At 56.4% G+C, this 402641-nt stretch carries 378 protein-coding genes, 3 tRNA genes, 3 pseudogenes, 1 riboswitch and 1 other annotated feature (1 of these 386 only partly in view); of the genes and pseudogenes, 215 read left to right on the top strand and 169 right to left on the bottom strand.

Translation table 11 applies throughout. The features are described 5' to 3' along the window. Positions 1-238 precede the first annotated feature (238 nt). The gene (locus IM294_RS11460; RefSeq protein ID WP_041911503.1) at positions 239-1084 is read left to right on the top strand and encodes an AraC family transcriptional regulator; all 846 of its coding nucleotides are present in this window, start codon (positions 239-241) and stop codon (positions 1082-1084) included. Positions 1085-1121: 37 nt separating this feature from the next. Next, positions 1122-1712 (top strand): LysE family translocator, encoded by a 591-nt coding sequence (locus IM294_RS11455; RefSeq protein ID WP_045261289.1) that lies wholly within the window; start codon positions 1122-1124, stop codon positions 1710-1712. Here IM294_RS11455 and IM294_RS11450 read toward each other — a convergent pair. From IM294_RS11450 to aspA, 5 genes are all read right to left on the bottom strand, one after another. Then, complete coding sequence (locus IM294_RS11450; RefSeq protein WP_028016412.1) at positions 1709-2284, bottom strand: transcriptional regulator; 576 nt, start codon at positions 2282-2284, stop codon at positions 1709-1711. The two genes, IM294_RS11455 and IM294_RS11450, sit on opposite strands and share 4 nt — an antisense overlap. Positions 2285-2333: 49 nt before the next feature. Further along, the gene (locus IM294_RS11445; RefSeq protein ID WP_126817985.1) at positions 2334-4043 is read right to left on the bottom strand and encodes a protein-disulfide reductase DsbD; all 1710 of its coding nucleotides are present in this window, start codon (positions 4041-4043) and stop codon (positions 2334-2336) included. Continuing rightward, positions 4019-4342: a divalent cation tolerance protein CutA gene (gene cutA / locus IM294_RS11440; RefSeq protein WP_059354422.1), complete on the bottom strand. Its 324-nt coding sequence runs from the start codon at positions 4340-4342 to the stop codon at positions 4019-4021. The genes IM294_RS11445 and cutA overlap by 25 nt, the downstream gene beginning before the upstream one ends. 113 nt (positions 4343-4455) lie before the next feature. After that, the gene (locus IM294_RS11435; protein WP_008502949.1) at positions 4456-5757 is read right to left on the bottom strand and encodes an anaerobic C4-dicarboxylate transporter; all 1302 of its coding nucleotides are present in this window, start codon (positions 5755-5757) and stop codon (positions 4456-4458) included. A gap of 116 nt (positions 5758-5873) precedes the next feature. Further along, complete coding sequence (gene aspA, locus IM294_RS11430) at positions 5874-7310, bottom strand: aspartate ammonia-lyase (protein WP_003855923.1); 1437 nt, start codon at positions 7308-7310, stop codon at positions 5874-5876. Between the two features lie 335 nt (positions 7311-7645). Here aspA and IM294_RS11425 point away from each other — a divergent pair, with 335 nt between their 5' ends. Continuing rightward, positions 7646-8110, top strand: a complete 465-nt coding sequence (locus tag IM294_RS11425; protein ID WP_028015228.1) for an FxsA family protein — start codon at positions 7646-7648, stop codon at positions 8108-8110. A gap of 31 nt (positions 8111-8141) precedes the next feature. On the opposite strand, the gene yjeH is transcribed toward IM294_RS11425, so the two are convergent. After that, positions 8142-9380, bottom strand: coding sequence for an L-methionine/branched-chain amino acid transporter (yjeH, locus tag IM294_RS11420; RefSeq protein ID WP_028015229.1), 1239 nt, complete (start codon positions 9378-9380; stop codon positions 8142-8144). Positions 9381-9558: 178 nt separating this feature from the next. Here yjeH and IM294_RS11415 point away from each other — a divergent pair, with 178 nt between their 5' ends. Beyond that, on the top strand, positions 9559-9852 hold the full coding sequence (locus IM294_RS11415; protein WP_003855929.1) for a co-chaperone GroES: 294 nt from the start codon (positions 9559-9561) through the stop codon (positions 9850-9852). A 31-nt stretch (positions 9853-9883) separates the two neighbouring features. Further along, positions 9884-11527 carry a chaperonin GroEL gene (groL, locus tag IM294_RS11410; RefSeq protein ID WP_023310114.1) on the top strand — a complete coding sequence of 548 codons (1644 nt, stop codon included), beginning with the start codon at positions 9884-9886 and terminating at the stop codon, positions 11525-11527. A gap of 64 nt (positions 11528-11591) precedes the next feature. Here the strand turns inward: groL and iadA are convergent, their stop codons facing one another. From iadA to IM294_RS11395, 3 genes are read right to left on the bottom strand one after another with little or no spacing between them, the layout of a single operon-like run. Further along, positions 11592-12755, bottom strand: a complete 1164-nt coding sequence (iadA, locus tag IM294_RS11405) for a beta-aspartyl-peptidase (protein WP_126817984.1) — start codon at positions 12753-12755, stop codon at positions 11592-11594. A 10-nt stretch (positions 12756-12765) separates the two neighbouring features. After that, positions 12766-13227 (bottom strand): YjiG family protein, encoded by a 462-nt coding sequence (locus IM294_RS11400; protein ID WP_060573549.1) that lies wholly within the window; start codon positions 13225-13227, stop codon positions 12766-12768. Then, positions 13208-13873 carry a nucleoside recognition domain-containing protein gene (locus tag IM294_RS11395; protein ID WP_045261285.1) on the bottom strand — a complete coding sequence of 222 codons (666 nt, stop codon included), beginning with the start codon at positions 13871-13873 and terminating at the stop codon, positions 13208-13210. The genes IM294_RS11400 and IM294_RS11395 overlap by 20 nt, the downstream gene beginning before the upstream one ends. 234 nt (positions 13874-14107) lie before the next feature. On the opposite strand from IM294_RS11395, the gene IM294_RS11390 reads away from it, so the two are divergent. Continuing rightward, positions 14108-14461, top strand: coding sequence for a DUF4156 domain-containing protein (locus tag IM294_RS11390; protein ID WP_014882205.1), 354 nt, complete (start codon positions 14108-14110; stop codon positions 14459-14461). A gap of 64 nt (positions 14462-14525) precedes the next feature. On the opposite strand, the gene epmB is transcribed toward IM294_RS11390, so the two are convergent. Further along, positions 14526-15554 carry an EF-P beta-lysylation protein EpmB gene (gene epmB, locus IM294_RS11385; RefSeq protein WP_126817983.1) on the bottom strand — a complete coding sequence of 343 codons (1029 nt, stop codon included), beginning with the start codon at positions 15552-15554 and terminating at the stop codon, positions 14526-14528. A gap of 40 nt (positions 15555-15594) precedes the next feature. Between epmB and efp the strand changes: the two genes are divergently transcribed. From efp to ecnB, 3 genes are all read left to right on the top strand, one after another. Then, on the top strand, positions 15595-16161 hold the full coding sequence (efp, locus tag IM294_RS11380) for an elongation factor P (RefSeq protein ID WP_003855940.1): 567 nt from the start codon (positions 15595-15597) through the stop codon (positions 16159-16161). Between the two features lie 58 nt (positions 16162-16219). Beyond that, positions 16220-16351 (top strand): entericidin A/B family lipoprotein, encoded by a 132-nt coding sequence (locus tag IM294_RS11375; protein WP_028015234.1) that lies wholly within the window; start codon positions 16220-16222, stop codon positions 16349-16351. Between the two features lie 108 nt (positions 16352-16459). Then, positions 16460-16606, top strand: coding sequence for a lipoprotein toxin entericidin B (gene ecnB, locus IM294_RS11370; protein WP_003855942.1), 147 nt, complete (start codon positions 16460-16462; stop codon positions 16604-16606). Positions 16607-16646: 40 nt separating this feature from the next. On the opposite strand, the gene IM294_RS11365 is transcribed toward ecnB, so the two are convergent. After that, positions 16647-17246 carry a LuxR C-terminal-related transcriptional regulator gene (locus IM294_RS11365; RefSeq protein ID WP_041911497.1) on the bottom strand — a complete coding sequence of 200 codons (600 nt, stop codon included), beginning with the start codon at positions 17244-17246 and terminating at the stop codon, positions 16647-16649. A 259-nt stretch (positions 17247-17505) separates the two neighbouring features. Here IM294_RS11365 and sugE point away from each other — a divergent pair, with 259 nt between their 5' ends. After that, the gene (gene sugE / locus IM294_RS11360; RefSeq protein WP_006178944.1) at positions 17506-17823 is read left to right on the top strand and encodes a quaternary ammonium compound efflux SMR transporter SugE; all 318 of its coding nucleotides are present in this window, start codon (positions 17506-17508) and stop codon (positions 17821-17823) included. Here the strand turns inward: sugE and IM294_RS11355 are convergent. Further along, complete coding sequence (locus IM294_RS11355; RefSeq protein ID WP_028015236.1) at positions 17820-18350, bottom strand: lipocalin family protein; 531 nt, start codon at positions 18348-18350, stop codon at positions 17820-17822. The genes sugE and IM294_RS11355 overlap by 4 nt on opposite strands. Before the next feature lie 106 nt (positions 18351-18456). Beyond that, positions 18457-19602 (bottom strand): cephalosporin-hydrolyzing class C beta-lactamase ACT-76, encoded by a 1146-nt coding sequence (locus IM294_RS11350; RefSeq protein ID WP_126817982.1) that lies wholly within the window; start codon positions 19600-19602, stop codon positions 18457-18459. A gap of 132 nt (positions 19603-19734) precedes the next feature. Here IM294_RS11350 and ampR point away from each other — a divergent pair, with 132 nt between their 5' ends. Next, positions 19735-20610: a LysR family transcriptional regulator AmpR gene (gene ampR / locus IM294_RS11345; RefSeq protein ID WP_126817981.1), complete on the top strand. Its 876-nt coding sequence runs from the start codon at positions 19735-19737 to the stop codon at positions 20608-20610. 29 nt (positions 20611-20639) lie between these two features. Here the strand turns inward: ampR and frdD are convergent, their stop codons facing one another. From frdD to frdA, 4 genes are read right to left on the bottom strand one after another with little or no spacing between them, the layout of a single operon-like run. After that, positions 20640-20999 (bottom strand): fumarate reductase subunit FrdD, encoded by a 360-nt coding sequence (gene frdD, locus IM294_RS11340; RefSeq protein WP_000609653.1) that lies wholly within the window; start codon positions 20997-20999, stop codon positions 20640-20642. A gap of 10 nt (positions 21000-21009) precedes the next feature. Continuing rightward, entirely contained in the window at positions 21010-21405 is a 396-nt protein-coding gene (gene frdC, locus IM294_RS11335) for a fumarate reductase subunit FrdC (RefSeq protein ID WP_028015239.1), read from the bottom strand. A gap of 10 nt (positions 21406-21415) precedes the next feature. Beyond that, positions 21416-22150: a succinate dehydrogenase/fumarate reductase iron-sulfur subunit gene (locus IM294_RS11330; protein ID WP_041911494.1), complete on the bottom strand. Its 735-nt coding sequence runs from the start codon at positions 22148-22150 to the stop codon at positions 21416-21418. Then, positions 22143-23933 carry a fumarate reductase (quinol) flavoprotein subunit gene (gene frdA, locus IM294_RS11325; RefSeq protein ID WP_028015241.1) on the bottom strand — a complete coding sequence of 597 codons (1791 nt, stop codon included), beginning with the start codon at positions 23931-23933 and terminating at the stop codon, positions 22143-22145. Before frdA ends, IM294_RS11330 begins: the two co-directional genes overlap by 8 nt. Before the next feature lie 310 nt (positions 23934-24243). Here frdA and epmA point away from each other — a divergent pair, with 310 nt between their 5' ends. Next, positions 24244-25221 (top strand): elongation factor P--(R)-beta-lysine ligase, encoded by a 978-nt coding sequence (gene epmA, locus IM294_RS11320; RefSeq protein WP_041911493.1) that lies wholly within the window; start codon positions 24244-24246, stop codon positions 25219-25221. 198 nt (positions 25222-25419) lie between these two features. Beyond that, positions 25420-26919: a glutamate/gamma-aminobutyrate family transporter YjeM gene (gene yjeM / locus IM294_RS11315; RefSeq protein ID WP_045261278.1), complete on the top strand. Its 1500-nt coding sequence runs from the start codon at positions 25420-25422 to the stop codon at positions 26917-26919. A 37-nt stretch (positions 26920-26956) separates the two neighbouring features. On the opposite strand, the gene mscM is transcribed toward yjeM, so the two are convergent. The 3 genes from mscM to rsgA all read right to left on the bottom strand — a co-directional run bounded on the left by mscM (position 26957) and on the right by rsgA (position 32418). After that, a complete protein-coding gene (gene mscM, locus IM294_RS11310) occupies positions 26957-30280 on the bottom strand; it encodes a miniconductance mechanosensitive channel MscM (RefSeq protein WP_048999792.1) in 3324 nt (1107 codons plus the stop codon). A gap of 19 nt (positions 30281-30299) precedes the next feature. Then, entirely contained in the window at positions 30300-31268 is a 969-nt protein-coding gene (gene asd / locus IM294_RS11305) for an archaetidylserine decarboxylase (RefSeq protein ID WP_028015245.1), read from the bottom strand. A gap of 97 nt (positions 31269-31365) precedes the next feature. After that, positions 31366-32418 carry a small ribosomal subunit biogenesis GTPase RsgA gene (gene rsgA, locus IM294_RS11300; RefSeq protein ID WP_032644955.1) on the bottom strand — a complete coding sequence of 351 codons (1053 nt, stop codon included), beginning with the start codon at positions 32416-32418 and terminating at the stop codon, positions 31366-31368. A gap of 107 nt (positions 32419-32525) precedes the next feature. On the opposite strand from rsgA, the gene orn reads away from it, so the two are divergent. Both orn and IM294_RS11290 read left to right on the top strand, forming a co-directional pair. Continuing rightward, the gene (gene orn / locus IM294_RS11295; RefSeq protein WP_028015247.1) at positions 32526-33071 is read left to right on the top strand and encodes an oligoribonuclease; all 546 of its coding nucleotides are present in this window, start codon (positions 32526-32528) and stop codon (positions 33069-33071) included. Positions 33072-33267: 196 nt separating this feature from the next. Next, positions 33268-33343, top strand: a tRNA-Gly gene (locus IM294_RS11290). A gap of 270 nt (positions 33344-33613) precedes the next feature. Here IM294_RS11290 and queG read toward each other — a convergent pair. Next, positions 33614-34753 (bottom strand): tRNA epoxyqueuosine(34) reductase QueG, encoded by a 1140-nt coding sequence (gene queG / locus IM294_RS11285; RefSeq protein ID WP_126817980.1) that lies wholly within the window; start codon positions 34751-34753, stop codon positions 33614-33616. Between queG and nnr the strand changes: the two genes are divergently transcribed. From nnr to IM294_RS11180, 21 genes are all read left to right on the top strand, one after another. Beyond that, positions 34752-36275, top strand: coding sequence for a bifunctional ADP-dependent NAD(P)H-hydrate dehydratase/NAD(P)H-hydrate epimerase (gene nnr, locus IM294_RS11280; RefSeq protein WP_126817979.1), 1524 nt, complete (start codon positions 34752-34754; stop codon positions 36273-36275). The genes queG and nnr overlap by 2 nt on opposite strands. Continuing rightward, positions 36268-36729: a tRNA (adenosine(37)-N6)-threonylcarbamoyltransferase complex ATPase subunit type 1 TsaE gene (gene tsaE / locus IM294_RS11275; protein WP_028015250.1), complete on the top strand. Its 462-nt coding sequence runs from the start codon at positions 36268-36270 to the stop codon at positions 36727-36729. The genes nnr and tsaE overlap by 8 nt, the downstream gene beginning before the upstream one ends. A 16-nt stretch (positions 36730-36745) precedes the next feature. Continuing rightward, complete coding sequence (gene amiB, locus IM294_RS11270; RefSeq protein WP_126817978.1) at positions 36746-38080, top strand: N-acetylmuramoyl-L-alanine amidase AmiB; 1335 nt, start codon at positions 36746-36748, stop codon at positions 38078-38080. Between the two features lie 9 nt (positions 38081-38089). Further along, positions 38090-39934, top strand: a complete 1845-nt coding sequence (mutL, locus tag IM294_RS11265; protein WP_126346000.1) for a DNA mismatch repair endonuclease MutL — start codon at positions 38090-38092, stop codon at positions 39932-39934. After that, positions 39927-40877 carry a tRNA (adenosine(37)-N6)-dimethylallyltransferase MiaA gene (gene miaA / locus IM294_RS11260; RefSeq protein ID WP_126817977.1) on the top strand — a complete coding sequence of 317 codons (951 nt, stop codon included), beginning with the start codon at positions 39927-39929 and terminating at the stop codon, positions 40875-40877. Before mutL ends, miaA begins: the two co-directional genes overlap by 8 nt. Before the next feature lie 85 nt (positions 40878-40962). Then, positions 40963-41274, top strand: coding sequence for an RNA chaperone Hfq (gene hfq, locus IM294_RS11255; RefSeq protein ID WP_013095287.1), 312 nt, complete (start codon positions 40963-40965; stop codon positions 41272-41274). A 73-nt stretch (positions 41275-41347) separates the two neighbouring features. After that, entirely contained in the window at positions 41348-42628 is a 1281-nt protein-coding gene (hflX, locus tag IM294_RS11250; RefSeq protein WP_023331851.1) for a ribosome rescue GTPase HflX, read from the top strand. A 56-nt stretch (positions 42629-42684) separates the two neighbouring features. Beyond that, the gene (gene hflK, locus IM294_RS11245) at positions 42685-43944 is read left to right on the top strand and encodes an FtsH protease activity modulator HflK (RefSeq protein WP_028015254.1); all 1260 of its coding nucleotides are present in this window, start codon (positions 42685-42687) and stop codon (positions 43942-43944) included. Between the two features lie 2 nt (positions 43945-43946). Next, entirely contained in the window at positions 43947-44951 is a 1005-nt protein-coding gene (gene hflC / locus IM294_RS11240; RefSeq protein ID WP_028015255.1) for a protease modulator HflC, read from the top strand. A gap of 71 nt (positions 44952-45022) precedes the next feature. Further along, a complete protein-coding gene (locus tag IM294_RS11235; protein WP_003855996.1) occupies positions 45023-45220 on the top strand; it encodes a DUF2065 domain-containing protein in 198 nt (65 codons plus the stop codon). A 104-nt stretch (positions 45221-45324) separates the two neighbouring features. Beyond that, complete coding sequence (locus IM294_RS11230; protein ID WP_006178975.1) at positions 45325-46623, top strand: adenylosuccinate synthase; 1299 nt, start codon at positions 45325-45327, stop codon at positions 46621-46623. 192 nt (positions 46624-46815) lie between these two features. After that, entirely contained in the window at positions 46816-47241 is a 426-nt protein-coding gene (gene nsrR, locus IM294_RS11225; RefSeq protein WP_028015256.1) for a nitric oxide-sensing transcriptional repressor NsrR, read from the top strand. 38 nt (positions 47242-47279) lie between these two features. Further along, entirely contained in the window at positions 47280-49721 is a 2442-nt protein-coding gene (gene rnr / locus IM294_RS11220; protein ID WP_028015257.1) for a ribonuclease R, read from the top strand. Between the two features lie 65 nt (positions 49722-49786). Continuing rightward, a complete protein-coding gene (rlmB, locus tag IM294_RS11215; RefSeq protein ID WP_069733202.1) occupies positions 49787-50518 on the top strand; it encodes a 23S rRNA (guanosine(2251)-2'-O)-methyltransferase RlmB in 732 nt (243 codons plus the stop codon). Positions 50519-50641: 123 nt separating this feature from the next. Then, positions 50642-51043, top strand: a complete 402-nt coding sequence (locus IM294_RS11210) for a YjfI family protein (protein ID WP_126817976.1) — start codon at positions 50642-50644, stop codon at positions 51041-51043. A 16-nt stretch (positions 51044-51059) separates the two neighbouring features. Next, a complete protein-coding gene (locus tag IM294_RS11205; RefSeq protein ID WP_047364102.1) occupies positions 51060-51758 on the top strand; it encodes a PspA/IM30 family protein in 699 nt (232 codons plus the stop codon). Next, complete coding sequence (locus IM294_RS11200; RefSeq protein ID WP_069733200.1) at positions 51758-52843, top strand: potassium channel family protein; 1086 nt, start codon at positions 51758-51760, stop codon at positions 52841-52843. Before IM294_RS11205 ends, IM294_RS11200 begins: the two co-directional genes overlap by 1 nt. Beyond that, positions 52824-53477, top strand: a complete 654-nt coding sequence (locus IM294_RS11195) for a DUF2491 family protein (protein WP_047366974.1) — start codon at positions 52824-52826, stop codon at positions 53475-53477. The genes IM294_RS11200 and IM294_RS11195 overlap by 20 nt, the downstream gene beginning before the upstream one ends. A 19-nt stretch (positions 53478-53496) precedes the next feature. Further along, positions 53497-53889 (top strand): DUF350 domain-containing protein, encoded by a 393-nt coding sequence (locus IM294_RS11190; RefSeq protein WP_047052621.1) that lies wholly within the window; start codon positions 53497-53499, stop codon positions 53887-53889. Between the two features lie 9 nt (positions 53890-53898). Continuing rightward, positions 53899-54513 (top strand): DUF1190 domain-containing protein, encoded by a 615-nt coding sequence (locus IM294_RS11185; protein ID WP_072058719.1) that lies wholly within the window; start codon positions 53899-53901, stop codon positions 54511-54513. Positions 54514-54515: 2 nt separating this feature from the next. After that, a complete protein-coding gene (locus IM294_RS11180; RefSeq protein WP_048960993.1) occupies positions 54516-55679 on the top strand; it encodes a glutathionylspermidine synthase family protein in 1164 nt (387 codons plus the stop codon). A gap of 33 nt (positions 55680-55712) precedes the next feature. Here the strand turns inward: IM294_RS11180 and IM294_RS11175 are convergent, their stop codons facing one another. After that, on the bottom strand, positions 55713-56987 hold the full coding sequence (locus IM294_RS11175) for an MFS transporter (protein ID WP_049138533.1): 1275 nt from the start codon (positions 56985-56987) through the stop codon (positions 55713-55715). A 194-nt stretch (positions 56988-57181) separates the two neighbouring features. Here IM294_RS11175 and IM294_RS11170 point away from each other — a divergent pair, with 194 nt between their 5' ends. Then, positions 57182-58804, top strand: a complete 1623-nt coding sequence (locus IM294_RS11170) for an isovaleryl-CoA dehydrogenase (protein ID WP_126817975.1) — start codon at positions 57182-57184, stop codon at positions 58802-58804. Here the strand turns inward: IM294_RS11170 and IM294_RS11165 are convergent. From IM294_RS11165 to bsmA, 3 genes are all read right to left on the bottom strand, one after another. Continuing rightward, the gene (locus tag IM294_RS11165; protein ID WP_126817974.1) at positions 58801-60732 is read right to left on the bottom strand and encodes a methyl-accepting chemotaxis protein; all 1932 of its coding nucleotides are present in this window, start codon (positions 60730-60732) and stop codon (positions 58801-58803) included. The genes IM294_RS11170 and IM294_RS11165 overlap by 4 nt on opposite strands. A 171-nt stretch (positions 60733-60903) precedes the next feature. Continuing rightward, entirely contained in the window at positions 60904-61191 is a 288-nt protein-coding gene (yjfN, locus tag IM294_RS11160; protein WP_032644956.1) for a DUF1471 family protease activator YjfN, read from the bottom strand. Positions 61192-61327: 136 nt separating this feature from the next. Continuing rightward, positions 61328-61657 carry a biofilm peroxide resistance protein BsmA gene (bsmA, locus tag IM294_RS11155; protein WP_028015263.1) on the bottom strand — a complete coding sequence of 110 codons (330 nt, stop codon included), beginning with the start codon at positions 61655-61657 and terminating at the stop codon, positions 61328-61330. A 137-nt stretch (positions 61658-61794) separates the two neighbouring features. On the opposite strand from bsmA, the gene yjfP reads away from it, so the two are divergent. Beyond that, on the top strand, positions 61795-62517 hold the full coding sequence (gene yjfP, locus IM294_RS11150; protein ID WP_126817973.1) for an esterase: 723 nt from the start codon (positions 61795-61797) through the stop codon (positions 62515-62517). Here yjfP and ulaR read toward each other — a convergent pair. Together ulaR and ulaG are read right to left on the bottom strand one after the other, a co-directional pair. Beyond that, a complete protein-coding gene (gene ulaR, locus IM294_RS11145) occupies positions 62514-63269 on the bottom strand; it encodes an HTH-type transcriptional regulator UlaR (protein ID WP_024907324.1) in 756 nt (251 codons plus the stop codon). The two genes, yjfP and ulaR, sit on opposite strands and share 4 nt — an antisense overlap. Before the next feature lie 110 nt (positions 63270-63379). Then, on the bottom strand, positions 63380-64444 hold the full coding sequence (ulaG, locus tag IM294_RS11140; RefSeq protein WP_006810379.1) for an L-ascorbate 6-phosphate lactonase: 1065 nt from the start codon (positions 64442-64444) through the stop codon (positions 63380-63382). A gap of 358 nt (positions 64445-64802) precedes the next feature. Here ulaG and ulaA point away from each other — a divergent pair, with 358 nt between their 5' ends. From ulaA to IM294_RS11110, 6 genes are read left to right on the top strand one after another with little or no spacing between them, the layout of a single operon-like run. Beyond that, entirely contained in the window at positions 64803-66203 is a 1401-nt protein-coding gene (ulaA, locus tag IM294_RS11135) for a PTS ascorbate transporter subunit IIC (protein ID WP_028015265.1), read from the top strand. A 12-nt stretch (positions 66204-66215) separates the two neighbouring features. After that, positions 66216-66521: a PTS ascorbate transporter subunit IIB gene (gene ulaB, locus IM294_RS11130; RefSeq protein WP_003856022.1), complete on the top strand. Its 306-nt coding sequence runs from the start codon at positions 66216-66218 to the stop codon at positions 66519-66521. Positions 66522-66530: 9 nt separating this feature from the next. Then, positions 66531-66998 carry a PTS ascorbate transporter subunit IIA gene (ulaC, locus tag IM294_RS11125; RefSeq protein ID WP_045259633.1) on the top strand — a complete coding sequence of 156 codons (468 nt, stop codon included), beginning with the start codon at positions 66531-66533 and terminating at the stop codon, positions 66996-66998. A gap of 12 nt (positions 66999-67010) precedes the next feature. Further along, positions 67011-67661 carry a 3-keto-L-gulonate-6-phosphate decarboxylase UlaD gene (gene ulaD / locus IM294_RS11120; RefSeq protein ID WP_023334265.1) on the top strand — a complete coding sequence of 217 codons (651 nt, stop codon included), beginning with the start codon at positions 67011-67013 and terminating at the stop codon, positions 67659-67661. Positions 67662-67670: 9 nt separating this feature from the next. Continuing rightward, positions 67671-68531, top strand: a complete 861-nt coding sequence (locus tag IM294_RS11115; RefSeq protein ID WP_045259632.1) for an L-ribulose-5-phosphate 3-epimerase — start codon at positions 67671-67673, stop codon at positions 68529-68531. Next, positions 68524-69210, top strand: coding sequence for an L-ribulose-5-phosphate 4-epimerase (locus IM294_RS11110; protein ID WP_126817972.1), 687 nt, complete (start codon positions 68524-68526; stop codon positions 69208-69210). The genes IM294_RS11115 and IM294_RS11110 overlap by 8 nt, the downstream gene beginning before the upstream one ends. Positions 69211-69348: 138 nt before the next feature. On the opposite strand, the gene yjfY is transcribed toward IM294_RS11110, so the two are convergent. Beyond that, positions 69349-69624 carry a DUF1471 family protein YjfY gene (gene yjfY, locus IM294_RS11105; protein ID WP_126817971.1) on the bottom strand — a complete coding sequence of 92 codons (276 nt, stop codon included), beginning with the start codon at positions 69622-69624 and terminating at the stop codon, positions 69349-69351. 340 nt (positions 69625-69964) lie between these two features. On the opposite strand from yjfY, the gene rpsF reads away from it, so the two are divergent. From rpsF to IM294_RS11080, 5 genes are all read left to right on the top strand, one after another. Continuing rightward, the gene (rpsF, locus tag IM294_RS11100; RefSeq protein ID WP_014068637.1) at positions 69965-70360 is read left to right on the top strand and encodes a 30S ribosomal protein S6; all 396 of its coding nucleotides are present in this window, start codon (positions 69965-69967) and stop codon (positions 70358-70360) included. 6 nt (positions 70361-70366) lie between these two features. Further along, the gene (priB, locus tag IM294_RS11095) at positions 70367-70681 is read left to right on the top strand and encodes a primosomal replication protein N (RefSeq protein ID WP_028015270.1); all 315 of its coding nucleotides are present in this window, start codon (positions 70367-70369) and stop codon (positions 70679-70681) included. Positions 70682-70685: 4 nt separating this feature from the next. After that, complete coding sequence (rpsR, locus tag IM294_RS11090) at positions 70686-70913, top strand: 30S ribosomal protein S18 (protein ID WP_000135199.1); 228 nt, start codon at positions 70686-70688, stop codon at positions 70911-70913. Between the two features lie 41 nt (positions 70914-70954). Further along, positions 70955-71404 carry a 50S ribosomal protein L9 gene (rplI, locus tag IM294_RS11085; RefSeq protein ID WP_006810372.1) on the top strand — a complete coding sequence of 150 codons (450 nt, stop codon included), beginning with the start codon at positions 70955-70957 and terminating at the stop codon, positions 71402-71404. A 152-nt stretch (positions 71405-71556) separates the two neighbouring features. Continuing rightward, positions 71557-72486, top strand: coding sequence for a DMT family transporter (locus IM294_RS11080; RefSeq protein WP_126817970.1), 930 nt, complete (start codon positions 71557-71559; stop codon positions 72484-72486). A gap of 46 nt (positions 72487-72532) precedes the next feature. On the opposite strand, the gene IM294_RS11075 is transcribed toward IM294_RS11080, so the two are convergent. Continuing rightward, positions 72533-73171, bottom strand: a complete 639-nt coding sequence (locus IM294_RS11075; protein WP_028015272.1) for an OapA family protein — start codon at positions 73169-73171, stop codon at positions 72533-72535. A 233-nt stretch (positions 73172-73404) separates the two neighbouring features. Between IM294_RS11075 and fklB the strand changes: the two genes are divergently transcribed. Both fklB and cycA read left to right on the top strand, forming a co-directional pair. Next, a complete protein-coding gene (gene fklB / locus IM294_RS11070) occupies positions 73405-74025 on the top strand; it encodes an FKBP-type peptidyl-prolyl cis-trans isomerase (protein ID WP_008502892.1) in 621 nt (206 codons plus the stop codon). Between the two features lie 312 nt (positions 74026-74337). Next, positions 74338-75747, top strand: coding sequence for a D-serine/D-alanine/glycine transporter (gene cycA / locus IM294_RS11065; protein ID WP_041911474.1), 1410 nt, complete (start codon positions 74338-74340; stop codon positions 75745-75747). An 86-nt stretch (positions 75748-75833) separates the two neighbouring features. Here cycA and ytfE read toward each other — a convergent pair whose 3' ends face one another. Next, positions 75834-76496: an iron-sulfur cluster repair protein YtfE gene (gene ytfE / locus IM294_RS11060; protein ID WP_045631260.1), complete on the bottom strand. Its 663-nt coding sequence runs from the start codon at positions 76494-76496 to the stop codon at positions 75834-75836. Positions 76497-76740: 244 nt separating this feature from the next. Between ytfE and IM294_RS11055 the strand changes: the two genes are divergently transcribed. Continuing rightward, on the top strand, positions 76741-78390 hold the full coding sequence (locus IM294_RS11055) for a methyl-accepting chemotaxis protein (protein WP_045259627.1): 1650 nt from the start codon (positions 76741-76743) through the stop codon (positions 78388-78390). A 79-nt stretch (positions 78391-78469) separates the two neighbouring features. Here IM294_RS11055 and IM294_RS11050 read toward each other — a convergent pair whose 3' ends face one another. The 3 genes from IM294_RS11050 to IM294_RS11040 form a co-directional block, all read right to left on the bottom strand. After that, positions 78470-79435 (bottom strand): DMT family transporter, encoded by a 966-nt coding sequence (locus tag IM294_RS11050; RefSeq protein WP_041911471.1) that lies wholly within the window; start codon positions 79433-79435, stop codon positions 78470-78472. A 75-nt stretch (positions 79436-79510) separates the two neighbouring features. After that, positions 79511-80335, bottom strand: a complete 825-nt coding sequence (locus IM294_RS11045) for an AraC family transcriptional regulator (RefSeq protein WP_059357775.1) — start codon at positions 80333-80335, stop codon at positions 79511-79513. A gap of 80 nt (positions 80336-80415) precedes the next feature. Continuing rightward, complete coding sequence (locus tag IM294_RS11040; RefSeq protein ID WP_126817969.1) at positions 80416-81264, bottom strand: SDR family oxidoreductase; 849 nt, start codon at positions 81262-81264, stop codon at positions 80416-80418. An 84-nt stretch (positions 81265-81348) separates the two neighbouring features. Between IM294_RS11040 and IM294_RS11035 the strand changes: the two genes are divergently transcribed. Beyond that, complete coding sequence (locus IM294_RS11035; protein WP_028015279.1) at positions 81349-81735, top strand: helix-turn-helix domain-containing protein; 387 nt, start codon at positions 81349-81351, stop codon at positions 81733-81735. A gap of 40 nt (positions 81736-81775) precedes the next feature. On the opposite strand, the gene IM294_RS11030 is transcribed toward IM294_RS11035, so the two are convergent. After that, complete coding sequence (locus tag IM294_RS11030) at positions 81776-83719, bottom strand: bifunctional 2',3'-cyclic-nucleotide 2'-phosphodiesterase/3'-nucleotidase (RefSeq protein ID WP_126817968.1); 1944 nt, start codon at positions 83717-83719, stop codon at positions 81776-81778. A gap of 190 nt (positions 83720-83909) precedes the next feature. On the opposite strand from IM294_RS11030, the gene cysQ reads away from it, so the two are divergent. Next, positions 83910-84650 (top strand): 3'(2'),5'-bisphosphate nucleotidase CysQ, encoded by a 741-nt coding sequence (gene cysQ / locus IM294_RS11025; RefSeq protein ID WP_028015281.1) that lies wholly within the window; start codon positions 83910-83912, stop codon positions 84648-84650. Here cysQ and IM294_RS11020 read toward each other — a convergent pair. Continuing rightward, positions 84644-85201: a YtfJ family protein gene (locus IM294_RS11020; protein ID WP_028015282.1), complete on the bottom strand. Its 558-nt coding sequence runs from the start codon at positions 85199-85201 to the stop codon at positions 84644-84646. The two genes, cysQ and IM294_RS11020, sit on opposite strands and share 7 nt — an antisense overlap. Before the next feature lie 324 nt (positions 85202-85525). Here IM294_RS11020 and IM294_RS11015 point away from each other — a divergent pair, with 324 nt between their 5' ends. Continuing rightward, positions 85526-85732, top strand: a complete 207-nt coding sequence (locus IM294_RS11015; protein WP_008501430.1) for a DUF1107 domain-containing protein — start codon at positions 85526-85528, stop codon at positions 85730-85732. A gap of 75 nt (positions 85733-85807) precedes the next feature. On the opposite strand, the gene IM294_RS11010 is transcribed toward IM294_RS11015, so the two are convergent. Beyond that, a complete protein-coding gene (locus tag IM294_RS11010) occupies positions 85808-87145 on the bottom strand; it encodes a hemolysin family protein (protein ID WP_028015283.1) in 1338 nt (445 codons plus the stop codon). A 211-nt stretch (positions 87146-87356) separates the two neighbouring features. After that, a complete protein-coding gene (gene msrA / locus IM294_RS11005) occupies positions 87357-87998 on the bottom strand; it encodes a peptide-methionine (S)-S-oxide reductase MsrA (protein ID WP_028015284.1) in 642 nt (213 codons plus the stop codon). Positions 87999-88221: 223 nt separating this feature from the next. On the opposite strand from msrA, the gene tamA reads away from it, so the two are divergent. Genes tamA through IM294_RS10990 form a run of 3 tightly spaced genes read left to right on the top strand, consistent with a single transcriptional unit; the run spans position 88222 to position 94075 of the window. Next, positions 88222-89955, top strand: a complete 1734-nt coding sequence (gene tamA, locus IM294_RS11000) for an autotransporter assembly complex protein TamA (protein ID WP_045259622.1) — start codon at positions 88222-88224, stop codon at positions 89953-89955. Then, on the top strand, positions 89952-93728 hold the full coding sequence (tamB, locus tag IM294_RS10995; RefSeq protein WP_126817967.1) for an autotransporter assembly complex protein TamB: 3777 nt from the start codon (positions 89952-89954) through the stop codon (positions 93726-93728). The genes tamA and tamB overlap by 4 nt, the downstream gene beginning before the upstream one ends. A gap of 2 nt (positions 93729-93730) precedes the next feature. Then, positions 93731-94075 carry a gamma-glutamylcyclotransferase gene (locus tag IM294_RS10990; protein WP_008501424.1) on the top strand — a complete coding sequence of 115 codons (345 nt, stop codon included), beginning with the start codon at positions 93731-93733 and terminating at the stop codon, positions 94073-94075. A 314-nt stretch (positions 94076-94389) separates the two neighbouring features. On the opposite strand, the gene IM294_RS10985 is transcribed toward IM294_RS10990, so the two are convergent. From IM294_RS10985 to ppa, 3 genes are all read right to left on the bottom strand, one after another. Next, positions 94390-94860 (bottom strand): hypothetical protein, encoded by a 471-nt coding sequence (locus IM294_RS10985; RefSeq protein ID WP_047366994.1) that lies wholly within the window; start codon positions 94858-94860, stop codon positions 94390-94392. Next, positions 94857-95441 carry a hypothetical protein gene (locus IM294_RS10980; RefSeq protein WP_028015288.1) on the bottom strand — a complete coding sequence of 195 codons (585 nt, stop codon included), beginning with the start codon at positions 95439-95441 and terminating at the stop codon, positions 94857-94859. Before IM294_RS10980 ends, IM294_RS10985 begins: the two co-directional genes overlap by 4 nt. 219 nt (positions 95442-95660) lie before the next feature. Then, positions 95661-96191, bottom strand: coding sequence for an inorganic diphosphatase (ppa, locus tag IM294_RS10975; RefSeq protein ID WP_041911466.1), 531 nt, complete (start codon positions 96189-96191; stop codon positions 95661-95663). 309 nt (positions 96192-96500) lie between these two features. Here ppa and ytfQ point away from each other — a divergent pair, with 309 nt between their 5' ends. From ytfQ to IM294_RS10950, 5 genes are all read left to right on the top strand, one after another. Then, the gene (gene ytfQ, locus IM294_RS10970; protein WP_126817966.1) at positions 96501-97457 is read left to right on the top strand and encodes a galactofuranose ABC transporter substrate-binding protein YtfQ; all 957 of its coding nucleotides are present in this window, start codon (positions 96501-96503) and stop codon (positions 97455-97457) included. 65 nt (positions 97458-97522) lie between these two features. Next, a complete protein-coding gene (gene ytfR / locus IM294_RS10965) occupies positions 97523-99025 on the top strand; it encodes a galactofuranose ABC transporter, ATP-binding protein YtfR (protein WP_041911465.1) in 1503 nt (500 codons plus the stop codon). Between the two features lie 10 nt (positions 99026-99035). After that, positions 99036-100061 carry a galactofuranose ABC transporter, ATP-binding protein YtfT gene (gene ytfT / locus IM294_RS10960; RefSeq protein WP_185860346.1) on the top strand — a complete coding sequence of 342 codons (1026 nt, stop codon included), beginning with the start codon at positions 99036-99038 and terminating at the stop codon, positions 100059-100061. Then, positions 100048-101049 carry a galactofuranose ABC transporter, permease protein YjfF gene (yjfF, locus tag IM294_RS10955; RefSeq protein ID WP_021240694.1) on the top strand — a complete coding sequence of 334 codons (1002 nt, stop codon included), beginning with the start codon at positions 100048-100050 and terminating at the stop codon, positions 101047-101049. Before ytfT ends, yjfF begins: the two co-directional genes overlap by 14 nt. A gap of 93 nt (positions 101050-101142) precedes the next feature. Then, entirely contained in the window at positions 101143-102714 is a 1572-nt protein-coding gene (locus IM294_RS10950) for a methyl-accepting chemotaxis protein (RefSeq protein WP_049138562.1), read from the top strand. Here IM294_RS10950 and IM294_RS10945 read toward each other — a convergent pair. Continuing rightward, complete coding sequence (locus IM294_RS10945) at positions 102686-103042, bottom strand: LysR family transcriptional regulator (protein ID WP_126817964.1); 357 nt, start codon at positions 103040-103042, stop codon at positions 102686-102688. The genes IM294_RS10950 and IM294_RS10945 overlap by 29 nt on opposite strands. Before the next feature lie 148 nt (positions 103043-103190). Beyond that, positions 103191-104189: a class 1 fructose-bisphosphatase gene (fbp, locus tag IM294_RS10940; RefSeq protein ID WP_028015293.1), complete on the bottom strand. Its 999-nt coding sequence runs from the start codon at positions 104187-104189 to the stop codon at positions 103191-103193. A gap of 197 nt (positions 104190-104386) precedes the next feature. On the opposite strand from fbp, the gene mpl reads away from it, so the two are divergent. Next, complete coding sequence (mpl, locus tag IM294_RS10935; protein ID WP_028015294.1) at positions 104387-105760, top strand: UDP-N-acetylmuramate:L-alanyl-gamma-D-glutamyl-meso-diaminopimelate ligase; 1374 nt, start codon at positions 104387-104389, stop codon at positions 105758-105760. A 73-nt stretch (positions 105761-105833) separates the two neighbouring features. On the opposite strand, the gene yjgA is transcribed toward mpl, so the two are convergent. Continuing rightward, positions 105834-106385, bottom strand: a complete 552-nt coding sequence (gene yjgA, locus IM294_RS10930; protein ID WP_028015295.1) for a ribosome biogenesis factor YjgA — start codon at positions 106383-106385, stop codon at positions 105834-105836. Positions 106386-106480: 95 nt separating this feature from the next. On the opposite strand from yjgA, the gene pmbA reads away from it, so the two are divergent. Both pmbA and cybC read left to right on the top strand, forming a co-directional pair. After that, the gene (pmbA, locus tag IM294_RS10925; protein ID WP_032644960.1) at positions 106481-107833 is read left to right on the top strand and encodes a metalloprotease PmbA; all 1353 of its coding nucleotides are present in this window, start codon (positions 106481-106483) and stop codon (positions 107831-107833) included. A 40-nt stretch (positions 107834-107873) separates the two neighbouring features. After that, the gene (cybC, locus tag IM294_RS10920; RefSeq protein WP_028015297.1) at positions 107874-108260 is read left to right on the top strand and encodes a cytochrome b562; all 387 of its coding nucleotides are present in this window, start codon (positions 107874-107876) and stop codon (positions 108258-108260) included. Positions 108261-108330: 70 nt separating this feature from the next. Here cybC and IM294_RS10915 read toward each other — a convergent pair whose 3' ends face one another. Then, positions 108331-108453 (bottom strand): Hok/Gef family protein, encoded by a 123-nt coding sequence (locus tag IM294_RS10915; protein ID WP_223825222.1) that lies wholly within the window; start codon positions 108451-108453, stop codon positions 108331-108333. 449 nt (positions 108454-108902) lie between these two features. Here IM294_RS10915 and IM294_RS10910 point away from each other — a divergent pair, with 449 nt between their 5' ends. The 10 genes from IM294_RS10910 to IM294_RS10865 are packed head-to-tail and all read left to right on the top strand — an operon-like array spanning position 108903 to position 117477. Beyond that, positions 108903-109241 (top strand): PRD domain-containing protein, encoded by a 339-nt coding sequence (locus IM294_RS10910; RefSeq protein WP_026080657.1) that lies wholly within the window; start codon positions 108903-108905, stop codon positions 109239-109241. A 10-nt stretch (positions 109242-109251) separates the two neighbouring features. Beyond that, the gene (locus IM294_RS10905; RefSeq protein ID WP_023293430.1) at positions 109252-109614 is read left to right on the top strand and encodes an SFCGS family glycine-rich protein; all 363 of its coding nucleotides are present in this window, start codon (positions 109252-109254) and stop codon (positions 109612-109614) included. 2 nt (positions 109615-109616) lie between these two features. Next, a complete protein-coding gene (locus IM294_RS10900) occupies positions 109617-109916 on the top strand; it encodes a DUF4312 family protein (RefSeq protein ID WP_006810338.1) in 300 nt (99 codons plus the stop codon). A 22-nt stretch (positions 109917-109938) separates the two neighbouring features. Next, entirely contained in the window at positions 109939-110715 is a 777-nt protein-coding gene (locus IM294_RS10895; protein ID WP_023310182.1) for a DUF4311 domain-containing protein, read from the top strand. A 13-nt stretch (positions 110716-110728) separates the two neighbouring features. Next, positions 110729-111370, top strand: coding sequence for a DUF4310 family protein (locus IM294_RS10890; RefSeq protein ID WP_003856081.1), 642 nt, complete (start codon positions 110729-110731; stop codon positions 111368-111370). Positions 111371-111412: 42 nt separating this feature from the next. Next, the gene (locus IM294_RS10885) at positions 111413-112546 is read left to right on the top strand and encodes an amidohydrolase/deacetylase family metallohydrolase (protein WP_126817963.1); all 1134 of its coding nucleotides are present in this window, start codon (positions 111413-111415) and stop codon (positions 112544-112546) included. After that, entirely contained in the window at positions 112530-113648 is a 1119-nt protein-coding gene (locus IM294_RS10880) for a DgaE family pyridoxal phosphate-dependent ammonia lyase (RefSeq protein ID WP_028015299.1), read from the top strand. The genes IM294_RS10885 and IM294_RS10880 overlap by 17 nt, the downstream gene beginning before the upstream one ends. Beyond that, a complete protein-coding gene (locus tag IM294_RS10875) occupies positions 113645-114385 on the top strand; it encodes a KDGP aldolase family protein (RefSeq protein WP_041911457.1) in 741 nt (246 codons plus the stop codon). The genes IM294_RS10880 and IM294_RS10875 overlap by 4 nt, the downstream gene beginning before the upstream one ends. 25 nt (positions 114386-114410) lie before the next feature. Continuing rightward, positions 114411-115547 (top strand): lactonase family protein, encoded by a 1137-nt coding sequence (locus IM294_RS10870; protein ID WP_126817962.1) that lies wholly within the window; start codon positions 114411-114413, stop codon positions 115545-115547. Between the two features lie 19 nt (positions 115548-115566). Then, positions 115567-117477, top strand: a complete 1911-nt coding sequence (locus tag IM294_RS10865; protein WP_045631250.1) for a transcription antiterminator — start codon at positions 115567-115569, stop codon at positions 117475-117477. A gap of 31 nt (positions 117478-117508) precedes the next feature. On the opposite strand, the gene nrdG is transcribed toward IM294_RS10865, so the two are convergent. The 5 genes from nrdG to IM294_RS10840 all read right to left on the bottom strand — a co-directional run bounded on the left by nrdG (position 117509) and on the right by IM294_RS10840 (position 125146). Beyond that, complete coding sequence (gene nrdG / locus IM294_RS10860) at positions 117509-117973, bottom strand: anaerobic ribonucleoside-triphosphate reductase-activating protein (protein ID WP_100170979.1); 465 nt, start codon at positions 117971-117973, stop codon at positions 117509-117511. 85 nt (positions 117974-118058) lie between these two features. Further along, the gene (nrdD, locus tag IM294_RS10855) at positions 118059-120197 is read right to left on the bottom strand and encodes an anaerobic ribonucleoside-triphosphate reductase (RefSeq protein ID WP_041911452.1); all 2139 of its coding nucleotides are present in this window, start codon (positions 120195-120197) and stop codon (positions 118059-118061) included. A gap of 369 nt (positions 120198-120566) precedes the next feature. Continuing rightward, positions 120567-121139: a fructose PTS transporter subunit IIA gene (locus IM294_RS10850; RefSeq protein ID WP_126817961.1), complete on the bottom strand. Its 573-nt coding sequence runs from the start codon at positions 121137-121139 to the stop codon at positions 120567-120569. A 1-nt stretch (position 121140) separates the two neighbouring features. Beyond that, positions 121141-123738 carry a glycoside hydrolase family 38 C-terminal domain-containing protein gene (locus tag IM294_RS10845; RefSeq protein ID WP_126817960.1) on the bottom strand — a complete coding sequence of 866 codons (2598 nt, stop codon included), beginning with the start codon at positions 123736-123738 and terminating at the stop codon, positions 121141-121143. A 10-nt stretch (positions 123739-123748) separates the two neighbouring features. Then, on the bottom strand, positions 123749-125146 hold the full coding sequence (locus IM294_RS10840) for a PTS fructose transporter subunit IIC (protein ID WP_126817959.1): 1398 nt from the start codon (positions 125144-125146) through the stop codon (positions 123749-123751). 179 nt (positions 125147-125325) lie between these two features. On the opposite strand from IM294_RS10840, the gene IM294_RS10835 reads away from it, so the two are divergent. Continuing rightward, positions 125326-125985, top strand: a complete 660-nt coding sequence (locus IM294_RS10835; protein ID WP_126817958.1) for a MurR/RpiR family transcriptional regulator — start codon at positions 125326-125328, stop codon at positions 125983-125985. An 8-nt stretch (positions 125986-125993) separates the two neighbouring features. Here the strand turns inward: IM294_RS10835 and IM294_RS10830 are convergent, their stop codons facing one another. The 4 genes from IM294_RS10830 to treR all read right to left on the bottom strand — a co-directional run bounded on the left by IM294_RS10830 (position 125994) and on the right by treR (position 131076). Further along, positions 125994-126740: an oligogalacturonate-specific porin KdgM family protein gene (locus tag IM294_RS10830; RefSeq protein WP_126817957.1), complete on the bottom strand. Its 747-nt coding sequence runs from the start codon at positions 126738-126740 to the stop codon at positions 125994-125996. 135 nt (positions 126741-126875) lie between these two features. Continuing rightward, entirely contained in the window at positions 126876-128531 is a 1656-nt protein-coding gene (gene treC / locus IM294_RS10825) for an alpha,alpha-phosphotrehalase (RefSeq protein ID WP_126817956.1), read from the bottom strand. 51 nt (positions 128532-128582) lie between these two features. After that, positions 128583-130001 (bottom strand): PTS trehalose transporter subunit IIBC, encoded by a 1419-nt coding sequence (treB, locus tag IM294_RS10820; protein ID WP_045259643.1) that lies wholly within the window; start codon positions 129999-130001, stop codon positions 128583-128585. 127 nt (positions 130002-130128) lie between these two features. Continuing rightward, on the bottom strand, positions 130129-131076 hold the full coding sequence (treR, locus tag IM294_RS10815) for a trehalose operon repressor TreR (RefSeq protein WP_028015312.1): 948 nt from the start codon (positions 131074-131076) through the stop codon (positions 130129-130131). Between the two features lie 390 nt (positions 131077-131466). On the opposite strand from treR, the gene mgtA reads away from it, so the two are divergent. Both mgtA and IM294_RS10805 read left to right on the top strand, forming a co-directional pair. Beyond that, positions 131467-134175, top strand: a complete 2709-nt coding sequence (gene mgtA, locus IM294_RS10810) for a magnesium-translocating P-type ATPase (protein WP_045259608.1) — start codon at positions 131467-131469, stop codon at positions 134173-134175. 178 nt (positions 134176-134353) lie between these two features. After that, positions 134354-136738 (top strand): beta-N-acetylhexosaminidase, encoded by a 2385-nt coding sequence (locus IM294_RS10805; RefSeq protein WP_193360348.1) that lies wholly within the window; start codon positions 134354-134356, stop codon positions 136736-136738. A gap of 85 nt (positions 136739-136823) precedes the next feature. Here the strand turns inward: IM294_RS10805 and gbpA are convergent, their stop codons facing one another. The 5 genes from gbpA to IM294_RS10780 all read right to left on the bottom strand — a co-directional run bounded on the left by gbpA (position 136824) and on the right by IM294_RS10780 (position 140420). Further along, positions 136824-138275: an N-acetylglucosamine-binding protein GbpA gene (gene gbpA, locus IM294_RS10800; protein ID WP_028015315.1), complete on the bottom strand. Its 1452-nt coding sequence runs from the start codon at positions 138273-138275 to the stop codon at positions 136824-136826. 139 nt (positions 138276-138414) lie between these two features. Beyond that, a complete protein-coding gene (gene ridA, locus IM294_RS10795) occupies positions 138415-138801 on the bottom strand; it encodes a 2-iminobutanoate/2-iminopropanoate deaminase (protein ID WP_063154894.1) in 387 nt (128 codons plus the stop codon). Between the two features lie 73 nt (positions 138802-138874). Then, positions 138875-139336 carry an aspartate carbamoyltransferase regulatory subunit gene (gene pyrI, locus IM294_RS10790; protein ID WP_010427352.1) on the bottom strand — a complete coding sequence of 154 codons (462 nt, stop codon included), beginning with the start codon at positions 139334-139336 and terminating at the stop codon, positions 138875-138877. A gap of 12 nt (positions 139337-139348) precedes the next feature. After that, positions 139349-140281 carry an aspartate carbamoyltransferase gene (gene pyrB, locus IM294_RS10785; protein ID WP_028015316.1) on the bottom strand — a complete coding sequence of 311 codons (933 nt, stop codon included), beginning with the start codon at positions 140279-140281 and terminating at the stop codon, positions 139349-139351. Positions 140282-140315: 34 nt separating this feature from the next. Next, entirely contained in the window at positions 140316-140420 is a 105-nt protein-coding gene (locus tag IM294_RS10780) for a pyrBI operon leader peptide (RefSeq protein WP_022646880.1), read from the bottom strand. On the opposite strand from IM294_RS10780, the pseudogene IM294_RS10775 reads away from it, so the two are divergent. Then, positions 140400-140517: pseudogene (locus IM294_RS10775) on the top strand (hypothetical protein). The gene IM294_RS10780 and the pseudogene IM294_RS10775 overlap by 21 nt on opposite strands. 3 nt (positions 140518-140520) lie before the next feature. On the opposite strand, the gene IM294_RS10770 reads toward IM294_RS10775, so the two are convergent. The 5 genes from IM294_RS10770 to arcA (IM294_RS10750) all read right to left on the bottom strand — a co-directional run bounded on the left by IM294_RS10770 (position 140521) and on the right by arcA (IM294_RS10750) (position 145704). Continuing rightward, positions 140521-141000 (bottom strand): arginine repressor, encoded by a 480-nt coding sequence (locus IM294_RS10770; protein WP_028015317.1) that lies wholly within the window; start codon positions 140998-141000, stop codon positions 140521-140523. An 80-nt stretch (positions 141001-141080) separates the two neighbouring features. Further along, a complete protein-coding gene (locus tag IM294_RS10765) occupies positions 141081-142484 on the bottom strand; it encodes a YfcC family protein (RefSeq protein ID WP_126817954.1) in 1404 nt (467 codons plus the stop codon). Between the two features lie 47 nt (positions 142485-142531). Next, a complete protein-coding gene (gene argF / locus IM294_RS10760) occupies positions 142532-143536 on the bottom strand; it encodes an ornithine carbamoyltransferase (RefSeq protein WP_041911441.1) in 1005 nt (334 codons plus the stop codon). Between the two features lie 26 nt (positions 143537-143562). Beyond that, the gene (gene arcC / locus IM294_RS10755; RefSeq protein WP_126817953.1) at positions 143563-144474 is read right to left on the bottom strand and encodes a carbamate kinase; all 912 of its coding nucleotides are present in this window, start codon (positions 144472-144474) and stop codon (positions 143563-143565) included. A gap of 9 nt (positions 144475-144483) precedes the next feature. Further along, complete coding sequence (arcA, locus tag IM294_RS10750; RefSeq protein ID WP_193360347.1) at positions 144484-145704, bottom strand: arginine deiminase; 1221 nt, start codon at positions 145702-145704, stop codon at positions 144484-144486. 675 nt (positions 145705-146379) lie between these two features. Here arcA (IM294_RS10750) and IM294_RS10745 point away from each other — a divergent pair. The 5 genes from IM294_RS10745 (at position 146380) to IM294_RS10725 (ending at position 153156) form a co-directional block, all read left to right on the top strand. Then, entirely contained in the window at positions 146380-146832 is a 453-nt protein-coding gene (locus IM294_RS10745; protein ID WP_028015322.1) for a YhcH/YjgK/YiaL family protein, read from the top strand. A 202-nt stretch (positions 146833-147034) separates the two neighbouring features. Further along, the gene (gene yagE, locus IM294_RS10740; protein ID WP_126817951.1) at positions 147035-147943 is read left to right on the top strand and encodes a 2-keto-3-deoxygluconate aldolase; all 909 of its coding nucleotides are present in this window, start codon (positions 147035-147037) and stop codon (positions 147941-147943) included. Between the two features lie 14 nt (positions 147944-147957). Next, positions 147958-149925 carry a xylonate dehydratase YagF gene (gene yagF, locus IM294_RS10735; protein ID WP_126817950.1) on the top strand — a complete coding sequence of 656 codons (1968 nt, stop codon included), beginning with the start codon at positions 147958-147960 and terminating at the stop codon, positions 149923-149925. Positions 149926-150151: 226 nt separating this feature from the next. Beyond that, positions 150152-151534, top strand: coding sequence for an MFS transporter (locus IM294_RS10730; protein WP_126817949.1), 1383 nt, complete (start codon positions 150152-150154; stop codon positions 151532-151534). A gap of 11 nt (positions 151535-151545) precedes the next feature. Further along, the gene (locus tag IM294_RS10725; protein ID WP_126817948.1) at positions 151546-153156 is read left to right on the top strand and encodes a glycoside hydrolase family 43 protein; all 1611 of its coding nucleotides are present in this window, start codon (positions 151546-151548) and stop codon (positions 153154-153156) included. Here IM294_RS10725 and xynR read toward each other — a convergent pair. From xynR to IM294_RS22095, 5 genes are all read right to left on the bottom strand, one after another. After that, on the bottom strand, positions 153141-153902 hold the full coding sequence (gene xynR, locus IM294_RS10720) for a DNA-binding transcriptional repressor XynR (protein WP_126817947.1): 762 nt from the start codon (positions 153900-153902) through the stop codon (positions 153141-153143). The two genes, IM294_RS10725 and xynR, sit on opposite strands and share 16 nt — an antisense overlap. A 208-nt stretch (positions 153903-154110) precedes the next feature. Next, positions 154111-154545, bottom strand: a complete 435-nt coding sequence (locus IM294_RS10715; protein WP_047367015.1) for a DUF3828 domain-containing protein — start codon at positions 154543-154545, stop codon at positions 154111-154113. Position 154546: 1 nt separating this feature from the next. Continuing rightward, positions 154547-154909, bottom strand: a complete 363-nt coding sequence (locus IM294_RS10710) for a hypothetical protein (RefSeq protein WP_008501376.1) — start codon at positions 154907-154909, stop codon at positions 154547-154549. A gap of 276 nt (positions 154910-155185) precedes the next feature. After that, positions 155186-156190, bottom strand: coding sequence for an ornithine carbamoyltransferase (gene argF / locus IM294_RS10705; protein ID WP_045339574.1), 1005 nt, complete (start codon positions 156188-156190; stop codon positions 155186-155188). Beyond that, complete coding sequence (locus IM294_RS22095; RefSeq protein ID WP_213014347.1) at positions 156160-156255, bottom strand: hypothetical protein; 96 nt, start codon at positions 156253-156255, stop codon at positions 156160-156162. The genes argF (IM294_RS10705) and IM294_RS22095 overlap by 31 nt, the downstream gene beginning before the upstream one ends. A gap of 99 nt (positions 156256-156354) precedes the next feature. On the opposite strand from IM294_RS22095, the gene rraB reads away from it, so the two are divergent. The 9 genes from rraB (at position 156355) to IM294_RS10660 (ending at position 168313) form a co-directional block, all read left to right on the top strand. Further along, positions 156355-156780, top strand: coding sequence for a ribonuclease E inhibitor RraB (gene rraB, locus IM294_RS10700; RefSeq protein WP_003862940.1), 426 nt, complete (start codon positions 156355-156357; stop codon positions 156778-156780). A gap of 47 nt (positions 156781-156827) precedes the next feature. Beyond that, complete coding sequence (miaE, locus tag IM294_RS10695) at positions 156828-157586, top strand: tRNA isopentenyl-2-thiomethyl-A-37 hydroxylase MiaE (protein ID WP_126817946.1); 759 nt, start codon at positions 156828-156830, stop codon at positions 157584-157586. Positions 157587-157616: 30 nt separating this feature from the next. Further along, the gene (locus IM294_RS10690; protein WP_063438187.1) at positions 157617-158339 is read left to right on the top strand and encodes a hypothetical protein; all 723 of its coding nucleotides are present in this window, start codon (positions 157617-157619) and stop codon (positions 158337-158339) included. Positions 158340-158443: 104 nt separating this feature from the next. Beyond that, positions 158444-158528, top strand: a tRNA-Leu gene (locus tag IM294_RS10685). 394 nt (positions 158529-158922) lie between these two features. Beyond that, positions 158923-162435, top strand: coding sequence for a type I restriction-modification system endonuclease (gene hsdR, locus IM294_RS10680; RefSeq protein ID WP_185860345.1), 3513 nt, complete (start codon positions 158923-158925; stop codon positions 162433-162435). Between the two features lie 71 nt (positions 162436-162506). Continuing rightward, complete coding sequence (locus IM294_RS10675) at positions 162507-164096, top strand: N-6 DNA methylase (RefSeq protein WP_126817945.1); 1590 nt, start codon at positions 162507-162509, stop codon at positions 164094-164096. Next, complete coding sequence (locus tag IM294_RS10670) at positions 164093-165805, top strand: restriction endonuclease subunit S (RefSeq protein ID WP_126817944.1); 1713 nt, start codon at positions 164093-164095, stop codon at positions 165803-165805. The genes IM294_RS10675 and IM294_RS10670 overlap by 4 nt, the downstream gene beginning before the upstream one ends. 22 nt (positions 165806-165827) lie before the next feature. Beyond that, a complete protein-coding gene (locus IM294_RS10665; protein WP_126817943.1) occupies positions 165828-167474 on the top strand; it encodes an AAA family ATPase in 1647 nt (548 codons plus the stop codon). Beyond that, the gene (locus tag IM294_RS10660; protein WP_126817942.1) at positions 167471-168313 is read left to right on the top strand and encodes an HNH endonuclease; all 843 of its coding nucleotides are present in this window, start codon (positions 167471-167473) and stop codon (positions 168311-168313) included. The genes IM294_RS10665 and IM294_RS10660 overlap by 4 nt, the downstream gene beginning before the upstream one ends. 250 nt (positions 168314-168563) lie before the next feature. On the opposite strand, the gene IM294_RS10655 is transcribed toward IM294_RS10660, so the two are convergent. Both IM294_RS10655 and IM294_RS10650 read right to left on the bottom strand, forming a co-directional pair. Beyond that, entirely contained in the window at positions 168564-169148 is a 585-nt protein-coding gene (locus tag IM294_RS10655; protein WP_126817941.1) for a bifunctional 2-polyprenyl-6-hydroxyphenol methylase/3-demethylubiquinol 3-O-methyltransferase UbiG, read from the bottom strand. After that, positions 169148-170161 (bottom strand): HNH endonuclease domain-containing protein, encoded by a 1014-nt coding sequence (locus tag IM294_RS10650; RefSeq protein WP_126817940.1) that lies wholly within the window; start codon positions 170159-170161, stop codon positions 169148-169150. Before IM294_RS10650 ends, IM294_RS10655 begins: the two co-directional genes overlap by 1 nt. 637 nt (positions 170162-170798) lie before the next feature. On the opposite strand from IM294_RS10650, the gene IM294_RS10645 reads away from it, so the two are divergent. The 4 genes from IM294_RS10645 (at position 170799) to IM294_RS10630 (ending at position 173209) form a co-directional block, all read left to right on the top strand. Further along, positions 170799-171314 (top strand): DUF2778 domain-containing protein, encoded by a 516-nt coding sequence (locus IM294_RS10645; RefSeq protein ID WP_126817939.1) that lies wholly within the window; start codon positions 170799-170801, stop codon positions 171312-171314. After that, positions 171295-171813, top strand: coding sequence for a hypothetical protein (locus IM294_RS10640; protein WP_126817938.1), 519 nt, complete (start codon positions 171295-171297; stop codon positions 171811-171813). Before IM294_RS10645 ends, IM294_RS10640 begins: the two co-directional genes overlap by 20 nt. 1 nt (position 171814) lies before the next feature. Next, a complete protein-coding gene (locus IM294_RS10635) occupies positions 171815-172300 on the top strand; it encodes an Hcp family type VI secretion system effector (protein WP_008501360.1) in 486 nt (161 codons plus the stop codon). Between the two features lie 441 nt (positions 172301-172741). Further along, positions 172742-173209 (top strand): SymE family type I addiction module toxin, encoded by a 468-nt coding sequence (locus IM294_RS10630; RefSeq protein ID WP_126817937.1) that lies wholly within the window; start codon positions 172742-172744, stop codon positions 173207-173209. A gap of 58 nt (positions 173210-173267) precedes the next feature. Here IM294_RS10630 and IM294_RS10625 read toward each other — a convergent pair whose 3' ends face one another. From IM294_RS10625 to trpS, 3 genes are all read right to left on the bottom strand, one after another. Further along, a complete protein-coding gene (locus tag IM294_RS10625; protein WP_227015584.1) occupies positions 173268-173528 on the bottom strand; it encodes a hypothetical protein in 261 nt (86 codons plus the stop codon). A 166-nt stretch (positions 173529-173694) separates the two neighbouring features. Further along, a complete protein-coding gene (locus IM294_RS10620) occupies positions 173695-174039 on the bottom strand; it encodes a hypothetical protein (protein ID WP_126817935.1) in 345 nt (114 codons plus the stop codon). Between the two features lie 190 nt (positions 174040-174229). Beyond that, a complete protein-coding gene (trpS, locus tag IM294_RS10615) occupies positions 174230-175231 on the bottom strand; it encodes a tryptophan--tRNA ligase (RefSeq protein WP_126817934.1) in 1002 nt (333 codons plus the stop codon). A 199-nt stretch (positions 175232-175430) separates the two neighbouring features. On the opposite strand from trpS, the gene fosA reads away from it, so the two are divergent. After that, positions 175431-175856, top strand: a complete 426-nt coding sequence (gene fosA / locus IM294_RS10610; RefSeq protein ID WP_063154879.1) for a FosA/FosA2 family fosfomycin resistance glutathione transferase — start codon at positions 175431-175433, stop codon at positions 175854-175856. On the opposite strand, the gene IM294_RS10605 is transcribed toward fosA, so the two are convergent. After that, the gene (locus IM294_RS10605) at positions 175842-176849 is read right to left on the bottom strand and encodes a LacI family DNA-binding transcriptional regulator (protein WP_126817933.1); all 1008 of its coding nucleotides are present in this window, start codon (positions 176847-176849) and stop codon (positions 175842-175844) included. The two genes, fosA and IM294_RS10605, sit on opposite strands and share 15 nt — an antisense overlap. Positions 176850-177034: 185 nt before the next feature. Here IM294_RS10605 and IM294_RS10600 point away from each other — a divergent pair, with 185 nt between their 5' ends. Together IM294_RS10600 and IM294_RS10595 are read left to right on the top strand one after the other, a co-directional pair. Further along, positions 177035-178123 carry a cellulase family glycosylhydrolase gene (locus IM294_RS10600; RefSeq protein ID WP_126817932.1) on the top strand — a complete coding sequence of 363 codons (1089 nt, stop codon included), beginning with the start codon at positions 177035-177037 and terminating at the stop codon, positions 178121-178123. Between the two features lie 45 nt (positions 178124-178168). Next, positions 178169-179563, top strand: coding sequence for an MFS transporter (locus IM294_RS10595; RefSeq protein WP_126817931.1), 1395 nt, complete (start codon positions 178169-178171; stop codon positions 179561-179563). A gap of 34 nt (positions 179564-179597) precedes the next feature. Here the strand turns inward: IM294_RS10595 and IM294_RS10590 are convergent, their stop codons facing one another. From IM294_RS10590 to IM294_RS10565, 6 genes are all read right to left on the bottom strand, one after another. After that, positions 179598-180902, bottom strand: coding sequence for an McrC family protein (locus tag IM294_RS10590; RefSeq protein WP_126817930.1), 1305 nt, complete (start codon positions 180900-180902; stop codon positions 179598-179600). Further along, positions 180899-182962 (bottom strand): McrB family protein, encoded by a 2064-nt coding sequence (locus tag IM294_RS10585; protein WP_126817929.1) that lies wholly within the window; start codon positions 182960-182962, stop codon positions 180899-180901. The genes IM294_RS10590 and IM294_RS10585 overlap by 4 nt, the downstream gene beginning before the upstream one ends. A gap of 131 nt (positions 182963-183093) precedes the next feature. Continuing rightward, positions 183094-183915 carry an alpha/beta fold hydrolase gene (locus tag IM294_RS10580; protein WP_126817928.1) on the bottom strand — a complete coding sequence of 274 codons (822 nt, stop codon included), beginning with the start codon at positions 183913-183915 and terminating at the stop codon, positions 183094-183096. 30 nt (positions 183916-183945) lie between these two features. Next, complete coding sequence (locus tag IM294_RS10575) at positions 183946-185565, bottom strand: MFS transporter (RefSeq protein WP_126817927.1); 1620 nt, start codon at positions 185563-185565, stop codon at positions 183946-183948. Further along, positions 185562-185969: a DoxX family protein gene (locus IM294_RS10570; protein WP_028015359.1), complete on the bottom strand. Its 408-nt coding sequence runs from the start codon at positions 185967-185969 to the stop codon at positions 185562-185564. The genes IM294_RS10575 and IM294_RS10570 overlap by 4 nt, the downstream gene beginning before the upstream one ends. After that, a complete protein-coding gene (locus IM294_RS10565; RefSeq protein WP_126817926.1) occupies positions 185969-187840 on the bottom strand; it encodes an amidohydrolase in 1872 nt (623 codons plus the stop codon). The genes IM294_RS10570 and IM294_RS10565 overlap by 1 nt, the downstream gene beginning before the upstream one ends. A 219-nt stretch (positions 187841-188059) precedes the next feature. Between IM294_RS10565 and IM294_RS10560 the strand changes: the two genes are divergently transcribed. From IM294_RS10560 to IM294_RS10540, 5 genes are all read left to right on the top strand, one after another. Continuing rightward, positions 188060-188746, top strand: a complete 687-nt coding sequence (locus IM294_RS10560) for a hydrolase (protein ID WP_023331928.1) — start codon at positions 188060-188062, stop codon at positions 188744-188746. A gap of 61 nt (positions 188747-188807) precedes the next feature. Continuing rightward, positions 188808-189029 carry a DUF1427 family protein gene (locus tag IM294_RS10555; protein WP_028015362.1) on the top strand — a complete coding sequence of 74 codons (222 nt, stop codon included), beginning with the start codon at positions 188808-188810 and terminating at the stop codon, positions 189027-189029. After that, complete coding sequence (locus IM294_RS10550) at positions 189026-189289, top strand: XapX domain-containing protein (RefSeq protein WP_126817924.1); 264 nt, start codon at positions 189026-189028, stop codon at positions 189287-189289. The genes IM294_RS10555 and IM294_RS10550 overlap by 4 nt, the downstream gene beginning before the upstream one ends. Before the next feature lie 20 nt (positions 189290-189309). Continuing rightward, positions 189310-189690, top strand: a complete 381-nt coding sequence (locus IM294_RS10545; protein ID WP_048960182.1) for a response regulator transcription factor — start codon at positions 189310-189312, stop codon at positions 189688-189690. Positions 189691-189699: 9 nt separating this feature from the next. Next, on the top strand, positions 189700-195282 hold the full coding sequence (locus tag IM294_RS10540) for an ATP-binding sensor histidine kinase (protein ID WP_126817922.1): 5583 nt from the start codon (positions 189700-189702) through the stop codon (positions 195280-195282). A 3-nt stretch (positions 195283-195285) separates the two neighbouring features. Here IM294_RS10540 and IM294_RS10535 read toward each other — a convergent pair whose 3' ends face one another. Together IM294_RS10535 and IM294_RS10530 are read right to left on the bottom strand one after the other, a co-directional pair. Next, positions 195286-195903 (bottom strand): response regulator transcription factor, encoded by a 618-nt coding sequence (locus tag IM294_RS10535; protein WP_045259555.1) that lies wholly within the window; start codon positions 195901-195903, stop codon positions 195286-195288. A gap of 179 nt (positions 195904-196082) precedes the next feature. After that, the gene (locus IM294_RS10530) at positions 196083-196469 is read right to left on the bottom strand and encodes a VOC family protein (RefSeq protein ID WP_045631073.1); all 387 of its coding nucleotides are present in this window, start codon (positions 196467-196469) and stop codon (positions 196083-196085) included. 85 nt (positions 196470-196554) lie between these two features. Here IM294_RS10530 and IM294_RS10525 point away from each other — a divergent pair. Both IM294_RS10525 and IM294_RS10520 read left to right on the top strand, forming a co-directional pair. Next, a pseudogene (locus tag IM294_RS10525) lies at positions 196555-197160 on the top strand (ATP-dependent Clp protease proteolytic subunit); the annotation flags it as partial. A gap of 135 nt (positions 197161-197295) precedes the next feature. Further along, positions 197296-198417: a cupin domain-containing protein gene (locus IM294_RS10520; RefSeq protein WP_126817920.1), complete on the top strand. Its 1122-nt coding sequence runs from the start codon at positions 197296-197298 to the stop codon at positions 198415-198417. Between the two features lie 38 nt (positions 198418-198455). On the opposite strand, the gene IM294_RS10515 is transcribed toward IM294_RS10520, so the two are convergent. Beyond that, positions 198456-198644, bottom strand: a complete 189-nt coding sequence (locus IM294_RS10515; protein WP_028015370.1) for a hypothetical protein — start codon at positions 198642-198644, stop codon at positions 198456-198458. A gap of 221 nt (positions 198645-198865) precedes the next feature. Here IM294_RS10515 and IM294_RS10510 point away from each other — a divergent pair, with 221 nt between their 5' ends. From IM294_RS10510 to foxA, 3 genes are all read left to right on the top strand, one after another. Further along, positions 198866-199099, top strand: a complete 234-nt coding sequence (locus IM294_RS10510) for a DUF2171 domain-containing protein (RefSeq protein ID WP_028015371.1) — start codon at positions 198866-198868, stop codon at positions 199097-199099. Positions 199100-199237: 138 nt separating this feature from the next. After that, positions 199238-200191 (top strand): AraC family transcriptional regulator, encoded by a 954-nt coding sequence (locus tag IM294_RS10505; protein WP_045259553.1) that lies wholly within the window; start codon positions 199238-199240, stop codon positions 200189-200191. 121 nt (positions 200192-200312) lie between these two features. After that, the gene (gene foxA / locus IM294_RS10500; RefSeq protein ID WP_112792168.1) at positions 200313-202421 is read left to right on the top strand and encodes a ferrioxamine B receptor FoxA; all 2109 of its coding nucleotides are present in this window, start codon (positions 200313-200315) and stop codon (positions 202419-202421) included. Between the two features lie 79 nt (positions 202422-202500). Here the strand turns inward: foxA and IM294_RS10495 are convergent, their stop codons facing one another. Then, positions 202501-203916: a PLP-dependent aminotransferase family protein gene (locus IM294_RS10495; RefSeq protein ID WP_060573248.1), complete on the bottom strand. Its 1416-nt coding sequence runs from the start codon at positions 203914-203916 to the stop codon at positions 202501-202503. 176 nt (positions 203917-204092) lie between these two features. Here IM294_RS10495 and IM294_RS10490 point away from each other — a divergent pair, with 176 nt between their 5' ends. Further along, entirely contained in the window at positions 204093-204254 is a 162-nt protein-coding gene (locus IM294_RS10490; protein WP_032644967.1) for a DUF1127 domain-containing protein, read from the top strand. Between the two features lie 37 nt (positions 204255-204291). On the opposite strand, the gene IM294_RS10485 is transcribed toward IM294_RS10490, so the two are convergent. Further along, complete coding sequence (locus tag IM294_RS10485; protein ID WP_126817918.1) at positions 204292-205680, bottom strand: PLP-dependent aminotransferase family protein; 1389 nt, start codon at positions 205678-205680, stop codon at positions 204292-204294. Positions 205681-205781: 101 nt separating this feature from the next. Between IM294_RS10485 and IM294_RS10480 the strand changes: the two genes are divergently transcribed. Then, positions 205782-206261, top strand: a complete 480-nt coding sequence (locus IM294_RS10480; RefSeq protein ID WP_014882392.1) for a carboxymuconolactone decarboxylase family protein — start codon at positions 205782-205784, stop codon at positions 206259-206261. On the opposite strand, the gene IM294_RS10475 is transcribed toward IM294_RS10480, so the two are convergent. After that, positions 206248-207150 carry a LysR family transcriptional regulator gene (locus IM294_RS10475; RefSeq protein WP_048959780.1) on the bottom strand — a complete coding sequence of 301 codons (903 nt, stop codon included), beginning with the start codon at positions 207148-207150 and terminating at the stop codon, positions 206248-206250. The genes IM294_RS10480 and IM294_RS10475 overlap by 14 nt on opposite strands. Before the next feature lie 100 nt (positions 207151-207250). On the opposite strand from IM294_RS10475, the gene IM294_RS10470 reads away from it, so the two are divergent. The 7 genes from IM294_RS10470 (at position 207251) to IM294_RS10440 (ending at position 212856) form a co-directional block, all read left to right on the top strand. Next, the gene (locus IM294_RS10470; protein ID WP_126817916.1) at positions 207251-208663 is read left to right on the top strand and encodes an aldehyde dehydrogenase family protein; all 1413 of its coding nucleotides are present in this window, start codon (positions 207251-207253) and stop codon (positions 208661-208663) included. 75 nt (positions 208664-208738) lie between these two features. Beyond that, positions 208739-209062, top strand: coding sequence for an antibiotic biosynthesis monooxygenase (locus tag IM294_RS10465; protein ID WP_126817914.1), 324 nt, complete (start codon positions 208739-208741; stop codon positions 209060-209062). Continuing rightward, complete coding sequence (locus tag IM294_RS10460; protein WP_045259546.1) at positions 209055-209450, top strand: amino acid-binding protein; 396 nt, start codon at positions 209055-209057, stop codon at positions 209448-209450. Before IM294_RS10465 ends, IM294_RS10460 begins: the two co-directional genes overlap by 8 nt. Continuing rightward, positions 209425-210120, top strand: coding sequence for a helix-turn-helix transcriptional regulator (locus tag IM294_RS10455; protein ID WP_126817912.1), 696 nt, complete (start codon positions 209425-209427; stop codon positions 210118-210120). Before IM294_RS10460 ends, IM294_RS10455 begins: the two co-directional genes overlap by 26 nt. 147 nt (positions 210121-210267) lie before the next feature. Further along, positions 210268-210738 carry a MarR family winged helix-turn-helix transcriptional regulator gene (locus IM294_RS10450; RefSeq protein ID WP_028015381.1) on the top strand — a complete coding sequence of 157 codons (471 nt, stop codon included), beginning with the start codon at positions 210268-210270 and terminating at the stop codon, positions 210736-210738. Continuing rightward, entirely contained in the window at positions 210735-211802 is a 1068-nt protein-coding gene (locus IM294_RS10445) for an HlyD family secretion protein (RefSeq protein WP_028015382.1), read from the top strand. Before IM294_RS10450 ends, IM294_RS10445 begins: the two co-directional genes overlap by 4 nt. Then, positions 211792-212856, top strand: a complete 1065-nt coding sequence (locus IM294_RS10440) for a DUF2955 domain-containing protein (RefSeq protein WP_045259544.1) — start codon at positions 211792-211794, stop codon at positions 212854-212856. The genes IM294_RS10445 and IM294_RS10440 overlap by 11 nt, the downstream gene beginning before the upstream one ends. Here the strand turns inward: IM294_RS10440 and IM294_RS10435 are convergent. Both IM294_RS10435 and IM294_RS10430 read right to left on the bottom strand, forming a co-directional pair. After that, a complete protein-coding gene (locus IM294_RS10435; RefSeq protein ID WP_126817910.1) occupies positions 212847-213227 on the bottom strand; it encodes a tautomerase family protein in 381 nt (126 codons plus the stop codon). The two genes, IM294_RS10440 and IM294_RS10435, sit on opposite strands and share 10 nt — an antisense overlap. Then, positions 213227-213535: a carboxymuconolactone decarboxylase family protein gene (locus tag IM294_RS10430; protein WP_028015385.1), complete on the bottom strand. Its 309-nt coding sequence runs from the start codon at positions 213533-213535 to the stop codon at positions 213227-213229. Before IM294_RS10430 ends, IM294_RS10435 begins: the two co-directional genes overlap by 1 nt. 97 nt (positions 213536-213632) lie before the next feature. On the opposite strand from IM294_RS10430, the gene IM294_RS10425 reads away from it, so the two are divergent. Continuing rightward, positions 213633-214496 (top strand): LysR substrate-binding domain-containing protein, encoded by an 864-nt coding sequence (locus tag IM294_RS10425; RefSeq protein WP_126817908.1) that lies wholly within the window; start codon positions 213633-213635, stop codon positions 214494-214496. Here IM294_RS10425 and IM294_RS10420 read toward each other — a convergent pair. The 3 genes from IM294_RS10420 to IM294_RS10410 are packed head-to-tail and all read right to left on the bottom strand — an operon-like array spanning position 214477 to position 217202. Continuing rightward, a complete protein-coding gene (locus tag IM294_RS10420; RefSeq protein ID WP_126817906.1) occupies positions 214477-215754 on the bottom strand; it encodes a DUF445 domain-containing protein in 1278 nt (425 codons plus the stop codon). The genes IM294_RS10425 and IM294_RS10420 overlap by 20 nt on opposite strands. Before the next feature lie 3 nt (positions 215755-215757). Then, positions 215758-216411 (bottom strand): LysE family translocator, encoded by a 654-nt coding sequence (locus IM294_RS10415; protein ID WP_126817904.1) that lies wholly within the window; start codon positions 216409-216411, stop codon positions 215758-215760. Positions 216412-216458: 47 nt separating this feature from the next. Further along, the gene (locus tag IM294_RS10410; RefSeq protein ID WP_047367270.1) at positions 216459-217202 is read right to left on the bottom strand and encodes an AraC family transcriptional regulator; all 744 of its coding nucleotides are present in this window, start codon (positions 217200-217202) and stop codon (positions 216459-216461) included. A gap of 151 nt (positions 217203-217353) precedes the next feature. Between IM294_RS10410 and IM294_RS10405 the strand changes: the two genes are divergently transcribed. Further along, positions 217354-218724: an NAD-dependent succinate-semialdehyde dehydrogenase gene (locus IM294_RS10405; protein WP_049138646.1), complete on the top strand. Its 1371-nt coding sequence runs from the start codon at positions 217354-217356 to the stop codon at positions 218722-218724. 44 nt (positions 218725-218768) lie between these two features. Here IM294_RS10405 and IM294_RS10400 read toward each other — a convergent pair whose 3' ends face one another. Both IM294_RS10400 and IM294_RS10395 read right to left on the bottom strand, forming a co-directional pair. Next, a complete protein-coding gene (locus IM294_RS10400; RefSeq protein WP_100171027.1) occupies positions 218769-219089 on the bottom strand; it encodes a hypothetical protein in 321 nt (106 codons plus the stop codon). Beyond that, the gene (locus IM294_RS10395; protein ID WP_028015391.1) at positions 219089-219634 is read right to left on the bottom strand and encodes a YfaZ family outer membrane protein; all 546 of its coding nucleotides are present in this window, start codon (positions 219632-219634) and stop codon (positions 219089-219091) included. Before IM294_RS10395 ends, IM294_RS10400 begins: the two co-directional genes overlap by 1 nt. A gap of 410 nt (positions 219635-220044) precedes the next feature. On the opposite strand from IM294_RS10395, the gene IM294_RS10390 reads away from it, so the two are divergent. Then, positions 220045-221403: an esterase-like activity of phytase family protein gene (locus IM294_RS10390; protein WP_126817902.1), complete on the top strand. Its 1359-nt coding sequence runs from the start codon at positions 220045-220047 to the stop codon at positions 221401-221403. A 53-nt stretch (positions 221404-221456) separates the two neighbouring features. On the opposite strand, the gene yjiA is transcribed toward IM294_RS10390, so the two are convergent. From yjiA to hpaG, 14 genes are all read right to left on the bottom strand, one after another. Next, positions 221457-222410: a GTPase gene (gene yjiA, locus IM294_RS10385; protein ID WP_048959792.1), complete on the bottom strand. Its 954-nt coding sequence runs from the start codon at positions 222408-222410 to the stop codon at positions 221457-221459. Positions 222411-222420: 10 nt separating this feature from the next. Further along, the gene (locus tag IM294_RS10380) at positions 222421-222624 is read right to left on the bottom strand and encodes a YbdD/YjiX family protein (protein ID WP_003856610.1); all 204 of its coding nucleotides are present in this window, start codon (positions 222622-222624) and stop codon (positions 222421-222423) included. 65 nt (positions 222625-222689) lie between these two features. Continuing rightward, on the bottom strand, positions 222690-224843 hold the full coding sequence (locus IM294_RS10375; protein ID WP_028015394.1) for a carbon starvation CstA family protein: 2154 nt from the start codon (positions 224841-224843) through the stop codon (positions 222690-222692). A gap of 191 nt (positions 224844-225034) precedes the next feature. Then, complete coding sequence (locus IM294_RS10370) at positions 225035-225952, bottom strand: YafY family protein (RefSeq protein ID WP_041911319.1); 918 nt, start codon at positions 225950-225952, stop codon at positions 225035-225037. A gap of 176 nt (positions 225953-226128) precedes the next feature. Further along, positions 226129-226641 carry a 4-hydroxyphenylacetate 3-monooxygenase reductase subunit gene (locus IM294_RS10365; RefSeq protein ID WP_041911318.1) on the bottom strand — a complete coding sequence of 171 codons (513 nt, stop codon included), beginning with the start codon at positions 226639-226641 and terminating at the stop codon, positions 226129-226131. Between the two features lie 17 nt (positions 226642-226658). Next, on the bottom strand, positions 226659-228221 hold the full coding sequence (gene hpaB, locus IM294_RS10360) for a 4-hydroxyphenylacetate 3-monooxygenase, oxygenase component (RefSeq protein WP_028015397.1): 1563 nt from the start codon (positions 228219-228221) through the stop codon (positions 226659-226661). 195 nt (positions 228222-228416) lie between these two features. Continuing rightward, positions 228417-229307: a 4-hydroxyphenylacetate catabolism regulatory protein HpaA gene (hpaA, locus tag IM294_RS10355; RefSeq protein ID WP_047363639.1), complete on the bottom strand. Its 891-nt coding sequence runs from the start codon at positions 229305-229307 to the stop codon at positions 228417-228419. Next, entirely contained in the window at positions 229279-230622 is a 1344-nt protein-coding gene (gene hpaX / locus IM294_RS10350; protein ID WP_045631051.1) for a 4-hydroxyphenylacetate permease, read from the bottom strand. Before hpaX ends, hpaA begins: the two co-directional genes overlap by 29 nt. Positions 230623-230643: 21 nt before the next feature. After that, entirely contained in the window at positions 230644-231438 is a 795-nt protein-coding gene (gene hpaI, locus IM294_RS10345) for a 4-hydroxy-2-oxoheptanedioate aldolase (protein WP_041911315.1), read from the bottom strand. A gap of 10 nt (positions 231439-231448) precedes the next feature. Continuing rightward, positions 231449-232252, bottom strand: coding sequence for a 2-oxo-hept-4-ene-1,7-dioate hydratase (hpaH, locus tag IM294_RS10340; RefSeq protein WP_048957186.1), 804 nt, complete (start codon positions 232250-232252; stop codon positions 231449-231451). Positions 232253-232352: 100 nt separating this feature from the next. Then, positions 232353-232733, bottom strand: coding sequence for a 5-carboxymethyl-2-hydroxymuconate Delta-isomerase (locus tag IM294_RS10335; RefSeq protein ID WP_126817900.1), 381 nt, complete (start codon positions 232731-232733; stop codon positions 232353-232355). A gap of 9 nt (positions 232734-232742) precedes the next feature. Beyond that, on the bottom strand, positions 232743-233594 hold the full coding sequence (gene hpaD / locus IM294_RS10330; protein ID WP_045259527.1) for a 3,4-dihydroxyphenylacetate 2,3-dioxygenase: 852 nt from the start codon (positions 233592-233594) through the stop codon (positions 232743-232745). 2 nt (positions 233595-233596) lie between these two features. Then, positions 233597-235063 carry a 5-carboxymethyl-2-hydroxymuconate semialdehyde dehydrogenase gene (gene hpaE, locus IM294_RS10325; RefSeq protein WP_045631049.1) on the bottom strand — a complete coding sequence of 489 codons (1467 nt, stop codon included), beginning with the start codon at positions 235061-235063 and terminating at the stop codon, positions 233597-233599. Continuing rightward, positions 235060-236337: a 4-hydroxyphenylacetate degradation bifunctional isomerase/decarboxylase gene (gene hpaG, locus IM294_RS10320; protein ID WP_126817897.1), complete on the bottom strand. Its 1278-nt coding sequence runs from the start codon at positions 236335-236337 to the stop codon at positions 235060-235062. Before hpaG ends, hpaE begins: the two co-directional genes overlap by 4 nt. Positions 236338-236608: 271 nt before the next feature. Here hpaG and hpaR point away from each other — a divergent pair, with 271 nt between their 5' ends. Together hpaR and tsr are read left to right on the top strand one after the other, a co-directional pair. Further along, entirely contained in the window at positions 236609-237049 is a 441-nt protein-coding gene (gene hpaR / locus IM294_RS10315) for a homoprotocatechuate degradation operon regulator HpaR (protein ID WP_126817895.1), read from the top strand. 83 nt (positions 237050-237132) lie between these two features. Continuing rightward, the gene (gene tsr / locus IM294_RS10310) at positions 237133-238797 is read left to right on the top strand and encodes a methyl-accepting chemotaxis protein (protein WP_126817893.1); all 1665 of its coding nucleotides are present in this window, start codon (positions 237133-237135) and stop codon (positions 238795-238797) included. A gap of 90 nt (positions 238798-238887) precedes the next feature. Here the strand turns inward: tsr and IM294_RS10305 are convergent, their stop codons facing one another. From IM294_RS10305 to IM294_RS10260, 10 genes are all read right to left on the bottom strand, one after another. Beyond that, a complete protein-coding gene (locus IM294_RS10305; RefSeq protein WP_048959798.1) occupies positions 238888-239403 on the bottom strand; it encodes a GNAT family N-acetyltransferase in 516 nt (171 codons plus the stop codon). Beyond that, complete coding sequence (opgB, locus tag IM294_RS10300; RefSeq protein WP_126817892.1) at positions 239403-241694, bottom strand: phosphatidylglycerol--membrane-oligosaccharide glycerophosphotransferase; 2292 nt, start codon at positions 241692-241694, stop codon at positions 239403-239405. Before opgB ends, IM294_RS10305 begins: the two co-directional genes overlap by 1 nt. Positions 241695-241962: 268 nt before the next feature. Beyond that, positions 241963-242445, bottom strand: a complete 483-nt coding sequence (locus tag IM294_RS10295) for a DUF2501 domain-containing protein (protein ID WP_048959799.1) — start codon at positions 242443-242445, stop codon at positions 241963-241965. Positions 242446-242529: 84 nt separating this feature from the next. After that, positions 242530-243267, bottom strand: a complete 738-nt coding sequence (gene dnaC / locus IM294_RS10290; RefSeq protein WP_028015417.1) for a DNA replication protein DnaC — start codon at positions 243265-243267, stop codon at positions 242530-242532. Continuing rightward, positions 243264-243809 carry a primosomal protein DnaT gene (gene dnaT / locus IM294_RS10285; RefSeq protein ID WP_028015418.1) on the bottom strand — a complete coding sequence of 182 codons (546 nt, stop codon included), beginning with the start codon at positions 243807-243809 and terminating at the stop codon, positions 243264-243266. The genes dnaC and dnaT overlap by 4 nt, the downstream gene beginning before the upstream one ends. 147 nt (positions 243810-243956) lie before the next feature. Further along, positions 243957-244385 carry an organic hydroperoxide resistance protein gene (locus tag IM294_RS10280; protein ID WP_013095463.1) on the bottom strand — a complete coding sequence of 143 codons (429 nt, stop codon included), beginning with the start codon at positions 244383-244385 and terminating at the stop codon, positions 243957-243959. Between the two features lie 84 nt (positions 244386-244469). Then, positions 244470-244922 carry a MarR family winged helix-turn-helix transcriptional regulator gene (locus IM294_RS10275; RefSeq protein WP_028015419.1) on the bottom strand — a complete coding sequence of 151 codons (453 nt, stop codon included), beginning with the start codon at positions 244920-244922 and terminating at the stop codon, positions 244470-244472. Positions 244923-244963: 41 nt separating this feature from the next. Further along, positions 244964-245605: a TetR family transcriptional regulator gene (locus IM294_RS10270; RefSeq protein ID WP_028015420.1), complete on the bottom strand. Its 642-nt coding sequence runs from the start codon at positions 245603-245605 to the stop codon at positions 244964-244966. Positions 245606-245672: 67 nt separating this feature from the next. Further along, positions 245673-246146, bottom strand: coding sequence for a threonine/serine exporter (locus tag IM294_RS10265; RefSeq protein ID WP_041911301.1), 474 nt, complete (start codon positions 246144-246146; stop codon positions 245673-245675). Beyond that, a complete protein-coding gene (locus IM294_RS10260; protein WP_028015422.1) occupies positions 246137-246913 on the bottom strand; it encodes a threonine/serine exporter ThrE family protein in 777 nt (258 codons plus the stop codon). Before IM294_RS10260 ends, IM294_RS10265 begins: the two co-directional genes overlap by 10 nt. Positions 246914-247321: 408 nt before the next feature. Between IM294_RS10260 and IM294_RS10255 the strand changes: the two genes are divergently transcribed. Both IM294_RS10255 and bglJ read left to right on the top strand, forming a co-directional pair. Then, entirely contained in the window at positions 247322-248059 is a 738-nt protein-coding gene (locus IM294_RS10255) for a LuxR C-terminal-related transcriptional regulator (protein WP_041911300.1), read from the top strand. Next, positions 248056-248691, top strand: coding sequence for a DNA-binding transcriptional activator BglJ (gene bglJ, locus IM294_RS10250; protein WP_041911299.1), 636 nt, complete (start codon positions 248056-248058; stop codon positions 248689-248691). The genes IM294_RS10255 and bglJ overlap by 4 nt, the downstream gene beginning before the upstream one ends. 40 nt (positions 248692-248731) lie before the next feature. On the opposite strand, the gene IM294_RS10245 is transcribed toward bglJ, so the two are convergent. Beyond that, a complete protein-coding gene (locus IM294_RS10245) occupies positions 248732-249190 on the bottom strand; it encodes a YbaK/EbsC family protein (protein ID WP_023331967.1) in 459 nt (152 codons plus the stop codon). Between the two features lie 328 nt (positions 249191-249518). On the opposite strand from IM294_RS10245, the gene IM294_RS10240 reads away from it, so the two are divergent. Further along, the gene (locus IM294_RS10240) at positions 249519-250865 is read left to right on the top strand and encodes a PTS sugar transporter subunit IIC (RefSeq protein ID WP_028015425.1); all 1347 of its coding nucleotides are present in this window, start codon (positions 249519-249521) and stop codon (positions 250863-250865) included. Between the two features lie 96 nt (positions 250866-250961). Here the strand turns inward: IM294_RS10240 and fhuF are convergent, their stop codons facing one another. Both fhuF and IM294_RS10230 read right to left on the bottom strand, forming a co-directional pair. Continuing rightward, the gene (gene fhuF / locus IM294_RS10235) at positions 250962-251750 is read right to left on the bottom strand and encodes a siderophore-iron reductase FhuF (protein ID WP_059357840.1); all 789 of its coding nucleotides are present in this window, start codon (positions 251748-251750) and stop codon (positions 250962-250964) included. 94 nt (positions 251751-251844) lie between these two features. Next, complete coding sequence (locus IM294_RS10230; protein ID WP_126817890.1) at positions 251845-252909, bottom strand: GGDEF domain-containing protein; 1065 nt, start codon at positions 252907-252909, stop codon at positions 251845-251847. Positions 252910-253125: 216 nt separating this feature from the next. Between IM294_RS10230 and IM294_RS10225 the strand changes: the two genes are divergently transcribed. Further along, complete coding sequence (locus IM294_RS10225; RefSeq protein ID WP_032644970.1) at positions 253126-253395, top strand: DUF1435 domain-containing protein; 270 nt, start codon at positions 253126-253128, stop codon at positions 253393-253395. A gap of 41 nt (positions 253396-253436) precedes the next feature. Here the strand turns inward: IM294_RS10225 and IM294_RS10220 are convergent. Together IM294_RS10220 and rsmC are read right to left on the bottom strand one after the other, a co-directional pair. Further along, positions 253437-253523: transfer RNA gene (locus IM294_RS10220), tRNA-Leu, on the bottom strand. Positions 253524-253697: 174 nt separating this feature from the next. Next, complete coding sequence (rsmC, locus tag IM294_RS10215) at positions 253698-254726, bottom strand: 16S rRNA (guanine(1207)-N(2))-methyltransferase RsmC (RefSeq protein ID WP_047367286.1); 1029 nt, start codon at positions 254724-254726, stop codon at positions 253698-253700. 102 nt (positions 254727-254828) lie between these two features. Here rsmC and IM294_RS10210 point away from each other — a divergent pair, with 102 nt between their 5' ends. The 8 genes from IM294_RS10210 (at position 254829) to IM294_RS10175 (ending at position 261190) form a co-directional block, all read left to right on the top strand. Beyond that, on the top strand, positions 254829-255242 hold the full coding sequence (locus IM294_RS10210) for a DNA polymerase III subunit psi (protein ID WP_126817886.1): 414 nt from the start codon (positions 254829-254831) through the stop codon (positions 255240-255242). After that, entirely contained in the window at positions 255211-255654 is a 444-nt protein-coding gene (gene rimI, locus IM294_RS10205; protein ID WP_048958872.1) for a ribosomal protein S18-alanine N-acetyltransferase, read from the top strand. Before IM294_RS10210 ends, rimI begins: the two co-directional genes overlap by 32 nt. Before the next feature lie 19 nt (positions 255655-255673). Next, entirely contained in the window at positions 255674-256351 is a 678-nt protein-coding gene (gene yjjG, locus IM294_RS10200) for a pyrimidine 5'-nucleotidase (protein ID WP_041911295.1), read from the top strand. A 91-nt stretch (positions 256352-256442) separates the two neighbouring features. Continuing rightward, positions 256443-258032, top strand: coding sequence for a peptide chain release factor 3 (prfC, locus tag IM294_RS10195; RefSeq protein WP_028015433.1), 1590 nt, complete (start codon positions 256443-256445; stop codon positions 258030-258032). A 299-nt stretch (positions 258033-258331) separates the two neighbouring features. Then, on the top strand, positions 258332-258949 hold the full coding sequence (osmY, locus tag IM294_RS10190) for a molecular chaperone OsmY (RefSeq protein WP_028015434.1): 618 nt from the start codon (positions 258332-258334) through the stop codon (positions 258947-258949). Positions 258950-259076: 127 nt separating this feature from the next. Continuing rightward, on the top strand, positions 259077-259238 hold the full coding sequence (locus IM294_RS10185) for a DUF1328 domain-containing protein (RefSeq protein WP_003856556.1): 162 nt from the start codon (positions 259077-259079) through the stop codon (positions 259236-259238). A 120-nt stretch (positions 259239-259358) separates the two neighbouring features. Beyond that, complete coding sequence (locus IM294_RS10180; RefSeq protein WP_032644971.1) at positions 259359-260411, top strand: patatin family protein; 1053 nt, start codon at positions 259359-259361, stop codon at positions 260409-260411. Continuing rightward, positions 260408-261190 carry a TatD family hydrolase gene (locus IM294_RS10175; RefSeq protein ID WP_126817882.1) on the top strand — a complete coding sequence of 261 codons (783 nt, stop codon included), beginning with the start codon at positions 260408-260410 and terminating at the stop codon, positions 261188-261190. Before IM294_RS10180 ends, IM294_RS10175 begins: the two co-directional genes overlap by 4 nt. On the opposite strand, the gene IM294_RS10170 is transcribed toward IM294_RS10175, so the two are convergent. Then, entirely contained in the window at positions 261185-262045 is an 861-nt protein-coding gene (locus IM294_RS10170) for a YjjW family glycine radical enzyme activase (protein ID WP_126817880.1), read from the bottom strand. The two genes, IM294_RS10175 and IM294_RS10170, sit on opposite strands and share 6 nt — an antisense overlap. Then, complete coding sequence (locus IM294_RS10165) at positions 262020-263555, bottom strand: YjjI family glycine radical enzyme (RefSeq protein WP_126817878.1); 1536 nt, start codon at positions 263553-263555, stop codon at positions 262020-262022. Before IM294_RS10165 ends, IM294_RS10170 begins: the two co-directional genes overlap by 26 nt. A 262-nt stretch (positions 263556-263817) precedes the next feature. Here IM294_RS10165 and deoC point away from each other — a divergent pair, with 262 nt between their 5' ends. The 4 genes from deoC (at position 263818) to deoD (ending at position 268145) form a co-directional block, all read left to right on the top strand. Next, positions 263818-264597, top strand: a complete 780-nt coding sequence (deoC, locus tag IM294_RS10160) for a deoxyribose-phosphate aldolase (protein ID WP_032644972.1) — start codon at positions 263818-263820, stop codon at positions 264595-264597. 103 nt (positions 264598-264700) lie between these two features. After that, positions 264701-266023, top strand: a complete 1323-nt coding sequence (gene deoA, locus IM294_RS10155) for a thymidine phosphorylase (RefSeq protein ID WP_126817876.1) — start codon at positions 264701-264703, stop codon at positions 266021-266023. A 53-nt stretch (positions 266024-266076) separates the two neighbouring features. Then, positions 266077-267300 carry a phosphopentomutase gene (deoB, locus tag IM294_RS10150; protein ID WP_028015441.1) on the top strand — a complete coding sequence of 408 codons (1224 nt, stop codon included), beginning with the start codon at positions 266077-266079 and terminating at the stop codon, positions 267298-267300. A 125-nt stretch (positions 267301-267425) separates the two neighbouring features. Next, complete coding sequence (gene deoD / locus IM294_RS10145; RefSeq protein ID WP_003856538.1) at positions 267426-268145, top strand: purine-nucleoside phosphorylase; 720 nt, start codon at positions 267426-267428, stop codon at positions 268143-268145. Positions 268146-268230: 85 nt separating this feature from the next. Here the strand turns inward: deoD and lplA are convergent, their stop codons facing one another. Next, positions 268231-269247 carry a lipoate--protein ligase LplA gene (gene lplA, locus IM294_RS10140; protein WP_028015442.1) on the bottom strand — a complete coding sequence of 339 codons (1017 nt, stop codon included), beginning with the start codon at positions 269245-269247 and terminating at the stop codon, positions 268231-268233. A gap of 39 nt (positions 269248-269286) precedes the next feature. Next, a complete protein-coding gene (locus IM294_RS10135; RefSeq protein ID WP_028015443.1) occupies positions 269287-269931 on the bottom strand; it encodes a YtjB family periplasmic protein in 645 nt (214 codons plus the stop codon). A 117-nt stretch (positions 269932-270048) separates the two neighbouring features. On the opposite strand from IM294_RS10135, the gene serB reads away from it, so the two are divergent. From serB to nadR, 3 genes are read left to right on the top strand one after another with little or no spacing between them, the layout of a single operon-like run. Next, on the top strand, positions 270049-271017 hold the full coding sequence (gene serB, locus IM294_RS10130; protein ID WP_028015444.1) for a phosphoserine phosphatase: 969 nt from the start codon (positions 270049-270051) through the stop codon (positions 271015-271017). Positions 271018-271028: 11 nt separating this feature from the next. Further along, the gene (gene radA, locus IM294_RS10125) at positions 271029-272414 is read left to right on the top strand and encodes a DNA repair protein RadA (protein ID WP_003856523.1); all 1386 of its coding nucleotides are present in this window, start codon (positions 271029-271031) and stop codon (positions 272412-272414) included. 35 nt (positions 272415-272449) lie between these two features. Continuing rightward, a complete protein-coding gene (gene nadR / locus IM294_RS10120) occupies positions 272450-273682 on the top strand; it encodes a multifunctional transcriptional regulator/nicotinamide-nucleotide adenylyltransferase/ribosylnicotinamide kinase NadR (protein WP_003856522.1) in 1233 nt (410 codons plus the stop codon). A gap of 40 nt (positions 273683-273722) precedes the next feature. Here the strand turns inward: nadR and IM294_RS10115 are convergent, their stop codons facing one another. Beyond that, positions 273723-274724, bottom strand: coding sequence for a zinc-binding alcohol dehydrogenase family protein (locus IM294_RS10115; protein ID WP_126817874.1), 1002 nt, complete (start codon positions 274722-274724; stop codon positions 273723-273725). 108 nt (positions 274725-274832) lie between these two features. Here IM294_RS10115 and IM294_RS10110 point away from each other — a divergent pair, with 108 nt between their 5' ends. Beyond that, complete coding sequence (locus IM294_RS10110) at positions 274833-275732, top strand: LysR family transcriptional regulator (protein WP_047367295.1); 900 nt, start codon at positions 274833-274835, stop codon at positions 275730-275732. A gap of 63 nt (positions 275733-275795) precedes the next feature. On the opposite strand, the gene ettA is transcribed toward IM294_RS10110, so the two are convergent. Next, on the bottom strand, positions 275796-277463 hold the full coding sequence (gene ettA / locus IM294_RS10105; protein WP_126817872.1) for an energy-dependent translational throttle protein EttA: 1668 nt from the start codon (positions 277461-277463) through the stop codon (positions 275796-275798). Positions 277464-277690: 227 nt separating this feature from the next. Between ettA and sltY the strand changes: the two genes are divergently transcribed. After that, positions 277691-279628: a murein transglycosylase gene (gene sltY / locus IM294_RS10100; RefSeq protein WP_048960647.1), complete on the top strand. Its 1938-nt coding sequence runs from the start codon at positions 277691-277693 to the stop codon at positions 279626-279628. 55 nt (positions 279629-279683) lie between these two features. Beyond that, a complete protein-coding gene (gene trpR, locus IM294_RS10095; protein WP_024907404.1) occupies positions 279684-280013 on the top strand; it encodes a trp operon repressor in 330 nt (109 codons plus the stop codon). Here the strand turns inward: trpR and yjjX are convergent. Next, on the bottom strand, positions 280004-280519 hold the full coding sequence (yjjX, locus tag IM294_RS10090; RefSeq protein ID WP_041911281.1) for an inosine/xanthosine triphosphatase: 516 nt from the start codon (positions 280517-280519) through the stop codon (positions 280004-280006). The genes trpR and yjjX overlap by 10 nt on opposite strands. Positions 280520-280569: 50 nt before the next feature. Here yjjX and gpmB point away from each other — a divergent pair, with 50 nt between their 5' ends. After that, complete coding sequence (gene gpmB / locus IM294_RS10085; RefSeq protein WP_008502057.1) at positions 280570-281217, top strand: 2,3-diphosphoglycerate-dependent phosphoglycerate mutase GpmB; 648 nt, start codon at positions 280570-280572, stop codon at positions 281215-281217. Here gpmB and robA read toward each other — a convergent pair. Beyond that, complete coding sequence (gene robA, locus IM294_RS10080; RefSeq protein ID WP_028015450.1) at positions 281214-282083, bottom strand: MDR efflux pump AcrAB transcriptional activator RobA; 870 nt, start codon at positions 282081-282083, stop codon at positions 281214-281216. The two genes, gpmB and robA, sit on opposite strands and share 4 nt — an antisense overlap. A 211-nt stretch (positions 282084-282294) precedes the next feature. On the opposite strand from robA, the gene creA reads away from it, so the two are divergent. From creA to creD, 4 genes are read left to right on the top strand one after another with little or no spacing between them, the layout of a single operon-like run. Continuing rightward, a complete protein-coding gene (creA, locus tag IM294_RS10075) occupies positions 282295-282765 on the top strand; it encodes a protein CreA (protein WP_014882476.1) in 471 nt (156 codons plus the stop codon). Positions 282766-282779: 14 nt separating this feature from the next. Next, positions 282780-283469, top strand: a complete 690-nt coding sequence (creB, locus tag IM294_RS10070; RefSeq protein WP_049137697.1) for a two-component system response regulator CreB — start codon at positions 282780-282782, stop codon at positions 283467-283469. Beyond that, positions 283469-284893, top strand: a complete 1425-nt coding sequence (gene creC, locus IM294_RS10065) for a two-component system sensor histidine kinase CreC (protein WP_126817870.1) — start codon at positions 283469-283471, stop codon at positions 284891-284893. Before creB ends, creC begins: the two co-directional genes overlap by 1 nt. Before the next feature lie 56 nt (positions 284894-284949). Further along, positions 284950-286302, top strand: a complete 1353-nt coding sequence (creD, locus tag IM294_RS10060; protein ID WP_041911278.1) for a cell envelope integrity protein CreD — start codon at positions 284950-284952, stop codon at positions 286300-286302. A 45-nt stretch (positions 286303-286347) separates the two neighbouring features. Here the strand turns inward: creD and arcA (IM294_RS10055) are convergent, their stop codons facing one another. After that, positions 286348-287064, bottom strand: a complete 717-nt coding sequence (gene arcA / locus IM294_RS10055; RefSeq protein WP_003856501.1) for a two-component system response regulator ArcA — start codon at positions 287062-287064, stop codon at positions 286348-286350. 95 nt (positions 287065-287159) lie between these two features. On the opposite strand from arcA (IM294_RS10055), the gene yjjY reads away from it, so the two are divergent. From yjjY to IM294_RS10020, 7 genes are all read left to right on the top strand, one after another. Next, positions 287160-287300: a protein YjjY gene (gene yjjY / locus IM294_RS10050; protein WP_085928893.1), complete on the top strand. Its 141-nt coding sequence runs from the start codon at positions 287160-287162 to the stop codon at positions 287298-287300. A 399-nt stretch (positions 287301-287699) separates the two neighbouring features. After that, positions 287700-288386 carry a tRNA/rRNA methyltransferase gene (locus IM294_RS10045; protein WP_045259421.1) on the top strand — a complete coding sequence of 229 codons (687 nt, stop codon included), beginning with the start codon at positions 287700-287702 and terminating at the stop codon, positions 288384-288386. Positions 288387-288597: 211 nt separating this feature from the next. Beyond that, positions 288598-288666, top strand: a complete 69-nt coding sequence (gene thrL / locus IM294_RS10040; RefSeq protein WP_015572623.1) for a thr operon leader peptide — start codon at positions 288598-288600, stop codon at positions 288664-288666. Beyond that, positions 288605-288723: a sequence feature (Thr leader region), on the top strand. It overlaps the preceding gene by 62 nt. Before the next feature lie 24 nt (positions 288724-288747). Continuing rightward, the gene (gene thrA, locus IM294_RS10035; protein WP_126817868.1) at positions 288748-291210 is read left to right on the top strand and encodes a bifunctional aspartate kinase/homoserine dehydrogenase I; all 2463 of its coding nucleotides are present in this window, start codon (positions 288748-288750) and stop codon (positions 291208-291210) included. A gap of 1 nt (position 291211) precedes the next feature. Continuing rightward, on the top strand, positions 291212-292141 hold the full coding sequence (gene thrB / locus IM294_RS10030) for a homoserine kinase (protein ID WP_028015457.1): 930 nt from the start codon (positions 291212-291214) through the stop codon (positions 292139-292141). Between the two features lie 3 nt (positions 292142-292144). Further along, positions 292145-293431: a threonine synthase gene (gene thrC, locus IM294_RS10025; protein ID WP_126817866.1), complete on the top strand. Its 1287-nt coding sequence runs from the start codon at positions 292145-292147 to the stop codon at positions 293429-293431. 247 nt (positions 293432-293678) lie between these two features. Further along, positions 293679-293972, top strand: coding sequence for a DUF2502 domain-containing protein (locus IM294_RS10020; RefSeq protein ID WP_028015459.1), 294 nt, complete (start codon positions 293679-293681; stop codon positions 293970-293972). A 32-nt stretch (positions 293973-294004) separates the two neighbouring features. On the opposite strand, the gene yaaA is transcribed toward IM294_RS10020, so the two are convergent. Further along, on the bottom strand, positions 294005-294778 hold the full coding sequence (yaaA, locus tag IM294_RS10015; RefSeq protein ID WP_028015460.1) for a peroxide stress protein YaaA: 774 nt from the start codon (positions 294776-294778) through the stop codon (positions 294005-294007). A gap of 66 nt (positions 294779-294844) precedes the next feature. Further along, positions 294845-296275: a sodium:alanine symporter family protein gene (locus IM294_RS10010; RefSeq protein ID WP_126817864.1), complete on the bottom strand. Its 1431-nt coding sequence runs from the start codon at positions 296273-296275 to the stop codon at positions 294845-294847. Between the two features lie 262 nt (positions 296276-296537). Between IM294_RS10010 and tal the strand changes: the two genes are divergently transcribed. The 3 genes from tal (at position 296538) to IM294_RS09995 (ending at position 299634) form a co-directional block, all read left to right on the top strand. Then, on the top strand, positions 296538-297491 hold the full coding sequence (tal, locus tag IM294_RS10005) for a transaldolase (RefSeq protein WP_003856481.1): 954 nt from the start codon (positions 296538-296540) through the stop codon (positions 297489-297491). Between the two features lie 110 nt (positions 297492-297601). Then, positions 297602-298189: a molybdopterin adenylyltransferase gene (mog, locus tag IM294_RS10000; RefSeq protein WP_041911271.1), complete on the top strand. Its 588-nt coding sequence runs from the start codon at positions 297602-297604 to the stop codon at positions 298187-298189. A gap of 122 nt (positions 298190-298311) precedes the next feature. Beyond that, the gene (locus IM294_RS09995; RefSeq protein WP_048960655.1) at positions 298312-299634 is read left to right on the top strand and encodes an MFS transporter; all 1323 of its coding nucleotides are present in this window, start codon (positions 298312-298314) and stop codon (positions 299632-299634) included. Here the strand turns inward: IM294_RS09995 and satP are convergent. Further along, positions 299611-300177 carry an acetate uptake transporter gene (gene satP / locus IM294_RS09990; protein ID WP_041911269.1) on the bottom strand — a complete coding sequence of 189 codons (567 nt, stop codon included), beginning with the start codon at positions 300175-300177 and terminating at the stop codon, positions 299611-299613. The two genes, IM294_RS09995 and satP, sit on opposite strands and share 24 nt — an antisense overlap. A gap of 296 nt (positions 300178-300473) precedes the next feature. On the opposite strand from satP, the gene dnaK reads away from it, so the two are divergent. From dnaK to nhaR, 4 genes are all read left to right on the top strand, one after another. Next, positions 300474-302387 carry a molecular chaperone DnaK gene (dnaK, locus tag IM294_RS09985; protein ID WP_028015465.1) on the top strand — a complete coding sequence of 638 codons (1914 nt, stop codon included), beginning with the start codon at positions 300474-300476 and terminating at the stop codon, positions 302385-302387. 87 nt (positions 302388-302474) lie between these two features. Continuing rightward, on the top strand, positions 302475-303620 hold the full coding sequence (dnaJ, locus tag IM294_RS09980) for a molecular chaperone DnaJ (RefSeq protein ID WP_008502040.1): 1146 nt from the start codon (positions 302475-302477) through the stop codon (positions 303618-303620). A gap of 169 nt (positions 303621-303789) precedes the next feature. Continuing rightward, positions 303790-304965, top strand: coding sequence for a Na+/H+ antiporter NhaA (gene nhaA, locus IM294_RS09975; protein WP_126817862.1), 1176 nt, complete (start codon positions 303790-303792; stop codon positions 304963-304965). A 58-nt stretch (positions 304966-305023) separates the two neighbouring features. Further along, positions 305024-305923, top strand: a complete 900-nt coding sequence (gene nhaR, locus IM294_RS09970) for a transcriptional activator NhaR (RefSeq protein ID WP_028015467.1) — start codon at positions 305024-305026, stop codon at positions 305921-305923. A 57-nt stretch (positions 305924-305980) separates the two neighbouring features. Here the strand turns inward: nhaR and rpsT are convergent, their stop codons facing one another. Next, on the bottom strand, positions 305981-306244 hold the full coding sequence (gene rpsT / locus IM294_RS09965; protein ID WP_003856458.1) for a 30S ribosomal protein S20: 264 nt from the start codon (positions 306242-306244) through the stop codon (positions 305981-305983). A 101-nt stretch (positions 306245-306345) separates the two neighbouring features. Here rpsT and IM294_RS22090 point away from each other — a divergent pair. The 13 genes and pseudogenes from IM294_RS22090 to folA all read left to right on the top strand — a co-directional run bounded on the left by IM294_RS22090 (position 306346) and on the right by folA (position 321652). After that, positions 306346-306564 (top strand): annotated as a pseudogene (locus IM294_RS22090) (DUF2575 domain-containing protein). Positions 306565-306571: 7 nt separating this feature from the next. Next, positions 306572-307498, top strand: a complete 927-nt coding sequence (ribF, locus tag IM294_RS09960) for a bifunctional riboflavin kinase/FAD synthetase (protein WP_126817860.1) — start codon at positions 306572-306574, stop codon at positions 307496-307498. A gap of 45 nt (positions 307499-307543) precedes the next feature. Continuing rightward, on the top strand, positions 307544-310360 hold the full coding sequence (gene ileS, locus IM294_RS09955) for an isoleucine--tRNA ligase (protein WP_045631133.1): 2817 nt from the start codon (positions 307544-307546) through the stop codon (positions 310358-310360). Beyond that, positions 310360-310860, top strand: coding sequence for a signal peptidase II (gene lspA / locus IM294_RS09950; RefSeq protein ID WP_126817858.1), 501 nt, complete (start codon positions 310360-310362; stop codon positions 310858-310860). Before ileS ends, lspA begins: the two co-directional genes overlap by 1 nt. A gap of 57 nt (positions 310861-310917) precedes the next feature. After that, positions 310918-311367 carry an FKBP-type peptidyl-prolyl cis-trans isomerase gene (gene fkpB, locus IM294_RS09945; protein WP_003856450.1) on the top strand — a complete coding sequence of 150 codons (450 nt, stop codon included), beginning with the start codon at positions 310918-310920 and terminating at the stop codon, positions 311365-311367. A 1-nt stretch (position 311368) separates the two neighbouring features. Continuing rightward, entirely contained in the window at positions 311369-312319 is a 951-nt protein-coding gene (gene ispH / locus IM294_RS09940) for a 4-hydroxy-3-methylbut-2-enyl diphosphate reductase (RefSeq protein ID WP_028015471.1), read from the top strand. A 205-nt stretch (positions 312320-312524) separates the two neighbouring features. After that, complete coding sequence (gene dapB / locus IM294_RS09935; protein ID WP_126817856.1) at positions 312525-313346, top strand: 4-hydroxy-tetrahydrodipicolinate reductase; 822 nt, start codon at positions 312525-312527, stop codon at positions 313344-313346. A gap of 454 nt (positions 313347-313800) precedes the next feature. Next, a complete protein-coding gene (gene carA / locus IM294_RS09930) occupies positions 313801-314949 on the top strand; it encodes a glutamine-hydrolyzing carbamoyl-phosphate synthase small subunit (protein WP_059357855.1) in 1149 nt (382 codons plus the stop codon). 18 nt (positions 314950-314967) lie between these two features. Then, positions 314968-318192: a carbamoyl-phosphate synthase large subunit gene (carB, locus tag IM294_RS09925; RefSeq protein WP_041911263.1), complete on the top strand. Its 3225-nt coding sequence runs from the start codon at positions 314968-314970 to the stop codon at positions 318190-318192. Positions 318193-318332: 140 nt separating this feature from the next. Next, positions 318333-318566, top strand: a complete 234-nt coding sequence (locus tag IM294_RS09920) for a YgdI/YgdR family lipoprotein (RefSeq protein ID WP_003856439.1) — start codon at positions 318333-318335, stop codon at positions 318564-318566. 103 nt (positions 318567-318669) lie between these two features. Continuing rightward, on the top strand, positions 318670-319200 hold the full coding sequence (gene kefF, locus IM294_RS09915) for a glutathione-regulated potassium-efflux system oxidoreductase KefF (protein WP_025758024.1): 531 nt from the start codon (positions 318670-318672) through the stop codon (positions 319198-319200). Further along, the gene (gene kefC / locus IM294_RS09910; RefSeq protein ID WP_045259435.1) at positions 319193-321058 is read left to right on the top strand and encodes a glutathione-regulated potassium-efflux system protein KefC; all 1866 of its coding nucleotides are present in this window, start codon (positions 319193-319195) and stop codon (positions 321056-321058) included. Before kefF ends, kefC begins: the two co-directional genes overlap by 8 nt. Before the next feature lie 114 nt (positions 321059-321172). Beyond that, complete coding sequence (gene folA, locus IM294_RS09905; protein WP_006173915.1) at positions 321173-321652, top strand: type 3 dihydrofolate reductase; 480 nt, start codon at positions 321173-321175, stop codon at positions 321650-321652. A 35-nt stretch (positions 321653-321687) separates the two neighbouring features. Here the strand turns inward: folA and apaH are convergent, their stop codons facing one another. The 6 genes from apaH to lptD are packed head-to-tail and all read right to left on the bottom strand — an operon-like array spanning position 321688 to position 328417. Beyond that, on the bottom strand, positions 321688-322536 hold the full coding sequence (gene apaH / locus IM294_RS09900; protein ID WP_028015478.1) for a bis(5'-nucleosyl)-tetraphosphatase (symmetrical) ApaH: 849 nt from the start codon (positions 322534-322536) through the stop codon (positions 321688-321690). A 4-nt stretch (positions 322537-322540) separates the two neighbouring features. Continuing rightward, positions 322541-322918, bottom strand: coding sequence for a Co2+/Mg2+ efflux protein ApaG (apaG, locus tag IM294_RS09895; RefSeq protein WP_014882505.1), 378 nt, complete (start codon positions 322916-322918; stop codon positions 322541-322543). A gap of 3 nt (positions 322919-322921) precedes the next feature. Continuing rightward, positions 322922-323743, bottom strand: a complete 822-nt coding sequence (gene rsmA / locus IM294_RS09890) for a 16S rRNA (adenine(1518)-N(6)/adenine(1519)-N(6))-dimethyltransferase RsmA (protein WP_028015479.1) — start codon at positions 323741-323743, stop codon at positions 322922-322924. Then, positions 323740-324726: a 4-hydroxythreonine-4-phosphate dehydrogenase PdxA gene (gene pdxA / locus IM294_RS09885; RefSeq protein WP_059357859.1), complete on the bottom strand. Its 987-nt coding sequence runs from the start codon at positions 324724-324726 to the stop codon at positions 323740-323742. Before pdxA ends, rsmA begins: the two co-directional genes overlap by 4 nt. Then, complete coding sequence (gene surA, locus IM294_RS09880) at positions 324726-326012, bottom strand: peptidylprolyl isomerase SurA (RefSeq protein WP_028015481.1); 1287 nt, start codon at positions 326010-326012, stop codon at positions 324726-324728. The genes pdxA and surA overlap by 1 nt, the downstream gene beginning before the upstream one ends. A 53-nt stretch (positions 326013-326065) precedes the next feature. Continuing rightward, positions 326066-328417: an LPS assembly protein LptD gene (gene lptD / locus IM294_RS09875; RefSeq protein WP_048960664.1), complete on the bottom strand. Its 2352-nt coding sequence runs from the start codon at positions 328415-328417 to the stop codon at positions 326066-326068. Between the two features lie 239 nt (positions 328418-328656). Here lptD and djlA point away from each other — a divergent pair, with 239 nt between their 5' ends. Continuing rightward, positions 328657-329472, top strand: a complete 816-nt coding sequence (djlA, locus tag IM294_RS09870; RefSeq protein ID WP_028015483.1) for a co-chaperone DjlA — start codon at positions 328657-328659, stop codon at positions 329470-329472. A 30-nt stretch (positions 329473-329502) separates the two neighbouring features. Here the strand turns inward: djlA and rluA are convergent, their stop codons facing one another. The 6 genes from rluA to araB form a co-directional block, all read right to left on the bottom strand. Beyond that, entirely contained in the window at positions 329503-330162 is a 660-nt protein-coding gene (gene rluA, locus IM294_RS09865; protein ID WP_028015484.1) for a bifunctional tRNA pseudouridine(32) synthase/23S rRNA pseudouridine(746) synthase RluA, read from the bottom strand. A gap of 12 nt (positions 330163-330174) precedes the next feature. Continuing rightward, a complete protein-coding gene (gene rapA, locus IM294_RS09860; RefSeq protein WP_045631141.1) occupies positions 330175-333081 on the bottom strand; it encodes an RNA polymerase-associated protein RapA in 2907 nt (968 codons plus the stop codon). 128 nt (positions 333082-333209) lie between these two features. Beyond that, the gene (polB, locus tag IM294_RS09855) at positions 333210-335567 is read right to left on the bottom strand and encodes a DNA polymerase II (RefSeq protein ID WP_126817854.1); all 2358 of its coding nucleotides are present in this window, start codon (positions 335565-335567) and stop codon (positions 333210-333212) included. A gap of 74 nt (positions 335568-335641) precedes the next feature. Next, positions 335642-336337, bottom strand: a complete 696-nt coding sequence (araD, locus tag IM294_RS09850; RefSeq protein WP_028015487.1) for an L-ribulose-5-phosphate 4-epimerase — start codon at positions 336335-336337, stop codon at positions 335642-335644. 47 nt (positions 336338-336384) lie between these two features. Beyond that, positions 336385-337887, bottom strand: a complete 1503-nt coding sequence (gene araA / locus IM294_RS09845; RefSeq protein WP_126817986.1) for an L-arabinose isomerase — start codon at positions 337885-337887, stop codon at positions 336385-336387. A 10-nt stretch (positions 337888-337897) separates the two neighbouring features. Next, the gene (gene araB, locus IM294_RS09840; RefSeq protein WP_126817852.1) at positions 337898-339607 is read right to left on the bottom strand and encodes a ribulokinase; all 1710 of its coding nucleotides are present in this window, start codon (positions 339605-339607) and stop codon (positions 337898-337900) included. 335 nt (positions 339608-339942) lie between these two features. Here araB and araC point away from each other — a divergent pair, with 335 nt between their 5' ends. Next, complete coding sequence (gene araC, locus IM294_RS09835) at positions 339943-340788, top strand: arabinose operon transcriptional regulator AraC (protein WP_028015490.1); 846 nt, start codon at positions 339943-339945, stop codon at positions 340786-340788. Positions 340789-340906: 118 nt separating this feature from the next. Continuing rightward, on the top strand, positions 340907-341674 hold the full coding sequence (locus tag IM294_RS09830) for a DedA family protein (protein ID WP_045259445.1): 768 nt from the start codon (positions 340907-340909) through the stop codon (positions 341672-341674). Between the two features lie 43 nt (positions 341675-341717). Here the strand turns inward: IM294_RS09830 and thiQ are convergent, their stop codons facing one another. The 4 genes from thiQ to sgrR form a co-directional block, all read right to left on the bottom strand. Then, complete coding sequence (gene thiQ / locus IM294_RS09825) at positions 341718-342419, bottom strand: thiamine ABC transporter ATP-binding protein ThiQ (protein WP_069733558.1); 702 nt, start codon at positions 342417-342419, stop codon at positions 341718-341720. Further along, a complete protein-coding gene (gene thiP, locus IM294_RS09820; protein WP_126817850.1) occupies positions 342403-344013 on the bottom strand; it encodes a thiamine/thiamine pyrophosphate ABC transporter permease ThiP in 1611 nt (536 codons plus the stop codon). The genes thiQ and thiP overlap by 17 nt, the downstream gene beginning before the upstream one ends. Continuing rightward, positions 343989-344972: a thiamine ABC transporter substrate binding subunit gene (gene thiB, locus IM294_RS09815; protein WP_048960671.1), complete on the bottom strand. Its 984-nt coding sequence runs from the start codon at positions 344970-344972 to the stop codon at positions 343989-343991. The genes thiP and thiB overlap by 25 nt, the downstream gene beginning before the upstream one ends. A gap of 31 nt (positions 344973-345003) precedes the next feature. Then, a riboswitch (TPP riboswitch) is annotated at positions 345004-345104 on the bottom strand. A gap of 36 nt (positions 345105-345140) precedes the next feature. Next, complete coding sequence (sgrR, locus tag IM294_RS09810) at positions 345141-346796, bottom strand: HTH-type transcriptional regulator SgrR (RefSeq protein ID WP_048957875.1); 1656 nt, start codon at positions 346794-346796, stop codon at positions 345141-345143. 88 nt (positions 346797-346884) lie between these two features. Here sgrR and sgrT point away from each other — a divergent pair, with 88 nt between their 5' ends. From sgrT to IM294_RS09795, 3 genes are all read left to right on the top strand, one after another. Next, positions 346885-347037 (top strand): glucose uptake inhibitor SgrT, encoded by a 153-nt coding sequence (gene sgrT, locus IM294_RS09805; RefSeq protein WP_045631150.1) that lies wholly within the window; start codon positions 346885-346887, stop codon positions 347035-347037. A gap of 120 nt (positions 347038-347157) precedes the next feature. Next, positions 347158-348336: a sugar efflux transporter gene (locus tag IM294_RS09800; protein WP_028015496.1), complete on the top strand. Its 1179-nt coding sequence runs from the start codon at positions 347158-347160 to the stop codon at positions 348334-348336. Positions 348337-348552: 216 nt separating this feature from the next. Continuing rightward, a complete protein-coding gene (locus tag IM294_RS09795; RefSeq protein ID WP_010427008.1) occupies positions 348553-348705 on the top strand; it encodes a Hok/Gef family protein in 153 nt (50 codons plus the stop codon). A 92-nt stretch (positions 348706-348797) separates the two neighbouring features. Here the strand turns inward: IM294_RS09795 and leuD are convergent, their stop codons facing one another. The 5 genes from leuD to leuL form a co-directional block, all read right to left on the bottom strand. Continuing rightward, complete coding sequence (gene leuD, locus IM294_RS09790; RefSeq protein WP_049137735.1) at positions 348798-349403, bottom strand: 3-isopropylmalate dehydratase small subunit; 606 nt, start codon at positions 349401-349403, stop codon at positions 348798-348800. A gap of 10 nt (positions 349404-349413) precedes the next feature. Next, positions 349414-350814, bottom strand: coding sequence for a 3-isopropylmalate dehydratase large subunit (gene leuC / locus IM294_RS09785; RefSeq protein WP_028015498.1), 1401 nt, complete (start codon positions 350812-350814; stop codon positions 349414-349416). 2 nt (positions 350815-350816) lie between these two features. After that, positions 350817-351908 carry a 3-isopropylmalate dehydrogenase gene (leuB, locus tag IM294_RS09780; protein WP_126817848.1) on the bottom strand — a complete coding sequence of 364 codons (1092 nt, stop codon included), beginning with the start codon at positions 351906-351908 and terminating at the stop codon, positions 350817-350819. Then, positions 351908-353479, bottom strand: a complete 1572-nt coding sequence (leuA, locus tag IM294_RS09775; RefSeq protein ID WP_028015499.1) for a 2-isopropylmalate synthase — start codon at positions 353477-353479, stop codon at positions 351908-351910. The genes leuB and leuA overlap by 1 nt, the downstream gene beginning before the upstream one ends. A 91-nt stretch (positions 353480-353570) precedes the next feature. Further along, entirely contained in the window at positions 353571-353657 is an 87-nt protein-coding gene (leuL, locus tag IM294_RS22250) for a leu operon leader peptide (protein ID WP_071993742.1), read from the bottom strand. A 609-nt stretch (positions 353658-354266) separates the two neighbouring features. On the opposite strand from leuL, the gene leuO reads away from it, so the two are divergent. The 23 genes from leuO (at position 354267) to mutT (ending at position 381445) form a co-directional block, all read left to right on the top strand. After that, positions 354267-355211 carry a transcriptional regulator LeuO gene (gene leuO / locus IM294_RS09765; protein ID WP_041911249.1) on the top strand — a complete coding sequence of 315 codons (945 nt, stop codon included), beginning with the start codon at positions 354267-354269 and terminating at the stop codon, positions 355209-355211. 380 nt (positions 355212-355591) lie between these two features. Then, positions 355592-357316 (top strand): acetolactate synthase 3 large subunit, encoded by a 1725-nt coding sequence (ilvI, locus tag IM294_RS09760; protein ID WP_126817846.1) that lies wholly within the window; start codon positions 355592-355594, stop codon positions 357314-357316. A gap of 1 nt (position 357317) precedes the next feature. After that, positions 357318-357809 carry an acetolactate synthase small subunit gene (gene ilvN / locus IM294_RS09755; RefSeq protein ID WP_045259452.1) on the top strand — a complete coding sequence of 164 codons (492 nt, stop codon included), beginning with the start codon at positions 357318-357320 and terminating at the stop codon, positions 357807-357809. A 179-nt stretch (positions 357810-357988) separates the two neighbouring features. Next, positions 357989-358996: a catabolite repressor/activator gene (gene cra, locus IM294_RS09750; RefSeq protein WP_014168621.1), complete on the top strand. Its 1008-nt coding sequence runs from the start codon at positions 357989-357991 to the stop codon at positions 358994-358996. Positions 358997-359595: 599 nt separating this feature from the next. Next, positions 359596-360054: a division/cell wall cluster transcriptional repressor MraZ gene (gene mraZ, locus IM294_RS09745; RefSeq protein WP_014882537.1), complete on the top strand. Its 459-nt coding sequence runs from the start codon at positions 359596-359598 to the stop codon at positions 360052-360054. Positions 360055-360056: 2 nt separating this feature from the next. Then, positions 360057-360998 carry a 16S rRNA (cytosine(1402)-N(4))-methyltransferase RsmH gene (gene rsmH, locus IM294_RS09740; protein WP_014882538.1) on the top strand — a complete coding sequence of 314 codons (942 nt, stop codon included), beginning with the start codon at positions 360057-360059 and terminating at the stop codon, positions 360996-360998. Next, a complete protein-coding gene (ftsL, locus tag IM294_RS09735) occupies positions 360995-361360 on the top strand; it encodes a cell division protein FtsL (RefSeq protein WP_006173860.1) in 366 nt (121 codons plus the stop codon). The genes rsmH and ftsL overlap by 4 nt, the downstream gene beginning before the upstream one ends. A gap of 15 nt (positions 361361-361375) precedes the next feature. Further along, positions 361376-363142 carry a peptidoglycan glycosyltransferase FtsI gene (locus IM294_RS09730; RefSeq protein WP_126817844.1) on the top strand — a complete coding sequence of 589 codons (1767 nt, stop codon included), beginning with the start codon at positions 361376-361378 and terminating at the stop codon, positions 363140-363142. Continuing rightward, positions 363129-364616 carry a UDP-N-acetylmuramoyl-L-alanyl-D-glutamate--2,6-diaminopimelate ligase gene (gene murE / locus IM294_RS09725; protein ID WP_193360346.1) on the top strand — a complete coding sequence of 496 codons (1488 nt, stop codon included), beginning with the start codon at positions 363129-363131 and terminating at the stop codon, positions 364614-364616. The genes IM294_RS09730 and murE overlap by 14 nt, the downstream gene beginning before the upstream one ends. After that, positions 364613-365971 carry a UDP-N-acetylmuramoyl-tripeptide--D-alanyl-D-alanine ligase gene (gene murF, locus IM294_RS09720; protein ID WP_048960680.1) on the top strand — a complete coding sequence of 453 codons (1359 nt, stop codon included), beginning with the start codon at positions 364613-364615 and terminating at the stop codon, positions 365969-365971. The genes murE and murF overlap by 4 nt, the downstream gene beginning before the upstream one ends. After that, positions 365965-367047, top strand: a complete 1083-nt coding sequence (mraY, locus tag IM294_RS09715) for a phospho-N-acetylmuramoyl-pentapeptide-transferase (protein WP_008501985.1) — start codon at positions 365965-365967, stop codon at positions 367045-367047. The genes murF and mraY overlap by 7 nt, the downstream gene beginning before the upstream one ends. Before the next feature lie 2 nt (positions 367048-367049). Further along, positions 367050-368366 (top strand): UDP-N-acetylmuramoyl-L-alanine--D-glutamate ligase, encoded by a 1317-nt coding sequence (gene murD, locus IM294_RS09710; protein WP_028015507.1) that lies wholly within the window; start codon positions 367050-367052, stop codon positions 368364-368366. Further along, complete coding sequence (ftsW, locus tag IM294_RS09705) at positions 368366-369610, top strand: cell division protein FtsW (protein ID WP_028015508.1); 1245 nt, start codon at positions 368366-368368, stop codon at positions 369608-369610. Before murD ends, ftsW begins: the two co-directional genes overlap by 1 nt. Further along, complete coding sequence (gene murG / locus IM294_RS09700; RefSeq protein WP_126817840.1) at positions 369607-370671, top strand: undecaprenyldiphospho-muramoylpentapeptide beta-N-acetylglucosaminyltransferase; 1065 nt, start codon at positions 369607-369609, stop codon at positions 370669-370671. Before ftsW ends, murG begins: the two co-directional genes overlap by 4 nt. Before the next feature lie 56 nt (positions 370672-370727). Then, the gene (murC, locus tag IM294_RS09695) at positions 370728-372203 is read left to right on the top strand and encodes a UDP-N-acetylmuramate--L-alanine ligase (RefSeq protein WP_063943828.1); all 1476 of its coding nucleotides are present in this window, start codon (positions 370728-370730) and stop codon (positions 372201-372203) included. Continuing rightward, positions 372196-373116, top strand: a complete 921-nt coding sequence (locus IM294_RS09690) for a D-alanine--D-alanine ligase (protein ID WP_041911244.1) — start codon at positions 372196-372198, stop codon at positions 373114-373116. The genes murC and IM294_RS09690 overlap by 8 nt, the downstream gene beginning before the upstream one ends. 1 nt (position 373117) lies before the next feature. Next, positions 373118-373960, top strand: a complete 843-nt coding sequence (gene ftsQ, locus IM294_RS09685) for a cell division protein FtsQ (protein ID WP_045259458.1) — start codon at positions 373118-373120, stop codon at positions 373958-373960. Then, entirely contained in the window at positions 373957-375213 is a 1257-nt protein-coding gene (gene ftsA, locus IM294_RS09680; protein WP_006173845.1) for a cell division protein FtsA, read from the top strand. Before ftsQ ends, ftsA begins: the two co-directional genes overlap by 4 nt. A 63-nt stretch (positions 375214-375276) precedes the next feature. After that, positions 375277-376428 (top strand): cell division protein FtsZ, encoded by a 1152-nt coding sequence (gene ftsZ, locus IM294_RS09675; RefSeq protein ID WP_008501978.1) that lies wholly within the window; start codon positions 375277-375279, stop codon positions 376426-376428. Positions 376429-376529: 101 nt separating this feature from the next. Beyond that, entirely contained in the window at positions 376530-377447 is a 918-nt protein-coding gene (lpxC, locus tag IM294_RS09670) for a UDP-3-O-acyl-N-acetylglucosamine deacetylase (RefSeq protein WP_006810110.1), read from the top strand. A 280-nt stretch (positions 377448-377727) separates the two neighbouring features. After that, entirely contained in the window at positions 377728-378231 is a 504-nt protein-coding gene (secM, locus tag IM294_RS09665) for a secA translation cis-regulator SecM (protein WP_028015513.1), read from the top strand. 58 nt (positions 378232-378289) lie between these two features. After that, the gene (gene secA / locus IM294_RS09660; RefSeq protein ID WP_049137746.1) at positions 378290-380995 is read left to right on the top strand and encodes a preprotein translocase subunit SecA; all 2706 of its coding nucleotides are present in this window, start codon (positions 378290-378292) and stop codon (positions 380993-380995) included. 57 nt (positions 380996-381052) lie between these two features. Next, complete coding sequence (gene mutT / locus IM294_RS09655) at positions 381053-381445, top strand: 8-oxo-dGTP diphosphatase MutT (RefSeq protein WP_028015515.1); 393 nt, start codon at positions 381053-381055, stop codon at positions 381443-381445. Between the two features lie 34 nt (positions 381446-381479). Here the strand turns inward: mutT and yacG are convergent, their stop codons facing one another. The 3 genes from yacG to coaE are packed head-to-tail and all read right to left on the bottom strand — an operon-like array spanning position 381480 to position 383047. Further along, complete coding sequence (gene yacG / locus IM294_RS09650) at positions 381480-381674, bottom strand: DNA gyrase inhibitor YacG (RefSeq protein ID WP_100171060.1); 195 nt, start codon at positions 381672-381674, stop codon at positions 381480-381482. A gap of 9 nt (positions 381675-381683) precedes the next feature. Further along, a complete protein-coding gene (zapD, locus tag IM294_RS09645) occupies positions 381684-382427 on the bottom strand; it encodes a cell division protein ZapD (RefSeq protein WP_028015517.1) in 744 nt (247 codons plus the stop codon). Next, the gene (gene coaE, locus IM294_RS09640) at positions 382427-383047 is read right to left on the bottom strand and encodes a dephospho-CoA kinase (RefSeq protein ID WP_028015518.1); all 621 of its coding nucleotides are present in this window, start codon (positions 383045-383047) and stop codon (positions 382427-382429) included. Before coaE ends, zapD begins: the two co-directional genes overlap by 1 nt. 228 nt (positions 383048-383275) lie before the next feature. Here coaE and IM294_RS09635 point away from each other — a divergent pair, with 228 nt between their 5' ends. Continuing rightward, on the top strand, positions 383276-384319 hold the full coding sequence (locus IM294_RS09635; RefSeq protein WP_028015519.1) for a GMP reductase: 1044 nt from the start codon (positions 383276-383278) through the stop codon (positions 384317-384319). 41 nt (positions 384320-384360) lie between these two features. Here the strand turns inward: IM294_RS09635 and hofC are convergent, their stop codons facing one another. The 4 genes from hofC to nadC form a co-directional block, all read right to left on the bottom strand. Next, positions 384361-385545 carry a protein transport protein HofC gene (hofC, locus tag IM294_RS09630; RefSeq protein ID WP_126817838.1) on the bottom strand — a complete coding sequence of 395 codons (1185 nt, stop codon included), beginning with the start codon at positions 385543-385545 and terminating at the stop codon, positions 384361-384363. Continuing rightward, positions 385535-386917 (bottom strand): type II secretion system protein GspE, encoded by a 1383-nt coding sequence (gene gspE, locus IM294_RS09625; RefSeq protein WP_126817836.1) that lies wholly within the window; start codon positions 386915-386917, stop codon positions 385535-385537. Before gspE ends, hofC begins: the two co-directional genes overlap by 11 nt. A 10-nt stretch (positions 386918-386927) precedes the next feature. Continuing rightward, complete coding sequence (gene ppdD / locus IM294_RS09620; protein WP_048960892.1) at positions 386928-387365, bottom strand: prepilin peptidase-dependent pilin; 438 nt, start codon at positions 387363-387365, stop codon at positions 386928-386930. A gap of 174 nt (positions 387366-387539) precedes the next feature. Beyond that, positions 387540-388433 (bottom strand): carboxylating nicotinate-nucleotide diphosphorylase, encoded by an 894-nt coding sequence (nadC, locus tag IM294_RS09615; RefSeq protein WP_045259465.1) that lies wholly within the window; start codon positions 388431-388433, stop codon positions 387540-387542. Between the two features lie 87 nt (positions 388434-388520). Between nadC and ampD the strand changes: the two genes are divergently transcribed. Together ampD and ampE are read left to right on the top strand one after the other, a co-directional pair. Then, positions 388521-389072, top strand: coding sequence for a 1,6-anhydro-N-acetylmuramyl-L-alanine amidase AmpD (ampD, locus tag IM294_RS09610; protein WP_126817834.1), 552 nt, complete (start codon positions 388521-388523; stop codon positions 389070-389072). 9 nt (positions 389073-389081) lie between these two features. Continuing rightward, positions 389082-389936, top strand: a complete 855-nt coding sequence (ampE, locus tag IM294_RS09605; protein WP_041911235.1) for a beta-lactamase regulator AmpE — start codon at positions 389082-389084, stop codon at positions 389934-389936. Positions 389937-389954: 18 nt separating this feature from the next. On the opposite strand, the gene IM294_RS09600 is transcribed toward ampE, so the two are convergent. The 4 genes from IM294_RS09600 to IM294_RS09585 form a co-directional block, all read right to left on the bottom strand. Continuing rightward, positions 389955-390905 (bottom strand): family 43 glycosylhydrolase, encoded by a 951-nt coding sequence (locus tag IM294_RS09600; protein ID WP_126817832.1) that lies wholly within the window; start codon positions 390903-390905, stop codon positions 389955-389957. Between the two features lie 10 nt (positions 390906-390915). Then, positions 390916-392313, bottom strand: coding sequence for a glycoside-pentoside-hexuronide (GPH):cation symporter (locus IM294_RS09595; RefSeq protein WP_045259469.1), 1398 nt, complete (start codon positions 392311-392313; stop codon positions 390916-390918). 164 nt (positions 392314-392477) lie between these two features. After that, positions 392478-393848, bottom strand: coding sequence for an aromatic amino acid transporter AroP (gene aroP, locus IM294_RS09590; protein WP_028015528.1), 1371 nt, complete (start codon positions 393846-393848; stop codon positions 392478-392480). Between the two features lie 46 nt (positions 393849-393894). Further along, positions 393895-394122 carry a hypothetical protein gene (locus tag IM294_RS09585; RefSeq protein WP_082827687.1) on the bottom strand — a complete coding sequence of 76 codons (228 nt, stop codon included), beginning with the start codon at positions 394120-394122 and terminating at the stop codon, positions 393895-393897. A 263-nt stretch (positions 394123-394385) separates the two neighbouring features. On the opposite strand from IM294_RS09585, the gene pdhR reads away from it, so the two are divergent. The 4 genes from pdhR (at position 394386) to lpdA (ending at position 401450) form a co-directional block, all read left to right on the top strand. Next, positions 394386-395150 carry a pyruvate dehydrogenase complex transcriptional repressor PdhR gene (gene pdhR, locus IM294_RS09580; protein ID WP_006173806.1) on the top strand — a complete coding sequence of 255 codons (765 nt, stop codon included), beginning with the start codon at positions 394386-394388 and terminating at the stop codon, positions 395148-395150. Positions 395151-395273: 123 nt separating this feature from the next. Continuing rightward, a complete protein-coding gene (gene aceE / locus IM294_RS09575; RefSeq protein WP_028015529.1) occupies positions 395274-397937 on the top strand; it encodes a pyruvate dehydrogenase (acetyl-transferring), homodimeric type in 2664 nt (887 codons plus the stop codon). 14 nt (positions 397938-397951) lie between these two features. Then, positions 397952-399850, top strand: a complete 1899-nt coding sequence (aceF, locus tag IM294_RS09570; protein WP_063438133.1) for a pyruvate dehydrogenase complex dihydrolipoyllysine-residue acetyltransferase — start codon at positions 397952-397954, stop codon at positions 399848-399850. Between the two features lie 175 nt (positions 399851-400025). Beyond that, positions 400026-401450, top strand: coding sequence for a dihydrolipoyl dehydrogenase (gene lpdA, locus IM294_RS09565; protein WP_014068924.1), 1425 nt, complete (start codon positions 400026-400028; stop codon positions 401448-401450). A 52-nt stretch (positions 401451-401502) separates the two neighbouring features. On the opposite strand, the gene IM294_RS09560 is transcribed toward lpdA, so the two are convergent. Both IM294_RS09560 and IM294_RS09555 read right to left on the bottom strand, forming a co-directional pair. Continuing rightward, positions 401503-402294 carry a DUF2950 family protein gene (locus IM294_RS09560; RefSeq protein WP_126817830.1) on the bottom strand — a complete coding sequence of 264 codons (792 nt, stop codon included), beginning with the start codon at positions 402292-402294 and terminating at the stop codon, positions 401503-401505. A 10-nt stretch (positions 402295-402304) separates the two neighbouring features. After that, positions 402305-402641, bottom strand: partial view of a DUF3300 domain-containing protein gene (locus IM294_RS09555; RefSeq protein WP_126817828.1) — the 3' end only. 1220 nt of this gene lie beyond the right edge of the window; 337 of the gene's 1557 nt are visible here — the last part of the coding sequence; its start codon lies off the right edge, out of view — the gene reads right to left on this strand; it ends in the stop codon at positions 402305-402307.

Here is a 402641-nt window from a genome sequence, read left to right as displayed (position 1 = left end):
CCGGACTCGGAATCGAACCAAGGACACGGGGATTTTCAATCCCCTGCTCTACCGACTGAGCTATCCGGGCAACGGAGCGCATTAAACCGCAATCGCGCCTTATCGTCAACATTATTTCAGGAAAAGCTGTTCAACTGCTTAAGTTTGCGGCAATCTGTACGTTTTCACCGTGAAAATGCACAAATCTTCCAGACAATACCGGGCCGTGCGGCAATGCTGATGACAACAGGAGGGCAGTATGGCAAACGACTGGCTTGAGCTCCGTCAGCATGCGGATACCGGCATTGAAACGATTAAAGCGCACTTCGAAGGCCATGCCTTCGATCCCCACTGGCACGATAGTTATCTGGTCGGGATTACCCTTTCAGGCACCCAGCAGTTCCACTGTCGTCGCGAACGCCACCGCAGCCATCCTGGTGATGCGTTCTTACTGGAGCCGGGCGAAATTCACGACGGCGACGCGCCTGTGGAAGGAGGCTTTACCTATCTCACCTTCTATCTTGACGAGCAGTGGCTGACGCGTACCCTCCGTGGATTATATGAAGCCACGCCGGATCGCTACTCGCTTCACTTTGCTCAAACGCTAACGCGAGAACCTCAGCTGGTCCGTTCTATCGGCGAGACGTTTAACGCGTTGCATAGCGATGAGATGAAAATTGTTCAGCAGAGCACAATGGATAAGCTGCTCTCTCAGATCACCTCCCATTGCCACTGGCGTAAGAAACTCCCGTCGCAGCTACAGAGCGCTGCCGTGGCGCACCGCGCACGCGACTATCTTTATGCGCATATCGGCGAGAACGTGGGGTTGTCAGACCTTGCGCGCGAGACGGGCACGGATCGCTTTACACTGACGCGCTGTTTTAAGCGCGAGTTCAACCTGGCACCGCACGCCTGGCTTATTCAGCTGCGTCTGGCAAAGGCGCGACAGCTGCTGGCGCACGGCGAACAGCCTGTTAATGTGGCTACAGCGCTCGGTTTTGCCGACCAAAGCCATCTGGGACGCTGGTTCCAGCGTGCATACCGCATTTCCCCTGCCCACTACCGCCGGTTGTGCACAAACCTTCCAGACGTTTCCAGAAAATAGCGGCACAGTAATGGCTCTAACAAAAAAGGAGCCATCTGTGAGTCTGATGCCTTATCTGCTGTTTGCCTTTGTCGCGTCGATAACGCCCGGCCCGACGAATATCCTCGTTCTCACTAACAGCCAGCACTTTGGTGTTAAAAATACCATTCCCGCCATTTTGGGTGGATGTATTACGGCGAGTCTGATTGTGCTGATATCGGGGGCCGGCGCCGGGGAGGTGCTGCGTCAGTTTCCTCTGATACGCCAGGCAATGAGTTGGGCGGGCGTGCTGTGGCTAACCTGGATGAGCTGGCAACTGTATCGGGCGCCTGCGGCGAATCTCTCTGAGAAGACGCCTCATCGCTTCACCGCGCAAGCCGCAGCGCTGCTGCAGATGGTGAATCCGAAAACGTGGATGATGGCGCTGGCAGTAGTGAGTCTTTTTGCTCCCGCGAGCATTCATCCGTTAAGAGATATTGCGCTGATGGCGCTATGGTTCTTACTGATTTCTGTGATGTGCCTGATGTGCTGGGCGTGGCTGGGGAAGGCGGTAAACCGGGTGTTTCGCACCACCGTGGCGATGGTGCGGTTTCAGCGCCTGATGGCGCTATGTCTGCTCGTCTCCGCCTGGGCGGGCATGCTGGTCTAGGTTAACGCCCCGCCCATACGACACTGGGCAAAGCGCAGAATGTCTTCCGCCAGGCGGTGCGCCGTATCCACATCGGCCTGGCTACGGTTCACCAGCATGCGGCTCAGGCAACCCTCCAGTACGAGCTCCATCTGCTTAGCGACCATTGCCGGGTCATCCACTTCAAGCGTTGTCAGCAGTTCGTGGGTGAAGTCATGCGCCGCACGTTTTTGCTGATCCGCCAGCTGGTGTATTGGATGGCCAGGATCGGGATAAAACGTACAGGCAGCAATAAACAGGCAGCCTGGATAACGATTGTTGCTGACGCACTCTGTCAGGGCGGTGTAGCGCGCTAACAGTTTTTGCTCAGCGGTCAGCTCTTCATTCAACATTAGCTGCCTGCGCCAGACATCCACCTGCTGGCTAAGATAGCGTAGGGCATCATAAAGCAGCGCCTCTTTATCCGGCCAGAAGCGCTTAAGCTCATCCAGAGGGTAATCGATACGGTCGGCTACCATCTCAAGCGTGGTGCTGGCGATCCCTTGAATCTCAAGTAGTTGCAGGGCTTGTCCCAGTACGTCTTCGCGTTGCACGGTTATCTCCTCCGCTATTCCCAACGGTATGTCCCGTCTAAAGTGTTGTTTACGGTTGGCGATTGCGCAAATGCGCGCTGAATGCCGTTGCGTCCATAAACCCGGTTACACGCTGTTCTGGCAGCTCTTCGCCCTGCTCATTGAAGAACAGAATGGTTGGCAGCCCGAGTACGGTAAGGTGTTTAAGCAGGGCCTTATCCTGCGCATTGTTGGCTGTGACGTTTGCCTGAAGGAGTACCGTCTCTTTCAGGGCATTTTGCACCTGAGGATCGCTAAAGGTGTATTTTTCAAACTCTTTGCAGGCAACACACCAGTCGGCATAGAGGTCGAGCATCACCGGTTTGCCTTTTGCCTGCGCCAGCGCGCTGTTGAGCTCATCGACGTTCTTAACGTGTATAAAGTTTAAATGTGCCTGCGTCTGGCCCACAGGCGAGCCGAACGCCCAATCCTGAAGCGGGCGCACGCTCACCAACGCGGCGGCGAGCAGGAGAATTTGCACCAGACGCATCCACGCTTTTTTTGCCCCCAGGCTGACGATAAACGCCCAGGAGAAGAACGCCACGCCGAGCATGGCCCACAGGCGCAAACCCCACGCGTCACCCATGATGCGCTCCAGCAGGAACACCGGGAGCGCCAGGATGACAAAGCCGAACGCGGTTTTCACCGTCTCCATCCACGGGCCGCTCTTCGGCAGCAGGCGGTTGCCAAACACCGTCACCAGAATCAGCGGCAGGCCCATCCCCAGCGCGTAAAGATACAGCGTACCCCCGCCGAGCCACATATTACCGCTCTGGGCGATGTACAGCAGGATAGCGCTCAGCGGAGCTGTAGTGCAGGGGGAACAAATCAACCCGGCGATGGCGCCCATTGCGAACACGCCGCCCGCAGACCCACCCTGCTGGCGATTGCTCATCAGCGTTAAGCGGGTTTGCAGCGAAGAGGGCAGCTGAAGCGTGAACAGGCCAAACATTGACAGCGCCAGCAGAATAAATACGGCTGACAGGCCGATTAGCACGTAAGGGTGCTGAAGCGCTGCCTGGAACTGCAGTCCGGCCGCGGCGACCACGAGGCCGAGCGCGGTATAGGTGAGCGCCATGCCCTGCACATAAATAAAGGCCAGGAGCAGCGCCCGGGCGGTAGAAAGACGCTGTTTGCCGCCCAGTACAATCCCGGAGATAAGCGGGTACATCGGCAGGACACAAGGGGTAAAGGCAATGCCGATACCAATCAGTAAGGCCCAAAGTGCTGAGAACGGCAGATCGGAAGCAGCTTTGGCTTCGCCTTCATCCCTCACCCTGTCCCTCTCGCCTGAGGGGAGAGGGGAGGCAGCCGCTTTAACTTCAGTAAGCGGAACGACCTTCGTTTCAGGAGGGTAGCAGAAGCCCGCGTCGGCACAGCCCTGATACGTAACCGTCAGCGTGGCATCTTTATCCGCCTGATTCACCGTGACGGGCACGCTTAAGCGCTGGCGATAAATTTCACTTTTACCGTAGAACTCGTCCTCATGCCATTCGCCAGCGGGCATCTGCAATGCGCCAACGTTAGCCTTTGCCGGCGTGATGCTGACCTGCTTGCGGTAGAGGTAGTAACCCTCTTTCACCTGCCAGGTCAGATTGAGATCGTGCTGGTTTTGCTGAAAGTCGAAAATGAACGCCTGGTCGGCGGGAATAAAGTTCGAACGGCCGGGCGCGTCAAACAACCCGGCAAATACTGACGTGCTGCACAGCAGCAGGATCAGCGTAAAGAAGCGTTGAGCCATGAGAGATAGTCGTTATCGCCGTGGACCACTGGCAGCACCAGCAGCTCCGGGGTTTGGTATGGATGATGAGACTTGAGGCAGTCGAGGAGCGCCTGCTGGTTGGTCAGATTGGTTTTGAGCAACATCTGGACTTCATACTCCTGCTCCAGCTTGCCTTCCCAGTAATAGAGGGAGGTCGCGCCGGGGAGCAGCGTGACACAGGCTGCCAGTTTTTCGGCCAGCGCTTTGGCGGCGAGATCCTGGGCAGAGGCTTCATCAGGGGCGGTACACAGTACGACAACAGCATCAGGCGTGTTCACAAGTCGACCTCCTCATCACGAAAGTCTTCACTATATCACGCCATGCGATTGGTCATTAATGAAACGGGCCGCAGAGCGGCCCGATTTTAACTATTTTTACAACGGCTAACCGTTTACAGCACAATGCCACCGATGATAAAGCCGAGGACGACGCAAAGCGTAATCGCCACCACACCCGGGATCAGGAACGCGTGGTTAAACACGTACTTACCGATGCGGGTGGAGCCGGTATCGTCCATCTCAACCGCGGCCAGCAGGGTTGGGTAGGTTGGCAGAACGAACAGCGCAGAAACCGCCGCAAAAGAGGCAATCGCCGTCAGCGGCGTCACGCCCAGCATCAGTGCCGCAGGCATCAGCGCTTTGGTGGTGGCAGCCTGAGAGTAAAGCAGCGTCGCGGCAAAGAACAGTACCACCGCCAGCAGCCACGGGTAGTTGTGCAGCAGGTCGCCGGCAACGGTCTGGATGTCGCTGATGTGCGCTTTCACGAAGGTGTCACCGAGCCACGCCACGCCCAGTACGCACACGCAGGCGCTCATACCGGATTTGAAGGTGCTGGCGTTCAGCACTTCGCTGGTGTCGATTTTACAGGTGATGCTAATCAGCGTGGCGATGGTCAGCATGAATACCACAATCGCTTCGTTACGCGGCAGCACCGGGTTCTGGATCAGCCCCACGGTGTCGCTGATGGCGGTCGCGTAGAACATCACGGCGACGATACCGATCAGGAACAGCAGCACGGAGCGTTTCGCGTGCGGCTTCAGCTCGAAGACCTGGCTACCGCGCAGGCTCACTTCACCTTTTGCCAGACGCTCCTGGTAAACCGGATCGTCTTTCAGCTCGGCACCCAGGAAGTTACACAGCACGGCGGTAATCATCACCGCAATCAGCGTGACTGGAATACAGATCGCCAGCAGCGTCAGGTAGCTCACGCCCATCGGCTCAAGGATACCCGCGAAGAAGACTACGGCGGCTGAGATTGGCGACGCGGTGATCGCAATCTGCGACGCCACCACGGCAATAGAAAGTGGACGAGACGGGCGAATCCCCTGTTCTTTTGCCACCTCGGTGATCACCGGCAGCGTGGAGAACGCCGTGTGGCCGGTTCCCGCGAGAATGGTCATAAACCAGGTCACCAGCGGGGCAAGGAAGGTGATGTATTTCGGATGGCGGCGCAGCATGCGCTCCGCCAGGCTCACCAGGTAGTCCATACCGCCCGCCACCTGCATGGCCGCAATAGCGGCAATAACCGCCATGATGATTTCGATAACGTCAAAAGGGATTGCGCCGGGTTTAATCTGAAAGATAAGGGTAAGTACGAGCACCCCGAGACCGCCGGCAAAACCAATGCCGATACCCCCGAGCCGCGCGCCCAAATAAATCGCCAACAGGACGATGACGAGTTCTGCTCCAAACATAAAGACCTGCCTTGCTTATTAACAAGTTGATATTGAATTGTTGTATTTAGGTAACGCCTAAAAAGAAAAAAGGCACGTCACAAGTGACGTGCCTTTCGGAAGCCTAGCCTGAACTGTTACTGTTCGCTTTCATCGGTATATCGTTTCGCTTTATATGCCGGATGCATCAGGTTCTGGGCCGAGAAGATATCGTCCAGCTCGGCTTCGGTCAACAGTCCACGCTCCAGCACGACTTCACGCACGCTCTTACCGGTTTCGGCGCAAATCTTACCAACGATGTCACCGTTGTGGTGGCCGATGAACGGGTTGAGGTAAGTAACGATCCCGATGGAGTTATAAACATAGCCTTCACAGACTTCTTTATTCGCGGTGATACCGTTAATGCATTTTTCCAGCAGGTTGTAGCAGGCGTTAGTCAGGATGTGAATGGATTCAAACATCGCCTGGCCAATCACCGGCTCCATCACGTTCAGCTGCAGCTGACCGGCTTCGGAGGCCATGGTCACGGTGGTGTCGTTACCGATGACTTTGAAGCAAACCTGGTTCACCACTTCTGGCACTACCGGGTTAACTTTGGCTGGCATAATGGAAGAACCCGCCTGCAACTCTGGCAGGTTGATTTCGTTCAGGCCAGCGCGCGGGCCTGAGGAGAGCAGGCGCAGGTCATTACAGATTTTGGACAGTTTCACCGCCAGACGTTTCAGAGCGCTGTGTACCATTACGTACGCGCCGCAGTCGGATGTGGCTTCAATCAGGTCTTCCGCAGGCACCACCGGCAGGTTAGACACTTCCGCCAGCTTCTGAACCGCCAACTGCTGATAGCCATCCGGGGTGTTCAGACGCGTACCGATGGCGGTGGCGCCCAGGTTCACTTCCAGCAGCAGTTCGGACGTGCGCAGCAGGTTTTTGGTCTCTTCGTTTAGCAGCACGTTAAACGCGTGGAATTCCTGACCCAGCGTCATTGGCACCGCGTCCTGCAGCTGGGTACGGCCCATTTTCAGAATGTCCTGGAACTCAACGGCCTTACGCTGGAAGCCATCGCCCAGCTGGTTGATCGCGTCGACCAGTTTGACCACGGAGGCATACACCGCGATACGGAAGCCGGTTGGGTAGGCGTCGTTGGTGGACTGGCATTTGTTAACGTGGTCGTTCGGGTTGAGGTACTGGTATTCACCTTTCTGGTGGCCCATCAGCTCCAGGCCGATGTTTGCCAGTACTTCGTTGGTATTCATGTTGACGGAGGTACCCGCGCCGCCCTGATAGACGTCAACCGGGAACTGGTCCATGCATTTGCCGTTGTTCAGCACTTCATCGCAGGCAGCGATAATCGCATTTGCCGCGCTTTTAGGAATGGTTTGCAGCTCTTTGTTCGCCAGCGCTGCGGCTTTCTTCACCATCACCATGCCACGGACAAACTCAGGGATATCGCTGATTTTGCTGTTGCTGATGTAGAAGTTTTCAATCGCTCTCAGAGTGTGAACACCATAGTAGGCATCCGCTGGAACTTCCCTGGTACCCAACAAGTCTTCTTCGATACGAATGTTGTTTAACATGTGAACCTTCTTTTCAAGCTGCCGATGGATTGTACTAAACACACAACATATATGTGGTTTTGAATATTTTCTGACCGACGATTATTCCCTCAATCGGCCAGATGTTCGAGATCATATGCTGATGATAGCGAATTGCCGTAAGCTGGATCACTTATTATCGACCCGATTCCATGATAATTATTAATCTGTGAAATGTGTCACCGCTTTAATATTTCCGAAAAAAATATCCGTGCAAACCGATTGAATTTTGGCTAACCGTCTCCATCTCTTACAGACGCGTGACGCGAACACATTCAGACAGGGGCCAGATGGCACCTGCCACACAGGAGATGCCAGTGCGCTGGATACCGTTTATTGCTTTCTTTCTCTATGTTTACATTGAGATTTCTATTTTCATTCAGGTAGCTCACGTGCTGGGCGTCCTGCTGACGCTGATTCTGGTGATCTTCACCTCCGTCATCGGCATGTCGCTGGTGCGTAATCAGGGTTTCAAAAATTTCCTGATAATGCAGCAGAAGATGGCCGCAGGCGAAAGCCCGGCAGAAGAGATGATCAAAAGCGTGTCGCTGATTATTGCTGGCCTGCTGCTGATCCTGCCGGGGTTCTTCACCGACTTCCTCGGCCTGCTGTTGCTGTTGCCGCCGGTGCAGAAGCACCTGACCATGAAGCTGCTGCCGCACCTGCGCTTCAGCCGCATGCCGGGCGGCGGGTTCAGCACAGGGCCAGGCGATACCTTCGAAGGGGAGTATCAGCGCAAGGATGAACAGCGCGACCGTTTAGACCATAAAGACGATCGATAATTTTTTTGCCCGGTGGCTTCGCTTACCGGGCCTACGGATTTTTCCGCTTCGGTAAAAACGCCCACAGCCCCGCCAGCATGACGATGGCATACACACTCTTCCATCCCACCATCGCCAGCAACAGCAGGCACAGCACGCCCCCGACGACCGCCAGGGCTTTATAGCGACCTTTCAGCAGACGACAGCCCGCCAGCATGCACAGCAGGTAGATCATGATGAAAATACCGTTGGCGTAGATAATTAGAGCATCAAGGTTGATGTCGAGAAGATAAATACCCAGCGAGCTCAGGACGCAGCAGCCCAGCACGGCATTCAGCGCATTCATCGGGAGTTGACGTTTAGACAACCGCGCGAGGCGGCTCTCAGGTTTGTAGCGCGCCTGTGACCACACCAGACGGGCGAAGCTCTGGATATAAATGTTGAGGCTGGCAAAGCAGGCGAGATAGCCAATCACACAGGCCACCCATAGCGCCTTCACGCCGAAAAGTTTAACCACGATACCCGGTAGCGATGCGGCGGCGGCTTTATCTTCGCCGAACGCGTTGAAGTGCAGCACCAGCACGGTACAGGCCCAATATACGGTGCCCGCCAGCAGTAAACCAATCATCAGAGCGCGGGGAAAATCACGCTCGGGCTGTTTAAACTCGGATGCCAGGTGAGCGAACGCTTCAAGTCCAACAAAACACCAGAACATGACGGATAACGCAGCGAAAAGCTGTGAATGGTCGATATCGTTTATCGCAGGGAAGGGGATATCTGCTACGGTAATGTTACCCGCAAACCAGATGGCGACGATCAGCACGACGATCAACGCTGCAACCAGCGTTTGCAGATTCGCGCTTGAACTGGCTCCGCGCGAGCCCACCCACCAGACGATCGCCAGCGTACCCAACTCAGCCAGCAGCAGTTGCTCGTCGTGCCAGCCAAACAGCGCCTGTCCAAAGCCGGTGGCGATATGCAGGGCTGCCGGAAGGCCAACGGGTATTACCGACAAAAACAGCCAGCCGGTTACACGCTCCATGCGCGGACCAAACGCCATGCCGACAAAATGCGCCACGCCGCCCGCGCTGGGGAAGTGCCGTCCGAGTATGGCAAACACAATCGCCACCGGGAACACCAGCAGGATCAGCACCGGCCATGCCCAAAGACTGTTATTTCCGGCGACCAGCGCCGCCAGTGCCGGTACGGCAAACACGCCGGTACCTAACAAGGAGGTTGAAAGAAGGCCAACGCCCTGCGCCAGCCCCAGCTCCTGCCTGAGTCCACTCATTTACCTTGCCCTGCCACCATCAAAAGAGAGTGGATGGTAACACTTTCGCAAATTTTTTTTCGATTCCCCCTTGAAGGGGTAAAAAGCTATCCCCATCTCTCAGGGCACTAGTCGGAAAACCGCATGCGGGCCGGCGTCATCCATAACTGATAATGACTTTCTCAAAGGAGAGCTATCAATGAGTATTCGTCCGTTACATGATCGTGTGATCGTCAAACGTAAAGAAGTTGAAACCAAGTCTGCTGGCGGCATCGTTCTGACCGGTTCTGCAGCAGCCAAATCAACGCGTGGCGAAATCATCGCTGTCGGTAAGGGCCGCATCCTGGAAAACGGAACTGTGCAGCCGCTGGACGTTAAAGTTGGTGACATCGTAATTTTCAACGATGGCTACGGCGTGAAATCCGAGAAGATCGACAATGAAGAAGTGTTGATCATGTCCGAGAGCGACATTCTGGCAATTGTTGAAGCGTAATTTACGCACGAGAATTTGAGGAAATAAGAACATGGCAGCTAAAGACGTAAAATTCGGTAACGACGCTCGTGTAAAAATGCTCCGCGGCGTAAACGTACTGGCAGATGCAGTTAAAGTGACCCTGGGCCCGAAAGGCCGTAACGTAGTGCTGGATAAATCCTTCGGCGCGCCAACCATCACCAAAGATGGTGTTTCCGTTGCACGTGAAATCGAGCTGGAAGACAAGTTCGAAAACATGGGCGCGCAGATGGTGAAAGAAGTTGCCTCTAAAGCGAACGACGCTGCAGGCGACGGTACCACCACCGCGACCGTACTGGCGCAGGCTATCATCACTGAAGGCCTGAAAGCCGTTGCTGCGGGCATGAACCCAATGGATCTGAAACGTGGTATCGACAAAGCTGTCGCATCCGCTGTTGAAGAACTGAAAGCGCTGTCCGTACCGTGCTCTGACTCTAAAGCCATTGCTCAGGTTGGTACTATCTCCGCTAACTCCGACGAAACCGTAGGTAAACTGATCGCTGAAGCGATGGATAAAGTCGGTAAAGAAGGCGTGATCACCGTTGAAGACGGTACCGGTCTGGAAGACGAACTGGACGTGGTTGAAGGTATGCAGTTCGACCGCGGTTACCTGTCCCCATACTTCATCAACAAGCCAGAAACTGGCGCTGTTGAGCTGGAAAGCCCGTTCATCCTGCTGGCTGACAAGAAAATCTCCAACATCCGCGAAATGCTGCCAGTGCTGGAAGCCGTTGCGAAAGCAGGCAAGCCGCTGGTTATCATCGCTGAAGATGTTGAAGGCGAAGCGCTGGCGACCCTGGTGGTTAACACCATGCGCGGCATCGTGAAAGTGGCTGCGGTTAAAGCACCTGGCTTCGGCGATCGCCGTAAAGCAATGCTGCAGGATATCGCTACCCTGACCGGTGGTACCGTGATCTCCGAAGAGATCGGTATGGAGCTGGAAAAAGCGACCCTGGAAGACCTGGGCCAGGCGAAACGCGTTGTGATCAACAAAGACACCACCACCATCATCGACGGTGTGGGTGAAGAAGCCGCTATTCAGGGCCGTGTTGGTCAGATCCGTAAGCAGATCGAAGAAGCCACTTCCGATTACGACCGTGAAAAACTGCAGGAGCGCGTAGCGAAACTGGCGGGCGGCGTTGCGGTAATCAAAGTTGGTGCGGCGACCGAAGTTGAAATGAAAGAGAAGAAAGCACGCGTTGACGATGCCCTGCACGCGACCCGTGCTGCGGTAGAAGAAGGCGTAGTTGCTGGTGGTGGTGTCGCGCTGGTACGTGTAGCCGCTAAGCTGGCTGGCCTGACCGCTCAGAACGAAGACCAGAACGTGGGTATCAAAGTTGCGCTGCGCGCAATGGAAGCTCCTCTGCGTCAGATCGTTTCCAACGCCGGTGAAGAGCCATCTGTGGTTGCGAACAACGTGAAAGCGGGCGAAGGTAACTACGGTTACAACGCGGCAACTGAAGAATACGGCAACATGATCGACTTCGGTATCCTGGACCCAACTAAAGTGACCCGTTCTGCTCTGCAGTACGCGGCATCTGTAGCTGGCCTGATGATCACGACCGAGTGCATGGTAACCGACCTGCCAAAAGGCGACGCGCCTGACTTAGGTGCTGCTGGTATGGGCGGCATGGGTGGAATGGGCGGCATGATGTAATCATGTTGTTCTGAACCTCTCAGAACGAACCCCGGGCAGAAATGTCCGGGGTTTTTTATTGCCGCTACTCAAATGTTCCCTTCACGCATGCTGCGCCTTCGCGCACCATCTGGCGGCCTTTCGCCCAGACCTCGCGGATCTTCAGGTCATCCGTCAGCACCAGGAAATCGGCATCGCATCCGGGCGCGAGCCGCCCCTTATGCTCCAGCCCGAGAAACTCCGCTACGTTACGCGTAAACGGCAGAAGCGCCTCCTCCAGCGGCAGGTGATACCGGCTGACCAGTTGCTGCAGCGTCTGAGGCAGAGATTCGAACCCGGCTACGCCAATGCCCACCAGATTACCGTTCGCGTCAAAATTCGGTTGGCTGCCGTTACCGTCCGAGCTGAGCGTAAGCCGGTTAAACGGCACCTGCGCTTCACGGGCCGTCGCGATGGCGGTGGCGGCATCAATGGGCTCACTGATGCTGGTGGTGATGTCGATATAGCCCCCATCACGTGCATAATCCAGCGCGGCGAGGAACAGCGCCTGGTCGCGGTTAACGTGGGTTGGCAGCAGCTTCGTGCGTGGCACGTCGGCGTTTTTCAGGATGTTAAGCAGCGGCTCCAGCAGCTTCGGGCTGTTGCCGAGGTGAAACACGGATATGCCCGCTTTGGCGCCCAGCAGCCCGCCGACGCGCGACTGGGCGGCCATATTCGCGAGCTGGCCATCCGCTGGTGCGGAAGAGCGATGGTCGGAAATCGCGCATTTCACGCCGATGATTTTATCAATCAGCGCCACATCCTTTTCGATGCTGCCGGTAATCGTCGGAGAAGGCAGCCCATACGCGCCTGTCAGCATCCACGCGCTGATCCCTTCATGCTCAAGCGCCCGCGTTTTTGCCAGCAGAGATTCGGGGTGGCGGGTCACGCCGTCGGTACCCAGCAGGCCAACAACGGAGGTGATGCCCGCCGCCACCAGCGCGGACAACCGTACCTCCGGCGTCCGGGTGTGCGGACCGGCTTCACCGCCGCCGCCGATCAGGTGTACGTGCTGATCGATAAAGCCCGGGCAAACCACCGCCCCGGCGAGATCGGTTTCAGGACAGTTAAGCCGCATTGCTGCGCGATCCGTTTTTTCAATCGCGACGATTTTTCCCCCGGCGATGAGCAGATCGCAACGTCCCCGATCCTCCGGCGCGTAAAGGTGCACATTGCGGAAAAGATGGGGTTCCAGCACTGAAAAATCCATTTTTATCTCCTCAGAAGAGTAGCTGCATTACCCACATTGAGAGCAGGGCGTTAATGACGCAGACGGTAATGATGTGTGGATAATACTTCGGGTTAACGCCTGCGGTGCCCAGGCAGCGGCCGGTGTTTTGCACTGGATTGCCCATCAGATAGATGGCGGGCAGCAGAACGGTGGCATCGTGGCTGTTGAGCGTGCCGGCAGCCACCAGGCTGGCGCAAACCCCCACGCCGCCGCCCATACTCATCACTGAGGCCAGCAGGACCGTTGCCGCCGCGCCCGGAAGCCCCCACAGGGCCATAATTGGCTCGCAAATATTGCCAACAATATCCAGCAGGCCGGTCACCTTGAGCGCCTGAATGATGACAAACGCCATAACCACGTTCGGCAGCAGGCTGGTAGTGGCGATGGTAAAGCCTCGGCGGGCGCCATCGATAAACATGTCCATGATATTTTTACGCGGCTGGGCGATCATTTTTTTCCTCCTGAATACGACGATCTTCCATGTGAGCGATCCACAGACGCAGGAGGTTCGCGCCAACAAATTTAAACATCAGTATGACGGCCAGCGGCGTGATTACCGGGACGGTAATAAACGTGAATAGTGCGGCGCCGGAAGAAAAATAGTTGGTAATGATGGCGCTACCGCTGGTCTGGAAGGTGGCGAAAATGGCGCGCTCGCGATCGGTAATAGCCCCTTCGTCGGTCAACTCTTTGGTCATCCCTGCTGCGGCATCGGTATTTTGCAGGTTGGCGATGAGGGCCAGAGAGCAGACGCCCGGTACGCCAAGCAGCGGGCGCAAAATGGGCGTCATCAGCTGTTGCGCGGCACGCAGCCCGCCCAGCCCCTCGGTGACGGCAATGATCCCGAGCGATAAAATGACCGAAGGCGCCAGTTCAAGGGCAAACAAGAAACCGTCTTTCGCCCCCGTGCCGCCCTCACCGCGAAACGTGAGCGCGCCGTTCACCGGACCGAAGCTGCCGTTTAGGACGGTAAAATCCAGCACGCGCCACCATTCGGTACTTTTGGCGAAAAAGCCTGAGAAAAATACGATGGTGAGCACAAACGCCAGATAGCCCACCCATGTTACCTTTTCCTCTCCTGAGGATGATGCACTCATGAAACCCCCTGTTTTAATCGCGTACAAAAGTTGTACGTCGCAACACTAAAAACGATCGAGGGCTAAAACACGATATCCCAAAGGGCATTATCAGAATTCATTTAAGATGTCGGAGGAGTGATGTACGGAATCCGGCTCGCAGAAATGCGCGGGGATTTTTCTTTTAGTCATCTTTTAGGTATAAGATTTACACACGGACAATTACTGTCCAGCTTATTGAAAACGAGGAATAACATGCGCGTAAAAGTCTGTGCAGGGATCGTAGGAGCAGCGTTGCTGCTGGCGGGTTGTAGCTCCAGCAATGAACTGTCGGCAGCGGGCCAGGGCGTTCGCTTTGTGGAAGATAAGCCAGGCAGCGAATGCCAGCTGTTAGGCACGGCCACCGGTGAACAAAGTAACTGGATGTCGGGTCAGCACGGTGAAGAAGGTGGCTCTATGCGCGGCGCGGCGAATGCCCTGCGTAACCAGGCTGCTGCAATGGGGGGGAACGTGATTTACGGCGTGAGCAGCCCGACGCAAGGAATGCTCTCCAGCTTCGTGCCAACGGCCAGCCAGATGAGCGGCCAGGTCTATAAGTGCCCGAACTGAGTTTACTTGCTGATGGCGCTGCGCCCCACCTCGTAGGGCAGGTAAGCGTAGCGCCACCTGCCTTTTAGCGCTGCCGCAGTTGCAAATCCAGCGGTGTCTTACTCGGCTCTCCGCCAATCTCGCGTGCCAGCTTCGGCACCATATAACCTGAAACCAGCGTTAACAGCTCGCGCATAATCTGTCGGGCTTCCTCATCCGTCACCATGAAATGCGCCGCGCCCTGCACGCGATCCAGTACGTGCAGGTAATAGGGCATTACGCCTGCGTCAAACAAGGCATTGCTGAGATCGGCCAGCACCCGTGCGCTGTCGTTCACGCCGCGCAACAACACGCTCTGGTTGAGCAGCGTCACGCCCGCTTTTCGCAGCCGCGCCATCGCCGCGCGAAAGTCCGCGTCAATTTCATTCGCGTGGTTGATATGGTTTACCAGCAGCACCTGTAGACGTGACTGCTCCAGGCGCGTGACCAGGGCGTCGGTAATACGCGCCGGGATGACGATCGGTAAACGGCTGTGAATGCGCAGACGCTTAATGTGCGGGATGGCTTCAAGCTGCGTCAAAAGCCAGTCCAGTTCATGATCTTTTGCCATCAGCGGGTCACCGCCGGAAAAAATAATCTCATCCAGCTCTGGATGGGCGGCGATATAGTCCAGCGCAACCTGCCAGTTGCGCTTATTTCCCTGGTTTTCGGCATACGGGAAGTGCCGACGGAAGCAGTAACGACAATTTACCGCACAGCCGCCTTTTACCAGCAGCAGGGCGCGATTGAGATATTTGTGCAGTAAACCCGGCACCACGCTGTTTTGCTCTTCCAGCGGATCGGTGCTGTAGCCCGGCGCTGTAATAAACTCATCCTGCGACGTAAGGGTTTGTTTTAATAAAGGATCGTCAGGGTTGCCTTTTTCCATGCGCGCAACAAACGCGCGGGGAACGCGCAGGGCGAAAAGTCGCTTTGCCTCACGGCCAGCAAGCAACTCCGGATGCTGATCGAGGTCTAAAAGACGCAGCAATTCATCAGGACTGGTGATTACATCGGCAAGTTGCGATAACCATTCTTCTCTGGATGGGGTGTTTAGGGTTACAATATGCGCCATTTTGTGGCTTAGCTACCAGTTAACAAATTTAGAGGGCCTTATGGCAACGTACTATAGCAACGATTTTCGTGCTGGTCTTAAAATCATGATGGACGGCGAACCGTACGCGGTTGAAGCCAGCGAATTCGTTAAACCAGGTAAAGGTCAGGCATTCGCACGCGTTAAGCTGCGCCGCCTGCTGACCGGCACCCGTGTTGAGAAAACCTTCAAATCTACTGACTCCGCTGAAGGCGCTGATGTTGTCGATATGAACCTGACTTACCTGTACAACGACGGTGAGTTCTGGCACTTCATGAACAACGAAACCTTCGAGCAGCTGTCTGCTGACGCGAAAGCGATTGGCGATAACGCGAAGTGGCTGCTGGATCAGGCTGAGTGCATCGTGACCCTGTGGAACGGCCAGCCTATCGCCGTTACCCCACCAAACTTTGTTGAGCTGGAAATCGTTGAAACCGATCCAGGTCTGAAAGGTGACACCGCGGGTACTGGCGGCAAGCCAGCAACGCTCTCCACCGGCGCTGTGGTGAAAGTACCGCTGTTCGTACAGATCGGTGAAGTGATCAAAGTGGATACTCGCTCCGGCGAATACGTATCCCGCGTGAAGTAATTTACGTCATGATTCGAGGCGCAGCGTCCGCTGCGCCTGATTTTTGCAGGCAGGGATGATGAAACGTACCGTTAAAATTCTGCTTCTGTTAGCGCTCTCCAGCGTACTGCTTTCCGGCTGTAACACCGCCCGTGGCATGGGGGAAGATATCCAGGACCTCGGTCATATCATTTCTCACGCAGCCAGCTAAGTCCGTCTAATTTTCCTAAAATTGCTTCCTTTTCCGTCAATCGGCGGGATCTTGTCTATTCTTAAGTTGCTATACACAAAACAACTTTGGCTATAAAAGGAAGATATTATGGTTAAGAAAACAATTGCAGCGATCTTTTCTGTCCTCGTGCTTTCCTCCGTGTTGACTGCATGTAATACCACCCGCGGCGTAGGGGAAGATATCTCCGACGGTGGTAACGCGATTTCTGGTGCAGCAACTAAAGCTCAGAACTAATGAAGCATGGACGGTACGGCACGTGAGTTTCACCGTACCGTCAATTCTCTGCTTCCTGCAGGGATAAAAACGGTGAAAAGCGTGTATCCATATGCAGCTTCATGCGGATATTGCGTTTATAGGTATAAACCGTTTTTCCGTTAATGCTCAGGTGAGCGGCTATCTTTTGGTTGCTCGCGCCGTCCATCCATAACGTCAACACTTTCTCCTCCTGTCGTGTCAGCAAGGGGGCGGCCACCGTCGGGCGGTACGTGCTTGCGCGCGAAATTAACGCGTCATTGATAACCGTCGCGATTTCCTCAAGAGGGGCATTTTTCATTAGCGAAGACCAGACCGGGAAGTTCCCGAGCCAGGTCGCCAGGTCCTTGTCCTCTCCCGATTGCAGCATAATAAAAGGTAATTTTTCGCTGGCATTCAGCAAGGAAGAGAGTTGCTGGAAATGGTGAATATCCTGCCTGAAACCATGCAGGTCAGCGATGACCAGCTCAGGTTTCCATTGCAGAATGTGCTCTCTGGCGAGGAATAGATTGTTCAGCCCGGTCACAACGTAGTGCCCCGGGAACAAACCGGAATGATTGAGCCATGCTTCAAACCCGGTGCGGGTGAAGTGACAACGGTCAATCAAAAGAATCTTGAACATATTTTATTCGCAGTCGGCTAGTGGTTTGGCTTCCTGCCATCAGAAAGCACATCATCATAGAGAAGTCCGATGAGCTATAAATGCCTGAACTCCGCGCCATACTGCGGCTATTTCTGGGCTTAACGCGTTCATCAGAAAATGATTGAAAAAAAATCACACGCTAACCAAAATATGGGGTGTTATCTGCCTTGCGGGACGACCCGTAAGCGCTTCCTTCATCGGGGACGGCCCCAACTGTTTTTAAGTTAAGGAGCCCGAGATGTCCTGGATTATTCTCTTTATTGCTGGTCTGCTCGAAGTGGTATGGGCGATTGGTCTCAAGTACACCCACGGATTTACCCGCCTGACGCCCAGCGTTATTACCGTTACGGCGATGATCGTGAGCATTGTTCTGCTATCGTGGGCAATGCGTTCTCTGCCCGTGGGAACGGCCTATGCCGTCTGGACGGGGATCGGTGCCGTAGGCGCGGCGATTACCGGCATTCTGCTGCTGGGTGAGTCAGCGAGCCTGGCGCGCATTGCCAGCCTCGCTCTGATTGTTGCCGGTATCATTGGGCTGAAGCTCAGTACCCATTAACGGGGCTGTTTTACCCAAATAAGTTTCGACACATCAAACCCCTGTCGGGTCGCGACGTCCAGCATCTGCTGTTTCATTTCTGACGAAATAGTTGGCGTGCGGGAAAGTATCCACAGATAGTCGCGATCCGGCCCGCAGACCAGCGCGTGACGGTACTCTCTGTCGAGCGCTATCACGTTATAGCCGCCATAAAACGGGCCGAAGAAAGAGACTTTGAGCGCGGCCCGTCGCGGGTCGCCAGTGAAGTAGGCTTTCCCGACCGACTGCTGCCACATCTCCCGATCGGGATTATAGCCCCGATTGATCACCTGAATACCGCCATCATCCATTGGGCTGTAATTAGCAGTAACCTTCTCTAAGCCCTGCTCAAACCGATGGTCGAGGCGCGCGATTTCATACCATGTTCCAAGGAAGCGTTGTGCATCAAAAGGCGTGACGACGGTAACGCCAGGAGGTGGGGTAGGGGAACTGCAGGCCACCACTAAAAACGCGGCTGTCACCGCGGCGATAACAGGCAAAATGCGCATAGGAGTTTCCTTACTGTTTTTTTGTTAAGTGTAGATGACGGCAAGGAAAATGTGGTTTTTGTGCGGTGTGTTTCGCCGGGTAAGCGCAGCGCTACCCGGCAATGTTTTACTGCAGCGCGTCGAGGATACGGTATGCCGCCTCAACTCGCGCCGGATTCGGATAGCTTTTATTCGCCAGCATCACAATGCCGAGCTGCTTTTCAGGAATAAAGGCCACGTAGCTGCCAAACCCGCCGGTTGAGCCCGTTTTGTGCACCCATGAGGCCTTAACCGGGGGAACGGGTGGACTCACTTCTCTCGCAGGCAACGGTGCCAGCGCCACCATGTTATCACTGCCTCCGACGACGGTTTTGGCATCGACCGGCCAGTTAAGCATCTCCCAACCTAACCCCTGATACATGGCACCCACGCGCCAGTAGCGAGACTGCGCCAGCGTAATGCCTTGCTTCAGGGACGTATCCTGCAGTGCGTCAGGGGCCATATTGGCCATCACCCAGCTCGCCATATCCTGCACGTTGGTTTTCACGCCATATGCCTCTGCGTCCAGCATGCCCGGTGAAACGTGGACCGCTTTACCGTCACGATATCCCCAGGCGTAATGCGTCTCCTCCGCTTTCGGAACGTTAATCCAGGTATGATCCAGCTTGAGCGGCTTAAGGACCCGCGTCGTCATGGCCTGCTCATAGCTCATGCCGGAAGGTTTGACCGCCAGCGCGCCAAAAAGACCGATGCTGGAGTTGGCGTAAAGACGCGTTGTGCCCGGCTTCCACTGAGGCTGCCAGTTTTGATAGAAGCGCAGCAGGGAAGCGTTATCTGTGACCTCATCGGGCACCTGTAAAGGCAGGCCACCGGCGGTGTAGGTTGCCAGATCCAGCATGCGAATCCCTTGCCACTGCTTGCCGGTCAGATCAGGCCAATATTTGGTTACCGGATCGCCCAGCGAAATTTCGCCGCGGGCAATAGCATCGCCCCCCAGCACGCCGGTGAAGGTTTTACTTATAGAGCCCAGCTCGAACAGGGTTTGCGGGGTGACGGGTTTGTTCGCCGCGATATCGGCCTTTCCAAAGGTAAAGTAGTGTGGCTGGCCCTGATAAATCACGGCCACCGCCATGCCTGGAATACCCTGCGCTTTCATCAGGGGCGTAACGTTGCGTTCTACCACGTCAGCCAGCTGTTTTTCCGACATCGGCGCGGCGAGTACAGAGCAGGATGTGCTGAGCAGCAGGGCGCAGCAAAGGAATTTTTTCATCATCAATTATCTTCCATAATAGCAGGTCAAGGGAGTGTCCGGGCCCGGCAGACCGCTGTAGTCTGTTAGATTTGACTATGGCTGACAAACGGTTAAATTTAGCATGAGCTGTTAATTTTTCTAACGGATGGAACAATGACCCGCAGCTATCTTCCGCTTAATTCGCTTCGCGCCTTCGAAGCGGCCGCCCGGCACCTCAGTTTTACGCATGCAGCGATAGAGCTGAACGTCACCCATTCCGCCATCAGCCAGCACGTTAAGGCGCTGGAGCAGCATCTGAATTGCCAGCTGTTTGTCCGCGTCTCGCGCGGCCTGATGCTGACCACGGAGGGTGAAAATCTGCTGCCGGTGCTGAATGATTCATTCGATCGTATCGCCGGAATGCTGGATCGCTTTGCCAGCCAGCGCGCTCAGGAGAAGCTAAAAATTGGCGTAGTAGGGACTTTCGCCACGGGTATCCTGTTCTCTCATCTCGCGGACTTTCGCCGCTGTTATCCGCATATCGATCTTCACCTTTCCACCCATAACAACCGCGTCGATCCGGCTGCTGAAGGGCTTGATTATACGATCCGCTACGGCGGAGGGGCGTGGCACGGCACCGAGGCGCAATTCCTGTGCCCTGCGCCGCTGGCGCCGCTTTGCTCGCCCGAAATCGCCGCCGTGCTCCAGTCTCCGGCCGACATCCTGAAGTTTACCCTGCTGCGCTCTTACCGACGCGACGAATGGTCGGCGTGGATGCAGGCGGCAGGCGAGCATCCTCCGTCGCCAACGCACCGGGTGATGGTGTTTGATTCGTCTGTCACCATGCTGGAAGCCGCACAGGCAGGTATGGGCATTGCCATTGCGCCTGTCGATATGTTTACCCATTTGCTGAACTGCGAGCGCATCGTGCAGCCGTTTACAACGCAAATTGATCTGGGCAGTTACTGGTTAACGAGACTGCAGTCGCGGGCTGAAACGTCCGCAATGCGTGAATTTGCCCAGTGGCTGGTGGGAAAGATGCAGAAATAAAAGGCCCGCCGGATGGCGGGCCAGAAGCGTCAGATAGTGACCACGGCAATCAGCGTCACCACGGTCAGGATGGTTGCCAGCCCGTAGAACACCCATTTACCGCTCGGCACATGGATTTTCAGGTCATGCATCGCATGGTGAATGCGGTGCAGGCCGCACCACAGCGGCAGGACGATCATCAGGAAGATGAACACGCGGCCAATAAAGCTGCTCGCAAACGCCAGCACGCGCTCGTAGCTCAGCGCATCGCCCGGGAACAGCCCCAGCGGCAGCATAATGCCGACCAGCAGGATGATTACCGGGGCGATGATGGCACTCCACATGCCGCCTGCGCCAAACAGGCCCCAGAAGACCGGCTCGTCAGAACGTTTTGGATTTGGATTGATCACAGTAGTCTCCTTACCAGAACAGTGCGACAAACAGAATGACAACCGTGACCAGGATCGTCACTGCCCATAGCCCTTTAATGACTGGCTCCGGCCCCATTTTTTCGTCTTTAATGATGATGTTTGCCGCTTTTGGCGCCAGCTCAAACCAGGTTTTGGTATGAAGTAGCGCCGCCGCGAGCGCGATCAGGTTCAGAACCACGATGATTGGGTTTTGCAGGAAACCGACAAAGTTCGCCCAGGTTTCCGGCCCGTGTTTAAGGGCAAAAACGCCATACATTAACTCAAGGCTGAACCAGACCGCCGGGACCGCCGTGCCTTCACGCAGCATATAGAAGCGATAAAACGGCAGGTTTTTCCACCAGGTGGACGGCACAGGCCGCACGTAGGCTTTGCGTTTAGTCGTCATCATGCACTCCTTAGCGTGGTTTCAGGGTAGCGATAAGAAAGTCTTTCGAGCTTTCCACTTTACCCTGCTGAATTGCGGCGGCCGGGTCGACGTGCTTCGGACAGACTTCGGAGCAGTAGCCCACAAACGTACAGGTCCAGACGCCGTTCTGGCCGTTTAGCTGCGCCATACGTTCTTTTTTGCCGTGGTCGCGGCTGTCTTCGTTATAGCGGTGCGCCAGGGTAATGGCGGCCGGGCCGATGAACTCCGGGTTCAGGCCAAACTGAGGACAGGCGGCGTAACACAGGCCGCAGTTGATGCAGCCGGAGAACTGATGGTATTTCGCCATCTGCGCCGGCGTCTGGGTGTTCGGACCCTGGTCCGGCGTGCGCGGGTTGCCGATGATGTACGGCTTAATCGCTTCCAGGCTTTCGATAAAGTGGGTCATATCGACCACCAGATCGCGCTCGATTGGGAAGTTGCCCAGCGCTTCAACCTTAATGCCCTTGGTGTAGTCACGCAGGAAGGTTTTACAGGCCAGCTTCGGTACCTTGTTGACCATCATGCCGCAGGAGCCGCAGATCGCCATGCGGCAGGACCAGCGGTAGCTCAGGTCCGGCGCCAGGTTGTCTTTGATATAGCCGAGCGCATCCAGGAGGGAGGTTTGCTCGTCATAAGGCACTTCGTAGAAAGCGCTGTGGGGGGCGGTATCCACTTCCGGGTTGTAGCGCACCACTTCAACTTTCAATTTTTGCATCTCAGCCATTCGCCTTCTCCTTCTTCTCGGCGGCTTCTGCTTCTGCGCCATACACGCGTTTAGCCGGTGGCAGCGTGGTGATTTTCACGTCGCTGTAGTCCAGACGCGTGGTGCCATCCGCATCGCGCCAGGCGAGAGTGTGTTTCAGGAAATTGACGTCGTCACGTTCGGTGCAGCCTTCGTCCAGACGCTGGTGGGCGCCGCGAGACTCTTTACGCGCCAGCGCAGAGTGCGCCATACATTCCGCGACGTTCAGGCCGTGGCCAAGCTCAATGGTATAGAGCAGGTCGGTGTTGAAGACGCTGGAGGTATCGGTGATGCGCACGCGCTTGAAGCGCTCCTGAAGCTCCGCCAGCTTGTCGACGGTTTTCTGCATCAGTTCCGGCGTACGGTAGATACCGCAGCCTTCTTCCATCGACAGGCCCATCTCGTCGCGGATCTTCGACCAGTTCTCGTTGCCTTCCTGGTTCACCAGATCCTTCAGGCGTTTTTCAACGTCTGTGACCTGCGCATCCAGCGCCGCACCGTTTGCTTCGCCTGCGGTCGCCGCACGCTCCATAGCGCGCTCGCCCGCCATGCGGCCAAAGACGACCAGCTCTGCCAGTGAGTTAGAGCCCAGACGGTTGGCACCGTGCAGGCCGACGGAGGAACACTCGCCCACCGCGAAAAGCCCTTTAATGCGGGTTTCACACTGCTGGTCGGTTTCAATCCCACCCATGGTGTAGTGCGCGGTTGGGCGTACCGGTATCGGCTCTTTCACCGGGTCGACGCCCACGTAGGCTTTTGCCAGTTCGCAGATAAACGGCAGACGCTCCAGCAGTTTCTTCTCGCCCAGGTGACGCAGGTCGAGATAGACCACGTCGCCGCGTGGCGTTGAGATGGTGTTGCCCTTGCGCCACTCGTGCCAGAAGGCCTGAGAAACTTTGTCGCGCGGGCCGAGCTCCATGTATTTGTTTTTCGGCTCGCCGAGCGGGGTTTCCGGGCCCATGCCGTAATCCTGCAGATAGCGGTAGCCGTTTTTGTTGACCAGAATACCGCCTTCACCGCGGCAGCCTTCCGTCATCAAAATGCCGGAGCCCGGCAGGCCGGTTGGGTGATACTGCACAAACTCCATATCGCGCAGCGGCACGCCGTGGCTCAGCGCCATGCCCATCCCGTCGCCGGTGACGATGCCGCCGTTGGTGTTGTAGCGATAGACGCGTCCCGCACCGCCCGTTGCCATCACCACCGCATTGGCGCGGATCTGGACGAGCGTGCCTTCCATCATATTCATCGCCACCAGGCCACGTGCATGACCGTCGTCGACCAGAATGTCGAGGACAAAATGTTCATCGAAGCGCTGAATTTGTGGGAACTGAAGGGAGGTCTGGAAGAGGGTGTGCAGCATGTGGAAGCCGGTCTTATCGGCGGCGAACCAGGTGCGTTCGATCTTCATGCCACCGAAGCGGCGGACGTTGACGCTCCCGTCCGGGCGGCGGCTCCACGGACATCCCCACTGCTCGAGCTGGGTCATCTCCGTTGGGCAATGGTGCACGAAGTAGTCAACGACATCCTGTTCGCAAAGCCAGTCGCCCCCTGCAACCGTGTCGTGGAAATGGTATTCGAAGCTGTCATGATCCTGCGCGACGGCGGCGGATCCTCCTTCTGCTGCCACCGTGTGGCTGCGCATCGGATAGACTTTTGAAATCAATGCGATTTTAGCGTTCGGGTTGGCTTGTGCCGCAGCAATTGCAGCGCGTAATCCAGCCCCGCCAGCGCCTATTACGGCAAGATCGGCTTGAAAAGTTTGCACGACATTCCTCCAGATTTTTGTTTTCCCGCAATGCGATGCACTAAAGGAAGTTCACCTGCCCGAACGGGCGATTGCGGAAGCGATTCCACTGCTCCTTTATGGGTATAACAGTATAACCGCGTAGATGTGAGGGAAATTTGACGTGTTCGATTTTTTTGCTGTTCTGTGCGGTGATTTATCATCGTGATTGATGAAATGCATCACAGAATAATCCACATAAATGAAATACGCGTTTTTACTGCGCAAAATTTGTCTCTGCCACTGCTAACGAGTAGACTTCGTGCCCTTGTCTGAAATCGGAGAAAAACTCATGAGCGAAACGGCCACCTGGCAGCCGAGCGCATCCATCCCAAATCTGTTAAAACGCGCCGCAATTATGACGGAGATCCGCCGTTTCTTTGCCGACCGCGGCGTCCTGGAGGTGGAAACCCCGTGCATGAGTCAGGCAACGGTAACGGATATTCATCTGGTCCCGTTTGAAACCCGTTTTGTTGGCCCAGGCCACTCCCAGGGCATGAATCTGTATCTGATGACCAGCCCGGAATACCACATGAAGCGCCTGCTGGCGGCGGGGTGTGGTCCGGTGTATCAGCTGTGCCGCAGCTTCCGTAATGAAGAGATGGGGCGTCACCACAACCCGGAATTCACCATGCTGGAGTGGTACCGCCCGCACTATGATATGTACCGCCTGATGAATGAGGTGGACGATCTGCTGCAGCAGGTACTGGACTGCTCAGAAGCCGAAACGCTCTCCTATCAGCAGGCCTTCCAGCGCCATCTGGAAATCGATCCGCTGTCGGCGGACAAAGCCCAGCTGCGTGAAGTGGCGGCAAAACTGGATCTGAGCAACGTGGCGGATACCGAAGAGGATCGTGACACGCTGCTGCAGCTGCTGTTCACCTTCGGCGTGGAACCGCAGATTGGCAAAGATCGCCCGACGTTTGTCTATCACTTCCCGGCAAGCCAGGCGTCTCTGGCGCAGATCAGCACCGAAGATCACCGCGTAGCAGAGCGTTTTGAGGTTTACTACAAAGGCATCGAGCTGGCGAACGGCTTCCACGAGCTGACCGACGCGCGTGAACAGCAGCAGCGTTTCGAGCAGGACAACCGTAAGCGCGCCGCGCGCGGTCTGCCGCAGCAGCCGATTGATGTTAACTTGCTGGAAGCATTAAAAGCCGGTCTGCCGGATTGCTCCGGCGTGGCGCTGGGCGTGGATCGTCTGGTCATGCTGGCGCTGGGCGCCGAGCAGCTGGGCGATGTGATTGCCTTTACGGTCGATCGCGCCTAAAGAATGGCCGGGTGGCGCTGTCGCTTACCCGGCATATAGTATCTGTGGCAATATTCCTTTCCATTTCTTCTCCGCAACATTAAAAACTGCCATTTTCTCTGTACACGGGTCTTTTTCTTAAATTGCCTCGTATAGCCACAATATTAGTCTGGTCATCTGCTACCATCCGCGCAGTTTAATTCCTCTTCGGATGGTTATATGTCCCAGTCACTCAAAAAGATGACCCTCACCGGGCTCATCCTGATGATTTTTACGTCAGTTTTTGGCTTTGCCAACAGCCCGTCGGCTTTCTATCTGATGGGCTACAGCGCGACGCCGTTTTATATCGTTTCTGCTCTGTTCTTCTTTATCCCGTTTGCGCTGATGATGGCGGAGATGGGCTCGGCTTACCGGAAAGAAGAGGGCGGTATCTATTCATGGATGAACAACAGCATCGGCCCGCGCTACGCGTTTATCGGCACGTTTATGTGGTTCTCCTCCTACGTCGTCTGGATGGTCAGCACGGCGGCCAAAGTCTGGGTGCCGTTCTCCACGTTTCTTTTCGGTGCGGATAAAACGCAGGTCTGGTCTTTAGCCGGGCTGAGCTCCACGCAGGTGGTCGGAATTCTGGCGGTGTGCTGGATGGTGGTGGTGACGCTGGTGGCGTCAAAAGGCATCAACAAAATTGCCCGTATCACTGCCGTTGGCGGTATTTCCGTGATGTGCCTGAACCTGGTGCTGCTGCTGGTGAGTATCGCCATTCTGTGCCTGAACGGCGGACACTTCGCGCAGGAGGTGAACTTCGTTTCATCGCCTAATCCGGGCTATCAGTCCGGGCTGGCCATGCTCTCCTTCGTGGTATTTGCCATTTTTGCCTACGGCGGTATTGAAGCGGTAGGTGGGCTGGTCGATAAGACCGAGAACCCGGAAAAAAACTTTGCCAAAGGGATTATTTTTGCCGCCATCGTCATCTCCATCGGCTATTCGCTGGCGATTTTCCTCTGGGGCGTTAGCACTAACTGGCAGCAAGTGTTGAGTAACAATACCACTAACCTCGGGAACATCACCTACGTGCTGATGAAAAGCCTGGGAATGACGCTGGGTAACGCCATGCACCTGACGCCGGAAGCATCGGCCACCCTGGGGATCTGGTTTGCGCGCATTACCGGCCTGTCGATGTTCCTTGCCTATACCGGCGCGTTCTTCACGCTAATCTACTCGCCGCTGAAAGCAATCATCCAGGGTACGCCAAAAGCGCTGTGGCCGGCACGCATGACGCAGCTCAATACCGCAGGCATGCCTGCCAACGCCATGTGGATGCAGTGTCTGCTGGTGTGCGTGTTCATTCTGCTGGTGTCATTTGGCGGTGATACCGCGTCTGCGTTCTATAACAAGCTGACCCTGATGGCAAACGTGTCGATGACGCTGCCGTACCTGTTCCTGACGCTGGCGTTCCCGTTCTTTAAGGCGAAGCGGGATCTTGAGCGTCCGTTTGTGATCTTCAAAACCCGCGCGGCAACGCTGCTGGCGACCACGGTGGTGGTGCTGGTCGTGGCGTTTGCCAACATCTTTACCGTTATTCAGCCCGTGGTTGAGGCGAACGACTGGAACAGCGCGCTGTGGATGGTCGGTGGGCCAGTCTTCTTCTCGCTGCTGGCGATGGGGATTTATGAGAATTACCGCCGGCGCTCAATGGCGTACGTCACAGAAGTGGCGTAGCGGTAAAATGCCCCTCCCGAAAGGGAGGGGAGAACGATTACAGACTTCCCGCCGGGCGCGATCTAGCCGCCGACGTGAGCGTTTTACCCATCTTGCGTCCGTCCATGCTTTCCAGACGCATCTGGAACGGTGGGAACGGCATATCAATACCATGCTCGCGGAAGCCCGCCAGAATCAGCTGGTGGATCTCATGGCGCAGCGGCATGCGGTGCCCCATTTCGGCGGCGTAGATACGCAACTCGAAAATCTGGATCCCCTGCTGTAGATCAACCAGGAATACTTCCGGCGCAGGGTTATCGAGCACCAGCGTACAGCGTTCAGCGGCGGTGTAGAGGATCTGTGTGACCTCTTCACTGTTGGCATCCGACGGCGCCGGTACCGTCAGCACCACGCGCGTGACGGAGTCCGACAGGGACCAGTTGATAAACTGCTCTGTAATAAATGCCTTGTTCGGCACGATGATCTCTTTACGGTCCCAGTCGCTGATCGTGGTGGCGCGGGTGTTGATCTTCGTTACGCTCCCGGTCAGATCGCGGATCGTCACCGTATCGCCAATGCGAATCGGCTTTTCAAACAGGATGATCAGGCCGGATACAAAGTTAGCGAAAATCTCCTGCATGCCAAAGCCAAGGCCAAACGTCAGCGCGGCCACCAGCCACTGCAGTTTAGACCACTCAATACCAATCATTGAGAACCCGACCATTCCGCCAAACAGCAGTATCAGGTATTTCGTAATGGTCGTAATGGCGTATCCCGTGCCGGGGGTTAAATCCAGATGCTGCAGCAGCGCCAGCTCCAGCAGTGCCGGGAAGTTACGCACCAGTTGGGTGGTGATGATCAGCACCAGAATGGCAATCAGCACCGCGCCTAAGGTGATCGGCTCCAGGCTTTCAACGCCCTGCACCGTGGACGTCACGTCCCACAGAGAGATGTTCTCCAGGAAGCCAAACGCGGAGTGAATTTCCGACCACAGGAAGATCACCGACAGAAGGGCAATCAGCATCAGGAGGGAGCGCACCAGGCGCAGAGACTGGGTGCTGATGGCATCCAGATCCAGTTCGACCTCGTCCGCATCCATCGTGCCTTCCGTGCTGTTGACATGGGTTGGCTCTTCCTCGCCACGGGCACGCTGAGCGAGGATCTCTGCCCGGCGGTGCTTGGCACGGTCAAAGGCCAGACGGCGGCGCTGGATCAGCATCCCGCGCCGGATCACGTGATACACCACCAGCAGCAGGAACCAGATCGCCACCGACGTTTCCAGTCGCGCCAGCAGCGCCTGCGAGGTTGCCAGGTAACCTACCGCCGCTGCCAGCATCGCAATCAGAGGAGCGCTCAGCAGCAGGTTCCAGAGCAGCCGGTTGAACATGTTGTCGCCGCTGCCGGATTTATCCAGATAGAGCGGTATCCCCGCGCGTTTCAGGCTGAGCGTGACGATGGCCAGCGCGCCGCAGATCAGCATAAAGCAGAGGCGGCCCAGCGAGCCTGAGAATTCCCGGTCGTTGAGATTATCAAACATGATCAGCGCCATAATCAGCGGCACAATCAGCCCGATGCTCATCAGGTAATAGCGCATGGCGCGCGCCACGCGGTTACGAGGCCAGCCAAAGTGGGCGATGAACAGGCCGTTAGGCCGCGCGAACGTCGCGCAAATCATCACCACCCACAGCAACGGTACCGTGGCGGTGACACCATCGCCAATGGCGACCGCGAGCGGATAGGGCCAGGCTTCCCGCAGGCCATAGCCAAGCGTCATCCACAGCACCGGTAGCGGAGAGGCGACGAGAATCGACCAGAACACGGTGCGCAGCGTCAGCCAGAAGTGATCCTGAGTGACTTTCCCCACCCGCGCGCTGGAACGCTCCAGGAAGCGGGTGAAATGTCTGCGCGAATAAATGCTGAAGCCCACCAGAACCAACGCGCCCAGCAGCGGGAAAATCGTCTCTTTACTGGTCAGCATCATCACGCTGGCCTGTCCGAGCTGGCTAAAGGTGTCGAGGGAAATCAGGCGGCGCAGATCCTGAACGATCTCAATTGGCCACGAGAAGGTCATTGGACGTACGTCGGATGTCCAGAAGAGATAACGGTGCGTAGCCTCGTTCACCTCTTTCAGCGCGTCTTCCAGCTGGCTGTTAGAGACCTTGAGCTTAGTCAGTTCCAGAATCAGCGTATCCCCGCCCTGCAGCAGGGAGTTCAGCAGTTCGCGCTGGGTGCGCAACTGGGCTTCCAGAATACGGTTTTGCTCGCTGGTCAGAGGTTGTCCGTCAGCCTGACGGATCTGGCGTATTTGCGGCTGCTTATTGAGAAGATCTTCAAAGTGCAGTCGCTGCACGCGCAGCTGGGCCATCTCGGTATCCAGCTGCTGCGGTTTCGGCATTTCCGGCAGGCGCGCGACCTGGGCGCGTAACGCTTCGCCCAGCAGGTTTGATGACCCGAGCCACTGGGACTGCTCGCGCAGGGTGTTGAGCGCCTGGCGCACCTGCAGGGTTTGATTCGTCGCCTGACGCTGCTGGGAGGCAACCAGATCCATACGCTGCGCCTGCTGATTCAGGGCGGCAGAAAGCTCGCGGTTGACCTTAAACTGATCGACGATACCTTCCGGCAGATTGGCGCTGTTTTCCGCCAGCAGCTCGGTGCTTTCAAGCGCTCGCTCGGCTTCGCGCTGGCGCTGGCTGTTAAGCAAATTACGCAGGGCCTGAAGGTACGCATCCAGCTGCTCGCTCTGCTTCTGAGCGAGTTCAGAGCGCATCCGCGCCAGCTCCTGGCGGTTGTTGGCGGAAAGCTGCGCCAGCTCCAGCTCATCCACAAGAGCCTTCAGACGGGCAGATTCCGCCTGCAGACCCAGATTTTGCGCCTGAGCCTGCGGCGTGTTGCCGCTTTGCGTACCCACGCGGCGCTCAACGTCGTTAAGCTGGCGGCGGGCGTCGGTTTGCTGCTGCGGAAGCTGGCTGAGGGAGTCGGCAATTTCACGCGCTCGCTCCTGCTCCTGCTGAGCCAGGCGGCTCTTTTCCAGAAGTTGGCTGCTGACCTGCAGGATTTCCTGGTTCAGGGCGTCGGTGGTCATGCCTTCCGGCACTTCGCGCGGCTCATCGCGCAGATTAGCGAGCTGCGCGCGCAGCGTTTGCGAGAGTTTAGGGAAGTTGTCGATAACCTGCTGATACTGCTGAGCGCGCTCAAGCGAGCCTTTCCGCTCTTCAAGCGCGTTCAGTGCGGACTGGAGTGACTCAACGGTCTCTGGCTGAGCGGGTTTAGCCGCTTTCGCCTGCTCCAGCTCCTGGGTTATCTGTTTGGCGTCGGGGGCTGTCGCTGCGTACGCCCCCATGCTGAGGCACCAGGCCATCAGTAGAACGATAATCGGGCGCACGTCAGCGATCCTTCTGTTGTTAGCCTTCGTCTTTTTTGTCGTCAACCAGCGGGCTGGCGTCGTGCTCGGCGTCGATCTCTTCTTGCGGCAGCGGAGCAGGTTCTGCATCCGGCGTCACGAAGGTTTCGGTAGAGACCGCCAGCGGCTGACCCAGTTTGGTGACCGACAGGCTTTCGAGCTGCTCAGCCAGCTTCACTTTGCCCGGCGCAAACAGGTTGATGACGGTAGAGCCCAGCTTGAAGCGACCCATTTCCTGGCCTTTCAGCAGGGCGACAGAGCCTTCTTCTTCACCGGCAGGCCACGTCCAGCGCTTGATCACGCCTTCACGCGGCGGGGTAATGGTGCCAGCCCAGACGGTTTCGATGCTGCCGACAATGGTCGCGCCAACAAGAATCTGCGCCATAGGGCCGAATTCAGTATCGAACAGGCAGATGACGCGTTCGTTACGGGCAAACAGGTTCGGTACATTTTGCGCGGTCAGGTGGTTCACGGAGAACAGATCGCCCGGCACGTAGATCATCTCACGCAGGATACCGTTACACGGCATGTGTACGCGGTGGTAGTCGCGCGGTGACAGATAGGTAGTGGCAAAGGTACCGTTGCGGAACAGGTCCGCCATCAGGTAATTGCCCGCCAGCAACGCTTCCAGGCTGTAGTTGTGGCCCTTCGCCTGCAGGATTTTGTCGTCTTCGATGTTACCCAACTGGCTGATCACGCCGTCTGCTGGCATCACCAGGACGTTAGGGTCGGTGTTCAGCGGGCGCACTTCGTCGCGCAGCGGGCGCACGAAAAACTCGTTGAACGTGCGGTAGCTGGCGGTGTCCGGCTTCTGCGCTTCTTTCATGTCGACCTTGTAATACTTAACGAAAAGGTCGATGACCAGTTTGGTCAGCCAGCCCGCGCGTTTGCTTGCGCCCCAGCCCGCCAGGCGAGTGAGCCACAGTTTTGGCAGAATGTATTGAAGCGAAAGTTTAAATGCGTTTAACAAGGTAGCCTCCAGGCCATTGTTTTGTCATTCCTGATCCGGCAGTAAGCCGCCGGAACCTGAAAAAAGGGGACGATTTTAGCGATGCTTAGCTTAGTTGTCAGTTATCAGAATCAGAAAAGTTTTTACGCGTTTTTACCTGATCCATGCTCTCAAGAATGCGGTGGTAATTCTCGAAGCGGGTCTCCGCGATTTCACCTTTCTCAACCGCTTCGCGGATAGCGCAGCCTGGATCGTTATCGTGTTTGCAGTCGCGGTATTTGCAAGCGCCTAAATAATCATGGAATTCGACAAATCCATTAAAGATTTGTTCCGGCTCAAGATGCCATAAACCGAATTCACGCACGCCCGGTGAGTCGATCACATCGCCACCGTGCGGGAAGTGATACAGGCGTGATGCGGTGGTGGTGTGCTGGCCCAGACCCGAGACGTCAGACACGTCGTTAGTGAGGATCTCCTGCTGGAGGCCGAGAAGGTTGTTTAGCAGGCTCGATTTCCCCACGCCGGACTGACCCGCAAAGATGCTGATGCGATCGGTAAGCGCCTCTTCCAGCGGTTTCAGTCCGTCTTTGGTGTAGCTGGACACCATCAGAACGCGGTAGCCAATCTTGCGGTAGATATCCATCTGCTCATTAACGAAAGCCATGCCTTCGTCATCCAGCAGATCGATTTTGTTCAGCACGATAATCGGTTCAACCTGCAGCGTTTCACAGGCGACAAGGTATCGGTCGATAATATTGAGCGAAAGTTCGGGCAAAATCGCCGATACGATGACAATCTGGTTAATGTTGGCGGCAATCGGCTTCACCCCGTCGTAAAAATCGGGACGGGTTAACACGGACGTACGCTCATGGACCGCTTCAACGATACCTTTTACCGTAACGCCCTCTGCCGCCTCTTTACCCGGTCGCCAGACGACGCGGTCGCCGGTCACCAGAGAACGAATGGTCCGGCGAATGTTACAGCGGTGGATTTCGCCATCAGCGGATTCCACGTCGGCGTGCATACCGAAACGGCTGATGACTACGCCTTCCGTTGGTTCGCCAAACAGGTTGTCGTCGTAATCGACCTTCTCCGAAGTGGTTTTAAGACGGCGCTGATGATTGGCATTCACGCGGCGCTGCTGCCCTTTGGAGAGTTTATTTTTACTCAATCGCACTGGCTCCTGGTCGCCCGTAAGGGGCAAAACCTCTATGATACACTCTAATTAATACTAGTTAACCTGCTACTGCCGGTTATGCGAGAAGGGTGGAAAATAACATGAGCGCGGATGAAAACAACCTGATTTGGATCGATCTCGAAATGACCGGGCTGGATCCCGAGCGCGATCGCATTATTGAGATTGCAACTCTGGTGACCGATGCCAACCTGAATATCCTTGCCGAAGGGCCAACGATTGCGGTGCATCAGTCCGACGACCAGCTTGCGCTGATGGATGAGTGGAACGTGCGTACCCACACCGGCAGCGGTCTTGTCGAGCGCGTGAAGGCGAGCACGCTGGGCGATCGCGAGGCGGAACTGGCGACGCTCGAATTTCTGAAGCAGTGGGTACCAGCGGGTAAATCGCCGATCTGCGGGAACAGCATCGGTCAGGATCGTCGTTTCCTCTTCAAGTACATGCCGGAGCTGGAGTCTTACTTCCATTACCGCTATCTGGACGTGAGCACCCTGAAAGAGCTGGCGCGCCGCTGGAAACCTGAAATTCTGGACGGCTTTAAAAAACAGGGTACGCACCAGGCGATGGACGATATCCGCGAGTCCGTGGCGGAACTCGCGTACTACCGCGAAAACTTTATTAAGCTGTGATTTTGAGATCCGGCACCTTGCGTGGCCGGGTTTTTGTCGTTAAATTGTTCAGCTTGCCGATTAAATAAGCACTTGAACTGAATTTCGAAAAAATCACTTTGAGGGGGGTTGCAGCTAAAAGGATTTCTCGTATAATGCGCCTCCCGTAACGACAGAGAATTACACGTTACGACAGCAACAAAAGCAGTACAGATTTGCGGGAATAGCTCAGTTGGTAGAGCACGACCTTGCCAAGGTCGGGGTCGCGAGTTCGAGTCTCGTTTCCCGCTCCAAATTCTTCTTCATCTCTAAAATATCCACAGCGAAAAGACGCGCTGGGGACGTTTTCTATTGCATCTGAAATAGTCTTGTAAACAGAGTTATCCACAGAATTCGCGCTTTACCCAAACCGTACAGAAAGTTAGCAGGGTGAATAATATCTTCCCAAACCACTGTATTAATTGGATAAAATTTCATTTCAAAATGTTATTGAGATCACTTGACCTCTTCTCAAGTCCAGATGGCGCTTGAGTTTTTATTTTTATTCACAGGCTGTGAATATATCACGCATCCCGCGTAAGCCCTTTTTCAATCACCCTAACCAGCCGCTGTTTCTTAGGAAGCTGCACCTCGACCACACAGGCATTTCGCTTCTCGATTTGCTGCGCAATCGCCCATTCTATGTGTTCATCAAGAAGTGGGTGCTCACCTCTACGGCTTTCGAGCGCCTGAATATTCGCTTCATCCCACGGGGCATTGCCCAGCGCGACGGCCACGTTTCGCAGCCAGCGCAGGTGGCCGATACGGCGAATAGCGGAACCTTCCGTCACCTTCAGGAACCAGGCTTCGGTCCAGGCGAACAGCTCAATAAGCTGTGGCGCATGCAGCGCTTTACGCGGGCTGAAGTCCTCTTCTTCCGTCAGCTGTGAATAGCGGTTCCACGGGCAAATCAGCTGGCAGTCGTCGCAGCCGTAGATCCGGTTGCCGATAAGCGGTCGAAACTCTTCCGGGATCGCCCCTTCAAGCTCTATCGTGAGATAGGAGATGCAGCGGCGGGCATCAACGGTGTAAGGCTCAACGATGGCGCCCGTCGGGCAGATGGTCATGCAGGCCACGCAGCGGCCACAGCCTTCCTCCACCGGGCCATCTACCGGCAGGGGTAAATCTATCAGTAACTCACCGAGGAAGAAGAACGATCCGGCGTCGCGGCTCAGGATAAGTGAGTGCTTACCTGTCCAGCCAAGTCCGGCTTTTTCGGCGATCGGGCGCTCAAGAACAGGCGCGGAATCGACAAAGGGTCTAAAATTCAGCGAATCACAGTGCTGCTGAATGGTTTCCCCGAGTTTTTTTAAGCGGTTACGCAGAAGCTTATGGTAATCACGTCCCAGAGCGTACCGGCTGACGTAACCCAGGGAGGGATTTTTTAGCGTGCGCGCAAAGGCCGCATTGGCAGGCAGGTAGTTCATGCGCACGCTGATGACGCGTAGTGTACCCGGTAAAAGTTCATGTGGACGGGCGCGCATCATGCCGTGACGCGCCATCCACTCCATTTCGCCGTGGTATTGTTTGTCCAGCCAGGCCTGCAGTTTTGGCTCGCTGGCAGAGAGGTCGGTATCGGTAATGCCTACCTTCTGGAAGCCAAGCTCAGCACCCCACTGTTTTATTTTTTGCGCTAATTCATTGAGATCGAGGGGCTGTGACATGACGGACCATACGGTGAAGAAAAACCCCGCAAGTATACCACATTCCATCTGGCATGCGGATGACCTCCGGCGCGCCGAAAAAGAGGCCGCAGACAGTCTCGGCATTACCCTTTATGAACTGATGCAGCGCGCGGGAGAGGCGGCGTTTAACGTTGCCCGCAGCGCGTACCCGCAGTCCACTCACTGGCTGATTTTGTGCGGGCACGGCAATAACGGCGGCGACGGTTACGTCGTTGCGCGTCTTGCCGTTGCAGCCGGTCTCCGCGTTACCCTGCTGGCGCTGGAGAGTGATAAGCCCCTGCCGGAAGAGGCCTGCGCGGCGCGGGAGGCATGGCTGAACGCAGGTGGCGTGATTCATGCTCCTGATATCGTCTGGCCGGAAGATGTTGATCTGATTGTTGATGGTCTGCTGGGGACCGGGCTACGCAGCGCGCCTCGCGAAAACATTGCCGCGCTTATTGAACACGCTAACGGGTACTCTGCGCCGGTAGTCGCGTTGGATATTCCGTCGGGCCTGATCGCGCAGACCGGCGCGACGCCTGGCGCCGTTATTCAGGCTGCGCACACCGTGACCTTTATCGCTCTGAAGCCGGGCCTGTTAACCGGAAAAGCGCGGGATGTGGTCGGCGTATTGCACCATAACGCGCTGGGGCTGGAGAGCTGGCTTGTTGGACAGGAAACGCTCCTGTCGCGCTTTGATTCCTCGCAGCTAAAAGAGTGGCTTCCGCCGCGCCGCCCAACGTCTCACAAGGGCGACAACGGCAGGCTGGTGATTATTGGTGGCGATCGCGGTACGGCAGGAGCGGTTCGCATGACCGGTGAGGCGGCACTTCGCGGCGGTGCCGGGTTAGTGCGAGTACTCACTCGCATTGAAAATATTGCGCCAATCATCACAGCCCGACCGGAACTGATGGTCCATGAGCTTACGCCCCAGACGCTGGAAGAAAGCCTCGAATGGGCGGATGTGGTGGTTATTGGTCCCGGGCTTGGGCAACAGACATGGGGTAAACAGGCCCTGCAAAAGGTCGAGAATTTTCGTAAACCGATGTTGTGGGATGCCGACGCGCTTAACCTTCTGGCAATAAACCCGGATAAGCGTCACAATCGCATCCTGACGCCACACCCCGGCGAAGCCGCGCGCCTGCTTAACTGCAGCGTGGCAGAAATTGAAAGCGATCGCTTACTTTCTGCTCAGCGTCTGGTAAAACGTTACGGAGGTGTTGCCGTTTTGAAAGGGGCAGGCACCGTTGTCGCCAGTGACGAGACGCAGGGCATTATTGATGCCGGAAATGCGGGCATGGCGAGCGGCGGTATGGGCGATGTGCTTTCAGGCATCATCGGCGCATTGCTTGGACAGAAACTTCCCCTTTATGATGCAGCCTGTGCGGGCTGTGTGGCCCACGGCGCGGCAGCTGACAGGCTTGCTGCGCGGGAGGGGACACGCGGTATGCTGGCCACCGATCTCTTTTGCACGCTGCGGCGTGTTGTTAACCCGGATGTGATTGACGTAGAAAATGACTAATCGAGCGATTCCTTTACCTGATGAACAAGCCACTTTAGATCTCGGCAAGCGCGTGGCGCAGGCCTGTCAGGGGGCAACCGTCATTTATCTGTATGGCGATTTAGGTGCGGGTAAAACCACCTTCAGCCGGGGTTTTTTGCAGGCGTTAGGGCATAACGGGAACGTGAAAAGCCCTACCTACACGCTGGTCGAGCCGTACACCCTCGACAATCTTATGGTGTACCACTTTGATTTATACCGCCTTGCGGATCCTGAGGAGCTGGAATTTATGGGGATCCGTGATTATTTTGCCAACGACGCCATCTGCCTGGTGGAGTGGCCGCAACAAGGTGCGGGTGTGCTGCCTGACCCGGATGTCGAAATTCACTTAGATTACCAGGCTCAAGGGCGTGAGGCTCGCATCAGTGCGGTTTCCTCATCAGGGTGTTCCTTACTGGCGCGTCTCGCCGGTTAAGAGTAGGGATGACGGGATGATTAGTCGCGTTAAAGGTTGGGTGTTGGCTGCGACGGTGCTGCTGTGCGCGCAGGCCGGGGCGGCAAGCCTTTCGGATATTCAGGTGTCAAACGGCGAAAGCCAGGCGCGGATTACGTTCAGCTTTATGGGCGACCCTGAATACGCGTTTTCACAGCCAGACAGCCACAGCGTGGCGCTGGATATCAAACAGACAGGCGTGATCCAGGGGCTACCGCTGCGGTTCAGCGGTAACAACCTGGTGAAAAGTATCCGCTCGGGTACCCCTCAGGACAGCCAGTCGCTGCGCCTGGTGGTCGATCTGACCGAAAAGGGCAAAACGAAGGCGGTGAAGCAGCAAAACGGGGCGAACTATACGGTGGTCTTCACCATCAATGCCGATGTTCCGCCGCCTCCGCCGCCACCGGTTGTCGCGAAACGCGTGGAAGAGCCGGTGTATATGCCTCGCCCATCGGAACCTGCGCGTAATCCGTTTAAATCGCAGAACGATCGCATCACCGCGGCAACCAGCAGTAACACGGTAACGCGTCCGGCGGTCAGCGCACGGCGTACGGTCAGCGGTGACAAAGTGATTATCGCCATTGATGCCGGGCACGGTGGACAGGATCCTGGAGCGATTGGCCCGGGCGGCACGCGAGAGAAAAATGTCACTATTGCGGTGGCCCGCAAGCTGCGGACGCTGTTAAACGATGATCCGATGTTTAAAGGCGTACTAACCCGCGACGGCGACTATTTTATCTCTGTGATGGGCCGCTCAGACGTGGCGCGTAAGCAAAACGCCAATTTCCTGGTCTCCATTCACGCGGATGCCGCGCCGAACCGTAACGCGACGGGCGCCTCGGTATGGGTCCTGTCGAACCGCCGGGCAAACAGCGAAATGGCCAACTGGCTGGAAGAGCATGAGAAACAGTCTGAACTGTTAGGCGGCGCGGGTGATGTGCTGGCAAACAGCCAGTCTGACCCATACCTCAGCCAGGCGGTGCTGGATTTACAGTTCGGTCATTCTCAGCGCGTCGGGTATGATGTCGCCACTAACGTATTGAACCAGTTGCAGGGCATCGGGGCATTGCATAAGCGCCGCCCTGAACATGCGAGCCTGGGCGTTCTGCGCTCGCCGGATATTCCGTCAATTCTGGTAGAGACGGGCTTTATCAGCAATAACAGTGAAGAGCGCCTGCTGGGCAGCGACAGCTATCAGCAGCAAATTGCCGAAGCGATTTATAACGGTTTACGTAAATATTTTGAGGCGCATCCTCTGCAGTCCGCGCCGCAGGGCGGAGCAGCCCAGACGGCCAGCGCCGCGCAGCCGGGTGGGTTGACCGCCACAAATTAAGGAGATTTCATGCCGATTCAGGTTCTGCCGCCGCAGCTCGCGAACCAAATCGCCGCCGGTGAGGTGGTGGAACGCCCTGCGTCGGTGGTGAAGGAGCTGGTTGAAAATAGCCTCGATGCGGGCGCCACCCGCATTGATATTGATATCGAACGCGGCGGCGCAAAGCTTATCCGCATTCGCGACAACGGCTGCGGCATCAAAAAAGAGGAGCTGGCGCTGGCGCTGGCGCGTCATGCCACCAGTAAAATTGCCTCTCTGGATGACCTGGAAGCGATTATCAGCCTCGGTTTTCGCGGCGAAGCGCTGGCCAGTATCAGCTCGGTTTCTCGTTTAACGCTGACCTCCCGCACCGCTGAACAGCAGGAAGCCTGGCAGGCTTACGCTGAAGGGCGGGATATGGACGTCACGGTCAAACCCGCGGCGCACCCTGTCGGTACTACGCTGGAAGTTCTGGACCTGTTCTACAATACTCCCGCCCGCCGCAAGTTTATGCGTACCGAAAAAACCGAGTTCGGCCATATCGACGAGATCATCCGCCGAATTGCGCTCGCCCGTTTCGACGTCACCATCAACCTCAGCCATAACGGCAAGGTGATGCGCCAGTACCGCGCGGTGGCTGAAGGTGGTCAGAAAGAGCGACGGTTAGGCGCTATCTGCGGGACGCCGTTCCTGGAGCAGGCGTTGGCTATCGAGTGGCAGCACGGCGATCTGGCTTTACGCGGCTGGGTGGCCGATCCGAACGCCAGTAGCGCGGCGTATTCTGAAATTCAGTATTGCTACGTGAATGGCCGCATGATGCGCGATCGCCTCATTAACCACGCCATTCGCCAGGCCTGCGAAGACAAGCTCGGGGCCGATCAGCAACCGGCCTTTGTGCTTTATCTGGAGATCGACCCGCATCAGGTGGATGTCAACGTCCATCCTGCCAAGCATGAAGTACGGTTCCATCAGTCGCGTCTGGTGCATGATTTTATCTACCAGGGCGTGCTGAGCGTGCTGCAACAGCAGCTTGAACCCACGCTGCCGCTGGAAAAAGAAGACTCCGCACCGCGCCCCATTCCGGAAAACCGTGTTGCTGCGGGCCGCAACCATTTTGCGGAGCCTGCCGTCGCGCGTGAACCAGACGCCCCGCGTTTCTCCTCTGCAGGTGCCGCGCCGCGTCCGACGGGCGTGAACTACCCGAACGCTCAGCCCGGCTATCAGAAGCAGCAGGGGGCGCTGTACCGTAAACTGCTGGAAACGCCCGCAGTCGAGCGCAAAGAGCACGTTTCGGTGGCGTCACCTTCCCTTGAAGGCCATAGCCAGAGTTTTGGCCGGGTGCTGACGATTATCGCACCGGATATGGCCCTGCTTGAGCGCGACGGCAAACTGCTGCTTCTGGCGCTGCCGGTTGCCGAACGCTGGCTCAAGCAGGCGCAACTGACGCCGGGGGAACATGCGGCCTGTGCGCAGCCGTTATTGATCCCGGTTCGCCTGAAAATATCCGCTGAAGAAACAAGGGTATTGCAGCGTGCAGAGGCCCAGCTGGCGCAAATGGGCATTGAAATTGTGCTCGAACCACAACATGTGACAATTCGCGCAGTGCCTTTACCCTTACGCCAACAAAATTTACAAAACTTGATTCCTGAACTGATAGGCTACCTGGCGCAGCAAACATCGTTGGAGGCTGCCAACACCGCGCAGTGGATCGCCCGCCATCTGGCCAGCGAACATTCACCGTGGAGTATGGCGCAGGCGATTACCGTGCTGGCGGAGGTGGAACGCCTCTGCCCACAGTTGGTGAAAGCGCCGCCGGGTGGGTTATTACAACCTGTTGATTTAAAAACGGCGATGACCGCCCTGAAACATGACTGACGTAAGCAAGGCGAGCCTGCCAAAGGCAATTTTTTTAATGGGCCCAACGGCCTCTGGCAAAACAGCGTTAGCCATTGAGTTACGTAAAGTTTTGCCTGTAGAGTTGATTAGCGTTGATTCCGCCCTCATCTATCGAGGGATGGACATCGGCACGGCGAAGCCCGGCGCAGACGAACTGCGTGCGGCACCGCACCGTTTACTGGATATTCTCGACCCGGCAGAGGCTTACTCCGCAGCGGATTTCCGCCGGGACGCCCTGGCTGAGATGGCCGAGATAACGGGGGCGGGGCGTATACCGCTGTTGGTTGGCGGAACCATGCTCTACTTCAAGGCGCTGCTCGAAGGTTTGTCACCCTTACCTTCTGCAGATCCTGAAATCAGAGCAAAGATTGAGCAGCAGGCGGCAGAGCAGGGGTGGGACGCATTGCATAAGCAACTGGCAGAGATTGACCCGGTTGCGGCGGCGCGAATCCATCCAAACGATCCGCAAAGGCTTTCCCGGGCACTGGAAGTTTTTTTCATTTCGGGTAAAACTTTAACGGAACTGACGCAAACGTCAGGAGACGCTCTGCCGTATCAGGTGCATCAGTTCGCCATCGCCCCGGCGAGCCGTGAACTGCTCCATCAACGAATTGAGCAGCGTTTTCATCAGATGTTGGCTTCAGATTTTGAAGCAGAAGTGCGGGCGCTATTTGCCCGTGGAGATTTGCATACGGATATGCCTTCCGTTCGTTGTGTGGGATACCGCCAGATGTGGTCGTATCTTGAAGGTGAGATTTCATACGATGAAATGGTTTATCGAGGTGTTTGCGCCACGAGACAGTTAGCGAAGCGCCAGATCACCTGGTTGCGCGGTTGGGAGGGGGTTCACTGGTTAGACAGTGAAAAACCGCAACAGGCGTTAAACGATGTGATTGAGGTTGTTGGTGATATCGCCCACTGAATGTGTACAATTGAGACGTATCGTGCGCAATTTTTCAGAATCGCAAGGTTCTAAGTACAAAACAAGCATATAAGGAAAAGATAGAATGGCTAAGGGGCAATCTTTACAAGATCCGTTCCTGAACGCATTGCGTCGGGAACGTGTTCCAGTTTCTATTTATTTGGTGAATGGTATTAAGCTGCAAGGTCAGATTGAGTCTTTCGATCAGTTCGTGATCCTGTTGAAAAACACGGTCAGCCAGATGGTCTACAAGCACGCTATCTCTACTGTTGTTCCGTCCCGTCCGGTCTCTCATCACAGCAATAACGCTGGCGGCGGCACAGGCAGTAACTACCATCATGGCAGCAACGCGCAGGGTTCTTCTGCTCCTGCGCAGGACAGCGACGAGACCGAATAAGGTTTTAGCTGTTATCCACACGGGGAGCCAGGGATCCTGCGTTCCCCGCTGATCTTTTTAGAGAGGTTTACGCTTGTTTGACCGTTATGATGCCGGTGAGCAGGCGGTGCTGGTACACATCTATTTTTCGCAAGACAAAGATATGGAAGACCTCCAGGAGTTTGAATCTCTGGTCTCTTCCGCCGGTGTCGAAGCAATGCAGGTGATTACCGGTAGCCGTAAAGCGCCGCACCCAAAGTATTTTGTTGGTGAAGGTAAAGCAGTAGAAATTGCGGATGCCGTAAAAGCAACCGGCGCGTCAGTCGTGTTGTTTGATCATGCGCTGTCTCCAGCCCAGGAGCGCAACCTGGAAGCTCTCTGCGAGTGCCGTGTTATCGATCGCACGGGATTGATTTTAGATATTTTTGCTCAGCGTGCCCGTACCCACGAGGGGAAACTGCAGGTTGAGCTGGCGCAGTTGCGCCATCTGGCGACGCGTCTGGTGCGTGGCTGGACCCACCTTGAAAGACAAAAAGGCGGGATTGGTTTGCGCGGTCCGGGTGAAACCCAGCTCGAAACCGACCGCCGTTTGCTGCGTGGCCGTATTACCCAGATCCTCTCACGTCTGGAACGTGTCGAGAAACAGCGTGAACAGGGGCGTCGGGCGCGAACCAAAGCCGACATCCCCACGGTGTCGCTGGTGGGCTATACCAACGCCGGTAAATCCACCCTGTTTAACCAGATAACCGAGGCCCAGGTGTATGCCGCAGACCAGCTGTTTGCGACCCTGGACCCGACGCTGCGCCGCATTGACGTTGCAGACGTGGGTGAAACAGTGCTGGCGGATACCGTAGGGTTTATCCGCCATCTGCCGCACGATCTGGTGGCGGCGTTTAAGGCGACGTTGCAGGAGACGCGTCAGGCGACTCTGTTGCTGCACGTGATTGATGCGGCTGACGTACGCGTGCAGGAGAACATCGACGCGGTGAACGTGGTGCTGGAAGAAATTGACGCCCACGAAATTCCCACCCTGTTGGTGATGAATAAGATCGATATGCTGGAGGATTTCGAACCGCGTATCGACCGTGATGAAGAGAACAAACCGATTCGGGTCTGGCTTTCTGCTCAGGCCGGAATCGGTGTGCCACTGCTTTTCCAGGCTTTGACAGAACGTCTTTCCGGTGAGGTAGCTCAGCACACGCTGCGGCTGCCGCCACAGGAAGGCAGGCTGCGCAGCCGGTTTTATCAGCTTCAGGCGATAGAAAAAGAGTGGATGGAGGATGACGGCAGCGTGGGGATGCAGGTGCGTATGCCGATCGTTGACTGGCGTCGCCTCTGTAAACAAGAACCTGCGCTGGCGGACTATATCGTCTGATCAGAAAGGGGAAGCCTGAAAAATTCGCCCTTGCATAACAAATATGGAGCATATACATGGCGTGGAATCAGCCCGGTAATAACGGACAAGACCGCGACCCGTGGGGAAGCAGCAATAATCAAGGCGGCAACTCTGGGGGAAATGGCAACAAAGGTGGTCGCGAGCAGGGGCCGCCGGATCTGGATGATATCTTCCGCAAGCTAAGCAAAAAGCTTGGTGGCCTTGGCGGAGGAAAAGGTTCTGGCTCGGGTGGCAGTTCCAGCCAGGGACCGCGCCCGCAATTAGGTGGCCGCCTGGTGGGCATCGTTGCTGCCGGGCTGGTGATCGTCTGGGCTGCCAGCGGGTTCTACACCATTAAAGAAGCAGAACGCGGCGTGGTCACCCGTTTCGGTAAGTTCAGCCACCTGGTTGAGCCGGGCCTGAACTGGAAACCGACCTTCATTGACGATGTGACTGCGGTAAACGTGGAATCCGTCCGTGAACTGGCCGCCTCCGGCGTGATGCTGACGTCTGACGAGAACGTGGTGCGCGTCGAGATGAACGTGCAGTACCGCGTGACGGATCCTGAGCGTTATCTGTTTAGCGTGACCAGCGCCGATGACAGCCTTCGTCAGGCGACCGACAGCGCCCTGCGTGGTGTGATCGGCAAATACACCATGGACCGCATCCTGACCGAAGGTCGTACCGTTATTCGTAGCGATACCCAGCGCGAGCTGGAAGAGACGATTCGTCCGTACAACATGGGTATCACCCTGCTGGACGTCAACTTCCAGGCTGCACGTCCGCCGGAAGAGGTGAAGGCCGCGTTTGACGATGCGATTGCTGCCCGTGAAAACGAACAGCAGTACATCCGCGAAGCAGAAGCGTACACCAACGAAGTTCAGCCGCGTGCTAACGGTCAGGCGCAGCGTATTCTGGAAGAGGCGCGTGCGTATAAGACCCAGACCATCCTGGAAGCTCAGGGTGAAGTGGCTCGCTTTGCGCGCATCCTGCCGGAATACAAAGCCGCCCCGGAAATTACCCGCGAGCGTCTGTATATCGAGACTATGGAAAAAGTGCTGAGCCACACCCGCAAAGTGCTGGTTAACGACAGCAAAGGCGGAAACCTGATGGTTCTGCCGCTGGATCAGATGCTGAAAGGCGGTTCTGCACCGGCAGCGAAAGACACCAGCGGAGCGAACAACCTGCTGCGTCTGCCGCCAGCCTCATCAGGCAGCTCCAGCGCGAACACAACGCCTTCTTCGAACGATGGTGACATTATGGACCAACGCCGTGCTAACGCGCAGCGTAACGACTACCAGCGTCAGGGGGAATAAGGATGCGTAAGTCAGTTATTGCGATCATCGTCATCGTACTGGTCGTGCTGTATACCTCGATCTTTGTGGTGAAAGAGGGCGAGCGTGGGATCAAATTCCAGTTCAGCAGCGTCGTGCGTGATGGCGACAAACGTCCGGTGATTTACGAGCCGGGCCTGCACTTCAAGGTGCCGTTCATTCAGTCTGTGAAAACGCTTGATGCGCGTATCCAGACCATGGATAACCAGGCTGACCGTTTCGTGACTAAAGAGAAGAAAGACCTGATCGTTGATTCTTACATCAAATGGCGCATCAGCGATTTCAGCCGTTACTTCCTGGCAACGGGCGGCGGTGACGTTTCTCAGGCAGAAGTGCTGCTGAAACGTAAGTTCTCTGACCGTCTGCGTTCTGAAATTGGTCGTCTTGATGTGAAAGACATTGTGACCGACTCCCGCGGTCGTCTGACCCTGGAAGTGCGCGATGCGCTAAACTCCGGTACAGCGGGCACCGAAGACGAAGTGGCAACGCCAGCAGCGGATGACGCGATTGCTAAAGCGGCCGAACGCGTTCAGGCTGAAACCAACGGTAAAGTGCCGGTGATCAACCCGAACAGTATGGCGGCGCTGGGTATCGAAGTGGTTGACGTGCGTATCAAGCAGATCAACCTGCCAGCGGAAGTGTCCGAGGCGATCTACAACCGTATGCGCGCCGAGCGTGAAGCGGTAGCCCGTCGTCACCGTTCACAGGGTCAGGAAGAGGCTGAAAAACTGCGTGCGGCAGCGGACTATGAAGTGACCAAGACGCTGGCGGAATCAGAGCGTCAGGGCCGTATCCTGCGCGGTGAAGGCGATGCGGAAGCGGCGAAGCTGTTTGCCGATGCATTCAGCCAGGATCCAGACTTCTACGCCTTTATCCGTAGCCTGCGCGCTTACGAGAATAGCTTTAAGAGCAACCAGGACGTGATGGTGCTCAGCCCGGACAGCGATTTCTTCCGTTATATGAAGACGCCGACCAACGCAACGCGATAAACTCAGGCTCGTTTGAGTATTCAAACCACCGCTCCCAACGGAGCGGTGGTTTTCTTTTATAAGGATGAAAAATGAATTCAACGATCTGGCTCGCGCTGGCCCTGGTTCTGGTGCTGGAAGGTCTCGGCCCGATGCTCTATCCGCGCGCGTGGCGTCGTATGATCGCGACCATGAGCCAGCTGCCGGATAATATTTTGCGTCGTTTCGGCGGTGGTCTTGTGGTTGCCGGTATCGTTATCTACTACATGTTGAGGAAAACGATTGGCTGATCAAAAACTAGCCGCAATTGGCGTATTTTAAGGTCAAAAAGTGCTGTATATCTGAAAAAGCGATGGTAGAATCCATTTTTAAGCAAACGGTGATTTTGAAAAAAATGGGTAACAACGTCGTCGTACTGGGCACCCAATGGGGTGACGAAGGTAAAGGGAAGATTGTCGATCTTCTGACTGAACGGGCTAAATATGTTGTACGCTACCAGGGCGGTCACAACGCAGGCCATACTCTCGTAATCAACGGTGAAAAAACCGTCCTCCATCTTATTCCATCAGGCATTCTTCGCGAAAACGTCACCAGCATCATCGGTAACGGCGTTGTGCTGTCTCCTGCTGCGCTGATGAAAGAGATGAAAGGTCTGGAAGACCGTGGTATCCCTGTTCGTGAGCGTCTGCTGCTCTCCGAAGCCTGCCCGCTGATCCTGGACTATCACGTGGCGCTGGACGTGGCGCGTGAAAAAGCGCGTGGTGCGAAAGCGATCGGCACCACCGGTCGTGGTATCGGCCCGGCTTACGAAGATAAAGTTGCACGTCGCGGTCTGCGCGTCGGTGACCTCTTCGACAAAGCGACCTTCGCTGAAAAACTGAAAGAAGTGATGGAATATCACAACTTCCAGCTGGTGAACTTCTACAAAGCTGACGCTGTTGACTACCAGAAAGTGCTGGATGACGTCATGGCGATTGCAGACATTCTGACCGGTATGGTTGTTGATGTGTCCGATCTGCTGGACCAGGCGCGCAAGCGTGGCGATTTCGTCATGTTCGAAGGTGCGCAGGGTACGCTGCTGGACATCGACCACGGTACCTATCCGTACGTTACTTCTTCTAACACCACCGCGGGTGGCGTGGCGACCGGCTCTGGCCTGGGTCCACGTTATGTGGATTACGTTCTGGGCATCATCAAAGCGTACTCCACTCGCGTGGGTGCGGGTCCATTCCCGACCGAACTGTTTGATGAAACCGGCGAGTTCCTGTGCAAGCAGGGTAACGAGTTTGGCGCGACCACCGGTCGTCGTCGTCGTACCGGCTGGCTGGATGCGGTTGCCGTGCGTCGCGCAGTGCAGATCAACTCCCTGTCTGGCTTCTGCCTGACCAAGCTGGACGTGCTGGACGGCCTGAAAGAAGTGAAAATCTGCGTAGGCTACCGTATGCCAGATGGCCGCGAAGTGACCACCACTCCGCTGGCTGCTGACGACTGGGAAGGCATTGAGCCAATCTACGAGACTATGCCGGGCTGGTCTGAGACCACTTTCGGTGTGAAAGAGCGTAGCGGCCTGCCGCAGGCGGCGCTGGATTACATCAAGCGCATTGAAGAACTGACCGAAGTGCCGATCGATATTATTTCTACCGGCCCGGATCGTACTGAAACGATGATCCTGCGCGACCCGTTCGACGCATAATCTTCGTGACTGCTGGCCTGCGGGGAGACCCGTAGGCCGGATAAGCGTAGCGCCAACCGGCGACCGCTCCTGGATCTCCGCTTTTTCGCCCCGTCTGTCAAATAAATTAGCCGCTAACTATCTGGCTGGTTTATCATCATTAATGAATATCTCTGCGGTTTAACCGCGTTTTCCCTTTTTCCTGAGGTTGATGTGCAGTTAACAAGTTTCACCGATTACGGCTTACGCGCGCTGATTTACATGGCGTCGTTACCCGAAGGGAAGATGACCAGTATCTCTGAAGTGACAGAGGTATACGGTGTATCCCGTAATCATATGGTCAAAATAATCAATCAACTTAGCCGTGCCGGATACGTTGCTGCCGTCCGCGGGAAGAATGGAGGGATCCGTCTTGGTAAACCGGCACAGAGTATTCGTATCGGGGATGTGGTACGCGAGCTGGAGCCCTTGTCTCTGGTGAACTGCAGCAGCGCGTTCTGCCACATTACGCCCGCTTGCCGCCTGAAACAGGCGCTTTCTAAGGCCGTGCAAAGTTTTCTCAAGGAACTGGATAACTACACGCTGGCCGATTTGGTTGAAGAGAATCAACCGCTTTATAAATTATTGCTGGTGGAATGAAGAAAATTTCCACCGGAGCTGACAACGGAGGAACCGACATGTCACAAGATCCTTTCCAGGAACGCGAAGCCGAAAAATACGCGAATCCTATCCCCAGCCGCGAGTTCATCATTGAACACTTAACAAAACGCGAAAAACCCGCCAATCGTGAAGAACTTGCCGTTGAATTAAATATTGAAGGTGAAGAGCAAATTGAAGCCCTTCGCCGCCGCCTGCGCGCGATGGAGCGTGACGGGCAACTGGTCTTTACCCGCCGCCAGTGCTACGCGCTGCCGGAACGCCTCGATCTGCTGAAAGGGACCGTCATTGGTCACCGCGATGGCTTTGGCTTCCTGCGCGTGGAAGGCCGTAAGGACGACCTTTACCTCTCATCCGAACAGATGAAAATGTGCATCCACGGCGACCAGATCCTGGCGCAGCCGCTGGGTGCAGACCGTAAAGGCCGCCGCGAAGCGCGCGTGGTTCGCGTGCTGGTGCCAAAAACCAGCCAGATTGTGGGCCGCTACTTTACCGATGCGGGCGTAGGCTTCGTGGTGCCGGACGACAGCCGTCTGAGCTTCGATATTCTGATCCCACCTGAAGAGGTGATGGGCGCACGTATGGGCTTTGTGGTGGTGGTGGAACTCACCCAGCGCCCAACCCGTCGCACCAAAGCGGTCGGTAAAATCGTCGAAGTGCTGGGCGATAACATGGGCACCGGCATGGCCGTCGATATGGCGCTGCGTACTCATGAAATTCCGTACGTCTGGCCGAAAGCGGTCGAAGAGCAGATCGAAAACCTGCGCGAAGAAGTACCGGAAGAGTCCAAAGCGGGCCGTGTGGATCTCCGCTCCCTGCCGCTGGTCACGATCGACGGTGAAGACGCCCGCGACTTCGATGATGCCGTGTACTGCGAGAAAAAACGCGGCGGCGGCTGGCGTCTATGGGTGGCCATTGCTGACGTAAGCTATTACGTTCGTCCGCACACGCCGCTGGATAACGAAGCGCGCAGCCGTGGTACGTCGGTCTACTTCCCGTCGCAGGTGGTACCGATGCTGCCGGAAGTGCTCTCCAACGGCCTGTGCTCCCTGAACCCGCAGGTTGACCGTCTCTGTATGGTATGTGAGATGACCATCTCCACCAAAGGGCGCTTAACGGGCTACAAATTCTACGAAGCGGTAATGAGCTCGCACGCGCGTCTGACCTATACCAAGGTCTGGCATATGCTGCAGGGCGACCAGGACCTTCGCGAGCAGTACGCGCCGCTGGTTAAACACATTGAAGAGCTGCATAACCTCTACAAAACGCTGGAGCAGGCGCGCGAAGAGCGCGGCGGTATCTCCTTTGAGAGCGAAGAAGCGAAGTTTATCTTCAACGCCGAGCGCCGCATTGAGCGTATCGAACAGACCCAGCGTAACGATGCGCACAAGCTGATCGAAGAGTGTATGATTCTGGCGAATATCTCGGCGGCACGCTTCGTTGAGAAAGCCAAAGAACCTGCGCTGTTCCGTATTCACGATAAGCCGACCACGGAAGCCATTACGTCGTTCCGCTCCGTGCTGGCTGAGCTCGGTCTGGAGCTGCCGGGCGGTAACAAGCCTGAGCCGCGCGATTACGCCGAACTGCTGGAATCCATTAGCGACCGTCCTGACGCGGAAATGCTGCAGACGATGCTGCTGCGCTCCATGAAGCAGGCGATTTACGATCCGGAAAACCGGGGGCACTTCGGCCTGGCGTTGCAGTCTTACGCGCACTTTACCTCGCCGATCCGCCGTTATCCGGATCTGTCACTGCACCGTGCGATCAAGTATCTGCTGGCGCACGAGCAGGGCCACAAAGGCAACACGACTGAAACCGGCGGCTATCACTACTCCATGGACGAAGTGCTGCAACTGGGTCAGCACTGTTCCATGACCGAGCGCCGTGCGGATGAAGCGACGCGCGACGTGGCGGACTGGCTGAAGTGTGACTTTATGCTGGATCAGGTGGGCAACGTCTTTAAGGGCGTGATTGCCAGCGTGACCGGCTTTGGTTTCTTCGTTCGTCTGGATGAGCTGTTTATCGACGGTCTGGTGCACGTCTCCAGCCTGGATAACGACTACTACCGCTTCGACCAGGTCGGCCAGCGTCTGATTGGCGAATCAGGCGGCCAGACCTACCGTCTGGGCGATCGCGTGGAAGTGAAGGTCGAAGCCGTGAATATGGACGACCGTAAAATCGACTTCAGCCTGATCTCCAGCGAGCGCGCACCGCGTAACGTCGGTAAAACCGAGCGTGAAAGGGCGAAAAAAGGCGGAAACGGCAAAGCGAGCGGTAAACGTCGCCAGGCGGGCAAAAAGGTAAACTTCGAGCCGGACAGCGCGTTCCGCGGCGAGAAGAAACAGAAGCCAAAGGCGGCGAAGAAAGAGGCTCGCTCAGCGAAAAAGCCTTCCGCGAAAACGCAGAAAATCGCTGCCGCGACAAAAGCGAAGCGCGCAGCCAAGAAAAAGCAGGCGGAATAATTCTCCCCTCACCCTGACCCTCTCCCCAACCGGGAGAGGGGAAATATTTATTACGAGAACCATCAATGAGTGAAATGATTTACGGCATCCACGCGGTGCAGGCCCTTCTCGAGCGCGCACCGGAGCGTTTTCAGGAAGTGTTTATTCTGAAAGGTCGTGAAGACAAACGTCTGATGCCGCTGATCCACGCGCTGGAAGCGCAGGGCGTAGTGATCCAGCTGGCGAACCGCCAGTTCCTGGATGAGAAAAGCGAAGGCGCGGTGCACCAGGGGATCATTGCCCGCGTGAAGCCGGGCCGTCAGTATCAGGAAAACGATCTGCCGGATCTGATTGCCGCGCTGGAAAACCCGTTTTTCCTGATTCTGGATGGCGTCACCGACCCACATAACCTCGGCGCGTGCTTGCGCAGCGCGGATGCGGCGGGCGTGCACGCGGTTATCGTACCGAAAGATCGCTCTGCCCAACTGAACGCGACGGCGAAGAAAGTGGCCTGCGGCGCGGCGGAAAACGTTCCGCTGATCCGCGTGACCAACCTGGCGCGCACCATGCGTCTGCTGCAGGAAGAAAATATCTGGATCGTCGGTACCGCGGGCGAAGCGGATCATACTCTGTATCAGAGCAAAATGACCGGCCGTCTGGCGCTGGTGATGGGAGCGGAAGGTGAAGGCATGCGTCGTCTGACGCGCGAGCACTGCGACGAGCTGATCAGCATCCCGATGGCGGGCAGCGTGTCGTCTCTGAACGTTTCCGTTGCAACGGGTATCTGCCTGTTTGAAGCGGTGCGCCAGCGTAGCTGATTATTAATCTGTAAAAAAGCCACCCAATTCGGGTGGCTTTTTTTATGCCCTGGCTGGTAATATAACGACCGAAGTGATTTCGGCTTTTATAAATATCTTTAAAACTAACACATGGATGAAATTATGAGATGGTCTCTCTCATCGCTTGCCGATGAATTGTCACGCCGGCGCGATATTTATATTGATTTAAAAAATAACAATGATGTACTTATTATAAAAATGAATGAATATGGCGATTTGCCATTAAGTATTTTTATTACATCCCAGCAAATTATCATTGAAACCTATATATGTCCTGTTAATGACATTAAGCGCCAGGCTGACTTCAACCTCTTCTTATTACGTAATCAAAAAATGCTTCCCTTATCTTCTGTTGGAATTTCGCAAATTCAGCATGATGAATATTATGTCGCTTTTGGTGCCTTATCCGTAAGTTCTTCTCTTGAGGATATTATTCTGGAAATTACATCCCTTGCGGCGAATGCACTGGATTTGGCTGAGCTTACACAAGAATTTATAAATTAACAGGTAAGGGAAAGGTATGGGCATCTTGAAGAATCTTTTTACACTGGGTAAATCACTACTCAATCAGGCCGATGAAGCGATAGAAGAAGCGCAGGGCGTTCGGATGCTGGAGCAGCACATCCGGGATGCAAAAGCTGAGCTTGATAAAGCAGGCAAATCCCGGGTAGATCTGCTTGCCCGGGTGAAGCTCAGTAATGACAAGCTTTCCGAGTTGCGGGAGCGGAAGCAATATCTTGAGTCACGAGCGATAGAAGGAATGAGCAAGAATATTGATGCTGCGCTGCTAAACGAGGTTGCAGAAGAAATCGCCCGACTTGAGAATACCATTACTCGTGAAGCACAGGTTTTGGACTCTCTTGAAACCTCAAGAAATAATATTGAAAAAGCCGTAGCTATTACTTCACAACGTATTAATCAGTTTGAACAGCAGCTGGAGGTTGTTAAAGCCACGGAAGCCATGCAGCGGGCGCAACAGGCCGTGACGACGTCAACGGTCGGAGCAACATCGAACGTAACGACGGCCGCAGAGTCTTTAAAAAGACTTCAGACGCGTCAGGCTGAACGTCAGGCCAAACTGGATGCGGTAGCGCAACTGGAAAAAGTGGCGGATGGACGTGAGCTTGAAGAGAAACTCGCGCAGGCAGGCGTGGGTACCACAGGAACAAGCTCCGCACAGGCGGTTCTTGAACGGTTAAAACTTACGCAGGCTCTGTAATGTTTCTCTCCTGGGTCGTGAATGTTTGCAGGCAACATTTATTCCGGCTTACCTGGACAGCGCTGCTGTGCTTGTTTGCCGGGCATTATTTGCTTTGCTTTATTGTCTTTCGTTGGTTGGGAGAGACGACCCTCGTTGGCCGGATAAGTGATTTTGTTTATTACAGCTCAGTGGTTGGGGCGACGATTGGCTTTGGGGATTTGAGTCCTCAGAGCGAAGCAGGGAAGTTGTTCACAGCTCTCTGGCAAATCCCTATCGGCGTTGGGCTTTTCGGCGCATTGATGGGCAAAATCATCGCGTTAGTACAGGGATTATTAGCTAAAGGAATAGCAGGAATGGGCAATTTTAGTTCACTACATAACCATGTTTTGGTGATTGGCTGGCGCGGTCATCAGACAGAGAAAATGATCTCATTGCTGCTTTATGATGAGCAGCGGGTATTTAGTCGCGTAGTGTTGTGTGAGCAGCAGGATATAGCGCATCCTTTATCCGATAATTTATATGTCGATTTTCTCAAAGTAAGTAATTACAGCGATCCGAAAGAGCAAAAACGGATGGGGTTAGTAAATTGTTCATGTGTAGTCATTTTTGCCAGCACCGATGAACAAACCTTTACGGCCACACTCTCACTGGTAAACGATGCGCCAGCGCATTGCCATATCGTTGCTTATCTTGAGGATGAACGCTACGCAGGCTTACTGGAGACCCATTGCCCGACAATAGAGATTGTTCGCAATCTTTCAGCCGAACAGCTTTCCCGTTCGATCCAGGATCCTGGCTCTTCTCAATCCGTAGCGTCAATCATGAACCCGATGCTGGGTGATACGGGTTACACGCTGATGGTACCCACATCGGTTTCCTGTATACCTTATGGTGCGTTAATGCATTACATGAAACTGCAACATGATGCGACGGTGCTGGGGATTAGCCACTGTAAAAATGGTCGTGGTATGGAGCTTAACCCTGAGATCTCCACAGAGGTTAGAGGAGGGATGTGGTTGCATTTAATCGGCAATAGTCGCATTTCGTCGAATGAGGTGTGCTGGCAGAACATAGGGAAAAGTCATGCGGAACTTATTTTTTAATTTATTTAATAAAACACCTCAGCCAGTAATGCGTGGCCCATTGGGATTACATCAACGTGCGGCGTTTACACTTGATACGCTGACATTTCGACTGTCCGCCCGTTTTTTGACTCAACTACCAGAAGAGGAATATACGATTGCAGCTAGCAGCGTGATTGAAGCTGGCGCGGGTTGTCGTATTTATCGTTATTACACGTCTGGTGATGAGTTTTTGCAGATAAATACTACTGGTGGTATGGAAAGGGAAAGTATTGATGATATTAAGCTTTTTATTTATCAGGATAGCTTTGGTATTGCTTCGGAGAAACAATGGCAAAAAGAGATTGGTGCAGCTTTAATTGGCAGACCCAGTCTGCAATGGAATGAACGAGACTGGACAAGAATATTTAACGAGAATGAGGAGGGGAACGTTGAACCGGTTTACCTGCTGGAACACGTTGAAAATAACCAGAACGAAAAATGGGATGTGCATAATTTCATGATGGCATATCAGAGGGAGGCGACTGCCGATCTGTATGAGTACCTTTTGCTAACTGGCGAAGAGACATTTTGTGATAATAGCGAGCCAGAGTGGATCTTTTCGTATGCCGTAGGTGTGGATATTCCACTCACTTCGCTAAACATTGTTGGATAACTTTCTGAGGATGTAAACCATGCTGGGTTCATTATTTGCTTTTCTCTCTTACTTCTTAACCGGTCTGGCGATGACCGTCATATTCTTATTCATCTACTCAAGAATAACGTCACATGATGAATGGAAACTGATTAAAGAAAATAACCTGGCGGCGGCGGCGGCATTCAGTGGCACGCTATTGGGGTATGTGATTCCTCTGTCCAGCGCTGCCGTAAACTCGGTTAGCATGCCGGATTACCTGATATGGGGATGCGTTGCGCTAGTCGTACAATTACTGGTGTATGGCTGCGTACGCATTTATATGCCGAACATTAGTGAAAAAATCGTTAACCGCCACTACGCCGCAGGTTTATTTATGGGGATGGCAGCACTGGCTGGCGGGATCTTAAATGCTGCCTGCATGACATGGTAATAAATGAACATGGCTAAAAAGAAAAAAACACGGAAGTCTAGTCCGATTCGATCTGCATCAGGAAGCCAAGATGCAGCGTTCCGCTCTTCACCCTCAAAGCGCAAAAGCGGGAAGTATTTGACGCTGGCAATTATGGGCGGTGCAGCATTTATCGCCCTGAAGGGGTGCGATAGTTCGGCTGATGATAATGACGGTGATGGCGTGTTTTACGCATCGCCGCAAGCGTGCGTTGACGATGGCAATAGCGCTCAGGTTTGCAGCGATGCATGGAACAATGCGAAAGCTAAATTTGAAGCAGATATGCCGAAAAATATGTCAAGGGAAGACTGCATACGTCAATTCGAGAACTGCTATTACGACAATATCGAAAATAGCTGGATACCGGTTCTGTCAGGATTTTTACTTAATAAAAAAGTCAGAGAAGACGCTGATGAAGGGTACAGGTATACAAGTGGAGGTTCATTTTACTCTTCCCGTCCCGTGTGGCGAAATTCTTCATCCTATGTCTGGCACTCCGGTAAGCAGGCCGGCAGTCAAATGGGCTATACAACAAAGCGCGTATCAACAATCTCTCGGGGTGGATATGGGCGCTCATCCAGTGCCCGTGGAAGCTGGGGAGGGTAATTATGTTACGTCATGACGTTCCTATTCGTCCGGGGCTGGACAAAATTGCCCGCGACCATGGTTTTCATTTTCATATTATCGACGATGAAATTTACTGGGATGAGAGCCGTGCCTACCGCTTTACGTTACAGCAGATTGAAGAACGAATAGAAAAACCCACGGCTGAACTCCATCAAATGTGTCTGGATGTGGTGGATCGTGCGGTAAAAAGTGAAGAACTGATGACGCAGTTAGCCATCCCGCCGCTTTACTGGGATGCCATTGCGGAAAGCTGGCAGAGCCAGGATCCTTCACTGTATGGCCGTATGGACTTCGTATGGACTAATGAAGGTAGTGTCAAACTGCTGGAATACAATGCCGACACACCGACGTCCCTATATGAATCAGCCTACTTTCAGTGGCAATGGATGGAGGACGCACGTCGCGCTGGGATCATTCCTCGAGACGCCGATCAGTTTAATTCCATTCAGGATAAGCTTGTCGCTCGATTTGCAGAACTAGCCACCGACATTCCACTCTACTTCTGCTGCTGCAAAGAGAGTGAGGAGGATCGCGGCACGCTTCTCTATCTGGAAGATTGCGCCGTCCAGGCCGGACTTAACACCCGCTTTATCTATATGGACGATATTGGCCTGGGCACTGGCGGTTTTTTAACGGACATTGACGATAATGTTATCCGGCGTGCGTTTAAGCTCTACCCTCTGGAATGGATGATGCGTGATGAAAATGGTCCGCTGCTGTGTGCCAGAAGAGAGCAATGGCTGGAACCACTCTGGAAAAGCGTCATCAGCAATAAGGGTATTTTACCCCTTTTGTGGCGCTTTTTTGAAGGGCATCCCAACCTTCTTCCTGCGTGGTTTGAAGATGAATTAACGTCGATTCCAAATGGCGTTCCGTTAGTCCGTAAGCCCCTTTTTTCACGAGAAGGAGGAAATGTGACTATTTTTGACGCGCAGCGCAATATTGTTGAGAGTGAAGCTGGTGATTATGCAAACGAACCTATGATTTATCAGGGCTTCCAGGCATTACCGCGTTTTGGCAACAGCTATACATTGATAGGAAGTTGGGTGGTCGATGATGAACCTGCCGGAATCGGTATTCGTGAAGACGGATCGTTGATAACGAAAGACACCTCGCGTTTTATTCCCCACTACATAGCGGGTTAATTTTAGCTGGGGTGAAAACCCCAGCTCTGAGGTTCACTCCTCTAACGACCGTAAATGGTCATCCTTCCTGAGCGTCATCAGCGCGAAAATACTCACCACCGCCGTTGCCATCACGTAATAGGCCGGAATGTCCAGGTTGCCCGTCTGCTTAATCAGCCCGGTAATGATTAACCCCGCACAGCCCGAAAAAATCGCGTTCGATAACGAATAGGCCAGCCCCAGTCCCGTATAGCGCACGCGCGTCGGGAACATCTCAGACAGCATCGCCGGGCCCGGCCCCGCCAGCATACCCACCAGACCGCCCGCAATCAATACCACTATCGCTTTCACCGCCAGCGTGCTGGACTCCGCCTGCAAAATTTTCAGCAGCGGCAGGGCGAGGATCAGCAGGAGCACGGTGGCGATAATCATCACCGTTCGCCGCCCGATCCTGTCGCTCAGCATTCCCGACGGAATGATGGTGAGCGCAAACCCAATGTTAGAAATCACCGCTATCAGCAGCGCCTGATTAAACCCGGTGTGCAGCGCAGACTGCAGATAGGTCGGCATGATCACGAGGTAGGTATACCCCGCCGCGGACCAGACCATCACGCGGCCAATGCCCATCAGGATGGTTTTGAGCGTGGCGGAAGTACTGGCCTGAGCAATGAACGCTTTTTCCTTCTGCTGCACAAAGCTCGGCGTCTCTTCCATGCTCACCCGCAGCCATAGCGCGACCGCGCCCATCGGCAGGGCAAGGAAGAATGGAATGCGCCAGCCCCAGTCGTGCAGGGCTTCAGGCGTGAGGAGGGTAGAGAGCAGCGCGACAATACCTGCGCCTGCTAGCAGCCCGAGCGCCACGGTAAAGGACTGCCACGCGCCGTACAGACCGCGCTTGCCGCGCGGGGCGAACTCCGTCATCAGCGAGACCGCACCGCCGTACTCGCCGCCCGCGAACAGACCCTGCAGGATGCGCAGCAGCGTAACGATCAGCGGCGCAGCAATGCCGATGCTGGCGTAGACGGGCACGATGCCGATGGCCGTGGTGGCGAGCGTCATTAGCACCAGCACAATAATCAGCGTCGGTTTTCGGCCTATCCTGTCACCAATGCGGCCAAATACCACCGCACCCAGCGGACGGAAGAAGAAGGCAATGGCAAACGAGGCCCAGGTGAGGATCAGACTGGTCAGTCCCGCCTCTCCCTCAAGCTGGAAGAAGTTCTTCGCAATCACGGTCGCCAGAAAACCGTAGACCGCAAACTCATACCACTCGATAAAGTTACCAATGGAGCCTGCAATTAATGCTCGCTTGTGCGCATCCTGTTGCATAACGATCCTCACAAAGACGGGTTAAGAATAAATTATTCAACATAAGCGGAGTAATGAAATAGTTTATTCTTATGTTCTGTGAGCTATTTCACGAATGATATCAGCGGGATCGCCATCGTGTGACCTCACTCCCATGCAGCGTTCATACGGTCTGTCCATACTTACCTTCATTGCCACTGAAGGAGGGAGACAGCATGCACTGGCAGACCCATACCGTTTTTAATCAACCAGCCCCACTCTCTAACAGCAACCTTTTCCTCTCCGACTGCGCCCTGCGCGACGCGGTTGCGCGCGAGGGTGCCGAGTGGGATATGGATCTTCTTGCCAGCATTGGACAACAGTTAGGCACGGCGGAGCCGCTGGAGCTGGGCAGGCTGGCGAACGTGAATCCGCCGGAGCTATTACGCTACGACCCCACGGGTGAGCGGCTGGATGACGTTCGCTTTCATCCGGCATGGCACCTGCTGATGCAGGGGCTCTGCGCTAACCGGGTACATAATCTGGCATGGGAGGAAGAGGCACGAAAAGGGTCTTTCGTCGCCAGGGCCGCGCGCTTCGTACTCCATGCTCAGGTAGAAGCGGGGACGTTATGCCCGGTGACCATGACCTTCGCCGCCACGCCGCTGTTGCAGCAGTCGCTGCCCAAACCGTTTCATGAATGGTTAACGCCGCTGATGAGCGACCGTTACGATCCCCATCTCGCGCCGGGTGGGCAAAAGCGCGGCCTGCTGATCGGCATGGGAATGACGGAAAAGCAGGGCGGCTCGGACGTGCTCAGCAACACCACCAGAGCGGAAAAATGCAGCGACGGCAGCTACCGTCTGGTGGGCCACAAGTGGTTTTTCTCCGTGCCGCAGAGCGATGCGCATCTGGTGCTGGCGCAGGCGAAAGGCGGTTTGTCATGCTTCTTTGTCCCGCGTTTCTTACCCGACGGACAGCGCAACGCCGTACGGCTGGAACGTCTGAAAGACAAGCTCGGCAACCGCTCGAACGCTAGCAGCGAGGCGGAGTTCCTCGATGCCTCCGGTTGGCTGCTGGGTGAAGAGGGAGAAGGCGTGCGGCAAATCCTGAAGATGGGCGGGCTGACGCGCTTCGACTGCGCGCTGGGCAGCCACGGGCTAATGCGCCGGGCGCTTTCCGTGGCGCTGTACCATGCCCATCAGCGTCAGACCTTCGGCAAAAATCTTATCGATCAGCCGCTAATGCGTGAAGTGCTGAGCCGTATGGCGCTGGTGCTGGAGGGGCATACGGCGCTGTTGTTCCGTCTGGCCCGGGCGTGGGATAACCGCACCGACCCGCAGGAGGCCGCCTGGGCGCGGCTTTTTACCCCGGCCGCAAAATTCAGCGTGTGCAAAGCGGGCATTCCGTTCGTGGCGGAGGCGATGGAGGCACTCGGCGGCGTCGGGTACTGCGAGGAGAATGAACTTCCACGCCTGTATCGTGAGATGCCGGTGAATAGCATCTGGGAAGGATCGGGCAATATCATGTGCCTGGACGTGCTGCGGGTGCTGGCGAAGCAGTCAGGTATCCACGACCTGCTTGCCGACGAGTTTGCCCAGGTCAAAGGACAGGACAGACACTTTGACCGCAGCTGGCGGCAGCTTCAGCAAAAGCTGCGTAAACCGCAGGAGGCGCAGGGGAGGGAGATCGCTCAGCAGCTCTTTTTGCTGGGGGCCGGCAGCCAGATGCTGCGGCACGCATCGCCGCCCGTGGCGCAGGCGTGGTGCCGCATGATGCTGGATACCCGTGGCGGTACGCTCATGAATGTGCAGGTGCAAAGCGATCTGCTGCTGCGCGCCACGGGCAGGGTTGGCTAGCGTTTAAGCTGGAACAGACTGACCAGTTGGGTAAGGTGTGACCCTTTCTCGCGCAGCGTGCGTGCGGTTTGCTCGCTGCGTGAGATGCGATCGGCATTGATATGCGACGCTTCGCCAATGTGGGTCATGGCAAGATTGACCTGGCCGATCCCCGCGGACTGCTCGCGTGACGCGTGGTTAATCTCCGTGACCAGCTGGCTGATGTTGTCGATATGAACGATGATGGAATCCATCGCCAGACGCGTCTGTTCAGACAGCGCATGGCCTTCGCCCACTTTTCGCAGGGTATCGCCAATCAGATGTTCAATCTCCTTCACCGCGTTGGCGCTTCGACCTGCCAGGGCGCGAACTTCCTGCGCGACCACGGCAAAACCTTTTCCATGCTCGCCTGCGCGTGCCGCTTCTACCGCCGCATTCAGCGCCAGAATATTAGTCTGGAACGCGATGGACTCGATCACGCGGGTGATGTCTTCGATACGTTTTGACGCTTCGCGAATGTCGTCCATGGTGGCAACCGCATGGGTCACCGTTTCACCACCCTGATGAACCGCGCGCGAGGTTTCACCTACCAGCTGCTGCGTTTGCTCCATGTTGGCGGCATTTTGCTGCACGGTCGCGGCCAGTTGCTCCATGCTGGCGGAGGTCTCCTCAACGCTGCTAGCCTGCTTGTTGATCTGCTCGGAGATGTCTCCGGTATCGGAGGCCAGCGCATTGGTGCCCAGATGGATCTCGCCCGCGGCCTCGCGGACCTGCAGGACAATTTTTTGTAGCCCATCGCCGATACCGTTAATGGCTTCAACCAGCTGGCCAACCTCGTCCTGGCGGGTCACGGGCAGGCTGGAGCGTAGATCGCCCGCGGCATACTGGCGGGCAAGGTCAATCACGTTACGCAGCGGACGGGTCAGCATCCGGCGAATAAGTATCACAAACAGGCCCGCGAAGAGGACAGACAACGCTACGCCGGCCAGCAGGAAACGGTCGCGCATAGCGTTAACGCTTGAGAGCAGGACTGATTTATCCACTTCACCGACGATGGTCCAGTTCCAGCCGGGCAGCGGCGTATAGGCCATTTTCAGCGTGCGACCGTCGTCGCTTACGCGTTCCAGCGAGCCTGAGGAATCGCTCAACAGCTGCTGTTGGGTGGCGCTATCCCACTTCGGCAGTTTTCCCTCTTCGCTGGCGTGGAACAGATACTGACCGCGCGTTTTGCCGTTGCTGCGGTCCAGCACGAAGAAGTGCCCGCTCTCGCCCAGGCGGCGGTTGAGGATTTTCTCGCGCATGACATTCCAGGAGTGAGTGATATCTACCCCAACGAAGATGATCCCGATAACCTGACCTTCACTGTTCTTCACGGGCTGGTACTGGGTTATGTAGCGCTTGCCAAACAGGAGCGCCAGGCCGCGGTACACCTCGCCTTTCGTGACGGAGGCAAACGCCGGGCTGCTCGTGTCCAGAACCGTCCCCATAGCGCGATCGCCATTCTCTTTGCGCAGGGAGGTGGCAACGCGAATGAAGTCGTTACCGCTGCGAACAAACAGCGTTGAGATCGCTCCCGTACGGCTCAGAAAATCATCAGAAAACGTTGTATTTTCATGGAGTTCAGCGTCGCCACCTTTCAGCAGGGGAACGGCGAGCCCGTTTATGTTCCGGGTCTGCTGAGTATCGACGCTAAACGGCTGGGGCAGAAATGTCGTAAACAGTCTGGTGTAGCTTTCGACTTCTTCGCTCAGGCTGGTATTAAACATCTGCACCATGTCGACCATACCGGTGGACTGATTATGCAGATCTTCTACCGCGAGGGCTTCAAGCTGCTGGCTGGCTTTTTGGCTGAGCAGGAAAGTGAAAAGCAGAAACAGCGTGGCGACACTGACGCCCGTCAGCAGCGACAGCTTTGTTCCAAGGCCCGCACGGCGGAAAACATTGATCATAAATTGCTCATCATTGAAAAGGTATGGTTCTTCAACGGCAGAGCGGAGATTACGTTTACTGAATTAATGTAACAAAATGTTATTTTATTGTTTTAGAGTGGTTTTAAATTAGATAAAAAATTTGCAAAAACGAAAAGCCACTAAAAATAAGTGGCTTTTATCAGGAAGGATTTATACATAGAGAATGGCCTGTACCCGCCACTGGTCGATATGGTTATCTTCCTGCATCTGGATGATGCGATACCATGACGCGCCCTGTTCATCGGCCTTTAATGCCACGATACGTTCAACGTCTTGCGGGCTCCCCGGAATGTTATTGACGGAGATCTGGCCTATTTCATTCAGACCTGTTACGCAATCCGCACTGGCGAATTCTGCTGACTGCGCGGTGGTGCTCACCAGGCCTGCAGAGAGCAACAGAGAGGTCAAAGCAAGAGTTCGTTTCATCGTCAGCTCCATTTCACATATTTCCGGTATCCGCCGGGCAATCCTTCGCGAATAAACTCCCATTCCTTGTTGCTGGCATGGAGTTTATTGTGGACAGGAAAATGTCTATGGACGCAAAGCAGTGTAAATGTCGTTCAAAGGTAAACCATTATTTCCGGTACAAAATGGCTTGTGAATACCACTGCCCCGTTATGATGGTTTCGTCGATCATAATAATGACGTAATAATCTGCTTTGGCAGCGACGGCTTGTGCCTTTATTGCGTCTTCTGCGTCATCCGGCGAACCGCGAACGAGCGCGGAGACGGTGCCCATTCGCTGTAATCCTTCCGTCTGATTACGACGAATCTCCTGCGGATGATCGGCAACCGGGGGAGCGGGTTGCGGTGTGCCCTGCAGTGCGCTACAGCCGCTGAGCAGAAACACCAGCAATAAAGCAGCAAACCTGTGCATAACCATATCTCGTTTCCTGTTAGCCATAGTGTAGTTGTCTGCGAATTTAGTTTTGGGGGAATGTTCCCGAAGTGTTATCTGGGACGTAATTTTCGAATGAAAATAGCGTCAAACCGTAATCCAGTTCTCAACATTATGAATCATTCATTCGTACAGGGTCGACAATGATTGAAATTGAAATACGCCATCTCGGCGACCATGAAATTTTACACGCTGTGCCGGCAGGGAAACGTGATAAATCGCTGCCTGTTGTGGTTTTTTATCATGGGTTTACCTCATCGAAACTGGTTTACAGTTATTTTGCAGTGGCGCTGGCTCAGGCAGGTTTTCGCGTGGTAATGCCGGATGCGCCTGACCACGGCGCGCGCTTTACGGGCAATGAGCGGACGCGACTGGGGCAGTTCTGGCACATTCTGCACGGCAGCCTGACCGAGTTTGCCGGGTTGCGCGATGCGCTCTATGAGGCAGGGCTGGTGGCCGACAATCGGCTGGCGGTGGCCGGGGCGTCGATGGGCGGCATGACGGCGCTGGGGATTATGACGCATCATCCTGACGTGCGATCTGTCGCCTGTCTGATGGGCTCGGGCTATTTTACCTCGCTGGCGAAGACGCTTTTCCCCCCTCAGGATTTAACGGAAATTACGCCGATGCTGGCAGAGTGGGAAGTGACCCGGGCATTGACGCGCCTGGCCGATCGCCCGCTGCTGCTATGGCACGGTGATGCGGACGATGTTGTCCCGCCCGATGGAACCTTCCGCCTGCAGCAGGCGTTAAAGAATGAAGGACTGGACGCTAATCTGACCTGTTTGTGGGAATCAGGCGTCCGTCACCGCATCACGCCAGCGGCGCTGGACGCCACGGTGGCGTTTTTCCGCAAGCATCTTTAAACGCGCAGGACTTTCACCCCTTGATCTTCCAGCTTCTGGAGGATCTCGGGATTCGCCCCTTTGCCGGTGATCACCATGTCGATCTGTTCTGCGCGGCTGAACAGCATGCCTGCGCGTTCACCGACTTTGCTGCTGTCGACCAGCACAACGAGCTTACCCACCACGTTGAGCATGTTTTGTTCCGCCATCGCGGTCAGCATATCGGTTTTATACAGGCCGTCAGCGGTCAGGCCTTTGCCGCTGGTAAACATCCAGTGCCCGGCGTAGAGACTGTTTTCGCTGTCCTGCGGGCTGAGCGTGATGGACTGGCTTTTGTTGTACTGGCCGCCCATGATCACCACGCTTTCATGTTCCTGATCGATCAGGTAGTTAGCCAGCGGCAAATAGTTGGTAATGATTTGCACCGGCTTGCCGCACATTTCACGGCCCAGCAAAAACGCCGTGGAGCCGCAGTTGATGACGACGCTCTCACCGGGGTTCACCAGCTGTGATGCCGCTCTGGCAATCCGTACCTTTTCATCGTGATTCTGCGCCTGATGAATATTCATCGGCGACCAGCGTGGACGCTGCTGGCTGATGGCTTCTGCGCCGTTGCGGACTTTTTTCAGCTTGCCGCTCTCATCCAGCTTGTTGATGTCTCGCCGCGCGGTGGCGGGGGAGATCCCTAAACGTTCGATCACTTTCTCGACGGTGATAAACCCTGTTTGCGCCAGGAGTTCCAGTAAAATTTGATGCCGTTGCGCTTCCGTCATGAGCTATTCCGATAAGAATTGATTTGAAAAGATGATATTTGAAATAGCGTGAAATTACTAAAATAAATATGAAATCGCCAGACACAGGGTCTGGCGATGTGGCCTCACAATCAGAGGAAGGATTTGAACGGGAGATCCGGCTCAATGGTGAAGCAATCATCGAAGCCGCGCGGGTAGTGATACTCGAGATTGTCTTTGTCCAGCGGCCAGGTGAACTTGCCGCCTACCTGCCAGATAAAGGGCTTGAAGCCGTACTTCAGGCGGTCTTTTTTCATCTCCCACAGCACGCGGATTTCCTGCGGGTCGGCCTGGAAGTTTGACCAGATATCGTGGTGGAACGGGATCACTACTTTGGTGTTGAGCGCTTCCGCCATGCGCAGCATATCGGCGCTGGTCATTTTGTCCGTAATACCGCGCGGGTTTTCCCCGTACGAGCCCAGCGCCACGTCAATCTGATGTTCGTTGCCGTGCTTCGCGTAATAGTTAGAGTAGTGGGAATCACCGCTGTGATACAGGGAGCCGCCCGGCGTCTTGAACAGGTAATTCACCGCACGCTCGTCCATGCCGTCTGGCAGTACCCCAGCAGCCTTCTGGTCGGCCGGCAGGGTAATCAGCGCGGTACGGTCAAAGGCATCCAGCGCGTGGATTTCAATGTCTTTAATTTTCACCACGTCGCCAGGCTTCATCACGATGCAGCGCTCTTTAGGCACGCCCCAGCCAATCCAGAGATCTACGCAGGTTTGCGGCCCGATAAACGGTACGTCGTCCGCGCAGTTTTGCATCACCGCTGCCGCCACGTTCACGTCGATATGGTCGTTATGATCGTGAGTAGAAAGCACGGCATCGATCTGGCGAATGGCAAAAGGATCAAGCACAAACGGCGTGGTGCGCAGGTTCGGCTGGAGCTTTTCCACGCCGGCCATACGCTGCATCTGGTGGCCTTTTTTCATCAGCGGGTTACCGTGGCTCTGTTTGCCGGTGCCGCACCAGAAATCGACGCAGATATTGGCGCCGCCTTCAGATTTCAGCCAGATACCGGTGCAGCCCAGCCACCACATTGCAAACGTGCCAGGAGCAACCTGTTCCTGCTCGATCTCTTCGTTCAGCCAGCTACCCCACTCCGGAAAGGTGCTCAGAATCCATGACTCACGGGTAATGGTTTTCACTTTACTCATCGTTTTGACTCCTGGTTTAATCAAAAATAATCACATGGTGATTCGTTATGATTAATGCTGGCACTATTTGACGTGCTTTGCAATGGTGAAAGTGCGGAATTTTATCTGCGCGACTTCACGGACTCTCCACTCTTTACTTGTTAGATTATCCTGCATTAAACATTAATTCCATGAATTATAAGGATTAATTTATTTTTGTGGTGCGGTAGTGAAAATCATTACTAACAGCATGGAAATAAATTGCGTGATGCGTCACAAATAATCAAATGCAATCTTGTGGTGATTATTTGTGATTAATAGAGTGATGGCACCAACCGCACAGGGATTGCCCCTCGTGTTCTCATTTCTGGAGAGAGTTATGGAGATCCTCTACAACGTCTTTACCGTTTTCTTTAATCAGGTAATGACCAACGCCCCGCTGTTGCTGGGTATCGTGACGTGCCTGGGGTACATCCTACTGCGCAAAAGCGTCAGCGTGATTATTAAAGGCACCATCAAAACCATTATCGGTTTCATGCTGTTGCAGGCGGGGTCAGGCATTCTGACCAGCACGTTTAAGCCGGTCGTCGCTAAAATGTCGGAAGTGTATGGCATCAACGGCGCTATCTCTGATACGTACGCCTCAATGATGGCGACCATCGATCGCATGGGGGATGCCTATAGCTGGGTGGGGTATGCGGTGCTGCTCGCGCTGGCGCTGAACATCATTTACGTGCTCCTGCGCCGCATTACCGGCATTCGCACCATCATGCTCACCGGGCACATCATGTTCCAGCAGGCGGGGCTGATCGCGGTTTCTCTCTATATCTTCGGTTACCCAATGTGGACCACGATTATCTGCACCGCGGTGCTGGTCTCGCTCTACTGGGGTATCACCTCCAACATGATGTACAAGCCAACGCAGATCGTGACCGACGGCTGTGGCTTCTCCATCGGTCACCAGCAGCAGTTTGCCGCCTGGATTGCCTATAAAGTTGCGCCGTACCTGGGCAAAAAAGAGGAGAGTGTCGAAGACCTCAAACTGCCTGGCTGGTTGAATATCTTCCACGACAACATCGTCTCAACGGCGATTGTGATGACCCTCTTTTTCGGCGCCATTCTGCTCTCTTTCGGCATTGACGTCGTGCAGGCGATGGCGGGTAAAACCCACTGGACGGTCTATATCCTGCAGACCGGTTTCTCCTTCGCGGTAGCGATTTTCATCATCACTCAGGGCGTGCGTATGTTCGTCGCCGAGCTGTCGGAAGCCTTTAACGGCATCTCTCAGCGCCTGATCCCTGGTGCGGTACTGGCGATTGACTGCGCGGCTATCTATAGCTTTGCGCCAAACGCCGTCGTCTGGGGCTTTATGTGGGGCACCATCGGCCAGCTGATTGCGGTGGGCATCCTGGTGGGCTGCGGCTCCTCAATCCTGATCATTCCTGGCTTTATCCCGATGTTCTTCTCCAACGCCACCATTGGCGTGTTTGCGAACCACTTCGGCGGCTGGCGCGCGGCGCTCAAGATCTGCCTGGTGATGGGCATGGTGGAAATCTTCGGTTGCGTGTGGGCGGTCAAGCTCACCGGTATGAGCGCCTGGATGGGCATGGCGGACTGGTCAATTCTGGCACCGCCGATGATGCAGGGCTTTGCCTCCGTCGGTCTGGCCTTTATGGCCGTCATCATCCTGATTGCTCTGGCTTATATGTTCTTCGCTGGCCGTTCGCTGCGAGCTGAAGAAGATGCGGAAAAACAAACAGCAGAAGTGTCTGCTCATTAAGGAGTTTCGATTATGACCGTACGTATCCTGGCTGTGTGTGGCAATGGGCAAGGTAGCTCCATGATCATGAAGATGAAAGTGGACCAGTTTTTGACCCAGTCAAACATCGACCACACGGTGAACAGCTGCGCAGTGGGTGAATACAAAAGTGAACTGAACGGCGCGGACATCATCATCGCTTCAACTCATATTGCCGGTGAGATTAGCGTGTCGGGCAACAAATATGTGGTAGGCGTGCGCAACATGCTGTCGCCTGCGGATTTCGGGCCAAAACTGCTGGAAGTGATCAAAGAACACTTCCCACAAGACGTGAAGTAAGGACACCACATGAAACTACGTGATTCGCTGGCAGAGAATAACGCCATCCTTTTACAGGCCGACGCCAGCACCTGGCAGGAAGCGGTGAAGCTGAGTGTGGATCTGCTGGTTAAGGCGGACGTTGTCGAGCCGCGCTATTACCAGGCCATTCTGGATGGCGTGGCGCAGCACGGCCCCTATTTCGTGATTGCGCCGGGCCTGGCCATGCCGCACGGCCGCCCGGAAGAGGGCGTCAAGAAAACCGGTTTTGCACTGGTGACGCTGAAAACGCCGCTGGTGTTCAACCACGAAGATAACGACCCGGTCGACATTCTCATCACCATGGCGGCCGTTGATGCCAACACCCACCAGGAGGTGGGCATCATGCAGATCGTCAACCTGTTTGATGACGAAGCCAATTTTGACCGTTTACGCGCCTGCCGCACCGCGCAGGAAGTGCTGGATTTAATTGATAACGCCACTGCGGCGGCCGTTTAAGAGGAATTGAACATGTCATTACCAATGTTGCAAGTTGCGCTGGATAACCAGACGCTGTCTCACGCTTACGAAACCACCCGCCTGATTGCGGAAGAGGTGGATATCATCGAAGTGGGGACCATTCTGTGCGTGGGCGAAGGCGTGCGCGCCGTTCGTGACCTGAAAGCGCTCTATCCGCACAAAATCGTGCTGGCGGATGCCAAGATTGCTGACGCAGGCAAAATCCTTTCCCGCATGTGCTTTGAAGCCAACGCCGACTGGGTCACCGTGATCTGCTGTGCGGATATCAACACCGCCAAAGGCGCGCTGGACGTGGCAAAAGAGTTTAACGGCGACGTGCAGATTGAACTGACCGGCTTCTGGACCTGGGAGCAGGCGCAGGAGTGGCGCGATGCGGGCATCCAGCAGGTGGTGTATCACCGCAGCCGCGATGCGCAAGCCGCAGGCGTGGCGTGGGGCGAAGCGGATATCAGCGCGATTAAGCGTCTGGCGGATATGGGCTTCAAAGTCACCGTCACCGGTGGCCTGGCGCTGGAAGATCTGCCGCTGTTCCAGGGCATCCCTATTCACGTCTTTATCGCTGGCCGCAGCATTCGCGACGCGGCATCTCCGGTGGAAGCGGCGCGTCAGTTCAAACGCTCAATCGCTCAGCTTTGGGGTTAAGGAGCGGGTATGTTGTCAAAACAGGTCCCGCTTGGCATTTATGAAAAGGCACTCCCTGCAGGGGAGTGCTGGCTGGAGCGGTTACGGCTGGCAAAACAGCTGGGTTTCGATTTTGTCGAAATGTCCGTGGATGAGACGGATGTGCGCCTTTCTCGCCTGGATTGGCGTCGCGAGCAGCGCCTGGCGCTGGTGGGCGCCATTGCCGAAACCGGCGTGCGCGTGCCGTCCATGTGTCTGAGCGCCCACCGCCGTTTTCCGCTCGGCAGTGAAGACGATGCCGTGCGCGCTGAAGGGCTGGAGATCATGCGCAAAGCCATTCGTTTTGCGCAGGATGTCGGCATCCGCGTGATCCAGCTGGCGGGTTACGACGTCTACTATCAGGAAGCCAACGACGAAACGCGCCGTCGTTTCCGTGACGGCCTGAAAGAGAGCGTTGAGATGGCAAGCCGCGCGCAGGTCACGCTGGCGATGGAGATCATGGACTACCCGTTGATGAACTCCATCAGCAAGGCGCTGGGCTATGCGCACTATCTGAATAACCCCTGGTTCCAGCTTTATCCGGATATCGGCAATCTGTCGGCCTGGGATAACGACGTGCAGATGGAGCTGCAGGCGGGCATCGGGCATATCGTGGCGGTGCACGTCAAAGATACCCGCCCTGGCGTGTTTAAAAACGTACCGTTCGGCACCGGGGTGGTGGATTTCGAACGGTGCTTCGAGACGCTCAAACAGACAGGTTATTGCGGGCCTTATCTGATTGAGATGTGGAGCGAAACGTCAGACGATCCGGCTGCGGAAGTGGCAAAAGCGCGGGACTGGGTGCGCGAGCGTATGGCGCGCGCGGGGTTACTGGAGGCTGAACATGCTTAAGCTGAAACAGCAGGTCTTTGAGGCCAATATGGATCTGCCGCGCTATGGCCTGGTAACGTTCACCTGGGGCAACGTGAGCGCCATCGACCGTGAACAAGGTCTGGTGGTGATCAAGCCGAGCGGCCTGGCGTATGAAATCATGAAAGCGGACGATATGGTGGTGGTCGACCTCGAAGGAAACGTCGTTGAGGGCAAATGGCGTCCTTCTTCTGATACGGCGACCCATCTGGCGCTGTACCAGCGTTATCCATCGCTGGGTGGCGTTGTGCATACCCACTCCACGCACGCCACCGCCTGGGCACAGGCGGGGTTGCCCATCCCGGCGCTGGGCACGACGCATGCAGACTACTTCTTCGGCGACATTCCCTGCACGCGGGCATTATCGCAGGCTGAAGTAGAAGGGGAGTACGAACGCAACACCGGCAAGGTGATTATTGAAACGCTGGGAGAAACTGAACCGCTGCATACGCCGGGTATTGTGGTCTATCAGCACGGCCCGTTCGCCTGGGGAAAAGATGCCCACGACGCCGTTCATAATGCGGTTGTCATGGAGGAAGTGGCGCGCATGGCGTGGATTGCCCGCGACATTAATCCACAGCTTCAGGGCATTGACGATTACCTGATGAACAAGCATTTCATGCGCAAGCACGGCCCGAATGCCTACTACGGGCAGAAGTGAATAAGTGCTCTGGAATACCGAAAACAGTTGTAACCGGTGGTATTCCGGAGCCATTCACAAAAAAAGCCCCCGGACAGGGGGCAACTTCAACTATGGCTATGTTCTCGTTGTTGGCTTTCCTGGTGCTAGCGTTAAAGGTTACCGGTAGATATCTGCACTGGTGTGCATATTGCCGTTGCTGCCGGGCTCACGGGTTAACATCACGTGGTAATAGGTTGCGCCCTGGGCATCGGTCTCTTCATTTAGTGCCCGATCTGCTTCGCTTTCAGTGGCGAAATTATGATTGATATAGATTACGCCCAAGCTGTGCACATCATCCATGTTTCTGGCCTGCCGGCCGTCTATTTTGATGGCTGCCATCGCGTTTGCACTGAGCAAAAGCGCCGCCATTATGGCTACTGCGATTTTTTTCATGATATGCGCTCCACGACTGCGTGCTGTGTGAGGGAAATACTCCTTCTTTAATTCAGTTGAGCTCTGATTAAAGTGTAATCATTCCTCCGGCGGGGATGCGTGACCATTTCTGATGCAGTTGTTCAAAAAAACAACGCTTCCTGATGCGATTAATTTTAAATCACCCACTTAGACCAGCTTTACGCTTTGTGCGAATTATTTGTGCAATCAGCTTGAGTTTCCTGGGGGGGGCAAGTATTATGACGCGTCAATTTTTCAGCCGACCTTTAACACGTTCCTTGCCTCCCCGGGCCTCGGCTGACCCAGACAGGAGGCTGAATAATCCGTAAGGAGCAATTCGATGCGTCATTACGAAATCGTTTTTATGGTCCATCCTGACCAGAGCGAACAGGTTCCGGGTATGATCGAGCGTTACTCTGCTGCCATCACTGGTGCAGAAGGTACGATCCACCGTCTGGAAGACTGGGGCCGCCGTCAGCTGGCTTACCCGATCAACAAACTGCACAAAGCACACTACGTTCTGATGAACGTTGAAGCGCCGCAGGAAGTTATCGATGAGCTGGAAACTACCTTCCGCTTCAACGATGCCGTTATCCGCAGCATGGTTATGCGTACCAAAAACGCAGTTACCGAAGCATCTCCGATGGTTAAAGCGAAAGACGAGCGCCGTGAGCGTCGCGATGATTTCGCAAACGAAACCGCAGATGATTCTGATGCTGGGGATTCTGAAGAGTAATTTCTGATGACCAACCGTCTGGCGTTGTCCGGCATCGTATGCAGGGCTCCCCTTCGAAAGGTCAGTCCATCAGGAATTCCGCATTGCCAGTTCGTGCTTGAGCATCGTTCTGTGCAAGAGGAAGCCGGGTTTCACCGGCAGGCGTGGTGCCAAATGCCCGTTATTATTAGCGGACACGAAAACCAGGCCATTACTCACAGTTTAACGGTCGGTAGCGCAGTAATCGTTCAGGGGTTCATCTCTTGCCACAAGGCAAAGAACGGCCTGAGCAAAATGGTTCTGCATGCCGAGCAGATTGATTTGATAGATACTGGAGACTAGCCATATGGCACGTTATTTCCGTCGTCGCAAGTTCTGCCGTTTCACCGCGGAAGGCGTTCAAGAGATCGACTATAAAGATATCGCAACGCTGAAAAACTACATCACCGAAAGCGGTAAGATTGTCCCAAGCCGTATCACCGGTACTCGTGCAAAATATCAGCGTCAGCTGGCTCGCGCTATCAAACGCGCTCGCTACCTGTCCCTGCTGCCGTACACTGATCGTCATCAGTAATCGGGCACGGTCCATTAATACGACTTTAAGAGGATAAGGTAATGCAAGTTATTCTGCTTGATAAAGTAGCAAACCTGGGCAGCCTGGGTGATCAGGTTAACGTTAAAGCGGGCTACGCTCGTAACTTCCTGGTTCCACAGGGTAAAGCTGTTCCAGCTACTAAGAAAAACGTAGAGTTTTTCGAAGCACGTCGCGCTGAACTGGAAGCCAAACTGGCTGACGTTCTGGCGGCTGCTAACGCTCGCGCTGAAGCAATCAACGCACTGGGCACTGTTACCATCGCTTCCAAAGCTGGCGACGAAGGTAAACTGTTCGGTTCCATCGGTACCCGCGATATCGCTGATGCAGTTACTGCAGCAGGCGTTAAAGTGGCTAAGAGCGAAGTTCGCATGCCGAACGGCGTTCTGCGTACCACTGGTGAGCACGAAGTTGACTTCCAGGTTCACAGCGAAGTGTTCGCTAAACTGGTTGTTAACGTTGTAGCTGAGTAATTTTTTACTCTGCTCGCGTCGAAGCGCCGGCCTTGTGCCGGCGTTTTGCTATTTAAAGCTACCGGAAATTCTCTTTTTATCTCGTATGGTAGCTATTCCTGACGCATTCTCTGATAATAAATTGAAACGCAATTTTATTTATGAGATTTGTCATGGATACCGCTCTGCCCACGCCCGTCTTTGCCCGTCGACATGTGGCCTACGCCTGCGCCACGCTCTGCTGCCTGCTTTGGGGGAGCTCGTACCCGGCCATTAAAAATGGCTACGAACTCTTTCAGATCGCGACCGATGATATTCCGTCCAAAGTCGTTTTTGCCGGATACCGTTTTCTGTTTGCCGGTGCCTTGCTGCTGCTGTTTGCGCTGGCCCAGCGCAAACCGATTGGCAGGCTCACGCCCGCGCAGTTTGGCCAGCTCGCGATCCTCGGGCTGACCCAGACCACCATTCAGTACACATTCTTCTATATAGGACTGGCCTACACGACGGGGGTAAACGGCTCAATCATGAACGCCACCGGGACTTTCTTCAGCGTACTGCTGGCGCACTGTATCTACCACAATGACAAACTCAGCTATAACAAAACGCTGGGCTGTATTCTTGGGTTTGCCGGGGTGATGCTGGTGAACTTTCACAGTGGGTTAAGCGATTTCCAGTTTATCTGGAAAGGCGACGGTTTTGTGGTGCTGGCGGCTTTTATTCTCTCTGCCGCCACGCTTTACGGGAAACGTATTTCCCAGACCGTCGACCCAACGGTGATGACCGGCTGGCAGCTGGCGATAGGCGGGGCTGCGCTGGTTGCGGGAGGTTATGCCACGGGCGGAACGCTGGAAGTGCACAGCATGAAGGCCGTTGCGGTGCTGGGGTATCTGACGCTGCTCTCATCGGTGGCGTTCGCCCTGTGGAGCGCGCTGCTGAAAGTGAACCGGGTAAGCATGATTGCTCCGTTCAACTTTGTCATTCCTGTTGCAGGGACGGTGCTTTCCGCCATTTTCCTCGGCGAAAACATTCTGGATATCAAATACGCGATTGCGCTGGTGCTGGTCTGCACGGGGATCTGGTGGGTGAATAAACGGAGTGCCTGAGAACAAAAGTGCCGGGTGGCGGCTTCGCCTTACCCGGCATACGCCATTAACGTGCTCTGATGAAACTGCCGTCCGGCTGGCGGGTAAACAGCACCTGCTGCCCATTTCCGGTATCAATGGTCAGCCCGGTGACCACCCCGCTGGCGTTCTGGCGAATCTGCACCATCTGGCCGTTCTGTAAGTTACTCAGCGGTTTACCTGCGCCTTCCACTTTTGCCATGGCATACACGTCGGTCGGCGGCAGGTTGTGATCGCGGAAAAGCTGTGCCAGGGTTTTGCCCGGCTCCACGCGATAGGAACGCCACTGCTGCTCGATGCCGGTCGGCTGCTGGGTTTGCGGCTCAGACGGCGCTGCGGCCTGCTCCTGTTCATCCTGAACGGGTTCGGGTTCAACAGGCGCGACCTGACCCGGATCGTTAGACGGGGTTACCAGCTGCGTCTGCATCGGCTGCGCGTCAGGCTGCGGCCGCGTTTGCGACTGAAGATCCAGCTGCGCATTGCGGGTGACCGGCGCGGTATCAACATCATCACCGCCGGAAGGAAGCAGGAAGCCCACGATCACCATCAGCGCACCAATGATGATCCCCCTGCGGTGCAGAGGAGGCAGCGGGTCCATAATGCGAAAATTGTCCGGCGCCTGCCAGATTTTCGCCAGGGTAGGTTTCAGTTCAAATCGCCCGGGCATGGCTCTCCTCCTGCTCCGCGTCTTTTATATCCTGTGCTTCGAAGTATAGTTCGCTAACTGCCTGAACGACGTAGCAAACCGGACATCCGTGACATCAGTTCGGGATTAATCCTGGTTGTCTCTATTGTTTCTGTTTCGTCGCGGTTTGTCACCTTAACTTCAGACAAAGTTTTACCCATAAGGGCATGGCTGATATGCTGCCCGCTACTTTAAATGTGATGGAAGGAAAACCCATGACCACCCCGACTTTTGACACTATCGAAGCGCAGGCAAGTTACGGTATCGGCTTGCAGGTAGGACAGCAGCTGAGCGAATCCGGCCTGGAAGGTCTGTTACCTGAAGCGCTGGTGGCGGGTATCGCTGATGCGCTGGAAGGTAAACAGCCTGCCGTTCCGGTTGACGTTGTGCATCGTGCGCTGCGTGAAATCCACGAACGTGCTGACGCTGTGCGTCGCGCGCGCTTCGAAGAGATGGCAGCCGAAGGCGTGAAATATCTGGAAGAGAACCGCGAGCGCGAAGGCGTGAACAGCACCGAATCCGGCCTGCAGTTCCGCGTGATCAACCAGGGCGACGGCGCTATCCCGGCGCGTACCGACCACGTTCGCGTGCACTATACCGGTAAGCTGATCGACGGAACCGTGTTCGACAGCTCCGTGGCGCGCGGCGAACCGGCTGAGTTCCCGGTCAACGGCGTAATCGCGGGCTGGATCGAAGCCCTGACCCTGATGCCAGTGGGTTCCAAATGGGAACTGACCATCCCGCACAACCTGGCTTACGGCGAGCGTGGCGCTGGCGCGTCCATCCCGCCATTCAGCACTCTGGTCTTTGAAGTCGAGCTGCTGGAAATTCTGTAATCGACTTTACTTATTTCCTCTCCCCGCCCGGGGAGAGGAAAATAGTGATAAAACCCATAGTTACGACGGAATCAACATTTTATCTTGCAAACGAAACTGTTGCGTGTATTTTTGTGAGCTGTTTCGCGCTGTATGAGTGATATGACACTCACTTTCAACATATTATTAACATAATATCTAAATCATAGTATTCATCCCGCCGATTCTTACCTAATATCGATAAACCCTTACGAAGGGACCGTCATTTATTTGACGTTTTTAAAGGCCAGAAGAGCCTTAACAACACAGACAGGCATAAACAGGAAAAATTACATGGTAGATCAGGTCAAAGTCGCCGCTGCAGAAGAGGCGACGTCTGAACAGTCGCTACGGCGCAATCTCACAAACCGTCATATACAGCTTATCGCCATCGGCGGTGCCATCGGCACCGGGCTGTTTATGGGGTCCGGCAAAACCATCAGTCTTGCCGGGCCGTCGATCATCTTCGTTTATATGATCATCGGTTTTATGCTCTTCTTCGTGATGCGCGCAATGGGTGAATTGCTGCTCTCGAACCTCGAATACAAATCCTTCAGCGACTTCGCGTCGGACCTGCTCGGCCCGTGGGCGGGCTACTTTACCGGCTGGACCTACTGGTTCTGCTGGGTGGTCACCGGCATGGCGGACGTCGTGGCGATTACCGCTTACGCGCAGTTCTGGTTCCCGGGGCTGTCGGACTGGGTCGCCTCGCTGGCGGTGATTATTCTGCTGCTGAGCCTGAACCTTGCCACCGTGAAAATGTTCGGTGAGATGGAGTTCTGGTTCGCGATGATCAAGATTGTCGCTATCGTGGGGCTGATTGTGGTGGGCCTGGTGATGGTCCTGACGCACTTCCAGTCGCCAACGGGCGTTCAGGCGTCCTTCACCCATCTGTGGAACGACGGCGGCTGGTTCCCGAAAGGCATCAGCGGCTTCTTTGCAGGCTTCCAGATTGCGGTGTTTGCGTTTGTGGGGATTGAGCTTGTCGGAACGACCGCTGCGGAAACCAAAGATCCGGAGAAGTCCCTGCCGCGCGCCATCAACTCCATACCGGTGCGTATCATCATGTTCTACGTCTTCGCGCTGATCATCATTATGTCCGTGACGCCGTGGAGCTCCGTGGTGCCCAGCAAGAGCCCGTTCGTTGAGCTGTTCGTGCTGGTAGGGCTGCCTGCTGCGGCGAGCCTGATTAACTTCGTGGTGCTGACCTCTGCGGCATCGTCTGCGAACAGCGGCGTGTTCTCAACCAGCCGTATGCTGTTTGGTCTGGCGCAGGAGGGCGTAGCGCCGAGTGCCTTTGCGAAACTCTCTAAACGTGCGGTACCGGCGAAAGGGCTGACCTTCTCCTGCATGTGCCTGCTGGGTGGCGTGGTGATGCTCTACGTAAACCCAAGCGTAATTGGCGCGTTTACCATGATCACCACGGTGTCGGCGATCCTGTTCATGTTCGTCTGGACCATTATCCTGTGCTCGTACCTCGTGTACCGCAAACAGCGTCCGCACCTGCATGAGAAGTCGATCTACAAGATGCCGCTGGGCAAGCTGATGTGCTGGGTGTGCATGGCGTTCTTCGTGTTCGTGCTGGTGCTGCTGACGCTCGAAGATGACACCCGTCAGGCGCTGATCGTCACGCCGCTGTGGTTTATCGCGCTGGGGCTGGGCTGGCTGTTTATCGGTAAGAAACGTATGGCAGGCATGCGTTAAGCATGTTGCCGGGTGGCGCTGACGCTTACCCGGCCTATGTTCGAGGACGTTGTAGGCCCGGTAAGCGCTAGCGCCACCGGGCTTTTTTATTCCCCCGCCAATGCCCGCGGGAACAGCACGTTATTCTCAAGGCTGATGTGCTCCATCAGGTCGTCAATCATCTCGTTAATGCCGTTGTACATCGCTTTCCAGGTGGTGCACGCTTCCGGCGGCGGCGTGACGTTGTTAGTGGTGTGTTTGATCACATCCAGCAGTTCGCCCGCGTCATCGTGCTCGCTTTCCATTACGCTGATAGGCCCCATCGCCTGGCTTCCCATTCCCTGTTTAATCATCGGGAAGAGGATCTGCTCTTCTTTCATCATGTGGCTGGAAAGCTCTTCATGCAGCATGGTCAGGTATTTTGCCAGACCGCGCGGCACGGAAGGCTTGTCGGCATGTACGCGCTCAACTTTCGTTGCCTGCAGGATCAGCTCAGGCAGCTGTTCACGGTGGCGGTCGTGGTAACGCACGATGATATGGTCGATGATTTCCGTGAGCGGGGCGGTGCGCCAGTCTTTTTCAACAGGCTGTTCAGCCAGCAGCGCCAGCTCCGCTTCGATAGCCTCCACGTCCAGTTCCTTGCGCGAGGCCGCTCGCGCCAGCGTTTGCTTACCGCCGCAGCAGTAATCCATATCGTATTTACGGAACAGCGCGGAAGCGCGAGGGATGGAGAGCGCCAGCTCGCCGAGGGGTTGGTCGCGAAAGGCCATAGCAGTTACCTCGTCATTAAAAATATAAGATGCATATTAAATGCATCTTTAAGGCGGCGCTATAACCCTTTAGAGGGAAGGGGGAAAGTGCGACACGGATCACAAAAAAATGTCCCGTTTAACTCTCTGAATGGATTTAGGAAAGTGGTTTAGAAAGTTTTTAAAGGTGGAGAAACAGTAAACAACCCGCCGCGCGTGCCGATAGATACACGTCAGACAAACCTGCATATAACAAAGGCAACGCATGTTTAAACGTATAAAAGTCATTACTCTTCTTATTTCGGTGCTGCTTGTGCTCGGCATCATGCAAGTGATTTCCGCGGGTATCTTTATCAACGCGCTGAATAACGATAAAGACAACTTCACCGTGTCGCAGCTTTCCAGCCAGAACGTGGCGGAATTTACCGACGCCTGGATCAGCCTGAACCAGGCGCGCGTTACGCTAAACCGCGGGATGCTGCGTCTGCAAAGCAGCATGGCCTCTCAGATTAACGGCGGACAACTGAACGAGCTGGTTAACACCGCGAAAAATCTGCTGGCCAATGCGCAGGTCCATTACGACAAATACTACGCCCTGCCGAATACCCCGGGTCTGGATGAGAATCTGGCCGATCGGCTGGAAGAGCAGTACCGCATCTACTCCGCCACGTTGACGCAAATGAACGTTCTGCTGGGCCAGGGCAACCTGGAAGATATGTTCAAGCAGAATGCCGAACAGAAGCAGACGGCAATGCAAAAGGTCTATCGCGAATGGCGCGAGGCGCAGGCTGCGCTCACCAGTAAAGGCATTCAGGATAACGAAAGCGACTACAAGCGCATCCTGTGGATCCTTTCTGCCGTCATGATCCTCGTCATTGCGGTGATTATCTCCAGCTGGATCGCCATGCGCCGGGTGCTGCTGCTGCCGCTGGAAGAGGTGATCAACCATATCCGCGCCATCGCGGCAGGGGATTTAACCCAGCCGATTCAGGCTGAAGGCAAAAACGAAATGGCTATCCTGGCGCGCAACGTGCAGGAGATGCAAACCTCGCTGGCGAACACCGTGGGCGTGGTGCGTGAAGGCGCAGACACCATCTATACCGGTGCGGGTGAAATCTCGGCGGGCAGCAACGACCTCTCTTCTCGTACCGAGCAGCAGGCCGCGTCTCTGGAAGAGACGGCAGCCAGCATGGAACAACTGACCGCCACTGTGAAGCAGAATGCGGATAACGCGCGTCAGGCGTCTCGTCTGGCGCTGGATGCCTCCTCAACCGCGAAGAAGGGCGGTAACGTGGTGGAAGGCGTGGTGCGCACCATGGACGAGATCGCCACCAGCTCCAGCAAAATCGCGCAAATTACTAACGTTATCGACGGCATTGCCTTCCAGACCAACATTCTGGCGCTGAACGCGGCGGTGGAAGCGGCGCGTGCGGGTGAGCAGGGCCGTGGCTTTGCAGTGGTTGCAGGAGAAGTACGCACGCTTGCCCAGCGCAGCGCCCAGGCGGCGAAAGAGATTAAGGCGCTGATCGATGATTCCGGCGAACGTGTCAACGCGGGTTCCCAGCTGGTGAACGAAGCGGGCGCGACGATGGCGGAAATCGTTAACGCGGTTACCCGCGTGACCGACATCATGGGCGAAATTGCCTCTGCCTCTGACGAGCAGAGCCGCGGTATCGACCAGGTTGGTCAGGCGGTAGCCGAGATGGACCGCGTAACCCAGCAGAACGCCTCGCTGGTGGAGGAGTCTGCGGCGGCAGCGGCGGCGCTGGAAGATCAGGCCGCACGCCTGAACGAAGCGGTAGCAGTGTTCAAAATAACGCGTAATCAGGCGGTCAAAGCGGCACCGGTGAAAACCTATGTGCCAAAAGCGCAGCCAGCAGCGACGGCGTCTGAAGCGAACTGGGAAACGTTTTAAGGGCTTGCCCGGTGGCGGCTACGCCTTACCAGACCTACTGTTTTGTAGGCCCTGCAAGCGTAGCGCCGCTGGGCATTACTCACATCTCCGAAGCCGGAACGACCCTCGGTTTTTCCGGCTTCGCTCTTACCGCCATCACCACCCCCACCACCAGCAGCGCGATCCCGCAGGCCGTTAACAGCGGCGGCACGCTCTGGCGCATCAGGAAGGTGTACAGCAGCCCGGCCAGGGTTTCGAACACAATCAGCGGCCCTAAGATCACCGTCGGCAGCTTCTGGCTGGCAATGTTCCAGCACAGCGCGCCCACCCAGGAGCACAGCACCGCAATCGCAACCATTAAGCCAATAAAGACCCAGGGTCTTGGCCCGAAGGGCTGGGCAAATTCCGGCTGCTGATGACCCAGCCAGAGGCATGCGCCGGCATACCCCACTAACGAGACGGGGAGCGTGACCAGCGCCTGCGCCGTTGCCCACATCATCGGGTGTTTATCCGGGTTCTCCCGCAGCCAGCGCGCATTGCGCAGGGCGTACCAGGCCCAGCACGCGACCGAGATGAACGCTAAAACGATCCCCGAACCGTAACGCCATAAGCTGAAGTCTGCCAGGCCGTGGCGCAGCTCGGCGATATTGACGCACACCAGCCCCACGGCGGTGCAGGCCAGGGCGGGTATCATTTTCGACCACGCCAGCTTGCCGTCCCGATGACTATAGAGCAGATTCGCGAAGATGGGGATGACCACCGGCAGCGTGCCGATAATCATGGTCGACACCGGCGCTCCGGTTCGCTGAATGGCGCTTGCCAGGCAGACGTAATAGATGAGATTGCCCATCATGGTCAGCGCCAGCGCGGTGCCCCAGTCCTGACGGCTGAGCTGTCGCAAGCGCGTACGCCCCAGCCAAGCCAGAGGAAGGGCAATCAGCCCGAGCGCCAGATAACGTCCGGTAGACTGCAATATCGCCGGGTATTCCGGCACGATCAGAGGGCCGACAAAGATCAGCCCCCACATCAGACCTGCAAGCAGGGCATACAACACGCCGCTAATCATTTTTCCATCCACATTGATTTACTCTGCACTCAGTCTAGAAGGGGGAAACGCGCGCGTATTGTATGAGATTGCGCATTAGCGCCGGGTGACCTGTTTCTGGTAGCGCACGGGCGTAATGCCGTAGCGGCGGGTGAAGGCGCGGGTTAAATGCGACTGGTCGGTCAGCCCCGTTGCGGCGGCGACTTCGGCGGCGGGCATACCGTGGGTGAGAAACGCCTTGGCGCGCCACAGGCGGATGGCCATTAACATCTGGTGCGGCGTAACGTGAAAATGGGCTTTGAACTGGCGCTGGAAATGGTACGGGCTGAGCGAGACAACGTTCGCCAGTTCGTCCAGCGTCAGGGCGTGCATATAGTTGTCGTGCAAATACTCGCGCACGCGCTCGAAACGGTGTGCGCCTTCCTGAACCACCGGCGCGTGATGGGCTAGCGGCTGAAAGGTCTCGATCAGATCCAGCAATAAGCCTTTTTGCGCCAGCGGATCGTCCGTATGCCACAGGCCGTAAATTAGCCTGCCGATCTGCTGAGAGCGCTGCGGGTCGTAACGGGTTACGTCGCTGAACCACCAGTGGCGCAGGCCGGTTACCTCTTCCAGAAGATCGGGTTCGATGTAGACCATCCGGTAGCGCCAGCCGTCTTCGGTCGCGGACTCCCCGGTATGGATCTCGTCCGGGTTCATGGTAACAACGGATTTTTCAGGTGCGAGATGCTGGGTGCCGCGATAGCGAAAGCGTTCGGCGCCGGTTTCGATGGTACCGATGCCGAAGGCTTCATGGGTGTGGGGCTCAAAGGCGTAGTCAGAGATATGCGCGTGATAGAGTTCAAGGCCCGGCAGCTGCGCCAGATGGCGAAAGCGCGCGCTGTCTCTCTCGTCAGTAAACTGTTCCGGTACGCCTTGCACGGTGAGCCTCCTCTGGGTCATCACTACATTATCAGAGATGACCCGAGGGGATGCCACAAAAAATAACCAATCCGTAACAATTACAGAATGGCTTTGACGCTCTCCGCCAGCGGTGTAGTCGGGCGGCCAATCAGCTTGCTCAGGGTACGGCTGTCGTCAAACAGACCGCCTTTGGACGCGCCCACGTCGGAGTCCGCCAGCATATCCGCCAGCCCGGCGGGTAAACCCACGCTCTTCAATGCGGCTGCAAAGTCCGCTTCGCTCAGGTTTTGATACGCCACAGGTTTACCGCTCTGCTTACTCAGTTCCGCCGCAAGCTCGCTCAATGTCCAGCCGTGGTCGCCTGCCAGTTCGTATACCTTGCCCGCATGACCCTCTTCAGCGATCACTTTGGCTGCCGCCGCGGCATAGTCTGCGCGGGTGGCAGAGGCAATTTTGCCTTCGCCTGCGGCACCAATGAATACGCCGTGTTCCAGCGCAGACGGCGCGCTCGCCAGGTAGTTTTCGGTGTACCAGCCGTTGCGCAGCAGGGCGTATGGCACGCCAGATTCTGCCAGCGCTTTCTCGGTTTCGACATGTTCAACGTGCAGACCCAGCGGTGATTTATCCGCGTGCAGCAGGCTGGTGTAGGCGATAAATTTCACGCCTGCCGCTTTGGCGGCGTTGATAACGTTCTGGTGCTGGGTCGCGCGCTGGCCCACTTCGCTGGAGGAGATGAGCAGCAGCTTTTCCACGCCGCTCAGCGCGGCAGTAAAGGCGGCCTTATCGGTGTAATCCGCCTGACGAACCACAATACCCTGGTTGCTTAACGCTTCAGCTTTCGCCGGGTTACGAACAATGGCAACAATCTGGTTTGCTGGAACGGTTTTCAGCAGTTCTTCAATAACGTGCTGGCCAAGCTGGCCGGTAGCGCCGGTAATCGCGATCATGATAAATCTCCTTCGTGTTTGTCTGGTGTTGTGGCACACTATCACCATAGCTAACTTTTAGTAAGTACGTACAAAAAGGTAAGTATGAAAAAAACGATCCCAACGCTCAGCGAGCAAATGCGCGATGGCAATCTCTTCGCGGAACAGTGCCCTTCACGGGAGGTGCTTAAACACGTTACCAGCCGCTGGGGCGTGCTGATCCTGCTGGCTCTGCGCGGAGGAACGCACCGTTTTAGCGAGCTGCGCCATAAAATGGGCGGGGTGAGCGAAAAGATGCTGTCCCAGTCGCTTCAGGCGCTGGAGCAGGACGGGTTTGTCGATCGCGTGTCGTATCCGGTCGTGCCGCCGCACGTCGAGTATAGCCTGACACCGATGGGCATCGAGGTGAGCGAGAAAGTCGCCGCGCTGGCGGACTGGATTGAAGTCAATACGCCGAAGGTGATGGCGAATCGGGATGAGCGTGCGGCGTAAAAGCCGGGTGGCGGTTTCGCCTTACCCGGCACAATCACCGCTACCTGCTTAAATCCACCTGATAAATCGCGAACCCGATATCATCCGTCGCAACCTTCTTCATCGGATACTGCGCCTTATCCTTAATAAACGCGGCTGCCTTATCGGACGGTGACGTTTCAAAGCGGATATCCAGTTTCGCATCGCTGTGGATTGGCGCAAGACGCCAGTTGTTATCCACCGCCGGGTGAATTTCGCCCGCCTTCTTCGACTCCGCGCCGATCCACGCCGCCAGCACCGAGCGGTTTTCGTCCGGCGAGGCAAAAGCGATGTGGCTATCGCCCGTACCGGCAAACTTGCCGCCGTAGGCGCGGTAGTTATTGGTCACCACCAGGAAGGTGGCATTCGGATCGATCGCCTTGCCGTTGAACGTCAGGTTTTTGATGCGTTCGGCCTGCGGGTTAATCGCCTGGCACTCGCCGTCATATTTTGCCGGCTGGGTGACGTCAATCTGGTAATTTACGCCGTCGATCACGTCGAAGTTGTAGGTGCGGAAGCCGTCCCAGTTAATCAGCGGCTGTGGTTTACTGCTCTTCGGGTCGATCTGGTTAAACTGCCCGGCGGAGCATTCCAGCCACTCCTTCACCTCTTTCCCCGTGGCTTTAACCACCACCAGGGTATTCGGGTAGAGATAGAGATCGGCGGCGTTACGGAAGGTCAGCTGGCCTTTTTCGACCTCAACATAGCTTGCCGGGTCGTTCTTGCGTCCGCCCACTTTGAATGGCGCAGCGGCAGACAGCACCGGCAGTTTTGCCAGATCCGGATCGCCCTGAACAAAGTGTTCGGCATAGGCTTTCTGGGCCATGTTGACTACCTGAACGGTCGGATCGTCCTGCACCAGCGCCAGGAAGCTGTACATGTTGTCGGCGGATTTGCCGATCGGCTTGCTGACGAATTCGCGGGTGGCGTCGTGGTCGTGCTTCAGCACGTCGACCAGCTTTTTATCTTCCGCGGCCAGGGATTTTTTAGCCGCCGCGTCGTAAATCGGGCGCGCTTCGGCTTTTGACTGCGTCACCTTCCAGCTGCCGCTGTCGTTATTTAGCACCAGATCCACCACGCCAAGGTGGTCGCCCCACATGCCCGGCATCACCGACGGCACGCCGTTGAGCGTCCCTTTCTCGATATCCGCCCCTTTAATGCTGGCAAAATCTTTGCCCGGGAAAACGGCGTGAGCGTGGCCGAACAGGATCGCGTCAACGCCCGGGACTTCGCTCAGATAGTAAACGGAGTTCTCCGCCATGGCCTGATACGGATCGGCGGAGAGACCCGAGTGGGCGACAATCACCACCAGATCTGCGCCTTTCGCGCGCATTTCCGGCACGTACTTGCGCGCGGTTTCGGTAATGTCATTAACGGTCACTTTGCCGTCGAGGTTGGCTTTATCCCAGGTCATGATCTGCGGCGGTACAAAGCCGATATAGCCGATTTTCAGCGTCTGCTTTTTACCGTCCCGATCGACAACTTCACTCTCTTTAATCAGGTAAGGGGTAAAGAGCGGCTTTTGCGACTTAACGTCGATGATATTGGCGTTAACGTACGGGAACTTCGCGCCGGCCAGCGCATCGTGCAGGTATTTCAGGCCGTAGTTGAATTCGTGGTTGCCCAGGTTGCCGACGACATAGTCCAGCGTGTTCATCGCTTTATAAACCGGATGGATCTCGCCTTTCTTCAGACCTTTCGCCGCCATGTAATCGCCAAGCGGGCTGCCCTGAATGAGATCGCCGTTATCCACCAGCACGCTATTTTTGACTTCACCCCGCGCGGCGTTGATCAAACTTGCTGTACGTACCAGTCCGAATTTTTCCGTAGGGGTATCTTTGTAGTAATCGAAGTCCATCATATTGCTGTGCAGATCGGTCGTTTCCAGAATACGCAGATCTACCGTCGCCGCCTGCACGCTCGCTGCAATCAGCGTCGCCAGAAGCGTTGCACTAAACTTAATCATCAGAGGAGTCCTTTTTTCGATCCGTTCCACAAAAGAGTATGTATCTATCGTTTGTTGCTTACAGAAATGTGAATCCTGACAGAAAAAAGCGACCTGAAACCGGAATTGCTTCACAGATAGCGGAATTGTTCACATTACGATATAACTAAAACAAAGAGTTAACCTCACTGCGTTAACAAAGAGGTGGAAAATGCTAGATAAGATTTGTCAGCTCGCACGGGATGCGGGAGATGCCATCATGCAGGTGTATGACGGTGTTAAACCGATGGAGGTCGTCAGCAAGGCGGACGACTCCCCGGTCACGGCGGCCGATATCGCGGCGCATAAGGTGATCCTGCAAGGTCTGCAGGCCTTAACGCCGGATATCCCCGTTCTGTCTGAAGAAGCGCCGCAAAGCTGGGACGAGCGCCAGCACTGGCAGCGCTACTGGCTGGTCGATCCGCTGGACGGGACAAAAGAGTTCATCAAGCGCAACGGTGAGTTCACCGTCAATATTGCCCTGATTGAGAAGGGTAAAGCGGTGCTCGGCGTGGTCTATGCGCCGGTAATGAAGGTGATGTACAGCGCTGCAGAAGGGAAGGCCTGGAAGGAGGAGTGCGGCGTACGCAAGCAGATCCAGGTGCGCGATGCACGTCCACCGCTGGTGGTGATTAGCCGCTCGCACAGCGACAGCGAGCTGGAGGAATACCTGCAACAGCTGGGTGAACACCAGACCACCTCGATTGGCTCGTCGCTGAAATTCTGCCTGGTGGCGGAAGGTCAGGCGCAGCTGTATCCGCGCTTTGGGCCAACCAACGTCTGGGATACCGCGGCAGGCCATGCCGTTGCCGCGGCCGCCGGGGCGCATGTCCATGACTGGCAGGGCAAGCCGCTGGACTATACCCCGCGCGAATCATTCCTCAACCCCGGCTTCCGCGTCTCTCTTTACTGAGCCAGCAGTTTGTGCAGCAGGGCGACAACCTGCTGCACCTCTTCCTGAGTTAACGCGCCGTCTTTCACCCACTGCACGCGACCGTCCTTATCCAGCACGACAATCGCGGAGCTCTCTTCCTCAAGCTGCCAGGCCTTACGCGTCACGCCATTGCTGTCAACGATAAACTGCGACCACGGGTAGAGCTTTTTATTGCTCTCAAGGCTTGAGCGCACAAACATCCCGGAGCCCGGAATGGCATCATCGGTGTTCACAATCGTGGTGGTCTGGTAGCGGTCATGAGGGAATTTTGCGGCCTTGATCGCCTCCACGAGGCTGGCATTCTTCTCTTTTGCGGATGTACGACCGGCAATATGTTGTACAACTCTCACTTTGCCCGCGAGCTGCGCGCTATTCCAGGCTTTATAGCTAAACTTATCATTGTCGAGAATCAATTCTCCCCGGTCAGCAATGCCGACTGGCGGTACACGTTGTCCTTTTTCAATGCTGTGAGCGGAAGCCCACAGGGGCAGCAGCAGACAAGCTGCCGCAAGGATATTACGTAGGGTCATGGCGTTTCCTTATTGTTTGCAGGTGATCCGACCACTTGGTCATACGCTTTTAATCATAAGTGCGATCAATGTGGTTTTCCCGCAATCCCAGTGCCAGTTTGCGGGTGAACGCACATATCCATGAAAAAACGACGGCTTATACTGCTCTCTATCACGCTTTGCAAAGATTATTCTGAATAATTGTAATCAAACGGTAAATAAACTTATGCACACTGGGTAACACCGTAGTTCTGGTCTATAGTCATTGGGCATCAAAATTTGCGCTCAGGACAGTCGGGCCGATTGTGGCACCGCAAGAGCGTATGATTCGCAGGAGATACAAGAATGAAAATTTTCCAACGCTACAACCCGCTTCAGGTGGCGAAGTACGTGAAGATCCTGTTCCGTGGACGGTTGTACATCAAGGATGTTGGCGCTTTTGAGTTTGATAAGGGCAAGATCCTTGTCCCAAAAGTGAAGGACAAACAGCACCTGTCTGTGATGTCCGAAGTCAACCGTCAGGTTATGCGTCTGCAAACTGAGATGGCTTAACCAACGTGCTATGCAGTAGGTAGTTAAAAAGACGGCTCCCGATGGGAGCCGTTGATGTTTGTGGGGGCAGGAACGTTACGCCGACACCTTCTCTTCCGCGTCCGGCAGCTTCGGCACCAGTACGGTCGGCTTGTTGTCAATACGCGTCACCAGCAGCTGGTCGATGCGATAGTTATCAATATCCACCACCTCAAACTTGTAGCCGGAGAACTTCACCGAGTCGGTGCGTTTCGGGATTTTACGCAGCATAAACATCATAAAGCCGCCGATGGTTTCGTAGTTACCGGACTGCGGGAACTCGTCGATATCCAGCACGCGCATGACGTCTTCAATCGGCGTACCGCCGTCGATCAGCCATGAATTATCGTCACGCTGAACAATCTGCTCTTCCAGTCCCTGACCAACCAGGTCTCCCATCAGCGTGGTCATCACGTCGTTCAGCGTGATGATACCCACCACCAGCGCGTATTCGTTCATGATCACCGCGAAGTCTTCCCCGGCAGTTTTGAAACTTTCCAGCGCTTCGGAGAGCGTCAGGGTGTCCGGCACAATCAGGGTATTGCGGATCTGCACGCCGCTGTTGAGCGCCAGGCTCTGGTTTGCCAGCACGCGGTTCAGCAGGTCTTTGGAGTCGACGTAACCGATGATGTGGTCGATATCTTCATTACAGACCAGGAACTTGGAGTGAGGATGCTGCGCTACTTTGTTCTTCAGGCTCTGCTCATCTTCATGTAAATCGAACCAGATAATGTTTTCGCGGCCCGTCATGGAAGAGGGCACGGTACGGGATTCCAGTTCAAATACGTTCTCAATCAGCTCGTGTTCCTGCTTACGCAGCACCCCGGCCAGCGCGCCGGCTTCCACCACCGCATAAATGTCATCAGAGGTGATGTCGTCTTTACGCACCATTGGCAGCTTAAAGATGCGGAAAATCACGTTCGCCAGGCCGTTGAAGAACCACACCAGCGGACGAAACACGTACAGACAGAAGCGCATCGGGTTGATGATACGCAAAGCTACAGCTTCTGGCGCAATCATACCGATGCGTTTCGGGGTCAGGTCTGCAAAGAGGATGAACAGGCCGGTTACCAGCGAGAAGGAGAGAATAAAGCTCAGCTGTTCGGCAAGCTCAGCGGACATGTATTTGACAAAGAGGCTATAAAACGCTGGAGAAAAGGCCGCATCGCCCACGATACCGCCGAGAATGGCGACCGCGTTAAGGCCAATCTGCACCACGGTGAAGAACATGCCGGGGTTTTCCTGCATTTTCAGGATGCGGGTGGCATTGATGTTGCCCTCGTCGGCAAGCAGCTTCAGTTTGATTTTACGGGACGCGGCCAGCGAGATCTCAGATATCGAGAAAAATGCACTGACGGCAATAAGACAAAGTATTACTAAAATACTGTTTAACATAGTTTATCCGGCTTCTCGCCAGATCCTCAGAAGGGGAGTTGATACCATTTGTGTGAAAACACGTAGAACGTCAGCTCGTAGCGTTGAGCCGATTATTTCAGCGGTAGTATAGCGTAAAGAGATGTAAATCTGCCAGAGGTCACATTTTTGGCATAAAACAGACCGGACAGCGTGCGCTGTCCGGTACGGGTGACGATTTAACGGTTAATAATCAGGCCAGCTGTGGCGGCAGGCAGACGCCGATGCCCCCGATGCCGCAGTAGCCGTACGGGTTTTTGTGCAGATACTGCTGATGATCGTCCTCGGCATAGTAGAACGGCTTCGCGGTGGCGATTTCCGTGGTCACCTCGCGCGTATCGCCTGCTTCACGCATGGCCTGCTGGAAACGCTCAAGGCTGGCGCGCGCGGCGGCGTCCTGCTCAGGCGTGAGCGGATAAATGGCCGAGCGATACTGTGTGCCGTGGTCGTTGCCCTGACGCATGCCCTGCGCCGGGTCATGATTCTCCCAGAAGACCTGCAGGAGCTGTTCGTAGCTGATGACCGTCGGGTCATATACCACGCGGACCGCTTCCGCATGACCGGTTTCGCCGGAGCAGACTTCGCGGTAGGTTGGATTCGGCGTATAACCGCCCGTGTAGCCGGCCGCGGTGCTGTAAACGCCGGGCAACTGCCAGAAGAGGCGCTCAACGCCCCAGAAGCAGCCCATGGCGAACAGGGCGATTTCCATTCCATCAGGAACGTTGGTCATTGAATGGTTATTGACGGCGTGTAAGGTCGCCACAGGCATAGGGGTGTTGCGTCCCGGTAATGCATCAGCTTGTGAAACCAGATGCTTCTTGTCGAATAAACTCACGATGGGGCCTCCCGGGGTGCGATGTTTCGGTTAAGGTTGTCACGAAGCGTTTAATTGAACACAATAAATGCGCTGAATGAGACTAGATTTAATCATAAGAAATATTTGGGTGTTACACCCGTTTTCAACCCACGATTTGGGTTTTTGGCTTCCGGGCCGTATTTTGCCGCACGGCGGCACTTCATTTGCTTCCAGGGTGGAAAAGGGATATTCAGGAGAAAACGTGACAAAAATCCGCCAGTTATGTTTAGTCAGTGTATTGCTGACAAGCGGGGTTGCCAGCGCGGCGAATGTCCGTTTGCAGGTTGAGGGGTTATCCGGGACGCTGGAAAAAAACGTGCGTGCGCAGCTGTCGACCATCCAGAGCGATGAGGTGACGCCGGACCGGCGTTTTCGCGCGCGCGTGGATGACGCGATCCGTGAAGGGCTAAAAGCGCTGGGGTATTACGAACCCACCATTGATTTCGATCTCCGCCCGCCGCCAAAGAAGGGGCGTCAGGTGCTTATTGCCCGCGTCTCGCCGGGCGAGCCGGTGCTGATTGGCGGCACGAACGTCATCCTGCGCGGCGGCGCGCGTACCGACCGCGACTACCTGGACCTGCTCAGCACGCGGCCGAAAATCGGCACCGTGCTCAACCACGGTGACTACGACCACTTCAAAAAAGAGCTGACGAGTGTCTCCCTGCGCAAGGGCTACTTCGACAGCCAGTTCAATAAAAGCCAGCTGGGCATCGCGCTGGAGCGACGTCAGGCCTTCTGGGATATTGACTACGACAGCGGCGAACGCTACCGCTTTGGCGATGTAACGTTTGAAGGTTCGCAAATTCGTGAAGAGTATCTGCAAAACCTCGTGCCGTTTAAAAAAGGCGATTACTACCAGTCGAGCGATCTTGCGGAGCTGAACCGTCGCCTCTCCGCTACCGGCTGGTTTAACTCCGTGGTTGTCGCACCGGAATTTGATAAGTCTCGCAAAACCAAGGTGTTGCCGCTGCATGGCGTTGTCTCGCCGCGCACCGAGAACACCATTGAGACCGGTGTTGGCTACTCGACAGACGTCGGTCCGCGCGTGAAGACCTCCTGGAAAAAGCCGTGGATGAACTCCTACGGCCACAGCCTGACCACCAGCGCCAGCATTTCCGCACCGGAACAGCAGCTTGATTTCAGCTATAAAATTCCGCTGCTGAAAAACCCGCTTGAGCAATATTACCTGGTGCAGGGCGGCTTTAAGCGTACCGATTTGAACGATACCGAGCAGGACTCGACAACGCTTGCGGTTTCACGCTTCTGGGATCTCTCCAGCGGCTGGCAGCGCGCCATTAACCTGCGCTGGAGCCTTGATCACTTTACCCAGGCAAACGTCACCAACACCACTATGCTGCTTTATCCGGGCGTGATGATCAGCCGTACCCGCTCGCGCGGCGGCCTGATGCCAACCTGGGGTGATTCACAGCGGTACTCTATCGACTACTCCAATACGATGTGGGGCTCTGACGTCGACTTCACGGTGGTGCAGGCGCAAAACGTCTGGATCCGCACGCTGTATGACAAACACCGCTTTGTAATGCGCGGCAATCTCGGCTGGATTGAGACGGGGGATTTCGAGCGCGTTCCGCCGGACCTGCGCTTCTTCGCCGGGGGCGACCGCAGCATTCGCGGGTATAAGTACAAATCGATCTCACCTGAAAACGAAAAAGGCCAGCTGACCGGGGCATCCAAACTGGCGACCGGATCGCTGGAGTATCAGTACAACGTCAGCGGCAAGTGGTGGGGAGCCATGTTTGTTGACGGTGGTGAAGCGGTGAACGATATCCGCCGCAGCGATTTCAAAACCGGTGCAGGCGTGGGCGTACGCTGGCAATCACCCGTCGGGCCCATCAAGCTCGACTTCGCCGTGCCGGTGGGCGACAAAGATGAACACGGATTACAGTTTTACATCGGTCTGGGGCCTGAATTATGAGTTTATGGAAGAAAATAAGCCTCGGGGTGCTGATTTTTATCGTGCTGCTGCTCGGTACGGTGGCGTTTCTGGTGGGAACGACGACCGGGCTGCATCTGCTGTTTAACGCCGCGAACCGGTGGGTGCCGGGGCTGGAAATTGGTCAGGTAACGGGCGGCTGGCGCGACCTGCATCTGAAGAACATCCGCTACGAGCAGCCGGGCGTGGCGGTCAACGCCGGGGAATTCCATCTCGCGGTGAAGCTGGGCTGCCTGCGGGACAGCAAGCTCTGCGTGAACGATCTGTCGCTAAAAGACGTCAACGTGGCGATAGACTCAAAGAAAATGCCGAAGTCTGCGCCGGTTGAGGAAGAGGACAGCGGCCCGCTGAATCTCTCCACGCCGTACCCGATTGCGCTCTATCGGGTGGCGCTCGATAACGTCAATATCAAAATCGACGACACCACCGTTTCGGTGATGGATTTCACCTCCGGCCTGCGCTGGCAGGAGAAAAACCTCACCCTGACGCCAACCTCGCTGCAGGGGTTGCTGATCGCGCTGCCGAAAGTGGCGGACGTGGCGCAGGAAGAGATCGTCGAACCGAAGATCCAGAACCCGCAGCCGGAAGAGAAGCCGCTGGGCGAAACGCTGAAAGAACTCTTCTCGAAGCCTGTCCTGCCTGAAATGACCGACGTGCATCTGCCGCTGAACCTCAACATTGAGGAGTTCAAAGGCGAGCAGCTGCGCCTGACCGGCGACACCGATCTGACGGTCTTTAACATGCTGCTGAAAGTCAGCAGCATTGACGGCAACATGAAGCTCGACGCGCTGGATATCGATACCAACCAGGGCTCGGTGAACGCGTCAGGCAACGCCCTGCTGCGCGACAGCTGGCCGGTGGATATCACACTCAATAGCGCCCTGAATATCGACCCGCTGAAGGGCGAAAAAGTGAAGGTTAAAGTGGGCGGGGCGCTGCGCGAGAAGCTGGATATCTGGGTGAATCTCTCCGGCCCGGTAGACATGGCCCTGCGCGCGCAAACCCAGCTGGCGGAAGCCGGGCTGCCGCTCAATCTGGAGGTTGTCAGCAAGCAGCTTTACTGGCCGTTTACCGGCGAAAAACAGTATCAGGCCGACGATCTGAAGCTGAAGCTGAGCGGCAAGATGACCGACTACACGCTCTCGTTCCGCACTGCGGTGAAGGGGCAGGGCGTGCCCCCCGCGACCATCACGCTGGATGCAAAAGGCAACGAACAGCAGGTTAACCTCGACAAGCTGACCGTCGCGGCGCTGGAAGGCAAAACGGAACTGACCGCGCTGCTCGACTGGCAGCAGGCGATCAGCTGGCGCGGCGAGCTGAAGCTGACGGGAATTAACACCGCCAAAGAGGTGCCGGACTGGCCGTCGAAGCTGGACGGGCTGATCAAAACCCGCGGCAGCCTCTACGGCGGCACGTGGCAGATGGACGTGCCGGAAATCAAGCTCACCGGGAACGTGAAGCAGAACAAGGTGAACGTTGAAGGCTCGGTGAAGGGCAACAGCTACCTGCAGTGGATTATCCCGGGGCTGCACGTGGCGCTGGGCCGCAACACGGCGGATATCAAAGGCGAGCTGGGGGTAAAAGATCTCAATCTTGACGCCACCATCGACGCGCCGAATCTGGATAACGCCCTGCCGGGTCTGGGCGGTACGGCGAAAGGACTCGTGAAAGTGCGCGGCACTGTGGACGCGCCGCAGCTGCTGGCAGATATCACCGCCAACAATCTGCGCTGGCAGGAGCTGAGCGTTGCCCGCGTCCGCGTGGAAGGGGATGTGAAATCCACCGATCAGATCGGCGGCAACCTGAACCTGCGCGTGGAGCGCATTTCCCAGCCGGACGTGAACATTAGCCTGGTGACTCTGGACGCCAAAGGGAACGAGAAGCAGCATGACCTCCAGCTGCGCGTGCAGGGCGAGCCCGTCTCCGGCCAGCTTCACCTGACCGGCAGCTTCGACCGGAAGGAAACGCGCTGGAAAGGAACGCTGGACAACACCCGCTTCAACACCCCGGTGGGGCCGCTGGCGCTGTCGCGCTCCATTGCGCTGGACTACCGCAACGCCGAGCAGAAGATCAGCATCGGGCCTCACTGCTGGACCAACCCGAACGCGGAGCTGTGCGTGCCGCAGACCATTGATGCGGGGGCGGAAGGGCGCGCGCAGATCAACCTGAACCGCTTCGATCTGGCGATGTTGAAACCGTTTATGCCGGACACCACGCAGGCCAGCGGCGTCTTCAGCGGGAAAGCCGATGTCGCCTGGGACACCACCAAAGAGGGGCTGCCGCAGGGCAGCGTCACGCTTTCCGGGCGCAACGTGAAGGTAACGCAGGAGGTGAACGATGCGACGCTGCCGGTGGCCTTCGACACCCTGAATGTGAGTGCAGACCTGCATAACAACCGTGCGGAGCTGGGGTGGCTTATCCGTCTGACCAACAACGGCCAGATGGATGGGCAGATACAGATTACCGATCCGCAGGGGCGGCGCAATCTGGGCGGCAACGTCAATATTCGTAACTTCAACCTGGCGATGGTCAACCCGATCTTCGCCCGCGGGGAAAAAGCCGAGGGCATGGTGAATGCCAACCTGCGCCTGGCGGGCAACGCGCAAAGCCCTCAGCTGTTCGGCCAACTGCGGCTCAGCGGTGTGGATATCGACGGTAACTTTATGCCATTCGATATGCAGCCCAGCCAGATTGCGATGAACTTCAACGGCATGAGCTCGACGCTGAACGGCTCGGTATTAACTCAGCAGGGGCAAATCAACCTGAGCGGCGACGCGGACTGGAGCCAGCTCGACAACTGGCGCGCCCGTATTGCCGCGAAAGGCAGTAAGGTGCGCATCACCGTACCGCCAATGGTGCGCCTGGACGTCTCGCCGGACGTGGTCTTTGAGGCGACGCCAAGCCTCTTCACCCTGGATGGCCGCGTGGACGTGCCGTGGGCGCGCATCGTGGTTCACGAGGTGCCGGAAAGCGCGGTTGGCGTCTCCAGTGATGAAGTTATGCTCAATGAAAATCTGAAACCTGCCGAAGAGAAGAGCGCTGGCATACCGATTAATAGTAACCTTATCGTGCACGTGGGAAATAACGTGCGGTTGGATGCGTTTGGGCTGAAGGCGAGGCTCACGGGCGACCTGAAAGTGGCGCAGGATAAACAAGGGCTTGGCCTCAATGGGCAGATCAATATTCCTGAAGGGCGTTTCCATGCCTATGGTCAGGATCTGATTGTCCGTAAAGGCGAGCTGCTGTTCTCCGGCCCACCGGATCAACCGCTGTTGAACATCGAAGCGATTCGTAACCCGGAAGCGACGGAAAACGACGTCATTGCTGGCGTACGCGTCACCGGCTCTGCCGACGAACCGAAGGCGGAGATCTTCTCCGACCCGGCGATGTCGCAGCAGGAAGCCCTCTCTTATCTGCTGCGCGGACAAGGTCTGGACAGCGGACAAAGCGACAGTGCGGCGATGACCTCAATGTTGGTCGGTCTGGGGGTTGCACAAAGTGGGCAGGTTGTGGGTAAAATCGGCGAGACGTTCGGCGTAAGCAATCTGGCGCTGGACACCCAGGGCGTGGGTGACTCCTCGCAGGTGGTGGTCAGCGGCTATGTACTGCCGGGTCTGCAGGTAAAATATGGTGTGGGGATCTTTGACTCACTGGCAACACTCACGTTACGCTATCGCCTGATGCCTAAGCTATATCTGGAAGCAGTGTCCGGCGTAGACCAGGCACTTGATCTGCTCTATCAGTTTGAGTTTTAGCAATGCGAATATTTGTCTACGGCAGTTTACGAACCAGGCAAGGCAACAGTCACTGGATGACCAATGCCCAGCTACTGGGGAATTACAATATCGAGAACTACCAGTTGTACAGCCTGGGCCACTATCCAGGCGCGGTTCCCGGCGAAGGAACAGTACAGGGTGAAGTTTATCGTATTGATAATGCTACACTTGCCGAACTTGATGCCTTGCGCACCAGGGGCGGTGAATACGCTCGCCAGTTGATCCAGACACCGTACGGAAGCGCGTGGATGTATGTCTACCAGCGTCCGGTCGACGGGTTAACGCGGATTGTAAGCGGTAACTGGTTAGACAGAGACCAGTACTGAAAAACGACAACGCCACCGTGAGGTGGCGTTGTTTTTTTCACTTTCAATTCTCTTCTGTATCCCTGCGTCGGGTTAAAAAAAGAGGAACGAACAGCATGATGTATGGGGCAATAAGCCATAAAAAACACAAGGCGCGTGAACGGCCATAGTAGTTTATGCATCGCGTATTGCTTGATATGACGGGCAGGAAAAACAGTAAAAACAGCAAAATCGCATAATCGCTTCGATAAGGGATCCATAAGTAAAACAAAAACCAGGCAAGTTGGAATGTCAGGATGCAGAGATACTGCCATTTGCTGTCTTTGCCGTAACAGTCAAACGCCTTTATGTAGCCCATCTTTATGCTTTGAAGAAAGAAACTTAGCATGTATAACGCTCACGATCGCGACGGTCAGAAGCGTGCTCGTCAGCAACGCTCCTAAAAAATAGCTGTGGGTGATATCAGTAGCACCCGAGCTTAAAGTATGTAATTTACTATATCCTCTATCTACTGCAACAAAAAGCGTATATAGCCCGATGTTAATACAGAACTGAAGCAGACAAGAAGTGACAATATTCGCTGGAATTCTTTTTAATAGAGTGAGTAACGTATAAATAATACTTGCTGAAAGAGCGAAGTAAAGCCCGTTAAATAAACTGGATAGTAAGGAGCTGTTTATTTCGCTGAATATTAAATTATCGCTTCCATAATACCATGCCAGATATTGAGTATACGTACTTCTGCCAAAGATAAAGGAGGCAATAATAATGACGAGTAGACTTACGATATGGATTTTCTTACTCATAATTTTGCTCCCTTAGAAAGCAGTTCCTTCATCGTTTTACTGGCCTCCAGCTGATCTTTGATTATGGCAAGGTCACGATTGTTGTGATTATATTTTGCAATAGCGGTTGGCGTTCCTTTACCACCATTGTCCATAAAGAAGACAATATCCTTACGACCATAAAGAAGGACCTGTGGGATGGGATCACGCCCATAGCTCACCGCCTGAGGAAGGGAGTGAATAGACTCTGTCGTGAGGAAGCGAGGAATATTTTCATGCTCAATATTGCCTAAAGGTGTAGTGGCTACAAGAGAGCCGATAAAATCAGTCGTATACACTAACGTATCTGTATCTTTGGTCGTTACTTTCGAGCCCGTAAGATATTTTATCTGTTGCCAAAGTGTAATATCTTTTGGGGTAACCTTAACACCATCCATAAACATATCTTGCTTGCGTTTTAGCTGAATGACAGTGCGGTGTACCTGTGTCAAAGAGGGGCTGATTTCCCCAACGGAAGGCATAAGTCCATCGCGGGAATATAGCCTTTCAATAATAAAGTAAATTCCAGTTGGACGGGCAACATCAATGTTAATGGATGACATATGAATCCTGTAATCAATGGAGATTAATGCTCATTATGACAGTATGTGATTAATTGACAGCCTATTCAACCACTCCCACCATAAATGAGAGGGTGTCTTTGTTGTATTAACATGAAAGCCAAAGGGAATGGGATTTATCTTAAAAGCTAATGTATGCTGCTTTTAACAAAGATAAAAAAAGCCCCAGTATGCGGGGCTTTCATCAATCGACAGTAAGAATTACTTCTTAGCAGCGCGTTCGAAAGAGGCGATGATTTCTGCTTTCGCCGCTTCTGCGTTGTCCCAGCCGTCAACCTTAACCCATTTACCTTTTTCGAGGTCTTTGTAGTGCTCGAAGAAGTGGGCGATCTGCGCTTTCAGCAGCTCTGGCAGGTCATTCACATCTTTAATGTGATCGTACTCTTTGCTCAGCTTGGTGTGCGGTACCGCAACCAGCTTCGCATCTTCACCCGCTTCGTCAGTCATCTTCAGCACGCCAACAGGACGGCAGCGAATGACGGAGCCTGGCTGCAGTGGGTATGGCGTTGGAACCAGCACGTCAACCGGGTCACCGTCCAGAGACAGGGTGTGGTTGATGTAGCCGTAGTTGCACGGATAGAACATGGCGGTAGACATGAAACGGTCAACGAACAGCGCACCGGTGTCTTTGTCGATTTCGTATTTGATTGGATCTGCGTTGGCCGGGATTTCAATAACAACGTAGATGTCTTCTGGCAGTTCTTTACCCGCTGGGACGTTGAGTAAGCTCATGTCGGTGTCCTTTAAAATGGATGGTAAACAAGTGGCAGGTATTATAGCCAACTCACGCTGAATGTCTCCGCCTCTTTTCGCTTTCTCTCCCCGCAAGTCCCACTTTTCAGACCGTTTCCATGACAGGAAAATCCATAAACTCAGCCGCATTTTTAATGGTGAAATGAAAGCGATTACAAACTTGTGATTAACATTTTATTCACTTTCCTGAAGTGTGATGTAACGCAATTCGTTACATATTTCATTGGCTATAGTCATTTCGCAGAACATCTTTTAACCAACAATAAACACCCCTACGAGGACGCTCATATGTGGAAGCGCTTACTTCTTGTCACAGCAGTTTCGGCAGCCATGTCGTCTATGGCGATGGCCGCTCCCTTAACCGTAGGTTTTTCGCAAGTTGGCTCTGAATCCGGCTGGCGTGCGGCGGAAACCAACGTTGCGAAAAGCGAGGCTCAGAAACGCGGCATCACCCTGAAAATCGCCGATGGTCAGCAAAAGCAGGAAAACCAGATCAAAGCCGTGCGCTCGTTTATCGCCCAGGGCGTGGATGCCATCTTTATTGCACCAGTGGTGGCGACCGGCTGGGAACCGGTTCTGAAGGAAGCGAAAGACGCTGAAATTCCGGTCTTCCTGCTCGACCGTTCCATCGATGTTAAAGACAAATCTCTCTATATGACCACCGTCACCGCTAATAACGTGCTTGAAGGGCAGTTAATTGGCGACTGGCTGATTAAACAGGTCGACGGCAAGCCGTGTAACGTCGTTGAACTGCAGGGCACCGTCGGCGCGAGCGTGGCCATCGACCGTAAGAAAGGGTTTGCTGAGGCCATTGCCAAAGCGCCAAACATCAAGATTATCCGCTCCCAGTCCGGCGACTTTACCCGCAGTAAGGGTAAAGAGGTCATGGAGAGCTTTATCAAGGCTGAAAACAACGGCAAGAATATCTGCATGGTTTACGCCCACAACGATGACATGGCGATCGGTGCGATTCAGGCGATTAAAGAAGCGGGCCTGAAGCCGGGCAAAGATATCCTCACCGGCTCTATCGACGGCGTGCCGGACATCTACAAAGCGATGATCGACGGTGAAGCCAATGCCAGCGTCGAGCTGACGCCGAACATGGCGGGCCCGGCATTCGACGCGCTGGAGAAATTCAAGAAAGACGGCACGTTGCCTGAGAAGGTGACCGTCACCAAGTCCACGCTCTACCTGCCTGATACAGCGAAAGAAGAGTTAGAGAAGAAGAAAAATATGGGCTACTGATCCAGTGAAATTGCCGGGTGGCGCTGCGCTTACCCGGCCTACGGGAACGTGCCGGGGACGTGAATATGAAAACTGAACAACACCAGGAAATCCTCCGCACAGAGGGCTTGAGTAAATTCTTCCCCGGCGTAAAGGCGCTGGATAGCGTTGATTTCAGCCTGCGGCGCGGTGAGATCATGGCGCTGCTGGGCGAGAACGGCGCGGGAAAATCGACGCTGATTAAATCTCTGACCGGCGTTTATCACGCCGATCGCGGCACCATCTGGCTGGAAGGCAACGCTATTTCGCCAAAAAATACCGCCCACGCCCAGCAGCTGGGGATCGGGACGGTTTACCAGGAAGTGAACCTGCTGCCGAATATGTCGGTGGCGGACAACCTGTTTATTGGCCGCGAGCCACGCCGCTTTGGCCTGCTGCGCCGCAAAGAGATGGAGGCGCGCGCCACGAAGCTGATGGAGTCCTACGGCTTCTCCCTCGACGTTCGCGAGCCGCTGAACCGCTTTTCCGTGGCGATGCAGCAGATCGTCGCCATCTGTCGCGCGATCGATCTCTCTGCGAAGGTGCTGATCCTCGATGAACCCACCGCCAGCCTCGATACCCAGGAAGTGGAGATGCTCTTCACCCTGATGCGCCAGCTGCGCGATCAGGGCGTGAGCCTGATCTTCGTCACGCACTTTCTCGATCAGGTGTATGAGGTGAGCGACCGCATTACGGTGCTGCGCAACGGCAGCTTTGTCGGCTGCCGCGAAACCCGCGAGCTGCCGCAGATCGAGCTGGTGAAAATGATGCTGGGCCGCGAGCTGGAAACCAACGCGCTCCAGCGTGCGGGCCGCACGTTGCTGAGCGAAAAACCGGTTGCCGCGTTCAGCGATTACGGCAAGAAAGGCGTGATATCGCCGTTTAACCTTGAGGTGCGTCCCGGCGAAATTGTCGGGCTGGCGGGCCTGCTGGGCTCGGGCCGAACCGAAACCGCCGAGGTGATCTTCGGGATCAAGCCTGCCGACAGCGGCACCGCGCTGATCAAGGGCAAACCGCAAACCCTGCGATCGCCGCATCAGGCCTCCTGTCTGGGCGTTGGCTTCTGCCCGGAAGACCGGAAAACGGACGGCATCATTGCCGCCGCCTCGGTGCGGGAAAATATCATCCTGGCCCTGCAGGCCCAGCGCGGCTGGCTACGCCCGATCCCCCGTAAAGAGCAAAACGCCATCGCCGAGCGCTTTATCCGCCAGCTCGGCATCCGCACCCCGAGCGCGGAACAGCCGATTGAATTTCTCTCCGGCGGTAACCAGCAGAAGGTGCTGCTCTCCCGCTGGCTGCTGACCAAACCGCAGTTCCTGATCCTTGACGAGCCGACGCGCGGTATCGACGTGGGCGCGCACGCCGAAATTATCCGGCTTATCGAAACGCTCTGTGCGGACGGGCTGGCCCTGCTGGTTATCTCATCCGAGCTGGAGGAGCTGGTGGGCTATGCCGATCGCGTCATCATCATGCGCGATCGCAAACAGGTGGCAGAGATCCCGCTGGATAAACTGTCCGTTCCGGCAATCATGAATGCCATCGCGGCGTAAGGAGTGAATCGTGATGTCCCGTTCGCTTTCGCAAACCGGTGAGTCAAAGCGCCGCTTTAGCTGGCCAACCGGCACGCCGCAAATTGCAGCGCTGCTGGTGGTGCTGCTGGTAGATAGCCTTGTCGCACCGCATTTCTTCCAGATTATTGTTCAGGATGGCCGCCTGTTTGGCAGCCCGATCGATATTTTAAACCGCGCCGCGCCCGTGGCGCTGCTGGCGATTGGGATGACGCTGGTGATCGCCACCGGCGGAATAGATCTCTCCGTCGGCGCGGTGATGGCTATCGCCGGGGCCACGGCAGCCTCCATGACCGTGGCCGGTCACAGCCTGCCGGTGGTACTGCTGGCGGCCTTAGGCACCGGCGTGCTGGCCGGACTATGGAACGGCATTCTGGTGGCGGTGCTGAAAATTCAGCCCTTTGTCGCTACGCTGATCCTGATGGTGGCCGGGCGCGGGGTCGCACAGCTGATCACCTCGGGGCAGATTGTTACCTTCAACTCTCCGAGCCTGGCATGGCTTGGCAGCGGCAACCTTCTGTTCTTCCCGACGCCAGTGATTATTGCCCTGGTCACGCTTATTGTCTTTTGGCTCTTCACCCGCAAAACGGCGCTCGGCATGTTTATTGAGGCGGTGGGGATCAACATTCGCGCCGCGCGCAACGCCGGGGTCAACACCCGCCTGATGGTGATGCTGACCTACGTGCTGAGCGGCGTCTGCGCCGCCATTGCCGGTGTCATCGTCGCCGCCGATATTCGCGGGGCCGATGCCAATAACGCCGGGCTCTGGCTGGAGCTGGATGCGATCCTCGCGGTGGTGATCGGCGGCGGGTCGCTGATGGGCGGGCGCTTTAACCTGCTGCTCTCGGTGATCGGCGCGCTGATCATTCAGGGCATGAACACCGGGATCCTGCTCTCGGGATTCCAGCCGGAACTCAACCAGGTGGTAAAAGCGGTAGTTGTACTCTGCGTGCTGATCGTCCAGTCGCCGCGCTTTTTCAGCATCATTAAGGGGATCCGTGGCCATGATAAAACGTAATTTACCGTTAATGATCACGCTGGGCGTGTTTGTGCTGGGGTATCTCTACTGCCTCACGCAGTTCCCCGGTTTTGCCTCAACGCGCGTGATCTGCAACATTCTGACGGACAACGCCTTTTTAGGCATTATCGCCGTCGGCATGACCTTTGTGATCCTCTCCGGCGGGATCGATCTCTCCGTCGGCTCGGTGATCGCGTTCACGGGGGTATTCCTCGCGAAGGCGATCGGTTTCTGGGGCATCTCGCCGCTGGTGGCGTTTCCGCTGGTGCTGGTGATGGGCTGCGCGTTTGGCGCCTTTATGGGGCTGCTGATCGACGCGCTGAAAATTCCGGCCTTTATCATCACGCTGGCCGGGATGTTTTTCCTGCGCGGCGTAAGTTATCTGGTTTCTGAGGAGTCGATTCCGATTAACCATCCGGTGTATGACACGCTCTCCAGCCTGGCGTGGAAAATTCCCGGCGGCGGGCGTTTAAGTGCGATGGGGCTGCTGATGCTGGGCGTGGTGGTGATTGGCATTTTCCTCGCCCACCGCACCCGGTTCGGCAATCAGGTATACGCCATTGGCGGCAACGCCACGTCGGCCAACCTGATGGGGATCTCAACCCGCAGCACCACCATCCGCATCTATATGCTTTCGACCGGCCTGGCAACGCTGGCGGGTATTGTCTTCTCGGTGTATACCCAGGCGGGCTATGCCCTTGCAGGCGTCGGCGTGGAACTGGATGCAATTGCTTCTGTGGTTATCGGCGGCACGCTGCTCAGCGGCGGGGTAGGGACGGTGCTGGGGACGCTGTTCGGCGTCGCGATTCAGGGGCTGATACAAACCTATATCAACTTTGACGGCACGCTCAGCTCGTGGTGGACGAAGATCGCCATTGGCATTCTGCTGTTTATTTTTATTGCCCTGCAGCGGGGGCTGACGGTGCTCTGGGAGAACCGTCAAAGCTCGCCTGTTACCCGCGTAAACACATCGGTAACAGAGCGATAACACGCTGAATTTGCTTAAAGTCTAAACATTTTCCGGTAGCGGCCGATAATCTTCTTTTATGCCCAGAAATATCTCGCTACCGGAAATAATATCATGCTTAAAACGCTATCGATTCGTACCGGCTTGCTCTCTTTACTGGCCGTTATGACCCTTCTGCTGCTGATTGTCAGCGGCATCGGCATTTATGCCCTCACACAGAGTTCTTCCTCACTGCAGCGCATTAATCACCTTCAGGGTGAGCAGATGGTGCAGCTGAATACCGGCTATACGCTGATCCTGCGCGCGCGCAATGAGGCGGGTCAGGCCGTCCGCATGATGGAAATAGGCATGCTGGACGATGCGGCCAAAGCGGTAAAAAACATCAATCAGGAAGTCGCCCTGGCCCGGAAAACGTTAAAAGGCGTGATTGACGGCGGCGTGGCTGACGAACAGGGGCAGCAGCTCCTCGACAAAGTCGCGGCCAGCCTGGCGACGTATAACCAGCAGGGGATCGGCCCGATGCTGAAAACCCTGAATGACCAGAGCGCGGACAGCTATTACGATCTGCTGGAGAACACGCTGATTCCGGTGGCGAAGCAGTTCGATAACGACATGCAGGCGTTTCAGAAATGGAGCGAAGCGCGGGGTCAGGCGGAAGTGCGTGCCGTGCAGGCGAGTAAAACCCGCGTGCTGATCCTGATTATTGTCGCTGCGCTGCTGACGGCGGGCATTATCGCGCTCGCCTGGCTGGCGCTGCGCCATATGCTGCTCAAGCCGCTGTCGGCCTCCATTGCGCAGCTGGAGAACGTGGCGGCGGGCGATTTAACCCACACGCTGAATGCCCCGGCGAGCCAGGAGTTTAACCGCCTCAACGCGGCGATAGAGGAGATGCGCCAGTCGCTGATGAGCTCGGTTCTGCGGGTTCGCGATGCCAGCTCGCAAATTGATACCGGCAGCCGCGAGCTGACGGCGGGGAACCGGGACCTTGCCGAGCGCACCGAATCTACCGCCACGTCGCTGGAGCAGACCGCCGCCAGCATGGAGCAGATCACCGCCACGGTGAAGCTTAACGCCGACAACGCCGAGCAGGCGCACCAGCTGGCGAAGTCTGTTTCCGACACCGCCGATCACGGCAGCGAAATGGTCTGCTACGTGATTGAAAAAATGCGCGATATCTCCGGCAGTTCGGCGCGCATCGCCGACATCCTGAGCGTGATTGACGGTATTGCCTTCCAGACCAACATTCTGGCGCTTAACGCCTCCGTGGAAGCGGCGCGCGCGGGCGAGCAGGGACGCGGGTTTGCCGTGGTCGCGGGTGAAGTCCGCAACCTTGCCAGCCGCAGCGCCGACGCGGCGAAAGAGATCCGCTCTCTGATCGGCGATTCGCAGGCCCACGTTAACGAGGGCAGCGAGCTGGCCCAGCAGGCGGGTGAAACGATGGATGAGATTGCCACCGAAGTGCTGCGCATGACCAAACTGATGCGCGAAATTGCCACCGCGTCTCAGGAACAGAGCCGCGGCATCGAGCAGGTGAATATTGCGGTGAACCAGATGGATGAAACCGCGCAGCAGAATGCGGCGCTGGTGCAGCAATCCTCCGCCGCGACCCGCTCCCTTGAGGAGCAGTCGCGTCAGCTGATGGAAGCCATGTCATCATTTAAAGTGACGGCTCAGACTGCGGCATAATATTTCCCAGCCCCGGTGCGTTCTGTGCCGGGGCTTTATTTTTCGCGGAATTTACCGCCGCAATATTATCGTGAATATCACCCATTAATAATTCCAGCGAGTTGGTTAACGCTAACGCTTTTTCAGTCGGCTCGAGATATAAACCTTTGCGGAAAAATAACGGCTCATCAAACAGTTGATTAAAACGCTTCAACGCCAGGCTCACCGCAGGACGTGACATCCCCAGGCGCAAAGAGGCTTTTGCCATACTGCCGCAGCGGACGACTTCAATAAATACAGGGATAAGATTTAAATCAATGCCGGTATTAGCCCGGGAATAATTTTTCATTGCAATTCTGCTCCAGGAAATAAATGTCAAACTGTTATGGAAATAATGCAGGAGCAGGGGTGAAGATTAAAGCGTGATTTTTATAAACACTTATACGGTAAAATATATAAATGTGTTGGGGAGCCAGACTGGCTCCCCGGGAGAGATATTACGCGTCCGGGTACTCACGGATAAAACGTTCAACGTCTTCAACCATATGGTTGTTGCCAACGAAGAACGAACGACGCTGGTGAAGGCTTTCCGGCACGATGTCCAGAATACGCTGTTTACCGTCGCTCGCCTTGCCGCCCGCCTGTTCGGCCAGGAACGCCATCGGGTTGCATTCGTACAGCAGGCGCAGCTTCCCGTCCGGGTGGCTGGCGGTGCTTGGGTAGAGGTAGATACCGCCCTTCAGCAGGTTACGGTGGAAATCCGCGACCAGAGAGCCAATGTAGCGGGACGTGTAAGGGCGCTGGGTCGCTTTATCTTCTTCCTGGCAGAATTTGATGTACTTCTTCACGCCGTTCGGGAACTTGATGTAGTTGCCTTCGTTGATGGAGTAAGTGCTGCCTTTCTCCGGGAAGCGCATACGCTCCTGGCACAGGCAGAAGACGCCCAGCGACGGATCGTAGGTAAAGGCGTGAACCCCGCATCCGGTGGTGTAGACCAGCATGGTGGACGAGCCATAAACGACGTAACCGGCCGCAACCTGGTTACTGCCCGGCTGCAGGAAATCTTCTTCGGTTACCGGCGTACCAACAGGCGTGACGCGGCGGTAGATGGAGAAAATGGTACCGACAGAAACGTTAACGTCGATGTTGGAGGAGCCGTCGAGCGGATCCATCAGTACGACGTATTTCGCGTGTTCACACCCTTCGAATACAACAATTTCATCTTCTTCTTCGGAGGCGATACCCGCAACGATGTCGCGCGCGCGCAGTGCAGCTTTCAGTTTTTCATTTGCGAACAGATCGAGTTTCTGCTGAACCTCGCCCTGAACGTTCTCGGCACCGCTGGCACCCAGGATATCGACCAGACCGGCCTTGTTGATATCACGGTGGATGATCTTAGCGCCCAGCTTTATTGCCGACAGCAAAGCAGTGAGTTCACCCGTAGCATGAGAGAACTCGTGCTGCTTTTCGACAATAAATTCACCTAACGTTTTCATAACACTTTCCCTGCATCTTTGTGAGTAGAGCGATTGTATGTTCACTAAAACGACTAAAGCCCAACAATCTTAACAAATATTCAAATAGTAGCGCAGAGGTGAATCGCGCCAGCAACATACGGATTTACCTGAAATGCGTTTCACAGCCGCTAACATGTGAGTAAAATGTGCGCCACATTAAAGAAGGATAGTGACGTATGCGCATTCATATATTGGGGATTTGTGGCACTTTCATGGGCGGACTGGCAATGCTGGCGCGCTCGCTGGGCCATGAAGTGACAGGTTCGGACGCCAATGTGTATCCGCCGATGAGCACGCTTCTGGAGAAACAGGGCATCTCTTTAATTCAGGGCTACGATGCCAGCCAGCTGGATCCCGAGCCGGATCTGGTCATCATTGGCAACGCCATGACCCGCGGTAACCCGTGCGTTGAAGCGGTGCTGGAACGCAATATTCCGTTCATGTCCGGCCCGCAGTGGCTGCATGATTTCGTGCTGCGCGACCGCTGGGTGGTTGCCGTAGCCGGTACCCACGGCAAAACCACCACCGCCGGCATGGCGACCTGGATCCTCGAAGCCTGCGGCTACAAGCCAGGCTTCGTGATCGGCGGCGTGCCGGGTAACTTCGACGTCTCTGCGCGTCTCGGCGACAGCCCGTTCTTTGTGATTGAAGCGGATGAATACGACTGCGCATTCTTCGACAAGCGTTCCAAATTCGTGCACTACTGCCCGCGCACGCTGATCCTCAACAACCTTGAGTTTGACCACGCGGATATCTTTGACGACCTGAAAGCCATTCAGAAACAGTTCCACCACCTGGTGCGCATTGTTCCGGGCCAGGGCCGCATTATCCTGCCGGAGAACGACATCAACCTGAAGCAGACCATGGCGATGGGCTGCTGGAGCGAGCAGGAGCTGGTGGGCGAGCAGGGCCACTGGCAGGCGAAAAAACTCAACGCGGATGCCTCCGAGTGGGAAGTACTGCTCGACGGTGAGAAAGTGGGCGAGGTGAAGTGGGGCCTGGTGGGCGAGCACAACATGCACAACGGCCTGATGGCGATCGCCGCGGCGCGCCACGTGGGCGTACTGCCTGCGGATGCGGCCAATGCGCTGGGGACGTTTATCAACGCCCGCCGCCGCCTGGAGCTGCGCGGCGAAGCGAACGGCGTGACGGTGTATGACGATTTCGCGCACCACCCAACGGCCATTCTGGCGACGCTTGCCGCCCTGCGTGGCAAGGTTGGCGGCACCGCGCGCATTCTGGCGGTGCTGGAACCGCGCTCGAACACCATGAAAATGGGCATCTGCAAAGACGACCTCGCGCCGTCCCTGGGACGTGCCGACGAAGTCTTCCTGCTGCAGCCGCAGCATATTCCGTGGCAGGTGGCGGAAGTGGCCGACGCCTGCATTCAGCCTGCGCACTGGAGCGCGGACGTGGATGTCTTAGCGGATATGGTGGTCAAAGCCGCACAGCCTGGCGACCACATTCTGGTGATGAGCAACGGCGGGTTCGGTGGGATCCATCAGAAGCTGCTGGACGGTCTGGCGAAGAAAGCCGCGGCCGCAGAGTAAAAAAAGCCCGGTGGCGCTAGCGCTTACCGGGCTTACATTATCTCTTCTCCCTCTTCCCTTTGGGGTGAGGGGCTTACTCTGCGTTCTCAGACAGCTCGCGCAGATACTGGAAAATCAGACGCGCGGATTTCGGCGGCTTATTCCCCTCTTTCTCTTTCTTCGCGTTGCGGATCAAAGAACGCAGCTGCTGGCGGTCGGCATCCGGCCACAGGTTCAGCACTTCCGGTACCGCATCATCACCCTGTTCAATCAGACGATCGCGGATCTGCTCCAGCTTATGGAACAGCGCAACCTGCTGGTTGTGGCGGTTTTTCAGCTTGTCCAGCGCCTGACGGATCGGATCCACGTCGCGCTGACGCAGCATTTTACCGATAAGCTGAAGCTGGCGACGACGGCCTTCTTTCTTGATTTTCTGTGCCAGTTCAATGGCATCACGCAGATCCTGGTCGAGCGGGATCTTATCCAGCGCGTTTTTACCCAGTTCTACCATTTCTGCGCCAAGCTGTTTTAACTCTTCGGCGTCACGTTTAATTTCACTTTTACTGACCCAGATGATCTCATCATCTTCGTCTTCGATGTCATCACCGGGAACGTCGTCGAGCCAGTCTTCGGGCTGCTTAGTCATGTCAGGCTCCTTAAAAAAAGAGGCTAATGTTACCAGTTAAGACGCGCACTGAAAAACGGTTCTCTGTTAGACTTCACTTAACTCTCTCTTACAGTATGGCATTTGCGATGAAAGTAACCTCACAAGTTGAAGCGCAGCGTAAGATTCTGGAAGAAGCCGTCTCCACCGCGCTGACGCTCGCTTCAGGTAAATCAGATGGCGCCGAAGTGGCGGTCAGCAAAACCACCGGCATTAGCGTGAGCACCCGCTATGGCGAAGTGGAGAATGTAGAATTTAACAGCGATGGCGCGCTTGGGATCACGGTGTATCACCAGAACCGCAAAGGCAGCGCGTCGTCCACCGATCTCAGCCCGGATGCCATCGCCCGCACGGTGCAGGCGGCGCTGGATATCGCCCGTTACACCTCTCCGGATCCTTACGCAGGCGTGGCGGATAAAGATCTGCTGGCGTTTGACGCGCCGGATCTCGATCTGTTCCATCCGGCTGAAGTCACGCCGGATGAAGCGATTGAACTGGCCGCGCGCGCCGAGCAGGCGTCTTTGCAGGCTGACAAGCGCATCACGAATACCGAAGGCGGTAGTTTCAACAGCCACTACGGCATCAAAGTTTTCGGCAACAGCCACGGCATGCTGCAGGGCTACTGCTCCACCCGTCACTCGCTTTCAAGCTGCGTGATTGCCGAAGAGAACGGCGACATGGAGCGTGACTACGCCTACACCATTGGCCGCGCGCTGGGGGATTTGCAGTCTCCTGAGTGGGTGGGCAAAGAGTGTGCCGAACGCACGCTGTCTCGCCTGTCGCCGCGTAAGCTCTCCACTATGAAGGCCCCGGTCATTTTTGCCAATGAAGTGGCGACCGGTCTGTTTGGTCATCTGGTGGGCGCTATCGCGGGCGGCTCGGTGTACCGTAAATCGACCTTCCTGCTCGACTCGCTGGGCAAGCAGATCCTGCCGGAGTGGCTGACTATCGAGGAACATCCGCACCTGCTGAAAGGGCTGGCCTCCACGCCATTCGACAGCGAAGGCGTGCGCACGGAACGCCGCGATATCGTTAAAGACGGCATTCTGACCCAGTGGCTGCTGACCAACTACTCCGCGCGCAAGCTGGGGCTGAAAAGCACCGGACATGCGGGCGGGATCCACAACTGGCGCATTGCCGGTCAGGGCCTGAACTTCGAGCAGATGCTGAAAGAGATGGGCACTGGTCTGGTGGTCACCGAGCTGATGGGCCAGGGCGTAAGCGGCATCACCGGCGACTACTCTCGCGGTGCGGCAGGCTTCTGGGTCGAAAACGGCGAAATTCAGTATCCGGTGAGCGAAATTACCATCGCCGGAAACCTGAAGGACATGTGGCGCAATATCGTTACGGTCGGTAACGATATTGAAACACGTAGCAATATACAGTGTGGTTCTGTATTACTGCCGGAAATGAAAATCGCCGGCCAGTAATACCCGAAAAGCGTTTTAATAATAAAAAAGGAAGTGAGCAATGCGTAAACACCTGTTAGCGATCGTCGCGGCTTCAACGCTGGTTCTTGGCTCTTCTGCGTTTGCTGCCGATCTCGAAGACAACATGGACATCCTCAGTCAAAACCTGAAGGTAGTGCAGAAAACGGACAATGCGGCGGAAATGAAAGGCGCACTGACCAAAATGCGTGAAGCGGCGCTGGACGCGCAAAAAGCGACGCCGCCAAAGCTGGAAAGCAAAGCGGCAGACAGCGCAGAGATGAAAGACTATCGCCACGGCTTTGACGTGCTGGTCGGTCAGATCGACGGCGCGCTGAAGCTGGCTAACGAAGGCAAAGTGAAGGAAGCCCAGGCGGCGGCCGACCAGTTTGTGGCGACGCGCAACACGTATCACAAGAAATACCGTTAATTGGGTGCCTGAGCTGTACGTCTTTCCTCCGTATGCGGAGGCGCACTAAGCGCCCCCGCATCCTTGCTCCCTACTGGCCGGAGCGACAATCCATCCGCGCTGTCACTTCAAGCGAGCCGTTTCGAAAACGGATCTCGCACAGTGTTTTCCTCGTCACCAGCGTTAAGATGATTATTGTCAAAGCAACAATCATCGAAACCCGGATAATTGGGGATCGGCGTTTCATGGATGCCTCCTTGCTTTAAAGCGGGCGAGGTAGCGAACTCCACGGTCCGACGTGTCGTTTCGAGCCCCCGCCCTGATTTTCTATCAGGCGGGGCTTTCCACTTTCCGTCCCATGCCTGAGACGGTCAGTCTCAAGCACCCGCAGCCACTCTAGCGAATCCCCATAAGAAAACCTTATCCACGTCACATTTCTACGAGCCTGCCCGTAAACTTTTCCACTCCGCTTACCTGTTTAGTGCCGCTTAATAGCGTGATATTCATCACGCAAATGAGGCCGTTAATCCAGATTCACCATATTTATGTGGCACAGATCACTGCTGCGGCTCGCCTTTCCACTTCGAAGTGGAAAACAACTCGCTACAAACCCTTCACGCCCAAGGTTAGTTTTATTCCAGAGCCATTAACGGGGTAAGACGAGTGATTAACGGAGCGGTAATGAACGACGTTGGGGAACAGGCGGTGCAAACAGAACAGCTCGCGAACACCATGCTGCAGCAGGTTTATGCCCTGCTGGCCCGGCACAACATCATCCCCAATGCGGTACAGGAGCAGATGCTCACCTCCCACGTTCGCGCAATGGCGCACCGGTCCGTGACCGGCGAGCCGCTGCCGGAGGTTGAAGCAGAGCTGTTCGACGAAATTTCACCAGATTCAATGCAGCTTGCCCGTGAAGTGGTGGCGCAGTTTGGCAACCTTCCTGATGAAGAGGCCTGGCTGCTCTCCGTTCACTTTGAAGTCGCGAAAGACAACCTTTAAGGAGCAACACATGGAACAGATTACAGTCGTGATTGGCGATCGCCTGGGTAAAGGTCAGAAAGTGGCTGCGGGTGTGGAAAAAGCCGGTGGACGCGCGGTTGTCGTGCCGGGCATGGCGGCAGACATGAAGCTCGGTGACGTGATGAAAGCGGAAAACGCCACCTTCGGCATCTCCTTCTGCGGCAGCGGCGGCGCGGGCGCCATCACCGCCCAAACCAAATATGGCTACAAGGCCAAATACGGCATGCGTTCCGTGGAAGAGGGCGTGACCGCCATCAACGAAGGCTGCAACGTGCTGGGCTTTGGCTTTATGGATAAAGAAGAGCTGGGCGAGCGTCTGGTGCAGGCGTGGCAGAAGAAATACGGCGCATAAGCATGAAAGAACAGTTCACAACCACGGTGAGAGTGAAGGGGAAGGGCGATGCCAAAGCGCGCGCCTTTGCCGACGCCCTCAACCACGTTCAGGCCGCGGTGATGAAAGCCTCACCGCATATCTTACTGCGTATTGAGCCACAGGATGTGCAGGTAGTTCAGGCGCAAGAAGCGGTGCGTAAAGAAGCGTTTCTGTTCTTCTTTTTGCGCCGGGAAAGACGCACCTACAGCGTGGAGCTGGATGTGACCGTCAACGTGACTGCCATCAATCTCGACCAGGTGGATTTCGTCACGCAACGCTGATTATTCATAAAAGGGCAGACTGATGTTCTTAATTATATTAATAAAATCGCTCATCATTGGCGGCCTGGTTGGCGTCGGTGTCGGAGCCGGGGCTGCACGCATGTTTCATGCGCCTACCACTCAGGGTATGGGCGCGTTTCGTACGTTGGGGGAACTGAACTCCTGTGAAGGGGATCCGGCGTCCCACTTCTCCTTTGGGTTAGGTTTCTTCTTTAACGCCTGGGCCTCTTCCGTGGCTGCAGGTGCCTTCACACAGGACGTTGACCACCGCATCATCCCGAACTGGGGTGCTGCTGCACTGATGATCAAAAACCGTAACGTCGGCGAAACGCTGCACGATCCCCGCAAAATGGCGATTGCCTGCGGCGTGATTGGCATGCTCGTCGTCACCTTCCTGAACCTGACCGCCTCCTCCGTGCCGGCAGCGCTGCAGGTCACCGCCGTGAAGGTGCTGGTGCCTGCCGCGAACCTGCTGGTTAACACCGTGATGCCGGTGATCTTCTGGCTGGCGGCCATCGACGCGGGTAAAAAATCGGGCTTCTGGGCCACCATCTTTGGCGGCGCGGCGCAGCTGATCATGGGGAACGCCGTACCGGGTCTGGTTCTCGGCATCCTGATCGGTAAAGGCGTTGAGGAGAGCGGCTGGAACCACGTCACCAAAGTGATGATGGCGGCGATCGTGCTGCTGTTCGTGTTGAGCGGCTTCTTCCGCGGCTTCGACATGAAGATGATCGAATCCTTCCATCTGACCGTGCCGAACTGGCTCGACATGATCCACAACTCGCTCAGCGGTAAATAACAGGAGCCTCTAAATGGAACAGAATAAAGGTTTTTGGTATGCCGACTGGTCGTTCCCGATCTTCGTTGGCCTGCTCTCCTCCGGCGTCTTCGCCGGGACGCACATGTACTACCTCTACGGCATCGGCGCGTTTAACGAAGTGGCCTTCGTGGCGATGCTGAAAGCGGGCATCGATACCGGCGTCTACGGCGCGGTGGCGGCGTTCGGCGCGAGCTTCCTGTTCGCCCGCATTATTGAAGGGTCGCTGGTGGGTATTCTCGACATCGGCGGGGCGATCCAGACCGGCGTGGGCCTCGGCGTACCGGCGCTGCTGCTGGGTGCGGGGATCATGTTCCCGGTGACCAACTTCATTGCCTCGCTGATTACCGGCCTGGTGATTGGTCTGGCGATTGGCTACGTCATCATCCTGGCGCGTAAGTTCACCATCAACCAGAGCAACTCCACCTACGGCGCAGACGTGATGATGGGCGCGGGTAACGCCTCCGGCCGCTTCCTCGGGCCGCTGATTATCCTCAGCGCGATGACCGCCTCCATTCCAATCGGCGTCGGTTCGCTGGTGGGCGCGCTGCTGTTCTACATCTGGCAGAAGCCGATTACCGGTGGCGCCATCCTCGGCGCAATGATTTTGGGCTGGCTGTTCCCGGTCGCCCTTTAATACCCGCGGGCGCTCCGGCGCCCGCCCTATCAGGAGATCCTCATGTTTGATTTACTCCTGCGCCGTGCGCGCCTCGCCGACGATACCCTGACCGATATCGCCATTCAGGACGGGAAGATCGCCGCGACGGGCGAAATTGACGCTCCCGCCCGTAAAACGGTTGAGCTTAACGGTGATGTGTACGTTAGCGCGGGCTGGATTGACTCCCACGTTCACTGCTATCCGAACTCACCGATTTACCACGACGAGCCGGACAGCGTGGGTATTGCCACCGGCGTCACTACCGTGGTGGACGCGGGCAGTACCGGGGCCGACGACGTGGACGATTTTTACGACATCACCCGCAAAGCCTCCACCGAGGTCTTTGCCCTGCTGAATATCTCCCGCGTGGGGCTGATTGCCCAGAACGAGCTGGCTAACATGGCAAACATTGATGCCGATGCGGTGAAGCAGGCGGTGAAGCGCCACCCTGATTTTATCGTCGGCCTGAAGGCGCGCATGAGCAGCAGCGTGGTCGGTGAAAACGGCATTACGCCGCTGGAGCGCGCCAAAGCCATCCAGAAAGAGAATGGCGATTTGCCGCTGATGGTACACATCGGCAACAACCCGCCGAACCTCGACGAAATCGCTGAACTCTTGAGTTCGGGCGACATCATTACCCACTGCTACAACGGCAAGCCTAACCGCATTCTGACGCCGTCCGGCGAGCTGCGCGCCTCCATCACCTCCGCCCTTAAGCGCGGCGTGCGTCTGGACGTCGGCCACGGCACGGCGAGCTTTAGCTTTGAGGTGGCGAAACGCGCCATCGCGATGGGCATTCTGCCGCACACCATCAGCTCGGATATCTACTGCCGCAACCGCATCAACGGCCCGGTGGGCTCGCTGGCAAGCGTGATGTCGAAGTTTCTCGCCATCGGCATGTCATTGCCGCAGGTGATTGATTGCGTGACCTCGAACGCCGCCGACGGCCTGCGCCTGACGCGCAAGGGCCGCATCCAGCCGGGTCTCGACGCCGACCTGACGCTGTTCACGATTAAACGCCAGCCAACGGTGCTGACGGACGCTGAAAACGACAGCCTGCAGGCTGAACACATTCTGGTGCCGCTTGCCGCGATCCGCGCGGGCAAGGGCTACATGACCGAACAAGGGAGCACGGAACATGCCTTCGATTTATGAGAAGTATAATTTAAAGCAGGTTATCAACACCTCTGGCCGCATGACGGCGCTGGGCGTCTCCACGCCGCGCCCGGAAGTAGTGCAGGCGGCGATGGACGGCATGAATCATTACTTCGAGATGAAGGATCTGGTCAATAAAACCGGGGAATACATCGCGAAGCTGCTGGATGTGGAAGGCGCGACGGTGGTCTCCTGCGCGTCGGCGGGCATCGCCCAGTCCGTGGCGGCGGTGCTGGTAAAAGACAGCGACTGGCTGCTGGAAAACCTGCACGTCACGCCAATCGAGAACAATGAAATCGTCCTGCCGAAAGGCCATAACGTTAACTTTGGCGCGCCGGTCGGCACCATGGTGGCGCTGGGCGGCGGCAAGCTGGTGGAAGCGGGTTACGCCAACGAATGTTCCGCCGATCAGCTGGCGGCGGCCATCACCCCGCGCACGGCGGCGATCCTCTACATCAAATCGCACCACTGCGTGCAGAAAAGCATGCTCAGCGTCGAGCAGGCGGCAGTCGTCGCACGTAAACACTCCCTGCCGCTGATCGTTGATGCCGCGGCGGAAGAAGATCTGCACGTGTACTACCGCTCCGGCGCGGATCTGGTGATTTACAGCGGCGCGAAAGCGATCGAGGGGCCAACCAGCGGCCTGGTGATCGGCAAAACCCAGTACGTCGAGTGGGTGAAACGCCAGACGGCGGGTATTGGCCGCGCCATGAAGGTGGGTAAAGAGGGGATCCTCGGCCTGACCTGCGCCATCGAACACTACCTGACGGCCACCAAGGAAAGCGGCGCCGAGATGGTGGCGAAAATGACGCCGTTTATCGACGCGCTCAACACCCTGAACGGCGTCACCGCCCGCGTGGTCTGGGACAGCGCGGGTCGCGATATCGCCCGCACCGAAATTAAGTTCGACGAAGCCACCACAGGCGTCGGCACGGGTGACCTGGTGAACGCGCTCAAGCAGGGCGAATACGCCATCTATTTCCGTGGCTACAAGGCCAACGAAGGGATTATCGAAGCGGACGTGCGTAGCGTAAGTGCTGACCAGCTGAACATTGTCTACCGCCGCATTAGCGAAGTATTAGGACAGGAGAAAAACGCATGAAACTGACCCCCAATTTTTACCGTGACCGCGTCTGCCTGAACGTGCTGGCCGGCTCGAAAGCCAACGCCAGCGCCATTTACGAGGCGGCGGAAGGTCACGTGCTGGTGGGCGTGCTCTCCAAAAATTACCCGGACGTGGCGAGCGCGGTCGCGGATATGCGTGAATACGCGGCGCTGATTGATAACGCGCTCTCCGTGGGGCTGGGCGCGGGCGATCCGAACCAGTCGGCGATGGTGAGCGAGATCTCCCGCCAGGTGCAGCCGCAGCACGTTAATCAGGTCTTCACCGGCGTGGCCGCGAGCCGCGCGCTGCTGGGGCAGAATGAATCGGTGGTCAATGGTCTGGTCTCTCCGACCGGTACCGTCGGCATGGTGAAAATCTCCACCGGCCCGCTGAGCAGCAAAGCGCCGGACGGCATCGTGCCGGTTGAAACGGCGATTGCCTTGCTGAAAGACTTCGGCGGCAGTTCGATCAAGTACTTCCCGATGGGCGGCCTCAAGTGCCGTGACGAATACCAGGCGGTGGCGGAAGCCTGCGCCCGTCACGACTTCTGGCTGGAGCCGACGGGGGGTATCGATCTGGAAAACTATGAGGCGATCCTGCAGATCGCCCTCGACGCGGGCGTGAGCAAAATCATCCCGCATATCTACAGCTCGATTATCGACAAAGCCAGCGGCGATACGCGTCCGGAAGATGTGCGTACGCTGCTGGCGATGACGAAGAAGCTGGTGAAGTAGAACTCACACATATAAAGGAGCCACCATGCACACCCGTAACCTGCTTGTCGCTTCACTCTCAATGCTCGCCACCGCCGCCATCGCCCAGACGCAATACGCCTGGGTGGGCACCTATAATCCGAACGGTGAAGGGCTGTACCGTTTTACCGTTGACCCGCAAACCGGCGCGCTCGATAACAAAACGCTGGTGAGCAAACTGCCGAATGCGGCGCAGTTGACCCTTTCGCAAGACGGTAAAACGCTGTATCTGGCAAGCGAAGTAGAGCAGGGCGTGGTGCAGGCGCTGCGCGTCGGCGATAACGGTGAGCTGAGCGAGCTGAATCAGGTGGCCTCCGGTGGCGCCGGGCCGGTGTATCTTTCGCTAACGCCAAACGGCAAGCATCTGCTGGTGGCGAACTACGTCAGCGGATCGATTGCCGTTTTGCCCGTCAACGCGGACGGCAGCCTGGGTGACGCGACGGACAGACATCAGGACCAGGGCGAACCGGGCGCGGCGAAGCCGGAAGCGGCCGTTGAGGGCAGTTTCGCGATCAGCGATCACAACGGCCCGCATGCGCACATGATCGCCGCCGATCCGAGCGGGAAATACGTTTTTTCCACCGATCTTGGGCTGGATCGTATCTATCAGTACCGCTTTGACGATCGAACCGGAAAGCTAACGCCGAACGATCCGCCGTTTATCAGCGCCTCTTCGAAAGGTGCCGGTCCGCGCCACTTCGTCTTTACGCCGAAAGGCGATGCCCTGTGGCTGATTAACGAAGAGGCGTCGACGCTCACCCATTATGCGCTGGACAGCAACGGCAGGCTGAAAGAGGGCAAAACGGTCTCTGCCCTGCCGGACGGCTATAAAGGCACCAGTTTTGCTGCCGGGCTGGCGCTAAGCGCCGATGGTAAACAGCTGTATGTGGCGAACCGTTTGCATAACAGCATCGGGCACTTTACCGTAACAGCGGAGGGCACGCTGACGCATCAGGAGGATGTCTGGACGCGCGGCGACTACCCGCGCACCCTGACGCTCGATAAGCAGGGACGCTGGCTGTACGTCATGAACCAGCGCAGCGACAACATTACCCGTTTCCGCGTGGCGCCGGACGGCAAGCTGAGCGCCGAGCCAGACTATACCCCGGTCGGCAGCCCATCCCAGATGGTCATTTCACCCTGAGCAGTAAGAGGACAACGACGTGCGATTTCCGAACCAACGTTTAGCGCAACTTTTCGATCTGTTGCAAAACGAGACGCTGCCGCAGGATGAGCTGGCGCAGCGGCTGTCGGTCTCCACGCGAACCGTCCGCGCAGATATCACCGCCCTGAACGCGCTGCTGGCGAGCCACGGCGCGCAGTTTATTCTGAGCCGGGGTAACGGCTACCAGCTTAAAATTGACGATGCCGAGCGCTATCAGCAGCTGCAGGCATCGCACCCGCGCGCGCTGCGTATTCCCCGAACGGGACCGGAGCGCGTGCATTATCTGGTGGTGCGTTTCCTGACGTCGGCGTTTTCACTTAAGCTTGAAGATCTGGCCGACGAGTGGTTTGTCAGCCGCGCCACCTTGCAGAGCGACATGGTGGAAGTGCGCGAGTGGTTCCAGCGCTATAACCTGACGCTGGAAACCCGCCCGCGCCACGGCATGAAGCTGTTTGGCAGCGAGATGTCGGTCCGCGCCTGCCTGACCGATCTTCTGTGGGAGCTGGCGCAGCAGGACAGCCTTAACCCGCTGGTGACGGAGGTCGCGCTCAACGCCGGGGTACCGGAGCAGATGGTGGTCGTGCTTCACGACGCGCTCACCCGCCATCACATTCGTCTGACCGACGAAGGCGAACTGTTCCTGCGCCTGTACTGCGCGGTGTCGGTGCGGCGCATCAGCGAGGGGTATCCGCTGCCGGAATTCCACGCGGAAGACGTGGAAGAGAACGTGCGCGAGGCGGCGAAGGATATCGCGGTGGCCATTCAGGAGCTGGCGGGCAAGGCGCTTGCGCCATCGGAAGAGAGCTGGCTGTGCGTCCACATCGCGGCGCGGCAGATTCAGGAGATTGCCCCCAGCGCGATTAACGCCGACGACGACGAAGCGCTGGTCAACTATATCCTGCGCTACATCAACACCCACTATAACTACAACCTGCTCAGCGACGCGCAGCTGCACGCCGATCTGCTCACGCACATCAAAACCATGATCACCCGCGTGCGCTATCAAATCATGATCCCCAATCCGCTGCTGGACAACATCAAGCAGCACTATCCGATGGCGTGGGATATGACTCTCGCGGCGGTGTCGAGCTGGGGGAAATACACCCCGTATGCGATCAGCGAGAACGAGATTGGTTTTCTGGTGCTGCACATCGGCGTGGGGCTGGAGCGCCACTACAACATCGGCTACCAGCGCCAGCCGCGCGTGCTGCTGGTGTGCGACGCCGGTAATGCGATGGTGCGCATGATCGAGGCGGTGCTCCAGCGCAAATACCCGCAGATCGAGGTGACGCGCACGCTCACTCTGCGCGAATACGAGCTGGCGGATGCCATCGGCGAAGACTTTGTCATCTCCACCGCCCGCGTGAGTGAAAAATCTAAACCGGTGGTGACGATCGCCCCGTTCCCGACCGATTATCAGTTAGAACAGATCGGCAAGCTGGTGCTGGTGGACCGCACCCGCCCGTGGATGCTGGAGAAATACTTCGACGCGGCCCATTTCCGCATTCTCGACAAGCCTGTTGACCAGCAAACGCTGTTCCGCGAGCTGTGTGACCAGCTTGAACGCGAAGGCTTTGTTGGCGCGGAGTTTCTGGATTCGGTCGTTGAGCGTGAAGCTATCGTCAGCACCATGCTCGGCGACGGCATCGCGCTGCCGCACTCCCTCGGCCTGCTGGCACAGAAAACGGTGGTCTATACGGTGCTGGCTCCGCAGGGTATTCAGTGGGGGGATGAAACGGCGCACGTCATCTTTCTGCTCGCCATCAGCAAAAGCGAGTACGAAGAGGCGATGGCGATTTACGACATCTTCGTCACTTTCCTGCGAGAACGCGCAATGACGCGCCTGTGCCAGTGCGAGGATTTTGCGGCGTTTAAGGCTGAGGCGATGGAGAGTTTGAGCCGGTTTTGAGGCCAGGCGGATAGAGGTTATCCGCCTTCATTCACCGTAAATGATGCACAACCTGGTTGCTGCTGCCGCGCCAGATCAGGGCCGGGTCTTTTAAATCCTGCACGAACTTGCCGTCCACCAGCACGTTAATCAAATCCACGACTTCCCTCTGAGCAGCATTCAGCTCTTCCAGCTTATATCCCGTCCAGACCCAGATATCTTTTCCCGCACACTCACGGCGAATGCGTTTCACCAGCTTCAGGATCTCCGGCACGTTTTGCGGATGGAGCGGATCGCCGCCGGAGAACGAAATCCCCTGGCGTTTGATGCGCGTGTCGTTCAGGTCGTCGATGATGCGGTCTTCCATTTCAGCGGTAAACGGCATACCCGAGTTCAGGCGCCAGGTGCTTTTGTTGTAGCAGCCGGGGCACTCGTGAACGCAACCTGAAACGAACAGGGTGCAGCGGGTGCCGGGGCCGTTGACAATATCGACGGGGTAGTACTGATGGTAGTTCATAGCGGTTAACCAAGCCGGGTACAGTGTGAGTGCGGATTGTAGGCCCGGTAAGCGTAGCGCCACCGGGCATAAATGTGGCAGTGGCTCAACCGATCTGCCCATTCCCCAGATGTTTCACCCGGCGCTTCACCTCTTCCTGCTTGCCGGCGTTAAACGGACGGGCATCCGGGCTGCCGAGATAGCCGCACACGCGACGGGTCACGGAGACACGGGCTGCATCGTGGTTGCCGCATTTCGGGCAGGTAAAGCCTTTGCTCGTACACTCGAACTCACCGGTAAAGCCACACTCGTAGCATTCGTCGATTGGCGTATTGGTCCCGTAATACGGCACATGCTGATAGCTGTAATCCCACACGTCTTCCAGCGCCTTCAGGTTGTGCTGGATGTTCGGGTACTCGCCGTAGCAGATGAACCCGCCGCTGGCGATGGGCGGATAGGCCGCTTCGAAGTCGATCTTGTCGTACGGGTTTACCTTTTTCTCCACGTCGAGGTGGAAGCTGTTGGTGTAGTACCCTTTGTCGGTCACGCCTTCCACAATCCCGAACTCGGCGGTGTCCAGACGGCAGAAGCGGTCGCACAGGTTCTCGCTCGGCGTACTGTAGAGGCTAAACCCGTAGCCAGTTTCCTCTTTCCACTGGTCAACCGCGTCGCGCAGGCGCTGGACAATCGCAATGCCTTTTTCGCGCAGGGCTGCGCTGTCGTACATATGCGCGTCTCCAGACAGGGCGTTGATGGTTTCGTGGATGCCGATATAGCCCAGCGAAATCGACGCGCGGCCGTTTTTGAAGATCTCGGACACGTCATCGTCCGCCTTCAGGCGCACGCCGCAGGCCCCTTCCATATAGAGGATGGGCGCCACGCGGGCTTTCACCCCTTCAAGGCGTGCGATACGGGTCATCAGCGCCTTACGCGCCAGCTGCAGGCGTTCATCCAGCAGTTTCCAGAATTCAGCTTCATTGCCTTTGGCCTCCAGCGCGATGCGCGGCAGGTTCAGGCTGATGACGCCCAGGTTGTTACGCCCGTCGTGGATCTGCTCGCCGTTTTCATCCTCGTACACCCCGAGGAAGCTGCGGCAGCCCATAGGCGTTTTAAACGAGCCGGTGACTTTTACCACCTGGTCGTAGTTCAGAATGTCCGGGTACATGCGCTTGCTCGCGCACTCCAGCGCCAGCTGTTTGATGTCGTAGTTCGGATCGCCAAACTTGTGGTTCAGGCCGTCGCGGATGGCGAACACCAGTTTCGGGAACACCGCGGTTTTGCGGTTCTTGCCGAGGCCGGAAATACGGTTGCGCAGAATGGATTGCTGGATCAGGCGTGATTCCCAGCTGGTACCCAGGCCAAAACCGAAGGTCACAAACGGCGTCTGCCCGTTGGCGGTGTGCAGCGTGTTCACTTCATATTCCAGCGACTGGAACGCGTCGTAGCACTCTTTTTCGGTACGGGAGTGCGCATAGCCGTCCGCGTCCGGGATCTGCCACTCTTCGGCAGTTTTCCGATGCTTGTTGAAGCTCGCCGTCACGAACGGGGCCAGCACTTCGTCAATGCGGTTTATGGTGGTCCCGCCATAAATGTGGCTCGCCACCTGAGCGATGATCTGTGCCGTTACCGCTGTCGCCGTGGAGATCGACTTAGGCGGTTCAATCTCGGCGTTACCCATTTTAAAGCCCTGGGTCAGCATGCCTTTCAGGTCGATCAGCATGCAGTTGAACATCGGGAAGAACGGCGAGTAATCGAGGTCGTGATAGTGGATCTCGCCGCGCTCGTGTGCCGAGACCACGTCGCGCGGCAGCAGATGCTGGCGGGCATAGTGTTTGGCGACGATACCGGCCAGCAGATCGCGCTGGGTCGGGATCACTTTGCTGTCTTTGTTGGCGTTTTCATTGAGCAGGGCAGAGTTGGTCTGCTCCACCAGGCCACGGATCTCCTGATTCAGGCGACCGCGCTTCTCACGCTGCACGTCGCGATCGTGGCGATACTCAATGTAGGCGCGGGCTAACTGTTTGTAGGGGCCAGCCATCAGCTGGTTTTCAACCGCGGTCTGGATCTCGTTGATATCGACCTGGCTGCGTTCAGTCATCTGGCTGCTAACGACTTCTGCGACGGTGGCGCAGTAATCTGCGTCATCGACTCCCGCTGCTTTAGCTGCACGCAGAATGGCTTCCTGGATGCGCTCTGATTTAAACGGCACTTTACAGCCATCACGTTTCATCACATGCGGTGTCATGATCACTCCATTTTTAAAAACAGGTTATCCACAGAGGTGGAGAAGTATTCACCGGACGTATTCCCCGTCAGGCCAAAGACTTCCCCCGTTCCCAGCTCGTGTTATCCACAATTCCGGCCAGCGTAAGCGCCGTCTTGTTGTTGGAATAGTAGACGATTAATACAAGATGTTGGGTCGGCGTGCATTTTAAGTTCTACATATAGTGATTTGCATCAAACAAGTTTGCGATTTATTTGATGCAGAACAAAGTAAAAAGACGAGAGTACAAACGGCGGGCGCTTCAGCCTTTGTAAAGACGCGAAGGAAAAATCTGATTAATTATTCAACAAAAACAAGCGCTCAACGTGGTACATGCTGAGCGCCGTTCGGTTAACTCACCGCGCAGGCCCAGCTCAATCCTGCCTGTAAAAAGGCTGCGGTAGCGATACTGCCCAGTATCACCGGAATGAGAAGGGAGCGGTCAGGGGCCGCATCCTGTTTTTGAGGTTCTTCAGCACTCAGGGCGGACATCGCCTCTTCCCGGGTGCGCGCCGCCAGAAGCTGCGCGCGCACTCGATCTTCTGTCAATAAACTGGTCAGCGTCGTCAGCAGCTGCATATGGGTACTGCCTGCTTCCGCGGGCGGAATGGCGAGCAGGAAAACCATTCTGACCTCTTCATCACCGTCCAGCCCCGGCCAGCGTATCGGGTCGTCAAAGAGTGCCAGACAAAACGCCGCCTGCTGCACCGCCTCGGTTTTACCGTGCGGAACGGCGAGCGCTTCACCCAGCGCGGTAGGGCCTTCGCTTTCGCGCTGTAATACACTCTGGATGAATGTTTCTTCATCGCAGATGATTTTTCGCCTGGCGAGCGGTTCGGCGAGCCAGCGGATCAGCGCTTCAGGCGTACGGTGCGTCGGGTTGATAAAAACCAGATCGGGGTGCGTCAATGCAAGCAAGTTCATATTAAGCCTCCATCAAAAAATCGCAGGTTGCGAAAGGGGGGATTGCCGTTACCGGCGGCACAGGCTCTTCCAGATAGTTGATCTGACGTAGCCCCGCCAGACTTTCCGGGACGGGAACCGGCTGCGTCCCGGCGTTAAACACCCGGACGACGGTGCCATTCGACCATTGCGCATGGGGCAGGGCAGAAAGGACTAGCGGCTCCGGCAGGCTCAATAATGAGAATTGTGCCGGAAGCTGATGCTCAGGCAGACGCAACGCAAAGCGCTCAAGGCGGTGATCGAGCGTGTGTAACGATTGCCGCTGATAGGTGAAAGGCTGTCCCGCAGCCTGGTTTTCCAGTTGGCGAAGCGTCAGATGATCGGCTCTGTCGGCCAGCGCGACGGTAAATGAAAAGTGCAGCGGTTTCAGTAACTGGGCGTCGGGGGTCTCAACCACCGTATTATTAATGCCGGACGCACGGCCCGGTCGCCAGTCGAGATCGTTGCGCCCGAGCACGCCCGTCGCTTTAAACAACGTCAGGGCAATCGTCGCGGGTTCGCTGCCAATAATCTGAAATTCCTTCATACCGCGACTATTCACCACCAGCGCTTTGCCCGCTTCCGCGACAGCGATAATGCCTTCGGTGGTTTCGATATCCACGGGCATCTCGCGATAGCGCTCCTGCCAGTTTCCACTCTCACACCCCGTATCGCGCTGGATTATCGCGAAGGGCTGGGAGGCGATAGCGTGACGGGTGCGAATATCGCTGCCGATCAGTAAACGTAGCCGGTGATCGCAGTGGCTGTTTTCCAGCGAAGCCTCGACGTACAGGTTCGGATCGTCTTCGCGTAATGTGCACTCCAGACGAATGGATAACGGCGTTCGGGCAGTATCCTGGCGTCCGGCGAGATCTGGCGGAAGAAACAGGGTGGCTTCAACGATCAGCTTTTCGACAAGCGGCGTTTTCAGGCAGCCGACGAGCGTGAAATGGTCGCATCGCGTCGGGGTATCGCCCGCAAGCGGTGAGAAATCGTAGCTGTCGCCCGCATCCGCACAGTCTTCAAGGGTAAAGAACGAGGGGATGCATCTGCCGCTGCGTTTGTCGTGCAGGGTTAGCGTTCCGTCGTCCAGCGTTAATCGATAATGCGCATTCTCTATCTCGCTGCCCGTTGTCTGTTCAGGCTGCCGGAAAGGCGCCGGGTCATCTTCAACGTTAACGCTGAGATAGCCGACCGGCGGCAGAACCGGTGTTTTCACAGCAACGTGCCAGCGGTAATAAGGGGGAAGGGGCGTTTCACACTCGCCTTCGGCGTTAAGGGAGATCGCCGTTCCGCCGGGCAACACGTCTCTTTTCAGAACGTCGAAGGGGATGGCCTGCCCCTGATACATCAGGGCGATATTTTCAGCGCGGCTATAGAGAGTGGTTTTCACCACGCGCTGCGTTTGCGTGCCCAGCGGGTTAAAAATCAGCAGATCGCCTTCCCGAGCGCAGGCGGCGGCCAGGGTTTTCACCACCAGATTCCACAGGCTGTGGCACAGCTGTTCGGTTTGCTCCAGTCGATGCAAAATATCGCGGTTGGTGGCATCGCTGTTACAGCCGCCGATGGAGTCATGGGCATGGCTTCGCAACAGCTTCTTCCAGAGCGTATCGACCACCGAGAGGTTGACCGGCAGCCCCTGGTGACGCGCCATGGCGATTGTCGGCTCCAGCTGCCGCAGGATGAACTGCTCAACTGCATCATTTTTCTTTTTAATGTCGTAGCGCACGGAGCCGATCGTTTTATGGATGCGGGTGTAGCGCGGCGATTTCAGCTCTCCTTCCCAGAATTCAAACTGCTCACGCTGCGCGCGCAGAATGTCGACGTAGCGCTCCAGCGAACTGATGACGTAACGGTCCTCATCCGGGGAGCGTGCGCTGGCGACCTGCAGGATTTTCGGCAGCGCCGGGTCGATGCTGACCTGATCGCCGCCGCAGGGCAGCAGCAGGTCATTTATTCCGGCCCGCGAGCGCAGGAGATTGACCATCGGGAAGATTTTTCCCTGCAAATGGCTCGCGTCTGAAGAGATGTTTTTAGCCGCGCCATAACCGAGCGCCATCGCGCAGGCGATAACGGTCGCCCCTGACGGCGCGCGCCAGAGGAACTGGCTGCTTTTCGCCTGTCTGTCGTGATCGATGCCGCGCCAGAAGACGATGTTGTCGATATTGCAGCCCTGCAAAATCGTGGGCATCTGCGCATTGTGGCCGAAGGTATCCGGAAGATACCCAACCTGCATGGCGTGCCCCAGCTTACGGGCAGAGAAGATGCCGTATTTGAGGTTGCGGATAATGGATTCGCCATGCACGTTGTAGGTGTCCGTCTGGGTATACCACGGCCCCACAAAAATCCTTTTCGCTCTGACCAGCGTCTCCAGCCTGGTGCGATACTCGGGATTGATGGCGAGAAAGTCCTCTACCACCGCCATCTGTCCATCAAGGTGATAGCAGCTGTAAGCCGGGTCCTGCTCCAGCGTGTCGATGACGTCCGCAAAGTTATATGACGCCAGCACCATGCTGTCCTGACGGGTGAAATACCACTCTTGATCCCAGTGCGTATGGGCAATGACGTGGATCTGATTCATGACCTTCCCCTTAGCTGGCGTTCTTTGGGCTGACGTAAAGCACGCCCAGGGCGCAAATCAGTGCGCCAATAAAGACGCTCGCCAGGTAGCCCGCCACGTTGGTTGCCAGCGGCCAGCCCCAGATGGCCGGCAGCGGCAGCGTCTGCTTCACGCCGAGTGCAATGGCGACCAGCGCGCCGGCGACGGCACCGGTCATAAACACCGGGATCAGACGTGGGTTTTTCAGGATGAACGGGATCGCGCCTTCGGAGATCCCAATCACGCCCAGCAGCAACGAGGTGCTGCCAACGGTTTTCTCTTCCCGGCTAAAAACATCCGGTAGTCCAAAGCGGCCGTTGAGGAACGCGGCAAAGCCGACGCCAATAGAGGGGATCACGATGGAGAGTTCGCGGGCGGTGAGATCAAACGTTTCGCTCATGCCATTCAGGCCGAGCGCGACTGAGCCTGCCGCCTTGTTGACCGGGCCGCCCAGGTCGAACGCGGTGCCTGCGGCGATCATCGCGGAATAGAATCCGCGCCCGGTGTCACCTGCCGAGGTAAAAAAGACCACCATCAGCTGGTTAAGCGAGCCGAAAATCGGGTTAATCAAATATTCCATGACCATCACCAGCGTAATGCCGGTGATGAGCGGGACGACCAGCATGGTCTTGATGGTGGTGAGCTGCTGGCGGACGTGAATGGAATCATTCAGCCAGCGCACCAGATAGCCCACAAAAAAGCCAATGCCGATCGCGCCGAAAAAGCCGGACGGCATAAAGCCTTCGATATCAAAGAAGCGCTTGTAGACCTCGTCTGACATGATACCGCCGATAAGTCCGGGGATCAGCGCCGGTTTGCCGGCAATGGAAAACGCCAGATACATGGCGAAAACCGGATACATGAACTTAATGGTCATAAAGCCCACTTTATCCAGCACGCTGAACGGCGAATGGTCGATGTTAATAAACTGGCCGGTAATTTTGGCCGTTGCCATCATCAGCCCGCCCATGACCACCACTGGCAGCATATAGCTGATGGCCGCCATGATATGGCCGATAAAAATCTGGTAAGCCGAAGGCTGGAGTTCGTCTTCATGTAAGACAGTCGTGACGTTTTTTTCCATGGCAAGCGCCTGACGCAGATAGCGATCGGTATGCTTGATCAGCTCTTGCGTGCGGGTCTGAAGGTGGGGAATGTTTTCAAAGCGCTCGGCATCCTGAATGGGGACGTCGGTTGCCAGAATAATGGCCGTGGCGGAGGCGATATCCTGCTTCGTTAAGCGGTTTTTAACGCCGTCGCTGCCCTGCGTTTCGACCTTAACCTCAATATGGTGCTCTTTAGCCCATGCAATAATTTTATTCGCCGCCATAAAGGTATGTGCAATGCCCGTCGGGCAGGCCGTTACCGCGACAACTTTCTGTTTCGTTATTGTCATAATTCCCTGGATGTGAAAACAGGGAAAGTATAAAGAGAACCTAAAACAGTTTTTAACGTTTGCTAATACTAATTACGTATCGCGATACGCGTAAATGCAATGTGTGAAGCGCCTTCCAGAGACTATTTCTCTGTTGTGTTAATATCATGCCGGGATTAAACAGGGTGTAATATATGAATTCATTCCAGGGAAGTGAACGCTTGATATTTGAATACATTCAGCATCACGCGTGTAATATTTCTAATATTTCGGCAAAAGAGATTGCCCGTGATACCTTTACAACGACAACATCCGTTAATCGTGTGTGTAAAAAAATGGGGTATAAAAGCTATACCGAGCTTCGGTATCGTTTTTTACGCGATCATTTTACCCCTGCGCCTGCAGTGCCCGAAGCGGGTCCGCAGGCGGACGACATTGTGGCGGAGGTGTCCAGGCTGCTCATCCATTCCAGCCATATCTATCTGTACGCACGCGGCGCCTCGCTTACCAGCCTTAACTACCTGTCGCGCTTTTTATCGCTGGCGAGCCTGCCGCATCTTATTTTGAATGACATGCACCAGCTGACACGGGTATCGAAGGGGACGCTGGTGCTGATCAGCAAATCCGGGGAGACACAGTCGCTGATAGAAATGGCGCGAAACGCGCTGCGCAAGGGTTTAAAGATTATTGCAATTACCCGTCAGGGGGCGACGCTGGCGTCGATCTCAACGCTATGCTGGCCGTTATCGATCGACATTAATGCGGTATCGCTGTATCAGCGGGAGGGCCAGCTTGAACTGTTAAGCGCCGTGGACCGTATCGGCTGCAGGCTGCTGCAGCACGATACGGTGTAGTCAGGCCGTCAGAGCTGCTTCACTATCCCCAGACGTACGGCATAATCATTTTCATGATTGCCGTCATTGTTGATATAGGTTTTATCCAGTGACACCAGCTCGACGTAAGGCGTCCAGCCATCGTCGAGCTGGTAGTTGAACGCAACGGTATGCTCCCAGTAGGTATCATCCCCGGTTCCCTGATCGACATTATCCTGCCAGCGGAAGCGCGGGTTGTAGGACATACCGAATTTGCCAATGTTGTACGCGAACCAAATGTCGAACTGGTGTGACTGGCGGCGGGTATAGCCGCTGCCGTCGAGTTCTTTGTCGCTGTGCGCGTCATTGATGGTGTTATAACGGTAACGGGCGGAAAGATTCAGACCGTTATCAAACGCTTTCCAGCCCTGAATGAAGGGGCGATAGTGGGTATTACTGGGGGTGAAAACCGTCACCATGCCAGGCGCAACGGCAAAGCCATTGCCCAGATTGAAGCGCCAGCGCGTTTCAATCTCCTGTGCCGCCTCCGTTAATCCTTTGTCATCGGGATTATTTCGGTCGGTATCACCAAAAAAGGTGTCGTTATGGTTTTGTGCGGCTTCAACGGAGAAGTAAAAACCGTTATCCGCCTGATGCATAACCTTAATACGAGAATCATTTACGTCAGAGCGCGTATTATGGCCAAAGCGAAGGTCGACGGACGTATTTCCGCACCATCCCTGTGTGCTCAATAATAATGTGCTAATACACGTTACTTTAATAATTGTCTTTTTCATCATGTCCTGCCGAGGTTATTTAATTGGCAGGACTATTTTTATTTTCGGTACGCCGTGATGTAAAAGTTATCGTCGTACATTTAGCGTATCGCTAAACATAAAAAAGGAGATACAGCATGCTGTATCTCCTGACGTTTATTCCTGCACCCACCAGATGGCTTCAAACGGGCGCAGTTGCAGCGTATCGGGACGAGAGGGGACGTCCTCATAGTTGCTGAGTGCGACCTGCCATGCGCCCTGTACCGGGTCCGGCTGCCACTGCTGGCGCTCTCGGCTCAGGTTTGCCACCACCATCAGCGTCTGGCCCTGCCACTGGCGGCGATAGCACCACAGGGAAGGGTGTTCCGGCAGGAGATCTTCATAATCTCCCCACGTCAGCACCGGGAGGGTTTTGCGCAGACGAATCAGCGACTGATAGGTGTAGAACACTGAATCCGGGTCGTCCAGCGCCGTACGGGCATTCACGGTTTCATAGTTATCGCAGACCCCAATCCACGGCTCGCCCTCGGTAAAGCCCGCATTGTGCGACGCGTCCCACTGCATTGGGGTTCGCCCGTTATCGCGGGATTTACTCGCCAGAATCGCCAGTAATTCATCCGGCTCACGGCCATTGGCCCGCAGTTCGGCGAACATGTTCAGGCTTTCCACGTCGCGGTAGTCGGTGATGCGGCTGAAGTGCGGGTTGGTCATGCCCAGCTCTTCACCCTGGTAGATATACGGCGTGCCCTGCATGCCGTGCAGCACCATGCCGAGCATCTTTGCAGCGTGAACGCGGTATTCCCCTTCGTCGCCAAAGCGCGACACGATGCGCGGCTGGTCGTGGTTACACCAGAACAGCGCGTTCCAGGCTTTGTTGTGCATGCCCTGCTGCCAGTGACGGAAGAGGGTTTTCAGCGCCACAAAGTCCGGCTTTGCCTTCGTCCACTTTTCGCCGCCGGGGTAGTCCACCTTCAGGTGGTGGAAGTTAAAGGTCATCGACAGCTCGCGCCCGTCGAGCGACGCGTACTGCTGGCAGTTCTCCAGCGAGGTTGACGACATCTCGCCCACCGTCATCAGGTTGCGCGGGGTGAAGACGTCGCGGCTCATCTCCTGGAGATATTCGTGGATGCGCGGGCCGTCAGTGTAGAAGCGGCGACCGTCGCCAATGGTGTCGTCCGGGAAATCCTGATCTTTAGAGATTAGGTTAATCACGTCCAGACGCAAGCCGTCCACGCCGCGATCGGCCCAGAACTCGCATACCTTTTTCAGCTCGGCGCGCACCGCCGGGTTTTCCCAGTTGAGATCCGCCTGCTCGGGCGCGAAAAGGTGAAGATAATACTGCTCGCTCTCGGCGTGCCAGCGCCAGGCGTTGCCGCCAAACTTGGAGCGCCAGTTGTTGGGGAGCTGCTCCGGCGTGCCGTCGCGCCAGATGTAGAACTGGCGGTACGGGCTCGCTTTGTTCAGCGACTCGCGGAACCAGGCGTGCTGCGTGGAGGTATGGTTAAACACCATATCCAGCACGATGCGAATGCCGCGTTCGTGCGCTTCGGCAACCAGCTCGTCAAAGTCATCCAGCGTGCCAAAGGACGGGTCGATGGCGGTGTAATTCGCCACGTCGTAGCCGTTATCCACCTGCGGGGAAATATAAAACGGCGTCAGCCAGATGGCGTCGATGCCGAGGGTTTTCAGGTAATCCAGCCGCTGCGTCACGCCGCGCAGATCGCCGGTGCCGCTGCCGGTGGTGTCCTGAAAACTCTTTGGGTAAATCTGGTAGATGACGCCGTTCTGCCACCAGTGAGGAAGGGTATTCATAATGCGTTCCTGCAAATGCGAAGGGGCGCAACTGCGCCCCGAAAGATGAAGTTAAACAATCTGCAGCGTGCCCTGACGGAATTTACGCTGGTAAACCACGGTGGTGAGCGCCATGGGGACGATAATCGCCACCGCCATAGCCAGGGCAAACACCTGCCAGAAAGTAGGCTGGATGGAGAGGATCCCCGGCAGGCCGCCGACGCCAATCCCGTTCGCCATCACGCCGTTCAGGCCGCACAGCAGGCCCGCCAGGCCAGAGCCGATCATCGCGCAGAGCATCGGGAAGCGGTACTTCAGGTTGATGCCGTACATCGCCGGTTCGGTGACGCCGAGATAGGCGGAGATGGCCGCCGGAACGGAGATCTCACGCTCGTTGTGCTTACGGCTAACGATAATGATGCCGGTCACCGCAGAGGCCTGTGCGATGTTAGAGAGGGCGATAATCGGCCAGACCGGGGTACCGCCGAGGCTCTGAATCATCTGCATATCGATGGCCAGCGTGGTCTGGTGCACGCCGGTGATCACCAGCGGGGCATACAGGAAGCCAAACAGCGCGGCACCGATTGGCGCGAAGCTGCCGGTCATCAGATGACGCACCGCGAAGGCCACGCCGTCGCCAATCATGCGGCCAAACGGACCGATAAAAGCGTGCGCCAGGAAGACGGCCAGGATCAGCGAGCAGACCGGCACCACCACCAGGTAGAGGTAATCCGGCACGATGCGCTTCAGACGCGTCTCAATAAAGCCCAGCGCCAGACCCGCCAGCAGGGCCGGAATGACCTGCGCCTGATAGCCCACCTTGGCGATGGTAAACAGGCCGAAGTTCCACACTTCCGGCACCTGCTGACCAAGTAAGTAAGCGTTCATTAACTGCGGAGAGACCAGCGTGACGCCCAGTACGATACCGAGAATTGGCGTACCGCCCATCTTGCGCACCGCGGACCAGCAAATCCCCACCGGCAGATAGAAGAAAATCGCTTCGCCAATCAGCCACAGGAAGTCATAGATGCTTTGCAGCGCCGGGTACATCTGCGCCAGGGTTTTACCGTCGCTCATTGGCACATCGCCGATGACGTTACGGAAGCCCAAAATTAAGCCCCCGCTGATCAGCGCCGGCAGCAGCGGGAAGAAGATTTCTGCAAAGTGGGAAATCAGCTGCTCGTGCCACTTCATATTCTGGCGCGCCGCCTTCTTCGCCTGCTCTTTATCGGCAGAAGAGTGTCCGGTGGTCGCCAGCAGAGCCTGATAGTAATCGCCCACTTCGGTACCAATCACCACCTGGAACTGTCCGGCGTTGGTGAAGCAGCCTTTCACCATGGAAAGCTCTTCAATCGCCTTCGGGTTGGCCTTGGCCGGATCGTTCAGCACGAAGCGCAGGCGGGTAATGCAATGGCTGACGGTGGCGATGTTTTCGCGGCCGCCGACCAGGACGATCAGCCGATCGATATCTGCTTGTTTGACTTTACTCATCATGAAACCTCATGACAGATGTTGAGGGGGGTAATGACCTGAGCGCAAGCCTACTCCTTCAGCGTGACGGCGAAAATGGGAACGTTCCCGAAATCGGGCGAAGATCACAATAAACGATTCAGGGGGGTTATGAGAGACGGGCAGGAATAACGATCTGGCGCGGCTCGCTCCGCCCGTTGATCTGCTCGATCAGCTGTGCGGCGGCCTGTCTGCCGGACTCGGCGTAGCCCGGATCGACGGTGATAATTTCAGGGTGCAGGAACTTCATCAGCGGCGTGCTGCCGACGCTCGCCACCTGCAGGTTATCAATGCGCTGCTCCTGCAGATACTTGCTGGCACCCAGCGCAAGGGTGTCCGTGGCGCACACCAGCGCGGTGGTCTGCGGCGTCAGGACGCTGGCGACCTGCTCGTAGCCCTGCTTCATGCCCAGCCCCGGCAGGGAGGCCACGGCAGGGAGATTGTGCTTTTTGCAAAAGGCCAGATAGGCTTCGTGGCGGCGCTTGCCGGTGGTAACGTCCGCGTGCGGCACGCCCAGATAGCTGATGTGGCGGTGCCCTTCTTCGTACAGGCGCTGCATCAGGGTGATAATCGCCCCCTCATCGTCATAACAGACGGAGGCAAAACCGTGGGCATCGCGCGCCAGCAGCACCAGAGACGGCTGCCAGTGTTTCAGCATCTCCTCGTCAATGCCGGTAAAACCAAACAGTACCACGCCGTCAATGTTACGGCGCTGGAGCATGCCGAGATGTTCTTCCACCAGCTGTGGCGAGAACTGGCTCTCCATCATGATCGGGTCATAGCCCTGCTCGTAGAAGGCGGGCAGCATGGTCTGAACGGCGAGGTTTTCGGAGAGGGAATCCAGACGCGAAACGATGATCGCAACCACTTTATCGCTCTGCCCGCGCATGGCGCGCGCGGAGCGGGAAGGGGAAAAACCGTGCTGATTCATGACCGCCTCAACGCGCTCGCGGGTGCGTTCGCTGACGCCGCTTTCGTTGTTCAGCACGCGTGAGACGGTTGATTTCCCCACGCCGCTTAAACGCGCGATGTCTTTAATTGTAAGGCGGTTCTGCATGCTGTTTTCCCTGTAACAACGACAAAATGGTCAATTGAGCCTAATGCTATAGCGCGATTTCGCTATGGGCAAAGTCTGGTTTACGTACTGTTTATTTGCAGGCGCGTATAATACCGCCCGAATCGTCACAAAGGGTACGCTTAAATCTTTATACTGCGCGGCGACACCCTGTTTTTTTACTTACCGGAGGCTTTATGGATCCCGATCCCGCACCTCTCCTGAACGGGAGAATTTGTTCTTTCCGGTAAGCCAGCTTTTGCTGTCTCACCGGTAATGTGAGGCAGCAACGTCCCAAACGTTCCTGCTTGAAAAAATGAGTGCCTGACAGGTACGGCTTTGCCACGCCTGAAGGGAATGCTGCGTCCGCCTGGCGGATGCGGAGGAATGTCTATGTTTAAAAATATCACCCGGCAGCTGCAGGCGCTGCTGAGCCGCCATCTGCCACACCGTCTTGTTCAGCGCGACCCGCTGCCCAATGCCAAAAACATGGCGGGAGCGGCGATCCCGGCGTCCCTGACCGAACGCTGCCTGAATGTGGCGGCGATGGATGAAAACGAAGTCTGGCGCGCCTTTGGCGGCCATCCGGAAGGGCTGAACGCGTCTGAAGTGGAAAAAATCCGCGCCGTGCACGGCGATAACCAGATCCCGGCGCAGAAGCCCTCTCCGTGGTGGGTGCACCTGTGGCTCTGCTACCGCAACCCGTTCAACCTGCTGCTGACCGTGCTCGGCATCATCTCTTACGCGACGGAAGATCTCTTTGCCGCGGGCGTGATTGCCCTGATGGTGGGTATCTCCACGCTGCTGAACTTCATTCAGGAAGCCCGCTCCACCAAAGCGGCGGACGCCCTGAAGGCGATGGTCAGCAACACCGCGACCGTCTCGCGCGTGATTAACGACCTCGGCGAAAACGCCTGGGTTGAGCTGCCCATTGACCAGCTGGTGCCGGGCGATCTGGTGAAGCTGGCGGCGGGAGACATGATCCCGGCGGATTTACGCATCATCCAGGCGCGGGATCTGTTCGTGGCGCAGGCCTCCCTGACCGGGGAGTCCCTGCCCGTTGAGAAGGTATCGCGCAGCCGCGACCCGCAGCAGATGAACCCGCTCGAGTGCGACACCCTGTGCTTTATGGGCACCACGGTGGTCAGCGGCACGGCGCAGGCAATTGTCACCGCCACCGGCGGCAATACCTGGTTTGGACAGCTTGCCGGGCGCGTCAGCGAGCAGGAGAGCGAGCCGAACGCCTTCCAGAAAGGCATTGGTCGCGTCAGCATGCTGCTGATCCGCTTTATGATGGTCATGACGCCGATTGTCCTGCTGATCAACGGCTACACCAAAGGCGACTGGTGGGAGGCGGCGCTGTTTGCGCTCTCCGTGGCCGTCGGCCTGACGCCGGAAATGCTGCCGATGATCGTTACCTCCACGCTGGCGCGCGGGGCGGTCAAACTCTCTAAACAAAAGGTGATCGTCAAACACCTCGACGCCATTCAGAACTTTGGCGCGATGGACATTCTCTGCACCGATAAAACCGGCACCCTGACGCAGGATAAAATCGTGCTGGAGAACCACACCGACATCGCCGGTAAAACCAGCGAGCGCGTGCTCCACAGCGCGTGGCTGAACAGCCACTACCAGACCGGGCTGAAAAACCTGCTCGACGTGGCGGTGCTGGAAGGCGTGGACGAGGAGGCCGCCCGTACGCTCTCCGGCCGCTGGCAGAAGGTGGACGAAATCCCGTTCGACTTCGAGCGCCGCCGCATGTCGGTGGTGGTGAGCGAGCAGCCGGACGTGCACCAGCTGATCTGCAAAGGCGCGCTGCAGGAGATCCTGAACGTCTCCACGCAGGTGCGCCACAACGGGGAGATCGTGCCGCTGGACGACACCATGCTGCGCCGCATCAAGCGCGTCACCGACAACCTGAACCGTCAGGGGCTGCGCGTGGTGGCGGTGGCGAGCAAATTCCTGCCCGCGCGGGAGGGGGACTATCAGCGTATCGACGAATCCGATTTGATCCTCGAGGGTTACATCGCATTCCTCGATCCGCCGAAAGAGACCACCGCACCGGCGCTGAAGGCGCTGAAGGCGAGCGGCATCACCGTCAAAATTCTCACCGGTGACAGCGAGCTGGTGGCGGCCAAAGTGTGCCACGAAGTGGGGCTGGACGCGGGCGACGTGGTGGTGGGGAGCGACATTGAGCACCTCACCGACGACGAACTGGCGCAGCTTGCCCAGCGCACGACGCTGTTTGCCCGCCTGACGCCGATGCACAAAGAGCGCATTGTGACGCTGCTGCGTCGTGAAGGGCACGTGGTGGGCTTTATGGGCGACGGCATCAACGATGCGCCCGCGCTGCGTGCGGCGGACATTGGCATCTCCGTGGACGGCGCCGTGGATATCGCCCGTGAAGCGGCGGATATCATCCTGCTAGAAAAGAGCCTGATGGTGCTGGAGGAGGGCGTCATCGAAGGGCGTCGCACCTTCGCCAACATGCTCAAGTACATCAAAATGACCGCCAGCTCCAACTTCGGTAACGTCTTCAGCGTGCTGGTGGCGAGCGCGTTTCTGCCGTTCCTGCCGATGCTGCCGCTGCACCTGCTGATCCAGAACCTGATGTACGATGTCTCTCAGGTAGCGATCCCGTTTGATAACGTTGACGACGAGCAGATCCAGAAGCCGCAGCGCTGGAACCCCGCCGATCTGGGCCGCTTCATGCTGTTCTTTGGGCCGATCAGCTCCATCTTCGACATTCTGACCTTCTGCCTGATGTGGTTTGTGTTCCACGCCAACACCCCGGAACACCAGACGCTGTTCCAGTCCGGCTGGTTCGTGGTAGGTCTGCTGTCCCAGACGCTGATTGTGCATATGATCCGCACGCGCCGCATTCCGTTCATCCAGAGCCGTGCCGCGTGGCCGCTGATTGTAATGACGGGCATTGTGATGGCGCTGGGTATCGCGCTGCCGTTCTCGCCTCTTGCAGGTTACCTGCAGCTGCAGGCGCTGCCGCTGAGCTACTTCCCATGGCTGGTGGCGATCCTCGCGGGCTATATGGTGCTGACGCAGATGGTGAAAGGATTCTATGCGCGTCGATATGGGTGGCAGTAAGCTCATTTTGCCATAATCCAAACGTAGGCCGGGTAAGGCGAAGCCGCCACCCGGCATCTGGCTTTCCTCCCAAATTCAACAACCTGTGATCTCCGTCGGCGCATTCGCTTGACGACAATTTGTACGCATGTTAACAGAATGTTTTGCCTGTATTTGGCCCGTCAGATAAGGAACATTCATGTTACGGTACAGTCTCTTAACCGCCGGGCTTATGCTCGGCGCCTCCGCTTTTGCCGCGCCGGCAGGCGACCTTCCCCTGATGCCCTGGCCTGTGAAGGTTGAACGCCCGACGACGCAGGGCGCGCTGGTGCTTAACAATCAACTCTCCGTGAGCGTCAGCGGCGACGATCTGGGGGACGCGGTCAACCGCCTGCGCCAGCGCATTGCGCTGCAAACCGGCTGGACGCTACAGCCACAGGCCGAAAAACCTGACAAGCCGACCATCCGTATCGCCATCGCTAAAAAGGTGAAGCCGCAGCCGCTGCCGGACAGCGATGAGAGCTACAAACTCATTGTGGATGCCAACGGCGTGAACATCTCCGCTAACACCCGCTTTGGCGCATTGCGCGCAATGGAAACCTTGCTCCAACTGATGCAGAACGGTGCCGAAAACACTTCGATTCCGTGGGTTACCATCGAAGATTCGCCGCGCTTCCCGTGGCGCGGGCTGCTGCTCGATTCGGCGCGCCATTTCATCCCGTTACCCGATATCAAACGCCAGATCGACGGTATGGCCGCGGCCAAGCTCAACGTCCTGCACTGGCATCTGACTGACGATCAGGGCTGGCGCTTTACCTCGAAGCGTTATCCAAAATTAACCCAGCTTGCCAGCGACGGGCTGTTCTACACCCCTGAGCAGATGCGCGAGATTGTGCGTTACGCTGCCGAACGCGGCATACGCGTGGTGCCGGAAATCGATATGCCGGGCCACGCCTCAGCGATTGCCGTCGCCTATCCAGAACTGATGAGCGCGCCGGGGCCGTACGCTATGGAGCGCCACTGGGGCGTGCTGAAGCCGGTGCTAGATCCCACCAAAGAGGCGACCTACACCTTCGCCGACGCGATGGTCAGCGAACTGGCGGCGATCTTCCCCGATCCGTATCTGCATATCGGCGGCGATGAGGTGGACGACAGCCAGTGGAAGGCAAACGCGGCGATCCAGAGATTTATGCGCGACAACAAACTGGCGGACAGCCACGCGCTGCAGGCGTATTTCAACCGCAAGCTGGAGACGATCCTTGAGAAGCACCACCGGCAGATGGTCGGCTGGGATGAGATCTACCATCCCGATCTGCCGAAAAGCATTCTGATCCAGTCCTGGCAGGGGCAGGACGCGCTGGGGCAGGTGGCGCAGAACGGCTATAAGGGCATTCTCTCAACCGGCTTCTACCTCGACCAGCCCCAGTCCACAGCCTATCACTACCGCAACGAAATCGTGCCGCAGGGGCTGAATGGCGTGGACGTGATAGCGGACACCGACAGCGTCCAGAGCTGGGCTTTCTCCATGCCGCGCCTGAAGGGCAAGCCTGTGGAAGGCAGCTTTACGCTGGTGAAAGGCGACGCCGGGTGGCGCGGTTTTATTGATTTTGCCGGGAAATCGCGTCGGGCGGTGAATAACATTCAGTGGCGCGACGACAACCAGGTGACCTTTACCGTCGACACCTGGATGGGTGAAACGCGCCCGGTGGTCAACGTTGATAACGACAAACTCACCGGCTATTTCCTGGTGGGAAACACCCGCTACCCGATTAGCGGCGCGCGTCTGGACGACGTGCCGAAAGGTACCCCTCCGGTCGTGCCGGACGTGGCGAATCAGGCCAACCTGCTCGGCGGCGAAGCCGCGCTGTGGGCGGAAAACGTGGTCGCGCCGGTGCTGGACATCCGCCTGTGGCCGCGCGCCTTTGCGGTGGCGGAGCGGCTGTGGTCCGCGCAGGACGTCAACGACGTCGATAATATGTATACCCGCCTGCAGGCGATGGACAGCTGGTCGACGGTGTCCGTCGGGCTGCAGCAGCATACCCAGCAGCAGGTGCAGTTCACGCGCCTCGCTAATAATGCCGACACCCTGCCGCTGCAAATCCTCGCCCAGGCGCTCGAGCCGGCCCAGTATTACACCCGCCAGCACCTGAAGTTCCAGGCCGGAAACTACCATCAGTTTGAGCCGCTTAACAGACTTGCAGATGCGTTGAACGCCGAAAGCGCCACCGTGCGCCAGATGCACAAGTGGGCGGACCGCCTGGTGAGCGACGCGGAAGACACGGAGAGCGCCGAGGCGCTGCGCCACGTCTTTAACCGCTGGCAGAACAACACCAGCGACGTGCTGGCCTTGAGCGAAAACAGCTATCAGCTGAAGGCCATTAAGCCGGTCATTCTGGAGGTGGATAAGCTGGCCTCGATTGGCCTGAGGCTGACGGATCTGGTGGCGCGTCAGGGGACGCTGGACGACAAAGAGATCGCGTCGATTCAGAGCGAGCTGGACAGCGCGGCGAAGGTGCAGGATGAGGTGGTGATTGCGGCGGTCTATCCGCTGGAGACGCTGCTACCCGCCACGCGAAATCAGTAACACACATGCCCGGTGACGCTGCGCTTACCGGGCCTACGTGGTGTGTAGGCCCGGCAAACGAAGTGCCGCCGGGCGTAAAGGCCACTCAGTTCTTCAGAACCCACGCCTCTTTCCAGTGTGCGCCAACGCCTGGCTCATACTGGTTTGCGGTCGGGCTGTACTGCACGCAGAAGCCGCTGTACGGGAAAGGCTTACATTCGTAGGTCTTACCGTCTTTAGGCTGAAGCACCACGGTACCTGCCTTGTACGACGCGATATTGTCCGGGAAGGTAAAGTCGTGGTGGCCGGTGCTGTCCGCAGCGGCATCGCCTTCCAGCATCAGGTTCAGGACGTCCTGCGCGAACAGGGTGCCGTCTTTATTGGTCGCGTAGTATTTCAGCATGTGGTGACCGGCGGTCACGTCGGTCAGGGTCATGGTGACGTCCTGATTGCTGTTGTTCATGTCCTGCTTCAGGTAGCCTTTTTCCGCACCGTGGTGGTTCATCACGTGTGCTTCAAAATTCACGTCACCCTGCGTATTCACGTGGAAGGTCACGGTCGCGTTGCCATGTTCGATTTTGCTGTATTGCAGATCGGTAACGGCGATGGTTTCGCTCACCTGCGCTTTCTGCTCTTCATAAGAGATAGCAACGGACTGCAGCGTGCTGCCGTCTTTCACGAATACGCTGTTGGCGCCGTGAACCGGGCTGATGTCACCGGCTTCATCCTTCACGCCGACGCGCACGTCGTGCTGCGCGGTGTTGATCTTCTGCGCCAGATCGTAGGACCACTGGTTAGCGTCGCCTTGTTCAGCAGAGCCGATGGTCATCTCGGTGCGCATGGCGGTCACTTCGCCGTGGGCGTCGAAGAAGCGTGCGATAACTTTATCGCCCACGTTCAGGTTATTACCGGCAATCTGGCCGCTCAGGGTTTTGCTCCACTCGGACACAACCGCAGGTGTTTCGTCCGGGGTAACGTTGCCGCCATTCCCGAAATCAACGTCGATAGCCTGATAGAAGCTGTTTGTGGTATCTGCAATTTCCCATACGCCGTAAATTACCTGATAACCTGTGCGTTCAGGAACATTACAGGTCATGGATTTAGTTACGGCTGGCGCCTGGCTATTTCCGTTAATTGTACAGAACGGGGTTAATTCAAACTGATCGCGAGTTAGCGGTTTATTTGGATCCCAGTTTTGTTTGGTAATGTAATAACGCCAGTTGGTAGTTTTGTGCGGCGCAGTATGGTGCCAGACAAATTCATGCGGGCCCGCGGTCATCGGGTTTTTAGTCCACGCATTCAGGCTCTGCTTATCCAGCTGAGAATATTGAGAGATACCCGCGCTGGCGAGGTGTCCGTCTGCTGGCTCTGCCCCGGTCGGGAAGCCGGAGGTTTTCTCTACACTCTGCGGTTCATACTGTACGGAGCCGCAATCAATATTTTGACCCAGCTTACACATATAGGCGCGGCTGGCAGGAGATTCAATATATCCGTGAGCAAATGCCGAAGATGCAACGGTCACTGTTGCGAGGGCAAGTGCAATTTTTGAAAGTTTCATTACTCATCCATTATTAGAGAATATTACTAGGCGAGGGAGAGTCTAATAATGGATCTGGCTCTGTGTCATTTTACCCGGAGAGTAAAAATAACCGAAATAAAAAAGGCAGCCCGAGCTGCCTTCTGTTTATTGAAATGTATTAACGACGTACGGCGATCGCTTCAATTTCAATTTTCACGTCTTTTGGCAGACGCGCCACTTCCACGCAGGAGCGCGCCGGGAAGGTGGCGTTGTGCTCGGTGAAGAACGCTTCGTAAGTGGCGTTAACGGTGGCGAAGTCGTTGAGATCTTTCACGAACACCGTCGTTTTGACGATATCACCCACTTTCAGGCCCGCAGATTCAACGATAGCCTGCACGTTTTCCAGCGACTGACGCGCCTGCGCCGCCACGTCGGACGGTACTTCACCGGTTTTCGGATTTACAGGGATCTGGCCAGAGGTGATGATCATGCTGCCCAGATCAACGCCCTGAACGTATGGGCCGATAGCCGCTGGTGCATTTTCCGTCGCGAGTACTTTGCTCATTTTTTCTCCAGAATTACAGCGTTAAGAATGTTCCCGGCCATTATAACAGCCGGGATTTCATTACCAACCTCAATTAGTTGGCCAGCACCACATAATGGGAAAACTCTTTTTCGCAGTATTTGCATTTGAGCGCGATGTCATTGGCGCGCTTTTTCACTGCAAAGCTGGACGAAACCGGCTCGGCGTGGCTGATGCAGTTGCTGTTCGGGCAGACCAGCACGCTTTCGATGCGCTCCGGCAGGCTCGGGCGGGATTTGCCCACCACGTCGTAATCGTCGATGCGGTTAACCGTGGCGTCCGGCGCGTACAGCGACAGCTGGTTGACCTGCTCGTCGGTCAGGAAGGTGTTCTCGATCTTGATCAGATCTTTACGGCCCATTTCGCCGGACGGCAGGTTCAGGCCGATGGTGATGCGCTGGTCGGTTTCGGTCAGTTTGAACAGCGTCAGCAGCTTAAAGCCCACCTGCGCAGGGATGTGGTCAATCACGGTGCCACGCTTGATGGCTTCAACCTGGAGTTTGTTATCGTGTGTCATGGTCGTCTCCCCTTACAGAGCTAATTCGCGATTCAGAACCAGTGCCAGTAACGCCTGGCGAGCGAAGATGCCGTTTCCGGCCTGCTGGAAGTACCAGGCGTGCGGCGTTTTATCCACGTCGGTGGCAATCTCATCGATGCGCGGCAGCGGGTGCAGCACCTTCATGTTGTCGCGCGCGCCGTCGAGGTCGCTGGCGCGCAGCACGAACTGCGCCTTCACGTTGGCGTATTCGGATGGATCCAGACGCTCTTTCTGCACGCGGGTCATATAGAGAATATCCACGTTGCCCACCACCTCTTCGATGCTGGCGTGCAGGCTCCACGTAATGCCTTTCTCGTCCAGCATGTCGAGGATGTACTGCGGCATCGCCAGCGCGTCCGGGGCGATGAAGAAGAAGCGGTTGCCGCTAAATTTCGCCAGCGCCTGGGTCAGGGAGTGGACGGTGCGGCCATACTTCAGGTCGCCGACCATGGCGATGTTCAGGTTTTCAAGCGTGCCCTGCGTCTCCTGAATGGTGAACAGGTCCAGCAGGGTCTGCGTCGGATGCTGGTTGGCGCCGTCACCGGCGTTCAGCACCGGAATACCGCCGGAAAACTCGGTCGCCAGACGCGCCGCGCCCTCCTGCGGATGACGCATCACAATCGCGTCCACGTAGGTGCTGATCACTGAAATGGTATCCGCCAGGGTTTCGCCTTTTTTGCCCAGCGACGTGTTGCTGCTGTCCGAGAAGCCCACCACGCTCGCGCCCAGGCGGTGCATGGAGGTTTCAAAGGAGAGGCGGGTGCGCGTCGAGGCTTCAAAGAAACAGCTCGCGATCACCTTGTGCTTCAGCAGCTCCGGCTGCGGATTGGCCTTCAGTTTTGCCGCGGTTTCCAGAACCAGTTCCAGCTCTTCGCGGCTGAGGTCGTTTATGGAAATGATGTGTTTTTGATAAAGCGGATTCATGTTTATCTCCTGACGCCGGGCAAAAAAAAGCCCCTCAAATGAGGGGCTCTGGGAATAGGTTTAGCAACGGGAAGAAAAACGGCAGGCCAGCGTCTGATTTCAGACGCGGTAAGACGTTATGTCGTACACGCTTGACCATGCTTCCTCCCGGCAAATTGTCGGGCATTATACGCAGCTCGTTTTTGGGATCAAGCGATTTAATGCACGCTTTACTCAATGCAAACGGTTCTTTATGAATATTAATGCATTCTTAGTAAATAATTAATTTGCTTATGCACCAGCGCGGTACGCTTCACCACTCGGGGCGCGACCCAGACGATACTGCTTCCCGCCACCACGCCTAAAATTTCCGGTAACTGGTGATAATCCAGAATACGCGCCACCGCGCGGCCATATCCGGCAACGGTATGAATAAGGATAAATTCGCTATTGTGCTCCACGCTCACCACCATTTCGGAGACGGTACGCGCGGCGTCGGGGGCAGGGCGCAGCTGGGGATTCAGCGAATAAATCTTTAGCCCTTTGGCATTGCGAATTTTTATGACGCCAAGCAGCTTGAGCAGACGTGAAACGGTGGACTGGCTGATGGTCTCAAAACCCCGCTCCTGCAAGTCGCGGCGGATCTCTTCCTGAGAGAGATAGCTCTTTTCCGCGATCAGACGCTGGCAGACCGTTAGCTGTAGTTGCTCTTTGGGAGAGTACTCTTCGTAATCCATCATAGTTCCCATATCAGTTCCCGAAATAACCGGTGGCACCGCACCGATCCGTAGGCCGGATGAGCGCAGCGCCATCCGGAAAATCACAACAACGCGCCCAGGCTTAACGCCACCATAATCACCACCGTCAAAATCCCCAGCAGCGGCGCGACCCATTTCAGATAACGCACGTAGGGCACGCGGGCGATAGCCAGCCCGCCCATCACGACGGCAGAGGTGGGGGTGATAAGGTTAACGATGCCGGACGCCGACTGGTAAGCCGTAACCACCAGGTCGCGGTTGACGTTAGCGAAATCGGCAAGGGGCGCCATGATCGGCATCGTCAGAACGGCTAGGCCGGACGAAGAAGGCACAAGAAACGACAGCACCACCTCCAGCCAGTACATCACGTTAATGAACGCCACCGTCGACAATCCGGTGACCATCCCCTCGGCGCTGTGCAAAATGGTGTGGGTAATCATGCCCTTATCCATAATCACTACGATACCGCGCGCGATGCCGATAATCAGCGCGACGCCCAGCAAATCTCGCGCGCCGTTGATAAACGTCGACGTCAGCTCCTCTTCGCTCATGCGGGCGATAAGCCCAACGATAATGGCGCTGGCGAGGAACACCGCCGAGATCTCCGCCATCCACCAGCCCAGCACCGCCACGCCGTAGATCATCACCGCGAAAGCGAGGGCGAAAATCACCAGGATGAGTTTGCGCACCGGGGTAAATTCCAGCGACTGCTCGCCCTTGTTGCCGAGGAAGTGGGCGAGGTTCTCCTCCTGTTTATCCGCCACGATCGACAGCGACGGATCTTTGCGCACCTTACGGGCATAGCGCATCACCCACGCCACGCAGATGATCCAGCCGATGACCAGCAGCGCGATGCGCAGCATGATCCCATTGGTGAAGGGGATCCCGGCGGCGTTGGCGGCGATCACCGTGGCGAACGGGTTAATGGTGGACCCGAGCGTGCCGATCCCCGCCCCGAGCAGTACGGTGGACGCGGCAACCACCGGATCGAACCGCGCCGCCAGCATCACCGGCACCAGTAAGGTATAGAAGGGCAGCGACTCTTCGGCCATGCCGTAAATCGTGCCGCCTGCGGCAAACAGCGCCATCAGGATCGGGATCATCCACTCTTCGCGCCCGCGCAGCCTGGTGGTGACGCGCTCGATCCCGGCGTCAATTGCCCCGGTTTTGGTGACGATCCCGAGAAATCCCCCGATGATCAGGATAAACAGCGCGACGTCGATCGCCCCGGCCTGGCCGGACTCCGGATCGTACAGTCCGGCAATCGGGGCCATCAGCACCGACACCAGCCCCTGCGGGTGCGATGCCACGTGCGCATAGGTGCCGGCAACCGGCACCTCTTTGCCGAGCGCCGCGTTCATCGCCATATGGTACTGCCCGGCCGGAACAATCCACGTCAGCACGGCAACCACGGCAATCAGAAAAAAGAGAATGGTGTAAGCGGAGGGAAACTTGAACTTGCCCATGATGTTCTCCTGAAACCCGGCGCACCCCGCGGCGCGCCGGGCGGTGATTAGTCGCCGAGTGTCGCCACCATGACCGCCTTAATGGTGTGCATGCGGTTTTCTGCTTCGTCAAAGACGATGGAGTTCGGTGATTCAAAGACCTCTTCCGTCACCTCCAGCCCCTTCAGGCCGTACGCCATCTCGATCTCGCGGCCCACTTTAGTGTGCTCGTTGTGGAACGCGGGCAGGCAGTGCATGAACTTGACGTTCGGGTTGCCGGTGGCCTTCATGACGTCCGCGTTGATTTGATACGGCTTCATCAGGCTGACGCGCTCGGCCCAGGCCTCCTTCGGCTCTCCCATGGAGACCCACACGTCGGTGTAGAGGAAATCGGTGCCGTGCACGCCTTCTTCCACGTCGTCGGTGAGGGTGATGCGCGCGCCCGTTTCTTTGGCGATGGCGCGGCACTGCTCAACCAGCCCGGCTTCCGGCCAGAAGGATTTCGGTGCCACGAGGCGGATATCCATCCCCATCTTGGCCGCGCCGACCATCAGGGAGTTGCCCATGTTATTCCGCGCGTCGCCGAGATAGGCAAAGCTCAGCTCCGGCAGGGTTTTGCCCGGGGAGTGCTCCAGCATGGTCATCAGGTCGGCGAGAATTTGCGTCGGGTGGAACTCGTCGGTCAGGCCGTTCCATACCGGCACGCCCGCGTACTCGCCCAGCTCCTCGACGATGGCCTGGCCGTAGCCGCGGTACTCGATGCCGTCATACATGCGGCCCAGCACGCGGGCGGTGTCTTTCATCGACTCTTTATGGCCGATCTGCGACCCGCTTGGGCCGAGGTAGGTAACCTGCGCGCCCTGGTCAAACGCGCCCACTTCGAAAGCGCAGCGGGTGCGGGTGGAGGTTTTTTCAAAGATCAGGGCGATGTTTTTTCCGACCAGCGTCTGCTTTTCGCGCCCGGCTTTTTTGGCCGCCTTCAGCTCGATGGCGAGGTCGATCAGGTACTGAATTTCCGCCGGGGTGTAGTCCAGCAGTTTGAGGAAGTTGCGGTTTTTCAGATTGATGGTCATGGCTAAATCCTTTTTAAAATGAGTGATCAGTTACGAATCAGCGTGCCTTTCTCGCCCGCCAAAATCTCCGCGCCGTCGGCCAGCGCGCCGATCCCGGCAATGCCGTTGCAGGCCTCAACAAATTCGCGGCAGGCGGCCACTTTCGGCCCCATCGATCCGGCGTCGAACGTCATGCCTTTAAGCAGTTCCGGCGTCACCTGTGCCAGCGGGCGCTGGGTCGGCTTGCCCCAGTCGAGGTACACCGCGTCGGCATCGGTGAGGATCAGCAGGGCATCGGCCTCGATCTGGCGCGCCAGCAGGGCAGCGGAGAGGTCTTTGTCGATCACCGCCTCAACGCCGCGATAGCCGTTGGCGTTCTCCACTACCGGCACGCCGCCGCCGCCGTTGCAGATGACCAGGTGGTCACGCTGGATCAGCGCCGTAATGGCATCGCTCTCCACGATGCGCTTCGGCTGCGGAGAGGGCACCACGCGGCGGAAATAGGTGCCGTCGGCCCTGAACGTCCAGCCTTTTTCTGCGGCCAGCGCTTTCGCCTGCGCTTCGCTGTACACCGGGCCGATGTACTTGGTCGGGTTGCTGAACGCCGGATCGGCGGCGTCCACTTCCACCTGGGTGAGCAGGACGCTCACCTCGCGCTGAGGCAGATTGTTTTTCAGCGCCTGCTGGAGCATGTAGCCGATCATCCCCTGGCTTTCCGCGCCGAGAACGTCCAGCGGGTAGGGCGTCACTTTGTCGTAGGCGCTGTTCTGCAATGCCAGCAGCCCGACCTGCGGCCCGTTGCCGTGCACCAGCACCACGCGCCACTGCGCCGTCAGCCCGGCGATGGTACGGGCGGCCTGCTCAATGTTCTGGCGCTGGATATCCGCTTCCAGCGGCTCGCCGCGCTTGAGCAGCGCGTTGCCGCCAAGGGCCACAACCAGAGTGGGTTTTCGTTCCATGATGGCTCCTTAAATTCCGTCGCGTTCCAGTGGGCAGCTCATGCAGCGCGCGCCGCCGCGACCGCGTCCCAGCTCGTCGCCGGGGATCGGCAGCACGGTAATGCCCGCTTTGTCGTACTTCTCGTTGGTCCAGACGTTACGCTCGTAGCCAATCACCACGCCCGGGCGGATGGTCAGAACGTTGTTGGCGTCGTTCCACTGCTCGCGTTCCGCTTCAAAGGCGTCGCCGCCGGTGGTGATCAGGCGGACCTGGTTAATGCCGAGGGCTTTTTCGATGGCGTGCAGCAGGTCGGTTTCCTGAGTGCGCAGCAGGCCGCCGCGTCCGTCCGGCGTGAGCGTCCAGCACTGGGCGTCTTTACGCACCACTTCCGGATAGACGGAGAAGGTATCCACGTCGATGTGGGTCATCACCGTGTCGAGGTGCATGCAGGAGCGATGTTTAGGCAGCTCAACGGCGATTACGCGTTCGGCCTGACGGTGTTTAAACAGGCTGTTGGCGAGGAACTCCACGCCCTGCGGCGTCGTGCGCTCGGACATGCCGATCAATACCGCGCCGCGGCCAATCACCAGTACGTCACCGCCTTCTAAGGTGGCGTGGTCGTAATTAATATTCTCGTCGCCGAAATACTTAATAAAATCGCCGTCGGCAAATGCCGGGTGCCAGCGATATATCGCGCGCAGATTATTGGTTTCACGCTGGCGGGCGGGTTTCGCCATCGGGTTAATGGACACGCCGTTATAAATCCAGCAGGAGGTATCGCGGGTAAATAAATGGTTCGGCAGCGGCTTCATAATAAAATCATTCGCCGTGTGGGTATCCACTACCATATTTTTAATGGCTGCCGGAATTTCGCCGTAGGTTAATCCCCCGCTTAATCGCCGCGCCAGTTCGCGGTGCGGCATATCCGCCAGCCAGCCGCGCACGTCGCCGGCAAAGGTTGGCCCGAGGCGATAGTCGGAAATTTGTGTTTCAAGAAGCCAGGCTTTCGCTTCTGCGATATCAAGGGTTTGCGTGAGCAGGTCGGTCAACAGCAGGACTTCCACACCATGCTCGCGCAGCGTGTTTGCGAAGATGTCATGCTCCTCACCCGCCCGTTCAACCGACAGTACATCATCAAATAACAGCTCCTGACAGTTTGAGGGCGTTAACCGCTTCAGACTTAAATTAGGGCGGTGCAGCATAACGCTACGCAATTGACCAATTTCAGAACCGACGTAATGCTTTTCCATAATTATTCCTTTAACTGTTTTTCAGAATAAAAAGGGCATGCGCCATGTGGTGTGTTTAATTACATGGCGGCTAAGCTCAATTGATTTCGTGATTTATACTAGGCAGTTAAATAATCCGTAATGTGATATTGCTCACGCGAAAATGGATATTAATGAGTTTGTTTTCATTTGCATGATTCGCATCAGATAATGATTAATTTCATATTATTGGGAGTTGAATAGCTAAGCAGGATCCGGTGGCATTATTTGAGGTTGTTATTATTTTGTAGAATTACACATTTTGTAATTATTGGTTATGCATTTGATTTTAAACGATTAAATGAAATTGAAAGAATGGCTATGCAATAATGACAATTAACTATTTTTGACTTAAGGAAAATCCATAAATAATTATTGGCTTATAACGGAAATTATCAAAGTCGTAAAATGTGATACGGCAGCGGGTTTTGTTATTATGTTCTTTATTTCAGTGGGTTATGTGAGAACCTTAGCGCGCGCGAAATGAGGTTATGCATAACCGCTGCATAATTGCCTGGGCAGGATTAACAGCGGGTTAACACCTTTCCCAATAAACATGCGCTCGCGCAAGCCTCGTCGAAAAAGGGCTGGTATGGCAGGCTTAACTCTCGTATAAAAGACAAAAATGAAACGTTGTTTTACATCGAGAGGTTTCCCATGATTATCGGCAACATCCACCATCTGCAGTCCTGGCTGCCTGACGCGCTGCGCCAGGCCATTGAGCACGTTAAAGCCCACGTCACCGACGCCACGCCGCTCGGCAAGCATGACATCAACGGCAACAGCCTGTTTTATCTGGTGTCAGAAGACATGACCCAGCCGTTCGCCGAGCGCCGCGCCGAGTACCACGCGCGCTATCTGGATATCCAGATTGTGCTGAAGGGCCAGGAAGGGATGACGTTCAGCACCCTGCCGCACGGCACGCCGGACACCGACTGGCTGGCGGATAAAGACATCGCGTTCCTGCCGGAAGGTGAGCAGGAGAAAACCGTGGTGCTGAGCGAAGGGGATTTTGTGGTGTTCTGGCCGGGTGAAGTGCATAAGCCGCTGTGCGCGGTGGGGGAGCCTGCTAAGGTCAGAAAAGTGGTTGTTAAAATGCTGGTGGAGTAATTTCCCCTCACCCCAGCCCTCTCCCACAGGGAGAGGGCTGGGGCACCAGACCGCACCCACGCATAATGTGATCCAGCTTAAACTTCCCGCACTTCCTCCTCATCTCCCATTTACCTCCCCTTTTTCTGCGTCATAGTATGATCGTTAAATTAATGAACGCTGTTCTATAATGTAGAACAAAATGATTCAACAAGGAGATCTCATGCCGCAGTCCGCGTTGTTCACGGGAATCATTCCCCCTGTCTCCACCATTTTTACCGCCGACGGCCAGCTTGATGAGCAGGGCACCGCCGCGCTGATCGACGATCTCATCAAAGCGGGCGTTGACGGCCTGTTCTTCCTGGGCAGCGGCGGCGAGTTCTCCCAGCTCAGCGCCGAAGAGCGTAAGACCATTGCCCGCTTTGCTATCGATCATGTCGATCGTCGTGTGCCGGTGCTGATCGGCACCGGCGGCACCAACGCCCGGGAAACCATTGAACTCAGCCAGCACGCGCAGCAGGCGGGCGCGGACGGCATCGTGGTGATCAACCCCTACTACTGGAAGGTGTCGGAAGTGAACCTGATCCGCTATTTCGAGCAGGTGGCCGACAGCGTCACGCTGCCGGTGATGCTCTATAACTTCCCGGCGCTGACCGGGCAGGATCTGACTCCGGCGCTGGTGAAAACCCTGGCCGATTCGCGCAGCAATATTATCGGCATCAAAGACACCATAGACTCCGTCGCCCACCTGCGCAGCATGATCCTCACCGTTAAAGCCGCTCATCCGCACTTCACCGTGCTGTGCGGCTACGACGATCATCTGTTTAATACCCTGCTGCTCGGCGGCGACGGGGCGATTTCGGCCAGCGGCAACTTTGCCCCGCAGGTGTCGGTGGATCTTCTGAAAGCCTGGCGGGATAAAGACGTGGCGAAAGCGGCTGAGTATCATCAGACCCTGCTGCAAATCCCGCAGATGTATCAGCTGGATACGCCGTTTGTGAACGTCATTAAAGAGGCGATCGTGCTTTGTGGTCGTCCTGTCTCCACGCACGTGCTGCCGCCCGCCACGCCGCTGGACGAGCCGCGTAAGGCGCAGCTGAAAACCCTGCTGCAACAGCTCAAGCTCTGCTGAGCCGGACGATAACGATGACCATTGAGAAAATTTTCACCCCACAGGACGATGCGTTTTATGCGGTGATCACCCACGCGGCGGGGCCGCAGGGCGCGCTGCCGCTGACCCCGCAGATGCTGATGGAATCCCCAAGCGGCAACCTGTTCGGCATGACGCAGAACGCCGGGATGGGCTGGGACGCCAACAAGCTGACCGGCAAAGAGGTGCTGATTATCGGTACCCAGGGCGGTATTCGCGCCGGGGACGGACGCCCGGTTGCGCTGGGCTACCACACCGGGCACTGGGAAATCGGCATGCAGATGCAGGCGGCGGCGAAGGAGATCACCCGCAACGGCGGGATCCCGTTTGCGGCCTTCGTCAGCGATCCGTGCGACGGGCGCTCGCAGGGCACGCACGGCATGTTCGACTCTCTGCCGTACCGCAACGACGCGGCGATCGTGTTTCGCCGTCTGATCCGCTCCCTGCCCACGCGCCGGGCGGTGATCGGCGTCGCCACCTGCGATAAAGGGCTACCCGCAACCATGATCGCGCTGGCCTCCATGCACGACCTGCCGACCATTCTGGTGCCGGGCGGGGCGACGCTGCCGCCAACCGTGGGGGAAGACGCAGGCAAGGTGCAGACCATCGGCGCGCGCTTTGCCAACCACGAGCTCTCATTGCAGGAGGCCGCCGAGCTCGGCTGTCGCGCCTGCGCGTCGCCGGGCGGTGGCTGCCAGTTCCTCGGCACGGCGGGCACCTCGCAGGTGGTGGCGGAAGCGCTGGGGCTGGCGCTGCCGCACTCCGCGCTGGCGCCGTCCGGGCAGGCGGTGTGGCTGGAGATCGCCCGCCAGTCGGCGCGGGCGGTGAGCGAGCTGGATAACCGCGGCATTACCACGCGCGATATCCTCACCGATAAAGCCATCGAAAACGCCATGGTGATCCACGCGGCGTTCGGCGGTTCCACGAACTTACTGCTGCACATCCCGGCCATCGCCCACGCGGCGGGCTGCACTATTCCGGACGTAGAGCACTGGACGCGCGTCAACCGTAAGGTGCCGCGCCTGGTGAGCGTGCTGCCCAACGGCCCGGACTACCACCCGACCGTGCGCGCGTTCCTCGCAGGCGGCGTGCCGGAAGTGATGCTCCACCTGCGCGATCTCGGCCTGCTGCATCTGGACGCCATGACCGTTACCGGCCAGACGGTGGGCGAGAACCTCGACTGGTGGCAGACGTCCGAGCGCCGTAAGCGCTTCCGCCAGTGCCTGCGCGAGCAGGACGGCGTGGACCCGGATGACGTGATCCTGCCGCCGGAGAAAGCAAAAGCGAAAGGGCTGACCTCGACGGTCTGCTTCCCGACGGGCAACATCGCGCCGGAAGGTTCGGTGATCAAGGCCACGGCGATCGACCCGTCGGTGGTGGGTGACGATGGCGTTTACCGCCACACCGGCCGGGTGCGGGTGTTTGTCTCGGAAGCGCAGGCGATCAAGGCCATCAAGCGGGAAGAGATTGCGCAGGGCGATATCATGGTGGTGATCGGCGGCGGGCCGTCCGGCACCGGCATGGAAGAGACCTACCAGCTCACTTCCGCGCTGAAGCATATCTCCTGGGGCAAGACGGTGTCGTTAATCACCGATGCGCGCTTCTCGGGCGTGTCGACGGGCGCCTGCTTCGGCCACGTGTCGCCGGAGGCGCTGGCGGGGGGACCGATTGGCAAGCTGCGCGACAACGACATCATCGAGATTGCCGTGGACCGACTGACCCTTACGGGCAGCGTGAACTTTATCGGCACGGCGGACAACCCGCTGACGCCGGAGGAGGGCGCGCGCGAGCTGGCGCTGCGGCAGACGCACCCGGACCTGCACGCCCACGACTTTTTGCCGGACGATACCCGGCTGTGGGCGGCATTGCAGTCCGTAAGCGGCGGCACCTGGAAAGGCTGTATTTATGACACCGATAAAATTATTGAGGTAATTAACGCCGGTAAAAAAGCGCTCGGCATTTAATTATTTCTCACGCGATTGTCGTCTACGGAATATATTCCGTGGGCGGCTTTTACGTATCTGTGATTTGTTAATTTAAACAATACGTTGCGATATATCGTTGGCGTCACAAAAGCAAAATAACGTAATTCAGAAATAAGATATGACCATTGCTGGTTAATTGAACAGCTCATTACACTCCATTAACACGATGTTGTAATTCAGCACACTAAATAAGGGTGTAATTCTGATGACGCAATTAACCATGAAAGACAAAATTGGCTACGGGCTGGGTGACACCGCCTGCGGCTTTGTCTGGCAGGCCACGATGTTCCTGCTGGCCTATTTCTACACCGACGTGTTTGGTCTCTCTGCGGGCATTATGGGCACGCTGTTTTTAGTCTCCCGCGTGCTCGATGCCGTGACCGACCCGCTGATGGGGCTGCTGGTAGACCGCACCCGCACGCGGCACGGCCAGTTCCGCCCGTTCCTGCTGTGGGGCGCCATCCCGTTTGGCATCGTCTGCATGCTGACCTTCTACACGCCGGACTTCTCCACGCAGGGCAAAATCATCTACGCCTGCGCGACCTACATTCTCCTGACCCTGGTCTACACCTTCGTTAACGTGCCCTACTGCGCCATGCCCGGCGTCATCACCGCCGACCCGAAAGAGCGCCACGCCCTTCAGTCCTGGCGTTTCTTCCTCGCCGCGGCGGGCTCGCTCGCCATCAGCGGCATCGCGCTGCCGCTGGTCAGCATCATCGGCAAGGGGGATGAGCAGGTGGGCTATTTCGGCGCCATGTGCGTGCTGGGGCTGACCGGCGTGGTGCTGCTCTACGTCTGCTTCTTCACCACCAAAGAGCGCTACACCTTTGAGGTGCAGCCGGGCTCGTCGGTGGCGAAAGATCTCAGGCTGCTGCTGGGCAACGGCCAGTGGCGCATCATGTGCGCGTTCAAGATGATGGCGACCTGCTCCAACGTGGTGCGCGGCGGGGCGACGCTCTACTTCGTGAAATACGTGATGGATCATCCGGAGATGGCGACCCAGTTTTTACTCTACGGCAGCCTCGCCACCATGTTCGGCTCGCTCTGCTCCTCACGCCTGCTGGGGCGCTTCGACCGCGTCACCGCCTTCAAGTGGATCATCGTCGCCTACTCGCTCATCAGCCTGCTGATTTTCTTTACGCCAGCAGAGCATATTGCCCTGATTTTCGCCCTCAACATCCTGTTCCTGTTCGTCTTTAACACCACCACGCCGCTACAGTGGCTGATGGCCTCCGACGTGGTGGACTACGAGGAGAGCCGAAGCGGGCGCCGCCTCGACGGGCTGGTGTTCTCCACCTACCTGTTCAGCCTGAAGATTGGCCTGGCGATTGGCGGGGCGGTGGTGGGTTGGATCCTGGCCTGGGTGAACTACTCCGCCAGCAGCAGCGTGCAGCCGGTTGAGGTGCTCACCACCATCAAAATTCTGTTCTGCGTGGTGCCGGTGGTGCTCTACGCGGGCATGTTCATCATGCTGTCGTTCTACAAGCTCAACGACGACCGCGTGGAGGCCATCAGCCAGCAGCTGATCAAACACCGCGCGGCGCAGGGCGAGGCCGTACCCGACGCCGCGACAGCCGCATCCCATTAACCGGAGGCAACATGGAAATTACTAACCCGATCCTGACCGGCTTCAACCCGGACCCGTCCCTCTGCCGTCAGGGCGAGGACTACTACATAGCCACCTCGACCTTCGAGTGGTTCCCGGGCGTGCGCATCTACCACTCCCGCGACCTGAAAAACTGGTCGCTGGTCAGCACGCCGCTGGACCGCGTGTCGATGCTGGACATGAAGGGCAACCCAGACTCCGGCGGCATCTGGGCGCCTTGCCTGAGCTACGCCGACGGCAAGTTCTGGCTGCTCTATACCGACGTGAAGATTGTCGACTCGCCGTGGAAAAACGGCCGCAACTTCCTCGTCACCGCGCCGTCCATTGAGGGGCCGTGGAGCGAGCCGATCCCGATGGGCAACGGTGGGTTCGATCCGTCCCTGTTCCACGACGACGATGGGCGTAAATACTACCTCTACCGTCCGTGGGGGCCGCGACACCACAGCAACCCGCACAACACCATTGTGATGCAGGAGTTTGACCCGCAGACCGGCACGCTCTCGCCCGAGCGCAAAACGCTGTTTACCGGCACGCCGCTCTGCTACACCGAAGGGGCGCATCTTTATCACCACGCGGGCTGGTACTACCTGATGGTTGCCGAGGGCGGCACCAGCTACGAGCACGCCGTCGTGGTGCTGCGTTCCAAAAATATCGACGGGCCGTACGAGCTGCACCCGGACGTAACGATGATGACCAGCTGGCACCTGCCGGAGAACCCGCTGCAAAAGAGCGGCCACGGCTCGCTGCTGCAAACCCATACGGGAGAATGGTATATGGCCTACCTCACCAGCCGCCCGCTGCGTCTGCCCGGCGTGCCGCTGCTGGCCTCCGGCGGGCGCGGCTACTGCCCGCTGGGGCGCGAGACCGGCATCGCCCGCATTGCGTGGCGCGACGGCTGGCCGTACGTGGAAGGCGGCAAACACGCGCAGCTGACCGTGCCCGGCCCACAGGTGGCGGAGCAGCCCGCAGCCGCTCAGGGTAACTGGCGGGATGATTTCGACGGCAGTACGCTTGACCCGGAGTTGCAGACCCTGCGCATTCCGTTCGATGACACCCTTGGCTCGCTCACCGCGCGCCCGGGCTACTTACGGCTCTACGGCAACGACTCGCTCAACTCGACCTTTACCCAGTCGACCGTGGCGCGCCGCTGGCAGCACTTCACCTTCCGGGCCGAGACGCGGATGCAGTTCTCGCCGGTCCACTTCCAGCAGAGCGCGGGGCTGACCTGCTACTACAACAGCAAAAACTGGAGCTACTGCTTTATGGATTACGAGGAGGGGCAGGGGAGAACCATCAAGGTGATCCAGCTCGACCATAACGTGCCGTCGTGGCCGCTGCACGAGCAGCCCATTCCGGTGCCGGAACATGCGGAGAGCGTCTGGCTGCGGGTAGACGTGGATACGCTGGTCTACCGCTACAGCTACTCGTTCGACGGCGAGACGTGGCACGCCGTGCCGGTGACCTATGAAGCGTGGAAGCTGTCGGATGACTACATCGGAGGGCGCGGCTTCTTTACCGGCGCGTTTGTGGGGCTGCACTGCGAGGACATCAGCGGCGACGGCTGTCACGCGGACTTCGACTACTTCACCTACGAGCCGGTATAGCCCAGCGCGCGTGACAGCTCGAGCCCGGCCTGCTGAAGCTCCTCGCGGAAGCGGGCCAGCTCGGCGTCATCCACGCGGGAGGTGAGCGTCGACAGGCTCAGGGCGGCAATCACGCGGGATTCGTGGTTCCACACCGGTACCGCCACGCAGCGCACGCCCTGCTCGTTCTCTTCGCTGTCCAGGGCATAGCCCTGCTCGCGGGTCTGCGCCAGGGCGCTCATTAAGGCTTCGCGAGAGGAGAGAGTAGCGGGCGTAAAGGTGGTGTACTGATAGCCCTCCAGCAGGGCGTTCAGCTCGGCCTCGCCCAGCCAGGCAATCAACACCTTGCCGATGGCGGTGGCGTGAACCGGCAGGCGGCGGCCGATGCGCGAATAGGCGATGGCGGCGAGCTTGCCTTCAATCTTCTCGATATAGACCCCTTCACGCCCGTCCAGGATCCCCAGATGGGTGGTCTGCCCGGTACGCTGGGACAGCTCCGTCAGCCAGCCTTTCGCCTTCTGGCGAATATCGATGGAGCCCACGACAAAATGGCCGCGCTCGACCAGCTTCATGCCAAGGCGATATTTGCCGTTTTCCGGATTCTGATCGATATAGCCGTGAAGCTGGAGGGTTTTCAGCAGCGAGTGGAGGGTACTCTTGCTCAGCCCCATCAGTTTGCTGATGTCGGTGATCTTAAGCTCGGTGGCCTGCTCGTTGAACAGGTCGAGGATCTGCAACGCACGTTCAACAGACTGAATAATCGGCATAATGCTGGCATGTCCACGCTGGAATGAAGGCGAAAACGTACCTTTTTCGGGGTGAAAAATCAATTGAGTAGAGCGGGTTGTGGGAGAAAGGGCATCAGGCCGCATCGTCGCCTGATTTGCCCGGCGGCGCTACGCTTGCACGGGCCTACGGGTTTTGTAGGCCGGGTAAGCGCAGCGCCACCCGGCTACATTATTGTTAGCGGGGGAATCAATTATTATCCCGTGCAGCGACAGACTGAATTTTCCAGATCCCATCTTCTTTAACCATGCAATCAATAACTGTGTGCTGGGTCTTTTTGCCGAACGTGATATTCACGTTTACACAGACCGGGTCTGAATCATACGAATCAATAGCCACATTCTCAGCCCAGTCCTCGCCGATATACTGCGATTTCATAAAAAAATCAGCCTCGTAAAATTCAGCATCGGCATAACGGGGATCGTCTGCATGACGTAATTTTTTCATGGTACTGGCCGTAACGAACTTATCGATTTCATTTCCCTCCTGGATAGGATAATGATCGTTGTTCACCTGTTTGACGTACCAGCGATTGAATTCAAGGGCGCGCTGCATCGGTACCTGAAAATCTTCGGCCCCCAATGCTGCTGTGCTGAATAATACAATTAAGATGAGCTTATTCATATTAATAATGCCTGTATAAGGTGACGGCTGGCTGGAGTTGGCGATACGTTGGCCCCGGGTACATTGTTCTCTGTTTAAAATCTGAATACCAGGTTCCAGCGCCATCGTAAATACAGACATGCCCGTACTGATTCGGGCCGGGCAAGGCATCAATCACCGCGATATCCCCCTCTATGGGAGTGCCATAGACTTTTGTGAACCCTGCTTTTTCAAGAGAACGCCAGAAATCCTTAGCGTTTGCCCCTTCGATTTTAAGCCCTCCGGCTCGAATGGCGGCGGCGATTGCGCGAGCGCAATAGTGTCCAGTATGGGTTAGTGCGTGGCTACGGGCGTATGACACAGCTTCATGCTTATTCCATGACATAAATAATCCTTATTAACGAAATGCAGCAATAAGGAAATATTACGCCGATAATATACGGTATTTTGTAATTGATAATGGCCTGATATTAACCATTATCTACTCAGTAAATAATGGTTAATAAAAATATAAATATCTATTATGGTTAATGCCTATCTGAGAAAGCGGCAGTAAAAATATTTTTCTGCCAGGCCATAACGCTATTGTCGTTTTTAGGGTTTTCTCCCTCTCCCTGTGGGAGAGGGCCGGGGTGAGGGCACCAGCGCGCAGAGGACCCAATCACTCCCCAAGCGTCGCCACCATCACCGCTTTAATCGTATGCATCCGGTTTTCCGCCTGGTCAAACACAATGCTCGCCGCCGACTCAAACACCTCGTCCGTCACCTCCATCCCGCCGTGCAGGTCGAACTCCTTCGCCATCTGCTTGCCGAGCGTGGTCTGGTCGTCATGGAACGCGGGCAGACAGTGCAGGAACTTCACGTTCGGGTTGCCGGTGAGCGCCATCATTTGCGCGTTCACCTGGTACCCGCGCAGCAGCGCAATCCGCTCCGCCCACTTCTCTTTGGCTTCGCCCATCGACACCCAGACGTCGGTATAGATAAAGTCCGCGCCCTTCACGCCCGCCGCCACGTCTTCCGTCAGGGTGATTTTGCCGCCGTGCTTCTCCGCCAGCGCGCTGCACTCCGCCACCAGGCTCTCTTCCGGCCAGCAGGCTTTCGGGGCCACCAGGCGCAGATCCAGCCCGGTCAGCGCCGCCGCTTCCAGCATCGAGTTGCCCATGTTGTTGCGCGCGTCGCCCGCGTAGACCAGCGTCATCTCGTTAAACGCCTTGCCCGGCAGGTGCTCCTGCATGGTCAGCAGGTCCGCCAGCAGCTGGGTCGGGTGGAACTCGTTGGTCAGCCCGTTCCACACCGGCACGCCCGCATACTGCGCCAGCGTTTCGACGACTTCCTGGCCGTGGCCGCGATACTGAATGCCGTCGTACATCCGCCCGAGCACGCGCGCGGTGTCCTTAATTGACTCTTTATGCCCAATCTGGCTGCCGCTCGGCCCTAAATAGGTGACGCGTGCGCCCTGGTCAAATGCGGCAACTTCGAAAGAGCAACGGGTACGGGTCGAGTCTTTTTCGAAGATGAGCGCGATATTTTTACCGGTAAGTTTCTGTACTTCCTTACCCTTTTTTTTATCGGCCTTGAGCTGTGCGGCAAGGGTCAGCAGAGAAGTGAACTGTGCAGGGGTAAAGTCGAGCAATTTCAGAAAGTGTTTCTTGTACAGATCAGACATTTTATCCTCACATGGCGAACGCCACTTATTGAATTAAAATTCACTTTATATGTGTAATTATTCATTTGCAACCCCGTTTCACAAATCTTTCCAACAAAGGTGGAGGCAAACCCATCCGTGTGTGAAAATAGAAGTATCTGCCGCACTTTAAAGAGGATTGAGCCATGGCAAACCCGGAATTACTGGAAGAGCAACGCGAAGAGACGCGTCTGATTATTGAAGAACTGCTGGAAGACGGTAGCGATCCGGACGCGCTGTACACCATCGAGCACCATTTCTCTGCGGATGATTTCGACGCGCTGGAAAAAATGGCCGTGGAAGCCTTCAAGCTGGGTTACGAAGTGACCGAGCCGGAAGAGCTGGAAGTGGAAGAGGGCGACACCGTCATCTGCTGCGACATCCTGAGCGAAGGCGCGCTGAAGGCGGAGCTGATCGACGCGCAGGTAGAACAGCTGATGAACCTGGCCGAGAAGTTTGAAGTGGAGTACGACGGCTGGGGAACCTACTTCGAAGATCCAAACGGTGAAGACGGCGAAGAAGGCGACGACGAAGATTACGTCGACGAAGACGACGACGGCGTGCGTCACTAAGTGATTCAGGCGGTGGCGCGCGCCACCGCTTTTTTCAAGGCAGAACCATGGATTACCCGCAGATACTCGCCCCCGTACTCAACTTCCTCCAGTGCCCGACCCCGCAAGCATGGATTGATAAAGCCCGAGACCCGTCGAACCTGCCGCTGCTGCTCACCGACCATATGGTGTGCGAGCTCAAGGCCGCCCAGACCGCGCTATTACTCGTGCGTAAATACGTCGCCGACGAAAGCGGTGCCGACGCGTTGCTCGAGTGGCTCAAACCCTACGAACAGTTCACCTTCCGCGACGGCCCGGAGCCGGACTTCATCGCCCTGCACAGGCAGATTGGCAAAAGCGTAATGCCCAAAACCGACGACCCGTGGGGCCAGGCGCTCATCGACAGCATGGTGCTGTTGATTAAAGAGGAGCTGCACCACTTCTGGCAGGTGCGCGAGGCGATGCTGGCCCGCGACATCCCGTACGTCAAAATCACCGCCAGCCGCTACGCCAAAGGGATGCTGAAGGAAGTGCGCACTCACGAACCGCTGACGCTTATCGACAAGCTCATCTGCGGCGCCTACATCGAAGCCCGATCCTGCGAACGCTTCGCCGCGCTGGCCCCGTTCCTCGACGACGACTTGCAGAAGTTCTATCTCTCGCTGCTGCGCTCGGAAGCGCGCCACTACCAGGACTACCTGACGCTGGCCCAGCAGGTAAGCGACGACGATATCTCACCGCGCATACAGCATTTTGGCGAAATTGAAGCCACACTTATCTCGACACCGGACAACGAGTTTCGCTTCCACAGCGGCGTGCCGGTGTAAACCGGCATAACGCAAGGATAAGGATGCGAGATGAAAAAAACGTGGATCAGTACGGTCATAGTTGTTGTCGCGGCTGCCGCCGTGGCGTTCTGGGTCTTCTTCGACAGGCAGCGCGCTCCGGAAGCGCAAATTGATACCGCCCTCAACGCGATGCCCGCCTGGCAGGTGATCAAGGAGCAGGAGCCTGTGCTGCATCAGCGCATCCTTGACCAGATGGCCGCCCTGCAAAAGGCCGGCGAGCCGGAGCAGCACATTATCGACACCATCCAGCCGCAGATCCTGCATTTGCAGATGACGCGCCTGCAAAACGCCCCGGACGCCAACGTGGTGAACTACATGACCATCAACATGGAGCAGACCGCCGCCATCCAGAAGGTGAGCGACGACGCCTGCTTCCGCTTCCTCTACCCGATGGTGAAGGGCGGCATCAATCCGATGCGCATGCTGGATAAAGACCTGATGGCGCGGCGCATGCAGGCTGACGCCGACATGATGCGCGCGGCCTACGGCAAAAACCGCCACACCGTGACGCAGGCCGAGCGCGAGGCTGCCGTCGAGGATGTGCGGCCGATTATGAAGGAACTTGCCGATAAGTACGGCGAGGACATCCAGCTGCTGCAGATGCCGGAAAAGGCGGCGGGCAAAGAGAAGCTCTCCTGCGATATGGTGCAGGCGATGTGGGCGAAGGTGCTGGCGCTGCCGGAGCAGAAGGCGGCAGGGGTGATTCGGCTGGCGGTGTCTGAGCTGGAGTGAAGGGGCGCTGGTTTTTTGGGCACTTAGCGCGGGTTTCGCGCGTCGTCGCTTGCATGGCGGCGCGCGACAGGTATAATCCACAACGTTTCCGCATCCCCTTCAGTGCCGAAGTGGCGAAATCGGTAGACGCAGTTGATTCAAAATCAACCGTAGAAATACGTGCCGGTTCGAGTCCGGCCTTCGGCACCAAAAGATGCAAATCAAAGTCGCTTAAGGGCGGCTTTTTTTGTGTCTGAAATCTACATAAAGTTTTCCTTTCAACGGAAGACAATCTGTTTCAGCCAATATCAAATTTCTTGCGAGTATAGAACAGAATATCCTCATTCGATAATTGACATATTTGTGCATAAGCCTTCCGGTGATTTTGAAAGGATATTTGTCTTAGCCTGATGCTTTCCGCTTTACCTGGAAAAGGAATGTATGCATGTCCCGCATGGTTTAAATATCACTCATCTGCTGTAACGAGCATCAAAATTTCTTCATCAATGATTAACTTGCTGTGACTTTAGTCATTGCTCCGGAATCTTCAGATAGTTAAAGTAAAAGTTATGTTCCTAAAATGTATGCGCAGGCCTGCATAACAATGATGAATAAATCCAATTTTGAGTTCCTGAAGGGCGTGAACGATTTCACCTATGCCATCGCATGCGCGGCGGAAAATAACTACCCGGATGATCCCAATACGGCGCTGGTAAAAATGCGGATGTTTGGCGAAGCGACAGCAAAACATCTTGGCCTGCTGCTGGATATTCCTCCCTGTGAAAATCAGCACGAACTCTTGCGTGAGCTTGGCAAAATTGCCTTCGTTGACGACAGCATTCTTTCCGTTTTTCATAAATTACGTCGTATTGGTAACCAGGCTGTCCACGAATACCATAACGATCTTGATGATGCTCAGATGTGCTTAAGGCTGGGCTTTCGGCTGGGGGTCTGGTACTACCGTTTGGTTACGAAAGATTATGACTTCCCTGTGCCTGTTTTTGTTTTACCGGAGCGTGGAGAAAATCTTTACCGTCAGGAAGTACTGACGTTAAAACAAAAGCTAGAAGAGCAGTCACGTGAGAAAGCACTCAGTCAGGCTGAACTCGAAGCACAGCAGCAGAAACTGATTGCTCTGAACGGCTATATTGCCATTCTTGAAGGTAAGCAGCAGGAAACTGAAGCACAGACATTGGCTCGTTTCTCAGCTCTGGAAGCGCAGTTAGCTGAGAAAAATGCGAAGCTTGCTAAGCTCACGGAACAGGAAAGAAAAGCCTACCATAAAGAAATCACCGACCAGGCCGTCAAGCGTACACTGAATCTCAGTGAAGAGGAGAGTCGCTTCCTGATTGACGCTCAGTTACGTAAAGCGGGTTGGCAGGCGGATAGTAAAATGCTGCGCTTTGCCAAAGGTGCTCGCCCGGAACCGGGTATCAATAAAGCGATTGCCGAATGGCCTACGGGTATAGATGAAACGGGTAAGCAAGGATTTGCGGATTATGTTCTGTTCGTTGGCCTCAAGCCCATCGCCGTTGTCGAAGCAAAACGTAAAAATATTGATGTTCCCGGCAAGCTGAATGAGGCTTATCGATACAGTAAATATTTCGATAATGCATTTTTGCGCGATACGCTTCTGGAGCAATTTACCCCCGACGATATACACGAAACCCTACCGGTTTACGAAATCAGCTGGCAAGATACCAGCGGCACACAGCGTTTTAAAATCCCCTTTTGCTACTCCACCAACGGGCGTGAATACCGCGCGGCAATGAAGACCAAAAGCGGTATCTGGTATCGCGACGTCCGCCACACCACCAATATGTCGAAAGCGCTGCCGGAATGGCATCGCCCGGAAGAGCTGCTGGATATGCTGGGCAGCGACCCGCAAAAACAGAATCAGTGGTTTGCAGATAACCCCGGAATGAGCGAACTGGGCCTGCGTTATTACCAGCAGGATGCCGTTCGCGCGGTAGAGAAGGCCATTGTTAACGGCCAACAAGAGATCCTGTTGGCGATGGCGACCGGTACTGGTAAAACCCGTACCGCCATCGCCCTGATGTTCCGTCTGATCCAGTCGCAGCGTTTCAAACGCGTCCTGTTTCTGGTCGACCGTTGCTCGCTTGGCGAGCAGGCGCTGGGGTCGTTCGAAGACACACGAATTAACGGCGACACCTTTAACAGTATTTTTGATATCAAAGGCTTGACCGATAAATTCCCGGAAGACAGCACCAAAATTCACGTTGCCACGGTGCAGTCACTGGTCAAGCGTACGCTGCAATCTGATGAACCGATGCCGGTCGGCCGCTACGACTGTATCGTCGTCGATGAAGCCCACCGCGGCTACATTCTCGATAAAGAGCAAACCGAAGGCGAGCTGCAGTTCCGCAGCCAGCTGGATTATGTTTCCGCCTACCGTCGCATTCTCGACCACTTCGATGCGGTAAAAATTGCCCTGACCGCCACGCCAGCCCTTCACACGGTAGATATTTTCGGTGAACCGGTTTACCGCTACACCTACCGTACGGCGGTGATCGACGGTTACCTGATCGACCAGGATCCGCCTATTCAGATCGTCACCCGCAACGCGCAGGATGGGGTCTATCTTTCCGAAGGCGAACAGGTGGAACGCCTGAACCCACAGGGCGAGCTGATCAACGACACGTTGGCCGACGATCAGGATTTTGAGGTCGCCGACTTTAACCGCAGTCTGGTGATCCCGGGGTTTAACCGTGCGGTATGCGGTGAGCTCACCAAATACCTGGATCCCACCGGCCAGCAAAAAACGCTGGTGTTCTGCGTCACCAACGCCCATGCCGACATGGTGGTTGACGAGCTGCGCACCGCGTTTAAGAAAAATTATCCGCAGCTTGAACACGACGCCATTATCAAGATCACCGGTGATGCCGATAAAGACGCGAAGAAAGTGCAAAGCATGATCGTCCGTTTCAACAAAGAGCGGTTGCCCAATATTGTGGTCACCGTTGATCTGTTGACCACCGGCGTGGATATCCCGTCTATCTGTAATATTGTGTTCCTGCGTAAAGTTAAAAGCCGCATTCTCTACGAGCAGATGAAGGGCCGTGCCACGCGTCTGTGCCCGTCGGTGGGGAAAACCAGCTTTAGGATTTTCGACTGCGTTGATATCTACAGCTCGCTGGAAAGCGTCGATACCATGCGCCCTGTGGTTGTGCGTCCACAGGTGGAACTGCAAACGCTGGTCAATGAAATTACCGACTCAGAAACCTACAAAACCATTGAAGCGGATGGCCGCAGTTTTGCCGAGCACAGCCATGAACAGCTGGTCGCCAAGTTGCAGAGAATCATCGGCCTCGCCACTTATAATCGCGATCGCAGCGAAGCGGTGGATAAGCAGATCCGCCGTCTGGATGAACTGTGCATGGATGCCGCAGGCGTCAACTTCGGCGGTCTGGCTTCTCGCTTGCGGGAAAAAGGGCCGCACTGGAGCGCAGAGATTTTCAATAAGCTCCCCGGCTTTATCGCCCGGCTGGAAAGGCTGAAAACCGATATCAACGCCCTGCGCGACGCGCCTATCTTCCTCGATATTGACGATGAGGTGGTGACCGTCAAATCGCTGTACGGTGACTACGACACGCCGCAGGATTTCCTCGAAGCGTTCGATGCGCTGGTACAGCATGCCCCGAACGGCCAGCCCGCGCTTCAGGCGGTGATCAATCGCCCGCGCGACCTCACCCGTAAAGGGCTGGTGGAATTGCAGGAGTGGTTTGACCGCCAGCATTTTGAAGAGTCGTCCCTGCGTGGCGCGTGGAAAGCAACGCGCAATCAGGATATCGCCGCCCGGCTGATCGGCCATATCCGTCGTGCGGCAGTGGGCGATGCGCTCAAACCGTTCGACGAGCGTGTTGATCACGCGCTGGCGCGCATCAAAGGCGAAAACGACTGGAGCGATGAGCAGATAAGCTGGCTCGACCGTTTAGCGCAGGCGCTAAAAGAGAAAGTGGTGCTCGACGACGACGTTTTCAAAACCGGCAATTTCCACCGTCGCGGTGGTAAGCCAATGTTACAGCGCACCTTTGACGGCAACCTCGACAGCGTGCTGGATAAGTTCAGCGATTACATCTGGGATGAGCTCGCCTGACGCGTTATCATCCCCGGCAATTTCTTCTTCTGCGGCCCCGATAAGGGCCGCTGTTTTACATGGGATCTTCGATGAACAATAACGATCTGGTCGCCAAGCTGTGGAAACTGTGCGACAACCTGCGCGACGGCGGCGTCTCCTATCAAAACTACGTCAATGAACTCGCCTCGCTGCTGTTTTTGAAAATGTGTAAAGAGACCGGCCAGGAAGCGGACTACCTGCCGGAAGGCTACCGCTGGGATGACTTGAAATCGCGTATCGGGCAAGAGCAATTACAGTTCTACCGTAACCTGTTGGTGCATTTGGGGACGGATGAACAGAAGCTCGTGCAAGCGGTTTTCCAGAACGTTAATACCACCATCACTCAGCCAAAACAGTTGACTGAGCTGGTCAGCAACATGGACTCGCTCGACTGGTACAACGGAAGTGATGGTAAATCTCGCGATGACTTCGGCGATATGTACGAAGGGCTGTTGCAGAAAAATGCCAACGAAACCAAATCCGGCGCAGGCCAGTATTTCACCCCACGTCCATTGATTAAAACTATCGTTCATCTGCTGAAGCCACAGCCGCGTGAAATTGTCCAGGATCCGGCGGCGGGTACGGCAGGTTTTTTGATTGAAGCCGACCGCTACATAAAATCACAAACTAACGATCTGGATGATCTTGACGGTGACACTCAGGATTTCCAGATCCATCGCGCTTTTATCGGCCTAGAATTGGTACCAGGTACCCGTCGTCTGGCATTGATGAACTGCCTGTTACACGATATTGAAGGCAACCTTGATCACGGTGGTGCCATCCGCCTTGGTAACACGCTGGGTAGCGACGGTGAAAACCTGCCGCAGGCTCATGTGGTGATGACCAACCCACCGTTCGGCAGTGCCGCAGGTACTAACATTACCCGTACCTTTGTTCACCCAACCAGCAACAAACAGCTGTGCTTTATGCAGCACATTATCGAGACGCTGCGGCCTGGTGGTCGTGCCGCAGTAGTTGTACCTGATAATGTGTTGTTCGAAGGTGGGAAGGGAACTGATATCCGTCGCGACCTGATGGACAAGTGTCATCTACATACCATTCTGCGTCTGCCGACCGGCATCTTTTATGCCCAGGGTGTAAAAACCAATGTGCTGTTCTTTACTAAAGGCACGGTGGCAAATCCTAACCAGGATAAGAACTGCACTGACGATGTCTGGGTATATGACCTGCGTACCAATATGCCAAGCTTTGGCAAGCGCACACCATTCACCGAGCAGCATTTGCAGCCCTTTGAAACTGTCTACGGCGTGGATCCACACGGCCTTAGCCCGCGCCCTGAAGGCGAGTGGAGCTTTAACGCCGAAGAGGCTGAAGTTGCTGATAATGAAGAGAACAAAAATATCGATCAGCACCAGGCCACCAGCCGCTGGCGTAAATTCAGCCGCGAGTGGATCCGTACTGCCAAGTCTGATTCGCTGGATATCTCATGGCTGAAGGACAAAGACAGCATCGACGCCGACAATCTGCCGGAGCCGGATGTATTAGCGGCAGAAGCTATGAGCGAGCTGGTACAGGCGTTGGGTGAGCTGGATGCGTTGATGCGTGAACTGGGGGCGGACGATGTGGCGGATGCTCAGCGCCAGTTGCTGAACGAAGCATTTGGAGAGGTGAAGGAATGAGTGCAGGGAAATTGCCGGAGGGGTGGGTTGAAAGCCAGCTTTCTGAAATATGTAGTAAGCCGCAATATGGGTATACAACTAAGTCCAGTGCTTCAGGGGAAATAAAATATTTAAGAACTACCGATATTACAAAGGGGACTGTCAATTGGTCTAATGTACCGTATTGTTTAGATATCCCTGATGATGTATCAAAATATCAATTACATGATAGGGATATTGTTATATCTCGGGCTGGGTCAATAGGTTTTAGTTCCTTATTGAAGAATCCACCAAGTAATGCAGTGTTCGCTTCCTATCTTATTCGTTTTAAACCATCTGATTTTTTTTCAGAGCTCTACCTTAAGCGTTTTTTAGAGTCTGGAAACTATTGGAATCAGCTTTCCTCAATGTCGGCAGGAAATGCCGTCCAAAATGTGAATGCCCAAAAATTATCTACTCTTATAGTACCAATACCTCCACTTGTTGAACAAATAATAATCGCCGAAAAACTTGATACGCTGCTGGCGCAGGTAGACAGCACCAAAGCACGTCTTGAGCAAATCCCACAAATCCTTAAACGTTTTCGTCAGGCCCTGATGGCTGCAGCTGTGAGTGGTCATTTAACAGAAGCGTGGCGGAATAAACATTGCAATATAGATATAAATAATATTTCAGTAAGTAAGTATAAGCCTAATAATGGACTCTTTGAACAAGCAAAATCATCAGTTCCTGAAATACCTAGTTCATGGCAGATAATCCCCTCTGCTCATTTGATCGAATATATCACTAGTGGTTCAAGAGGTTGGGCGGATTATTACTCTACTGAGGGGGCTCTTTTTCTTCGGATGAGTAATGTACGCTATAATACAACTAAATTGGATCTGGATGATTTGCAATTTGTTAACCTGCCAGGCAGTGTAGAAGGTAAGCGTTCACATGTAAAAGTTGATGATCTAATCATATCTCTTACTGCTGATGTTGGGCGAGTTGCGAGAATAGATAAAGACCTAGGTGAAGCTTACATAAATCAACATCTTGCCTTGGTAAGGCCAACCAAAAATATTGACTCAGAATATTTTGCTTTATGTATTGCATCGCAAAATATAGGTGTGAAGCAAATTCAATTCTTTAAAAAAGGAGCAACTAAGGCTGGTCTTGGACTCGATGATATACGTAGCTTAGCTATTCCCTTTCCTCCACTCTCTGAACAACAAGAAATCGTTCGTCGTGTCGAACAGCTCTTTGTCTATGTTGATACCATTGAAAAACTGGTCAATAATGCTTTGACGCGCGTCAACAATCTTACTCAGTCAATATTGGCAAAAGCATTTCGTGGTGAATTGTCTTCGCAATGGCGAGCAGAAAATCCTGAGCTTATTACCGGTGAAAATAGCGCGGCTGCTTTGCTGAAAAAAATTAAGGACGAGCGGGAAGCTATAAAAAGACTTCCTAAACCAAAGCGCTCCGCCATAAAAAAAAAGACAGGTAAACGCATGAGCAAACAAATCATCAAAGTGGTCGAAGCCTTGACACAAGCAGGTGAACCCCTTAGTGGCCAACAATTGTTAGTTGCTGTAGGCTATCCTGGCGATAGCAATACAGACGATCTAGAAAAGTTCTTTCTCGATATTCGTCAAGCGCTTATAGTCGAAAAGTCTATTGTGAAACTGGAGCGTAGTGAAGATGGTCAGGATTGGTTTTCCTTGGCAGAGGTGGGCTCTAATGAATAACGTCAAATTCTAAGGTAGGCTTATGAAAGTCGATAAACTGCACATTCGCTCGCGTTTTAAAAATCTCGAGAACGTGACGGTGGACTTTGATCAAGACCATCTAATGACGGTAATTGTTGGCCGTAATGGCTCGGGAAAATCCAATGTTTTAGAAGCCTTGGTTTCCATATTTCGCAATCTAGATTTAGGGGAGGCACCACCGTTTTCTTATGAGTTGGTTTATAGACTGGGTGAGCCGCACAGTATAGACCAACCCAGTGACCGGTGGTTGGAGGTAATCATCGATGCCGACCCAACTCGTGGCACTCTGGCGAAGCAATATGAAGTTTGTGTTCGAGACTTATTAAGTGGTGAAACACCTGCGGATATGTTCGCTGATAAACCACAAGGGATAACGATACCTTTTTCTAAGGTTAAACGTGATAAAGAAGGGACTGCGCCTTATCTTCCTAAATATGTGTTCGCTTATTATTCTGGGCCTAGTGATAGGCTGGAAAGATATTTTAGAAAACATAGAACAGATTTTTATCGAAGCTTGTTAAAAAATGAACTAGATCTGAAGGGGGATATTCGCCCACTTTTCTACGCCAAACCTCATCATAGTCAATTTGTATTGCTGGCTTTTTTCTTATCAGACCAAGACAGCAAAGAAAAAGCATTTTTACGTGAGCATTTAGGTATCGACGGTTTGGATAGCATTCACTTTGTGATGCGCCAGCCCGGTTGGGCTAAGGAAAAGGGGGAATTATTTTGGGGGGCTCGTGGCGTGGTGCGCCGTTTTTTAGATGAGCTGATTAAATACACATTATCACCGGTGAAAATTACCCGACAGGAAGACACTTCCTTAACTGGAAGCAATATTCGTAATGAATTTTTCCATCTTTTCTTACCTGACCAATATGCTTTACGCGATTTCGCCAAGGACCTCAGCGCTGATGAACTGTTTAAAATGCTTGAGAGCACACTGTTGTCTGAAATTATTTCTGAAGTCAGCATTCGGGTTAAGGTATCCAGCAGTGAAGAGCCACTCACCTTTCGTGAATTAAGTGAAGGCGAACAACAATTACTTACCGTATTGGGCTTACTCAAATTTACTGGTGGTAAGGATTCATTATTCCTACTGGATGAACCCGATACCCACCTCAATCCTTCTTGGGCTGTGAAATACCTTAAGTTTTTGCGTGAGTTCGTACCTAATCATGAAACTAGTCATTTGCTAATGGTAACGCATCATCCACTTGCAATCGCAGAGCTAAAAAAACAACAAGTACAGGTTATGTGGCGTGATGATGATTATAAAGTCCACTCACAAGAGCCCTATATTGATCCCCGTGGTGCCGGTTTTATGGCAACGCTTACTGAGATTTTCGGTCTCAACACTACATTAGACCTAGAAACACAAAGCTTACTGGATCAGAGAAACGAACTTGCCCACATAGAAAATCGTTCAGAGGATGAGAACAATCAACTTGACCTAATTAATGACCATTTGAATAGATTAGGCTTTTCGTTTGAAAATAGAGACCCTCTATATAGTGATTTTCTTTTGGCTTGGCAGGATTTACGGTATTCGGACAAACCTCTGTTAACACCAGATAAGGCGGCTCAACGTCGCTTAGCGATGAAAAAAGTAATTGAGGTAATCCTAACTAAGAAGGATGAATCATGATTTTCATTAGACGTGATGCAGCTCTTATTCCCAAGAAGGTTTTGGATGTTGCCCTGCGAGCACAAAGCGATCTTGAGAAATTATCACCTGAAAAAAGAAAAGAATTCATTAAGAAAAAGTCATATATTTGGAGAGGGTTTTCAAAATATCTGGCAAAAATGTCTTATGGAAAGTGTTGGTATTCAGAGGCGAAGGATGCAGGTGCAAATTTTGATGTTGATCATTTCAGACCTAAAGCTGAAGCAAGAAGAACCGAAGAGACCGTCGATGCTGACGGATATTCGTGGCTTGCATTTGATTGGGACAACTTCCGGCTTTCTGCACAAAACTGTAATCGACTGAATACTGACGATAAAGGGGAAACTCACGGCAAAGGTAGTTGGTTTCCATTACTGCAAGGAAGCCCTAAAGCTTCATGGGATAATCGATGTATTGAGAATGAAATGGTCGTTTTATTGGACCCTGTCCTCAAAACTGACCTGATTTATATAGACTATGATGATAATGGTAGGTTTAAGCCAAGCCAGCTTTGTGTTGGAATACCAGCGTTAAGAGTTAGGTCATCCGCAATCTTTTATGGCCTTAACTTGGAGAAGATGAGAGAGGCTCGGTTCGAGGTTATGAAGGATGCAAAAGAGTTATTTGAAATCATTCAGCAGTCTGCTCTAGAATTAGAGAAATTTGGCGATGATGCTCCAATGAGATCTATAGAACGTCAAATTGAACAATTAAGAATGAAAACTCGAGCTGATGCTCCATTTAGTCGTGCAGTCCGTACTCAGCTTATAAAAATTGGTGCGGATGATTATTTGATCGATCGAAGCTTAGATGCTGAGTAAGATACGTTTAAAAATGTGGTCAATTATAGATGACCACATTTTAGTATTTTTTCTTTTATCACTTCCTTTTTTAGCATATCAGTCAATATAAAACGTCGCTTGGGCGAAACGGAAATCTGGTCAAAACCCGATCAGGTAAAAGGGGACATTTTCTATCTGTACTTCAATACCGCTATGGATGAAGTTGAGCTGACCAAGGTGATGAATGACTGAGTTAACTTACTCCGTATCGATTAGCACCGCCTGACGCTCAAGCTGCGTTTTTTCGTAATAACCCATTCAGCCATGTCTCATCCCTGTCTGGGCGGTTATCCTGAGTCGCCCACAGCGAAGCTATCTCCATCCCCGGAACCGCCTTCACCAACGCCCGCAATCCCTCTTCATCCAGATCCGTAAACCGTCTTTCACCCTGCACGCGTTCACCGTTCCCATACTTAAAGGACACATACCAGACGCCGCCAGGCTTAAGCGCATCCGCAAGCTTCTGCATCACTTCAGGCAACTCAGAAGAGGGGACATGCAGCAAAGAGGCACAGCACCAGATCCCATCGTACTGCGCTTTACCGTCGATCTCTGAAAACGTCATCAGCTTCACGGGTAACCCGGTATGTTGCCTTGCCAGTTCCACCATTGCGGAAGAGGCATCAAAAGCATCCACCTGATAACCCATCTCATGAAAGGCTTTTGCGTCCCGACCAGAACCGCAGCCCGCATCCAGAACCCGGGCGCCGTGAGGAAGATGTTGTGTAAAGGCCTCGTAAAGCGGGGTCATATCAACATTGACCGTGCCATCGAAGAAATCCTGTGCGTGGTTCTGGTAGTAGTGAAGTGTCATTAAAACGTTGCCTCGCCTTCCGCGTTGGGTTTCCAGGTATGGATAAGTTTGTCCAGCGCAGCCTGCCAGTTGCGCTGAAGAAAGCTTTTCCGTGCTTCAGGACGTTGCCCCGTCTGTAGAACAATCGTCTCATGTAACGGCAGTTTGCTCTGAATAAAATACTCATTACGGGTGTGCAACCGCTGCAGGAGCCTGAGCTCGGGAATGCGTGCCGACTTGCCTTCGACGCCACGGTTACAGCACCGACAGGCCAGCACTAAGTTCCATACGCCGTTAATATTGCTCACTTCATGGCGGGCAGCCCAGGGAATAAAGTGGTCGACGTCCGCCAGTTCTGCGTCTCCCGGTACCAGACTGATGGGCTTGAAGCAGTAAAAACACCGTCCTTTCTGGTAACCATTCAGGCTATCGCGACAGCTGGTGATGTCTACGCGACGCGCGTTTACCCTCGTGAACAACAGCTGATTATCTTCGTCGAACTCCACGCCCACAAGGTTACGTGAAATCCCCATCGACCAGGCCTGTTCTACCAGGTTCCAGCGGGCATTAGTTTCAAAGGCGAGGTTTTTATACTGCAGGCGTTCGCCCAGTAAATAGAAGTTATCCGTCAGGCGGATCCCGTTGTTGGTTTTGCGCTCATCAAGGAAAAAACGTTTATCGATCTCGCCCTGGTTCACGTAGTGAAAGGCATCAATCACGTTGTTAAAGCCAAGGCGCACCGTCGCTTCAATGAGCTGAGCGTGGGGGATTTCACCTCTGTTGAACTTCAGACAGGTTTCCAGAAATTGGCTGCTGCGGGAGGTGATCTGTTTTGGCGCATGCTTCAGGTGCTCGCAAAGATAGCGGCTGAACGGCACGGCAAGCTGGTCGAGCGTAATCAAATCGCTGCCCGTCTTATCCACTTCATACAACGCTGATGCCAGCGCAAATTTGTAAGATGCGACGTTCCTTCCAAAGAGGATCACACCACGCCAGTAGTTCTCAAGCGTCGGATCGGCCTGATAAAATTCCATTGATGAAGTCCTGTTACGGTTGGCTGGGCAGGGCGTTACTAAAGCCTGTAACAGGATCACATAACAAAATCAGGGTGATGTAAATCGTTAATCTATAGGTTTGATGAATTTTTGTGGGAACTGAGAAGAAGGGCTGGATGCGACGGATTTGTCGTTAAAGGCAATTTAGCGAAAGAATAGATTTCTAGATGAGGCACATAGAAATGATTTTCAAACCTGCGATTTCCAGTATCACACCAAACCCTATTTCCTGAATCTCCCTCGTATTTCCCAAATTTACCCATCGCAAAACCGCTGTATTTATATTCAGCTGTGTATAATATGGCAGCAGTAATTACGCCAGTCGGAAAAACACCTCTTCATAGGGATATCCTCATGTGGCTTATGAAGACATTACTAACATCATGGAGCAGGTCACTCTGCCAGCGGTTCGGTCTCGCCCCTTAGGGTACAGGTCAACTTGATAAACTTCGCTTCCTGATACACCTCTGATGTTACCGCAACGGCCTTACACGTTGTCTTACCACCAACGGGCTATTATCTGAAAATCAGAGGTCTCTCGGAAGAAAACCTTCTTATGTCCGATTGCGCAGGAGTACGATAAGCCAACAAATCATTATAGATAAAAGGGTTATCTATGGCTCTACATGGAAAGTTCGTAATTAATGATGCGTACTACTCCCCGTTATCGTTTCCTGGTATAGGCACGTTTTTAGCATTCTCTGGTAATGGTACCTACCGTAACCGTGGGGCATGTGGAATGATCCCCAAAGAGGGGCCTGTACCAGCGGGTAAATACTGGATTGTTGACCGCCCTCAAGGTGGACTCAAGTCACAGCTAAACACAGTGGGAAGAGACATTTATAATCACTTCGCCAATGGTGCAACATTCAAACATTCTGAATGGTTCGCATTATGGCGTGATGATTTGGGGATCGACGATTACACATGGATTGAGAGCGTTCAGCGTGGCAATTTCCGTTTGCATCCAGGCGTACTATCAGAAGGTTGTATCACTCTCCCACATGATTCTGATTTTGCCATGTTGCGTAATGCTCTGTTGAGAAGCCAAAGAATAGATGTTCCTTGCATGAGGAATCTACAGGCATACGGCACGATTGAGGTGATCTCCAATGGCAAAACATGCCCTTAGTTTATTCATCAAGATAGTGCTGTTCGCTGTTGTTGTGCTGATCGTTGCTGAAATGGTTCCGTATGATGGATTAGTTAATTCTATTACGGGGCTTTTCGATTTCCAAAGCGCCGACAAGTTTACCCGCTTCATTTTGGGTGAACCTGATTCAGAAGTTTGGGAATCGTTAGACGCCTATTTTAGCATATTAATCAATACGTTAATAAGCGTACCTGTCATGAGCGCCATTACCACGGCGTACAGTGGCGCGACACACAAAGTTAGTCCAGCAGGTATCCCCAGAGAGTGGTTCAGTTCCACATTGCGACGGTTAGCTAAAATCTTCGGGTTTACCTTCCTGTTTTGGGCGTTATTTCGCTTGCTGCCTTATCAGTCTTTATTCCCGGATCAAACGTATTCAAATTTCACAATGGCGGCGATTGTGGGCTTTCAGTTGCTCTTAACGATTGTTTGCTACTGGTTCATCACGAAGAAAATCACAACTAAAAGGAGTTTGTAAAATGCCTATTCCGGCTTACATGTGGCTTAAGGACGATGGCGGCGCAGACATTAAAGGAGCCGTAGACGTTCAGGATCGTGAGGGGAGTATAGAGATTGTTGGCTTTAGTCATGGTCTGAACATTCCAGTAGACAGTGCCAACGGGAAGATTACTGGCAAGCGTTCACATTCTCCGATGATGATTGAAAAGGAGTTTGATAGCTCCAGCCCGTACCTATACAAAGCCGTTGCCACGGGTCAAACGTTGAAAAGTGCGGAGATTCGCTGGTATCGCATTAACCATGCAGGACAAGAAGAGTGCTACTTCGTCATGACCATTGAGGGTGTGAAAGTGACGGGCATTAACCCAGGGATGCCAAACGCTAAAATGGCAGGAAACTCGCAGATCAACCACATGGAATCTGTTTCCCTGATGTATGACAAAATCACCTGGCGTTATGTTGATGGTAATGTCCAGTATACGGACGATTGGAACGTAAGAGCGTAACAAATAGAAAGGAGGCATTGAGTGCCTCCTTTCTATTGAAGCTTATCCTCTCAAAGGAGCCTGTCCGTAATTCTGTTTAACTGCCATCGTATTAAAGGTGATCGCTCAGTCGGTCACCGAATTTGATAATAAAATGACTCATTGCCAGCCCGCAGATAGGCGAATGGTTGCTCAGAGGTCCATGCGGGCGCTCACCTTATATTCTGATAGTCCTCGCTGCGTAATTTCTCTGACCAACCCTTTTCCTGAATCCCCCTCGCAAATTTCAAATTTACCCCACCCAAAACCGCTGTATTTATATTCAGCCCTGTATAATGAGCACCAGAAATTACGCCGAACGGCAAAGGAAATATTGAAAAATATTTAACGAGGAATTCGCGATATGAAGGTGCTGCAACACCCCCATACCGCTAACCACAACCAACTAATCAGGAGTTGAAAATGGCTGCGACGAATTTTAAGCCAGAGTTTACTGTTTGCAAAACAGAATCAGACGCTTTCACCGGCATGATTGAAAACCGCGAGCTGGTACGCAAAAACACCGCCCGCCGTCTTCACGGCAACCCGCCTAACGCGGCCCCCGTCCATCCCCGCGCGGAAACGCCGCAGGACAGTGCCGCCTGCTGCGAACTGTATGCGCGCATAGACATGAAATATCTTCTCCTGGGCGGCGACTGGCTAACCCGTGCTGGCTTTATCAACGGTATGCCGGTGAAAATCCGCGCCATGAAAGACTGCATTGTGATTACGCCGCAGCATACAAGAGAATTATGGGGATGCCTGGAGGGTATGAGCGTGGTGAATATAAATAAAAAGAAAGTGGCGCAGTGGTTGAAGACCTTTCCAGGAGCGCTGAATGATACAGGTGATGTTCCGGTGATTAAGCGTGGGAGTGGGAAGGCCGTTTAAACTTAAGACTAACGAGTGCGGGCATATGAGCACATGCCCGCACTATGCTAAAAATAACTCAATCATGATCTACCTGTTCTTTAACTGCCTTAACCAGCACAGCATGAAGCTCGCCAACGGTTAAATCGCGTATCACCGGTTCCTGAATGCCTCGCAACCTGCGAATCAAGCGGCAGATACCAAAGTAATCTATGCCCTCGGTGCTAAAAAGAAACTCGTTTTCAGCGAGGGAAAAAGTTTTCTCATAGCCATCTTCTTCAGTGACAAGCGTAACGCCAAACGCTTCCTCGCAGTCTTCTATCAGGGCATCGCCATCCATGCCGCATATATCGAGGTCGGCTTCGATTAGGGTGTTCTCATCAATGCGCTTGCGATGATGTCCCGAGGACTGACGTACAACCTCAATGACCTGCGAAAGAGTGGGGGTACATTATGTTGGATTCCGTGGGTGAAAAAATGACGTAGACACTTATTAATAGACCGAGTTAACGCCTGGGACTGATTATTGATGGTACAAAGAAAATCAAAATAATCCACGCAAACATCCCAATGATTTTTAACGGCCAGGGTTCGAATACATCAAAGCACACAATTGCTCCTATAACTAATAGTGGTCCTCCCAATAATTCCAGTATTCCTTCTAAGATAGATAACTTATGAGGCATTACACGATTCAGTAAAATGGCCATGAAATGTGCGCATCCTAAAGTGATGATTATTGCTATAGTGCAGTCTTTCCAGTTATCAGTGATGCCCACGCATATGATGCACAGTGCAATCACAAACACACAAAGTAACGTATTCAGCATGGAAATAATAAACTTGCTCATATCACTTTTCGCCACGCATTAAAAATATAAAGAAACCATGAATATAGCTTTCTCTAAAGAATGACAAACGAAATTGGCTAATAATGCATTTAAGCATTTATTGCGCCTTGCTTATTTTCGTAATAAACGAGTTAGCGGCTTCATGCCAATCCCACGCACTCCACAGCCCAACCTCAATCAACTCACCTAATCAAAACACCGGCACCCCCAACCCAACCTTCACCTCCCTCAACGTCGCCTGCGTCACCCCCTGCGCCCGTTCGGTCCCGTGCTTCAGCATCGCCATTAGCTCCCCCTTATCCCGCATATACATCGCCCGCCGCTCCCGCATCGGTGCAATCAGCTCCTGCAAACACGCCTCCAGCTCGTTCTTACATACCCGGTCACCCAGCCCGCCGGCCTGATAGTGCGCCTTCATCGCCGCCACTTTCTCCTTGTCCGGATGAAACGCGTCGAGGTACGTAAACACCACGTTCCCCTCAATCTGCCCCGGGTCGCTCACCTTCAGGTGGTTCGGGTCGGTGTACATCGCGCTGACCGCACGGTGAATGGTCTCTTCACTGGCCGAAAGATGCAGCGTGTTGCCCAGCGATTTCGACATCTTGGCGCTGCCGTCGATGCCGGGCAGGCGGCTGGTGTCGCTCAGCATCGCCTTGCAGTGGCGCAGCACCGGGGCGGGCAGCAGGCTATTCATCTTGTGCACAATCTCGTTGGTCTGCTCAATCATAGGCAGCTGGTCGTCGCCGACCGGCACGCACTCGGCCTTGAACGCGGTGATGTCCGCCGCCTGGCTGATGGGGTAGGCCATAAACCCGACCGGCAGCGAGCGGGCGAAGCCCTTCTGCACAATCTCGTTTTTCACCGTCGGGTTACGCTCCACGCGGGCGACGGTGACGATGTTCATATACAGCATCGTCAGCTCGGCGAGGGCGGGCAGGGCGGACTGGAGGCAGATCGTGGTCAGGTTCGGGTCGATGCCGGCGGCGAGGTAGTCGGCCAGCACTTCGGGGATGTTGTCGCGAATTTTTTGCGGGTTGCTGCCGTTGTCGGTCAGCCCCTGAAGGTCGGCAATCAGCACAAACTGGTTGTGCGTGTGCTGGAGCGCCACGCGCTGGCGCAGCGATCCGACGAAGTGGCCGAGGTGCAGTGGGCCGGTTGGGCGGTCGCCGGTGAGGATGGTGGGTGCGTTCATAAAGACTCCTTAACGTTGTAATGCCGAAAGGGGTCTTAGATGTGTGAAAGCCGCCTTTCGGCGGCTATCTGAAAATGGGGAAAACTACTCCGTGCCGCCTTTAAGAAGGCAGCCACCAGCGGTTTACGGTGAGGACGACGTGGTTTATGTTCATCTCTTTACCGTACCACGTCCGGCGCGAAAAACAAAAGGGCACGTCATGCTGCAATCACTCAACCACCTGACCCTCGCGGTCAGCGACTTGGAAAAAAGCATCAGCTTCTGGCACGAGCTGCTGGGGCTGACGCTGCACGCCCGCTGGAATACCGGGGCCTATCTCACCTGCGGCGATCTGTGGGTCTGCCTGTCGTACGACGAGGCGCGCCGGTACGTGCCGCCGCAGGAGAGCGACTATACCCACTACGCGTTTACCGTGGCGGAAGCGGATTTTGAACCGTTCTCGCAAAGGCTTGAGCAGGCGGGCGTCACCGTCTGGAAGCAGAACAAAAGCGAGGGGGCGTCGTTTTACTTTCTCGATCCGGACGGGCACAAGCTGGAGCTGCACGTGGGCAGCCTCGCAGCGCGGCTGGCGGCGTGTCGCGAGAAGCCCTATGCGGGCATGGTGTTTACCTCAGACGAGGCTTGAGGCGCGTACCTTCAGCCTGCCCGCCAGCGTCACGTGCGTGGCGGCATCTTCCTGATTGCACAGGTACTCCACCGCCAGCCGTCCCAGTTCGCTGTAGGGCAGCTGGATACTGGTCAGCGGCGGGGTGAGCTGCTCGGAAATCTTCTGGTCGTCGTAGCCCGCCAGCAGCATGTCCTGCGGGATGCGCACGCCATTCACCGCCAGCGCCTGATAGCAGCCAATCGCCAGCCAGTCGCTGGCGCAGAAGATGGCGTCCGGGCGTTCGGTCAGTTCCAGCAAAGAGGTGGTGGCGGTAAAGGACTCGCTGAACTGCCAGTTGGTCTGGCGCACCAGGCCGTCGTCGCACGCGAGTCCGGCCTGCTGTAGCGCCGCCCGGTAGCCCGCCAGACGCTGGCGGGAGGCCTCCATCCAGCTCTCGCCGGTGATGTGGGCGATGCGCGTGGCCCCGCAGGCGATGAGGTGTTTAGTCACCTGGAAAGCGTTGGCGTAGTCGTCCGGGATAAACGACGGCAGCAGCGGCGAGCCGGGGTCTCGCTGGTTGAGTAGCACCAGCGGGATGCGGGTGCAGTCGTGAAACGCCGTCATGTCCACCAGCGTGGTGACCGGAGAGGCGAGAATAATCCCGATGCAGTTGCGCTTCTCCAGCTGGCGGATAATGTTCAGCGCCAGCTCCACGTCGTCGCCGTAGTCGTATACGGTGAGCAGGGTCTCGTTGCGCCACGCCGCTTCCCGCGCCTGGCTGATGGCGTCGATAAACGGGTCAAAGCTCTGCAGCGAGCTGACCAGCAGGGCGATCTCTTCCTGGTTGCGTGGGGCGTGAACGGCGGGGAGGCGGTCGTAACCGAGCTCGGTGGCGACGCTAATCACCCGCTGGCGGGTGTCGTCGCTGAGCTTGATGTTGCGGGACTGGTTAAGCACCAGCGATACCGTTGCCTGCGACACCCCTGCCGCCCGCGCAATATCGTTCATCGTCACTTTTGTTTTTCGCTTCATCCGTCCTCTCCCTTTCGCGACTTCGCATCATACCCTAACCGCACGCTTTAGCGCCGTCGATCACGTTTCTCATTCATCGAAGCGTGAACTTTGTGAGGGGCATCGCTTTTCTAAACGCCGTGATTTGCGCATTTATCCCGCAGCTAATATTTATTAGCTAAACATTATCAGTAAGAGGATGCGTAATGAAAGAGCAGTGGAGCAGGGAGCAGGCACAGGCGTGGTATGAGCAGAAAGGCTGGCTGTGCGGGTTTAACTATTTGCCGTCGACGGCGGTGAACTGGACCGATATCTGGCAGGCAGAGACCTTCGATGCCGCAACCATTGACCGCGAGCTGGGCTGGGCGGCGGAGGCGGGCTATAACACCCTGCGCATCAACCTGCCGTTTATCGTCTGGGAGCATGACCGCGACGGGCTGATGGCGCGCATCGACCGCTTTTTGACGATTGCCGACGACCACGGGTTCAGCACCATGCTGACCCTGATGGACGACTGCGGCTTCTCCGGTGACGAGCCGTACCTCGGCCCGCAAAAGCCGCCCGTGCCGGGCAAGCACAACAGCCAGGCGGCGGCGAGCCCCGGTCGCGATAAGGTGTGCGATCCCGACTGCTGGGCAGATATTGAACGCTATATCCGCGACGTTGTTCGCCAGTTCCGCGACGATAAGCGCGTGCTACTGTGGGATCTCTATAACGAGCCGGGCAACCGCGGCATTTTCGCGACGGGCACGCAGGAGGTGCAGTACGACGCGAAGCTGGAGACCTGCGCCCACGCGCTGATGAAGCTGGCGTTCCAGTGGGTGCGTGAAGAAGACCCGACCCAGCCGCTCACCGTCTGCGCCTGGCGCGTCCCGCCGGAAGAGGAGGGCGAGACGTTCTTCCAGCACCCGCTGGACCAGACCGCGCTGGCGCTCTCGGACGTGGTGAGCTTCCACGCCTACACCCACACGGGGCGCATGACGGCGATGATTCAGCAGCTGCAAAAGCTCGGTCGCCCGCTGTTCTGCACCGAATGGCTGGCGCGCCACGTGGGCAGCACGATTGAAGAGCAGCTTCCGCTGATGTACATGGCGAAGGTCGCGCCGTACCAGTGGGGGCTGGTGCGCGGCAAAACCCAGACGTGGCTGCCGTGGCCGGTGGTGATGAAAGAGTCCACGGACTACTGTCGCCTCTGGTTCCACGACGTGTTTGAGGAGAACGGCATTCCGTTCTCACGCGCTGAAATTGCGCTGATGCAGAAGCTGCGCAAAATCGCCCCGAATCCGCAGGGCTAATAATAACGACCCGGCGCCCTGTCGCCGGGCAACCAGGTACGCACTATGGCAACGACAATGAAAATACCGTCTCGCGAGTTGTGGTCTTATTTTGGCTATGGTTTAGGTCAGTGTTTTAGCTTTGGTTTAGTGGGTTCGTTTATTAACTATTTTTACACCGACGTGCTGGGGATCTCGGCGCTGGCGGCGAGCACCATCTTCCTGATTGCCCGCGCGTGGGACGCGGTTCACGATCCGCTGTTTGCCAGCATAATGGACACCATTAACAGCCGGTTCGGCAAGTTTCGCCACTTTTTGCTGATCGCACCTTTGCTGATTACCGGCGTCACGCTGCTGTCGTTCTATAAAATCGAAGCGGACATGACCACCAAAATCCTCTACGCCGGGGTGACGTATATCCTGTGGGGGACGCTGTACGCCATCTCCGATATCCCGTTCTGGTCGATGTCGTCGGTGATGACCAACGACTCCGGTCAGCGCACCCGCGCGGTGACGGCGGCGATGCTCGGGGTGAACGCCGGGATTGCCTGCGCCAATATCTTCTTCCCGAAGCTGGCGGCGTTCTTCGCCCAGTACAGCAACGATAAAGGCTACTTTATGGCGGCGCTGGTGATGATGCTGGTGGGCCTGCCGCTGATGCTCAACGGCTTTATGCAGATCAAAGAGCGTGTTCCGCCGAGCCCGGAAAAGGTGACCATTCGCGACACCTTCCACAACCTGCGCCAGAACAAGCCGCTGTTTATCGTCCTGCTGTCGTTCTTTTTCTGCGTGTTCCACAACGTAGCGGGCGGGCTGTATATCTACTTCTTTATCAACAACCTGGGCGACGGCAGCCTGCAGATGGCGATTGGCGTGATGGGCATTGTGGCGGCGGTGCTGTGCCTGGTCGCCCCGATGCTGACGCGCCGGATGCAGAAGCGGAAGCTATTTATGATCCTCTGCGGGCTGGACGTGGCGGTGCGCGTGGTGATGTGGTTTGTCGGCTATCAGCAGGTGACAATGCTGTTCATTCTGCTCGGCCTGAGCACGCTGTTCGTTATGATGACCAACATCCTTACCTCGTCGATGATTGCCGACACCATCGAGTACGCGGAGTACCACACTAACAAGCGCTGCGCGGCGATCACCTTCTCCGGGCAGACCTTTACCGGCAAGATGTCGGTGGCGGTGGGCGGCGGGCTTATTGGCGTGTTTCTGACGATGATTGGCTACGTGCCGCAGGCGCAAATCCAGAGCGAAGGCGTGCTGTCGGGGCTGTTCTTTGGGATTTGCCTGCTGCCGGCGATTGGGTCGCTGATCCGCATGGGCTTTATGTCGCGCTTTACCTTTACCGAGGAGAAGCATGCGGAAGTGTGTCGGCTGCTGGCAGAACGCAGGCGGGGGAGCGAGCAGAATGGCATCGTGGATGAGGCGTTGACCCGCCCGGTATCGGTCAATTAATCGCTTCAGACGCCTGCTTTGCAGGCGTCTGCTTCTAATTCCGCAGCTTCAGGGACTCGGGGAGGTGGAGTATCGAGCTCTGAATACTGGTTCCGATGGTAAAAGGGACGATCCATAAACGTAGCGCATGGCTGTCCGGCTTATGAAGTTCGAAGGGATGGGGAAGCGCATCGCTAAAACCGTCATGCTGCGGGTAGATCAGGATCATATCGCCGCGGCTATCGAGATATTTCGTTCCGTAGGCCAGCATCTGGTAAAGATCGCTTTGCGAAATGTTAAAGCCAGGTTTATGAGGCTTAATCTTTTTCCATTTCGTATCGCAAATAATTGAAGAATGTTTCGACGTGTCATACGGGCGAAGCCAGATATCCGGCTTGAGTCTAAACATATACCTGGTGTGATAGCGAGCCAGAGTGTGTGTTTTTGCTTGGGTATCAATTTGGTAACGTTGATGATGATGATGCCTCATCCACGCCGCAACAAAGGATTCAAATACCGCTTCCATTGGAAAGAGCAGCGATATGGCATCAGCATGACCCTGCATACAAAGTGGTGACTCCCCGTGTAGGATCAATTTGGCCCACTCCAGCGCCTGTTCATAGTGATGCATATGCCTGTCGAGGCGAACCAGATCGAACGCGTGAGCGGTATCAACAACGGGAGGAATACCTTCGAAGGCCGACTGCAAGGGGCGAAGCTGCTGGATGAGCTGAGGGTTGCGGGTCAGGCGCGAAACCGTATCGATGGCCGTTTTGAGAATGCGGTTCTCCGGTCGGTCAACACTGTACTCGTCATACTCCACCTGAAAGCGATCCCGGCGAACGCTATTTGTCGACAGTTGTGCTGAAACCCGCAGTTTTCCCTTCATCCACGGTAGATTCTCCTGCTGGCGAAGGTAGTCACGCTTAAGACCCTGCAGCAGGACCGCCTGGACGCTCTGGATAAATTGATGAATAAAGATATCCATCAGCGGCATGCGCGAGGTTTTGATACTGGCGGAGGTTGTGGCGATGTGCCGGAAGGTTTTCAGCGTGCGCAGCATCATCATCAGCTGTTCGCGGGCGTTATCATGGCCGGTCTTTGGCAACACCTCGATGAACGCTCCTCCCGGCAGCGCAATGACGCCGACATAGTTTTTCACCTGCAGCACCTTCACGCGCCCGACCGTTTTCAGCGTCAGCAGGCGCGCGTCGTATTCCGCATCGTCGTTCAGGCAGCATTGCTCCAGCCACGCAAAACAGGCCGGAGGAAGCTCCAATGCGTCCTTAACCCGGCCGCTGTCCTCTTTACTGACCAAATAACCGTATTCAAAGGTGGACCACTGCCGCCGCCCGGTCATTCGTCGTTCTCCGCGCCTCGCGCACCTGCATCGTAAATCTGACGCCAGGCGATGGCATTATTCCAGACAGGATCGTCTTCGCCTGCAAGGTGATAGCGCTCTCCCTCTTCCTGCAGATCGTCCGATGCATCCGTTCCAAACAGCCGCTGAATATTTCCCTCGTTTTTGATCGAACGGATGAAGCACAGGGCGGGATCCTGCTTCTGGTTATCTCCAAGGACCAGACGAATTTTCTGCCAGTCGTTGTAAAAGTACTCCTCCAGCAGCGGCAGTACTTTATTTTTCATCACCCGCTGCAGACGGGCGAAAGCAACGTCATCGTCCTCCGTCTCAATTACCGGTATGAAAAAAGCGTGCCCAAGCGTGTGCTCGCTATCGTACAGCGCCTCAATGCGTTCATTGAGCATCTGCAGTAGCCGTTTGAGATCGATACCTTTGATGACGTGGCCTTCCAGAATGGAGGCTTTCGGCAGCATGGCCTTAAACTCGAAGCGGCGGCGCAGGGCGGTGTCCAGAGCGGTCAGGGAACGGTCCGCGGTATTCATGGTGCCGACCAGGAACAGGTTGTTTGGCACGCTGAATTTTTCGCCCGAATAGGGTAGCGTCACGCTCAGGGCCTCGGGTTCACCCATGCGCTTGGATTTCTCAATTAAGGTGATGAGCTCTCCGAAAATTTTGGAGATATTGCCACGGTTAATCTCGTCAACAATCAGCACGTAGTTCTGGCGTTTTGCCGGTGCATTTTTTTTCGGTGTGACGGGAAGATTATAATTATCATGAAGATAGTTGAGGATACCCCGGACATACGACTCGTTGTGGATATCAATCCCGTTGTTCTGATACCAGGCTTTGATGTCTTTCACGTAGGCGTTGTATCCATTCCCCAGATCCCCTTTTTTGCTGTTTAAAGGGAAGATGCCGAAGTTCGTTTCACTTTTATAGGTGACGCCGAACGGTTTACCTGATGTCGTTTTGAGCGTGGCGGCTTCGCCATTCAGCAGTTCTTTTTGAAACTTTGATAGCGCCTCGTTCAGCGCCAGCTGTTCACCTGCGTAACCAAACGCCGCATCCTCACAGATTTGCTTAAAGACGCCGGATTTAATGTCATAGCGAACGTTACCGTCACGGGTGGTATCGGCGCGTAACCCTTCAATAAACTCTTCATAACCAAAGCTTTGGTGGAAAGTGACAAAGCGGATGCGCTGTTCGGAGACCAGCCGGTCATAAAGCGCTTTAAGTGCGTTCCGGTAATCACTGCCCTGAAGGCCATCCAGCAGGCGGGAATACTCAGCGGGTTCACAGGCCCGGACGGCATGCTCAACGGTGGAATAGGTTTTACCCGTCCCCGGAGGGCCATAGAGAATGACGTTCAGTGGAACATCCGCCACGTTCTCATCCGTATCCTGATCGTCGTCTTCGGCCCAGGACTCGCTACCTACCAGGCCGATATCGCTCTTATCTTTGATGAAATGCGTGTAGAGATGCCACAGCGACATATTGAGTTCGACAGGGTCTACATGGCCGCCCAGCTCGCGGTTCAGAGCCGCCTTCAGCTCCAGGTTTTTTTCAAACCACGTCCCTTTCCCGGCGAGCCCAAGCCCGAAGCGGTTATTACAGTAGTTATAAATGCGGGAAAACATTTTGGTATTTACCACGTTCGAAACCCGCTCAGGGTAGAGCGTGGCAAAAGCCCGGTGACACAACGCCCAGTACTGTTTCTTGAGAATGGATTTGGCCTTAAGCGCCTGTAGCTTGTTGACCACCTTTTCATATACGGCCGGGGTGCAGCCCTGTGCCATCAGGGTTGTGATTTCCCGCAGGTGAATCTGGGCCGCATTGTATTCGTTCTGCGACATTCCACCCTGTTTAATGCTGGCGACGCCGTTGGAGCGTTCATACCAAAGTGCCTTGATAAGGCTTTGATCACGAAACTCGGGTCGCTCTGTCGCTACGCGTTTGACCATCTGGTGATAGGCTGGCCCCCATTTAGGGCTGTATCGGCTGTTGTTATTGATATGCTCATTAAAGAAGGGGGCTAACGCGGTGCGATCCTGAACCATCACAAACTCCGGAAGTCGGGTAAAGGCGGTAAAGGTCAGTATTTTATAGGATTAATCTGAATGGTGTCACTGCTTGTTCAGGTGGGTTGAGGTGAAAAGGGGGCTGTCGCCGTTGGCGTCAGCCCTCAGACTTACAGCGACTTCACAAACGCCAGCAGATCTTCGTTGAGCTGATCCTGGTGGGTCAGCGCGAAGCCGTGCGGGGCGTTGTCGTACACCTTCAGCGTGGCGTTTTTGATCATCTCCGCCGCCAGCTTGCCGGTGGTTTCAAACGGTACGATCTGGTCATTGCTGCCGTGGATCACCAGCGTTGGCACGTCGATTTTCGCCATATCCGGGCGGAAGTCGGTTTCGCCGAACGCGGTCACGCAGTCGATGGTGCCCTTCAGGGACGCCAGCAGGGCGATGTTCAGCGTCTGGGTCAGGGCACCGGCGGACACGGTCTGCCCGGCGTTGGTGCCGTAGAACGGCGTCGCGAAGTCGCTGATGAACTGGGCGCGATCTTTACGCAGTCCGTCGCGAATGCCGTCGAACACGCTCTGATCCACGCCCTGCGGGAAGGAGTCGGATTTACCGAAGATCGGCGTGACCGCGCCCAGCAGCGCCAGACCGGCCACGCGCGCGCTGCCGTAGTTGTTGATGTAGCGGGTCACGTCGCCGCCGCCCATGGAGAAGCCCACCAGCGTCACGTCTTGCAGGTCCAGGATGGTGATCAGGTCGTTAATGTCGGACGCAAAGGTATCGTAGTCGTAGCCGTTCCACGGCTGATCCGAGCGGCCAAAGCCGCGACGGTCAAAGGCGATGGCGCGGAAGCCGCGTTCGGCCAGGTAGTTCAGCTGGCTGTCCCACATGTCGCCGTCCAGCGGCCAGCCGTGGCTGAAGAGAACCGGTTTGCCCGCGCCGCAGTCTTTGTAGTAAATCTGCGTGCCGTCTTTTGCCTTAAACGTTGCCATAGTGTGTTCCTGTACAGGTGATGGTTATGGTTATACCGGCGCGACCAGATAGCGAATTGCCGGTGATGTTGTGCCCTGATGAAAAGCCAGAACGCGGCTCTGCAGCAGGAGGTCATTCATGGTGTGGCGCTCCTGCTGGCGCAGATGCTCAATCCACGAGCCCATCAGGAAGGTCTCGATAAACAGACCCGGGCGCTCAATATCTTCATATACCGCCCAACTCATCGCGCCGGCGCGGCGTCGCACCCGGCGCAGCTCGTGTACCGCCTCCAGGAAGGCTTTCGCGTTCTGCGGGTCGATGATGTACTCGTGCGACACCAGCACCGGGCCGCGCTCGTTCGGCAGCTCAATCTCCACGCCGTCCAGCGGCTGGCCGCTCAGGTCGAGGTTTAAATCAGGATCTTTCTCCAGCTTCCAGCGGAACACCGTTGCGCTTGCCAGCACCATCCCCAGCGTGGCGACAACCAGCGAGGTCGGGGTGCCAAACTGCGAGGCGATCTGCCCCCAGATGGCGCTGCCCGTGGTCATCGAGCCGAAGAACACCGTCAGGTAGACCGCCAGCGCCCGGGCCTTCACCCAGCGGGCGGCGCTGCGCTGCGCGCCGAGGTTCAGCGTCGAGAGCACCGCAATCCACGCGAAGCCGGTGAAGAACTCAAACAGGTTGAGCAGCCAGACGTGGCGCACGAACGCCAGTGCCAGCATGGTGAGGGCAAAAACCAGGCTCGCGGCCACCATCAGCCGATCGGCGTTCAGCCGCTGGCGCAGGCGCGGCAGCAGGATCGCCCCGGCAATCGCCCCCAGGCCAATGCACGCCAGCATTACGCCGTAGCCCGCCGGGCCTAAGCCCAGCTCGCGGCGCGCCACCAGCGGCAGCAGCGCCCAGCCCGCGCTGCCGAAAACGAAGAAGGCCACGGTGCGCACCAGCACGTTGCGCAGCACCGGCGCGGAGTGCACGTAGCGAATGCCGGAGCGCACCGCGGAGAAGAAGTGCTCCGGCGGCAGGCGCTGCACGGACGGGGCCGGACGCCAGCGCCACAGCACCCACGCCACGCCCACCACGGACAGCGCGTTCAGGGCAAACACCATCCACGGCCCGGCGAGCGAAAGCAGAAAACCGCCCAGCGCGGGACCAATCGCCCGGCTGATGTTCACCCCGAGCGAGTTCAGCGCCACGGCGGCGCCCAGCTCCGGCTTGCTCACCAGATCGGGCACCACGGCCTGGAACGGCGGCGAGCTCATCGCCGCGCCCACGCTCAGCAGGAACGTCGCCACCAGCAGAACGGTAGGGGTGACGTGTCCGGTGAAGGAGAGCACCGTCAGCCCGGCGGCGGCGATGAACACCCACAGTTGTGAGAAGAGCAGGTATTTACGCCGGTCAACGATGTCCGCCATCACCCCGGACGGCAGGGCGAAGAGGAACATCGGCAGGCTGCTGGCGGCCTGCACCAGCGCGATATCCAGCGGATCGGCACTCAGGGTCAGCATGCTCCAGTTGATGCCGACGTCGCTCATCCATGAGCCGACGTTAGAGACCACCGTGGCGATCCACAGCATGCGGAACACCGGCTGGCTCAGCGGCTGCCAGGGCGAAACCGCCCGCGCGGGCGTCGTCTCAACGTGTGCGTCGCGAACGTCGTTAACCTGGGTCATGCGAACCTCTCCGTTGCCTTACGCTGCAGCCGCCACTGGCCCGGCCCGGTGAGGGCGAGAGTGGTGAAGATAATCAGCAGCAGCCAGCCAAACTGCCCTTCGGCAATCGACCAGTCCGGGTGTACCGCCAGCATCGCCACCAGCAGCACGGCGATAATCGGCAGGCACGCCAGGCGGGTGTAGACGCCCGCAATGATCAACAGCGGGCAGATCACCTCGGCGACGATCGCCGGGATCAGGCTCGCGTAAGGCCCGAAGCCGAACGGATCTTCAATGCGCGTCAGCTCTTCGCTGAAGTGGAGCACCTTCGGCAGGCCGTGCACGTAGAGCAGCAGCAGGCTGCCGGTGAGGCGCAGGAAGAACAGCCCCAGGTCGACCCGGGGCGGCATAGTAGTGTTTTTCATCAGAATGCAAAGCAGCTGCAGCCCAGCGCCCCCCAGAAAGCGTTATCGTCGGACACCGGCATCTCTGACGAGCGGGCGAAATCATGCTGGTGGCTGTGAACCCCGCACGGGCCGCTGCAGTGGTGAGCCACACTCAAGCCGACGCGCGTAGCCTGCGGTGGCGCGCTGCGGTAGTGGCCCGGCACCTTCACCACCGGGGACCACTCGGGCAGAACCGGAATGGCCGGTGGCGCGAGCGGGCCAAAGCTGCCTGCGGCGTAGACGATGTCGCCGTTGACCACCGTCAGGACGGACTCGATGCCCTTGATCTCCTCTTCCGGCACGCGGAAGTAGTCTTTGCTCAGCACCGCCAGATCCGCGAGCTGGCCGACCTTGATCTGCCCCTTTTGGTTCTGCTCGCTGGAGAACCACGCGCTGCCCTGGGTCCAGAGCATCAGGGCGGTATCGCGGTCCAGACGGGCGCTGTGATCGTACATCTGCATCCCGCCGACGGTGCGGCCGGAGACCAGCCAGTAGAGCGCGGTCCACGGGTTGTAGCTCGCCACGCGGGTGGCGTCGGTGCCTAAGCCCACCGGCACGCCGGTCTCGAGCATTTTGGCCACCGGCGGCGTGTGGCGGGTGGCTTCAATGCCGTAGCGCTCGGCAAAGTACTCCCCCTGGAAGGCCATGCGGTGCTGGACGGCAATGCCGCCGCCCAGCGCTTTGATGCGGTCGATGTTGGCCTGGGTAACGGTTTCCGCGTGGTCGAAGAACCAGTGCAGGCCGTTGAACGGAATGTCGCGGTTCACCTTCTCGAACACGTCCAGCATGCGGCTGATGGATTCGTTATAGGTGGCGTGCAGGCGGAACGGCCAGCGGTGCTCCACCAGATGGCGCACCACGCGCTCCAGCTCGTCCTCCATGCCCGGCGCGAGATCCGGGCGCGGCTCGAGGAAGTCTTCAAAATCGGCGGCGGAGAAGACCAGCATCTCGCCCGCGCCGTTGTGGCGGAAGAAGTCGCTGCCCTGGCCCGGCGTGAGCATGTCGGTCCATTTTTCAAAGTCTTCCAGCTCGTGGCCCGGACGCTGGGTAAACAGGTTATAGGCGATGCGGATGGTCATCTGCTTTTTCTCGTGCAGCTCGGCAATCACCTCGTAATCTTCCGGGTAATTCTGGAAGCCGCCGCCCGCGTCGATGGCGCTGGTCAGCCCCAGGCGGTTCAGCTCGCGCATAAACTGGCGCGTGGAGTTGACCTGCTGCTCCAGCGGCAGCTTCGGCCCTTTGGCGAGGGTTGAGTACAGGATCATGGCGTTCGGGCGGGCGATCAGCATCCCGGTCGGGTTGCCGTTGGCGTCGCGCTGGATCTCGCCGCCCGGCGGGTTCGGCGTATCCTTGGTATAGCCAACCACCTTCAGCGCGGCGCGGTTGAGCAGGGCGCGGTCGTACAGGTGCAGAATGAAGACCGGGGTGTCCGGCGCGGCGTCGTTGATCTCGTCCAGCGTCGGCATGCGGCGCTCGGCAAACTGGAACTCGCTCCAGCCGCCCACCACGCGCACCCACTGGGGCGACGGGGTGCGCAGGGCCTGTTCTTTCAGCATCCGCAGGGCGTCGGCCAGGGACGGCACGCCTTCCCAGCGCAGCTCGAGGTTGTAGTTCAGCCCGCCGCGAATCAGGTGCAGGTGCGAGTCGTTCAGGCCGGGGATCGCGGTGTGGCCTTTCAAATCCACCACCTTAGTGCCGTCGCAGTGGTGCTGCATCACCTCGGCGACGGTACCCACTTCCAGAAATTTTCCGTCGCGCACGGCAACGGCTTCCGCGACAGGGTTCTCGCGATCGACGGTGTGAAACTGGCCGTTAACCAGAATGAGATCGGCTTTACCGAGGGTAACCATAACTGCTCCTGACTGAGAGGGTGAATGGTCAGGATTATGGGAACCGGTTTCGGCAAAGATCCAGTTATACAATAGGATAGGTATACCAAAGTATAACTATACCTAAGGTTAACTATACGAAGAGATAATTACGCGCGGCGACGGAAAACCGCAGGATGAGGGTGACTTTATTGTCGCGGCGCTCGCGGCGATTTCTACCCTTAACCACTGGAAAATGCTATGACCTCTTCAAAGCTCGAAGTGTTAACCCCTGCGAACTGTCAGATCATCTTTATCGATCACCAGCCACAGATGGCGTTTGGCGTGCAGTCTATTGACCGCCAGGTGCTGAAAAACAACACCGTGGCGCTGGCGAAAGCGGCCAAAGTGTTCAACATCCCGACCATCATCACCACCGTTGAGACCGAAAGCTTCTCCGGCAACACCTATCCGGAGTTGCTGGACGTGTTCCCGGGCCAGGACATTCTGGAGCGTACCTCCATGAACTCCTGGGACGACCAGAAGGTGCGCGACGCGCTGAAGGCTAACGGCAAGAAGAAGGTGGTGGTTGCCGGCCTGTGGACCGAAGTGTGCAACAACAGCTTTGCCCTGTGCGCGATGCTGGAAGGCGACTACGAAATTTATATGGTGGCGGACGCGTCCGGCGGCACCTCCAAAGAAGCCCACGACTTCGCGATGCAGCGCATGATCCAGGCAGGCGTGATCCCGGTGACCTGGCAGCAGGTGATGCTGGAGTGGCAGCGCGACTGGGCGCGTAAAGAGACCTACACCGCGGTGATGGATATCGTGCGCGAACACTCCGGCGCGTACGGCATGGGCGTGGATTACGCCTACACCATGGTGCACAAAGCACCGTCTCGCCAGAAGAGCGAGCACCGCACCTTAGCGCCGGTTCCGGCTCGCTAAGTTCCGCTGGCGGGCTGGTCCCTCATCCGGCTCGCCGCTGCCTCTTTCTCTGGAGTTCACAATGAGTACTGGGCTGATATCCCTTGCCGCAGGCGTGTTGATTGGCCTGATGTATGCCGTGCTGAAGGTGCGCTCCCCCGCGCCGCCCGCGCTGGCGCTGATTGGCCTGCTGGGGATGCTGGCGGGTGAACAGGCGACGCGCCATCTGTTATCCCGCGACGGCGCGCCGCCTCCTCAGGTGACGGTTCCGCAGGTGAAATCGCAGACGGGAGCGACGTCATGAGAGCATGGATAATTTCGCTGGTGTGCGGCGTGGTTGCTGGGGTAATTTACGCCCTGCTCGACGTTCATTCCCCGGCACCGCCGGTTGTCGCCCTGCTTGGCCTGTTTGGCATGCTGGTGGGTGAACAGCTCATCCCGGTGGGACGGCGTTTACTGAGTCGCGAACCGTTTACCCTCGCCTGGTTTCGTCACGAATGCGTGCCGAAAATCAGCGGCACGGCGCCCCCTGCGCCCGCGAAGGACGATCGCGACGTTTATTGATTTTTTTGAGGAAAGACAGCATGACGCTGCCGTGGCGCATTGCCATCATTGATGACGAACGTTCCGTCCGCAGCGGGCTGAGTAATCTCCTGGAGTCGGAAGGGTATGCCGCCGATACGTTTGATTCGGCAGAGGTGTTTCTGAGCCATCCGCTCGCCCTGTCCGGCGCGGCGCTGGTGATCGCCGATATCAAGCTGCGGGGCATGAGCGGTCTGGAGCTGTTTGAAAAGCTGCGGCTGCTGGCCGTTCCCCCGCCGCCCGTGATCTTTATCTCCGGTCATGCTGATGAAAATATGCAGCGGTACGCTCTTAGCCTGGGCGCCGCTGCATTTTTGCGTAAACCCATTAACATCGATATTCTGCTGGATCATATACAGCGGGAGCTGGCCCGCCGACGATAAGGATCGCGGATGAACGAACACGAGCAGCCTGCATTCTGGCCCGCCCAGGGGAATCTTCACCAGGGGCGGGTTTTTGTCCTTAAAGAGGATGTGATTTTTACCGTGCTGGCGCAGGAGGGCGGTATCGCCTGGATGCACGCGCGCCATCCCCATTCCGGCGGCTCGTTCATCATTGCCACCGCGGTGAGCGACGAAGAGGAAGAGCGGGCCACGCGGCTGCTAAAAAACGAATTTGCGCTGCGTGACGTGCTGCAGGACAGTTGGGCCATCCGCGCCGTTGCCTCCACCCAGTACCGGGGACGATTCGCGCTAGTGTATGCGCCGTTTGCGTTTGAGCTGCTGGCGCGGCGCGCGGGCAGTGCGATCTCGGGGATCTCGCGCTTTATAGAGATGGCGATCCAGATCTGCGTTCCCCTGCGCCAGATGCACCTGCAAAACCTGATCCACGGCGATATCAAGCCCGGCGCGATTTTTGTTCATCACGATGCCACCTGCCGTCTGGGCAGCTTTGGCCTCTCCTGTAGCCTCTCCGGTGCCTTCTCCCAGACCCGGCTTGCCGTTTCAGGCGGTACGCCCGCGTATATGTCGCCGGAGCACACCACCCGCACCCGGCGTCCCGTTGACGGCCGCAGCGATCTCTACAGCCTCGGCATGGTGCTGTATGAACTCCTGACCGGACGCCTGCCGTTTGAGTTGGGGGAGGACGATCAAACCAACTGGGCGCACTACCATATTGCCTCGGAGCCGCTGGCCCCGGACGTGATTCGCCCGGACGTGCCGGGAATGCTGTCGACTATCATCCTCAAGCTGCTGGAGAAGCACCCCGATAACCGCTACCAGACGGTCGACGGGCTGATTGCCGACCTCCGCCGCTGCCAGGCGACGCTGACCTGCGAGGGCGAGATCGTCGCCTTTACCCCCGGCCAGCAGGACCGCACTCCCGCGATCCATCTGGCGGACTCCCTGTTCGCGACGCATCCGCAGGCGAATGACGTCATTGCCGCGTTTGAGCGGGTGGGGCAGAACCTGGTGCCGGAGCTGGTGACGATCGGCGGGCCGTCGGGGATTGGCAAATCGTCCATCATCGCGACGGCGCTCAAAACGCTGCAGCAGCGTCAGGTTTTGCTGGCGGTGGGGAAAGTCGATCAGTTCTCGCCGTCTTTGCCCTACGGCGTATTAAGCTCCGCGTTCCGCACCCTGACGCTGCACCTGCTGGGGCTGCCCGCGGAAGAGGTGGCGAAGTGGAAAATCCGCCTGTCGCGCGCCCTGGAGGGGTATGAAGCGCTGGCCGTCAGCCTGGTGCCCGAGCTGGGGCTGCTCCTTGAGAGCAAGCCGCGCTACTCGGCGGATACGTTTTCCATTGATGCCCGGGCGCGCTTCAGCCATATGGTGCTGGCGCTGGTAAAAACCTTTGCTTCTCAGGGCTGCCCGCTGGTGCTGGTGCTCGACGATCTCCAGTGGAGCGACGCGGCCAGCCTGTATACGCTGAAACATCTGCTGGTGACCTGCGGCGCTATCCCGCTGCTGCTGGTGGTCGCCCACCGCGATATCGGTTCGTTGTCCGAACCAACGCTGCAACAGCAGCTGGCGAGCCTGCCGGAAGCGGCGCAAAACGCGACTGAAATTGTCCCGCAGGCGCTGTCCGTGAAGGCGGTGGCGCGCTGGCTGGCGACGATATTTCGTACCCGCAGCGCGGCGACGACCGACCTCGCCACGCTGATCCACGAGAAAACCGGGGGCAACCCGCTCTTTGTGCACGAGTTTTTCCGCCGCATCGTGGATGACGGGCTGGTGGTGCACAACAAATATCAGGATAAGTGGCACTACGATCTGCAGGCGATCCGCGCCCGACACTACACCGAAAACGTCGTTACCCTGGTGCTGGAGCAGCTTGAAGAGCTGCCCGACGAGACGCGCCGCCTGCTGGGCAGCCTCGCCTGCCTCGGCGGCACGGGCGAGATGGAGATGATCTGCCGGGTGGTCAGCATGTCGATGGCGGAAATGCGCTATGCGCTGCATCCGGCGGTGATGGCCCAGCTCATTGTGCTGACGGAAAAAGAGTACGCCTTCACCCACGACCGGGTGCAGGAGGCGGCCTTTGCGATGCTGGATCAGCATGAGAAAAGCCATCTTCACCTGACCACCGCCAGCCTGCTGGCCGATGCCGCGCGTCAGGCCGCGGGGAACGAACTGCTGTTTCGCGCCGTTCACCACGTCACGGCTGCGCTGGACTGCATCCAGCCCGCGCCGCAGCGCCAGATGTTCCGCGAGCTGAGCCTGCTGGCCGCACGACGGGCAAAGCGTTCGGGGGATTATCCATCGGCGCTCAGCTATATCCAGACCGCCAGAGCGCTGGGCAACGCCGGGACGGTGTCAGACTTTATGCTTGATATCGAAGAGGCGGGCTGCGAGTTTGCTCTGGGGCACCTGGAGCGCACCCGCGAGCTGTGTGACGCCATCCTCGGCTGCCCCGGCGGGCTGACCGAAAAGGCGCTGGCGGCCAACCTGCTGGTGGAAGTGTACATTCGCCAGTCGGACAGCCGTCTGGCGCTGGAGGCGGCGCTCTGCTGGCTGGGGATTTTTGGTATTCAGATTGGCCGCCACCCGGAAGATGCCGACTGCGACGAGGCCTGGGAACACTTCTGCAACCGCACGGCCGACGCGCCGCAAAGCCTTTATGCCCAGCTGTCGCGAATGGATAACCCGGAAACCGAAGCGGTGATGAACCTGCTCTACAGCGCCAGCATTTGCGCCAGCTTCATCTGCCCGCGCCTGCATTTTTTGCTGCTTTGCCGCATGATGCACCTCACCCTCGACCACGGCATCACTGGCGCCTCCACCACGGCGATGGCCTGGTTTGGCGTGCTGATTGGCCAGCGCTACGCCGAGTACCGCCTCGGGTTCCAGTACGGCACCCTGGCCCGCGAGCTGGTGAACCGCCACGGCTACGACGCGTTCGAAGCCAAAACCCTGCTGCCCCTCGACCAGCTCAGCGTCTGGACCCAGCCGCTGTCATTCACCATCGAGTGCGCAAAAGCCTGCTTCACCGCCGCCGTTACCCACGGCGATATGACGGTGGCCTGCTTTGCGGCCTGCCATCAGGTCATTAACTTCCTCTCACGGGGCGATCACCTGGACGGGGTATTGACCAGTATCGATCGCGGCCTGGCGTTTGTGCGTAAAACCCACTTCCAGGACGTGGAGACCATATTGATGCTCCAGCGCACCTTCGTGGAGTTTTTGCGCACGCCGACGATTGGCACCTGGAGCGCGTCGCAGGCGCTGCCCGAGGCGCTGCTTCCCGCGTCGCCGGAGCAGGCCCCGGAGCAGACCTCCACCATGCTGTTCTGGTACTGGCTCTACCGTGGCATGGCGCACTTTACCTGCGGCGAGTATACCGACGCGCAGGCGGATCTTGAGATGGCGGGCTGGTACGCGTGGTCTGCGCCGGGCCATATCCATCTGCTGGATTACCATCTCTACAGCGCGCTGGCGCTCTCACGTCAGCTGACGCCGGAGACGTTTTCGGCGAATCACCGCCGCAGCATTCACGCCCACTACGACAAAATCGCCCTCTGGGCGCGCATTAATCCCGGCACGTTCGCGGATAAAGAGGCGCTGATCTACGCCGAAATTGTCCGTCTGGACGGGATGAACAGCATTGCGCTTGAGCAGTATGAGAAGGCGGTCCGGCTCTCCCGCGAGGGTGGCTTTAACCCGATTAACGCCCTGGCCCACGAGCTGGCGGGCCGCTTTGCGCTGGCCTGCGGCTACCCGACCGCATCAGACGCGCACTTCCGCGGCTCGATTGCCGCCTGGGGCCGCGCGGGCGCGCAGGCCAAGGTGCGCCAGCTGGAGCAGGATTTCCCGCACCTGCTGGCCTCCGGGCAGGCCAGCGCCTACGACACGGTGGCGTTTGCTCAGAACGAAACGATCCGCGATCTGCAGAGCGTGATCAAGGCTTCCCGCGCGCTGTCGGAAGAGATCAATCTTGAGCGCCTGATTGAAAACCTGATGACCATCCTGCTCGAACGCGCCGGGGCGCAGCGCGGCCTGCTGCTTCGCGTGAGCGATAACCTGATCCCGGAGATCGAGGCCAGCGCCTGGACCAGCACCGACGGCGTGCGGGTGCGGATCCTGAAAGACGTGCCGATGGCGACCGACATGCCGCTGTCGGTGCTGGCTGCGGTGATCCGCACCGGGCAGGAGATCCGCACCGGCAAGCCGGAGGAGTTTCATCCCTTCAGCCAGGACCCTTATCTGGTGACCTCGGGGGCGGCGGTGATGTGCGTCCCGATGTTCAAACAGGCGCGGCTGGTGGGCGTGCTCTACCTGGAAAACCGCCTGATGCCGGAGGTCTTCACCGCCGAGCACTCGCGCGTGGTCAGCCTGCTGGGCGCGCAGGCAGCGGTATCCCTGGAGACGGCGCGGCTCTACGCCGAGCTGCTGGCGGAGAACATTCAGCGCCGCCGGGTGGAAAAAGAGCTGCGCGCCAGCCAGACCTCGCTGATGCTGGGCGAGCAGATCAGCCACACCGGCAGCTGGCGCTGGGAGCTGGAGCAGGATCTGATGTTTGTCTCGGAAGAGTACGCCCGCATTCTCGGCCTGCCCGACCAGCAAAAGATGATCTCCATGGCGGAGTTTTTAACCTTCGTCCACGAGGACGATTACGCCCGCATCAGCGCCATTGTCACCCAGAGCGTGCGCGACGGGCTCTCCATGCGTGCGGAGTTTCGTATAAAGCGCACCGACGGCTCAACGCGCTACATCCTCGGGATTGGCGATCCGGTGGGGGTGGGCAGCGAGGTGAACGAGTACTACGGCATCATTACGGATATCACCAGCCAGCGCGCCGCGGAGGATGCCATGCGGGTGGCGCAGGCGGATCTGGCGCGCGTTTCCCGCGCCACCACCGTCGGGCAGCTGACCTCCTCCATCGCCCACGAGATCAACCAGCCGCTGATGTCCATCGTCTCGAATGCCGGGGCGAGCCTGCGCTGGCTCAGCCGCGAGCCCGCCCGCCTGGATAAAGTGCGCGAAGGGCTGGAGGAGATCGCCGCGGAAGGCGCGCGTGCGGGGGAGATCATTCGCAGCATCCAGTCCCTGACGCGCAAGCAGGATCCCACCTTCTCGCGCATTGATATGCACTACCTGATCCACCATATCATCACGCTTTCGCGCAGCGAGCTGGAGCAGAGACACATTAGCGTTGATTATCTGTTGAACGCCAGCGACAGCTTTATCACCGGGGACAGCGTGCAGATCCAGCAGGTGCTGCTGAATCTGGTGATGAATGCGGTAGAAGCGATGGCCGAGGTGAGGGATCGCGCCAGCACCATCATCCTCAGCACCGCCAACGCGGACGGGAAAGTGATCGTTGAGATCGCCGATACCGGGAGCGGCATTGAGCCCGAACGGCTGGAGCAGATTTTTGACTCGTTCTACTCCACCAAGCCGCAGGGGATGGGGATGGGGCTGACCATCAGCGCCAGCATCATCGAGCGCCACTGCGGAAAGCTGAGCGCGCGCCGCCGGGAGCCGCACGGCACGGTGTTTACCTTCGCGCTGCCGCTGGCCGCGCAGGAAGGGTAAACGTTACTCCGCGGGCTGGCTTTTGGTCAGGCGCTCAACGGCCCTGACCAGCTCGGCCACGGAGCGCACCTGCATTTTCTCCATCACGCGGCGGCGGTGCACCTTCACCGTGATCTCGCTGACGCCCAGCTCGGCGGCAATCTGCTTGTTGAGCTTGCCGGTGATGGCAAGCTCAAGCACCTCGTGCTCGCGCGGCGTGAGGGACAAATGGCGCTGCTTCAGGGCGTAGTGCTCTTTATTGCGCACGGCGTTGTTTTCCGCCAGCTGCAGCGCGGACTCAATGGCGTCGATAAGCGCGGCGGATTCAACGGGCTTGGTGAGAAATTCGTACGCGCCGCCTTTGATGGCGCGCACCGACATCGGGATAGTGCCGTGGCCGGTGAGAAAAATAATCGGGATCTCGCGCCCGCTGTCTTTGAGCGCGTCCGCCACCTCGAAGCCAGAGATGGCGGGCATCTGCATGTCGAGGATCACGCACGACGGCAGATCCTCAAACCGGTGTTGAAGAAACGTTTCTGCTGATGAAAAGCCGATGGCGTTTAAGTCTGCCGATTCCAGCAGCCCGATTACGGACTGCCTGACCGCGTCATCGTCATCAACCACATACACAATGTGTTCCATTCACCGCCCCGGTGCTGATTTAAATGTCGAGGATGCAAACAGTCCCAACGGTGGCGTAAGAGACTGTTTATGCTGACTTTCATCTTAACACATTAAATATCATTATCATTTAACAATATGATAACCATATGAAGTATAGCGAGCCGGGGCGGGGGCGGTGAAGGAATGAAACGCTGTTTTTATGCACCGACAAGCTCGATGCGGTTGCCGTCCGGGTCCGCGATCACCGCTTCATAGAAGCCGTCCCCGGTCATGCGCGGGGCGCTGAGCAGCGTGCCGTTGGCCTGCGCCCGCTCGGCCATGCTGTCCACTTTTGCCTTGCTGCCGACGTTAATGGCGATATGCGCCCAGCCGATAAACTCCGGGTGGGACGGGGCGTCGGGCAGGTCCGGCAGCGTCATCAGCTCGAGGGTCGGCCCGTCATCCAGGGTAATAAAATGGGATTCAAACCCCGGACGGTTTTTGCTGACGTAGCGTTCGTTACTGCGGCCATTAAACACCGTTTCCCAGAACTGAACCTGGGCCTCAAGGCTGCGGGTCCAGAGTGCGACATGTGCAATATTCATAAGATCCCTCGTTATTTGTCTGTGAGGACTTTCACCGATAAAACAGGCTACACTCTGGTTTTGAGCGCGACAAGCTGAGGAAACAACAATGCACTACACACTGAAAGAAAGCGACAAGGACAAAGCGGAAGGGTCAAGCGGCGCGGGCGCTCTGCAGCAAAAACTGCTGGAGTCCCGTTCGATTGTCATCTCCGGCGAGATCAACCAGGAGCTGGCGCAGAAGGTCATTACCCAGATGATCCTGCTGCAAAGCGTCAGCAACGATCCGATCAAGCTGTACATCAACAGCCAGGGCGGCCACGTGGAGGCGGGTGACACCATTCACGACTTCATCAAGTTCATCCGCCCGGAAGTGCACGTCATCGGTACCGGCTGGGTGGCGAGCGCCGGGATCACCATCTTCCTGGCAGCGAAAAAAGAGCACCGCTACTCGCTGCCAAATACCCGCTTTATGATCCACCAGCCGCTGGGCGGCGTGCGCGGTCAGGCGACGGATATTGAGATCGAAGCGCGCGAGATCATCCGCATGCTGGATCGCGTCAACAAGCTGATCGCTGACGCCACCGGCCAGCCGCTGGAAAAAGTGAAAAAAGACACCGACCGCAACTACTGGATGTCTCCGGCAGAAGCGCTGGACTACGGCATCGTGGGCAAACTGATTACCCATTACGACGAGCTGAACCTGGATTAAGTTTTACTGCCGTGTACGTGTCGGGTAGCGGCTTCGCCTTACCCGACCTACGCGCGCTCGTTTGACCCATGACAAGTTCCCCCTCTGCCTTCTTGCCTATAATCGCGCCTGTTTCCCCTCTCACTGGTGCTACCCATGGCGTATCAATTGAACCTGAACTGGCCGGAATTTCTTGAGAAATACTGGCAAAAACAACCCGTAGTGCTGAAAAATGCCTTCCCGAATTTTGTCGACCCGATTACCCCGGACGAGCTGGCAGGCCTGGCGATGGAGCCGGAAGTCGATAGCCGTCTGGTGAGCCACGCTAACGGCAAATGGCAGGCCAGCAATGGTCCGTTTGAGCACTTTGACGGTCTGGGCGAAACCGGCTGGTCGCTGCTGGCGCAGGCGGTGAACCACTGGCATATGCCCGCCGCGGAGCTGGTGCGTCCGTTCCGCGTCCTGCCGGACTGGCGTCTGGACGATCTGATGATCTCCTTCTCCGTGCCGGGCGGCGGCGTGGGTCCGCATATCGATCAGTACGACGTGTTTATCATTCAGGGGATGGGCAGCCGCCGCTGGCGCGTGGGCGACAAGCTGCCGATGCGTCAGTTCTGCCCGCATCCGGCGCTGCTGCACGTGGATCCGTTTGAGCCGATCATCGACGAAGATCTGGCCCCGGGCGATATTCTCTACATTCCGCCTGGATTCCCGCACGACGGCTTCACCCATGAAACCGCGCTCAACTACTCCGTCGGCTTCCGCGGGCCGAACGGCCGCGATCTGATCAGCAGCTTTGCCGACTACGCGCTGGAAAACGATCTGGGCGGCGAGCACTACAGCGATCCGGATCTGACCTGCCGCGAACACCCGGGCCGCGTGGAGCAGTACGAGCTCGATCGCATTCATCAGATGATGATCGACATGATTAGCAAGCCGGACGATTTCACGAAATGGTTTGGCAGCTTCGTCTCCACGCCGCGCCACGAGCTGGATATCGCCGCCGCCGAGCCGCCGTATTCGGCAGACGAGGTGCTGGACGCGCTGCAGGGCGGCGAAACGCTGTCGCGCCTGAGCGGCCTGCGCGTGCTGAACGTCAACGGCAGCTTCTTCATCAACAGCGAACAGCTGGAGACGGTAGACGCGAAGGGCGCGGATGCGCTGTGCCGCTACACCGAACTCGGCCAGGCCGAGCTGGGCGATGCGCTGAAAAACCCGGCGTTTGTTGACGAACTCACCGGGCTGATTAACCAGGGGTACTGGTACTTCGACGAGTAACAGGAGGCGGCGTTTAGTCAGCCTAAACGCCGCTACGTTCAAACCAGCATATTACACGCCTTCCAGTAGTTCAAAAGCCGCTCGTCGTCGCGCTCTTTCTCCGCTTTGATTTTCATCGCCTGGGCGAGATTCTCTCGCGATAACTCATGGCCTTTTTGCACGATGTCCAGGACCGCTTCACCAAGAGCCAGCGAAATTTCTGCCCGATTATTGTTGCGAATCGTCATAAATACCTCCTCGTTGGTTGCGATAATTTAATTATGATCGGGAAATAATCAGTCGGAAATAATTCATCTCATTCTTATTTTTTTCATTTCGGCGTTAAATAGACATCATATTCCATTCTGTCAATGATGTTTCAAAATGCTAATAAGACTTTTAAGCCTGAATTTATGCGCTACAGTTATTTTTCGTGCAACAGGCAAATAACCGAAACAGGAGAATGATTATGGTAGATAAAAGCGCAATTAAGGATCACACTCAGGTTGTCGCCAGCTGCGGAACGCACGTCGGGGTTGTGGACCATTTAGACGGCGAGCGTATCAAGCTTGCGAAGAGTGACCCTGAATCAGGCGGCAAGCACCACTTTATTCCTCTCGGCTGGGTCGATAAGGTCGAAGATAATAAAGTTATCCTGACCAAAAACCATAAAGAGGTTTTTGCTGAGTGGCAGGAAGCATAAATATATTTCTCGTAAAGAAATATATATCTTCGCTCCGGCTTTGTCCGGAGCGTAATAGTGTCTGCGCCCGGTGATTGCTGATATGGCAAAGGGATGGTACTGTTTTGCCTGTCCTTTTCCCGATGCAGGCCCCGAATTATGCTCCAGAGTGAAAATAGATCAGCGAAACGCATATTTTTTGTTGAGGATTTTCAGGTATTCGGCGAGCGCTACGGCATCGACTACCGTTTCCCGCTGTTAAAAGGGGAGCAGATCAGCGGCAGCCCGGTGTTGCAGGGGAATGTGGAAGAGATGACGCTCTCGTCCGGCATTTCGCTGACCCACTCCGACGTGCATGTATTACAACCCTACGAAACCACATCCCGCCACAGCAGCCCGCTTTATATGCTGGTAGTGCTGGAAGGGTGCGTTACGATCGCGCTCAATGGCATCGACTATCACGTTCGTCCCGGCATGGCGTTCAGCGCCCGTCTGAGTGAGGAACAGGTGATGAGTGCGCGTCACGACGCCGACAGCGCGCTGAAAACGCTCTCGTTTGGCGTGTACCCGCATGAAGCCGGGCGTGAAGCCCTGCTTGAGTCGCTGCTGCTGGAATGGCAAAACCTGAATACACCCACGTTTGTCTGGCACGTTCCCGAGTTTGTTATGTCAGGCATTCAGCATGCGCAGCAGCAGAGGGGAAGCATGCTCGCGCGTAAGCTATTGCTGGAGGGGCTGATGTACCAGCTGCTCGGCCACGGCCTGAACCAGCGCCAGCAGCCCTGCCCGAGCCGCCCTGAGCATGCGCGCCTGGAACGCGTACGGAGCATGCTGGAACAGTCTCCTGAACGGGATCATACTCTCGCGCAGCTGGCAGCCCTGGCTGCAATGAGCCCAAGCAGCCTGCGCAGCAAGTTCCGTCAGCGCTACGGCTGCACCCTCTTCGATTATCTTCGCGACTGTCGCCTTGCGCTGGCGCGCCGCTATCTGCTGGAAGGCCACAGCGTGCAGCAGGCGGCCTGGATGTGCGGGTATCAGCATGCCACCAACTTCGCCACCGCGTTTCGTCGTCATTACGGGATTTCTCCGGGCGACGTGCGCAAACTCCGCTAACGTAATTTCGCCCATCGCGCGAACGCATCCCGTGCGGTTTAGCATCGCGCATACGTAACCTGGCGGCGCGCATAGCCGTTTGCACTCTCAAAAAGGTAATAATTCTTATTAACAATAAGAAATATCTCTGGAGAGGGTTATGTTTGCTAAATCGCGTCTGGCACTGCTGGTGGGATGGGTTACCGGTAGCGTCGCTTTTCCTTTACTGGCGCAGGATGCGCAAAAAACTGACACCGTGGTGGTGACCTCGCAGATGCAGTCTGCGGCCACCAAGCTTGAAACACCGGATATTGAAACTCCGCAGTCGGTCTCTATCGTCACGCGCGAGCAGTTCGAAGAGCAGGGCGCAACCAGCGTGCGTCAGGCCGTGAGCTACACGCCGGGGGTCTACAGCAACCAGATTGGGGCGTCTAACCGCTTTGACTACATGGTGCTGCGCGGCTTCTCTGACGGCAGCCTGGACAACGTCTACCTGGACGGCCTGAAGATGATGGGCGACACCAACTCCCACAGCTCGCTGGTGGTTGATCCGTGGTTCCTGGACAGTATCGAAGTCGTGCGCGGTCCGGCCTCCGTGCTCTATGGCCGTTCATCGCCGGGCGGGATTGTGGCGCTAACCTCTCGTAAGCCGTCGTTCGATCCGGGCGGGGAGATCAAGCTCTTCGCCGGGAACAATAGCCAGCGTGGGGCGATGTTCGACGTCACTGGCCCGGTTGATGATAATGACCGCGTGGCGGTGCGCCTCAGCGGGATGACCCGCTATGCCGATTCCCAGTTCGATCCGCTGAAGGAAGAGCGTTACGCGCTGATGCCGAGCCTGACCTGGCGTATCACCGATAACACCCGTCTGGATCTGATGGCCTACCTGCACCGCGATCCGGAAGGCGGCAGCCACTCCGGCCTGCCGTATGAGGGCACGGTTGTGCCGCACAGCGGGAAGAAAATCTCCAACACGTTCTTTGAAGGTGAAGACGATTACGACAAGTACGATCGTCGGGAAAACATGGTCGGTTATAACCTTGAGCACCTGTTTGACAGCGGCTGGTCCGTGCGCCAGAAGCTGCGCTACCTGCACACCAAAGTGGAGCTGAACCAGGTGTATGCCGCAGGCTGGCTGAATGACACCGAGCTGAACCGCGGCTATTCCGGCTCTGACGAGAAGATGAACGCCATCACCCTGGATAACCAGGTCGACGGCAGCTTCGACACCGGGGCGGTGAACCACCGCGTGCTGATCGGCATGGACTATCAGGACCGCACCAACAACGTGACCGGCTACTATGGCGGCTTCCCGCCGATTGACGCCTTCCACCCGGTTTACGGTGCGAAGCCGGACTACATCACCCAGTACAGCAGGGAAAAGCATAAGCTTCGCCAGACCGGTTACTACCTACAGGATCAGATGTCCGTTGACCGCTGGCGCCTGACGCTCGGCGGACGTTACGACCAGGTGAGCGTGTCGAACGTCGACAACTTTAACCACACCCGCAGCGATCTGGATAAAAACAACTTCAGCAGCCGCGCGGCGCTGCTGTATCTGTTTGATAACGGCGTTGCGCCGTACGTCAGCTACTCCACCGCCTTTACGCCGACCAGCTTTGCCGACGAGCAGGGCAATATCCTGGATCCGATGAAGGGCAAGCAGTGGGAAGCGGGCGTGAAGTATGAGCCAGAAGGGATGAACAGCCAGTTCAGCGCCTCGGTGTTCCGCATCAACCAGAAGAACATTGCCACCAAAGAGGAGCCGACCGATCCGTACCGTTCCATCGGTGAAATCGAATCCGAAGGCGTTGAGCTGGAGGCGATTGGTCAGCTGACCGACAGCCTGCGCATGCAGGCGGCGTATACCTACACGGATATTCGCTATAAGAAGAGCAGCCCGGAAGAGGAGGGCAAGCGCGCCGTCTATGCCCCGCGTAACATGGCCAGCGCCTGGTTGAGCTACGACGTCAAAACCGGCCCGCTGGACGGCCTGACCGTCGGCTCCGGCGTGCGCTATGTCAACGGGATCGCCAGCGATCGCCAGAACACCCATACGCTTCCGTCGTACACGCTGGTGGACATGGTCGTGGGGTATGACCTGTCAAAAGTGGGGCTTACGGGCGTGAGTGCGCAGCTGAACGTCAATAACCTGACGGACAAAAGCTACGTTGCGGCGTGTAACTCGCTGTCTTACTGCTACTTCGGTGCGGAACGCAGCATTGTGGGCAGCGTTTCGTGGAAGTTCTGAGTCGTTGATTTTGCCGGGTGGCGGCTTCGCCTTACCCGGCCTACTCTATTCCGTAGCGCCACCGGCGCTAAAAAACGTACTACTCCTCCATCGCAATCACAATCGCCTCGCCCATCTTCTTCAACGCCTCGCGATGCTTATCCGTCGGCGGCAGCGCCACGTTGATCCGCAGGCAGTTGCGGTACTTCCCTGACGCGGAAAATAACGATCCGGCCGCCGCCTGGATCTTCAGCCGACACAGCTGCTTGCTGACGCACACCATATCCACCTTCTCCGGCAGCTCAACCCACAGCAGGAAGCTTCCCTGCGGGCGCGTGACGCAAATCTCCGCTGGAAAATACTGCCGCACCCAGCAGGTGTAGGTTTCCATATTCTGCTGATAAATCTGGCGCATACGGCGCACGTGGCGATGGTAATGGCCGTCGCGAATAAACGCCGCCACCGCCATCTGGGTGCCCGGCACGTTAAACCCGCCCGCGGCGTATTTCATGTGCATCACCCGGTCGTAATAGCGTCCCGGCACAATCCAGCCGACGCGCAGGCCCGGCGCCACGGTTTTGGTAAACGAGCTGCAGAGGATCACGCGTCCGTCGATGTCCATTGAATGAATGGTGCGCGGGCGCGGGTACTCCGCCGCCAGCTCACCGTAGATATCATCCTCCACAATCACGATATCGTGCCGCTGGGCGAGGGCTAAAACCTGTTTTTTCCGCGCTTCCGGCATGATAAACCCGAGCGGGTTATTGCAGTTGGGCACCAGTATCACCGCCTTGATCGGCCACTGCTCCATTGCCAGCTCTAACGCCTCAATGCTGATCCCGGTTTCAGAGTCGGTGGGAATTTCAATCGCCTTGATGTCAAACCCGCGCAGCATCTGCATGGTGCCGTGAAAAGATGGCGACTCCACCGCCACGATGTCCCCCGGTTTGCACACCGAGAGCAGGGCGATCGACAGTGCGCCGTGGCAGCCGTTGGTGATGACAATCTCATTCGCTGCCACGGTAGAGCCGCCGTCCAGCATCAGGCGGGCGATCTGCTCGCGCAGCTCAAGGCGGCCGTCGAGCACGTCATAGCTCAGCATCTCGCTCGGGTTATGCTGCGCAAGGCGGCTCATCTCGCGCCACAGGGGCTTCAGGCTCGGCTGGTTAATGTCCGGCGAGCCGCCGCCAAAGGAGATCATCTCTTTGTCGGCGCGGGCGTCCAGCAGCATCATCACCTCATCCCACTGGGTGACGTCCACCGGGCGCTGCACCGGGCGCGTCATCGCCGGGACGGGCGGCTGGGCTTTGCGTTTCGAGACAAAATAGCCGGAGCGCGGCTGGGGGGTGATCAGCTGAAGGTTTTCGAGGATCTGGTAGGCCTGCTGTATGGTGCTGATGCTCACGCCATGCTCCTGGCTCAGGGCGCGCACCGACGGCAGACGCTCGCCGCTGCGATACAGCCCTTGTTCAATGCGTTCTGCCAGAAGGTTGGCCAGGTGTTGATAGCGTGTCATGCTGTATCCTTTATTTTCACCATACAGATTATTAAACCAGTACAGATTGCCGCAAAAAACGGCATGCAGATACCGTTTTAGCGGATCTGTATGTTAAATAAAAGTTTTTTTTGCATCTGTATTGCGCAGGTCGATTTCCAGGATGATAACCCCACTGGCACAGTGAGGAGAGCATTATGGAATTCTACGAAAACCGTTCAAAACGTCCGTTCGTCGTATTTGTCTGGATCGGCAAAACGATCCGCAACTGGTATCGCATCAACCGGACCCGCCGCATCCTGAGCCAGATGAGCGACGAGCAGCTCAAGGACGTCGGGTTATCGCGCAATGATATTTAAACCGTGGCCGGGTAAGGCGCAGCCGCCACCCGGCGGTTCAGTTCAACAGCGCAAGCGTCTGCCGTTTCGGCCTTTCCAGTAGCTCCAGCGCCTCCTGATACGACCGCACGTTGTTATAGCCCATTACCAGCCCGTAGCGTTTGCCCGACCCGCGATACCACTCCGAGAGTGCATTGACCTGCAGCTGCTGTTCCTGCCAGCAGCGGGCCACTTCCCGGTCGCAGCTCCCTTTGGTGAGAAACGCCACGATATGCATCCCGCCGTCGTTTTGCTCGGTGAAAAACAGATCGCCATACACCTCGCGCAGGGCGGCAATCATCCAGTCGCGGCGGGTCTGGTACAGCGCGCGCATCTTTTTGAGATGGCGGAAAAAATGCCCTTCGTTGAGAAACGCGGTGAGGATCTTCTGCGTCAGCACCGGCTGGCCGCTGGTGGTGATATCCGCGCAGTCGGTAAAGGCCCCGACGGTGCTGGCGGGCATCACCACGTAGCCCATGCGCAGCGACGGCATGATGGTTTTACTGAAGGTGCCCATAAAGATCACCCGGTCGTGCTGGTCGAGGCTTTTCAGCGACGGCAGCACCTTGCGAGTGTAGTGAAACTCCCCGTCGTAATCGTCTTCGATGATCCACGCCTCGTTCTGGCTGGCCCAGTCGAGCAATTGCTGCTTGCGCGGCAGGGAGAGCGTCACCGCCAGCGGGCTCTGGTGCGAGGGGGTGACGATGGCAAAACGCGCGTCACGATGGTGACGAAGCAGGTATTCCGTATCAATGCCGCAGCGATCGACCGGCACCGTGTGCAGGCGCGGCACGATCCGCTTCAGCAGCTGCTGGCCCATAAAGTAGCCCGGATCTTCAAACACCACCTTGTCGCTGCGGCTGGCGAGGGTATCGAGGATCAGCCGCAGGCTGCCGCTGTAGCCGCTGGTGATCAGCACCTGTTCGGCGCTGCAGGACAAGCCGCGCGAGATATTGAGATAGCTGGCGATGGCCTGGCGCAGCGGATACCAGCCCAGGACGGGCGGGTTGAGCATCTCCTCCTGACGCATGGCGCGCGTCGCCTGGCCCGCCAGCAGCAGCCATTTTTTATACGGGAAGCTGTCGAGGGCGGGGATGCCGGGGCGCAGAAAACCGGCCCGCTCGCGCTGGCTGATAAGCGAGGCCGGAAGCGTGCCGGTAGGCTGTTCCGCAGGGGCATTGTTATCCGGCAGCAGTAAATCCGGGTTGACCCGCGTGCCGCGCGCGCCCTGGCTCACCAGATACCCTTCACCCGTCAGAATGGCGTACGCCGTTTCGACGGTTTTGCGCGCCACCTTCAGCTCTTCCGCCAGCACGCGGATGGCAGGTACCTTATCCCCCGGCTTCAGCACGCCGCGCGTGATGTTGTCGCGATAGCGTGTATAAATGTCGTGATAGCCCGGCTTCATGTCCTACCTCATTTCACGCTTTTTGTATCTTTTTACTATGTCATGAACGGCGTAGATTTGCCTCATCGCACGGCACATGCCGCACAAAAAGAGGAAAGACAATGAGCACTCGCGTTAACCACCATAAAGTTACACCTGCCCTCGCCAACGCGCTGTCTGCCCTGAGCATGGAGGTGGCAAAAACCTCCATCGACCCGGCGCTGAAGCACCTGATCGACATTCGCGTGTCGCAGCTGAACGGCTGTACGTTCTGTCTGGATATGCACTCTAAAGAGGCCAAAATCGCCGGGGAACGCGAGCTGCGCCTGTACCATCTTGCGGCCTGGCGCGAGTCCCCGCTGTTCAGCGCCCGCGAGAAAGCCGCGCTGGCCTTCACCGAAGCGCTGACCCAGATTGGCGTTCACGGTGTGAGCGACGCGCTGTACCGCAGCGTGGCGGAGCACTTCTCGGACGTGGAGATTTCAGAGCTGAACTTCGCCATCGTGGCGATCAACGCCTGGAACCGTCTGGGGATCACCTCCCGCATGGCGCCCGGCTCGCTGGACGCGGCTTACGGGCTGAATAAGGCTAACCTGGAGTAATCCCGCGCTCGCGGATCATCGCCACCAGCGCCCGCAGTCCCGGCGGAACGTGGCGATGGCCGGGGTAATACAGGCGCAGCCCGGCAAAGGGCTGCGCCCAGTCGTTTAAAACGCTCACCAGTTCTCCACGCTCAAGCTCTTCCCGGATATACAGTTCCGGCAAAAATCCTACCCCTAATCCCGCCTTTACGGCGCGGATCGAGGCGAAAAGATCGGATGTCGCAAAGCGCGGCGGTACGGCAAGGGCGTACGTTTCCCCCCGACGCGCCAGCTCCCAGCGGTAGATCCCACCGTGGGCCATGCGCATGCCGATCCCCTGATGTGAAAGCAGATCGTCCGGCGTCTGCGGAGTACCGTGACGGGCAAAATAGTCCGGCGTGGCGGTCACCAGCTGGCGGATCTCCCCGGTCAGCGGCACGGCGATCATGTCCTGCGGCACGGACTCCTCAAGGCGGATCCCCGCGTCGTAGCCTTCCGCGACGATGTCGATCATGCGCGCTTCGCTGACGGTTTCCACGCGCATCTTCGGGTAGCGGATCATAAAGTCGATCAGCAGCTGGTCCAGAAACAGGGTGCCGATATGGTTCGGCACGTTCAGACGCAGCGTGCCGGCGGGTTCCCCGGTGTCGCTGTGGATCTCCTCGCTGGCGAGGCGGATCTCCTGCAGCGCCGGGCCAACGCGCGCCACGTAGCGCTGTCCGGCGTCGGTGAGCGCCACGCTGCGGGTAGTGCGGTTAAAGAGGCGGGTATCCAGGCGGCTCTCCAGCCCGGCGATGGCGTTACTGACCGCCGTGGCGGACATGCCGAGCTCCTGCGCCGCGCCGCGAAAGCTGCCGCGCCGCACCACCGCCATAACCACTTCCAGCTCTGTCAGACCTGAACGATGCATAGATTATCCTGAAAATCGAAACAACCCTTGCAGCATAGCGTGGATTATCGCAACGGAGAAGCCGTGCCAGACTGTGCTCACACAGCCTGAGGAGGTTTATATGCACACTATCGAACAGATCTTTATTAACGGCGAATTTGTTACCCCGCACGGCACCGAACGGTTTGATTTATACAACCCGGCGACGGCGCAGGTCATCGGGCAGGTACGCCTGGCGGATGAGATTGACGCAGCGCGCGCCGTTGCGGCGGCAAAAGCGGCGTTCCCCGCGTGGTCGCAGACGACAAAGCAGGAGCGCATTGCCGCGCTTAAACGTATGCACGCCGCCGTGGCCGCTCGTCACGACGATCTGCTGGAAGCGGTCATCGAAGAATACGGCGCGCCCGCCTCGCGCTCGGCGTGGATGGCCAGCTATCCGGCGGAGGTGATTGCTCAGGCGATTGAGGCGCTGGAGGCGTTTGAATTCGTCACCCCCGCGGGCGCAGCCACGGTGCAGATGACGCCGCTTGGCGTGGCCGGGCTGATTACGCCGTGGAACAGCGACGCAGGATTTATCTGCGGCAAGCTGGCGGCAGCGCTGGCCGCGGGCTGTACGGCGGTGATCAAGCCGAGCGAAATGAGCGCCCTGCAAACGCAGATTGTTACCGAAGCGCTGCGCGATGCGGCGCTGCCGCCGGGCGTGTTTAACATCGTCACCGGGCGGGGTGAGACGGTCGGTGACACAATCAGCCGCCATCCGGACGTGGCAAAAATCTCGTTTACCGGTTCGACGCATACCGGCAAGGCGATCCTGCGCAACGCGGCGGAAAGCTTTAAGCGCGTGACGCTGGAGTTAGGCGGGAAATCGCCGACGATCCTGCTGGATGACGTGGATCTGGCGCAGGCGATCCCGCTTGTCATTCAGGCCGGGTTTATGAACAGCGGGCAGGCGTGCGTGGCCGGTACGCGCATTCTGGTGCCTTACTCGCGTAAGGCGGAGATCGAAACCGCGCTGGCGCAGGCCGTGGCGGCGGTGAACTCCGGCGACCCGCGCGATAAATCAACGGACGTCGGCCCGATGGTCAGCGCAAAGCAGTGGCAGCGGGTGCAGGGCTATATCCGCAAAGGTGTCGAAGAGGGGGCGCGCCTGCTGGCGGGCGGCGAGGGGCGGCCGGAAGGCACACAGGACGGCTGGTTTGTGCGCCCGACGCTGTTTGCCGACGTGAACAACCAAATGACGATTGCCCGCGACGAGATTTTTGGCCCGGTGCTGTGCGTAATTCCCTATCGTGACGAGGCGGAGGCGATTGCCATTGCCAACGACACGGACTACGGCCTGAGCGCGGTGGTGCTGGGCGGTGCGGACCGCGCGCGCCGCGTGGCGCAGCAGATTGTTTCCGGTCGCGTGCTGGTGAACACCCTGGCCCATGAACCGAAAGCGCCGTTCGGCGGGTTTAAGCATTCCGGCGTGGGGCGCGAGATGGGCGAGTGGGGGATCCGCGCGTTTATGGAGCCAAGGTCGGTTCTGGGCTAAAGCTTCGCTCTTTACCGAAGCATTGTGCTTTTCCATCCTGCATTCTCTCCTCAACATCACAGTGGAGAGACCATCATGATCGCAATCCTTTTCGAAGCCAAAGCCGCGCCTGCCCATCAGGCGCGCTACCTCCAACTTGCCGCAGAGCTTAAGCCTTTGCTGGCCGACATCGACGGCTTTATCGACATCGAACGGTTCCAGAGCCTGACGACCGACGGCAAAATTCTTTCCCTTTCCTGGTGGCGGGATGAAGAGGCCGTCCGCCGCTGGAAGCAGAACGTTTTCCATCAGGCGGCGCAGGCCGAAGGGCGGGAGTCGATTTTCTCTTTCTACCGTATTCGCGTGGCGCAGCTGGTGCGGGAGTACAGTTCCGAAACGGGAGGGCGCGCGAATGTATGACGTTCACGTGATTTTCCGCGACGGGCCCGGCGAGCTGGCGCGCTTTGGACAGCTGTTGGGGCGCAACGGCGTGGGGCTTGAGGGTGGCGGCGTGTTCGGTACGGAGGCCCATTTCCTGGTGGAGGACGGGGAAAAAGCCCGCCGCGTGCTGGTGGAGGCCGGGTTTACCGTGCAGGCGGTGCGCAGGCCGGTGATCAGAAAACTCAGGCAGGCGCGCCCCGGCGAGCTGGGTGAAATTGCGGCGGCGCTGGCGGCACGCGGCGTGTCTGTTCTTACCCAGTACAGCGACCATGCGAATCACCTTATTCTGCTGACGGATGATGATAAGCTGGCCGCAGAGATCACCGAACCCTGGGCAGCACATGTTAAAGACAAGCTTACCGACTGATAACGGCGCGGCGCTGGAGCAGGCCATTGCGGCGGTGGCGGCGGCAATGGCCGATCCGTCGCGCGTGAAGATGCTGTGTGCGCTGATGGATGGGCGGGCGTGGACCGCCACCGAACTGAGCACCGCGGCAGACGTCGCCCCCTCGACCGCCAGCGGGCATCTCGCCCGGCTGGTGGAGGGAAAGTTGATTACCTGTCTGTCTCAGGGGCGGCACCGCTACTATCGTCTGGCGGGGCACGACGTGGCGGAGCTGATCGAACAGATGATGGGGCTCTCCTGGAGCCGCATTGCGCCGCCGGAAACCACCGCCCCGAAGGCCATGCGGGAGGCGCGGACCTGCTACGATCATCTGGCGGGCGCGGTGGCGGTAAAGATCTACGATTTCATGCAGGCGGAAGGCTGGCTGGAGGCAGACGGTTCAGCACTCACGCTGTATGGCCGGGAGCAGTTTCTGAAGCTCGGCGTGTCGTTAAGCGCTCATCCGCGCCGCAAGGCCTGCTGCGCCTGTCTGGACTGGAGCGAGCGGCGGTTTCACCTCGGAGGCGAAGCTGGCGCGGCGCTGCTTATTCATCTGGAAAGCAAAGGGTGGATCCAGCGGGTGGTGGGGTACAGGGAGGTGGTGGTGACGGCTTCGGGAAAAAGTGCCGTCAGGAGGCATTTTAGCCGCTAAACTCCATTGCGGGCTGGTGCCCTCACCCCGACCCTCCCACAGGGAGAGGGAAACATCGTTTTCGCAATTCCTGCTCTTTCGTCTCGCGTTTCTTGATACTTACCCTGATAACTATTATCTTGACCGCGTGTGACGAGAGGTTTCCCCATGAGTGAAGAAGCGCTGTTTAGCCGCAGGCCGATGGGCATGCGGATGGCGATGATCGTGCGCCAGTGGCGTGCGGTGATTGATGATGCCATTCTCGATACCGGCTTAACCCAGTCGAGCTGGACGGTGATGATGCAGCTTCATCAGCTCGGGGATAACGTCTCAATGAGTGAGCTGGCGGAGGTGCAGGGTATTGAACTGCCGCCGCTGATGCGCACCCTGACACAGCTGGAAAAACAGGGTTACCTGCTGCGCACCACATCGCCTTATGACAAGCGCATCCGGCTTCTGACGCTGACGCCTGAGGGAAAAGCCATATTAAAAAGGCTCACTCAGGTGATTGAGACCTATCAGGCTCGCGTGTCGCAACACATCGCGCCGGAGCATATCGAGATTTTCAGCGCCACGTTAAATCAAATCGCCTGCAATTTGCGGACAATCCGCGAAGAAGACAACAAGACCGAAAAATAATGACCCCTGAACAAAAGTTTGCCCGCTGGGTAAGGGTGAGTATTGCCTCTTTCCTGCTGATGTTTATCTATTTTGTCGTCGCGGATATCTGGATCCCGCTGACGCCGGACTCCACCGTCATGCGCGTGGTGACGCCGGTTTCTCCGCGCGTCTCCGGCTACGTGGCGGCGGTACATGTCCACAACAACAGCCAGGTGAAGAAAGGCGATCTGCTGTTTGAGCTCGACGACACGCCGTTTCGCAATAAAGTGGAAGCGGCGCAAATCGCGCTGGAGCAGGCGCGTCTCTCTAACGAACAGCTGGACGCGCAGATCGCCGCCGCGCAGGCCAGCCTGAAAACCGCGGTGCTGACCGCGCGTAACGACAAGGTGACCTTCGAACGCTATCAGAAGCTGAGCACGTTACAGAACGTCTCGCAGGCGGATCTGGATAAGGTCCGCACCGCCTGGCAGAGCAGCGAGCAGTCCGTCAGCACGATTCAGGCCAACATCCGGAACCTGCGCATCCAGCGCGGCGAGCGCGAAGAACACCGCAACGTGACGCTGCAAAAATACCGCAACGCGCTGGATGAAGCAGAGCTGAACCTCGGCTGGACAAAGGTCTACGCCCAGGCGGACGGCACGGTCAGTAACCTGCAGTTAAGCCCCGGTTTTTACGCCTCATCCGGCTCCGCCGCGCTGGCGCTGGTAAACAACCAGACCGATATCGTGGCCGATTTCCGCGAGAAGAGCCTGCGCCATACCCGTCAGGGCACCGATGCCGCCGTAGTGTTTGACGCCTTCCCGGGGCAGGTGTTCCGCGCCCACGTGGCCAGCAGCGACGCGGGGATCCTCGCAGGCCAGGAGGCGGTTAACGGCCAGCTCTCCCAGCCGGAGACCTCTAACCGCTGGGTACGAGACGCTCAGCGCATGCGCATTCACGTCACGCTGGATGAGCCGCTGCCGAAGCCGCTGCCAACCGGCGCGCGGGCGACCGTGCAGCTCTACAACAGCGAAGGGCCGTTTGCGCGCTTCTTCTCCGGAATGCAGATCCACCTGGTGAGCCTGCTTCACTATGTCTATTAATACGCTGGCGCGGGTCTTTACCCCGCACGGCAACATCGTCTACACGGCAAACGACTTTCGCCAGACCCTGCGCATCGTTTTTGCCGGGATGATTGCCCTGAGCATATCGAGCTTCTACAACACCAGCTACGGCGTGTTTTTCGTGGTCTATCCGATCATGCTCCTCTCGCTGGTGCCAGTGTTTAACCGCCACGTGGCGAAGCAGTTTATCTTCAGCGCATCGCTGAACTGCGTCGAAATGGTGATTATCATCGGCTATCTTTCCCAATGGCCGGTCATCATGACGCTGGTGGTATTTGCCCTTTACGTGATGCGTTTTCGCTTTATGAGCAAAGGGCCGCTGTTCCTGTTCGGCTCGATGGGCGTTGTGTGCCAGAGCGTGATGCTCAACTTTATGAGCTACCCCACCACCAACTGGCACACGCTGCTGTTTTCCAACATTGAAGCGAGCGTGATGGCGGTGTGCCTGAGCGCGCTGATGAACTACCTGCTGCCGGACGTGGAGCCCCGCAAGCCGCCGCCGCTGATTGAGAAAGACGACGCCCGCGTGCGCCACGAGTCGCTGCTCTCCGGCAGCGTCGCGACGATGATTTTCGTGGTGTTTCAGATTAGCGACTTAAGCGATTCGCTCTCGGCGCTGATGGCAGGAATTCTGATCCTGTTCCCTATGCACTATCGCGGCGCGGTGATGAGCTCCATCTGGCGCGTGGTCGGGGTAGTGCTGGGCTGCCTCTACATTCTGGTGGTGCAGCTTATCCTCTACGATCACAGCAGCCATATGCTGCTGATGATGCCGCTGATTGGCCTCGGCCTGGCGTTTGGCGCGCGGCTGCACGTGATGGAGAAAGTGGGCGCGGGCGTGGGGTTTTCCAGCATCACGACCATCGGCATTATGTTCGGGCAGAACATGCACCCGGACAGTGACCTGGTGTTCAGCGATCTCTATCGCATCACCTCCGTGACCTTTTCGCTAGTGGCGACGCTGACGATGGTCTTTCTGGTGCATTTGATCCTGAACCGTTTCGCCGCCACGCGCTACGTCATTCAGGGCTGATAGCGTTTGCCGCCGCTGAAGCTCCAGTCCTCAGCGGCCGTAAACTGGATAACGACCATCACGTCTCCACCGTCAATGCCCATCTTCTCCTTCAGTTGCGCAGCCAGCTGGCGGTAGAGGGCAGATTTCTGTTCATTGCTCCTCGGCTTACCAGCAACGATATTAAACAGTATCGCCCCCTCCGTTCTGCCCGTGCTGAGATAGTGCCGATCAATGTATCGATCCCCGGCCGCGAAGCATTCAAAAAAATGGAACCTGTCCTGTGCGGGAACGGCGAAGGTTTCCGTCAGCGCCTGGTGCAGAATGTCCGAGATCTGCTTTTGCTGCATCTCGCTATAGCGGTCACCCGTCATGATACGAACAAACGGCATTATTGTTTCTCCTCTGCAAGGCTGCTCAGCGCGCTGACGGCGGCCGGCCACCCTGCGTAAAACGCCAGATGGGTAAACGCTTCGGCTATTTCGTCGTCCGTCACGCCGTTTTGCCGGGCGAAGCCGATATGCCAGGGAAGCTGCGCGGTGCGCCCCAGGGCTGCCAGCGCGGCAAGCGTGATCAGACTGCGATCCCGCGGGGCTAGCTGAGGACGCTGCCAGATATCGCCAAAAAGTACCTGCTGGCTCAGTTCCGCCAGCTTAGGGGAAACCTGCGCAAGCGTGTCGCGATTCAGTGTTGTGCTCATTTTTATTCCTCCTGTCGTCTGGAAATCACTCTCGCAGGCTGCCACCATAAATAAAATCGCAATGTTCAGGACTGAATGTCCTGAAAATGAGGATGATATGGATAAACGCTTTTCAGCATTAGACCTGGACGCGCTGCGCAGCTTTGTGGAGGGGATCCAGTCCGCCAGTTTTGCCGAGGCGGCGGACAGGCTGTGTCGGTCCACCTCTGCGGTCAGTGCCCAGTTAAAAAAGCTGGAGCAGCAGTGTGGCGTGGCTCTGACCGTTAAGCAGGGGCGTACGCTGGCACTGACCCGAGAGGGTGAAATTCTGCTGAGCTACGCCCGACGCATGCTGGTATTAAATGATGAAGCGCTCCGGGCTATCAGAGGTGAGTTGCTTCAGGGCGAGGTACGGCTGGGTATGCAGGAGGACTTTGGCGAGTCCGTGATGCCGAAGGTCCTCGGCGATTTTCACAGACAACACCCTGAGCTTCGCATGACGGCACGTGTCGATCGCAACCCGCCGCTGCTGCGCGGCGTGGCGGCGAATGAACTCGATCTGGCGCTGGTCTGGCAGGAAGGTCGAGAAGGCGACTACGTGCGAAGCGAACCGCTGGCATGGATTTGCCGGTCCCGCGAGGACATTGAGGTCCTTCTGCAACGAGGTGAGCCGCTGCCGCTGGTGATGTTTGACGCGCCCTGCCTCCTGCGAAGCCGGGCCATCGCGGCACTGGATGCCACAGGTATTCCCTGGCGTATCGCTTATACCAGCTATAGCCTGAGCGGGCTGTGGGCGGGAGTTAGCGCGGGGCTGGGTATTACGCTCCGCACGCGTATTGGTCTGCCCGAGACGCTACGGATCGACAGCCACCTGCTGCCAGATGCAGGAGAGCTGGGTATCGCCCTGCATCAGGGGAGCGCCTCCCCCGATGCAGCTATTACCAGCATGAAGGCGCTGATCCTCAGGACGCTGAATGGATAAGCGTTGGGACTTGCGAGAGTAAGAACAGGATGAGGCCTATCGTCCCGCCCACCAGCGTGCCGTTGAGGCGGATAAACTGTAGGTCTTTGCCGATGTTCAGCTCAATCTGGCGGGACATGTCTTTGGCGTCCCAGCTTTTGACCGTGTCGCTGATGTGGCGGGTCAGGAACGCGGCGAAATCTGGCGCGACGCGGTGCGCGGCCTGCTCCAGATGCTCGTTCAGCGACGCGCGCAGGCTGGCGTCGTTTGTTAGCGTTTCGCCAAACCACAGCCCGGCGTTGGCGATGCGCTGCTTCACGCGCGAATCCTCACTCTGCATATCCGCCTTCAGCCACTGGCGCAGGTCGGCCCACATCTCGCCCAGATAGCGGTTAAACGCCTCATCGTTTTTCAGGTAGTGCTTGATGTTGTCGGCTTTCGCCGCCATTTCCGGATCGTTTTTCAGGTTGTCGATAAGCTTCAGCGTGGCGCGGTCGAACGCCTGGCGGATCTGGTGCGTGCGGTCGTGGCTGATATCGTCCAGCAGCGTGTTCACCGCGTTCGACACCATCTCCGCGCTTTGATCGCCCAGCCACTCCGTGGGGAGCACCATCGCCTTGCGGGGATGCTCGGTTTTGAGCCAGTGGACGATCTGGTCGGCGATAAACTCCCGCGTGCTTTCCCGCTGAATCAGGGTAATCAGCCGGTTGATGATGGCGTCCAGCAGTACCTGATGGCGGTTATTTTTGGTCATGCTCTCCAGCATGACGGCGCTGGTTTCGGTGAAATCGACCTTGTCGATAGCTTTATGCACCGCGCGTTTGAGCAGGCGCTGAATGCGCCCGTCGTCGGTTAACTCAAGAAAACCGCTCATCACCTGCATCAGATGCAGCCCGACACGCTGGGCGTTGTCGGGCTTGCTGAACCAGACGCCAATCATCTGCGCTGGCTCATAGCGGCGGATCAGCGCCACAAGCGACTGAGTATCAAGAAACTTCTCCTGCACGAACTGGCCGAGATTGTCGCCGATTCGGTCCTTATTGCGCGGGATAATCGCCGTATGGCGCGAAATAAACGGAATGGGAACCCGGCGGAACAGCGCGACGACGGCAAACCAGTCCGCCAGCGCGCCGACCATCGCCGCCTCGGCAATGGCTTTGACGCCGCGCACCCAGAAGGTCTGCGGCAGGAAGAGGGTGGTGACAAAGGCCGCGGCGGCAATCAGCAGCAGCGACAGCGCCAGCAGCTTGGCGCGTTTGAGTTCAGCGATTTTTTCCATGGGTTAAGGATAGAGGGAAGCGGGGGAAAAGTGCAAAAATCGCCACAGCACCCACCCGCCAAACCCCATCAGCACCACGCCCGCCGTGCGCTCAATCCACCACAGCGAACGGCTGAGCTTCTGTTGCACCGCCGATAGCCCCATCATCGACACCAGCGCCAGATCCCAGACCAGCACCACCATCACCATCCAGAGACCGCAGGTCGACTGCTGAAGCAGCGTCACGTCCGGTCCCAGTAGCGCCGTCATCAGCGCCAGATAGAACAACGCGTTCTTTGGATTAAGCAGCGCCGAGCCGAGCCCCAGCAGGATCTGCTTGCGCAGCGAGGGGCAGCGCTGACGGGGTTCATTCAGCGCCAGTGCCTGCGGTTGGCTGCGCACCAGATGCGAGCCGATCCACAGCAGGTACAGCGCCCCGCATACCTCGATAAGCGTAAACAGCCACGTAAACTGGCGCAGCGCGCTCCAGCCGATAATCACCAGAACAATATAGAGCGCGTTACCCGCGGCGATGCCGACGCACAGCCCGGCGCTGCCGCGCAGCCGATAGCGCGCCGCGTAGCCCACAAGCAGGAAAAAATCCGGACCCGGGCTCAACAGCGCAACAAAATGCGCCAGCGCCAGAGCGAGAAAAGCGGAAGGGAAGAACAGTTCCATAGCGACCTCAGTTAACCATCTGAGGACAGGCTACGGCGCTGCAGAAACTATTTATTGTCTGATATTGATCGGCCTGTGGCGTACTGGCGCGGCGTGGCGGCGGTATAGCTGACGAAGGTCTTATGAAAATGGCTCTGGTCGGCAAAGCCGCTCTGGTAGCCGACGTCGGCGATGTCGTCCCCGGCACGTAGCCGCGCTTTGGCGAACTCCACGCGGGAGATGTTGAGGAAGCTGCCCGGCGTCAGGCCGGTGTCCTGCCGGAAGGAGCGGATCAGCGTCTCCTTGCGCAGCGAGAAGCGTTGGGCAAGTTCGTCGAGAGAGGGCGGGCTGGTGAGATTGGAAAGAAACGCCTCCTGAACCTGCTGGCTGGTTGGGCGAAGCGCGTCTGCGTTATCCGCACAGCGGGGAAGAGCAGAAAGCAGCGCCTCCACGGACGCTGGAGACATTGTCTTAACGACGTCCAGGTAATGGGCAAACAGGGCAGGGTTACGAATCACCTGTAGCGCCAGAGGAAAATCGGTGTCGATATAGAGCATATGGTAGCTGCGCGGCTGCCCGTCGACGGGGTTGCAGCTGTGCGGCACATAAGCCGGGATCGCAATGAGGTCGCCGGGATGAAGAATGTACTCTTGGTCATGGCACACGCAGCAGGTCTGGCCCTCAACAATCGCGCCGATGGAGAGTTGAGGGTGACAGTGGCGTTTGTACGCCTGCGTGCTTTGCCAGGTGCTGCGCAGCTCAAGGCCCCTGGCGCGGTGAAAAGTCTGGCGAACGTATCGGGTATCGGTCATGGAAACTCCTTCTGGACGTTTTTTATACCACGTCAGCGAACCGTCCGGCACTGCTTAACTCAGAACCTTCCGGATATACCCAACTTTACGTCCACAGCCAGTCATGTTGACTACCCTTAATACCCTAAGCGGTAAAACATGGAGATTCGATATGGCTTATCAGACAGTAAATCCTGCCACTAACCAGCTCATCAAAGAATACCCCTCACATACCGACGCGGATATCGAAGCGGCGCTCAAGGCGGCCGATGCGCTTTACCATTCGGAATGGGCGAAAGGCGACATCAGCCAGCGCCTGCCGGTGCTGCATAAGCTTGCCGACCTGATCGACGAGCGCGTGGAGGATCTGGCCAAAATCGCCAGCCAGGAGATGGGTAAGCTCATCGAACAGAGCCGCGGCGAGGTGAAGCTGTGCGCGCAGATCGCCCGCTACTACGCCGACAACGCGAAGCAGTTCCTCGCCCCGGTGAAGTACGACTCTGAACTTGGGGAAGCGTGGGTGGAGCATCACCCCATCGGCGTGCTGATGGCCGTCGAGCCGTGGAACTTCCCGTACTACCAGCTGATGCGCGTCCTGGCACCAAACCTGGCGGCGGGTAACCCCGTTATCGCCAAGCATGCCAGCATCGTTCCGCACTGCGCCGAGACCTTTGCGCATCTGGTGCGCGAGGCGGGTGCGCCGGAAGGGGCGTGGACGAACCTGTTTATCTCGTCCGAACAGGTGGCGAATATCATCGCAGACGATCGCGTGCAGGGCGCAGCGCTAACCGGCTCCGAAAAGGCGGGCAGCGTGGTGGCCGCGCAGGCGGCGAAGCACATTAAGAAATCGACCCTCGAACTGGGCGGTAACGACGTCTTCGTGGTGCTGGACGACGCGGACCTGGATAAAGCGGTTAAGATTGGCGTGAATGCGCGGCTCAACAACGCCGGGCAGGTCTGTACCGCGGCGAAGCGCTTTATCCTGCATGAAAAGATTGCGGATGCCTTCCTCAGCAAATTTACCGAGGCGTTTAAGCAGGTGAAGATTGGCGATCCGCTGGACGAGAGCACCACGCTGGGGCCGCTCTCTTCCAAAGATGCGCTGGAAACGCTGACCAAACAGGTTAACGAGGCGGTGAAAAACGGTGCCACGCTGCACTATGGCGGCAAGCCGGTGCAGCGCGACGGGAGCTTCTTCGAACCGACGATCCTGACGAATATCTCCCGCGATAACCCGGCGTACTTCGAAGAGTTTTTCGGCCCGGTTGCGCAGATGTACGTGGTGAAAAACGACGACGAGGCGGTCGCGCTGGCGAACGACTCCCACTACGGCCTGGGCGGGGCGGTGTTCAGCCAGGACATCGAGCGCGCGAAGAAAATGGCGTCGCGGATCGAGACAGGGATGGTGTACATCAACTGGCTCACCGATACCGCAGCAGAGCTGCCGTTCGGCGGCGTGAAGCGTTCCGGCTACGGACGCGAGCTGTCGGATCTGGGGATCAAAGAGTTTGTGAACCAGAAGCTGGTGGTGGTGCGTAAGTAAGAGGTAATAAAAAAACCTGCCGGTTGGCAGGTTTTTTTAGTTGATTACTGTACTTCGATCTTGTCCCAGCCGCTTTTGAACATGCAGCTGTCGACTAACGTATCCCGGCGATATTCATTCGCGTCTTCAACCGTGTAGCTCGTGGAAATATCCTTTTTCTTGTTCTTTTTGTCCGTTTTTTCCGAGCTCGAACCGGTTACCACGTTATCCGGAGGCAGATCGATCAGGGCCTGCGCTTCGCATTCCGTAAGCTTTTTATTCATCTCAGCGTCGCTCACGCCCGGTTTTACCCATTTGTACTGGACGCAACCGGTGAGCATCAGCGTGAGGCTCAGAACGCAAAGCGCGGTAACGCGGCGTTTCATCAGAAGCTAACTCCACCGCCGACATATGCGCCATCAATCAGGGTGTGGTTTGGACGACCATCTTTACCGTCAACGCTCACGTGGCGGTAGCCTACTTTCAGCGTAACCGGTTTGATTGGGGTCCAGCTTACGCCGCCGTTAGCTTCAACGTAGTTTTTCACGCTGTTGTTCAGGCCTTCTGGTGCCGCATAGCCTTCGCCATAGACGTGGATGCTGTCGGTCAGCGCAACGTTTACGCCGCCGCCAATCGGGAAGGCCACGCCGTTATCGCCTTTTTTCGGACCGATGTAGATGGCTTTTGCGCCCGCATTCAGCATCACCGGGCCCACTTCCAGGTTGTAGCCTGCGCCCACGCCCCCGGTCTGGGTACCGTCGTCGGTGTTTTTCAGCCAGTTACTTTCGAGATAAACACCGGATGAGGATTTGCCCATTTCCAGGTTGAGGTTGGTAAAGTTTTTACCCTGCTCAATGCTGCCGCCCATTGCCAGTGCGGAACCCGAGATGGCGGTCAGTGCAGAAAGAAGAAGAATGTTCAGTTTTTTCATGTTTCGTGCCTCATCATCAAATTAATCTGGGGGCACCTTAACAAGCGATGTTTATGACTGCAAATGTGATGCAAATCGACTTTTCATGCTATAGTTGTTAATTCTTTTATCTTTATTTGTAACGCTTAAGTTGGGTTGTCGGTGTGTCAACGCGCAAATTTGAGGCGTTGAGGCACAGTTTAATTTTTTGACTAAACGAAATCTGAACGAGGCAGGGATAGTGATTTGATATGCATTAATTGCGCTTCTAATAATTTCCAATTCCATTTCTAAAATCACATAAAAAAACAAATTTTTACATTTTTATGGTCATTATTCGTTCAGATGTCCGGCCACGTTTCCTTTCCATGTCATTTTTCTGACACGTTTGTTCATTACGTTGTGGGCTTCACTTTCCGGATGCTAACAATATGAAAAGAAAAATCATTCCTGTGCTTATCGGCTGTACGCTCTCTTTCTCTGGCCTGGCGGCGCAGCCCACGGCTGAGCGCTATGTTGTCAGCTTCCCTGACGGCTCACACGTGAAATACAGCGGCGCGTTTGCCGGTGCGTTTCCGAATGGACTCCCGGTAGGGATTGGCTCCGGCCTGCTGTTTACGGGCAAGCAGGGCGATGCTCTGACCTTCGCGACCGTAACCGATCGCGGTCCTAACGCCGATGCGCCCAAAATGGGTAAAAACGAAGCCAAAATTTTTGTCACGCCGGATTTCGCGCCGCTGCTGATGACCATCCGCGTTCAGAACGGCAAAGCGGAGGCAACAAATGCCCGCCCGCTGCATGATGATAAAGGCGAGATTAACGGCCTGCCGCTGCAAAGCGGCGTGATCGGATCCACCAATGAGGTGGCGTTCAGCGATACCCTCAAAATTCTGAAGGGTGACAACCGCGGGCTGGATACGGAAGGTATCACCCCGGACGGCAAGGGCGGCTTCTGGCTGTGCGACGAGTATGGCCCGTTCCTGATTAACGTCGACAGCAAAGGGAAAATTCTGGCGATCCACGGGCCGCAGGCGGCGGAAGGGGAAAAATCCATCGCGGGCGGTCTGCCAAATGTTATCAAATGGCGCCAGCCGAACCGGGGCTTTGAAGGCCTGACCCGGATGCCGGACGGGCGGATTATCGCCGCCGTGCAAAGCACGCTGGATATCGACGGTAAGAGCAAAAAGCAGGCGCTGTTTACGCGTCTGGTCAGCTTCGACCCGGCGACCGGGAAAACGGCGATGTACGGCTACCCCATCGACAGCGCGGCCTACAGCAAAAACAGCGACGCTAAAATCGGCGACATCGTGGCGCTGGATGACCAGCACATCCTGCTGATTGAACAGGGTGAGGATAAAAATGACGCGATGCGTAACCTTATCTACAAGGTGGATCTCAGCAAGGCGAGCGACCTGACCGCTTTCGACAAGCCGGGCGAGTACCCGGAGTTTGATGATGAGAAAACCCTGGCACAGCGCGGCATTACCCTTGCAGCAAAAACGCAGGTCGTCGATCTGCGCGCGCTGGGCTGGAAGCAGGAGAAGGCCGAAGGGCTGGCGCTGATCGACGGCAAACGGCTTGCGGTGGCGAACGATAACGACTTTGGCGTGAAGGTGGCGATGCAGCATCCGGTCGAGGGCAAAAAGCTCAAGGACTATCGGGTTAATGAGGAAGGCAAGCTGACGCTTGATGATAAACCGGTGGAAACCACGCTCAGCGTGAAGCCGCTGAAGAAGCCGGAGTCAGAGAGCGAGCTGTGGATTGTGACGCTGCCGGAGGCGTTGAAATAATTTTATCCCTCATCCTTCCCCTCTCCCCAAAGGGGAGAGGGGAAGCAAGGCGGTTATTTCTTCAGACCCGCAAACGCTGCCCGAATCTCCTCCTCCGGCAGTTGGATACCAATAAACACCATCACGCTGTGCGGCGCTTCATCGCCCCACGGGCGGTCCCAGTCGGCGCTGTACAGGCGCTGTACGCCCTGAAACAGCAGGCGGTTCGGCTCGCCGTCGATCCACAGCATGCCTTTGTAGCGCAGCAGCTTGTCGGCAAACGACAGCAGCAGGTTTTCCATTACCCGGGAGACCTCGCTGATGTCCACCGGATAGTCCAGCTCCACCACAATCGACGCCACGTCGTTTTGCTTGTCTCCCATAAAGTGGAAGCGCGGTTTCGTGGTGACGTTCTCCTCCAGCATAAAGCCGTTGGTGTTAAACAGCTGGGATAGATCGATATCGCCATGCGTCACCGTATAAATCGGCGCGCGCGAGTTGATGCGCGTCAGGCGCTCGCGGAGTTTTTCGCTGTCGCCTGCCACGTCGGTTTTGGTCAGCAGAATGCGGTCGGCGTAGCCCACCTGAGACTGGGCAATGGTGAACTGGTTCATCTGCTCGTCGGCGTGGACCGCGTCTACCAGGGCAATCACCCCGTCCAGCAGGTAGCGCTGGCAAAGAATATCGTGCGAGAAAAAGGTCTGAATAATCGGGCCGGGGTCGGCCATGCCGGTGCACTCGATCACCAGGCGGTCGAAGCCGATGTCACCGCGATCGCGGCTGTCGAGCAGGTCCAGCAGGGCGTCTTCCAGCTCGTTAGAGCGGGTGCAGCAGATGCAGCCGTTGGTCAGGGTTTTGATTTGCGTGGCGCGGTCTCCGATTAATTGATCGTCAACGGAGACTTCGCCAAATTCGTTTTCGATGACGGCGATTTTGAAGCCGTGCTGTTCATTCAGGATGTGGCGCAGCAGGGTAGTTTTACCGGCGCCGAGGAAACCGGTCAGCAGGGTAACGGCAATCGGGGTCATGGTCTCTCCTTTAGCAGCAGCGGACGCCGCCTTCTCCACTTCCGCCGTAGCGCGCTTCCTGACGCTCGCGGAAGAATTCGGTGTAGGTCATGTACGGCTTATCCGGATGGTTGGTCTTCATATGCTCAACGTAGTTGTCATAGTCCGGAATGCCAATCAGCATCTTCGCCGCCTGACCGAGGTATTTTTTTGCTTCGCCTAAGTTACCAAACATTGAGAGTTCCAGATAGAAGAAGCCCGGAGGCGCGCAGCGATCCGGGCCTACAGTGACAGGCTTAATTAATGGTGTGAAGAGGTCTTCACGCCGCCTTCCGGCACCGGCACGTACGGGGTCTCTTTATCCGTACGGCCTTCGGTGTTGCGCACTTTCATCCAGGTTTTGATGCCGTAGAAGATAATGCTGTACACCACCACCAGGAACAGAATGCTCAGACCCGCGTTGGTGTAGTTGTTCACCACGATATGGTTCATGTTGGCAATCTGCTGTGCGGTCAGATCCGCGCCGCCTGCGGCAATCTTCTCTTTGTACTGGTTAGCCATGAAGAAGAAGCCTTCCAGCTGCGGGTTGGTGCTGAACAGCTTCAGGCCCAGCGCCCAGGTGGTGCAGAGCAGCAGCCACAGCGCAGGAACCACGGTCACCCAGATGTATTTGGTGCGTTTCATCTTCACGAGGACGACGGTACCGAGCACCAGGGCAACGGCTGCCAGCATCTGGTTAGAGATACCGAACAGTGGCCACAGGCTCTTCACGCCGCCGAGCGGGTCGACAACGCCCTGATACAGCAGGTAGCCCCACAGGCCTACGCACCCGGCAGTACCCAGAACACCCGCTACCAGAGAGTCGGTTTTCTTCAGGAACGGCACGAAGTTGCCCAGCAGATCCTGCAGCATGAAGCGGCCCGCACGGGTACCGGCATCCAGCGCGGTGAGGATGAACAGCGCTTCGAACAGAATACCGAAGTGGTACCAGAAGCCCATGTCCGCCCACGGCAGCACTTTGTGGAACACGTGTGCGATACCCACGGCCAGCGTCGGCGCGCCACCTGCGCGGTTCAGCACGGACGGTTCGCCAATGTCCTTCGCGGTCTGCATGATCTGCTCAGGCGAGATCACGAAGCCCCAGGAGCTGACGGTCGCCGCCGCGTGTGCGCTGGCCTCTTTCAGCTGTGCCATGATCAGCGCGGTATTTTCCCCGCCCATCTCATGCAGGTTTGGCATGGTGATGCCCAGACCCGCCGGTGGAGTGTTCATCGCGAAGTACAGGCCTGGCTCGATAATCGAGGCTGCAACCAGCGCCATGATCGCCACGAAGGACTCCATCAGCATCGCGCCGTAACCGATAAAGCGCGCGTCGGTTTCGTTGGCCATCAGCTTCGGCGTGGTGCCGGAGGCGATCAGCGCGTGGAAGCCAGACACGGCGCCGCAGGCGATGGTAATAAACAGGAACGGGAACAGGGCGCCTTTCCACAGCGGACCGGTGCCGTCAATGTACTGCGTCACCGCCGGCATTTTCAGCTCAGGGTTGATGATGACAATCCCGATCGCCAGCCCGACGATGACACCGATTTTCAGGAAGGTCGCCAGGTAGTCGCGCGGAGCGAGAATCAGCCACACCGGCAGCAGGGCGGAAACGAACGCGTAACCGATCAGCGCGAAGGTGATGGTGGTGTCTTTAAAGGTCAGCGCCGGGCCCCAGTACGGGTCGTGCGCAATCACGCCGCCGAAGTAGATGGAGGCGACCAGCAGTACGATACCAATGACCGACACTTCACCCACGCGCCCAGGACGCAGGAAGCGCATATAGATGCCCATGAACAGCGCAATCGGTACGGTAGAACAGACGGTGAAGACGCCCCACGGACTTTCGGCCAGCGCTTTCACCACGATCAGCGCCAGCACCGCGAGGATGATGATCATGATCAGGAAGCAGCCGAAGAGGGCGATAGTGCCCGGCACGCGGCCCATCTCTTCTTTGATCATCTCGCCCAGCGACGAACCGTTACGGCGCGAGGAGATAAACAGCACCATAAAGTCCTGCACCGCTCCCGCCAGCACCACGCCCGCCAGCAGCCAGAGCGTACCCGGCAGGTAGCCCATCTGGGCGGCCAGCACCGGGCCGACCAGCGGGCCAGCGCCTGCAATGGCGGCAAAGTGGTGACCAAACAGCACGTAGCGGTTGGTTGGCACGTAGTTCAGGCCGTCGTTGTTAATGACCGCCGGGGTGGCGCGCGTCGGGTCGAGCTTCATGACCTTCTGCGCGATGTACAAGCTGTAGTAGCGATAGGCCACAAGGTAGACGGAGACCGACGCGACCACGATCCACAGGGCGCTGACGTGTTCGCCCCGGCGTAATGCGACAACCGCCAGACAAAAAGCGCCGAGGATCCCGAGTAAGGCCCAGGGCACGTGCTTAAGTAGTTTTTTAGTATCCATAGTAAGACCTGGTTTTTTATGTAAAGAAAAAAGGGTCAGGGTTCGTTGTGAGGAGGTATTGATTAATGCTGGAGCGATCGTGCCAGATCCGCGCGCGCGTAAAGGACGGTAAATGAGTGAGTGGTTGAAAGTGATGGGTGAGCGGTCAAAGGACGCGGCGAGTGGTTCAGGCTCGCCGCTGGTCGGGGAAATTATGTGATTGAGATCACGTGGTTTTCCGGGCTGCGCTCCATCGACAGGTAGCTTTCCAGCGTCTTGATGAGCTTCTCCTTCAGCCAGCTTGGCTCCAGGATCTGAATATTCGGCAGCCAGTAGAACAGCAGCGGCAGGATCTGGTTTTCGTGTGCCGCCTGGCAGCGCAGCGTGACGCCGCCGCGCCGCTCCTCCAGCAGCTCCTGTTCCGGCAGGAGATCGCGGCGCAGGAAGTAATGTGAAATATTATCCTTAATGAATATTTTCACGGTGAAAGTAGTTTCGGACACCCACGGGTCGAGGCTTTTTTCCAGCAGTTCCCGAACATTTTCATCAGGGGTAAAAAAGGTTTTTTGAACATCAAACCAGCTAATCTGGCTTAATGAAAAGGATTTCAACCGGCTATTTTCGGTAGCTTGTAAATACCATATATTTTTTTTGTTAATGAGTTTATAGGGATTAATCAGACGGGTTTTACCTTTATATACGATCTGACAGACATTATGGTTCTTAATCGATTTCTCGATTTTCGCTAAATGGCGGCGGATATCACGCTGCACCGTGTGCTCTGCGTCATTACCGAGGATAAGAATATGGTTTTCGTCGACGCGCGCCTCCAGCTTTTGCCAGAAGTCCGTATTTCTTTCAGGGAAAAAATTATCGGCATTCAGGAAGTTAGCCAGAGCATGATGTAATCCCTGCCCGCCGGGAGATTGGGCGGAATGGATCAGTCGATATAACCCGTTACCGGTATGTTCAACAATGGGCGAGAGCGCATTTAAATCCCGGTAGACGGTACGCTCGGTAATTTTAAATCTCTCCATTAGCGCACTGCGGTTTACCACCCCGTGTAAATGTAGCTCAAGGAGAATATCGACCAGACGTTCAGCCGAGCGGCTCCGCGTCGTTTTAGCCATAAGGTCTTCCTGTATATTGGGTATGCGCTGAACAATGCAAAAGCACTGACCGGAGATGTCAGTATTCAGGCACAGAAAATTTCTCTTATGGATATATAACGGCGTGATTTAGCGGAAACCTTAGGAATTTTTGTAGAAAGCGGCGCTGGCCCGAAAAAAGGCCAGCGCGAGGGGGATCACACGACGGCTTCCATCTCCATCATCACCGGGTGGAAACGGCGCTTAAAGTAGATCAGGCCGTGTCCCGCGTCACTCAGGATGATGTTTTTCACTTCGACAAGATAAACCAGATGCGTGCCGATGGTTTGCACCTGGGTAATCTCGCCTTCCAGACTCGCCAGCGCGCCTTTCAGCACCGGCTGCCCCAGCGGGCCTTTCTGCCAGCAGGAGAGGGCAAAGCGCTCCTCCATTGCCATCCCGGTCATCCCGGCGAAGTGGCGGGCCATGATCTCCTGCTCGTGGTTTAGCACGTTGACGCACAGCCTGCCGTTGCCCTGAAAGACCGGGTTCATGGCGCTGTTGGCGTTAATGCAGACCATGACCGACGGCGGGGTATCCGTCACCGAGCAGACGGCGGTGGCGGTAATGCCGCAGCGTCCGGCGTCGCCCTCGGTGGTGACCACATTGACCGCCGCCGACAGGCTGCTCATTGCGTCGCGAAAACGCAGGCGTTGTTCATCTGAATGCATTGTAACCTCCCGCTGCGCTATTTCAGCAGCTTGTCGAGCATGTTGATATCGCTATTGTTGTGCAGGTGCGGCACGGTCCAGCCGTGCTGGTCGTACTCGGACATGCAGCGGTCGACCATTGCCATCATCTTGTCCATATTCCCGGAGCTTTGCGCCTGACGCAGGCATTGCAGGCGGATCTCATCCTGGCTGCCGGAGTAGTTGATTTCGTACAACTCGTGACGACCGCCAAATTCGCTGCCGATGGCGTCCCACATCAGTTTCAAAATCTTGATGCGTTCGACGTGATCCATTCCGTTGGAGCCGCGCACGTACTTCGCCAGATACTGGTCGATCTGCGGGTTGTTCAGGTCCCGCGCGCTGGACGGCAGATAAATCAGCCCGGAGGTCACGTTACGTTCGATGATGTTCTTGATCTTCGCGTAGGCCATCGGGGCCATCACGCGGTAGGTTTGCAGCGCCGCGTGGTCCGGCAGGTACGCGCCGTTCACCCACGGCGTGGCTTCGGAGCACATGGAGTCGCTCAGCGCCCAGAACATATTGCGCCAGGCCACCACTTCACCGAGATCCGCCTGCACGCCGCGGAACTCAAGGGTGCCGGTGCACTCCAGGGATTTCTTCAGCAGGGCGGTGATGAAGTCGAGCTTCACCGCCAGACGCACGCAGGCCTGAAGCGGGTACATGCGGGCGAAGCCGCCCTCCATCGTCCAGCGACGGCAGCGGTCGAAATCGCGGTAGATCAGCACGTTTTCCCACGGGATCAGCACGTTATCCATCACCAGGATCGCGTCGTTCTCGTCGAAGCGGCTGGAGAGCGGGTAGTCGTACGGGGAGCCGGTTGCGCCTGCCACCATCTCGTACGAGGCGCGGGAGATCAGCTTCACGCCTTCGGCATCCATCGGCGCGACGAACATCAGCGCGAAGTCCGGGTTTTCGCCCATCACCTGCGCGGAGCCAAAACCGATCATGTTGTAGTGGGTCAACGCCGAGTTGGTTGCGACGACTTTCGCACCGCTGACGATAATCCCGGCATCGGTCTCTTTCTCCAGCTTGATGTAAACGTCCTTCACCTCGTCCGCCGGCTTGTGGCGGTCGATCGGCGGGTTGACGATAGCGTGGTTAAAGTACAGGCCGGTTTCCTGAATGCGGGTGTACCAGTTGCGGGCGTTCTGCTCGAACTGACCGTAGAAGGCAGGGTTCGCTCCCAGCGCGCAGCCGAACGCCGCTTTGTAGTCCGGCGTGCGCCCCATCCAGCCGTAGCTCAGGCGCGACCACTCGGCGATGGCGTCGCGCTGCTGGCGCAGGTCGTCGGCGCTTTTCGCTACGCGGAAAAATTTGTGGGTGTAGCCGCCGCTGCCGGTGTCGGTGCCCCAGCACAGCGTATCCTGCATGTCTGGCTTGTGCAGGGCGTCGTACATCTGGGCGATAGACGCCGCCGCATTGCGAAATGCCGGGTGGGTAGTGACGTCCTTAACGCGCTCGCCGTAGATATAAATCTCACGGCCATCCTGCAGGCTTTTTAAATACTCTTCGCCGGTTAACGGACGTTTGGCATCAGCGCGGAAATCTTCAGGCTTCATAGGGACCTCGTATCGGAAGATGATTGTTAAATTTATGTTTTGTTTTTGTTGTTTAATTGAAGCGTGAGAGGGGCGGAACGTGAAGGGACGATTGGGACAACGGCGGGTACTTTTCGGGCGTAGAAGGGATTTGTGATCTGTGCGGGTTTTTGGCGGGTGGCGCTGCGCTTACCCGCCCTACATACCGCGATGCGCTCAGGAAACCGGTACTTTCTGCGCCCGATACGCGCTGGGCGAGCAGCCCGTCAGGCGATTGAAAAACCGGGCGAAATAGGCCGGATCTTTAAATCCCAGCTGCCAGGCAATCTCGCTGACCGCGCTGTCGGAAAACAGCAGCAGGCGCCTGGCCTCGCGCAGCTGCCGGTCGAAGATCAGCCGTTTCGGCGAGCGGTTGGCGAAGCGGCGGCAGATGTCCGTCAGGCGGGATTCGGTCAGGTGCAGTTCGCTGGCGTATTCCGGCACCGTCCAGTGCTGGTGATAGTGGGTGTCGATCAGCTGGGTAAAGCGCTGAAACAGCTTCAGCTCGCCGCGCATCCCGCTGGCCGCGTGGTCGTCGAGCTTCGCGTTGCGCAGCAGCAGGGTAAATACCGCCTGCGCCAGCAGGACCAGCGTATGCTCACGGCCCGGCAGCTGCGCCGTGGATTCCCGGGCGATGAGCTGCCAGTAGTGCTTCAGCGCCGCCAGTTCGTCAGGCTTGTCGGCAAGCGACAGACAGATCCCCGGCAGGCCGAACGCTTCCCGCGTGCCGGGGTAGAGCACCTCCAGCAGCGGCCAGATGAGATCCTCGCGCACCGTCAGCACGTGCCCGTCGCTGTCGGATTCGGTGATAAACGCGTGCGGCACCGACGGTGGCGTCAGCACAAACAGCGGCGCCTGCACCGAATAGCGGTGGTCGTCGAGCTGGAGCTCAATCTGCCCGGTGTCGAGAAAGTGCATCTGAAAGTACTGGTCGTGACGGTGCGCCTGCATGTCGCGGCCAAAAAAGGCCGCCATGCGCGCGAACGACTGATAGTGCACGTCGTCGGTGCCCAGACTTTCGTCGTACTCCTTGCTGATATCAATGTTGGCGATAGGGCTCTGGCACATGATCGTTCCTCTGTTGAACCCGCTGCGTCATCGGGATGCGCGTCAGCACCAGCGCGCCGACCACCAGCAGACCCGCCACGAACCACAGCCCGGAGCTGAAGCTGCCGGTCGCGTCGCGCAGGATCCCAATCAGCAGCGGGCTGACGGCAGAACCGACGTTGCCGATGGCGTTGATCACCGCCAGCGCCACCGCGCGGGATTGCAGGCTAATAACCTGGTCCGGCGTGGTCCAGAATATCGCCATGGCGGTAAACGATCCGGTTGAGGCCATGATGATGCCAAGCAGTTGGATCAGGCTGTGATCGGTCGCGGAGGCCAGCATCCATCCCGCCGCTGCAAACAGGTACGGCAGGATGGTGTGCTTTTTTCGCTCTTTCAGCCTGTCGGAGCGGCGACTCCACCAGATCATCCCGAGGATGGTACAAAACTGCGGGATCGCCGCCAGCAGGCCAATCACGATATTGCTGCTGCCGGTGTTGAAGCTTTGCAGGATCTGCGGCGTCCAGATGTTGATCGCACTCAGCGTATTGGTCAGACAGAAGTAGGCCAGCGTGTAGAGCAGCACGGCGGGCGTAAGGACCTCGCGCAGCGTCGAGCGCGGCGTGACGGATTGGGCGATGGCGACCTCCTGCTCGCGGGCGATCATCGTTTTCAGCGCCTGCTTTTCGTCTTCATCCAGCCAGGTGGCCTGATCCGGCGTGTCGTTGAGGTAAAACCAGGTCACCACGCCGAGCACCACCGACGGCAGCCCCTCCAGCAGAAACAGCCACTGCCAGCCCTTCAGGTTCCACAGCCCGTCCATCGCCAGAATATACCCGGAGAGGATCGAGCCAAGCATCATGGTCACCGGCATGGCGATCATAAACAGCGCGTTGGCACGGGCGCGGTGATAGGCCGGAAACCACCAGGTGAGATAGACCAAAATCCCCGGCAGGAAACCGGCTTCCGCAATGCCCACCAGCATGCGCAGGACGTAAAGCGTTTCGGGGCTGGTGGCGAACATGGTGCAGGTGGAGGCGATGCCCCACACCACCATGATCCCGGCGATCCAGCGGCGTGCGCCGACCTTCGCCAGCATGATGTTGCTGGGGATCCCGCACAGCACGTAGGTGACGTAAAACAGGGTCGCGGCCAGGCCAAACATGGTCGACGTGAGGCCCAGATCTTTGCCCATCGTCAGCCCGGCAAAGCCGATGTTAATGCGATCGAGAAACGAGAAAACAAACAGGATAAAGAGAAACACGATCAAACGACGGAACAGCTTATTTATTGCGCGATGTTCTACATCTTTATTATGCAGGGTTGAGGTCGTCATGTTGCGCTCCACATCGTACGTTTAGTAGACGGATTTATTGTTATCAACTGCTGTGGTGACGTCGGTAAAGCGGGCCGCCAGCGCTTCGGCGCTGCGGGCGAGCAGGGTGGTATCCACACCGACCGCCACAAACAATGCGCCGAGGCCGAGATAGCGTTTCGCCAGCTGTTCATTCGCCATCAGGATGCCGGGCGCTTTGCCCGCGCTGAGGATCTGGGCGATCGCCTGCTCGATGGCGGCCTGCACCTCCGGGTGCTGCGGATTGCCGGCAAAGCCCATGTCGGCGCTCAGATCCGCCGGGCCGATAAACACGCCGTCGACGCCTTCCACGTCCAGGATCTGCGGCAGGTTTTTCAGCGCCTCGCGGGTTTCGATCTGCACCAGCACGCACATGGCGTCGTTAGCCTGATGCAGGTAATCCGGGATGCGATTCCAGCGCGAGGCGCGCGCCAGGGCGCTGCCGACGCCGCGAATGCCCGCAGGCGGGTAGCGGGTGGCGCTTACCGCCAGCCGCGCCTCGTCAGCGTTTTGCACCATCGGCACCAGCAGGGTTTGCGCCCCCACGTCCAGCAGCTGCTTGATCTGCACCGGATCGTTCCACGACGGGCGCACTACCGGCTGGCTGGGATAAGGGGCGATGGCCTGGAGCTGGGTCAGGACGGTCTGCACGCTGTTCGGCGCGTGCTCGCCGTCGATCAGCAGCCAGTCAAAACCGGCCCCGGCCAGCAGCTCTGCGCTGTAGCTGCTGGTCAGCCCCAGCCATAAACCGATTTGCGGGCGGCCCGCCTTCAGCGCCGCTTTGAATGCGTTTTGCATGGTCGCCTCCTTATACAAAGCGACAGCTGATGGAGCCCATGTTGCCGTAGTCAACATGGAAGGTGTCGCCCCTGCTGGCGGCAACCGGACGGGTAAACGAGCCGCCGAGGATGATCTGTCCGGGCTCAAGCTGCACGTCGTACGGCGCGAGCTTGTTCGCCAGCCACGCCACGCCGTTCGCCGGGTGGTTAAGCACGCCTGCGGCGACGCCGGTCTCTTCGATCACGCCGTTGCGGTAGAGCAGGGCGGAGATCCAGCGCAGATCCAGCGCGTCGGGCTTAATCGGACGACCGCCGAGGATCACCCCGGCGTTGGCGGCGTTGTCGGAGATGGTGTCGAACACCTTGCGCGGGCGCTGGGTCTCCGGGTCAACGTTGTGGCAGCGGGCGTCGATCAGCTCCAGCGCGGGGATGACGTAGTCCGTGGCGTTGTAGACGTCGAAGATCGTGCAGTTCGGGCCGCGCAGCGGTTTTGCCAGCACGAAGGCCAGCTCCACTTCAATGCGCGGGACGATAAAGCGATCGACGGGGATGTCGCTGCCGTCGTGGAAGAACATGTCGTCCAGCAGCGCGCCGTAGTCCGGCTCGCTAATCTGCGAGCTGGCCTGCATCGCTTTCGATGTGAGGCCAATCTTGTGGCCTTTCAGCACGCGGCCTTCGGCAATTTTCAGGCTCACCCATTCGCGCTGTACGGCGTAGGCGTCTTCGATGGTGATCTCCGGGTACTCCAGCGAGATCGCGCGGATCTGCTCCCGGGACTGTTCCGCCTGATGCAGGCGCTGGGCGATCAGGGTATGGGTGTGTTTGTCGAGCATGGCGATATCCTGTTTTTGCCGGGTGGCGCGTAGCGATCCCGGCCTACGTTCTTGGCAGTTGTAGGCCCGGTAAGCGAAGCGCCACCGGGCGAGCAGACGGCTACTTAAACAACGCGTGCACGTTGTTTTGTTTGTAATTGAGCGTCGGATCGAGTTCTTCCATGGCGAACGACAGCGCCAGATAGCGCTCCGACATCAGCTCCGCGAAGTGGGTTTTGATCAGCGCAAACAGCATCTCCCCCACGGCTTCCCGGCTCTCCAGGCTTCGCCCGGCGCCGATCTTCAGCGTCATATGCACAAAGGCGTAATCATGCTTACCGTCCGCCATCTGCCAGGTGTCCAGCCAGTGGGCGCGGCTGCGGATGCCGCCGAGCGGGAAGATCCCCGTGGCGGCCAGCGCCTCGTTCACTTTGGCGAACAGCCCCGGCAGGTCGGCCTGCGCGCGGATATTGTCGGTACATTCAGCAATAAAGTGCGGCATAACGACTCCTTATGCGGGCAGCGGGAAAACGGCGTTGACCTGGCCGGTGCCGGAGCTGGCGAACAGCTCGGTGAGAAACTCCACCTTGCCGTCATAGCGGTCCCAGCCGAGCATCCCCAATAGCATCACCGTGTCGTGCATGTTGCCCTCGCCGTAGCAGTAGTCGGCGTACTCCGGCAGCATGCTGCAAAACTCTTTAAACTGGCCTTCGCGCCACAGCTTGACCACCCGCTCGTCCATCTGACGGTCGAACTCGCGGGTGTAGCTGTTCATCCCTTCCTCCGCGCGCTGGTCGTCGATAAAGCGGTGCGACAGCGAGCCGCTGGCGAGCACCGCCACGGTGCCGTCGTACTTTTCGATGGCGCTGACGATGGCCTCGCCCAGCCTGCGGCTGTCGGCAAAGTCGTGAACCGTGCAGAACGCGGAGATGGAGATCACTTTGAAGTGCTTATCCGCGTTCATGTAGCGCATCGGCACCAGCGTGCCGTACTCCAGCTTGAGGCTCGGGATGTTGTGCGCCTTGGCGCGCACGCCGAGCTTCACCGCTTCGTCGGCGATCAGCTGCCCGAGCTCCGGGTTGCCGTCGTAGTCGTAGGTCATGTCGCGGATAAAGTGCGGCAGCTCGTTACTGGTGTAGACGCCTGAAAAATGATCCGCACAGTTGATGTGGTACGCGCTGTTTACCAGCCAGTGGGTGTCGAACACGATGATGGTGTCCACGCCCAGCTCGCGGCAGCGCTTGCTGATCTCTTTATGCCCGTCGATGGCCGACTGGCGGCAGCCGTGGTTTTTCCCCGGCAGCTCGGAAAGATACATCGACGGCACGTGGGTGATTTTTGCCGCTAACGCTAGCTTGCCCATTGTCAGATCCCCCATTTTGGAATCGGATGGTCGCCCATGGAGATGCAGACGTTCTTCATCTCCGCGAACACTTCAAAGCTGTACTCGCCGCCCTCGCGCCCGGTGCCGGAGGCCTTCACGCCGCCAAACGGCTGGCGCAGGTCGCGCACGTTCTGGGTGTTCACGAACACCATGCCCGCTTCAATGCTGCGCGCCAGACGGAGCACCTTGCTGACGTCCTGGGTCCAGATGTACGACGCCAGGCCGTACTCCACGTCGTTGGCCAGCCGCAGCCCTTCCGCTTCGTCCTTAAACGGCAGCAGGCAGGCCACCGGCCCGAAGATCTCCTCCTGCGCCACGCGCATGCGGTTGTCGACGTCCGCCAGCACCGTCGGGCGCAGGAAGTTGCCGCCTTTAAGGTGTGCAGGCAGATCGACCGGTTTGTCCGGGCCGCCCGCCAGCAGGGTGGCGCCTTCCTCGATGCCGAGGCGGATATAGCCGGAGACTTTCTCCCAGTGCTGCTGGCTGATAAGCGCGCCAATCTGGGTGTTCGGATCGGTCGGATCGCCCACGCGCAGGCGATTGGCGCGTTCGGCGAAGCGCTTGACGAACTCCGGGTAAATGCTCTGCTGGATGAAGATGCGCGAGCCCGCGGTACAGCGCTCGCCGTTGATGGAGAAGATGGTGAACAGCGCGGCGTCCAGCGCGCGCTCGATGTCCGCATCTTCAAAAATCAGCACCGGGGATTTGCCGCCCAGCTCCATGGAATATTTCTTCAGCCCGGCGTTTTTCATGATGTTGCGCCCGGTGGCGGTGCCGCCGGTGAAGGAGACGGCGCGCACGTCGTGGTGGCGCACCAGCGCGTCGCCTGCCGTCGCCCCGTAGCCCTGCACCACGTTCAGCACGCCCGCCGGAATGCCCGCCTCCAGCGCCAGCTCGCCCAGACGGTCGGCGGTCAGCGGCGAGAGTTCAGACATCTTCAGTACCGCGGTATTGCCCAGCGCAAGGCACGGCGCGACCTTCCAGGTGGCGGTCATAAACGGCACGTTCCACGGCGACACCAGCGCGCAGACGCCCACCGGCTGCACCAGGGTGTAGTTGAGCATTTTGTCGTCGACCGGGTAGGTTTTGCCGTTCATCTGCTGGCACACCTCGGCGAAGAACTCGAAGTTGTGCGAGGCGCGCGGGATGAGCACATTTTTGGTCTGGTGGATCGGCAGGCCGGTGTCGGCGGTTTCCATGGCGGCGATCTCGGGCACGTTCTGGTCGATCAGATCCCCCAGGCGACGCATCAGGCGCGCGCGCTCCTTCATCGGCAGGTTGGCCCATTTCGGGAACGCCTCTTTAGCGGCGGCAACGGCCTGATGAATTTCCGCTTCACCGCCGGAGGCGACTTCCGCTAATACCTCGCCGGAGGCCGGATTAGTGGTATGGAAGTACTCGCTTCCGGCGACGTTTTTACCGTTGATCCAGTGGTTAATCTTTTTCATTTTGCAGTCTCCTCGCTGACAATCCGGTTCACCAGGCGGCCCACGCCTTCCACTTCCACCACCACTTCATCGCCCGGCACCACATCGGACAGCCCCTTCGGCGTGCCGGTGGCGATCATGTCGCCCGGCTGTAGGGTCATAAAATCGCTCAGATACGCAATCAGGTAAGGAATGCTGAAAATGAGATCGGCGGTGGTGCCTTCCTGACGCAGTTCGCCGTTGACGAAGGTGCGCAGGGTTAAGTTATGCGGATCAGGAATGGCTTCTTTCGGCACGATGTTCGGGCTGATGGGGGTTAATCCGTCGCGGCTTTTGACCCGCAGGTTTGGGCGGTAGTAATTTTCCAGGTAGTCGCGGATGGCGTAGTCGTTGCAGACCGTGTAGCCCGCGACATACTCCATCGCCTCGGCTTCGCTCACCTTACGCGCGGTTTTACCGATGACCACCACCAGCTCCGCCTCGTAGTGCATGTATTCGATATTGTTCGGGCGCACCGAGGTCTGGTTGTCGCCATTGAAGGTGTTCGGCGCTTTGATAAACACCAGCGGCTCGGTGGGCGGCTTGAAGTCCAGCTCGCTGGCATGATCGGCGTAGTTAAGACCGAGGGCGAACAGCGTGGCGTGTTCAGGCGTGCGGTGGGCAAGGGCGACGTCGCGCTCGTTCACCACCGGGTTTTCCAGCGGTGGGAAACCTTCCGCCAGAATCCGCACGCGATCGCACGGGCGGATCTCCACGCGGCTTTGCGGTGTGCCGAGCAGGATCGCATCGCCGGGATTGAGGGTGGCGAATTCGCTCAGGGCGCTCAGCAGTTCGGCGGCGCTGCGCTGCAGATCGGCGGTGTTCCAGTGGTCCGCTTCGCGGCCGTTGATCTCGGTGATGATGGTCAGGTTGTCGACGTTATCAACGGCGGCCAGCTCGCCAAGCGGGCAAAAGCCGTCCCGGCATTTGGCCTTAATGGCCGGACGGTAGAAGCTCTCTTCCGGCAGGCTCACCTCGTTGGCCAGCGCGTACCCGGCGATGTAGGCTGCGGCGTCCTCTACGCGCACCCTGCTGGCGGTTTTACCCACAACCAGCGCCACCGTCGCGCCGCTTAACACCGTTTCCCCCTGCGGGAAAGGAATGGGCTCGCCCGCGCGAATCACCGTGTTGCGCGGTTTGATAAACCACACCGGCGTTTTTGGCGGCGTGTTGTAAGGGGCTTTTTCAAACGCCTCAGCCCAGGCTTCTTGCTGACTCTGGTGGTTCAGCGCGACGGCAAATACGGTACCTTTCATTCACCTACTCCTCACCCCGACGGTCCGGGTTATGATTTCATTAATATGTTAATGATCTGTTTTTATGCTTTTGCTGTTTATTTCGCAATCAGAAGTGAAGAATTTGTGATATGAATAACAATAAATTTACATTATGGATTTTAATCCTATGTAAATCAGTTGATTAATAAAAACGAATGGTTTCTGTTAGACTTTCTGGCAGGAAACGTGTTGTTTATAAAAACATCTTTTATGAATCGTTTACTTGTTAATGATGTGAAGGGGAGAGGCTATGCATGATTCATTAACCATCGCGCTTTTGCAGGCGCGGGAAGCGGCGATGTCGTACTTCCGTCCGATTGTGAAGCGGCATAACCTCACCGAGCAGCAGTGGCGCATCGTACGCGTGCTGGCTGAACATCCGTCGATGGATTTTCACGATCTGGCGTTTCGCACCTGTATTCTGCGCCCGAGCCTGACCGGCATTCTGACGCGCATGGAGCGCGACGGCCTGGTGCTGCGCTTAAAGCCGGTGAACGACCAGCGCAAGCTGTACGTGTCGCTGACCAAAGAGGGAAATGCGCTGTACGAGCACGCCCAGGCGCAGGTGGAAGAGGCGTATCAGCAGATTGAGGCGGAATACACCCCGGAGAAGATGAAGCAGCTGACGGCGCTGCTGAAAGAGTTTATTGAACTCGGAAACCGGCATAACGCAGCGCGGGAAGAAGAGTAAAAACCACAAATTCCAGGATGATTTTCGTAAAGTTTTCCCTTTCCAGGCCGAAAATTCTGTATCTGTCTGAGGAAAGAGAAAACATGTTAAACCGTATCAAGATTGTCACCAGCTTAATGCTGGTTTTAGCGATATTTGGCCTTTTACAACTCACATCCGGTGGTCTTTTCTTTAATGCTCTGAAGAATGACAAAGAGAATTTCACCGTCCTGCAAACCATTCGTCAGCAACAATCCACCCTTAACGGGAGCTGGGTTGCGCTGCTGCAAACCCGTAATACCCTGAACCGCGCGGGCATCCGCTACATGATGGATCAGAACAATATCGGCAGCGGCGCGACCGTTAACGATCTGATGCAGATTGCGTCTGCCTCGCTGAAACAGGCGGAAAAAAACTGGGCTGACTATGAAGCCCTGCCGCGCGACCCGCGTCAGAGCGACGCCGCTGCGCTGGAAATTAAACGTAACTACGATATCTACCACGGTGCGCTGGCTGAGCTAATTCAGCTGCTGGGGGCGGGCAAAATCAACGCCTTCTTCGACCAGCCGACCCAGAGCTACCAGGATGGATTCGAGAAGCAGTACGTGAGCTACCTGCAGCAGAACGACAAGCTGTACCAGATGGCGGTTGAAGACAGCAACAGCTCTTACACTCAGGCTATCTGGGTGCTGATCAGCGTGCTGATTGCCGTGCTGGTGGTGATCGTGGCCGTCTGGCTGGGTATCAAGCAGGCGCTGATCTCTCCGCTGACGCGTCTCATTGACAATATTCGCCACATCGCCAGCGGCGACCTGGTGAAGCGCATCGACGTGGAAGGCTCTAACGAGATGGGCGAACTGGCCGACTCGCTGCGTCATATGCAGGGCGAACTGGTGCGTACCGTGGGCGACGTGCGTAACGGCGCGAACGCTATCTATAGCGGCGCGAGCGAAATCGCGATGGGCAATAACGACCTCTCTTCCCGTACTGAACAGCAGGCCGCTTCACTGGAAGAGACCGCTGCCAGCATGGAGCAGCTGACGGCGACCGTTAAGCAGAACGCCGAGAACGCCCGTCAGGCGAGCCACCTGGCGCTAAGCGCGTCTGAAACCGCGCAGAAGGGCGGCAAGGTGGTGGACAACGTGGTGCAAACCATGCGTGACATCGCGGGCAGTTCGCAGAAAATTGCCGATATCATCAGCGTGATCGACGGCATTGCCTTCCAGACCAACATCCTGGCGCTGAACGCGGCGGTAGAAGCGGCGCGTGCGGGCGAACAGGGTCGTGGATTTGCGGTGGTGGCAGGAGAAGTGCGTAACCTGGCCCAGCGCAGCGCTCAGGCAGCACGTGAGATCAAGAGCCTGATTGAAGACTCCGTGGGACGCGTGGAAGTGGGTTCAACGCTGGTGGAAAGCGCCGGTGAAACCATGGGTGAGATCGTGAACGCGGTGACCCGCGTGACCGATATCATGGGCGAGATTGCCTCTGCGTCCGACGAGCAGAGCCGCGGTATCGACCAGGTGGGCCTGGCGGTGGCAGAGATGGACCGCGTGACCCAGCAGAACGCCTCGTTGGTGGAAGAGTCAGCCGCAGCGGCGGCGGCGCTGGAAGAGCAGGCGAGCCGTCTGACGCAGGCCGTGGCAGTGTTCCGCATTCAACAGGAGCAGATGAAGGCGCGCGAGTTCGCTGCCGCGAAAAGCGTTGCCGCGCCGGTGATGTCGCGTAAAGTCGCGACGGCGGACGCGGGCGATAACTGGGAAACGTTCTGATCCAGCGCGTTGTGCCGGGTGGCGGCTACGCCTTACCCGGCCAACGGAAGCTTGTTGTAGGCCCGGTAAGCGAAGCGCCACCGGGCGATATCAAAGCGGCAGGCGCATGGCGCAGCGGGAGTCATACGCTAAACCGTGCGCCGTCTCTTCTTCGCGTTTTTCACGCAATTCAGGCGTCAGCCTCGTCATCATTTCAAACCCCAGCCGCGCATAGAAGGGCGCATTCCACGGCACGTCCCGGAACGTCGTCAACGTCAGCGATCTCAGCCCCTTTTGGCGGGCATGGTCAGCCGCACAGGCGATGAGTTGCCGACCGATCCCTTTTCCCTGCCAGGCCAGATCGACCGAGAGCTCCACAATAAACAACGACGAAGGGTGTGCTTCAGTGAGAATAAACCCCACGGGACGGTCGTTCGCCAGCGCCAGCCAGCTTAGCCCCCGTTCGGCATAGTCGAGATGCTGTTCAGCGGAAATGACCTCGCCATCGGCAAGCCAGGCGAGGTCGGGGTAGTCACGAAAACGCTCGCCCGCCGCGCGCTCAATGGCGGGCAGGGCGGCAACGTCGTCGGAATGTGTGGGCCGAACGGTGAGGTTAAGGGCGACCATCAGCCTGCGCGACTCACGATTTTAATTTCAACCATGCCGATCCCGAGCTGGCGCGGTGAATGGCCGAGAATATTTCCTTCATTGGTGGACTGCGGGTCTGGCGGCACAATCACCAGGGTACTGCTGCGCGATGGATTCTCAAAATGCAGGGTGTGAGTGCTTACGTCATTTCCAAGCGTCAGCGTCTGCTCTTGATCGCCCACGCGCACCGGTACGGGTTTATTCGCGTTAGGCCCGTACGCCCTGGCCGTGATCACCAGATCAAATTGTTCCGGCAGCGGATGGGTGTACTCAATTTTCACCTCGTTGCCCAGCTGCGCGTTTGACCAGCGTCCCCACGACTCCGGACGGGAGATGCCGCTAAACTGCTTCACCTCTTCGGGCGCGCCGGCCACGTTAAAGATAAAGCTGTCCGCTTTATAGCGGATGTCGTTGTCGACGATTTTCAGCATGTCGATGTTGTGCTGATAGCGAGCCGTATCAATCACCGTATCTTTAAAGGCGGTTTTGCCTTTCCACTGGGCTTTGTCGACATGCTGCACGGTTTGCTCCCCGCCAAGCTGGCCCTGAGAGACGCACCAGTCCGTAGAGAGCGCCAGCGGCTGCGACCAGAGCTGACCCATTTTGTAACACCGGTCAATCCAGACGAAGTTATCGCGAGGGGCGAAATCGGCCAGCTGGAAGCGCAGCGGTGCGGAATACTCGCTTTCCGGCAGCGGTTCGACGCGACTATCCGACACGCGCACCAGCAGCGGCAGGCGGAAATTGCTGCCGGAGAAGGCAACGGTGTTTTTATCCCGATCGACGGTGAAGTCTTTCATCTCTTTCGGGAAATTCCACAGGCGGATGATGTCGGGCTTCCAGGCGAGGATTTTCTCCTTCATGTTGAGGAACACTTCCGACAGGGATTGCCCCGACAGCGTGCTGCGCCCGAGGCCAATAAAGTTGTCGCCCCCCAGAATGTCCAGCACGGTTGCGCCGTTATCCATGGAGTTGCGTTTGGTGGCGATTAACTCCTGCTGCGGCTGGTCGCCGCGCAGCACGAAAAACAGGTTGCTGCGATCCTGCTTGCTGAGCTGGTCCCACGCGCTGTTTTTCATCGCCAGATGGTCAGACGATACGACGATGACGGTGTTTTTAAACCACGGCGAGGCTTTGATTTTCTCGACCAGCGCGGCGATGTGCTCCTGGCTACAGGTCACGGCGCTGAAAGACTTGTTGTTTTTGCCGTCCACGTCATAGCTTTTTCGCTTACAGGTGCGCGAGACGAACCCGTCCGGATGGTGCGTATCTACCGTCAGCGCAAAGAGAGAAAAACGCTTCCCGGCGCGGGAAAGTTCCTCGAATTTCTTCCAGGTTTCGTCCAGCACCGTATCGTCATAGAAGCCCCAGTCGTTGCGGTAGGTGGGATCGGCAACCGTCGTTTTTAACTCTTCTGAGCCAAACAGGTGGTCAAAACCGTGGGATTTCAGGAACACATCTTTTCCGGCAAAGCGCAGGTTTGCTCCCTGCATAAAGTAGTTTTCATAGCCGGAGTTTTTCAGGATATCGCCCAGGCAAATATTCTGCGGGAAGAACGTCGACATCGAGGCGGAGGCGTTGCCTTCAAAAGGTGCGAACAGCGGGATACCGCACTGGGAGGCCACCATCCCGGCGATAGTGTAATCTGTGCCGGGTAACTGCATGGTGTGGCTGAAATCGAGGCCTTCGTTTTTCAGCGCGCCCAGTTCCGGCGTGAGGTTCGGAAACGCATCGTTATCAAAGTAGGTGCGCTCCAGGCTTTCACCGTAGATGTAGACCAGGTTGAGCTTCGGGTTGGCGATCGTTTTCGACGGCTCTTTATAGTAGGCCACGAAGTCCGGATCGCCGTCGCGCGACTGGGATTTTACAAGCTCGGTGATCTGATGAAACGCGGGGCTGGCGTCGACGGAGGCCAGCGCCAGGAAAAGCGCCAGCAGGCTGTAGCCATGATGGTGAGGAAGATGGCGACGGCGGCGCAGCACCCAGGCGAGCGCGCCGAAAATCGTCACCAGCGCCACGATCAGTCCCAGCCCCGGAAGGATGTATTTACCTACTCCCGCGCCCGTCAGGCTGTTCGTCAGGGTGTAGAGCACGGCATCGTTAATGCCGTCGCCGGTGAAGTAATCGCTGGCGTATAAGGTAATGTTTAAAACGATAAAAATGCCGAGCACCACCAGCGTGGCGATAAACCACCAGGTGTTACGGCCGGCTTTCCAGGCATAAACGCCGACGGAAGCCAGAAAAAGGATAAGAGAGATGAATTCTGACAACAGCATATCCTCATGGCGCCAGGTGCTTCGCTGGCTAACTGTTTATTTTTGGTAAGACAATGTAATGGCGATGTCGTTTAGCTGCAATTTTAGTGTCACGAAAGTGTGCTGTTGTTAGGATTTGGTTTATAAAATCGTTTTTATGAGGATGGTCGCATCCTGACAAACGGACGCTGAGACGGTGGCAGGTTGGAAAAACGCTCGTTTAACGCCGCGATGCAAGCCTATCGCATTAAACGCGGCGTGTTGTGGCAGAAAATGGGGTGGATCAGGAGATGAAATTAACGCCTTGTTTCAGCACCAGATCGCAGGCTTTGGTTTTCACCTGTTTTGCCAGGGCGGAGTTGCCGAGGGTGCTCAGATTCAGCTGTTGGCCGTTTTGCGCGTTAAGCAGGCCCTGAATGCCGTCCATATAGCTGGTATCCGCTTTTTGCTCCTGCGTGTCGAGACCCAGTTTACCCAGCACCTGGTTTTTCACGTTTTGCGCGTCGGTCACCGAGGCCAGCTTTTGCTTAGCGCAATATTCCAGAATCCCCGCCGCGTTGTTCATCGTGCCCGCGCTCAGGCTCTGGGAACTGTTGCTCAGCAGGCTGGTGAGAGAAGAGGCCGAGAGCCCGCCCTGGGCGCTGCTGCTCTCTTTGGTCAGCTCATTCGCTGCGCTTGACAGGGACTCCTGCCACGAAGCCGCTTGTGCTGCGCCGGTAACCAGCAGCGCGCCTAAAAAGGTGCTGATAAGAATCTGTTTTTTCATAATGGCTTTCTCAAAAAGGTCCGTTTTGGGCCGGAAGGGGTTCCAGTATATACCTGCGCCCTGCTGGCGATTCCTGGAACTGTCTTAATACTCTTTGCCGGTGACGCGGCTGCGGTAACTGTCCCAGTCGAAAATGACATACAGACTGTTGCCCAGCTTCATGCGGTCCATGACGCGTTCGCCCAGTAAGCGGGTCATCTCGTCAATGTTGTGGTTCGTCAGCATCCCGGTGGGACGTTTGGACGAAGAGCGGCGATCGACTATCTGGTTAATGATGACCTTTTCATAACGGGATTCGGTCTGAACGCCAATCTCGTCGATGACCAGTAGATCGACATTGCTCAGATCGTTAAGAAGCTGCTCTTCGCTGGTTTCACGGTTACTGAAGGTGTCTTTCATGGCGGACATGATATCGGCCACGGTGATGATGAGGACCGATTTACCGCGCAGAAGCAGTTCGTTGCAGATGGCGGCCGCGAGGTGGTTTTTACCTGTGCCCGGCTTGCCGCTAAAAATGAAGCTGGCGATATTGCCGTCAAATTCATCCACGTACTGACGCGCGGCGGCGAGCGCGTTCATCTGCCCGCTGGTCTCAATTTTATAGTTATCAAACGAGCAGTTCTGATGCAGGGGACGAATACCGGAGCGGTTAAAGGTGCGCTGCATTTTCATCGCCCGGTTTTCGCGGGCGAGCGCGGCGGCACGAATTTTACCTTGCTCCTTTTGCCACGCCAGCAGCTCTTCGCCCGTGGTGAAGGCGGGCTTCACGTTGGCTGGCATCATTTTTTGCAGACGTTTCATCAGGTCGCCGACGTTCTTCATTTCGCACCTCGGAATCCACTCGGGATCTGTTTATCCGGTTCTGAAAACGTGTTGATATCGCGCTTAGGCTGGCCATTGTTACTGGCGCGGGTAATTTGAAGATGACGCGCGAGCTTTTGCTGCCACTGAATGTGGGTGAACACTTTGCCTTCCGCCTGCCACCAGGCGATAAACGCGGCGAGCTCTTCCGCGGTGGCTGGCTGGGTTAACGCAATGCCCCACAATGCTGCCTGCCGCTGAAAATCTGCGTCAGGCTGCCAGCCCGCGTACAGGACAAATTTGCCCATCGGAACGGTTAGCGGGGTATTAACCGGTTCTTCAAAAAACTGGTTATCCAGCGTGACGTCGCTTGCCGGACGTGACATCTGCGCTTCGATCTCCAGAAGCTGCGCCAGACGTTCCGGCGTGATTGCGTAAAACGCCGGCGCGTTGTCGGCAAAAACCGCAACCGTGCCGCCTTCGGCGTGGGTCAACACACCGCGTGGGTCGCGCATAAAGGCATCAATGCCAGCAATGCTGGTGGTCAGAATTCTGGAGGACATAACGCTTACTCAACTGATTACTACGGGCGTGATATGGGCTTATGGTAGCACAGAGAGGGGAGGGGATGGAGGGGATTTCCCCGGTGGCGCTGCGCTTACCGGGGCTACAGTCGTAGGCCTGAAAAGCGCAGCGCCATCAGGCAGTTATCACGCGATGATATTCAGCGTCACGTCGATGTTGCCGCGGGTCGCGTTAGAGTACGGGCAAACGATATGCGCCGCATCGACCAGCTTTTTGGCTTCCGCAGGATCCATACCTTCAACGTGGATATTCAGTTTTGCTTCGATACCAAAACCGGTCGGCAGCGGGCCGATACCCACTTCGCCTTCAATAAACGCTTCTTTTGGCAGGGTAAATTTGTCGCGAGCCGCCACAAACTTCATCGCGCCCAGGAAGCAGGCAGAGTAACCCGCAGCAAACAGCTGCTCAGGGTTCGTGACTTCTCCACCCATACCGCCCATCTCTTTGGGCACGCCCAGTTTAACGTCCAGAACTCCATCGGAAGAGGTCGCGCGGCCGTCACGGCCCCCGGTTGCTTTTGCTTTGGCGGTATAAACAACTTTTTCTAAAGACATGGCAGGTTCCTCATCTTGCTTTAATGTGTGCTATTAAATAGCGTGCGATATATATGGTTAAATAATAACGCGTAAAGTATAGCCTTACGCGCGTTGAATCTGTTGTCGCAAAAGTTCCAGCTGCTGCTTGAGCGCCAGCATGGTGTCGGTATCACACTGTGCGGCGCACCCCACCGCGTGTGGGATACCCAGTGCCTGCTGCTGAAGTTCACGTCCGGCTTCAGTCAGCGTGACGGCGACCTGACGTTCATCTTTACGCGAGCGGTGGCGGTTGATTAGCCCTGCGCTTTCCAGACGCTTCAGAAGCGGCGTCAGCGTTGCGGAGTCAAGGAACAGCCGTTCACCGATGTCCGACACCGTCACGTCATCCTGCTCCCACAGCACCAGCATCACCAGATATTGCGGGTAAGTCAGGTTTAGCGGCGCAAGCAGTTGCCGGTACAGCTTATTAAGCGCCAGATTTGCCGAATAGAGGGCAAAACAGAGCTGGTTATCCAGCAGGAGCGCAGCGGTCGTGTCGTTCGTTTTTGCGTTCATGAAATGAATATAGATTGTGCGCGATTTAATTGCAAGCAATTTTAGGGGCAGGTATAACGCAGCGCCACCTGAACGGCCATTTTACGGTAGTGCTGGCGCTGGGCCTGCTCGTCTGCACCCTCTTCAAACAGCAGGGTGAAGGTGTAGCTGTTGGCAACGTAGTGAAAGCTGAAGCTGCTGATCAGACGGTGAAGGTCGCGGGCGTCAACCGTCTGGCTGAAAAGCTGTTTTTCTTTGCCCCGGCGCAGGATACCTTCCAGCAGGTCGAGCGCGCTGCGGTTGACCTGCCGCAGATAGTTTGACTGCTGCATAAAACGGCCGCGCTGCATGTTTTCCATGCAGATAATGCGGATGTAATCCGGGTGGTCGGCATGATAGTCAAAGGTGGCTTCAACCAGATGGACCAGCGCTTCGACGGGAGGCATATCCGCCAGGCTAAGCGCCTTTTCACTGGCGCGAATTTGGGTGTAAACGTACTCCAGGACGAGCAGGTAGAGATTTTCTTTGTTTTTAAAATGGTAAACGACCATGCGTTTGGTGGTACCTGCTTTCTCCGCGATCTGCTCCATGCGGGCGCCGTTTAGTCCAAATTCGGCAAACAGCGCGATAGCGCTCTGAAAAATTTTCTCTTTCAGGCTCGATTCTTCACTGTGATCGGGGTGTTCGCTGCCAGAGTTAGCCACATCCTTTCCTTATTTTTACCAAACGGACCAGAAAGATTATCTCCACGGCAGCGAAATAACACAAATATCAAACGCGCGGGCGTTTGCGGTAGAGCCATAGCCCGGGTATCGACAGCCCGATAGAGAGCGCACCGACGATGGAGGACGCCTTAAGAAAGTTGCTAAGGAGAAGGATCATCTGCGGCTCGGTGTAGCCAAAATGGCTGATTTTCACCGCGGAAATCATCGCCGTATAGGCAGATATGCCGGGGAACATCGGGATAACGGCGGCGACGGTGAACACTTTCGGATGCGCCAGATACCAGCGCGACCACTGAATACCGATGCTGCCGACCAGCATAGAGGCGATAAACGTCGACCATTCGATGTTAAAGCCCGCCGTCATCATCACCATTCGCGAGCCGTGGCCAATTGCGCCCAGCAGCGCACACCACGGCAGAGCGCGTTGCGGAACGTTAAATACCATCGCAAAGCCGACGGCAGGAATGGCCGCCAGGGCCATGTCCTGTGCCAGCGCCAGCAGAAAATCTATCACGCCCATCCTCGTAACCCCCACAGCGTCATCGCCATCACCACGCCGATGCAGGTCGCCAGCGTCAGCAGGCTGGCGATAGCCCAGCGTGCCAGCCCGGTATTGATGTGCCCTTTAAACATGTCGGCAACGGCGTTAATCAGCGGGAAGCCCGGCACCAGCAGAAGCACGCTGGCGGCCATCGCAATCGTCGGGGTAGCGGCAAACTGCGGCAGGCGCAGCAGCAGGCCAGACACCGTAGTGGCAACAAACGCGGTAATGCAGAAGTTAATTTGCGGGTGTAGCTGCCGGTGCGTCAGCAGCTGGCGCACGTACATGGCGATGCTGCTGGCGAAAAAGGTGACGATCGCGCCGTCCCAGCCGCCTTTATTGAGCTTACAAAAACAGGCGCATGACAGCCCCACCATGAGCACGACCAGCCAGCGTGGATAACGTAATGGCTTGATTTGGTTAAAACGTTTTTCAATCTCCTTGAGATCGAGAAGCTTATGCTCAGCCAGGATGACGATGTGCTGGACCTCGGTTACAACGTGCATATTAATGCCGCGGTCGTGGTTTTTACGGGTGGACGTAAGACACTGCCCGTCTTTAATGGTGGTCAGCACAATGGCGTTGGATGAGATAGCGCTCTCAACGCTGTCCATCCCCAGCGCCAGCCCCAGCCGGGTTGAGAGCTCCTCGACCAGCGCGCTTTCCGCGCCGTGCTGGAGCAGAAAAAGACCGCACTGAATACAGAGCCGCGTGATAGCACGTTGCGTTGACCGATCTGCCTGCATGTATTGTCCCGAAGATAAGGTGAATAGTTGCCGGTTGGCCCGTAATGCCTACTTTTAGCACAAAGTGCAGTGGCTCTTGCTGTGGGTCAGATCAAGGTTTATGCAAACAGTTCCCCCCCTCGTCACGACGACTTACAGGATTAATTTATTAATATGATGAATTATTAATTTGAAATAATAAAATATTTGTATTTAGAAATTCTAATTTTATTTTGTTGTTATTTTAATGTCTGCACAATTAAATTGATTTGCGCTTTATGAGATATTAGCACTGTTTTAGGCATTTCCTAAACTAAGAACATATCTCATCTTCTGCTTGTATTAATCTTTTTATACTCAGGGAAGAAAATATTTATACCTAGGTGCGTTTTACATGACGCACCGAAGGAAAATGGACACGGAGGGTCTATGTTGTCGTTGCCTGGTAAGCATGGCGTTGTCATTAGCCGGATACCCGTCATGCAGAATGGGTTAGGGGACGTGATGGCACGTCATTTCCCCGATTTTGAATTGACCTACTGCCGCTCACTGCAGGAGTTAACCCTGCTTCAGTTGCGCCGCGCAGATGTGATTATCGCCGACGTTTCAGGCGAATACAGGAACCCACGGGGTACGCTCGAAGAGTATTACCGCTTACTGAACCAGTACCGGGAAATCCACTGGATCTTTTTGGTCTCCCGGCCGTTTTACCCTATTGCCGTTGAGCTGCTTATGCGGCCGGAAAGCACGCTGCTTTCTGATATGGAACCTATCGAAGGTGTCGTTAACGCTATCCGGGCAGGGAGTGAACGCGCAGAACGGATAAGCCAGACGTTATTAACCCCAGAACCTGAGGAAAGTGAGGATGACGACGAACACTTTATTGCGCTCACGCACTCAGAACGTAAGGTGCTTCGCCTGTTAGGCAAAGGGTGGGGGATTAACCAAATCGCTACGTTGCTTAAAAAGAGCAATAAAACGATCAGTGCGCAGAAAAACAGTGCGATGCGAAGGCTGTCATTGCGGAGTAATGCCGATATGTACGCCTGGATCAACAGTACACAGGGAATGAGAGAGCTGAGTTTAATGTCAGCCTATGGAGAGTTCGAGGAATGGAAAAAACCGATTCAACAAGACATATCGCCATCATCGAAAATTGCTCGATGAGTGCGGTCGGGCTGCAGCATCTTTTTACGCAGCCTGAACTCAGCCAATATCAACTGCACCTGTTTAATGATTTTGATGGCTTTAAGAAAGCACTGCAACACGTGAATTTTTTCTCGCTGATCTATTCGCTTTCCGATGCGCGAGAAGAACGACGTAACTGCCTGGCGCATCTGCGGGATCTCGCGTTTACGCATAGCCATATTCAGCGCATTATCCTGGTCTCGGATGAGATGGAGGCGAGGTTGATTAGCCATCTTTCGCCTTCACGTCTTCACGGTGTGGTCAGTAAATCGGTGACCCTTGAACACCTGCTGAAGGAGTTAGTGGTATTGTTGAGCGAAACGCTGCGCATTAATGACAATATGCTTAACCACTGGTACTGCAGTCAGAACCGGATGTTAAGCCCAACGGAAAGAGCAATTTTACGTTATATGTCATGCGGATATTCCATTCCCGAAATCGCGGCGCAGCTTGAACGCAATATCAAGACTATTCGCGCGCATAAGTTTAATGCGATGGTGAAGCTAGGGGTGAATTCTGACGTAGGATTGCTTGATGCAGCGGATATTCTTACCCATCTTCCGGTTAGAGAACCGCGAACTGTGGGGCTAAGCAAACCGACATTTTTGTAACCTGTACCTTTTGCGCGCCAGATATGCCCTGGCGCGTCATTCAGATGCACACATCAACCCACTTTGCTGAAGTCAGCTCTGCCATTCTGTCCGGAGAAATACGTACGGCACTATGGATAGCGCCAGCGGCGGGGAGCACTTCAGCGTATTGTTTTAAAGAGATATCGCAGTAAACCGCAAGTGGGTTTTCAAGCCCAAACGGGCAGACGCCACCAACGGGATGACCCGTCACGGTAACCACTTCATCACTGCTGAGCATGCGTGCTTTCGCGCCAAACGTGTCTTTCAGTTTTTTGTTATCCAGACGCGCATCACCCTTCGCCACCACCAGAATCACCTCATTTTTAACCTTCAACGATAGGGTTTTGGCGATTTGTCCCGGCTCTACACGGTGGGCGGCAGCAGCCAGCGCAACGGTAGCCGTACTCTGGCTAAGTTCTATTACCTCTATTTCCGGCGCGTTGTCGGCAAAAAACTGCTGTACGGACTGCAAACTCATTGTTTCCTCCTGACAAATATCCTGCGTAATCTGTCATAAGAATTTATGCTCTGTAAATATCTCTTAAGTAACAAATATCCAGGATGGCTGATTTCTGGATCCTCTTCACAGTCACAGAAACCGGTTACAGTAACCGGTTGCAGAGCGTGATGCGTAGATTAATACTGAGTATGTAACGTCCCCTGTATCCAATAATAAGAGCCAATTATGAAACCATTTCGTCTGAGCAGTACCGCTGGTACGCAAGCCAGCAAGGTTGTGAAGCTGATTTATGGAACAACGTGCGGCGCGAGCGCGCCTGTAATAAACGTCTGACAGGAGATCAACCATGTCTGCCAACCATGCTGCGTTTAATCTGATATTCCGTTTCGTTGAAAATTACGTGAGCCCGATCGCCGGGCGGATCTCGTCCCAGCGTCATGTCATGGCTATTCGTGATGGGTTCATCTCCGCGATGCCGTTCATGATTGTGGGTTCATTTTTATTAGTGTTTGCTTACCCGCCGTTTTCGCCTGATACCACCTGGGGTTTCGCGCGCGCCTGGCTGGATATGGCGAAGCAGTTTGAAGGCCAGATCCTGACGCCGTTTGATATGACGATGGGCATTATGTCCATTTATATCTGCGCGGCCATCGCCTATAACCTTGGCAAACATTATGTCAAAACGCACCAGCTGGATCCGTTCATGTGCGCCATGCTGTCGCTGATGGCGTTTCTGCTGGTTGCCGCCCCGAAAACCAAAGGCACGCTTCCCGTCGACAGCCTGGGTGGAACGGGTATTTTTACCGCCATTCTGGTGGCGATTTACTGCGTTGAAATGATGCGTTTCCTGAAGGCGCATAACATCGGTATTCGCCTGCCGGACCAGGTGCCGCCGATGATCAAAAACTCCTTTGACCTGCTGATTCCGGTGCTGGTGGTGGTGTTAACGCTTTATCCGCTGAGCCTGGTGATTCAGTCTCAGTTTGACATGCTGATCCCACAGGCAATTATGTCCATCTTCAAGCCTCTGGTTTCCGCGGCGGATTCACTGCCCGCGATCCTGCTGGCGGTGTTGATTGGCCACCTGCTGTGGTTCGCCGGGATCCACGGGGCGGCTATTGTCTCCGGGATGCTGCAGATGTTCTGGCTGACTAACCTCGGAGCGAACCAGACCGCGCTGGCTGCCGGCCATCCTCTGCCACATATTTTTATGGAAGCCTTCTGGACGTTCTTCATCGTGATTGGCGGGTCGGGTGCGACGATGGGTCTGGTGATTTGCTATCTGCGCAGCCGTTCAGCGCATTTACGCTCTATTGGCCGATTGAGCGTGGTGCCCAGCTTCTTCAACATCAATGAACCCGTTATCTTCGGTACGCCGATTGTAATGAACCCGGTGTTCTTTATTCCGTTCCTGCTAGCCCCGATGGTTAACGCCGTGCTGGCCTGGGCGGCGATGACGTTTGATCTGATTGGTCGTGTTATTTCAGTTGTTCCCTGGACGGCACCGGCGCCGATAGGCGCAGCATGGGCCCTGGGCTGGGATTTCCGCGCGGCTATCCTGGTTGTGGTTCTCGCCTGCGTGTCGGCAATCATCTACTACCCGTTCTTCAAAGTGTACGAGAAGCAGCTGCTGGAGCAGGAAGCGGAAGAAGCACAGCGTAATGGGGAAGAGGACAATCAGCAGGTGGCTTAAAGACGTTGTGCCGGGTGGTGGCTGCGCCTTACCCGGCCTACGAGTCGAGGTTTTTGTAGGCCCGGTAAGCGAAGCGTCACCGGGCAATTCACTGCACTACTTTAGCGTGCAATCCCCGCACTGCTTAACGTCCGGCAGGCGATAGCGCTGGCAGCAGGTACGGCGTACCAGAAGTCCGTCACGGAGCACAACGGTACGGAATAACGGATTATCGCGACCATCGGAAAGCTGTTTGGCAAAGAAGCAGGACTGGCGCAGGGCCTCCACTTTCTCATCGCCAAGCAGCGGCTTCATTTCTGTTAAATACCAGTGAATTAAATACCCGGTATTACTCCAGATAAGCTTCCCGTTGATCTCGCCCGTTGCTTCAAGTGCCTCAACCACTGGGATCAGGGCCTGGATGACAAGCTGTTCCAGACGTTCCTGAGCAGAGAACTGCTCTGCGCCGCGATCTTCGTGCAGATCAATCCAGAAGCAGGCTGCTCGGCCAGTTTCGTGGAACTCGACGTGAAAATGATCCGGGGAGAGCGCCAGCATGCTCTTTTGGGTTAATACCGCCAGCATGAGCGGGGGAACCATCAGCCCGATATACCACTGTGCCCACAGGGAAAGCAGAGGTTTATTTTCCCGCGTTAGGCTCGGCTGATTGCGATAGATATGGTCGGAATAGGTTGCAAGCAGCGACTGCAGCGTAGAGGGCTGCTGCCACTCAGCGAGCGTCATGGCGTGGTGCGGGGGCGCTTCATCAAGCCTGATAAAGTCCAGCAAGTGGGCGCGCGTCTTAGCAATCTTGTCCCGTATGGCATCCGCAAGCGACGCATTCCCGCTGGTGAGGGGCGCTCGCCAGAGGAGTGGTTCAACGATGTGTGCGGTATGCGTAGCCATAGTTGAGATAGAAATCTAAATGATAATGATTGCCAATCCTAACTATTGCTCATACCAATGGCAAGACTTTTGTCCTGATTAACCGAAGACGTGCTTAAGCGGTTTGTAGCTCTTCACTCAGCAGAATGTTATTGCGACCTAAATGCTTTGCTTCATAGAGGGCTCTGTCCGCTCTCTCCAGAGCGCTTTCCGCGTCCTCGTTTTCGAAAATGGCAATACCGATGCTGATGGTGACATTGGTGGCGACGCTTTCGTTGAACAGATGGGGGATTTTCAAATCATAGACTTTCTGACGGATCCGCTCTGCCGTATGGCGGGCGTGTTCAAGTGAAATATTCGTCAGCAGCACCATGAACTCTTCCCCACCGAAACGCGCCACAATATCGCGCGATCGGACGGCATCACGAATTGCCGCAGAGACGCGCTTCAGCGCCTGGTCACCCATCATATGGCCATAATGGTCGTTATAGGCTTTGAAGTGGTCGATATCCATCAAAAGAACAAAATGTTCGCCGTTTTCTACCGCCGGCAGATTCTCCAGACGGCTCTGCAGGCCGCGACGATTATAGAGCCCGGTTAGCGGGTCCATCATACTGAGATCGGTCAGAGTTTCCCGTTCTTCCAGCAGGCGAGAGAGCAGCTCCTGGGCGAAGCGATCGTTGCGCCGTTGCAAAATGTTATGAATAGCAATAGCCACCACAGGAAGTGCGAAAGAATAGGACATTCTTAGCCATATATCCTGGTCACTTAACCACAGGCAGACAATAAAGGCGGGGAGCGAGTGCAGCGTAAATGCTTTGATATTACTGGCGAAGGCCAGCGTTCCGATAAAAAGCACCGTGAGTAAAGCTATTATCAAATACATCGCCTGGTCATGGGTAATTAGCGAAAATTTCGAATCTATTTGCCAGGCCCACAAAATACCAAAGATTGCTGAAACGGCAGGAATATTTATCTTCCGCGCGCGCTTTTTCCAGTGCCAGACGAACAGGCCAGTACTGATCGCGAAAATAGCAATCAGAGGGGCAGAAAACACGCGTACAGAATAGAGCGGGTTTGTTACCGAGAACACGGCTGACGTTGCGTTCAGAAATAAAAATAAACGTAACGATAATTGATATTTTCTTTGAACCAAAGACCGCCAGGATTGTGATGTCATAGTCGTGCGTTTTTATTAAAACTTAATTAAAACAGATGAATAGGTGTGGTTTCGCACTTAATTATGCAAAAAACTCAAAGCGTAATTATAAGAAAAAGTTTATGTGTAGTTAACAGGTGAGCAATTTATCACCTTAGGAAATTTCTGTCATTCTACATAAGGAGAAAGGGCGATTTTTTTTGCTTCACCGCGCTGACAAATGATAATCTTTATCATATGATATTGTTTATCATTATCGTTATGAAAGGGCGATGTATGTTGAACAGGGCGCTGGGAAGTGCATGGGGAGTATTGCTGCCGGGCGTAATCCTTGGCGGTTTGATGTTTGCCGATCTCTCCATCGAAAGCTGGAAGGCCATCATTGTGTCAGGGCTACTGATGACGTCAGGCATGATCTGGCATAAGCACCTACGCCATTATGTGTTACTGCCATCATGCGTCGCATTAGTCAGCGCAATTCTGGTGATAATGATGAGTTTGAAATAACAGGGAAAATAAGAGGTATTACAGAAGGGAGATAAGATAATTGGTGCGAGGGGGGGGACTCGAACCCCCACATCCGTAAGGACACTAACACCTGAAGCTAGCGCGTCTACCAATTCCGCCACCTTCGCATACCATCGATACTGTAAAAGTATCGTAACCACGGAGGCGCATTCTAGATGTTTTCAGCTTTACGTCAACAGAAAAGTGCGCACCTTTTATTGATTGCTGCAAAAATGGACGGAATTGCGACGCCTGCTTGCCGGATGGCGCTGGCGCTTATCCGGCCTGCATTGTATGGCGAATTATTTCTTTGCCTGACGCGTCATCACGGTGCGGTAGACCTTAAAGCGGCCCGTCTGGGCGATCACTTCGTGGAAGCCGAAGGTTTCGTCCAGCACTTTCGGGTACGCCAGGAAGGCGTTCGCCACGATGCGCAGCTCGCCGCCGCTGTTGAGGTGGCGAGTCGCGCCACGGATCAGGGTTTGCGCAGCTTCGAGGCTGGTTTCCATCCCGTCGTGGAACGGCGGGTTAGAGATGATCATGTCAAAGCGGCCGGTGACGTCAGAGAAGACGTTGCTGGCAATCACGTCGCCTTCAATGCCGTTGGCCGCAAGCGTTGCGCGGCTGGCTTCTACCGCCGGGGCGCTCACGTCACACAGGGTTAAACGCACTTTTGGTGAATGGCTGGCAAGCACCGTTGAAAGCACGCCCGCGCCGCAGCCCACGTCCAGCACTTTGCCTTTGGTGTGCGGCGTCAGGGTAGAGAGCAGCAGCTTGCTGCCCGTATCCAGCGCGTCACGGCTGAAGACACCCGGCAGGGTTTTGATGGTCAGGCCGTCAAGCTGGTACTCGTCCCAGTATGCCTGCGCATCAAAGGTTGTCTGTTTTTCCAGACGGCCATGATACAGACCGCAGCGACGTGCGCTGTCAACTTTGGTCAGCGGCGCGTAGGCTTCCAGCATCTGCTCGGCGCTACGGACACCGCTGCGGTTTTCACCGACCACGAAAATATCGCAGCCAACCGGCAGCAGGGAGAGCAGGTTCATCAGCTGGAACTGGGCTTCCGGCTTGTTCTTCGGCCAGTAGTAGATCAGCGTATCGCAGTCGGCAATATCGCTCTGCTCCGCCACCAGGCTGAAGCGTGCGCGCTCGCCCATCTGGCGGCTCAGTACCTGCCAGTGGTGGTAGTATTGGGTGTGGGCACGGCTTTCAGCACAGTCGAAACGCGCGGGCAGGTCATCCTGCATATCTCCGGCAAACAGAATACGGCTTTCTTCGAAATCATCACTGTGACGCAGCAAGACTTCACTTGCCGGGGTAAATGCAGACATGAATTGTTCCTCAATAAACTCAGGCGGGGATTATAGTAGGTAGATGGCGCACTTTCGACACATTTGCTATATTTGCGCGCCTGAGAGACAGGAGTTATCCCTATGACATCCCGACGAGACTGGCAGTTGCAGCAGCTGGGCATCACCCAGTGGGCTTTGCGTCGCCCGACGGCGTTGCAGGGCGAAATCGCCATCTCCATCCCCGCGCACGTTCGGCTGGTGATGGTGGCGGAAGAACTGACTGCCCTGAATGAGCCCCTGATCGGTGATGTCCTTCGCAGCCTGAAGCTGACGCCCGACCAGGTCTTACAGCTGACGCCGGAACGGGTTGCCATGCTTCCTCCTGATAGCCGCTGTAACAGCTGGCGCATCGGAGAGACAAACGACATCTCTCTTCAGGGGAGCCAAATCAGCTCACCAGCGCTGGACGAGCTGAAAGCCAATCCAAAGGCGCGCAGCGCGCTATGGCAACAAATCTGCGAATATGAACACGATTTCTTCCCTCACGACGCCTGACCTAGCCGCAGCGTTCGCGATTGAAACACGCGCCCACGCTTTTCCGTGGAGCGAAAAAACGTTTGCCAGCAATCAGGGCGAGCGCTATCTGAACTACCGTCTGGACGTTGACGGCACTCTGGCCGCGTTTGCCATCACGCAGGTGGTTCTTGACGAGGCGACGCTGTTTAACATCGCCGTCGACCCGGCGTTTCAGCGCCGTGGGCTGGGCAGAGAACTGCTTGAGCATCTCATTCGTGAGCTCGAAACCCGCGACGTTTTCACCCTGTGGCTGGAGGTGCGCGCGTCGAATGTCGCCGCCATCGCGCTCTATGAAAGCTTAGGCTTTAACGAGGCGACAGTCCGACGTAACTACTACCCCACCGCAGAGGGACGTGAAGACGCCATTATCATGGCTCTGCCAATTGGATAACGAATATAAGGTTGTAACGATGAAATGGGACTGGATTTTCTTTGATGCCGACGAAACGCTGTTTACGTTTGACTCGTTCGGCGGCCTACAGCGGATGTTTCTCGACTATAGCGTGACCTTCACCGCCGAAGATTTTCAGGACTATCAGGCGGTGAACAAGCCGCTGTGGGTGGATTACCAGAACGGTGCCATCACCGCGTTACAGCTACAGCACCAGCGATTTGACGTCTGGGCGGAGCGCTTAAAGGTCAGTCCGGGGACGCTGAACGAGGCTTTCCTTAACGCCATGGCCGATATCTGTGCGCCCCTGCCGGGCGCGGTTTCCCTGCTGAATGCGTTGAAAGGCAAGGTGAAACTGGGGATCATCACTAACGGCTTCACCGCGCTGCAGCAGATCCGCCTGGAGCGCACCGGCCTGCGCGATCATTTCGATGCGCTGGTGATCTCCGAAGAGGTTGGGGTGCCGAAACCGGATCCGCGAATTTTCGATTATGCGCTGGCGCAGGCCGGTAATCCCGACCGCGATCGCGTGCTGATGGTGGGTGATACCGCAGAGTCTGATATTCTTGGCGGTATGAAGTCAGGTTTGTCGACCGTCTGGCTGAATGCGCATGGCCGCGTGAAGCCTGAAGGCATCGAGCCAACCTGGACCGTCACGTCATTGACCGAACTGGAGCAACTCCTGTGTAAACAATGATTGCCTGCCCCCCGTTGATGGGTAAAATAGCCGCAATTTTGTATTCCATGATGCGTGGCGTGCTGCCGCGCTTATAAAAGAAGATTTAATTATGACGTTGTCTCCTTATCTGCAAGAGGTGGCCAAGCGCCGTACTTTTGCCATTATCTCGCACCCGGATGCCGGTAAAACGACCATCACCGAGAAGGTGTTGCTGTTCGGACAGGCGATCCAGACTGCGGGTACCGTTAAAGGCCGTGGCTCCAGCCAGCATGCAAAATCTGACTGGATGGAGATGGAAAAGCAGCGTGGTATTTCGATTACCACCTCCGTGATGCAGTTCCCGTATCACGACTGCCTGGTGAACCTGCTGGACACCCCGGGGCACGAAGACTTCTCCGAAGATACCTACCGTACCCTGACGGCGGTGGACTGCTGTCTGATGGTGATCGACGCCGCGAAGGGTGTAGAAGATCGTACCCGCAAGCTGATGGAAGTTACCCGTCTGCGCGATACGCCGATCCTCACCTTTATGAACAAACTCGACCGTGACATCCGTGACCCGATGGAGCTGATGGATGAAGTGGAAAACGAGCTGAAGATCGCCTGTGCGCCAATCACCTGGCCAATTGGCTGCGGTAAGCTGTTCAAAGGGGTTTATCACCTCTATAAAGACGAAACTTACCTGTATCAGACCGGTAAAGGCCACACCATTCAGGAAGTGCGCATTGTGAAAGGTCTGGACAACCCGGATCTCGATGCCGCCGTTGGCGAAGAGCTGGCCGCGCAGCTGCGCGACGAGCTGGAGCTGGTGAAGGGCGCGTCTCACGAGTTCGACAAAGAACTGTTCCTGAGCGGCGAAATTACCCCGGTCTTCTTCGGTACCGCGCTGGGTAACTTCGGCGTTGACCACATGCTGGATGGTCTGGTGGAGTGGGCACCTCAGCCGATGCCGCGTAAAACCGACACCCGCGAAGTGGAAGCGAAGGAAGAGAAGTTCACCGGCTTCGTCTTTAAAATTCAGGCCAACATGGACCCGAAACACCGCGACCGCGTGGCCTTCATGCGCGTGGTGTCCGGTAAGTATGAGAAGGGCATGAAGCTGCGCCAGGTGCGCATCGGTAAAGATGTCGTGATTTCCGACGCGCTGACCTTTATGGCGGGCGACCGTTCGCACGTTGAAGAGGCGTATCCGGGCGACATCATCGGTCTGCACAACCACGGTACGATCCAGATCGGCGATACCTTCACCCAGGGCGAGATGATGAAGTTCACGGGTATTCCGAACTTCGCACCGGAGCTGTTCCGTCGCATTCGTCTGCGCGATCCGCTGAAGCAGAAACAGCTGCTGAAAGGCCTTGTTCAGCTCTCTGAAGAGGGCGCCGTGCAGGTGTTCCGTCCAATCGCCAACAACGATCTGATTGTCGGCGCGGTCGGCGTGCTGCAGTTCGACGTGGTGGTTGCGCGCCTGAAGAGCGAGTACAACGTGGAAGCGATTTACGAATCGGTTAACGTGGCGACCGCGCGCTGGGTTGAGTGTTCTGACGTGAAGAAATTCGAAGAATTTAAGCGTAAGAACGAAATTCAGCTGGCGCTTGATGGCGGCGACAACCTGACCTATATCGCGCCAACGATGGTCAACCTGAACCTGACGCAGGAACGTTATCCAGACGTTCAGTTCCGCAAAACGCGCGAACACTAATCCCCTCCCGGAGCACGGCAATCGCCGTGCTCTTCTTTTATTCCTGTCTTATTAGTCCCTTGCGGAATGTTCTTAATTCACCGCAAATTCACGCTATTCGCGCGTTTTTTACGCAATTCTGAAAGCGGCATTGTGAGAGTGATCTATATTTAACTCAGTGTTTAGCACCGGGCATGGATGAATTAACTGTTCAATGCATGTCGATTGGTTCTCCATTTCACCCGTGTGTTTATTCGCGATATATAAAACTACTAAGGAAGTATTTAGCCCGAATAACGGGTAAACACAGGAATACATCGATGAATATGACAAGACTGAAGATTTCTAAAACTCTGCTGGCTGTAACACTGGGTAGCGTTCTGGTTAGCGGTTCCGCCCTGGCGGAAAGCAGCACCATGGATAAAGCACAGTCCACGGCCGACACCGCAGGGCAAAAAATCGATAGCTCTATGAATAAAGTCGGTAATTTCATGGACGACAGCTCTATCACAGCAAAAGTGAAAGCCGCACTGGTGGATGATGAAGCCATCAAGAGCACCGATATTTCCGTTAAGACCGACAAAAAGGTCGTTACCCTGAGTGGCTTTGTTGAAAGCCAGGCCCAGGCCGAACAGGCTGTGAAGGTGGCGAAGGGTGTCGAAGGTGTCGCATCCGTGAGCGATAAACTGCACGTTCGCGACGGTAAAAACGCCTCGGTGAAAGGTTATGCCGGTGATGCCGCTACTACCAGCGAAATCAAAGCTAAACTGTTAGCAGATGACATCGTGCCGTCTCGTAAGGTGAAAGTGGAAACCACCGATGGCGTGGTTCAGCTTTCCGGTACGGTTGATTCACAGGCGCAAAGTGAACGCGCCGAGTCAATTGCGAAAGCCATTGATGGTGTTAAAAGCGTTAAAAACGATCTGAAAACGAAGTAATTCTGGACCATTCGCCCGTAAGGTTTAACCCTGCGGGCGAAATAAGAACGACTCTGGAAAAACGCCGGTGAGTGACCTGAGCGCTCACGTTTAGCGGCCGACATTAACTATGGTAAAGGAGAAGCTTATGTTTCGTTGGGGCATTATATTTCTGGTTATCGCGTTAATTGCCGCCGCATTGGGCTTTGGTGGTCTGGCAGGTACAGCGGCATGGGCAGCTAAAATTGTCTTCGTCGTCGGTATTATTCTGTTCCTGGTCAGCCTGTTTACGGGTCGTAGACGTCCGTAGCAAACGCAATATTCCTTCAACAAAATAAAGCCAGTCACTGCGACTGGCTTTTTCTTATTTGCGTTACAGGTCGGGTGCGTTACTGTGGAGTGATAAAATAATCAAAACAGGAAAGCAGAGGTGGGGCAACGAATTCCCGTTACGCTCGGCAATATTGCGCCGCTGACGTTAAAACCGTTTAGTGCGGGTCAACTCGCACTGGTCTGCGAGGGGGGAGGACAGCGCGGCATTTTCACCGCCGGCGTGCTGGATGAATTTATGCGCGCGCAGTTCAACCCGTTTGACCTCTACTTCGGCACGTCCGCCGGGGCACAGAATCTCTCTGCGTATGTCTGTAACCAGCCCGGCTACGCGCGAAAAGTGATCATGCGCTTCACCACGGCGAAAGAATTTTTTAACCCGGTGCGCTTCGTGCGCGGCGGCAACCTGATCGATCTCGACTGGCTGCTGGAGTCGACCTCCAGCCAGATGCCGCTGGCCATGGATACCGCTGCCCGCCTGTTTGATAGCGGCAAAGAATTCTGGATGTGCGCCAGCCGGGGGGATGACTATTCGCCGGGCTATTTCTCACCGCAGAAGGAGAACTGGCTCGACATCATCCGCGCCTCCAGCGCCATTCCCGGTTTTTATCGTACCGGCGCGCTGCTGGATGGCATCAGCTATCTGGACGGCGGCATCAGTGACGCGGTGCCGGTGCAGGAAGCCGCGCGACGCGGGGCGAAAACTATCGTGGTGATCCGTACCGTTCCGTCGCAAATGTATTACACCCCCCAGTGGTTTAAGCGGATGGAGCGCTGGCTGGGCGACAGCAGCCTGCAGCCGCTGGTGAACATCGCGAAGCAGCATGAAACCACCTACGGCGCGATGCAGCGCTTTATTGAAAAACCCCCGGGCAAGCTGCGCATCTTTGAAATTTATCCGCCTAAGCCGCTGCTGAGTATGGCGTTGGGCAGCCGGTTGCCTGCGTTGCGTATGGATTACAAAACGGGGCGGCTGTGCGGGCGTTACTTCCTGGCGACCGTCGGGAAAATGCTGGCCGAGCAACCGCCTCTGCATCGCCATAAACGCATTATTACGCCACCTGCAATTGTCGCCAATGACGCCCTGACCATGCCGCTGGTGGACATTCCGCAGGCGAATGACGCTTTATTAGATAACGAGGATCTGGCGTGACGCTCCGCTTTGTTGATACCCACTGCCACTTTGATTTCCCGCCGTTTACGGGGAATGAAACGCAAAGCATTGCGAAAGCTGCCGAAGCCGGCGTGCAGGCCATCATTGTGCCGTCGGTTGAAGCCGCCTATTTTACCCGCGTGCTGGAGCTTTCCGCGCGATACTCCGCGCTTTATGCCGCGCTCGGCCTGCATCCGATTGTGATTGAGCGCCATCGTGATGAGCATCTTGAAGAGCTGGATCGGGTGCTGCAACGTGCAGGAGAGAAACTTGTCGCCATCGGCGAGATCGGCCTCGATCTCTATCGCGAAGATCCGCAGTTTGAACGCCAGCAGACGATCCTCGACGCGCAGCTTCGGCTGGCAAAACGTCACGATCTGCCGGTGATCCTCCACTCCCGACGCACTCATGACAAACTGGCGATGCACCTGAAGCGCATCGACCTGCCGCGACGAGGCGTAGTGCATGGTTTTTCCGGCAGCCTGCAGCAGGCGCAGCGTTTTATTGAACTGGGCTATAAAATTGGCGTCGGTGGCACCATCACCTATCCGCGCGCCAGTAAAACCCGTGACGTAATGGCGCAGCTGCCTCTCTCTGCGCTGTTACTGGAAACGGATGCCCCCGATATGCCGCTGAATGGTTTTCAGGGGCAGCCGAATCGTCCGGAACAGGCGGCGCGGGTGTTTGACGTGCTGTGCGAACTGCGTCAGGAACCTGAAGAGGTCATTGCCAGCGCGCTGCTCGAAAATACCCGTGCGGTTTTTGGTATCACGCTATAGATAAAGCGCCGGACGAATCACCGTTATCTTCTGTTTTTCCAGCGCCCGCGCCAGCGGTTCAATATCCTCCTGCGTGGCGCTACGCCATGACGCCGCCTCGCCGTAAACTCCGTGTGCATGAAACGCGTTAATACGCACCGGAACATTCCCCAGCTCGAAGATGAACGCGATCAACGGTTTGATATGTTCCAGATAATCACACTGTTCCGGGATGACCAGCAAGCGGAGCTCCGTCAAACGGTGACGGTCTGCCAGCCAGCGAATACTCTCCTTAATCTGCGGGTTTTCGCGTCCGGTCAGGAAGCGGTGATGTTCATTCCCCCACGCTTTGAGATCCAGCATTGCGCCATCCAGCACCGGCAGCAGTTTTTGCCAGCCGGTTTCGCTTAGCAGACCGTTGCTGTCTACCAGGCAGGTTAAATGATGTAGCTCAGGATCGGTTTTGATCGCGATAAACAGGGCGATCAAAAACGGCAGTTGGGTTGTGGCTTCGCCGCCGCTCACGGTGATCCCTTCGATAAAGGGCGCGGATTTACGGACCTGAACGAGGATCTCGTCGACGCTCAGGCGGTGCGCCATGGGCGTGGCCTGCTGCTGGCACAGGCGCAGGCAGGTGTCGCACTGCTGGCAGTGACTCTCCTGCCACCAGACGCGTCCGGCCTGAATGGTCAGCGCGTCGTGCGGGCAGTGGGGCACGCAGTCCCCGCAGTCGTTGCAGCGCCCGATGGTCCACGGATTGTGGCAGGTTTTGCAGCGCAGGTTACAGCCCTGCAGGAACAGCGCCAGGCGGCTGCCCGGCCCGTCCACGCAGGAGAAGGGGATGACCTGACTAACTAAAGCGCATCTGCTGTTCATGGCTTATCACGCGCGGCTGACGTTCCAGAATACGGGTATTGCGTGCGGCCTCTTCCCCCAGCCACGTGGTGTTCGTTCTTGAACCCGCTTCCCGGTATTTCTCCAGATCCGACAAGCGAACCATATAGCCGGTCACGCGTACCAGATCGTTACCGGCCACATTCGCGGTGAACTCACGCATACCGGCCCTGAACGCCCCCAGGCAAAGCTGAACCACCGCCTGCGGATTGCGTTTTACCGTCTCATCCAGCGTTAAAATATCGCTGATCCCGGAATGATAGTGTTTATGGTGCGGCGCTACGGCCAGCAGATGACTGACAGGATCCGGCTCGTCACCGTACGGCAGACGCGCCCCCGGCGTGGTGCCCGAATCGGAGCTGATGCCTGACTGGGCGTGCAGCATCGCGCGATGCTTCCAGCCGTGCTTCACCGGCGTATTTTCAACAAACGCCGCAAGCTGTTCGCTGATGCGATAACCCAGCGCGTTGGCCTGCTCGTCTTTCCCGTAACGCCCCGCCATGCCTGCTTTCTCACACAGTACGTTCACCGCTTCGGCAAGACCGTACATGCCAAACATCGGCACAAACCGATCGGCATCAATCAGCCCCTCTTTCACCAGGAAGCTATTCTCAAAGAAGCCGGATTGCCCGTACAGAAAATCGCAGCGCGCATCGATGATGGCGATTTGCTGCTGGCAGTAGTGCGGAAGCGTGCGGGTGAAGAAGTCGTCAATGGATGTGCTGTGTTCGGCGATTGTCTTGAGGTTAAGGCGCACCAGGGTGCTGCCACCGCCCGCCAGCGGCAGAGAGTTGTAACAGCTCACCACGCCAAAACGGCCTTTTGTGAAAATTTTATCATTCACCGGGCCGTTTGAAATATGCGGTTTGCTGCATTCACAAATGTTTTTTGCCACCTCAAGCAGTAAATCGTCTGGGGTGATCTCAGGATCGTAGATAAAGGTCAGATTGGGCGCAACCTGCTTCAGTTCAGCATCTGCACGCAGAATGGCACGGGTGACAGGGCCGTCGGCGGGCCCGATGTTGGCGTGCATAAACGCATCGGGCAGCGTTCTGTCGAGATAGCGCCAGAAACGTTTTATTCGGCTATCGATTTCTTCTTGTGTTAGAATTCTAACATACGGGTTCAGTAGCGCATCAAGCTGCCCCAGATAGACCGGCATTGATGTCACTGAAGGAACATGGTGGTAGAGAATAGTTAAGAGAGAGAGGGCGTCATCAAGATCTTTCGCGCCTTCCAGCTCCAGCCATTCCGAACCGTTAGCCAGGAATTTTTCATAATCCGGCAGCACGTAGCGCGGTTTGTAGGGCGCATGGCCTTCGTACATGTCGCAGATAAACCCCTCGTCCAGCGCGGCGCGGGCGGCCGGAGATAGCGTCGGGTAGGGCAGATAATTTTCCGCTTCCAGCGCCAGAAAATGACGTTTTTGCTCCGGGGTTAACACCGGGCTTGTCACAATGTGCTGGCAACGTTGTTGCAGGGCGTCGGGCATGTTCACTTCCTTGAATGTTCTGCGGATGATGAACGGATTGTAGGAAGCCAGCCTGCCGGCGCTTTTGATCCAACAAGGGGTATCGCTGCTTTAGTCAGCAATTTGCACGCTAAAGTTTGAAGAAGATCTCATTACAGTAATGCAAATTTGTACGCAGTTTTCATTAACTGTGATGAATGTCGAAGTGTGGATGCGGGTGAATGTTAGAATACTCACAGACCCGCAAGGTAAAATTTATACGGCACTGCCGTTGGAGAATGTTATGACCGATTTAACTGCAAGCAGCCTGCGCGCGTTGAAGCTGATGGACCTGACCACCCTGAACGATGACGACACCAATGAAAAAGTCATCGCCCTGTGCCATCAGGCAAAAACGCCAGTGGGTAACACCGCCGCCGTCTGTATCTACCCGCGCTTTATCCCGATTGCCCGCAAAACTCTGAAAGAGCAGGGCACGCCGGACGTGCGCATTGCAACCGTGACTAACTTCCCGCACGGCAATGACGACATTGAGATTGCGCTGGCGGAAACCCGCGCGGCAATTGCCTACGGCGCAGACGAAGTTGACGTGGTGTTCCCGTACCGCGCGCTGATTGCCGGCAACGAGCAGGTCGGTTTTGACCTGGTGAAAGCCTGTAAAGACGCGTGTGCGGCGGCAAACGTGCTGCTCAAAGTGATCATCGAAACCGGCGAGCTGAAAGAAGAGGCGCTGATTCGTAAGGCGTCAGAAATCTCCATCAAAGCCGGTGCGGATTTCATCAAAACCTCTACCGGTAAAGTGCCGGTCAATGCGACCCCGGAAAGCGCGCGCATCATGATGGAAGTTATCCGCGATATGGGCGTATCCAAAACCGTGGGCTTCAAGCCTGCGGGCGGCGTACGTACCGCGGAAGACGCGCAGCAGTTCCTGGCGATTGCCGACGAACTGTTTGGCGCTGAGTGGGCTGACTCCCGCCACTACCGCTTCGGCGCGTCCAGCCTGCTGGCCAGCCTGCTGAAGGCGCTGGGTCACGGCGACGGTAAGAGCGCAAGCAGCTACTGATTGCCAGACAATGCCGGATGGCGCTTCGCTTATCCGGCCTACAGGATCGCAGGGCGGGTAAGCGTACCCGCCGCCATTCACCCGATTCCGCATGGGGGTTACCGTGTTTCTCGCACAAGAAATTATTCGTAAAAAACGTGATGGTCTTGCTTTAAGCGACGAAGAAATTCGCTTCTTCATCAACGGCATTCGTGACAACACCGTCTCAGAAGGGCAGATTGCGGCTCTGGCGATGACCATTTTCTTCCACGATATGTCGATGCCTGAGCGCGTGTCGCTGACCATGGCGATGCGAGATTCAGGAACCCTTCTGGACTGGAAAAGCCTCAACCTTAACGGCCCGATTGTGGACAAACACTCCACCGGCGGCGTGGGCGATGTGACTTCGCTGATGCTCGGCCCTATGGTGGCAGCCTGCGGCGGTTACGTTCCCATGATCTCCGGGCGCGGCCTGGGCCACACCGGCGGTACGCTCGACAAACTGGAAGCCATTCCGGGCTTCGATATCTTCCCGGATGACAATCGCTTCCGCGATATTATTAAAGACGTTGGCGTGGCGATTATCGGCCAGACCAGCTCTCTTGCTCCGGCAGACAAGCGTTTTTACGCGACGCGTGATATTACCGCCACCGTAGACTCCATCCCGCTGATCACCGCCTCTATCCTCGCCAAAAAACTGGCGGAAGGGCTGGACGCGCTGGTGATGGACGTGAAGGTGGGCAGCGGCGCGTTTATGCCGACCTATGAACTCTCTGCTCAGCTTGCCGAAGCGATCGTTGGCGTCTCCAACGGCGCGGGCGTGCGCACCACCGCGCTGCTGACCGACATGAACCAGGTGCTGGCCTCCAGCGCCGGTAACGCGGTTGAAGTCCGCGAAGCCGTGCAGTTCCTCACAGGTGAATACCGTAACCCGCGCCTGTTCGATGTCACCATGGCGCTGTGCGTGGAGATGCTGATTTCCGGCAAGCTGGCCAAAGACGACGCGGACGCCCGCGCGAAACTGCAGGCGGTGCTGGACAACGGCAAAGCGGCGGAGATCTTTGGCCGCATGGTGGCGGCGCAGAAAGGCCCGACCGATTTCGTCGAAAACTACGCGAAATACCTGCCAACCGCGATGCTCAGCAAAGCTGTTTATGCGGATGGCGAAGGTTTTGTCTCCGCCATGGACACCCGCGCGCTTGGCATGGCTGTTGTATCTATGGGCGGCGGTCGTCGTCAGGCATCGGACACCATTGATTACAGCGTCGGCTTTACCGACATGGCCCGTTTGGGCGATAGCGTCGACGGCCAACGTCCGCTGGCGGTGATCCACGCGAAAGACGAAGCCAGCTGGCAGGACGCGGCGAAAGCGGTGAAAGCGGCAATATCTCTTGACGATAAAGCACCGGAAACCACACCGACGGTCTATCGTCGTATCACTGAATAGCGGTATACTGATCTGATCGCATTTTTATGAAGCACTAAGTACGGAGAACAATTATGAAACGTGCATTTATTATGGTGCTGGACTCATTCGGCATCGGCGCAACCGAAGATGCAGAACGTTTTGGTGACGTGGGTTCCGATACCATGGGTCACATCGCGGAAGCCTGTGCAAAAGGCGAAGCGGACAATGGTCGTAAAGGCCCTCTGACTCTACCTAACCTGACCCGCCTCGGGCTGGTAAAAGCACATGAAGGCTCTACCGGTAAAATCGCAGCCGGTATGGACGGCAACGCGGAAGTGGTGGGCGCCTACGCCTGGGCGCACGAGCTCTCTTCCGGGAAAGATACCCCTTCCGGTCACTGGGAAATCGCCGGTGTGCCGGTGCTGTTTGACTGGGGCTACTTCTCCGATCACGAGAACAGCTTCCCGCAGGAGCTGCTCGATAAGCTGGTGAAGCGTGCCAACCTGCCGGGCTACCTCGGTAACTGCCACTCTTCCGGCACCGTGATTCTGGATCAGCTCGGCGAAGAGCACATGAAAACCGGCAAGCCGATTTTCTACACCTCTGCTGACTCCGTGTTCCAGATTGCCTGCCACGAAGAGACGTTTGGCCTGGATAAACTCTACGAGCTGTGCGAAATCGCCCGTGAAGAGCTGACCGAAGGCGGCTACAACATTGGCCGCGTAATCGCACGTCCGTTTATCGGCGACAAAGCGGGTAACTTCCAGCGTACCGGTAACCGTCACGACCTGGCCGTTGAGCCACCGGCGCCAACCGTGCTGCAGAAGCTGGTCGACGAGAAGGGCGGTCACGTGGTGTCCGTGGGCAAAATAGCGGATATCTACGCCAACTGCGGTATCACCAAAAAAGTGAAAGCGACCGGTCTGGATGCGCTGTTCGATGCCACTATCAAAGAGATGAAAGAAGCAGGCGATAAGACCATTGTCTTCACCAACTTCGTGGACTTCGACTCCTCCTGGGGCCACCGTCGCGATGTAGCCGGTTATGCTGCGGGCCTGGAGCTGTTTGACCGCCGTCTGCCGGAGCTGATGGAGCTGGTGGGGGAAGATGACATTCTGATCCTGACCGCAGACCACGGCTGTGACCCAACCTGGACCGGTACCGACCACACCCGTGAGCACATTCCGGTACTGGTGTACGGCCCGAAAGTGAAGCCGGGCTCGCTGGGTCACCGTGAAACCTTCGCGGACATCGGCCAGACCATTGCGAAATACTTTGGTACGTCTGACATGGAATATGGCAAGGCCATGTTCTAAACGGATTGGGTGCGGCCTGATGCCCTCACCCCGGCCCTCTCCCACAGGGAGAGGGAGAACAGAATGTAGGCCGGGTAAAGCGTAGCCGCCACCCGGCAAAAACAACAATGTAAAAGGAACTGAAGATGGCAACTCCTCACATTAATGCAGAAATGGGTGATTTCGCTGACGTCGTATTGATGCCGGGCGACCCGCTGCGCGCGAAGCACATTGCAGAAACCTTCCTCGAAGACGTGCGTGAAGTGAACAACGTTCGCGGCATGCTGGGCTTCACCGGTACCTATAAAGGCCGCAAAATCTCCGTTATGGGCCACGGCATGGGTATCCCGTCCTGCTCCATCTACACCAAAGAGCTGATCACCGATTTCGGCGTGAAGAAAATCATCCGCGTAGGCTCCTGCGGTGCGGTGCGTATGGACGTTAAGCTGCGTGACGTGGTGATCGGCATGGGCGCGTGTACCGACTCGAAAGTTAACCGCATCCGCTTTAAGGATCATGACTTTGCGGCAATCGCTGATTTTGACATGGTGCGTAACGCGGTTGACGCGGCAAAAGCGCTGGGCGTTGACGCACGCGTGGGCAACCTGTTCTCTGCCGATCTGTTCTACTCGCCAGAAGGCGACATGTTCGATGTGATGGAAAAATACGGCATCCTGGGCGTGGAAATGGAAGCGGCGGGTATCTACGGCGTGGCGGCTGAGTTTGGTGCGAAAGCGCTGACCATCTGCACCGTGTCTGACCACATCCGTACCCACGAGCAGACCACCGCTGCCGAGCGTCAGACCACCTTCAACGACATGATCAAAATCGCGCTGGAATCCGTTCTGCTGGGCGATAAAGAGTAAGAGCTGTTGTGCCGGGTGGCGGCTTCGCCTGACCCGGCCTACGGTTTTCCAGGCCCGCTAAGCGCAGCGCCAGCGGGCTTTTTTACTAGCGTACTGCCTGCGCAATCCATGCCGATAAGTCCCGCAACTCTTGTTCCTGTTCCGGGAAATCCCCCATTAACGCGTCGCACTCCTGCTGCAGCATATCCGCCCGATACAAACAGCCCTGCAAGCGGGCCGCCAGCGCTTCCAGCGGTGCCGGGTTGAGGCTGTCCGTGAACACCTGCGTGCGGGTAATGTGGCCTTTCTCCACGTCAAAGTGCAGCTCCACGCCGCCCCAGGTAAAACGTTCGTCCAGCAGGTGTGAAAACGCCGGGGCCTGGCCGAAGTTCCATTCCCAGCTGCTCTGGCGTGCAAAGGTTTCGGCGAAGTTGGGCAGATCCGGGGTCTTATCCGGCGAAATCACTTCCGCATCCACGCGCTCGCCGTAATGTTCAAAGAACGCTTCACGGATCGCGTCGCAAATCTGCTCGTGCGTAATCCCCGGCAGCAGCTCCACCAGATTCGCCACGCGTCCGCGCACGGAGGTAATGCCCTTAGCCTGGAGCTTTTTCTTATCAGGATTAAGGTAGTTCGCCAGACGGCTCAGGTCGGCGTTCAGCAGCAGGGTGCCGTGGTGGAACCCGCGATCCATTGTTTCGCGGTAGGCGGAGCCGGAGATCTTGCGGTCGCCCTCGGGCGTTTTGACAACGAGATCGTTCCGCCCCGAGGCTTCAGCCGTCACGCCGAGCGCATTGAGCGCGTTGAGCACAATAGACGTAGAGATAGTTTTGTCGTATTCCGGTTTTCCCGCCATAAAGGTAAAGCAGGTATTGCCCAGATCGTGAAACACCGCGCCGCCGCCGCTGCTCCTGCGTGCGAGACGGACGTTGTCCTCTTCCATACGCCGGGTGTTGCACTCTTTCCACGGGTTTTGCGCGCGGCCGATGACCACCGTATCGGCGTTACGCCAGAGAAACAGGACGCGCTGGGTGGCGGGCATCTGGCGGAAGATGCACTCTTCAACCGCGAGATTAAACCAGGGATCGTGAGAGTCAGAGATAAGCAGGCGTAACGTCGTCATGGCAGAGTTCCTTTTCCATATCTTTCGCCTACTTTATCACTATTCCTTCTTCTCGCTCTCTTCGTCTTCGGGAACCGACCTGCTGGCGGTCAGCAGGAACGGCGACTGCTGCCAGCGGGTACGCTTGCCCTGAAGCAACGTGCGCGCCAGCACGACGCCAATCGCCAGCGAGAGTAACAGCATCAGGCGCAGAATATTGGTGGTGTTATCCACCTGCTTAGCTTCTGTTGGCAGGGTGTGGGTATCCAGCGTCAGGCGCAGATACCCCAGCGGGCCATTTTTACCCTGAACGGGTTCGACAATCTGCTGGTTGAAATAGCCTCCGGCTTTTTTGCCGTCCAGCGCCAGCCTGTCGCGCACGTCGACGTGCTCACCGGCGCGGGCAATCAGGTCGCCTTTTTCATCGTACACGCCCGCATCCAGAATGCGGCTGTTTTCCGTGAGCTGACGCAAGACCTGGCCTATCCGCTTATCGTCCGGCGTTTCATTGCGCATCAGGGGCGCAACGTTGAGCGTCACCTGACGCGCCAGGGTACGGGCCAGCTCTTCAAACTGCGGGTTGCGCTGCCGCTGATGATTCTGGCTAAACCACGATGCCCCTTGCATCAATGCGACTAACAGTGCGAGACAGATCAGGACAATCACGGCGCGATGAAGCCGGAATTTCAGTTTTGCGCGAGCCATATTCCACCTGCTGAAAATTTAGGGCTTAATGTTGCCAGAAGTGATGGTTACAGGGTAGCCTCATGCGTTATTTTCCCTCTGGAACCTTCCGGCGCGAACAAAATTACAGGAGCTTTAATGCCGAACATTACCTGGTGTGACCTGCCAACGGATGTCTCTTTATGGCCAGGATTGCCGCTCTCGTTAAGTGGCGATGAGGTGATGCCTCTGGATTACCACGCTGGCCGTAGCGGCTGGCTGCTGTACGGACGCGGCCTGGATAAGCAACGCCTGACCCAGTATCAAACCAAACTGGGCGCGGCGATGGTCATTGTTGCCGCCTGGTGCGTGGAAGATTACCAGGTCATTCGCCTCGCGGGTTCCCTGACGCAGCGCGCCACGCGTCTGGCGCATGACGCCGGGCTGGACGTTGCGCCTCTCGGCAAAATTCCGCACCTGAAAACGCCGGGTCTGCTGGTGATGGACATGGACTCCACCGCTATTCAGATCGAATGTATTGACGAGATTGCTAAACTGGCAGGCAGCGGCGAGCTGGTGGCGGAAGTCACCGAGCGTGCGATGCGCGGCGAGCTGGACTTCACCGCCAGCCTGCGCCAGCGCGTGGCGACCCTGAAAGGGGCCGATGCTAACATCCTGCGCCAGGTGCGCGATGTGCTGCCGCTGATGCCGGGGCTGACGCAGCTGGTGCTGAAGCTCCAGTCCCTCGGCTGGAAAGTGGCGATCGCCTCCGGTGGCTTTACCTTCTTTGCGGATTATCTACGTGAGAAACTGCATCTGACCACGGTGGTCGCTAACGAGCTGGAAATCATGGACGGCAAGCTGACCGGCCAGGTGATCGGCGATATCGTGGATGCCCAGTACAAAGCCAATACCCTGACGCGCCTGGCGGAAAAGTATGAGATTCCGGTCGAGCAGACCGTCGGCATTGGCGACGGCGCGAACGATCTGCCAATGATCAAAGTGGCTGGCCTTGGCATTGCCTACCATGCCAAACCAAAAGTGAATGAAAAGACGGAAGTCACTATCCGTCACGCTGACCTGATGGGGGTGTTCTGCATTCTCTCCGGCAGCCTTAATCAGAAATAACGAGGTAAACCGTGGCGAAAGCTCCAAAACGCGCATTTGTCTGTAATGAATGTGGTGCGGATTATCCGCGCTGGCAGGGGCAATGCAGCGCCTGTCATGCCTGGAACACCATCACCGAAGTGCGTGGTGTGGCGGCTTCGCCGAGCGTGGCCCGCAATGAGCGCCTGAGCGGCTATGCGGGCAATGCAGGCGTGTCGAAGGTGCAAAAGCTTTCTGATATCAGCCTGGAAGCGCTGCCGCGCTTTTCCACCGGCTTCAAAGAGTTTGACCGCGTGCTCGGCGGCGGCGTGGTGCCGGGCAGCGCGATTCTGATCGGCGGTAACCCGGGGGCGGGGAAATCGACCCTGCTGCTGCAAACGCTCTGCAAGCTCGCCGAACAGATGAAAACCCTGTACGTGACGGGTGAAGAATCCCTCCAGCAGGTGGCGATGCGCGCTCACCGTCTCGGCCTGCCGACCGGTAACCTGAACATGCTGTCGGAAACCAGCATCGAGCAGATCTGCATGATCGCCGAAGAAGAGCAGCCGAAGCTGATGGTGATCGACTCCATCCAGGTAATGCACATGGCGGACATTCAGTCCTCGCCGGGCAGCGTGGCGCAGGTGCGTGAGACCGCCGCTTACCTGACGCGCTTTGCCAAAACGCGCGGCGTGGCGATTGTGATGGTCGGCCATGTGACCAAAGATGGCTCTCTGGCGGGTCCGAAGGTGCTCGAACACTGTATCGACTGCTCGGTGATGCTCGACGGCGACGCGGATTCCCGCTTCCGCACCCTGCGCAGCCACAAGAACCGCTTCGGCGCGGTGAACGAACTGGGTGTGTTTGCCATGACCGAGCAGGGGCTGCGCGAGGTCAGCAACCCGTCGGCCATCTTCCTGAGCCGCGGCGATGAGATCACCTCCGGCAGTTCGGTAATGGTGCTGTGGGAAGGGACGCGCCCGCTGTTGGTTGAAATTCAGGCGCTGGTGGATCACTCGATGATGGGTAACCCGCGGCGCGTGGCGGTCGGTCTGGAGCAGAACCGCCTGGCGATCCTGCTGGCGGTGCTGCACCGTCACGGCGGCCTGCAGATGGCGGATCAGGATGTGTTCGTCAACGTGGTTGGCGGGGTGAAAGTCACTGAGACCAGCGCAGACCTGGCGTTGCTGCTGGCGATGGTCTCCAGCCTGCGCGACAGACCGCTGCCGCAGGATCTGGTCGTCTTCGGTGAAGTGGGTCTGGCCGGGGAAATCCGTCCGGTGCCCAGCGGCCAGGAGCGTATCTCCGAGGCGGCAAAACACGGCTTCCGTCGGGCGATCGTTCCCGCCGCCAACGTGCCGAAAAAAATCCCGGAAGGGATGCAGGTCTTTGGCGTTAAGAAACTCGCAGATGCGTTAAATGTCTTTGACGACTTATAATTACGTATTCGATTTTGCAGGAGGCACCGTAATTTATGTCATCATTTGACTACATCAAGACCGCGATCCGCCAGAAGGGCTGCACGCTGCAGCAGGTGGCGGACGCCAGCGGCATGACCAAAGGCTACCTGAGCCAGTTGCTGAACGCCAAAATCAAAAGCCCCAGCGCGCAGAAGCTTGAAGCGCTGCACCGCTTTCTGGGGCTGGAGTTCCCGCGAATGCAAAAGAACATCGGCGTGGTGTTCGGCAAGTTTTATCCGCTGCATACCGGGCATATCTATCTGATCCAGCGCGCCTGTAGCCAGGTGGACGAGCTGCACATCATCATGGGCTACGACGAAACGCGCGATCGCCAGCTCTTTGAAGACAGCGCCATGTCGCAGCAGCCCACCGTACCGGACCGCCTGCGCTGGCTGCTTCAGACCTTTAAGTACCAGAAAAACATTCGCATTCATGCCTTTAATGAAGAGGGCATGGAGCCGTATCCGCACGGCTGGGACGTGTGGAGCAACGGCATCAAAGCGTTTATGGAAGAGAAGGGCATTGCGCCTAACTGGATCTACACCTCTGAAGAGTCCGACGCGCCGCAGTTCCGCGAGCATCTGGGCATCGAGACGGTGCTGATCGACCCGAAACGCACCTTTATGAACATCAGCGGGGCGCAGATCCGCGAAAACCCGTTCCGCTACTGGGATTATATTCCGACCGAAGTGAAGCCGTTCTTCGTGCGTACGGTGGCTATTCTGGGCGGCGAGTCGAGCGGTAAATCAACGCTGGTCAACAAGCTGGCGAACATCTTCAACACCACCAGCGCGTGGGAGTATGGACGCGATTACGTCTTCTCTCACCTCGGCGGCGACGAGATGGCGTTGCAGTATTCCGACTACGATAAAATCGCGCTCGGGCACGCCCAGTACATTGATTTCGCGGTGAAATACGCTAACAAAGTGGCGTTTATTGATACCGATTTCGTCACCACGCAGGCGTTCTGTAAAAAATACGAGGGGCGCGAGCACCCGTTCGTGCAGGCGCTGATTGACGAATACCGCTTTGACCTGGTGATCCTGCTGGAAAACAACACCCCGTGGGTGGCCGACGGCATGCGCAGCCTGGGCAGCTCGGTGGACAGGCGCGAGTTCCAGACCATGCTGGTGGAGATGCTTAACGAGAACAACGTTGAGTTTGTGCATGTGGAAGAGTCGGATTATGACACCCGCTTCCTGCGCTGCGTCGAGCTGGTGAAGGAGATGATGGGGGAGCAGGGGTAATAACTTCCCCCTCGCCCTTTTGGGGTGAGGGGGGAATACCTCAGAACTCAACCACCACCTTCCCGCGCATATGCCCCTCCAGCACCTTACGGTGCGCTTCGGTAATGCTTTCCACGCTCAGCCCGTGCAGCGTTTCGCTGAGCGAGCTTTCCACCACGCCGTTATCCACCAGCTTCGCCACCTCATTTAAGATCTCACCCTGACGCGCCATATCAGCCGTCTGGTACATGCTGCGGGTGTACATAAACTCCCAGTGCAGGGCGGCGGATTTGGACTTCAGCTTGTCCTGGTTCAGTGGATGTTCATTCTCAACGATGGAACAAATATGCCCCTGCGGCGCAATCAGTTCGCTGACCGCATCCCAATGACCGTCGGTGTCGTTGAGGATGAAAATATAATCCACGAAGGTAAGCCCCTGCTTCGCCAGCTCGCCTTTTAGATCGCGGTAGTTGACCACTATGTCAGCACCGCGATCGCGGCACCACCGGGCGGAATCTTCTCGTGAAGCGGTTGCGATAATCTTCACCTTGCTGTTGTGCTTCGCAAACGGGATCGCCAGCGATCCCACGCCGCCCGCGCCGCCGATGATCAGCAGGGTTTTGTCCGCTTCGGCATCCTGAATGTTCAGCCGTTCAAACAGACCTTCCCACGCGGTGAGCGCAGTTAAAGGTAGCGCAGCGGCTGCCGCCCAGCCGAGGCTGGCAGGCTTGTGGCCGACAATGCGCGCATCTATCAGCTGATGAGTGGTATTGCTGCCCGGGCGGGTGATGTCGCCCGCGTACCACACCTCATCACCTGGTTTGAAGCCGGTGACGCCAGCTCCAGCGGCTTTGACGACCCCGCTGGCATCCCACCCCAGAATTCGCGGCTCGTTCAGCCCATTTTTGGCGATGCCTGCATGCACTTTGGTATCAACCGGGTTAATCGATACGGCTTTCACCTCTACCAGCAGATCGTGTTCGCCAGGCGTCGGCATTGGCGGTGTAATTTCAATGAAGGTGGACGGATTTTCTGGGTTAACGGCAATGGCTTTCACTGACATGGTGTGCTCCTCAATGGAATGCGTTTTGTTGAGGCTAGTCTATTAAGTGGCCAGTCGCATGATAAGATGGACAATCATGAACTCAGCGTTCGTACAGGGTGAACAATCATGTTTAAACAGCTGCAGGATATGGCGTTGTTTGCGCTGGTGGCGGAGATGGGCAGTTTCACCGCGGCGGCGCAGAAAGCCGAACTGCCGAAATCCAGCGTCAGCCAGCGGATCAGCCAGCTGGAGCAGCAGGTGGGGATCCGTCTGCTTAACCGCACCACACGCAGGATCAGCCTGACGTTCGCGGGCGAGCACTATCTGGTGCACTGTCGGGAGATGCTGGCGGCCAGCGAGCGGGCGGAGTATGCCATTCAGCGCCTGCGTGAAAACCCCAGCGGCCGGCTGCGTATTACCTGCCCGGCGGGGATTGGCGCGACCCTGCTGGCGCATATGAATGCCGAGTTTCAGCTTCGCTATCCTGACGTGTCGCTCGATGTATCGATCTCTGACGACGTGGTGGACCTGGTCGAGTCCGGTTTTGACGTGGCGCTGCGCACCGGCAAGCCGCAGGACTCCTCTCTGATAGGCAGAATGATCGGGCACTGCCCGCGCTACATGCTGGCCTCGCCGGATTATCTGGCACGCCGGGAGCCGTTAATCCATCCCCGACAGCTGGTGGAGCACCGCTGTATTACGCACCGGGCGTGGTCGGAGTGGCTGCTGCGAAGCGAGGGTGAGGATTACCGCTACCTGCCGGACAACGGCCACATGACCGATAATCTGGTGTACGCCCGCGAATGCGCGATTGCCGGGGCGGGGATCACGCTGCTACCCGCATTTCTGCTGGAAGATAAGATCGAAAAGGGGGCGTTGGTTCAGGTGCTGCCGGAATGGCGCGTTGAAGGTAACGATCTCTGGCTGGCCTATCCGAGCCGGAAGCTGAATTCGCCCGCGCTGATGAGCTATATCGAGTTTGCGATGCAGTTTGATGAGGTGAAGCGGTATTACGTGGGTGGGTGATGTTGTGCGGCCTGATGCCCTCACCCTGAATAAAAAACGGCAACCGAGGTTGCCGTTTTGCTTTTATTTCGCAATACGCTTGTACTTAATACGCTTCGGCTCCAGCGCGTCTGCGCCCAGCGTGCGTTTTTTGTACTCTTCGTATTCGGTGAAGTTACCTTCGAAGAACTCCACTTTACCTTCGTCCTGGTAGTCCAGGATGTGGGTCGCGATACGGTCCAGGAACCAGCGGTCGTGCGAGATAACCATGGCGCAGCCCGGGAATTCCAGCAGGGCGTTTTCCAGTGCGCGCAGGGTTTCGATATCCAGGTCGTTGGTCGGTTCATCGAGCAACAGAACGTTACCGCCCACCTGCAGCAGCTTCGCCAGGTGCAGACGACCACGCTCGCCGCCGGACAGCTCGCCCACGCGTTTGCCCTGGTCGGTGCCCTTAAAGTTAAAGCGGCCAACGTAGGCGCGGCTTGGCATCTCGGTGTTGCCGATACGCATGATATCCAGACCGCCGGAGACTTCTTCCCACACGGTTTTGCTGTTATCCATCGCGTCACGGAACTGGTCTACGGAGGCCAGCTTCACGGTTTCACCCAGGGTGATTGAGCCGCTGTCTGGCTGTTCCTGACCGGACATCATACGGAACAGGGTCGATTTACCCGCGCCGTTCGGACCGATGATGCCAACGATAGCGCCTTTCGGTACGGAGAAGGTCAGATCGTCGATCAGCACGCGGTCACCGTAGGACTTACGCAGGTTGGTCACTTCAACCACTTTATCCCCCAGACGTGCTCCAGGTGGAATAAACAGTTCGTTGGTTTCGTTACGTTTCTGGTATTCGGTGTTGTTCAGCTCTTCAAAGCGTGCCAGACGGGCTTTGCCCTTAGACTGACGGCCTTTCGCGCCCTGACGCACCCACTCCAGCTCTTTCTCGATAGACTTACGACGGGCCGCTTCCTGAGACGCTTCCTGCGCCAGACGCTGATCTTTCTGCTCCAGCCAGGAAGAGTAGTTGCCTTCCCACGGAATACCTTCACCGCGGTCCAGCTCCAGGATCCAGCCGGCGACGTTGTCGAGGAAGTAACGGTCGTGGGTAATTGCCACCACGGTGCCTTCGAAGTCGTGCAGGAAGCGCTCCAGCCACGCCACGGATTCCGCATCCAGGTGGTTGGTCGGTTCGTCGAGCAGCAGCATGTCTGGTTTTTCCAGCAGCAGGCGGCACAGCGCCACGCGGCGGCGTTCACCACCGGAGAGATTCGCGATTTTCGCATCCCAGTCCGGCAGACGCAGGGCATCCGCCGCGCGCTCCAGCTGCACGTTCAGGTTGTGACCGTCATGCGCCTGGATGATCTCTTCATATTTGCCCTGCTGAGCAGCCAGTTTGTCGAAGTCCGCATCCGGCTCGGCGTATTTGGCATACACTTCATCCAGACCTTTCAGCGCGTTAACCACTTCGGATACCGCTTCTTCAACGGATTCACGTACGGTGTGTTCCGGGTTCAGCTTAGGTTCCTGCGGCAGGTAGCCGATCTTGATGCCTGGCTGCGGACGGGCTTCACCTTCGATGTCTGTATCGATGCCGGCCATGATGCGCAGCAGGGTGGACTTACCGGCACCGTTGAGACCCAGCACACCAATTTTTGCGCCCGGGAAGAAGCTCAGCGAGATATTTTTAAGAATATGACGTTTCGGCGGGACAACTTTGCCGACACGATGCATGGTATAAACGAATTGAGCCACGTGGACTTCGCCTCTTTTATCGTAAATGAGAAGGAATTTCAGCCTCGAAGTGTAGCCTTTTTCACGCCCTAATCCCAGCCAGGAACGTCGGGAGTGTTAAAACGCGCAAGAAAGGTAAAAAAGTGTCCATGACGTGGCGCGTTGCTGGATGCCTGGTTAGCATAAGTTGTTGTGACTTTGACGTGGCAAGACGCTGCAATTGACGAAAAAACAATGAGGAAGAGCTTGTGGAAAAAGCCAAACGGGTGGTCTGGCGTCTGCTGGCTGCCAGCGTATGCGTAATGGCGGTAAGCCAGGCGGTGCATGCCGATTCACTGGATGAACAACGTAACCGCTACGCCCAGATTAAACAGGCGTGGGACAACAAGCAGATGGATACCGTGCAGGCGCTGATGCCGACGCTCAAGGATTATCCGCTGTATCCGTATCTGGAGTATCGCCAGATTACCGACGATCTGATGAACCAGCCGACCGTCACCGTGAATAATTTCATTCAGGCGAACCCGACCCTGCCGCCTGCCCGAAATCTCCAGTCTCGTTTTGTGAATGAGCTGGCGCGGCGTGAAGACTGGCGCGGCCTGCTGGCGTTTAGCCCTGACAAGCCGAATACCACCGAAGCGCAGTGTAATTACTACTATGCGAAATGGGCGACCGGGCAGCAGGAAGAGGCCTGGGCCGGGGCGAAAGATCTGTGGCTGACCGGCAAAAGCCAGCCGAACGCCTGTGATTCCCTGTTCGGCGCATGGCGCGCTTCCGGCAAGCAGGATCCGCTGGCCTACCTTGAGCGCATCCGCCTGGCGATGAAAGCCGGCAACACGCGTCTGGTAACCGCACTGGCAGGGCAGATGCCGTCCGATTACCAGACGATCTCCTCGGCGGTTATCGCGCTGGCAAACGATCCGAACAGCGTTCTGACCTTTGCCCGCAGCACGGGCTCGACCGATTTTACCCGCCAGATGGCGGCGGTAGCTTTTGCCAGCGTGGCGCGTGACGATGTCGAAAACGCGCGGCTGATGATCCCGCAGCTGGTGCAGGCGCAGCAGCTGAATGAAGATCAAACCCAGGAGCTGCGCGACATCGTGGCCTGGCGACTGATGGGCACGGACGTGACCGACGAACAGGCGCGTTGGCGTGACGATGCGATCATGCGCTCAAACTCGACCTCGCTTGTCGAGCGCCGCGTGCGCATGGCGCTGGGCACCGGCGACCGCCGTGGCCTCAACACCTGGCTCGCGCGTTTGCCGATGGAAGCCAAAGAGAAGGACGAATGGCGCTACTGGCAGGCCGATCTGCTGATGGAGCGCGGTCGTGAAGACGAAGCCAAAGAGATTCTTCACTCGCTGATGCAGCAGCGCGGGTTCTACCCGATGGCGGCGGCGCAACGGCTGGGCGAGGAGTACACGCTTAAGATCGACAAAGCGCCCGCTAACGCGAACCCCGCTCTGACGCAGGGGCCAGAGATGGCGCGCGTGCGCGAGCTGATGTACTGGAACATGGATAACACCGCGCGCAGCGAGTGGGCCAACCTGGTGACCAGCCGCACCACGGATGAAAAAGCGCAGCTTGCCCGCTATGCGTTTGATAATCGCTGGTGGGATCTGAGCGTGCAGGCGACGATTTCAGGCAAGCTGTGGGACCATCTCGAAGAGCGTTTCCCGCTGGCGTATAAAGATCTGTTTGACCGCTACACCAGCGGCAAAGATATCCCGCAAAGCTACGCCATGGCGATTGCCCGTCAGGAGAGCGCCTGGAACCCGAAAGTTCGTTCACCGGTGGGTGCCAGCGGGCTGATGCAAATTATGCCGGGGACGGCGACGCATACGGTGAAGATGTTCAACATTCCAGGTTACAGCAGCCCGTCACAGCTTCTCGATCCGGATACCAACATCAACATCGGCACCAGCTATTTGCAGTATGTCTATCAGCAGTTTGGCAATAACCGCATCTTCGCGTCGGCGGCGTATAACGCCGGTCCGGGGCGCGTGCGCACCTGGCTTGGCAACAGTGCAGGACGCATTGACGCAGTGGCGTTCGTGGAGAGCATTCCGTTCTCGGAAACGCGCGGCTACGTGAAGAACGTGCTGGCTTATGACGCCTACTATCGCTACTTCATGGGGCAGAAAGATACCCTGATGAGCGATGCCGAGTGGCAGAGACGTTACTGATCGGCATGGGTTGTGTTATGCTGTACTCGCTAAAGAGTACAAGAGGCAGCATAACATGACCCAGCATTCCCCGTATTCCTCGGCAATGGCCGAACAGCGTCACCAGGAGTGGCTTCGTTTTGTGGAGCTGCTTCGCCAGTCTTACGAGCAGGATTTGCACCTACCCCTCATGCAGCTGATGCTTACGCCGGACGAGCGTGAGGCGCTGGGCACGCGCGTGCGGATTATTGAAGAGCTATTGCGCGGTGAGATGAGCCAGCGCGAGCTGAAAAACGAGCTGGGCGCGGGCATCGCGACGATCACCCGTGGATCGAACAGCCTGAAGTCTGCGCCGGTTGAGCTGCGCCAGTGGCTCGAGTCGGTCTTATTGAGCGATCAACGATAAATGGCGTTATGAAACGGGCTCAGCGCCAGGATCACCGCCTGATGGTAAACCCCTGAACGCGTGAGCTTACCCGCCGTAAAGACGCCAATCGCCCCTTCTTTACGCCCAATCTCATCAATGCCGGTGTACTGTGACATCACCGGCCCGAGCGCTTCACCTGCACGGACTTTTTCCAGAATGATCTCCGGCAGCGGCAGGGTGGCTGAGCGCGCTTCGCCGCGCTGCTCACGGCTTTCAATCACTACCCAGCTAAAGGTTGCGCCTTCGTCGATGCCTGCTTCAATGGCGACCCAGAAGTCAGCCTTCGGGGCCGCGGCTTTTGCATTTGCCACGCGATTTCGTGCGCCAGCGCGCGTTTCCTCGCTGCCAAACGGCTGTTCAGGTACGCCACTCTCGACGCCGATGGCCTCAATATGGCAGGATCCTTCGCCGAAAATCTCTTCAAAAGCCTTTAGAATTGCCTGAATTTTGGCAGGATTGGTGGTAGCAGAGACAACATGGTGCATAATTAAGCTCGATTCAAAAAAAACTCATCGCAGTATAACGGAAAAAAAGCATGTTACAGGTATACCTTGTTCGCCACGGTGAAACGCAGTGGAACGCCGAGCGACGTATTCAAGGCCAGTCAGACAGTCCTCTCACCGAGAAGGGTGTGCAGCAAGCGTGGCAGGTGGCGGAACGCGCCAGAACGCTGGGCATTACCCACGTTATTACCAGCGATTTAGGTCGCACGCAGCAGACGGCGCGCATCATTGCCGACGCCTGCGGCTGCGATGTGATGCTTGAGCCGCGCCTGCGCGAGCTGGATATGGGCGTGCTGGAAAAGCGCCATATTGATACGCTGACGGAAACGGAAGAGGGCTGGCGCCGCACGCTGGTGAACGGTACCGAAGATGGTCGTATTCCTGAAGGGGAATCCATGCAGGAGCTGAGCGTGCGTATGCATGCCGCGCTGGCGGAATGCCTCAAGCTTCCGGCAGGCAGCCGTCCGCTGCTGGTGAGTCACGGTATCGCGCTCGGCTGCCTGGTGAGCACCATTCTGGGGTTACCGGCTTACGCTGAGCGTCGGTTACGCCTGCGTAACTGCTCCATTTCCCGGATTGATTATCAGGAAAGCGCGTGGCTGGCGTCGGGCTGGGTCGTGGAGATGGCAGGGGACATTTCGCATCTCGATGCCCCTGCGCTTGATGAACTGCAGCGTTAACGACGGACAGGAATCAAGAATTCCATACGCAGATTGATTGGGCCTTCTTCCGGTTTGGCATCCTGCGCCGGGTAGTAGCGCTCGATATCCTGACCTTTACGGCGATTCAGATTCAGCATTGGCATGCACGTCCCGTAAACGGTCAGGATAAACTCCTGGACGCCCGTACCCAGTCCTTCATACGAGAACATCACGTACTCGCCGCCTTCCAGCACGACCGGCTTCGAACCCTGAATGTAGCCATTCGCCAGCTCCGGCGTCAGCGCGGTGGTGTAAAAAACCTCCTGCTCGTCGTCTTTTTCCTGGCTTGGGTGCGTTTCGTTGAGGCCATACAGGATCGGCGGAATGGCCGGCGCATGGCTCAGGAAATCGCGCCAGAACTGGACGCGCATCTGATGGCGGAACTCAGAAATCTGCTCCAGAGAGCACGAGTAGCTCTGGGTTGTACCGATCAGATGGGTTTCCGGCAGAGTGACCATTTCGTATTTCGGCATCGCGAACTCGCCCAGACGCAGCGGCGGACGCATGCCAAACGAGCTCCAGTCAGGCGAGCGGCGATAGAGCGCTGGCGTCAACGAGAACTGTTTTTTAAAGGCACGGGTGAAGGTCTGCTGCGAATCAAAACGGTACTGCAGGGCAATATCCAGAATTGGCCGCGCGGTCAGGCGCAAAGCCACCGCAGATTTCGATAAACGACGTGCGCGAATATAGGCACCGATAGCATGACCGGTGACATCCTTGAACATCCTTTGCAGATGCCACTTGGAATAGCCCGCTTTAGCCGCCACATTATCCAGTGACAAAGGCTGGTCGAGATGACCTTCCAGCCAGGTGAGCAGGTCGCGAATAATTCCAGCCTGATCCATATACTATCCTCATCCTTAAAACAGCAGGTGCCTGATAACAGGTTAGCGGATAATAGCATTTTTTGATGTTTTAGCATTCAGTGTTTTTTTTGCGCATTAATGCCTTTTCTCTCTCATTTTGGGTGAATATATTCTAATCCTGTGATCTTGCTACATTTTTGACTAACGTGTTGAATAATCGCTCAATGCAATTTTAAAGAATGGTAACAATATGAAATACAAGACTTTGCTTCTTACTGCCCTGTTACTGGTAGCGGGCCGTGCGGCGCAGGCGGAACAGATTGGTTCTGTCGATACCGTGTTCAAAATGTTCGGTCCGGACCACAAAATTGTGGTGGAGGCGTTTGACGATCCGGACGTGAAAAACGTCACCTGCTACGTCAGCCGCGCGAAGACGGGCGGTATTAAAGGCGGCCTGGGGCTGGCGGAAGACACTTCCGATGCGGCGATCTCCTGTCAGCAGGTGGGACCGGTTGAGCTGAGCGATAAAATCAAAAACGGCAAAGCGCAGGGCGATGTGGTGTTCCAGAAACGGACCTCGCTGGTGTTTAAAAAGCTGCAGGTGGTGCGTTTCTATGATGCAAAACGCAATACCCTGGCCTACCTGGCGTATTCCGATAAAGTGGTGGAAGGGTCCCCGAAAAACGCCATTAGTGCGGTGCCGATTATGCCGTGGCATTAATTCAGGGATGAACCATGCAACAACCTGTAGTCTGGCTGGTTGAAGACGAAACCAGTATCGCCGATACGCTTATCTACATGCTTCAGCAGGAAGGATTTGCAGTAAAAGCGTTTGAGCGCGGTTTACCGGTGCTGGAGGCGGCGCGCCAGCAGGCTCCGGCGCTCGCCATTCTTGACGTCGGGCTGCCGGACATCAGCGGCTTTGAGCTCTGCCGCCAGCTTCTGGCGCAGCATCCGTCACTGCCCGTGCTGTTTCTGACGGCACGCAGTGACGAAGTGGATAAACTCCTCGGCCTGGAAATGGGCGCAGACGACTACGTCGCCAAGCCTTTCTCCCCGCGTGAGGTGTGCGCCCGGGTAAGGACCATTTTACGGCGGATGCAAAAATCCGCCGCCCCAGCGGAGACGGTGCGTATCGGACAGTTTGAGTTGAACGAAGCTGCCGCCCGAATTAGCTGGTGCGGTGAAGCATTACCGCTCACGCGCTATGAGTTTTTGCTGCTTAAAACGTTACTACAGGCTCCGGGAAGGGTTTTCTCTCGGCAACAGTTAATGGACAAGGTGTGGGGTGAAGACGGCGACAGTTACGATCGTACCGTGGACACTCACATCAAGACCCTGCGCGCCAAGCTGCGGGCAGTGAATGAGGAATTGTCACCCATCAGCACCCATCGCGGTATGGGCTATAGCCTGGGGCTTTATTAATGCGCATCGGAATGCGTTTGCTGCTGGGGTACTTCCTGATCGTCGCCATCGCCGCATGGTTTGTGCTGTCGATCTTTGTTCAGGAAGTGAAGCCCGGCGTGCGCAGGGCAACCGAGGGCACGTTGATCGATACCGCGACCTTGCTCGCCGAAGTTGGGCGTGAGGATCTTCTTTCGGGCAATGCGCAGCAGGGCAGACTGGCGCAGGCCTTTTTACAGCTCCATCAGCGTCCTTTCCGCGCCAATATCGGCGGCATTCATAAGGTGCGCAACGAGTATCACGTCTACATGACCGATGCGCAGGGCCGCGTCGTGTTTGATTCTGCCGGCCTGGCCGTGGGGCAAGATTACTCTCGCTGGAACGATGTCTGGCTGACGCTTCGCGGCCAATACGGCGCACGCAGTACCCAGAGCCATCCCGACGATCCGGAGAGCACGGTGATGTATGTTGCCGCACCGGTTGTTGAGCAGGGCAAGATTATCGGCGTGCTGTCGGTGGGGAAACCGAACAGCGCGATGGCACCGGTGATTCACCGCAGCGAGAGGCGGATTCTGTGGGCTGGCGGGGCGCTGCTTGGCATTGCTTTACTGATCGGTGTTCTCGTCGCCTGGTGGATCAATCGTTCCATCAGTACGTTATCGCGCTATGCCGACTCGGTGACCACTGATACGCCTCTCCCGCTGCCTAATCCAGGCAGTAGCGAACTGCACAAGCTGGCTTTGGCGCTGGAAAATATGCGTATTCGCCTTGAAGGGAAAAATTACATTGAACATTATGTCCATGCGCTGACCCACGAGCTGAAAAGCCCAATAGCCGCCATACGCGGCGCGGCAGAAATTCTCACCGAGCAGCCGCCGCCGCAGGTGGCCGCGCGGTTTATCGATAATATTCTGGTGCAAAACGCGCGTATGCAGTCGCTGGTTGAAAAACTGCTGACTCAGGCGCGGCTTGAAAATCGGGTCGAGATTACGCCCCAGGCCGTCCGCGTCGACCTGCTGTTTACACGGCTTGCCGACGCGCGTTCGGCGCTATTGGCGGCAAAAGAGATTGCGCTGACCCTCCAGCCCGCTTCGCTTCTTGTTGAAGGCGATCCCGACCTGCTCGAACAGGCGCTCGGTAATTTACTGGATAATGCTATCGATTTTACCCCACAGGGCGGTGTCATTGAACTGGCGGCCCGGGAAGAGCAGAGACAGATACGGCTGAGCGTCACCGACAGCGGAAGCGGGATCCCGGATTATGCGCTGGAGCGTATTTTTGAGCGCTTTTATTCCCTGCCGCGCGAGAACGGGTTGAAAAGTAGCGGACTCGGGCTGGCGTTTGTTCAGGAGGTGGCGCGTCTGCACCACGGAGAGATTACATTGCGTAATCGTGATGAAGGTGGCGTGATAGCCACGCTGACACTTCACCGTCCCTTCACATAACTTCAAACTGGCCCCACACAGCCTGGTTACGCTCTCCACATCACAAAGGAGACGTAATGATGAAATCCCCCCTGTTCTGGAAAGTAAGCACCCTGCTGGGGTGCATCCTGCTGTTGTTAGTCCCACTGTTTATGGTGAGTAACCTCATTTCAGAGCGTGAAAGCTACCGCAACGATGTCGAAAATACGCTTCGCCAGAGCACCAGCGGGCCGCAAAAATTGGTCGGCCCGCTGATTGCGATCCCGGTAACCGAGGTTTTTTACAAGTTAGAGGATGAGAAAAAAGTCGAGTACAAGAAAAGCTATATGCATTTTATCCTGCCGGAGTCTCTGCGCGTTGAGGGTAACCAGCGCGTTGAGTCGCGAAATATCGGCATCTATGACGGACAGATCTGGAATACCGACCTCAACATAAAAGCCCGATTCAACACGGAAAAAATGACGCAGCTGAAAGGGGAGTCGATGACCCTGGGGCAGCCGTTTATCGTTGTTGGCGTGGGCGATGCTCGAGGCATTGGCACGGTGAAAGTCTCCAGTATCAACGGCGAGACGCTAAGTGTGGAGCCGGGTACAGGCGTGTATGGCGCGCTTTCCGGTATCCATATCCCGCTGACTGACAAAGCGCTGGAATTAAAAACGTTTGCTATGGATATTTCGCTGAATCTGACGGGGACAGGAAGTTTTGCCGTGGTACCTGTAGGACGTAGCAGTGAAATGGCGCTGAACAGCAACTGGCCGCATCCTGGCTTTATGGGTAATTATCTGCCGGTGAAGCATAAAATTGGTGACGCCGGTTTTCAGGCGAACTGGCAGAGCAGCTGGTTTGCGAACAATCTTGAGAGCTGGTTCAACGGAAGTGAGTCGCCGTCATGGGAGTCGATCCCCGCCTTCAGCGTTACGGTAGCCACGCCCGCCGATCAGTATCAACTGACTGACCGGGCGATCAAGTACGCCATTTTGCTGATTGCGCTGACGTTTATGGCCTTCTTTGTTTTCGAGACCTTAACCGGGCTGCGCCTGCATCCGATGCAGTATCTGCTGGTGGGGCTGTCGCTGGTGCTGTTCTATCTGGTGCTATTGGCGCTATCAGAACATGTCGGGTTTACGCCAGCCTGGGTAGTTGCAAGTTTGGTTGGTGCGGCGATGAACGGAATGTACCTGCAGGCCGTGCTGAAAAGCTGGAAGCGCAGCGGACTGTTTGTGCTGGCCTTGCTGGGGCTGGACGTGGTGATGTGGTTCCTGCTGCGCTCGGAGGATAGTGCACTGCTGTTGGGGTCTGCGGTTCTCGCGCTGGCGCTGTTCGCCGTCATGTACCTGACTCGTCATTTCGACTGGTATTCGCTTTCACAGCCGAAGCGACCTGCGCCGCCCGCAGAGCCTGATAACGACACAATGCGGATCTGGAAATAAAAAAAACGGCGCAAATGCGCCGTTTTTCATGCGTTAACTGCGGGATTATTCCTGCAGATCACCGCAGAAACGGTACCCTTCGCCGTGGATGGTGGCGATGATTTCCGGCGTATCAGGCGTCGATTCGAAATGCTTACGAATACGACGGATGGTCACGTCTACGGTACGGTCATGAGGCTTCAGCTCACGACCGGTCATTTTCTTCAGCAGTTCTGCACGGGACTGAATTTTGCCCGGATTTTCGCAGAAGTGCAGCATCGCGCGGAATTCGCTGCGCGGCAGCTTATACTGCTCACCGTTCGGGCTAATCAGCGAACGGCTATTGATATCAAGTTCCCAGCCGTTGAATTTGTAGCTGTCGACGCTACGACGCTCTTCGCTGACCGTGCCCAGGTTCATGGTGCGGGACAGCAGGTTGCGTGCACGAATGGTTAACTCGCGAGGGTTGAACGGTTTGGTGATGTAGTCATCCGCACCGATCTCCAGGCCAAGAATTTTATCAACTTCGTTATCACGGCCCGTCAGGAACATTAACGCGACGTTCGCCTGTTCACGCAGTTCGCGCGCCAGCAGAAGACCGTTTTTGCCCGGCAGGTTGATATCCATGATCACCAGGTTGATATCATTTTCAGAAAGGATCTGATGCATCTCTGCGCCATCGGTCGCTTCAAAGACATCGTAGCCTTCTGCTTCGAAAATGCTCTTTAACGTGTTGCGTGTTACCAACTCGTCTTCAACGATAAGAATGTGCGGGGTCTGCATGTTTGCTACCTAAATTGCCAACTAAATCGAAACAGGAAGTACAAAAGTCCCTGACCTGCCTGATACATGTCGCAAATTAACATGATCGGCTTAACGTGACTAAAGTACGTAATTGCGTTCTTGATGCACTTTCCATCAACGTCAACAACATCATTAGCTTGGTCTTGGGTACTTTCCCTTTGGACCCGACAGTGTCAAAAACGGCTGTCATCCTAACCATTTTAACAGCAACATAACAGGCTAAGTGACACCAGACACCCAATAAAACTACGCTTCGTTGACATATATCAAGTTCAATTGTAGCACGTTAACAGTTTGATGAAATCATCGTAGCCGAATGCTAGCCTTTGTCACAATTTTTCAATAAACCAACTAGTTGCGGAGATTGATTTATAAACAAAGCGAATCCAATCAGAACAGGGTATTCACGTTGCCATTATCATTATAAAACATAGGGATAATAGGCTTCTGTTAACATTCTAACTGATTGTTCAGACACAAAATAGTTTAGCGTCTTTAATTTGTTATGAAACGCTATTTCGGTGATTTGTGTTGCAAATTTGTAAATTCGTGCTGCGTAATATGTTGAAGTGCATCACACTTTTCTCCGCTAACTGATTAAAAAGAGAGCATAAATGCATCTGTCGATTGTACTGGTTGCTCCAGCCAGAGCCGAAAATATAGGCGCTGCGGCGCGTGCCATGAAGACCATGGGTTTTACCGATTTACGTATTGTGGACAGCACTGCACACCTGGAGCCTGCCGCCCGCTGGGTGGCGCACGGTTCGGGGGATATTCTCGATAATATAACGACTTACGCTACGCTTGCCGACGCGCTGCATGACATTTCATTTACCGTTGCCACCACAGCACGCAGCCGGGCGAAGTTCCACTACTACGCCACGCCTGCTGAACTGGTGCCCATGCTGGAAGAGAAAAGCCAGTGGCTTGAGAAAGCCGCGCTGGTATTTGGTCGTGAAGATTCCGGGCTCACCAACGAAGAGCTTGAGCTGGCGGACGTTCTCACCGGTGCGCCGATGGTAGCCGATTATCCTTCCCTGAATTTAGGCCAGGCGGTAATGGTCTATTGCTATCAATTAGCTTCCCTAATGCAAATCCCTCAACCCCAGACAGAAGCCGCCAATGAAAATCAGCTGGCCGCGCTTCGTGCTCGGGTAGAGCGTCTTTTATCGAGCCTTGGCGTTGCGGACGATCAAAAAATGGCCGACTGGCTACAGCAGCGCCTTGGACGTCTTGAGCAGCGGGACACCGCCATGTTGCACCGTTTGCTACACGATATTGAAAAAAAATTGGCCGAGTAAAATGCTGTCATAAGTTTTTACTATGGCGAAATGGTCTGTCGTGGAGGGGTGCGACTGGGGGATTCGGATGAAAATAAAACGTCACGCAGCGTGACGTGAACGTCCGCGGAATTGTGATCAAATTAAAAATTCATTGACTTAAGGTGCCCGATCCTTTAACCCTAAAAGAATACAGCACAGACAGATAATAATGACAGAGTACACAACATCCATGAAACGCATCAGCATCACCACCATTACCACAACCATCATCATTACCACAGGTAACGATGCGGGCTGACGCGTACAGGAAAAACAGAAAAAAAGCCCGCACCTGAACAGTGCGGGCTTTTTTTTCGGCTAAAGGAAACGAGGTAGAACCATGCGAGTGTTGAAGTTCGGCGGTACATCAGTGGCAAATGCAGAACGTTTTCTGCGTGTTGCCGATATCCTGGAGAGCAACGCCAGGCAGGGGCAGGTTGCGACCGTGCTCTCTGCCCCGGCAAAAATCACAAACCATCTGGTGGCGATGATTGAAAAGACCATCGGTGGCCAGGATGCACTCCCGAACATCAGCGATGCTGAGCGTATCTTCGCCGAGCTGCTGCAGGGGCTGGCAGAGGCACAGCCTGGTTTCCCGCTCGCGCAGCTGAAGTCCTTCGTTGAGCAGGAGTTTGCTCAGATCAAGCATGTGCTGCACGGCATCAGCCTGCTGGGCCAGTGCCCGGACAGCGTCAACGCGGCGCTGATCTGCCGGGGCGAAAAACTCTCCATCGCCATCATGGCGGGCGTGCTGGAAGCGCGCGGCCACAACGTTACCGTGATCAATCCGGTTGAGAAATTGCTGGCAGCGGGCCACTACCTCGAATCTACCGTTGATATTGCCGAATCAACCCGCCGTATTGCCGCGAGCAAAATCCCCTCTGACCATATGATCCTGATGGCGGGCTTTACCGCAGGAAATGAGAAGGGTGAACTGGTAGTGCTGGGCCGTAACGGATCCGACTACTCTGCCGCCGTGCTGGCCGCCTGTTTACGCGCTGACTGCTGTGAGATCTGGACTGACGTCGACGGCGTCTATACCTGCGATCCGCGCCAGGTGCCGGACGCCAGGCTGCTGAAGTCGATGTCCTACCAGGAAGCGATGGAGCTTTCCTACTTCGGCGCCAAAGTGCTTCACCCGCGTACCATCTCCCCCATTGCCCAGTTCCAGATCCCATGCCTGATTAAAAACACCGGTAACCCGCAGGCGCCAGGCACGTTGATCGGTGCCAGCAGCGATGAAGATGGTCTGCCGGTGAAAGGCATTTCCAACCTGAATAATATGGCAATGTTCAGCGTCTCCGGTCCGGGGATGAAGGGGATGGTCGGCATGGCGGCGCGCGTTTTTGCGGCCATGTCACGCAACGGTATCTCGGTGGTGCTGATCACCCAGTCCTCTTCCGAGTACAGCATCAGCTTCTGCGTACCTCAGGTCGACTGTCTGCGCGCCCGCCGCGCGCTGGAAGAAGAGTTCTATCTGGAGTTGAAAGAGGAACTGCTGGAGGCGCTCTCCATTCAGGAGCGCCTGGCGGTGATTTCCGTGGTTGGCGACGGTATGCGCACGCTGCGCGGTATCTCCGCCAAATTCTTTGCCGCGCTGGCGCGGGCCAATATCAACATCGTGGCGATTGCCCAGGGCTCGTCCGAGCGTTCAATCTCCGTGGTGGTGGATAACGATGACGCCACCACCGGCGTGCGCGTGGTTCACCAGATGCTGTTCAACACCGATCAGGTTATCGAGCTATTCCTGATTGGCGTGGGCGGCGTCGGCGGTGCGCTGCTGGAGCAGGTGAAGCGCCAGCAGGAGTGGCTTAAGAAAAAGCACATCGATCTGCGCGTCTGCGGAATTGCGAACTCGAAAGCGCTGCTTACTAACGTTCACGGTCTGAACCTGGAGAACTGGCAGGCGGAGCTGGAAGAGGCGAAAGAACCGTTCAACCTGGGGCGCCTGATCCGTCTGGTGAAAGAGTATCACCTGCTTAACCCGGTTATCGTTGACTGTACCTCGAACCAGGCGGTGGCCGACCAGTACGCCGACTTCCTGCGCGAAGGCTTCCACGTGGTGACGCCGAACAAAAAGGCCAACACCTCGTCGATGGATTACTATCACCAGCTGCGCCTGGCGGCGAGCAAGTCGCGCCGCAAGTTCCTGTACGACACCAATGTCGGCGCCGGCCTGCCGGTCATCGAGAACCTGCAAAACCTGCTGAACGCGGGCGACGAATTGCAGCGTTTCTCCGGCATCCTCTCCGGCTCCCTGTCGTTTATCTTCGGCAAGCTGGATGAAGGGATGAGCCTGTCGGAAGCCACCCGTGCCGCGCGCGAGCTGGGCTACACCGAGCCAGATCCGCGCGACGATCTCTCCGGGATGGACGTGGCGCGCAAGCTGCTGATCCTGGTGCGCGAAACGGGCCGCGAGCTGGAGCTTTCGGATATCGTGATTGAACCGGTGCTGCCAGCTGAGTTTGACACCAGCGGCGATGTCAGCACCTTTATGGCGAATTTACCTCAGCTTGACGATGCCTTTGCCGCACGCGTTGCGAAAGCCCGTGATGAAGGTAAGGTATTGCGCTATGTTGGCAACATTGAAGAGGACGGCGTATGCCGGGTGAAGATTGCCGAAGTGGATGGTAACGACCCGCTTTATAAAGTCAAAAACGGCGAAAACGCCCTCGCGTTTTACAGCCACTATTATCAGCCATTGCCGCTGGTGCTTCGCGGCTATGGCGCAGGGAATGATGTGACGGCGGCGGGCGTGTTTGCCGACCTGCTGCGTACCCTGTCATGGAAGTTAGGAGTTTAAGATGGTTAAAGTATATGCCCCGGCTTCCAGCGCCAATATGAGCGTCGGATTTGACGTGCTGGGTGCGGCGGTGACGCCGGTGGACGGTTCGCTGCTGGGCGATACGGTAACGGTTGAGGCGGCAGAAAGCTTCAGCCTGAATAACGTCGGCCGTTTCGCCAGTAAGCTGCCGCCTGAACCACGCGAGAATATCGTTTATCAGTGCTGGGAGCGCTTCTGTCAGGAGATCGGCAAAAACGTGCCGGTCACCATGACGCTGGAAAAAAGCATGCCGATTGGTTCGGGCCTGGGCTCCAGCGCGTGTTCGGTTGTCGCCGCGCTGGTGGCGATGAACGAGCACTGCGGCAAGCCGCTGAACAACAGCCGTCTGCTGGCGCTGATGGGCGAGCTGGAAGGGCGCATCTCCGGCAGTATTCATTACGATAACGTGGCGCCGTGCTTCCTCGGCGGCATGCAGCTGATGATTGAAGAAAATGGCATCATCAGCCAGCAGGTGCCAGGGTTTGATGAATGGCTGTGGGTGCTGGCGTATCCGGGCATCAAGGTCTCTACCGCGGAAGCGCGTGCGATCCTGCCTGCGCAGTATCGTCGCCAGGACTGTATCGCCCACGGGCGTCATCTGGCGGGCTTTATTCACGCCTGCTACACCCGCCAGCCGCAGCTGGCGGCGAAACTGATGAAAGACGTCATTGCCGAGCCGTACCGTACGAAGCTGCTTCCTGGCTTTAACGAGGCGCGACAGGCTTCAATGGATATCGGCGCGCAGGCGTGCGGCATCTCCGGCTCCGGCCCGACGCTGTTCGCCCTGTGCGATAAGCCAGACACCGCGCAGCGCGTGGCGGACTGGCTCTCTAAACACTACCTGCAAAATCAGGAAGGCTTTGTTCATATTTGCCGTCTGGACACGGCTGGCGCACGAGTACTGGGATAACGAATGAAACTCTACAACCTTAAAGATCATAACGAGCAGGTCAGCTTCGCGCAGGCGGTGACTCAGGGGCTGGGCAAAAATCAGGGGCTGTTTTTCCCGCACGACCTGCCGGAATTTCAGCTGACCGAAATCGATGAGCTGCTGAAGCTGGACTTTGTCACCCGCAGCACCAAAATTCTGTCTGCGTTTATTGGCGATGAAATCCCGCAGGAGCTGCTGGAAGAGCGCGTGCGTGCGGCGTTTGCTTTCCCGGCTCCGGTTAAGCAGGTTGAGCCTGACGTCGGTTGTCTGGAGCTGTTCCACGGCCCGACCCTGGCGTTTAAAGACTTCGGCGGCCGCTTTATGGCGCAGATGCTGACCCACATCAGCGGCGACAAGCCGGTGACCATCCTGACCGCCACCTCCGGTGATACCGGTGCGGCGGTGGCACACGCGTTCTACGGCCTGAAAAACGTCCGCGTGGTGATCCTCTATCCGAAAGGCAAGATCAGCCCGTTGCAGGAAAAACTGTTCTGCACCCTCGGCGGCAACATTGAAACCGTGGCGATCGACGGCGATTTCGATGCCTGCCAGGCGCTGGTCAAGCAGGCGTTCGATGATGAAGAGCTGAAGGCCGCGCTGGGGCTGAACTCGGCGAACTCCATCAACATCAGCCGCCTGCTGGCGCAGATCTGCTACTACTTCGAAGCGGTGGCTCAGCTGCCGCAGGAAGCGCGCAATCAGCTGGTAGTTTCCGTACCAAGCGGCAACTTCGGCGACCTGACGGCGGGGCTGCTGGCGAAATCTCTCGGTCTGCCGGTGAAACGCTTTATCGCTGCCACCAACGCCAACGATACCGTGCCGCGCTTCCTGAAAGACGGCAAATGGGCGCCTAACGCTACGCAGGCGACGCTCTCCAATGCCATGGACGTGTCGCAGCCGAACAACTGGCCGCGCGTGGAAGAGCTGTTCCGCCGCAAGGTGTGGCGTCTGGGTGACCTGGGCTACGCTGCGGTGACGGACGAAACCACCAAAGCCACCATGCGCGAGCTGAAAGCGGTGGGCTACATCTCTGAGCCGCACGCGGCAATTGCTTACCGCGCGCTGCGCGACCAGCTTAACCCGGGTGAATATGGCCTGTTCCTGGGCACCGCGCATCCGGCGAAGTTCAAAGAGAGCGTGGAAGATATTCTGGGCGAAACGCTGCCGCTGCCAAAAGAGCTGGCCGAGCGCGCCGACCTGCCGCTGCTGTCTCATGAGCTGCCGGCGGATTTTGCGGCACTGCGGAATCTGATGATGACGCGCGCGTGATTTTGTTGCCCGGTGGCGCTACGCCTTACCGGGCCTACAACGACGAGATGACCGTAGGCCGGGTAAGCGCAGCGCCACCCGGCTTTTTTATGAAGAAATTAAGGAGAAAAATTGCAGGAAAAAAGCAGAAATTCCCAATAAATGCGGTCACTTAGCGTTTAGGATTGCAGAGAATAACATCCACCGTTCCCCTCGCGTACTCTCCTTACATCGGCCCACGTTGGGCAAGAAGAATAAGGAGTCACCTGTGTCTACACTAAAACCTGCACTCATCGCGCTTTCTCTGGTGCTGGTCGCCCCCATGGCGGTACAGGCATCTGAAATTACTCTCGTACCTGCGGTAAAACTGCAGATTGGCGATCGGGACAATAGCGGGCATTACTGGGATGGCGGCCGCTGGCGCGACCACGACTGGTGGAAGGCGCATTATGACTGGCGCGATAACCACTGGCGTCCACATGACGAGCATCGCGATCGTGATGACCGACACGACCATCATCACGACGACCACCGTCCGGGCCCGGACTGGAAGCACCATTAACGCAAAACCCCGCCAGATGGCGGGGTTTAGTTTTACTGCTCGTGGCGCTTAAATACCAGCTCACCTTTCCCTGACGACGCCTCGTCAAAGAAATAGCCGTCGGTGTTGAATCCCGTTAACTGCTCCGGCTTCGTCAGGCGGTTCTGAATTATGTAGCGGCTCATCAGGCCACGCGCTTTTTTCGCATAGAAGCTGATGACCTTGAATTTGCCGTTCTTCTCATCAAGGAAGACCGGCTTAACGATCTCCGCGTTCAGCTTTTTCGGCTTCACCGACTTGTAGTACTCATCGGATGCCAGGTTAACCACCACGTTATCACCCTGAGCATGCAGCGCCGCGTTCAGCTTGTCGGTGATGATGTCGCCCCAGAAATGGTAAAGGTCTTTGCCTTTGGCGTTTTCCAGGCGAATCCCCATCTCCAGACGATATGGCTGCATCAGATCCAGCGGGCGCAGTACGCCATACAGGCCCGACAGCATGCGCAGATGCTGCTGGGCAAAATCAAAGTCGGCTTCGCTAAAATCTTCCGCCTGCAGGCCGGTGTAAACATCGCCCTTAAACGCCAGGATCGCCTGGCGCGCGTTGGCGGGGGTGAAATCCGGGTGCCACTCGTGGAACCGGGTCGCGTTCAGGTCTGCCAGCTTGTCGCTGATGCTCATCAGCGAGGCGATTTGCGGCGCAGAGAGCTTGCGCGCTTCGCGGATCAGCTGTTGCGAATAGTCCAGCAGTTCTGGCTGGGTATAACGCTCGGTGGCGAGCGGGCTCTGGTAGTCGAGCGTTTTTGCAGGTGAAATCAGAATCAGCATATCCAGTCCTTGCAGGAAATTTAGAGCGACTTTAACAAAAAATCGCCCTGAATTGATCGATAGCTGTTATCGCCGGGGCAAATCATCCCAGGTGCCGGGGGCAAGCTGTGACTGAATTTCGGGATAGCGTGAGGCATCAAATACCGGGGGAACGCCCAGCTTGCGCTGGCGAAGATAATCCCTGGCAATAAGGTTCACAACGGGCGAGAGCAGCAGGATCGCCGTCAGGTTAGTGATTGCCATTAGCGCCATAATGACATCCGCCAGCTGCCAGACCAGCGGCATATTCAGAAGGGAGCCCGCGATCACCATCAGTACTACGCCCAGGCGAAGCAGGAGGATGGCAGGACGAGAGTCGTATTTCAGGAAGATAAGGTTATTTTCGGCGTACAGGTAATTCACCACAATCGAACTGAAGGCGAACAGCATCAGAATGAGCGAGACAAATCCCGAACCCCAGCCGCCGGTCAGATTCACCAGCGCCTGCTGGAGAAGCTGTATTCCGTCGATATCCGAGTCATGCGCCACAGGACCGGCCAGCAGGAGGATCATGGCGCTGGCGGAACAGATAATAACGGTATCCATAAACACGCCTATCATCTGCACGATACCCTGCGCTGCCGGGTGCGGCGGCCAGGAAGAGGCGGCGGCCGCGGCGTTGGGAGTAGAGCCCATCCCGGCTTCATTGGAGAACATGCCTCGCTGAAAACCTGCCATCAGCGCCTGGCTCAGGGTGTAACCCAGCGCGCCTGAGGCCACCTCACGCCAGCCAAAGGCGCTTTTAAAGATGGTCGCAATCACGCCCGGAACCTGGTCGGCATGCAGCGCAGCGACGACCAGGCTCGCGGCAACCCAAAGCAACGCCATGATGGGAACCAGCCACTGCATCAGGCGGGCAACGCCTTTCAGGCCGGCAGAAATGGTGAGCAAAACAAAGAGGGCTAAACCGATGCCGGTGATCCACTCCGGGCAGGAGAAGGTATAGCGCAGGGCATGGGCGACGGAGTTTGACTGCACGGTATTAAAAATAAGACCGTACGCGAGCAGTAAAAAAAGCGAGAACAGAACGCCCATCCAGCGCATTCCTAAGCCACGCGCCATATACCAGGCCGGACCGCCGCGAAACTGCCCGTTTCTGTCTTTCTCTTTGTAGAGCTGCGCCAGTGAACTTTCGGCAAAAGAGGTAGCCATTCCGAGAAGCGCCGTGACCCACATCCAGAACACCGCGCCTGGCCCACCGGCGCTGATGGCCAGCGCAACGCCCGCCAGGTTTCCGCTACCGAGGCGGGCAGCCAGGCTGGTACACAGCGCCTGAAACGACGTTAATCCGCCCGGCTGGGGCGTAACGCTGTTTTTCAGACTTCTGCCAAACTTGCGAATATAGCGAAACTGAATAAACCCACTGCGTAGCGTAAACCAGATACCTGCTCCCAGAAGCAGGTAGATCATTATCGAACCCCAGAGGACTTCGTTAATAAAGAAAAGGAAATCAGGCATTAACGTCCCTCTTGTTGATGCCAACGTGAATATGTAAGCGCTACCACTGATTGGGCATGCTGTTGCTTAGCAGCCTGTTAATATTTTGAGTTTATCATACTCTGCCTAAGCGCACTGTCTGCGGTTGCGCTACCCCTCCGTCGTGTTATCATCAGGGCAGACCGGTTACATCCCCCTAACAAGTAAACCTGTCATTTTTCCGCTGCAGGCATGCTGTCGGTAGCGTGAATTATCCAGGGCACGTTAAAAGAGAAACACTATCATGACGGATAAATTGACCTCCCTTCGTCAGTTCACCACTGTCGTAGCTGACACCGGAGATATCGCGGCAATGAAGCTGTACCAGCCGCAGGATGCCACAACTAACCCTTCTCTGATCCTTAACGCCGCACAGATCCCTGAGTATCGCAAACTGATTGACGAGGCTGTGACCTGGGCGAAAGCACAGAGCAATGACCGTGCGCAGCAGGTTGTGGATGCTACCGATAAACTGGCAGTGAACATCGGTCTGGAAATCCTGAAGCTGGTTCCGGGCCGTATCTCTACCGAAGTGGATGCACGTCTCTCCTACGACACCGAAGCGTCAATCGCGAAAGCAAAACGCCTGATCAAACTGTACAACGACGCGGGCATCAGCAACGACCGTATCCTGATCAAACTGGCGTCGACCTGGCAGGGCATTCGCGCTGCCGAGCAGCTGGAAAAAGAAGGCATCAACTGTAACCTGACCCTGCTGTTCTCCTTCGCGCAGGCGCGTGCATGTGCGGAAGCAGGCGTGTACCTGATTTCTCCGTTCGTGGGCCGTATTCTGGACTGGTACAAAGCCAACACCGACAAGAAAGAGTACGCGGCGTCTGAAGATCCAGGCGTGATTTCCGTGACTGAAATCTACGAATACTACAAACAGCATGGCTATGAGACCGTGGTTATGGGTGCAAGCTTCCGTAACGTGGGCGAAATCATTGAGCTGGCTGGCTGTGACCGTCTGACCATCGCCCCTGCGCTGCTGAAAGAGCTGGCAGAAAGCGAAGGTGCTATCGAGCGTAAGCTGTCTTACACCGGCGAAGTGAAGGCGCGCCCGGAGCGCATCACCGAATCCGAGTTCCTGTGGCAGCACAACCAGGATCCAATGGCGGTAGACAAACTGGCGGACGGTATCCGTAAGTTTGCTATCGACCAGGAAAAACTGGAAAAAATGATCGGCGACCTGCTGTAATCATTCTGCGTGACCGGGCTCCCGGTCACGCGTCTTCTTCTGTCCTCTGTCTGAATTTTCCCTCTGCGTGTATCATTCCCATTAATCAGTACTTTTTGAATGGAATGGATATGAATACCTTACGCATCGGCTTAGTGTCGATTTCTGACCGCGCCTCCAGCGGCGTTTACCAGGATAAAGGCATCCCTGCTCTGGAAGAGTGGCTGGCAAGCGCGCTGACCACCCCGTTTGAGATCCAGACTCGCCTTATCCCCGACGAACAGCCGATCATTGAGCAGACCCTGTGTGAGCTGGTGGATGAGATGAGCTGTCACCTTGTGCTCACCACGGGTGGAACCGGCCCCGCGCGTCGCGACGTGACGCCGGACGCGACGCTGGCTATCGCCGACCGGGAAATGCCGGGCTTCGGCGAACAGATGCGCCAGATCAGTCTACACTTTGTCCCGACGGCAATCCTTTCCCGCCAGGTGGGGGTGATCCGCAAACAGGCGCTGATACTGAACCTGCCGGGGCAGCCAAAGTCGATCAAAGAGACGCTGGAAGGATTAAAAGCCGAGGACGGTAGCGTCATCGTGCACGGTATATTTGCAAGTGTACCGTATTGTATACAGCTGCTTGACGGGCCGTATGTGGAAACTGACGACAAAGTGGTAGCAGCATTTCGTCCTAAAAGCGCACGCCGCGAGACAATCTCCTGAAATTTACTAAAATGTGACATTAGCGCCAGCCGCAGTAGCGTGTAAATGGATTTACGATATAGTAATTTTTTCTTTACGATTGCTGTAAAAAATAATCCACAACACATGCACAATGGTTCGCTATGTCACATAACACCCGACCTCTGAATCGACAGGACTACAAAACGCTTACGCTCGCCGCCTTAGGTGGCGCGCTGGAGTTTTACGACTTCATCATCTTTGTCTTCTTCGCCGCCGTGGTGGGGGCGCTCTTCTTCCCGGCGGATATTCCGGAATGGCTGCGTCAGGTGCAAACCTTCGGCATCTTTGCTGCCGGGTATCTGGCACGTCCGCTGGGCGGCATCGTCATGGCTCACTTTGGCGATCTTGTCGGGCGTAAGAAGATGTTTACCCTGAGCATCCTGCTGATGGCGGTGCCGACGCTGGCCATCGGCCTGCTGCCCACCTATGCCTCCATGGGCATTCTCGCCCCGCTATTGCTGCTGCTGATGCGCATTCTTCAGGGCGCGGCCATCGGCGGGGAAGTGCCGGGGGCCTGGGTGTTTGTGGCGGAGCATGTTCCTGCCCGCCGCATCGGGATCGCCTGCGGAACGTTAACGGCGGGGCTGACCGTCGGGATCCTGTTGGGGTCGGTAGTGGCGACGATAGTCAACACCAGCATGACGCAGCAGGCCGTGCACGACTGGGGCTGGCGTGTTCCGTTCCTGCTGGGCGGGGCGTTTGGCCTGGTGGCAATGTACCTGCGCCGCTGGCTGCAGGAGACGCCGATTTTCCTCGAAATGCAGCAGCGTAAAGCGCTGGCGCAGGAGTTGCCGGTCAAAGCCGTTGTGGTGCGTCATAAAAAAGCGGTGGTGGTGTCGATGCTGCTCACCTGGCTGCTGTCGGCGGGCATCGTGGTGGTGATTTTGATGTCGCCGGTGTGGCTGCAGAAACAGTACGGTTTCGCCCCTGCCGTGACCTTACAGGCAAACAGTATTGCGACAATTATGCTCTGCTTTGGCTGTCTGGCCGCCGGACTAGCGGCGGATCGTTTCGGTGCCAGCCTGACCTTTATTGTCGGCAGCCTGCTGCTGGCCGCGTCGAGCTGGGCGTTCTACCATCTTGCGGGCAGCCATCCTGAACAGCTGTTCCTGCTGTACGGCGTGGTCGGACTGTGCGTGGGCGTCGTGGGGGCTGTGCCTTACGTCATGGTGCGCGCCTTCCCGCCGGAGGTTCGCTTCACCGGGATATCGTTCTCTTATAACGTCGCGTATGCCATTTTCGGCGGGCTGACGCCGATAGTGGTCACGGTCATGATGGGGGTGTCGCCGATGGCGCCTGCCTGGTATGTACTCGCGCTCTCGCTGATGGGGCTGGGATTAGGCGTTTGGCTTCGTCAGGCGGGGGAATATCGTGCCCGCGAGGCGGGCACGACAGAGGGATCAGTGTTTTTCACCAATAGGTAAAATGGTGCGGTCAAACTGTTCGTTCAGCACTTCACCCATTGCCAGGTAGATAGCGCTTGCGCCGCACACCAGGCCAATCCAGCCTGCTACGTGAACGATGCCTTCGTTATCCGCCAGGTGGCCAATTGCCAGCAGAGCGAACAGTACGGTCAGGCTCAGGAAGACGAACTGCAGCGCGCGGTTGCCTTTCAGGGTGCCGAAGAACATGAACAGGGTAAAGACGCCCCACAGGCCCAGATAGACGCCCAGGAAGTGGGCGTTTGCCGCGTCTGCCAGGCCCATTTTAGGCATCAGCAGGATGGCGACCAGGGTCAGCCAGAACGAGCCGTAAGAGGTGAAAGCAGTTAAGCCGAAGGTGTTGCCTTTCTTATATTCCAGCAGGCCCGCGAAGATTTGCGCGATACCGCCGTAAAAAATGCCCATCGCCAGGATTACGCCGTCCATCGGGAACATCCCGATGTTGTGCAGGTTCAGCAGAATGGTGGTCATGCCAAAACCCATCAGGCCCAGCGGAGCCGGATTAGCCAACTTAGTGTTGCCCATAAGTCCTCAAAAAAATCATCATTAAAATGGTGAAATGGTTAAACCCGCGTCAATACTCCCTGACGGGGCGCGGCATCATAATGGGCGGCATCGACGCCGTCTATGATCTCATCAGGGTGAAATTAAAATTTTTTTTATGCTTGCCCCTTGATGGATGCCGTCGCGACCCCATCTTGTAGTCAACCGCAGTGTGTGGACCTGAAAAAAATCAAATCTGGGCAGTTGAAAAAGCACGTTCTGCCCTTATTACAGGTACACAACCACATGTTGACTGAATTTTTAGTGGAGACGTTTAGATGGGTAAAATTATTGGTATCGACCTGGGTACTACCAACTCTTGTGTAGCGATTATGGACGGCACTACTGCACGCGTGCTGGAGAACGCCGAGGGCGATCGCACCACGCCTTCTATCATTGCTTATACCCAGGATGGTGAAACTCTGGTTGGTCAGCCGGCTAAACGTCAGGCAGTGACAAACCCGCAAAACACCCTGTTTGCGATCAAACGCCTGATTGGCCGCCGCTTCCAGGACGAAGAAGTTCAGCGTGACGTTTCTATCATGCCTTACAAAATCATCGCAGCAGATAACGGCGATGCGTGGCTTGATGTGAAAGGCACCAAAACGGCACCACCGCAGATCTCTGCTGAAGTGCTGAAAAAAATGAAGAAAACCGCTGAAGATTACCTGGGTGAGCCGGTAACTGAAGCTGTTATCACCGTTCCTGCTTACTTCAACGATGCTCAGCGTCAGGCAACCAAAGATGCTGGCCGTATCGCAGGTCTGGAAGTAAAACGTATCATCAACGAACCAACCGCAGCGGCGCTGGCTTACGGTCTGGATAAAGAAGTCGGCAACCGTACTATCGCGGTTTACGACCTGGGTGGTGGTACTTTCGATATCTCTATTATCGAAATCGACGAAGTTGACGGCGAAAAAACCTTCGAAGTTCTGGCAACCAACGGTGATACCCACCTGGGTGGTGAAGACTTCGATACCCGTCTGATCAACTACCTCGTTGACGAGTTCAAGAAAGATCAGGGCATTGACCTGCGTAACGACCCGCTGGCGATGCAGCGCCTGAAAGAAGCCGCTGAGAAAGCGAAGATCGAACTGTCTTCTGCTCAGCAGACCGACGTGAACCTGCCGTACATCACCGCAGACGCGACCGGTCCTAAACACATGAACATCAAAGTGACCCGTGCGAAACTGGAAAGCCTGGTAGAAGACCTGGTGAACCGTTCTATCGAGCCGCTGAAAGTTGCACTGCAGGATGCTGGCCTGTCCGTATCTGACATCCAGGACGTTATCCTGGTGGGTGGTCAGACCCGTATGCCAATGGTTCAGAAGAAAGTGGCTGAATTCTTTGGTAAAGAGCCACGTAAAGACGTGAACCCGGACGAAGCGGTAGCTATCGGTGCGGCGGTTCAGGGTGGTGTATTGACCGGTGAAGTGAAAGACGTACTGTTGCTGGACGTTACCCCGCTGTCTCTGGGTATCGAAACTATGGGCGGTGTGATGACTGCGCTCATCAACAAAAACACCACCATCCCAACCAAGCACAGCCAGGTGTTCTCTACCGCTGAAGACAACCAGTCTGCGGTAACCATCCATGTGCTGCAGGGTGAGCGTAAGCGTGCGTCTGATAACAAGTCTCTGGGTCAGTTTAACCTGGACGGCATCAACCCGGCACCGCGCGGCATGCCGCAAATCGAAGTTACCTTCGACATCGATGCTGACGGTATCCTGCACGTGTCTGCGAAAGACAAAAACAGCGGTAAAGAGCAGAAGATCACCATCAAGGCATCTTCTGGCCTGAATGAAGCGGAAATCGAAAAAATGGTTCGCGATGCCGAAGCTAACGCGGAATCCGACCGTAAGTTCGAAGAGCTGGTTCAGACCCGTAACCAGGGTGACCATCTGCTGCACAGCACCCGTAAGCAGGTTGAAGAAGCGGGCGATAAACTGCCAGCGGAAGACAAAACTGCTATCGAAGCTGCACTGACCGCGCTGGAAACGTCTCTGAAAGGCGAAGACAAAGCGGATATCGAAGCGAAGATGCAGGAGCTGGCACAGGCTTCCCAGAAGCTGATGGAAATCGCTCAGCAGCAGCACGCACAGCAGCAGGCAGGCGCTGACGCTTCTGCGAACAACGCGAAAGACGACGACGTTGTCGACGCTGAGTTCGAAGAAGTTAAAGACAAAAAATAATCGCCCTGATGCAGGGTAATTAATCGGCACGGGCGTAGGAGAACTCTCCACGCCCGTGCTCGCATGTTAAGGGGCTTAAAAAAACCAATGGCAAAGCAAGACTATTACGAGATTTTAGGCGTTCCGAAAACTGCGGAAGAGCGTGAAATCAAAAAGGCGTATAAGCGCCTGGCCATGAAATTCCACCCGGACCGTAACCAGGGTGACAAAGAGGCTGAAGCAAAATTTAAAGAGATCAAAGAAGCCTACGAAGTCCTGACCGATGCACAAAAACGTGCGGCCTATGACCAGTACGGCCACGCGGCCTTTGAACAGGGCGGCATGGGCGGCGGTGGATTCGGTGGCGGCGGCTTTGGCGGCGGTGCGGATTTCAGCGACATCTTTGGCGACGTGTTCGGCGATATCTTCGGCGGCGGTCGTGGTCGTCAGCGCGCAGCGCGCGGCGCAGACCTGCGCTACAACATGGATCTCACTCTTGAAGAGGCCGTTCGTGGCGTCACGAAAGAGATCCGTATCCCGACGCTGGAAGAGTGTGACGTTTGCCACGGCAGCGGCGCGAAAGCGGGTACCCAGCCACAGACCTGTCCAACCTGTCATGGCTCCGGCCAGGTACAGATGCGCCAGGGCTTCTTCGCGGTACAGCAGGCCTGTCCGCACTGTCACGGTCGCGGTACGCTGATTAAAGATCCGTGCACCAAGTGTCACGGCCACGGTCGCGTTGAGAAAACCAAAACCCTGTCCGTTAAGATCCCGGCTGGCGTTGATACGGGCGACCGCATCCGTCTGGCGGGTGAGGGCGAAGCAGGCGAGCACGGCGCGCCGGCAGGCGATCTGTACGTTCAGGTTCAGGTGAAGCAGCACGCCATCTTCGAGCGTGAAGGCAATAACCTGTACTGTGAAGTGCCGATCAACTTCGCGATGGCGGCTCTCGGCGGTGAAATCGAAGTGCCGACGCTGGACGGTCGCGTCAATCTGAAAATTCCTGGTGAAACTCAGACCGGCAAGCTGTTCCGCATGCGCGGCAAAGGCGTGAAATCCGTTCGCGGTGGTGCGCAGGGCGACCTGCTGTGCCGCGTCGTCGTGGAAACGCCGGTTGGCCTGAACGACAAGCAGAAACAGCTGTTGAAAGAGCTTCAGGAGAGCTTTGGCGGCCCAACGGGTGAGAAAAACAGCCCGCGCTCCAAAAGCTTCTTTGATGGCGTCAAAAAATTCTTCGATGATTTGACCCGCTAATTCGTTAGCTGTGTCTAACTTCAAAAAGCCCGGAAGCGATTCCGGGCTTTTTTTTGCAGTTATAGATCGGTAAAACTGAGTCTATACCCAATATTAATCTGTTTTTGCCGAGCTATTTGGCTTGGTATTATGGTTTTATCGAGGTATCGTTGTAAAAGAGAGAACAAAAATGAAATTACTACACCGTTTCTTTAGCAGTGAGGCGTCCGGTGGTGTGATCCTGATTATTGCCGCGGCCGCCGCGATGGTGCTGGCTAACCTGGGCATGACCCGCGATCTCTATCACGCATTTCTGGAAACGCCCGTCGAGCTGAAGGTCGGAGCGCTGGAAATTAACAAGAACATGCTGCTGTGGATCAATGATGCGCTAATGGCGGTGTTCTTCCTGCTCGTTGGTCTTGAGGTTAAGCGCGAGCTGGTGCTAGGTTCGCTAGCCAGCCGCCAGCGCGCGGCGTTCCCGGTTATTGCCGCGCTCGGTGGGATGGTCGTTCCAGCGCTGCTCTTTCTCGCATTTACCTGGCAGGATCCTGTCGCGCGTGACGGCTGGGCGATCCCGGCCGCAACGGATATCGCCTTTGCGCTCGGTGTCTTAGCTCTGCTCGGCAGCCGCGTGCCGGTTGCGCTGAAAATCTTCCTGATGGCGCTGGCGATCATTGATGACCTGGGCGCCATTGTGATTATCGCGCTGTTCTACACCAGCGATCTGTCGATCCTGTCCCTGAGCGTGGCCGCCGGGGCGATTGCGGTGTTGGCGGTGCTGAACATCTTCAACGTTCGCCGCATCGGTATCTATATCCTGGTGGGGATGGTGCTGTGGACGGCGGTGCTGAAATCCGGCGTGCACGCCACGCTGGCCGGCGTGATTGTGGGCTTCTTCGTGCCGCTTAAGCCGCAGGACGGTAAGTCACCCGCTAAACAGCTGGAACACGTGCTGCACCCGTGGGTCGCCTTTATGATCCTGCCGCTGTTTGCGTTTGCCAACGCGGGCGTTTCCCTGCAGGGGGTCACGCTGGACGGGCTGACGTCTGTCCTGCCGCTGGGCATTATTGCCGGGCTGTTTATCGGTAAGCCGCTGGGGATCAGCCTCTTCTGCTGGCTGGCGTTGAAGATGAAGCTGGCATCGTTGCCGAACGGTACAACCTTTAGTCAGATCATGGCCGTCGGCATACTGTGCGGTATTGGATTCACCATGTCGATCTTTATCTCGACGCTGGCGTTTGGTGCAAACGCGCCAGAGCTCATCGTCTGGGCGAAGCTCGGCATTCTCATCGGGTCATTACTGGCGGCAGTGATTGGGTATACTTTGTTGAAGGTGAAGTTGTCCCGACAGGCCGTCCAGGCATAACGGAACACCGGGAGAAGGTCACTCTTCTCCCGATACACACTCAGGGAGCGAAGACGCGATGCCTCATTTGAATTACAACCATCTTTACTACTTCTGGCACGTTTACAAACAGGGCTCGGTCGTGGGGGCTGCAGAGGCGCTTTACCTGACGCCGCAAACCATCACCGGGCAAATCAAAGCCCTTGAAGAACGGCTGCAGGGTAAGCTCTTCAAGCGCAAGGGCCGTGGAATTGAGCCCAGCGAACTGGGTGAACTGGTTTTCCGCTATGCGGACAAAATGTTTACCCTGAGCCAGGAGATGCTGGATATCGTCAACTACCGCAAAGAGTCGAACCTGCTCTTTGATGTGGGGGTGGCGGATGCACTATCCAAACGGCTGGTAAGCGGCGTGCTGGATGCCGCTGTGGTAGAGGATGAACAAATCCATCTGCGCTGCTTTGAATCCACCCACGAGATGCTGCTGGAGCAACTGAGCCAGCACAAGCTGGACATGATTATCTCGGATTGCCCCATCGACTCCACGCAGCAGGAGGGGCTGTTCTCGGTGAAAATTGGCGAATGTGGCGTGAGCTTCTGGTGCATCAATCCACCGCCGGAGAAACCTTTCCCGGCCTGTCTGGAAGAGCGTCGCCTGCTGGTGCCGGGCAGGCGTTCCATGCTCGGACGCAAGCTGCTGAACTGGTTTAATTCGCAGGGGCTGAACGTGGAGATCCTCGGTGAGTTCGACGATGCGGCGCTGATGAAAGCCTTTGGCGAAGCGCATAATGCGATCTTCGTGGCGCCAACGCTCTACGCGCACGATCTCTATTCAGACGATAAGATTACGGAGATTGGCAGAGTAGATAACGTGATGGAGGAGTACCACGCCATATTCGCCGAAAGGATGATTCAACACCCGGCGGTGCAGCGAATCTGCAACCGTGACTACTCGGCGCTGTTTACGCCACCGGCATTCTGAAGACATAAAAAAACCCGCGTTAAGCGGGTTCTTTAAACAAGCAACAACAAGTAGCGATTAAGCCAGTTTGTTGATCTGCGCGGTCAGGTTTGCTTTATGACGCGCTGCTTTGTTTTTGTGGATCAGACCTTTAGCAGCCTGACGATCCACGATTGGTTGCATTTCGTTAAATGCGTTCTGCGCTGCAGCTTTGTCGCCAGCTTCGATTGCTGCGTATACTTTCTTGATGAAAGTACGCATCATAGAGCGACGGCTTGCGTTGTGCTTACGAGCCTTTTCAGACTGAACGGCACGTTTCTTAGCTGATTTGATATTAGCCAAGTCCAACTCCCAAATATGTTCTATGTGGACAATTCAAAGGCCGAGGAATATGCCCTCTTTGCCTTCTTTTGTCAATGGATTTGTGCAAATAAGCGCCGTTAATTAGCGACGCTACGTTACGTAGTGATGGCGCAGGATTCTACCAGCTTGTCTTTCGTGAATACAGCCTTTCGGCGTAAAAATCGCAGTTCACGGGCAGATTTTTTCGCTGTGAAAGGTCAGCCTGATGAAATCATTACGGCTTTCTGTTTTGCGCGAACAATCGCCGGTTAACCTTAACCGCTGTACAAGGTATACTTTGGCGATTTTCACTGTTTTGAGCCAGACATGAAGCTGATACGCGGCATACATAATCTCAGCAGAGCGCCACACGGGTGCGTGCTGACCATTGGTAATTTCGACGGCGTGCATCGTGGTCATCAGGCGCTGTTGCAGGGATTGCGTAAAGAAGGGGAGGCCCGTGGCCTGCCCGTTGTGGTGATGATTTTCGAGCCACAGCCGCTGGAGCTGTTCGCGGGCGATAAATCTCCCGCTCGCCTCACTCGCCTGCGCGAAAAGTTGCGCTACCTGGCGGAGTCCGGCGTGGACTACGTATTGTGTGTGCGTTTCGATCGCCGCTTTGCCGCACTGACAGCACAAAATTTTGTCAGCGACCTGCTGGTTAAGCGTCTTGGCGTTCAGTTTCTCGCCGTGGGGGATGATTTCCGCTTTGGCGCTGGTCGTCAGGGCGATTTCTTGCTATTACAGAAGGCTGGTCTGGAGTACGGTTTTGACGTCACCAGCGCGATGACCTTCTGTGAAGGCGGCGTGCGCGTCAGCAGCACGGCGGTGCGGCAGGCGCTGGCTAATGATGAACTGGAGACGGCAGAAAATTTGCTGGGCCATCCGTTCACCATCTCTGGCCGCGTGGTTCATGGCGATGCGCTGGGCCGCACGATTGGTTTCCCGACGGCGAATATACCGCTGCGTCGTCAGGTTTCCCCGGTTAAAGGGGTCTATGCGGTGGAAGTGGCAGGACTGGGCGATAAGTCGTTTTACGGCGTTGCCAACATTGGCACGCGTCCTACCGTTGCCGGTGTGCGTCAACAGCTAGAAGTGCACCTGCTGAACGTTGTAATGGACCTTTATGGTCGCCATATAGATGTAATACTGCGTAAAAAAATACGCAACGAGCAGCGATTTGCTTCGCTGGATGAACTTAAGGCGCAAATCGCGCGAGATGAATTAACGGCCCGCGAGTTTTTTGGGCTTTAGAACCGGCTTAACTGCCTACGTGATAAATACGGAACCGAGAATCTGATGAGTGACTATAAATCAACCCTGAATTTGCCGGAAACAGGGTTCCCGATGCGCGGCGATCTCGCCAAGCGTGAACCGGGAATGCTGGCGCGTTGGACCGATGATGACCTGTACGGCATCATTCGTGCAGCCAAAAAAGGTAAAAAAACCTTCATTCTGCATGATGGCCCTCCATATGCGAATGGCAGCATTCATATTGGTCACTCTGTAAACAAGATTCTGAAAGATATTATCGTGAAGTCCAAAGGACTCGCGGGATTTGACTCGCCTTACGTGCCGGGCTGGGACTGCCACGGTCTGCCGATCGAGCTGAAAGTGGAGCAAGAGTTTGGCAAGCCTGGTGAGAAGTTCACCGCTGCAGAGTTCCGCGCGAAGTGCCGCGAATACGCGGCCACCCAGGTTGAAGGCCAGCGCGCTGACTTTATCCGTCTGGGCGTGCTGGGCGACTGGTCGCACCCGTACCTGACCATGGACTTCAAAACCGAAGCCAACATCATCCGTGCGCTGGGCAAAATCATCGGTAACGGCCACCTGCATAAAGGCGCAAAGCCTGTGCACTGGTGCGTGGACTGCCGTTCTGCGCTGGCAGAAGCGGAAGTGGAATATTACGACAAAACTTCACCTTCTATCGACGTGGCCTTCGAAGCGGTCGATCAGGATGCCATTAAAGGTAAATTCGGTCTGCCTGGCGTTAGCGGCCCGATCTCTCTGGTGATCTGGACCACTACCCCGTGGACGCTGCCAGCCAACCGTGCAATCTCTCTCTCCGGCGAGTTCGAATATGCGCTGGTGCAGATTGATGGCCGCGCGGTTATCCTGGCGAAAGATCTGGTTGAAAGCGTGCTGAAACGCGCGAATATTACCGACTACACCGTGCTGGGCACCGTAAAAGGCGACGCGCTGGAGCTGATGCGCTTCAAACACCCGTTCCTGGACTTCGACGTTCCGGCGATCCTGGGCGACCACGTCACGCTGGACGCGGGTACCGGTGCGGTACATACCGCCGGTGGCCACGGTCCTGACGACTACAACATCAGCCTGAAATACGGCCTGGAAATTGCCAACCCGGTAGGCCCGGACGGGTCTTACCTGCCTGGCACCTACCCGGCGCTGGACGGTATCAACGTCTTCAAAGCCAACGACATCATCGTTGACATGCTGCGCACCAGCGGCGCGCTGCTGCACGTTGAGAAAATGCAGCACAGCTATCCGTGCTGCTGGCGCCACAAGACGCCGATCATCTTCCGTGCGACCCCGCAGTGGTTCGTCAGCATGGATCAAAAAGGCCTGCGCGAGCAGTCACTGAAAGAGATCAAAGGCGTGCAGTGGATCCCGGACTGGGGCCAGGCGCGTATCGAATCCATGGTGGCTAACCGTCCTGACTGGTGTATCTCTCGTCAGCGTACCTGGGGCGTGCCGATGTCGCTGTTCGTGCATAAAGAGACGCATGAGTTGCACCCGAACACCCTGGAACTGATGGAAGAAGTGGCGAAGCGCGTCGAAGTTGACGGCATTCAGGCGTGGTGGGATCTCGACGCCCGCGACATCCTGGGCGCGGACGCGGACAACTATGAGAAAGTGCCAGACACCCTGGACGTGTGGTTCGACTCCGGATCTACTCACGCCTCCGTAGTTGACGTGCGCCCGGAGTTTGCCGGTCACGCGGCCGACATGTATCTGGAAGGTTCCGACCAACACCGCGGCTGGTTCATGTCATCTCTGATGATCTCCACCGCGATGAAAGGTAAAGCGCCTTACCGTCAGGTACTGACCCACGGCTTCACCGTGGATGGTCAGGGCCGTAAGATGTCTAAATCTATCGGCAACACCGTTTCGCCGCAGGACGTGATGAACAAGCTGGGCGCGGACATCCTGCGTCTGTGGGTAGCCTCAACCGACTACACTGGCGAAATGGCGGTGTCTGACGAGATCCTGAAGCGTGCTGCCGACAGCTATCGTCGTATCCGTAACACCGCGCGCTTCCTGCTGGCGAACCTGAACGGGTTCGATCCAGTGAAAGATATGGTGAAACCGGAAGAGATGGTCGTGCTGGACCGCTGGGCGGTAGGCTGCGCGAAAGCGGCGCAGGAAGATATCCTGAAAGCCTATGAGTCTTACGACTTCCACGAAGTGGTGCAGCGCCTGATGCGCTTCTGCTCCATCGAGATGGGCTCGTTCTACCTCGACATCATCAAAGATCGCCAGTACACCGCGAAAGCGGACAGCGTGGCACGCCGTAGCTGCCAGTCCGCGCTGTTCCACATCGCAGAAGCGCTGGTGCGCTGGATGGCGCCGATCATGTCCTTCACCGCGGATGAAATCTGGGGTTATCTGCCGGGCGACCGTGAGAAGTATGTCTTCACCGGCGAGTGGTATGAAGGTCTGTTCGATCTCTCCAGCACCGAAGCAATGAACGATGCCTTCTGGGACGAGCTGCTGAAAGTGCGTGGCGAAGTGAACAAGGTTATCGAGCAGGCGCGTGCGGATAAGAAAGTTGGTGGCTCTCTGGAAGCGGCAGTGACCCTGTACGCCGAACCGGAGCTGGCGGCGAAGCTGACCGCGCTGGGCGATGAATTACGATTTGTCCTGTTGACCTCCGGTGCAAAAGTTGCGGATTATGCCGAGGCTTCTGCTGATGCTCAGCAGAGCGAGTTGCTCAAAGGCCTGAAAGTCGCACTGAGCAAAGCCGAAGGTGAGAAGTGCCCGCGCTGCTGGCATTACACTACCGATATCGGCCAGGTGGCGGAACACGCAGACATCTGCGGACGCTGTGTAAGCAACGTCGCCGGTGACGGCGAAAAACGTAAGTTTGCCTGATGAGTAAAACTCTCTGTTCAACAGGACTGCGCTGGCTGTGGCTGGTTGTGGTGGTGCTGATTATCGATCTGGGCAGCAAGTTCCTGATCCTCCAGAATTTCACTCTGGGGGAGACGGTTTCGCTGTTCCCGTCGCTTAACCTGCACTATGCGCGCAACTACGGCGCGGCGTTTAGCTTCCTTGCCGACAGCGGTGGCTGGCAGCGCTGGTTCTTCGCGGGTATCGCTCTCGGTATCTGCGTGGTACTGGCTGTGCTGATGTACCGCTCGAAGGCCACGCAAAAGCTGAATAACATCGCCTACGCGCTGATCATTGGCGGCGCGCTGGGCAACCTGTTTGACCGCCTGTGGCACGGCTTTGTGGTCGATATGATCGACTTCTACGTCGGCGACTGGCACTTCGCGACCTTTAACCTGGCCGACACCGCCATCTGCATCGGTGCGGCGTTAATCGTGCTGGAAGGCTTCTTGCCTAAACCCGCAGCGAAAGAGCAGGCGTAATTGTCAATGCCGGGTGATGCTCTGCGCCACCCGGCACAACATTAAAGAGCAATGTGTATGTCTAAATCCGTACAGAGCAACAGCGCGGTTCTCGTTCACTTCACGCTGAAGCTGGATGACGGCTCCACGGCTGAATCCACCCGCAATAACGGCAAACCTGCCCTGTTTCGTCTCGGCGATACCTCCCTGTCTGAAGGTCTTGAGCAGCAGCTCCTGGGCCTGAAAGAGGGTGAGAAAAAAGCGTTCTCGCTGGAGCCGGATGCCGCGTTTGGCGTGCCAAGCCCGGACCTGATTCAGTATTTCTCGCGCCGCGAGTTTATGGACGCGGGCGAACCGGAAATCGGGGCGATTATGCTCTTTACCGCTATGGACGGCAGCGAAATGCCTGGCGTGATCCGCGAGATTAACGGCGACTCTATCACCGTTGACTTCAACCATCCGCTTGCCGGGCGTACCGTTCATTTTGATGTTGAAGTGCTGGAGATCGATCCGGCACTGGAGGCCTGAAATGCAGATCCTGTTGGCTAACCCGCGCGGCTTCTGCGCCGGTGTAGACCGCGCTATCAGCATTGTTGAAAACGCGCTGGAGATTTACGGCGCGCCGATCTACGTGCGTCATGAAGTGGTGCATAACCGCTACGTGGTCGACAGCCTGCGCGAGCGCGGTGCTATTTTCATCGAGCAGATCAGCGAAGTGCCGGACGGTGCGATCCTGATCTTCTCCGCGCACGGCGTCTCTCAGGCGGTCCGTAACGAAGCGAAAAGCCGCGATCTGACCGTATTCGATGCCACCTGTCCATTAGTGACAAAAGTGCATATGGAAGTGGCGCGCGCCAGCCGTCGCGGTGAAGAGTCGATTCTGATTGGCCACGCCGGTCACCCGGAAGTTGAAGGCACCATGGGCCAGTACAGCAACCCGGAAGGGGGAATGTACCTGGTGGAGTCGCCGGAAGATGTTCTGACGCTGAACGTGAAAAACGAAGCGCGTCTGTCGTTTATGACCCAGACCACGCTCTCCGTAGACGACACCTCAGACGTGATTGACGCCCTGCGCCAGCGCTTCCCGAAAATCGTCGGGCCGCGTAAGGATGATATCTGCTACGCCACCACTAACCGTCAGGAAGCGGTGCGCGCGCTGGCTGAACAGGCGGACGTGGTGCTGGTTGTCGGCTCTAAAAACTCCTCTAACTCCAACCGTCTGGCCGAACTGGCGCAGCGTATGGGGAAAGCGGCGTTTTTAATCGACGACGCGACGGACATCCAGGAAGCGTGGGTGAAAAATGCGGCCTGCGTTGGCGTTACCGCAGGCGCTTCCGCGCCGGATATCCTCGTGCAAAACGTCATTGCTCGTCTGCAGGAGCTGGGCGGGGGCGAAGCGGTGCCGCTGGAAGGACGCGAAGAGAATATCGTCTTCGAAGTGCCGAAAGAGCTGCGTATCGACGCCCGCGAAGTGGAATAATTTCTTTTCTGATGAAAGGCCAGCACCTCCTGTGCTGGCCTTTTTTTTGCCCCGGACTTTATCGTGACGACAAAATCATGTCTTTTACTGATATCTGAGTCGGTTTCACGTTAAATTCTAATTATTGGTGTTTTCAGTTGGCAGCCTTTACGAAGGCTGGTTAATCTGAAAACGGTTTACATCATTTTAACGTAAGAGAATAACTATGCATGATGCACAGATCCGTGTCGCCATTGCGGGCGCGGGTGGACGTATGGGTCGCCAGCTGATTCAGGCGGCAATACAAATGGATGGCGTGGCACTCGGCGCGGCGCTGGAGCGTGGAGGTTCATCCCTGCTGGGATCCGATGCGGGTGAACTGGCCGGCGCGGGCAAGACAGGTGTTACCGTTCAGAGCAGCCTTGATGCGGTGAAAGATGACTTTGACGTGTTCATCGACTTTACCCGTCCCGAAGGCACCCTGACTCACCTGGCGTTTTGCCGCCAGCACGGTAAAGGGATGGTGATTGGCACCACCGGCTTCGATGATGCGGGTAAACAGGCCATTCAGGATGCAGCCAGCGACATTGCGATTGTCTTTGCCGCGAACTTTAGCGTAGGCGTTAACGTCATGCTGAAGCTGCTGGAAAAGGCGGCGAAGGTGATGGGTGACTACACCGACATAGAGATTATTGAAGCGCACCACCGCCATAAAGTTGATGCTCCATCAGGCACGGCGCTGGCGATGGGCGAAGCGATTGCTTATGCAATGGATAAAGATTTTAAAGACATCGCGGTCTATTCCCGTGAAGGGCATACCGGAGAACGCGTGCCGGGCACCATTGGTTTCGCAACCGTCCGGGCGGGCGATATCGTCGGCGAACACACGGCGATGTTCGCCGATATTGGCGAACGTGTTGAGATTACGCACAAAGCGTCAAGCCGCATGACGTTCGCCAATGGCGCAGTACGCTCCGCATTGTGGCTGAAATCGAAAGAAAAGGGTCTTTTTGATATGCGAGATGTGCTGGATCTCAACAATTTGTAAGCTTTATTACCCATCGTGATGTGGTTGTTGCAGTCGTAATGTATTGATTGCATAGGGCAATAATTTATTGCCCTCTTATTTTATTTGTTTTAGATGGATTTTGATTGTTAATGGTCATAAATCTGAGTTTTATGCCATTATTATGTGAATTGAATGTAAATTTTGACCATTTGGTCCACTTTTTGTTGCTCTCGTCTCTTAATTTCCATAAAACCTACCGCGCAAGCGTTTTCCAGGATGATTTACCTGATCTTTTTGCCCATTAAATCCCATTCAAGCCGCCAGTCATGCAAAAGAGTAAACAAAATATCCGTTTTAAGTTGACTTTTACCCACCAAATCTCCAGAATGCCGCCGTTTGCCAAAAATCCGCTGGCAACACATTTGCATTGATCTATGACATAGTCATGAATTAATATGCAAATAAAGTGAGTGAATATTCTCTGGAGGGTGTTTTGATTAAGTCAGCGCTATTGGTTCTGGAAGACGGAACCCAGTTTATCGGTCGGGCCATAGGGGCAACGGGTTCGGCGGTTGGGGAAGTCGTTTTCAATACTTCAATGACCGGTTATCAAGAAATCCTCACTGATCCTTCCTATTCTCGCCAAATCGTTACTCTTACTTATCCTCATATCGGCAATGTCGGCACCAATGCGGCTGACGAAGAATCCTCTCAGGTACATGCGCAAGGCCTGGTCATTCGTGACCTGCCGCTGATTGCCAGTAACTTCCGCAACACCGAAGATCTTTCTTCTTACCTGAAGCGCCATAATATTGTGGCGATTGCCGATATCGATACCCGCAAGCTGACGCGTCTGCTGCGTGAGAAGGGTGCACAGAACGGCTGCATCATCGCAGGGGATAACCTCGACGCGACGCTGGCGCTGGAAAAAGCGAAAGCCTTCCCGGGCCTGAACGGCATGGACCTGGCGAAAGAAGTGACTACCGCCGAAGCCTACAGCTGGACGCAGGGGAGCTGGACGCTGGAAGGCGACCTGCCGGAAGCGAAAAAAGAGAGCGAACTGCCGTTCCACGTGGTGGCCTATGATTTTGGTGCCAAGCGCAACATCCTGCGCATGCTGGTTGACCGCGGCTGCCGCCTGACGGTGGTACCGGCGAAAACCTCCGCTGAGGAGGTGCTGAAGATGAACCCGGACGGCATCTTCCTCTCTAACGGCCCAGGCGACCCGGCACCGTGCGATTACGCTATCGACGCCATCAAGTCCTTCCTGGAAACCGACATCCCGGTATTCGGCATCTGCCTCGGCCATCAGCTGCTGGCGCTGGCGAGCGGTGCGAACACCGTCAAGATGAAGTTCGGCCACCACGGTGGTAACCACCCGGTAAAAGACATTGATAACAATACGGTGATGATTACCGCGCAGAACCACGGTTTCGCCGTCGATGAAGCCTCTATGCCGGCTAACCTGCGCGTGACGCACAAATCACTGTTCGATGGCACCTTGCAGGGTATCCACCGTACCGATAAGCCAGCGTTCAGCTTCCAGGGCCACCCGGAAGCCAGCCCGGGCCCGCACGACGCCGCGCCGCTGTTCGATCACTTCATCGAACTTATCGAGCAATACCGTAAGACCGCTAAATAATCAGGAGCCGAGAAGACCATGCCAAAACGTACAGACATAAAAAGCATCCTGATCCTTGGCGCTGGCCCGATCGTCATCGGCCAGGCCTGCGAATTCGACTACTCCGGCGCGCAGGCGTGTAAAGCGCTGCGCGAAGAGGGTTACCGCGTTATCCTGGTGAACTCTAACCCGGCGACCATCATGACCGACCCGGAAATGGCGGATGCCACCTACATCGAGCCGATTCACTGGGAAGTGGTACGTAAAATCATCGAGAAAGAGCGTCCGGACGCGGTGCTGCCAACCATGGGCGGCCAGACGGCGCTGAACTGCGCGCTGGAGCTGGAGCGTCAGGGCGTGCTGGCTGAATTTGGCGTCACCATGATTGGTGCGACCGCCGACGCGATTGATAAAGCAGAAGACCGTCGCCGCTTTGACGTGGCGATGAAGAAAATCGGCCTCGACACCGCGCGCTCCGGTATTGCGCATAACATGGAAGAGGCGCTGGCCGTTGCGGCTGAAGTGGGCTATCCGTGCATCATCCGTCCATCGTTCACCATGGGCGGCACCGGTGGCGGTATCGCCTACAACCGCGAAGAGTTCGAAGAGATTTGCGAGCGCGGTCTGGATCTCTCCCCAACCAAAGAGCTGCTGATTGATGAATCGCTGATTGGCTGGAAAGAGTACGAGATGGAAGTGGTGCGTGATAAAAACGACAACTGCATCATCGTCTGCTCCATCGAAAACTTCGATGCGATGGGTATCCACACCGGCGACTCCATCACCGTTGCGCCAGCCCAGACGCTGACCGACAAAGAGTATCAAATCATGCGTAACGCCTCGATGGCGGTACTGCGTGAAATCGGCGTGGAAACCGGCGGTTCTAACGTGCAGTTCTCGGTGAACCCGAAAACCGGCCGTCTGATTGTTATCGAAATGAACCCGCGCGTCTCCCGCTCCTCCGCGCTGGCCTCCAAAGCCACCGGCTTCCCGATTGCGAAAGTGGCGGCGAAGCTGGCAGTGGGTTACACCCTCGACGAGCTGATGAACGACATCACCGGTGGCCGCACGCCTGCGTCCTTCGAGCCGTCCATCGACTACGTTGTGACTAAAATTCCTCGCTTTAACTTCGAGAAATTCGCGGGCGCGAACGACCGTCTGACGACCCAGATGAAATCTGTGGGTGAAGTGATGGCGATTGGCCGCACGCAGCAGGAATCCCTGCAAAAAGCGCTGCGCGGTCTGGAAGTGGGCGCCACCGGCTTTGACCCGAAAGTGAGCCTGGACGATCCGGAAGCGCTGACCAAAATCCGCCGCGAGCTGAAAGACGCGGGCGCAGAGCGTATCTGGTACATCGCCGATGCCTTCCGCGCGGGCCTGTCCGTCGACGGCGTATTTAACCTGACCAACATCGACCGCTGGTTCCTGGTGCAGATTGAAGAGCTGGTGCGTCTGGAAGAGAAAGTGGCGGAGCTGGGTATCAACGGCCTGGACGCAGACTTCCTGCGCATGCTGAAGCGTAAAGGCTTCGCCGATGCGCGTCTGGCTAAGCTGGCGGGCGTGCGCGAAGCGGAAATCCGCAAGCTGCGCGACCAGTATGACCTGCACCCGGTTTACAAGCGCGTGGACACCTGTGCAGCAGAGTTCTCGACCGATACCGCGTACATGTACTCCACCTATGAAGACGAGTGCGAAGCGAACCCGTCCGTCGACCGCGACAAGATTATGGTGCTGGGCGGCGGTCCAAACCGTATCGGCCAGGGCATCGAGTTCGACTACTGCTGCGTACACGCCTCGCTGGCGCTGCGCGAAGACGGGTACGAGACCATCATGGTCAACTGTAACCCGGAAACCGTTTCTACCGACTACGACACCTCCGATCGCCTCTACTTCGAGCCGGTTACCCTGGAAGACGTGCTGGAAATCGTGCGCATCGAGAAGCCAAAAGGCGTTATCGTGCAGTACGGCGGTCAGACCCCGCTGAAGCTGGCGCGCGCGCTGGAAGCCGCAGGCGTACCGGTTATCGGTACCAGCCCGGACGCGATTGACCGCGCGGAAGACCGTGAGCGTTTCCAGCAGGCGGTTGACCGTCTCAAGCTGAAACAGCCGGCGAACGCCACCGTGACCGCCATTGAAATGGCCGTTGAGAAGGCGAAGGAGATTGGCTACCCGCTGGTGGTGCGTCCTTCCTACGTCCTGGGCGGCCGCGCGATGGAAATCGTCTACGACGAAGCCGACCTGCGTCGCTACTTCCAGACGGCGGTGAGCGTTTCCAACGATGCGCCAGTACTGCTTGACCGCTTCCTCGACGACGCGGTTGAGGTGGACGTTGACGCCATCTGCGACGGCGAAATGGTGCTGATTGGCGGCATCATGGAGCACATCGAGCAGGCTGGCGTGCACTCCGGCGACTCCGCCTGTTCTCTGCCGGCCTACACGCTGAGCCAGGAAATTCAGGACGTGATGCGCCAGCAGGTGCAGAAGCTGGCCTTTGAGCTGCAGGTTCGTGGCCTGATGAACGTTCAGTTCGCGGTGAAAGACAACGAAGTTTATCTGATTGAAGTCAACCCGCGTGCGGCGCGTACCGTACCGTTCGTCTCTAAAGCGACCGGTATTCCGCTGGCGAAAGTGGCGGCGCGCGTAATGGCTGGCCAGACGCTGGCGCAGCAGGGCGTAACCAAAGAGATCATCCCGCCGTATTACTCGGTGAAAGAGGTGGTGCTGCCGTTCAACAAATTCCCGGGCGTTGACCCGCTGTTAGGGCCAGAGATGCGCTCAACCGGGGAAGTGATGGGCGTGGGCCGCACCTTCGCAGAAGCGTTTGCCAAGGCGCAGCTGGGCAGCAGCTCTACCATGAGAAAATCGGGCCGTGCGCTGCTCTCCGTTCGCGAAGGCGATAAAGAGCGCGTGGTTGACCTGGCCGCCAAGCTGCTGAAACAGGGCTTTGAGCTGGACGCAACCCACGGTACGGCGATTGTGCTGGGTGAAGCCGGTATTAACCCGCGTCTGGTGAACAAAGTGCATGAAGGTCGTCCGCACATTCAGGATCGTATCAAGAATGGCGAATATACCTACATCATCAACACCACCGCAGGACGCCAGGCGATTGAAGACTCCAAGCTGATTCGCCGCAGCGCGCTGCAATACAAAGTGCACTACGACACCACACTGAACGGCGGTTTCGCAACAGCGATGGCGCTGAATGCGGATGCTACCGAAAAGGTGATTTCGGTGCAGGAAATGCACGCGCAGATTAGCAAGTAACCCCCATTGCCCGGTACCGTTCGGTTACCGGGCAATTTTCCCATCTTAAGAACCTTCTGGTTTTTCATCCGCTTTCAGTCAGTTAGCCTAAAATAGTTAGGTCGATAACGAAAATTCAACTGAGAGCAGGGGAAAACACCATGCAAAATAAATTACTGATCGCTTCCGTTCTGGCTGCCACCGCAATGTTTACCGTCGCGGGCTGTTCGTCCAATCAGGCCGTAAAAACCACCGATGGCAAAACGATTGTCACCGACGGGAAACCGCAGGTGGATGACGATACCGGCCTGGTGTCGTACAAAAACGCCGAAACCGGTCAAACTGAACAGATTAATCGCGACCAGGTGAAATCCATGGGCGAGCTGGATAACTAATTCAGAATTCTGACGTAAGCCCGTCAATAATATTCACTATTAGCCTGTTGAATTACTGACTACACTCTTTTGTTAAAAGAAGGCAGTAACAACAGGCTAATCAATGATTCTTATAATTTATGCCCATCCCTATCCGCAGCACTCGCATGCGAATAAGCGGATGCTTGAGCAGGTAAGGACGCTGGATAACGTAGAGATACGTTCCCTCTATCAACTCTATCCCGATTTTAATATCGATATCGCCGCTGAACAGGAGGCGCTCTCCCGTGCCGATCTGATCGTCTGGCAACATCCTATGCAGTGGTACAGCACGCCGCCGCTCCTGAAGCTGTGGATTGATAAAGTCTTCTCCCACGGCTGGGCGTATGGTCACAACGGCCATGCGCTAAAAGGCAAAAGCCTGATGTGGGCGGTCACTACGGGCGGAGGAGAAAGCCACTTTGATATTGGTACCTTCCCGGGGTTTGACGTCCTGGCGCAGCCGCTGCAGGCTACGGCGCTTTACTGTGGGCTGAACTGGCTCCCGCCTTTTGCGATGCATTGCACCTTTGTTTGCGACGATGAAACGCTGCAGGCGCAGGCTCGCCATTATAAACAACGCTTGCTTGAGTGGCAGGAGACGCATCATGGATAGCCATACGCTGATACAGGCGCTGATTTATCTCGGCGCGGCGGCGCTGATTGTGCCGGTGGCGGTACGTCTGGGGCTGGGGTCGGTTCTCGGCTACCTGATTGCGGGCTGCGTCATTGGGCCCTGGGGCTTTCGACTGGTAACGGATGCGGAGGCGATCCTCCATTTCGCTGAAATTGGCGTCGTGCTGATGCTGTTTGTGATTGGTCTGGAGCTGGATCCGCAGAGGTTATGGAAACTTCGCGCCTCGGTATTTGGCGGAGGCGCGCTGCAGATGGTGGCCTGCGGCCTGCTGCTCGGTGGGTTCTGCATCCTGTTGGGCATGGACTGGAAAGTGGCGGAGCTTATCGGCATGACGCTGGCGCTCTCCTCGACGGCCATCGCCATGCAGGCGATGAACGAGCGAAATCTGACGGTCTCGCAGATGGGACGCAGTGCGTTCTCGGTGCTGCTGTTCCAGGATATCGCCGCTATTCCGCTGGTGGCGATGATCCCGCTGCTGGCGGCAAGCGGCTCGTCCACAACGCTGGGGGCGTTTGCGCTGTCGGCATTAAAAGTCGTGGGGGCGCTGGCGCTGGTGGTCCTGCTTGGCCGCTACGTGACCCGCCCGTTACTGCGGTTTGTTGCCCGTTCAGGCCTGCGCGAAGTGTTCAGCGCCGTGGCGCTGTTCCTGGTGTTTGGCTTTGGTTTGCTGCTGGAGGAAGCCGGGCTGTCGATGGCGATGGGGGCGTTCCTCGCAGGCGTTCTGCTGGCGAGCTCTGAATATCGTCACGCGCTGGAAAGCGATATCGAGCCGTTCAAAGGGCTGCTGCTGGGGCTGTTTTTCATCGGCGTGGGGATGTCCGTCGACTTCGGCACGCTGGTCACGCACCCGCTGCGGATCGTCATCCTGCTCGTCGGTTTCCTGATCATTAAAATGGCGATGCTGTGGCTGATTGCGCGTCCATTGAAGGTGCCGAACAAGCAGCGCCGCTGGTTTGCCGTACTGCTGGGTCAGGGGAGCGAATTTGCGTTTGTGGTCTTTGGCGCCGCGCAGATGGCAAACGTTCTCGACCCAGAGTGGGCGAAAGCGCTGACGCTGGCGGTCGCGCTGTCGATGGCGGCAACGCCTGTTCTACTGGTGGTGCTGACGCGTCTGGAAAAATCAGGCAGCGAGCAGGAGCGCGAAGCCGACGAGATCGATGAGGAGCAGCCGCGCGTCATCATCGCCGGATTTGGTCGCTACGGGCAGATCGTTGGCCGTCTGTTGCTGTCCAGCGGGGTGAAAATGGTGATTCTCGATCACGATCCTGACCATGTCGATACCCTGCGTAAATTTGATATGAAGGTGTTTTACGGCGATGCGACTCGCGTCGATCTGCTGGAATCCGCCGGGGCGGCAAAAGCCGAGGTATTGATTAACGCCATTGATGATCCTGAGACCAGCATGCAGATGGTGGAGCTGGTAAAAGAGCATTTTCCGGGGCTGACCATTATCTCCCGCGCGCGCGATGTGGATCATTACATCCGGCTGCGTCAGGCGGGCGTAGAGGCGCCGGAGCGTGAAACGTTCGAAGGCGCGCTGAAGTCTGGCCGCCTGGCGCTGGAGAATCTGGGGCTCGGCGCGTATGAAGCGCGCGAACGTGCGGACCTGTTCCGCCGCTTTAACACCGGGATGGTGGAAGAGATGGCGGCGATGGCCGGCAGTACGGCCACGGAGCGTGCGGCGGTGTTTAAACGCACCAGCGCCATGCTGACAGAAATCATTAACGAGGACCGCAATCACCTGTCGCTGATCCAACGTCATGGCTGGCAGGGCACGGAAGAGGGCAAGCATACCGGCGATCCGGCTGACGAGCCCGAGAGTAAACCTTCCGCGTGAAGTGGAGTTGCCAGCAATAATAAAAAATTTCTGTATCTTTACTCTGCCGCCAGTCGACGAAAGATTAAGCTTTCCGTATAGTGGCGGCAATTTTTTGCATCCGGGAAATTTTCAATGATCAGTCTGATTGCAGCGCTGGCGGTGGACCGCGTTATCGGTATGGAAAATGCCATGCCGTGGAACCTGCCTGCCGATCTCGCATGGTTTAAACGTACTACGTTAAACAAGCCGGTAGTGATGGGCCGCCTGACCTGGGAGTCGATTGGTCGTCCATTGCCGGGCCGTAAGAATATCGTTATCAGTAGCCAGCCGGGCACTGACGATCGCGTCGAATGGGTTAAGTCCGTTGATGAAGCGATTGCCGCCTGCGGTGACGCCGAAGAGATCATGGTGATCGGCGGCGGCCGCGTGTATGAGCAGTTCCTGCCAAAAGCGCAGAAGCTGTATCTGACCCACATTGATGCGGAAGTGGAAGGGGACACCCATTTCCCGGATTACGATCCGGACGAGTGGGAATCGGTATTCAGCGAGTTCCACGACGCGGATGCACAGAACTCCCACAGCTACTGCTTCGAGATTCTGGAACGTCGTTAAGTGATGTCCCTCTCCCGCCCGGGAGAGGGAATGATTCAGGAGGCAACGGCCTCACTTTCCCCTAAGTCCAGCTGTCGGTTGGACGGCTGAACAAAGTAAGTTTTATCTTCCCAGCGTAAGCAGGTCAACTCTCCGCCCCAGCAGCATCCGGTATCCAGACCGTAGATCCCGTCCGGCGTGCCTTTTCCTTCCAGCGCAGCCCAGTGGCCAAAGACGACGTTGTACTCGCTTGTCACGGGTCCAGGAATGGCAAACCACGGTTTGAGCGGGGCAGGCGCGCTTTCCGGCGTCTCTTTGGAATACATGTCCAGCTGCCCGTTCGGGAAGCAGAAACGCATGCGCGTAAAAGCGTTGGTAATAAAACGCAGGCGGGCCAGACCGCTGAGATCCTCGCTCCAGTGATTCGGCATATCGCCATACATGGCATCAAGGAAGAAGGGGTACGAGTCGCTCGCCAGCACCGCCTCAACGTCACGCGCGCAGGTTTTAGCCGTCTCAAGATCCCATTGCGGGGTGATCCCGGCATGAGCCATGACCAGCTTTTTCTCCTCATCGACCTGCAGTAAAGGCTGGCGGCGCAGCCAGTTAATCAGTTCGTCCGCGTCTGGCGCATCCAGCAGGGGAGAGAGGCGATCTTTAGGTTTGTTGCGGCTGATCCCGGCAAATACGGCCAACAGGTGAAGATCGTGATTGCCCAGCACCATGCGCACGCTGTCGCCCAGAGATTTGACGAAACGTAAAACCTCAAGCGAGCCCGGGCCACGCGCGACTAAATCGCCCGTCAGCCAGAGCGTGTCCTGTCCTGGCGTAAAGTCGACCTGTTTTAACAATGCGATCAGTTCATCGTAGCAACCGTGAACGTCGCCAATCAGATATGTAGACATTAGATTAATGAATGAGTGTGGTTACGGCGAGACGGAACACAGGAATAGCAACGCGGAACACATTGCCATCGACGTCGACCATTTCATAATGGCCTTGCATGGTACCCAGCGGCGTTTCAATTACCGCGCCGCTGGTGTACTGATACTCTTCGCCAGGGGCGATGTGGGGCTGTTCACCGACCACTCCTTCACCCTGAACTTCAATTTCGCGGCCATTGCCGTTGGTGATAAGCCAGTAGCGCCCGCGCAGCTGCACGGGCATCCGCCCCAGATTGCGAATGGTCACGGTGTAAGCAAAGACAAAACGCTCTTCATCCGGCGAGGATTGCGATTCAACATAGACGCTTTGTACATGGACACATACGCGGGGCGAATCAATCATGGCTTAACTCTCCTTCGGCGGCGCATTTTCGCTGATGTAATTAGCCAGCTTGCAGTACTGCTCTACGGAAATGTTTTCCGCACGCATTGCCGGGTCGATCCCCAGCTCTGCTAACACCTCAACGGTAAACGAATTGCTCAGACTGTTACGGATCGTTTTACGGCGCTGGTTAAAGGCTTCCGTGGTGATGCGGCTCAGTACACGCAGATCTTTAACCGGGTACGGTTTCGTTTTGTGCGGCACAAGGCGCACAACCGCAGAATCTACTTTCGGTGGCGGCGTGAACGCTGATGGCGGTACTTCGAGTACCGGGATCACGTTGCAGTAATATTGTGCCATCACGCTTAAACGACCATACGCTTTACTGTTCGGCCCTGCAACCAGACGGTTAACAACCTCTTTTTGCAACATGAAGTGCATGTCGGCAATGGCATCAGTATAGCTAAAGAGGTGGAACATTAGCGGCGTGGAGATGTTATACGGCAGGTTGCCGAACACGCGCAGCGGCTGGCCCATTTTTTCCGACAGTTCGCCAAAGTTCATGGTCATGGCATCCTGCTGATAGATGGTCAGCTTTGGTCCGAGGAACGGGTGCGTTTGCAGGCGTGCGGCCAGGTCGCGGTCCAGTTCGATAACGGTCAGCTCGTCGAGGCGTTCGCCTACCGGCTCGGTCAGTGCGGCAAGGCCCGGGCCGATTTCGACCATAGCCTGACCCTTCTGCGGATTAATAGCAGAGACGATGCTGTCGATCACGAATTGATCGTTGAGAAAGTTTTGCCCGAAGCGTTTACGGGCTAAGTGGCCCTGATGGACTCGATTAGTCATTGAGTATTAACAATCATTTTGATGGCGAGATTAAGCGCCGTAATAAAACTGCCGACATCCGCTTTCCCCTGGCCTGCCAGATCCAGCGCAGTGCCGTGGTCAACGGACGTTCGAATAAAGGGTAAACCGAGGGTGATATTCACCCCGCGGCCAAAGCCCTGGTATTTTAGCACGGGCAGACCCTGATCGTGGTACATCGCGAGGACGGCGTCGGCATTATCCAGGTATTTTGGCTGGAAAAGGGTGTCCGCAGGCAGCGGCCCGCTGAGATTCATCCCTTTGGCGCGCATTTCTTCAAGCACCGGAATAATGGTGTCGATCTCTTCGGTGCCCATGTGACCCCCTTCACCCGCGTGCGGATTCAGGCCGCAGACCAGAACGTGCGGCCGCTTGATGCCGAACTTCGTTTGCAGGTCGTGATGCAGGATCCCGATGATCTCCCGCAGCAGTTCCGGGGTGATGGCATCAGGAATGGCCTTGATCGGTAGATGGGTGGTCACGAGAGCAACGCGCATCGCTTCCGTCGCCAGCATCATCACCACTTTCGGGCTGTGCGAGCGCTCTTCGAAGAACTCGGTATGCCCGGTAAAAGGGATGCCCGCTTCGTTGATGACGCCCTTATGCACGGGGCCGGTGATCAGAGCGGCAAATTCCCCCTTCAGGCAACCGTCGCAGGCGCGGGCAAGGGTTTCCACGACGTAGTGGCCATTTTCCGTGCTGAGCTGGCCTGGAATAACGGGTGTACGAAGGGGAACAGAAAGAAGAGTGAGCGTACCGGCCTGCTGTGGTGCGGGCTGTTGGCCTTCAACGTAAGGGATGAGCGTTAAGGGCAGACCGAGCAGATTCGCCCGGTCTTGTAACAGTGTTGCATCCGCGCAGACAACCAATTCTACTGGCCAGCTGCGCTGGGCGAGCTGGACAACGAGGTCAGGCCCAATCCCGGCAGGTTCGCCGGGAGTGATAACAACACGATGCTGTTTCATTAGTTGCTCAGGACTTTCACGTAAGCACTGGCGCGCTGTTCCTGCATCCAGGTTGCCGCTTCTTCGGAGAACTTACGGTTAAACAGCATACGATAGGCTCTGTCTTTCTGCGCCGCATCCGTTTTGTCCACGTTGCGGGTGTCCATCAGCTCGATCAGATGCCAGCCAAATGAAGAGTGAACCGGGGCACTGATCTGGCCTTTATTCAGTTTCATCAGCGCATCGCGGAAGGCAGGATCGTAAATGTCCGCAGCCGCCCAGCCCAGATCGCCGCCCTGGTTCGCAGAGCCAGGATCCTGAGAGAACTCTTTCGCTGCATTGGCAAACGACGTTTTACCGCTCTTAATATCTGCGGCAATTTGCTCCAGCTTCGCACGCGCCTGATCGTCAGTCATGATCGGTGACGGCTTCAGCAGAATGTGGCGGGCGTGAACTTCAGTCACGGAGATATTCTGGCTCTGACCGCGCAGATCGTTCACTTTCAGAATGTGGAAGCCCACCCCTGAACGGATTGGACCGACGATATCGCCTTTCTTCGCCGTGCTCAGCGCCTGAGCAAAGATAGATGGCAGCTCCTGGATACGTCCCCAGCCCATCTGACCGCCTTTCAGGGCCTGTTGGTCAGCAGAGTAGGTGATAGCCAGCTTGCCAAAGTCGCCGCCGTTACGCGCCTGGTCGACAATTGAACGTGCCTGACTTTCTGCTTCAGCAGCCTGATCTGACGTTGGGTTCTCTGGCAGTGGGATCAGAATGTGGCTCAGGTTCAGCTCTGTGCTCGCATCGTTCTGGTTGCCCACCTGTTTTGCCAGCGCATCCACTTCCTGAGGCAGGATGGTGACGCGGCGACGGACTTCATTATTACGCACTTCTGAAATCAGCATCTCTTTACGGATCTGGTTACGGTAGGTAGCGTAGCTGATGCCGTCATAGGCCAGACGGCTGCGCATCTGGTCCGGCGACATGTTGTTCTGCTTTGCAATGTTAGCGATAGCCTGATCAAGCTGCTCGTCGGTCACCTTCACGCCCATTTTTTGACCCATCTGCAGGATAATCTGATCCATGATCAGACGCTCCAGGATCTGGTGGCGCAGCGTGGCGTCATCCGGAAGTTGCTGACCCGCTTCGCCCGAATTGAGCTTCACGGATTTCATCAGACCATCAACGTCACTTTCGAGCACGACGCCGTTGTTAACGACAGCGGCGACCTTATCAACAACCTGGGGGGCCGCGAAGCTGGTATTCGCAACCATAGCGACACCAAGCAGCAGCGTTTTCCAGTTCTTCATACTTTTTCCATTTCAATTAACCGCAAAGCGGATTACGTTGTAAATCAAGCACATTACAAAGAACTACTGTACGGCAGAATGTTCGAACGCAGCATCTGATGCGTGCCCAGGCCGTAGTTGGAGCTCAGGCCGCGCAGTTCGACATTAAAGCCAATCACGTTATCGTATTTGCTCTGATTGTTTACAGTGTCCCAGCCGTTAAGCTTACGCTCGTAACCGACGCGCAGCGCGTAACAGCAGGAGTTATATTGCAGACCAACCATCTGGTCCGCTGGCTTATTCGCGTTGGTGTCAAAGTAGTAAGCGCCTACGATTGACCAGCGGTCGGCGATAGGCCAGCTTGCTGCACCACCAACCTGCGAGATGCCGTCTTTATACTGTTCTGCGCCTGCATAAGAAGGCAATGTTGCCTGAATATATTCCGGGCTGGCATAACGATACGTCAACTGTACCATGCGGTCTTCATCGCGACGGTACTCAATAGCGGCACTGCTTGTGGCGATATTATCGAGGCGAGTGTCATATTGCACACCACCACGCAGGCCCCAACGGTCAGTCATGCGCCAGTACGTGTCTCCCGCCCATACCAGCGATCCCGTTTTGTTGTCTTTCTCCCACTGAATGTTGTCATCACCGGTACGTGACTCGGTGAAATAGTAGATTTGACCAACAGAAACGTTAAAACGTTCAACGGCGGCATCATCATAAACGCGTGTTGTGACGCCGGTCGTTAACTGGTTAGCGGAGGCGATACGGTCCAGACCGCCGTAAGTACGATCGCGGAACAGGCCGCTGTAGTCAGACTGCAGTAAAGACGAGTCGTAGTTTTGAATCTTGCTCTGATCGCGATATGGCACGTACAAATACTGCATACGCGGTTCAAGCGTCTGGGTATAACCATCCGCCAGCAGGCCCATATCACGCTCGAAGATCAGCTTCCCGTCCATTTTGAACTGCGGGAGCGTTCGGTTAACCGACTCTTCCAGATGCGCATTGTTCGTGGTGTTGTAATTATCAATATTTTTTTGCTGATAGTGCGTCGCCATCAGCTTGGCTTCGGTATTCAGGCTTGCCCAGTCGTTAGACCACGGCAGATTGATCGTCGGCTCCAGGTGAACACGCGTAGCTTCCGGCATGTCCGAATCCGTGTTCACGAAATGTACCGCCTGAGCGTAAACCCGGGTGTCGAATGGACCTACATTATTCTGATACCAGTTAACGTCCAGCTGCGGCTCTGCACCATAGGTAGGCGTGGACTGGTCAGAGAATACCTGGAACTGTTTGGTTGAGACGGTTGCATCAAAGTTCTGCAACGCATAGCCTACGCTGAACTTCTGCGTGGCATAGCCATCCGTGCTCGAACCGTATTTAGACGAGAAGTCGTTAAAATAAGATGAGTCGCTAACTTTGGTATAGTCAACGTTAAAGCGCCACACCTGATCCATCACTCCGGCATGCTGCCAGTAGAATAGCCAGCGGTGTTTATCGCCTTCTGTAGGGTGCTCATCCTGGAAGACCTTATCCGACGGCAGATAATCCAGCTCCATCAGGCCAGCACCGGCCTGAGTCAGATAGCGGAACTCGTTTTCCCACATGATGTTGCCGCGCTTGTGGATATAGTGCGGCGTGATCGTGGCGTCCATGTTGGGCGCGATGTTCCAGTAATACGGCAGGTAGAACTCAAAGTAGTTCGTGGTGCTGTATTTGGCATTCGGGATCAGGAAGCCCGAGCGACGCTTGTCACCTACGGGAAGCTGGAGATAAGGGCTGTAGAATACCGGCACCGGACCCAGCTTAAAGCGTGCGTTCCAGATCTCTGCGACCTGCTCTTCACGGTCATGGATAACTTCGCTCCCGACCACGCTCCAGGTATTTGAACCCGGCAGACATGATGTAAAGGAGCCATTCTCCAGAATCGTATAGCGGTTTTCACCGCGCTGTTTCATCAGGTCCGCTTTACCGCGTCCCTGGCGACCCACCATCTGGTAATCACCTTCCCAGACGTTAGTATCTTTGGTATTCAGGTTTGACCAGGCTTTCGGACCTTTCAGGATGACCTGATTGTCGTCATAGTGCACATTACCCAGCGCATCCACCGTTCGTACCGGCTCGACCGCGCCTTCCGGCTGCTTCTGGTGCAACTGCACTTCATCAGCCTGCAGGCGGCTATTGCCCTGGTTAATATCCACATTGCCCGTAAACGTGGCATTGTCAGGATAAGTACCTTTGGAGCTATCGGCAGTAATGGTTACCGGCAAGCTATTTGTATCGCCCTCCACCAGTGGGCGATTATAACTTGGGACGCCAAGCATACACTGCGAGGCGAGATCGGCCGCCAGCCCCTGTTGACTGTACAGGGCGGAGCCAATCATTGTGGCCAGGAGGGTGGGGATACGTTTTTTCATACGTTATATTTTATTGTTCCGTCATCAGTGGCTACGGCTTACAAACGCTCAGAGACTATCTTACTCATCAGCGCAGTACCAGCGTTAATCCTGCCCGTTTGCGCGCCAGAGTGTTAGGCTCGCTATCGAATGACGAGTATGATAAAGCAAATTATAGGCGATGTCCTTCAATTGACCGTGGCTTGAACACTGTGATGATGACGTTGCGTCGGCAGGGAATATGACTATCCGGGGAGTATATGCAGTATTGGGGTAAAATAATCGGCGTTGCGTTCGCCATCATCATGGGTGCCGGATTCTGGGGAATTGTGCTTGGGCTTATCATTGGCCATATGTTTGATAAGGCACGCAGCCGCAAAATGGCCTGGTTTGCCAATCAGCGCGAGCGCCAGTCGCTCTTTTTCTCCACCACCTTTGAGGTCATGGGGCACTTAACCAAATCCAAAGGCCGCGTGACCGAAGCGGATATTCAGATTGCCAGCGTTTTTATGGATCGCATGAACCTGCATGGTGAGTCCCGCCTGGCGGCGCAGAATGCGTTTCGCATCGGTAAATCGGATAACTATCCGCTGCGTGAAAAGATGCGCCAGTTCCGCAGCATCTGCTTCGGACGTTTTGATTTAATTCGGATGTTTCTGGAAATCCAAATCCAGGCGGCGTTTGCCGACGGCTCGCTTCACCCCAATGAACGCGATGTCCTGTACGTTATTGCGGAAGAACTGGGTATCTCCCGTATGCAGTTTGACCAGTTCCTGCGCATGATGCAGGGCGGCGCCCAGTTTGGCGGCGGCTATCACCAGCAGTCTTCCGGCGGTGCATGGCAGCAGGCGCAGCGTGGCCCGACGCTGGAAGATGCCTGCAACGTGCTTGGCGTGAAGCCCACGGACGATCAAACCACGATTAAACGTGCCTACCGTAAGCTGATGAGCGAGCATCATCCTGACAAGCTGGTGGCGAAAGGTTTACCGCCGGAAATGATGGAGATGGCGAAGCAAAAAGCGCAGGAAATCCAGAAGGCGTACGAGCTCATTAAAGAGAAGAAAGGTTTCAAATAAGAAAAAGCCCGACAATGTCGGGCTTTTTTTTCAGAAGTCCACCGGGGCCTTAAACGTCATCGCGTTACCGAAAGTAGGGTGGGTGATGGTGAGCGTCTGCGCATGGAGCTGCAGGCGTGGCGCTAACGCCAGGGCCTCTGGCGGGGCGTAGAAGCGGTCACCCAGAATCGGGTGACCCAGGGCAAGCATATGCACGCGCAGCTGGTGTGAACGTCCGGTAATCGGCTTAAGCAAGACGCGCGCGGTGTTATCCGGCGCGTACTCCAGCACTTCATATTCGGTTTGCGCGGCCTTGCCGGTTTCATAACACACCTTCTGCTTTGGCCTGTTCGGCCAGTCGCAAATCAGCGGTAAATCCACCAGCCCTTCCGCCTGCGCCGGGTGGCCCCAGACGCGGGCAACATACTGCTTCTTCGGCTCGCGCTCGCGGAACTGACGCTTCAGCTCGCGCTCCGCTGCTTTATTCAGCGCCACCACAATCACGCCGCTGGTGGCCATGTCCAGGCGATGGACGGACTCGGCCTGCGGATAATCGCGCTGAATGCGCGTCATCACGCTGTCCTTGTGCTCATCCAGACGGCCCGGCACGGACAACAGCCCGCTGGGCTTGTTGACCACCATAATGTGTTCATCCTGATACAAAATGACCAGCCAGGGATCCTGCGGCGGATTATACGGCTCCATCACCATCTTGCGCTCCGTTTACTGATGCGTCACAACGATAAGACGCAGGGCATCCAGACGCCAGCCTGCCTGATTCAGGCTTTCCAGCACCTGCTGACGGTTGCTTTCAATTGCCGCCAGTTCGTCGTCGCGGATGTTCGGGTTGACCGCTTTTAACGCTTCCAGACGGGACAGCTCGGCAGAAAGTTTCTCGTCGGCTTCATTGCGCGCGGCGTCAATCAGGTCTCGGGCCGCTTTTTCGATCTGGATTTCGCCCTGCTGGAGAATGGCGTGCACGTCCTGCTGCACCGCGTTCACCAGCTTGCTGCCGGTATGGCGGTTCACCGCGCTCAGCTGGCGGTTGAAGCTTTCGAACTCCACCTGTCCTGCCAGGTTCGTACCGTTTTTATCCAGCAGCAAACGCACCGGCGTTGGCGGCAGGAAGCGGTTGAGCTGCAGCTGTTTCGGCGCCTGTGCTTCCACAACATAGATCAGCTCCAGCAGCAGCGTGCCTACAGGCAGCGCCTTGTTTTTCAACAGGGAGATGGTGCTGCTGCCGGTATCACCGGAGAGGATCAGATCCAGCCCGTTGCGGATCAGCGGGTGTTCCCAGGTGATGAACTGAGCATCTTCGCGGGACAGCGCCACGTCACGCTCGAAGGTGATGGTACAGCCATCTTCCGGCAGGCCCGGGAAATCGGGCACCAGCATGTGGTCTGACGGGGTTAACACGATCAGGTTCTCGCCACGATCGTCCTGGTTAATTCCGACAATGTCGAACAGGTTCATGGAGAAGCCGATCAGGCTGGTGTCGTCATCTTGTTCTTCAATGCTCTCGGCAAGCGCCTGCGCTTTTTCGCCACCGTTGGAGTGGATCTCCAGCAGGCGGTCGCGCCCCTGTTCAAGCTGCGCCTTCAGCGCTTCATGTTTCTCGCGGCAGGATTTAATCAGATCGTCAAAACCGTCGGTATTTTCCGGCGCGGCCAGGTAACCGATCAGATCGCCGTGTACCTGGTCATAAATGGTGCGGCCCGTTGGGCAGGTATGCTCAAACGCATCCAGACCTTCGTGGAACCAGCGCACCAGTACCGACTGAGCGGTTTTTTCCAGGTACGGCACGTGGATCTGAATATCATGCGCCTGGCCGATACGATCCAGACGGCCGATACGCTGCTCCAGCAGATCCGGGTTGAACGGCAGATCGAACATCACCAGATTGCTGGCGAACTGGAAGTTACGCCCTTCAGAACCGATTTCGGAGCACAGCATCACCTGCGCGCCGCTGTCCTCTTCACTGAACCACGCCGCCGCGCGGTCGCGCTCGACAATGGACATGCCTTCGTGGAACACGGCGGCACGAATGCCTTCGCGCTCGCGCAGAACCTGTTCCAGCTGCAGCGCGGTGGCGGCTTTGGCGCAGATCACCAGCACTTTCTGGGAGCGGTGCGCGGTCAGGTAGCCCATCAGCCACTCCACGCGCGGGTCGAAGTTCCACCAGGTGCCGGTATCGCCTTCAAATTCCTGATAAATCTGTTCCGGGTAGAGCATGTCACGCGCGCGCTCTTCCTGAGTTTTGCGCGCGCCCATAATGCCGGAGACTTTAATCGCCGTCTGATACTGCGTCGGCAGCGGGAGCTTGATGGTGTGCAGTTCGCGTTTAGGGAACCCTTTCACGCCGTTACGGGTGTTGCGGAACAGCACGCGGCTGGTGCCGTGACGGTCCATCAGCATGTCGATCAGCTCTTTACGCGCGGATCCCGCATTCTCGCTGTCGCTGTTCGCGGCCTGCAGCAGCGGCTCGATATCCTGCTCGCCAATCAGATCGCTCAGGGTGTTAAGTTCGTCGTTTGAGAGACGTTTACCCGCCAGCAGCAGCGCGACGGCATCCGCAACCGGACGGTAGTTGTTCTGCTCTTCCACGAACTGAGCGAAGTCGTGGAAACGGTTTGGATCGAGCAGGCGCAGACGGGCGAAGTGACTCTCCAGACCGAGCTGCTCCGGCGTTGCGGTCAGCAGCAGGACGCCGGGCACGCGCTCGGCAAGCTGTTCAATCGCCATATATTCGCGGCTTGGGGCATCTTCGCTCCACACCAGGTGGTGTGCTTCGTCGACGACCATCAGGTCCCATTCGGCATCGCACAGATGCTCAAGGCGCTGCTTGCTGCGGCGCACGAAATCCAGCGAGCAGATTACCAGCTGTTCGGTTTCAAACGGGTTGTCCGCGTCGTGCTGCGCTTCGGCATAGCGCTCGTCGTCGAACAGGGAGAAGCGCAGGTTAAAGCGGCGCAGCATCTCCACCAGCCACTGGTGTTGCAGCGTTTCCGGCACCACAATCAGCACGCGCTCGGCTGCGCCGGAGAGCAGTTGCTGGTGCAGAATCATGCCCGCTTCGATGGTTTTACCCAGGCCCACTTCGTCGGCAAGCAGCACGCGGGGCGCATGGCGACGGCCCACGTCATGGGCGATATTCAGCTGGTGGGGGATCAGGCTGGTGCGCTGGCCGCGCAGGCCACTCCACGGCATGCGGTACTGTTCGCTCTGGAACTTACGCGCGCGGTAGCGCAGGGAGAAGCGATCCATACGGTCGATTTGCCCGGCAAACAGACGGTCCTGCGGCTTGCTGAACACCAGTTTGCTGTCGAGCAGCACTTCACGCAGGATGACGTTCGTCTCGTCGGTATCAAGACGCGTTCCGATGTAGGCGAGCAGTCCATTCTCTTCTTTTACGTCTTCAACCTTTAGCTGCCAGCCTTCGTGGCTGGTCACGGTGTCGCCCGGATTGAACATTACGCGGGTCACAGGGGAGTCATTGCGGGCGTACAGGCGGTTTTCACCGGTAGCAGGGAAGAGGAGGGTAACCATGCGCGCATCAACGGCAACGACGGTTCCTAATCCAAGTTCGCTTTCTGTATCGCTGATCCAGCGTTGACCAAGTGTAAAAGGCATAGTTGTTCGGCTCTAATCTTTAATTGCAGGCAATAGTTCGACCCCCGTCAAAAAAGACGGTCATCGAAAAATGGGTCCGGGAATGGAAAGGGCGCTATGGTACTGGATGGCAGCCATTTCGTCACGCGTCAAAATAGGCCAAGTTGCCCTGTCACAAGTGTAGCAAAATCGTCGTCGATGAACGGTAAAATTCCCTCCGCAACCGGCTGAAGCTGGCGGGTCAGGTAGTGATCGTAATCGAGAGACGACTGCTGGTAATCAACGGGCTCCGGCCCGTTCGTTGTCCAGACGTATTTTATCGTCCCCCGGTTCTGATACTGCGGCGCGCGGCCCCGGCGTACATTCTCTTCGTCCGCCAGGCGCGCGGCGCGCACGTGGGGCGGGACGTTGCGCTGGTACTCCGCCAGCGGGCGGCGCAGGCGCTTGCGATACACCAGCTGGTCATCCAGCTCGCCGGCCATCAGGCTGGCGATGGTTTCGCGGATGTAGTCCTGATAGGGCTCGTTGCGGAAGATCCGCAGATAGAGCGTCTGCTGGAACTGCTGGGCCAGCGGCGTCCAGTCAGTGCGCACCGTCTCGAGGCCTTTAAAGACCATTCTCTGCTTTTCACCCTCCTGGATCAGCCCGGCGTAGCGCTTCTTGCTGCCCTGGTCAGTACCGCGGATGGTGGGCATTAAAAAGCGGGCAAAATGGGTTTCAAATTCCAGTTCTAATGCGCTGGTTAACCGCTCTTTTTGCAAATGTTCCTGCCACCAGTCGTTTACGAAGGCCACCAGTTCTTTGCCGATTCGTGAGGCGTCGTCTTCTGAATGTGCGCCCTTAAGCCACACAAAGGTTGAATCCGTGTCGCCGTAGATAACGTCATAGCCCCGGGATTCAATCAGCGCTTTGGTCTGACGCATGATGTCGTGTCCGCGCATGGTGATGGACGACGCCAGACGCGGATCGAAGAAGCGGCAGGCGCTGGTACCCAGCACGCCGTAGAAAGCGTTCATAATAATTTTCAGGGCCTGCGAGAGCGGCTTGTTGCCATGACGTTTCGCCTCGTCGCGGCCGTGCCAGATGTTCCCCACAATCTCCGGCAGACAGTGTTTTTCGCGCGAGAAGCGTGCCCCGAGAAAACCTTCGGTGCTGTGCGCGTCGTCTGGCTGCGCCATCCCCTCCACCAGCCCCACCGGGTCAATAAGGAAAGTGCGGATAATTGACGGGTAGAGGCTTTTGTAGTCCAGCACCAGAACCGAGTCATACAGTCCTGGGCGGGAGTCCATCACGTAGCCGCCGGGGCTGGCCTGCGGCGGTACGTCCCCGAGGTTGGGCGCAACATAGCCCGCACGGTGCATTCGTGGGAAATAGAGGTGGCTAAAAGCGGCTACCGAGCCGCCGTGCCTGTCAGCCGCGAGGCCATTTACCGTCGCGCGCTCCAGCAGGAACGGCATGATCTCGGTTTTGTGGAATATCTGCGTCACCAGCTCGCAGTCTTTCAGGTTATAGGTGGCGAGCGCCGGTTTGTCTTCGTTGAAGCGCCGGTCAATCTCGTCCATGCGGTCCCACGGATTGTCGATGGATTTGCCTTCACCGAGCAATTCCTGCGCTACCGCTTCCAGAGAGAAGGAGGAGAAATTCCAGAACGCGGATTTCAGCGCCTCGATGCCGTCGATAATCAGGCGGCCGTTGGCCTGCGCAAAGAACACACCGTTCTTAAAGCCGTGCTCGCGCCACTCCAGCTCCGTATTTCCGCGCCCGAGCATCAGTGGGATGCGATACCGCTCTGCGTGTTTTTGCAGCACGCGCAGGTCAAACTGCACCACGTTCCAGCCGATCAGCACGTCCGGGTCGTGCTCGGCAAACCACTGGTTAAGCTTCTCCAGCAGCTGCGGTCGGCTGTTGACGTACTCAAGCTGAAAATCGAGCGCGGACGCATCGCCGTTCGGCGGTCCGAGCATATAGACAACCCGCTGCCCGCAGCCTTCCAGGCCGATGCAGTACAGTTCGCCGTGGCGGGTGGTTTCGATATCCAGGGAAACCCACTTTAGCGGGGGGCGATAATGCGGATTAGGCTTCAGGCGAGCGTTGATAAGGGTGCCGTTTTGCTCAGCGCCGTCAACCCAGACGGGGGCGGTAATAAACCGCTCCATCAGAAAGCGTTCCGGCGGACGAATGTCCGCTTCGTAGAGCGTCACGCCCGCTTCGCGCAGCAGTTTTTCGTAGCGCATCAGCTGGCGATGGGCGCGGCAGTAAAGGCCATACACCGGCTGACGATGGAAATCTTTTAGCTCAAGAGGCGTGAGACGCCAGCCGTTTTCACCGCGCAGCAGCTGCTTTACCTTCTCGACGTGGCCTTCAGGGATAAACGCCACGGACTCCTGAGGCGGCAGGGTAACGTGCAGCGGGCCGTTATCCGTCGCCAGCCAGAACGCAACCTCGGTGCCCTGAGGGGTATCCCGCCAGTGTCGGGTCAGTAAAAAGCCTTCTTGCGCCTGTGCCACGCCTCTATCCCACAAAACAAAACCAGGCCTGATTATAGCCTGGTTGAATGTTTTATGCTGGGGATATATACAGTTTATTGTCCGTAATAGGCCTTCGCGCCGTGCTTGCGCAGGTAGTGTTTATCCAGCAGGGTTTGCTGCATATCCGGCAACTGCGGTGCCAGCTGGCGGCAGAAGATCCCCATATAGGCGATTTCCTCCAGCACTATTGCGTTATGCACCGCGTCTTGCGCGTTTTTACCCCAGGCAAACGGGCCGTGAGAATGCACCAGTACGCCGGGCATTTGCGCCGCGTCGATCCCCTGTTTTTCAAAGGTTTCGACGATCACGTTCCCGGTTTCCCATTCGTACTCACCGTTAATCTCCGCATCGGTCATCAGACGCGTGCAGGGAATGGTGCCGTAAAAGTAGTCCGCGTGGGTGGTGCCGGTGGCCGGAATGGACTGGCCCGCCTGCGCCCAGATGGTCGCGTGACGCGAATGGGTATGCACGATGCCGCCGATAGTCGGGAAGGACTGATACAGCAGACGGTGGGTGGGCGTATCGGACGACGGCTTTTTGTTACCTTCCACCACTTCACCCGTTTCGATGCTGACCACGACCATATCCTCTGCGGTCATCACCGTGTAATCCACGCCCGAAGGCTTGATCACGAATACCCCTTTTTCCCGGTCAACGGCGCTGACGTTGCCCCAGGTCAGGGTCACCAGGTTATGTTTTGGCAGCGCCAGGTTGGCTTCAAGTACCTGACGTTTGAGATCTTCTAACATCGTTGTCTCCCTGCCCGGCGAGCGCAGCGCCACCGGGCATTACGTACTTAGCGTTTTGAACCGTAATAGACTTCGTTCCAGCGCAGCGCGTCTTTAAAGGCTGGCAGACGGGTGTCGTTATCAATCACGGTCAGCTCGATATCGTGCAGCTCGGCAAACTGGCGCATATCGTTCAGGTCCAGCGCGTGGCTGAAGACGGTGTGGTGCGCGCCACCCGCCAGGATCCACGCCTCTGACGCGGTTGGCAGGTCCGGCTGCGCTTTCCACAGGGCATTGGCGACCGGCAGCTTCGGCAGTGAGTGCGGGGTTTCAACCGCATCGACGCAGTTCACCAGCAGGCGGAAGCGGTCGCCGAGGTCGATCAGGCTGGCGTTGATGGCCGGACCGGTACGGGTGTTGAAGATAAGACGGGCCGGATCCGCTTTGCCGCCAATGCCGAGATACTGCACGTCAAGGATCGGTTTATCTTCAACCGCGATAGAGGGACACACTTCCAGCATGTGCGAGCCGAGCACCAGATCGTTGCCGTTCTCGAAGTGGTAGGTGTAGTCCTCCATAAAGGAGGTGCCGCCCTGCAGACCGGTCGACATCACCTTCATGATGCGAAGCAGAGCGGCAGTTTTCCAGTCGCCTTCACCCGCAAAGCCGTAGCCCTGCTGCATCAGACGTTGTACGGCCAGACCCGGCAGCTGTTTCAGGCCGTGCAGGTCTTCAAATGTAGTGGTAAAGGCATGGAAGCCGCCCTGTTCCAGAAAACGCTTCATGCCCAGCTCAATGCGCGCTGCATCCAGCACGTTCTGGCGCTTGTCGCCGTTAACTTGCGCCGCAGGCGTCAGGCGGTAGCTGCTTTCGTACTCGTCCACCAGCGCGCTCACGTCGCCGTCGCTGATGTCATTCACCACCTGCACCAGGTCGCCCACCGCCCAGGTATTCACGGAGAAGCCGAACTTGATCTGCGCGGCCACTTTATCGCCGTCGGTCACCGCCACTTCACGCATGTTGTCGCCGAAACGCACCACTTTCAGGTGGCGGGTATCCTGCTTAGAGACCGCCTGACGCATCCAGGAGCCGATACGCTGTTGCGCCTTGCCGTCCTGCCAGTGGCCGGTGACCACAGCGTGCTGCTGGCGCATGCGCGCGCCGATGAAGCCGAACTCGCGGCCGCCGTGCGCGGTCTGGTTCAGGTTCATGAAGTCCATGTCGATGCTGTCCCACGGCAGGGAGGCATTGAACTGAGTGTGGAACTGCAGCAGCGGTTTGTTGAGGATTGCCAGGCCGTTGATCCACATTTTGGCCGGTGAGAAGGTGTGCAGCCACACGACCAGGCCGGCGCATTTGTCGTCGTAGTTGGCGTCACGGCAGATATTGGTGATTTCGTCCGGCGTCGTACCCAGCGGCTTCAGCACCAGTTTGCACGGCAGTTTGGCTTCCGCGTTCAGCGCGTTAACCACGTGCTCCGCGTGTTTCGTTACCTGCTGTAGCGCTTCCGGTCCGTACAGATGCTGGCTGCCAATCACAAACCACACTTCATAATTATTAAAAATGGTCATCATCGTGTCCTTAATGGGTCAGGGTTGCCGTAGTGTCCGCGGTGCTTTTGGCCGGGGCGGCGACAGGGAGATAGTGAAGCTCGGCGCTTTTTGCCCATTGCTGGTAGCGCTGATAAAGCTGTTCAAAGCGTTGTGCCTGCTGGACACGCGGCTGGAGCGTGTTTTCGACGGCGCTTGCCATGTGCTGCTGCGCGGTCGGGATATCCGCATGAACGCCTGCGGCCACGGCAGCGAAAATCGCGGCGCCCAGCGCGCAGCACTGATCGGAGGCCACAATCTGCAGCGGACGGTTCAGCACGTCGCAGCAGGCCTGCATAATCACCGGGTTTTTACGGGCGATACCGCCCAGCGCCATCACGTTGTTCACGTCGATGCCCTGTTCGGTGAAGCACTCCATAATGGCGCGCGCGCCGAACGCGGTGGCGGCAATCAGACCGCCGAACAGCGCCGGGGCATCGGTCGCCAGGTTGAGATCGGTAATCACCCCCTTCAGGCGCTGGTTGGCAAACGGCGTGCGGCGACCGTTAAACCAGTCCAGCACCACCGGCAGGTGGTCGAGAGACGGATTTTTTGCCCAGGCTTCGGTGAGCTGCGGCAGGAGCTGTTTTTTGCTCGCGGTAATCTGCGTTTTCAGTTCAGGATGCGCGGCAGCCAGCTGATCCAGCGGCCAGCCGAGCACCCGGCCAAACCAGGCGTAGATATCGCCAAACGCGGACTGCCCCGCTTCGAGGCCGATAAAATCTGGCACCACGCTGCCGTCAACCTGGCCGCAGATCCCTTTCACCGCGCGGTCGCCGACGCTGGCTTTATCTGCCGTCAGAATGTCGCAGGTGGAGGTGCCAATCACTTTCACCAGCGTGTTAGGCTGCGCACCCGCGCCCACGGCACCCATGTGGCAGTCGAACGCGCCGCCGGAAATGGTCACGCTTTGCGGCAGGCCGAGACGCGTCGCCCACTCTTCGCAGAGCGTGCCGACCGGAATATCGGCGGTGAAGGTGTCGGTAAAGAGCGGGTATTTCAGGTTTTTGTTGATGATCGGGTCAAGTTCATCGAAGAACGCAGCCGGAGGAAGACCGCCCCAGCCTTCATGCCACAGGGATTTATGCCCGGCGCTGCAGCGGCCGCGGCGGATATCCTGCGGGCGAGTGGTGCCGGAGAGCAGGGCTGGCACCCAGTCGCACAGCTCAATCCATGATGCCGCGGCCTGGGCGACCGAAGCGTCCGCGCGGGTAACGTGCAGGATTTTGGCCCAGAACCATTCGCTGGAGTAGATGCCGCCGATGTAGCGCGAGTAGTCGGTTTTGCCCGGCTGATGGCATAAGCGGGTGATGGCTTCCGCCTCTTCCACGGCGGTATGGTCTTTCCAAAGCACGAACATGGCGTTCGGGTTGTCGGCAAACTCCGGGCGCAGCGCCAGCACGCGGCCTTCAGCGTCCACCGGGGCTGGCGTTGAACCGGTGCTGTCGACGCCAATCCCCACGACGTCGGCCCGCTGGGCGTCAGTCAGTTCAGCCAGCACGGTTTTGATCGCCGCTTCCATCGATTCAATGTAATCGCGCGGGTGGTGACGGAACTGGTTGTTTGGCGCATCGCAGTAGCGCCCCTCTTGCCAGCGCGGATACCACTCAACGCTGGTTGCTATCTCCTGGCCAGTCGTACAGTCCACTGCCAGCGCGCGAACCGAGTCGCTGCCAAAATCGAGGCCAATTGCAATTGCCATGGTGTTGCTCCATCCGAAACAGGTATGGAAGAACATTAGAGACTGGGGATAAAAATCGTCAGGCAGGATCCGCTAATCTTATGGACTAAATTGCTGTTACGACGGAAAGTGTGACGCCGTGCAAATATTCAATGTGGACATTTCTGCCGCACTTATAGACACTTTTGTTACTGCTTCTCTGCCCGTGCCGGCAGAAAAATCAGGGGAAAAGGCTGAAACATGGCGGACGTAAAAGAGGCGTGATGCTTTTTGGATCTTTTCGCAGGCCATTTTTATACTGCTTTTAACGATATGGACAAATGGTTTCCTTCAGGACCCTTGGGAGAACTGAATCTATGGCCGAACCGCAAAACGATCCCCTGCTGCCGGGATACTCATTTAACGCCCATCTGGTGGCGGGGCTGACGCCAATTGAGGCCGAGGGGTATCTCGATTTTTACGTCGACCGGCCGCTCGGCATGAAAGGGTATATTCTGAACCTGACCGTACGCGGGGAAGGGGTGATCAAAAACGGCGATCGGCAGTTTGTTTGCCGCCCGGGCGATATGCTGCTGTTCCCGCCGGGGGAGATCCACCACTACGGGCGTCACCCGGACGCCAAAGAGTGGTATCACCAGTGGGTCTATTTCCGTCCGCGCGCCTACTGGCAGGAGTGGCTCTCATGGCCGGCTATTTTCGCGCAAACGGGTTTTTATCGTCCGGATGAGGCGCATCTGGCGCAGTTTCGTGAACTGTTCGCACAAATTATTGAGGCGGGGCAGGCGGGCGGGCGCTATGCCGAACTGCTGGCGATCAACCTGCTTGAGCAGGTGCTGCTGCGCCGCATGGAGGCGATCAACGAGTCGCTTAACCCGCCGCTGGATAACCGCGTCCGCGACGCCTGCCAGTACATCAGCGACCATCTGGCCGACAGCCAGTTTGATATCGCCAGCGTTGCCCAGCACGTCTGTCTTTCGCCGTCCCGCCTGTCACACCTGTTCCGCCAGCAGCTTGGCGTGAGCGTGCTGAGCTGGCGTGAGGATCAGCGCATCAGCCAGGCAAAGCTGTTGCTCAGCACCACCCGGATGCCTATCGCGACCGTCGGACGCAACGTGGGCTTTGAAGATCAGCTCTATTTCTCTCGAGTGTTTAAGAAGTGCACCGGCGCCAGTCCCAGTGAATTCCGCGCGGGATGTGAATAAACGGTAAACATTCAGGTGAACTTCAGGAGCATCCTGTAAACTATTCAGACAATTGATGCCTTGACGCGGTGCGGGGCGCTAAGCAGAATCGCTGATTCGTTTTCTGACCGGAATAGTTATGCAGGCATTGCTGGAACACTTTATTACCCAGTCCGTTATGTACTCGCTCATCGCCGTGGCGCTGGTGGCGTTTCTGGAATCGCTGGCGCTGGTTGGGCTGATCCTGCCCGGCACCGTGATGATGGCGGGGCTTGGGGCGCTTATTGGCAGCGGTGAGGTCAATTTCTGGCAGGCGTGGCTGGCCGGGATTATCGGCTGCCTGCTGGGGGACTGGATCTCCTTCTGGCTGGGCTGGCGCTTTAAGAAGCCGCTGCACCGCTGGTCGTTCATGAAAAAGAACAAAGCGCTGCTGGATAAAACCGAACATGCGCTGCACCAGCACAGCATGTTCACCATTCTGGTAGGCCGCTTTGTCGGGCCAACGCGTCCGCTGGTGCCGATGGTGGCGGGGATGCTGGATCTGCCCGTCGCAAAATTCGTGGTGCCGAACATTATCGGCTGCGTATTCTGGCCGCCGTTTTACTTCCTGCCGGGGATCCTCGCGGGTGCGGCCATTGATATCCCTGACGGTATGCAAAGCGGTGAGTTCAAGTGGCTGCTGCTGGGAACGGCGGTACTGCTGTGGCTGGCGGCCTGGCTCTGCTGGCGGCTATGGCGCAGCGCGAAAGCCAGCGTCGATCGCCTGACGCGCTATCTCCCGCGCGCGCGCCTGCTCTGGCTGGCCCCGCTGACGCTGGGCGTGGCGGTGGTGGCGCTGGTCGCGCTGATTCGTCACCCGCTGATGCCGGTGTACGGCGAGATCCTGCTGAAGGTGGTGAGCCGTTAAGGTGTTTTCCCTCTCCCCGTGGGAGAGGGCCAGGGTGAGGGCGTCAGACCGCACGAATGCCTAACAATGAAGACGCCTCCGCGTTACCACTCAGAAGTTCTTGTGTTTCTCCATCCCACAAAATCCGTCCCTCCGCGATCACTACCGATCGCGGCGCAATGCGTGCGGCATCTTCAATGCTGTGCGAAACCATCAGCATCGTGATCTGCTGGCGCTGGCAAACCTCTTCCACCAGCGAGAGCATCTCCTGGCGCAGGGCCGGGTCGAGTGCCGAGAAGGGTTCATCGAGCAGCAGCAGCGGCTGCTCGCGCACCAGACAACGTGCCAACGCCACGCGCTGACGCTGGCCGCCGGAAAGCTCACCGGGCAGTCTGGAAATCAACGCGGACAGGCCCATTTGTTCGGCAATCGCCTCCAGCTTCTGACGCTGCGCAGCATTGAGTTTTAACCCCGGATCGATTCCCAGCGCGATGTTCTGCCACACCGTAAGGTGATTAAACAGATTGTTTTCCTGAAACAGCATCGACACCGGGCGCTTAGACGGCGGAGCGTAGGTATACTCGCCATTATCTATGAATATCGACCCGCTGACAGGCTGCAAAAAACCGGCAATCAAATTGAGCAGGGTACTTTTACCGGCCCCGCTTGGGCCAAGCACCGCAATTCGCTCTCCCTGACGAACGGAGAGGGTAAAACGCATCGGCAGGTGCTGGTAAAGCCAGGTTACATCAGTCAGTTTTAACATCACGCCCCGGAAGTTTTTCGATAACGGTAAATAAGGCAAAGCACAGCAGTAACAGGAGCAGCGCCGTGACGGCACCGTCCTGGCTGCGGTAGGAGCCAATTTGCTGATAAAGCCAGAAAGGCAGCGTGCGGAAATCCTCGTTGCCAAAGAGGGCCACCACGCCAAAATCCCCAATTGACAGCACGCAGGCGAAGGCCATCGCCTGGGCGAGCGGCCGCTTCAGGGCGCGTAGTTCGACCACTTTCAGCCGCCGCCAGCCCATAATGCCAAGGGACTGACACAGGGCGCTGTACCGGCTGTTAACATCCCGCATCGGGTTTTCCAGTACCTTCAGCGCGTACGGTATGGCCATTAAGGCGTTGGTAAAAATGACGATGCCGTCGGCGCTTTCCGGCAGGCCGATGGTGCTGTTAAACAGTAAAAAGAAGCCGGTCGCCAGCACAATGCCCGGCATCGCCAGGATCAGCATGCCCGTCAGTTCCAGCGCGTGTCCGGCTTTACGGGCATGTCGCGCGTACAGCTCGCGGCTGCTCCAGAGCAGCATCATGGTCAGCGTCACGCAGATTAGCCCGGCTGCCAGCGCGATACGCAATGAGGTCCATGTGGATTGCCACAGGACCGGCTGTTGAAGTACCGATACCACATTCCTGTTGAGGCCATCGGCGATCACGGCCAGCAGCGGCGGCAGCAGAAGCAGGAGCGCCAGCGCGATCAGCATCACGTCCGAGATGCGGCTGTGCAGGCTGTCCTGCGGATCGCGCCAGCCAGAAAGATTATTGCTTCCTGCGGGGATCGCTTTGCTCAGCCGCTGGCTGAGTAACACCAGCGCCAGGCAGCACACCATCTGTACGATCGCCAGCAACGCGGCGCGCCCCGGATCGTAGTCGTAACTTAATGCCTGATAGATCGCCAGCTCAATGGTGGTGGCCTGCGGGCCGCCGCCGAGAGAAAGCACGGTCGCAAAGCTGGCGAAACAGAGCATAAAGATCAGCGCGGCCACCGGGGCAATCTGACGTCGCAGCCACGGCCATTCGACAAAGCGGAAGAATGACCATCCGCGCATGCCGAGCTGGGCCGCAATCTGGCGCTGCTCGCCGGGTATGTTCTCCAGCGCCTGCAAAAAGAGGCGCGTCGCCATCGGCATATTGAAGAAAATGTGTGCCAGCAGGATGCCCTTCAGCCCGTAGGGAGAGAAGGTCCATTCCAGGCCTAAAGACGCGAAGAGGGAGGCCAGCCAGCCCTGGCGACCGTATACGCTCAGGATGCCAAAGACGGCCACCAGCACGGGCAGGATCAGCGTCATGGCGCACAGGCGCAGCAGTGCCAGCCTGCCGGGGAAACGTCTGCGATAGAGGGCGCGCGCAAGGAAAATGGCCGGGATGACTGACAGCAGCGCGGAAAGAAACGCCTGCCAGAAGGAGAAACGGATAACGTGCCAGAGATAGCTATCGTGCCAGAGCGCGAGCAGATCGCTCTCTGGCGCGTTAAACCACAGCGCCAGAAACGCTCCCAGACTGACGACCACCATCAGTATGGCGGCAATCAGTCCGGGAACTAACCAGCCGGGGATCAGCGGCTGACGGCGCGTTGCCATTCGCTTATCCATGCGGCACGCTGAGCGGCAACCTGCTGCGGCGTAAATTCCAGCGCGGTCTGCGGTTTGTTCAACTGCTCAAAGCCTGCCGGCAGCGCCGCGTCGGTAACCGGGTACATCCAGTTGCCCGTCGGAATGGCGTTCTGGAATGCCGGGGAGACCATAAATTTCAGGAATTTTTCGGCCAGTTCCGGCTGTTTGCTGGCGGCCGTGCGGGCAGCCACTTCAACCTGCAGGTAGTGACCTTCAGCGAAATTCGCAGCCGCGTAGTTGTCTTTCTTCTCGGCAATAATATGATAGGCCGGAGAGGTGGTGTAGCTCAGCACCAGATCGCTTTCGCCTTTCAGGAACAGGCCGTAGGCTTCGCTCCAGCCTTTAGTGACCGTAACGGTTTTCGCAGCCAGCTTCTGCCACGCCTCCGGCGTTTTGTCGCCGTAGACTTTCTGCATCCACAGCAGCAGCCCCAGGCCCGGCGTGCTGGTGCGCGGATCTTCATAAATCACGCGCCACTTCTGATCGCTTTCGACCAGCTCTTTCAGGCTCTTCGGCGGGTTCTTCAGCTTGTTTTTATCGTATACGAACGCAAAGTAGCCGTAATCGAAGGGAACGAAGGTGTCGTTTTTCCAGCCGCCCGGCACGTTGACGGCATCTGCCGCTACGCCGCTTTTGGCAAACAGTCTGGTTTGCGTGGCGGCTTCCAGCAGGTTGTTATCCAGCCCGAGCACCACGTCGGCCTTGCTGTTTTTCCCTTCCATGCGCAGGCGGTTAAGCAGCGACACGCCATCTTCCAGCGCCACGAACTTCAGCTCGCAGTTGCAGTCGGCTTCAAAGGCTTTTTTAACCACCGGGCCGGGGCCCCAGTCGGCGGAGAAAGAGTCGTAGGTATAGACCGTCAGAACAGGCTTAGCAAAAACAGGCAGCGCAACCAGCGCCAGCAGAGGAAGAACGTTTTTTAACACTTTGCACCTCAGGGTTGAGTGGCAAAGGATTTTGAGAAACAGCCTCAAATCCCTTCGCCGGCGTTATCCGGATCAGGTTCGACGGGTATTATCTCAGCGCACATCTGTGATGCAGCACCCCGTTGAGAACGGCGCTATTGTAATGATTTGGTGAATATTACGAAAGCGTTATGGCTCCGGGGGCGCAAACCAGGCGGATTTAAAATCAAACCAGCCCAGGGTATTCATCCGCAGGCCGCGCATGCTGCGCTGTCCCTGGATCAGCAGCCAGTGGTGGATCAACGGTACGATCGTCTGCCCGGCCAACAGCTCCTGGCACCACGCGGCCAGATCCATCTCTCCTGCCCGCCACTTCGCGGCGTCCTGCTGCCAGTCCCGGCTGATGCAGTGCTGAATGAGAGGCACTTCATACAGGTGTGAAAATAGCGAGAAATCCAGCGGCAGCGTAAAGTTGGCGCTGTTGAGCCAGATATCGCTGACGACATCCCCCCGGTGCCATTCATCATAATCGACTTCCTGTATCGCCAGCGTCACGCCTTCGGCCGCGAGCAGCTTGCTCATGATCCTCGCGATAAACCGGTGCTCAATGTGATCGCGATAGTAGCTGAGGGTGATGGTTTCCAGCCCGGCGGGTTTTTCACTGCGCACCGGCTGAGCATGGTGCCAGCGCGGAAGCAGGCCATAGGCCGGAAACCACCAGGTCTGGTATTGCTCTTCAGCGTGATAAATCAGGTTAGCCGGGGCCAGAATATGGCTGATCCACTTGCGGACGTCGTGGTTTGCTCCGCGGTGGCTGCGGCTGTCAAAAAGAAGATAGTAGCAGCCCTCCTCCAGGCGACTCTCGAACGCCTTTTCGCTGGTTGTGGGCCCCTCCAGGGTGAGGCCTGCGCTCAGCTCTTCGTTGAGGTCCGGTAACACCCAGACGTTCACTTCGTCGATCAGTGCCCGATAGCCGAAATAGTCATCAAAGGCGCGGATCTTCAGCTGATTGCTGTTATTGCGCGTAACGGAGTAGGGGCCTGTACCGATCGGCTGGCTGGAAAAATTGTTCAGGGATCGCCACTCGGCAGGCAGGATCATCGAGGGCACGTAGCCCAGAAGCCACGGCAGCCAGTTGTCTGGCTGGGACAGCTCAATATCCAGCGTCCAGGCCGTTGGGGAGTGGATCCGCGTGATATGCGAATAGAGCGGCAGCGTGCGGGCGCGCTCTAAAGAGGCGATAACGTCACGCATCTCCAGCTCGCGGCCATGGTGGAAGTGAATGCCCGGGCGTAAAAAGAAACGCCAGTGCAGAGGGGAAAGCTGCTGCCAGTGGTGCGCGATATCCGCTTCCAGTTCCCCGTTTTCCTCATTTATTTTCGTCAGACCGCTGAATATCTGCCGGGCCATGTGGGTTTCAGAACGTCGCAATGCCGTGCCGGGCAACAGGTTTTTCATTGGGCGGTAGTAAAGCACCCGCAGAATGTGGCGTCCCTGGCGAAAGCTGCGTCCCAGGTGCGAGACCAGCATCTGGCGCACGGCGGCTTTGTCGCCCACCAGCTGGACCAGCTGATCGATGCGGTCCTGCTCCAGCAAGTCCTCCGCCCGCTGCTGCTGCAACGCCAGGCCGGTATACAGGAAGGTCAAGCGTGAGCGCTTGCCGCGTCCCGCCTCGGCCTCCCAGCTTAGCCAGCCCTGCTGCTGCATAGTGTTGAGTAACGTGCGCATATGGCGGCGAGAGCAGTTGAGGAGTTCTGCCAGCTCGTTAAGCGTGGTCTCCTGCGATTGTCCCTCGCAGCACTGCCACAGGCGGATGAATTGTTGTTGCAGTCGACCGGATGGCATAAAAGAGGAACTCCTGACAAAAAATCAGCAATTTATTAATCCCTATATTAAGCCAATAATGCTTCCCGATGAAGTGAGGAGGTAAATTATGAAGAGGTCTACCGCACGTCAGTTTTATCAGCAGTACTTTTCAGCGACAAAGGGAGTGTCCTGGCTGGCCCGCCAGTGTGCAGAGCAACGGCTGAGAATCCTGGAAGATCTGATGCAGTGGGACGTTACGAAACCGACCTCTTCTCGCTAACTCGCCTCGATCATGTGTGACTGAGTATTGGTGTTTATCACCCGCCAGCAAAATGTTTTTGCTGGCTTTTTTCGTTTATTCTTTCACCCAATTTCGATTCGCTTTCACAAGGACTTGCGCATGCTGTGGTTGATGACGATGGGGCGCCGCCTGAATGGCGTGTACGCTGCTTTTATGCTGGTGGCCTTCATGATGGGCGTGGCCGGTGCGCTACAGGCACCGACGCTGAGCCTGTTTCTCAGCCGCGAGGTGGGGGCGCAGCCGTTTTGGGTAGGCCTGTTTTATACCGTTAACGCGATTGCCGGGATCCTCGTTAGCCTGGGTCTGGCGAAACGATCTGACAGCCAGGGCGATCGCCGCAGGCTGATCCTCTTTTGCTGCGCCATGGCCGTGGGCAACGCGCTGCTTTTTGCCTTTAACCGTCATTACCTGACGCTCATCACCTGCGGCGTGCTGCTGGCCTCTCTGGCGAACACCGCCATGCCGCAGCTCTTCGCGCTGGCCCGTGAATACGCCGACAGCTCGGCGCGAGAGGTGGTGATGTTCAGCTCGGTGATGCGCGCACAGCTCTCGCTGGCGTGGGTCATCGGCCCGCCGCTGGCCTTCATGCTGGCGCTGAACTATGGCTTTACGGTCATGTTTTCTATCGCGGCAGGCATTTTTATTATCAGTCTGGCTCTGATTGCCTTTGCGCTGCCGTCTGTCGCCCGGGTTGAGCAGACGACGGATAAGCCCATTACTCAGGTGAGCGGCTGGCAGGATAAAAACGTGCGGATGCTGTTTATCGCCTCCACGCTGATGTGGACCTGCAACACCATGTACATTATTGATATGCCGCTGTGGATCAGCAGCGATCTAGGCCTACCGGACAAGCTTGCGGGGATCTTAATGGGGACCGCCGCCGGGCTGGAAATTCCGGCGATGATTCTGGCGGGGTATTACGTTAAGCGCTTCGGAAAGCGTCGGATGATGATCGTTGCCGTGGCGGCTGGGGTGCTGTTCTACGCGGGGCTGCTCCTTTTCCATTCGCGTGAAGCGTTGCTGGCGCTGCAGCTGTTTAATGCCGTGTTCATTGGCATCGTTGCCGGGATCGGCATGCTCTGGTTCCAGGATCTCATGCCCGGCCGCGCCGGCTCTGCGACTACGCTTTTTACCAACAGTATTTCGACGGGCGTTATTCTGGCGGGAGTGATTCAGGGCGCGCTGGCGCAAAGTTATGGTCATGCCTCGGTTTACTGGATGATTGCGGCGATTTCGGTGGTAACGCTTGGGCTGACCTGCCGGGTCAAGGATGTTTGATTCTGGAAGGCGGCTTCACGAAATGAAACGATTTTCTGACAGATACAGAGAAGGCGCATAGAGTGCGTGACGGGTGCTTGAGGCTGTTTGCCTCAGGCTTTCGCAAGAGGCAAACAGTGGAGAGTCCCACATCAAAAAACTGATGGGGAGACCAACTTCACAACCAACATTGCGAGGTTAGTCTCTTCATTGCCGAAAAGCAATAAGGAGGCTGGAATGCCAAAACGTACTCTGCTGTTAGGTTTGTTTCTGATCTGTACGACGCTATTGATCTTCACCTGGATGGTGCGTGATTCGCTGTGTGAGTTGCACTTCAGACAGGAGAAAACAGAGCTGGCGGCAGTGTTGGCTTACGAAGCGAAACGTTAGCGGTATTGGCGGGGGAAGTGTCCCCGCCTCTCCAGAGTGGTTGAGCCTCAACGCACCCTTATCAATGGCCCGCGCCCTGCGGGCCATTGCCTTTAGCCCATAAACGCAGGCTGTTTTTTCTCGTACGCTGAGATGGCGTCCTCGTGCTGGAGCGTCAGGCCAATGCTGTCCAGACCGTTCAACATGCAGTGGCGACGGAAGGCATCAATGCTGAAGCTGTAGGTCTTATCCCCGGCTTTTACCACTTCCGCTTCCAGATCCACCTCAAACGCCATCCCTGGATTTGCCTTAACCAGCGCGAACAGTTCATCGACCTGCTCGTCGCTCAGCGTCACCGGCAGTAACTGGTTGTTGAAGCTGTTGCCGTAGAAGATATCCGCGAAGCTCGGGGCGATAACCACCTTAAAGCCGTAGTCGGTCAGCGCCCAGGGCGCATGCTCACGCGAGGAGCCGCAGCCGAAGTTTTCCCGCGCCAGAAGAATGGATGCACCTTTGTATTCCGGGAAGTTCAGGACGAACTCCGGGTTTGGTACTTCGCCTTTGTCGTCCAGAAAACGCCAGTCGTTGAACAGGTGTGCGCCAAAACCGGTGCGGGTCACTTTCTGCAAAAACTGCTTCGGAATGATCGCGTCCGTATCGATGTTAGCGGCGTCCAGCGGGACAACACGGCCCGTATGTTGGGTAAATTTCTCTGCCATGATTGTCTCCTTATTTCAGGCTGCGAATATCGGCGAAATGGCCGGTGACTGCCGCAGCGGCGGCCATTGCCGGGCTGACCAGGTGGGTGCGTCCACCCCGGCCCTGACGGCCTTCAAAATTACGGTTGCTGGTGGAGGCGCAGCGCTCGCCCGGATTCAGACGGTCGTTGTTCATCGCCAGACACATTGAGCAGCCCGGCAGACGCCATTCGAAGCCTGCTTCGATAAAGATCTTATCCAGTCCTTCCGCTTCCGCCTGGGCTTTCACCGGACCGGAGCCAGGAACCACCAGCGCCTGCACGCCCGGCGCCACTTTGCGGCCTTTGGCAATCTCTGCCGCCGCGCGTAAATCCTCGATACGGGAGTTGGTGCAGGAGCCGATGAACACCTTATCAATATTCACATCGGTCAGCGGTACGCCGGGTTTCAGCCCCATATAGGCCAGCGCTTTTTCCGCACTGGCGCGTTCGACCGGATCGGCGAAGGAAGCCGGGTCAGGAATGCTGTCGTTGACGGAGATGACCTGGCCAGGATTGGTACCCCAGGTGACTTGCGGCGCAATCTCTTCCGCCTGCAGCGTGACAACGGTATCAAAGGTGGCACCGTCGTCAGTTTTCAGGGTTTTCCAGTATGCGACCGCGTCGTCAAAATCCTGACCTTTCGGCGCGTGCAGACGGCCTTTCACATAGTTGAAGGTGGTTTCGTCCGGTGCGACCAGGCCTGCTTTAGCACCCATCTCAATCGCCATGTTGCACAGGGTCATACGGCCTTCCATGCTCAGCGCCTGAATGGCTTCACCGCAGAATTCCACCACGTGACCGGTACCGCCTGCGCTGCCGGTTTTGCCGATAATCGCCAGCACGATATCTTTCGCGGTGATACCCGGCGCGGCTTTGCCCTTCACCTCAATCTTCATGGTTTTGGCGCGGCCCTGTTTCAGAGTCTGCGTCGCCAGAACGTGCTCAACTTCCGATGTGCCGATGCCGAACGCCAGCGCGCCAAACGCGCCGTGGGTCGCGGTATGGGAGTCGCCGCAGACGATGGTCATGCCCGGCAGCGTAATACCCTGCTCAGGTCCCATCACGTGGACGATGCCCTGATACGGGTGGTTCAGATCGTACAGCTCCACGCCAAATTCGTTGCAGTTCTTGATCAGCTCCTGCATCTGGATGCGCGCCATCTCGCCGGAAGCATTGATGTCTTTGGTCTGGGTGGAGACGTTGTGATCCATCGTGGCAAAGGTTTTACCCGGCTGGCGCACCGGACGCTTGTGCGCGCGCAGGCCGTCGAAGGCCTGTGGAGAGGTCACTTCGTGCACCAGGTGGCGGTCAATGTACAGCAGCGGGGTTTCGTTTGGCGCCTCGTAGACAACGTGCGCATCAAACAATTTTTCATATAACGTCTTGGCCATGATTACACCCCTTCAGCGACATAGCGGGCAATGATGTCGCCCATTTCATCAGTACTGACTGCTGCCGTGCCGCGCGCTAAGTCACCGGTACGGATGCCTTCTTCTAACGCCCGGTTAATGGCGTTTTCAATTGCGGTTGCTGCGTCACCTGCATCGAGGCTGTAGCGCAGCAGCAGGGCCAGGGAGAGGATCTGCGCAATCGGGTTCGCAATGTTCTTGCCTGCGATATCCGGTGCGGAACCGCCCGCCGGTTCGTACAGGCCAAAGCCTTCTTCATTCAGGCTGGCGGATGGCAGCATGCCCATAGAGCCGGTGATCATCGCGCACTCGTCAGACAGAATATCTCCGAACAGGTTGGAGCAGAGCAGCACGTCAAACTGAGACGGATCCTTAATCAGCTGCATGGTCGCGTTGTCGATGTACATATGCGACAGCTCAACGTCCGGGTACTGCTTAGCGACTTCACTGACGATCTCGCGCCACAAAATGGACGACTGCAGCACGTTCGCTTTATCAATAGAGGTCACCTTATGGCGGCGCTTGCGTGCAGATTCAAAGGCGATATGGGCGATACGTTCAATTTCGAAACGGTGGTACACCTCGGTATCAAACGCTTTCTCGTGCTGACCGCTGCCTTCGCGACCTTTTGGCTGACCGAAGTAGATCCCGCCCGTCAGCTCACGCACGCACAGGATGTCGAAACCGTTGGCCGCGATATCCGCGCGCAGCGGACAAAACTCTTCCAGCCCCTGATACAGCTTAGCCGGACGCAGGTTACTGAACAGTTTAAAATGTTTACGCAGCGGCAGGAGCGCGCCGCGCTCTGGCTGCTCTGCCGGCGGCAGGTGTTCCCATTTTGGGCCACCGACGGATCCAAACAGCACGGCATCGGCATTTTCGCAGCCTTCAACGGTGGCTTTCGGCAATGGCGTTCCGTGGTTATCAATCGCAATACCGCCCACGTCGTAGTGGCTGGTGGTAATTTTCATCGCAAAACGCGAGCGAACGGCTTCCAGTACTTTCAGCGCCTGTGCCATCACTTCCGGACCAATACCGTCACCCGGCAACACAGCAATATGGTAGTTCTTCGACATTACACGGTTTCCTTGTTGTTCTCTTTATTCTGAGCTTTGCGTTGCAACTCTTTTTCGACTTCAGCGGCGCGCCAGATGTTGTTCAGGACGTGCACCATCGCTTTCGCGGAGGATTCGACAATATCCGTCGCCAGGCCCACACCGTGGAAACGGCGGCCATTATAGTTGACGACGATATCCACCTGACCCAGCGCGTCTTTACCGTGCCCTTTCGCCGTCAGGTCGTATTTCACCAGCTCTACGTCGTACTCGGTAACGCGGTTGATCGCCTGATAGATGGCATCCACAGGGCCGTTACCGTTGGCGGCTTCCGCTTTGATTTCATCACCGCAGGCCAGCTTGACCGAGGCGGTAGCGATGTCGCTGGAGCCGGACTGCACGTTGAAATAGTCCAGACGGAAGTGCTCTGGCTCTTCCTGCTGTTTGTTGATGAAGGCCAGCGCTTCCAGGTCGTAATCGAATACCTGGCCTTTCTTGTCGGCCAGCTTCAGGAACGCGTCGTACAGCTGATCCATGTTGTAATCGCTGTCCTGATAGCCCATCTCTTCCATCCGGTGTTTCACTGCCGCACGACCGGAACGGGAGGTCAGGTTCAGCTGAACCTGGTTCAGGCCGATGGATTCCGGAGTCATGATTTCGTAGTTTTCACGGTTTTTCAGCACGCCGTCCTGGTGAATACCGGAGGAGTGGGCGAAAGCGCCGGTTCCAACAATCGCCTTGTTAGCCGGGATCGGCATGTTGCAAATCTGGCTGACGGTCTGACTGGTGCGCCAGATTTCATTGTGATTGATGCGGGTGTGCACGTTCATGATGTCTTTGCGCACCTTGATCGCCATGATCACTTCTTCCAGTGAACAGTTGCCCGCGCGTTCACCGATACCGTTCATTGCACCTTCTACCTGACGTGCACCCGCGTGCACCGCAGCGATGGCATTGCCTACGGCCAGGCCCAAATCATCATGGGTATGTACTGAGATGATTGCTTTATCAATGTTAGGTACGCGCTCATACAGGCCGGTAATGATGTTGGAGAACTCAAACGGCATGGTATAGCCGACGGTGTCCGGGATGTTTATGGTTTTAGCGCCCGCGTTGATGGCGGCTTCGACTACGCGCGCCAGGTCTTCAATCGGCGTACGGCCCGCATCTTCACAGGAGAATTCAACGTCATCGGTGTAGTTGCGTGCGCGCTTAACCATGTATACCGCGCGTTCAATGACCTCATCCAGCGTGCTGCGCAACTTGGTTGCAATGTGCATTGGTGAGGTTGCAATAAAGGTATGAATACGGAAGGCTTCGGCCACCTTCAGCGACTCAGCCGCAACGTCGATGTCTTTCTCTACGCAGCGCGCCAGACCGCACACGCGGCTGTTTTTAATGGTGCGGGCGATAGTCTGTACGGATTCAAAATCACCCGGAGAGGAGACGGGGAAACCGACCTCCATCACGTCGACGCCCATACGCTCGAGAGCCAGCGCAATCTGCAGTTTCTCTTTTACACTCAGGCTTGCCTGTAATGCCTGTTCACCGTCACGTAAAGTAGTATCGAAAATAATGACTTGCTGGCTCATGGGTTAGGTCCTTGTCAGTCTTAGGGCGCCTTGCTACGAGCATAAAAAAACCCGCGCAGTGGCGCGGGTTTTTAGTCTTACTGGTGACGATTCAACGCTGAATTTCGCCCGCCAGTCTACCGCGCACAGTGGATGCGTTTAGTAGTAGTAGACCGATGAAACGAATGGTGCGTGTCATGAATCGTGCTCCGTTAAATTCAAGATGCTTTTAGTGGTACTGGATACGGCTGTGCATGTCAACCCCTGATGGTAAAAACGGCCCCAGAAGGCTAAACAGAGAGGGTGTGTTGTTTAGCTTATTGTGCTGGGTTTTTGATTTTTAACTTAACTAATTGTCTATTTTTGGACTTAAAAAACATTTGCAGAAACGAATAAACATAACGGGTATTTTTCAGGTGACGCAGTCCTCACAAGTGCTTTCTCTTTAAACCGTTTTACTATCATCGAGTTATCTTTTTTTGAGAGAGCTTTTTCTCCCTTCAAATAGAATCATTGATAACAGATTGTTAACTTAATTCTGCTCAATGTCGATAACAGTTTAATTATACTTAAGTCATCCTTAACTGGATGGTTATTGTATATTGATTTGGTTTATGGTTTCATTCAAACACTAAAGTTAAGCATATCCTTTGTGCCGTTTTTTATTATAGCATTATTAGATAATCTTTATATATTCCGATTTTTAAACAATTTTCTTTCGCTGGTCGTATCTGCATGGTAAATCATATTTTTCGAAATTATTACAGTGCGTTGGCGAAGGGAGTGTAGCGTGACAGTGGAGTCAGAAGTGCCAGAAAATAATATTAAACAACCACAGATTACTGATGGAATTAAACCACAGTTACGCACGGTGGATCTTAATCTACTGACGGTGTTTGATGCTGTCATGCAGGAGCAGAATATCACGCGTGCGGCACAAGCCCTGGGGATGTCACAGCCTGCCGTAAGTAATGCCGTTGCCAGGCTTAAGGTTATGTTCAACGACGAATTGTTTGTTCGTTATGGAAGAGGGATCCAGCCTACAGCGCGGGCTTTCCAGCTTTTCGGCTCCATCCGCCAGGCGCTGCAGCTGGTACAAAATGAGCTGCCGGGCTCGGGCTTTGAACCCTTAAGCAGTGAGCGAGTATTCCATCTCTGCGTCTGCAGTCCATTAGATAATTATCTGACATCAATTATTTATAATAAAGTTGAAGAGATCGCACCTAATATTAATCTCGTCTTTAAATCGTCCTTAAATCAAAACACCGAACACCAGTTACGTTACCAGGAAATCGAATTCGTCCTGGGTTATGAAGAATTCCGCCGTCCTGAATTTTCCTGTGTACCGCTGTTTAAAGATGAAATGGTGCTGGTTGCCAGCAAAAAACATCCACGACTGAATGCGCCGTTACGTGAAAGTGACGTTTATAGCGAACAGCATGCCGTTGTTGCGCTCGACAGATATGCCTCCTTTAGCCTGCCCTGGTACGACACTGCGGAGAAACAGGCGAGCGTGGCTTATCAGGGGATGGCCATGGTCAGCGTGTTAAACGTCGTTTCCCAGACGCAGCTGGTGGCAATTGCCCCACGCTGGCTGGCAGAAGAGTTCTCTGGCGCGTTAAATCTGCAAATTTTGCCTCTGCCGCTCAAGCTAAATAGCCGCACCTGCTATCTCTCCTGGCATGAAGCTGCTGGACGGGATAAAGGACATCAGTGGATGGAAGAGCTACTTATTAGCATCTGCCGTCGGTAATCGAGTCAGGATAAATTGCATCTTTGCATGTGATTTATCCTGGTTTTGTTTCTTTTATTAATATTTTGTTCTGTTACGTATTTTATCTGGCGCCTGCCAGGCCCGTAAAAATAGATGATTTTCTACATCGCCGCGCTTTTCAGTGATGATTTATCATCTCATCCCCTAATTTCAGATGAATTAACCATATCCTCTGACAATGTCTGTTTTTTCTGCTTTCACGGCCTCTTCTCTCTCCTGGTTTGCGAATTGCCTGCCTCATAACGAGCGGTTAAGGTAAGTATCACTCTGCAAAATAGAAGACGGGTTCATCCCGATCGCAAGACGGTGCGGAAATGAATTCGGCGGTCCGTCTATAACAAAATGCCTGGAGGCAAAGCATGGAGATGTTGTCTGGCGCGGAAATGGTCGTCCGGTCGCTGATCGATCAGGGCGTAAAGCAAGTGTTCGGCTATCCTGGCGGCGCGGTCCTCGATATTTATGACGCACTGCATACGGTAGGGGGTATTGACCATGTGCTGGTACGCCATGAGCAGGCGGCGGTACATATGGCCGATGGCCTGGCGCGTGCGACGGGTGAAGTGGGCGTGGTCCTGGTCACGTCGGGGCCCGGTGCGACAAACGCCATTACCGGCATTGCGACCGCGTACATGGACTCTATTCCGCTGGTGATCCTTTCCGGACAGGTCGCGACATCACTGATTGGCTATGATGCGTTTCAGGAGTGCGACATGGTCGGGATTTCGCGTCCCGTCGTGAAGCACAGCTTCCTGGTCAAGCAAACCGAAGACATTCCTGGCATTCTGAAGAAGGCGTTCTGGCTGGCGGCAAGCGGGCGCCCGGGGCCGGTGGTGGTCGATCTCCCTAAAGATATCCTGAACCCGGCAAACAAGCTGCCTTATGTCTGGCCGGAATCGGTTAGCATGCGCTCTTACAGCCCAACAACGCAGGGCCACAAAGGTCAGATCAAACGCGCGCTGCAAACGCTGCTGGCCGCTAAAAAACCGGTGGTCTATGTCGGTGGCGGGGCCGTCAATTCAGCGTGTGAGGCACAGCTTCGTGAACTGGTTGAAAAGCTCAATCTTCCTGTTGCGTCATCGCTGATGGGACTCGGAGCGTTTCCCGCCACTCACCGTCAGGCGCTCGGCATGTTGGGTATGCACGGTACCTATGAAGCCAACATGACGATGCATCATTCTGACGTCATCTTTGCCGTCGGCGTGCGTTTTGACGATCGTACGACCAACAATCTGGCGAAGTATTGCCCGAATGCCACCGTGCTGCACATTGATATCGATCCGACGTCAATTTCAAAAACGGTGTCTGCTGATGTACCTATCGTCGGCGACGCGCGACAGGTCCTTGAACAAATGCTGGATCTGCTGGCGCTGGAAAACACAGCGCAACCGCTGGATGAAATCCGTGACTGGTGGCAGCAAATTGAGCAATGGCGCGCGCGGCAGTGTCTGAAATATGACACCCAAAGCGAGCATATTAAGCCGCAGGCGGTCATCGAAACGGTATGGCGACTGACGAAAGGCGACGCGTATGTGACCTCTGACGTGGGCCAGCATCAAATGTTTGCCGCCCTCTATTATCCGTTTGATAAACCGCGTCACTGGATCAACTCGGGAGGTTTAGGCACGATGGGCTTTGGCCTGCCTTCCGCGCTGGGCGTGAAGCTGGCGCTGCCCAATGAAACCGTCGTCTGCGTGACCGGAGACGGCAGTATTCAGATGAACATTCAGGAACTTTCCACCGCGCTGCAATATGAGCTGCCGGTACTGGTGCTCAACCTCAATAACGGCTATCTCGGTATGGTGAAGCAGTGGCAGGATATGATCTACTCGGGCCGCCACTCTCAGTCATATATGAAATCGCTGCCGGATTTTGTTCGTCTTGCTGAAGCTTACGGTCATATAGGGATGCGGGTGACCGATCCGGCTGAGCTGGAAACGAAGCTCGCCGAAGCGCTTGAGCACGTTAAAAACAACCGCCTCGTCTTTATGGATGTCATCGTTGATGGAACCGAGCACGTTTATCCGATGCATATTCGCGGCGGCGGTATGGACGAGATGTGGTTAAGCAAAACGGAGAGAACCTGATATGCGCCGGATATTATCGGTATTACTGGAAAACGAGTCTGGCGCACTGTCGCGCGTCATTGGGCTTTTTGCGCAGCGTGGCTATAACATTGAAAGCCTGACCGTGGCGCCAACGGACGATCCGACGCTGTCGCGTATGACGATTCAGACCGTCGGCGATGCCAAGGTAATTGAGCAGATCGAGAAACAGCTGCATAAGCTGGTCGATGTGCTGCGCGTAAGCGAGCTGGGGCAGGGCGCTTACGTTGAGCGCGAGGTCATGCTGGTAAAAATACAGGCCAGCGGTTACGGGCGCGAAGAGGTCAAACGCAATGCGGATATCTTCCGCGGGCAGATCATCGACGTCACGCCTTCTCTTTATACGGTTCAACTGGTCGGAACCAGTGACAAGCTGGACGCTTTCCTGGCATCCGTGCGGGATGTAGCAAAAATTGTTGAGGTGGCGAGATCGGGGATCGTTGGTCTGTCACGCGGCGAGAAAATCATGCGGTAGTTGTTAAAAAGGTTCGCCTCTTTCAGCCCGGTCACCAAAGCCGGGCTTTTTTTTGCGTAATCAGCCGACAACGCAGATAAAAGCGGTTGCCGCGAAGGCTTTTCTGCGTTTAGATGTTAAAAGATTTAACCATAACCTTGACAGGGCCATGGACTCTTTTCTTTTTTTAAGGGGCAATTGTGAAACTGGATGAAATCGCCCGGCTAGCCGGCGTGTCACGAACAACGGCCAGCTATGTGATTAACGGCAAAGCAAAGCAGTACCGCGTCAGCGATAAGACCGTTGAAAAAGTTATGGCGGTGGTTCGTGAGCATAACTACCATCCGAATGCTGTCGCTGCCGGCCTGCGTGCCGGGCGCACCCGCTCTATTGGTCTGGTGATCCCGGATCTGGAAAACACCAGCTATACCCGTATCGCCAACTATCTTGAACGTCAGGCCCGCCAGCGCGGTTACCAGCTGCTGATCGCCTGTTCTGAAGACCAGCCCGATAACGAGATGCGCTGCATTGAACATCTGCTCCAGCGTCAGGTCGATGCCATCATCGTCTCGACCTCCTTACCGCCGGAGCATCCGTTTTACCAGCGCTGGGCGAACGATCCGTTCCCCATCGTGGCGCTGGACCGCGCGCTCGATCGTGAGCATTTCACAAGCGTAGTGGGTGCCGATCAGGATGACGCGGAAATGCTGGCCGCTGAGCTGAGAACCTTCCCCGCTGAAACGGTGCTGTATCTTGGCGCGCTGCCCGAGCTTTCCGTAAGCTTTCTCCGTGAGCAAGGGTTCAGAACCGCCTGGAAAGACGATCCGCGTGAAGTCCACTATCTCTATGCCAACAGCTATGAACGCGAAGCCGCTGCGCAGCTGTTCGAAAAATGGCTGGAGACGCACCCGATGCCCCAGGCGCTGTTCACCACGTCATTTGCCCTTCTGCAGGGGGTAATGGATGTCACCTTGCGTCGTGAAGGCAAGCTTCCCTCTGACCTGGCGATCGCCACGTTTGGGGATAACGAGCTTCTCGATTTCCTTCAGTGCCCGGTGCTGGCGGTGGCCCAGCGTCACCGAGATGTAGCGGAACGCGTCCTGGAGATTGTTCTGGCGAGCCTGGATGAGCCGCGCAAACCGAAGCCGGGTCTGACGCGTATCAAACGTAATCTCTATCATCGTGGAATTTTGAGCCGCCATAAATGAAATGACGGGGCGGCGAAAAACCGCCCCTTTTTACTGGAATAATTCGCCGAGTTAATTCCCGCAGTGAAATTAGGATAATTCTTGAGAGATCCTAATCTACTATTTTTCTTAATTCATTTTGCCGTTTAAAAGGGTCCTTAAAGAATCATGAAGCGATTTTTAAAAGCCTCTCTTTGTATTACTTTGTTACAAACCCTCTTCGGTCGATGAATATTCAGACGTTTTTCCTTCCCCTCGACTGGCCAGCAACGCAACCGCCGCTTCCACCGACCGATTGAGTGAATCTGGCGCTGTTATCCCCTGACAATCTGTCATAAAATGCTGCCCGCGTCGCAAACTGACACTTTATATTTATCTGCGATGATATTGAGTGAGCCTTAACGCTAGTGTGCATATTCGGTTTTTTTCTTACAAATATTCATAACGTTAATTTGCCTCGCCAGTTGTGCAGTTATTAACCAGGACTGTTTATCTCTGTAAATAGAGGGCTTTCGGGTCTCTACAGGGAGAGTCCTGGCTTGACAAGCTTTTCCCTCGCTCCGTAAACTCCTTTAGGTGGGAATTTGTGGGTTAAAGTGGTGAGGAGGGGTGAGACTGGCATGTTCCGTGGAGCTACGTTAGTCAATCTCGACAGCAAAGGGCGTTTATCGGTCCCAACCCGATACCGCGACCAGTTGATTGAGAATGCTTCGGGTCAAATGGTTTGCACCATTGACATCAACTCCCCCTGCCTGCTGCTTTACCCCTTACCTGAATGGGAAATCATTGAGCAAAAGCTGTCGCGACTGTCGAGCATGAACCCGCAAGAGCGCCGCGTGCAGCGGCTGTTATTGGGACATGCCAGTGAGTGTCAGATGGATAGTGCCGGGCGATTACTGATTGCGCCCGTGCTGCGGCAACATGCCGGTCTGACCAAAGAAGTGATGCTGGTCGGGCAGTTCAACAAGTTTGAACTGTGGGACGAAACGACCTGGTATCAACAGGTCAAGGAAGATATCGACGCTGAGCAGTCTGATTCCGCAACTTTATCGGAACGGCTGCAGGACTTGTCTCTATAAATATGATGGAAAATTATAAACATAAAACGGTGTTACTGGACGAGGCCGTGAACGGCCTGAATATTCGTCCGGATGGCATCTACATTGATGGCACGTTTGGTCGCGGTGGTCACTCGCGTTTGATCCTCTCCCAGCTTGGAGAGGAAGGGCGACTGCTGGCAATCGATCGCGATCCGCAGGCGATTGCCGTTGCACAGACCATCAATGACCCACGCTTTTCCATCGTGCATGGACCTTTTTCTGCGCTCGCTGATTACGTGGCCGAGCGCGGTCTCACGGGCAAGATCGACGGGATTCTTCTCGATCTTGGCGTATCTTCACCCCAGCTTGATGATGCAGAACGCGGCTTCTCTTTTATGCGCGACGGTCCGCTGGACATGCGTATGGACCCGACGCGCGGCCAGTCTGCCGCCGAATGGCTGCAGACCGCTGACGAAGCAGATATTGCCTGGGTGATCAAAACCTTCGGCGAAGAACGTTTTGGCAAGCGCATTGCGCGCGCCATCGTTGAGCGCAACCGCGTTGAGCCAATGACCCGCACCAAAGAGCTGGCCGAAGTGATTGCGGCGGCGACGCCGGTGAAGGATAAGCACAAACATCCCGCGACCCGTACCTTCCAGGCGGTTCGCATCTGGGTAAACAGTGAACTGGAGGAAATAGAGCTGGCGCTAAAAAGCTCGCTCGACGTGCTGGCCCCGGGTGGGCGGTTATCCATCATCAGCTTCCATTCGCTGGAAGACCGCATTGTAAAACGCTTCATGCGTGAACAGAGCCGCGGTCCTCAGGTTCCAGCGGGGCTGCCGATGACGGAAGAACAACTCAGGAAGCTGGGGGGCCGTCAGTTGCGAGCATTAGGCAAGTTGATGCCGGGCGAAGAAGAGGTGGCAGAGAATCCACGTGCCCGTAGTTCAGTGCTGCGAGTTGCAGAGAGGACGAACGCATGATCGGCAGAGTGACAGAAACCCTAAGCAAAGTTAAGGGATCGTTAGGAAGCAACGAGCGCCATGCCTTGCCTGGCGTGATCGGCGACGATCTTTTGCGATTCGGGAAACTGCCACTCTGCCTGTTCATTTGCATCATTGTTACGGCAGTTACGGTGGTGACCACAGCTCACCATACACGTTTATTGACTGCGCAACGCGAGCAGCTGGTGCTGGAACGCGATGCGCTGGATATTGAATGGCGAAATCTGATCCTTGAAGAAAACGCGCTCGGCGATCACAGCCGGGTTGAACGGATCGCAACGGAAAAGCTGCAACTGCAGCATGTTGATCCTTCCCAGGAAAATATCGTAGTACAAAAATAAGGGAACACGCGACGCATGAAAGCAGCGGCAAAAATGCTTAAACCAAAACGTCAGGAAGAACAGGCCAACTTCATCAGTTGGCGTTTTGCGTTGCTTTGCGGCTGCATTTTACTGGCGCTGGGTTTCCTGCTGGGACGCGTGGCGTGGTTGCAAATCATCGCCCCTGACATGCTGGTACGCCAGGGAGATATGCGCTCCCTTCGCGTTCAGGAAGTGTCGACTTCTCGCGGAATGATCACTGACCGTTCAGGTCGCCCGCTGGCGGTGAGCGTGCCGGTGAAAGCGATTTGGGCCGACCCGAAAGAGCTGCACGACGCCGGTGGCATCACGCTTGATAACCGCTGGAAAGCGCTTTCAGATGCGCTCAAAATGCCGCTGGATCAGCTAGCCTCCCGCGTCAACGCGAACCCGAAAGGGCGTTTTATCTATCTGGCGCGCCAGGTTAACCCTGACATGGCGGACTACATTCGAAAACTGAAGCTGCCGGGCATTCATCTGCGCGAAGAATCCCGTCGTTACTATCCGTCCGGCGAAGTAACCGCTCACCTCATCGGCTTCACCAACGTCGACAGCCAGGGGATTGAAGGCGTTGAAAAAAGCTTCGATAAGTGGCTCACCGGCCAGCCTGGCGAGCGAATTGTGCGTAAGGACCGCTACGGGCGCGTCATTGAAGATATCTCCTCTACGGACAGCCAGGCGGCGCACAACCTGGCTCTGAGTATCGACGAGCGCCTGCAGGCGCTCGTCTACCGCGAGCTGAACAACGCCGTGGCGTTTAACAAGGCAGAATCCGGCAGCGCCGTGCTGGTGGATGTCAGCACCGGAGAAGTGCTGGCTATGGCCAACAGTCCTTCCTACAACCCGAACAACTTTACCGGCACCGCAAAAGATGCGATGCGTAACCGGGCGATTACCGACGTGTTCGAACCCGGCTCCACGGTGAAGCCGATGGTGGTGATGACGGCGCTTCAGCGCGGTATCGTCAATGAAAACACGGTCCTGAACACGATCCCTTACCGTATTAACGGCCACGAGATTAAAGACGTGGCGCGCTACAGCGAATTGACCCTGACCGGGGTGTTACAGAAGTCGAGTAACGTCGGTGTTTCAAAGCTGGCGTTAGCGATGCCGTCCTCAGCGTTAGTAGAGACTTACTCACGTTTTGGACTTGGAAAGGCGACCAATTTGGGGTTGGTCGGAGAACGCAGTGGCTTATATCCTCAAAAACAACGGTGGTCTGACATAGAGAGGGCCACCTTCTCTTTCGGCTACGGGCTAATGGTAACCCCGTTACAGTTAGCGCGAGTCTACGCAACGATTGGCAGCTACGGCGTCTATCGCCCGCTGTCCATCACCAAAGTTGATCCACCGGTTCCGGGCGAGCGTATCTTCCCGGAATCCATCGTTCGTACCGTTGTGCACATGATGGAAAGCGTGGCGCTGCCGGGCGGTGGCGGCGTGAAGGCGGCCATCAAAGGCTATCGCATCGCCATTAAAACCGGTACGGCGAAAAAGGTGGGGCCAGACGGCCGCTACATCAACAAATACATTGCCTATACCGCAGGCGTTGCGCCTGCTAGCAATCCGCGTTTTGCGCTGGTGGTCGTGATTAACGATCCACAGGCGGGTAAATACTACGGCGGCGCCGTTTCCGCGCCTGTGTTTGGCGCCATCATGGGCGGCGTGTTACGCACCATGAACGTTGAACCAGATGCGCTGGCGACGGGCGAAAAAAGTGAATTTGTAATTAATCAAGGCGAGGGTACAGGTGGCAGATCGTAATTTGCGCGACCTTCTCGCTCCGTGGGTGCCAAATGCACCGGAGCGAGCACTGCGAGAGATGGTACTGGACAGCCGCGTGGCTGCTTCTGGCGATCTTTTTGTGGCGGTGGTTGGTCATCAGGCGGACGGGCGTCGTTATATCCCGCAGGCGATTGCGCAAGGTGTGGCTGCCATTATTGCTGAGGCTAAAGACGAGGCAACCGACGGTGAGATCCGTGAAATGCACGGGGTGCCGGTTATCTATCTCAGCCAGTTGAATGAGCGTCTCTCTGCACTGGCAGGACGTTTTTATCACGAACCTTCCGACCAACTGCGTCTGGTTGGCGTGACGGGTACGAACGGAAAAACCACCACCACGCAGCTGATGGCGCAGTGGGCTCAGCTGCTGGGTGAAACCGGCGCGGTGATGGGGACCGTGGGTAACGGCCTGCTGGGCAAAGTGAGCCCGACGGAAAACACCACCGGTTCGGCGGTTGACGTACAGCACGTGCTTGCCGGTCTGGCAGGGCAGGGGGCAACCTTTGCCGCGATGGAAGTTTCTTCGCACGGCCTGGTACAGCACCGCGTCGCGGCACTGAAGTTTGCTGCTTCAGTGTTCACCAACCTTAGCCGCGATCACCTTGATTATCATGGTGATATGGAACACTACGAAGCCGCCAAATGGCTGTTGTTCTCTACTCACCATTACGGCCAGGCCATCATCAACGCCGACGACGAAGTGGGCCGCCGCTGGCTTGCGAAGCTGCCAGACGCGGTAGCGGTGTCGATGGAAGACCATATCAATCCGAACTGCCACGGCCGCTGGCTGAAGGCCGTTGACGTTAACTATCACGACAGTGGCGCGACGATCCGCTTTGCCTCTTCCTGGGGTGAAGGTGAAATTGAAAGCCGCCTGATGGGGGCGTTCAACGTCAGCAACCTGCTGCTGGCGCTGGCAACGCTGCTGGCGCTGGGTTATCCGATGGTGGAACTGCTGAAAACGTCAGCGCGTCTCCAGCCGGTTTGCGGCCGTATGGAAGTGTTTAGCGCGCCGGGCAAACCGACCGTGGTTGTCGATTATGCCCACACGCCGGATGCGCTGGAAAAAGCGCTGGAAGCGGCACGCCTGCACTGCACCGGTAAACTCTGGTGCGTCTTCGGCTGCGGTGGCGATCGCGACAAAGGTAAACGTCCCCTGATGGGCGCCATTGCGGAGCAGTTCGCGGACATTCCTGTGGTCACCGATGACAATCCGCGTACCGAAGAGCCGCGCGCCATCATCAACGACATTCTGGCGGGTATGCTGGACGCCGGTCGCGCCCGTGTGGTGGAAGGCCGCGCGGAAGCCGTGACAAACACCATCATGCAGGCAAAAGAAAATGATGTCGTTCTGCTGGCCGGTAAAGGCCATGAAGACTATCAGATTGTTGGCAATCGTCGTCTGGACTACTCCGACCGCGTAACGGCAGCGCGTCTGATGGGAGTCGTCGCATGATTAGCATCACCTTAAGCCAGGCCGCTGCGGTACTGCACGGCGAGCTGCTGGGCCAGGATCTGACCATTGACGCGGTCACCACCGACACCCGTAAAGTGACCGCGGGCTGTCTGTTTGTGGCGCTGAAAGGCGAACGTTTTGACGCGCATGATTTTGCCGGACAGGCCAAAGAAAACGGCGCTGGCGCGCTGCTGGTCAGCCGCAGGCTGGATATCGATTTGCCGCAGATTGTGGTGAGCGATACGCGTCTCGCGTTCGGTGAACTGGCCGCCTGGGTTCGTCAGCAGGTGCCTGCTCGCGTTGTCGCGCTGACCGGGTCATCGGGCAAAACGTCAGTGAAAGAGATGACGGCGGCCATCCTCAGCCAGTGCGGTAATACGCTTTATACCGCAGGCAACCTCAATAATGACATCGGCGTGCCGATGACATTACTTCGCCTGACCAAAGAGCATGAGTTTGCGGTGATCGAGTTAGGGGCAAACCACCAGGGCGAAATCGCCTGGACCGTGAGCCTGACTCGCCCGGAAGCGGCGCTGGTGAATAACCTTGCAGCAGCGCATCTGGAAGGTTTTGGCTCGCTGGAAGGCGTGGCGAAAGCGAAAGGCGAAATTTACACCGGTCTGCCTGCTGACGGCATTGCCATTCTCAATGCCGACAACAACGACTGGCTGAACTGGCAGAGCATCATTGGCTCGCGTAAAACCTGGCGCTTCTCGCCGAACGCGGCCAACAGTGACTTTACCGCGACCAATATCCATGTGACGTCGCACGGTACGGAATTCACGCTTGCTACCCCAACGGGTGACGTAGACGTGCTGTTACCGCTGCCGGGACGCCATAACATCGCCAATGCGCTGGCGGCAGCGGCCTTGTCGACGGCGGTGGGAGCGTCACACGAGGCGATTAAAACCGGGCTGGCGAATTTGAAAGCCGTGCCGGGACGCCTGTACCCGATCCCGCTTGCAGAAAACAAATTGCTGCTGGATGACTCCTACAACGCGAACGTCGGCTCAATGACGGCGGCGGTGCAGGTGCTATCTGAAATGCCGGGCTACCGCGTCATGGTGGTTGGCGACATGGCGGAGCTGGGCGATGAAAGCGAAGCCTGTCATACCCAGGTGGGTGAAGCGGCGAAAGCGGCGGGACTGGACTGCGTGCTGAGCGCAGGAAAACTGAGCCAGGCGATTAGCCATGCCAGCGGCGTTGGCGAACATTTTGCCGACAAAGCCGCGTTGATTGAGCGCCTTAAGGCATTAATTACAGAAAAACAAATTGTGACAGTGTTAGTGAAAGGTTCACGTAGTGCCGCCATGGAAGAGGTTGTGCACGCATTACAGGAGAACGGGACATGTTAGTTTGGCTGGCCGAACATTTGGTCAAATATTATTCAGGCTTTAACGTCTTTTCATATCTGACGTTTCGCGCCATCGTCAGCCTGCTGACTGCGCTGTTCATCTCGTTGTGGATGGGCCCGCGCATGATTGCCCGTCTGCAAAAACTCTCTTTCGGCCAGGTCGTACGTAACGACGGTCCGGAGTCGCACTTCAGCAAGCGCGGTACGCCGACGATGGGCGGGATCATGATCCTGACCGCGATCGTCGTTTCCGTACTGCTGTGGGCCTATCCGTCTAACCCGTACGTCTGGTGCGTGCTGACCGTACTGGTGGGCTACGGCATTATCGGGTTTGTGGATGATTACCGTAAAGTCGTCCGCAAAGACACGAAGGGCCTGATTGCCCGCTGGAAGTATTTCTGGATGTCAGTGATTGCGCTGGGCGTCGCCTTCGCGCTGTATCTTGCAGGAAAAGATACGCCAGCGACCGAGCTGGTGGTGCCGTTCTTTAAAGACGTGATGCCGCAGCTGGGGCTGTTCTACATCCTGCTGGCCTACTTTGTAATTGTTGGTACCGGTAACGCCGTTAACCTGACCGATGGCCTGGATGGTCTGGCGATTATGCCAACCGTCTTCGTGGCGGCTGGTTTTGCGCTGGTGGCGTGGGCGACCGGTAACATGAACTTTGCGAACTACCTGCACATTCCTTATCTGCGTCACGCGGGTGAGCTGGTGATCGTCTGTACGGCGATAGTCGGCGCGGGGCTGGGCTTCCTCTGGTTCAACACCTATCCGGCGCAGGTCTTTATGGGTGACGTCGGTTCTCTGGCGCTGGGCGGCGCGCTCGGCATTATCGCCGTGCTGCTGCGTCAGGAGTTCCTGCTGGTGATCATGGGCGGCGTGTTTGTGGTTGAAACCCTGTCGGTGATTTTGCAGGTCGGCTCCTTCAAGCTGCGCGGTCAGCGCATCTTCCGTATGGCGCCGATCCACCATCACTATGAACTGAAAGGCTGGCCGGAGCCGCGCGTGATTGTGCGCTTCTGGATTATTTCGCTGATGCTGGTGCTGATTGGCCTGGCAACGCTGAAGGTACGTTAATCATGGCAGATTACCAGGGCAAAAAAGTCGTTATCATCGGGTTAGGCCTCACTGGCCTCTCCTGCGTGGACTTTTTCCTTGCGCGCGGCGTGACGCCGCGTGTGATGGATACGCGTGTCTCTCCGCCGGGTCTGGACAAACTGCCGGAACAGGTTGAACGCCACCTTGGTGGTCTGAATGATGACTGGCTGCTGGCAGCCGATCTGATTGTCGCCAGCCCGGGTATGGCGCTGGCGCACCCTTCACTGAGCGCTGCTGCGGATGCGGGCGTTGAGATTGTCGGCGATATCGAGCTGTTCTGCCGCGAAGCGCAGGCGCCGGTTATCGCGATCACCGGTTCTAACGGCAAAAGCACCGTCACTACCCTGGTGGGTGAAATGGCGAAAGCGGCAGGCATGAACGTAGGGGTAGGCGGCAATATCGGTCTGCCCGCGCTGATGCTGCTGGACAAAGGCTGCGAGCTGTACGTTCTGGAACTTTCCAGCTTCCAGCTTGAAACCACCTCCAGCCTGCATGCGGCGGCGGCAACGATCCTCAACGTGACGGAAGATCATATGGATCGATATCCATTTGGTCTGCAGCAGTATCGCGCGGCCAAGCTGCGTGTTTACGAAAATGCCAAAGTTTGCGTGGTTAACGCCGACGACGCGCTGACCATGCCGGTGCGCGGCGCGGACGAGCGCTGCATCAGCTTTGGTATCACCATGGGTGATTATCATCTGAACCGCCAGCTGGGCGAAACCTGGCTGCGCGTGAAAGGTGAAAAGGTGCTGAACGTGAAGGAGATGAAGCTTTCCGGCCAGCACAACTATACCAATGCCCTGGCGGCGCTGGCACTGGCAGATGCCGTAGGGCTGCCGCGCTCTTCCAGCCTGAAAGCGTTGACCACGTTTTCCGGCCTGGCACACCGTTTCCAGCTGGCGCTGGAGCATAACGGCGTGCGCTGGATTAACGACTCCAAAGCGACCAACGTGGGAAGCACGGAGGCCGCGCTGAACGGTCTGCACGTTGACGGCACCCTGCATCTTCTGTTGGGTGGCGACGGCAAATCTGCTGATTTCTCCTCCCTGAAACAGTACCTCACCGGCGATAACATCCGCCTGTACTGCTTTGGCCGTGACGGCAGCGAGCTGGCTGAACTACGCCCGGAAGTTGCTGAGCAAACTGAAACGATGGAACAGGCGATGCGCCTGATTGCCCCGCGCGTGCAGCCTGGCGACATGGTTCTGCTCTCCCCGGCGTGCGCCAGCCTCGATCAGTTTAAGAATTTCGAACAGCGTGGCGATGTCTTTACCCGCCTTGCGAAGGAGTTAGGCTGATGCGTTTATCTCTCCCTCGCCTGAAAATGCCGCGCCTGCCAGGATTTGGAATTCTGGTGTGGTTGTTTGCGGCGCTGAAAGGCTGGGTGATGGCTTCCCGGGATAAAGATTCCGATAGCCTGATTATGTACGACCGCACCCTGTTCTGGCTGACGCTGGGGCTGGCGGCGATCGGCTTTATCATGGTGACGTCGGCCTCTATGCCCGTTGGACAGCGTCTGGCGAACGATCCCTTCCTGTTCGCCAAGCGTGACGGGCTTTACATCATACTGGCGTTCTGCCTGGCGCTGGTAACGCTTCGTCTGCCGATGGCGTTCTGGCAGCGCCACAGTACCGCGATGCTGATCGCCTCCATTATCATGCTGCTGATCGTGCTGGTTGTCGGGAGCTCCGTTAACGGGGCATCACGCTGGATCGCCTTCGGCCCGCTGCGTATTCAGCCTGCGGAGTTCACCAAGCTTTCGTTATTCTGCTACCTGGCAAACTACCTGGTGCGAAAAGTCGATGAGGTGCGTAACAACCTTCGCGGCTTCTTAAAGCCGATGGGCGTCATTCTGGTGCTGGCGATCCTGCTGCTGGCGCAGCCTGACCTCGGAACCGTAGTCGTACTGTTTGTCACCACGCTGGCTATGCTGTTCCTGGCAGGGGCCAAGCTGTGGCAGTTCATCGCCATTATCGGAATGGGAATATCAGCAGTGGTGCTGCTGATCCTCGCCGAGCCTTACCGTATCCGCCGCGTGACCTCGTTCTGGAACCCGTGGGAAGATCCGTTCGGTAGCGGTTACCAGCTGACGCAGTCGCTGATGGCGTTTGGCCGCGGTGAAGTCTGGGGGCAAGGTCTGGGCAACTCGGTACAGAAACTGGAGTATTTACCGGAGGCGCACACCGACTTCATCTTCTCCATTATTGGGGAAGAACTGGGTTATATCGGTGTGGTATTAGCGCTTTTAATGGTATTCTTCGTCGCTTTCCGCGCCATGTCGATTGGCCGAAAAGCGCTGGAGATCGATCACCGCTTCTCAGGCTTCTTAGCCTGCTCAATTGGTATCTGGTTTAGCTTCCAGGCGCTGGTTAACGTCGGGGCCGCAGCGGGTATGCTGCCGACCAAAGGTCTGACGTTGCCGCTGATCAGCTATGGTGGTTCGAGCCTGTTGATCATGTCGACGGCCATTATGTTTTTGTTACGCATAGATTATGAGACGCGTCTGGAGAAAGCCCAGGCGTTTACACGAGGTTCACGATGAATCAACCGAAGCGGTTAATGGTGATGGCAGGCGGTACCGGTGGACACGTGTTCCCGGGGCTGGCGGTTGCGCACCATTTAATGGAGCAGGGCTGGCAGGTACGCTGGCTGGGAACCGCAGACCGCATGGAAGCCGACCTGGTACCGAAGCATGGTATTGAGATCGACTTTATTCGTATTTCCGGCCTGCGAGGCAAAGGCCTCAAGGCCATGCTGCTGGCGCCGGTGCGTATTTTTAATGCCTGGCGTCAGGCGCGCACCATCATGAAGCGCTTTAAGCCCGATGTGGTGCTGGGTATGGGCGGCTATGTTTCTGGTCCCGGCGGGCTGGCCGCGTGGTCGTTAGGCATTCCCGTTGTTCTGCACGAGCAGAACGGTATTGCCGGTCTGACCAACAAGTGGCTGGCGAAAATCGCCACCAAAGTGATGCAGGCGTTTCCCGGCGCGTTTCCGAAAGCGGACGTGGTGGGTAACCCGGTGCGCGTCGACGTGCTGGCGCTGCCTCTACCGGATGCCCGCCTGGCGGGACGTGAAGGCCCGGTTCGTGTTTTGGTCGTTGGTGGTTCTCAGGGTGCGCGCATTCTGAATCAGACAATGCCGCAGGTGGCGGCAAAGCTGGGTGATGCCGTGACTATCTGGCACCAAAGCGGTAAAGGCGCTCAGCAGACCGTTGAGCAGGCGTACGCTGATGAAGGCCAGCCGCAGCATAAAGTGACGGAATTTATTGACGATATGGCCGCAGCCTATGCCTGGGCCGATGTCGTGGTCTGCCGCTCTGGCGCGCTGACGGTGAGCGAAATCGCCGCCGCCGGCTTGCCAGCGCTGTTCGTGCCGTTCCAGCACAAAGACCGACAGCAGTACTGGAACGCGCTGCCGCTTGAGAAAGCCGGCGCGGCGAAAATTTTTGAGCAGCCACACTTTACCGCCGATGCGGTCGCCACCACCCTGGCGGGCTGGAACAGAGACGTACTGCTGGAGATGGCACAGCGCGCGCGCGCTGCCGCTATCCCGGATGCGACGGAACGGGTGGCAAAAGAAGTGAGCCTGGCAGCCCAGGCTTAACCCTCGCAGCGCGTGTTGCGCTGCACGAATTTTAAGTAGTCGATGGCGTTTAGAGAATGAATACACAACAACTGGCAAAACTGCGTTCAATCGTGCCCGAGATGCGTCGCGTCCGGCACATTCACTTTGTTGGCATCGGTGGTGCCGGCATGGGCGGTATTGCCGAAGTGTTAGCTAACGAAGGTTATCAGATCAGCGGGTCTGACCTGGCGCCAAACCCTGTTACGCAGCAGCTGGCGTCGCTTGGGGCGACTATCTATTTCAACCATCGCCCGGAAAACGTGCGCGAGGCAAGCGTGGTGGTGGTATCGAGCGCCATCTCCTCTGACAATCCGGAAATTGTTGCCGCGCACGAAGCGCGCATTCCGGTGATACGCCGCGCAGAAATGCTGGCGGAACTGATGCGGTTCCGTCACGGCATTGCGATTGCCGGTACCCACGGTAAAACCACGACCACGGCGATGGTTTCCAGCATTTATGCGGAAGCGGGTCTCGATCCGACGTTTGTCAATGGCGGTCTGGTGAAAGCCGCAGGCGTCCATGCGCGTCTGGGCCACAGCCGTTATCTGATTGCGGAAGCGGATGAGAGCGACGCGTCGTTCCTGCACCTGCAACCGATGGTGGCGATTGTCACCAATATCGAAGCCGACCATATGGATACCTACCAGGGCGACTTCGAAAACTTAAAGCAGACCTTCATCAACTTCCTGCACAACCTGCCGTTTTATGGCCGCGCGGTGATGTGCGTGGACGACCCGGTGATCCGCGAGCTGCTGCCGCGCGTCGGTCGTCAAATCACCACCTACGGCTTCAGCGAAGACGCTGACGTCCGCGTGGAAGAGTACAAACAGATTGGTGCGCAGGGGCATTTCACTCTGGCGCGTCAGGACAAAGAGCTGCTGCACGTTACGCTGAATGCGCCAGGGCGCCATAACGCACTTAACGCCGCAGCGGCAGTGGCTGTTGCGACGGAAGAAGGCATTGATGATGAGGCGATCCTGCGCGCGCTGGAAAGCTTCCAGGGGACGGGGCGTCGCTTTGACTTCCTCGGCGAGTTCCCGCTGGATGCGGTGAATGGTAAGCCAGGTACCGCGATGCTGGTGGACGACTACGGCCACCATCCGACGGAAGTGGACGCGACCATCAAAGCCGCACGCGCGGGCTGGCCGGAGAAGAATCTGGTGATGATCTTCCAGCCGCACCGCTTCACGCGTACCCGCGATCTGTATGACGATTTCGCCAGCGTGCTGTCACAGGTGGATACCCTGCTGATGCTGGATGTTTACGCCGCTGGCGAAACGCCAATTCCAGGCGCAGACAGCCGTTCCCTGTGTCGTACCATCCGCGGGCGCGGTAAAGTTGACCCTATTCTGGTTTCTGACCCGGCACAGGTGGCGGAAATTCTGGCACCGGTCCTGACCGGTAACGATCTCATCCTGATTCAGGGTGCGGGAAATATCGGCAAGATCGCCCGTACCTTAGCTGAAATCAAACTGAAGCCGCAAACCCAAGAGGATGAGCATCATGGCTGATAAGATTGCAGTCCTCTCTGGCGGCAACTCCGCCGAGCGCGAGGTTTCTCTGAATTCCGGCGCTGCCGTGCTGGCGGGCCTGCGTGAAGGCGGCGTAAACGCACATATTGTCGATCCAAAAGAGGTCGACGTGACGCAATTAAAAGCGATGGGCTTCGATAAGGTCTTTATCGCGTTACATGGTCGTGGCGGTGAAGACGGAACCCTGCAAGGGCTTCTGGAGCTGATCGGCCTTCCTTACACCGGCAGCGGCGTGATGGCATCCGCCATCTCTATGGATAAACTGCGCAGTAAGTTACTCTGGCAGGGAGCGGGTTTACCCGTTGCGCCGTGGGTGGCGCTGACGCGCGGCGAATTTGAATTGGGCCTGTCGGACAGCGTTAATACACGCATTGCGGCACTGGGCTTACCGGTTATTGTAAAGCCGAGCAGGGAAGGGTCGAGCGTCGGGATGTCAAAGGTCGATAAAGCTGAAGATTTAACATCTGCTTTAGCGCTGGCATTTCAACACGATGAAGAAGTTCTGATTGAAAAATGGCTCAGCGGGCCGGAATTTACCGTCGCGATGCTTGGCGAAGAAATTTTACCGTCAATTCGCATCCAACCCGCCGGAGTCTTCTATGATTATGAGGCGAAGTATCTGTCTGATGAGACGCAATATTTCTGCCCTTGTGGTCTTGAAGCAGAGCGCGAAGCCGAATTACAGTCCCTGGTGCTTAAAGCCTGGAATGTTTTGGGCTGCAGCGGCTGGGGACGCATTGATGTGATGCAGGACAATGACGGGCAGTTTTATCTGCTGGAAGCCAATACCTCACCGGGAATGACCAGCCACAGCCTTGTGCCGATGGCGGCGCGTCAGGCGGGAATGAGCTTCTCGCAGTTAGTCGTACGTATTCTGGACCAGGCGGGCTGATATGTCTCAGGCTGCATTGAACACGCGCAACCGCGATGACGAAGAAGAATACACTTCTTCACGCCGGAGTAATGGAACGCGTCTTGCAGGGATAATTTTCCTGCTCGGGGTGCTGTGCACCGTGTTTATCAGCGGCTGGATGGTGCTGGGCTGGATGGAAGACGCACAGCGCTTGCCGCTGTCAAAGCTGGTGGTGACCGGCGAGCGTCACTACACGCGTAACGATGATATTCGCCAGTCTATTCTGGCGCTGGGATCGCCCGGCACCTTTATGACGCAGGACGTCAATATTATCCAGAGCCAGATTGAACGTCTGCCCTGGATAAAACAGGCGAGTGTCAGAAAACAATGGCCTGATGAATTGAAGATTCATCTGGTTGAATATGTGCCCATTGCGCGTTGGAATGATCAGCACATGGTTGACGTAGATGGAAATTCCTTCAGCGTCCCGAGCGATCGTGTCAACAAGCAAAATTTACCGATGTTGTATGGCCCTGAAGGCAGCGAAAACGAAGTATTGCAGGGTTTTCGTGAAATGGGGCAGGTGCTGGCGAAGGACAGGTTTACGTTAAAAGATGCTGCGATGACGGCGCGCCGCTCCTGGCAGCTGACGTTGACGAACGGCATTAAGCTCAACCTGGGACGCGGCGACACAATGAAACGTCTTGCGCGTTTTGTAGAACTTTACCCGGTTTTACAACAGCAGGCGCAGGCGGACGGCAAACGGATAAGCTACGTTGATTTGCGCTATGACTCAGGCGCAGCAGTCGGTTGGGAGCCGGCTCCGGTCGAGGAACCTAATCAGCAACAGAATCAGGCACAGGTACAGGCAGAACAACAATGATCAAGGCGACGGACAGAAAACTGGTAGTTGGACTGGAGATTGGCACCGCGAAGGTTGCCGCTTTAGTAGGGGAAGTTCTGCCCGACGGTATGGTCAATATCATTGGCGTGGGCAGTTGCCCGTCCCGTGGTATGGATAAAGGTGGGGTAAACGACCTTGAGTCGGTGGTGAAATGCGTACAGCGCGCCATCGACCAGGCTGAATTAATGGCAGATTGCCAGATTTCTTCTGTCTATCTGGCCCTTTCTGGCAAGCACATTAGCTGCCAGAACGAAATCGGTATGGTGCCGATTTCTGAAGAAGAAGTGACGCAGGAAGACGTTGAAAACGTTGTGCATACGGCGAAGTCCGTGCGCGTTCGCGATGAGCATCGCGTGCTGCACGTGATCCCGCAGGAATATGCGATTGACTACCAGGAAGGGATCAAGAACCCGGTTGGTCTGTCTGGCGTGCGTATGCAGGCAAAAGTGCACCTGATCACATGTCACAACGATATGGCGAAGAACATCGTAAAAGCCGTTGAACGTTGTGGCCTGAAAGTTGACCAACTTATTTTCGCCGGTCTGGCGGCAAGTTATTCCGTGCTGACCGAAGACGAACGTGAACTGGGTGTCTGTGTGGTGGATATCGGTGGTGGTACAATGGACATGGCCGTGTATACCGGCGGTGCGCTGCGCCACACCAAAGTGATCCCTTATGCAGGGAACGTTGTGACCAGCGATATTGCTTACGCTTTTGGTACGCCACCGAGCGATGCAGAAGCGATTAAAGTACGCCACGGCTGTGCGCTGGGGTCTATCGTTGGTAAAGATGAGAGCGTTGAGGTGCCGAGCGTGGGCGGCCGTCCGCCGCGTAGCCTGCAGCGCCAGACGTTGGCAGAGGTAATTGAGCCGCGCTATACCGAGCTGCTCAACCTGGTCAACGAAGAGATTTTACAGCTTCAGGAACAGCTTCGTCAGCAGGGGGTTAAGCATCATCTTGCGGCGGGGATTGTATTAACCGGCGGTGCAGCGCAAATTGAAGGTCTTGCGGCCTGCGCTCAGCGCGTGTTCCATACGCAGGTGCGTATTGGTGCGCCGCTGAATATTACCGGTTTAACGGATTATGCTCAGGAGCCGTACTATTCAACGGCTGTGGGCCTGCTCCACTACGGGAAGGAATCTCATCTCAGTGGTGAAGCGGAAGTGGAAAAACGCGTCTCAGTGGGGTCGTGGGTCAAACGACTGAACAACTGGCTGCGAAAAGAGTTTTAATTTTTTAAAGAGACCGGAGAGAATTAGCGGTCTCGGGCGACAGGCACAACGGAGAGAGAAATTATGTTTGAACCTATGGAACTGACCAACGACGCGGTGATTAAAGTCATCGGCGTCGGTGGCGGCGGCGGTAACGCCGTAGAGCATATGGTGCGTGAACGCATTGAAGGTGTTGAATTCTTCGCAGTTAACACCGATGCGCAGGCACTGCGTAAAACGGCAGTTGGCCAGACTATCCAGATCGGCGGTGGCATCACCAAAGGGCTGGGGGCTGGGGCTAACCCGGAAGTCGGTCGCAACGCGGCTGAAGAAGATCGTGAAGCCCTGCGTGCTGCACTGGAAGGTGCGGACATGGTCTTCATCGCAGCAGGCATGGGCGGCGGTACCGGTACCGGTGCAGCACCTGTTGTCGCTGAAGTAGCTAAAGATTTAGGTATCCTGACCGTTGCTGTCGTGACCAAGCCTTTCAACTTCGAAGGCAAAAAGCGTATGGCCTTCGCGGAACAGGGTATCACCGAGCTGTCCAAGCATGTGGACTCGCTGATCACCATCCCGAACGACAAGCTGCTGAAAGTTCTGGGTCGTGGTATCTCCCTGCTTGACGCCTTCGGCGCAGCAAACGACGTGCTGAAAGGCGCGGTCCAGGGTATCGCAGAACTGATTACCCGTCCTGGCCTGATGAACGTTGACTTTGCAGACGTTCGCACCGTGATGTCCGAAATGGGCTACGCGATGATGGGCTCTGGCGTGGCGAGCGGCGAAGACCGTGCGGAAGAAGCGGCTGAAATGGCTATATCTTCTCCACTGCTGGAAGATATCGATCTGTCCGGTGCGCGCGGCGTGCTGGTCAACATTACCGCTGGCTTTGACCTGCGTCTGGATGAGTTCGAAACCGTGGGTAATACCATCCGCGCGTTCGCCTCTGACAACGCGACCGTGGTAATCGGTACTTCCCTTGACCCGGAAATGAACGACGAGCTGCGTGTTACCGTTGTTGCGACCGGTATCGGTATGGACAAGCGTCCTGAGATCACCCTCGTGACCAACAAGCAGACTCAGCAACCGGTAATGGATCGTTACCAGCAGCACGGTATGTCTCCTCTGACTCAGGAGCAAAAACCGGCCGCGAAAGTAGTGAACGACCCAACGCCGCAAACGGCAAAAGAGCCAGATTATCTGGACATCCCGGCGTTCCTGCGTAAGCAAGCTGACTAAGAATTGGCTGGAATTTGGGGATTTGCGCTCTTTGTGCTAAACTGGCCCACCGTTAGTGATATACACTCTCGGTTGGATAGTTAATTTGGCGAGATTATACGATGATCAAACAAAGGACACTTAAACGTATCGTTCAGGCGACGGGTGTCGGTTTACATACCGGCAAGAAAGTCACACTGACGTTACGCCCTGCGCCGGCCAATACCGGGGTCATCTATCGTCGCACCGACTTGAATCCACCGGTAGATTTTCCGGCCGATGCCAAATCTGTGCGTGATACAATGCTCTGTACTTGTCTGGTGAACGAGCATGACGTGCGGATTTCTACCGTAGAGCACCTGAACGCCGCCCTGGCGGGTCTGGGTATCGACAACATTATTGTTGAAGTCGATGCGCCAGAAATCCCGATTATGGATGGTAGTGCTGCGCCGTTCGTTTATCTGTTGCTGGATGCCGGCATCGAAGAACTGAACTGTGCGAAGAAATTTGTTCGCATCAAAGAGACCGTTCGCGTCGAAGATGGCGACAAGTGGGCTGAATTCAAACCGTACAATGGTTTCTCGTTGGACTTTACCATCGACTTTAACCATCCGGCGATTGACTCCAGCACCCAGCGCTACGCGATGAACTTCTCTGCTGATGCGTTTATGCGCCAGATCAGCCGCGCACGTACGTTTGGCTTCATGCGTGATATCGAATATCTGCAGTCCCGCGGCCTGTGCCTGGGCGGCAGCTTCGATTGTGCCATCGTTGTTGACGATTATCGCGTACTGAACGAAGACGGCCTGCGTTTTGAAGATGAATTTGTTCGTCACAAAATGCTGGATGCGATCGGCGACCTGTTCATGTGTGGTCACAACATCATTGGTGCATTTACCGCGTTCAAATCCGGTCATGCACTGAACAACAAATTGTTGCAGGCCGTCCTGGCAAAACAGGAAGCCTGGGAATATGTGACCTTTGAAGACGAAGCGGAACTGCCGCTGGCGTTCAAAGCACCGACTATGGTCCTGGCGTAACGGTTAACGCCGTTTCGTAAGAAAAGCGACTGGTTCACCTGGTACTCTCTCCGACCAGGGAAGCCAGTCGTTTTTATTTCTGCCCTTCTTTGATTTGCCCCTCTACTCCCTGGCCATTGTCGGGTGCCGAATAACGGTGTGTTCGCTGCATTATTGACCGTTTTTACCTGCTGCAAGGTGTCATTCCTGCTGCTGCGTATTGGCTTTAGTGGTAATATCTGGGCGCTAAAAAAGAATAATTGAACTCAGCCTGCACTGGCGGGCGAATGTGGTGGAGCAAGTGAGCGGAATACTGACGCGCTGGCGACAATTTGGCAGACGTTACTTCTGGCCGCATCTCTTATTAGGGATGGTCGCGGCGAGTTTCGGCTTGCCTGCGCTCAGTAACAGTGCGGAAGCGGCGACGCCAGCACGTTCCACGACAACTAAACACGATCTCTCGACGCGGGTTAACTTTACTAATCTCGCGTGGCTTGAAGCCAGCCGTCGTCCTAATTTCTCCGTTGATTACTGGCAGCAGCACGCCATCCGCACGGTTATTCGTCATCTGTCGTTCGCGATGGCGCCGCAGACGATGCCTGTTGCTGAAGAGTCGCTGCCGGTTCAGGCTCAGCACCTTGCCCTGCTCGATACGCTTAATGCGCTTCTGACGCAGGATAACCAGCCGCCCGTGACTGTGAGTCAGACGGCGCAAACCTGGTTTGTTCCTCCTGTATCATTCTCCGTTTCGACATGGATTAGCCAGGTTCACGGCATCCGTGCCGGGCCTCAACGCCTCAGCTAAATTAACCTTTTTCAATACCTTAATTTATCTGCCCGTCTGGGGCGTTTGAGAATTTATTATGCTAATCAAATTATTAACCAAAGTTTTTGGTAGTCGTAACGATCGTACCCTGCGCCGTATGCGCAAAGCTGTAAACATCATCAACGGTATGGAACCGGCGATGGAGAAGCTCTCTGATGATGAGCTGAAGGCGAAAACCGCGGAGTTCCGCGCACGCCTGGAAAAAGGCGAAACCTTAGAGAGCCTGATCCCGGAAGCTTTCGCCGTTGTGCGTGAAGCGAGTAAACGTGTGTTCGGTATGCGTCACTTCGACGTTCAATTGCTGGGCGGTATGGTGCTTAACGAACGCTGCATCGCGGAAATGCGTACCGGTGAAGGTAAAACCCTGACCGCAACGCTGCCGGCTTACCTGAATGCACTGACCGGTAAGGGCGTTCACGTCGTTACCGTCAACGACTATCTGGCCCAGCGTGATGCCGAAAACAACCGTCCGCTGTTCGAATTCCTTGGCATGACCGTCGGCATCAACATGTCCGGACTGCCGGCACCCGCCAAGCGCGAAGCCTACAACGCGGACATCACCTACGGCACCAACAACGAATACGGCTTCGACTACCTGCGCGACAACATGGCGTTCAGCCCGGAAGAGCGCGTCCAGCGTAAGCTGCACTATGCGCTGGTGGATGAGGTTGACTCCATTCTGATCGATGAAGCGCGTACCCCGCTGATCATCTCCGGCCCGGCCGAAGACAGCTCTGACATGTACCGTAAAGTCGACAAAATCATTCCACACCTGCTGCGTCAGGAGAAAGAAGACTCCGATACCTTCCAGGGTGAAGGCCACTTCTCCGTAGATGAAAAAGCGCGCCAGGTGAACCTGACCGAACGCGGTCTGGTGAAAATCGAAGAGCTGCTGGTGGCTGAAGGCATTATGGAAGAAGGTGAGTCTCTGTACTCTCCGAGCAACATTATGCTGATGCATCACGTAACCGCCGCGCTGCGTGCCCACGCGTTGTTCACCCGCGACGTTGATTACATCGTGAAAGACGGTGAAGTCATCATTGTCGATGAACACACCGGCCGTACCATGCAGGGTCGTCGCTGGTCCGATGGCCTGCACCAGGCGGTGGAAGCGAAAGAAGGCGTGGACATTCAAAACGAAAACCAGACGCTGGCCTCAATCACCTTCCAGAACTACTTCCGTCTGTATGAGAAGCTGGCGGGGATGACCGGTACCGCAGATACCGAAGCGTTTGAATTCAGCTCCATCTACAAGCTGGATACCGTGGTTGTGCCAACCAACCGTCCGATGATCCGTAAGGATATGCCGGACCTGGTGTACATGACCGAAGCGGAAAAAATTCAGGCGATCATCGAAGATATTCGCGACCGTACTGCCAATGGTCAGCCGGTTCTGGTGGGGACCATCTCCATCGAGAAATCCGAGGTGGTTTCCAATGAGCTGACCAAAGCAGGCATCAAGCACAACGTTCTGAACGCCAAGTTCCACGCTAAAGAAGCGGACATTGTTGCTCAGGCGGGCTATCCGGGAGCCGTGACCATCGCCACCAACATGGCGGGTCGTGGTACCGATATTATGCTCGGCGGTAGCTGGCAGGCTGAAGTCGCTGAGCTGGAAAACCCAACGCCAGAGCAGATCGAGCAGATCAAAGCCGACTGGCAGGTGCGTCACGACGCGGTGCTGGCATCCGGTGGTCTGCACATCATCGGTACCGAGCGTCACGAATCTCGTCGTATCGACAACCAGCTGCGTGGCCGTGCGGGCCGTCAGGGTGATGCCGGTTCTTCCCGCTTCTACCTGTCTATGGAAGATGCGCTGATGCGTATTTTCGCCTCCGACCGCGTGTCCGGCATGATGCGTAAGCTGGGCATGAAGCCTGGTGAAGCCATTGAGCACCCATGGGTGACTAAAGCGATCGCTAACGCCCAGCGTAAAGTGGAAAGCCGCAACTTCGATATTCGTAAGCAGCTGCTGGAATATGATGACGTGGCCAACGATCAGCGTCGCGCGATCTACACCCAGCGTAACGAACTGCTGGACGTGTCCGACGTGAGCGAAACCATCAACAGCATCCGCGAAGATGTGTTCAAAGCCACCATCGACGCGCATATTCCACCGCAGTCTCTGGAAGAGATGTGGGACGTTGAAGGCCTGCAGGAACGTCTGAAAAACGACTTCGATCTCGATCTGCCAATCAAAGAGTGGCTGGATAAAGAGCCTGAGCTGCATGAAGAGACCCTGCGCGAACGTATCTTTGAAACCGCGCTGGAGGTTTATAAGCGTAAGGAAGAAGTGGTTGGCGCTGAGATGATGCGTCACTTCGAAAAAGGCGTGATGCTGCAGACGCTGGACTCCCTGTGGAAAGAGCACCTGGCGGCGATGGACTACCTGCGTCAGGGTATCCACCTGCGCGGCTATGCGCAGAAAGATCCGAAGCAGGAGTACAAGCGTGAATCCTTCTCCATGTTTGCCTCTATGCTGGAGTCACTGAAGTACGAAGTGATCAGCACCCTGAGCAAGGTTCAGGTGCGCATGCCGGAAGAAGTGGAAGCGATGGAGCAGCAGCGTCGTGAAGAAGCTGAGCGTCTGGCGCAGATGCAGCAGCTGAGCCACCAGACAGACGAAAGCGAAGCCGCAGCAGCGATCGCCGCGCAGACCGGCGATCGTAAAGTCGGTCGTAACGATCCGTGCCCGTGTGGTTCCGGTAAAAAATACAAGGCGTGCCACGGCCGCCTGAGCTAAGAACATAACTAACTGAAAAGGCGCAGATATCTGCGCCTTTTTTATGGAAGTGACGCTATGAAAATACTGCAAATTGCCGTCGGGATTATTCGCAACCCGCAAAACCAAATCTTCATCACCCAGCGCGCTGCTGACGCCCATATGGCGAACAAGTGGGAGTTTCCTGGCGGGAAAATCGAATCAGGAGAAACGCCGGAAGAGGCGCTGGTGCGTGAGCTGCAGGAAGAGGTGGGGATTACCCCGCTTGGCGCCACGCTGTTCGATAAGCTGGAGTATCAGTTTCCCGACAGGCACATCACGCTGTGGTTCTGGCTGGTGGAAAGCTGGGAAGGTGAACCCTGGGGAAAAGAGGGACAGCCGGGTAACTGGGTGGAACTTCAGGTCAGTGATGCCGACAAATTCCCGCCAGCCAATGAGCCTGTGATCCGCCGCTTAGCGACAAACATGTAGGCCTGCCGAACGAATCGCCAGCAGGCTTTGAACGTTACTGCTGGCTTTCGCTCCAGTCATCGCTATCCGAGAGGTCGCCTTCGCTCGGAATACGTTTCTCTTCAGCCGCCCATTCGCCCAGATCAATGAGCTGACAGCGCTTGCAGCAGAACGGGCGAAACGGACTCACTTCTCCCCAGACGACAGTTTTCCCACAGGTTGGGCAGGTTACGGTGGTGACGTCAGACATTGGCACTCCTTAACAACAGGCCAGTTCAAAATCGAGGCGTTCCGGCACGGTGCCATTTTCACTGTCCAGCGGCATAAAGCGGATCGCGAAACGGCTTTTATGCCCGGAAATTTGTGGATAAAGCTGCTCGCCAAGAGACAAATTTAGACGCAGAAGATCGGCGTCGTCGCCGTTGTCCTGATAAAAACCGTTGAGACTGGTTTGCTTGCGGAACGGGGCAGAGTTACGCACAAGATCAAGGATCAGCGATAGCGTCTGATTCATCGGCTCCAGGCTACCCAGCCAGCTGTTTACCTGGCGATCGCGCTGTTCCTGCGGCATATGCAGCCACATATGCAGCGTTGGCAGATCAAAGCTACAGCAACCGCCCGGTATGCTCAGGCGCTGGCGCACCAGCGCTATCAAACGGTCTTCTCGTAAATATTGCCCAACGCGCGGCGCGGCCATCAGCGTCGTGCTGCTGTTTTTCAACTGCTGGCGTAAGGCGTCAATTCGACTTTGATCCACGCCCGGTACTTCGGCCCAGGCCTGTAATTTACGCTGCTGGCGCTCCAGCTCTTTCAACAGCTCCGTGCGGACATCGCCACGTTCAATCACATCCAGCAGATCGCCTACGTTGCGAAAGAAGTGCAACGCCGTGGCATGATCGTTAACAGGCAGATGTTGTGAAAGCTGTTGGATGAGAAATTCAATGCGCAGCCAGGTACGCATTTTTTCATTGAGCGGGTGCTCAAAAAGGATGTGAGTCGACATTATGGTTTTTCCTGTGCAACGGCCTGCGCGGCGAAGGTTAGATACTGCTCGTGCAGGCGGGCAACATCCGATGCAATGGCATCTGGTGCGCCGTTATTATCAATAACATCATCCGCAACGGCAAGGCGCTGAGCGCGAGTGGCCTGAGCGGCAAGAATTTGTTCAGCATGTTCGCGCGAGACGTGGTCGCGCGTCATGGTTCGCTGGATTTGCGTCTCGGGTGTGACATCAATCACCAATACCCGATTGGCTTTCTTATGCAGCTGATTTTCTACCAGGAGCGGAACCACCCACAGGACATAGGGCGAGCGGGCTGCGGCTATCTGACGCTGAGTTTCCTGGTGGATAATGGGGTGGAGCAGGGCATTAAGCCAGGCTTTTTCCGCAGAATCGGAAAAAATATATTCGCGAAGCTGACGGCGGTTCAGTGTGCCATCGGCATTGATGATTGCCTGACCGAAATGGTCGGCGATGGCCTTTAGCGCGGGTGTATTGGGCTCTACCACCTGACGGGCAATAATATCAGCATCAATAATCGCGATGCCGAGACGAGAAAACGCGTCCGCAACGGTACTTTTGCCACTACCGATGCCGCCGGTTACTGCGACGATATACCCCATTAAATCAAATCCTGGGAATTATTCATTATGGAAATCAGTTGCTTAAAAAACAAACGTGCGACAGTAATTGTTTGATTCTCTTTACCGGCTTTTTACCAGGTAAATTTATAGGATTGTAGCGTAAAAAAAGAGAATTTCGCAGTCTTGCGGAGCAGGTATTAGTGCGTATGATAGCGTCACTGGAGTTGTGCTTTTAACATATTTGCCTCTAACCCCAGGAATCCGCACATGCGTATCGAAGAAGATCTGAAGTTAGGTTTCAAAGACGTTCTTATCCGCCCTAAACGCTCTACACTGAAAAGTCGCTCAGACGTTGAACTCGAACGTCAATTCACCTTTAAACACTCCGGTCAGACCTGGTCTGGCGTGCCAATCATTGCTGCCAACATGGATACAGTCGGTACCTTTGAGATGGCAACGGCGCTGGCTCAGTTCGATATTCTTACTGCAGTCCACAAGCACTACACTCCTGAAGAGTGGAATGCGTTTGTTGCGTCCGCCTCTGCTGACGTGGTGAAGCACGTGATGGTTTCCACCGGTACTTCCGACGCCGATTTCGAGAAAACCAAACAGATCCTGAATGCCAACCCGGCGCTTAGCTTCGTTTGTATTGATGTGGCGAACGGTTACTCCGAGCACTTCGTACAGTTCGTCAGCAAGGCGCGCGAAGCCTGGCCGACCAAAACCATCATCGCGGGTAACGTGGTGACCGGTGAAATGTGTGAAGAGCTGATCCTTTCCGGTGCCGACATCGTGAAAGTGGGCATTGGCCCGGGCTCCGTATGCACCACGCGCGTGAAGACCGGAGTTGGTTATCCGCAGCTTTCCGCGGTCATTGAATGTGCCGACGCGGCGCACGGCCTGGGCGGCCAGATCATCAGCGACGGCGGTTGCACCATGCCGGGCGATGTCGCAAAGGCCTTTGGCGGCGGCGCGGACTTCGTCATGCTCGGCGGTATGCTGGCAGGCCACGAAGAGAGCGGCGGCACCGTGGTGGAAGAGAACGGCGAGAAATTCATGCTGTTCTACGGTATGAGCTCTGAATCCGCGATGACCCGCCACGTCGGTGGCGTGGCAAAATACCGTGCGGCAGAAGGCAAAACCGTGAAGCTGCCTCTGCGCGGCCCGGTTGAAAACACTGCGCGCGACATCTTGGGCGGCCTGCGCTCTGCCTGTACCTACGTGGGTGCATCCCGCTTGAAAGAGCTGACGAAACGCACAACGTTTATTCGCGTTCAGGAGCAGGAAAACCGCGTTTTCAATAGCCTGTAATGGCTTTCGCTGGCGCATGCTCGTGCGCCAGCGCTGCTGCACTACCCCGCGCTCATCGCATCACCCAGATGGAAAATCGGCAGATACATTGCCACCACCAGCGTGCCGATGATAACCCCCGTAACAACCAGGAGCAGTGGCTCCAGAAGCGCCGCCAGGTTGTCTGCACGTTGAAAGGTCTGTTCCGTGTGATGGCGAGCAAGGTTTGCCAGCATGACGTCCAGCGAACCTGACATCTCGCCGGTTCGTAAAAGCTGAATACAGAGCGGGGTAAACATTGCCGCCTTCTGAAAGGACGACCAGACGGGGAGACCTTTTTCAATGTTCTCGCGTATGCTGCGGAGTATTCCCTGCCAGTACCGGCTTTCAACAGTCTCTTCTGCACTTTCAAGCCCCTGTAAGAATGCAATGCCCGCCTGCTGCGTGAGCGACAGCACGGTGAAGATCTGCCCCAGCTTTTGCCCTCTCGCCAGCGCGCCCATTACGGGAAAACTCAGCAGAATACGCTGCCAGCGAGGATGGTGTCGCAGAGGCCAGGCTGCAGTTACGGGAACAAGCAGCATCGTTAACAGCGCAAGGGCATATGACTGCATAAACGCGGCCATCCCCATAACAATTCGCGTCAGCGCCGGAAGCGGGGTATTAAAGGTTTTGTAGATCGCGGCAAATTCGGGCAAAACCAGGGTGACCATTGCCAGCACGACGAGCACGGCCAGCGTCAGGACGATCGCCGGGTAGCGCAGCGCTTTTTTCACCTTCGAGCTGAGCTGCTGCTGCGCTTTTTGCTGCTCTGCAAGCTCTCGGCAGCACGCTTCAAGCTTCCCCGTTAGCTCTCCGGTTTTCACCATTGAGATATGCAGTGGGCTAAAGACTGCTGGCCACCGTTTGAGCGCCTCAGAAAAAGGACAACCTTCACTGAGTTCATCGGCAACGTTTTGCAGTAGCCCCCGCCACGGTTCTACTGGATGTTGGTCTGCCAGCATTTGCAGACTATGCGCGAGCGTCAGCCCGGCCTGCAGAAGCGTTGCGAGCTGACGAAACATCTCGTAGCAGTGATATGGACGCCAGCGGTGCCTTTGAGCGCATCGGGTCAGGGCCAGAGGATGGAGGTCGTTACGCATCAGCCTGGTGAAGGCTGCGTTGCGGTCGGTGGCCCAGAGTACCCCGTGTCGGGGGGCTCCTTCAGCGGAGATTGCTCGCCAGCGCCAGAGTTGATTAGCAGCCATCGGGCATACCCAGAACACGCACTAACTCTTCAAGCGTGGTCATCCCTTGTTCAACGGCCATGCAGCCGTGTTCAAACAGCGAGATGAGTCCAGCCTGTCGGGCGCTGGCTTCAATCACCTCGGTGCCTGCCCCGCTGGCAATAGCCTGGCGCAGGGGATTATCGATCTCAAGTACTTCAAAAATGGCCACGCGCCCGTAAAAACCGTGATAACAACGATCGCAGCCTGCAGGCTGCCAGCGAGGAAGTTGCCGCGGCCAAACCGAGCGCGGCAGGTCCGTATGCTCCCCTGTTTTCTGTCGGCAGTGCGGGCAAAGGCGCCGAACCAGCCGCTGGGCAATTACCATCGAGAGCGCGGAAGAGATCATCCAGCGCGCCACGCCCATCTGCTCCAGACGAATGAGGGTTTCCGTCGTCGAGTTGGTGTGCAGCGTCGACAATACCAGATGCCCGGTCTGCGCGGCTTTAATGGCAATTTCTGCCGTTTCACCATCGCGAATTTCCCCGACCATAATGATGTCCGGATCCTGACGGAGCAGCGCTCTCAGTACGCTCTGGAATGTTAAGCCCGCGCGGGGGTTAACCTGCGTCTGATTTAACCCCGCAAGCGGGATCTCGATGGGATCCTCCACGCTGCAGATGTTGACGTCAGGGGTGTTACGCGCCTGCAGCGCGCTGTAAAGCGTTACGGTTTTGCCGCTGCCCGTCGGGCCGGTGACCAGAATTAGCCCCTGAGGCTGGTGGAGTACCTCATTAAAACAGGCCAGCTGTTTAGCGCTCATGCCAAGCGCGTTCGGTTCCAGCGCCTGCTGAACCTGATGTAGCAAACGCAGCACAATTTTCTCACCGCCGTTGCAGGGAAGCGTGGCGATACGAAACGAGACCGGCTCGTTTGTCAGCTCAATCGTAAACTGACCGTCCTGCGGCAAGCGTCGTTCCGCAATATCCAGATTACCCAGCACTTTTAACCGGGCGCTGAGCATCGTCGCCAGCGCGGCGGAAAGGGGAGGCTGCGGATAAAGTACCCCGTCGATACGTAAGCGGATCTGGCACGCGTGCTCCATTGGTTCGATATGGATGTCAGACGCGCGCTGGTTTACTGCCTGCTGCAGCGTGTGGTTGAGGATGTCCACCGCGGAGTGGGGTTGCGAAACGACGGGCAGATGCGATTGCGCGGTTAACTGCCGGTGCTTTTCCATGCGTTCAGCGCTCCAGCATTCGATATCAATCCGCTTCTGGGTCGCGAAGCGCAGGGCCTCCATCAGTTCAGGCGCGGGGGTTCCCACGACGGCGATGCTAATCATGTCGCTGTCGCTGGTGAGCAGCAGGGCATGGTGGCGAAAACAAAGCGCCACGAGTTGATCGGTGTTCATTATCCGCTCCTTAGTTAGTGTCGAAGCGGAAGACGTCTTCGCAGGCCTGCTTAAGCGCGCTGTCAGCACTGATATTGCAGTCACGCGTCCAGCCCGTCATACCGTTGCCGTTGCTCCACTGCGGCGTCATGGTTACCGTCAGCCCGTTCAGGCTCTCCTGGCCTGTTAAGGTCACGATCCCTTTCGCCACGCTCATTTCTGAAACGTAACGCGTCGTGGCAGGAGAGGGAATACCGTTACTGCCGGCATCGCAGCTCTCCACGCCGCCGCGATCGAGCGCGCAAAGCTCAATGGCAGTGCGATAGGGAACGAAAGTTTGCAGCATATCGGTGAGGGCTGCTTTACGCAGGTAGTTCTGATAGGCGGGAACGCCGATGGCGCTCAGAATCGCAATGATGCCAATGACCACCATCAGCTCAATGAGTGTGAATCCTTGTTGTCTGTCCATATCTGCTCCTTATGCAAAGTGGCGCTACTTTGTCAGCGGGACAGGGCAGAAACGAGGGGCAAAAAAGAGAACGAGAAAGGAGCTTCAGAGAATTCATTCCGTGTTGCAGAGAAGGACAATGGATTTGCGAGCGAGGCTGAAATTCCCCTCTCCGGACAGAGAGGGGAGCGTGCGTTATTTGAAGCGCATTGAGAGATCGAGGGCGCGAACGTGCTTGGTCAGCGCGCCAACGGAGATGTAATCCACGCCGGTTTCGGCGAACTCACGGATCGTCTCGAAAGTGACGTTTCCGGACACTTCAAGCTGGGCCCGGCCGTTGGTCAGTTTCACCGCCTCGCGCATCTGCTCCGTCTCGAAGTTATCGAGCATGATGATATCGGCCCCGGCCTTGATCGCCTGTTCCAGCTCTTCCAGGCTTTCAACTTCCACCTCAACCGGCACATCCGGATGCAGCCAGAAGGCCTTTTCCACCGCCTGACGCACGGAGCCAGAAGCGATAATGTGGTTCTCTTTAATCAGGAAAGCATCGGATAAGCCCAGACGATGGTTTGCGCCGCCGCCGCAGAGCACCGCGTACTTCAGCGCAGTGCGCAGGCCCGGCAGCGTTTTGCGGGTATCAAGCAGCTGGGTACGGGTGCCGGCCAGCAGGTCAACGTAGCGGCGCACTTCACTGGCGACGCCAGAGAGCGTTTGGACAAAATTGAGCGCGGTACGCTCGCCGGTCAGTAATACGCGGGAAGGACCGTCCAGCTCGAACAGCGGCTGATTGGCGGTCACTGCATCACCATCATCAACGTGCCATGTCACCTGTACATCGTCACCCGCCAGCTGAGTAAAGACCTCTTCAACCCAACGCTTGCCGCAAAAAACGCCCTCCTCACGGGTGATAATGACCGCGTGCGAGCGTGTCTCTTTTGGCAACAATTGTGCGGTAATATCTTTATCGGCGTTAACGTCACCCCCCAGGTCTTCTTTCAACGCATGGGCGACGCTTGCCGGAATATCCATATTAATACGTTCCAGAAGCGCTTCACGTCGGTGGTCGGGGTTGTAGCGGCGAGGCGGCATGATAAAACTCCAAATTGGTAACGAATCATAATATTGAAACATGCTACTCTGAACCGAGTCATTGCACCATACAGAAGGAGTTCCAGCATGTTGTTAGAAAACGGATGGCTGGTGGATGCGCGGCATGTGCCCTCGCCGCACCACGACTGCCGCCCGGAGGATGAAAAGCCCACACTGCTGGTGGTTCATAATATTAGCCTCCCGCCGGGTGAGTTTGGCGGCCCGTGGATCGATGCGTTATTCACGGGAACGATAGATCCCAATGCTCATCCCTTCTTCGCTGAGATTGCGCATCTGCGCGTGTCGGCTCACTGCCTGATTCGCCGTGATGGTGAGGTGGTTCAGTATGTTCCTTTTGATAAGCGCGCCTGGCATGCCGGGGTATCGATGTATCACGGGCGCGAACGGTGCAACGATTTCTCGATTGGGATCGAGCTGGAAGGTACGGACATTACCCCCTACACCGATGCCCAGTATCAGCAGCTGGTTGCTATTACCCACACGCTTATCGGACTCTACCCGGCAATCGCCGAAAATATTACCGGGCACAGCGATATCGCTCCGGCGAGAAAAACCGATCCCGGCCCGGCATTTGACTGGCCGCGGTTTCGCGCCATGCTTGCCGCGTCGTCAGAATAAGGAGATACCATGACGTTGTTTACCATGCTGCTGGTTATCATCGCTGAACGCCTGTTCAAGCTCGGCGAGCACTGGCAACTGGATCACCGGCTGGAGGTGTTATTCCGCCGCATCAAGCACTTTTCCATGCTGCGCACGCTGCTGATGATGGCGGGCGTCATGCTGATTACCTTCCTGCTGCTGCGCTCGCTGTACGGACTCTTTTTCAACGTGCCGCTGCTGGTGGTGTGGATCCTGCTCGGCGTGCTGTGCATTGGTGCGGGCAAGGTGCGTTTGCACTATCACGCCTACCTGAAAGCCGCCTCCCGTGACGATGCCCACGCGCGCGGCGCGATGGCGAGCGAGCTGACGATGATCCACGGCGTGCCGCCGGACTGCGACGAGCGCGAGTTCCTGCGCGAGCTGCAAAACGCGCTGCTGTGGATTAACTTCCGCTACTACCTTGCTCCGCTGTTCTGGTTTGTGGTGGGCGGCCCGTGGGGGCCGGTACTGCTGATGGGCTATTCGTTCCTGCGCGCCTGGCAGACCTGGCTTGCCCGTTATCTGACGCCGCATGAGCGTTTGCTGTCCGGCATTGATGCCATCCTGCACGTGCTCGACTGGCTTCCGGTGCGTCTGGTGGGCGTGGTGTACGCCTTAATTGGCCACGGTGAAAAAGCGCTGCCCGCATGGTTCGCTTCTCTTGGGGACCGCCATACGTCCCAGTACCAGGTGTTGACGCGCCTGGCGCAGTTCTCGCTGGCGCGCGAACCGCATACCGACAAGATCGAAACGCCAAAAGCCGCCGTTTCAATGGCGAAGAAAACCTCGTTTGTGGTGGTGGTGATTGTGGCGCTGCTGACGATTTACGGCACGCTGGTGTAACCCAGCGCGCCGCAGACGCTATAACGTATCCGCAGGCGGGATGCCGAAATCAGGCATCCCGTTTTCGTCCCAGCGGACAAGCTTCAGGCGGGTATGACGGTTCGGATCGTAAAGCGGATCGCCTTCAATTTCGGTGTAATTTCTTGCGTGGTACACCAATACATCTTCCCCTTCCGGCGTTTGCGTAAAGCTGTTGTGGCCTGGCCCGTACTGGCGGTTCTCGTAGCTGGTGACGAAAACCGGGCGAGGGGATTTGTGCCAGTTTGCCGGGTTTTGCGGATCGGCGTTCAGGTCTATCCACAGTAACCCCATGCAGTAGTTCTCATCGGTGGCGCTGGCGGAGTAGCTGATAAACAGCTTATCGCCGTGAACCAGCACCGCCGGACCTTCGTTGACCCAGAAACCACGGCATTCCCAGTCGTATTCTGGCTTGCTGAGCATCACCGGCTCGCCTTTCAGCGTCCACGGGTTCTCCATTTCACACAGATAGAGGTTAGAGTTGCCGGAAATATCCGGGGCTTTTTGCGCCCACAGGTACCAGCGTTTGCCCTGATGAACAAAGGTGGTGGCGTCCAGGGCGAAGGTGTCGAACGGGGTGTTGATTTGCCCTTTCTCGATCCAGGTACCGCTGAGCGGATCGCGGTCCGCACACTCAATCGCAAACATGCGGTGCTGGAACATCCCGAGCGCGTCGAGCGCCTGGGTGTGCGTCGCGGCAAAATAGATGTACCACTTGCCGTCAACGTGGTGCAGTTCTGGCGCCCAGATTAGCTGGCTCATCGGGCCGGTCTCGGGTTTGCGCCAGACCACCACCTCTTCAGCGTCGCGTAGTCCTTCCAGCGAGTCCGCGCGGCGGATCGCCAGCCTGTCGTACTGCGGCACGGAGGCAATAAAATAGTACTGTCCCTCATGGCGTAAAATGTACGGGTCGGCGCGTTGTTCGATAAACGGGTTTGGCCAGTTATGCATGCGGCTTTCCTTATTTAGTCTCAGCGGCTTTGAGTTCCTGATAGTCGTTCAGTTCGCGGTAGTTGGTGCGACGCTTTTCCAGATCGGCCTGGATCTGCTTCATGGTCTCACGGTCTACCTTCAGCAGACGTACCACCCCAGCGGTAATTAAGTATCCAATGCCCGGAATGACGGTAAAGAGCAGCACGATCCCGTTGATGGCGTCCGCGCTTTGCGCTTTTGCGCCCGCGTCATAACCATACCAGGAGAGCAGGAAGCCGACCATCGCACCGGCAATCGCCAGGCCCAGTTTAAGGAAGAAGATGTTACCCGAGAAACTGATCCCGGTGATGCGTTTCCCGGTTTTCCACTCGCCGTAGTCGTCCACGTCGGCCATCAGCGACCAGTGCAGCGGAGACGGGATCTGGTGAAGGATGTTCAGCAGGAAGTAGAGCACCACGATGGTAACGGTGGCTTTCGGGTCGAAGAAATAGAAGGCGCAGGAGAATGCCGCCAGCACGATGTTGGTCCAGAAGAAGACCTTCAGCTTACACCAGCGGTCGGTCAGCACTTTCGCCAGCACGCTGCCAAGCATCATGCCGACAACGCCCAGGCTGATAAACAGCGTGGCGAAGTGGGTGCTCTGGCCCATCACCCAGGTAACGTAATACATGGTCGCCGCCATGCGGATAAAGCCCGGGCAGACGTTGCAAAGCGTGAGCAGCAAAATGCGCACCCACTGGTCGTTTTTCCACACGTCTTTCAGGTCGTTTTTCAGCTCGTCGTTGGTTTGCACTGCCGGACGCACGCGCTCGCGCACGGTGGCGAAGCAGAACAGGAACATACAGGTACCAATCAGCGCCAGGACGGTCATCGCCATCTGGTAGCCTTTGGCTTTGTTATCCCCGCCAAACCAGTCGGCCATCGGCAGCAGCGTTAAGGAGAGCAGCAGGGTGGCGATGCCGACCAGCACGAAGCGATACGACTGGCAGGCCACGCGCTCTTTTGGATCGTTGGTGATCACTCCACCTAACGAGCAGTAAGGGATGTTGATGGCCGTATAGGTTAACGAGAGCAGGAAATAGGTGACAAACGCATAGATAACTTTGCTGTTATAGCTCCACTCCGGGGTGGTGAACATCAGAATGCTGAACAGCGCGTAGGGGAACGCAATCCACAGCAGCCATGGACGAAACCGGCCATATTTACTGCGGGTACGGTCGGCAATCGCCCCCATGATCGGGTCCGTTACGGCGTCAATTACGCGGACGGACAGCAGCAGCACGCCGACCAGCGCAGGCGCCAGGCCAAAAATATCCGTATAGAAATAGTTAACAAACAGCATGATGGCGCCGAAGATGATGTTGCATCCCGCGTCGCCCATCCCATAGCCGATCTTTTCTTTTACTGACAGTTTGTTGTTATCCATCGACAGCTCTCCGGTTTACGGTATGGGGAGAATTATTCGCTGGCAAAGGAATATATGCGTTGCAGTATCAGGGCGGTGATATGGATAAATATGCTGTTGGCGTGAAAGTGTGAAGGAGGTAACAACGCGCGGCACCCGCAAAAACAGATGCCGCGGCGAGAGGTTTAGTGCGCCTTCATGGCATTACGGCTTTTCTGGCTGAAGAGATAGCCAACGCCAAGGATCGCAATCCAGACCGGGATCAGGTAGACGGAAATCGCCATGCCCGGCGTGATCAGCATGATCACCAGCACGGCCGCCATAAACAACAGGCAAATCCAGTTACCCAGCGGATAGAGCAGGGCAGGGAAGCGCGTGGTGACGCCCTGCTGCTGTTTCGCGCGGCGGAACTTCATGTGCGCCAGGCTGATCATCGCCCAGTTGATAACCAGAGCAGAGACTACCAGCGCCATCAGCAGGCCAAACGCCGATTCCGGTGCCATGTAGTTAATCAGCACGCACAGCGCGGTCACGATGGCTGAAACAATGATGGTATTCACCGGCACGCCGCGTTTATCCACGTTGAGCAGCATCTTCGGCGCGTTGCCCTGCTGGGCCAGGCCGAACAGCATACGGCTGTTGCAGTATACGCAGCTGTTGTAAACGGAGAGCGCTGCGGTCAGCACCACGATGTTCAGGGCGTTGGCGACAAAGGTATCGCCCAGCTCGTGGAAGATGAGAACAAACGGGCTGGTGTCAGCGGTAACGCGCGTCCACGGCAGCAGGGAGAGCAGCACGGCCAGTGAGCCCACATAGAAGATCAGAATACGGTAGATAACCTGATTTGTGGCTTTCGGGATGCTTTGCTCCGGGTTATCGGCTTCGGCGGCGGTAATACCCACCAGCTCCAGGCCGCCGAAGGAGAACATAATGATTGCCATCATCATCACCAGACCGGTCATGCCGTGAGGCAGGAAGCCGCCCTGTTCCCAGAGGTTACGCACGGTAGCCTGCGGGCCGCCGTTGCCGCTGAACAGCAGCCAGCCACCGAAGATGATCATCGCCACAACGGCAATGACTTTGATAATGGCAAACCAGAACTCCATCTCGCCGAACACTTTTACGTTGGTCAGGTTAATGGCGTTGATAATCACGAAGAAGGCTGCAGCAGACGCCCAGGTGGGGATCTCCGGATACCAGAACTGAATGTACTTCCCGACGGCAGTCAGCTCGGCCATAGCAACCAGAACGTACAGCACCCAGTAGTTCCAGCCGGAGGCGAAGCCCGCAAAGCTGCCCCAGTATTTATAGGCAAAGTGGCTGAACGAGCCTGCGACCGGCTCTTCAACGACCATTTCGCCAAGCTGGCGCATGATCAGAAAAGCGATGAAACCCGCAATCGCGTAACCCAAAATAATACCCGGACCGGCTGACTGGATAACGGATGCGCTGCCCAGAAACAGGCCGGTACCAATCGCACCGCCCAGTGCGATGAGCTGTATATGGCGGTTTTTAAGTCCGCGCTTTAGCTGATCGCCGTGCTGTTGAGCTTCCATTTGAAACCTCGTGTGTGGTTGTTATGTTCACGCTGTGCGTGTGTAATTATGAAAGTCCATATTCTGTATTTATTTCTTTACGGTTAAACAAACCGAAAAAAGCGGAGATGACTTCCGTAAGCGCCAGAATAGTGGTAAGCGCCTGCGAATGCACCTGCTTTATGAAGGGATGCTGACGACTTGAATAAAAAGAAAGCATTTGTAAATCGGCCCGCTTATTCTTCCTAACCCAACCTATAGAATAGAAATGCTTCTTAAGTGGGCGAATTTTCATTATTTGCCATGTTGAATCGCTTCAGATTGCAAAACCCCTCGTTTCATTATGGTTAAAACTCCCTCTTTGGGAGTAATCAACTCATTTGTGCAAAGTTACATTTCTGAAACGTTATTTCTGTAAGGTTGTTAAAATGTGCAGGGTTTACTGATTTCAATCAAAACCAATATGGACAGAAGGTGAATACTTTGTTACTTTAGCGATACGAACTAGAAATTGGTAAGACCAATTGACTCCGGGCAAAAAGGCGTAAGACAGGGAATATGGCCTACAGCAAAATTCGCCAACCAAAACTATCTGATGTGATTGAGCAGCAGCTGGAGTTTTTAATCCTCGAAGGGACTCTGCGCCCGGGTGAGAAACTTCCGCCAGAACGCGAGCTGGCAAAACAGTTCGACGTTTCACGTCCCTCTCTGCGTGAGGCGATTCAACGCCTCGAAGCAAAGGGCTTGCTGCTTCGTCGCCAGGGCGGCGGAACCTTTGTGCAAAACAGCCTGTGGCAGAGCTTCAGCGATCCGCTGGTAGAACTTCTCTCTGACCACCCAGAATCCCAGTTTGACCTGCTTGAGACCCGTCACGCGCTTGAAGGTATTGCGGCCTATTACGCCGCCCTTCGCAGCACTGATGAAGATCGCGTGCGTATCCGCGAACTGCATCAGGCCATTGAGCGGGCACAGCAGTCCGGCGATTTAGACGCCGAGTCCAGCGCCGTTGTCCAGTATCAAATCGCCGTCACCGAAGCGGCACACAACGTGGTGCTCCTCCATCTGCTACGCTGCATGGAGCCGATGCTGGCCCAGAACGTTCGTCAGAATTTTGAATTGTTGTATGCCCGTCGGGAGATGCTCCCGCTGGTAAGCAACCATCGCACCCGAGTATTCGAGGCGATAATGGCCGGGGAGCCGGAGCAGGCGCGCGAAGCGTCGCACCGTCACCTGGCTTTCATTGAGGAAATCTTGCTGGACCGCAGCCGTGAACAATCGCGTCGCGAACGTTCATTACGCCGCATACAGCAACGAAAGGATTAAGCGCCAGGTACTTTTAGAGCGCGGCAACTAAACGCAGAACCTGTCTTATTGTGTTCTTGCCCAAGAGCACAATGGGACAGGTTCCAGACAAATCAACGTATTAGATAGATAAGGAATACCCCCATGTCAGAACGTCTCCAAAATGACGTGGATCCGATCGAAACTCGCGACTGGCTACAGGCGATCGAATCGGTCATCCGTGAAGAAGGTGTTGAGCGCGCTCAGTATCTGATTGATCAGCTGCTTTCTGAAGCTCGCAAAGGCGGCGTGAAGGTTGCTTCAGGTGCAGGGGCTAGCAACTACGTAAACACGATTGCCGTTGAAGACGAACCGGAATACCCGGGCAATCTGGATCTGGAACGTCGTATCCGTTCTGCAATCCGCTGGAACGCCATCATGACCGTTCTGCGCGCGTCCAAGAAAGACCTGGAACTGGGTGGCCACATGGCGTCCTTCCAGTCTTCTGCGACCGTTTACGAAGTGTGCTTCAACCACTTCTTCCGTGCAGCGAACGAGAAAGACGGCGGCGATCTGGTGTACTTCCAGGGCCACATCTCTCCGGGCATCTATGCACGTGCATTCCTGGAAGGTCGTCTGACTGAAGAGCAGATGAACAACTTCCGTCAGGAAGTTCACGGTAAAGGTCTGTCTTCTTATCCGCACCCTAAACTGATGCCTGAATTCTGGCAGTTCCCGACCGTATCTATGGGTCTGGGCCCAATCGGTGCGATCTACCAGGCTAAATTCCTGAAGTATCTGGAACACCGTGGTTTGAAAGACACCTCTGAGCAGACCGTTTACGCCTTCCTGGGCGACGGCGAAATGGATGAGCCAGAATCTAAAGGTGCGATCACCATCGCAACCCGTGAGAAGCTGGACAACCTGTGCTTCATCATCAACTGTAACCTGCAGCGTCTGGATGGTCCGGTAACCGGTAACGGCAAGATCATCAACGAACTGGAAGGCATCTTCGCAGGTGCTGGCTGGAACGTGATCAAAGTCATGTGGGGTTCCCGTTGGGACGAACTGCTGCGTAAAGACACCAGCGGTAAACTGATCCAGCTGATGAACGAAACCGTTGACGGCGACTACCAGACCTTCAAATCCAAAGACGGTGCCTACGTGCGTGAGCACTTCTTCGGCAAATATCCAGAAACCGCAGCGCTGGTTGCCGACTGGACTGATGAGCAGATCTGGGCCCTGAACCGCGGTGGTCACGATCCGAAGAAAATCTACGCTGCACTGAAAAAAGCGCGTGAAACCAAAGGTAAAGCGACTGTAATCCTGGCCCACACCATCAAAGGTTACGGCATGGGTGATACCGCAGAAGGTAAAAACATCGCTCACCAGGTTAAGAAAATGAACATGGACGGCGTGCGCTATATCCGCGACCGTTTCAACGTTCCAGTGACCGATGAGCAGGTAGAAAACCTGTCTTACATCACCTTCCCGGAAGGCTCTGAAGAGCACAAGTACCTGCACGAACGTCGTCAGGCGCTGAAAGGCTACCTGCCAGCTCGTCAGCCTAACTTCACCGAGAAGCTGGAACTGCCAGCGCTGGAAGACTTCTCTCAGCTGCTGGAAGAGCAGAACAAAGAGATCTCTACCACTATCGCTTTCGTTCGTGCCCTGAACGTGATGCTGAAGAACAAGTCGATCAAAGATCGTCTGGTGCCAATCATCGCCGACGAAGCGCGTACTTTCGGTATGGAAGGTCTGTTCCGTCAGATCGGTATCTACAGCCCGAACGGCCAGCAGTACACCCCGCAGGACCGTGAGCAGGTTGCATACTACAAAGAAGACGAGAAAGGTCAGATTCTGCAGGAAGGTATCAACGAGCTGGGCGCAGGCGCATCCTGGCTGGCTGCTGCGACTTCATACAGCACCAACAACCTGCCGATGATTCCGTTCTACATTTACTACTCCATGTTCGGGTTCCAGCGTATCGGTGACCTGTGCTGGCAGGCAGGCGACCAGCAGGCTCGCGGCTTCCTGATCGGTGGTACTTCCGGTCGTACGACCCTGAACGGTGAAGGTCTGCAGCACGAAGATGGCCACAGCCACATTCAGTCTCTGACTATCCCGAACTGTATCTCTTACGACCCGTCCTACGCGTACGAAGTTGCTGTCATCATGCATGACGGCCTGCAGCGCATGTACGGTGAAGCGCAAGAGAACATTTACTACTACATCACCACCCTGAACGAAAACTACCACATGCCGGCAATGCCAGCAGGTGCCGAGGAAGGTATCCGTAAAGGTATCTACAAACTCGAAACCATTGAAGGTAGCAAAGGTAAAGTTCAGCTGCTGGGCTCCGGTTCTATCCTGCGTCACGTTCGTGAAGCAGCGCAGATCCTGGCGAAAGACTACGGCGTGGGTTCCGACGTGTACTCTGTGACTTCCTTCACCGAACTGGCGCGTGATGGCCAGGATTGTGAGCGCTGGAACATGCTGCACCCAATGGAAACCCCACGCGTTCCGTACATCGCTCAGGTGATGAACGACGCGCCAGCGGTGGCGTCCACTGACTATATGAAACTGTTCGCTGAGCAGGTTCGTACTTACGTTCCAGCTGATGATTATCGCGTTCTGGGTACTGACGGCTTCGGTCGTTCTGACAGCCGCGAAAACCTGCGTCACCACTTCGAAGTTGATGCTTCTTACGTGGTTGTAGCAGCACTGGGCGAACTGGCTAAACGTGGCGAAATCGATAAGAAAGTGGTTGCGGACGCAATTACCAAATTCAACATCGATGCAGAAAAAGTTAACCCGCGTCTGGCGTAAGAGGTAAAAGAATAATGGCTATCGAAATCAATGTACCGGACATCGGGGCTGATGAAGTTGAAATCACCGAGATCCTGGTCAAAGTGGGCGACAAAGTTGAAGCTGAACAGTCGCTGATCACCGTAGAAGGCGACAAAGCCTCTATGGAAGTCCCGTCTCCTCAGGCTGGCATCGTTAAGGAGATCAAAGTCTCCGTTGGCGATAAAACCGAGACTGGCAAACTGATCATGATTTTCGATTCCGCCGACGGTGCAGCAGCAGCTGCACCTGCGCAGGAAGAGAAGAAAGAAGCCGCTCCGGCCGCCGCTGCTCCAGCAGCTGCCGCAGCAGCGAAAGAAGTGAACGTGCCTGACATCGGCGGTGACGAAGTTGAAGTCACTGAAATCCTGGTGAAAGTGGGCGATACCGTTGCGGCCGAGCAGTCACTGATCACCGTAGAAGGCGACAAAGCCTCTATGGAAGTACCAGCGCCATTCGCCGGTACCGTAAAAGAGATCAAGATCAACACCGGCGATAAAGTGTCTACCGGGTCGCTTATCATGGTCTTCGAAGTGGCGGGTGCTGCACCTGCTGCCGCGCCTGCACAGGCCGCTGCTCCGGCTCCGGCCGCAGCACCAGCCGCTGCTGGCGGCGCGAAAGACGTTAACGTACCGGACATCGGCGGTGACGAAGTTGAAGTCACCGAAGTGATGGTAAAAGTGGGCGATAAAGTTGCCGCTGAACAGTCACTGATCACCGTTGAAGGCGACAAGGCTTCCATGGAAGTGCCTGCGCCGTTCGCCGGTACCGTTAAAGAGATCAAAATCAGCACCGGCGACAAAGTGTCTACCGGCTCCCTGATCATGGTCTTCGAAGTGGAAGGCGCTGCGCCTGCCGCAGCTCCGGCTGCCGCGGCTGCTCCAGCACCGGCTGCTGCACCGGCTCAGGCTGCTAAACCAGCCGCTGCCCCTGCTGCAAAAGCAGAAAAATCAGAGTTCGCTGAAAACGACGCTTACGTCCACGCGACTCCGCTGATTCGTCGCCTGGCGCGCGAATTCGGCGTAAACCTGGCGAAAGTGAAAGGGACCGGCCGTAAGGGTCGTATCCTGCGCGAAGACGTTCAGGCTTACGTGAAAGACGCGGTGAAACGCGCCGAAGCTGCACCTGCGGCAGCCGCTGGCGGCGGTATCCCGGGCATGCTGCCATGGCCGAAAGTGGACTTCAGCAAGTTCGGCGAAATCGAAGAAGTGGAGCTGGGCCGTATCCAGAAAATCTCTGGTGCTAACCTGAGCCGTAACTGGGTGATGATCCCGCACGTTACCCACTTCGACAAAACCGATATCACCGATCTGGAAGCGTTCCGTAAACAGCAGAACGCCGAAGCCGAGAAGCGTAAGCTGGACGTGAAATTCACCCCAGTGGTCTTCATCATGAAAGCCGTTGCCGCTGCTCTGGAGCAGATGCCACGCTTCAACAGCTCCCTGTCCGAAGACGGCCAGAAGCTGACGCTGAAGAAATACATCAACATCGGTGTTGCGGTAGATACGCCAAATGGTCTGGTTGTTCCGGTCTTCAAAGACGTGAACAAGAAGAGCATCACTGAGCTGTCCCGTGAACTGACCACCATCTCCAAGAAAGCGCGTGATGGTAAGCTGACTGCCGGCGAAATGCAGGGCGGCTGCTTCACTATCTCCAGCATCGGCGGCCTGGGTACTACCCACTTCGCGCCGATTGTGAACGCGCCGGAAGTGGCTATCCTCGGTGTGTCCAAGTCCGCGATGGAGCCGGTGTGGAATGGCAAAGAGTTCGTGCCGCGTCTGATGATGCCAATCTCTCTGTCCTTCGACCACCGCGTGATCGACGGGGCTGATGGTGCGCGTTTCATCACCATCATCAACAACATGCTGAGCGACATTCGCCGCCTGGTGATGTAATCGAAAAGCCGGCCAGTCGGCCGGCTTTTTTCTGATAATCTCATGGTGTTTATGAGGTTATTGGTGAAAGCGACAATTCGTGAGCCGTTTGTTGTTTCAAAATTGTTAACAATTTTGTAAACTGCGGGCGGATAGAACGACCCGGTGGACGACGGGTATAAACTAAGAGGTCATGATGAGCACAGAAATCAAAACTCAGGTCGTAGTACTTGGGGCAGGCCCGGCAGGTTACTCCGCAGCATTTCGTGCAGCGGATTTAGGTCTGGAAACCGTCATCGTAGAACGTTACAGCACCCTCGGCGGTGTTTGTCTGAACGTCGGCTGTATCCCTTCTAAAGCGCTGCTGCACGTAGCGAAAGTTATCGAAGAAGCCAAAGCGCTGGCTGAACACGGTATCGTCTTCGGCGAGCCAAAAACCGATATCGACAAAATCCGTACCTGGAAAGAGAAAGTTATCACTCAGCTGACCGGCGGTCTGGCGGGTATGGCCAAAGGCCGTAAAGTGAAAGTGGTAAACGGTCTGGGTAAATTCACCGGTGCGAACACCCTGGAAGTGGAAGGCGAAAACGGCAAAACCGTTATCAACTTCGACAACGCGATCATCGCGGCAGGCTCTCGCCCAATCGAACTGCCATTCATTCCACATGAAGATCCACGCGTGTGGGATTCCACTGATGCCCTGGAGCTGAAAACCGTTCCTAAGCGTCTGCTGGTTATGGGCGGCGGTATCATCGGTCTGGAAATGGGTACCGTGTACCATGCGCTGGGTTCAGACATTGACGTGGTTGAAATGTTCGACCAGGTTATCCCGGCTGCTGACAAAGACATCGTTAAAGTCTTTACCAAGCGCATCAGCAAGAAGTTTAACCTGATGCTGGAAACCAAAGTGACTGCCGTTGAAGCGAAAGAAGACGGTATTTACGTTTCCATGGAAGGCAAAAAAGCCCCTGCTGAACCACAGCGTTACGACGCCGTGCTGGTGGCTATCGGTCGTGTACCGAACGGTAAAAATCTCGACGCGGGCAAAGCTGGCGTGGAAGTGGACGACCGTGGCTTCATCCGCGTTGACAAACAGCTGCGCACCAACGTGCCGCACATCTTTGCTATCGGCGATATCGTCGGTCAGCCAATGCTGGCGCACAAAGGTGTTCACGAAGGTCACGTTGCCGCTGAAGTTATCGCCGGCATGAAGCACTACTTCGATCCGAAAGTGATCCCATCTATCGCGTACACCGAGCCAGAAGTTGCATGGGTCGGTCTGACCGAGAAAGAAGCGAAAGAGAAAGGCATCAGCTACGAAACCGCCACCTTCCCGTGGGCTGCTTCTGGCCGTGCTATCGCTTCCGACTGCGCAGACGGTATGACCAAACTGATCTTCGACAAAGAGACTCACCGCGTTATCGGTGGTGCGATTGTCGGTACCAACGGCGGTGAGCTGCTGGGTGAAATCGGTCTGGCTATCGAAATGGGCTGTGACGCGGAAGACATCGCGCTGACCATCCACGCGCACCCGACTCTGCACGAGTCCGTGGGCCTGGCTGCTGAAGTGTTTGAAGGTAGCATCACTGACCTGCCAAATGCGAAAGCGAAGAAGAAATAAGTTTCTTCAGAAGAAAAAAGCGGCCTGAGGCCGCTTTTTTTATGCGCGGCGTTCAGGGTGCTACAGGCTGCCAGGTGTTATCAGGTGCGTATGAGGCCAGCGCCCGGGCCTTCTGCTCCGAATCGCTGCCGAGATCGGACTGGTACACCTTGTCGTCCTGGTTTATCACAAAGCTCATGACGCCTGTCTGACCATAGCTGACAGGCCACGCCACCATCGCGAAACCGTGATTATCTGGCAGGATGCGGAAGCGATAGCCATGGTAACCCGCGCCTGGCTCTTTAGGGCTAAATGCCGGACCAAGCGGGCTTGGCGCTTCACCAGGCGAAACGGGCCAGTACAGACCGTCCTTCTTCCCTTCAGAGCTGACAATCTTCTCCGCGTATTTCTGGTTCATCGCAAAATAGCTTTGCTGCGCATCCACGTAGGCATGCAGAGCTTCAATGGCGGCGAGTTCGTTGCGCCCAATTTCGCGGGTCAGGATCTCCTCGGCGCCTTCTTTGATGTCAAACTGCCAGCCGGAGGCGGTTTTGATCACCGGAATGGGAAGTTGCCAGCCGCTGTCTCCGACAACCAGATGCGCTTTATCGCCTTCGACAATGGTGTTATGACGGACTTTCCAGTCGCGCAGAAAGCGATCGACTGCGTCAGGATCAACGCCTTCAGGGGGCAGGAAGTCGCGCCAGTTCTCACCGAGCAGGTTGCTCATCGCGCTTTCGTTTTGATCGCGGATGGCGCTTTCCAGCGCATTGGTAGCCTGTTCTGGTGAGCTGAAGGATTGCTGCGCCATGACGGTCGCCGAGACCATGAACAACACCATTCCACTGAGTAATTTACGTTTCATGTCGGCTCCCTTAGCGATGACGGAATTCACGGTGTTCAGCACGTCCAGCCGCTGCCGGGGGTAGCTGCTGCTGACGAGCGGCGAGGTGTCTGCTTTGCGCCCCACGCTGCTGCTGCGCCTGCCAGTTGGCGGAACGGCTGTCGTTGCCGCTCAGTGCATTGGCCCGGAGCTGACTGTTTCGCTGCTGGAAGGGACGTTGCTGAGAAGGCTGGACCCGTTTCTCTTGTCTCTGCGCGGTGGTCTGGCGGTTTTCTCGCTGCTGCGTGGTGGCCCGCTTCGCCGTCTGCGGTTTGGTGTCATAGCCACGGTAGTTATTGCGCTGAGAAATCTGTTTCAGCTGTTCACTT

Source organism: Enterobacter cloacae complex sp. P43RS (genome assembly GCF_014930585.1).
Taxonomy (GTDB): Bacteria; Pseudomonadota; Gammaproteobacteria; order Enterobacterales; family Enterobacteriaceae; genus Enterobacter; species Enterobacter bugandensis.
Note: the sequence above shows the minus strand (reverse complement) of the source record. Positions and strands in the feature narration are given on the sequence as shown.

Bases quoted from the DNA above. Each gene is read 5' to 3' on its own strand.
- IM294_RS10335 (WP_126817900.1), bottom strand. From the start codon at position 232,733: ATGCCGCACTTTATTGCTGAATGTACCGACAATATCCGCGCGCAGGCC.
- IM294_RS10895 (WP_023310182.1), top strand. From the start codon at position 109,939: ATGTTCTTAATTATATTAATAAAATCGCTCATCATTGGCGGCCTGGTT.
- ispH (WP_028015471.1), top strand. From the start codon at position 311,369: ATGCAGATCCTGTTGGCTAACCCGCGCGGCTTCTGCGCCGGTGTAGAC.
- IM294_RS11390 (WP_014882205.1), top strand. From the start codon at position 14,108: ATGCGCGTAAAAGTCTGTGCAGGGATCGTAGGAGCAGCGTTGCTGCTG.
- ftsQ (WP_045259458.1), top strand. From the start codon at position 373,118: ATGTCTCAGGCTGCATTGAACACGCGCAACCGCGATGACGAAGAAGAA.
- IM294_RS10655 (WP_126817941.1), bottom strand. From the start codon at position 169,148: ATGACACTTCACTACTACCAGAACCACGCACAGGATTTCTTCGATGGC.
- fbp (WP_028015293.1), bottom strand. From the start codon at position 104,189: ATGAAAACGTTAGGTGAATTTATTGTCGAAAAGCAGCACGAGTTCTCT.
- ppdD (WP_048960892.1), bottom strand. From the start codon at position 387,365: ATGGACAGACAACAAGGATTCACACTCATTGAGCTGATGGTGGTCATT.
- deoC (WP_032644972.1), top strand. From the start codon at position 263,818: ATGACCGATTTAACTGCAAGCAGCCTGCGCGCGTTGAAGCTGATGGAC.
- mutT (WP_028015515.1), top strand. From the start codon at position 381,053: ATGAAAATACTGCAAATTGCCGTCGGGATTATTCGCAACCCGCAAAAC.
- IM294_RS10210 (WP_126817886.1), top strand. From the start codon at position 254,829: ATGACATCCCGACGAGACTGGCAGTTGCAGCAGCTGGGCATCACCCAG.
- hsdR (WP_185860345.1), top strand. From the start codon at position 158,923: ATGATGAATAAATCCAATTTTGAGTTCCTGAAGGGCGTGAACGATTTC.
- hpaB (WP_028015397.1), bottom strand. From the start codon at position 228,221: ATGAAGCCTGAAGATTTCCGCGCTGATGCCAAACGTCCGTTAACCGGC.
- sgrT (WP_045631150.1), top strand. From the start codon at position 346,885: ATGAAGAGGTCTACCGCACGTCAGTTTTATCAGCAGTACTTTTCAGCG.
- IM294_RS11195 (WP_047366974.1), top strand. From the start codon at position 52,824: ATGCGGAACTTATTTTTTAATTTATTTAATAAAACACCTCAGCCAGTA.
- thrC (WP_126817866.1), top strand. From the start codon at position 292,145: ATGAAACTCTACAACCTTAAAGATCATAACGAGCAGGTCAGCTTCGCG.
- IM294_RS10540 (WP_126817922.1), top strand. From the start codon at position 189,700: ATGAACGAACACGAGCAGCCTGCATTCTGGCCCGCCCAGGGGAATCTT.
- IM294_RS10440 (WP_045259544.1), top strand. From the start codon at position 211,792: ATGTCTATTAATACGCTGGCGCGGGTCTTTACCCCGCACGGCAACATC.
- IM294_RS10295 (WP_048959799.1), bottom strand. From the start codon at position 242,445: ATGAAAAAACAGATTCTTATCAGCACCTTTTTAGGCGCGCTGCTGGTT.
- IM294_RS11035 (WP_028015279.1), top strand. From the start codon at position 81,349: ATGAAAAAAACGATCCCAACGCTCAGCGAGCAAATGCGCGATGGCAAT.
- IM294_RS09830 (WP_045259445.1), top strand. From the start codon at position 340,907: ATGCAGGCATTGCTGGAACACTTTATTACCCAGTCCGTTATGTACTCG.
- IM294_RS10185 (WP_003856556.1), top strand. From the start codon at position 259,077: ATGTTTCGTTGGGGCATTATATTTCTGGTTATCGCGTTAATTGCCGCC.
- creA (WP_014882476.1), top strand. From the start codon at position 282,295: ATGAAATACAAGACTTTGCTTCTTACTGCCCTGTTACTGGTAGCGGGC.
- frdC (WP_028015239.1), bottom strand. From the start codon at position 21,405: ATGACGACTAAACGCAAAGCCTACGTGCGGCCTGTGCCGTCCACCTGG.
- fhuF (WP_059357840.1), bottom strand. From the start codon at position 251,750: ATGGCTACGCATACCGCACACATCGTTGAACCACTCCTCTGGCGAGCG.
- rsmH (WP_014882538.1), top strand. From the start codon at position 360,057: ATGATGGAAAATTATAAACATAAAACGGTGTTACTGGACGAGGCCGTG.
- trpR (WP_024907404.1), top strand. From the start codon at position 279,684: ATGACCCAGCATTCCCCGTATTCCTCGGCAATGGCCGAACAGCGTCAC.
- coaE (WP_028015518.1), bottom strand. From the start codon at position 383,047: ATGGGGTATATCGTCGCAGTAACCGGCGGCATCGGTAGTGGCAAAAGT.
- IM294_RS11350 (WP_126817982.1), bottom strand. From the start codon at position 19,602: ATGATGAAAAAATTCCTTTGCTGCGCCCTGCTGCTCAGCACATCCTGC.
- creB (WP_049137697.1), top strand. From the start codon at position 282,780: ATGCAACAACCTGTAGTCTGGCTGGTTGAAGACGAAACCAGTATCGCC.
- rimI (WP_048958872.1), top strand. From the start codon at position 255,211: ATGAACACGATTTCTTCCCTCACGACGCCTGACCTAGCCGCAGCGTTC.
- satP (WP_041911269.1), bottom strand. From the start codon at position 300,177: ATGGGCAACACTAAGTTGGCTAATCCGGCTCCGCTGGGCCTGATGGGT.
- hpaA (WP_047363639.1), bottom strand. From the start codon at position 229,307: ATGTGCCAGAGCCCTATCGCCAACATTGATATCAGCAAGGAGTACGAC.
- IM294_RS10265 (WP_041911301.1), bottom strand. From the start codon at position 246,146: ATGGGCGTGATAGATTTTCTGCTGGCGCTGGCACAGGACATGGCCCTG.
- priB (WP_028015270.1), top strand. From the start codon at position 70,367: ATGACCAACCGTCTGGCGTTGTCCGGCATCGTATGCAGGGCTCCCCTT.
- IM294_RS10245 (WP_023331967.1), bottom strand. From the start codon at position 249,190: ATGAGTTTGCAGTCCGTACAGCAGTTTTTTGCCGACAACGCGCCGGAA.
- treC (WP_126817956.1), bottom strand. From the start codon at position 128,531: ATGAATACCCTTCCTCACTGGTGGCAGAACGGCGTCATCTACCAGATT.
- IM294_RS10665 (WP_126817943.1), top strand. From the start codon at position 165,828: ATGAAAGTCGATAAACTGCACATTCGCTCGCGTTTTAAAAATCTCGAG.
- IM294_RS11210 (WP_126817976.1), top strand. From the start codon at position 50,642: ATGAGATGGTCTCTCTCATCGCTTGCCGATGAATTGTCACGCCGGCGC.
- IM294_RS10405 (WP_049138646.1), top strand. From the start codon at position 217,354: ATGGCTTATCAGACAGTAAATCCTGCCACTAACCAGCTCATCAAAGAA.
- IM294_RS10425 (WP_126817908.1), top strand. From the start codon at position 213,633: ATGGATAAACGCTTTTCAGCATTAGACCTGGACGCGCTGCGCAGCTTT.
- pyrI (WP_010427352.1), bottom strand. From the start codon at position 139,336: ATGACACACGATAACAAACTCCAGGTTGAAGCCATCAAGCGTGGCACC.
- nrdG (WP_100170979.1), bottom strand. From the start codon at position 117,973: ATGAACTACCATCAGTACTACCCCGTCGATATTGTCAACGGCCCCGGC.
- secA (WP_049137746.1), top strand. From the start codon at position 378,290: ATGCTAATCAAATTATTAACCAAAGTTTTTGGTAGTCGTAACGATCGT.
- hpaX (WP_045631051.1), bottom strand. From the start codon at position 230,622: ATGACGACCTCAACCCTGCATAATAAAGATGTAGAACATCGCGCAATA.
- IM294_RS10830 (WP_126817957.1), bottom strand. From the start codon at position 126,740: ATGAAAAAGACAATTATTAAAGTAACGTGTATTAGCACATTATTATTG.
- aroP (WP_028015528.1), bottom strand. From the start codon at position 393,848: ATGGAAGCTCAACAGCACGGCGATCAGCTAAAGCGCGGACTTAAAAAC.
- ampE (WP_041911235.1), top strand. From the start codon at position 389,082: ATGACGTTGTTTACCATGCTGCTGGTTATCATCGCTGAACGCCTGTTC.
- xynR (WP_126817947.1), bottom strand. From the start codon at position 153,902: ATGCCGATTATTCAGTCTGTTGAACGTGCGTTGCAGATCCTCGACCTG.
- IM294_RS10985 (WP_047366994.1), bottom strand. From the start codon at position 94,860: ATGAGTAAGAAAATCCATATCGTAAGTCTACTCGTCATTATTATTGCC.
- IM294_RS10725 (WP_126817948.1), top strand. From the start codon at position 151,546: ATGGAAATTACTAACCCGATCCTGACCGGCTTCAACCCGGACCCGTCC.
- mpl (WP_028015294.1), top strand. From the start codon at position 104,387: ATGCGCATTCATATATTGGGGATTTGTGGCACTTTCATGGGCGGACTG.
- IM294_RS11395 (WP_045261285.1), bottom strand. From the start codon at position 13,873: ATGAGTGCATCATCCTCAGGAGAGGAAAAGGTAACATGGGTGGGCTAT.
- yjfN (WP_032644956.1), bottom strand. From the start codon at position 61,191: ATGGAGCTGACGATGAAACGAACTCTTGCTTTGACCTCTCTGTTGCTC.
- IM294_RS11115 (WP_045259632.1), top strand. From the start codon at position 67,671: ATGTTGTCAAAACAGGTCCCGCTTGGCATTTATGAAAAGGCACTCCCT.
- thiQ (WP_069733558.1), bottom strand. From the start codon at position 342,419: ATGTTAAAACTGACTGATGTAACCTGGCTTTACCAGCACCTGCCGATG.
- IM294_RS10135 (WP_028015443.1), bottom strand. From the start codon at position 269,931: ATGGCTCGCGCAAAACTGAAATTCCGGCTTCATCGCGCCGTGATTGTC.
- deoD (WP_003856538.1), top strand. From the start codon at position 267,426: ATGGCAACTCCTCACATTAATGCAGAAATGGGTGATTTCGCTGACGTC.
- IM294_RS10570 (WP_028015359.1), bottom strand. From the start codon at position 185,969: ATGAAAAACACTACTATGCCGCCCCGGGTCGACCTGGGGCTGTTCTTC.
- IM294_RS10230 (WP_126817890.1), bottom strand. From the start codon at position 252,909: ATGACATCACAATCCTGGCGGTCTTTGGTTCAAAGAAAATATCAATTA.
- IM294_RS10435 (WP_126817910.1), bottom strand. From the start codon at position 213,227: ATGCCGTTTGTTCGTATCATGACGGGTGACCGCTATAGCGAGATGCAG.
- yaaA (WP_028015460.1), bottom strand. From the start codon at position 294,778: ATGCTGATTCTGATTTCACCTGCAAAAACGCTCGACTACCAGAGCCCG.
- IM294_RS10255 (WP_041911300.1), top strand. From the start codon at position 247,322: ATGTTGTCGTTGCCTGGTAAGCATGGCGTTGTCATTAGCCGGATACCC.
- ampD (WP_126817834.1), top strand. From the start codon at position 388,521: ATGTTGTTAGAAAACGGATGGCTGGTGGATGCGCGGCATGTGCCCTCG.
- IM294_RS09560 (WP_126817830.1), bottom strand. From the start codon at position 402,294: ATGAAACGTAAATTACTCAGTGGAATGGTGTTGTTCATGGTCTCGGCG.
- nhaR (WP_028015467.1), top strand. From the start codon at position 305,024: ATGCCTCATTTGAATTACAACCATCTTTACTACTTCTGGCACGTTTAC.
- murG (WP_126817840.1), top strand. From the start codon at position 369,607: ATGAATCAACCGAAGCGGTTAATGGTGATGGCAGGCGGTACCGGTGGA.
- IM294_RS11235 (WP_003855996.1), top strand. From the start codon at position 45,023: ATGAATTCAACGATCTGGCTCGCGCTGGCCCTGGTTCTGGTGCTGGAA.
- fkpB (WP_003856450.1), top strand. From the start codon at position 310,918: ATGTCTAAATCCGTACAGAGCAACAGCGCGGTTCTCGTTCACTTCACG.
- leuD (WP_049137735.1), bottom strand. From the start codon at position 349,403: ATGGCAGAGAAATTTACCCAACATACGGGCCGTGTTGTCCCGCTGGAC.
- IM294_RS10835 (WP_126817958.1), top strand. From the start codon at position 125,326: ATGAATTCATTCCAGGGAAGTGAACGCTTGATATTTGAATACATTCAG.
- IM294_RS10710 (WP_008501376.1), bottom strand. From the start codon at position 154,909: ATGTCATGGAATAAGCATGAAGCTGTGTCATACGCCCGTAGCCACGCA.
- treR (WP_028015312.1), bottom strand. From the start codon at position 131,076: ATGCAGAACCGCCTTACAATTAAAGACATCGCGCGTTTAAGCGGCGTG.
- IM294_RS11190 (WP_047052621.1), top strand. From the start codon at position 53,497: ATGCTGGGTTCATTATTTGCTTTTCTCTCTTACTTCTTAACCGGTCTG.
- IM294_RS11205 (WP_047364102.1), top strand. From the start codon at position 51,060: ATGGGCATCTTGAAGAATCTTTTTACACTGGGTAAATCACTACTCAAT.
- IM294_RS10850 (WP_126817961.1), bottom strand. From the start codon at position 121,139: ATGAACTTGCTTGCATTGACGCACCCCGATCTGGTTTTTATCAACCCG.
- ppa (WP_041911466.1), bottom strand. From the start codon at position 96,191: ATGAGCTTACTCAACGTCCCAGCGGGTAAAGAACTGCCAGAAGACATC.
- sugE (WP_006178944.1), top strand. From the start codon at position 17,506: ATGTCCTGGATTATTCTCTTTATTGCTGGTCTGCTCGAAGTGGTATGG.
- IM294_RS10490 (WP_032644967.1), top strand. From the start codon at position 204,093: ATGGAATTCTACGAAAACCGTTCAAAACGTCCGTTCGTCGTATTTGTC.
- IM294_RS10260 (WP_028015422.1), bottom strand. From the start codon at position 246,913: ATGCAGGCAGATCGGTCAACGCAACGTGCTATCACGCGGCTCTGTATT.
- IM294_RS09920 (WP_003856439.1), top strand. From the start codon at position 318,333: ATGCAAAATAAATTACTGATCGCTTCCGTTCTGGCTGCCACCGCAATG.
- IM294_RS11010 (WP_028015283.1), bottom strand. From the start codon at position 87,145: ATGTTAAACAGTATTTTAGTAATACTTTGTCTTATTGCCGTCAGTGCA.
- osmY (WP_028015434.1), top strand. From the start codon at position 258,332: ATGAATATGACAAGACTGAAGATTTCTAAAACTCTGCTGGCTGTAACA.
- IM294_RS10455 (WP_126817912.1), top strand. From the start codon at position 209,425: ATGTTAAAGACAAGCTTACCGACTGATAACGGCGCGGCGCTGGAGCAG.
- IM294_RS10645 (WP_126817939.1), top strand. From the start codon at position 170,799: ATGGCTCTACATGGAAAGTTCGTAATTAATGATGCGTACTACTCCCCG.
- ytfE (WP_045631260.1), bottom strand. From the start codon at position 76,496: ATGGCCTTTCGCGACCAACCCCTCGGCGAGCTGGCGCTCTCCATCCCT.
- ulaC (WP_045259633.1), top strand. From the start codon at position 66,531: ATGAAACTACGTGATTCGCTGGCAGAGAATAACGCCATCCTTTTACAG.
- ytfQ (WP_126817966.1), top strand. From the start codon at position 96,501: ATGTGGAAGCGCTTACTTCTTGTCACAGCAGTTTCGGCAGCCATGTCG.
- ilvI (WP_126817846.1), top strand. From the start codon at position 355,592: ATGGAGATGTTGTCTGGCGCGGAAATGGTCGTCCGGTCGCTGATCGAT.
- IM294_RS11165 (WP_126817974.1), bottom strand. From the start codon at position 60,732: ATGATCAATGTTTTCCGCCGTGCGGGCCTTGGAACAAAGCTGTCGCTG.
- IM294_RS11375 (WP_028015234.1), top strand. From the start codon at position 16,220: ATGAAACGTACCGTTAAAATTCTGCTTCTGTTAGCGCTCTCCAGCGTA.
- epmB (WP_126817983.1), bottom strand. From the start codon at position 15,554: ATGGCGCATATTGTAACCCTAAACACCCCATCCAGAGAAGAATGGTTA.
- IM294_RS09730 (WP_126817844.1), top strand. From the start codon at position 361,376: ATGAAAGCAGCGGCAAAAATGCTTAAACCAAAACGTCAGGAAGAACAG.
- gbpA (WP_028015315.1), bottom strand. From the start codon at position 138,275: ATGAAACTTTCAAAAATTGCACTTGCCCTCGCAACAGTGACCGTTGCA.
- hpaG (WP_126817897.1), bottom strand. From the start codon at position 236,337: ATGAAAGGTACCGTATTTGCCGTCGCGCTGAACCACCAGAGTCAGCAA.
- IM294_RS10650 (WP_126817940.1), bottom strand. From the start codon at position 170,161: ATGGAATTTTATCAGGCCGATCCGACGCTTGAGAACTACTGGCGTGGT.
- ridA (WP_063154894.1), bottom strand. From the start codon at position 138,801: ATGAGCAAAGTACTCGCGACGGAAAATGCACCAGCGGCTATCGGCCCA.
- IM294_RS09635 (WP_028015519.1), top strand. From the start codon at position 383,276: ATGCGTATCGAAGAAGATCTGAAGTTAGGTTTCAAAGACGTTCTTATC.
- IM294_RS10945 (WP_126817964.1), bottom strand. From the start codon at position 103,042: ATGAAAAATTATTCCCGGGCTAATACCGGCATTGATTTAAATCTTATC.
- tal (WP_003856481.1), top strand. From the start codon at position 296,538: ATGACGGATAAATTGACCTCCCTTCGTCAGTTCACCACTGTCGTAGCT.
- IM294_RS10450 (WP_028015381.1), top strand. From the start codon at position 210,268: ATGAGTGAAGAAGCGCTGTTTAGCCGCAGGCCGATGGGCATGCGGATG.
- IM294_RS11110 (WP_126817972.1), top strand. From the start codon at position 68,524: ATGCTTAAGCTGAAACAGCAGGTCTTTGAGGCCAATATGGATCTGCCG.
- IM294_RS10170 (WP_126817880.1), bottom strand. From the start codon at position 262,045: ATGAACAGCAGATGCGCTTTAGTTAGTCAGGTCATCCCCTTCTCCTGC.
- ulaA (WP_028015265.1), top strand. From the start codon at position 64,803: ATGGAGATCCTCTACAACGTCTTTACCGTTTTCTTTAATCAGGTAATG.
- thrA (WP_126817868.1), top strand. From the start codon at position 288,748: ATGCGAGTGTTGAAGTTCGGCGGTACATCAGTGGCAAATGCAGAACGT.
- IM294_RS10670 (WP_126817944.1), top strand. From the start codon at position 164,093: ATGAGTGCAGGGAAATTGCCGGAGGGGTGGGTTGAAAGCCAGCTTTCT.
- IM294_RS10520 (WP_126817920.1), top strand. From the start codon at position 197,296: ATGGCGTATCAATTGAACCTGAACTGGCCGGAATTTCTTGAGAAATAC.
- IM294_RS10470 (WP_126817916.1), top strand. From the start codon at position 207,251: ATGCACACTATCGAACAGATCTTTATTAACGGCGAATTTGTTACCCCG.
- IM294_RS10535 (WP_045259555.1), bottom strand. From the start codon at position 195,903: ATGGAACACATTGTGTATGTGGTTGATGACGATGACGCGGTCAGGCAG.
- IM294_RS10805 (WP_193360348.1), top strand. From the start codon at position 134,354: ATGTTACGGTACAGTCTCTTAACCGCCGGGCTTATGCTCGGCGCCTCC.
- IM294_RS10370 (WP_041911319.1), bottom strand. From the start codon at position 225,952: ATGGCTAAAACGACGCGGAGCCGCTCGGCTGAACGTCTGGTCGATATT.
- IM294_RS10010 (WP_126817864.1), bottom strand. From the start codon at position 296,275: ATGCCTGATTTCCTTTTCTTTATTAACGAAGTCCTCTGGGGTTCGATA.
- tamB (WP_126817967.1), top strand. From the start codon at position 89,952: ATGAGTTTATGGAAGAAAATAAGCCTCGGGGTGCTGATTTTTATCGTG.
- yjeM (WP_045261278.1), top strand. From the start codon at position 25,420: ATGTCCCAGTCACTCAAAAAGATGACCCTCACCGGGCTCATCCTGATG.
- dnaK (WP_028015465.1), top strand. From the start codon at position 300,474: ATGGGTAAAATTATTGGTATCGACCTGGGTACTACCAACTCTTGTGTA.
- lpdA (WP_014068924.1), top strand. From the start codon at position 400,026: ATGAGCACAGAAATCAAAACTCAGGTCGTAGTACTTGGGGCAGGCCCG.
- IM294_RS22095 (WP_213014347.1), bottom strand. From the start codon at position 156,255: ATGAATAATTACACATATAAAGTGAATTTTAATTCAATAAGTGGCGTT.
- IM294_RS10690 (WP_063438187.1), top strand. From the start codon at position 157,617: ATGAAAAAAACGTGGATCAGTACGGTCATAGTTGTTGTCGCGGCTGCC.
- lpxC (WP_006810110.1), top strand. From the start codon at position 376,530: ATGATCAAACAAAGGACACTTAAACGTATCGTTCAGGCGACGGGTGTC.
- IM294_RS10550 (WP_126817924.1), top strand. From the start codon at position 189,026: ATGAGAGCATGGATAATTTCGCTGGTGTGCGGCGTGGTTGCTGGGGTA.
- tsaE (WP_028015250.1), top strand. From the start codon at position 36,268: ATGACTAATCGAGCGATTCCTTTACCTGATGAACAAGCCACTTTAGAT.
- IM294_RS09585 (WP_082827687.1), bottom strand. From the start codon at position 394,122: ATGAAAATTCGCCCACTTAAGAAGCATTTCTATTCTATAGGTTGGGTT.
- IM294_RS09800 (WP_028015496.1), top strand. From the start codon at position 347,158: ATGCTGTGGTTGATGACGATGGGGCGCCGCCTGAATGGCGTGTACGCT.
- ulaR (WP_024907324.1), bottom strand. From the start codon at position 63,269: ATGACGGAAGCGCAACGGCATCAAATTTTACTGGAACTCCTGGCGCAA.
- IM294_RS11460 (WP_041911503.1), top strand. From the start codon at position 239: ATGGCAAACGACTGGCTTGAGCTCCGTCAGCATGCGGATACCGGCATT.
- fklB (WP_008502892.1), top strand. From the start codon at position 73,405: ATGACCACCCCGACTTTTGACACTATCGAAGCGCAGGCAAGTTACGGT.
- arcA (WP_003856501.1), bottom strand. From the start codon at position 287,064: ATGCAGACCCCGCACATTCTTATCGTTGAAGACGAGTTGGTAACACGC.
- ulaB (WP_003856022.1), top strand. From the start codon at position 66,216: ATGACCGTACGTATCCTGGCTGTGTGTGGCAATGGGCAAGGTAGCTCC.
- IM294_RS11185 (WP_072058719.1), top strand. From the start codon at position 53,899: ATGGCTAAAAAGAAAAAAACACGGAAGTCTAGTCCGATTCGATCTGCA.
- IM294_RS10625 (WP_227015584.1), bottom strand. From the start codon at position 173,528: ATGGATGGCGATGCCCTGATAGAAGACTGCGAGGAAGCGTTTGGCGTT.
- IM294_RS10465 (WP_126817914.1), top strand. From the start codon at position 208,739: ATGATCGCAATCCTTTTCGAAGCCAAAGCCGCGCCTGCCCATCAGGCG.
- IM294_RS10165 (WP_126817878.1), bottom strand. From the start codon at position 263,555: ATGCCCGACGCCCTGCAACAACGTTGCCAGCACATTGTGACAAGCCCG.
- dnaT (WP_028015418.1), bottom strand. From the start codon at position 243,809: ATGTCCTCCAGAATTCTGACCACCAGCATTGCTGGCATTGATGCCTTT.
- hpaI (WP_041911315.1), bottom strand. From the start codon at position 231,438: ATGCAAAACGCATTCAAAGCGGCGCTGAAGGCGGGCCGCCCGCAAATC.
- araD (WP_028015487.1), bottom strand. From the start codon at position 336,337: ATGTTAGAAGATCTCAAACGTCAGGTACTTGAAGCCAACCTGGCGCTG.
- groL (WP_023310114.1), top strand. From the start codon at position 9,884: ATGGCAGCTAAAGACGTAAAATTCGGTAACGACGCTCGTGTAAAAATG.
- carB (WP_041911263.1), top strand. From the start codon at position 314,968: ATGCCAAAACGTACAGACATAAAAAGCATCCTGATCCTTGGCGCTGGC.
- IM294_RS11415 (WP_003855929.1), top strand. From the start codon at position 9,559: ATGAGTATTCGTCCGTTACATGATCGTGTGATCGTCAAACGTAAAGAA.
- IM294_RS10510 (WP_028015371.1), top strand. From the start codon at position 198,866: ATGGTAGATAAAAGCGCAATTAAGGATCACACTCAGGTTGTCGCCAGC.
- IM294_RS10605 (WP_126817933.1), bottom strand. From the start codon at position 176,849: ATGAAGCGAAAAACAAAAGTGACGATGAACGATATTGCGCGGGCGGCA.
- IM294_RS10660 (WP_126817942.1), top strand. From the start codon at position 167,471: ATGATTTTCATTAGACGTGATGCAGCTCTTATTCCCAAGAAGGTTTTG.
- yjfY (WP_126817971.1), bottom strand. From the start codon at position 69,624: ATGAAAAAAATCGCAGTAGCCATAATGGCGGCGCTTTTGCTCAGTGCA.
- mog (WP_041911271.1), top strand. From the start codon at position 297,602: ATGAATACCTTACGCATCGGCTTAGTGTCGATTTCTGACCGCGCCTCC.
- IM294_RS10275 (WP_028015419.1), bottom strand. From the start codon at position 244,922: ATGAACGCAAAAACGAACGACACGACCGCTGCGCTCCTGCTGGATAAC.
- IM294_RS10875 (WP_041911457.1), top strand. From the start codon at position 113,645: ATGAAACTGACCCCCAATTTTTACCGTGACCGCGTCTGCCTGAACGTG.
- nhaA (WP_126817862.1), top strand. From the start codon at position 303,790: ATGAAATTACTACACCGTTTCTTTAGCAGTGAGGCGTCCGGTGGTGTG.
- cybC (WP_028015297.1), top strand. From the start codon at position 107,874: ATGCGTAAACACCTGTTAGCGATCGTCGCGGCTTCAACGCTGGTTCTT.
- lplA (WP_028015442.1), bottom strand. From the start codon at position 269,247: ATGACGACGTTACGCCTGCTTATCTCTGACTCTCACGATCCCTGGTTT.
- IM294_RS11030 (WP_126817968.1), bottom strand. From the start codon at position 83,719: ATGATTAAGTTTAGTGCAACGCTTCTGGCGACGCTGATTGCAGCGAGC.
- IM294_RS10460 (WP_045259546.1), top strand. From the start codon at position 209,055: ATGTATGACGTTCACGTGATTTTCCGCGACGGGCCCGGCGAGCTGGCG.
- orn (WP_028015247.1), top strand. From the start codon at position 32,526: ATGAGCGCGGATGAAAACAACCTGATTTGGATCGATCTCGAAATGACC.
- IM294_RS10045 (WP_045259421.1), top strand. From the start codon at position 287,700: ATGCATCTGTCGATTGTACTGGTTGCTCCAGCCAGAGCCGAAAATATA.
- IM294_RS10845 (WP_126817960.1), bottom strand. From the start codon at position 123,738: ATGAATCAGATCCACGTCATTGCCCATACGCACTGGGATCAAGAGTGG.
- IM294_RS11230 (WP_006178975.1), top strand. From the start codon at position 45,325: ATGGGTAACAACGTCGTCGTACTGGGCACCCAATGGGGTGACGAAGGT.
- IM294_RS10280 (WP_013095463.1), bottom strand. From the start codon at position 244,385: ATGTCTTTAGAAAAAGTTGTTTATACCGCCAAAGCAAAAGCAACCGGG.
- IM294_RS11040 (WP_126817969.1), bottom strand. From the start codon at position 81,264: ATGATCGCGATTACCGGCGCTACCGGCCAGCTTGGCCAGCACGTTATT.
- creC (WP_126817870.1), top strand. From the start codon at position 283,469: ATGCGCATCGGAATGCGTTTGCTGCTGGGGTACTTCCTGATCGTCGCC.
- cysQ (WP_028015281.1), top strand. From the start codon at position 83,910: ATGCTAGATAAGATTTGTCAGCTCGCACGGGATGCGGGAGATGCCATC.
- pdxA (WP_059357859.1), bottom strand. From the start codon at position 324,726: ATGAAACAGCATCGTGTTGTTATCACTCCCGGCGAACCTGCCGGGATT.
- rluA (WP_028015484.1), bottom strand. From the start codon at position 330,162: ATGGTGATGGAGCCGTATAATCCGCCGCAGGATCCCTGGCTGGTCATT.
- IM294_RS10585 (WP_126817929.1), bottom strand. From the start codon at position 182,962: ATGGTTCAGGATCGCACCGCGTTAGCCCCCTTCTTTAATGAGCATATC.
- hpaR (WP_126817895.1), top strand. From the start codon at position 236,609: ATGCATGATTCATTAACCATCGCGCTTTTGCAGGCGCGGGAAGCGGCG.
- IM294_RS10590 (WP_126817930.1), bottom strand. From the start codon at position 180,902: ATGACCGGGCGGCGGCAGTGGTCCACCTTTGAATACGGTTATTTGGTC.
- nadC (WP_045259465.1), bottom strand. From the start codon at position 388,433: ATGCCGCCTCGCCGCTACAACCCCGACCACCGACGTGAAGCGCTTCTG.
- hflC (WP_028015255.1), top strand. From the start codon at position 43,947: ATGCGTAAGTCAGTTATTGCGATCATCGTCATCGTACTGGTCGTGCTG.
- creD (WP_041911278.1), top strand. From the start codon at position 284,950: ATGATGAAATCCCCCCTGTTCTGGAAAGTAAGCACCCTGCTGGGGTGC.
- yjeH (WP_028015229.1), bottom strand. From the start codon at position 9,380: ATGAGTGGACTCAGGCAGGAGCTGGGGCTGGCGCAGGGCGTTGGCCTT.
- nnr (WP_126817979.1), top strand. From the start codon at position 34,752: ATGACGGACCATACGGTGAAGAAAAACCCCGCAAGTATACCACATTCC.
- IM294_RS10630 (WP_126817937.1), top strand. From the start codon at position 172,742: ATGGCTGCGACGAATTTTAAGCCAGAGTTTACTGTTTGCAAAACAGAA.
- dnaC (WP_028015417.1), bottom strand. From the start codon at position 243,267: ATGAAGAACGTCGGCGACCTGATGAAACGTCTGCAAAAAATGATGCCA.
- fosA (WP_063154879.1), top strand. From the start codon at position 175,431: ATGCTGCAATCACTCAACCACCTGACCCTCGCGGTCAGCGACTTGGAA.
- IM294_RS10950 (WP_049138562.1), top strand. From the start codon at position 101,143: ATGCTTAAAACGCTATCGATTCGTACCGGCTTGCTCTCTTTACTGGCC.
- IM294_RS11015 (WP_008501430.1), top strand. From the start codon at position 85,526: ATGAAAATTTTCCAACGCTACAACCCGCTTCAGGTGGCGAAGTACGTG.
- IM294_RS10900 (WP_006810338.1), top strand. From the start codon at position 109,617: ATGAAAGAACAGTTCACAACCACGGTGAGAGTGAAGGGGAAGGGCGAT.
- IM294_RS10515 (WP_028015370.1), bottom strand. From the start codon at position 198,644: ATGACGATTCGCAACAATAATCGGGCAGAAATTTCGCTGGCTCTTGGT.
- rapA (WP_045631141.1), bottom strand. From the start codon at position 333,081: ATGCCTTTTACACTTGGTCAACGCTGGATCAGCGATACAGAAAGCGAA.
- IM294_RS09600 (WP_126817832.1), bottom strand. From the start codon at position 390,905: ATGCATAACTGGCCAAACCCGTTTATCGAACAACGCGCCGACCCGTAC.
- IM294_RS10410 (WP_047367270.1), bottom strand. From the start codon at position 217,202: ATGACCGATACCCGATACGTTCGCCAGACTTTTCACCGCGCCAGGGGC.
- queG (WP_126817980.1), bottom strand. From the start codon at position 34,753: ATGTCACAGCCCCTCGATCTCAATGAATTAGCGCAAAAAATAAAACAG.
- IM294_RS11355 (WP_028015236.1), bottom strand. From the start codon at position 18,350: ATGCGCATTTTGCCTGTTATCGCCGCGGTGACAGCCGCGTTTTTAGTG.
- IM294_RS10415 (WP_126817904.1), bottom strand. From the start codon at position 216,411: ATGGAACTGTTCTTCCCTTCCGCTTTTCTCGCTCTGGCGCTGGCGCAT.
- IM294_RS10485 (WP_126817918.1), bottom strand. From the start codon at position 205,680: ATGAAGCCGGGCTATCACGACATTTATACACGCTATCGCGACAACATC.
- leuL (WP_071993742.1), bottom strand. From the start codon at position 353,657: ATGACACGCACCATTCGTTTCATCGGTCTACTACTACTAAACGCATCC.
- IM294_RS09995 (WP_048960655.1), top strand. From the start codon at position 298,312: ATGTCACATAACACCCGACCTCTGAATCGACAGGACTACAAAACGCTT.
- IM294_RS10730 (WP_126817949.1), top strand. From the start codon at position 150,152: ATGACGCAATTAACCATGAAAGACAAAATTGGCTACGGGCTGGGTGAC.
- IM294_RS10565 (WP_126817926.1), bottom strand. From the start codon at position 187,840: ATGGTTACCCTCGGTAAAGCCGATCTCATTCTGGTTAACGGCCAGTTT.
- dnaJ (WP_008502040.1), top strand. From the start codon at position 302,475: ATGGCAAAGCAAGACTATTACGAGATTTTAGGCGTTCCGAAAACTGCG.
- dapB (WP_126817856.1), top strand. From the start codon at position 312,525: ATGCATGATGCACAGATCCGTGTCGCCATTGCGGGCGCGGGTGGACGT.
- IM294_RS11200 (WP_069733200.1), top strand. From the start codon at position 51,758: ATGTTTCTCTCCTGGGTCGTGAATGTTTGCAGGCAACATTTATTCCGG.
- murD (WP_028015507.1), top strand. From the start codon at position 367,050: ATGGCAGATTACCAGGGCAAAAAAGTCGTTATCATCGGGTTAGGCCTC.
- IM294_RS10530 (WP_045631073.1), bottom strand. From the start codon at position 196,469: ATGAATATTGCACATGTCGCACTCTGGACCCGCAGCCTTGAGGCCCAG.
- aceF (WP_063438133.1), top strand. From the start codon at position 397,952: ATGGCTATCGAAATCAATGTACCGGACATCGGGGCTGATGAAGTTGAA.
- ftsA (WP_006173845.1), top strand. From the start codon at position 373,957: ATGATCAAGGCGACGGACAGAAAACTGGTAGTTGGACTGGAGATTGGC.
- trpS (WP_126817934.1), bottom strand. From the start codon at position 175,231: ATGAACGCACCCACCATCCTCACCGGCGACCGCCCAACCGGCCCACTG.
- IM294_RS11170 (WP_126817975.1), top strand. From the start codon at position 57,182: ATGCACTGGCAGACCCATACCGTTTTTAATCAACCAGCCCCACTCTCT.
- IM294_RS10640 (WP_126817938.1), top strand. From the start codon at position 171,295: ATGGCAAAACATGCCCTTAGTTTATTCATCAAGATAGTGCTGTTCGCT.
- IM294_RS09595 (WP_045259469.1), bottom strand. From the start codon at position 392,313: ATGGATAACAACAAACTGTCAGTAAAAGAAAAGATCGGCTATGGGATG.
- IM294_RS10675 (WP_126817945.1), top strand. From the start codon at position 162,507: ATGAACAATAACGATCTGGTCGCCAAGCTGTGGAAACTGTGCGACAAC.
- ulaG (WP_006810379.1), bottom strand. From the start codon at position 64,444: ATGAGTAAAGTGAAAACCATTACCCGTGAGTCATGGATTCTGAGCACC.
- rraB (WP_003862940.1), top strand. From the start codon at position 156,355: ATGGCAAACCCGGAATTACTGGAAGAGCAACGCGAAGAGACGCGTCTG.
- leuB (WP_126817848.1), bottom strand. From the start codon at position 351,908: ATGTCGAAGAACTACCATATTGCTGTGTTGCCGGGTGACGGTATTGGT.
- yjiA (WP_048959792.1), bottom strand. From the start codon at position 222,410: ATGACCCCGATTGCCGTTACCCTGCTGACCGGTTTCCTCGGCGCCGGT.
- arcA (WP_193360347.1), bottom strand. From the start codon at position 145,704: ATGGAAAAGCATTACGTCGGTTCTGAAATTGGTCAATTGCGTAGCGTT.
- yjfF (WP_021240694.1), top strand. From the start codon at position 100,048: ATGATAAAACGTAATTTACCGTTAATGATCACGCTGGGCGTGTTTGTG.
- kefC (WP_045259435.1), top strand. From the start codon at position 319,193: ATGGATAGCCATACGCTGATACAGGCGCTGATTTATCTCGGCGCGGCG.
- IM294_RS10635 (WP_008501360.1), top strand. From the start codon at position 171,815: ATGCCTATTCCGGCTTACATGTGGCTTAAGGACGATGGCGGCGCAGAC.
- IM294_RS10595 (WP_126817931.1), top strand. From the start codon at position 178,169: ATGGCAACGACAATGAAAATACCGTCTCGCGAGTTGTGGTCTTATTTT.
- IM294_RS10885 (WP_126817963.1), top strand. From the start codon at position 111,413: ATGTTTGATTTACTCCTGCGCCGTGCGCGCCTCGCCGACGATACCCTG.
- IM294_RS11055 (WP_045259627.1), top strand. From the start codon at position 76,741: ATGTTTAAACGTATAAAAGTCATTACTCTTCTTATTTCGGTGCTGCTT.
- rpsR (WP_000135199.1), top strand. From the start codon at position 70,686: ATGGCACGTTATTTCCGTCGTCGCAAGTTCTGCCGTTTCACCGCGGAA.
- yjjG (WP_041911295.1), top strand. From the start codon at position 255,674: ATGAAATGGGACTGGATTTTCTTTGATGCCGACGAAACGCTGTTTACG.
- IM294_RS10990 (WP_008501424.1), top strand. From the start codon at position 93,731: ATGCGAATATTTGTCTACGGCAGTTTACGAACCAGGCAAGGCAACAGT.
- ampR (WP_126817981.1), top strand. From the start codon at position 19,735: ATGACCCGCAGCTATCTTCCGCTTAATTCGCTTCGCGCCTTCGAAGCG.
- IM294_RS10365 (WP_041911318.1), bottom strand. From the start codon at position 226,641: ATGCATTCAGATGAACAACGCCTGCGTTTTCGCGACGCAATGAGCAGC.
- djlA (WP_028015483.1), top strand. From the start codon at position 328,657: ATGCAGTATTGGGGTAAAATAATCGGCGTTGCGTTCGCCATCATCATG.
- robA (WP_028015450.1), bottom strand. From the start codon at position 282,083: ATGGATCAGGCTGGAATTATTCGCGACCTGCTCACCTGGCTGGAAGGT.
- ribF (WP_126817860.1), top strand. From the start codon at position 306,572: ATGAAGCTGATACGCGGCATACATAATCTCAGCAGAGCGCCACACGGG.
- IM294_RS10420 (WP_126817906.1), bottom strand. From the start codon at position 215,754: ATGGAAAAAATCGCTGAACTCAAACGCGCCAAGCTGCTGGCGCTGTCG.
- ulaD (WP_023334265.1), top strand. From the start codon at position 67,011: ATGTCATTACCAATGTTGCAAGTTGCGCTGGATAACCAGACGCTGTCT.
- deoB (WP_028015441.1), top strand. From the start codon at position 266,077: ATGAAACGTGCATTTATTATGGTGCTGGACTCATTCGGCATCGGCGCA.
- rsmC (WP_047367286.1), bottom strand. From the start codon at position 254,726: ATGTCTGCATTTACCCCGGCAAGTGAAGTCTTGCTGCGTCACAGTGAT.
- IM294_RS10495 (WP_060573248.1), bottom strand. From the start codon at position 203,916: ATGACACGCTATCAACACCTGGCCAACCTTCTGGCAGAACGCATTGAA.
- IM294_RS10580 (WP_126817928.1), bottom strand. From the start codon at position 183,915: ATGGCAACGTTTAAGGCAAAAGACGGCACGCAGATTTACTACAAAGAC.
- hofC (WP_126817838.1), bottom strand. From the start codon at position 385,545: ATGGCTGCTAATCAACTCTGGCGCTGGCGAGCAATCTCCGCTGAAGGA.
- ecnB (WP_003855942.1), top strand. From the start codon at position 16,460: ATGGTTAAGAAAACAATTGCAGCGATCTTTTCTGTCCTCGTGCTTTCC.
- pdhR (WP_006173806.1), top strand. From the start codon at position 394,386: ATGGCCTACAGCAAAATTCGCCAACCAAAACTATCTGATGTGATTGAG.
- araC (WP_028015490.1), top strand. From the start codon at position 339,943: ATGGCCGAACCGCAAAACGATCCCCTGCTGCCGGGATACTCATTTAAC.
- IM294_RS10545 (WP_048960182.1), top strand. From the start codon at position 189,310: ATGACGCTGCCGTGGCGCATTGCCATCATTGATGACGAACGTTCCGTC.
- IM294_RS10620 (WP_126817935.1), bottom strand. From the start codon at position 174,039: ATGAGCAAGTTTATTATTTCCATGCTGAATACGTTACTTTGTGTGTTT.
- IM294_RS09690 (WP_041911244.1), top strand. From the start codon at position 372,196: ATGGCTGATAAGATTGCAGTCCTCTCTGGCGGCAACTCCGCCGAGCGC.
- IM294_RS10400 (WP_100171027.1), bottom strand. From the start codon at position 219,089: ATGAAACGCCGCGTTACCGCGCTTTGCGTTCTGAGCCTCACGCTGATG.
- IM294_RS10880 (WP_028015299.1), top strand. From the start codon at position 112,530: ATGCCTTCGATTTATGAGAAGTATAATTTAAAGCAGGTTATCAACACC.
- ftsW (WP_028015508.1), top strand. From the start codon at position 368,366: ATGCGTTTATCTCTCCCTCGCCTGAAAATGCCGCGCCTGCCAGGATTT.
- IM294_RS10870 (WP_126817962.1), top strand. From the start codon at position 114,411: ATGCACACCCGTAACCTGCTTGTCGCTTCACTCTCAATGCTCGCCACC.
- gpmB (WP_008502057.1), top strand. From the start codon at position 280,570: ATGTTACAGGTATACCTTGTTCGCCACGGTGAAACGCAGTGGAACGCC.
- hflK (WP_028015254.1), top strand. From the start codon at position 42,685: ATGGCGTGGAATCAGCCCGGTAATAACGGACAAGACCGCGACCCGTGG.
- IM294_RS10600 (WP_126817932.1), top strand. From the start codon at position 177,035: ATGAAAGAGCAGTGGAGCAGGGAGCAGGCACAGGCGTGGTATGAGCAG.
- murF (WP_048960680.1), top strand. From the start codon at position 364,613: ATGATTAGCATCACCTTAAGCCAGGCCGCTGCGGTACTGCACGGCGAG.
- ileS (WP_045631133.1), top strand. From the start codon at position 307,544: ATGAGTGACTATAAATCAACCCTGAATTTGCCGGAAACAGGGTTCCCG.
- mraZ (WP_014882537.1), top strand. From the start codon at position 359,596: ATGTTCCGTGGAGCTACGTTAGTCAATCTCGACAGCAAAGGGCGTTTA.
- rlmB (WP_069733202.1), top strand. From the start codon at position 49,787: ATGAGTGAAATGATTTACGGCATCCACGCGGTGCAGGCCCTTCTCGAG.
- thiP (WP_126817850.1), bottom strand. From the start codon at position 344,013: ATGGCAACGCGCCGTCAGCCGCTGATCCCCGGCTGGTTAGTTCCCGGA.
- IM294_RS10395 (WP_028015391.1), bottom strand. From the start codon at position 219,634: ATGAAAAAACTGAACATTCTTCTTCTTTCTGCACTGACCGCCATCTCG.
- yjjX (WP_041911281.1), bottom strand. From the start codon at position 280,519: ATGCACCATGTTGTCTCTGCTACCACCAATCCTGCCAAAATTCAGGCA.
- IM294_RS11075 (WP_028015272.1), bottom strand. From the start codon at position 73,171: ATGCCCGGGCGATTTGAACTGAAACCTACCCTGGCGAAAATCTGGCAG.
- IM294_RS10305 (WP_048959798.1), bottom strand. From the start codon at position 239,403: ATGGTCGCCCTTAACCTCACCGTTCGGCCCACACATTCCGACGACGTT.
- lptD (WP_048960664.1), bottom strand. From the start codon at position 328,417: ATGAAAAAACGTATCCCCACCCTCCTGGCCACAATGATTGGCTCCGCC.
- IM294_RS11435 (WP_008502949.1), bottom strand. From the start codon at position 5,757: ATGTTTGGAGCAGAACTCGTCATCGTCCTGTTGGCGATTTATTTGGGC.
- efp (WP_003855940.1), top strand. From the start codon at position 15,595: ATGGCAACGTACTATAGCAACGATTTTCGTGCTGGTCTTAAAATCATG.
- aspA (WP_003855923.1), bottom strand. From the start codon at position 7,310: ATGTTAAACAACATTCGTATCGAAGAAGACTTGTTGGGTACCAGGGAA.
- araB (WP_126817852.1), bottom strand. From the start codon at position 339,607: ATGGCAATTGCAATTGGCCTCGATTTTGGCAGCGACTCGGTTCGCGCG.
- yagF (WP_126817950.1), top strand. From the start codon at position 147,958: ATGACCATTGAGAAAATTTTCACCCCACAGGACGATGCGTTTTATGCG.
- mraY (WP_008501985.1), top strand. From the start codon at position 365,965: ATGTTAGTTTGGCTGGCCGAACATTTGGTCAAATATTATTCAGGCTTT.
- epmA (WP_041911493.1), top strand. From the start codon at position 24,244: ATGAGCGAAACGGCCACCTGGCAGCCGAGCGCATCCATCCCAAATCTG.
- cycA (WP_041911474.1), top strand. From the start codon at position 74,338: ATGGTAGATCAGGTCAAAGTCGCCGCTGCAGAAGAGGCGACGTCTGAA.
- ilvN (WP_045259452.1), top strand. From the start codon at position 357,318: ATGCGCCGGATATTATCGGTATTACTGGAAAACGAGTCTGGCGCACTG.
- prfC (WP_028015433.1), top strand. From the start codon at position 256,443: ATGACGTTGTCTCCTTATCTGCAAGAGGTGGCCAAGCGCCGTACTTTT.
- IM294_RS10240 (WP_028015425.1), top strand. From the start codon at position 249,519: ATGTCTGCCAACCATGCTGCGTTTAATCTGATATTCCGTTTCGTTGAA.
- leuC (WP_028015498.1), bottom strand. From the start codon at position 350,814: ATGGCCAAGACGTTATATGAAAAATTGTTTGATGCGCACGTTGTCTAC.
- rnr (WP_028015257.1), top strand. From the start codon at position 47,280: ATGTCACAAGATCCTTTCCAGGAACGCGAAGCCGAAAAATACGCGAAT.
- IM294_RS10715 (WP_047367015.1), bottom strand. From the start codon at position 154,545: ATGAATAAGCTCATCTTAATTGTATTATTCAGCACAGCAGCATTGGGG.
- leuA (WP_028015499.1), bottom strand. From the start codon at position 353,479: ATGAGCCAGCAAGTCATTATTTTCGATACTACTTTACGTGACGGTGAA.
- argF (WP_045339574.1), bottom strand. From the start codon at position 156,190: ATGTCTGATCTGTACAAGAAACACTTTCTGAAATTGCTCGACTTTACC.
- pmbA (WP_032644960.1), top strand. From the start codon at position 106,481: ATGGCATTTGCGATGAAAGTAACCTCACAAGTTGAAGCGCAGCGTAAG.
- rpsF (WP_014068637.1), top strand. From the start codon at position 69,965: ATGCGTCATTACGAAATCGTTTTTATGGTCCATCCTGACCAGAGCGAA.
- hfq (WP_013095287.1), top strand. From the start codon at position 40,963: ATGGCTAAGGGGCAATCTTTACAAGATCCGTTCCTGAACGCATTGCGT.
- ytfR (WP_041911465.1), top strand. From the start codon at position 97,523: ATGAAAACTGAACAACACCAGGAAATCCTCCGCACAGAGGGCTTGAGT.
- serB (WP_028015444.1), top strand. From the start codon at position 270,049: ATGCCGAACATTACCTGGTGTGACCTGCCAACGGATGTCTCTTTATGG.
- IM294_RS11180 (WP_048960993.1), top strand. From the start codon at position 54,516: ATGTTACGTCATGACGTTCCTATTCGTCCGGGGCTGGACAAAATTGCC.
- mutL (WP_126346000.1), top strand. From the start codon at position 38,090: ATGCCGATTCAGGTTCTGCCGCCGCAGCTCGCGAACCAAATCGCCGCC.
- iadA (WP_126817984.1), bottom strand. From the start codon at position 12,755: ATGGATTTTTCAGTGCTGGAACCCCATCTTTTCCGCAATGTGCACCTT.
- hpaE (WP_045631049.1), bottom strand. From the start codon at position 235,063: ATGAAAAAGATTAACCACTGGATCAACGGTAAAAACGTCGCCGGAAGC.
- bglJ (WP_041911299.1), top strand. From the start codon at position 248,056: ATGAGTGCGGTCGGGCTGCAGCATCTTTTTACGCAGCCTGAACTCAGC.
- IM294_RS11050 (WP_041911471.1), bottom strand. From the start codon at position 79,435: ATGATTAGCGGCGTGTTGTATGCCCTGCTTGCAGGTCTGATGTGGGGG.
- hpaD (WP_045259527.1), bottom strand. From the start codon at position 233,594: ATGGGCAAGCTAGCGTTAGCGGCAAAAATCACCCACGTGCCGTCGATG.
- argF (WP_041911441.1), bottom strand. From the start codon at position 143,536: ATGACCATCAATCTGAAAAACCGCAACTTCCTCAAACTGCTGGACTAC.
- IM294_RS11400 (WP_060573549.1), bottom strand. From the start codon at position 13,227: ATGATCGCCCAGCCGCGTAAAAATATCATGGACATGTTTATCGATGGC.
- ftsZ (WP_008501978.1), top strand. From the start codon at position 375,277: ATGTTTGAACCTATGGAACTGACCAACGACGCGGTGATTAAAGTCATC.
- pyrB (WP_028015316.1), bottom strand. From the start codon at position 140,281: ATGAATCCGCTTTATCAAAAACACATCATTTCCATAAACGACCTCAGC.
- surA (WP_028015481.1), bottom strand. From the start codon at position 326,012: ATGAAGAACTGGAAAACGCTGCTGCTTGGTGTCGCTATGGTTGCGAAT.
- nadR (WP_003856522.1), top strand. From the start codon at position 272,450: ATGTCATCATTTGACTACATCAAGACCGCGATCCGCCAGAAGGGCTGC.
- IM294_RS10575 (WP_126817927.1), bottom strand. From the start codon at position 185,565: ATGACCCAGGTTAACGACGTTCGCGACGCACACGTTGAGACGACGCCC.
- IM294_RS11365 (WP_041911497.1), bottom strand. From the start codon at position 17,246: ATGTTCAAGATTCTTTTGATTGACCGTTGTCACTTCACCCGCACCGGG.
- apaG (WP_014882505.1), bottom strand. From the start codon at position 322,918: ATGATTGATTCGCCCCGCGTATGTGTCCATGTACAAAGCGTCTATGTT.
- rplI (WP_006810372.1), top strand. From the start codon at position 70,955: ATGCAAGTTATTCTGCTTGATAAAGTAGCAAACCTGGGCAGCCTGGGT.
- IM294_RS10475 (WP_048959780.1), bottom strand. From the start codon at position 207,150: ATGCATCGTTCAGGTCTGACAGAGCTGGAAGTGGTTATGGCGGTGGTG.
- treB (WP_045259643.1), bottom strand. From the start codon at position 130,001: ATGAGTAAAGTCAAACAAGCAGATATCGATCGGCTGATCGTCCTGGTC.
- IM294_RS10555 (WP_028015362.1), top strand. From the start codon at position 188,808: ATGAGTACTGGGCTGATATCCCTTGCCGCAGGCGTGTTGATTGGCCTG.
- nrdD (WP_041911452.1), bottom strand. From the start codon at position 120,197: ATGACACCGCATGTGATGAAACGTGATGGCTGTAAAGTGCCGTTTAAA.
- IM294_RS11020 (WP_028015282.1), bottom strand. From the start codon at position 85,201: ATGACCCTACGTAATATCCTTGCGGCAGCTTGTCTGCTGCTGCCCCTG.
- apaH (WP_028015478.1), bottom strand. From the start codon at position 322,536: ATGTCTACATATCTGATTGGCGACGTTCACGGTTGCTACGATGAACTG.
- IM294_RS10770 (WP_028015317.1), bottom strand. From the start codon at position 141,000: ATGATGGATTACGAAGAGTACTCTCCCAAAGAGCAACTACAGCTAACG.
- miaE (WP_126817946.1), top strand. From the start codon at position 156,828: ATGGATTACCCGCAGATACTCGCCCCCGTACTCAACTTCCTCCAGTGC.
- IM294_RS10745 (WP_028015322.1), top strand. From the start codon at position 146,380: ATGATTATCGGCAACATCCACCATCTGCAGTCCTGGCTGCCTGACGCG.
- IM294_RS10765 (WP_126817954.1), bottom strand. From the start codon at position 142,484: ATGGGCAAGTTCAAGTTTCCCTCCGCTTACACCATTCTCTTTTTTCTG.
- IM294_RS10915 (WP_223825222.1), bottom strand. From the start codon at position 108,453: ATGATTGTTGCTTTGACAATAATCATCTTAACGCTGGTGACGAGGAAA.
- arcC (WP_126817953.1), bottom strand. From the start codon at position 144,474: ATGGAACGAAAACCCACTCTGGTTGTGGCCCTTGGCGGCAACGCGCTG.
- yjfP (WP_126817973.1), top strand. From the start codon at position 61,795: ATGATTGAAATTGAAATACGCCATCTCGGCGACCATGAAATTTTACAC.
- IM294_RS10390 (WP_126817902.1), top strand. From the start codon at position 220,045: ATGAAAAGAAAAATCATTCCTGTGCTTATCGGCTGTACGCTCTCTTTC.
- tsr (WP_126817893.1), top strand. From the start codon at position 237,133: ATGTTAAACCGTATCAAGATTGTCACCAGCTTAATGCTGGTTTTAGCG.
- rsmA (WP_028015479.1), bottom strand. From the start codon at position 323,743: ATGACTAATCGAGTCCATCAGGGCCACTTAGCCCGTAAACGCTTCGGG.
- IM294_RS10905 (WP_023293430.1), top strand. From the start codon at position 109,252: ATGGAACAGATTACAGTCGTGATTGGCGATCGCCTGGGTAAAGGTCAG.
- IM294_RS11330 (WP_041911494.1), bottom strand. From the start codon at position 22,150: ATGGCTGAGATGCAAAAATTGAAAGTTGAAGTGGTGCGCTACAACCCG.
- lspA (WP_126817858.1), top strand. From the start codon at position 310,360: ATGAGTAAAACTCTCTGTTCAACAGGACTGCGCTGGCTGTGGCTGGTT.
- sgrR (WP_048957875.1), bottom strand. From the start codon at position 346,796: ATGCCATCCGGTCGACTGCAACAACAATTCATCCGCCTGTGGCAGTGC.
- murC (WP_063943828.1), top strand. From the start codon at position 370,728: ATGAATACACAACAACTGGCAAAACTGCGTTCAATCGTGCCCGAGATG.
- aceE (WP_028015529.1), top strand. From the start codon at position 395,274: ATGTCAGAACGTCTCCAAAATGACGTGGATCCGATCGAAACTCGCGAC.
- mgtA (WP_045259608.1), top strand. From the start codon at position 131,467: ATGTTTAAAAATATCACCCGGCAGCTGCAGGCGCTGCTGAGCCGCCAT.
- IM294_RS10890 (WP_003856081.1), top strand. From the start codon at position 110,729: ATGGAACAGAATAAAGGTTTTTGGTATGCCGACTGGTCGTTCCCGATC.
- IM294_RS10505 (WP_045259553.1), top strand. From the start codon at position 199,238: ATGCTCCAGAGTGAAAATAGATCAGCGAAACGCATATTTTTTGTTGAG.
- IM294_RS10375 (WP_028015394.1), bottom strand. From the start codon at position 224,843: ATGGATACTAAAAAACTACTTAAGCACGTGCCCTGGGCCTTACTCGGG.
- thrB (WP_028015457.1), top strand. From the start codon at position 291,212: ATGGTTAAAGTATATGCCCCGGCTTCCAGCGCCAATATGAGCGTCGGA.
- amiB (WP_126817978.1), top strand. From the start codon at position 36,746: ATGATTAGTCGCGTTAAAGGTTGGGTGTTGGCTGCGACGGTGCTGCTG.
- kefF (WP_025758024.1), top strand. From the start codon at position 318,670: ATGATTCTTATAATTTATGCCCATCCCTATCCGCAGCACTCGCATGCG.
- yagE (WP_126817951.1), top strand. From the start codon at position 147,035: ATGCCGCAGTCCGCGTTGTTCACGGGAATCATTCCCCCTGTCTCCACC.
- IM294_RS11445 (WP_126817985.1), bottom strand. From the start codon at position 4,043: ATGGCTCAACGCTTCTTTACGCTGATCCTGCTGCTGTGCAGCACGTCA.
- hpaH (WP_048957186.1), bottom strand. From the start codon at position 232,252: ATGCTCGACAAACACACCCATACCCTGATCGCCCAGCGCCTGCATCAG.
- IM294_RS10430 (WP_028015385.1), bottom strand. From the start codon at position 213,535: ATGAGCACAACACTGAATCGCGACACGCTTGCGCAGGTTTCCCCTAAG.
- IM294_RS10115 (WP_126817874.1), bottom strand. From the start codon at position 274,724: ATGTCAGTGAAAGCCATTGCCGTTAACCCAGAAAATCCGTCCACCTTC.
- folA (WP_006173915.1), top strand. From the start codon at position 321,173: ATGATCAGTCTGATTGCAGCGCTGGCGGTGGACCGCGTTATCGGTATG.
- zapD (WP_028015517.1), bottom strand. From the start codon at position 382,427: ATGTCGACTCACATCCTTTTTGAGCACCCGCTCAATGAAAAAATGCGT.
- IM294_RS11175 (WP_049138533.1), bottom strand. From the start codon at position 56,987: ATGCAACAGGATGCGCACAAGCGAGCATTAATTGCAGGCTCCATTGGT.
- miaA (WP_126817977.1), top strand. From the start codon at position 39,927: ATGACTGACGTAAGCAAGGCGAGCCTGCCAAAGGCAATTTTTTTAATG.
- gspE (WP_126817836.1), bottom strand. From the start codon at position 386,917: ATGAACACCGATCAACTCGTGGCGCTTTGTTTTCGCCACCATGCCCTG.
- IM294_RS10560 (WP_023331928.1), top strand. From the start codon at position 188,060: ATGACCTCTTCAAAGCTCGAAGTGTTAACCCCTGCGAACTGTCAGATC.
- bsmA (WP_028015263.1), bottom strand. From the start codon at position 61,657: ATGGCTAACAGGAAACGAGATATGGTTATGCACAGGTTTGCTGCTTTA.
- yacG (WP_100171060.1), bottom strand. From the start codon at position 381,674: ATGTCTGACGTCACCACCGTAACCTGCCCAACCTGTGGGAAAACTGTC.
- yjgA (WP_028015295.1), bottom strand. From the start codon at position 106,385: ATGACTAAGCAGCCCGAAGACTGGCTCGACGACGTTCCCGGTGATGAC.
- IM294_RS10110 (WP_047367295.1), top strand. From the start codon at position 274,833: ATGTTTAAACAGCTGCAGGATATGGCGTTGTTTGCGCTGGTGGCGGAG.
- ftsL (WP_006173860.1), top strand. From the start codon at position 360,995: ATGATCGGCAGAGTGACAGAAACCCTAAGCAAAGTTAAGGGATCGTTA.
- IM294_RS10780 (WP_022646880.1), bottom strand. From the start codon at position 140,420: ATGGTCAAGCGTGTACGACATAACGTCTTACCGCGTCTGAAATCAGAC.
- IM294_RS11080 (WP_126817970.1), top strand. From the start codon at position 71,557: ATGGATACCGCTCTGCCCACGCCCGTCTTTGCCCGTCGACATGTGGCC.
- IM294_RS10380 (WP_003856610.1), bottom strand. From the start codon at position 222,624: ATGTTTGGTAACTTAGGCGAAGCAAAAAAATACCTCGGTCAGGCGGCG.
- IM294_RS10480 (WP_014882392.1), top strand. From the start codon at position 205,782: ATGAGCACTCGCGTTAACCACCATAAAGTTACACCTGCCCTCGCCAAC.
- araA (WP_126817986.1), bottom strand. From the start codon at position 337,887: ATGACCATTTTTAATAATTATGAAGTGTGGTTTGTGATTGGCAGCCAG.
- IM294_RS10225 (WP_032644970.1), top strand. From the start codon at position 253,126: ATGATATTGTTTATCATTATCGTTATGAAAGGGCGATGTATGTTGAAC.
- IM294_RS09795 (WP_010427008.1), top strand. From the start codon at position 348,553: ATGCCAAAACGTACTCTGCTGTTAGGTTTGTTTCTGATCTGTACGACG.
- IM294_RS10980 (WP_028015288.1), bottom strand. From the start codon at position 95,441: ATGTCATCCATTAACATTGATGTTGCCCGTCCAACTGGAATTTACTTT.